This window comes from Streptomyces sp. Je 1-4 4N24 (assembly GCF_026239515.1).
Classification (GTDB): Bacteria; Actinomycetota; Actinomycetes; order Streptomycetales; family Streptomycetaceae; genus Streptomyces; species Streptomyces nigrescens.
Genome location: NZ_CP110836.1, coordinates 2,574,547 through 3,035,919, shown reverse-complemented (window position 1 = coordinate 3,035,919; position 461,373 = coordinate 2,574,547). Strand labels below are relative to the sequence as shown.

387 protein-coding genes, 6 tRNA genes, 8 pseudogenes and 2 riboswitches (1 of these 403 only partly in view) are annotated in these 461,373 nt (G+C 71.2%); of the genes and pseudogenes, 255 read left to right on the top strand and 146 right to left on the bottom strand.

Features of this window, described 5'->3' with window-relative positions; genetic code table 11:
• Position 1 precedes the first annotated feature (1 nt).
• The gene (locus tag SLV14N_RS12830) at positions 2 to 235 is read right to left on the bottom strand and encodes a hypothetical protein (RefSeq protein WP_127152971.1); all 234 of its coding nucleotides are present in this window, start codon (positions 233 to 235) and stop codon (positions 2 to 4) included.
• 79 nt (positions 236 to 314) lie between these two features.
• Here SLV14N_RS12830 and SLV14N_RS12825 point away from each other — a divergent pair, with 79 nt between their 5' ends.
• From SLV14N_RS12825 to SLV14N_RS12815, 3 genes are all read left to right on the top strand, one after another.
• Positions 315 to 1,067 (top strand): helix-turn-helix domain-containing protein, encoded by a 753-nt coding sequence (locus SLV14N_RS12825; protein ID WP_263269380.1) that lies wholly within the window; start codon positions 315 to 317, stop codon positions 1,065 to 1,067.
• A gap of 10 nt (positions 1,068 to 1,077) precedes the next feature.
• The gene (locus SLV14N_RS12820; RefSeq protein WP_263269379.1) at positions 1,078 to 1,998 is read left to right on the top strand and encodes a glutaminase; all 921 of its coding nucleotides are present in this window, start codon (positions 1,078 to 1,080) and stop codon (positions 1,996 to 1,998) included.
• Positions 1,999 to 2,175: 177 nt separating this feature from the next.
• Positions 2,176 to 2,409, top strand: a complete 234-nt coding sequence (locus tag SLV14N_RS12815) for a hypothetical protein (RefSeq protein ID WP_208681041.1) — start codon at positions 2,176 to 2,178, stop codon at positions 2,407 to 2,409.
• Positions 2,410 to 2,683: 274 nt separating this feature from the next.
• Here the strand turns inward: SLV14N_RS12815 and SLV14N_RS12810 are convergent, their stop codons facing one another.
• The 4 genes from SLV14N_RS12810 to SLV14N_RS12795 all read right to left on the bottom strand — a co-directional run bounded on the left by SLV14N_RS12810 (position 2,684) and on the right by SLV14N_RS12795 (position 7,775).
• Entirely contained in the window at positions 2,684 to 3,106 is a 423-nt protein-coding gene (locus SLV14N_RS12810) for a VOC family protein (RefSeq protein ID WP_263269378.1), read from the bottom strand.
• Positions 3,107 to 3,170: 64 nt separating this feature from the next.
• Positions 3,171 to 4,109 carry a beta-ketoacyl-ACP synthase III gene (locus tag SLV14N_RS12805; protein ID WP_208681039.1) on the bottom strand — a complete coding sequence of 313 codons (939 nt, stop codon included), beginning with the start codon at positions 4,107 to 4,109 and terminating at the stop codon, positions 3,171 to 3,173.
• Between the two features lie 326 nt (positions 4,110 to 4,435).
• A complete protein-coding gene (locus SLV14N_RS12800) occupies positions 4,436 to 6,703 on the bottom strand; it encodes a cation-translocating P-type ATPase (protein WP_263269377.1) in 2,268 nt (755 codons plus the stop codon).
• Positions 6,704 to 6,782: 79 nt separating this feature from the next.
• A complete protein-coding gene (locus SLV14N_RS12795; protein WP_263269376.1) occupies positions 6,783 to 7,775 on the bottom strand; it encodes a YafY family protein in 993 nt (330 codons plus the stop codon).
• A gap of 147 nt (positions 7,776 to 7,922) precedes the next feature.
• On the opposite strand from SLV14N_RS12795, the gene SLV14N_RS12790 reads away from it, so the two are divergent.
• The 3 genes from SLV14N_RS12790 (at position 7,923) to SLV14N_RS12780 (ending at position 11,026) form a co-directional block, all read left to right on the top strand.
• Positions 7,923 to 9,467 (top strand): MFS transporter, encoded by a 1,545-nt coding sequence (locus tag SLV14N_RS12790; protein WP_263269375.1) that lies wholly within the window; start codon positions 7,923 to 7,925, stop codon positions 9,465 to 9,467.
• Positions 9,468 to 9,485: 18 nt separating this feature from the next.
• Positions 9,486 to 9,812 carry a crosslink repair DNA glycosylase YcaQ family protein gene (locus tag SLV14N_RS12785; RefSeq protein WP_317633734.1) on the top strand — a complete coding sequence of 109 codons (327 nt, stop codon included), beginning with the start codon at positions 9,486 to 9,488 and terminating at the stop codon, positions 9,810 to 9,812.
• A 128-nt stretch (positions 9,813 to 9,940) separates the two neighbouring features.
• Entirely contained in the window at positions 9,941 to 11,026 is a 1,086-nt protein-coding gene (locus tag SLV14N_RS12780) for a magnesium and cobalt transport protein CorA (protein ID WP_208687846.1), read from the top strand.
• A 99-nt stretch (positions 11,027 to 11,125) separates the two neighbouring features.
• Here the strand turns inward: SLV14N_RS12780 and SLV14N_RS12775 are convergent, their stop codons facing one another.
• Positions 11,126 to 11,638, bottom strand: coding sequence for an NUDIX hydrolase (locus SLV14N_RS12775; RefSeq protein WP_263269374.1), 513 nt, complete (start codon positions 11,636 to 11,638; stop codon positions 11,126 to 11,128).
• A 354-nt stretch (positions 11,639 to 11,992) separates the two neighbouring features.
• Here SLV14N_RS12775 and SLV14N_RS12770 point away from each other — a divergent pair, with 354 nt between their 5' ends.
• From SLV14N_RS12770 to crcB, 4 genes are all read left to right on the top strand, one after another.
• Positions 11,993 to 12,718 carry a phosphotransferase gene (locus SLV14N_RS12770; protein ID WP_317633702.1) on the top strand — a complete coding sequence of 242 codons (726 nt, stop codon included), beginning with the start codon at positions 11,993 to 11,995 and terminating at the stop codon, positions 12,716 to 12,718.
• A gap of 194 nt (positions 12,719 to 12,912) precedes the next feature.
• Positions 12,913 to 13,350: a CrcB family protein gene (locus SLV14N_RS12765; protein WP_263269372.1), complete on the top strand. Its 438-nt coding sequence runs from the start codon at positions 12,913 to 12,915 to the stop codon at positions 13,348 to 13,350.
• Positions 13,347 to 13,733 carry a DUF190 domain-containing protein gene (locus tag SLV14N_RS12760; protein WP_263269371.1) on the top strand — a complete coding sequence of 129 codons (387 nt, stop codon included), beginning with the start codon at positions 13,347 to 13,349 and terminating at the stop codon, positions 13,731 to 13,733. The genes SLV14N_RS12765 and SLV14N_RS12760 overlap by 4 nt, the downstream gene beginning before the upstream one ends.
• The gene (gene crcB, locus SLV14N_RS12755) at positions 13,730 to 14,104 is read left to right on the top strand and encodes a fluoride efflux transporter CrcB (RefSeq protein WP_263269370.1); all 375 of its coding nucleotides are present in this window, start codon (positions 13,730 to 13,732) and stop codon (positions 14,102 to 14,104) included. The genes SLV14N_RS12760 and crcB overlap by 4 nt, the downstream gene beginning before the upstream one ends.
• Before the next feature lie 217 nt (positions 14,105 to 14,321).
• On the opposite strand, the gene snpA is transcribed toward crcB, so the two are convergent.
• Complete coding sequence (gene snpA, locus SLV14N_RS12750) at positions 14,322 to 14,987, bottom strand: snapalysin (protein ID WP_208681030.1); 666 nt, start codon at positions 14,985 to 14,987, stop codon at positions 14,322 to 14,324.
• Positions 14,988 to 15,205: 218 nt separating this feature from the next.
• Here snpA and SLV14N_RS12745 point away from each other — a divergent pair, with 218 nt between their 5' ends.
• Positions 15,206 to 16,165, top strand: coding sequence for a LysR family transcriptional regulator (locus tag SLV14N_RS12745; RefSeq protein WP_259670263.1), 960 nt, complete (start codon positions 15,206 to 15,208; stop codon positions 16,163 to 16,165).
• A 22-nt stretch (positions 16,166 to 16,187) separates the two neighbouring features.
• Here SLV14N_RS12745 and SLV14N_RS12740 read toward each other — a convergent pair whose 3' ends face one another.
• The 3 genes and pseudogenes from SLV14N_RS12740 to SLV14N_RS12730 form a co-directional block, all read right to left on the bottom strand.
• Positions 16,188 to 17,153, bottom strand: a complete 966-nt coding sequence (locus tag SLV14N_RS12740) for a D-alanyl-D-alanine carboxypeptidase (RefSeq protein ID WP_263269369.1) — start codon at positions 17,151 to 17,153, stop codon at positions 16,188 to 16,190.
• Between the two features lie 213 nt (positions 17,154 to 17,366).
• The gene (locus SLV14N_RS12735) at positions 17,367 to 18,281 is read right to left on the bottom strand and encodes an alpha/beta fold hydrolase (RefSeq protein WP_263269368.1); all 915 of its coding nucleotides are present in this window, start codon (positions 18,279 to 18,281) and stop codon (positions 17,367 to 17,369) included.
• 587 nt (positions 18,282 to 18,868) lie between these two features.
• A pseudogene (locus SLV14N_RS12730) lies at positions 18,869 to 19,126 on the bottom strand (RNA polymerase subunit sigma-24); the annotation flags it as partial.
• Positions 19,127 to 19,357: 231 nt separating this feature from the next.
• On the opposite strand from SLV14N_RS12730, the gene SLV14N_RS12725 reads away from it, so the two are divergent.
• Positions 19,358 to 20,635 carry a cation:proton antiporter gene (locus SLV14N_RS12725; RefSeq protein ID WP_263269367.1) on the top strand — a complete coding sequence of 426 codons (1,278 nt, stop codon included), beginning with the start codon at positions 19,358 to 19,360 and terminating at the stop codon, positions 20,633 to 20,635.
• A gap of 18 nt (positions 20,636 to 20,653) precedes the next feature.
• Here SLV14N_RS12725 and SLV14N_RS12720 read toward each other — a convergent pair.
• Positions 20,654 to 21,436, bottom strand: a pseudogene (locus SLV14N_RS12720) (sensor histidine kinase); the annotation flags it as partial.
• A gap of 273 nt (positions 21,437 to 21,709) precedes the next feature.
• Here SLV14N_RS12720 and SLV14N_RS12715 point away from each other — a divergent pair.
• Genes SLV14N_RS12715 through SLV14N_RS12705 form a run of 3 tightly spaced genes read left to right on the top strand, consistent with a single transcriptional unit; the run spans position 21,710 to position 24,294 of the window.
• Positions 21,710 to 23,083 carry a ferric reductase-like transmembrane domain-containing protein gene (locus SLV14N_RS12715; RefSeq protein ID WP_263269366.1) on the top strand — a complete coding sequence of 458 codons (1,374 nt, stop codon included), beginning with the start codon at positions 21,710 to 21,712 and terminating at the stop codon, positions 23,081 to 23,083.
• A gap of 13 nt (positions 23,084 to 23,096) precedes the next feature.
• Positions 23,097 to 23,525: an FMN-binding protein gene (locus SLV14N_RS12710; RefSeq protein ID WP_208681022.1), complete on the top strand. Its 429-nt coding sequence runs from the start codon at positions 23,097 to 23,099 to the stop codon at positions 23,523 to 23,525.
• A gap of 31 nt (positions 23,526 to 23,556) precedes the next feature.
• The gene (locus tag SLV14N_RS12705; RefSeq protein WP_263273123.1) at positions 23,557 to 24,294 is read left to right on the top strand and encodes an FAD:protein FMN transferase; all 738 of its coding nucleotides are present in this window, start codon (positions 23,557 to 23,559) and stop codon (positions 24,292 to 24,294) included.
• A 204-nt stretch (positions 24,295 to 24,498) separates the two neighbouring features.
• Here SLV14N_RS12705 and sodN read toward each other — a convergent pair whose 3' ends face one another.
• Positions 24,499 to 24,894 (bottom strand): superoxide dismutase, Ni, encoded by a 396-nt coding sequence (gene sodN, locus SLV14N_RS12700; protein WP_018087486.1) that lies wholly within the window; start codon positions 24,892 to 24,894, stop codon positions 24,499 to 24,501.
• 168 nt (positions 24,895 to 25,062) lie between these two features.
• Here sodN and sodX point away from each other — a divergent pair, with 168 nt between their 5' ends.
• Positions 25,063 to 25,533: a nickel-type superoxide dismutase maturation protease gene (gene sodX, locus SLV14N_RS12695; protein WP_208687843.1), complete on the top strand. Its 471-nt coding sequence runs from the start codon at positions 25,063 to 25,065 to the stop codon at positions 25,531 to 25,533.
• Here sodX and SLV14N_RS12690 read toward each other — a convergent pair.
• The gene (locus SLV14N_RS12690) at positions 25,437 to 26,066 is read right to left on the bottom strand and encodes a CGNR zinc finger domain-containing protein (protein WP_208681021.1); all 630 of its coding nucleotides are present in this window, start codon (positions 26,064 to 26,066) and stop codon (positions 25,437 to 25,439) included. The two genes, sodX and SLV14N_RS12690, sit on opposite strands and share 97 nt — an antisense overlap.
• A gap of 94 nt (positions 26,067 to 26,160) precedes the next feature.
• On the opposite strand from SLV14N_RS12690, the gene SLV14N_RS12685 reads away from it, so the two are divergent.
• Complete coding sequence (locus tag SLV14N_RS12685) at positions 26,161 to 26,922, top strand: class I SAM-dependent methyltransferase (protein ID WP_208681020.1); 762 nt, start codon at positions 26,161 to 26,163, stop codon at positions 26,920 to 26,922.
• Positions 26,923 to 27,071: 149 nt separating this feature from the next.
• On the opposite strand, the gene SLV14N_RS12680 is transcribed toward SLV14N_RS12685, so the two are convergent.
• The 3 genes from SLV14N_RS12680 to SLV14N_RS12670 form a co-directional block, all read right to left on the bottom strand.
• The gene (locus SLV14N_RS12680; RefSeq protein WP_208687842.1) at positions 27,072 to 27,824 is read right to left on the bottom strand and encodes an amino acid ABC transporter ATP-binding protein; all 753 of its coding nucleotides are present in this window, start codon (positions 27,822 to 27,824) and stop codon (positions 27,072 to 27,074) included.
• Positions 27,825 to 27,871: 47 nt separating this feature from the next.
• On the bottom strand, positions 27,872 to 28,807 hold the full coding sequence (locus SLV14N_RS12675) for an amino acid ABC transporter permease (RefSeq protein WP_208681019.1): 936 nt from the start codon (positions 28,805 to 28,807) through the stop codon (positions 27,872 to 27,874).
• Between the two features lie 65 nt (positions 28,808 to 28,872).
• Positions 28,873 to 29,844 carry an ABC transporter substrate-binding protein gene (locus tag SLV14N_RS12670; RefSeq protein ID WP_026169259.1) on the bottom strand — a complete coding sequence of 324 codons (972 nt, stop codon included), beginning with the start codon at positions 29,842 to 29,844 and terminating at the stop codon, positions 28,873 to 28,875.
• A 528-nt stretch (positions 29,845 to 30,372) separates the two neighbouring features.
• On the opposite strand from SLV14N_RS12670, the gene SLV14N_RS12665 reads away from it, so the two are divergent.
• From SLV14N_RS12665 to SLV14N_RS12645, 5 genes and pseudogenes are all read left to right on the top strand, one after another.
• Positions 30,373 to 31,596, top strand: a complete 1,224-nt coding sequence (locus tag SLV14N_RS12665) for an NADP-dependent malic enzyme (protein WP_208681018.1) — start codon at positions 30,373 to 30,375, stop codon at positions 31,594 to 31,596.
• Positions 31,597 to 31,750: 154 nt separating this feature from the next.
• On the top strand, positions 31,751 to 32,713 hold the full coding sequence (locus SLV14N_RS12660; protein WP_208681017.1) for a zinc-binding dehydrogenase: 963 nt from the start codon (positions 31,751 to 31,753) through the stop codon (positions 32,711 to 32,713).
• A 42-nt stretch (positions 32,714 to 32,755) separates the two neighbouring features.
• Positions 32,756 to 33,376: a HutD family protein gene (locus tag SLV14N_RS12655; protein ID WP_263269365.1), complete on the top strand. Its 621-nt coding sequence runs from the start codon at positions 32,756 to 32,758 to the stop codon at positions 33,374 to 33,376.
• Between the two features lie 113 nt (positions 33,377 to 33,489).
• A complete protein-coding gene (locus SLV14N_RS12650) occupies positions 33,490 to 33,699 on the top strand; it encodes a helix-turn-helix domain-containing protein (RefSeq protein ID WP_208681015.1) in 210 nt (69 codons plus the stop codon).
• A pseudogene (locus SLV14N_RS12645) lies at positions 33,699 to 34,261 on the top strand (Clp protease N-terminal domain-containing protein). The gene SLV14N_RS12650 and the pseudogene SLV14N_RS12645 overlap by 1 nt, the downstream one beginning before the upstream one ends.
• 91 nt (positions 34,262 to 34,352) lie before the next feature.
• Here SLV14N_RS12645 and SLV14N_RS12640 read toward each other — a convergent pair.
• The 4 genes from SLV14N_RS12640 to SLV14N_RS12625 form a co-directional block, all read right to left on the bottom strand.
• Positions 34,353 to 35,234, bottom strand: coding sequence for a hypothetical protein (locus SLV14N_RS12640; protein WP_208681013.1), 882 nt, complete (start codon positions 35,232 to 35,234; stop codon positions 34,353 to 34,355).
• A 426-nt stretch (positions 35,235 to 35,660) separates the two neighbouring features.
• Positions 35,661 to 36,821: a helix-turn-helix transcriptional regulator gene (locus SLV14N_RS12635; protein WP_263269364.1), complete on the bottom strand. Its 1,161-nt coding sequence runs from the start codon at positions 36,819 to 36,821 to the stop codon at positions 35,661 to 35,663.
• A gap of 2 nt (positions 36,822 to 36,823) precedes the next feature.
• On the bottom strand, positions 36,824 to 37,756 hold the full coding sequence (locus SLV14N_RS12630) for a DUF4097 domain-containing protein (RefSeq protein WP_263269363.1): 933 nt from the start codon (positions 37,754 to 37,756) through the stop codon (positions 36,824 to 36,826).
• A gap of 646 nt (positions 37,757 to 38,402) precedes the next feature.
• Positions 38,403 to 38,585, bottom strand: coding sequence for a DUF6104 family protein (locus SLV14N_RS12625; protein ID WP_018087464.1), 183 nt, complete (start codon positions 38,583 to 38,585; stop codon positions 38,403 to 38,405).
• Positions 38,586 to 38,738: 153 nt separating this feature from the next.
• Between SLV14N_RS12625 and SLV14N_RS12620 the strand changes: the two genes are divergently transcribed.
• The 7 genes from SLV14N_RS12620 to fxsT all read left to right on the top strand — a co-directional run bounded on the left by SLV14N_RS12620 (position 38,739) and on the right by fxsT (position 51,083).
• Positions 38,739 to 39,158: a CU044_2847 family protein gene (locus tag SLV14N_RS12620; protein ID WP_208681010.1), complete on the top strand. Its 420-nt coding sequence runs from the start codon at positions 38,739 to 38,741 to the stop codon at positions 39,156 to 39,158.
• Entirely contained in the window at positions 39,158 to 41,467 is a 2,310-nt protein-coding gene (locus tag SLV14N_RS12615) for a trypsin-like peptidase domain-containing protein (RefSeq protein ID WP_265873321.1), read from the top strand. Before SLV14N_RS12620 ends, SLV14N_RS12615 begins: the two co-directional genes overlap by 1 nt.
• A gap of 350 nt (positions 41,468 to 41,817) precedes the next feature.
• Positions 41,818 to 42,873 carry a MoxR family ATPase gene (locus tag SLV14N_RS12610; protein ID WP_208681008.1) on the top strand — a complete coding sequence of 352 codons (1,056 nt, stop codon included), beginning with the start codon at positions 41,818 to 41,820 and terminating at the stop codon, positions 42,871 to 42,873.
• A gap of 5 nt (positions 42,874 to 42,878) precedes the next feature.
• Entirely contained in the window at positions 42,879 to 46,268 is a 3,390-nt protein-coding gene (locus SLV14N_RS12605; RefSeq protein WP_259670254.1) for an SAV_2336 N-terminal domain-related protein, read from the top strand.
• 117 nt (positions 46,269 to 46,385) lie between these two features.
• Positions 46,386 to 46,604, top strand: a complete 219-nt coding sequence (locus SLV14N_RS12600; RefSeq protein WP_042148635.1) for a YxD-tail cyclophane-containing RiPP peptide — start codon at positions 46,386 to 46,388, stop codon at positions 46,602 to 46,604.
• Positions 46,605 to 46,763: 159 nt separating this feature from the next.
• Positions 46,764 to 47,939 (top strand): FxsB family cyclophane-forming radical SAM/SPASM peptide maturase, encoded by a 1,176-nt coding sequence (locus SLV14N_RS12595; RefSeq protein WP_208681006.1) that lies wholly within the window; start codon positions 46,764 to 46,766, stop codon positions 47,937 to 47,939.
• Between the two features lie 132 nt (positions 47,940 to 48,071).
• Positions 48,072 to 51,083, top strand: a complete 3,012-nt coding sequence (fxsT, locus tag SLV14N_RS12590) for an FxSxx-COOH system tetratricopeptide repeat protein (protein ID WP_208681005.1) — start codon at positions 48,072 to 48,074, stop codon at positions 51,081 to 51,083.
• 98 nt (positions 51,084 to 51,181) lie between these two features.
• On the opposite strand, the gene SLV14N_RS12585 is transcribed toward fxsT, so the two are convergent.
• The 4 genes from SLV14N_RS12585 to SLV14N_RS12570 form a co-directional block, all read right to left on the bottom strand.
• Positions 51,182 to 54,976, bottom strand: coding sequence for a multifunctional oxoglutarate decarboxylase/oxoglutarate dehydrogenase thiamine pyrophosphate-binding subunit/dihydrolipoyllysine-residue succinyltransferase subunit (locus tag SLV14N_RS12585; RefSeq protein ID WP_208681004.1), 3,795 nt, complete (start codon positions 54,974 to 54,976; stop codon positions 51,182 to 51,184).
• A 237-nt stretch (positions 54,977 to 55,213) separates the two neighbouring features.
• On the bottom strand, positions 55,214 to 56,347 hold the full coding sequence (locus SLV14N_RS12580; RefSeq protein ID WP_208681003.1) for an ATP-binding protein: 1,134 nt from the start codon (positions 56,345 to 56,347) through the stop codon (positions 55,214 to 55,216).
• A complete protein-coding gene (locus tag SLV14N_RS12575; protein WP_208681002.1) occupies positions 56,344 to 57,084 on the bottom strand; it encodes a response regulator transcription factor in 741 nt (246 codons plus the stop codon). Before SLV14N_RS12575 ends, SLV14N_RS12580 begins: the two co-directional genes overlap by 4 nt.
• A 74-nt stretch (positions 57,085 to 57,158) precedes the next feature.
• Positions 57,159 to 57,926 (bottom strand): spermidine synthase, encoded by a 768-nt coding sequence (locus tag SLV14N_RS12570; RefSeq protein WP_263269362.1) that lies wholly within the window; start codon positions 57,924 to 57,926, stop codon positions 57,159 to 57,161.
• Positions 57,927 to 58,203: 277 nt separating this feature from the next.
• On the opposite strand from SLV14N_RS12570, the gene SLV14N_RS12565 reads away from it, so the two are divergent.
• Positions 58,204 to 59,064, top strand: coding sequence for a rhomboid-like protein (locus tag SLV14N_RS12565; protein WP_263269361.1), 861 nt, complete (start codon positions 58,204 to 58,206; stop codon positions 59,062 to 59,064).
• 50 nt (positions 59,065 to 59,114) lie between these two features.
• On the opposite strand, the gene SLV14N_RS12560 is transcribed toward SLV14N_RS12565, so the two are convergent.
• Positions 59,115 to 59,957 carry a DUF1877 family protein gene (locus tag SLV14N_RS12560; RefSeq protein ID WP_263269360.1) on the bottom strand — a complete coding sequence of 281 codons (843 nt, stop codon included), beginning with the start codon at positions 59,955 to 59,957 and terminating at the stop codon, positions 59,115 to 59,117.
• Between the two features lie 146 nt (positions 59,958 to 60,103).
• On the opposite strand from SLV14N_RS12560, the gene SLV14N_RS12555 reads away from it, so the two are divergent.
• Complete coding sequence (locus tag SLV14N_RS12555; protein ID WP_263269359.1) at positions 60,104 to 60,937, top strand: pentapeptide repeat-containing protein; 834 nt, start codon at positions 60,104 to 60,106, stop codon at positions 60,935 to 60,937.
• Between the two features lie 204 nt (positions 60,938 to 61,141).
• Positions 61,142 to 63,604, top strand: a complete 2,463-nt coding sequence (lon, locus tag SLV14N_RS12550) for an endopeptidase La (protein WP_208680998.1) — start codon at positions 61,142 to 61,144, stop codon at positions 63,602 to 63,604.
• Positions 63,605 to 63,724: 120 nt separating this feature from the next.
• Here the strand turns inward: lon and SLV14N_RS12545 are convergent, their stop codons facing one another.
• Positions 63,725 to 64,582: a lysozyme gene (locus SLV14N_RS12545; RefSeq protein WP_208680997.1), complete on the bottom strand. Its 858-nt coding sequence runs from the start codon at positions 64,580 to 64,582 to the stop codon at positions 63,725 to 63,727.
• 280 nt (positions 64,583 to 64,862) lie between these two features.
• Between SLV14N_RS12545 and SLV14N_RS12540 the strand changes: the two genes are divergently transcribed.
• Entirely contained in the window at positions 64,863 to 65,366 is a 504-nt protein-coding gene (locus tag SLV14N_RS12540; RefSeq protein ID WP_208680996.1) for a MarR family winged helix-turn-helix transcriptional regulator, read from the top strand.
• A 152-nt stretch (positions 65,367 to 65,518) separates the two neighbouring features.
• Here the strand turns inward: SLV14N_RS12540 and SLV14N_RS12535 are convergent, their stop codons facing one another.
• Positions 65,519 to 66,364, bottom strand: coding sequence for a hypothetical protein (locus SLV14N_RS12535; RefSeq protein ID WP_263269358.1), 846 nt, complete (start codon positions 66,362 to 66,364; stop codon positions 65,519 to 65,521).
• Between the two features lie 622 nt (positions 66,365 to 66,986).
• Here SLV14N_RS12535 and SLV14N_RS12530 point away from each other — a divergent pair.
• From SLV14N_RS12530 to SLV14N_RS12510, 5 genes are all read left to right on the top strand, one after another.
• Positions 66,987 to 69,956: a nitrate- and nitrite sensing domain-containing protein gene (locus SLV14N_RS12530; RefSeq protein WP_263269357.1), complete on the top strand. Its 2,970-nt coding sequence runs from the start codon at positions 66,987 to 66,989 to the stop codon at positions 69,954 to 69,956.
• Entirely contained in the window at positions 69,953 to 70,444 is a 492-nt protein-coding gene (locus SLV14N_RS12525; protein ID WP_208680993.1) for a roadblock/LC7 domain-containing protein, read from the top strand. Before SLV14N_RS12530 ends, SLV14N_RS12525 begins: the two co-directional genes overlap by 4 nt.
• Positions 70,441 to 70,839 (top strand): DUF742 domain-containing protein, encoded by a 399-nt coding sequence (locus SLV14N_RS12520; RefSeq protein ID WP_208680992.1) that lies wholly within the window; start codon positions 70,441 to 70,443, stop codon positions 70,837 to 70,839. The genes SLV14N_RS12525 and SLV14N_RS12520 overlap by 4 nt, the downstream gene beginning before the upstream one ends.
• Before the next feature lie 37 nt (positions 70,840 to 70,876).
• Complete coding sequence (locus tag SLV14N_RS12515) at positions 70,877 to 71,494, top strand: ATP/GTP-binding protein (protein ID WP_208680991.1); 618 nt, start codon at positions 70,877 to 70,879, stop codon at positions 71,492 to 71,494.
• Between the two features lie 71 nt (positions 71,495 to 71,565).
• Positions 71,566 to 72,819: a styrene monooxygenase/indole monooxygenase family protein gene (locus tag SLV14N_RS12510; RefSeq protein WP_263269356.1), complete on the top strand. Its 1,254-nt coding sequence runs from the start codon at positions 71,566 to 71,568 to the stop codon at positions 72,817 to 72,819.
• Between the two features lie 298 nt (positions 72,820 to 73,117).
• Here the strand turns inward: SLV14N_RS12510 and SLV14N_RS12505 are convergent, their stop codons facing one another.
• From SLV14N_RS12505 to SLV14N_RS12495, 3 genes are all read right to left on the bottom strand, one after another.
• Positions 73,118 to 73,381 (bottom strand): hypothetical protein, encoded by a 264-nt coding sequence (locus SLV14N_RS12505; RefSeq protein ID WP_208680989.1) that lies wholly within the window; start codon positions 73,379 to 73,381, stop codon positions 73,118 to 73,120.
• Between the two features lie 36 nt (positions 73,382 to 73,417).
• Positions 73,418 to 74,158 carry a TetR/AcrR family transcriptional regulator gene (locus tag SLV14N_RS12500; protein WP_051104009.1) on the bottom strand — a complete coding sequence of 247 codons (741 nt, stop codon included), beginning with the start codon at positions 74,156 to 74,158 and terminating at the stop codon, positions 73,418 to 73,420.
• A 73-nt stretch (positions 74,159 to 74,231) separates the two neighbouring features.
• Positions 74,232 to 75,179, bottom strand: a complete 948-nt coding sequence (locus tag SLV14N_RS12495) for a diiron oxygenase (RefSeq protein ID WP_208680988.1) — start codon at positions 75,177 to 75,179, stop codon at positions 74,232 to 74,234.
• Positions 75,180 to 75,360: 181 nt separating this feature from the next.
• Between SLV14N_RS12495 and SLV14N_RS12490 the strand changes: the two genes are divergently transcribed.
• Positions 75,361 to 76,467, top strand: a complete 1,107-nt coding sequence (locus SLV14N_RS12490) for a ferritin-like domain-containing protein (RefSeq protein WP_263269355.1) — start codon at positions 75,361 to 75,363, stop codon at positions 76,465 to 76,467.
• Between the two features lie 31 nt (positions 76,468 to 76,498).
• On the opposite strand, the gene SLV14N_RS12485 is transcribed toward SLV14N_RS12490, so the two are convergent.
• From SLV14N_RS12485 to SLV14N_RS12460, 6 genes and pseudogenes are all read right to left on the bottom strand, one after another.
• Entirely contained in the window at positions 76,499 to 76,786 is a 288-nt protein-coding gene (locus SLV14N_RS12485) for a hypothetical protein (protein WP_263273431.1), read from the bottom strand.
• A gap of 102 nt (positions 76,787 to 76,888) precedes the next feature.
• A pseudogene (locus SLV14N_RS38805) lies at positions 76,889 to 77,120 on the bottom strand (hypothetical protein); the annotation flags it as partial.
• Positions 77,121 to 77,287: 167 nt separating this feature from the next.
• On the bottom strand, positions 77,288 to 77,773 hold the full coding sequence (locus SLV14N_RS12475; protein ID WP_259670250.1) for an HD domain-containing protein: 486 nt from the start codon (positions 77,771 to 77,773) through the stop codon (positions 77,288 to 77,290).
• A 107-nt stretch (positions 77,774 to 77,880) separates the two neighbouring features.
• A complete protein-coding gene (locus tag SLV14N_RS12470) occupies positions 77,881 to 79,335 on the bottom strand; it encodes a penicillin-binding transpeptidase domain-containing protein (protein ID WP_208680985.1) in 1,455 nt (484 codons plus the stop codon).
• 422 nt (positions 79,336 to 79,757) lie between these two features.
• Positions 79,758 to 81,101, bottom strand: a pseudogene (locus tag SLV14N_RS12465) (FtsW/RodA/SpoVE family cell cycle protein); the annotation flags it as partial.
• 301 nt (positions 81,102 to 81,402) lie between these two features.
• Positions 81,403 to 81,765, bottom strand: coding sequence for a hypothetical protein (locus SLV14N_RS12460; RefSeq protein WP_263269354.1), 363 nt, complete (start codon positions 81,763 to 81,765; stop codon positions 81,403 to 81,405).
• 1,039 nt (positions 81,766 to 82,804) lie between these two features.
• Here SLV14N_RS12460 and SLV14N_RS12455 point away from each other — a divergent pair.
• From SLV14N_RS12455 to SLV14N_RS12445, 3 genes and pseudogenes are all read left to right on the top strand, one after another.
• Positions 82,805 to 84,091: a cytochrome P450 gene (locus SLV14N_RS12455; RefSeq protein WP_263269353.1), complete on the top strand. Its 1,287-nt coding sequence runs from the start codon at positions 82,805 to 82,807 to the stop codon at positions 84,089 to 84,091.
• 319 nt (positions 84,092 to 84,410) lie between these two features.
• Positions 84,411 to 84,626 (top strand): annotated as a pseudogene (locus tag SLV14N_RS12450) (DUF262 domain-containing protein); the annotation flags it as partial.
• Position 84,627: 1 nt separating this feature from the next.
• Complete coding sequence (locus SLV14N_RS12445) at positions 84,628 to 84,822, top strand: hypothetical protein (RefSeq protein ID WP_208680982.1); 195 nt, start codon at positions 84,628 to 84,630, stop codon at positions 84,820 to 84,822.
• Between the two features lie 159 nt (positions 84,823 to 84,981).
• On the opposite strand, the gene SLV14N_RS12440 is transcribed toward SLV14N_RS12445, so the two are convergent.
• Positions 84,982 to 85,053 (bottom strand) — tRNA-Arg (locus tag SLV14N_RS12440).
• A gap of 233 nt (positions 85,054 to 85,286) precedes the next feature.
• Between SLV14N_RS12440 and SLV14N_RS12435 the strand changes: the two genes are divergently transcribed.
• From SLV14N_RS12435 to SLV14N_RS12305, 27 genes are all read left to right on the top strand, one after another.
• Positions 85,287 to 85,805 (top strand): response regulator, encoded by a 519-nt coding sequence (locus tag SLV14N_RS12435; protein WP_263269352.1) that lies wholly within the window; start codon positions 85,287 to 85,289, stop codon positions 85,803 to 85,805.
• A gap of 96 nt (positions 85,806 to 85,901) precedes the next feature.
• Positions 85,902 to 86,987, top strand: coding sequence for an ArgS-related anticodon-binding protein NrtL (nrtL, locus tag SLV14N_RS12430; protein WP_263269351.1), 1,086 nt, complete (start codon positions 85,902 to 85,904; stop codon positions 86,985 to 86,987).
• Between the two features lie 26 nt (positions 86,988 to 87,013).
• Positions 87,014 to 88,405: a diaminopimelate decarboxylase gene (lysA, locus tag SLV14N_RS12425; protein WP_263269350.1), complete on the top strand. Its 1,392-nt coding sequence runs from the start codon at positions 87,014 to 87,016 to the stop codon at positions 88,403 to 88,405.
• A 137-nt stretch (positions 88,406 to 88,542) separates the two neighbouring features.
• On the top strand, positions 88,543 to 89,835 hold the full coding sequence (locus SLV14N_RS12420) for a homoserine dehydrogenase (RefSeq protein WP_208680979.1): 1,293 nt from the start codon (positions 88,543 to 88,545) through the stop codon (positions 89,833 to 89,835).
• Positions 89,836 to 89,843: 8 nt separating this feature from the next.
• Positions 89,844 to 90,920: a threonine synthase gene (thrC, locus tag SLV14N_RS12415; RefSeq protein WP_263269349.1), complete on the top strand. Its 1,077-nt coding sequence runs from the start codon at positions 89,844 to 89,846 to the stop codon at positions 90,918 to 90,920.
• 341 nt (positions 90,921 to 91,261) lie between these two features.
• Positions 91,262 to 92,179, top strand: a complete 918-nt coding sequence (thrB, locus tag SLV14N_RS12410; protein WP_208680978.1) for a homoserine kinase — start codon at positions 91,262 to 91,264, stop codon at positions 92,177 to 92,179.
• Between the two features lie 373 nt (positions 92,180 to 92,552).
• Positions 92,553 to 94,604, top strand: coding sequence for a transcription termination factor Rho (gene rho / locus SLV14N_RS12405; RefSeq protein ID WP_208680977.1), 2,052 nt, complete (start codon positions 92,553 to 92,555; stop codon positions 94,602 to 94,604).
• 399 nt (positions 94,605 to 95,003) lie between these two features.
• Entirely contained in the window at positions 95,004 to 96,131 is a 1,128-nt protein-coding gene (locus SLV14N_RS12400) for an LCP family protein (protein WP_208680976.1), read from the top strand.
• A 174-nt stretch (positions 96,132 to 96,305) separates the two neighbouring features.
• Positions 96,306 to 96,527 (top strand): 50S ribosomal protein L31, encoded by a 222-nt coding sequence (gene rpmE, locus SLV14N_RS12395; RefSeq protein ID WP_208680975.1) that lies wholly within the window; start codon positions 96,306 to 96,308, stop codon positions 96,525 to 96,527.
• A gap of 173 nt (positions 96,528 to 96,700) precedes the next feature.
• The gene (prfA, locus tag SLV14N_RS12390) at positions 96,701 to 97,780 is read left to right on the top strand and encodes a peptide chain release factor 1 (protein WP_208680974.1); all 1,080 of its coding nucleotides are present in this window, start codon (positions 96,701 to 96,703) and stop codon (positions 97,778 to 97,780) included.
• 111 nt (positions 97,781 to 97,891) lie between these two features.
• The gene (prmC, locus tag SLV14N_RS12385; RefSeq protein ID WP_018087396.1) at positions 97,892 to 98,737 is read left to right on the top strand and encodes a peptide chain release factor N(5)-glutamine methyltransferase; all 846 of its coding nucleotides are present in this window, start codon (positions 97,892 to 97,894) and stop codon (positions 98,735 to 98,737) included.
• Between the two features lie 70 nt (positions 98,738 to 98,807).
• A complete protein-coding gene (locus SLV14N_RS12380; protein WP_018087395.1) occupies positions 98,808 to 99,455 on the top strand; it encodes an L-threonylcarbamoyladenylate synthase in 648 nt (215 codons plus the stop codon).
• On the top strand, positions 99,455 to 100,129 hold the full coding sequence (locus SLV14N_RS12375; protein WP_208680973.1) for a protein-tyrosine-phosphatase: 675 nt from the start codon (positions 99,455 to 99,457) through the stop codon (positions 100,127 to 100,129). Before SLV14N_RS12380 ends, SLV14N_RS12375 begins: the two co-directional genes overlap by 1 nt.
• Before the next feature lie 134 nt (positions 100,130 to 100,263).
• Positions 100,264 to 101,655, top strand: coding sequence for a serine hydroxymethyltransferase (gene glyA, locus SLV14N_RS12370; protein WP_263269346.1), 1,392 nt, complete (start codon positions 100,264 to 100,266; stop codon positions 101,653 to 101,655).
• A 118-nt stretch (positions 101,656 to 101,773) separates the two neighbouring features.
• On the top strand, positions 101,774 to 102,175 hold the full coding sequence (locus SLV14N_RS12365) for a hypothetical protein (RefSeq protein WP_263269345.1): 402 nt from the start codon (positions 101,774 to 101,776) through the stop codon (positions 102,173 to 102,175).
• Between the two features lie 274 nt (positions 102,176 to 102,449).
• The gene (locus SLV14N_RS12360; protein WP_263273120.1) at positions 102,450 to 102,722 is read left to right on the top strand and encodes a helix-turn-helix transcriptional regulator; all 273 of its coding nucleotides are present in this window, start codon (positions 102,450 to 102,452) and stop codon (positions 102,720 to 102,722) included.
• A gap of 159 nt (positions 102,723 to 102,881) precedes the next feature.
• Positions 102,882 to 104,225, top strand: coding sequence for an MraY family glycosyltransferase (locus SLV14N_RS12355; RefSeq protein ID WP_263269343.1), 1,344 nt, complete (start codon positions 102,882 to 102,884; stop codon positions 104,223 to 104,225).
• Positions 104,226 to 104,516: 291 nt separating this feature from the next.
• Complete coding sequence (locus tag SLV14N_RS12350; RefSeq protein ID WP_208680970.1) at positions 104,517 to 104,954, top strand: hypothetical protein; 438 nt, start codon at positions 104,517 to 104,519, stop codon at positions 104,952 to 104,954.
• 279 nt (positions 104,955 to 105,233) lie between these two features.
• Positions 105,234 to 106,028 carry a F0F1 ATP synthase subunit A gene (gene atpB, locus SLV14N_RS12345; protein ID WP_263273119.1) on the top strand — a complete coding sequence of 265 codons (795 nt, stop codon included), beginning with the start codon at positions 105,234 to 105,236 and terminating at the stop codon, positions 106,026 to 106,028.
• A 76-nt stretch (positions 106,029 to 106,104) separates the two neighbouring features.
• Positions 106,105 to 106,353 carry an ATP synthase F0 subunit C gene (atpE, locus tag SLV14N_RS12340; protein WP_042148752.1) on the top strand — a complete coding sequence of 83 codons (249 nt, stop codon included), beginning with the start codon at positions 106,105 to 106,107 and terminating at the stop codon, positions 106,351 to 106,353.
• A 40-nt stretch (positions 106,354 to 106,393) separates the two neighbouring features.
• On the top strand, positions 106,394 to 106,960 hold the full coding sequence (locus SLV14N_RS12335; RefSeq protein WP_263269341.1) for a F0F1 ATP synthase subunit B: 567 nt from the start codon (positions 106,394 to 106,396) through the stop codon (positions 106,958 to 106,960).
• Positions 106,957 to 107,772: a F0F1 ATP synthase subunit delta gene (locus tag SLV14N_RS12330; protein WP_208680968.1), complete on the top strand. Its 816-nt coding sequence runs from the start codon at positions 106,957 to 106,959 to the stop codon at positions 107,770 to 107,772. The genes SLV14N_RS12335 and SLV14N_RS12330 overlap by 4 nt, the downstream gene beginning before the upstream one ends.
• A 216-nt stretch (positions 107,773 to 107,988) precedes the next feature.
• Positions 107,989 to 109,581 carry a F0F1 ATP synthase subunit alpha gene (atpA, locus tag SLV14N_RS12325; protein ID WP_018087386.1) on the top strand — a complete coding sequence of 531 codons (1,593 nt, stop codon included), beginning with the start codon at positions 107,989 to 107,991 and terminating at the stop codon, positions 109,579 to 109,581.
• A gap of 20 nt (positions 109,582 to 109,601) precedes the next feature.
• A complete protein-coding gene (locus SLV14N_RS12320) occupies positions 109,602 to 110,525 on the top strand; it encodes a F0F1 ATP synthase subunit gamma (protein WP_208680967.1) in 924 nt (307 codons plus the stop codon).
• A complete protein-coding gene (gene atpD / locus SLV14N_RS12315; RefSeq protein WP_208680966.1) occupies positions 110,525 to 111,967 on the top strand; it encodes a F0F1 ATP synthase subunit beta in 1,443 nt (480 codons plus the stop codon). Before SLV14N_RS12320 ends, atpD begins: the two co-directional genes overlap by 1 nt.
• Before the next feature lie 108 nt (positions 111,968 to 112,075).
• The gene (locus SLV14N_RS12310; RefSeq protein ID WP_018087383.1) at positions 112,076 to 112,459 is read left to right on the top strand and encodes a F0F1 ATP synthase subunit epsilon; all 384 of its coding nucleotides are present in this window, start codon (positions 112,076 to 112,078) and stop codon (positions 112,457 to 112,459) included.
• Positions 112,460 to 112,607: 148 nt separating this feature from the next.
• A complete protein-coding gene (locus SLV14N_RS12305) occupies positions 112,608 to 113,051 on the top strand; it encodes a DUF2550 domain-containing protein (protein ID WP_127153041.1) in 444 nt (147 codons plus the stop codon).
• Positions 113,052 to 113,406: 355 nt separating this feature from the next.
• Here the strand turns inward: SLV14N_RS12305 and SLV14N_RS12300 are convergent, their stop codons facing one another.
• On the bottom strand, positions 113,407 to 114,096 hold the full coding sequence (locus tag SLV14N_RS12300) for a response regulator transcription factor (protein ID WP_208680964.1): 690 nt from the start codon (positions 114,094 to 114,096) through the stop codon (positions 113,407 to 113,409).
• On the bottom strand, positions 114,093 to 115,325 hold the full coding sequence (locus SLV14N_RS12295) for a sensor histidine kinase (RefSeq protein WP_263269333.1): 1,233 nt from the start codon (positions 115,323 to 115,325) through the stop codon (positions 114,093 to 114,095). The genes SLV14N_RS12300 and SLV14N_RS12295 overlap by 4 nt, the downstream gene beginning before the upstream one ends.
• Before the next feature lie 171 nt (positions 115,326 to 115,496).
• Between SLV14N_RS12295 and SLV14N_RS12290 the strand changes: the two genes are divergently transcribed.
• On the top strand, positions 115,497 to 116,084 hold the full coding sequence (locus tag SLV14N_RS12290) for a hypothetical protein (protein WP_208680963.1): 588 nt from the start codon (positions 115,497 to 115,499) through the stop codon (positions 116,082 to 116,084).
• Positions 116,085 to 116,091: 7 nt separating this feature from the next.
• Here the strand turns inward: SLV14N_RS12290 and SLV14N_RS12285 are convergent, their stop codons facing one another.
• From SLV14N_RS12285 to SLV14N_RS12275, 3 genes are read right to left on the bottom strand one after another with little or no spacing between them, the layout of a single operon-like run.
• Positions 116,092 to 116,664, bottom strand: coding sequence for a cob(I)yrinic acid a,c-diamide adenosyltransferase (locus SLV14N_RS12285; protein ID WP_208680962.1), 573 nt, complete (start codon positions 116,662 to 116,664; stop codon positions 116,092 to 116,094).
• A 10-nt stretch (positions 116,665 to 116,674) separates the two neighbouring features.
• The gene (locus SLV14N_RS12280; protein ID WP_208680961.1) at positions 116,675 to 117,430 is read right to left on the bottom strand and encodes an ABC transporter permease; all 756 of its coding nucleotides are present in this window, start codon (positions 117,428 to 117,430) and stop codon (positions 116,675 to 116,677) included.
• Between the two features lie 9 nt (positions 117,431 to 117,439).
• Positions 117,440 to 118,222: an ABC transporter ATP-binding protein gene (locus SLV14N_RS12275; RefSeq protein WP_263269330.1), complete on the bottom strand. Its 783-nt coding sequence runs from the start codon at positions 118,220 to 118,222 to the stop codon at positions 117,440 to 117,442.
• Between the two features lie 80 nt (positions 118,223 to 118,302).
• On the opposite strand from SLV14N_RS12275, the gene SLV14N_RS12270 reads away from it, so the two are divergent.
• The 4 genes from SLV14N_RS12270 (at position 118,303) to SLV14N_RS12255 (ending at position 123,395) form a co-directional block, all read left to right on the top strand.
• Positions 118,303 to 118,944 (top strand): TetR/AcrR family transcriptional regulator, encoded by a 642-nt coding sequence (locus SLV14N_RS12270; RefSeq protein ID WP_208680959.1) that lies wholly within the window; start codon positions 118,303 to 118,305, stop codon positions 118,942 to 118,944.
• Positions 118,945 to 119,088: 144 nt separating this feature from the next.
• Entirely contained in the window at positions 119,089 to 119,937 is an 849-nt protein-coding gene (locus SLV14N_RS12265; RefSeq protein ID WP_263269329.1) for a 3-hydroxyacyl-CoA dehydrogenase family protein, read from the top strand.
• A gap of 147 nt (positions 119,938 to 120,084) precedes the next feature.
• Positions 120,085 to 120,408, top strand: coding sequence for an STAS domain-containing protein (locus SLV14N_RS12260; RefSeq protein ID WP_042148793.1), 324 nt, complete (start codon positions 120,085 to 120,087; stop codon positions 120,406 to 120,408).
• Positions 120,409 to 120,782: 374 nt separating this feature from the next.
• Entirely contained in the window at positions 120,783 to 123,395 is a 2,613-nt protein-coding gene (locus SLV14N_RS12255; RefSeq protein ID WP_263269328.1) for an ATP-binding protein, read from the top strand.
• Positions 123,396 to 123,489: 94 nt separating this feature from the next.
• On the opposite strand, the gene nucS is transcribed toward SLV14N_RS12255, so the two are convergent.
• Positions 123,490 to 124,152, bottom strand: coding sequence for an endonuclease NucS (nucS, locus tag SLV14N_RS12250; protein WP_127153048.1), 663 nt, complete (start codon positions 124,150 to 124,152; stop codon positions 123,490 to 123,492).
• A gap of 249 nt (positions 124,153 to 124,401) precedes the next feature.
• Here nucS and SLV14N_RS12245 point away from each other — a divergent pair, with 249 nt between their 5' ends.
• Positions 124,402 to 124,794, top strand: coding sequence for an SCO5389 family protein (locus SLV14N_RS12245; RefSeq protein ID WP_018087370.1), 393 nt, complete (start codon positions 124,402 to 124,404; stop codon positions 124,792 to 124,794).
• Positions 124,795 to 124,983: 189 nt separating this feature from the next.
• Here the strand turns inward: SLV14N_RS12245 and SLV14N_RS12240 are convergent, their stop codons facing one another.
• Positions 124,984 to 126,027 (bottom strand): LLM class flavin-dependent oxidoreductase, encoded by a 1,044-nt coding sequence (locus tag SLV14N_RS12240; RefSeq protein ID WP_208680956.1) that lies wholly within the window; start codon positions 126,025 to 126,027, stop codon positions 124,984 to 124,986.
• 186 nt (positions 126,028 to 126,213) lie between these two features.
• On the opposite strand from SLV14N_RS12240, the gene SLV14N_RS12235 reads away from it, so the two are divergent.
• Positions 126,214 to 126,531 (top strand): ATP/GTP-binding protein, encoded by a 318-nt coding sequence (locus tag SLV14N_RS12235; RefSeq protein WP_127153050.1) that lies wholly within the window; start codon positions 126,214 to 126,216, stop codon positions 126,529 to 126,531.
• A gap of 17 nt (positions 126,532 to 126,548) precedes the next feature.
• Here SLV14N_RS12235 and SLV14N_RS12230 read toward each other — a convergent pair whose 3' ends face one another.
• The 7 genes from SLV14N_RS12230 to mce form a co-directional block, all read right to left on the bottom strand.
• Positions 126,549 to 127,484: an ABC transporter permease subunit gene (locus SLV14N_RS12230; protein WP_208687834.1), complete on the bottom strand. Its 936-nt coding sequence runs from the start codon at positions 127,482 to 127,484 to the stop codon at positions 126,549 to 126,551.
• A gap of 494 nt (positions 127,485 to 127,978) precedes the next feature.
• Positions 127,979 to 129,226: an ABC transporter ATP-binding protein gene (locus SLV14N_RS12225; RefSeq protein ID WP_208680955.1), complete on the bottom strand. Its 1,248-nt coding sequence runs from the start codon at positions 129,224 to 129,226 to the stop codon at positions 127,979 to 127,981.
• A 393-nt stretch (positions 129,227 to 129,619) separates the two neighbouring features.
• Positions 129,620 to 130,393: an ABC transporter permease subunit gene (locus SLV14N_RS12220; protein ID WP_208680954.1), complete on the bottom strand. Its 774-nt coding sequence runs from the start codon at positions 130,391 to 130,393 to the stop codon at positions 129,620 to 129,622.
• Between the two features lie 3 nt (positions 130,394 to 130,396).
• A complete protein-coding gene (locus SLV14N_RS12215; protein WP_208680953.1) occupies positions 130,397 to 131,422 on the bottom strand; it encodes an ABC transporter ATP-binding protein in 1,026 nt (341 codons plus the stop codon).
• A 196-nt stretch (positions 131,423 to 131,618) separates the two neighbouring features.
• Positions 131,619 to 132,557, bottom strand: coding sequence for a cellulose-binding protein (locus SLV14N_RS12210; RefSeq protein WP_018087363.1), 939 nt, complete (start codon positions 132,555 to 132,557; stop codon positions 131,619 to 131,621).
• A 113-nt stretch (positions 132,558 to 132,670) separates the two neighbouring features.
• On the bottom strand, positions 132,671 to 136,921 hold the full coding sequence (gene scy, locus SLV14N_RS12205) for a polarized growth protein Scy (protein WP_269470882.1): 4,251 nt from the start codon (positions 136,919 to 136,921) through the stop codon (positions 132,671 to 132,673).
• Positions 136,922 to 137,129: 208 nt separating this feature from the next.
• Complete coding sequence (gene mce, locus SLV14N_RS12200) at positions 137,130 to 137,570, bottom strand: methylmalonyl-CoA epimerase (protein ID WP_018087361.1); 441 nt, start codon at positions 137,568 to 137,570, stop codon at positions 137,130 to 137,132.
• 173 nt (positions 137,571 to 137,743) lie between these two features.
• On the opposite strand from mce, the gene SLV14N_RS12195 reads away from it, so the two are divergent.
• Both SLV14N_RS12195 and meaB read left to right on the top strand, forming a co-directional pair.
• On the top strand, positions 137,744 to 138,919 hold the full coding sequence (locus SLV14N_RS12195; RefSeq protein ID WP_263273114.1) for an acetyl-CoA C-acetyltransferase: 1,176 nt from the start codon (positions 137,744 to 137,746) through the stop codon (positions 138,917 to 138,919).
• A gap of 72 nt (positions 138,920 to 138,991) precedes the next feature.
• The gene (gene meaB, locus SLV14N_RS12190) at positions 138,992 to 139,951 is read left to right on the top strand and encodes a methylmalonyl Co-A mutase-associated GTPase MeaB (RefSeq protein ID WP_208680951.1); all 960 of its coding nucleotides are present in this window, start codon (positions 138,992 to 138,994) and stop codon (positions 139,949 to 139,951) included.
• A 756-nt stretch (positions 139,952 to 140,707) separates the two neighbouring features.
• On the opposite strand, the gene SLV14N_RS12185 is transcribed toward meaB, so the two are convergent.
• Positions 140,708 to 141,406 (bottom strand): PepSY domain-containing protein, encoded by a 699-nt coding sequence (locus SLV14N_RS12185; RefSeq protein ID WP_263269321.1) that lies wholly within the window; start codon positions 141,404 to 141,406, stop codon positions 140,708 to 140,710.
• Between the two features lie 108 nt (positions 141,407 to 141,514).
• Here SLV14N_RS12185 and SLV14N_RS12180 point away from each other — a divergent pair, with 108 nt between their 5' ends.
• Both SLV14N_RS12180 and SLV14N_RS12175 read left to right on the top strand, forming a co-directional pair.
• Positions 141,515 to 142,231: a response regulator transcription factor gene (locus tag SLV14N_RS12180; protein ID WP_208680949.1), complete on the top strand. Its 717-nt coding sequence runs from the start codon at positions 141,515 to 141,517 to the stop codon at positions 142,229 to 142,231.
• 4 nt (positions 142,232 to 142,235) lie between these two features.
• Complete coding sequence (locus tag SLV14N_RS12175; protein ID WP_263273112.1) at positions 142,236 to 143,642, top strand: HAMP domain-containing sensor histidine kinase; 1,407 nt, start codon at positions 142,236 to 142,238, stop codon at positions 143,640 to 143,642.
• Between the two features lie 57 nt (positions 143,643 to 143,699).
• Here the strand turns inward: SLV14N_RS12175 and SLV14N_RS12170 are convergent, their stop codons facing one another.
• From SLV14N_RS12170 to SLV14N_RS12155, 4 genes are all read right to left on the bottom strand, one after another.
• Positions 143,700 to 144,176, bottom strand: a complete 477-nt coding sequence (locus SLV14N_RS12170) for a MarR family winged helix-turn-helix transcriptional regulator (RefSeq protein ID WP_208680948.1) — start codon at positions 144,174 to 144,176, stop codon at positions 143,700 to 143,702.
• A 118-nt stretch (positions 144,177 to 144,294) separates the two neighbouring features.
• Complete coding sequence (locus tag SLV14N_RS12165) at positions 144,295 to 145,068, bottom strand: AIM24 family protein (protein ID WP_263269319.1); 774 nt, start codon at positions 145,066 to 145,068, stop codon at positions 144,295 to 144,297.
• Positions 145,065 to 145,715, bottom strand: coding sequence for an AIM24 family protein (locus SLV14N_RS12160; RefSeq protein ID WP_208680946.1), 651 nt, complete (start codon positions 145,713 to 145,715; stop codon positions 145,065 to 145,067). Before SLV14N_RS12160 ends, SLV14N_RS12165 begins: the two co-directional genes overlap by 4 nt.
• On the bottom strand, positions 145,715 to 146,353 hold the full coding sequence (locus tag SLV14N_RS12155) for an AIM24 family protein (RefSeq protein ID WP_208680945.1): 639 nt from the start codon (positions 146,351 to 146,353) through the stop codon (positions 145,715 to 145,717). Before SLV14N_RS12155 ends, SLV14N_RS12160 begins: the two co-directional genes overlap by 1 nt.
• A gap of 201 nt (positions 146,354 to 146,554) precedes the next feature.
• On the opposite strand from SLV14N_RS12155, the gene SLV14N_RS12150 reads away from it, so the two are divergent.
• Together SLV14N_RS12150 and SLV14N_RS12145 are read left to right on the top strand one after the other, a co-directional pair.
• The gene (locus tag SLV14N_RS12150) at positions 146,555 to 146,905 is read left to right on the top strand and encodes a DUF3817 domain-containing protein (RefSeq protein WP_127153060.1); all 351 of its coding nucleotides are present in this window, start codon (positions 146,555 to 146,557) and stop codon (positions 146,903 to 146,905) included.
• The gene (locus SLV14N_RS12145) at positions 146,902 to 147,213 is read left to right on the top strand and encodes an MTH1187 family thiamine-binding protein (RefSeq protein WP_263269317.1); all 312 of its coding nucleotides are present in this window, start codon (positions 146,902 to 146,904) and stop codon (positions 147,211 to 147,213) included. The genes SLV14N_RS12150 and SLV14N_RS12145 overlap by 4 nt, the downstream gene beginning before the upstream one ends.
• A 36-nt stretch (positions 147,214 to 147,249) precedes the next feature.
• Here SLV14N_RS12145 and SLV14N_RS12140 read toward each other — a convergent pair whose 3' ends face one another.
• Positions 147,250 to 148,236, bottom strand: a complete 987-nt coding sequence (locus tag SLV14N_RS12140) for a DUF5937 family protein (RefSeq protein WP_208680943.1) — start codon at positions 148,234 to 148,236, stop codon at positions 147,250 to 147,252.
• 82 nt (positions 148,237 to 148,318) lie between these two features.
• Between SLV14N_RS12140 and SLV14N_RS12135 the strand changes: the two genes are divergently transcribed.
• From SLV14N_RS12135 to SLV14N_RS12120, 4 genes are all read left to right on the top strand, one after another.
• On the top strand, positions 148,319 to 149,689 hold the full coding sequence (locus SLV14N_RS12135; protein WP_263269316.1) for an MFS transporter: 1,371 nt from the start codon (positions 148,319 to 148,321) through the stop codon (positions 149,687 to 149,689).
• A 43-nt stretch (positions 149,690 to 149,732) separates the two neighbouring features.
• A complete protein-coding gene (locus tag SLV14N_RS12130) occupies positions 149,733 to 150,242 on the top strand; it encodes a MarR family winged helix-turn-helix transcriptional regulator (protein WP_026169233.1) in 510 nt (169 codons plus the stop codon).
• A 61-nt stretch (positions 150,243 to 150,303) separates the two neighbouring features.
• The gene (locus SLV14N_RS12125; RefSeq protein WP_127153063.1) at positions 150,304 to 150,636 is read left to right on the top strand and encodes a DUF3817 domain-containing protein; all 333 of its coding nucleotides are present in this window, start codon (positions 150,304 to 150,306) and stop codon (positions 150,634 to 150,636) included.
• A 172-nt stretch (positions 150,637 to 150,808) separates the two neighbouring features.
• Positions 150,809 to 152,509, top strand: a complete 1,701-nt coding sequence (locus SLV14N_RS12120) for a methylmalonyl-CoA mutase (RefSeq protein ID WP_208680941.1) — start codon at positions 150,809 to 150,811, stop codon at positions 152,507 to 152,509.
• A gap of 114 nt (positions 152,510 to 152,623) precedes the next feature.
• On the opposite strand, the gene SLV14N_RS12115 is transcribed toward SLV14N_RS12120, so the two are convergent.
• On the bottom strand, positions 152,624 to 154,021 hold the full coding sequence (locus SLV14N_RS12115) for a cell wall metabolism sensor histidine kinase WalK (RefSeq protein WP_208680940.1): 1,398 nt from the start codon (positions 154,019 to 154,021) through the stop codon (positions 152,624 to 152,626).
• Entirely contained in the window at positions 154,018 to 154,740 is a 723-nt protein-coding gene (locus SLV14N_RS12110; protein ID WP_208680939.1) for a response regulator transcription factor, read from the bottom strand. Before SLV14N_RS12110 ends, SLV14N_RS12115 begins: the two co-directional genes overlap by 4 nt.
• A gap of 57 nt (positions 154,741 to 154,797) precedes the next feature.
• Here SLV14N_RS12110 and SLV14N_RS12105 point away from each other — a divergent pair, with 57 nt between their 5' ends.
• Together SLV14N_RS12105 and SLV14N_RS12100 are read left to right on the top strand one after the other, a co-directional pair.
• A complete protein-coding gene (locus SLV14N_RS12105; RefSeq protein WP_208680938.1) occupies positions 154,798 to 155,958 on the top strand; it encodes a glycosyltransferase in 1,161 nt (386 codons plus the stop codon).
• Positions 155,955 to 156,959 carry a GDP-mannose 4,6-dehydratase gene (locus SLV14N_RS12100; protein WP_263269314.1) on the top strand — a complete coding sequence of 335 codons (1,005 nt, stop codon included), beginning with the start codon at positions 155,955 to 155,957 and terminating at the stop codon, positions 156,957 to 156,959. Before SLV14N_RS12105 ends, SLV14N_RS12100 begins: the two co-directional genes overlap by 4 nt.
• Positions 156,960 to 157,010: 51 nt before the next feature.
• Here SLV14N_RS12100 and SLV14N_RS12095 read toward each other — a convergent pair whose 3' ends face one another.
• Positions 157,011 to 157,655: a TetR/AcrR family transcriptional regulator gene (locus tag SLV14N_RS12095; RefSeq protein ID WP_263269313.1), complete on the bottom strand. Its 645-nt coding sequence runs from the start codon at positions 157,653 to 157,655 to the stop codon at positions 157,011 to 157,013.
• A 419-nt stretch (positions 157,656 to 158,074) separates the two neighbouring features.
• On the opposite strand from SLV14N_RS12095, the gene SLV14N_RS12090 reads away from it, so the two are divergent.
• From SLV14N_RS12090 to SLV14N_RS12075, 4 genes are all read left to right on the top strand, one after another.
• Positions 158,075 to 159,046 carry a tetratricopeptide repeat protein gene (locus tag SLV14N_RS12090; protein ID WP_208680935.1) on the top strand — a complete coding sequence of 324 codons (972 nt, stop codon included), beginning with the start codon at positions 158,075 to 158,077 and terminating at the stop codon, positions 159,044 to 159,046.
• A 610-nt stretch (positions 159,047 to 159,656) separates the two neighbouring features.
• Positions 159,657 to 160,274, top strand: a complete 618-nt coding sequence (locus tag SLV14N_RS12085) for a DUF6230 family protein (protein ID WP_018087337.1) — start codon at positions 159,657 to 159,659, stop codon at positions 160,272 to 160,274.
• A 129-nt stretch (positions 160,275 to 160,403) separates the two neighbouring features.
• Complete coding sequence (locus SLV14N_RS12080; RefSeq protein WP_127153072.1) at positions 160,404 to 160,970, top strand: DUF6114 domain-containing protein; 567 nt, start codon at positions 160,404 to 160,406, stop codon at positions 160,968 to 160,970.
• Entirely contained in the window at positions 160,960 to 162,234 is a 1,275-nt protein-coding gene (locus SLV14N_RS12075) for a hypothetical protein (RefSeq protein ID WP_263269311.1), read from the top strand. Before SLV14N_RS12080 ends, SLV14N_RS12075 begins: the two co-directional genes overlap by 11 nt.
• 102 nt (positions 162,235 to 162,336) lie before the next feature.
• Here SLV14N_RS12075 and pyk read toward each other — a convergent pair whose 3' ends face one another.
• The 3 genes from pyk to pta are packed head-to-tail and all read right to left on the bottom strand — an operon-like array spanning position 162,337 to position 167,200.
• Positions 162,337 to 163,764: a pyruvate kinase gene (pyk, locus tag SLV14N_RS12070; RefSeq protein WP_208680933.1), complete on the bottom strand. Its 1,428-nt coding sequence runs from the start codon at positions 163,762 to 163,764 to the stop codon at positions 162,337 to 162,339.
• Positions 163,765 to 163,824: 60 nt separating this feature from the next.
• Positions 163,825 to 165,060 carry an acetate kinase gene (locus SLV14N_RS12065; RefSeq protein ID WP_263269310.1) on the bottom strand — a complete coding sequence of 412 codons (1,236 nt, stop codon included), beginning with the start codon at positions 165,058 to 165,060 and terminating at the stop codon, positions 163,825 to 163,827.
• 43 nt (positions 165,061 to 165,103) lie between these two features.
• Entirely contained in the window at positions 165,104 to 167,200 is a 2,097-nt protein-coding gene (pta, locus tag SLV14N_RS12060) for a phosphate acetyltransferase (protein ID WP_263269309.1), read from the bottom strand.
• 231 nt (positions 167,201 to 167,431) lie between these two features.
• Here pta and SLV14N_RS12055 point away from each other — a divergent pair, with 231 nt between their 5' ends.
• Entirely contained in the window at positions 167,432 to 168,457 is a 1,026-nt protein-coding gene (locus tag SLV14N_RS12055; protein ID WP_208680930.1) for an ATP-dependent 6-phosphofructokinase, read from the top strand.
• Positions 168,458 to 168,539: 82 nt separating this feature from the next.
• Here SLV14N_RS12055 and SLV14N_RS12050 read toward each other — a convergent pair whose 3' ends face one another.
• From SLV14N_RS12050 to SLV14N_RS12015, 8 genes are all read right to left on the bottom strand, one after another.
• Positions 168,540 to 171,092, bottom strand: a complete 2,553-nt coding sequence (locus tag SLV14N_RS12050; protein WP_208680929.1) for an ABC transporter permease — start codon at positions 171,090 to 171,092, stop codon at positions 168,540 to 168,542.
• A gap of 81 nt (positions 171,093 to 171,173) precedes the next feature.
• On the bottom strand, positions 171,174 to 171,974 hold the full coding sequence (locus SLV14N_RS12045) for an ABC transporter ATP-binding protein (protein ID WP_208680928.1): 801 nt from the start codon (positions 171,972 to 171,974) through the stop codon (positions 171,174 to 171,176).
• Positions 171,975 to 172,164: 190 nt separating this feature from the next.
• Complete coding sequence (locus tag SLV14N_RS12040; RefSeq protein WP_208680927.1) at positions 172,165 to 172,875, bottom strand: helix-turn-helix transcriptional regulator; 711 nt, start codon at positions 172,873 to 172,875, stop codon at positions 172,165 to 172,167.
• A gap of 121 nt (positions 172,876 to 172,996) precedes the next feature.
• A complete protein-coding gene (locus SLV14N_RS12035; protein ID WP_263269307.1) occupies positions 172,997 to 173,833 on the bottom strand; it encodes a carbohydrate ABC transporter permease in 837 nt (278 codons plus the stop codon).
• A gap of 3 nt (positions 173,834 to 173,836) precedes the next feature.
• The gene (locus SLV14N_RS12030; protein WP_263269305.1) at positions 173,837 to 174,757 is read right to left on the bottom strand and encodes a carbohydrate ABC transporter permease; all 921 of its coding nucleotides are present in this window, start codon (positions 174,755 to 174,757) and stop codon (positions 173,837 to 173,839) included.
• The gene (locus tag SLV14N_RS12025) at positions 174,754 to 176,118 is read right to left on the bottom strand and encodes an extracellular solute-binding protein (RefSeq protein ID WP_208680924.1); all 1,365 of its coding nucleotides are present in this window, start codon (positions 176,116 to 176,118) and stop codon (positions 174,754 to 174,756) included. The genes SLV14N_RS12030 and SLV14N_RS12025 overlap by 4 nt, the downstream gene beginning before the upstream one ends.
• A 63-nt stretch (positions 176,119 to 176,181) precedes the next feature.
• Positions 176,182 to 176,871 carry a response regulator gene (locus tag SLV14N_RS12020; protein ID WP_208680923.1) on the bottom strand — a complete coding sequence of 230 codons (690 nt, stop codon included), beginning with the start codon at positions 176,869 to 176,871 and terminating at the stop codon, positions 176,182 to 176,184.
• A 40-nt stretch (positions 176,872 to 176,911) separates the two neighbouring features.
• On the bottom strand, positions 176,912 to 178,573 hold the full coding sequence (locus SLV14N_RS12015; RefSeq protein WP_263269303.1) for a sensor histidine kinase: 1,662 nt from the start codon (positions 178,571 to 178,573) through the stop codon (positions 176,912 to 176,914).
• 165 nt (positions 178,574 to 178,738) lie between these two features.
• Between SLV14N_RS12015 and SLV14N_RS12010 the strand changes: the two genes are divergently transcribed.
• Complete coding sequence (locus tag SLV14N_RS12010) at positions 178,739 to 180,145, top strand: cation:dicarboxylate symporter family transporter (RefSeq protein ID WP_263269302.1); 1,407 nt, start codon at positions 178,739 to 178,741, stop codon at positions 180,143 to 180,145.
• 87 nt (positions 180,146 to 180,232) lie between these two features.
• Here the strand turns inward: SLV14N_RS12010 and glgB are convergent, their stop codons facing one another.
• The 12 genes from glgB to glgX all read right to left on the bottom strand — a co-directional run bounded on the left by glgB (position 180,233) and on the right by glgX (position 202,396).
• Positions 180,233 to 182,704 carry a 1,4-alpha-glucan branching enzyme gene (gene glgB / locus SLV14N_RS12005; RefSeq protein WP_263269301.1) on the bottom strand — a complete coding sequence of 824 codons (2,472 nt, stop codon included), beginning with the start codon at positions 182,702 to 182,704 and terminating at the stop codon, positions 180,233 to 180,235.
• 130 nt (positions 182,705 to 182,834) lie between these two features.
• Positions 182,835 to 184,343: a phosphotransferase gene (locus SLV14N_RS12000; protein ID WP_263269300.1), complete on the bottom strand. Its 1,509-nt coding sequence runs from the start codon at positions 184,341 to 184,343 to the stop codon at positions 182,835 to 182,837.
• Positions 184,344 to 184,667: 324 nt separating this feature from the next.
• Positions 184,668 to 186,386: a maltose alpha-D-glucosyltransferase gene (gene treS / locus SLV14N_RS11995; RefSeq protein ID WP_208680919.1), complete on the bottom strand. Its 1,719-nt coding sequence runs from the start codon at positions 186,384 to 186,386 to the stop codon at positions 184,668 to 184,670.
• Positions 186,383 to 188,386 carry an alpha-1,4-glucan--maltose-1-phosphate maltosyltransferase gene (locus SLV14N_RS11990; RefSeq protein WP_208680918.1) on the bottom strand — a complete coding sequence of 668 codons (2,004 nt, stop codon included), beginning with the start codon at positions 188,384 to 188,386 and terminating at the stop codon, positions 186,383 to 186,385. Before SLV14N_RS11990 ends, treS begins: the two co-directional genes overlap by 4 nt.
• Before the next feature lie 627 nt (positions 188,387 to 189,013).
• Positions 189,014 to 190,582, bottom strand: a complete 1,569-nt coding sequence (locus tag SLV14N_RS11985) for a histidine kinase (protein ID WP_263269298.1) — start codon at positions 190,580 to 190,582, stop codon at positions 189,014 to 189,016.
• On the bottom strand, positions 190,579 to 191,244 hold the full coding sequence (locus SLV14N_RS11980; protein WP_263269297.1) for a response regulator transcription factor: 666 nt from the start codon (positions 191,242 to 191,244) through the stop codon (positions 190,579 to 190,581). The genes SLV14N_RS11985 and SLV14N_RS11980 overlap by 4 nt, the downstream gene beginning before the upstream one ends.
• Positions 191,245 to 191,349: 105 nt before the next feature.
• The gene (locus SLV14N_RS11975; RefSeq protein WP_263269295.1) at positions 191,350 to 192,981 is read right to left on the bottom strand and encodes a M4 family metallopeptidase; all 1,632 of its coding nucleotides are present in this window, start codon (positions 192,979 to 192,981) and stop codon (positions 191,350 to 191,352) included.
• A 288-nt stretch (positions 192,982 to 193,269) separates the two neighbouring features.
• A complete protein-coding gene (locus SLV14N_RS11970) occupies positions 193,270 to 195,549 on the bottom strand; it encodes a M4 family metallopeptidase (protein WP_263269294.1) in 2,280 nt (759 codons plus the stop codon).
• A gap of 388 nt (positions 195,550 to 195,937) precedes the next feature.
• Positions 195,938 to 196,192, bottom strand: coding sequence for a hypothetical protein (locus tag SLV14N_RS11965; RefSeq protein ID WP_263269293.1), 255 nt, complete (start codon positions 196,190 to 196,192; stop codon positions 195,938 to 195,940).
• 24 nt (positions 196,193 to 196,216) lie between these two features.
• A complete protein-coding gene (locus SLV14N_RS11960) occupies positions 196,217 to 198,109 on the bottom strand; it encodes an ABC transporter ATP-binding protein (protein ID WP_263269291.1) in 1,893 nt (630 codons plus the stop codon).
• Positions 198,106 to 200,001, bottom strand: a complete 1,896-nt coding sequence (locus SLV14N_RS11955; RefSeq protein WP_263269290.1) for an ABC transporter ATP-binding protein — start codon at positions 199,999 to 200,001, stop codon at positions 198,106 to 198,108. Before SLV14N_RS11955 ends, SLV14N_RS11960 begins: the two co-directional genes overlap by 4 nt.
• A 139-nt stretch (positions 200,002 to 200,140) precedes the next feature.
• On the bottom strand, positions 200,141 to 202,396 hold the full coding sequence (glgX, locus tag SLV14N_RS11950) for a glycogen debranching protein GlgX (RefSeq protein WP_263269288.1): 2,256 nt from the start codon (positions 202,394 to 202,396) through the stop codon (positions 200,141 to 200,143).
• A gap of 240 nt (positions 202,397 to 202,636) precedes the next feature.
• Between glgX and SLV14N_RS11945 the strand changes: the two genes are divergently transcribed.
• The 7 genes from SLV14N_RS11945 (at position 202,637) to SLV14N_RS11915 (ending at position 209,308) form a co-directional block, all read left to right on the top strand.
• Positions 202,637 to 203,953, top strand: coding sequence for an Ig-like domain-containing protein (locus SLV14N_RS11945; protein WP_263269287.1), 1,317 nt, complete (start codon positions 202,637 to 202,639; stop codon positions 203,951 to 203,953).
• 176 nt (positions 203,954 to 204,129) lie between these two features.
• Entirely contained in the window at positions 204,130 to 205,368 is a 1,239-nt protein-coding gene (locus SLV14N_RS11940) for an Ig-like domain-containing protein (RefSeq protein ID WP_208680911.1), read from the top strand.
• Between the two features lie 99 nt (positions 205,369 to 205,467).
• Entirely contained in the window at positions 205,468 to 206,235 is a 768-nt protein-coding gene (locus SLV14N_RS11935; protein ID WP_026169224.1) for an enoyl-CoA hydratase/isomerase family protein, read from the top strand.
• Positions 206,236 to 206,499: 264 nt separating this feature from the next.
• A complete protein-coding gene (locus SLV14N_RS11930; protein WP_208680910.1) occupies positions 206,500 to 207,039 on the top strand; it encodes an ATP-binding protein in 540 nt (179 codons plus the stop codon).
• 116 nt (positions 207,040 to 207,155) lie between these two features.
• Positions 207,156 to 207,635 carry a hypothetical protein gene (locus tag SLV14N_RS11925; RefSeq protein WP_208680909.1) on the top strand — a complete coding sequence of 160 codons (480 nt, stop codon included), beginning with the start codon at positions 207,156 to 207,158 and terminating at the stop codon, positions 207,633 to 207,635.
• Positions 207,636 to 207,692: 57 nt separating this feature from the next.
• Positions 207,693 to 208,472: a thioredoxin domain-containing protein gene (locus SLV14N_RS11920; protein ID WP_208680908.1), complete on the top strand. Its 780-nt coding sequence runs from the start codon at positions 207,693 to 207,695 to the stop codon at positions 208,470 to 208,472.
• Complete coding sequence (locus SLV14N_RS11915; RefSeq protein ID WP_263269286.1) at positions 208,469 to 209,308, top strand: cytochrome c biogenesis CcdA family protein; 840 nt, start codon at positions 208,469 to 208,471, stop codon at positions 209,306 to 209,308. The genes SLV14N_RS11920 and SLV14N_RS11915 overlap by 4 nt, the downstream gene beginning before the upstream one ends.
• Positions 209,309 to 209,522: 214 nt before the next feature.
• Here SLV14N_RS11915 and dgt read toward each other — a convergent pair whose 3' ends face one another.
• The 5 genes from dgt to SLV14N_RS11890 form a co-directional block, all read right to left on the bottom strand.
• Positions 209,523 to 210,848 (bottom strand): dGTP triphosphohydrolase, encoded by a 1,326-nt coding sequence (gene dgt / locus SLV14N_RS11910; RefSeq protein WP_259670244.1) that lies wholly within the window; start codon positions 210,846 to 210,848, stop codon positions 209,523 to 209,525.
• Positions 210,849 to 210,910: 62 nt separating this feature from the next.
• Complete coding sequence (locus SLV14N_RS11905) at positions 210,911 to 211,264, bottom strand: hypothetical protein (protein ID WP_208680906.1); 354 nt, start codon at positions 211,262 to 211,264, stop codon at positions 210,911 to 210,913.
• A gap of 424 nt (positions 211,265 to 211,688) precedes the next feature.
• A complete protein-coding gene (nadE, locus tag SLV14N_RS11900) occupies positions 211,689 to 212,519 on the bottom strand; it encodes an ammonia-dependent NAD(+) synthetase (RefSeq protein ID WP_263269285.1) in 831 nt (276 codons plus the stop codon).
• 131 nt (positions 212,520 to 212,650) lie between these two features.
• Positions 212,651 to 213,205: a glycoside hydrolase family 25 protein gene (locus tag SLV14N_RS11895; protein WP_263269284.1), complete on the bottom strand. Its 555-nt coding sequence runs from the start codon at positions 213,203 to 213,205 to the stop codon at positions 212,651 to 212,653.
• A gap of 305 nt (positions 213,206 to 213,510) precedes the next feature.
• The gene (locus SLV14N_RS11890; RefSeq protein ID WP_208680903.1) at positions 213,511 to 214,731 is read right to left on the bottom strand and encodes a glycosyltransferase family 4 protein; all 1,221 of its coding nucleotides are present in this window, start codon (positions 214,729 to 214,731) and stop codon (positions 213,511 to 213,513) included.
• A gap of 231 nt (positions 214,732 to 214,962) precedes the next feature.
• Between SLV14N_RS11890 and SLV14N_RS11885 the strand changes: the two genes are divergently transcribed.
• A complete protein-coding gene (locus SLV14N_RS11885; RefSeq protein ID WP_208680902.1) occupies positions 214,963 to 215,754 on the top strand; it encodes a response regulator transcription factor in 792 nt (263 codons plus the stop codon).
• A 1-nt stretch (position 215,755) separates the two neighbouring features.
• Complete coding sequence (locus tag SLV14N_RS11880; protein ID WP_208680901.1) at positions 215,756 to 217,309, top strand: HAMP domain-containing sensor histidine kinase; 1,554 nt, start codon at positions 215,756 to 215,758, stop codon at positions 217,307 to 217,309.
• Positions 217,310 to 217,419: 110 nt separating this feature from the next.
• Here the strand turns inward: SLV14N_RS11880 and SLV14N_RS11875 are convergent, their stop codons facing one another.
• Complete coding sequence (locus tag SLV14N_RS11875; protein WP_263269283.1) at positions 217,420 to 217,848, bottom strand: BlaI/MecI/CopY family transcriptional regulator; 429 nt, start codon at positions 217,846 to 217,848, stop codon at positions 217,420 to 217,422.
• Between the two features lie 113 nt (positions 217,849 to 217,961).
• On the opposite strand from SLV14N_RS11875, the gene SLV14N_RS11870 reads away from it, so the two are divergent.
• Both SLV14N_RS11870 and SLV14N_RS11865 read left to right on the top strand, forming a co-directional pair.
• A complete protein-coding gene (locus tag SLV14N_RS11870) occupies positions 217,962 to 218,156 on the top strand; it encodes a hypothetical protein (protein ID WP_263269282.1) in 195 nt (64 codons plus the stop codon).
• Positions 218,153 to 218,878: a phosphatase PAP2 family protein gene (locus SLV14N_RS11865; RefSeq protein WP_263269281.1), complete on the top strand. Its 726-nt coding sequence runs from the start codon at positions 218,153 to 218,155 to the stop codon at positions 218,876 to 218,878. The genes SLV14N_RS11870 and SLV14N_RS11865 overlap by 4 nt, the downstream gene beginning before the upstream one ends.
• 379 nt (positions 218,879 to 219,257) lie before the next feature.
• Here the strand turns inward: SLV14N_RS11865 and SLV14N_RS11860 are convergent, their stop codons facing one another.
• From SLV14N_RS11860 to gcvT, 5 genes are all read right to left on the bottom strand, one after another.
• Positions 219,258 to 220,643, bottom strand: a complete 1,386-nt coding sequence (locus SLV14N_RS11860) for an L-serine ammonia-lyase (protein WP_263269280.1) — start codon at positions 220,641 to 220,643, stop codon at positions 219,258 to 219,260.
• A 103-nt stretch (positions 220,644 to 220,746) separates the two neighbouring features.
• A complete protein-coding gene (locus SLV14N_RS11855) occupies positions 220,747 to 222,441 on the bottom strand; it encodes an APC family permease (protein WP_208680897.1) in 1,695 nt (564 codons plus the stop codon).
• 238 nt (positions 222,442 to 222,679) lie between these two features.
• Positions 222,680 to 223,939 carry a serine hydroxymethyltransferase gene (gene glyA / locus SLV14N_RS11850; RefSeq protein ID WP_208680896.1) on the bottom strand — a complete coding sequence of 420 codons (1,260 nt, stop codon included), beginning with the start codon at positions 223,937 to 223,939 and terminating at the stop codon, positions 222,680 to 222,682.
• Between the two features lie 126 nt (positions 223,940 to 224,065).
• Positions 224,066 to 224,443 (bottom strand): glycine cleavage system protein GcvH, encoded by a 378-nt coding sequence (gene gcvH / locus SLV14N_RS11845; protein ID WP_018087286.1) that lies wholly within the window; start codon positions 224,441 to 224,443, stop codon positions 224,066 to 224,068.
• Between the two features lie 97 nt (positions 224,444 to 224,540).
• A complete protein-coding gene (gene gcvT, locus SLV14N_RS11840; RefSeq protein ID WP_208680894.1) occupies positions 224,541 to 225,668 on the bottom strand; it encodes a glycine cleavage system aminomethyltransferase GcvT in 1,128 nt (375 codons plus the stop codon).
• A 151-nt stretch (positions 225,669 to 225,819) separates the two neighbouring features.
• Positions 225,820 to 225,915, bottom strand: a riboswitch (glycine riboswitch).
• 297 nt (positions 225,916 to 226,212) lie between these two features.
• Between gcvT and SLV14N_RS11835 the strand changes: the two genes are divergently transcribed.
• The 9 genes from SLV14N_RS11835 to SLV14N_RS11795 all read left to right on the top strand — a co-directional run bounded on the left by SLV14N_RS11835 (position 226,213) and on the right by SLV14N_RS11795 (position 236,708).
• A complete protein-coding gene (locus SLV14N_RS11835; protein WP_263273111.1) occupies positions 226,213 to 226,860 on the top strand; it encodes an AAA family ATPase in 648 nt (215 codons plus the stop codon).
• 105 nt (positions 226,861 to 226,965) lie between these two features.
• The gene (locus SLV14N_RS11830; protein WP_263269279.1) at positions 226,966 to 227,772 is read left to right on the top strand and encodes an enhanced serine sensitivity protein SseB; all 807 of its coding nucleotides are present in this window, start codon (positions 226,966 to 226,968) and stop codon (positions 227,770 to 227,772) included.
• Between the two features lie 73 nt (positions 227,773 to 227,845).
• Positions 227,846 to 228,637, top strand: a complete 792-nt coding sequence (locus SLV14N_RS11825; RefSeq protein WP_127153127.1) for an enhanced serine sensitivity protein SseB C-terminal domain-containing protein — start codon at positions 227,846 to 227,848, stop codon at positions 228,635 to 228,637.
• 383 nt (positions 228,638 to 229,020) lie between these two features.
• Positions 229,021 to 230,019, top strand: a complete 999-nt coding sequence (locus tag SLV14N_RS11820; RefSeq protein ID WP_026169221.1) for an ABC transporter permease — start codon at positions 229,021 to 229,023, stop codon at positions 230,017 to 230,019.
• Positions 230,020 to 230,129: 110 nt separating this feature from the next.
• Positions 230,130 to 231,881 carry an ABC transporter substrate-binding protein gene (locus SLV14N_RS11815; RefSeq protein ID WP_208680892.1) on the top strand — a complete coding sequence of 584 codons (1,752 nt, stop codon included), beginning with the start codon at positions 230,130 to 230,132 and terminating at the stop codon, positions 231,879 to 231,881.
• Between the two features lie 78 nt (positions 231,882 to 231,959).
• Positions 231,960 to 232,970, top strand: a complete 1,011-nt coding sequence (locus SLV14N_RS11810; RefSeq protein WP_026169219.1) for an ABC transporter permease — start codon at positions 231,960 to 231,962, stop codon at positions 232,968 to 232,970.
• Positions 232,971 to 233,017: 47 nt separating this feature from the next.
• Positions 233,018 to 234,082 (top strand): ABC transporter ATP-binding protein, encoded by a 1,065-nt coding sequence (locus SLV14N_RS11805; protein WP_263273110.1) that lies wholly within the window; start codon positions 233,018 to 233,020, stop codon positions 234,080 to 234,082.
• 29 nt (positions 234,083 to 234,111) lie between these two features.
• Entirely contained in the window at positions 234,112 to 235,203 is a 1,092-nt protein-coding gene (locus SLV14N_RS11800) for an ABC transporter ATP-binding protein (RefSeq protein ID WP_263273108.1), read from the top strand.
• A gap of 98 nt (positions 235,204 to 235,301) precedes the next feature.
• Positions 235,302 to 236,708 carry a M1 family metallopeptidase gene (locus SLV14N_RS11795; protein ID WP_263269278.1) on the top strand — a complete coding sequence of 469 codons (1,407 nt, stop codon included), beginning with the start codon at positions 235,302 to 235,304 and terminating at the stop codon, positions 236,706 to 236,708.
• A gap of 14 nt (positions 236,709 to 236,722) precedes the next feature.
• Here SLV14N_RS11795 and SLV14N_RS11790 read toward each other — a convergent pair whose 3' ends face one another.
• Positions 236,723 to 237,358 carry a trimeric intracellular cation channel family protein gene (locus tag SLV14N_RS11790; RefSeq protein WP_208680888.1) on the bottom strand — a complete coding sequence of 212 codons (636 nt, stop codon included), beginning with the start codon at positions 237,356 to 237,358 and terminating at the stop codon, positions 236,723 to 236,725.
• 96 nt (positions 237,359 to 237,454) lie between these two features.
• Between SLV14N_RS11790 and SLV14N_RS11785 the strand changes: the two genes are divergently transcribed.
• From SLV14N_RS11785 to SLV14N_RS11755, 7 genes are all read left to right on the top strand, one after another.
• A complete protein-coding gene (locus SLV14N_RS11785; RefSeq protein WP_208680887.1) occupies positions 237,455 to 238,303 on the top strand; it encodes a thioesterase family protein in 849 nt (282 codons plus the stop codon).
• Positions 238,304 to 238,421: 118 nt separating this feature from the next.
• On the top strand, positions 238,422 to 238,889 hold the full coding sequence (locus tag SLV14N_RS11780) for a CU044_2847 family protein (RefSeq protein WP_208680886.1): 468 nt from the start codon (positions 238,422 to 238,424) through the stop codon (positions 238,887 to 238,889).
• Positions 238,886 to 241,030, top strand: coding sequence for a serine protease (locus SLV14N_RS11775; RefSeq protein WP_263269277.1), 2,145 nt, complete (start codon positions 238,886 to 238,888; stop codon positions 241,028 to 241,030). The genes SLV14N_RS11780 and SLV14N_RS11775 overlap by 4 nt, the downstream gene beginning before the upstream one ends.
• Before the next feature lie 42 nt (positions 241,031 to 241,072).
• Positions 241,073 to 242,086, top strand: coding sequence for a MoxR family ATPase (locus SLV14N_RS11770; protein ID WP_263269276.1), 1,014 nt, complete (start codon positions 241,073 to 241,075; stop codon positions 242,084 to 242,086).
• Positions 242,083 to 246,948 (top strand): SAV_2336 N-terminal domain-related protein, encoded by a 4,866-nt coding sequence (locus SLV14N_RS11765; protein ID WP_263269275.1) that lies wholly within the window; start codon positions 242,083 to 242,085, stop codon positions 246,946 to 246,948. Before SLV14N_RS11770 ends, SLV14N_RS11765 begins: the two co-directional genes overlap by 4 nt.
• A gap of 136 nt (positions 246,949 to 247,084) precedes the next feature.
• Positions 247,085 to 247,750, top strand: coding sequence for a transcriptional regulator (locus SLV14N_RS11760; protein ID WP_208680882.1), 666 nt, complete (start codon positions 247,085 to 247,087; stop codon positions 247,748 to 247,750).
• Positions 247,747 to 249,084, top strand: a complete 1,338-nt coding sequence (locus tag SLV14N_RS11755; RefSeq protein WP_208680881.1) for an MFS transporter — start codon at positions 247,747 to 247,749, stop codon at positions 249,082 to 249,084. The genes SLV14N_RS11760 and SLV14N_RS11755 overlap by 4 nt, the downstream gene beginning before the upstream one ends.
• 27 nt (positions 249,085 to 249,111) lie before the next feature.
• On the opposite strand, the gene SLV14N_RS11750 is transcribed toward SLV14N_RS11755, so the two are convergent.
• Positions 249,112 to 249,966 (bottom strand): alpha/beta fold hydrolase, encoded by an 855-nt coding sequence (locus SLV14N_RS11750; RefSeq protein WP_208680880.1) that lies wholly within the window; start codon positions 249,964 to 249,966, stop codon positions 249,112 to 249,114.
• Positions 249,967 to 250,157: 191 nt separating this feature from the next.
• Here SLV14N_RS11750 and SLV14N_RS11745 point away from each other — a divergent pair, with 191 nt between their 5' ends.
• Complete coding sequence (locus tag SLV14N_RS11745; RefSeq protein WP_208680879.1) at positions 250,158 to 251,327, top strand: cysteine desulfurase family protein; 1,170 nt, start codon at positions 250,158 to 250,160, stop codon at positions 251,325 to 251,327.
• Between the two features lie 124 nt (positions 251,328 to 251,451).
• Here SLV14N_RS11745 and SLV14N_RS11740 read toward each other — a convergent pair whose 3' ends face one another.
• Positions 251,452 to 252,180, bottom strand: a complete 729-nt coding sequence (locus SLV14N_RS11740; RefSeq protein WP_208680878.1) for an N-acetylmuramoyl-L-alanine amidase — start codon at positions 252,178 to 252,180, stop codon at positions 251,452 to 251,454.
• A 54-nt stretch (positions 252,181 to 252,234) separates the two neighbouring features.
• Between SLV14N_RS11740 and mnmA the strand changes: the two genes are divergently transcribed.
• From mnmA to gatB, 15 genes are all read left to right on the top strand, one after another.
• Positions 252,235 to 253,365 (top strand): tRNA 2-thiouridine(34) synthase MnmA, encoded by a 1,131-nt coding sequence (gene mnmA, locus SLV14N_RS11735; protein WP_018087264.1) that lies wholly within the window; start codon positions 252,235 to 252,237, stop codon positions 253,363 to 253,365.
• A gap of 230 nt (positions 253,366 to 253,595) precedes the next feature.
• Positions 253,596 to 254,378, top strand: coding sequence for a VC0807 family protein (locus SLV14N_RS11730; RefSeq protein ID WP_259670242.1), 783 nt, complete (start codon positions 253,596 to 253,598; stop codon positions 254,376 to 254,378).
• 446 nt (positions 254,379 to 254,824) lie between these two features.
• Positions 254,825 to 256,204: an NADP-specific glutamate dehydrogenase gene (gene gdhA / locus SLV14N_RS11725; RefSeq protein ID WP_208680877.1), complete on the top strand. Its 1,380-nt coding sequence runs from the start codon at positions 254,825 to 254,827 to the stop codon at positions 256,202 to 256,204.
• A 67-nt stretch (positions 256,205 to 256,271) separates the two neighbouring features.
• Positions 256,272 to 256,814 carry a TIGR00730 family Rossman fold protein gene (locus SLV14N_RS11720; RefSeq protein WP_208680876.1) on the top strand — a complete coding sequence of 181 codons (543 nt, stop codon included), beginning with the start codon at positions 256,272 to 256,274 and terminating at the stop codon, positions 256,812 to 256,814.
• Positions 256,815 to 256,861: 47 nt separating this feature from the next.
• A complete protein-coding gene (locus SLV14N_RS11715) occupies positions 256,862 to 257,551 on the top strand; it encodes an SDR family oxidoreductase (protein ID WP_018087260.1) in 690 nt (229 codons plus the stop codon).
• Positions 257,552 to 257,696: 145 nt separating this feature from the next.
• The gene (locus SLV14N_RS11710) at positions 257,697 to 258,074 is read left to right on the top strand and encodes a MarR family winged helix-turn-helix transcriptional regulator (protein ID WP_208687825.1); all 378 of its coding nucleotides are present in this window, start codon (positions 257,697 to 257,699) and stop codon (positions 258,072 to 258,074) included.
• A gap of 138 nt (positions 258,075 to 258,212) precedes the next feature.
• Positions 258,213 to 259,667 (top strand): MFS transporter, encoded by a 1,455-nt coding sequence (locus SLV14N_RS11705; protein ID WP_259670241.1) that lies wholly within the window; start codon positions 258,213 to 258,215, stop codon positions 259,665 to 259,667.
• Between the two features lie 257 nt (positions 259,668 to 259,924).
• Positions 259,925 to 260,938, top strand: a complete 1,014-nt coding sequence (locus SLV14N_RS11700) for a methionine synthase (protein ID WP_263269274.1) — start codon at positions 259,925 to 259,927, stop codon at positions 260,936 to 260,938.
• 31 nt (positions 260,939 to 260,969) lie between these two features.
• A complete protein-coding gene (gene ligA / locus SLV14N_RS11695) occupies positions 260,970 to 263,186 on the top strand; it encodes an NAD-dependent DNA ligase LigA (protein WP_263269273.1) in 2,217 nt (738 codons plus the stop codon).
• A 156-nt stretch (positions 263,187 to 263,342) separates the two neighbouring features.
• Complete coding sequence (locus SLV14N_RS11690; RefSeq protein WP_018087255.1) at positions 263,343 to 265,451, top strand: bifunctional diguanylate cyclase/phosphodiesterase; 2,109 nt, start codon at positions 263,343 to 263,345, stop codon at positions 265,449 to 265,451.
• A 179-nt stretch (positions 265,452 to 265,630) separates the two neighbouring features.
• Positions 265,631 to 266,023, top strand: a complete 393-nt coding sequence (locus SLV14N_RS11685) for a hypothetical protein (RefSeq protein WP_263269272.1) — start codon at positions 265,631 to 265,633, stop codon at positions 266,021 to 266,023.
• A gap of 200 nt (positions 266,024 to 266,223) precedes the next feature.
• Positions 266,224 to 266,520: an Asp-tRNA(Asn)/Glu-tRNA(Gln) amidotransferase subunit GatC gene (gene gatC, locus SLV14N_RS11680; protein WP_006602950.1), complete on the top strand. Its 297-nt coding sequence runs from the start codon at positions 266,224 to 266,226 to the stop codon at positions 266,518 to 266,520.
• Entirely contained in the window at positions 266,517 to 268,019 is a 1,503-nt protein-coding gene (gene gatA, locus SLV14N_RS11675) for an Asp-tRNA(Asn)/Glu-tRNA(Gln) amidotransferase subunit GatA (RefSeq protein ID WP_208680873.1), read from the top strand. The genes gatC and gatA overlap by 4 nt, the downstream gene beginning before the upstream one ends.
• A 5-nt stretch (positions 268,020 to 268,024) precedes the next feature.
• A complete protein-coding gene (locus tag SLV14N_RS11670; RefSeq protein WP_030087700.1) occupies positions 268,025 to 268,258 on the top strand; it encodes a hypothetical protein in 234 nt (77 codons plus the stop codon).
• A 16-nt stretch (positions 268,259 to 268,274) separates the two neighbouring features.
• The gene (gatB, locus tag SLV14N_RS11665) at positions 268,275 to 269,783 is read left to right on the top strand and encodes an Asp-tRNA(Asn)/Glu-tRNA(Gln) amidotransferase subunit GatB (protein WP_208680872.1); all 1,509 of its coding nucleotides are present in this window, start codon (positions 268,275 to 268,277) and stop codon (positions 269,781 to 269,783) included.
• Positions 269,784 to 269,859: 76 nt separating this feature from the next.
• Here the strand turns inward: gatB and SLV14N_RS11660 are convergent, their stop codons facing one another.
• From SLV14N_RS11660 to SLV14N_RS11650, 3 genes are read right to left on the bottom strand one after another with little or no spacing between them, the layout of a single operon-like run.
• On the bottom strand, positions 269,860 to 270,864 hold the full coding sequence (locus SLV14N_RS11660) for an aldo/keto reductase (protein WP_263273105.1): 1,005 nt from the start codon (positions 270,862 to 270,864) through the stop codon (positions 269,860 to 269,862).
• A gap of 17 nt (positions 270,865 to 270,881) precedes the next feature.
• Complete coding sequence (locus tag SLV14N_RS11655; RefSeq protein WP_263269271.1) at positions 270,882 to 271,205, bottom strand: DUF397 domain-containing protein; 324 nt, start codon at positions 271,203 to 271,205, stop codon at positions 270,882 to 270,884.
• A complete protein-coding gene (locus SLV14N_RS11650) occupies positions 271,202 to 272,026 on the bottom strand; it encodes a helix-turn-helix transcriptional regulator (RefSeq protein ID WP_263269270.1) in 825 nt (274 codons plus the stop codon). Before SLV14N_RS11650 ends, SLV14N_RS11655 begins: the two co-directional genes overlap by 4 nt.
• A gap of 112 nt (positions 272,027 to 272,138) precedes the next feature.
• Here SLV14N_RS11650 and SLV14N_RS11645 point away from each other — a divergent pair, with 112 nt between their 5' ends.
• The gene (locus tag SLV14N_RS11645; protein WP_263269269.1) at positions 272,139 to 272,567 is read left to right on the top strand and encodes an ATP-binding protein; all 429 of its coding nucleotides are present in this window, start codon (positions 272,139 to 272,141) and stop codon (positions 272,565 to 272,567) included.
• Between the two features lie 24 nt (positions 272,568 to 272,591).
• Here the strand turns inward: SLV14N_RS11645 and SLV14N_RS11640 are convergent, their stop codons facing one another.
• Complete coding sequence (locus SLV14N_RS11640; RefSeq protein WP_263269268.1) at positions 272,592 to 273,620, bottom strand: hypothetical protein; 1,029 nt, start codon at positions 273,618 to 273,620, stop codon at positions 272,592 to 272,594.
• Positions 273,621 to 273,800: 180 nt separating this feature from the next.
• On the opposite strand from SLV14N_RS11640, the gene SLV14N_RS11635 reads away from it, so the two are divergent.
• From SLV14N_RS11635 to SLV14N_RS11610, 6 genes are all read left to right on the top strand, one after another.
• On the top strand, positions 273,801 to 275,912 hold the full coding sequence (locus SLV14N_RS11635; RefSeq protein WP_263269267.1) for a phosphocholine-specific phospholipase C: 2,112 nt from the start codon (positions 273,801 to 273,803) through the stop codon (positions 275,910 to 275,912).
• A gap of 236 nt (positions 275,913 to 276,148) precedes the next feature.
• Positions 276,149 to 278,380, top strand: a complete 2,232-nt coding sequence (locus SLV14N_RS11630; RefSeq protein WP_263269266.1) for an MMPL family transporter — start codon at positions 276,149 to 276,151, stop codon at positions 278,378 to 278,380.
• A gap of 129 nt (positions 278,381 to 278,509) precedes the next feature.
• Positions 278,510 to 279,163: a hypothetical protein gene (locus SLV14N_RS11625; RefSeq protein WP_263269265.1), complete on the top strand. Its 654-nt coding sequence runs from the start codon at positions 278,510 to 278,512 to the stop codon at positions 279,161 to 279,163.
• A gap of 224 nt (positions 279,164 to 279,387) precedes the next feature.
• Positions 279,388 to 282,078: an ABC transporter substrate-binding protein gene (locus tag SLV14N_RS11620; protein ID WP_263269264.1), complete on the top strand. Its 2,691-nt coding sequence runs from the start codon at positions 279,388 to 279,390 to the stop codon at positions 282,076 to 282,078.
• Between the two features lie 206 nt (positions 282,079 to 282,284).
• Positions 282,285 to 282,482, top strand: coding sequence for a hypothetical protein (locus SLV14N_RS11615; RefSeq protein WP_208680863.1), 198 nt, complete (start codon positions 282,285 to 282,287; stop codon positions 282,480 to 282,482).
• A gap of 148 nt (positions 282,483 to 282,630) precedes the next feature.
• A complete protein-coding gene (locus SLV14N_RS11610) occupies positions 282,631 to 285,798 on the top strand; it encodes a helix-turn-helix transcriptional regulator (RefSeq protein WP_263269263.1) in 3,168 nt (1,055 codons plus the stop codon).
• Here SLV14N_RS11610 and SLV14N_RS11605 read toward each other — a convergent pair.
• The 3 genes from SLV14N_RS11605 to SLV14N_RS11595 all read right to left on the bottom strand — a co-directional run bounded on the left by SLV14N_RS11605 (position 285,795) and on the right by SLV14N_RS11595 (position 288,540).
• The gene (locus SLV14N_RS11605) at positions 285,795 to 285,992 is read right to left on the bottom strand and encodes a DUF6191 domain-containing protein (RefSeq protein WP_263269262.1); all 198 of its coding nucleotides are present in this window, start codon (positions 285,990 to 285,992) and stop codon (positions 285,795 to 285,797) included. The genes SLV14N_RS11610 and SLV14N_RS11605 overlap by 4 nt on opposite strands.
• Positions 285,993 to 286,078: 86 nt before the next feature.
• Positions 286,079 to 287,254 carry a sorbosone dehydrogenase family protein gene (locus SLV14N_RS11600; RefSeq protein WP_208680860.1) on the bottom strand — a complete coding sequence of 392 codons (1,176 nt, stop codon included), beginning with the start codon at positions 287,252 to 287,254 and terminating at the stop codon, positions 286,079 to 286,081.
• A gap of 248 nt (positions 287,255 to 287,502) precedes the next feature.
• Positions 287,503 to 288,540, bottom strand: coding sequence for an aldo/keto reductase (locus SLV14N_RS11595; RefSeq protein ID WP_208680859.1), 1,038 nt, complete (start codon positions 288,538 to 288,540; stop codon positions 287,503 to 287,505).
• Between the two features lie 88 nt (positions 288,541 to 288,628).
• On the opposite strand from SLV14N_RS11595, the gene SLV14N_RS11590 reads away from it, so the two are divergent.
• The 9 genes from SLV14N_RS11590 (at position 288,629) to SLV14N_RS11550 (ending at position 300,976) form a co-directional block, all read left to right on the top strand.
• Positions 288,629 to 289,591 (top strand): 2-hydroxyacid dehydrogenase, encoded by a 963-nt coding sequence (locus SLV14N_RS11590; protein WP_263269261.1) that lies wholly within the window; start codon positions 288,629 to 288,631, stop codon positions 289,589 to 289,591.
• A 324-nt stretch (positions 289,592 to 289,915) separates the two neighbouring features.
• The gene (locus SLV14N_RS11585; protein ID WP_208687822.1) at positions 289,916 to 292,816 is read left to right on the top strand and encodes a bifunctional diguanylate cyclase/phosphodiesterase; all 2,901 of its coding nucleotides are present in this window, start codon (positions 289,916 to 289,918) and stop codon (positions 292,814 to 292,816) included.
• 207 nt (positions 292,817 to 293,023) lie between these two features.
• The gene (locus SLV14N_RS11580; RefSeq protein ID WP_208680857.1) at positions 293,024 to 294,895 is read left to right on the top strand and encodes an acetolactate synthase large subunit; all 1,872 of its coding nucleotides are present in this window, start codon (positions 293,024 to 293,026) and stop codon (positions 294,893 to 294,895) included.
• 40 nt (positions 294,896 to 294,935) lie between these two features.
• On the top strand, positions 294,936 to 295,460 hold the full coding sequence (gene ilvN / locus SLV14N_RS11575) for an acetolactate synthase small subunit (RefSeq protein ID WP_208680856.1): 525 nt from the start codon (positions 294,936 to 294,938) through the stop codon (positions 295,458 to 295,460).
• A 101-nt stretch (positions 295,461 to 295,561) separates the two neighbouring features.
• A complete protein-coding gene (ilvC, locus tag SLV14N_RS11570) occupies positions 295,562 to 296,560 on the top strand; it encodes a ketol-acid reductoisomerase (protein ID WP_208680855.1) in 999 nt (332 codons plus the stop codon).
• Between the two features lie 257 nt (positions 296,561 to 296,817).
• Positions 296,818 to 298,410, top strand: a complete 1,593-nt coding sequence (serA, locus tag SLV14N_RS11565; protein WP_263269260.1) for a phosphoglycerate dehydrogenase — start codon at positions 296,818 to 296,820, stop codon at positions 298,408 to 298,410.
• Between the two features lie 301 nt (positions 298,411 to 298,711).
• The gene (locus SLV14N_RS11560; protein ID WP_208680853.1) at positions 298,712 to 299,347 is read left to right on the top strand and encodes a PRC-barrel domain-containing protein; all 636 of its coding nucleotides are present in this window, start codon (positions 298,712 to 298,714) and stop codon (positions 299,345 to 299,347) included.
• Between the two features lie 155 nt (positions 299,348 to 299,502).
• Positions 299,503 to 300,102, top strand: a complete 600-nt coding sequence (locus tag SLV14N_RS11555) for a TetR/AcrR family transcriptional regulator (RefSeq protein ID WP_208680852.1) — start codon at positions 299,503 to 299,505, stop codon at positions 300,100 to 300,102.
• 235 nt (positions 300,103 to 300,337) lie between these two features.
• Complete coding sequence (locus SLV14N_RS11550) at positions 300,338 to 300,976, top strand: RDD family protein (protein ID WP_263269259.1); 639 nt, start codon at positions 300,338 to 300,340, stop codon at positions 300,974 to 300,976.
• A gap of 128 nt (positions 300,977 to 301,104) precedes the next feature.
• On the opposite strand, the gene SLV14N_RS11545 is transcribed toward SLV14N_RS11550, so the two are convergent.
• Both SLV14N_RS11545 and SLV14N_RS11540 read right to left on the bottom strand, forming a co-directional pair.
• Positions 301,105 to 301,686 (bottom strand): class I SAM-dependent methyltransferase, encoded by a 582-nt coding sequence (locus SLV14N_RS11545; RefSeq protein WP_263269258.1) that lies wholly within the window; start codon positions 301,684 to 301,686, stop codon positions 301,105 to 301,107.
• Positions 301,687 to 301,860: 174 nt separating this feature from the next.
• Positions 301,861 to 303,225, bottom strand: a complete 1,365-nt coding sequence (locus tag SLV14N_RS11540; RefSeq protein ID WP_263269257.1) for a CdaR family transcriptional regulator — start codon at positions 303,223 to 303,225, stop codon at positions 301,861 to 301,863.
• Between the two features lie 261 nt (positions 303,226 to 303,486).
• Between SLV14N_RS11540 and SLV14N_RS11535 the strand changes: the two genes are divergently transcribed.
• Positions 303,487 to 304,413: a proline dehydrogenase family protein gene (locus tag SLV14N_RS11535; RefSeq protein WP_263269255.1), complete on the top strand. Its 927-nt coding sequence runs from the start codon at positions 303,487 to 303,489 to the stop codon at positions 304,411 to 304,413.
• 163 nt (positions 304,414 to 304,576) lie between these two features.
• Entirely contained in the window at positions 304,577 to 306,208 is a 1,632-nt protein-coding gene (pruA, locus tag SLV14N_RS11530; RefSeq protein ID WP_208680848.1) for an L-glutamate gamma-semialdehyde dehydrogenase, read from the top strand.
• Between the two features lie 69 nt (positions 306,209 to 306,277).
• On the opposite strand, the gene SLV14N_RS11525 is transcribed toward pruA, so the two are convergent.
• The gene (locus tag SLV14N_RS11525; RefSeq protein ID WP_263269253.1) at positions 306,278 to 306,961 is read right to left on the bottom strand and encodes a Uma2 family endonuclease; all 684 of its coding nucleotides are present in this window, start codon (positions 306,959 to 306,961) and stop codon (positions 306,278 to 306,280) included.
• A gap of 352 nt (positions 306,962 to 307,313) precedes the next feature.
• On the opposite strand from SLV14N_RS11525, the gene SLV14N_RS11520 reads away from it, so the two are divergent.
• Positions 307,314 to 307,445 carry a hypothetical protein gene (locus SLV14N_RS11520; protein ID WP_088800221.1) on the top strand — a complete coding sequence of 44 codons (132 nt, stop codon included), beginning with the start codon at positions 307,314 to 307,316 and terminating at the stop codon, positions 307,443 to 307,445.
• A gap of 169 nt (positions 307,446 to 307,614) precedes the next feature.
• Here the strand turns inward: SLV14N_RS11520 and SLV14N_RS11515 are convergent, their stop codons facing one another.
• Positions 307,615 to 309,222 (bottom strand): metallophosphoesterase family protein, encoded by a 1,608-nt coding sequence (locus SLV14N_RS11515; RefSeq protein WP_263269250.1) that lies wholly within the window; start codon positions 309,220 to 309,222, stop codon positions 307,615 to 307,617.
• Positions 309,223 to 309,351: 129 nt separating this feature from the next.
• Between SLV14N_RS11515 and SLV14N_RS11510 the strand changes: the two genes are divergently transcribed.
• Together SLV14N_RS11510 and SLV14N_RS11505 are read left to right on the top strand one after the other, a co-directional pair.
• Positions 309,352 to 310,392 carry a 3-isopropylmalate dehydrogenase gene (locus SLV14N_RS11510; protein ID WP_026169208.1) on the top strand — a complete coding sequence of 347 codons (1,041 nt, stop codon included), beginning with the start codon at positions 309,352 to 309,354 and terminating at the stop codon, positions 310,390 to 310,392.
• Positions 310,393 to 310,765: 373 nt separating this feature from the next.
• Positions 310,766 to 311,854, top strand: coding sequence for a branched-chain amino acid aminotransferase (locus tag SLV14N_RS11505; RefSeq protein ID WP_263269249.1), 1,089 nt, complete (start codon positions 310,766 to 310,768; stop codon positions 311,852 to 311,854).
• Positions 311,855 to 311,938: 84 nt separating this feature from the next.
• Here the strand turns inward: SLV14N_RS11505 and SLV14N_RS11500 are convergent, their stop codons facing one another.
• Positions 311,939 to 313,393: a cytosine permease gene (locus tag SLV14N_RS11500; RefSeq protein WP_263269248.1), complete on the bottom strand. Its 1,455-nt coding sequence runs from the start codon at positions 313,391 to 313,393 to the stop codon at positions 311,939 to 311,941.
• 243 nt (positions 313,394 to 313,636) lie between these two features.
• On the opposite strand from SLV14N_RS11500, the gene ureA reads away from it, so the two are divergent.
• The 7 genes from ureA (at position 313,637) to cimA (ending at position 322,731) form a co-directional block, all read left to right on the top strand.
• On the top strand, positions 313,637 to 314,341 hold the full coding sequence (gene ureA / locus SLV14N_RS11495; RefSeq protein ID WP_263269247.1) for an urease subunit gamma: 705 nt from the start codon (positions 313,637 to 313,639) through the stop codon (positions 314,339 to 314,341).
• Complete coding sequence (locus SLV14N_RS11490) at positions 314,338 to 316,032, top strand: urease subunit alpha (protein ID WP_263269246.1); 1,695 nt, start codon at positions 314,338 to 314,340, stop codon at positions 316,030 to 316,032. Before ureA ends, SLV14N_RS11490 begins: the two co-directional genes overlap by 4 nt.
• Positions 316,033 to 316,113: 81 nt before the next feature.
• A complete protein-coding gene (locus SLV14N_RS11485; protein WP_263269244.1) occupies positions 316,114 to 317,154 on the top strand; it encodes an agmatine/peptidylarginine deiminase in 1,041 nt (346 codons plus the stop codon).
• Between the two features lie 36 nt (positions 317,155 to 317,190).
• Positions 317,191 to 317,808: a TetR/AcrR family transcriptional regulator gene (locus SLV14N_RS11480; protein WP_208680839.1), complete on the top strand. Its 618-nt coding sequence runs from the start codon at positions 317,191 to 317,193 to the stop codon at positions 317,806 to 317,808.
• 171 nt (positions 317,809 to 317,979) lie between these two features.
• Positions 317,980 to 319,311: an MFS transporter gene (locus SLV14N_RS11475; RefSeq protein ID WP_263269242.1), complete on the top strand. Its 1,332-nt coding sequence runs from the start codon at positions 317,980 to 317,982 to the stop codon at positions 319,309 to 319,311.
• A 100-nt stretch (positions 319,312 to 319,411) separates the two neighbouring features.
• On the top strand, positions 319,412 to 320,809 hold the full coding sequence (locus SLV14N_RS11470; protein ID WP_263269241.1) for a S28 family serine protease: 1,398 nt from the start codon (positions 319,412 to 319,414) through the stop codon (positions 320,807 to 320,809).
• A gap of 281 nt (positions 320,810 to 321,090) precedes the next feature.
• A complete protein-coding gene (gene cimA / locus SLV14N_RS11465) occupies positions 321,091 to 322,731 on the top strand; it encodes a citramalate synthase (RefSeq protein ID WP_263269240.1) in 1,641 nt (546 codons plus the stop codon).
• Positions 322,732 to 322,816: 85 nt separating this feature from the next.
• Here cimA and SLV14N_RS11460 read toward each other — a convergent pair whose 3' ends face one another.
• Entirely contained in the window at positions 322,817 to 323,455 is a 639-nt protein-coding gene (locus tag SLV14N_RS11460) for a YceI family protein (RefSeq protein WP_263269239.1), read from the bottom strand.
• A gap of 241 nt (positions 323,456 to 323,696) precedes the next feature.
• Between SLV14N_RS11460 and SLV14N_RS11455 the strand changes: the two genes are divergently transcribed.
• The 4 genes from SLV14N_RS11455 to SLV14N_RS11440 all read left to right on the top strand — a co-directional run bounded on the left by SLV14N_RS11455 (position 323,697) and on the right by SLV14N_RS11440 (position 329,781).
• The gene (locus SLV14N_RS11455) at positions 323,697 to 326,135 is read left to right on the top strand and encodes a polysaccharide lyase 8 family protein (protein ID WP_263269238.1); all 2,439 of its coding nucleotides are present in this window, start codon (positions 323,697 to 323,699) and stop codon (positions 326,133 to 326,135) included.
• A gap of 216 nt (positions 326,136 to 326,351) precedes the next feature.
• Positions 326,352 to 327,935 (top strand): acyl-CoA carboxylase subunit beta, encoded by a 1,584-nt coding sequence (locus SLV14N_RS11450; RefSeq protein WP_018087209.1) that lies wholly within the window; start codon positions 326,352 to 326,354, stop codon positions 327,933 to 327,935.
• Between the two features lie 62 nt (positions 327,936 to 327,997).
• The gene (locus SLV14N_RS11445) at positions 327,998 to 328,204 is read left to right on the top strand and encodes an acyl-CoA carboxylase epsilon subunit (protein WP_208680833.1); all 207 of its coding nucleotides are present in this window, start codon (positions 327,998 to 328,000) and stop codon (positions 328,202 to 328,204) included.
• A gap of 920 nt (positions 328,205 to 329,124) precedes the next feature.
• Entirely contained in the window at positions 329,125 to 329,781 is a 657-nt protein-coding gene (locus SLV14N_RS11440; RefSeq protein ID WP_208680832.1) for a DUF4360 domain-containing protein, read from the top strand.
• A gap of 140 nt (positions 329,782 to 329,921) precedes the next feature.
• On the opposite strand, the gene SLV14N_RS11435 is transcribed toward SLV14N_RS11440, so the two are convergent.
• The 8 genes from SLV14N_RS11435 to SLV14N_RS11400 form a co-directional block, all read right to left on the bottom strand.
• Complete coding sequence (locus SLV14N_RS11435) at positions 329,922 to 330,500, bottom strand: ATP/GTP-binding protein (RefSeq protein WP_073447656.1); 579 nt, start codon at positions 330,498 to 330,500, stop codon at positions 329,922 to 329,924.
• A complete protein-coding gene (locus SLV14N_RS11430) occupies positions 330,481 to 331,017 on the bottom strand; it encodes a DUF742 domain-containing protein (protein ID WP_259670239.1) in 537 nt (178 codons plus the stop codon). Before SLV14N_RS11430 ends, SLV14N_RS11435 begins: the two co-directional genes overlap by 20 nt.
• A gap of 138 nt (positions 331,018 to 331,155) precedes the next feature.
• Complete coding sequence (locus SLV14N_RS11425; protein ID WP_018087204.1) at positions 331,156 to 331,569, bottom strand: roadblock/LC7 domain-containing protein; 414 nt, start codon at positions 331,567 to 331,569, stop codon at positions 331,156 to 331,158.
• 10 nt (positions 331,570 to 331,579) lie between these two features.
• The gene (locus tag SLV14N_RS11420; RefSeq protein WP_263269234.1) at positions 331,580 to 334,666 is read right to left on the bottom strand and encodes a nitrate- and nitrite sensing domain-containing protein; all 3,087 of its coding nucleotides are present in this window, start codon (positions 334,664 to 334,666) and stop codon (positions 331,580 to 331,582) included.
• Positions 334,667 to 335,076: 410 nt separating this feature from the next.
• Complete coding sequence (locus tag SLV14N_RS11415; protein ID WP_127153184.1) at positions 335,077 to 335,670, bottom strand: ATP/GTP-binding protein; 594 nt, start codon at positions 335,668 to 335,670, stop codon at positions 335,077 to 335,079.
• Positions 335,651 to 336,061 carry a DUF742 domain-containing protein gene (locus SLV14N_RS11410; RefSeq protein ID WP_030087818.1) on the bottom strand — a complete coding sequence of 137 codons (411 nt, stop codon included), beginning with the start codon at positions 336,059 to 336,061 and terminating at the stop codon, positions 335,651 to 335,653. The genes SLV14N_RS11415 and SLV14N_RS11410 overlap by 20 nt, the downstream gene beginning before the upstream one ends.
• Positions 336,062 to 336,166: 105 nt before the next feature.
• Positions 336,167 to 336,580 carry a roadblock/LC7 domain-containing protein gene (locus SLV14N_RS11405; RefSeq protein WP_018087200.1) on the bottom strand — a complete coding sequence of 138 codons (414 nt, stop codon included), beginning with the start codon at positions 336,578 to 336,580 and terminating at the stop codon, positions 336,167 to 336,169.
• A 9-nt stretch (positions 336,581 to 336,589) separates the two neighbouring features.
• Positions 336,590 to 340,342 (bottom strand): nitrate- and nitrite sensing domain-containing protein, encoded by a 3,753-nt coding sequence (locus SLV14N_RS11400; protein WP_263269230.1) that lies wholly within the window; start codon positions 340,340 to 340,342, stop codon positions 336,590 to 336,592.
• 591 nt (positions 340,343 to 340,933) lie between these two features.
• On the opposite strand from SLV14N_RS11400, the gene SLV14N_RS11395 reads away from it, so the two are divergent.
• The 9 genes from SLV14N_RS11395 to SLV14N_RS11355 all read left to right on the top strand — a co-directional run bounded on the left by SLV14N_RS11395 (position 340,934) and on the right by SLV14N_RS11355 (position 344,845).
• Positions 340,934 to 341,116, top strand: coding sequence for a hypothetical protein (locus tag SLV14N_RS11395; protein WP_208680828.1), 183 nt, complete (start codon positions 340,934 to 340,936; stop codon positions 341,114 to 341,116).
• Positions 341,117 to 341,197: 81 nt separating this feature from the next.
• A complete protein-coding gene (locus SLV14N_RS11390) occupies positions 341,198 to 341,971 on the top strand; it encodes a fumarylacetoacetate hydrolase family protein (RefSeq protein WP_208680827.1) in 774 nt (257 codons plus the stop codon).
• Positions 341,964 to 343,445, top strand: a complete 1,482-nt coding sequence (gene gltX, locus SLV14N_RS11385) for a glutamate--tRNA ligase (protein WP_263269228.1) — start codon at positions 341,964 to 341,966, stop codon at positions 343,443 to 343,445. The genes SLV14N_RS11390 and gltX overlap by 8 nt, the downstream gene beginning before the upstream one ends.
• An 82-nt stretch (positions 343,446 to 343,527) precedes the next feature.
• On the top strand, positions 343,528 to 344,253 hold the full coding sequence (locus tag SLV14N_RS11380) for an HAD family hydrolase (protein WP_263269227.1): 726 nt from the start codon (positions 343,528 to 343,530) through the stop codon (positions 344,251 to 344,253).
• 89 nt (positions 344,254 to 344,342) lie between these two features.
• Positions 344,343 to 344,414, top strand: a tRNA-Gln gene (locus tag SLV14N_RS11375).
• A 21-nt stretch (positions 344,415 to 344,435) separates the two neighbouring features.
• Positions 344,436 to 344,508 (top strand) — tRNA-Glu (locus SLV14N_RS11370).
• 62 nt (positions 344,509 to 344,570) lie between these two features.
• Positions 344,571 to 344,643 (top strand) — tRNA-Glu (locus SLV14N_RS11365).
• Positions 344,644 to 344,659: 16 nt separating this feature from the next.
• Positions 344,660 to 344,731 (top strand) — tRNA-Gln (locus SLV14N_RS11360).
• 41 nt (positions 344,732 to 344,772) lie between these two features.
• Positions 344,773 to 344,845 (top strand) — tRNA-Glu (locus SLV14N_RS11355).
• A 44-nt stretch (positions 344,846 to 344,889) separates the two neighbouring features.
• On the opposite strand, the gene SLV14N_RS11350 is transcribed toward SLV14N_RS11355, so the two are convergent.
• Positions 344,890 to 345,537 carry a MerR family transcriptional regulator gene (locus SLV14N_RS11350; RefSeq protein ID WP_127153191.1) on the bottom strand — a complete coding sequence of 216 codons (648 nt, stop codon included), beginning with the start codon at positions 345,535 to 345,537 and terminating at the stop codon, positions 344,890 to 344,892.
• Positions 345,538 to 345,616: 79 nt separating this feature from the next.
• On the opposite strand from SLV14N_RS11350, the gene SLV14N_RS11345 reads away from it, so the two are divergent.
• Positions 345,617 to 346,099 (top strand): DUF4188 domain-containing protein, encoded by a 483-nt coding sequence (locus SLV14N_RS11345; RefSeq protein ID WP_263269224.1) that lies wholly within the window; start codon positions 345,617 to 345,619, stop codon positions 346,097 to 346,099.
• 193 nt (positions 346,100 to 346,292) lie between these two features.
• On the opposite strand, the gene ndgR is transcribed toward SLV14N_RS11345, so the two are convergent.
• Complete coding sequence (ndgR, locus tag SLV14N_RS11340) at positions 346,293 to 347,009, bottom strand: IclR family transcriptional regulator NdgR (RefSeq protein WP_026169203.1); 717 nt, start codon at positions 347,007 to 347,009, stop codon at positions 346,293 to 346,295.
• Between the two features lie 174 nt (positions 347,010 to 347,183).
• Here ndgR and leuC point away from each other — a divergent pair, with 174 nt between their 5' ends.
• The 5 genes from leuC to SLV14N_RS11315 all read left to right on the top strand — a co-directional run bounded on the left by leuC (position 347,184) and on the right by SLV14N_RS11315 (position 350,730).
• Complete coding sequence (leuC, locus tag SLV14N_RS11335) at positions 347,184 to 348,614, top strand: 3-isopropylmalate dehydratase large subunit (RefSeq protein WP_208680823.1); 1,431 nt, start codon at positions 347,184 to 347,186, stop codon at positions 348,612 to 348,614.
• Between the two features lie 3 nt (positions 348,615 to 348,617).
• Positions 348,618 to 349,211 (top strand): 3-isopropylmalate dehydratase small subunit, encoded by a 594-nt coding sequence (leuD, locus tag SLV14N_RS11330; protein ID WP_208680822.1) that lies wholly within the window; start codon positions 348,618 to 348,620, stop codon positions 349,209 to 349,211.
• Between the two features lie 136 nt (positions 349,212 to 349,347).
• Positions 349,348 to 349,593, top strand: coding sequence for a hypothetical protein (locus tag SLV14N_RS11325; protein WP_208680821.1), 246 nt, complete (start codon positions 349,348 to 349,350; stop codon positions 349,591 to 349,593).
• Positions 349,594 to 349,718: 125 nt separating this feature from the next.
• On the top strand, positions 349,719 to 350,369 hold the full coding sequence (locus SLV14N_RS11320) for an HU family DNA-binding protein (RefSeq protein WP_263269223.1): 651 nt from the start codon (positions 349,719 to 349,721) through the stop codon (positions 350,367 to 350,369).
• 157 nt (positions 350,370 to 350,526) lie between these two features.
• Positions 350,527 to 350,730, top strand: a complete 204-nt coding sequence (locus SLV14N_RS11315; RefSeq protein WP_093647104.1) for a hypothetical protein — start codon at positions 350,527 to 350,529, stop codon at positions 350,728 to 350,730.
• Here the strand turns inward: SLV14N_RS11315 and cofC are convergent.
• A complete protein-coding gene (gene cofC / locus SLV14N_RS11310) occupies positions 350,711 to 351,424 on the bottom strand; it encodes a 2-phospho-L-lactate guanylyltransferase (RefSeq protein ID WP_262042045.1) in 714 nt (237 codons plus the stop codon). The two genes, SLV14N_RS11315 and cofC, sit on opposite strands and share 20 nt — an antisense overlap.
• Positions 351,425 to 351,565: 141 nt before the next feature.
• Between cofC and SLV14N_RS11305 the strand changes: the two genes are divergently transcribed.
• From SLV14N_RS11305 to SLV14N_RS11295, 3 genes are all read left to right on the top strand, one after another.
• Positions 351,566 to 352,432, top strand: a complete 867-nt coding sequence (locus SLV14N_RS11305; RefSeq protein ID WP_208680819.1) for a 1-acyl-sn-glycerol-3-phosphate acyltransferase — start codon at positions 351,566 to 351,568, stop codon at positions 352,430 to 352,432.
• A complete protein-coding gene (locus tag SLV14N_RS11300; protein ID WP_208680818.1) occupies positions 352,429 to 353,430 on the top strand; it encodes an NAD(P)H-dependent glycerol-3-phosphate dehydrogenase in 1,002 nt (333 codons plus the stop codon). The genes SLV14N_RS11305 and SLV14N_RS11300 overlap by 4 nt, the downstream gene beginning before the upstream one ends.
• Positions 353,431 to 353,560: 130 nt before the next feature.
• Positions 353,561 to 354,697: a D-alanine--D-alanine ligase family protein gene (locus SLV14N_RS11295; protein ID WP_208680817.1), complete on the top strand. Its 1,137-nt coding sequence runs from the start codon at positions 353,561 to 353,563 to the stop codon at positions 354,695 to 354,697.
• A gap of 75 nt (positions 354,698 to 354,772) precedes the next feature.
• Here the strand turns inward: SLV14N_RS11295 and SLV14N_RS11290 are convergent, their stop codons facing one another.
• Together SLV14N_RS11290 and SLV14N_RS11285 are read right to left on the bottom strand one after the other, a co-directional pair.
• The gene (locus SLV14N_RS11290; protein WP_208680816.1) at positions 354,773 to 355,252 is read right to left on the bottom strand and encodes a DUF3515 domain-containing protein; all 480 of its coding nucleotides are present in this window, start codon (positions 355,250 to 355,252) and stop codon (positions 354,773 to 354,775) included.
• Positions 355,253 to 355,273: 21 nt separating this feature from the next.
• On the bottom strand, positions 355,274 to 355,507 hold the full coding sequence (locus tag SLV14N_RS11285; protein ID WP_208680815.1) for an Lrp/AsnC ligand binding domain-containing protein: 234 nt from the start codon (positions 355,505 to 355,507) through the stop codon (positions 355,274 to 355,276).
• 158 nt (positions 355,508 to 355,665) lie between these two features.
• Here SLV14N_RS11285 and SLV14N_RS11280 point away from each other — a divergent pair, with 158 nt between their 5' ends.
• Positions 355,666 to 356,634, top strand: a complete 969-nt coding sequence (locus SLV14N_RS11280) for a thiamine-phosphate kinase (protein ID WP_208680814.1) — start codon at positions 355,666 to 355,668, stop codon at positions 356,632 to 356,634.
• 73 nt (positions 356,635 to 356,707) lie between these two features.
• Positions 356,708 to 357,523, top strand: coding sequence for a bifunctional hydroxymethylpyrimidine kinase/phosphomethylpyrimidine kinase (thiD, locus tag SLV14N_RS11275; protein WP_263269221.1), 816 nt, complete (start codon positions 356,708 to 356,710; stop codon positions 357,521 to 357,523).
• Between the two features lie 128 nt (positions 357,524 to 357,651).
• On the opposite strand, the gene rpmB is transcribed toward thiD, so the two are convergent.
• On the bottom strand, positions 357,652 to 357,837 hold the full coding sequence (rpmB, locus tag SLV14N_RS11270; RefSeq protein WP_018087178.1) for a 50S ribosomal protein L28: 186 nt from the start codon (positions 357,835 to 357,837) through the stop codon (positions 357,652 to 357,654).
• A gap of 232 nt (positions 357,838 to 358,069) precedes the next feature.
• On the opposite strand from rpmB, the gene SLV14N_RS11265 reads away from it, so the two are divergent.
• The 9 genes from SLV14N_RS11265 to mutM all read left to right on the top strand — a co-directional run bounded on the left by SLV14N_RS11265 (position 358,070) and on the right by mutM (position 368,298).
• On the top strand, positions 358,070 to 359,716 hold the full coding sequence (locus tag SLV14N_RS11265) for a DAK2 domain-containing protein (RefSeq protein WP_263269220.1): 1,647 nt from the start codon (positions 358,070 to 358,072) through the stop codon (positions 359,714 to 359,716).
• Positions 359,717 to 359,773: 57 nt separating this feature from the next.
• Positions 359,774 to 362,818 carry a helicase-related protein gene (locus tag SLV14N_RS11260; protein WP_263269219.1) on the top strand — a complete coding sequence of 1,015 codons (3,045 nt, stop codon included), beginning with the start codon at positions 359,774 to 359,776 and terminating at the stop codon, positions 362,816 to 362,818.
• Between the two features lie 195 nt (positions 362,819 to 363,013).
• Positions 363,014 to 363,613 carry a 16S rRNA (guanine(966)-N(2))-methyltransferase RsmD gene (rsmD, locus tag SLV14N_RS11255; protein WP_208680810.1) on the top strand — a complete coding sequence of 200 codons (600 nt, stop codon included), beginning with the start codon at positions 363,014 to 363,016 and terminating at the stop codon, positions 363,611 to 363,613.
• Positions 363,610 to 364,122, top strand: coding sequence for a pantetheine-phosphate adenylyltransferase (gene coaD / locus SLV14N_RS11250; protein WP_026169199.1), 513 nt, complete (start codon positions 363,610 to 363,612; stop codon positions 364,120 to 364,122). Before rsmD ends, coaD begins: the two co-directional genes overlap by 4 nt.
• Before the next feature lie 130 nt (positions 364,123 to 364,252).
• Positions 364,253 to 365,443 carry an ATP synthase F0 subunit B gene (locus SLV14N_RS11245; protein ID WP_263269218.1) on the top strand — a complete coding sequence of 397 codons (1,191 nt, stop codon included), beginning with the start codon at positions 364,253 to 364,255 and terminating at the stop codon, positions 365,441 to 365,443.
• Positions 365,444 to 365,610: 167 nt separating this feature from the next.
• Positions 365,611 to 366,243 (top strand): DUF177 domain-containing protein, encoded by a 633-nt coding sequence (locus tag SLV14N_RS11240; protein WP_208687820.1) that lies wholly within the window; start codon positions 365,611 to 365,613, stop codon positions 366,241 to 366,243.
• Positions 366,244 to 366,245: 2 nt separating this feature from the next.
• A complete protein-coding gene (gene rpmF, locus SLV14N_RS11235; protein WP_003951102.1) occupies positions 366,246 to 366,419 on the top strand; it encodes a 50S ribosomal protein L32 in 174 nt (57 codons plus the stop codon).
• Positions 366,420 to 366,438: 19 nt separating this feature from the next.
• A complete protein-coding gene (gene rnc, locus SLV14N_RS11230) occupies positions 366,439 to 367,278 on the top strand; it encodes a ribonuclease III (RefSeq protein ID WP_127153206.1) in 840 nt (279 codons plus the stop codon).
• A 93-nt stretch (positions 367,279 to 367,371) separates the two neighbouring features.
• A complete protein-coding gene (gene mutM / locus SLV14N_RS11225; protein ID WP_263269217.1) occupies positions 367,372 to 368,298 on the top strand; it encodes a bifunctional DNA-formamidopyrimidine glycosylase/DNA-(apurinic or apyrimidinic site) lyase in 927 nt (308 codons plus the stop codon).
• Between the two features lie 15 nt (positions 368,299 to 368,313).
• Here mutM and SLV14N_RS11220 read toward each other — a convergent pair whose 3' ends face one another.
• Positions 368,314 to 368,739: a helix-turn-helix domain-containing protein gene (locus SLV14N_RS11220; protein WP_263269214.1), complete on the bottom strand. Its 426-nt coding sequence runs from the start codon at positions 368,737 to 368,739 to the stop codon at positions 368,314 to 368,316.
• Positions 368,740 to 368,776: 37 nt separating this feature from the next.
• Here SLV14N_RS11220 and SLV14N_RS11215 point away from each other — a divergent pair, with 37 nt between their 5' ends.
• Positions 368,777 to 369,232 carry a flavodoxin family protein gene (locus SLV14N_RS11215; protein ID WP_263269212.1) on the top strand — a complete coding sequence of 152 codons (456 nt, stop codon included), beginning with the start codon at positions 368,777 to 368,779 and terminating at the stop codon, positions 369,230 to 369,232.
• A 61-nt stretch (positions 369,233 to 369,293) separates the two neighbouring features.
• Here the strand turns inward: SLV14N_RS11215 and SLV14N_RS11210 are convergent, their stop codons facing one another.
• Positions 369,294 to 370,085 (bottom strand): CAP domain-containing protein, encoded by a 792-nt coding sequence (locus tag SLV14N_RS11210; RefSeq protein ID WP_263269211.1) that lies wholly within the window; start codon positions 370,083 to 370,085, stop codon positions 369,294 to 369,296.
• A gap of 270 nt (positions 370,086 to 370,355) precedes the next feature.
• Here SLV14N_RS11210 and SLV14N_RS11205 point away from each other — a divergent pair, with 270 nt between their 5' ends.
• The 5 genes and pseudogenes from SLV14N_RS11205 to SLV14N_RS11185 all read left to right on the top strand — a co-directional run.
• Positions 370,356 to 370,637, top strand: a complete 282-nt coding sequence (locus SLV14N_RS11205) for an acylphosphatase (protein WP_263269209.1) — start codon at positions 370,356 to 370,358, stop codon at positions 370,635 to 370,637.
• A gap of 382 nt (positions 370,638 to 371,019) precedes the next feature.
• A complete protein-coding gene (locus tag SLV14N_RS11200) occupies positions 371,020 to 371,223 on the top strand; it encodes a hypothetical protein (protein ID WP_006602857.1) in 204 nt (67 codons plus the stop codon).
• A gap of 299 nt (positions 371,224 to 371,522) precedes the next feature.
• A complete protein-coding gene (locus tag SLV14N_RS11195) occupies positions 371,523 to 375,404 on the top strand; it encodes an AAA family ATPase (protein ID WP_263269207.1) in 3,882 nt (1,293 codons plus the stop codon).
• A gap of 278 nt (positions 375,405 to 375,682) precedes the next feature.
• A complete protein-coding gene (locus SLV14N_RS11190) occupies positions 375,683 to 377,101 on the top strand; it encodes a sugar porter family MFS transporter (RefSeq protein ID WP_208680804.1) in 1,419 nt (472 codons plus the stop codon).
• A gap of 92 nt (positions 377,102 to 377,193) precedes the next feature.
• A pseudogene (locus SLV14N_RS11185) lies at positions 377,194 to 377,322 on the top strand (cupin domain-containing protein); the annotation flags it as partial.
• Positions 377,323 to 377,336: 14 nt separating this feature from the next.
• Here the strand turns inward: SLV14N_RS11185 and SLV14N_RS11180 are convergent.
• The 3 genes from SLV14N_RS11180 to SLV14N_RS11170 form a co-directional block, all read right to left on the bottom strand.
• Positions 377,337 to 378,344 carry an LLM class flavin-dependent oxidoreductase gene (locus SLV14N_RS11180; RefSeq protein WP_263269206.1) on the bottom strand — a complete coding sequence of 336 codons (1,008 nt, stop codon included), beginning with the start codon at positions 378,342 to 378,344 and terminating at the stop codon, positions 377,337 to 377,339.
• 97 nt (positions 378,345 to 378,441) lie between these two features.
• Positions 378,442 to 379,926 (bottom strand): cytosine permease, encoded by a 1,485-nt coding sequence (locus SLV14N_RS11175; protein ID WP_208680802.1) that lies wholly within the window; start codon positions 379,924 to 379,926, stop codon positions 378,442 to 378,444.
• Between the two features lie 226 nt (positions 379,927 to 380,152).
• Complete coding sequence (locus SLV14N_RS11170; protein WP_208680801.1) at positions 380,153 to 381,376, bottom strand: NAD(P)/FAD-dependent oxidoreductase; 1,224 nt, start codon at positions 381,374 to 381,376, stop codon at positions 380,153 to 380,155.
• Between the two features lie 145 nt (positions 381,377 to 381,521).
• On the opposite strand from SLV14N_RS11170, the gene ftsY reads away from it, so the two are divergent.
• Positions 381,522 to 382,751 carry a signal recognition particle-docking protein FtsY gene (gene ftsY, locus SLV14N_RS11165; RefSeq protein WP_127153216.1) on the top strand — a complete coding sequence of 410 codons (1,230 nt, stop codon included), beginning with the start codon at positions 381,522 to 381,524 and terminating at the stop codon, positions 382,749 to 382,751.
• 183 nt (positions 382,752 to 382,934) lie between these two features.
• On the opposite strand, the gene SLV14N_RS11160 is transcribed toward ftsY, so the two are convergent.
• Complete coding sequence (locus SLV14N_RS11160; protein ID WP_208680800.1) at positions 382,935 to 383,603, bottom strand: bifunctional DNA primase/polymerase; 669 nt, start codon at positions 383,601 to 383,603, stop codon at positions 382,935 to 382,937.
• Between the two features lie 559 nt (positions 383,604 to 384,162).
• Here SLV14N_RS11160 and SLV14N_RS11155 point away from each other — a divergent pair.
• The 5 genes from SLV14N_RS11155 (at position 384,163) to ffh (ending at position 392,022) form a co-directional block, all read left to right on the top strand.
• A complete protein-coding gene (locus SLV14N_RS11155; protein WP_259670742.1) occupies positions 384,163 to 385,563 on the top strand; it encodes a hypothetical protein in 1,401 nt (466 codons plus the stop codon).
• A 360-nt stretch (positions 385,564 to 385,923) separates the two neighbouring features.
• Complete coding sequence (locus SLV14N_RS11150; RefSeq protein WP_208680798.1) at positions 385,924 to 387,264, top strand: ammonium transporter; 1,341 nt, start codon at positions 385,924 to 385,926, stop codon at positions 387,262 to 387,264.
• Positions 387,261 to 387,599, top strand: a complete 339-nt coding sequence (locus SLV14N_RS11145) for a P-II family nitrogen regulator (RefSeq protein WP_018087155.1) — start codon at positions 387,261 to 387,263, stop codon at positions 387,597 to 387,599. Before SLV14N_RS11150 ends, SLV14N_RS11145 begins: the two co-directional genes overlap by 4 nt.
• A 202-nt stretch (positions 387,600 to 387,801) precedes the next feature.
• Complete coding sequence (locus SLV14N_RS11140) at positions 387,802 to 390,354, top strand: [protein-PII] uridylyltransferase (RefSeq protein WP_208680797.1); 2,553 nt, start codon at positions 387,802 to 387,804, stop codon at positions 390,352 to 390,354.
• 111 nt (positions 390,355 to 390,465) lie between these two features.
• The gene (ffh, locus tag SLV14N_RS11135; protein ID WP_208680796.1) at positions 390,466 to 392,022 is read left to right on the top strand and encodes a signal recognition particle protein; all 1,557 of its coding nucleotides are present in this window, start codon (positions 390,466 to 390,468) and stop codon (positions 392,020 to 392,022) included.
• Between the two features lie 91 nt (positions 392,023 to 392,113).
• On the opposite strand, the gene SLV14N_RS11130 is transcribed toward ffh, so the two are convergent.
• A complete protein-coding gene (locus SLV14N_RS11130; RefSeq protein ID WP_208680795.1) occupies positions 392,114 to 392,980 on the bottom strand; it encodes a methyltransferase domain-containing protein in 867 nt (288 codons plus the stop codon).
• Positions 392,981 to 393,503: 523 nt separating this feature from the next.
• On the opposite strand from SLV14N_RS11130, the gene SLV14N_RS11125 reads away from it, so the two are divergent.
• The 17 genes and pseudogenes from SLV14N_RS11125 (at position 393,504) to SLV14N_RS11045 (ending at position 407,474) form a co-directional block, all read left to right on the top strand.
• On the top strand, positions 393,504 to 394,094 hold the full coding sequence (locus tag SLV14N_RS11125) for a hypothetical protein (RefSeq protein WP_018087151.1): 591 nt from the start codon (positions 393,504 to 393,506) through the stop codon (positions 394,092 to 394,094).
• Positions 394,095 to 394,250: 156 nt separating this feature from the next.
• Positions 394,251 to 394,691, top strand: a complete 441-nt coding sequence (gene rpsP, locus SLV14N_RS11120; RefSeq protein ID WP_006602842.1) for a 30S ribosomal protein S16 — start codon at positions 394,251 to 394,253, stop codon at positions 394,689 to 394,691.
• A gap of 2 nt (positions 394,692 to 394,693) precedes the next feature.
• Complete coding sequence (locus SLV14N_RS11115) at positions 394,694 to 394,933, top strand: RNA-binding protein (RefSeq protein ID WP_003980229.1); 240 nt, start codon at positions 394,694 to 394,696, stop codon at positions 394,931 to 394,933.
• Positions 394,934 to 395,102: 169 nt separating this feature from the next.
• The gene (rimM, locus tag SLV14N_RS11110; RefSeq protein ID WP_263269203.1) at positions 395,103 to 395,648 is read left to right on the top strand and encodes a ribosome maturation factor RimM; all 546 of its coding nucleotides are present in this window, start codon (positions 395,103 to 395,105) and stop codon (positions 395,646 to 395,648) included.
• Positions 395,648 to 396,457, top strand: coding sequence for a tRNA (guanosine(37)-N1)-methyltransferase TrmD (gene trmD, locus SLV14N_RS11105; protein WP_208680793.1), 810 nt, complete (start codon positions 395,648 to 395,650; stop codon positions 396,455 to 396,457). Before rimM ends, trmD begins: the two co-directional genes overlap by 1 nt.
• 132 nt (positions 396,458 to 396,589) lie before the next feature.
• Positions 396,590 to 396,937 (top strand): 50S ribosomal protein L19, encoded by a 348-nt coding sequence (gene rplS, locus SLV14N_RS11100; protein WP_018087148.1) that lies wholly within the window; start codon positions 396,590 to 396,592, stop codon positions 396,935 to 396,937.
• A gap of 96 nt (positions 396,938 to 397,033) precedes the next feature.
• Positions 397,034 to 397,798, top strand: a complete 765-nt coding sequence (lepB, locus tag SLV14N_RS11095) for a signal peptidase I (protein ID WP_208680792.1) — start codon at positions 397,034 to 397,036, stop codon at positions 397,796 to 397,798.
• Positions 397,791 to 399,014, top strand: coding sequence for a signal peptidase I (gene lepB / locus SLV14N_RS11090; protein WP_263269201.1), 1,224 nt, complete (start codon positions 397,791 to 397,793; stop codon positions 399,012 to 399,014). The genes lepB (SLV14N_RS11095) and lepB (SLV14N_RS11090) overlap by 8 nt, the downstream gene beginning before the upstream one ends.
• Positions 398,956 to 399,927, top strand: coding sequence for a signal peptidase I (gene lepB / locus SLV14N_RS11085; protein WP_208687817.1), 972 nt, complete (start codon positions 398,956 to 398,958; stop codon positions 399,925 to 399,927). The genes lepB (SLV14N_RS11090) and lepB (SLV14N_RS11085) overlap by 59 nt, the downstream gene beginning before the upstream one ends.
• A gap of 54 nt (positions 399,928 to 399,981) precedes the next feature.
• Complete coding sequence (lepB, locus tag SLV14N_RS11080; protein WP_208680790.1) at positions 399,982 to 400,710, top strand: signal peptidase I; 729 nt, start codon at positions 399,982 to 399,984, stop codon at positions 400,708 to 400,710.
• A 163-nt stretch (positions 400,711 to 400,873) separates the two neighbouring features.
• The gene (locus SLV14N_RS11075) at positions 400,874 to 401,350 is read left to right on the top strand and encodes an NUDIX hydrolase (protein ID WP_263273098.1); all 477 of its coding nucleotides are present in this window, start codon (positions 400,874 to 400,876) and stop codon (positions 401,348 to 401,350) included.
• 38 nt (positions 401,351 to 401,388) lie between these two features.
• Positions 401,389 to 401,697 (top strand): DUF2469 domain-containing protein, encoded by a 309-nt coding sequence (locus tag SLV14N_RS11070; protein WP_003980220.1) that lies wholly within the window; start codon positions 401,389 to 401,391, stop codon positions 401,695 to 401,697.
• A 599-nt stretch (positions 401,698 to 402,296) separates the two neighbouring features.
• Positions 402,297 to 402,641: pseudogene (locus tag SLV14N_RS38800) on the top strand (YraN family protein); the annotation flags it as partial.
• Positions 402,641 to 404,299, top strand: a complete 1,659-nt coding sequence (locus tag SLV14N_RS11060) for a YifB family Mg chelatase-like AAA ATPase (RefSeq protein ID WP_208680789.1) — start codon at positions 402,641 to 402,643, stop codon at positions 404,297 to 404,299. The pseudogene SLV14N_RS38800 and the gene SLV14N_RS11060, both read left to right, overlap by 1 nt.
• A gap of 2 nt (positions 404,300 to 404,301) precedes the next feature.
• Positions 404,302 to 405,609, top strand: coding sequence for a DNA-processing protein DprA (dprA, locus tag SLV14N_RS11055; RefSeq protein WP_263269199.1), 1,308 nt, complete (start codon positions 404,302 to 404,304; stop codon positions 405,607 to 405,609).
• Between the two features lie 361 nt (positions 405,610 to 405,970).
• Positions 405,971 to 406,807 (top strand): RNA polymerase sigma factor WhiG, encoded by an 837-nt coding sequence (whiG, locus tag SLV14N_RS11050; RefSeq protein WP_026169189.1) that lies wholly within the window; start codon positions 405,971 to 405,973, stop codon positions 406,805 to 406,807.
• A 127-nt stretch (positions 406,808 to 406,934) separates the two neighbouring features.
• Positions 406,935 to 407,474, top strand: a complete 540-nt coding sequence (locus SLV14N_RS11045) for a TetR/AcrR family transcriptional regulator (protein WP_208687815.1) — start codon at positions 406,935 to 406,937, stop codon at positions 407,472 to 407,474.
• 340 nt (positions 407,475 to 407,814) lie between these two features.
• On the opposite strand, the gene SLV14N_RS38795 is transcribed toward SLV14N_RS11045, so the two are convergent.
• On the bottom strand, positions 407,815 to 408,459 hold the full coding sequence (locus SLV14N_RS38795) for a M23 family metallopeptidase (protein WP_317633700.1): 645 nt from the start codon (positions 408,457 to 408,459) through the stop codon (positions 407,815 to 407,817).
• 934 nt (positions 408,460 to 409,393) lie between these two features.
• Here SLV14N_RS38795 and rpsB point away from each other — a divergent pair.
• The 5 genes from rpsB (at position 409,394) to SLV14N_RS11015 (ending at position 414,070) form a co-directional block, all read left to right on the top strand.
• Positions 409,394 to 410,293 (top strand): 30S ribosomal protein S2, encoded by a 900-nt coding sequence (gene rpsB, locus SLV14N_RS11035; RefSeq protein ID WP_018087132.1) that lies wholly within the window; start codon positions 409,394 to 409,396, stop codon positions 410,291 to 410,293.
• A gap of 108 nt (positions 410,294 to 410,401) precedes the next feature.
• Positions 410,402 to 411,238: a translation elongation factor Ts gene (gene tsf / locus SLV14N_RS11030; protein ID WP_127153231.1), complete on the top strand. Its 837-nt coding sequence runs from the start codon at positions 410,402 to 410,404 to the stop codon at positions 411,236 to 411,238.
• Positions 411,239 to 411,400: 162 nt separating this feature from the next.
• The gene (pyrH, locus tag SLV14N_RS11025) at positions 411,401 to 412,171 is read left to right on the top strand and encodes a UMP kinase (RefSeq protein WP_018087130.1); all 771 of its coding nucleotides are present in this window, start codon (positions 411,401 to 411,403) and stop codon (positions 412,169 to 412,171) included.
• Positions 412,172 to 412,346: 175 nt separating this feature from the next.
• Positions 412,347 to 412,904, top strand: coding sequence for a ribosome recycling factor (frr, locus tag SLV14N_RS11020; protein WP_006602824.1), 558 nt, complete (start codon positions 412,347 to 412,349; stop codon positions 412,902 to 412,904).
• On the top strand, positions 412,904 to 414,070 hold the full coding sequence (locus SLV14N_RS11015) for a phosphatidate cytidylyltransferase (protein ID WP_263269198.1): 1,167 nt from the start codon (positions 412,904 to 412,906) through the stop codon (positions 414,068 to 414,070). Before frr ends, SLV14N_RS11015 begins: the two co-directional genes overlap by 1 nt.
• 73 nt (positions 414,071 to 414,143) lie before the next feature.
• Here SLV14N_RS11015 and SLV14N_RS11010 read toward each other — a convergent pair whose 3' ends face one another.
• The gene (locus SLV14N_RS11010; protein ID WP_208680785.1) at positions 414,144 to 414,941 is read right to left on the bottom strand and encodes a DUF4239 domain-containing protein; all 798 of its coding nucleotides are present in this window, start codon (positions 414,939 to 414,941) and stop codon (positions 414,144 to 414,146) included.
• A gap of 231 nt (positions 414,942 to 415,172) precedes the next feature.
• Here SLV14N_RS11010 and rlmN point away from each other — a divergent pair, with 231 nt between their 5' ends.
• From rlmN to SLV14N_RS10990, 4 genes are all read left to right on the top strand, one after another.
• Positions 415,173 to 416,279 carry a 23S rRNA (adenine(2503)-C(2))-methyltransferase RlmN gene (gene rlmN, locus SLV14N_RS11005; RefSeq protein WP_208680784.1) on the top strand — a complete coding sequence of 369 codons (1,107 nt, stop codon included), beginning with the start codon at positions 415,173 to 415,175 and terminating at the stop codon, positions 416,277 to 416,279.
• Positions 416,280 to 416,312: 33 nt separating this feature from the next.
• A riboswitch (TPP riboswitch) is annotated at positions 416,313 to 416,433 on the top strand.
• A 103-nt stretch (positions 416,434 to 416,536) separates the two neighbouring features.
• On the top strand, positions 416,537 to 417,613 hold the full coding sequence (locus tag SLV14N_RS11000; RefSeq protein WP_208680783.1) for a thiamine ABC transporter substrate binding subunit: 1,077 nt from the start codon (positions 416,537 to 416,539) through the stop codon (positions 417,611 to 417,613).
• Positions 417,614 to 417,681: 68 nt separating this feature from the next.
• Complete coding sequence (locus SLV14N_RS10995) at positions 417,682 to 419,334, top strand: iron ABC transporter permease (protein WP_263273097.1); 1,653 nt, start codon at positions 417,682 to 417,684, stop codon at positions 419,332 to 419,334.
• Complete coding sequence (locus tag SLV14N_RS10990) at positions 419,335 to 420,408, top strand: ABC transporter ATP-binding protein (RefSeq protein WP_208680781.1); 1,074 nt, start codon at positions 419,335 to 419,337, stop codon at positions 420,406 to 420,408.
• Between the two features lie 85 nt (positions 420,409 to 420,493).
• Here the strand turns inward: SLV14N_RS10990 and SLV14N_RS10985 are convergent, their stop codons facing one another.
• The 3 genes from SLV14N_RS10985 to SLV14N_RS10975 form a co-directional block, all read right to left on the bottom strand.
• Complete coding sequence (locus SLV14N_RS10985) at positions 420,494 to 421,432, bottom strand: hypothetical protein (protein WP_208680780.1); 939 nt, start codon at positions 421,430 to 421,432, stop codon at positions 420,494 to 420,496.
• 165 nt (positions 421,433 to 421,597) lie between these two features.
• On the bottom strand, positions 421,598 to 422,761 hold the full coding sequence (locus tag SLV14N_RS10980; protein ID WP_263269197.1) for an LOG family protein: 1,164 nt from the start codon (positions 422,759 to 422,761) through the stop codon (positions 421,598 to 421,600).
• 1 nt (position 422,762) lies between these two features.
• The gene (locus tag SLV14N_RS10975; RefSeq protein WP_208680778.1) at positions 422,763 to 423,170 is read right to left on the bottom strand and encodes a MarR family winged helix-turn-helix transcriptional regulator; all 408 of its coding nucleotides are present in this window, start codon (positions 423,168 to 423,170) and stop codon (positions 422,763 to 422,765) included.
• Between the two features lie 141 nt (positions 423,171 to 423,311).
• Here SLV14N_RS10975 and SLV14N_RS10970 point away from each other — a divergent pair, with 141 nt between their 5' ends.
• Positions 423,312 to 423,734: a RidA family protein gene (locus SLV14N_RS10970; RefSeq protein WP_263269196.1), complete on the top strand. Its 423-nt coding sequence runs from the start codon at positions 423,312 to 423,314 to the stop codon at positions 423,732 to 423,734.
• 216 nt (positions 423,735 to 423,950) lie between these two features.
• Here the strand turns inward: SLV14N_RS10970 and SLV14N_RS10965 are convergent, their stop codons facing one another.
• The 4 genes from SLV14N_RS10965 to SLV14N_RS10950 form a co-directional block, all read right to left on the bottom strand.
• The gene (locus SLV14N_RS10965) at positions 423,951 to 425,114 is read right to left on the bottom strand and encodes a hypothetical protein (RefSeq protein WP_263269195.1); all 1,164 of its coding nucleotides are present in this window, start codon (positions 425,112 to 425,114) and stop codon (positions 423,951 to 423,953) included.
• Complete coding sequence (locus SLV14N_RS10960; protein WP_263269194.1) at positions 425,096 to 425,836, bottom strand: ABC transporter ATP-binding protein; 741 nt, start codon at positions 425,834 to 425,836, stop codon at positions 425,096 to 425,098. Before SLV14N_RS10960 ends, SLV14N_RS10965 begins: the two co-directional genes overlap by 19 nt.
• A 214-nt stretch (positions 425,837 to 426,050) precedes the next feature.
• Entirely contained in the window at positions 426,051 to 427,412 is a 1,362-nt protein-coding gene (locus tag SLV14N_RS10955; protein WP_018087115.1) for an aspartate aminotransferase family protein, read from the bottom strand.
• A 2-nt stretch (positions 427,413 to 427,414) separates the two neighbouring features.
• Positions 427,415 to 427,906 carry an Lrp/AsnC family transcriptional regulator gene (locus tag SLV14N_RS10950; protein WP_208680775.1) on the bottom strand — a complete coding sequence of 164 codons (492 nt, stop codon included), beginning with the start codon at positions 427,904 to 427,906 and terminating at the stop codon, positions 427,415 to 427,417.
• Positions 427,907 to 428,076: 170 nt separating this feature from the next.
• Here SLV14N_RS10950 and SLV14N_RS10945 point away from each other — a divergent pair, with 170 nt between their 5' ends.
• Positions 428,077 to 429,531: a gamma-aminobutyraldehyde dehydrogenase gene (locus SLV14N_RS10945; RefSeq protein WP_263269193.1), complete on the top strand. Its 1,455-nt coding sequence runs from the start codon at positions 428,077 to 428,079 to the stop codon at positions 429,529 to 429,531.
• 116 nt (positions 429,532 to 429,647) lie between these two features.
• Positions 429,648 to 430,829 (top strand): spermidine/putrescine ABC transporter substrate-binding protein, encoded by a 1,182-nt coding sequence (locus tag SLV14N_RS10940; protein ID WP_263269192.1) that lies wholly within the window; start codon positions 429,648 to 429,650, stop codon positions 430,827 to 430,829.
• A gap of 121 nt (positions 430,830 to 430,950) precedes the next feature.
• Here SLV14N_RS10940 and SLV14N_RS10935 read toward each other — a convergent pair whose 3' ends face one another.
• Positions 430,951 to 431,970, bottom strand: coding sequence for an adenosine deaminase (locus SLV14N_RS10935; RefSeq protein ID WP_208680772.1), 1,020 nt, complete (start codon positions 431,968 to 431,970; stop codon positions 430,951 to 430,953).
• A gap of 127 nt (positions 431,971 to 432,097) precedes the next feature.
• On the bottom strand, positions 432,098 to 432,721 hold the full coding sequence (locus tag SLV14N_RS10930; RefSeq protein WP_208680771.1) for an NADAR family protein: 624 nt from the start codon (positions 432,719 to 432,721) through the stop codon (positions 432,098 to 432,100).
• Between the two features lie 201 nt (positions 432,722 to 432,922).
• On the opposite strand from SLV14N_RS10930, the gene SLV14N_RS10925 reads away from it, so the two are divergent.
• The 6 genes from SLV14N_RS10925 to SLV14N_RS10900 all read left to right on the top strand — a co-directional run bounded on the left by SLV14N_RS10925 (position 432,923) and on the right by SLV14N_RS10900 (position 440,254).
• Positions 432,923 to 434,440, top strand: coding sequence for a gamma-aminobutyraldehyde dehydrogenase (locus SLV14N_RS10925; RefSeq protein WP_127153245.1), 1,518 nt, complete (start codon positions 432,923 to 432,925; stop codon positions 434,438 to 434,440).
• Positions 434,441 to 434,570: 130 nt separating this feature from the next.
• Positions 434,571 to 435,818 (top strand): PotD/PotF family extracellular solute-binding protein, encoded by a 1,248-nt coding sequence (locus SLV14N_RS10920; RefSeq protein WP_208680770.1) that lies wholly within the window; start codon positions 434,571 to 434,573, stop codon positions 435,816 to 435,818.
• Between the two features lie 59 nt (positions 435,819 to 435,877).
• On the top strand, positions 435,878 to 437,050 hold the full coding sequence (locus SLV14N_RS10915) for an ABC transporter ATP-binding protein (protein WP_208680769.1): 1,173 nt from the start codon (positions 435,878 to 435,880) through the stop codon (positions 437,048 to 437,050).
• Positions 437,047 to 437,985 carry an ABC transporter permease gene (locus SLV14N_RS10910; RefSeq protein WP_208680768.1) on the top strand — a complete coding sequence of 313 codons (939 nt, stop codon included), beginning with the start codon at positions 437,047 to 437,049 and terminating at the stop codon, positions 437,983 to 437,985. Before SLV14N_RS10915 ends, SLV14N_RS10910 begins: the two co-directional genes overlap by 4 nt.
• A complete protein-coding gene (locus SLV14N_RS10905) occupies positions 437,985 to 438,830 on the top strand; it encodes an ABC transporter permease (RefSeq protein WP_208680767.1) in 846 nt (281 codons plus the stop codon). Before SLV14N_RS10910 ends, SLV14N_RS10905 begins: the two co-directional genes overlap by 1 nt.
• Before the next feature lie 5 nt (positions 438,831 to 438,835).
• Positions 438,836 to 440,254 carry an FAD-binding oxidoreductase gene (locus SLV14N_RS10900; protein WP_263269191.1) on the top strand — a complete coding sequence of 473 codons (1,419 nt, stop codon included), beginning with the start codon at positions 438,836 to 438,838 and terminating at the stop codon, positions 440,252 to 440,254.
• Positions 440,255 to 440,306: 52 nt separating this feature from the next.
• Here the strand turns inward: SLV14N_RS10900 and SLV14N_RS10895 are convergent, their stop codons facing one another.
• Both SLV14N_RS10895 and gabT read right to left on the bottom strand, forming a co-directional pair.
• The gene (locus tag SLV14N_RS10895) at positions 440,307 to 440,975 is read right to left on the bottom strand and encodes a phosphatase PAP2 family protein (protein ID WP_317633699.1); all 669 of its coding nucleotides are present in this window, start codon (positions 440,973 to 440,975) and stop codon (positions 440,307 to 440,309) included.
• Between the two features lie 567 nt (positions 440,976 to 441,542).
• Positions 441,543 to 442,892 (bottom strand): 4-aminobutyrate--2-oxoglutarate transaminase, encoded by a 1,350-nt coding sequence (gabT, locus tag SLV14N_RS10890; protein WP_208680766.1) that lies wholly within the window; start codon positions 442,890 to 442,892, stop codon positions 441,543 to 441,545.
• Positions 442,893 to 443,168: 276 nt separating this feature from the next.
• Between gabT and SLV14N_RS10885 the strand changes: the two genes are divergently transcribed.
• The 10 genes from SLV14N_RS10885 (at position 443,169) to SLV14N_RS10840 (ending at position 459,950) form a co-directional block, all read left to right on the top strand.
• Positions 443,169 to 445,661, top strand: coding sequence for an ATP/GTP-binding protein (locus tag SLV14N_RS10885; protein WP_263269188.1), 2,493 nt, complete (start codon positions 443,169 to 443,171; stop codon positions 445,659 to 445,661).
• A 258-nt stretch (positions 445,662 to 445,919) separates the two neighbouring features.
• On the top strand, positions 445,920 to 447,566 hold the full coding sequence (locus SLV14N_RS10880; RefSeq protein ID WP_208680765.1) for a PucR family transcriptional regulator: 1,647 nt from the start codon (positions 445,920 to 445,922) through the stop codon (positions 447,564 to 447,566).
• Positions 447,567 to 447,830: 264 nt separating this feature from the next.
• Positions 447,831 to 449,291 (top strand): aldehyde dehydrogenase family protein, encoded by a 1,461-nt coding sequence (locus tag SLV14N_RS10875; protein ID WP_208680764.1) that lies wholly within the window; start codon positions 447,831 to 447,833, stop codon positions 449,289 to 449,291.
• Positions 449,292 to 449,784: 493 nt separating this feature from the next.
• Positions 449,785 to 451,704 carry an acyl-CoA dehydrogenase family protein gene (locus SLV14N_RS10870; RefSeq protein ID WP_208680763.1) on the top strand — a complete coding sequence of 640 codons (1,920 nt, stop codon included), beginning with the start codon at positions 449,785 to 449,787 and terminating at the stop codon, positions 451,702 to 451,704.
• Between the two features lie 205 nt (positions 451,705 to 451,909).
• Positions 451,910 to 453,175 carry a 1-deoxy-D-xylulose-5-phosphate reductoisomerase gene (gene dxr, locus SLV14N_RS10865; RefSeq protein ID WP_263269187.1) on the top strand — a complete coding sequence of 422 codons (1,266 nt, stop codon included), beginning with the start codon at positions 451,910 to 451,912 and terminating at the stop codon, positions 453,173 to 453,175.
• Positions 453,172 to 454,473 carry an RIP metalloprotease gene (locus tag SLV14N_RS10860; protein WP_263269185.1) on the top strand — a complete coding sequence of 434 codons (1,302 nt, stop codon included), beginning with the start codon at positions 453,172 to 453,174 and terminating at the stop codon, positions 454,471 to 454,473. The genes dxr and SLV14N_RS10860 overlap by 4 nt, the downstream gene beginning before the upstream one ends.
• Positions 454,474 to 454,646: 173 nt before the next feature.
• Positions 454,647 to 455,804, top strand: coding sequence for a flavodoxin-dependent (E)-4-hydroxy-3-methylbut-2-enyl-diphosphate synthase (gene ispG, locus SLV14N_RS10855; protein WP_085927565.1), 1,158 nt, complete (start codon positions 454,647 to 454,649; stop codon positions 455,802 to 455,804).
• A gap of 184 nt (positions 455,805 to 455,988) precedes the next feature.
• Positions 455,989 to 456,834, top strand: a complete 846-nt coding sequence (locus tag SLV14N_RS10850) for a GNAT family N-acetyltransferase (protein WP_263269183.1) — start codon at positions 455,989 to 455,991, stop codon at positions 456,832 to 456,834.
• 24 nt (positions 456,835 to 456,858) lie between these two features.
• The gene (locus SLV14N_RS10845; RefSeq protein WP_263269182.1) at positions 456,859 to 457,395 is read left to right on the top strand and encodes a GNAT family N-acetyltransferase; all 537 of its coding nucleotides are present in this window, start codon (positions 456,859 to 456,861) and stop codon (positions 457,393 to 457,395) included.
• 845 nt (positions 457,396 to 458,240) lie between these two features.
• A complete protein-coding gene (locus SLV14N_RS10840; RefSeq protein WP_208680757.1) occupies positions 458,241 to 459,950 on the top strand; it encodes a proline--tRNA ligase in 1,710 nt (569 codons plus the stop codon).
• Positions 459,951 to 460,072: 122 nt separating this feature from the next.
• Here the strand turns inward: SLV14N_RS10840 and SLV14N_RS10835 are convergent, their stop codons facing one another.
• Together SLV14N_RS10835 and SLV14N_RS10830 are read right to left on the bottom strand one after the other, a co-directional pair.
• The gene (locus SLV14N_RS10835; RefSeq protein WP_208680756.1) at positions 460,073 to 460,984 is read right to left on the bottom strand and encodes an aminoglycoside phosphotransferase family protein; all 912 of its coding nucleotides are present in this window, start codon (positions 460,982 to 460,984) and stop codon (positions 460,073 to 460,075) included.
• Between the two features lie 51 nt (positions 460,985 to 461,035).
• A protein-coding gene (locus SLV14N_RS10830) for a ferritin-like domain-containing protein (RefSeq protein ID WP_208680755.1) crosses the window boundary here: on the bottom strand, positions 461,036 to 461,373 show its 3' portion. The gene runs 178 nt beyond the window's last position; only the last 338 of its 516 coding nucleotides appear in the window; its start codon lies off the right edge, out of view; the stop codon is at positions 461,036 to 461,038.

Below are 461,373 nucleotides of genomic sequence, written 5' to 3'. Positions count from 1 at the left end.
CCTAGTCGTGCAGGAACGCGTCCCCGTGGGCGTTGACGTGCGCCTCCAGTGTGTTGAGCGCGTCCTGGGTCGCCTCGGGCGATCCGCTGCCCCGCCGCTCGGCGAAGTACGCGGCACCCAGCTTTCTCAGCAGTTCGCTGCCGGCGCGGTTCTGCTGCACCTCGTCGACCTTCTGCTTGCCCTGTGCAAGCCCCTGCCGTGCCTGTTCCTTGGCGCGGTCGAGAAACCCTGACATGTGCCACCTCCGTGAGGTCCGTGTCGTAAGGGATCAACGGCGCGGACGGCCGTGGGGTTCCCGTGCCAGGCTGGAGCATGTGGGCGAATCGCGCGACACGAAGGGGCCACCCGGCGTATCCGGCGGGTACCGGGAGCGTGCCTCCCGGGTGGCCGGGGCGGTGCTGTGGACCCGCACCCTGCAGCCCCCGGCCCGGCCCGTGCTGCCCGACGGGTGTACGGATCTGATCTGGAGCGGGGGCCAGCTCCTGGTGGCGGGCCCGGACACCGGGCCGCAGTCCGTGGAGGGCATGCCGCCCGGTACGGCCCTTGTCGGGCTGCGCTTCGCGCCCGGCCAGGGGCCCGCCGTCTTCGGCGTACCGGCCAGGGAACTGCGCGACCGGCGGGTGCCGTTGGCGGACCTGTGGCCCGCCGGCCGGGTACGGGAGCTGACCGAGCGGCTGGCCGCCGCCGGGGCGCCGGGCAGCGCGGCCGGTGTCGGCCGCCTTCTGGAGGAGACCGCCGCTGCCCGTCTCCGGGAAGGCACCGGGGAGGACGGCCGGACCGCCGCCGTCGCCGCGGGCCTCGCCCGCGGCCGGCCCGTCGCCGAGGTCGCCCGCGCCGTCGCGCTCGGCGAACGCCAGCTGCACCGGCTCAGCCTGGACGCGTTCGGCTACGGCCCCAAGACCCTGGCCCGGGTGCTCCGGCTTGTGCGCGCGCTCGACCTGGCGCGCTCGGGGATGCCCTACGCACAGGTCGCGGCGCACGCCGGGTACGCGGACCAGGCGCACCTCGCACGCGAGGTGAAGTTGCTGGCGGGGGCCCCGATGGGGGTGCTGCTCGCCCCGGGTTAGCGTGTCCGTCATGGACTACCAGGCCGTTCTCGAGGAGGTAGCGGCCCACGCCAGGCCGTTCGTGCGACAGGGGCGGGTCGCCGACTACATACCGGCGCTCGAGCGGGTGTCCGCGGACCGTTTCGGGATCGCGGTGGCCGATATCCACGGCGAGGTGTACGGGGTCGGCGACTGGGAGATCCCGTTCTCCGTCCAGTCCATCTCGAAGGCCTTCTCGCTGGCGCTGGTGATGGCCCAGAGCCATGACGGCCACGACAACATCTGGCGGCGGGTGGGCCGCGAGCCGTCCGGTACGCCGTTCAACTCGCTGGTCCAGCTGGAGGCGGAGAACGGCATCCCGCGCAACCCGTTCATCAATGCGGGCGCGCTGGTGGTCACCGACCGGCTGCAGACCCTCACCGGCGATGCCAGCACCTCGATGCTGCACTTCCTGCGGGAGGAGAGCGGCAACCCGGATCTCGCCTTCGACCAGGCGGTGGCCGACTCCGAGGCCGAACACGGCGACCGCAATGCCGCCCTGGCGCACTTCATGGCGTCCTTCGGCAACCTGGAGAACCCCGTCCCCAGCGTCATCGAGCACTACTTCTGGCAGTGCTCGATCGAGATGAGCTGCCGGGATCTGGCCGCGGCGGGTGGTTTCCTGGCCCGCCACGGGCTGCGCGCCGACGGCAGCAGGCTGCTGGAGGCCCGCGAGGCCAAGCGGATCAATGCGGTGATGCTGACCTGCGGGACGTATGACGCGGCGGGGGAGTTCGCCTACCGCGTCGGGCTGCCCGCGAAGAGCGGGGTCGGCGGCGGCATCATCGCCGTCATCCCCGGCCGCTGCACGCTATGCGTTTGGAGCCCGGGACTCGACGCCCGCGGCAACTCCGTGGCCGGCGCCGCGGCCCTGGACCACTTCACGACGCTGACGGGGTGGTCGGTGTTCTGACGGGGGCTGTGGGGGTTTCCGGCCGGGGGTTCGGGGGTTGTCCCCGGGGAGTGCAGTACGACGCTGACGGGGTGGTCGGTGTTCTGACGGGGGCCGCGGGGGCCCGGCGCCCCGCCTGCCGTTGCCGTTGTGGCCTCCGAACCGCTGGCGCATCGTGGGCGTAGGAGGTGCACCGCCATGGAGCACGAGATGCGCGCTGAGTACGAGGAAGGCGTTCTGCCGCATGCGGACACGCCGGTGAAGATCTGGCACATGGTGCGGCTGGACGGCACCACGGCGATGTGCGGACGGGATCTGGCCCCGGCCGCCGCCACCCAGACGGCCGAGGTCTGGGGCACGCCCAAGGGCGAGCCGTTCTGTCACACCTGCGGCGCGCTGTACCTGCGCGAGCACCCCGGCGACATCGGCTAGCCGGGCGCGTCCCGGCCCGCCGCTGCTCCTGGCTCCCCCGGCCGCTGCTCCTACGGGGTGTGTCCTCCTAGGCCCTGTCGTCAAACTCCCGTCTGCCCCGCGGCGCCTGGCACGCACTCCCCCACGCCTGAACGGCGCGGGGGGACCCCCATCCGCGTTGTCGGGGTCTCCCCGGTACACCCAGTACCGGGGAGACCCTCCGCCTTGCGATCGCACGCACCAGACGCCGCGGGGCCTGCCCTTCGGGCAGACGACGGGAGTTTGACGACAGGGCCTAGGGGAGCGGAGCGAACAGATCGACCCCATGGCCGTCCGGGTCCTGTACGACGGCGTAGCGCTGTCCCCAGAACGCGTCCCACGGCGGCTTCTCGCCCGTGTAGCCGGCGTCGGTGAGCTCGGCGTAGAGCTTGTCGACCTCGGCGGGACCGGTGCACTCGAAGGCCAGCCCCGTGGGGGTGCCGCCCTGGGGCGGGGTCCAGTCCGGGTCGATGGCCCGCGCGGTCTCGTGGGTGTCCCACATCAGCCGCAGCCCGCCGGGGAGCGGCGCCTCGGCGTGCGGGGCGGTGTCCGCGTCGGCGGGGATGTCCAGGCCGAGGCGGCGGTAGAAGGCGAGGGCGGCGGCCATGTCGGCGACGACCATGCCGAGGGCCGCGAACCGCGGTGCGGAGGGTGTGGTGGGGGAGGGAGAAGTGGTCATACGGCGAGCGTAGGCAGCCCGCGGGGCCGGGTCTTGAACGAATCGGACACCGGCCCGGCCCGGCTCACGGGCAGTGGATGACCTGCCCCGCGTACGAGAGGTTGCCGCCGAAGGCGAACAGCAGCACCGGGGCCCCGGAGGCGATCTCGCGCCGCTCGACCAGCTTGGACAGGGCGAGCGGGACGGAGGCCGCGGAGGTGTTCCCGGAGTCGACGACGTCCTTGGCGACCACCGCGTTGACCGCCCCGATCCGCTCCGCGACCGGCTCGATGATCCGCAGATTGGCCTGGTGCAGCACCACACCGGCGAGGTCGGCGGGGGTGATCCCGGAGCGTTCGCACACCTTGCGGGCGATGGCCGGCAGCTGGGTCGTGGCCCAGCGGTAGACGGTCTGGCCCTCCTGGGCGAACCGGGCCGGCTCGCCCTCGATGCGTACCGCACCGCCCATCTGCGGCACCGAGCCCCACAGCACCGGACCGATTCCCGGCTCCGGCGCGGCACCGACCACCGCGGCGCCCGCCCCGTCGCCGACCAGCACACAGGTCGAGCGGTCCGTCCAGTCGACGACGTCGGTGAACTTCTCCGCCCCGATGACCAGTGCGTGGGTCGCGGAACCGGCCCGGATGGCGTGGTCGGCGGTGGCGAGCGCATGGGTGAAGCCGGAGCAGACGACGTTGAGGTCCATCGTGGCGGGCGCGTCCAGGCCGAGCCGGGCGGCGACCCGGGCCGCGGCGTTCGGGCTGCGGTCGTGGGCCGTGCAGGTGGCGACCAGCACCAGGTCGATGTCCTGCGGGGCCAGGCCACTGGCGGCGAGGGCCTTGGCCGCGGCGGCGGCCGCCATCGAGTCCACGGTCTCGTCAGGGGCGGCGACATGGCGGGTACGGATGCCGACGCGGCTGCGGATCCAGGCGTCGTCGGTGTCGACGATCTTGGCGAGGTCGTCGTTGGTGAGCACGCGGGAGGGCTGGTAATGGCCGAGGGCCAGGATGCGTGACCCGGTCATGAGTTCCCCTGTACGTGGATGGGCGGTATGCCCACCAGTCTCACCCCTCGGTGCCGCCCGGCGGCTGCGTGAACTGCCAAGGTTCGGTCGCCAGAACTGGAGACAGTTGTCAGAACCGGGGGTGACCGGCCCCTGTGCCGGGCCCGCGGGCGGCCCCGCCGAGGGGGCGCCCGCGGGCGGCGGGACGGCCCGCGCGGGGGCAGCAGCCCGCCCGATCCAACGGCAGAGCCGGGCCGTCGCACGGGTATTGCTCCGCCCGCGGGCGCGTCCCGGCGGCCGTCCGGTGTCCGGATGCTCCCGTTGGGGCATCCCCCGGACACTCCCCGTTACGGCAGTGCCCGGAAGCGCCGCAGCCGCAGACTGTTGCCCACGACGAAGACCGAGGAGAAGGCCATCGCGGCACCGGCGATCATCGGGTTGAGCAGTCCGGCAGCGGCCAGCGGCAGCGCCGCGACGTTGTAGCCGAACGCCCAGAACAGATTGGTCCGGATGGTGCCGAGCGTCGCACGGGCCAGCCGGATGGCGTCCGCCGCGGTGCGCAGATCGCCCCGTACGAGGGTGAGGTCACCGGCCTCGATGGCGGCGTCGGTGCCTGTGCCCATCGCCAGCCCCAGGTCTGCGCGGGACAGCGCGGCCGCGTCGTTGACGCCGTCGCCGACCATGGCGACCGAGCGGCCCTCGGACTGCAGCCGGGCGACGACCGCGACCTTGTCCTCGGGGAGCACCTCGGCGATCACCTCGTCGATACCGACCTCGGCGGCCACCGCCCTCGCGACGGCCTCGTGGTCGCCGGTCAGCAGGACCGGGGTCAGCCCCAGGGCGCGCAGCCGGCGCACCGCCTCGGCGCTGGTGGGCTTGACCGCGTCGGACACGACCAGGACCGCGCGGGCCGCGCCGTCCCAGCCGACGGTGACGGCGGTACGGCCCCGGGCCTCGGCCGCGGCCTTGGCGGCCGCCAGCTCGGGCGGCAGGGACTGGTTCCACCGGTTCAGCAGCTGCTCGCGGCCCACGAGGACGGTACGGCCCTCGACCACTCCCCGGACGCCCAGGCCCGGGACGTTCACGAAGTCCTCCGGAGCCGGCAGGGTGGCGCCACGGGACTCGGCCCCGGTGGCGACGGCGCGGGCGATGGGGTGCTCCGAGGCGTGTTCCAGCGCGCCGGCCAGCCGCAGCACCTCCGGTTCCGACACCCCCTCGGCGAGGTGGACCTCGGTCAGCGTCATCACTCCGGTGGTGACCGTGCCGGTCTTGTCCAGGACGACGGTGTCCACCCGCCGGGTCGACTCCAGCACCTCCGGCCCCTTGAGCAGGATGCCGAGCTGGGCGCCGCGTCCGGTACCGACCATCAGCGCGGTCGGAGTGGCCAGCCCCAGGGCGCACGGGCAGGCGATGATCAGGACGGCGACGGCCGCGGTGAAGGCGGCCACCGCCCCGTGGCCGGTGCCGAGCCAGTAGCCGAGGGTGCCCAGGGCGAGCGCGATCACGAGCGGGACGAAGACCGCGGAGATCCGGTCGGCCAGCCGCTGCGCCGCGGCCTTCCCGTTCTGGGCGTCCTCGACCAGCCGCGCCATCCGGGCGAGCTGGGTGTCCGCGCCGACCCGGGTGGCCTCGACGACCAGCCGGCCGCCCGCGTTGACGGTGGCGCCGGTGACGGTGTCGCCGGGGGAGACCTCGACGGGGACGGACTCGCCGGTGAGCATCGAGGCGTCCACCGCGGAGGCGCCCTCCACCACCTTTCCGTCGGTGGCGATCTTCTCGCCGGGCCGTACGACGAAGCGGTCCCCGACGCGCAACGCGCCGACGGGGATACGGACTTCGCGGCCGTCCCGCAGCACCGCGACGTCCTTGGCGCCCAGCTCCAGCAGCGCCCGCAGCGCCGCGCCCGCCTTCCGCTTCGCGCGCGCCTCGAAGGAGCGGCCGGCCAGGATGAAGGTGGTGACCCCGGCCGCGGCCTCCAGGTAGATGGCGCCGCTGCCGTCGGTGCGGGCCAGGGTCAGCTCGAAGGGGTGGGTCATCCCCGGCATGCCCGCGGTGCCGAAGAACAGCGCCCACAGCGACCAGCCCAGCGCCGCGAGGGTGCCCATCGAGATGAGGGTGTCCATCGTGGCGGCGCCGTGCCGCAGATTCGTCCAGGCGGCCCGGTGGAACGGCCAGGCGCCGTACGCGACCACCGGGGCGGCCAGGGTCAGTGAGAGCCACTGCCAGTTGGTGAACTGCAGCGGAGGCACCATCGCCATCAGCACCACCGGGACGGTGAGGGCGAGGGAGACCAGCAGGCGCTGCCGGAGCGCGGTGTGCGCCTCGCCGTCCCGGTCGTCCGCAGGACCCCCGGCGTCGCCGGCCGGAGGCTCGGCGGCGGGCGGCTCCGGGACCGTCGCGGTGTAGCCGGTCTTCTCCACGGTGGCGATCAGGTCCGCGGCCGCGACGCCGCTGCCCTCCGCGACCGTCACCTTCGCCTTCTCGGTGGCGTAGTTGACGGTGGCGGTGACCCCCTCCATGCGGTTGAGCTTCTTCTCGATGCGGGCGGCGCACGAGGCGCAGGTCATCCCGCCGATCTCCAACTCGACGCCGTGCGCTCCGATCGCGGTGGTCATACCTGCTCCTCGGTCTGCTGCGAGTGCGTGTCTCCAAGGAGAACCTTATACCCCCCTAGGGTATTCCCCGCGAGGGGCGTCACGGCGCCGCGCCCTCTTCCTCGCTCGCTGCCGCCCCCGCCGCCCGGTTCACCCGGCCGCCCATCGCCCGCAGATACGCGGCCAGCTCCGGCGGTTCGTGCACGGTGAACTCGTGCCCCAGCAGCGCCAGCCGGACCGCCAGCCACTCCAGCGCATCGGGGGTGCTGTGCCAGCGGCAGGACGCCTCGTCGACCGGTTCGACCTCGCCCGCCGCCGGTCCGCCCAGCTTGGCGGCCACCTCAGCGGCCGGTGCGTACACGGTCGCCACCACCCGGTGGGTCGTGGCCCTCCCCTGCATCCGCTCCCGGACGTAGGCGCCCGCGTCGGCGGCCGGCAGGGTGCGCGGCGGGGTCCGGACCCCGGTGGGGAACGGCTCGCTCAGCCGGTCCACCCGGAAGATCCGCCAGTCCTCGCGGTCGTTGTCGTACGCCACGAGATACCAGCGGCGCCCCGACGCGACCAGGCGGTGCGGCTCCACCAGCCGCTTGCTGTGGGCGCCGGCACCGGCCCGGTAGCGGAAGCGCAGCCGCTCCTGGTTGGTGATCGCCGCGGCGAGCACCGTCAGATGCTCCGGGTCGACGGTCGGGTGGTCGCCGGACGGCAGGGACACGGTGGCGGTGCCGAGCGTGCCCACCCGCCGCCGCAGCCGGGACGGCAGCACCTGCTCCAGCTTGGCGAGAGCCCGTACGGAGGCCTCCTCGATGCCCTCGACGGTGTGCCCGGCGGCCGAGCGCAGACCGACCGCGATGGCCACCGCCTCGTCGTCGTCCAGCAGCAGCGGCGGCATCGCGGCCCCCGCGGCCAGCCGGTAGCCGCCCTCCGCGCCCATCGTGGCGTGCACGGGGTAGCCCAGCTCGCGCAGCCGGTCGATGTCGCGGCGGATCGTCCGGGTGGTGACCCCCAGCCGCCCGGCCAGCTCACTGCCGGGCCATTCGCGCGGGGTCTGCAGCAGGGACAGCAGATTCAGCAGTCGCGCCGATGTCTCACTCATGGGATCGATGATGGCGCTCCGAGTAGGACCGGAGCTGTCCTACAGCGGGCCTAATGTCGAAGACCTCGACGCCACGGCCGGCCACCGCCCGGCGGCCCCGGCGTCATCTTCCGCTCCCTTCCGCACCGGTTCCCCTGGAGAACACCCATGACCACGACCGTGCCCGCGGCCCACGAGGCGGCCGATCCGGCCCCCGCGGCGGCCGGCCGCAGACGCTGGATCGCGCTCGCCGTCCTGCTGACCGCGAGCTTCATGGACCTGGTCGACGCGACCATCGTCAATATCGCCATCCCGAGCATCCAGCGGGACACCGGCGCGGGCTTCAGCGCCGTGCAGTGGGTCACCGCCGGCTACGCCCTCGCCTTCGCCCTCGGCCTGATCACCGGCGGCCGGCTCGGCGACATCTACGGCCGCAAGAAGCTCTTCCTGCTCGGCATGGGCGGCTTCACCGTCGCCTCCGCGCTGTGCGGTGTCGCGACGGACCCCGGGATGCTGGTCGGCGCGCGGGTGTTGCAGGGCGCGATGGCCGCGCTGATGGTGCCGCAGGTGCTGGCGATCATCCACGTCAGCTTCCCGGCGGGCGAACGCGGCAAGGTCTTCGGGATGTTCGGCGCGGTGATCGGTCTCGGCGCGGTCTGCGGCCCGCTGATCGGTGCCCTGCTCACCGAGGGCAACCTCCTCGGCCTGGAATGGCGCCCGATCTTCCTGATCAATCTGCCGGTCGGGATCATCGGCATCCTCCTCGGCCGCCGCTTCCTCACCGAGTCCAAAGCCACGCGGGCCCTGCGCGTCGACCTCATCGGGACCGCGCTGGCCACCGTGGGCCTGCTGATGCTGCTCTACCCGCTCACCCAGGGACGCGAGTCCGGCTGGCCGCTGTGGGGCTTCGTCTCGATGGCCGCGAGCCCGCTCGTCCTGGCGCTCTTCGTCCGCTACGAGCGGGTCAAGGCCCGCAAGGACGGCTCCCCGCTCGTCGAGCTCTCCCTCTTCTCGGTGCGGACCTTCGCGGCGGGCGCCGGCGTCCAGCTGACCTTCGGCGTGGTCAGCGGCCTCTTCTTCCTGGTCTGGACGCTCCATATGCAACTGGGGCTGGGCTGGGGCCCGTTGCACGCCGGGCTGACCGGGGTGCCGTTCTCGCTCGCCTGCTCCACCGCGGCCGGGATGTCCGTACAGAAGCTGGTGCCGCGGTTCGGACGCGCGGTGCTGCAGGCCGGCGCGCTGATCATGCTCTCCGGTGCGCTGCTCTACCTCTGGGAGGCCGGGCACTACGGCACCGCCCTGCAGTCCTGGCAGATGGCCCCGGCGATGCTGCTGATGGGGGCCGGGATGGGCCTGATCGTCGCCCCGATCACCGACGCGGCGATCTCCGAGGTCCCGGCCGAGCACTCCGGCTCGGCCTCCGGCATCTTCAACACCACCGGCCAGCTGGGCATGGCGCTCGGTCTCGGCCTGTCGTCGGTGGCCTTCTTCGGGGTCGTCGGCGGTACGGGGGAGCCGGGCGGCGCGGCGGCCGCGGCCGGGCTCGGGCCCGCCTTCATCGACGCCACCACCCACGCCCTGTGGTGGATCTCCGGCGGTCTGGTCCTCATCTTCGGTCTGCTGTTCCTGATGCCGCGGCGGGTGTCCGCCCCGGAGGCACCGGAGCGGACGGCCCCCGCGGAGGCGGAGCAGCCGCCCGTCCTCGTCTCCTGAGGGAAAGCCGCCCGGCCTCTGGGGCGGCAGCCCCCGCCCCCCGCCCGGAACCGACGCACCATCGAGCCGAGGAGCCCCGCCATGGCGGACAGAACCTTCAAGCGCGCGCTGGCCGGGCGGCAGGCCGGGAACTTCCCCGTGCTGCTGATCGACGGCACGGTCGCCGGTGTCTGGCACCAGCGCCGCTCCGGCCGCCGGATGATTCAGCTCACGGTCGAGCCGCTGACACCACTGACCGCCCGGCAGCGGCGCGGCCTGGACGCCCAGGTGGAGCGCGTCGGCGAAATCCTCCAGGGCACCACGGAGTTGACGATCGGCACGGTCAGTGTGGGGCCGTACGCCTGACCCGCACGGCCTGCCGCACCCCGCAGCGGGCCGCGCAACCCAGGGTTTCCGCTCCGCCCCGCTGCGTAAAAACGGCCGCTTCGCCGTACCGTTCACCGCCTCCCGCGGGCCATACTGGCCGGGTGTCGATGATCAGCAACCTCCGCAAGGCCGTCCGGCTGCCGCAGCCGCGCACCCGGGGAGTCGACCTCAGCCACCCGGCGCGGTCGCCCCTCGGTACCGCCGTGGTGAACTGCGCGGTGTACGTGGACGGCGTGCGGCAGGAGGGCGACCACCCGGCCGATGTGGCGATCCACCGGGTCCGGAAATCCGGCAGTGGATTTGTCTGGATCGGGCTGCATGAGCCCTCCGAGAAGGAATTCGCCGGAATCGTCGAGCTGTTCGGGCTCCACCCGCTCGCCGTCGAGGACGCGGTCCACGCCCATCAGCGGCCGAAGCTGGAGCACTACGACGACTCGCTGTTCACCGTCTTCAAGACCGTCCGCTATGTCGATCACGACCGGCTCACCGACACCAGCGAAGTCGTGGAGACCGGCGAGATCATGGTCTTCACCGGCACCGACTTCGTGATCACGGTACGGCACGGCGGGCACGGTTCGCTGGGCCCGCTCCGCGAGCAACTGGAGTGCGTGCCCGAGCAGTTGGCGCTCGGCCCGTCCGCCGTGCTGCACGCCGTCGCCGACCTCGTCGTGGACGACTACCTCGATGTCACGGCCGCCGTCCAGGACGATATCGACGACGTCGAGAGCGAGGTCTTCTCGGTGCGCGGCAGCGTCGGGGCCGGCCGGATCTACCAGCTCAAGCGCGAGCTGCTGGAACTCAAGCGCGCGGTGGCCCCCCTGGACCGGCCGATGCAGGAGCTGGCCACCCGGCCGATGTCCGAGGTCGACTCCCGGATCACGACCTACTTCCGGGACGTCGCCGACCACCTCGACCGGGTCACCGAGCAGATCACCGCCTTCGACGAACTGCTCAACTCCATACTGCAGGCCCATCTCGCCCAGGTCACCGTCGCCCAGAACGAGGACATGCGCCGGATCAGTGCCTGGGTCGCGATCCTGGCCGTACCGACCATGGTCTGCGGTGTGTACGGCATGAATTTCGACCATATGCCGGAAAAGCACTGGACATTCGGCTATCCGCTGGTGATGACCGTGATACTGAGCATCTGCTGGGTGATCCACCGCGGCTTCAAGCGGAACGGGTGGCTCTAGGGTGAACACGTCCTGACGCCTCGGGCGGGCGCCTCCGCCCCTACGCCGTCGGGAAAGTCACGGCAGCGACGGCCGCTGCCCGACGTCGTATCGGTAGCCCTACGGCAGCGCGGACCCGTTGTGCAGGTAATGGGGTATACCGCGCGTCAGCGCCTCTGTGGCCGCCACGAAGCGGGGCACCATTCGCCGGGGCAGCATCGTCAGTGCCTCAGCCTTTGAGGTGAAGGCCAGCCGCGAAAGCTCCTCATCGTGGGGCCGCAGTTCGTCGACAACCTCTTGGGCCAAGACTCCGCCGTCGAAGATGAACGCAAGCTGGTCGTCCCATGCCTCATGGGGAGCCACCCAGTCCACCACGAGGAAGCCGCGGAGGGTGACGGCCAGCCCCAGCTCTTCCTTGAGTTCACGTATAGCTGTGTGTTCCGGTGGCTCGTTCGCTTCGGCCATTCCGCCGGGCAGATCCCATCCCGGTTTGTAGGTGGGCTTCACCAAGAGGAAATGGCCAGACGTGTTCCTCAACAGAACATCGGCAGCGACGCGCTTGCGGGCTTGCCGGGCATTCCCTTCCGCAAGATACGCATACCAGGCGTCCGGCTCGTCAGGGGTGGGTGTCATGGAGAGGTGCCTTCGCTGCGGGGCATCATGATGTCGGCCAGGAGGAGTAACCGCGTCTTTGCTGAAGCGTCGAACTGTGCCAAGAAGTCCCGTACAGGCCGGTATCCACGGTGACTGTCCAGCATGCGCCGAAGATCGGCAAGCTGGTTGACGACGCGGACCGAGCCAAGAGGCGGGTTCGTGGTCAGTAGCCCTGGTGGGAGCCGGCCTCTTCCCGGGGCCGGCCCCCACCGTTGAGAGGACACAACGATGCCCAGCCAAGGACCCTTTGACCTCCCTGCCCACGTCGCAGACGTGGTAGGACCGCTGAGCCGCCGACTCGTTGTCAACCGGCGCGGCTCTACGGTCTGGGACGTGCGGACTGCCACCGGCCGATTCGCGATCAAGCTGGGCTACCGCAGCCGGACACACGAATGGACGGCGCTGGGCCCTGCCCGAGAGGCGGTCATTCTTCGTCAGCTCATCACCGAAGAAGTCCGCTTCGGGGAGTGGGAGGAGGGGACGTGGAGCATGCAGCCGTGGCGGGACGGCGAAGCCCTCTTTGCACGGTGGGAACCCTCCCGGCACCCCAGTGAGCCGCGGGAGCCCAACCTTGCCGAAGCGCTTTCGTGCGCCGCCGCGCTGGCCGCTCTGCATGAAGCCGGATGGGTGCATGGCGACGTACAGCCCAACCACTTCGTCATCGGCCCTACCAGGACCGCCCTCATTGACCTGGCGCTTGCCCAGGGCGGCGAGATCCCCGAGTCCTATGACTTCAGCTATCGAGGCTGCCTGGTCCACTACGAGGCGCCGGAGATCTCTGAGAGCATCTTGGCAACTGGTACTGCTGCACCCACGCAAGAAGCGGATGTGTATGCGCTGGGCGCGTCGTGGTTCATCTCCGCCACCGGTTGGAGGCACGTGTCCTACCCGGACGGCGCCGAACGCAAGGACCAGCGGCAAGCCATCGTCGACAAGCCCCATCGCCCGATTAATGTACCGGGGCCGTTGGGCCCCCTGATCGAGGGCATGATGAGCCGCGATCCATCGGCGCGGCCGACTGGCACCGAAGTGTGCGCAGCCCTCCACGGCATGCTCTGAGAGAGCGAACCGATGGCGGGATCACCTCGCCATCACGTATCCCGCCGAGCGGGAGCCCAGAACCGTCTGACCTGCATAGATGCCCAGCGGCAGCTGGGGCACACCACCGTCTCGCCCCCCCCGCCCCGCCGCCCGCCGCGGCACCCGCGGCCGAGCGGCGGTAGCCTGAGATCGCCGATGATCTCGGGAGACACATGAACGAGCGACGCCGCCGGGCGGCGCCCTGGCAAGGGCAGTGGCCGGTGATCGGCGTGGTGGCCGTGGGGGGTGCCATCGGTGCCGCGGCCCGTTACGGCGCCGCCCTCCTCTGGCCCACCGGCAACGGTTCCTTCCCCTGGACGACCCTGGCCGTGAACGTCGTGGGCTGTGCGCTGATGGGCGTGCTGATGGTCATGATCACTGAGGTCTGGCCCGCCCACCGGCTGGTGCGTCCGTTCCTCGGCACCGGCATCCTCGGCGGCTTCACCACCTTCTCCACCTACGCCGTGGACATCCAGCGGCTGATCGACGCCCGGCACCCGGCCGTGGCCATGGCCTGTCTCGCGGGCACCGTACTCGCCGCGCTCGCGGCCGTACGGTGCGCGGTGACCGGCACACGTGCACTTCTCGAACTGAGGCGGCGGACGGCATGACAGACGGCACGGCACATCCCGGCGGCACCCCGGCGCTCCGGCTCACGGTCCTCGTCGGCGAACAGGACGTGTGGCACCACAAGCCCCTGTACGCGGAGATCGTGCACCGCGCCCGCGAAGCCGGACTGGCCGGTGCCAGCGTCTTCCGCGGCATCGAGGGTTTCGGCGCCACCTCCCTGATCCACACCCAGCGGCTGCTGTCGCTGAGCGAGGAGCTGCCGGTCGCGATCGTCCTCGTCGACAGCGAGGAGCGGGTCCGCTCCTTCCTCCCGCAGCTGGACGAACTCCTCACGGACGGCGGCACGGTCACCCTCGACCCGTGCGAGCGGATCACCTACCCCCGCACGGGCGGTACGGCTCCGGAGGACGGCGGCCGCGGGTGAACTGGCTGCTGGTGGTGGCCGGGGCGATGGTCGGGGCGCCGCTGCGCTTCCTCACCGACCGCTATGTGCAGTGCCGGCACGACACGGTCTTCCCCTGGGGGACGTTCACCGTCAATGTCGCCGGCAGTCTGATCCTCGGCCTGGTGACCGGCGCGGTCGCCGCCGGCGCCGCCTCCTCGCACGTCCAACTGCTGCTCGGCACCGGCCTGTGCGGAGCGCTGACGACCTACTCGACCTTCTCGTACGAGACGCTCCGGCTGGCGGCCGACGGGGCGCGTGGCTGGGCCGCCGCCAATGTCGTGCTGAGCGTGCTCGCCACACTCGCGGCCGCGTTCGCCGGGGTGGCCGCCGCCCGGGCGCTGTGGGGCTGACCCGGGCGGCCGGACGGCAGACGAAAGCGGTGGGGCTCCGGGGGAGCCCCACCGCATGGGCGGCGCAGAGAGGCGAGGGCTGGTGGGGTACGAGGGCCGGCCGCCAGGTTCCGGCACTCGACAGCCCCAGGCCGTTCGCGGACCCGGCCACCGTCAGCCGGGCCGGGTCCGCGGGCCTCCGCCGAACTTCGTTACTTCAGCGGGTCCGTCGGGTACGTCAGGAGGCCTTGCCGAAGCGGATGCCCGCCAGTCCGTTGGCCCAGAGCTGGTCCACCTTGGCGCTCTCGTTCGCGTCCGGGTTGGCGTTCTGGCAGGACGTGCCGGGGCCGCCGCCGGACATCAGCTCGCTGCACGGGCCCTCGTAGTGGTCCGGCAGGCCCAGCACATGGCCGGTCTCGTGCGCGGTCACGCGGGTGGAGTTGTACTCCTGGTTCTGCTGGTAGTCCAGGAAGACGAAGCCCTTCCCGTGACCGTCGGTGCTGGCGTACGAGCCGCGCGGGTCGTTGCCCTCCCGGTACTCGAAGTCGCCGCCGCTGCCTTCCTGCAGCTTCACGTTCTGCACGGCGCCGTTCCAGATGGAGGTGCTCTGCGCTATCTGGTCCGCGAACTTCGGGGCCTTGCTGGCGTCGTAGGTGACGGTGACCGAGGCCGCGTCCGGGTGCGCCTTCATCTTGGCCTTGGCCGACTTGATCACGGCCTCGAAGAACGCCTTGGTGTCGGCCTTCTCGGCGGCCGAGCCGTTGTACGCCGCGATCGAAGCGGCGCTGCTGTGGGAGGAGTTGGTGGGGGAGGGGGAAGCTGCCGAAACCGGCGCCGCTGCTGCGAGCGCGGCGACAAGGCCCAGTCCGAGCGCCGCCGACAGCGCCGTCTTGGGAGATCTCATGTGGGGGCTCCTTAATTTCCGAGGGCCGTACGGTCGCCGTGTGGGGCGGCGACCGGGGCCCTGCGGATTTCTTGGTGCCGTTGAGTCTGGACGGAGTTCGCCCGGAAGACGGAGATGTTAGGTGGCGATAGCACCAGCCAATACCCTGAGAAAAAAAGGGAGTTCAGACGGGTTTGAGAGTCTGGTGTGACGTGTGCCTGCGTCGTTATGCTCCGGATGTGGAGCTTGAGGTAAGGCATCTTCGCGCATTGTGCGCCATCGCCGACACCGGCAGCGTACGCAAGGCTGCCCGGCAACTCGGCATGACCCAGCCCTCCCTGACCACCCAGCTCCACCGCATCGAGAAAGCCCTCGGTGGCCAGCTCTTCTTCCGTGAACCGAGCGGTAGCCGGCCCACGCCGCTGGGGCATTCGGTCCTGTGCCGGGCCCGGCCGATAGTGGCCGAAATGCGGGCACTTATTGACGAGGTTGCCTCGACCTCACAGCGCGAACAGGGCGCACGGCTGCACATCGGCAGCACCAACAGCCCCGCCGTCGCCGGCTGGCTGCGCCGGCTACGGGTACGGCTGCCGGAGACGGACACCACGATAAGAACCGATGTGTCCGCCAATGCCCTGCTGCACATGGTCGCGATGGGACAGCTCGACGCCGCCTTCGTCCACGAGGTCGAGGGGGCGCCCCTGCGGGTCCCCGACGGCCTTGCCGAACACGAACTCATCGCCCGGGAACCGCAGTTCATCGCCCTGGCGGACACCCACCCAGCGGCCGCCCGGGAGGTCATCCGGGTGGCGGACCTCGCCGACGACCAGTGGATGGTCGACCCGGCCGTGGACGGCGAATGGGCCGGACTGCGCCGCATCTGGGCCGCGGCCGGAATCAACCCCCGGGTCGTGCACGGCGACTACCTCACCACGGTGGACCTCGTCACGGCCGGTGAGGTGGTCACCCCCTGCCAGCCGACCGCCCGCTCCCGCCACGGCATGGCGATCCGCCCCCTGTACGGCGATCCGCTGGCCGTCCGCCTGTTCATGGCCTGCCGTCAGGACGACACCTCCGCCGCCTCAGCGGATGACCTGTTCGCCGACCTGACCGCCTCGTACATGGAGATCGCCTGGGCGAGCGAGGCATACCGGGCGTGGCTGGTACGCCATGACGGACCGCTGCCCGTAGGGAGCTAGGGAGCTGGGGAGCTAGGGGGCGTCACACTCCCGCCTGGCGGACGACCGCCGTTCCGTCGTCGAAGGTGGCCGGCCGGCCGGCACCGACAGCGGTCATGCGCAGCAATGTCTCGGCGATGTGGTTGTCACCGGTCTTCAGCATGCGGTGGACGAGGTCGGCGAGCCGTGGGGATCGGTGGCCGGCCACGGGCACGTCGGTGCTCTCCGCACGGCCGCGGGTCACCTCGCCCTCGACGGCGATGCCCTCCGCGGCGAGCTGCCCGGCGAAGACCTTTCCGGCGTCGAGCGAGGCGTCGGCGACACTGTGTCCGTCGACCGCCAGGGCGCGGACGGGGGCGACGGTGTTGAGGCGGTAGCCCTCTTTCCATCTGTGGGCGAGCGTCGGTTCGGGGAAGAGGCTGTCGTCCACGCGGACCTTGACGTGGGTCACGCCCGCGGACTTGAGCCCGGCCGCCGCCGTCCTGGCGAGTTCGGCGAGGTCATCGGCCGTCAGGACCCGGTCGCCGCCGATGAGGGTGAGGGTGCCGTTGCCGTGGACGACCTTTGTGGTGAAGCGGTGTTCGGGGCCGAGCACCGTCAGGGCGGCGGTGGCCAACTTCGTGTGGAACGCGGGCAGCAGGGCTGTGGAGGCACGGTGGCCCCGGACGACCCTGTCAGCGGCGCGATCCAGGACCACGCCGCTGACGCTGCTGCCCATATGGGAGTCGTTGATGCGGGTGTGGGGGTTCTCGATGGGCTTCTGGTCGGAGTGTGCGGCGTCGGCCTTGATGGCGCTGTCGCTGTCCGGGGTGGACAAGGAGGGCTTTGCGGCACCGGTGTTCTCAGCGGCGTAGGCGGACGGTCCGGCCATCATGACCCCGGCGACGGGCGCGGTCGCGGCGAAGGCGAGGGCGCGGCGGACGGCCGTCGTCATCGGCTTGGGGCGGCGGTGGCGCCGGCGGGTGCCGGAGGTCGCGGTGCGGGCAGGGCCGGTGATGGTTTCGTGCACGGGATTCCAGACGTCTGGGAGGGAGGGGGCGAGTGATGGGCGGAGCATCAGGGAGAGCAGGGTCGCGAGGCGCTACGGGACAAGGGACGGCCACTCCGGGCAGTCCGTGTTCGGCTCTCAGCAGTGGGTGCGGAGCACCTCGCGGCCGTTCAGCCACTGTGGTCTGGAAGCAGTGGCTCGTATGGAAGGCGGTGTGGCGCGGTGCCGGGGCCCCTACAGGCCGTTGAGGAAGTCGAGAAGAGCCTTGTTGACCTCCGCCGGACGTTCTTGCTGTGTCCAGTGGCCGCTGTCCGGTACGTCGACGACCGCGCGCAGGTCGGGGACGAGTGCGGGATTTTCCAGCATGTCCGGGGGGCAGACGCTGCGGACGAAGTCGTGCTCACCGATGACATAGAGCGCCGGTGGCACGATCGGGGCGTCCTGCCAGGCTGCGGTCAGCTCCCAATTGCGGTCGAGATTGCGGTACCAGTTGAGGCCGCCGGTGAATCCCGTGGTGGCGAACTGACCGGTGAAAGTGGCGATATCGGCTTCGGTGAGCCATCCCGGCAAACTTTCCGGGACGGCGAACCGGCCGAGGAAGCTGCCTTCGCCTGTGGGGGTGCCGGCGAGGACCTTGCGGAAGGTTGTTGGGATGTCCTTGGCCGGCTCTGCCTCGGCGGCCTGCGGTTGCTGGAAGTAGACCTGGTAGAAGTCCTCGCCGAAGCGTTCACGAGCATCGGATATCGGGGGGACGGGGCCACGTGGCATGGGCGGGACGCTCACTCCGGCAACGCCGCGCACGAGGTCGGGGCGTAGCAGGGCAGTGTGCCAGGCGATCGCGGCGCCCCAGTCATGACCGACGACTACGGCGTGCTTCTCGCCCAAGGCGTGGATGAGGCCGACGACGTCGCCGACGAGGTGCAGGATGGTGTAGTTGTCGACGCCTTCGGGGCAGTCGGTGCTGCCGTAACCTCGCTGGTCGGGCGCGACCACGCGGTAGCCGGCCTCGGCGAGTGGCTGGAGCTGGTGACGCCAGGAGTACGAGGTTTCCGGGAAGCCGTGAAGGAGCAGAACGAGTGGGCCTTCGCCCTGCTCGGTGCAGTGCATGGTGATGCCGTTGGCGGACACGTGGCGGTGCTTGGGAGACATGGAACCTTCTGGCTTCCTGTTCCGGGTTGGCTTCTTGGTGGATGAGGGAGCGGTACGGGAACGCAGGGGCGGCCCGCATGCTCGGGCGATGCCGGCTTCTTCGGAGCGGGCGGCCCTGCCCTTCGCCTGCGGTTGCCCATTCGGCCAGGGCACGCCGCACGTTGTCGGGGTGGCGGTGCGGCAGGACGCCGAGCAGTGTCGGCGACGACGCTGACCGGAGGTCCGCCGATGTGCCGTGGTCGCAGGGCCGTTGCGATCGCGCTGATCCCGAGTCCGACCACCAGAGCCTGGCGACTTCCGTGGTTCGTGACGTCCATGCACTCACCATAAGCACGACTGACCAATTTCGTCATTTGGTCAGTTCGTGAGGTGCGTCACGGCGCCGAGTGGCCACTCGCGCTGGAGATGCTCGATGAGCTCGCCGCCCTCGGGCTGCGGCCCGTGCGTTGTCCCGGCACGTGGGTGTCAGGCGACGGCAAGGACGGCGACGGCAGGAACGGTCGGCGACAGGAACGGCCGACCGCAGGAACGGCCGACCGCAGAGTGCGGTCAACGGCAGAAGGCGGCCAACGGCAGGGACACCGTGGCTACTTCGCCCGCCCGTCTTCCCCCTGCTCCGCCGCCCGCTCCTCCAGGAGGGCCTGTTCACGGGTGTTGCGGGTCAGCGCGGCGGCGCGCAGAAACTCCTCCCGGGCCTCCGCCGCCCGCCCCAGCCGGGCGAGCAGATCACCACGGACGCTCGGCAGGAGGTGATAGCCCGCCAGCGCCGGCTCCGCCGCCAGCCCGTCCACGACGGCGAGGCCCTGCTCCGCGCCGAACGCCATCCCCACCGCGACCGCCCGGTTCTTTCCGGGGCCGGTCTACCTGGGGCCCGTCTGCCCGGAGCCGTCTGCCCGGGGCCGGTGGTCTGCGGGCCGGCCGTGCCGGAGGCGGCCCGGCGCCCCGTCCGCCAACCGCGTGCCCGTCCGCCAACCGCGTGAAAGGCATGGGCCCGGCCTCCCGGGAACGGCCGGGCAGCGGGGCGATGGCCGAGAGTGGGACGCCCGAGCGCCGGCGCGGCCAAGCCTGGAGACCCTGTGGACGGCACCCTTTCCCTGGTTCTGCTCCTGCTGTTCCTGTGGTGCCTGTGCTCACGGCGGATGGAGCGCTTCGAGCTCACCGCGCCGGCCGCCTTCGTCCTGCTGGGCCTGCTGCTGGGTGAGGGCACCGGGGTCCTCGACCTCGCCCTCCCGCACGAGACGGTCAAGGTGCTCGCGGAGATCACCCTGGTCTGGGTGCTCTTCACCGATGCCGCACGGCTCTCCTTCCGCGCCCTGCGCCCGGAACTCGGCATCTACGTGCGACTGTTGGCGATCGGTCTGCCGCTGTGCGTGGGCCTCGGGGCGGTGCTGGCGTCCGTCCTCCTGCCCGGTGTTTCGGGCTGGTCCGCCCTCTACGTCGCAGCCGCGCTCGCCCCGACGGACGCCGCGCTCGGCGCCACGATGATGGTCAACCCCGTGGTGCCGGCGAAGATCCGCCGGGTCATCAACGTGGAGAGCGGCCTCAACGACGGCATCGTCACCCCGCTGGTGGTGCTCGCCCTGGCCGGGGTGTCCGCGGCCGAGCACACCGCCGGACCGGATGCCACCGGCCATGCCCTGGTGCAGCTCGCCGTCGGTGCGGCGTACGGCGCGGTGGTCGGGCTGGCCGCCGGATGGCTGCTGCGCACCTCGCTCCGCAACGGCTGGGCGGCCGAGGACTTCGCCGGCGCGGGCGTCCTGGCCCTCTCCCTCCTCGGCTACACCTCCGCCCTCGCGATCGGCGGCAACGGCTTCGTCGCCGCCTTCGTCACCGGCCTGGCGTTCGGCACGACGCACGGGGCGCCCCCGCGGGTGCTGCTGTACGTCGAGCAGTCCGGGGCGCTGCTGTCCGTGCTGGTGTGGCTGGTCTTCGGCGCGGTGCTGCTTCCCGAGGTGTTCGCCCATGTCACCTGGCAGGCCGTGGTCTACGCCGTACTGAGCCTGACGGTGATCCGCATGGTGCCGGTGGCGCTGTGTCTGGCCGGCAGCGGGCTGGACGCCCGGACGGTGGGCTTCATCGGCTGGTTCGGCCCCCGCGGACTGGCCTCGATCATCTTCGGCCTGCTCGCCGTCGAGGAACTCACCCCCGCCGGTGCCCGCCCGGTACTCCCGGTGATCGCCTGCACCGTACTCCTCAGCGTCCTCGCCCACGGCCTCACTTCCGCACCCCTGGCGAACCGCTACGGACGGGCCGCGGCGGCCAGGGGCATCGGCCCGGCCGGTCCCGCGGCGGAGGAACTGCGCGTCAGAGGGATGGCGGCCGGTGGGCTGCACCACGGACCGCACCGGGGATAGCCGGGCTCGCCGTCGGGGCTACGGTCCCTCGATACGGGGGAGCCACACCTGGAACGCGGTGTGGCCCGGACGGCTGGTCAGGGCGACGCGTCCGCCGTGCGCAGTGGTCACCGCCTGGGTGATCGCCAGGCCCAGGCCCGTACCGCCCGCGCTCCTCGAACGCCCGTTGTCGGTGCGGACGAACCGGTCGAAGACCTCGGCCTGCAGCGTCTCCGGTACGCCGGGTCCGTCGTCCTGGACCAGGATTTCCACCTCGTTGACCCGTTCGGTGAGGCCCACCGTCACCCGGGTGCCCGGCGGAGTGTGGGTGCGGGCGTTCGCGAGCAGGTTGGTGAGCACCTGCTGCAGTCCGCGCTCATCGCCCCGCAGCACCACGGGTTCCTCGGGAAGCCGCAGTACCCAGCGGTGCTCCGGTCCGGTGGCGCGGGCGTCGCTCACCGCGTCGAGGACCAGACGGGTCAGGTCCACCGGCTCGGCCGCCAGCGGGCGCCCCGCGTCCAGCCGGGCGAGCAGCAGCAGATCGTCCACGAGCTCACCCATGCGCACGGATTCGCAGCGGACCCGGCCCAGGGCGTGCCGCACCTCGTCCGGCACCGGCCCGCGGCTGCGCAGGGCCAGCTCCGCGTGCCCGCGGATCGTGGCCACAGGGGTCCGCAGCTCATGGCTGGCGTCGGCGGCGAACCGGCGCAGCCGCTGTTCGCTGGCGAGCCTGCGGGCGAGTGACTCCTCGACGTGCTGGAGCATCCGGTTGAACGCGCGGCCGACCCGGCCCACCTCGGTGCGGGGATCGGTGTCCGGGACGCGTTCGTCGTCGACGACGAGCACCCGCACCGGCGTGCCGTCGGGACGGTGCAGACCGGGCAGGGCGGAGGAAGGGGCGTCGGGCGTGTCCATGGTCCCGGCAGTATCCCGCCCCAAGCTCTGAGTTCTCTCTGAGTCCGCTCTGGTGGGCTCCGTGGCTCCCGCTTCAGCGGAAACCCAGAAGTTGCGCTGCCACGGTGTGCCCACCGACGGTGCCGCCGCCTGACGCGGGGCTCCGCCGGTGGCCTGTTCCTTTCGCCGAGGGGAGTCTTCATGACCGCCGTCCCGCACACCCGCTCCGGCGGGGCCGTCCCACGACACGCGCCACCGCCGGACCGGTGGCCACGGCGCGTTCCCGCGGAAGCGGTCCTGGTCGTGATCTACGGCGGTGCGGTCGCCGTGCTCGCCCTGTGGTGGCGTCATACCCCGTCGGTCGTCGGCCTGGACGGCTGGCTGACCGGCGCGGGCCGGATCACCGGGCTGCTCGCGGGCTATGCCTGCGCGGTCCTGCTCGCCCTGATGGCGCGGGTGCCGGTGCTGGACCGCGTGGTGGGTACCGACCGGCTCGCCCGCTGGCACGCGACGGGCGGGCGGTACACCGTGTTCCTGGCCCTCGCCCACACCGCGCTCATCATCTGGGGCTACTCGATCACCTCACGAACGAACGTGATCGACCAGACGACGACCCTGGTGTTCCAGTACCAGGACATGCTCCTGGGCACGTTCGGCCTGCTGCTGCTCGTCGGTGTGGGGGTGGTGTCCGCCCGCGCCGCACGCCGCCGCATGAGCTATGAGACCTGGCACTATCTGCACTTCTGCACCTATCTCGCGGTGTTCCTGGCGTTTTTCCATCAGCTGTCGAACGGCGAGGACTTCGTGTCCGACCGGCCGGCGCAACTCGCCTGGTACACGCTGTACCTCGGGGTGGCGGCGCTGCTCGTGTGGAACCGCTTTCTCACCCCCCTGCGGCGGGCGCTGCGGCATCGGCTGCGGGTCACCGAAGTCCACCCGGAGGCTCCCGGGGTCGTCTCGGTCCACCTCACGGGAAAGCGGCTGGAGGAACTGGGAGCGCAGCCCGGCCAGTTCTTCCGCTGGCGCTTTCTCGCCCCCGGCCACTGGTGGACCGCCAACCCGTTCTCGCTCTCCGCGCCGGCCGGTCCGCGCCATCTGCGGATCACCGTGAAGGAGGCCGGCGGCCACAGCCGGGCGGTGGCCGGGCTGCGGCCCGGCACGCGGGTGTGGGCCGAGGGGCCCTACGGAGCCTTTACGGCCGCCCGCCGGAGCAGTTCGAAGGTGCTGCTGCTCGGCGGCGGTGTCGGCATCACCCCGCTGCGGCCGCTGTTCGAGACCCTGCCCGGCGAGGTGACCCTGGTGTACTTCGCCCGGCGCGTGGAGGACCTCGCGCTGCGCAACGAGCTGGAGGACATAGCTGCCGCCCGTGGCGCGCGGGTGCACTACGCACTCGGCGAAGGGGCCGGGAACTCCCTGCCGCTGACGGCGGATGCGCTGGGCGGCCTGATTCCGGACCTGGCCTCCCATGACGTCTACCTGTGCGGGCCGCCGGGGATGACCGAGGCCGCCAAGAGCGCCCTGCGCGGCGCCGGAGTGCCGCGCCGCCGCATCCACCACGAGTCGTTCGCGTTCTGAGGAGGACCGCACCATGAAGCGAGCCGTTGCCGCCACCACCGCCACCGTCGCAGGTCTCTTCCTGATGCTGGCCCTGAAGCCGCACCAGAGTCCGACGGCCGCAGCCGCCCCGCCGGCCGGCCCCGCCCCCAGCGCGTCACCGAGCGGTGTCCCGTCCCCCCGGGAGCGCGACGGGACTTCGGGGACCTTCACCGGGGACACCGTCGACACCGCGCGCGGCCCGGTGCAGGTGCGGGTCACCCTGGTCAAGGGCAGGCTCACCGCGGTCACCGTGCTCAAGGGCGAGCACGAGGAGGGTGCGAGCGCCGATGCCGTACCCCGGCTCACGCAGGAGGCGCTGGCGGCGCAGAGCGCGAAGATCGACGCCGTGTCCGGTGCGACGTTCACCAGTCAGGGCTACATCTCCTCGCTGCAGAGCGCACTGGACCGTGCCCGTGGCTGAGCCCGGCGCGGTGCGCCATGCCGAGCATGCCATGGGCACCGTGTTCTCCTTCGACATCCGCGGCGCACCGACGCGCGCGGTCACCCCGGCCCTGGCCGACGCCGTGGCCTGGCTGCACCGGGTGGACGAGGTCTTCTCGACCTATCGCGCCGGCAGCCAGATCAGCCGCCTGGGCCGTGGCGAGCTGACGGAGCGACAGTGCGACCCCGAGGTGAGGGAGGTCCTCGATCTGTGCCGGGCCGCCGCGCGCTCCAGCAGCGGCTGGTTCTCCGCCACCCCCGATGGCCGCCTCGATCCGTCAGCGGTGGTCAAGGGCTGGGCGGTCGAGCGTGCCTCGCAGCTGCTGTACGACGCCGGCGCCCGTCATCACAGCGTCAACGGCGGCGGCGACATCCAGACCCGGGGCGAGGCCGCGCCCGGCCGGCCCTGGCAGATCGGCGTCGCCCACCCGCTGCGTCCCGGTGACCTCACCACGCTGGTCACCGGCCGGGACCTGGCCGTCGCGACGTCCGGTACCGCCGAACGCGGCCCGCACATCCTCGACCCGCACACCGGCCGGCCGGCGACGGACCTTGCGTCGATCACGCTGGTCGGCCGCCATCTCACCGAGGTGGACGCGCTCGCCACGGCCGCCTTCGCCATGGGGGACGCCTCACGTGGGTGGCTGCGGTCGCTGGACGGGATCGAGGCCTTCGCGGTCACCGCGGACGCACGGGCGTGGTGGACACCCGGCTTCGCCGCGTATGGACGGGTTCCGGCTCACGACTGACCACAGGAGGCAACAGCCCGGGCGGGGGCCGTTGCCAGGGATTCCCGTACCGGTCCGGACGGCGCCGGACGCTGCGCTGCCGGCTCCGGGCAAAGAAGACCGCACCCGCTCCGTATGGACGCCGTGCTCGGCGGCATGCGGACCGGGTGCGGACAGGTGGGCGAGGCGACCCGGGAAGTGCAGGTCAGGACGCCCAGGCCGAGGTCAGGCCTTCTTGGTCTCCCAGAAGATCTTGTCGATCTGGGCGATGTAGTCCAGTGCCTTCTGGCCGGTGGCCGGGTCGTGGGAACCCTTGGCGGCGCTGAGGGCCTTGAGGGTGTCGTTGATCAGCTGGTGCAGCTCCGGGTACTTCTCGAAGTGCGGGGGCTTGAAGTAGTCGCTCCACAGCACCGAGACGTGGTGCTTGGCCAGCTCGGCGCGCTGCTCCTTGATCAGGACGGCGCGGGTGCGGAAGTCCGCGTCCTCGTTGGCCTGGTACTTCTCCTGGACGGCCTTGACCGACTCTGCCTCGATGCGGGCCTGGGCCGGGTCGTACACGCCGCAGGGCAGGTCGCAGTGGGCGCTGACCTTCACCTTGGGGGCGAACAGGCGCGAAAGCATGCTCAGTCCTTCCTCGTGATCGTCTTCTCAGGTGCGAGATTACTCGGTACGGGAAGGCTTTTCTCGGGCGGGCCGGGGGTCTTAGGGCAAAAGTCCGGTGTCACGCTGGGACTGTTGGAGGATGGGCCGGTGAGCGGGTCGGACCGGGGCTGGACCGGGAGGTACGGGATGCCGGAGCGGGTGCACGAGCGCGAGCCGGAGCGGGGTGCGGACGCGGACGCGGGGCATGAGCGGGGCGGGCTCCTCCGCGCCTTCGGGCTGGCCGAGGTGTACAACCCGTCGATGGTGCCGACGCTGCAGCCCGGCGACCAGCTGGTGGTGCGGTACGGGGCGGCGGTGCGGCCCGGTGACGTGGTCGTGCTGCGGCATCCGTTCCGGCAGGATCTGCTGATCGTCAAGCGGGCCGTACAGCGGCGCGACGGCGGCTGGTGGGTCCAGGGGGACAATCCGTTCGTCGAGAACGACAGCCGGGAATTCGGGGTGGTCCCCGACGAACTGGTCATCGCCCGCGCCTGGGTGCGGGTGCGGCCGCCGCGCGGGATTCAGCGGTCGGTCGCCGGGGTGCTGTCCTGGGCCGTGTCGGCGGTCCGGCCGGTGCGGGCCGCTCGCTCGCTCTCCAGGCGCTTGCGGGCGCGGTAGGCGGCGACATTGGCGCGGGTGGCGCAGCGGTCGGAGCAGTAGCGCCGGGAGCGGTTGGTCGAGGTGTCCAGGTAGACGTTGCGGCAGGGCCGCGCCTCGCAGATGCCCAGCCGGTCCACACCCAGCTCGGTGAGGTGGAAGGCCAGGCCCATACAGGCGGTCGCGGTGAAGCCGGCGGTCGCGTTGGCGGCGTGGTCGGCGATGTGCATGTGCCAGTCGGGGCGGCCGTTGTCGTCCCGGTACTCATGGCCGGAGATCTGCGGGCTGACGGGGAACTCCATCATCAGGGCGTTCAGCAGGTCCACGGCCAGCACCTCGTCGCCGGCGTCGGCGGCCTCGAAGACGGCGCGCAGCCGGGCGCGGACCGTGCGCAGCCGGGTGACGTCGCTGTCGGTCGCGCGCCGGGCGGCCTGCTGGGCGGGGCCGAAGAGTTCCCGGACGACCTCCACCGAGGTGAGGGTGTCCGTGCCGCGTTCGGGCTGCTCGGTGTTGACCAGTCGCACGGCATAGTCCGAGTAATAGGCCAGTTCCACTTGTAGTCCTTACGGGCGGAGGCTAGGGTGCGGATACGTGCTTGTAGTAAGGGGTGTCCTCACTACGAGGGTATTACGGCCTGAAGGGGAAGCGATGACCGAGACCGTCGTCGGCGCCGATTGGCAAGCGTGGCAGAACAGTTGGGACCGCCAGCAGGAGTGGTACCTCCCCGACCGCGAGGAGCGGTTCCGGGTGATGCTGGACATGGTCGAGGCGCTGGTGGGCCCCGAGCCCCGGGTGCTGGACCTGGCATGCGGCACCGGCAGTATCTCCGACCGGCTGCTGAAGCGGTTCCCCGGGGCCGAGAGTGTGGGCGTCGATCTGGATCCCGCGCTGCTGGCCATCGCGGAAGGGTACTTCGAAGGGGAGTCCCGGGTCCGCTTCGTACGGGCCGATCTCAAGGACCCGCAGTGGACGGAGAAGCTGCCGCACGACTCGTACGACGCGGTGCTCACCGCCACCGCGCTGCACTGGCTGCACACCGAGGATCTGCGTGCGCTGTACGGGCAGCTCGGCACCCTGGTGCGGGACGGCGGGGTCTTCATGAACGCCGACCACATGCCCGAGGAGGGCACCCCGCGGATCAACGCCGCCGAGCGGGCCTTCCGGCATGCGCGGCAGGAGGCGGCGAAGGCGGCCGGCGCCGTCGACTGGGCCGAGTGGTGGCAGCTGGCGGCCGCCGACCCGCGGCTGGCCGCGCCGACCGCCGAGCGCTTCGAGATCTACGGCGAGCATGCCGACGGTGACACCCCGTCGGCCGCGTGGCACACCGCCGTGCTGCGCGATTCGGGCTTCGCGGAGGCCCGGCCGGTGTGGGCCTCACCCACCGACGCGCTGGTGCTGGGCCTGAAGTAGACCGGCCCCCGGCACCGGAGCGCGCCGTCGCGGCGGATTCCTCCGCCATGACGGCGCGCGACCACAACGGCCGTGTCCGGCGGTGGCTCTCGCCCCCGCCGGACCACCCCGTACGGCACCCGTACGGCACCGCGTCCGCAGAAGGAGCGCTACAGCACCTTCGACAGGAACGACTTCGTCCGCTCGTGCTGCGGGTTGCCGAGGACATCGCGCGGATGGCCGGATTCGACCACCACACCGTCGTCCATGAAGACCAGCGAGTCGCCGACCTCCCGGGCGAAGCCCATCTCATGGGTCACGACGATCATCGTCATCCCGTCCGCGGCCAGGTCCTTCATGACGTCCAGGACGTCACCGACCAGCTCCGGGTCGAGGGCCGAGGTCGGCTCGTCGAAGAGCATCAGCTTCGGCTCCATCGCCAGCGCACGGGCGATGGCGACGCGCTGCTGCTGGCCGCCGGAGAGCTGGGAGGGGTAGTTCCCGGCCTTGTCGGCGAGGCCGACGCGGTCCAGGAGCGTGGTCGCGCGTTCCCGGGCTGCGGCCTTGGACTCGCCCTTGACCTGGATCGGCGCCTCCATGATGTTCTCCACCGCGGTCATGTGCGGGAAGAGGTTGAAGCGCTGGAAGACCATGCCGATATCGCGGCGGCGGGCGGCGACCTCCCTGTCGCGCAGCTCGTAGAGCTTGCCGTTGTGCTCGCGGTAGCCGACCAGTTCGCCGTCGACCGACAGCCGGCCGGCGTTGACCTTCTCCAGGTGGTTGATGCAGCGCAGGAACGTCGACTTGCCGGAGCCGGACGGGCCGATCAGGCAGAAGACCTCCCGCGGCGCGACCTCCAGGTCGATGCCCTTGAGGATATGGGCCGCGCCGAAGGACTTGTGGACGCCCTCGGCCTTGACCATCGGGCCGCCGCTCGTGCCGGCCGCCGTGCTTGTCGTGATCTTGCTGGTCATCCCACACCTCCGGGGCGGTTGAAGCCGCCGGACAGCTTCGCCTTGGCGCGCTGGAGCGGAGTGAGCGGCAGTTGGCGGCTGGAGCCGCGGGCGTAGTAACGCTCGAGGTAGTACTGGCCGATGCTGAGCACCGTGGTGGCGATCAGGTACCAGGCGGCGGCGAGGATCAGCATCTCCACGACGACACCGGAGTCCCGTCCGACGTTCTGCGCGGCCTGCAGCAAATCGTAGTACTGGACGGCGATGACCAGCGAGGAGGTCTTGAGCATGTTGATGACCTCGTTGCCGGTCGGCGGCACGATCACCCGCATCGCCTGCGGCACGATGATCCGGCGCAGCGTCTTGGCGTGGCTCATGCCCAGCGCGTGCGCCGCCTCGGTCTGGCCCTCGTCGACGGCGTTGAGGCCGGCCCGGCAGATCTCCGCCATGTACGCCGCCTCGTTGAGCCCCAGGCCCAGCAGCGCGCACAGGAACGGGGTCATGAAGTCCGACCACTCGTCCTTGTAGATCGGCATGATGTCGATGTACTGGAAGACGAGGCCCAGGTTGAACCAGAGGAACAGCTGGACGTAGACCGGCGTTCCGCGGAAGAACCAGACGTAGAACCAGGCGACCGTCGAGGTGACGGGGTTCTTGGACTGGCGCATCACGGCCAGGATCACACCGCCGACGATGCCGATGATCATCGAGAGCACGGTGATCAGCAGGGTGTTGCGCAGGCCCTTGAGGATGTCCGCGTTGAACATGTACTGGGGGATGGCGTCCCAGTTGACGTCCGCGGTGGCGAAGGCCCTGCCCAGGGCGACGATCAGCCCGATGACGACGATCGCCGCCACCCAGCGCCCGTAATGGCGCACCGGGATGGCTTTGATGGACTCGGGCGGCGGAGCATCTGCCGGCGGCTGGGCCGACTTGTCGACGTCAACTGACACGGGTGTTGCCTTTCAGCGTTCGGCGGGAGGTGCGCGGAGCGGACGGGGCGGCGTACGGCGGCTCATCAGCCGCCATTGAGCTGCACCTTCTTGACCGCGGCGTCCTTGACGTCCCACTTGTCCAGGACCTTGGCGTACGAGCCGTTCTTGATCGTGCGTTCCACGGCGGCCTTCAGTGCGTCACGCAGCCGGTCCTGGCCCTTGGGAACCGCGATGCCGTACGGGGCCGCCTTCAGCGGCGCGCCGCCGACCATCTGGAAGTCCTTGCCCTTGCCGGAGACCTTCACCGCGTACGCCGCGACCGGGTAGTCGCTGGAGACGGCGTCCACACCGCCGGTACGCAGCCGGGTCTGGGCCTCGGAGTCGTTGTCGAACGCCTCGATCGAGATCGGCTCCGAATCGTTGGACTCACAGGCCTTCGACTTGTCCTTGGCCAGGTCGTGCGAGACCGTACCGCGCTGCACCGCGATCTTCTTGCCGCACAGCGTTTCCCAGCCGTCGACGCCGTTGGTCTTGCCCTTGCGGGTGTAGAGCGAGACGCCGACGTTGAGGTAGTCGATGAAGTCGACGCCCTTGCCGATCTTCTTGCCGGTGTTGCTGTCGATGCCCTCCTGGCGCTCCTTGGTGTCCGTCATCGCCGACATCGCGATGTCGTAGCGCTTGGACTTCAGGCCGCCCATGAGGGTGTCGAAGGTGGCGTTGTTGAAGTTGAGCTTGATGCCCAGCTCCTTGCTCATCGCCGCCGCGAGATCAGGGTCGATGCCCTCGATCTTGCCGTTGGAGCGGAACTCCACCGGCTTGTAGGTGATGTCCGAGCCGACCTGGAGGAAGCCCTTTTCCTGGACGTCCTTGGGCAGCAGCTTGAACAGCGGGGCGTTGACGTTGCGGCTCTTCTTCGCCTCGCGCTTGGCGATGGCCTCATTCGTCTGGTCGCCGCAGGCGCTGAGCAACAGCAGCGAGGCGGCGACCGCGGTCGCTGCGGCCACGGCTGTGCGAGACCTGCCGGCGGCCGAGCGACGGGTGGTGCTTGCGGTCATGCTGATCCTCCTGCGGATGGAGAAGCCGACGTGACAAAAGGGCCGGGGCACACCTTCGAGCGTCGCGACCTCGGTTGGTGACGGAATCCTGCCATCCGGACTCCGGTATTCGGACTGTCGTTCAGGTCAAAATCGGATAACGGACGGGGACGGCGAGGTGGCGGGCAGATGCCGCAAGGGAGGTTCCGTGCCGGTGGACGGCGCCGGCGGCCCGGCCCGCTCCGGGCATCCCGGAATCCGGAGGGGAGGGGAAGGCTCTTCTGAGTTTTTTGTGCATTTCGCGGTTATTGTCGGAACTCTCAGCCCGAGAGTAATGAATCTGACTCGTCGGGGCGCGCGCCCGTCAGGTAGAAAGGTGCGTTACACCCCTCATCCGGGGCTCAGGGCGCGTGTGCGGCGCGCCCGGCGTCCGTACCTCCCCCCGCGCGGCAGTCATCTGCTGCGCAGGGCGCGGACGCGGTGCCCGCCCACCCCTCAACCAGGGAGTGGCCACCCTCAGCAGATTTACGAATAAAAGGGGTAAGACAAGTGGCAGCGGAGATCGTCAATCCTCGCAGCGACAGCAATACCGGTGCGGAAGCGGGCAGTGCGCCCGACGACGCCTTCGATCCGGCGTTCGCGCTGCATCGCGGCGGCAAGATGGCCATTCAGGCGACCGTGCCGGTCCGGGACAAGGACGACCTGTCCCTCGCCTACACACCGGGCGTCGCCAAGGTGTGCAGCGCCATCGCCGAGCAGCCCGAGCTGGTGCACGACTACACCTGGAAGTCCCAGGTCGTCGCCGTGGTCACGGACGGCACCGCGGTGCTGGGCCTGGGGGACATCGGCCCGGAGGCCTCCCTCCCCGTGATGGAGGGCAAGGCCATCCTCTTCAAGCAGTTCGGCGGTGTGGACGCGGTGCCGATCGCGCTCGGCACCACCGACACCGACGAGATCATCGAGACCGTCGTCCGGATGGCTCCGTCCTTCGGCGGTGTCAATCTGGAGGACATCTCGGCGCCGCGGTGCTTCGAGATCGAGCGCCGGCTCCAGGAGCGGCTGGACATCCCGGTCTTCCACGACGACCAGCACGGCACCGCCGTGGTGACTCTGGCCGCCCTGCGCAACGCCGCCAAGCTCACCGACCGTTCGCTGGGCCAGCTGCGGGCGGTCATCTCGGGTGCCGGTGCGGCCGGTGTCGCCATCGCCAAGATCCTCATCGAGGCGGGCATCGGAGACGTCGCGGTCTGTGACCGCAAGGGCGTCGTCTCCACCGATCGCAGCGACCTCACGGACGTCAAGCGCGAGGTGGCCGGCTTCACCAACAAGGGCCGGCTGACCGGCTCGCTGGAGGACGCGCTGGACGGCGCCGATGTCTTCATCGGTGTCTCCGGTGGCACGGTTCCGGAGGAGGCGGTGGCGAAGATGGCGAAGGACTCACTGATCTTCGCGATGGCCAACCCCACCCCGGAGATCCACCCGGATGTCGCGCACAAGTACGCGGCCGTGGTCGCCACCGGGCGCAGCGACTTCCCCAACCAGATCAACAACGTGCTGGCCTTCCCGGGCATCTTCGCCGGTGCCATGCAGGTGCGGGCCTCGCAGATCACGGAGGGCATGAAGCTCGCCGCCGCCGAGGCGCTGGCCGCCGTGGTCGCCGATGAACTCAGCGCCGACCGGGTCATCCCCTCGCCGTTCGACGAGCGGGTCGCCCCGGCCGTCACCGCCGCCGTCGCGGCCGCCGCCCGCGCCGAGGGCGTGGCGCGCCGCTGACCGCACCCTCGCGCTCCAGCCGACGGGCCGGGCCCGCACCTGACTCAGGTGCGGGCCCGGCCCGTCGGTGTGACGGGGCGCGGCCGGAGCGGCGCGGTGCGTGTCACACCCGTACGCGGTACCGCGGCGCCCGGCCGCGGCCTACGTTGGGATCATGTTTGCTGCCTATGCCGCCCGCATCGACCGTGACCAGCCGCTGAACGGCCTCGAATTGGGGGAGCGCCCGGCCCCCGACGTACGTCCCGGCTGGACGACCGTCAACGTCAAGGCCGCCTCCCTCAACCACCACGACCTGTGGTCGCTGCGCGGGGTGGGGATCACCGAGGAGGCAATGCCGATGATCCTCGGCTGCGATGCCGCCGGAGTGGACGCGGACGGCAACGAGGTCGTCCTGCACTCCGTCATCGGGCAGACCGGCCACGGTGTCGGCCCCAAGGAGAAGCCCTCCATCCTCACCGAGCGGTACCAGGGCACGTTCGCGGAGCAGGTCACCGTCCCCTCCTGGAATGTGCTGCCCAAGCCCAAGGAGCTGTCCTTCGCGGAGGCCGCCTGTCTGCCGACCGCCTGGCTGACCGCCTACCGGATGCTGTTCACCAACGGCGGCGTACGGCCCGGGGACAGCGTCCTGGTGCAGGGCGCGGGCGGCGGTGTGGCGACCGCCGCCATCGTGCTGGGCGCCGCGGCCGGGCTGCGGGTCTTCGCCACCAGCCGGGACGAGGCCAAGCGCAAGCGCGCCCTGGAGCTGGGCGCCGAGGCGGTGTTCGCGACCGGTGAGCGGCTGCCGCAGCGGGTGGACGCGGTGATCGAGACGGTCGGCGCCGCCACCTGGTCCCACTCCGTCAAGTCGCTGCGCCCCGGCGGCACCCTGGTCATCTCGGGCGCCACCAGCGGCTTCACCCCGAAGAGCGGGGAGCTCAACCGGATCTTCTTCCTGGAGCTGAAGATCGTCGGCTCCACGATGGGCAGCAAGGAGGAGCTGGCGTCGCTGCTCAGCTTCTGCGCGGCCAAGGGCATCCGGCCGGTCATCGACTCGACGCTGCCGCTGGACCGGGCGCGTGAGGGGTTCACCAAGATGGCCGAGGGCGAGCTGTTCGGCAAGATCGTGCTGACCGTCTGACGGCCTGACGGCTGCCACCTCTTCATCGGAAGGCTGCGGAACGTGCGGATCCTGCGGGCGGAGGGGCGCCCCGCCGCGCCATGGAGCAACGGCGGCGGGGTGACCCGGGAGGTCGCCGTGCACCCGCCGGGCGCCGGCTGGGACACCTTCGCCTGGCGGGTCAGCCTGGCGGACGTCACCCGGGACGGGCCGTACTCGCCGCTGCCCGGCGTCCGGCGGATCCTCACCGTCGTCGACGGGGCCGGGCTGGAGCTGACGGTGGACGGCAGCACCCGGCTCCTCCCGGACCGCTTCCGCCCGTTCGCCTTCCCCGGCGGCGCGGACACCGGCTCCCGGCTGCTGGACGGCCCCGTCGTCAACCTCAATGTGATGCTGCGGGAGGGGCGGGCGGACGCGGCGGTGGAGATGGTGCGGGGGCGCCGGGTGGTGGAGCCGGTCCGGCGACCGGCCGGCGGCGGTGCGGACGGCCTGGAGGGCGTTCTGGCCGTGGCCGTCGAGGGGCCCGCCCGGCTCCGGACGGCCGGCGGGCCCGCGGTGCGGTTGGCACGGTTCGACGCGGCGCTGCTGACGGGGCCGGACGCGGCGCCCGCCGAGGTGTGGACGGACGGCACCGCGGCGGTGATCACCCTGTCCGCCGCCGACCCCGCCCGTCCTGCGGGCTGATCCTCCCGCACCCCCCGCTCGGAGTCTCCCAAGTGCGCTTGTTCCCGGCCGAGTTGCACCCGGCTTGTCAATGATGGTTGACGCGTCTCATCTGTCAACGTAAATTGACACCCATGACCGATGCAACGGATCTCGCCGAGCGGGCCGGCGACCGGGACCCCAGGGTCGGGCTCCGCGCCGTGGCCGCGCTCCGCCGGCTGCTGGAGCAGCTCGAAGCCGTGCAGGTGCGCAGCGCCCGCGCGCAGGGCTGGTCGTGGCAGGAGATCGCGGCGGAGCTGGGTGTCAGCAGACAGGCAGTGCACAAGAAGCACGGGAGGCGCTGATGTTCGAGAAGTTCACGGCCGAGGCGCGTGCGGTGGTGCGTGGCGCGGCGGAGCAGGCGGACCGTACGGGCAACGGCACGATCGGCGAACCGGAGCTGCTGCTCGCGCTGCTGGAGCGGACGGAGTCACCGGCCGCCGGGGTGTTCGCCGCACTCGGTGTCCACGAGCGGCGGCATCGGTGGCGGACGCCCTCGCGGCGGTGCGCCGGCGTGGTGGGGTCTCAACCGCCGACGCGGCGGCGCTGGCCGGGCTGGGGATCGACATCGACGCGATCGTGGCGCGGGTGGAGGAGGCCCACGGGGTGGGCGCGCTGGCCGCCGACGGGACGGCCGGGCGGTGGAAGCGGCTGCGCCGGCCGTTCGCCGCGGAGGCGAAGGCCGTGCTGGAGCGCGCCCTGCGGATCGCGGCCGGCCGCGGTGAGCGCCACCTCGGCGACGAGCATCTGCTGCTCGCGCTGACCACCAGGCCCGGACCGGCCGCGGCGGTGCTCGCCGACCACGGGGTGACCTACGACGCGGTGGTGCGGTTGCTCGACAAGGCGCGGGGCAGGCAGGCGAGTTGAGCCGGGTGGGGCGGTTCCGTGGGCAGGGGGCCGCCTCGTGGCCGTCCGGCGGCAACGGGTCCCCTTACGGCGGGCCCGGCCGGGTCCGCCCCTACGGGCAGCCGACCTTCACCTTCCCGATGCCCAGGGTGCTGTGCCGCGGGAGATAGCCGGCCTCGAAGACGGCGCCGACTACCGGATGGAGCAGGTGCGCCAGCCGTTCGGCGCGGGAGTGGCCCAGTGCCCGCCACGGCCCGGCCGCCAGCCGGTCGGTCGTCCGCTCTATCGCCTCGCGCTCCTTGTGGGCGCGGTCGGTCGCGGTGCCGTCCGGGGCGATCCAGCCACGGGCGGCGAGGCGGTGCCGGGCGTCGCTCCACTCCTGGGCGCTCCAGCCGCGCCCCACGAAATCGGCGGCCGGTGCGGCACCGATCGCGGCGAACGACACCAGGGCCTCACAGGGGTCGAGTTCACAGGTCAGCAGGGCCGCCAGATGGCCGTCGCCGCGGTGCTCACGGAGGACGGTCGCGGCCTGCCAGAGCACCAGATGCGGCGCGTCCGGCCAGGGCAGATCGCGGTTGGCGGCGGCCAGCGGGCGGGCGGCGGTCCCGGCGTTCTCGGCGGCCTGGCGGGCGAGCCGTGCCGCCTCGGCGAGCTGTGCGGTGGTCAGCCGGCCGTCGATCAGGGCGGTCAGCGCACGGTCCATGGCCAGCAGCCGGGCGTCCAGCACCTTGGCCGGGTCCGCGACGGTCCAGATCCGCGGGAGGTACCGGGTGACCATCCGCGGGCTGAAGGTGTAGTACGTCGCGGCGACCAGCTCGGGCCCGGCGGCGCCCAGCGGAGCCGTCCGCCAGGCGAAATAGCTGGGCCAGCGGGAGACGACGTCATGGCCGAGACCGGCGGCGACCTGGCGTGCCTCGGGGGCGAAGTACAGCGTGGCGTGCAGTGGCTCCAGCAGGTGCCACATCCGGCGGGCGACCGAAAGGTATTCCGACATCGCTTTACCTCATGGCCTTCACGATGCGTGCGCAGACGGGAGACGTGGACCGTGGTCCGGAACACGGCCGTCGGCCCGCGGAACCGGGCAGCTGGGGCTCCCTGGAACCCGGTGCCGGACGAAAAGCCGTGCGAAGTAGTGACTTCCCCGATTACGCCGCGTGAATCCAGACCGCAGATGGCAACTGTGGGTAACAGAAGCCCGGTTGGGGGAATCCGGTTCCGGCCGCCGCGGGCCCGGTGGCCCGGAGCGCCTCACGCACCGGAAATTCGTGCGCCCATCTGCTCGGCCGGCAGGGGAAGTTGGAGCTGAGCGGACGGCCGCGGTGGGGCGGCCGCGGTGGGCGGCCGCAGTGGGGCGGGCGCACCCTGAGGTGCCCGCCCCACCGCGGTGGTGTCACGGGCCGTCGGTCCCGTTTCCGACGGCTCAGTCCTCCCCGTCCGCGCGGGACGCGTACTGCTCCGGGTGGCGCAGCAGTGCGCCGATATGGGCGGCGGCCGTCGACAGCCGGCGGCGGGACTCCTTGAGCTGTGCGGCCGTGACCCCGTGATCGCGCGCCGCGTCCCGCAGATCGTCGCGGAAGCGGTCCAGCAGCCGGTCGAAGTCCCGGGCAGGGTTGTCGCCGGCCGGTTCCTCCGCCCACTCCGGGGCCGGCGGGGCCGCGGCCGCCGTGTCCGCCCCGGGGCCCTCCCCGGCCTCGTCGACGCGCTCGACCGTCACCTTCGTCCCGTGGTCCGCACCGGCCCGCCCGGCCGCGCCCGGCTCGCCCTCGCTCCGCCGGGCGTCGAACGGGCCATTGGTGAAGCGGCCGACCTCGCGGGACACCTCGGACAGCGCCTCGCGCACCGCCCCCGACCAGTCGCCCGACCGCACCGCCCCCTGGGCCTGCTCCTGGACGCGCTTGAGGACCCGCTGGACCTCCTCGCGTGCGAACACCTGGGCGTCCCTGGCCTGCTTACGGGCCCGCTGGGCGTCCTGCTTGGCGCGTCGGCTCTCCTCCTTGGCCCGGCGGGCCTGCTCCTTCCACTCCTCCTTGGCGCGCCGGAACTCCTGCTTCGCCTGCTGCCAGGACTCCTTGTCGCCGAACGCGCCGTCGAAGTAGTCGGCGGCGTCCTGGAACGGCCGCCCGCCGGTGTCGTCCCCGGCGTCCGCGGTCCCGTCGCCGGTCCGCCCGGCCCTTCCGGCGCCCCGGGTGTCCTTGCGGGCCTGCTGGGCGGCTTCCCGGATCTCGCGGCGCAGATCCCGCGCCGAACCGCTCACGTCCTCCCGGATGTCGGAGGCGAGCGCGGCGACCGACTCCCGGATCTCCAGTTCCAGATCGGCCAGCTCGCCGCCGCGGTCGGCGAGTTCGGTACGGCCGGCGTCGGTCAGCGAGTAGACCTTGCGGCCGCCCTCGGTCGTGTGGGTCACCAGGCCCTCGGCCTCCAGCTTGGCCAGCCGGGGGTAGACCGTGCCGGCGGAGGGGGCGTAGAGGCCCTGGAAGCGTTCCTCCAGGAGGCGGATGATCTCGTAGCCGTGCCGCGGCGCCTCGTCCAGCAGCTTGAGGAGGTAGAGGCGGAGGCGGCCATGGGCGAAGACGGGGGGCATGCTCAGAGCACCTTCTTCTCTGCGGGCGGGTCGGTCGGGGAGTCCCCCTGGGGGCCGGGGGCCGGGCCGTCGCCGGGGTCGCCCGGCCGGTGCTCCCCGTCCTCGAAGGCGGGGCGGCGCAGCAGGGCCAGACCGCCGGAGACGGTGGTGACCTTGAGGGTGCCGGTGCCCGCGCCGAGCGCGCCGGTGATCTTCTTGGCGCCCCACTGGCCGGTGACCCGCAGATCGTCGAAGGCGTTGGAGACCGTGCCGCTCGTGGTGTTGGCCTCCACCTTGGCGTCGGCCGGGTCGGGCAGCCGGATGGCGACCTCCCCGGAGACCGTCGTCAGGGCGATGTCCGCGCCCTGGGCGGGGTCCAGGTCGAGGACCATGTCGCCGCTGACGGAGTCCGCGCGCACCGTCCCGCCCGCACCGTCGATGACCGTCAGATCCCCTGATACGGAGTTGAACCGCAGCTCGCCGGTGACCGACTGCACCTCGACACTGCCGGAGACGGTGTCGGCCCGCACCCTGCCGGTCAGCCCGACGAGCGTGGAGTCACCGGAGACCCCGCGGACGTCCGTACGCCCCGAGATCCCGGAGATCACCGCGCCGGCCCCGACCACGCCGACCTCGACGCGGGTGGCGGCCGGCACCGTCACCGAGATCACTGCGCTGCGGTTCCATCCCTTGCGGTCCAGGAACTTCAGAAAGCCCTTCCAGGGGAGGTCCTCGTAGGCGATCGAGAGGGTGCCGTCGTCGCAGGAGACGGTCAGCGGCGGGCCGTGCAGCTCGCTGATCTCCACACGGGCCGGACCGCCGTCCGAGGTGCCGACGACGTTGACGGTGCCGCCGACCACACGTACGTGCAGGGCGTCGAGAGGGCCGGAGATCTCCAGCGTGCGTGGTTCGGCCACCTGTGTCGGTTGCTGCGACCACTCGCTCCGGGCTGACATGCCTGGCCTCCCCTGGATAGCCGTACAACGCAACATATCGCGTCTCCTGAGGACACGATATATCGCGGATGGGGGAAGTCAAGCGCCCGGCGCTGAGGGGAGCCGCTGCTCCTCGGGCGCAGCCGGGCGCCGTGGAAGAGCGGCGCAACCGGTCGCCGGGGGAAGGGGCCCCGCCTTCGCCGCCACGTCGTGCCACGGGCTGATCGCGAAGGTCAACTCGCTGAACAGCAAGGTCAGTTCGGCCGAACGGGGGCGCAGCTACAAGAAGGCCGCGAGGTGCAACCACTCGGTCCAGGGGAAGATCGTCAATGCCAAGGGCGCGTGCCGGCGCGCGCGCCACGCGGAACGGTTCCACGGGGCCCTCGACGGCGCCGCCAACGGGACCGAGCCGCCGAGCACCACCACAAGAAGGCGTACATCGAGCACGACCGGCGGGCCGGGCACGCGGCCCTCAACGACGCGTGCGGCGTGAAGAGCGACCTGCGCAAGGCGCTCCGCCACTCCTGATCTCCGGGCCCTTCACGTCCTGATCTCCGGATCAGTCACGACGGTCCGCCGCCCTTCCGGGGGCGGGCCCTCCGCGCACGACCCGGCCGCCGGGGAGCAGGAGCCCCGCGGCCCCGTCCCGGGACCGCTCCTCGGTGGCCTATTCGTCCTCGTCCTCGTCGTCCAGGCGGGCCAGCCAGGTGGCCAGCCGCTCCACCGGTACCTCGAAGTCCGGATTGAGGTCGACGAACGTACGCAGCTGGTCGGCCACCCACGCGAGGGTGACCTCCTCCTCGCCGCGCCGGTTCTCCAGCTCCTCGATGCCACGGTCAGTGAAATACACGCGCTCTCCACCAGGGGTCATGGGTCATTCCCAGCCAGGATAGGCAGGCTCACGGACCTCTCGCGCCACAGACGCCCGACGGCTAGCCTGATCACCTGTCAACGGTCCTGCGGCAATTGGGAAATTGCCGCCCACGGGGCGCAGGAGGCCGTGATGCAAGATCGCGCACAGCGCATCGAACTTCCCGACGGTACGGAAGTCTGGGCCCGGGTCTCCCGGCTCGACACCCCGGCGCCCGACGGGACGGACGACGCGGACGGGGAATTCGAGGACGTCGGTGCCTGGGACGCGCTCGGGGCCAGGGTCGAAGGGCTCCGCGAGGTGATCGGCGGGGTCGCCGCCAGCGTCCGGCAGGCCACCGAACGGGTCGCACCGCACGAGACCAGTGTGACCTTCGGCGTGGAGCTGTCGGCCAAGCCGGGCAAGGCCGTCGCCCTGCTCGCGGACGGCGAGGCGAAGTCCAACCTCTCCGTCACCCTCACCTGGCGGCGCGAGGACCGGGCGCCGGCCCGGGACGAACCGCACGGGCTGCATACCGCCGACCGCCGGGAGCCGGACGATTCGAGCCGCTGATGTCGACCTCCGAGGGCCGGGCCGCCGGCCGCGGTGACCGCGCCCGCTACACACAGCTCCTCGACCACGCCGGACGCACCACCGTCGGACTGTGCGCCGTGCCGGGCAGGGCCGGCGCCCGGCCGTGGGGCAGCGGGGTACTGATCGCCCCGGGATGGGTGCTGACCTGCGCCCATGTGCTCGCGGCGAGCGACGGGCGGCGCCGTGACACGGGCCCGGACGGGGTCTTCGGGGTCACCTTCGGCGGCCGGGTGGTGCCCGCGCGGCTCGCCTATGACCTGAGCCGGCCCGACCCGGACGCCGGATCCGCCGCCCGCGCCGATCTCGCCCTGGTCCGGCTGCTCGGTCCGGAGACCGAGCACCCCTGCGCCTGGCTCAGCGATCAGCCGGCGACGCTCCTGGAGGACGCGTACATCTTCCGCGGGCACGACCGGCCGGGCGCGGGCACCGAGGGGGACGGCGCGGCGAGCGGGGCGGGCGGCGCGAGCGGCGACGGCCGCGCGAGCGGGGGCGCGGCCGCGGGCCGCCGGGGGGAACGCGCGGTATGTGACCCGGGTGACGTACGCGGTCCGCGGGACGGGCGCACCGTGCCCGAGCCGGGCGACGGGCCCGGCGGCACCCAGGGGGCGGGGGGGGGGCACGGCGCGCCCACCGGGCCGCACGCGCCCACCGGCCCGCGCGCCCCCATCACCCCCGTCGACCCCTTCATCGCGGTCCGCTTCGGCGCCCGCGACGCCCGGGGCCTGCAGTTCGGCAGCGATGTCCGGGTCACGCCCGGGGCCTCCGGCGGACCGCTGCTCGACTGTGACCGCGGCGAGGTGGTCGGCATCGTCAAGGGCCGCCACCAGCAGGACCATGTCGGGCTGGCGGTGCCGGTCACGGCGCTGCGCGGGCTGGGGCCGGAACACCTGGTCGCGGGCGCCGAGGACCTGGGGCCCGACCCGTACCACGCGCTGATGAGCCTGCACGACCGCTGGCACTGGGCCGGTCAGGGCCTCGGCAGCGCCGTCGGGCCCACCTGGTTCGACGCCCAGCACGCGATCATGGCGGGCCGGGGCCGGCTGTGGGGCGTACAGGAGCGGCTGCAGGCGCTGGACCTGCTCGCCCGGCTGCCCGCGCCGCGCGATCCGCTGGTCGTGGAGGCCGCGGTCGGTGAGGTGCTGGAGCGCGGCGACCGGCCCGGCGCCTGGTCGCTGCGTACCTGGCGGGACGGTCACGGCGCCCTCTACCAGGGCAGCGACCCGTATACCGAGCTGCGCGCCTTTGTGCACTATCTGCGGATCGTGGCGCAGCTGACCGCCGACGAGGTGCGCGACGTACCGGGCGACGAGGCCGCCGGGGTGCGCGAACAGGCCGCCCGTCTCGCGGAGTTCGTGCAGGCCAAGGCGGTGGTGCTGCAGCCGCAGGACCGCCGGAGGATAGGCCCGGTACGCCGCCGGCCGCGCTCCGTGCTCGTCGAGTTCGAGCCGCTCTTCTACGACGAGGGCGGTCAGGAGCTGTTCAACTGGTCGGTCAGCGAGGGGTACGGCCAGGGGCAGTGGCTGCGGGTGGACGTCCAGGAGTCGGCCGGCGGGGTGCCGTTCGAGCAGGCGCGGGAGCAGGTGCTGCGGCGGCTCGGCGGGCGGCTGCTGCGGGCCGACGGCGATGCCGGGCCGGGCGCCCGGGTGCGCTTGGAGGTCGCCGTCCCCGAGGGCCACTGGAACACCGCCGCCGGTCAGTGGGAGGTCGCCGCCTCGACCCGGCGCACCGCCCGGCTGCGGCCGGTGGGCCCCGGGCGCGCGGTGATCCTGCGGGACCAGGGACGGCGGGAACAGGTCGACCCGGCGTGGCTGCGCCGCTGGCAGGGCCTTGCCGCCGCCCGTGAACTGCACGCACTGCGCATCCCGCCGCGGCCGGGTACCGATGCCCGGCGCGGCTCCGCCGAGGCGATCTGGCGGCTGCTGGAGACGGCAGGCGACGGTGCGCTGCCGGCCCTGTGCCACACCGTCGCCGACGGGTTCGGCCGGGACGCGGTCGGGGTCGCCCTGGACACCGGCTTCCCGGCCGGGCTGTGGCCCGCCCACGGGCACGGCGAGGAGCGGGACTGCGATGCCGGCTGCGAGGAGTTCCACCGCGGGGTGCGGGAGCTGCTCCAGGGGTCGGGCGGGGTGGCCCGGCTCCCCGAACTGGTCCGGCAGTTGCGCGCCAAGGCCGCGGAGGCCGCGGAGGAGGGCACGCACTGGGCGCGCGATCTGGTGCTCCTCTACGACGACCCGGAGGACCCGATTCCGCCGCTCTTCACGGACCGCCCGCAGGTGTCGCCGCGCTGAGCGGTACGGGGCGCCGCCCCCCTGACGTTCCGGGCGCCGCGCACGCCCCCGTGCACCTCGCACGCGCCCGGTGCCCACCCCCGCGGCATCCGCCCCTCCTGCCGCAAGTCGCGCCCCGTACCTGGTACTTGGGCCTCCCGGTGCCCCGCGGGGGAGACCGGAAACCGCCCCGTGTGCTTCCGTCCGGCTGGGTACTGTCATAGCGTCGTGGAAGACTTGTTCGTGATGACGCGACTGCGTGATTGTGGGTGGCGGACGCGGGGGGAGGCCGAGCGGATGCCGATGTCCCCGGCGCTCCGCCATGACCATCGCTCCTGACCGAGGCCTGGCCGGCGACGAGGAGTTCCGACGTGAGCGACTGGCTCATCTACCGTGGCGCGGGGGCACCGCACGACGGAATTGAGCATCTTCCGCCGCCACCCCCCTGGCGCGATTTCGACGGCGGCCCCCTCGTGGCGCCGCCGGCCGCCCTCGACCCCTCCTCCGAGCGCAGGCTCGGTGTGCAGCACCGGGAGGCCAGCCACCACCGCCCCGGCGAGACCGAGCGCGAGCTGGTCAACGCCGCCCTCTATCTGCGCCGGCCGCTGCTGGTGACCGGCGCGCCGGGCAGCGGCAAGAGCACCCTGGCCCATTCGGTCGCCTATGAACTCGGCCTCGGCCGGGTGCTCGGCTGGCCGGTCGTCAGCCGCAGCACGCTCCGTGACGGTCTGTACGACTACGACGCCATCGGCCGCCTCCAGGATCTCCAGATCGCCCGCGCCGCCCCGGCCGCCGCGGAGAGCGGGGCCGCGCCCGGCCCGGACCCCACCGACGAACCCGGCGGCGGCATCGGCCGCTACATCCGCCTCGGCCCGCTGGGCACGGCCCTGCTGCCGGCCGCCCGGCCCCGGGTGCTGCTCGTCGACGAGCTCGACAAGAGCGACATCGACCTGCCCAATGACCTCCTCAATGTGCTGGAGGAAGGGGAGTTCCGGATTCCGGAGCTGGAGCGGCTGGCCGGATCCGCCCCCGAGGTGGAGGTGCTCAGCGACGACGGCGCACGGGTGACGGTGCGCGACGGCCGGGTCCGCTGTCATGCCTTCCCCTTCATCGTCCTCACCAGCAACGGCGAACGGGACTTCCCGGCGCCCCTGTTGCGCCGCTGCATCCACCTCCACATCCCGGTGCCCGACAAGGAGCGGCTCGCCGCCATGGTGCGGGCGCACTTCGGTGAGGGCGCCGCCGAGCGCTACGAGGCGGTGATCGACCGCTTCCTGGACCGCGAGCCCGGCGACGTCCGCGCCGTCGACCAGCTCTTCAACGCCATCCACCTGACGCAGAGAGCGGGCTGGACGGACGAGGACGAGGAGGAGACGCGACGGCGTCTGACGGCGGAGCTGATGCGGCCCCTTGACCGGACGAGGTGAGTCCGGTGCCCCCCGGGGAGCCCGGCCCAGGTCCCCTCGACGAACTCGTCGCCCGGCTGACCGCGGCGGGACTGCCGGCCGACGCCCGCGGGATGGCCGACGCCCTCTGGCTCGCCCAGTGGATCACTCCTGGTGAACCGCGGGCCGAGGGCTCCGCGGACGCCGGGCCCACCCGCGCGGACCGTCCGGACCGTACAGATCCGGCCACTTTCCGGGTGGGACCGGCCGCCTCCGCCGACCCCGCGGGCGCCGGCGGGACCGCACCGGCCGGCGGCGGGGACGGGCCGGCGGACGGTGACCCCTCGCCGTCCGTGCTCCAGGACAGCGCCCGGCGCCGGGTCGCGGAACTGCTGCCCACCCAAGCCCTGGGCGAGACGCCCACGAGGTTTCCCGACCCCGACCGGCAGCGCCTGGGCGAGGTCGCGGTCCCGATCGCCTCCGCGTTCCCCGGACTGCTGCCGCTGCAGCGCGCGCTGCGGCCCATCCAGCGCTACCGCCCGCCGGTCGCCCCGGTCCCCCGGAAGCTGGACGAGCCCGCCACCGCCGAGCTCTCCGCCCACGCCGAAATGATCATCCCGGTGCTGCGCGGGGTGCACCGCCGGGCGGCCGGACTGCGGCTCCTGATGGACGGCTCGTCCTCGATGGCCGTCTGGGAGCAGATGCTGCACGACCTGCGCCAGGTCTGCGAGCGGGTGGGCGCCTTCCGCGATGTCACGGTGCACTACCTCCATCCGCACGGCCCGGACGTGGGGGTCGCGGCGGCCTCCGGCCCCGGCCGCCCGCTGCGCCCCGCCGACCAGCTGCACGACCCGACGGGCCATCACCTCACCCTCGTCGTCAGCGACTGCGCGGGCCCCCTCTGGCGGGACGGCCGGATGCAGCGGCTGCTCTACCGCTGGGCGGCCGATGCCCCGCTCGCCGTCGTCCAGCCGCTGCCGCAGCGGATGTGGGCGCGCACCCTCCTGCCCGCCGTCGCCGGCACCCTCGTCCGCCGTCAGGGCCCCTACCAGGCGCTCGACTTCCGGCCGGCCCGGCGCCGGCGCCGTCCCGCCGGGCCGCCGGGCACCGCGTCCGAGGCACCCCGCGAGCGCGCCGTTCCGGTCCTCTCCGCCACCCCCTCCGCGCTCGGCTCCTGGGCCCGGCTGGCCGCCGCCGACGCCGGTCTCGCGCTGCGCGGCGCGGCCTCCGTCGTACGGGCCGACCACGGCACCGAGCATCCGGCCGGACCGCCGCCCGTGTCCGGGCCCGCCGCGCCGGCCCGTATGGTCCGCGAGTTCGACCAGCAGGCCTCGCCGGCCGCCCGGCTGCTCGCGGTCCACCTCTCGGCCGTCCCGCTCGCCCTCCCCGTCATCCAGCTCGTCCAGCGCGCGATGCTGCCGCAGACCGGGCCGGCCGAGCTGGCGGAGGTGCTGCTCAGCGGACTGGTCACCCAACTCCCGCCGGATGAACGGCCGTCGGGGGAGCAGGCCGGGGTGAGCGGCCCCTGGTACGACTTCGTGCCCGGAGTGCGCGACGAACTCCTCGCCCGGCTCAGCGCGGGCGAGGCCGCCCTGGTCCTCAAGCACTGCTCGCTCTACGTCGAGCGCACCTTCGGCCGCAGCGCCCGCAACTTCCCGGCCGTCGCGGTCGCCATGCTCTCCGGCAGCGGCCGGGAGCCCGAGACCGGCCGGCGGGCCGTCCCCGAACCCTTCGCCCGGGTCTCGGAACGCGTGCTGCGCCGCTTCGAACCGGCGCTGCGCCCGCCCGCCCGCCGGCCGTACGCCTCCGACGGGCCAGCCGCCGAGGGCGCGGCCCTCCTGGAGCGCTACGAACAGGACCGCGCCGTGCGGGATCTGATCGAGGCGGTCCGGCTGCTGCGCGCCGCCACCGAACGCCTGCCGGTGGCCGGTACCGACCTCGCCCGCGGGCTGCTGCACGCCTGGGCGACCTGGCGCCAGCCGGACGCCCTGGAGGAGGCGGAGCGCGCGGCCCGCGCCGCGGAACGGGCCACCGCGGGTGAGCCGGCCGCCGACGACCAGGAGGGCGCCACGGCCGGCCGGGAGGCCGAGCGCACCCGGGCGCTGATCGTGCTCGGCCGGGTCGGCCACGCCCGCGCCGGGGAACGCCGGACGGCCGGCACCCCCGCCGAGGAGCGCACCGCGCTCGCCGACGCCGCCCGCCATCTGCACGCCGCCTGCGGGCTGATGAGCCTGCTGGACCCCCGCGTCCTGGAGAGCATGGTGTTACGCACCGAGGTCCTGCGCCGCCTGGCCGCCCTGCCGGCCGTACCGGACACCGACGGAGCGACCGACCCCGACCCCCTCGACGAGGCGGAACGCTCCCTCACCACCCTCCTCGACCAGTGGCCCAGCGGGGAGCAGGTGCCCGGCGAGGTCTATGCCGCCCGCGGCGGCGTCCTGCTCGACCAGGCCCGCCGGGCGGCCCGCGGCGACACCGGAGGGCCGCACCCCGCCGAGGCGCTCGCGGTCCGCGCCGCCGACGATCTCGACACCGCCGCCGTCCTGCTGCGCCGGCGCGGCGGCGCGGCCGACCGGCTGGTCTGCGAGACCCTGCTCGACCTCGCGGCGGCCCGCCAGCTCAACGGCGGCGCGGGCCGTCCGTCCGTGCTGCCCACCCTCGAACGCGCCCGTGCGCTGGCCCATGCACTCGACGACCGGGCCCTGGAAGCGGACAGCCTGCGCCGTACGGCCGCCGCCCAGCGCGCCGTACACACCCGTACCGGCGACCTGACCGCGCTCGACGCCGCCATCGCCGCGCTGGCCGCCGCCCTCCGGCTGACCACCCCCGATTCGTCCGAGCACAGCTCGCTGCTCGCCGAGCGCGGTGCGGCACTGCTGCTGCGCGCCCGGCTGGAGCCCGCCGAGGAGCCGGGCAAGCGGCTGGCCAACGAGGCGGTGCACGTGCTCCGCGAGGCACTGGGCCGGGTCGCGCCACAGGACCCCGACCTGGGCAGTCACCGTCTGCTGTTCGGCCGCGCCCTGCGGCTGCGCTACGAACGCCAGCCCTCGCTCGCCGATCTGCACGAGGCCGACTGGATCCTGGAGCTGGCCGCCCGCGGCGCGGACGTACCGGACGCGGTGTCGGCGGAGGCCTGGCTCGAAGTGGGCGATGTCCAGCTGCTGCTGGACCGCCGCTTCGACTCCCGTGAGCGCCACGACCGGGCCGCCGCCTGTTACCGCCGGGCCGCCGCGGCCGCCCGGCGGGCCGACAGCGCCCTGCCGGCCGCCCGCGCCCACCACCGCCGCGGCGAGGTCCTGGAGGTCACCGCCGGCCCCCGCTCCGCGCTGCACGCCTACCGCGAGAGCTGGGAGCAGTGGCAGCGGGCCGGCGAGGACACCGGCCCCGAGGCCCAGCGCACCCGCGCCCGTATGCGCGCCCTCGAATCCACCGCCTGACCGCCCGGGGAGACACCCCCGAGCACCCGTCCGGCTGCCTGGCCGTCCGCAGCGGGACGTGTTTCTGTGGACGGCAGTTCGGGAACACACCCGTCCAGCCGGCCAGAGGAGAGCAGCGTGGCGACTACCCCCCGCACCGAACCGGCTGTGGCCGCCCCGCCGGGGCCGTCGGCCGAGCGGCTGCCGGATTTTGCCGGGGTCGACGTGGGCGTTCTGGCGGCACGGACGGACCATGCGGTGCTGGGAGAGGTGGCGGCGCTGCTGCTGCGCAACTGGCCGTCGGCGGAGGACGCCGTCGCGTATTACGAGGACGGTCCGGAGAAGGTCTTGCACTGACAGCCGAGAACGGTTGTTTTTGGGCAAACGTGCAAGGGAACCGGCCAGTTGCTGGGGGAATTTGGTTCTTCGCCCGGGTGCGGAGCCATGTACCAGACAACGGGCGGCAGTTGGCGAGCCCGTACCTCGACGCAGGCAGACGAGAGCAGGGGGCGACCCGTGGCGGGGGAGAAGACCGGCCCGACCGCTGTCGTGCCCTTCCGGCAGTTCGTGCTCAAGGTCCACAGCCGCTGCAACCTCGCCTGCACCTACTGCTACATCTACGCCGGGCCCGACCGCAGCTGGCGCGCCCGCCCGCCGACGGTCCCGGCCGCCACCATGCGCCAGACCGCCCTGCGCATCGCCGAACACGCCCGCACCCACCGGCTGCGCGAGGTCCGGATCGATCTGCACGGCGGCGAGCCGCTGCTCACCGGCCCCGGACCGCTGCTCGACCAGGCCGCCGCCGTCCGTGCCGCGCTGCCCGCAGGCTGTACCGCCGAATTCGGGGTGCAGACCAACGGGACGCTCCTCACCCGGGACATGATCGACACCCTCGGTGCCGCGGGGTTCCGGCTCGGCCTCAGCCTCGACGGCGGCACCCCCGGCCTCAACCGCCGCCGCGTCGACCACGCCGGGCGGTCCTCCTGGCCCGCGGTCTCCCGCGCCGTACGCCTGCTCCACGACCGGCCCGAGGTGTTCGCCGGCATCCTGTGCACCATCGACATCACCGCCGGCCCCGCCGAGGTCTACGGCTCGCTGCGCGCCCTGGACCCCCCGATGGTCGACTTCCTCCTCCCGCACGCCAACTGGTCCAGTCCTCCTCCCGCTGCCGCCGGCCCCCGGCCCGCCCCCCTCGGGCCGGCCGGCCGCGCCCCGTACGGCGACTGGCTGTGCACCGTCTTCGACCTGTGGTGGGACGGCGGCCCCGGCCCCCGGGTGCGGGTCTTCACCGAGATCCTCGGTCTCCTCCTGGGCCGCCCCAGCTCCAGCGAGGCGGTCGGGCTCTCCCCGGTCGTCGCCCTGGTCGTCGACACCGACGGCGCCATCGAGCAGGTCGACTCGCTCAAATCCACCTACGAGGGCGCCGCCGCCACCGGCCTCGACGTCTTCCACCACACCTTCGACGACGCCCTGGCGCACCCCGGCATGGCCGCCCGCCGCAGCGGCCGGGACGGCCTCGGCGCACAGTGCCGCGGCTGCGCCCTGGTGGAGGTGTGCGGCGGCGGCAATTACGCCCACCGCTATCGCGCGGACGCCGGCGGATTCAGCAATCCGTCCGTCTACTGCGCCGACCTGGAACGGCTGATCCGGCACATCGCGGCCCGCCTGGAGGCCACGGTCGCCCTCAACTGACGGGCGTCCGAGATGACCTGACGCTCTGTCGTCATATGGAGGGACACTTGGGCTATCGTGCCAAAGAGCCAGGGCGTGCCTGATGAGAAGCCTCTCCACGCGCGCACCATCGCATCTCAGGGAGACGGTCGCATGGTCGATCAGGCCCACTTTTCCGGTCCCACCGGCTCCAACGAACACATCACCATCAGCTACGCCGGCTTCACCCGGCCCTGGGCCGCCTGGATCTCCCATCAGCTGGAGCAGCAGGGCCACGGCACGACCATGCTGCGCTGGGACCCCCAGGTGGACAGCGCGCTGGTGGAGGAGCTGTCGGGGCTGCTGGAGGCCGAGGGCCGGCTGCTGATGGTGCTGGACGACTGGTATTTCCGGCTGGGCCCCAAGACCCAGGAGGAGTGGACGGCCGCGCTGCGGGAGGTGGTGCCCGCGCACGCCGACCGGTTCGCCGCGGTGAGCGTGGCCACCCAGAGCCTGCCCGCCACGGCGTCCCTGCTGCGCCCCGCCGACCTGCGCGACCTGGACGCCCAGGAGGCCAACCGCCGGGTACTGCAGCGCCTCGGCATCGGGGGACCGGGCCGGGCCGTGGACGAGGACGCGCCGGGCGCGCCCCGCTTCCCGAACAACCCGCCCGAGGTGTGGAACATCCCGCGCCGCAACAACCGCTTCACCGGCCGCGACAACGTCCTCGAAGCGCTGCACGGCAAGCTGGCCGGCTCCGGTGCGGGCGCGGGCCCGCCGCTGGAGACCCGGATCGCGCTGTACGGCACCTCCGGCGTCGGCAAGAGCCAGATCGCCGCCGAATACGCCCATCGCTTCGGCAACGACTACGACGTGGTGTGGTGGATCAGCGCCACCAACCGCGGCGCCGCCCGCGAACAGCTCGCCGAGCTCGCCACCCGGCTCGGTCTCCCCGTGGGCCGGGAGCTGGGCGACCGCATCCGCGCCGTCCACGAAGCGCTCCGCGTCGGCCGCCCCTACCGCCGCTGGCTGCTGATCTTCGACAGCGCCGACGACATGGAGCAGATCGAGGACCTGGTCCCCGACGGCCGCGGCCATGTCCTGATCACCACCCTCACCCGCGACTGGTCGGGCTCCGGCAGCGCCCAGGAGATCGAGGTACTGCCCTTCAACCGCATCGAGAGCGTCGCCTATGCGCGGCGGCGCGCCCCACGGCTGACCCCGATGGAAGCCGATCTGCTCTCCGACGCCGTCCAGGACCTGCCGCTGCTGCTCGCCCAGACCGCCGCATGGCTCGACGCCAACCCGATGTCCCCCAAGGAGTACATCGAGCTGATCCGCCGCGGTGAGCCCAGCCTCGTCGGCATCCGGATCTCCTCCGACTACCCCATGGCCTTCCAGACGAGCTGGGCCATAACTCTCAACACGCTGCGCGAACGCAGCCCGGCCGCGGTCGAACTCCTCAAGCTGTTCGCGTTCTTCGCCCCGGACACCATCCCCGTCCCGATGCTCTCCCGGGCCCGCCGCGGCGACCTGCCCGAACACCTCGCCGACCTGGCCGCCGAGCCGATCAGCTGGAACACCGCGCTGCGCCGGCTGACCGAGTCCACCGCCGTACGCCTCGACTACCAGGTCTCCCAGGACTCCGACCCGGCCGTGGAGACCGCGCTGATGCACCGGCTCTACCACCGGTTCCTGCGCAGTGACATGACCGAGGACGAGCGCGATCTGATGTCGGCGTGCGCCTGCCGGGTGCTGGTCACCGCCGACCCGCAGAACCCCGCCGACACCCGCTACTGGGAGCGCTACGCCGAACTCATCCCGCATCTGGAGCCGGCCGGCGTCCTCGACAGCCCCGAGCCCGCGGTCCAGCAGCTGCTGCTCAACTGCGTGGAGTATCTGCGGGTCCGCGGCGAATACCGCATGGGCCTGCGGCTGTGCGAACAGTTCATGTCCCGCTGGCGCACCCGCCTCGCGGCCACCCAGCGCACCATGCTCGTCCTCACCCACCAGCACGCCAACATGCTGCGCCGGCTCGGCCGCTACCGCGAGGCCGAGGCGGTCGGCAGCGCCGTCGTCGACCAGCTCGCCGCCGAGCGGGACCCCTCCGACGCCGATCTGCTGCGGGCGCAGGACGGGCTGGCCGGCACGCTGATCGCGCTGGGCTCCTACGAGCAGGCCTATGACCTCTTCGACGCCGTCTGGCGGGCCTACACCGAGCTGCTCGGCCCGGAGGCACCCCGCACCCTCTCCTCGCGGCACAACCTCGGCAGCGTCCTGGCGCTGCTCGGCCGGTACGAGGAAGCGCTGGTCACCCATCGCGAGGTGCTGGCCTTCCGGGAGCGCGAGCTGCGCGCCCGCCACCACCTCACGCTCAACGCGGGCACCGCCCACGCCCGCACCCTGCGCCTGCTCGGCCGCTACCGCGACGCCACCTCCAGCCAGGAGCTCAACGCCCGGCTGCATCTGCAGGTGATGGGCCCGCACACCCCACAGACGCTGCGCGCCGAGCACAATCTCGCGCTGTGCCTGCGCCGCTCCGGCGAGGTCACCCGCGCCGCCACCCTGCTGGCCGATCTCGTCGAGCGCTCCCGCCGGGTGCTGGGGCCCCGCCACCCCGAAACGCTGATGGTGCGTGCGGACCACGCCACCTTCCTGCGGGAGCACGGCGATCTCGGGCACGCCCGCGACCTGGCGGAGGAGGTCGCCGAGCGCTATCGGGCCCTGGCCGGTGAGCGCCACCCGTACACCGTCGGCACCCTGGGGAACGTCGGGCTGGTCCGCGGCGAGTTCGGGGACCCGGCGGACGCGCTGGACATCGCCGAGCGCGCGCTGAGCGGGATGACCGAGGCCATGGGCTCCGGCCATCCCTGGACGCTGGGCTGCGCGCTGAACGCCGCCTCCGCCCGCAACCGGGTGGACGACGAGGAGGGCGCGGTGGAGCTGGGCCGGGTCACCCTGGAGCGGGCCAAGGTGACGCTGGGCGACACCCATCCGCTGACCCTCTCCGCGAAGACGGCGCTGTCCGAGGACCTGCGGGCGCTCCGCCGCGGCCAGGAGGCGGCGAAGCTCGAACAGGAGGCGATCCAGCAGCTCTCCGAGACCCTGGGCGCCGAGCACCCGCACACCCTGTCAGCGCGGCGTCGCCGGCGCCCGTACTGGGACTTCGAACCGCAGCCCGTCTAACGAGCCGCAGGCGCCCCACGTACGCGGAAGGGCCCGCCCCCACCGGGGACGGGCCCTTTCGCTGTCTGCCCGCCGGTCGCTCCGGCGGCCCTTGACGCTTATGCGTCGAAGGCCTCCGCGACCAGCTGTGCCTGCTCCGCCTGGTGGCGCTTGGCGGAGCCGACGGCCGGCGACGAGGAGTGCGGCCGGGAGATCCGGCGCAGCCGCTCACCGTGCGGGACATCGGCGCCGACGGCCAGGTCGAGGTGGTCGATCAGGTTGAGGCCGAGGAACGGCCAGGCACCCTGGTTCGCCGGTTCTTCCTGGGTCCACAGGTACTTCTCGGCGTTCGAGAACTTGGCGATCTCCGCCTGCAGTTCCTTGCCGGGAAGCGGGTAGAGGCGCTCGATGCGGACGATCGCGGTGTCGTGCGCGCCACGCTTCTCGCGCTCGGCCTCCAGGTCGTAGTAGACCTTGCCGGAGCAGAAGATGACCTTGCGGACATCCTCGGGCTTGACCGTGGAGTCGCCGATGACGGGGCGGAAACCGCCCGTCGTGAACTCGTCCGTCCGCGACGCCGCCGCCTTCAGACGCAGCATCGACTTCGGGGTGAAGACGACCAGCGGCTTGTGGTGCGGGTTGTGGACCTGCCAGCGCAGCAGGTGGAAGTAGTTCGACGGCAGGGTCGGCGCGGCGACCGTCATGTTGTTCTGCGCGCACAGCTGGAGGAACCGCTCGATGCGGGCCGAGGAGTGGTCCGGGCCCTGGCCCTCGTAGCCGTGCGGGAGCAGCAGGGTGACGCCGGACGTCTGGCCCCACTTCTGCTCCGCCGAGGAGATGAACTCGTCGACGACCGTCTGGGCGCCGTTGACGAAGTCACCGAACTGCGCCTCCCACATGACCAGCGCCTCCGGGCGGGCCAGGGAGTAGCCGTACTCGAAGCCCATCGCCGCGTACTCGCTGAGCAGCGAGTCGTAGACGTTGAAGCGGGCCTGGTCCTCGGAGAGGTAGAGCAGCGGCGTGTAGTCGTCGCCGGTCTCCCGGTCGATGAGCACCGCGTGCCGCTGGCCGAAGGTGCCACGGCGGGAGTCCTGGCCGGCGAGCCGGACCGGGGTTCCCTCCATCAGCAGCGAGCCGATGGCGAGGGTCTCGCCCATGCCCCAGTCGATGGCGTTGTCCTCGACCTGGGCCGCGCGGCGCTGCAGCTGGGGCAGCAGACGCGGGTGGACGGTGACCCGCTCGGGGATGTTGACCTGGGACTCGGCGATCCGCTTGACGACCTCCTGGGAGATCGCGGTGTCCACGAAGACCGGGAACTCGGCCTTGGGCTGCGGCACCTCGGGGGCCACCGGGGCCGTCGTGGCGTCGCGGACCTCGGTGAAGACCTTCTCCAGCTGGCCCTGGAAGTCCTGCAGCGCCTGCTCGGCCTCCTCCAGCGTGATGTCGCCACGACCGATGAGGGACTCGGTGTAGAGCTTGCGCACCGAGCGCTTCTTGTCGATCAGGTCGTACATCAGCGGCTGGGTGAAGGCCGGGTTGTCCGACTCGTTGTGGCCGCGACGGCGGTAGCAGATCAGGTCGATGACCACGTCCTTGTTGAACGCCTGGCGGAACTCGAAGGCCAGACGGGCCACGCGGACGACGGCCTCGGGGTCGTCACCGTTCACATGGAAGATCGGCGCCTCGATCATGCGGGCCACGTCGGTGGCGTACATGGACGAACGCGACGACTCCGGCGCTGCGGTGAAGCCGACCTGGTTGTTGATGACCACGTGCACCGTGCCGCCGGTGCGGTAGCCGCGCAGCTGGGACATGTTCAGCGTCTCCGCGACCACGCCCTGGCCGGCGAACGCCGCGTCACCGTGCAGCTGGATCGGCAGGACCGTGAAGTCCGTGCCGCCCTTGTTGATGATGTCCTGCTTGGCCCGCGAGATGCCCTCGACGATCGGGTCGACGGCCTCCAGGTGGGAGGGGTTGGCGGCCAGCGAGACCTTGATCTGCTCGCCGTCCAGGCCGGTGAAGGTGCCCTCGGCGCCCAGGTGGTACTTCACATCGCCGGAGCCGTGCATCGACTTCGGGTCGAGGTTGCCCTCGAACTCGCGGAAGATCTGCGCGTACGACTTGCCGACGATGTTCGCCAGGACGTTGAGGCGGCCGCGGTGGGCCATGCCGATGACGACCTCGTCGAGGCGCGACTCGGCCGCGGAGTCGATGACCGCGTCCAGCAGCGGGATGACGGACTCGCCGCCCTCCAGCGAGAAGCGCTTCTGGCCGACGTACTTGGTCTGCAGGAACGTCTCGAACGCCTCGGCGGAGTTCAGCCGGCGCAGGATGCGCAGCTGCTCCTCGCGCTCGGGCGACTTGTGCGAGCGCTCGACCCGGTCCTGGATCCACTTGCGCTGCTTGGGGTCCTGGATGTGCATGAACTCGATGCCGGTGGTGCGGCAGTACGAGTCACGCAGCACGCCCAGGATCTCGCGCAGCTTCATCATGGACTTGCCGGAGAAGCCGCCGACCGCGAACTCGCGCTCCAGGTCCCACAGGGTGAGGCCGTGCTCGGTGATGTCGAGGTCGGGGTGCTTGCGCTGGTGGTACTCCAGCGGGTCGGTGTCGGCCATGACGTGGCCGCGGACCCGGTAGGAGTGGATCAGCTCGAAGACCCGGGCGGCCTTGGTGACATCGTCGTCGTGGGAGACGTCGATGTCCCGCAGCCAGCGGACGGGCTCGTAGGGAATCCGCAGCGACTTGAAGATGTCGTCGAAGAATTCGTTCTCGCCGAGCAGCAGCTGGCTCATGATGCGCAGGAACTCGCCGGAGGCGGCGCCCTGGATCACCCGGTGGTCATAGGTGCTGGTCAGCGTCATGACCTTGGAGACACCCAGCTTGTTCAGGGCGTCCTGGGAGGTGCCCTGGAACTCCGCGGGGTAGTCCATCGCGCCGACGCCCATGATCATGGACTGGCCGGGCATCAGACGCGGCACGGAGTGGACGGTGCCGATGCCGCCGGGGTTCGTCAGCGACGCGGTGACTCCGGTGAAGTCGTCCATCGTCAGCTTGTTGTCACGGGCCCGGCGGACGATGTCCTCGTAGGCCTGCCAGAACTCGAAGAAGGTCAGCGTCTCGGCCTTCTTGATGGCGGCGACGACGAGCTGGCGGTCGCCGTTCGGCTTCACCAGGTCGATGGCCAGACCGAGGTTGACGTGCTCGGGCTTGACCAGCGTCGGCTTGCCGTCCTTCTCCGCGAAGGAGTAGTTCATCGACGGCATGGCCTTGAGGGCCTGCACCATCGCGTACCCGATGAGGTGGGTGAAGGAGACCTTCCCACCGCGGGCGCGCTTGAGGTGGTTGTTGATCACGATGCGGTTGTCGAAGAGCAGCTTCACCGGGACCGCGCGGACGGACGTGGCCGTCGGCAGCTCCAGGGAGGCGTTCATGTTCTTCGCCACCGCGGCCGAGGGGCCGCGCAGGGGGATGAACTCGGGACCGCCGGGGGCCTGGCCCTCCTCGGCGGCCGGCTTCGCGGCGGGCTTGGCCGGAGCCGCCTTCGCCGGAGCCTTGGCCGGAGCGGCCTTGGCCGGTGCCGGAGCGCTCGCAGCCGGCTTCGCCGGGGTGGCCGGCTCGGCGGAGGCCGGCTTCGGCTCCGCTGCGGGCGCGGACGCCTGCGCCGGGGCGGCCGCGGAGCCGGTGCTCGCACCGGGGCCCTCCGCCGGCTGGCTCGGCGCGGTGGCACCGCCCGGCTTGTAGTCGGCGAAGAAGTCCCACCAGGCTCGGTCTACCGAGTTCGGGTCCTGGAGGTACTGCTGGTAGATCTCGTCGACGAGCCACTCATTGGGACCGAACGCGGCAGCAGGGTTCTTCCCCTGCCCCTCGTGGTCGGTCGAGATGCTCGAGCTGTTGGGGGACTGTAGCGACACGGCGGCAACCGCCCTCTTCCGCTTCCTAAGGTGGTGGACAGCGGGAATAAAGGCTACGCCTGTTGTGACCCTTGGTGCAGGCCGGGAGGGGTACTCGTCGCGTACGTCACATTCCCGGTCGGGTTTCAGGGCATGACTTGGCGGGAAACACACGAAGTTTGCCTCTGTGCGGGTACGAGTGATCGCCACCACACCCGCTGCGGAGTGTTTCCACCATCGACCCTACGTCAGTGGCCGTCAGCTTCGAGCTGACTCCAGCCCCGGAAGGGTGACCCGGATCCGGCAGCCGCGCGGCGACTCGGCCACGCCGATGCGTCCGCCGTGCAGGTCCACCGCCCAGCGCGCGATCGCCAGGCCCAGGCCCGTACCGCCGTCGGTGCCGGGGCCCGAGGGGGCCGGACCGCCGCGGTTGAACCGCTCGAAGACCCGGTAGCGCTCCGCCTCGGGGATGCCGGGGCCCTCGTCCTGCACCTCCAGCACCAGGCTCTGCGGCCCCTCGCCCCGCCGTGCGTGCACCGTGACCCGGCCGTGCCGGGGGCTGTGCTTGATCGCGTTGTCGATGAGATTGGCGACGACCTGGTGCAGCCGCTCGGCGTCCGCGTGCGCGGTCAGCTCCGGCGGCGAGACATCGAGGTGCAGATGGACGTCCGTGCGGGTGTGGGTGCCGGAGCCGGCAACCCCTGACAGCCCCGACAGCGTGGCGGCGCCCCGGCTCATGTTGGCCTCCTTGAGCACCCCGGACAGATACGGCCAGACCTCGAAGCGGCGGGAGTGCAGCGGCACCACGCCGTTGTCCAGCCGGGACAGGTCCAGGAGGTGCTCGACCAGGCGGCCCAGCCGCTCGGTCTGCTTCAGCGCCGTGCGCATGGTCTCCGGGTCCGGCTCGCAGACGCCGTCGACGACGTTCTCCAGGACGGCACGGAGCGCGGCGATGGGGGTGCGCAGCTCGTGCGAGACATTGGCGACCAGTTCCTTGCGGTGGGTGTCCACCGCTTCCAGATCGGCCGCCATCCGGTTGAAGGCGTTCGCCAGGTCGCCGAACTCGTCACGGCGCTCCGAGCGGACCCGGCGGCTGTAGTTACCGTGCGCCATCGACCGGGTGACGTCCGTCATCTCGTCGAGCGGGGCGGTCAGGCTGTTGGCCACGAACTGGGTGATCAGCAGCGAGGCGATGATCGAGAAGATCGTGATCACCCGCAGCTCGGTCGCCGAGTGCATCGCGACGAACACCAGCAGTGTGGTGATGATCACCGAGACGCTGACCAGTGCCCCGAGCGCGGCCTTGACCGAGCGGTACGGGTCCAGCGGGCGCAGGCCCTCCCAGACCCGCTGCCACAGCTCGCGCAGGGGGGTGCGTGGCCACCGCGTCATGCGGACGGGGTCTCCAGGGCGTACCCGACGCCGTGGACCGTGCGGATCCGCTCGGCGCCGATCTTGCGGCGCAGCGCCTTGATGTGGCTGTCGACCGTACGGGTCCCGGAGGCGTCCGCCCAGTCCCACACCTCGGCCAGCAGCTGCTCACGGGAGAGCACCGCGCGCGGGGTGTTCGCCAGGCAGACCAGCAGATCGAACTCGGTGGGCGTCAGATGGACGTCCGCGCCGCGCACCCGGACCCGGCGCTGGGCGTGGTCGACCTCCAGCTCACCCAGCCGGAGGATGCCGCTGCGGGGGGTGTGCGCGGCCAGTGCGGCGCGCTCGACCCGGCGCAGCAGGACATGCACCCGGGCGGCCAGCTCCCGCATCGAGAACGGCTTGGTCATGTAGTCGTCGGCGCCGACGCCGAGGCCCACCAGCATGTCGGTCTCGTCGTCCCGGGCGGTGAGCATCATCACCGGCACCGGGCGCTGCGCCTGGACCCGGCGGCACACCTCCAGGCCGTCGAAGCCCGGCAGCATCACATCGAGGACCAGCAGATCGGGCTGCCAGGCCTCGGCGGTGTCCACGGCGGCCGGGCCGTCGGTGGCCGTCTGCACCTGGAAGCCCTCGGCGCGCAGCCGGGCCGCAATGGCCTCGACGATCGTCGGGTCGTCCTCCACGACCAGGACCCGGCGCTGGGCTCCCGGCGTGGCCGCGGCGGCGCCGCCCTGCGTTGTCTGAGTCTGGTCCATCGCCCGCCCCTGCATGTCCCCTGCGTGGTCGCGTATTGCTGGGCAGCAGCGTACGGGCATGGTGTGACTGTCGGCTACGCGCCCTTCCGCGCGAGATGGACCGCGTCGGGGACGCCTCGGACAACGGGGATCTCTTCCGTATGTACCCCGCTGAAACCGGCATTTCGCAGTGCGTCCTCGAAGGCCGGCGAGGGTTGTGCGGACCAGACGGCGAGCACTCCGCCGGGGGTCAGGCGGTCGCGGCAGGCGGCGAGCCCGTCGGGGGAGTAGAGGCTGTCGTTGTCCTCGGTGACGGTCCAGTCGGGGCCGTTGTCGATGTCCAGGCACAGGGCGTCATAGGTGTCCTGGTCCGCTTCCGTCCGCAGATGGGCGACCAGGTCGGTGTGCAGGATCTCGCTGCGTGGATCGGCCAGCGCGGCCGCCGAGACGGCCGACAGCGGGCCCGTGCGGTGCCAGTCGATGACCGCCTCCTCGCGCTCGACGACGACGATCCGGCCCCAGCGTGGCTGCTGGGCCGCACGGGCCAGGGAGAAGCCGACGCCGAGGCCGCCGATCAGCACGGAGGGGCGGGTGCGGCCGGCCGGCAGCGCGTCCAGCGCGGCGTCGATCAGCAGTCGTTCGGACCGGCCGTCGGAGGTGTCCATCAGGAAGCAGCCGTTGGCGATGATCTCGTAGATCACCGGCGCCTCGGGGGTGCCGGAGCCGTCGGTCCCGGGGGCCGCGGGGGGTCCGACCCGTTGCCGCAGCACCACCTCGCCGTACGCGCCCTCGCGGCGGTCGAGCGTGCGCGGGGCCTCGGGGGCGACGGCCGTTGCCTGGTGGGGCGGTGTCACGGGAGCCATGACGTCATGGTGGCCAATACGGGGTGCGCCGGTCCAACGCTTTGGAGTGGTCGCTCAGGTGTCGCTCGGGTGGTCGCTTTTGGGCGGTATTCGCCGCCGGTAGCCCGGACGTGAAGTGTCTGTCGGCGGTTGCCTCATGTGACAGATATCACTCTCACAGGTTCTTCATGGGTTGAGCGTGCAGGGTGGTCCGGGACGTAGAGCAGGGCAGAGATTCACGGCCGAGGGACACGGGCGTGGCTCACCGGATGCGCCAGGACGGAAGGGGCCTCGGACTGTGAGCTGGCTGGGAACCGCCGAGAGGATACGGACCGGTCGTGAACCGGCCGCCGCGCCGGGGCCGGACACCGGTCCGGGCGGGACGCCGGGCCTGCTGGCCGGCATCCCCCGGCAGCGCGGGGGCCGGGCGGCCGCGGCCCGCGCCGTTGCGGAAGGGCCGAACGCCCCTGGTGCGGCGGTGCGTTGGCGGCCCTGGAGGCTGCTCCCCACCCCCCTCGGCACCCCCTTCACCTTCGGTTACGCCGTGCTCCTCGCGGCCACTTCGCTCTTCGCCGAGTACGCCGACCCGGGGCTGGTCTCCGAACTGCTGCGCGGCTCCAGCACCGATGTCGTCCATCTCGCCCAGGCCCCGCTGCTGGTGCTGATCGCCAGCGCCCTGTGGATCGCCGGCGGGATGGCCTCCGCGTACGCCGTCGCCTTCCTCTTCGTTCTGACGGCGCTGGAGCGGCGGATCGGCGCGCTGCGCGCCGTCGCGGTCTTCTTCGGCGGCCATGTGCTCGCCACCCTCGCCACCGAACTGCCCGTCGCCTTCTCGGTCGCCGCCGGCCGGCTGCCGGAGAGCTCGCTGCACCGCCTCGACTACGGCATCAGCTTCGGCGTGATGACCTGCACCGGAGCCCTCGCCGGCCTGCTGCCCGCCTGGTCGCGGTGGCCGCTGCTGGCCGGCGTCGCCTATGTGGCCCTGACGGATCTGCTCGCTTACGTCGACCCGCTGAGCGACTGGGGGCATCTCCTCTCGCTCGCCCTGGGCGTGGCGAGCTGGCCGCTGCTGCGCCGCTGGCGCCACCACCGTGCCGCAGCCGCGCCGCTCCTCGGCGATCTGGGCCATCCCGCCCTGCGGGGCGCGCGGACGTACTGAGCGTCAGGCGGCCGGGCGTCCCGGGACGCGGCAGGTCCGGACGGCAGGAACTACGGCCGCGCCGTCGACCGGTAGGTGTGGGTGATCGCGTAGGCGCAGCCGCCCAGGAGCGCCACACCGGAGAGCACTCCGCTGACGAACGGCACCCATGCCACGGCGGAGGTGGCCGCCATCCCCAGGCCGGTCGCGCCGAGCGCGGTCAGCGTGGCGCCGGGGACGGCGATGCTGCGCCGCTTCCAGACCGCCATCAGCGCGACGAAGTGCAGACCGACGATCAGCGCGATCCAGGCCACGGCGGTCTGCTCGGGGGCGCCAGCCGCCCGCAGCGCGAGATTGCCGCCGATCAGCAGCACCGCCTCGGCGCCCACGACGAACGCGAACTTCCCCCGGAACCAGTCCGCCTGAGGTGCCTCGGCATCGTCCGGCGCGGGCCCGCCGCGGCGTCCCGCCAGCAGCGCGAGCGTGAGCAGCCCGGCGAAGGTGAGCACCGCGAGCACCCGGAGGGCGATACCGATCGCCGGATTCAGCGGGTCGTGGGCGTTGGCGACCACGAAGACCGTCCCGAAGAATGCGCCGATGAAAACTCCGGACATCCGCTGCAACATGCCGTGAAGGTAGCAGTCATGACGGGGCGTGAGGACGGTGGCGACGGGCCTTTCGCACGGATCTGCACGGGCCGTCCGCCGCTGTCCGAGCCACATGAGAATGCCGTCCCCCTCATCCGCCGCCGCGCGGAAGAACGGCCGCAACAGCTCGTGGTGCGCGCTGAGATGGTCCAGTGGCTCACCCCGCTCCCAGGCGAGCACCGGATACACCTCCGCCGCGGCGAGGTCCGCCGGGCCGACACTCCCTGATCCGGCCTGATCGGGAAGACAGGCCCTGGAGGCGATCACTGACAACGCCGGGTGAGTGCCCGACGGATCCCCGCCGCAGCGAGCGGAACCGGCCGGGCGCGGCGGCCCTGTGCCGGCTGGGAGAATGACGGTCCCTTCCGGGCACGGCTCGTGCGGTGCCCGCCGGCCGCAGGAGTACACGCACCTTGTCCCCAGAACGCAAGCCATCGATTCCGGACGTCAGGGAACTCGGCCTGCAGTCCGACTGCGGCAGCTGCTTCGGGCTGTGCTGTGTCGCGCTGCCGTTCGCGGCCTCCGCGGACTTCGCGATCGACAAGGACGCCGGCCGGCCCTGCCCGAACCTGCGGACGGACTTCCGCTGCGGCATCCACAGCGAGCTGCGCCCGCGCGGTTTCACCGGCTGTACCGTCTTCGACTGCTTCGGCGCCGGGCAGAAGGTCTCCCAGGTCACCTTCGGTGGACAGGACTGGCGGCAGGCCCCGGGGACCGCCCGGCAGATGTTCGACGTCTTCCCCGTCATGCGGCAGCTGCACGAACTCCTCTGGTACCTGGCCGAGGCGCTGACCCGGCCGGCGGCCCGCCCGGTCCACGCCGAGCTGCGCGCCGCCCTGGAGAAGACCGAACGCCTCACCCGCGGCAGCGCCGAGGAGCTCACGGAGCTGGACGTGCCCGCCCACCGGGGCGAGGTCAACGCCCTCCTGCTGCGCACCAGCGAACTCGTACGGGCCGGGATCCCGGGCCGTAAGAAGGAGCGCCGGGGCGCCGACCTCATGGGAGCCCGCCTCAAGGGCGCCGACCTCCGGGGCGCCAACCTCCGTGGGGCCTACCTGATCGCCGCCGACCTCAAGTGCGCCGATCTGCGCACCGCGGACCTGATCGGTGCCGATCTGCGCGCCGCCGACCTCTCCGGCGCCGATCTCACCGGCGCCCTCTTCCTCACCCAGGCACAGCTCAACGCGGCCAAGGGTGACGCCGCCACCGAGCTGCCGCAGAACCTGACCCGCCCCGCACACTGGTAGCGGGCCCCGCGGTCCGGCTCGCTCCGCCGCCGGACCGTCGTTGATGAACGGGTGCGCGGCCGGTCGTGTCCCCCGGATCGCCGCGGGCCCGGCCCGGCGGCGGCAACTCCCCTGATCGCTCACAGCGAACGCACCCGGGGGAACATCCCCCGCCCCAGCGGCATTGAGTGAGTAAAGCTCAACTTGCTTGCCGAAGGGGAGATCATGGCTTCGACGTCCACCTCGCTCACTCTGCCCGTGCTGCCCCTCGATGACGAGGTCGTGCTCCCCGGCATGGTGGTGCCTCTGGACCTGTCCGACGCGGACGTACGGGCAGCGGTGGAGGCCGCACAGGCCGCCGCCTCCTCGGGTAACAAACCGCGGGTGCTGCTTGTGCCCCGCACCGACGGGAAGTACGCCGCGATCGGCACGCTCGGGCGGATCGAGCAGGTCGGGCGGCTGTCCGACGGCGATCCCGGTGCGCTGATCCGGGGCCTGGGCCGGGTACGGATCGGTTCCGGCACGACCGGGCCCGGAGCCGCCCTCTGGGTGGAGGGCACGACCGTCGAGGAGACGGTCCCCGACCCCCTGCCCGGCGCGGTGGCCGAACTCGTCACGGAATACAAGGCGCTGGCCACCAGCTGGCTGCGCAAGCGCGGCGCCTGGCAGGTCGTCGACCGCGTCCAGCAGATCGAGGACGTGCCGACGCTCGCCGACAACTCCGGCTATTCGCCGTTCCTGACCACCGAACAGAAGGTCCAGCTGCTGGAGACCGTCGACCCGGTCGCACGGCTGAAGTCCGCCACCGAGGCGTTGCGCGAGCACCTCGCCGAGCAGGACGTCGCCGAGTCCATCGCCAAGGACGTCCAGGAAGGCGTCGACAAGCAGCAGCGGGAGTTCCTGCTGCGGCGGCAGCTGGAGGCGGTCCGCAAGGAACTCGCCGGACTCAACGGCGATCCGGAGGACGAGGGCGACGACTACCGGGCCCGGGTCGAGGCCGCCGACCTGCCCGAGGACGTCCGCAAGGCCGCCCTCAAGGAGGTCGACAAGCTGGAGCGGTCCAGCGACCAGAGCCCCGAGGGCTCCTGGATCCGCACCTGGCTGGACACCGTCCTCGAACTGCCGTGGAACGAGAGGACCGAGGACGCCTACGACATCGCCGGCGCCAAGGCGATCCTGGACGCCGACCATGCCGGCCTGGAGGACGTCAAGGAGCGGATCACCGAATACCTGGCCGTCCGCAAGCGGCGGGCCGAGCGGGGCCTCGGCCTCGTCGGCGGGTCATCGAAGGGGGCATCGCGCAGCGATGCGGGCAAGGGCGGCGGTGGGCGACGGGCGGGCGGGGCCGTGCTGGCGCTCGTCGGGCCGCCCGGTGTCGGCAAGACCTCGCTCGGCGAGTCCGTGGCGCGGGCCATGGGCCGCACGTTCGTCCGGGTCGCACTCGGAGGTGTCCGGGACGAGGCGGAGATCCGCGGCCACCGCCGTACGTACGTCGGCGCGCTGCCCGGCCGGATCGTCCGGGCCATCAAGGAGGCCGGGTCGATGAACCCGGTCGTGCTGCTCGACGAGATCGACAAGGTGGGCTCCGACTTCCGGGGCGACCCGGCCGCCGCCCTCCTGGAGGTCCTGGACCCGGCACAGAACCACACCTTCCGCGACCACTACCTGGAGGTCGAACTCGACCTCAGCGATGTGGTCTTCCTGGCCACCGCCAATGTCCTCGAAGCCATCCCCGAGCCGCTGCTGGACCGTATGGAGCTGGTCCGGCTGGACGGCTACACGGAGGACGAGAAGGTGGTCATCGCCCGGGACCATCTGCTGCCGCGCCAGATGGAGCGGGCCGGTCTGGAGTCCGGCGAGGTGACCCTGGAGGACGAGACGCTGCGCAAGATGGCGGGCGAGTACACCCGCGAGGCGGGCGTCCGGAATCTGGAGCGCACGGTCGCCAGGCTGCTGCGCAAGGTCGCCGCACAGCACGAACTGGGGGAGCGGGAGCTGCCGTTCACGGTCGGAGTGGACCAGCTGCGCCCGCTGATCGGGCGGCCGCACCACACTCCCGAGTCGGCCCAGGACCCGGCCGGGCGGCGCACCGCGGTGCCCGGTGTGGTCACCGGCCTCGCGGTCACCGGCGCCGGCGGCGATGTGCTCTATGTGGAGGCCTCGCTCGCCGATCCGGAGACCGGTGCGTCCGGGCTCCAGCTGACCGGCCAGCTCGGTGACGTGATGAAGGAGTCGGCGCATATCGCGCTGTCGTTCCTGCGCTCCCACGGCGCGGAACTGGAGCTCCCGGTCGCCGACCTGAAGGAGCGCGGAGTGCATCTGCACGTACCGGCGGGCGCGGTCCCCAAGGACGGGCCGAGCGCGGGCGTGACGATGACGACGGCGCTGGCCTCGCTGCTGTCGGGCCGGCAGGTCCGGCCGGATGTGGCGATGACCGGTGAGGTCTCGCTGACCGGGCGGGTGCTGCCGATCGGCGGCGTCAAGCAGAAGCTGCTGGCGGCGCACCGGGCCGGCATCGGCACCGTCATCATCCCCAGGCGCAACGAACCGGACCTGGACGATGTGCCGGCCGAGATTCTCGAATCCCTGGAGGTCCACCCGGTCGCCGATGTCCGCCAGGTGCTGGAGCTGGCACTGACGCCGGCGTCGAACGGGGCGGCGCCGGAGGTCACCCCGCTCAGCGCCTGAACCGGCGCCGCTCTCGGGGAGGTGGCCGATCGCCGCGGGGCATCCTCCGTTGATGGTTGCGGTGCGGGGAGCGGCCTGTGCGCTCGCAGGAGAGCACAGGCCGCTCCCGGGGGAGCCTCCTCAGCCGTTCGCCAGCGCCCGGAGCCGGTCCATCGAGCCGTTGAAGCGGTTGTGGTCACCGACCGTCGGGCCGGTCGAGGTGTACTGCCAGACGGTGTGGAAGCCCCAGCCGGCCGGGAGTTCACCGACCGAGGAGCCGTAGCGCGGGATCCACAGCGGGTTGACGGCGCCGAAGGCGGCGGAGTTGCCGGTGCACTGCTTCCACCAGCTGGTGGAGGTGTAGAGGACGGCGTCCCGGCCGGTACGCGCCTTGTAGGTGGCGAACCAGTCCTTCATCCAGTTGACCAGGCCGGCCGCGCTCAGCCCGTAACAGGTCGCGCCGTAGGGGTTGTACTCCATGTCGAGCGCGCCGGGCAGGGTCTTGCCGTCCTTGGACCAGCCGCCCCCGTGGTCGACGAAGTACTTGGCCTGGGCGGCGCCGCTGGAGGTGTTGGGGGTGGCGAAGTGGTAGGCGCCGCGGATCATCCCGGCGTTGTAGGAGCCGTTGTACTGCTGCGCGAAGTACGGGTTGGTGTAGCTGGTGGACTCCGTCGCCTTGACATAGGCGAAGCGGACGCCGCTGTTCCAGAGGGTCGACCAGGCGACATTGCCGTTGTGGCTGCTGACGTCCACCCCTTCGACGGAGGCGAGCGAGGCGGCCGGCGGTGCGCCGCCGGCCGCCGTGCCCTCGTGCCGGGCGATCTGGGAACCGGCCCAGTCCTGACCGGGGTGGGTGGGTTCCGGTGCGCGCTTCATGGCCGCGGCGCCGGCGGTGCCCGGCAGGCCGAGGAGGAGGGAGACGAGGGCGAGCAGGATCCCGGCCACGGTCGCGAGGGAGCGTGCGGGGCGGTGGGGGGAGCCGGATCTGAGCACGGACATACGTGCCTCCGAAGATCTCGGGGGATGACCTGAGGGGGGAGGAGCGGGGGGAGGAGCTGACGGCATGGCGCAGCGTGCGGACACCGAGGTGCGAGGTGCACGGCGCGCGGCGGATGCCCGGGGCTGCTTGGTATGGCCATGCCAGAAATCACGGTACGCGCGTAGACCGACGTGACAAAAGGGGGGCACTGGGCTGCCGTTGGTCTAATCCTGCGAAATACTGGCGGAGCTGCGGCTTCGGCCGCCGATGGCAGAAACTTTCAGGTGAGGAAACGCGGGAATGGGCGCTGACGTGCACAACACCGGAGCCGACGGGACGACGGCGGACGGCGAGCCGACTGGTGTGGACCACGTATTCCTCGCCCTGGAACGTGAATTGGCGGTGTTTCTCCGCCGGGCCCGTGCCTCTTCCGGCGAATTGGCACGAGAGGTGCATCCCGATCTGGAGCCCGCCGCATACGGCCTCCTTGTGCGGCTGGCCGATGCCGGCTCCCAGCGCGCCACCGACCTCGCCGGCTACTTCGGGGTCGGCAAGGCCACGATGAGCCGCCAGCTGCACGCCCTGGAGAAGCTCGGACTCGTCGCCCGCGAACCGGACCCGGCGGACGGCCGCGCGGTCCTGGTCCGCATCACCGACGAGGGCCGCGAACGCTTCACCCGCGTCCGTACCGGCCGCCGCGCCCAGTACGCCCGCCGCCTCGCCTCCTGGGACCGCGGCGAGGTCGCCGAACTCGCCCGACTGCTGCACCGGCTGAACGCGGAGCAGGAGGGCGACGAGGCATAGCGGGCCTCGGCACCGGGCCCCGCGTCAGCCCCGCAAGAGCGGCGGGGCATCACGGAAACCCCCTGGCCACAGCCGTGGCGGCCGCCGCCGGGCCGTACCGTCGCGGGGCCGTTCCCTCACGACGGGAAAGGAAACCCGCCCGCCGGTGATTGTCACGGCGCCACAAAAATCACCGCCGCGTCGTCCCGCGCCTTCCCGCGCGCAAACGCCGCGCCCGCCGGGTCCGCCGCCTCCGCGGCCCGCACCCGGTCGATCAGCGCCTGAGGACCCTGCCGGGACACCAGGGCCACACAGTCCGCCCAGGAACCCTCCCGGAAGACCTCGACCCAGCGGCCGGCGCCGTCGCTGAGGGCGGTCAGGGAGCGGAGACCGGCGCGCGGGGTGCTGCCGGTCACCGCGCGGGCGGCGACCGCCGGATCGGCGGCCGCGGTGAAGAAGCCGCCCTCCGCATTGCGCAGCGCCTCGACCGCGCGGCCGTACTCCCGCCCCGCCGCGGCCCGTTCCGCCGAGCCCCGGGGCAGCCCCCGTACGGCGGCCCGCAGGTCCCGGACCGCGGGCGGCAGTTCGTCCAGCCGGGAGTCGAGCACCGGATCGACCGAGCCGTCCGCCCGCTCCAGGAGGAGCACCGAATCGGACAGGACGAGGTACTCCACGGTGACCCCGGACCACCGCGCGGCGATCACGGTTGCCTGCGGAGTGCGGACGTGAGAAAGGTCACAGGTTTCCCGGTGGCCGTCGGCTGTCCGGGAGATGGCCGCGGCGAGAGCCTCAGGGAGCGTCATATCCCGGTGTGAAACAGACAGTTCGAGCATTGCGCCACCGAGCCGCGCGGTGAACCACGGCACCCCGTGCGCACAGCCGTGGTCCTCTTCCGGCGGCGTCACGCCGTCCAGCAGGACCAGAGCTCCGCCCTGACCGGAGGCCGGCAGGGCTACCGATGCATAGTCCTCGTTTGGGCGTTGGGGATCGCCCGGCTCGGTGGCGAGTGCGATGTGCATACCCGGAAGTCTGCCGGAGGCGGTGGTTCTGCCCTGGTCGTCGGGGGCCCGCGGCGGCGTCGGCGCCGGCCGGCCGGGAGGCTTACCGAGGGTACGGACCGGCGGGCCGGCGGCATGCGGGCGCGCATCTTTCCAGGACCGGGACGCATCTCCAAACCCGTTCGGGGGTTGCGTGAGGTTGCCGCCGAAATCAAGGGTGCACGGAAGTTGATGGTCAAACTCCTAGTGATGTTCACTCCTTCAGGTGGCCGGGCATGTGTTGCCGAGCCACTGCGCGGCGCCGGTGGAATGGTCGTTGCCCGGATCATTGGGGTGAGGTCAGGACATTCGTCGCGACGCGCAGAGCCGGGCTGTTTCCCTTCGCGGAAGTGTGCGCTGCTGCGGTCCTCGCGCAGGTCCGCTCCGCGAGCGGAGAAGCGAGCCGGGTCCGCGACGCCATAGGGCGTGAGCAGGCGAGACAGGAATGCGAGCAGCGGTGCGGAAGATGCGGCTTCGAGGCGGCGCAGGGAAGCCGGGTTCACCGGCCGGTTCGATCCCGGGACCGGGCACGGGCTCGGCTCCTGGCAAGGGCCCGGACACGACGGGCAGTGGTGAGGAGCCCACGGGACGGCGTCCCGCGCGAGTGCGCAACAGGCTGGTCGGGGCGGTGGCCGTGGTGGCCGCCGCCGTCATCGGCGCCGGCGCCCCCGGCCTGGCGGCGACCGCCGACCACGCCAACACCGGCCAGCAACTGGTCGATCTCGCCGAGCTGAACGCCCGCGCCATCGCGCTCGCGCACTCCCTCGCCGATGAACGCGACGGCATGACCGCGTATGCCGCCACCGGACGCGGCAGCCGTACCGCCGCGGGGACGGGCGCCACCGGAACCGACGGCGCCGCGGCCGCCCGGCCCCAGCGTGCCCGTGTGGACCGGCAGATCGACGAGCTGCGCTCCGAGGCCCAGGACGCCTCGGGCGACACCGCCGTCTACCGGACCGCCGCCAAGCTGTTGGCCGCACTGCCGCAAACCCGCCAAAAGGCGCTGTCGGGGCCCGGATCGGCCGAGCAGACCTATAACGCCTACACCGAGGCCCTCCAGGCACTCGGTGCGATCAGCGACGACATCGCCCGCGGACTGCCGGCCCGCGCGGACTCCGCCGACGCCGACACCCGCGCGCTGCCCGCCCTCGGCCGCGCCGCCGAACAGGCCGCGGGCACCCGTGCCCTGCTGCTCGCCGGGCTCACCGCGGGCGGCAGCCAGCCCCGGCTCACCACCCTTGCCCAGGTCGCTCACCTCCGGGAACAGGGCGCGCTGGGCGACTTCCGGCAGACCGCGGGCCAGGCCGCCCAGGACCGTTACGACCGCACCGTCAACGGCGCGGAGGTCAACACCGCCGAGCGCTATCTGACCCGGCTGACCGACCAGCCCCGTCTGGACGCCGCCGACTTGCGGCTCAGCCGCCAGCGGGTCCAGAGCACCCTCACCACCCGCATCGGACTGATGCGGGGCGTCGAATCCGCCATGGCCACCGCCGACATCCAGCGGCTCGGCGCGCTGCGCGACGACGAGGTGACGGAGCTGGAGATCCGCATCGGTCTGGAAGCGCTGTGCCTGCTGCTGGCCGTCGGTGCCGGCGTCTGGGCCGCCCGCTCCCTGACCCAGCCGCTCGCGGCGCTGCGGATCGGCGCCAAGCGGGTGGCCGCGGACCCCGCGCACGAGGAGCCCATCACCTACAAGGGCCGCAACGACGAATTCGCCGCCGCCGTACGGTCCGTCAACGCGCTGCACGCCCAGGTCGGCGAGCTCGCGCGGCGCACCACCGAACTGGAGGGCGAGCGCAAGCGGCTGATCGGCGGGCGGCAGCGGCTGGTCGCCGAGCGCGAGGTGCTCCAGGAGCAGGGCGAGACGCTCAAGGAGGAGATCGCCGATCTCACCGAGCGGCTGGCCGCCCTGCACAACGGTGTGCACGGCCGGTTCGTCAACCTCTCGCTGCGCACCCTCGGTCTCGTGGAGCGCCAGCTCAACGTCATCGAGTCGCTGGAGGAGAGCGAGCAGGACCCGGAGCGGCTGGAAACCCTCTTCAAGCTGGACCACTTCGCCGCGCGGATGCGCCGCAACAGCGAGAACCTCCTCGTCCTCGCGGGCGCGGAACAGCACAGCACCAACCACCAGGGCCCGGTGCCGCTGCTGGACGTGCTGCGCGCCGCGATCAGTGAGATCGAGCGGTACGAGCGGGTGCGCATCCAGTCGCTGCCGCCGCACTCCCAGGTCGCCGGGTTCGCCGCGGACGACCTCAGCCACCTGGTCGCCGAACTCCTGGAGAACGCCACCGCGTTCTCGCCGCCGAACGCCCATGTGGAGCTGTCCGGCTGGCTGCTGGAGAGCGGCGAGGTCATGCTCTCGGTCCAGGACGAGGGCATAGGGATGACCTCGGAGCGGATGGCCGAGCTCAACGAGCGGCTGGCGGACGTCGACGCCGCCTCCTCCTCGGAGACCGTCGACGAGGCGCTGGGCCTCGGGCTGTACGTCGTGGTGCGGCTGGCCGCCCGGCACGGTGTCCGGGTCCAGCTGCGGGACGCCAAGCAGGGCGGCGTCACCGCCGTCATCGTGCTGCCCGGCTCGATCCTGCCCACCCGCCCGGCTCCGACGGCCTCCTCGGCCACCGCGTCCCAGGACGTGACGCACACCCCGAGCCTGCCCGGTTCGGTCGCCGAGGCGAACTCCAACGCGCTGCCGTCGCGGGCGTCGCGGGCCGAACCGGCCGCGGTGGACGGCGCGGCGGCCCCCGCCGCGGTCCCGGCCCAGGACACCCCCCGGACCGTCGAGCGCTCCGACGGTCACGACGCCGTACCGGGCAGCAGCCCGGAGGGCACCCCGGACGCGGACCCGACGCCCGCCGCCGACCCGTTCGTCGTCGCCGCGGAACGCGCGATCGACGCCGCCGGGCTCGGCGCCCCGGCCGAACCGGCACCGGCGCCCGCCGCGCAGCAGCCGTCCGGTCCCACCACGTACGCCGCGTCCGAACCGAGCCCGTACGGCCCGCGGTCGCCCGGCCCGTACGGCGCGACCACCAGCGGCAGCGGCGAGCATGTGCGGCCCGAGGAGGAGCCGCTCCCGGCCGGGGACCCGGCGCCCGCGGACACCGGCCGCCATGAGGCCCCGGCCTCCGGGCCCGACACGTCCGGCGCGCCCGCGTCCGATCCGTACGCCATCGGTCCGGACCAGCACACGCACGCAGGGACGGACGCGGCACCCACGGACGCGGCGGCGGCACCGGCCGACGCGTCCCCGGCCGGCACACCGGCCGACCCACAGACCGCTGCCGCCCCGCCCGCGGGGAAGCAGCGGACGACCGAGATGGGGCTGCCCAAGCGCACGCCCAAGGTCGTGGCGCAGCAACAGGCGCCCGCCGCCCCGCGCAAGAGCGGAGCGGCCAACGCCGAGGCGCTGCGGCGCCGGCTCGGCGGTTTTCAGGCGGGGGCGCGAGTCGGCCGACGTGAAGTCGAGGCCGAGATTGCGGAAAGTACGGCGGAGCAGACCATCTCACAGACGGACACCGACGGAGCGGGGGCCCCGGGAGAGAGCCACGTTGTCGAGGAGGCACGCGATTGAATGCGCAAGCGCCCACTGCTTACGGACAAGGCCTGAGCAGCCAGGCACAGAATCTGCACTGGCTGCTGACCAACCTGGTGGACGAGGTGCCAGGTATCCGCTCGGTCGCGGTGGTCTCCTCCGACGGCCTGCTGCTGCTGTCGTCCGACCCCGGCCGGGCGGACGAGGCGGCACAGCCGGGGACTGACGGTCCGCGGGGATCCAGCGCGGATCTGGCCACGATCGTGTCCGGGCTCGGCAGTCTCACCAACGGTGCCGCCAAGCTCATGGACGGCGGGTCGGTCAAGCAGACGATGATCACGATGGACGAGGGCAGCGTGTTCGTCATGTCGATCAGCGACGGTTCGCTGCTCGGTGTGCATGCCACCCCGGACTGCGACATGAACGTCATCGCCTACCACATGGCGCTGTTCGTCGGCCGGGCCGGCCATGTCCTCACCCCCGAACTCCGCAGCGAATTGCGCAAGTCGATGGAGAGCGCCCAGTGAGTAAGAGTCCAAAACTCCCCGTACGTGGGGACCGGAAACCCTCGCGCGTGCGGCCGTACTCGCTCACCGGCGGCCGGACACGGTTCGGCCATGTACTGCTCGTCGAGACGTTCGTGGCCGCCCTGGAGGCGCCCGAGGAGCGGCGCGAGCTCACCTCCGGCGGCTGGGGTGACCGGGTGATGCCGGAGATGCGGGCGATCGTCGAGCTGTGCCGCCGGATGCGCTCGGTCGCGGAGATCTCCGCGCTCCTCAAGATGCCGCTGGGCGTGGTCCGTGTGCTGCTCAGCGACCTCGCCGACCAGGGAAAGATTCGCGTCTACGGCACCGGGCACGGCTCCGGCCGGCCCGACCGCGCGCTGCTCGAAAGGGTGCTGAGTGGACTTCACAGGCTCTGACACGATATCGGCCGGATCGACGGCGACCGCCGGTTCCGTGGGTCAGGCCGACCCGGCGGCCACGGCCGCCGACGCGGGGCTGCAGAGCTGGCAGACGGACCGTTCGCGGGCGCCGATCGCCACCAAGATCGTGGTGGCGGGCGGCTTCGGTGTCGGCAAGACCACGTTCGTCGGATCGGTCTCGGAGATCACCCCGCTCCAGACCGAAGCGGTGATGACACAGGCCAGCGCCGATACGGACGATCTGACCGCCACCCCGGAGAAGACCACGACCACGGTCGCGATGGACTTCGGGCGGATCACCCTCGACCAGGAACTGGTGCTGTACCTGTTCGGCACGCCCGGACAGCAGCGCTTCTGGTTCATGTGGGACGACCTGGTGCGCGGCGCGATCGGCGCGATCGTGATGGCCGACACCCGCCGCCTGGAGGACTGCTTTCCGGCGCTCGACTACTTCGAGAGCTGCGGACTGCCGTACGTCGTCGCGGTCAACCACTTCGAGGGGACCGAGGCCTTCGCCGTCGAGCACGTCCGCGACGCGCTGACCGTGCCGCCGCAGGTACCCGTAGTGATCATGGATGCGCGGAAGCGGACCACGGTGATCGAGTCGCTGCTCGCGCTGGTCGGCCACGCCCTGGAGACCGCGCCGGAGTAACCGGACCCGTAAGGTCGCGCCCCTCCCCCCACTCACCTCCGAACACCAGCAGTAATAGAGAAGAGCCCGCCATGCGGAAAATACTCATCGTCGGAGCCGGCCAGTCCGGTCTCCAGCTCGCCCTGGGTCTCCAGTCCCAGGGCTATGAGGTCACCCTCATGTCCAACCGCACGGCCGACGAGATCCGTGCCGGCCGGGTCATGTCGACGCAGTGCATGTTCCACACCGCGCTCCAGCACGAGCGCGACCTCCAGATCAACTTCTGGGAGAACCAGGCCCCGCGCATCGAGGGCCTCGGTGTCTCGGTCGCCGCGCCCGGCAGCCACGAGGCGCCCGAGGGCACGCAGCGCGCCATCGACTGGGTCGGCAAGCTGGACGGCTACGCCCAGTCCGTCGACCAGCGGGTGAAGATGGCCGGCTGGATGGAGACCTTCGCACAGCGCGGCGGCCAGCTCGTCATCCACGGCGCGGCCGTCTCCGACCTCGACTTCTTCGCGAGCCGCTACGACCTGACGCTGGTCTCGGCCGGCAAGGGCGAGCTGGTGTCCATGTTCGGCCGGAACCCGGAGCGTTCCCCGTACGACGCCCCGCAGCGCGCACTGGCCGTCGCCTACGTCCACGGTCTGGGCCCGCGCCCCGAGCACCCCGACTACGACGCGGTGCGCTGCAACCTGGTGCCCGGTGTCGGCGAGCTGTTCGTCATGCCGACCTACACGGTCTCCGGCCGCGCCGACATCCTCTTCTGGGAGGGCATACCCGGCGGCCCGCTGGATGTCTTCCAGGGCGTCAAGGACCCCGACGAGCACCTCGCCACGACGCTGGAACTGATGGAGAAGTTCCTGCCCTGGGAGTACGCCCGCGCCACCAAGGTCGAACTGACCGACGCCAACGGCACGCTGGCCGGCCGCTACGCCCCCACCGTGCGCAACCCCGTCGGCCGGCTGCCCTCCGGCGGTCTGGTGCTCGGTGTCGCGGATGTCGTGGTCGCCAACGACCCGATCACCGGCCAGGGCTCCAACTCGGCGTCCAAGTGCGCCGCCTCCTACCTCGCCTCCATCGTCGAGCGCGGTGACCGGCCCTTCGACGAGGACTGGATGCGGACCGCGTTCGAGCGCTACTGGACCACCGCCCAGCACGTCACCAAGTGGACGAACGCGATGCTGGCGCCGCCGCCGGAGCACATCCTCAACCTCATCGGCGCGGCCGGCCAGCTGCAGCCCGTCGCCGACCGCTTCGCCAACGGCTTCAACGACCCGTCCGACTTCGAGAACTTCTTCTATGAGCCGGAGAAGACGGCCGCCTATCTGGCGTCGTTGACGGGGTAACGGTCTCTCCCACGCTTTTGGCTGCGGCGGGGGCTTGCCTTCCCACGTTTGTGGGTGCGGCGCCGTGCTTTTCTCCCCGCCTTCGGCGGGGAGGGTGTGTTTTGTGGGTTGCCGCCGCGGCGCAGGCTGTGTCGTGGTGGCGGTGACGGGCCTCCGGTGGTGGGTTGCGGGACTGCTTCGCTTTACGTCCCGCAACCCACCCCCTCCGGCCCGTCACCTCACGTGGTTGCCGCGGCTGTCCCTGGTGGGGGATCGGGGATGAGGTGGCGGCCGGTGAGTCTCTGCGGGTCTTTGGTGGTCAGCGGGGCTTTCGCCAAGGCCACTTGGGGCCGGTGGAGGGTTTTCCGGCGGGGTCGTACTCGTACTTCCAGCCGCTGGGGAGGCCCAGGCGGCTCACCCGTGCCGGGACGCGGCGGTAGACATGGACCGTCGGCGGCCGGTTGTTGTCGTTCGGGACCGGCACCTCGTACGTCTTGGGCGGCTGGCCGGTCATGCCGACCAGGACGGGCAGGACCCGGCCGTCCAGCGGGCCGCCGACGAAGAGGGTGTTCTCGCTTCTCACGGTCTCAGTGTCACACCGCCCCGGTCCGGCGGCGGCTCACAGCAGATGCGCGGCGTCACTCACGACGGGCAGGGTGCGGCGGGCCAGATCGCCGGCCGGGCCGTCGGAGGTCTCCAGCTTCAGCGCCGCCCGGGTCACCCGGGCGGTCTGCGGGTCCCCGGCCGCGGTCGCGGTCAGCAGCGCGATGAAGTGGTCGACCAGCCAGTTCCGCAGCTCGTCGAGGGTCGGCTGCTTGTCCTCGTCGAGCCAGATCAGCGAGGCGGCCTCGACCGCGGTGATCCACATCCGGACGGTCATCCGCAGCCGCAGGCCCGGCTCCGGTTCGCCCAGATGCCGCAGGATCTGGTCGGCCGCGGCCCGCCGTACCTCGTCGACGATCGCGGTCGTGCGGGTGGTCTCCACGACGCTGCCGCCCTGGAGCAGTGCGCTGAACCCGGCGTCGTGCTCATCGACGAACGCCAAGTACCGGTCCAGCGCGCGGGACAGCCGCTGGGTGAGCGGCCCGGTGTCCGGCTCGGCGAAGCAGCGCTCCAGGATGTCGGCCGCGCTGCGCAGTGCGGCCTCGTACAACTGCTGCTTGCCGCCGGGGAAGTAACGGTAGACGAGCGGCCGCGAGACCCCGGCGGCAAGGGCGACATCGTCCAGGGAGACGTCCTCGGGCGCGCGCTGTGCGAACAGGTCCAGCGCGGCGGTGAGCAATTGGCTGCGGCGCTGCTCCACGCTCAGCCTGCGGTAGGCGGGTCGGGGTACTGCTGGGGCGGTGCCGCTGCCGTTCATGAACAGCAGCGTAACCGGCCCGGATGTCGGCTCGTACAGGTGCTCGGGGTCTGCCGGGTCCATGCCGCCCGCTTCAGGCCAGCAGGCCCGAGCTCCGCCACAACCTGCGGCCCACACCCCGCAGTACGCCGATCTCGTCCAGGAAGTCGGTCAGCCGCCGGGCACCGGACTGCATCACCTCGCGGCGGTGGCCGCTGGCCCTGACCTGGGCGACGGCCTCGCGCCTGTCCAGGCCGACCTGGGCGTAGACCGCCGGATTGACGAAGGCGACGGAGAACACCCGGGCCGCCTCACCGGAGCTGATCCGGGTCAACTCCCGCTCCCAGCGCGGCGCGGTGACCATCTGGCGGCGCAGCTCCTCGCGGGCGTAGCGCACATGCCGGGCCTCCTCGACGACATGGATACGGGTCACTCCGCGCACGAGGGTCTGCACCCGCTCGTCCGGGAAGGTCAGCCGCTGCATCCAGTCCAGGATCTCCTCGCCGAGCAGGGTGCAGGCGAACGACCCCGGGGTGGTGGAGACCGTCTTGAGGATGCGGGCGAGGTTGTGGTTGAGGCGGGAGACCGGATACGCCGGCGCGCCGCCCTTCTGGATCATGCGCGCGAACATCTTGGAGTGCCGGCACTCATCGGCGATCTCGGTGAGCGCGTAGCGGACATGCGCGCTGGTCACCGGCTTGTCGTAGATGTGCCGCACGAGCAGCTGCATCAGGATGATCTCGAACCAGATGCCCAGCGAGGCGAGCGAGGCGGCCTCGTGCCGGGACAGGTCCTGCTGCTGCGCCGGCGACATCTTCCGCCACAGCGGGGTGTCATAGAGCGAGACCAGCTCCGGCGGCCAGAACCACTTGCCTTCTTCGAGGGGCGCGTCCCAGTCGAGCTCGGTGTCGGGGTCGAAGGAGTGCTTGGCGGAGGAGTCAAGGAGTCGCTCGGCGACCTGTTCCCGGTCCTTGAGCAGACCGAGGGCGTCCCGCAGCACATCGGTGTCCGTCTCGGTCATTGCGGTGGGCGCGCTCGTCATGGCTGTGGCTACCTCGCTACTGGGGTCGGGGCCGGTCCTACCCGCGGTCAACTCTTATGAGACTGCGCGTCAGCAAGCTCGTCAATCCCCCGTGCACGACTTATTGACCCTTCGGTAAGAAACGTGTGAGCCTGCCAACGACCGCCCATGACAAGGCGTTTGGCGAGCCGAGGAGGCGTCCGTGTCGACCCGAGATCTCTACGTACAGGACCCAGGCGACCCTGTGTGGAAGGTGCCCGCCACCGGCGCGGCCCGTTTCAGCTGGGACTACGACGACGGACGTGACCGGCTGCTCGCGCTCTACCAGAAGGGCAAGGACAAGCAGTGGGACGCCAATCTGCGGATCGACTGGGGTCTGGAGGTCGACCCCCAGGACCCGCTCGGCACCCCGGACGAGTCGATGTCCCTGTACGGCACCAAGTACTGGGACAAAATGACCGAGAAGGACCGGGGTGAGCTGCGTCAGCACTACACCTCCTGGCAGTTCAGCCAGTTTCTGCACGGCGAGCAGGGAGCGATGGTGTGCGCGGCGCGGATCGTCGAATCCGTGCCGGACCTCGACGCGAAGTTCTACTCCGCCACGCAGACCATGGACGAGGCGCGGCACGCCGAGATATACAGCCGCTTCCTCCAGGAAAAGATCGGGATGCTCTACCCGGTCAACGACAATCTCCAGGAACTGCTGTCCGACACCCTCAAGGATTCCCGCTGGGACATGCCGTATCTCGGTATGCAGGTGCTGATCGAGGGCCTGGCGCTGGCCGCCTTCGGCATGATCCGCGACACCACCACCAAGCCGCTCCCCAAGCAGATCCTCGCGTATGTCATGCAGGACGAGGCGCGCCACGTCGCCTTCGGGCGCATGGCGCTGCGCGACTACTACAAGCAGCTCACCGATGCCGAACTCCGCGAGCGCGAGGAGTTCGTCATCGAGGGCTGCTATTTGATGCGCGACCGGCTGCGCGGTCTGGAAGTCCTGGAGAACTTCGGCATTCCGCATGACGAGGCCGCCGAATTCACCGAGCGCTCCGAGTTCCTGCATCTCTTCCGCAAGCTGCTGTTCAGCCGCATCGTGCCGTGTGTGAAGGACATCGGCCTGTGGGGCGAACGCCTCCAGCGCGCCTATGTGGACATGGGCGTCTTCGAGATGGGCGACTCCAATCTCGATCTGCTGATGGCCCAGGACGAGGAACTCGCCGAGAAGCTGGACGCGGAGCGCTTCGCGGCCGAGGAGGAGGCCCGTACGGCGGAGGTCGCGGCGGCCATCGCGGAGGGGGCCGAGGGCTGACCTCCGGGGGCGGCCGGCCCCGCCCCCGCCGTCAGGACGTCCCGCCGGGAAGCCCGGTGGGCAGAAAGCCGAGCACCTGGCGGCCGAGCTCGTCGACGTCGGCGTACGGCAGGGAGTGGTGCGTGACCCCCGCCAGGGTCACGATCCGTACGCCCGCCAGGGTCCGTTCGGCCTGCGCCGCGACCCGGCGCGGATCGTGTGTCCGGCTGTCCTCGGCCAGGAGCAGCAGGGTCGGCACGGCCCCTCCGGCCCGCGCGGCGTCCGGCCGCGGCCCGGTGACCACCTTCGCGGCCCGGAACTCGACGGCGCCCCGGCCCATCAGCCGCACCAGCGCGGGCGCCGGCGGCGCACCCCGGGTCTCCCACTCCAGGAACCGCCGGGTGCTCCGCTCCCCGGGCCGTACGAACAGCGGCAGCGCCCGCAGCGCCCAGTGCTCACCGGGACCGTACGGTCCAGTCGATCGCGTCGAGGATGACCTGCCCGGTGGTGTAGCGGCGGACGCCGACACCCTCCAGGGCGGCGGCGATCACACGGGCGGCTTCGGGGGCCTCGGGGGCCTCGGGGGCCGGATGAGGTGCGGTCCGTCCGGACGACGATGCGGACTGCGCGGGCTCCCAGGGCTGCGAAGGCTGCGAAGGCTGCGTTGGGCTCATCGCCGCAGACTAGCTGTGTAGGGCATCTTTCTGTGTGGGTGTCCGAGGTGCGGACCCGGCTGCCCGGCGGCCCGGCGGACGGGCGCGGCGGGCCGGTGCCCGGCGGACGAGCGCGCGCGGGCCGGTCTCCGGCGGACGAGCGCGCGGGGGCCCGGCCCCGGCGGCCGTTACGGCTCGGACAGTCCCAACAGCGCCCGCACCCGGGCGTACTTCGCCGTCAGCCGCTCCCGCGTCGGCGCGTCCAGCACTGCCAGCCGGACCGGATCGGCGTTGTGCGCAAGATCCGACTCCTTGACCAACAGCGCCCCCGGCGTGGCCAGAATGCGTGCGGTGTACGCCTCGACCGGTTCGTCCGCCCGCTTGGTGACGGCCAGGACCATCGCCTTGACCGCCTCGCTCAGCGCCGCACCGGCCAGCCACTCCTCGCTCAGCGCCCCGTCCTCGACCGCATCGTGCAGCCAGGCCGCGGCGATCTGCTCGTCACTGCCGCCCCGCTCGCGCACGCCCGACGCGACCGCCGCCAGATGCTCGGCATACGGACGGCCCGCCTTGTCGGTCTGCCCCGAGTGCACGCGCCGGGCCAGCGCCTCCACTTCGGCCAGGGACAGCAGCGGGGGCGGGGCGGGTTCCATGGGCGGGATCGCGTCAGCCATACGGCCATTGTGACGCCCGTGGTGGCTCCGGTGACGCGCGGCCGCCACGGTGAGGCGCGAACAGCCGGGGTCCCAGGAGCCGGGAGGGGCGTCAGCGCGCCAGGACCTCAGTGCACCGCCGCCGCCATCACCGCCCGCGCGATCGGCGCCGCGCTCCCCCCGCCGCTGATGTCCGCACGGTCGGCGGCCGCGTCCTCGACCACCACGGCCACCGCCACGGCCGGCTCATAGCTGTCCTTCGCCCGCGCCCACGAGATGAACCAGGCGTACGGCGTGCCCTCGTTGCGCACACCGTGCTGTGCGGTGCCGGTCTTGCCGCCGACCGTGACGCCCTTGATGGCGGCCCGTCTGCCGCTGCCGTGCGCGACGACGTCGATCATCATCTCCTGGAGCTGCTGTGCGGCGACCGGGCCGATCACCTGTCGCGTGGGGCGGTGCGGACCGGCCGCGATCATGACACCCCTGGCATCGGTCACCTTGTCGACGAGCGACGGCGGCGCCAGCCGGCCCCCGTTGGCGACCGTTGCCGAGACCATCGCCATCTGGAGCGGCGTGGCGGCGGTGTCGTACTGCCCGATGGCGGACAGCGCGACCTGCGAGGCATCCATCCGGGTATCGAAGTTGCTGGGCGCGACCGGCGAGGGGATGCGCAGCCGAGGGTCGTTGAAGCCGAACCTCCGGGCCATGGCGGCCATGTCCCGCAGCCCGATCCGGGCACCCAGCCGCGCGAAGACAGAGTTGCAGGAGGCCCGGAAGGCGTCCTTGAGCGGGGCGTCCTCGCAGCCCTCCGCGGCATTGCCGAGCAGGGTGGCGGTGCCGGGCAGGGGGTAGGGATCGGGCGAATCCGTCGGGGCCTCGATATCGGTGACCTTGCCGCTCTCCAGCGCGGCCGCCGCGGTGACGACCTTGAAGGTGGAGCCGGGCGGATAGGTCTGCTGCAGCGCCCGGTTGAGCATCGGCCGCGGCCCGGCGCCGTTCAGCCGGTGCCAGGCCGCGCTGACCGCGGCGTCGTTGCCGGACAGCTCACCCGGGTCGTACGAGGGCGTGCTCACCAGCGCCAGAACCCTCCCCGTACGCGGCTCGATCGCGGCCACCGCGCCCTTCTTGCCCCCCAGCCCGTCGAACGCGGCGCGCTGCATCCGGGGGTTGACGGTGGTGTGGACGCTGCCGCCCGGACGGTGGGTGCGGGTCAGCTGGTCCCACCAGGGGAAGGTGGCGAGCCGGTCGTCGAAGCCGGCGAGGATGCCGTCCTCGGCGCTCTCCAGCAGCGAGGTGCCGTAGATCTGCGAGGAGTAGCCGGTGACCGGCGCATAGAGCGGTCCCTCGGTGTAGGTGCGCTCGTAGCGCAACCGCCCGCCGCTGTCCCGGGAACCGGTGACCGGCCGGCCCGCGACGAGCACGGCGCCGCGCGGCTGCTCGTAACGGGCGATCGGCCCCCGGCGGTTGGCCGGGTTGGCGCCGTAGCTCCCCGTCTCGACGACCTGCACCCGCGCGGCGTTGACCAGCAGCGCAACGAGGAGAAGGAAGGAGAACGCCGCGGTGTGCCGAATACAGCGGATCAACGGCCCGCCTCCGGGGAGGGGGCGTCATCGGCAGCGGCCGGTGGCGGGGTTGCCGGGGGCCGGTCCTGCGCCTGGGGGCGGGCCTTCGAGTGTGTCTGGGCCTGCGCCTCGGGGCGGCCCTTCGACTGCGTCGGCCCCTGAGCCTGCGTCTGCCCCCGCGCCTGTGTCAGGGCTTGCGCCTGTGTCCGGGCTTGCAGTTCCGTCCGGCCCTGGGACCGCATCTGGTCCTGGGACCGCGTCCGGTCCTGGGACCGCGTCCGGTCCTGGGACCGCGTCGGTTTCAGAAACCCCGCCACCCAGCTCCCCGCCCCGAACCCCGCGTCCCTTCCGGCTGTGTGCGCCCCCTGGCTCCTCGCCGGGCTCGCCGTACCGCGGCTCCCCGCGCTGTCGCCTGTCCCGTTCCCGACCCTGATGCCGTTCCCTTCCGGCCGTGGCGTCCGCGCCCGGTCGCTGATCCGCAGCAGCAGCGCGATGATGATCCAGTTCGTGACGACGGACGATCCGCCCTGCGCGAGAAACGGCATCGCCATCCCCGTCAGCGGAATCAGCCCCGTCACCCCGCCCGCGATGACGAAGACCTGAAGGGCGGGCAGCGCCGCCAGCCCCACGGCCAGCAGGCTGCCGAACGGATCCCGCAGACCGAGCGCGGCCCGGTAGCCGCGGGCCACCAGCAGCGCGTACAGCAGGAACAGTGCGGTCAGTCCGGCCAGCCCGAGTTCCTCGCCGAAGGTCGCCAGGATGAAGTCGGACTTCATGGCGAAGCCGATCAGAGAGGAGTGGCCCTGACCGAGGCCGGTGCCGAGCATCCCCCCGGCGGCGAACGCGAACAGCGACTGGGCGAGCTGACCGGGCCCCCGGCCCGCCGCGATACCGGCGAACGGATGCTGCCAGTCCTCGACCCTGCTGTGCACATGCGGCTCCAGTGTGCCGACGGCGGCCGCCCCGACGCCCGCCAGGACCAGCCCGACCGCGATCCAGCCGGTGCGCCCGGTGGCCACGTACAACAGGACGACGAAGATGGCGAAGAAGAGGAGCGAGGTGCCCAGATCACGCTCCAGGACCAGCACCGCGACGCTGATCAGCCAGATCGCGACGATCGGTCCCAGCACCCGGCCGGTGGGCAGCCGCAGCCGCCCCATCCGGCGTCCCGTGTGGGCCAGCGCGCTGCGGTTGGCGGCAAGATAGGCCGCGAAGAAGACGGTGATCAAAACCTTGGCGAACTCGCCCGGCTGAATGGAAAATCCGGCGATACGGATCCAGATCTTCGCCCCGTTGATGGCGGGGAAAAGAATCGGCGCCGCCATCAGCAGCAGCGCGAGCGCCGCACAGAGATAGGCGTACCGCTGCAGCATGCGGTGGTCGCGCAGCAGCACCACCACCATGATGAAGAGCCCGACGCCGACCGTCGACCACATCAGCTGGGTGGGCGCGGCATGGTCGGCCGGGGTCTCCAGATCGAGCCGGAAGATCAGCACCAGCCCGAGCCCGTTGAGCAGCACGGCGGTGGGCAGCAGCAGCGGATCGGCATACGGGGCGCGAAAGCGGACGGCGAGATGCGCGAGCAGCGCGAGTGCGCCGAGCCCGGCGCCGTACCGGACCGCACCGCCCGGCAGCGCATGCCCTCTGGCCAGCCCCACGACCACATATCCACAGACGCTGATCAGGACCGCGCCTACGAGGAGGGCCAGTTCGATGCCCCGTCGCTTGGGCAGCAGTGGCAACGGTGGGGGAGTGTCCGCCGGGCGTGCGGCCGCCGCCCTTGCCATTGCCGTCATGCCTGGCAACGTAGCAAGCGGCGACCGTTATTTCCGTTATGCCGGATGCGACGTTCGGGGCGTACGTGCCCGTCGCGCGGCAGCGTAGGGGTGCGACAGGCCGGGGGGTAGGGGTCCCGTAGGGGGTGACAGGGGTGCCGTCAGCACGCGCCGCCGGGGCGCCTCCCCGCCGCATGCCGGTCCGGCCTCTGCCGGTCCGGCCTCTGCCGGTCCCACCTCTGTCGGTCCCACCTCTACCGGTCCCACCTCTGTCGGTCCCACCTCTGCCGGTCCCACGTCTGTCGCTTGCGCCTCAGCACCACCGCGGGTCCTCCCCGTCGTGCACGATGTCCCGCGTCGAGGACCAGACGTACGAGGCATCGCTGAGCCTGAACCAGACCGGGTTGCCCTCGACGCGCTGCCCGTTGACCCGGCAGGTGATCCCCACCACGGTCCCGTACTCCTTCATGCCGATCGCGCTGTACTCGGTACTCGGCCCGGTACGCAGCACCAGGCCCTCCTTGGCGACGACCCGGCCCTCGTACTCGACGAGCTCGTCGTCCTCGCCGTCGTCGGCCGCCAGGGCAGGGCCGGCTGCGAGGACCCCGGCCAGCGCACCGGTCAGAAAGCAAAGCGCGAACGTGCTGAACTTGCCGGACTTCGACTTCGGAAACATGCGCTTCCTCCTGCGAAGGGGAGAGTCCCAGGGGAGTCCCTGTGGGGTGAATCGAGCAGAGTTGCCGGGCGTCACTGGACGGACGGGCCGGGGCCGAAGCCCCGCCGGTGCGGTGCCTGGCGCACCCTTCCCCGGCTGCGAGTGCGGCTTCCCTCTGTCGCGCGCCGCCCTCTCGCGCCGCGCTTGCCGTGCCGCCTGCCTCGCTCCCCTCTCACGCTAAAGAGGCCGCGGAGAGTCCGCAACTCATCACACTCCGTAATGAGGGGTGGGGTGGGGGCGGGTCGCGTCCGCGTCAGAATCCGGGCCGGGCCGGGCCGGGTCGGGTCGGGGCCGGGGTCGGAGTCGGGGCCGGGGCCGGGCTGAGGTCGGGGTCGGAGTCGACGGGGTGCCGCCATGGGGCCCGCAGTGCCCCAACGTCCCGCCCGAGGCTCACGGAGGCCGCCGCACCGCCCTAACTCACCCTCCCCAAAGTACCGTTCACCACCCCGCGCGGCGCCCGAGCGCCCGCCCACCGCGACGCCCCGAGTGCCCGCCCATCGCGGCGCCCCCAGCGGCCTGTCCACCGCACCCGCCATCGGGCGACACCCCCACAAGGCCTGTCGCCCGCCGCAAGGGCAAGCGGCTGCGCGGCATCGGCGACGTGCTGACCTACCGGACGCGCCAGTTCGCCGTCGTGCAGGGGAGTGCGCGAGGGTGGTGGGGGCCTGGAGCCGCGGGGGCATGTCTAAGGGAAGAGTCAGGGATGAACCAGGGGTCTCCCAGGGGCATCCCGGGTTGTTCCGTGAACGCGGCCAATGGCACTTTGTAAACTCGTCCAGACCGAATAGAAGAAGAAGGCCGAGGCCGAGCTCGTCACGCTGATGCGGACGACCGAAGACTCCGGTCGATGGCATGGACCTGTGCCATGACCACCGTAAGCGAGGGGCTATGGCGTACGTCACACCCGTGCACGCCGAGTGGAGGTTCCGTGCTGCACCGGCCGTCTTGGGCCGCCGAGCGCGGGTGACCGTCCCCCTCGACGAAAGGCAGTATTAGCGTCATGACGACTCTCCGTTCCCGGATCATCGCCTGGGCCGGCCGTATGTATCTGGCGAGAACACAGAAGAAAGGCTTCGACCTGTCTCGAATGTCTTTCTTGCCCGAGTCCGTCCTGATGCCATTGCGGCGCGACGGCCTCAACCCTGTGGGCGATTTGGCGGCCGTCCGGGAGCGGGAGCCCGTCAGCAAGCTTCCCGTGCCGATAGCTGCCAACGTCTGGCTGGTCACCGGCTACGACGAGGTCAAGGCGGTGCTGGGGAAGGCCAATGCCTTCAGCTCGGACTTCACCAACCTCGTCGGCAAGGCCGGTGCCGGTGCCGAACAGAATCCCGGCGGACTCGGATTCGCCGACCCGCCCGTGCACACCCGTCTCCGCCGGCTCCTGACCCCCGAATTCACCATGCGGCGCCTCGGGCGGCTCACGCCCCGTATCCATGAGATCGTCGAGGAACGTCTCGACGCGATGGAAAAGGCGGGCAAAGACGGCGACCCGGTCGACATTGTCCACTCATTCGCCCTTCCCATCCCCTCCCTCGTCATTTGCGAGCTCCTCGGCGTCCCTTACGAAGACCGCGCCGATTTCGAACGCCTCAGCGCCGCCCGCTTCGACCTTTTCAGCGGCGCGAACGCCTCCTTCGGCGCCATATCTGAATCTCTTTCCTATTTCCGGGACATCGTCAAGAAGCAGCGCGAGAACCCGGGCGACGGCCTGCTCGGCATGATCGTGAAGGAACACGGCGACTCGGTCAGCGACGAAGAGCTGGCGGGCCTCGCCGACGGTGTCCTCACCGGCGGCTTCGAAACCACCGCCAGCATGCTGGCCCTCGGCGCCCTGGTCCTCCTCCAGGACCCGAAGCACTTCGCGGCCCTTCACGACGGCGATGACGTCGTCGACAGCTACGTCGAGGAACTCCTCCGTTACTTGACCGTCGTACAGGTGGCCTTCCCGCGCTTCGCCCGCGAGGACCTGGAAATCGGCGGCGTCCAGATCGCCTCCGGAGATGTGGTGCTGTGCTCACTGAGCGGTGCGGACCGGGACGGCAAACTGGGCCCGGAAATGGAACAGTTCGACCCCACCCGCAATGTCCCCTCCCATCTCGCCTTCGGCTACGGAATTCACCGCTGCGTAGGCGCGGAACTGGCCCGGATGGAACTCCGTGCCGCCTACCCCGCTTTGGTGCGCCGCTTCCCGAACATGCGCCTTGCCGCCAATCCGGAGGACCTGGAATTCCGCAAGCTCTCCATCGTCTACGGAATCGAATCCCTGCCGGTGCGCCTGGACGGCTGACCCCACCCCAGCTCCGCGTCCCCCATTGACCGGGCACTTGGCCGAGTGGCTTGGCGCCCGGTTTTTGGCTGTCCGGCCCACCGGCGGATGTGCACGCGGCTCCCCCCCCCCGGCCACCGAAGGCCGAACGACACGGCACGAGACAGCACGGGACGGCACGACACAACACAACACACGCGGAACTTCCCTCCCAGGAAGACCGACACACGGCCCGGCACCTTCCGTCGCGGGCAAAGCGGACGACGTCCCCGGTTCCCCTGACCGCGGCACGCAGCTACGAGACGATGGCTGTCGGCGGGACCACGTCGGGAGGGGACGCGTGCACGCGCAAGAGACCACGTTCAGCAAAATCGTCCAGGGTGAGAAGCAGTTCCAGATTCCGCTGTATCAGCGCACTTACAGCTGGCACCGAGAAGAGCTGCGGCAACTGTGGGACGACGTACTGGAATTGGTCGAAGACCATCTGGACGGCAGGCAGCCGGCCGCGCATTTCGTGGGATCGGTGGTCCTTGCGCCGGGCCGGATCACCGCCGGGGATGACGCGGCTGAACGACATCGACGGCATCGACCTGGCCGAAGCGAAACTCGACCTGCGCCCGTCCTTCCCGGTCGAGGCCTTCGCCGACCACGGGGACGACATCTCCGCGGTGCTGGAATGGTTCCTCCACACCGTGGTGCTCGCGACGGCGCACCGAACGCCCGACGGCGACGTTCCCGCCGCCCGCAGGTGAAGAGGACCGGAACGGGGGCCGGGGAGCGACGCGATGCCGGCCCTTTGGCGCTTGGAGGAGTGCGCACACAGAAAGGCAGACAGAAAGAGAAGCCGAACGCGAAAAGACCCTCTCCCAGTTTTCACTGGCTAGAGGGTCCTTCAGGCACTTCCTGCGAAGTGCCCCCGGCAGGATTCGAACCTGCGCACACGGCTCCGGAGGCCGTTGCTCTATCCCCTGAGCTACGGGGGCGTTGCCGCCTGTGTTCTCGTGGCGACGGGTAGAACACTACCAGCTCTGATGGGGTGTTCATGAACAGGTTTCGCGGGAGGCGGGTGAGGGGCCGAGAAGGGGTGGCCGGGGGTCCTAGCGCATGTGAGGGGCGTGGCGGTGAGGGTCGGGCAAAGGTCCCTCGCACGGGGGCGGAAGTGGGGAAAACCGGGACGCAGTCACAGGTGGGGTCCTAGTCTCATGGTGTGCCTGGCTTGTCCGGTCGGATCCTTGTTGTCGACGACAACAAGGTGATCCGCCAGTTGATCAGGGTCAATCTCGAGCTGGAGGGCTTCGAGGTCGTGACCGCGGCTGATGGTGCCGAATGTCTGGATGTCGTGCACCACGTGAGACCTGATGTCGTGACCCTTGATGTCGTGATGCCGCGGCTCAACGGTCTGCACACCGCGGCGCGGTTGCGCTCCGATCCGCGGACGTGGGACATCCCGATCGCCATCGTCAGCGCGTGCACCCAGGGCGAGGTGGACAACGGCGAGACAGTGGGCGTGGACGCCTTTCTCGCGAAGCCGTTCGAGCCGGCCGAGCTGGTACGGACCGTGGAGATGCTGGTGCGTGAGGGCCGGCAGCGGCAGCGGGAGCGTGGGCCCGCGGGTGGGGCCGAGGAAGAGGACGGGGAGAGCGACGGGGGCGGGGGAGGGGCGGGGCGCGGCGCCTCGTCCGGTGGGGTCGCCGCGTCCGGTGGGGTCGGCATGGTGGACGCGGGCGGGGAATAGCCGGAGAGGTGACCGGGCGCCCTGGAACGCTGCGTGGATGTCCACAGGGCGAAACCGGGTCGCATAGGTACCCCCGGTCTCCCATACGCTTGTCCTGTGACCCCCGCTGAGCTCTCCCGTACCGTCCTGCGCTCCGTGCGTGGTGCGGTGGAGGAGCAGGAGCTCTCCGTGCCCGTACCGGCGCGGATCGTGGTGCAGCCGCCGCCGCGGCCGGGGTGTGGGGACTACGCCTCCAATGTCGCGCTGCAGCTCGCCCGGCAGGCGGGGCGGCCGGCTCGCGAGGTCGCCGAGATTTTGCGGAAGCGGCTGATCGGGAGCGCCGGGATCACCCGGGTCGAGATCGCCGGGCCGGGATTTCTGAACTTCACGTTGGGGGACGGGGCGCAGGTCGCGCTGGTGCGGGAGGTGCTGGCGCAGGGGGACGGTTACGGGGACCGGAGTGTGCGCAGTGTCCGTGTCCGCGGTGTGGGCGGTGGCGATGTTGCCGGCCCAGGATCCAGCCCCGAGCCTGACCCCGCCGGCCCTGCCCCCAGCGCCCGTGACGTCGTCGTCGCCGAGGCGCTGGCGCGTATCCGGGCAGCGGCCGGAGCAGCGGCCATCGACGGTCGTCGGGCCGCCCCCGTGGCCACCCCACCCGACCTGACTGCCCTCATCGCCCGTCTCGGCGTCGATGAAGCGCGCTGGGTGTTGTTGCGGCCTGCCGCGCAGGATCCGGTGCGGGTGCCCGAGCGGCCCGTGCAGCGGGAGAGCAATCCGCGGTTCCGGGTGCAGTATGCGGCCGCGCGGGCGCGGGCGCTGGGGCGTTACGCGCAGGAGCTGGGATTCGGGAGCGAGCCGGGGGACGTGGGCGCTCCGGCGCGCGGCGAAGCCGTGGGCGAGAGCCCGTCGGACGGGGCCGCATCCGCCGCTCAGACCCTGCAGACCTTTCACACCCTCCTCGCCACCTATCCCTCCGCCATCGAGGCCGCCGCGCGGCTCCGGGCGCCGGACCGGGTGGTGCGGCATCTGGAAGCGACGGCGGACGCGTTCTTCCGGTGGCATGACATCTGTCCGCCGCTGCCCGTCGGGGAGCAGAAACCCTTGGCCGTGCATCGCGCCAGGCTGGCCCTTGCCGAGGCCGGAGGGACGGTGCTCGCCAACGGCCTGCGTCTGCTCGGCATCTCCGCCCCCGAACACCTCTGAACGATTTTGAGGGGATCTCCACTGTTATGAGCCGTTCCGCGCACCCCGCAGGGCCCCGGCACGCCGATGTGTTGCCCGAGGGCCATTACGCCGGGCCGCCCGCCGATCTGAACACCCTCGACCCGCGGGTCTGGTCCCGTACGGTCGGGCGCAATGCCGACGGTGTGGTCACCGTCGGCGGGCTGGATGTCACCGCGCTCGCCGAGGAATTCGGTACACCGGCGTATTTCCTGGACGAGGATGACTTCCGGGCGCGCTGCCGGGCCTGGAAGGACGCTTTCGGGCCGGAAGCTGATGTGTTCTACGCCGGGAAGGCTTTTCTGTCCCTGGCCATCGTGCGGTGGCTGAACGAAGAGGGACTGAACCTCGACGTCTGTTCCGGGGGCGAACTGGCCACGGCGCTGGCGGCCGGAATGCCGGCCGAGCGGATCGCCCTGCACGGGAACAACAAGAGCACCGAGGAAATCACCCGGGCCGTGGAAGCGGGCGTCGGGCGGATCGTGCTCGACTCGTTCCAGGAGATGGTGCGGGTCGCGCATATCGCGGAGCGGCTGGGCAAGCGGCAGCGGGTGCAGATCCGGGTCACGGTCGGTGTCGAGGCGCATACGCATGAGTTCATCGCGACCGCGCACGAGGACCAGAAGTTCGGCATCGCGCTGGCGGGCGGACAGGCGGCGGAGGCCGTGCGCCGGGCGCTCAAGCTGGACGGCCTGGAGCTCATCGGAATTCACAGCCATATCGGGTCGCAGATCTTCGATATGGCGGGATTCGAGGTATCGGCCCGCCGGGTGGTGCAGCTGCTGACCGAGGTGCGGGACGAGCACGGCATCGAGCTGCCCGAGATCGACCTGGGCGGCGGCCTCGGCATCGCGTACACCTCGGACGACGATCCGCGCGAGCCGCATGAGATCGCGACGGCGCTGGGGGAGATCGTGCGCCGGGAGTGTGAGTCGGCGGGGCTGCGGATGCCGCGGCTGTCGGTCGAGCCGGGGCGCGCGATCGTGGGCCCGACGGCCTTCACGCTGTACGAGGTCGGCACGGTCAAGGAGCTGGAAGGGCTGCGGACCTATGTGTCCGTGGACGGCGGGATGTCGGACAACATCCGCACGGCGCTCTACGACGCGGAGTACAGCGTGGCGCTGGTGTCGCGCACCTCCGATGCCGAGCCGATGCTCTCGCGCGTGGTCGGCAAGCACTGTGAGAGTGGCGACATCGTCGTGCGCGATGCTTTCCTGCCGGCGGACGTGGCGCCCGGGGATCTGCTCGCGGTGCCGGCGACCGGTGCGTACTGCCGTTCCATGGCGAGCAACTACAACCACTCGCTGCGGCCGCCGGTCGTAGCGGTCAGGGACGGTGCCGCCCGGGTGATCGTCCGGCGGGAGACGGAGGAAGATCTCCTGCGGTTGGATGTCGGGTAGGGCCGGATCGCCGGATCCCTGTCCTGGATGAAATAAATGTCTCGGCATCTGGACGATGGGCGGAAACTGCCGTCCGGTGCGTGAGACTTGTGCATGAGCAAGCTGGAATTCGCTGATCGATGAGAAGCAGAGGTCGAATGATGCGTACGCGTCCGCTGAAAGTGGCGCTCCTGGGCTGTGGTGTTGTCGGCTCAGAGGTGACGCGCATCATGACGACGCACGCCGACGACCTCGCCGCCCGCATCGGTGCGCCCGTGGAGCTCGCCGGGATCGCCGTCCGCCGCCCCGACAAGGTGCGCGAGGGCGTCCCGGCCGAGCTGGTCACCACCGATGCGACCGCGCTCGTCAAACGCGGCGACATTGATGTCGTGATCGAGGTCATCGGCGGGATCGAGCCGGCCCGCACGCTGATCACCACCGCTTTCGAGCACGGTGCGAGCGTGGTCTCCGCCAACAAGGCGCTGGTCGCGGCGGACGGTGCGGCGCTGCATGCGGCGGCCGAGGCCAATGGCGCGGACCTGTATTACGAGGCCGCCGTCGCCGGTGCGATCCCGCTGGTGCGGCCGCTGCGCGAGTCGCTCGCCGGGGACAAGGTCAACCGGGTGCTCGGCATCGTCAACGGCACCACCAACTTCATCCTCGACAAGATGGACTCCACGGGGGCCGGCTACAGCGAGGCGCTGGACGAGGCGACCGCGCTCGGTTACGCCGAGGCCGACCCGACCGCCGACGTCGAGGGCTTCGACGCCGCCGCCAAGGCCGCGATCCTGGCCGGTATCGCCTTCCACACCCGCGTGACCATCGACGATGTGCACCGCGAGGGCCTCACGGAGGTCACCGCGGCCGATATCGCCTCCGCCAAGCGGATGGGCTGCACGGTCAAGCTGCTGGCCATCTGCGAGCGGGCCGTGGACGGTGCGTCGGTGACCGCGCGGGTGCACCCCGCGATGATTCCGCTGACGCATCCGCTCGCCTCCGTCCGTGAGGCGTACAACGCGGTCTTCGTCGAGGCCGAGGCGGCCGGTCAGCTGATGTTCTACGGGCCGGGTGCGGGCGGTTCGCCGACCGCCTCCGCGGTCCTCGGCGACCTCGTCGCGGTCTGCCGCAACAAGCTCGCCGGGGCCACCGGACCGGGCGAGTCCGCCTACACCCGGCTGCCCGTCAGCCCCATGGGCGCGGTCATCACGCGGTACCACATCAGCCTTGATGTGGCTGACAAGCCCGGCGTGCTCGCGCAGGTCGCGACCATCTTCGCCGAACACGGCGTATCGATCGATACGGTCCGTCAGTCGGGCAAGGACGGCGAGGCATCCCTCGTCATCGTCACCCACCGAGCGGCGGACGCGGCCCTGTCGTCGACCGTCGGGGCACTGCGCGAGCTGGACACCGTGCGCGGTGTCGCCAGCATCATGCGGGTCGAAGGGGAGTAAAGGAACCCATGTCTGCCAATTCCACCGCGAGCCGTCAGTGGCGCGGAATCATCGAGGAATACCGTGACCGGCTGCCGGTCAGCGACACGACCGAGGTCGTCACCCTCCGCGAGGGCGGCACCCCCCTCGTACCGGCGCAGCTGCTCTCCGAGCGCACCGGCTGCGAGGTGCACCTCAAGGTCGAGGGTGCCAACCCCACCGGTTCCTTCAAGGACCGCGGCATGACGATGGCCATCACGCGCGCCAAGGAGGAGGGCGCCAAGGCGGTCATCTGCGCCTCCACCGGCAACACCTCCGCCTCGGCCGCGGCCTACGCGGTCCGCGCAGGCATGGTCTGCGCCGTCCTCGTCCCGCAGGGCAAGATCGCGCTCGGCAAGATGGGCCAGGCACTGGTCCACGGCGCGAAGATCCTCCAGGTCGACGGAAATTTCGACGACTGTCTGACGCTGGCCCGGAGCCTGTCCGACAACTACCCCGTCGCACTTGTGAACTCCGTTAACCCGGTGCGTATCGAGGGCCAGAAGACCGCGGCGTTCGAAATCGTCGACATGCTCGGCGACGCCCCCGACATCCATGTGCTGCCCGTCGGCAACGCCGGCAACATCACGGCGTACTGGAGGGGCTACAAGGAGTACGCGGCGGACGGCATCGCCACGCACACCCCGCGGATGTGGGGCTTCCAGGCCTCCGGCAGCGCGCCCATCGTGCGCGGTGAGGTCGTCAAGGACCCGACCACCATCGCCACCGCGATCCGCATCGGCAACCCGGCCTCGTGGTCGTACGCCCAGCAGGCGCGGGACGAGTCCGGCGGCTTCATCGACGACGTGACCGACCGTCAAATCCTGGCCGCCTACCGCCTGTTGGCGGCGCGGGAAGGCGTCTTCGTGGAGCCCGCCTCGGCCGCCTCGGTCGCCGGTCTGCTCAAGGCCGCCGAGGAGGGCAAGGTCGACCCGGGCCAGCGCATCGTCTGCACGGTCACCGGCAACGGTCTCAAGGACCCGGACTGGGCGGTGGCCGGAGCGCCGCAGCCGGTCACGGTCCCGATCGACGCGGGCGCCGCGGCCGAGCGCCTGGGCCTCGCCTAGGACCGGCGGCCGTACGGGCGGAAACGCGGGTACGGCAGACGGTGACGGGGCGGCACACGCCCCGTCACCCCCCGCACAGCAAACTGTGCAAAGGCTGCAAAGATCAGGGAAGACAGCGTCGAGGCACGGGAAGGCGCGCGACACGCATCGTGCGCCTCCTGTGCGCCCTATGTCGCGACAGAACCTTCCTTCGATAGGCTGGCAGCCAACTCCCCTCCCCACGGCATAACGCAGTGGTGTTCAGGGCAGGTCAGAACAGACCCCAGGAATCGGCCGGGCACTTCGGTGCCGCGGCGCTCCGGGGCAGTACCGCAGCATCAATCAAGGAGAGTCATCGAGCGATGGCCGGTCCCGCGTTCCGCGCCGCCGCCGTCCGGGTGCGCACCCCCGCTACCAGCGCCAATCTCGGTCCCGGCTTCGATGCCCTGGGTCTATCCCTGGGCCTGTACGACGATGTCGTGGTGCGCGTCGCCGACTCCGGACTGCACATCGACATCGCGGGTGAGGGTGCCGACACCCTTCCGCGTGACGAGAGCCACCTGCTCGTACGGTCGATGCGCGCCGCCTTCGAGCTGCTCGGCGGGCAGCCGCGCGGCCTGGAAATCGTCTGCGCCAACCGCATCCCGCACGGCCGCGGCCTGGGGTCTTCCTCGGCAGCCATCAGCGCGGGCATCGTGGCCGCCCGCGCCGTGACGATAGGCGGTGAGCAAAAGCTCGACGACACCGCGCTGCTGGAGCTGGCCACCGAGATCGAGGGCCACCCCGACAATGTCGCCGCCTGTCTGCTGGGCGGTTTCACGCTCGCCTGGATGGACACCGGAACCGCGCGTGCGATCCGGATGGATCCCGCCGATTCCATCGTTCCGGTGGTCTTCGTGCCCGGAAAGCCGGTGCTGACCGAGACCGCCCGTGGACTGCTGCCGCGTACCGTCCCGCATGTGGACGCCGCGGCCAACGCCGGCCGCGCCGCACTGCTCGTCGAGGCCCTGACCAGGCGCCCCGAGCTGCTGCTCGCCGCGACCGAGGACCGACTCCACCAGGAGTACCGCGCCCCCGCGATGCCGGAGAGCGTGGCCCTGGTGAACCGACTGCGTGCGGACGGCGTCCCCGCAGTTGTGTCCGGTGCGGGCCCCACGGTGCTCGCACTGGTCGAGGACGCGGCGGCCGAGAAGGTCGCGGCACTGGCGGGAGAGGGGTGGGCGGCCAACCGGCTGGCCCTCGATGCGGCGGGCACCTGCGTACTGCCGCTCGCCGGGTGATCACGCGGGTGATCGACGATTGCCGGTCTTGGAGAGGGGGAATGTTTGTTGGACCCGGTAGTGTTAACCTCAAGTCAGTACTCGACGCCTGAGTGGCGCGGTGCTTCGTGTCCCCCATAGGGACCACTTTCTTCCGGGAGCCTCCCAAACTGCTTGGAGCAATGGCCTGAGCAGGAGTGAGCACGCTCCGGAATCGGCGTGACGACATGGGCCACTCTGCATCTCTTCACGCCGGCGCCATGAACTGATCTCTCCGCCACTTCCGGCGGGACCACCGCCCCGGCACCGGTCCACAAGACCAAGGACCCAGCCGGACAGCACAACCGGTCGCCGAGCCAGACAGGCCGACGCCCGCTCCAGGGAAGGACCCTTCGTGAGCGACACCACCGATCTGATGGGCGCGCGCACCGATGGCAGTGCCACCGCGCCCGCCACGGACGCTCCCGCCGCGCCTACGCGGCGCCGCCGTTCCGGCACCGGCCTTGACGGCATGGTCCTGGCAGAGCTGCAGCAGGTCGCCTCCGGCCTCGGTATCAAGGGCACCGCGCGGATGCGCAAGAGCCAGCTGATCGAGGTCATCAAGGAGAAGCAGGCCGGAGGCTCAGGCTCCGCCGCCAAGGCCGACGCGCCCGCCGACACCGAGACCAAGCCCAAGCGCCGGACGACCTCCAAGGCCCGCACCGGCGACGACAGCGCGGAGCCGGCCGCCGGCAAGGCCGCCAAGCCCGCCAAGGGCGACAAGGCCGCGGACCAGGCCGGGGCCCAGCAGCAGATCGACATCCCCGGTCAGCCGGTCAGCGACGAGCAGCCGGCCGGTGAGCGCCGCCGGCGTCGCGCCACCGCCGCCGCGGGCAGCCCGGAGGCCGCCTCGGGCGACCTCAAGACCGACACCAAGGTCGAGGCGAAGACCGAGGTCAAGGCGGACGCCAAGACCGACACCGCGGTGTCCCCGCAGGAGACCGGCGAGGGCCGGCCCGGCAAGGGCGGCGAGCGCCAGGACCGCGGCGACCGCCAGGACCGCGGCCAGAAGGGTGACCGTGGCGACCGCGGTGAGCGGGGCCAGCGCCAGCGTGACCGTGACCGCGGGGACCGCCGCAAGGGCGGCGACGCCGGCGACGGCGGCCAGGGCGGTCAGGGCGGCCAGCGCCAGCGGGACCGCCGTACCGATGACGACGACGACTTCGAGGGCGGCCGCCGGGGCCGTCGCGGCCGCTACCGCGACCGCCGGGGCCGTCGCGGCGGCCGTGAGGACTTCGGCAACGAGCCGCAGGTGTCCGAGGACGACGTCCTGATCCCGGTCGCGGGCATCCTCGACATCCTGGACAACTACGCGTTCATCCGGACCTCGGGCTACCTGCCCGGCCCGAACGACGTCTACGTCTCGCTCGCCCAGGTCCGCAAGAACGGTCTGCGCAAGGGTGACCACGTCACCGGTGCGGTCCGCCAGCCCAAGGACGGCGAGCGGCGCGAGAAGTTCAACGCGCTGGTCCGGCTCGACACGGTCAACAGCGTGGCGCCCGAACAGGGCCGCGGACGGCCGGAGTTCGGGAAGCTGACGCCCCTGTACCCGCAGGAGCGACTGCGCCTGGAGGGGGAGTCGGGCGGTCTGACGACCCGGATCATCGACCTGGTCACGCCGATCGGCAAGGGCCAGCGAGGGCTTATCGTGGCCCCGCCGAAGACCGGCAAGACCATGATCATGCAGGCGATCGCCAACTCGATCACCCGCAACAACCCCGAGTGCCACCTGATGGTCGTCCTCGTCGACGAGCGTCCGGAAGAGGTCACCGACATGCAGCGGTCGGTGAAGGGCGAGGTCATCTCCTCGACCTTCGACCGCCCGGCCGAGGACCACACCACCGTCGCCGAGCTGGCCATCGAGCGCGCCAAGCGCCTCGTCGAGCTGGGTCACGACGTGGTCGTCCTGCTGGACTCGATCACCCGTCTGGGACGTGCGTACAACCTCGCCGCCCCGGCCTCGGGCCGCATCCTGTCCGGTGGTGTCGACTCGACCGCGCTCTACCCGCCGAAGCGCTTCTTCGGCGCGGCGCGCAACATCGAGGACGGCGGTTCGCTGACCATCCTGGCCACCGCGCTGGTCGAGACCGGCTCGCGGATGGACGAGGTGATCTTCGAGGAGTTCAAGGGCACCGGCAACCTGGAGCTCAAGCTCGACCGCAAGCTCTCGGACAAGCGCATCTTCCCGGCGGTGGACGTGGACGCGTCCAGCACCCGTAAGGAAGAGATCCTCATGGGCAGCGACGAGCTCGCCATCGTGTGGAAGCTGCGCCGGGTGCTGCACGCCCTGGACCAGCAGCAGGCCATCGAGCTGCTGCTGGACAAGATGAAGCAGACGAAGTCCAACGCGGAGTTCCTGCTGCAGATCCAGAAGACGACGCCGACCACGGGCAACGGCAACGACTGACGCCCGCCGGGCGCGCCGCGCCGTCCACCGAGCCCCCCTCGCCCTCACGGGTGAGGGGGGCTTCGTGCTGAGCGCCCCCGTACGGCACGGGCGCGACGGTGATCTGTGACCTGGGCCGCGCTCCACGGGCCGCTGCACGGGCGCGCTTGAGACCTTCCGCACAGATCCGTGCAACCCGCACGGTTCCAGCCATGCTGGAAAAAGGGGCGAAAGCCCAGGTGGCGGAGTCGAAGGTCCCGGGCCCGCCCGCCCGGCCGCCGCGGATTTCTAAGAAAGCGCTCATGACCCGCTGTGCAACCCTTCCCGTCGACCTCCCGTCTGACATGGAGCAACGGGCCGTGTCTGCACACGGCACGGCGGCGGCGAGGGGCAGCCGAGCGAACGAGGACTGAGGAGCAGATGGCGGACAGCAGCGGGACCGCGAAGACGGCCGAAAGCCGTGCCCGCGGCATACGTGCCACGGGCCGCCGGCGCAAGGGCCCGACCCGGCGCCGCCGAGCCGTGACCATCACCCTGTGCACGCTGACCAGCGCCGCACTGCTGGGTGGGGCCGGACTCGGCTACGTCTACTTCAAGCTCAACGGCAATCTGAAGGGCGTCGACATCAACGCCGCCCTCGGACACGACCGCCCGAAGAACATCGACGACGGCTCGATGAACATCCTCGTGATGGGGTCCGACTCCCGCGCCGGCAAGAACGGCGAGTACGGCAAGGACGAGGGCGCCGCGCGCTCCGACACGGCGATGATCGTGCATGTGTACAAGGGCCACAAGAAGGCCAGCGTGGTCAGCGTCCCCCGGGACACCATGGTCAAGCGCCCCGACTGCACCACCAAGGACGGCAAGGACGTCCCCGGCGCGCAGCGGGCGATGTTCAACACGGCGTTCGAGGTCGGCGGGCCGACCTGCGCGGTCAAGACCGTCGAGTCGATGAGTGATGTCCGTATGGACCACTTCGTCGAGGTCGACTTCACCGGCTTCAAGAAGCTCATCGACGCGCTGGGCGGGGTGGACATCACCACCAGCAAGCCGATCGACGACGACCACAGCCATCTGCACCTGCAGCCCGGCAAGCACAACCTCAACGGCGAGCAGTCGCTCGGCCTCGTCCGGACCCGGCACGGCGTGCCCGGCGGAGACGGCAGCGACCTGGGCCGCATCCAGCTGCAGCAGGCGTTCATCAAGGCCCTGATGAACCAGGTCAAGAACGTCGGGGTGCTCACCAACCCCACCAAGCTCTACGACATCGCCGATACGGCCACCAAGGCCATCACCACCGATACCGACCTCAACTCGGTCAGTGAACTGACCGGCCTGGCCAAGAGCCTGGGCAACATCGGGTCGGAGAACATCGACATGGTGACGCTGCCGGTGACGTACGACCCGGCCAACCCGGACCGTGTGGTGCCACTGACGAAGAAGAGCGAGCAGGTCTGGGACGCGCTGCGGGTGGACAAGGAAATCCCCAAGTCCGCGATCAAGGGTTCGGCCGGTGACCAGGGCGGCACGGACAAGTACGTGAAGTAGCCGGAAGGCGGGGTTCCGGGACCGGGCGGCCCTGGAAACGGTCCGGGGAATACTTGCGGACCTACCCCGGTTTTGGGAGATACGGCTAGTCCTGGCAGACTGGACCGTCGGCCCCGGTTCACGTGACGCAACCCGCGACACGACCCGGTGCACTCCCGAACCTAGGAGAATCCCTTGAAGCGCGACATCCACCCGGAGTACGTCGAGACCCAGGTCAGCTGCACCTGTGGCGCGTCCTTCACCACCCGTAGCACGGTCGCCAGCGGCACGGTCCGCGCCGACATCTGCTCCGAGTGCCACCCGTTCTACACCGGCAAGCAGAAGATTCTGGACACGGGCGGCCGCGTGGCCCGCTTCGAGGCCCGCTTCGGCAAGGGCGCCGCTGCCAAGAAGTAGCGACCCTCAAGGCGCCGGTCTCCGGTCGCCCCTGCTCAGGGGTGACCGGACCGGCGTTTTGTCGTCCTGGCCCTTGGCTCCCGTACGGGCGTCCCGGGGCCCGCGGCGCAGCACCCGACGGGCCGGCGCCCCGGTACCCCGGTCACCACAGCAGCCAGCAGAGGAACTCCACGATGTTCGAGGCGGTCGAAGAACTGATCGGCGAGCACGCCGATCTCGAGAAGCGGCTGGCCGACCCCGCGGTCCACGCCGACCAGCGTGAGGCCATGCGGCTCAACAAGCGCTATGCCGAGCTGACCCCGATCATCGCGACGTACCGCGACTGGAAGCAGACCGGCGAGGACATGGAGACCGCGCGCGAATTCGCCGCGGACGACCCGGACTTCGCCGACGAGGTCAAGGAACTCGACGCACAGCGCGAGGAGCTCACCGAGAAGCTGCGGCTGCTGCTCGTCCCGCGTGACCCCAGCGACGACAAGGACGTCATCCTCGAGGTCAAGGCCGGTGAGGGCGGCGAGGAGTCCGCGCTGTTCGCCGGCGACCTGCTGCGGATGTATCTGCGCTACGCCGAGCGGGCCGGCTGGAAGACCGAGATCCTGGAGGCCAACGAGTCCGACCTCGGCGGCTACAAGGACGTCCAGGTCGCGGTGAAGACCAAGGGCGGGGGCGGCGCCACCGAGCCCGGACAGGGCGTCTGGGCGCGGATGAAGTACGAAGGCGGGGTGCACCGCGTCCAGCGGGTGCCCGCCACCGAGTCACAGGGCCGGATCCACACCTCCGCGGCCGGTGTGCTGGTCACGCCCGAGGCCGAGGAGGTCGAGGTCGAGATCGGCCCCAACGACCTGAGGATCGACGTCTACCGCTCCTCCGGGCCCGGCGGCCAGTCGGTCAACACCACCGACTCCGCGGTGCGCATCACGCATCTGCCCACCGGCATCGTCGTCTCCTGCCAGAACGAGAAGAGCCAGCTCCAGAACAAGGAGCAGGCGATGCGCATCCTGCGCTCCCGGCTGCTGGCCGCCGCCCAGGAAGAGGCCGAGCGGGAGGCGTCGGACGCCCGGCGCAGCCAGGTCCGCACGGTAGACCGTTCGGAGCGCATCCGTACGTACAACTTCCCGGAAAACCGGATCTCGGACCACCGGGTCGGTTTCAAGGCGTACAACTTGGACCAGGTGCTCGACGGCGAGCTCGACCCGGTCATCCAGGCGTGTGTCGACGCCGACTCGGCCGCCAAGCTCGCCGCCGCCCAGTAAGCCCGCCCGACCCTGTACGCACCGGCTGGAGACAGCAATCCCCCGGGGGACCCCCGGCCGATCGACGGCGAACCGCACCATGAAGACGCAGCGCACTAGGAGGAAGGCCCCGTGAACCTTCTGCTCGCCGAGGTGGCCCAGGCCACCCAGCGGCTGGCCGACGCCGGTGTGCCCTCGCCGCGCTTCGACGCCGAGGAACTCGCCTCGTTCGTGCACGGTGTCAAACGGGGGGAGCTGCACCACGTCAAGGACGCGGACTTCGACGCCCGCTACTGGGAGGCCGTCGCCCGCCGCGAGGCCCGGGAGCCGCTCCAGCACATCACCGGCCGGGCGTTCTTCCGCTACCTCGAACTCTCCGTGGGGCCAGGGGTGTTCGTGCCCCGCCCGGAGACCGAGTCGGTGGTCGGCTGGGCGATAGACGCCGTACGCGCCATGGACGTCGTCGAGCCGCTGATCGTCGACCTGTGCACCGGCTCGGGGGCGATCGCCCTCGCCCTGGCGCAGGAGGTGCCCCGCTCGCGGGTGCACGCCGTGGAGCTGTCCGAAGAGGCCCTGGACTACGCCCGCAAGAACGTCGAGGGGTCCCGCGTCGTTCTCCATCACGGCAATGCGCTGACCGCGCTTCCCGAACTGGACGGGCAGGTCGACCTGGTCGTCTCCAACCCGCCGTACATCCCGCTGACCGAGTGGGAGTACGTCGCACCCGAGGCCCGCGACCACGACCCCGAGCTCGCGCTGTTCTCGGGCCAGGACGGCCTGGACACCATCCGGGGCATCGAGCGGACCGCACACCGCCTGCTGCGGCCCGGGGGTGTGGTCGTCATCGAGCATGCCGACACCCAGGGCGGGCAGGTGCCGTGGATCTTCACCGAGGAGCGGGGCTGGGCCGATGCGGCCGACCACCCGGACCTCAACAACAGGCCCCGTTTCGCCACCGCGCGCCGGGCGACGCCATGACGTGGCCCGCTTCGGCGCCTGATGCAGCCGATGCATCCGAAGTATTCGTTTCGCACGAGGAGGTCCCGTAATGGCACGGCGATACGACTGCAGCGACGCGACCGACCGCACCACCGGTCTGCGCGAGGCCGCCTCGGCCGTCCGCCGCGGTGAGCTGGTCGTGCTGCCGACCGACACCGTCTACGGCATCGGCGCGGACGCCTTCAGCGCCGAGGCCGTCGGCGACCTGCTGGAGGCCAAGGGCCGCGGCCGCGGTATGCCCTCCCCGGTCCTCGTCGGGTCCCCCAACACCCTGCACGGCCTGGTCACCGACTTCTCCGAGCAGGCCTGGGAGCTGGTCGACGCCTTCTGGCCCGGCGCGCTCACCCTCGTCGCCAAGCACCAGCCGTCGCTGACCTGGGACCTGGGTGAGACCCGTGGCACGGTCGCCGTACGGATGCCGCTGCACCCGGTCGCGATCGAGCTGCTCACCGATTTCGGTCCGATGGCCGTCTCCAGCGCCAACCTCACCGGCCACCCGTCCCCGCAGGACTGCGACGCCGCACAGGAAATGCTGGGTGACTCGGTCTCCGTCTACCTGGACGGCGGCCCGACGCCCGCCGCCGTACCGTCCTCGATCGTCGATGTCACCGGCAGGACCCCGGTCCTGCTGCGCGAGGGCGCGATCAGCGCGGAAGAACTGCGCAAGGTGGTACCCGAGCTCGAGGTGGCCAATTGATGGCGCCCCTGGGGCGTGGCATAGCGGGACCAGGCGACGGCACCCCGGTACCCCTTTCCTCCCCTTTTCGGATTCTCCACGTCAGCACCGGCAACGTCTGCCGCTCGCCGATCACCGAGCGGCTGCACCGCCATGCCCTGGAACTGCGGCTCGGTGAGGACCGCAGCGGCGGGCTGCTCGTGGAGAGCGCCGGAACCTGGGGCCACGAGGGCGCCCCGATGGAGACGCACGCCGCCACGGTGCTCACCGACTACGGTGCCGACCCGGCCGGCTTCCTCGGCCGTGAACTGCTCGACGAGCACGTCATCCGCGCCGACCTGGTGCTCACCGCCACCCGCGACCACCGTGCCCAGGTCATCTCGATGGGCCACTCGGCGGGTCTGCGCACCTTCACGCTGAAGGAGTTCAACCGGCTGGTGCGGGCCATAGACCCCGCCACGCTGCCCGAGCCCGATCCGGACCTGCCGGACGGCGGGCTGGTCGAGCGCGCCCGTGCGCTGGTCGGCGCCGCCGCCGCGCTGCGCGGCTGGCTGCTGGCGCCCAACCCGGAGTCCGACGAGGTCTACGACCCCTACGGCGCCCCCATCACCTTCTTCCGCTCCATCGGCGACGAGATCAACCAGGCCCTCGACCCGGTCGTCACCGCACTCACGGGGGTCCCGGCGCGGGCTTAGGGCGTGTCGTTCGGGTCAGGGCGTCCGGATCCCGGGTAAGGCATCCGGGCCCCCGTGCGGCCCGTACACCGCGCCCGATCGCCCTGCCGCGCCTACATTGGGACTACGTCCCCGTACGAGGCCCGGAGCAAGCGATGCCTGCCACCACCGCGTCACCCCGTAGCGAGACCCCGGACACCCGTTCCCAGGCCACCGGACCGGCTCCCGGCGCCGGCCCGGCCGGGACGACCATCGAGGAGCGGGCGCGGGCCGCCGCCCGTGAGGCCGGCAGCCGGCCGGCCGGCTCCCCGGACTTCGCCGCCCTGCTGCGCCAGGACCCGGAGATCGCCGGCGTACTGCTCGGGGAGAGCGCCCGGCAGAGCGACGGACTGCAGCTGATCGCCGCGGAGAACTTCACCTCACCGGCCGTCCTCGCCGCCCTCGGGTCCCCCCTGGGCAACAAATACGCCGAGGGCTATCCGGGTGCCCGGCACCACGGCGGCTGCGAGATCGTCGACCTCGCCGAACGGATCGCGGTGGAGCGCGCCAAGGCCCTCTTCGGCGCCGAACACGCCAACGTCCAGGCCCACTCCGGGTCTTCGGCCGTACTGGCCGCCTACGCCGCCCTGCTGCGGCCCGGAGACACCGTCCTTGCCATGTCCCTCCCGCACGGCGGACACCTCACCCACGGATCGCCCGCCAACTTCTCCGGCCGCTGGTTCGACTTCGTCGGCTACGGCGTCGACGAGGAGACCGGCCTCCTCGACTACGACGCGATCCGCGACCTGGCCCGCGCCCGCCGGCCCAAGGCCATCGTCTGCGGCTCGATCTCCTACCCCCGGCACCTCGACTACGCCGCCTTCCGTGACATCGCCGACGAAACCGGCGCCTATCTGATCGCGGATGTCGCACACCCCCTGGGGCTGATCGCCGGGGGAGCGGCGCCCAGCCCCGTCCCGTACGCCCATGTGGTGTGCGGAACCACACACAAGGTGCTGCGCGGGCCGCGCGGCGGGCTGATCCTGTGCGGCACGAAACTGGCCGAGCGGATCGACCGCGCGGTGTTCCCCTTCACCCAAGGGGGCGCACAGATGAACGCCGTCGCCGCCAAGGCCGTGGCCTTCGCGGAGGCCGCCACGCCCGCCTTCGCCGCGTACGCCCATCAGGTCACCGCCAACGCCCGCGCGCTCGCCGAGGCGCTCGCCGGGCACGGCCTGACGATCACCACCGGCGGTACCGACACCCATCTGATCACCGCCGATACCGCCCCGCTCGGCCTGGACGCCCGCACCGCCCGGGGCCGGCTGGCCGCCGCGGGTATCGTGCTCGACACCTGCGCGCTGCCGTGCGCCGAGCACCCGGTGCCGTGCCGGACGGGCCTGCGCCTGGGCACCGCCGCGGTGACCACCCAGGGCATGGGCGAGGCCGAGATGAAGGCGGTCGCCGAGCTCATCGTGGCGGCGCTGCGCGAGGACTCGGCGGCCCGCCAAGGGAGCGTCGATCTGGCCCGACGCTTCCCGCCCTACCCGGTGACATCGGGCGCATAGCCGGATCGGGCATTGCCGCATGTGGCAATAGCGGATCATGTACCCCTCGACGAGGATGAAACCCGATGAGACGGGCTGTATTCAAGTCGGCCCATCACCTCAATGAAGGGTTTCACCTGTGAAGCGTAAGTTGGCCTTATCCGCGTTCGCCGCGGCAGGTACGGCTTTGACCGTTGCGTTCATTGCGCCTTCTACGTCTGCCGTGGCCGCGCAACCCGGCGCGCCGGTCGCCAAGGCCGCTACGAAATCTGTGAGCGTCCAGGCAACCAAGAAGGCGAGCATCGCCTGCTCCAAGCCCAAGGGAAACAAGACCAATTATTCCTGGGCCACAGGCAGCAATGACTCCACCACCGTTTACTTCAACAATCACTGTTCGCACAAGGTGTCAGCCAAGCTCACGTTCCGTTCCGGCGATGGCGACACCAATGTGGGATGCATGACCACGAATGGTGGGACAAAGGGGAAGAAGCGGTTCACCATTACCCGCTACCAGCTTGAGTCGATCAAACCGGGCTGCTGAACGGCCGTAGATGCGGGACGGCGCCACTCGGCGGACGTTCGTCCGACCGCCTCCCCACTCTGGGGAGGCGGTCGGACGCGTTGATGGGGCGGATAAGTGACCTTGAAGGAAGGGGGGGTGGCTGGGGATAATCAGAGGTTGGCAAGCCTCCGGCCCAGGTCAAGAAGCTTTCGAGATCCCTGGATGTCGGTCCTCGGGTGCACGACCAGCACCGTCTGGAGCCAGGGGCACGATGCGCCATCAGTCCAGCGTTTGAGGGGGAAACTTGAGTACGATGACCATCGCCGACAGCGGACTGGCGGATGTCTCTCGACTGACCTGCCGGGAGGCAGAGGTGCTGCTGCTTCTGGCCGAGGGAGATTCCAATCGCGTACTCGCCCGCCGACTGGGCATCGCCGAGCGGACTCTGCGGGCGCACATCACCAGCCTGACGAGGAAGCTCGGCATCCAATCACGACTTCAGGCAGCTCTCTTCGCGCACAGCTACCGGGACACATTGGCGGCCGGAGGCGAGGCCGGAGCAAACAGGGCCCGCACAGCGGAGTGAGCGTCGACGCCACGGAGCGGCCGACCGAGCGGTTTCGGCGATGCCCGGACCGGTGACCTGGGCCGGGCATGCCACAGTTCTGGGCGGCCGCCGTGGATTGCAATGAGGTGTGTAGCAGAGGCGGGCCGTATGGTGTGGCTGTGATGGCCAGCTATACCAATGGGGCAGCCCGTGCGTGAATACCTGCTGACGCTGTGCGTCACGGCCGCGGTGACCTACCTGCTGACCGGCCCGGTGCGGAAGTTCGCGATCGCGGCCGGTGCGATGCCGGAGATCCGCGCGCGTGATGTGCACCGCGAGCCGACGCCACGGCTCGGCGGCATCGCGATGTTCGGCGGGCTGTGCGCCGGCCTTCTGGTCGCCTCGCATCTGACCAACCTCAAGAGCGTCTTCGAGAACTCCAACGAGCCGCGGGCGCTGCTCTCCGGCGCCGCGCTGATCTGGATCCTCGGCGTCCTGGACGACAAGTGGGGCGTGGACGCGCTGGTCAAGCTCGGCGGCCAGATGATCGCCGCGGGCGTGATGGTCCTTCAGGGCCTGACGATTCTCTGGATCCCCATCCCCGGTGTCGGCACGGTCTCCCTCACTCCGATGCAGGGCACCCTGCTGACCGTCGCCCTCGTCGTGATCACCATCAACGCGGTCAACTTCGTGGACGGCCTGGACGGTCTCGCCTCCGGCATGGTGTGCATCGCGGCCGCGGCGTTCTTCATGTACGCGTACCGGATGTGGTTCGGCTACGGCATCGAGGCGGCCGCGCCCGCAACGCTGTTCTCGGTCGTTCTGATGGGCATGTGCCTCGGCTTCCTGCCGCACAACATGCATCCGGCGCGGATCTTCATGGGCGACTCGGGCTCGATGCTGATCGGCCTGGTCATGGCCGCGGGCGCGGTCTCGGTGACCGGCCAGGTCGACCCGGACCTGCTCAACCTGAAGGCGGGCGGTCTGCGCGAGGCGACCCACGCGATGGTGCCGGTCTACATCCCGCTGCTGCTGCCGCTGACGGTCATCGCGGTGCCGGTCGCCGACCTGATCCTGGCGATCGTGCGCCGTACGTGGAAGGGCCAGTCGCCGTTCGCCGCCGACCGCGGCCATCTGCACCACCGGCTGCTGGAGATCGGGCACTCGCACAGCCGGGCCGTGCTGATCATGTACTTCTGGTCGGCGCTGATCGCCTTCGGCGCGGTCGCCTACTCCGCGAACAACGCCAGCATGTGGATCGTGCTGGGCATCGTGCTGCTGAGCGCGGTGGGTCTGGTGCTGCTTCTGCTGCCGCGCTTCACGCCGCGGGCGCCGCTCTGGGCGGAGTGGATGGTTCCGCCGCGGTACCGCCGGGTCGCCCCCGCGGCGGCGACGGCCGCGACGGCCCCGTCGGCGAACGACGAGAGCGCCGTCGAGCCGGAGGAGGCGCGGGAACCGGTCCCCGCGGGCATCCACGGTGCCACCGCGATCGGGGACCGCTCACGCTTCGTGGGCCGCCGGAAGGCGGACAGTCACCGCTGATCCAGGGGTTCGCTCGCCCGAACGTGCATCAGGAATCGGGGCGGTTGACTCCATACCAGACATAAAGGCGCCCGTCAGTGCACCAACGCGCACGTTCACGCTCAGGTGTGACAGGGTCCACACGAACCAGGTAAAGACCTCATCAAATAGTTTGTGATACCGTTCACGAAACCCGGCGACAGAGCCGAAGGGCCGTAGTGCGACTGTCCTTGGGCCGCAGGTTCCGCCTCAGGCCGGGTCTACGCTCGTCCATGACGACACACACCCCACATCTTTTGCCGGAGCGCCGCCATGCAGTCGAATGACGCCCGACTACTCCTTCACGCCGTTGTGCCCACCCTCGCCATCGGCGCTGTCGCCGTTGCCGTGAGCGGTGCGGTCGCGGGCGTGACGGGAGCACTCGGCGCCGTCGTCGGCACCGTGCTGGTGCTGCTCGTCATGGGGGCCGGCCTGGTCGTCCTGCAGAAGACCGCGAAGAACCACCCGCAGCTGTTCCAGATGATGGGGCTGCTGCTGTACACGGTGCAGATCCTGTTCGTTGCGGTCTTCCTGATCGCGTTCAAGGACACCACGTTCTTCGACACCAAGGCATTTGCGTTCACCCTGCTCGGCGCCACTCTCGTGTGGATCGCGGCACAGACCCGCGGGCACATGAAGGCGAAGATCCTGTACGTGGAACCCGACTCCGCCGAGCCGAAGAAGGCGGAGACGGCGGGGTCGCCGACGTGACACGTAGGGCCGAGATAAATGCCCACTTGCGGGCCTGCTATCGTCCGGTTCCAACTGCGGCACAGTTGGCGCAGGCGGCTGAGCTCCCGAGTTCCACTCGATGGAACGGGCGGTTCTCGCGGCCGATGCCTGTGATGTGGCCGGGCCCAGCGCCCGCCAGCCGCCCCCTAATCCGTAAGACCAGTCCAGTGCCGCTCCGTGGCTCAACGCCGCGCCGACACAACGAGGTTGCCGTACCCATGCGCCACGCTGAAGGAGCTCGCGGTGAGTGCTGAAACGATGCTCGCCTTCGAGACCGACTGCCACATCTTTTCCGGGTGCGGCTTCCCTGCTCCCGGGCTTCATTCGTTCGTCTTCAAGCCGCTGTTCACCATCAACGGCTTCGAGTTCAACAAGATCATGCTGCTGGCGCTGATCAGCACCGTCGTGGTCGTGTGGTTCTTCTGGGCGGCGTTCGGCAAGGCCAAGGTGGTCCCGGGCAAGCTGCAGATGATCGGCGAAGCCGGCTATGACTTCGTGCGCCGCGGGATCGTCTATGACGCTCTCGGGAAGAAGGAGGGCGAGAAGTACGTCCCCTTCATGGTCTCGCTGTTCTTCTTCGTCTGGATCATGAACATCTGGTCGATCATTCCGATCGCCCAGTTCCCGGTGACCTCGATCATCGCCTTCCCGGCCGGTCTCGCCGCCATCGTCTACGTCACGTGGGTCACCCTGACCTTCAAGAGGCACGGCTTCGTCGGTGCGCTGAAGAACTTCAGCGGCTACGACAAGTCGCTCGGCGCGGTCCTGCCGATGCTGGTCGTGATCGAGCTCCTCTCGAACCTGATCATCCGGCCCTTCACGCACGCGGTCCGGCTCTTCGCGAACATGTTCGCCGGTCACCTCCTGCTGCTGATGTTCACGATCGCCACCTGGTACCTGCTGAACGGCTTCGGCGTGGTCTACGCCGGCGCCTCGTTCATCATGACCATCCTGCTGACCGCGTTCGAGCTGTTCATCCAGGCCGTCCAGGCGTACGTCTTCGTGCTCCTGACCGCGAACTACCTCCAGGGCGCGCTCGCCGAGCACCACTGAGCCCCCGCTTTCCCAGCCCCTATAGACGCCCGGTGGCCAACCCCCACCGGTCCGTGAAAGAGAAGGAAGTAACGGCATGTCCGCTGCTCTCGAGAGTGTCAACCTCGCCGCCGGCGTCACCGGCAACCTCGGCTCGATCGGTTACGGCCTCGCCGCGATCGGCCCCGGCGTCGGCGTCGGCATCATCTTCGGTAACGGCACCCAGGCCCTGGCCCGTCAGCCCGAGGCTGCCGGCCTGATCCGCACCAACCAGATCATGGGTTTCGCCTTCTGTGAGGCGCTTGCCCTGATCGGTATCGTCATGGGCTTCCTCTTCAAGGCCTGACGGACCGCTTCAAACCCCTTGACAGACGGAAGGCACTGATGTGAACGCCCTGGTGAACATGGCGGAGGAGGTTCCCCAGAACCCCCTGATCCCGGAGCTTCCAGAGCTGGTCATCGGTCTGATCGCCTTCTTCATCGTCTTCGGCTTCCTGGCCAAGAAGCTCCTCCCGAACATCAACAAGGTTCTGGAAGAGCGCCGGGAGCTCATCGAAGGCCGCATGGAGGAAGCCGAGGCGAATCAGGCCGAGGCTCAGCAGGTGCTCGCGGACTACCGGGCACAGTTGGCCGACGCCCGCCACGAGGCCGCGCGGCTGCGCCAGGAGGCGCAGGAGCAGGGCGCGACGCTCATCGCTGAGATGCGCGCCGAGGGCCAGCGGCAGCGTGAGGAGATCATCGCTGCCGGTCACGCCCAGATCGAGGCGGACCGGAAGCAGGCCGCGCAGGCACTGCGCCAGGACGTGGGCAAGCTCGCCGTCGACCTGGCCGGCAAGCTCGTCGGGGAGTCCCTCGAGGACCACGCCCGGCAGAGCCGGACCATCGACCGCTTCCTCGACGACGTCGAGGCCAAGGCGGCGTCGGACGCGACGAAGGCTGAGGCCGGACGATGAACGGAGCGAGCCGCGAGGCACTCGCCTCCGCACGCGAGCAGTTCAACGCGCTGACGGACGACACCTCCGTCGACGCCGCGAAGCTCGCCGAGGAGCTGGCTGCCGTCACCGCTCTGCTCGACCGCGAGGTGTCGCTGCGTCGGGTCCTGACCGACCCGGCGCAGGCCGCCGAGGCGCGTGCCGACCTGGCCGGACGACTGCTGGGCACCCAGGTGGGCGGCCCGACCGTCGACCTGGTGTCCGGCATGGTCCGCGCCCGCTGGTCGCGTTCGCGCGACCTGACGGACGCGCTCGAGGAGCTGGCCTACAGCGCCGACCTGGTCGCCGCGCAGCGGGCCGGCCAGCTCGACGACGTCGAGGACGAGCTCTTCCGGTTCGGCCGGATCGTCAGCTCCAACGGCGAGCTGCGCGGTGCGCTGACCGACCGGAACGCGACGGTCGCGGCCAAGACGGAGCTGCTGCGTGCGCTGCTGGGCGGCCGGGCCAACCCGGTCACCGAGCGCATCGTGATCCGTCTTGTCGTACAGCCGCGGGGCCGTAGCCTGGAAGCGGGGCTCGACGCCCTCTCCAAGCTGGCGGCGAGCCGCCGGGACCGGATGGTCGCGGTGGTCACCTCCGCGGTGCCCCTCAGCGAAGGGCAGCGGCAGCGCCTGGGCGCTTCCCTGGCGCAGCTGTACGGACGGCAGGTCCACCTGAACCTCGACGTGGATCCCGAGGTCCTCGGCGGAGTCCAGGTCCGGATCGGCGACGAGGTCATCAACGGGACCATCGCGGAGCGCCTCGACGAGGCGGCCCGGCGGATGGCCGGCTGACCCAGCCACACCAACTCAAGAGCTGCACAACCGGCGGTCAGGCGCCGGACCCGCCGGCCGGACCACCAGGTCCGGCTGAGGTCCGGAAGAAGCCCCGGGGACCAGCACAAGCATGACGGCGGCCCGAGTTGGGCCGTAAGCGGAAACCCCCTGGGGGACAGCCCCCCAGACACCCGCAAGTAACTTCGGGCCCAACAAGGAGAGCAGGGAACCCAGATGGCGGAGCTCACGATCCGGCCGGAGGAGATCCGGGACGCGCTGGAGAACTTCGTCCAGGCGTACAAGCCGGACGCGGCCTCGCGCGAGGAGGTCGGCACGGTAAGCGAGGCCGGAGACGGCATCGCGAAGGTCGAGGGCCTTCCCTCGGCAATGGCGAACGAGCTGCTGAAGTTCGAGGACGGCACGCTCGGTCTTGCGCTGAACCTGGAAGAGCGCGAGATCGGTGCGGTGGTCCTCGGTGAGTTCAGCGGCATCGAGGAGGGCCAGCCGGTGCAGCGCACCGGTGAGGTGCTCTCGGTCGCCGTGGGCGAGGGCTACCTCGGCCGCGTCGTCGACCCGCTGGGCAACCCGATCGACGGCCTCGGCGAGATCGAGTCCGAGGACCGCCGCGCCCTGGAGCTGCAGGCCCCGGGCGTCATGGTCCGTAAGTCGGTCCACGAGCCCATGGAGACCGGCTACAAGGCCGTCGACTCCATGGTGCCGATCGGCCGTGGCCAGCGTCAGCTGATCATTGGTGACCGCCAGACCGGCAAGACCGCCCTGGCCGTCGACACGATCATCAACCAGCGCGACAACTGGCGCACCGGCGACCCGAAGAAGCAGGTCCGCTGCATCTACGTCGCCATCGGCCAGAAGGGCTCCACCATCGCGTCCGTGCGCGGTGCGCTGGAGGAGGCCGGTGCCCTGGAGTACACCACCATCGTCGCCGCCCCGGCGTCCGACCCGGCGGGCTTCAAGTACCTGGCGCCCTACACCGGCTCGGCCATCGGCCAGCACTGGATGTACCAGGGCAAGCACGTCCTGATCATCTTCGATGACCTTTCGAAGCAGGCCGACGCCTACCGCGCCGTGTCCCTGCTCCTGCGCCGTCCGCCGGGCCGTGAGGCCTACCCGGGCGACGTCTTCTACCTGCACTCGCGTCTGCTGGAGCGCTGCGCCAAGCTCTCCGACGAGATGGGCGCCGGCTCGATGACCGGCCTCCCGATCGTCGAGACCAAGGCGAACGACGTGTCGGCGTTCATTCCGACCAACGTCATCTCCATCACCGACGGCCAGTGCTTCCTGGAGTCGGACCTCTTCAACGCGAACCAGCGTCCCGCGCTGAACGTCGGTATCTCCGTCTCCCGTGTCGGTGGCTCGGCCCAGCACAAGGCCATGCGCCAGGTCTCCGGCCGTCTGCGTGTGGACCTCGCCCAGTACCGCGAGCTGGAGGCGTTCGCCGCCTTCGGTTCCGACCTGGACGCGGCCTCCAAGCAGCAGCTGGAGCGCGGTAAGCGGATGACCGAGCTGCTCAAGCAGCCTCAGTACTCGCCGTACGCGACCGAGGACCAGGTCGTCTCCATCTGGGCCGGCACCAACGGCAAGATGGACGACGTGCCGGTCGAGGACATCCGCCGCTTCGAGCGGGAGCTCCTCGACCACCTGCACCGGGAGAAGAAGGACCTCCTGACCAGCATCCGCGAGGGCGCCAAGATGTCCGACGACACCATCGGCGCGATCGCCGAGGCCGTCGAAGGCTTCAAGCGGCAGTTCGAGACCTCGGACGGCAAGCTGCTCGGCGAGGACGCCCCGGCCGGCACCAGCAAGTGACGACGGAAGGGACCTGATCCATGGGAGCCAAGCTCCGGGTCTACAAGCGTCGCATCCGCTCCGTCACCGCGACCAAGAAGATCACCAAGGCGATGGAGATGATCGCCGCCTCGCGCGTCGTCAAGGCGCAGCGCCAGGTGGCGGCGTCGACGCCGTACGCGAGTGAACTGACCCGCGCGGTGACAGCGGTTGCCACGGGCTCGAACACCCAGCACCCGCTGACGACGGAGGCGGAGCAGCCCTCGCGGGCCGCGCTGCTGCTCATCACGAGCGACCGCGGTCTGGCCGGCGGCTACTCCTCCAACGTCATCAAGGCCGCCGAGCAGCTCACCGAGCGGCTCAAGGCCGAGGGCAAAGAGGTCGACGCCTACATCGTCGGGCGCAAGGGTGTGTCGTACTACAGCTTCCGCGAGCGCAAGGTCGTGGAGTCGTGGACCGGTTTCACCGACAACCCGACGTACGCGGACGCCAAGGCGATCGCCGCACCGCTGATCGAGGCTGTCCAGCAGGACACCGCCGAGGGCGGCGTGGACGAACTCCACATCGTCACCACCGAGTTCATCTCGATGATGACGCAGACGGCGATCGACGACCGCCTGCTGCCGCTCAGCCTCGACAAGACGGTGGCGGAGTCGGAGGAGACGGCCAAGGGCGAGATCCTTCCGCTGTTCGACTTCGAGCCGTCGGCCGAGGACGTCCTCGACGCCCTGCTTCCGCGGTACGTCGAGTCGCGGATCTACAACGCGCTTCTGCAGGCCGCCGCCTCCAAGCACGCCGCCACGCGTCGTGCGATGAAGTCGGCGACCGACAATGCGGAAGACCTCATCAAGTCGCTCTCGCGGCTTGCCAACGCGGCCCGACAGGCCGAAATCACCCAGGAAATCAGCGAGATCGTCGGTGGCGCCAGCGCTCTGGCCGACGCGACCGCGGGGAGTGACAAGTAATGACGACCACTGTTGAGACGGCCGCCGCCACGGGCCGCGTCGCCCGGGTCATCGGCCCGGTCGTCGACGTGGAGTTCCCCGTCGACGCGATGCCGGAGATCTACAACGCGCTGACCGTCGAGGTCGCCGACCCGGCCCAGGCCGGGGCCAAGAAGATCCTGACCCTCGAAGTTGCCCAGCACCTGGGCGAGGGCCTGGTCCGTGCGATCTCGATGCAGCCCACCGACGGTCTGGTCCGCCAGGCCCCGGTCACCGACACCGGCGCCGGGATCACCGTCCCGGTCGGCGATGTCACCAAGGGCAAGGTGTTCAACACCCTCGGCGAGATCCTGAACGTGGACCCGTCCACGGTCGAGGTCACCGAGCGCTGGCCCATCCACCGCAAGGCCCCGACCTTCGACCAGCTCGAGTCCAAGACCGAGATGTTCGAGACCGGCGTCAAGGTCATCGACCTGCTCACCCCGTACGTCAAGGGTGGAAAGATCGGTCTGTTCGGTGGTGCCGGTGTCGGCAAGACCGTTCTGATCCAGGAAATGATCTACCGCGTGGCCAACAACCACGACGGTGTGTCGGTGTTCGCCGGTGTCGGCGAGCGCACCCGTGAGGGCAACGACCTCATCGAGGAAATGACGGACTCCGGCGTCATCGACAAGACCGCGCTGGTCTTCGGTCAGATGGACGAGCCCCCGGGCACCCGTCTCCGCGTCGCCCTGGCCGGTCTGACCATGGCGGAGTACTTCCGCGATGTGCAGAAGCAGGACGTGCTCTTCTTCATCGACAACATCTTCCGGTACACCCAGGCGGGTTCCGAGGTGTCGACCCTGCTCGGCCGTATGCCCTCCGCGGTGGGTTACCAGCCGAACCTGGCCGACGAGATGGGTCTCCTCCAGGAGCGCATCACCTCGACCCGTGGTCACTCGATCACCTCGATGCAGGCGATCTACGTCCCCGCGGACGACCTGACCGACCCGGCGCCGGCCACCACCTTCGCCCACCTGGACGCGACGACCGTTCTGTCGCGCCCGATCTCGGAGAAGGGCATCTACCCGGCGGTCGACCCGCTGGACTCGACGTCCCGGATCCTGGACCCCCGCTACATCACGCAGGAGCACTACGACTGCGCCTCGCGCGTCAAGACGATCCTGCAGAAGTACAAGGACCTCCAGGACATCATCGCGATTCTGGGTATCGACGAGCTCGGCGAGGAGGACAAGCTCACCGTCCACCGCGCCCGTCGTATCGAGCGGTTCCTGTCGCAGAACACCCACGTGGCGAAGCAGTTCACCGGTGTCGACGGCTCGGACGTCTCGCTCGACGAGTCGATCACCGCGTTCAACGCGATCGCGGACGGCGACTACGACCACTTCCCCGAGCAGGCGTTCTTCATGTGCGGTGGCATCGAGGACCTGAAGGCCAATGCCAAGGAGCTGGGCGTCTCCTGACCCCGGCACCGGTCCCGGGGGCGGCCCTGGCCGCCCCCGGCCCGTACGACCACTAGTATTTGACCCAACATCTGCCATGCCAGGCAGGTGGAGACCCGAGGAGCCATCGTGGCTGAGCTGCACGTCGAGTTGGTCGCCGCGGACCGTCAGGTCTGGTCCGGCGAGGCCAGCCTGGTCGTCGCGCGCACCTCGTCGGGCGACATCGGCGTCATGCCCGGACATCAGCCGCTGCTCGGCGTGCTGCAGTCGGGCCCGGTGACGATTCGTACGACCGGCGAGAGCGGGGACGGCACCGTCGTCGCCGCCGTGCACGGCGGCTTCATCTCCTTCGCCGACAACAAGCTGTCTCTGCTCGCGGAGATCGCGGAACTGTCGGACGAGATCGATGTCCAGCGCGCGGAGCGGGCCCTGGAGCGAGCGAAGTCGGACGCTGACGCGGCCGCCGAGCGTCGCGCCGATGTCCGGCTGCGTGCGGTGACGGGCGTTCACTGAGCCCCGCCACCGACGAGATCGATCCTCAGCCGCGGGCTGCCCGGAATTCTCCGGAGCGGCCCGCGGCTGAGGCAATGCAGGTGCGTTTCCGTCCCTCGCGCCCGAACGGCGCGGGGGGACCCCCATCGAGGCGAGGAGGTCGGTCGAGATGTTCCTCGCTCTGCTTGTGAGCGGCATCGTCGTGGTGCTGGTACTGCTGGGGCTGTTCGTCTTCGGGCTGCGGCGGCGGCTCATCCAGCGGTCCGGTGGCACTTTCGACTGCAGCCTGCGCTGGAACGTCCCGGAGAACGAGACCGGTGGCAAGGGCTGGATCTACGGTGTGTCCCGCTACAACGGAGACCGGATCGAGTGGTTCCGGGTGTTCTCGTACGCGCCCCGGCCCCGCCACCTCCTGGAGCGCTCCGCCATCGAGGTCCTGGAGCGCCGCACCCCCCAGGGTGAGGAGGAGCTGGCACTGCTCTCCGACTCCCTCGTGCTGGCCTGCCGGCACCGCGGCACCCGCCTGGAACTGGCGATGAGCGAGGACGCACTCACCGGCTTCCTCGCCTGGCTGGAGGCGGCACCGCCTGGGCAACGAGTCAATGTGGCGTAGATAAGGCGTTCTCGTTGGATGGGGGTCCCCCCGGACGGAGTCTGGGGGAGAGTCAATGTGGCGTAGATAAGGCGTTCTCGTTGGGTGGGGGTCCCCCCGGACGGAGTCTGGGGGAGAGTCAATGTGGCGTAGATAAGGCGTTCTCGTTGGATGGGGGTACCCCCGGACGGAGTCTGGGGGAGGGCAGAGGAGGGTAAACGTGGCTTGATCCGAGGGGCCACGGGAATACCCGCGAGCCCGTCGTGTTGTGGCCCTGCAAGGGGGGCGTGTGCCCCCTACGGAAAGTGTTCGACCACCCCCTACGGCCCGCGCGCCCGTCGGGGTCCGCCCCGCCCGTCAGGGCCCGCCCCGCCCGTTACGGCCCGTCCACCCCCAACTCCTGTGCCAGTACGGCCGCTTGTACCCGGCTGCGCAGCTCCAGCTTCGCCAGCAGCCGGCTGACATGGGTCTTCACCGTGGCCTCCGCCATCGCCAGCCGTAGCGCGATATCGGCGTTCGACAGCCCCCGCCCCAGACACCCCAGCACTTCGAGCTCGCGCGGTGTGAGCGCGTCCAGGACCGCCCGGTCCGGCCCGGCACCGCCGCGCGCGGGCCGCCCCGCCGTTCGCGGGCTCGCGAACTCCGCGATCAGCCGCCGGGTCACCGCCGGTGCGATCAGCCCCTCGCCGGACGCCACGGTGCGCACCGCGGTCAGCAGTGCGGCCGCGTCGCTGTCCTTGAGCAGAAAGCCCGCGGCACCCGCCCGTAGCGCCCCGAAGACATATTCGTCCAGGTCGAAGGTGGTCAGCACCAGCACATCCGCCAGCTGTTCAGCGACCACCTGGCGGGTGGCGGAGACCCCGTCGAGGCGGGGCATCTGGATGTCCATGAGGACGAGGGCGGGGCGCAGCTCACGGGCGAGCCGCACCGCCTCCGCGCCGTCCTCCGCCTCCCCGACGACCTCGATGTCGGGGGCGGAGCGCAGGATGAGGACCAGACCGGCCCGTACGGCGGACTGGTCCTCGGCGACCAGAACCCGGATCGGCTGTGCGTCGGCACCTGTCATCGTGCTTCCTCCCCGGCGGCGGGCAACGCCGCCCGCACCAGCCAGACTCTGCCGGCCGGCCCGCTCTCCGGACCGGCCCTGAAGGCTCCGCCCAGCAGGGCGGCTCTCTCGCGCATCCCGACCAGACCGGTGCCGGTACCGGGCGCCCGGGGGCCGGGACGGTCGGCGAACGGACTGCGCACGGCGACGGTGAGGGCCCCGCCGCGGTCCCGGGCGAGGCGGACGAGCACCTCGCCGGGCGCGGCGTGCTTGAGGGCGTTGGCCAGGGCCTCCTGCACGATGCGGTAGGCGGCCAGCTCGGCCGGCGCCGCCCGATGCGGCCCGGCCCCGGGGCCGGTTGGGCTCCGGGCGTCGTCCAGCACAAAGGTCAGCCCGCTGCTCCTGCCGCTCGTCCGGGCCTGTTCGATCAGCGCTTCCAGTCCGTCGAGGGTGGGGGTCGCGGCGGGCTCCGCGCCCCCTTCGGCGGTCCTGGGGCCCCGCAACAGCCCGATCAGACGGCGCATTTCGGCCAGACCTTGCACACTGTTCTCCCGGATCACCCCGAGCGCCTCCCGGGTCGCCGCGGGGTCGTCGATGGACTGTGCCGCGGTGGAGTGGATCGCGATGGCGGACAGATGGTTGGCGACCATGTCGTGCAGTTCGCGGGCCATCCGCGCCCGCTCGCCGGCCACCGCCCGGTCCCGGTCCCGTTCGGCCAGCAGCGCGATCTGCTCGGCCCGCAGCCGGGCGGCCTGGGCGGCGTCGCGGTGGTTGCGGAGGATGATGCCGGTCCAGGCCGGGGCGATGGTGATCAGCGCGATGCCGATGACGGCCATCACGACCTGCGGCTTCTGCCACAGTGCGGTCAGCGCGATGGCCGCCAGGACCGTCACCAGGACGGAGTGCGGTGGGATCCGGCGGGCCACATGCGCCGGGCCGTAGAGCACCGCCGCATAGACCACGTCCGTGAACATCAGGACGGTGGCGACCAGGGTGCCGGCGCAGAGGTCCAGCGCCAGCGCCGGCACCGCGAGGGCCAGCGCCGCCATCGGGGCCGTACGGCGCATCAGTTCCGCCGCCGACATGGTGGTGAGCGAGACCAGGGTCAGTGCGGCGGGCAGTCCCAGGCGCGGGGGACCGCCGTGCAGATCCAGTGTCCAGAGCAGCAGGCCGCCGAGCAGTCCGCCGCCCGCGATGAGCACGTCGAAGCGGGGCGGGCGGCCGACGGCGGCGCGGGGTCTGGCGGTCACCCCACCATCAAACACGGCGCCGAGGGCCGCTGCCTCCACGTCCGGGTCATCCCCTTACGGCCCGCGCTACATCGAAAGGTGCAGTCCCGGATCATCGCGTGCGACGAGGAACCGGCCGGCGGCCGCTGGAAGGCTTGAGGTGTTCGGTCGAAGGTATGAAAGGAGACAGCCGTGATCGTCGTGCTGATCGTCGCCTGCGAAGTCGGCTTCTGGGTACTGCTGGCGGTCGGTCTGGCCCTGCGCTATCTGGCACGGATGCCGCGCAGCGGAGCGGCGGTGCTGCTGATGGAGCCGCTGCTGGAGCTGATCCTGCTGATCGTCACGGCGATCGACCTGAAGAACGGGGCGCAGGCGGACTGGAAGCACGGCCTGGCCGCCGTCTACATCGGCTTCACGGTCGCCTACGGCCACTACACGATCAAGTGGGTCGACGGACACTTCTCGCACCGCTTCGCGGGCGGCCCGCCGCCGGTCAAGGCGCCGCGCTACGGACTCGCCCGCGCCAAGCACGAGGGGAAGCTGTGGGTGCGCACGGTGGCGATGGCCGTGGTCGCCGCGGCGCTGCTGCAGATCGCGATCTGGTACGTCGGTGACGGCGGTGACACCGGATCGCTGCACGAGTGGCAGCTCACCACGCTGCGGATCGTCGCCCTCCACGGGGTGATCGCGCTCAGCTACCTCATCTGGCAGAAGAAGGACCCGGGCCGGACCGCCGTCACCGGGGAAGCGGACCGGCCACCGCAGAAGACGCTGCGCTGAGGGCCGGTCAGCGCTCCCCGCCCGGCACCCACAGCACGTCCCCGACCTCCCTGTTGGCCGTACGGGCCAGGATGAACAGGAGGTCGGAGAGGCGGTTGAGGTAGGTGGCGGTGAGCGGGTTCATCGTCTCGCCGTGCTCCTCGAAGGCCGCCCAGGTGGAGCGCTCGGCGCGGCGGACGACCGTGCATGCCTGGTGCAGCAGCGCGGCGCCGGGCGTACCGCCGGGGAGGATGAAGCTGCGCAGCTTCTCCAGCTCAGCGAGGAAGCGGTCGCAGTCGGCCTCCAGCTTGTCGATATAGCCCTGCTCGACGCGCAGCGGCGGGAATTCCGGGTTCTCCACCACCGGCGTCGACAGGTCCGCGCCGACATCGAACAGGTCGTTCTGCACCCGCAGCAGCACCGCGGCGACGTCCTCGGGGAGCGAGCCGAGCGCCAGGGCCACGCCGATCGCCGCGTTGGCCTCGTTGGCGTCCGCGTACGCCGCGATCCGTGCATCGGTCTTGGCGGTACGGCTCATGTCGCCGAGGGCGGTGGTGCCCTTGTCGCCGGTGCGGGTGTAGATGCGCGTCAGATTCACCATAGGAGCGAGCCTACGCCGCGGACCTGCGGAAAGCCCGGGTGCAATAGGTCACGGACAGTGCGGCGAACGCGACCGCCACCAGCACGCCGTAGAGCATGGCCGATGAGGCGTAGGAGCCGACGAAGGCCGCGCGGACCGCGTCCACCAGATAGCGGAACGGCATGAAGTGCGAGAGCACATCGAGCCACTTGGGCCCCAGCGCCATCGGCAGCATCAGCCCGGACAGCAGCATCGAGGGCATGGTGACGGCGTTGATGACCGGCCCGAACTCCTGCGGGGTGCTGACGTTCAGCGCCAGCGCGTACGACAGCGAGGCCAGCGCCACGGTCAGCACGGCGACGAACGCGAAGCCGATGAGGATGCCGGGCAGGGGTGCGCGCAGTCCCATGGCCAGCGCGGCCAGCACCAGCAGCACCGCCTGGAAGACGAACAGCAGGGCGTCCCGCAGCACCCGTCCCAGCAGCAGCGCCAGCCGGCTCACCGGCGTCACCCGCATCCGCTCCACGACCCCGTACTGCTTCTCGACGATGATGCCGAAACCGCAGAACGAGGCGCCGAACAGGGCGAGTTGGAGCAGGAGTCCGGGCACCAGAACCTGCCAGGAGCTGCCCGACGAGGACAGCGGCAGACCGGTCAGCAGCGGACCGAAGAACAGCAGATACAGCAGCGGCATCAGCACGCCGAAGAGCATCTGGAGCCTGGAGCGCAGCGTCTGGCGGGCGTACCGCCCGAAGACCAGCGCGGTGTCGGAGAGCAGGGTGGACAAGGGGAGCTCCTAGACGGCGACGGGGGCCTGGTCGTGGGGCGTGGCACCGCGCCCGGTGATCGCGAGGAAGGTGTCCTGGAGGGAGGCGTCGGGGGAGCCGGCATAAGCGCGTTTGAGGGCCTCCGGGGTGCCCTCCGCGACCACCACGCCCTTGTCGACGATCACCAGCCGGTCGGCCAGCGCATCGGCCTCGTCGAGGTAGTGGGTCGTCAGGAAGACGGTGGTGCCGTGCTCGGCACGGATCCGGCGGACCAGCTCCCACAGATCGGCGCGGCTGCCCGGGTCGAGCCCGGTGGTGGGCTCGTCGAGGAAGAGCACCTGGGGGCGGTGGGTGAGCCCCATCGCGATGTCCAGCCGGCGCCGCTGGCCGCCGGAGAGCGTGGCGGTCCTGCGGTCGAGCAGCCCGTCGAGGCCCAGTTCGGCGGCCAACTCCTCGGTACGGGCGTGGGCTTCGGCCTTGCCGAGGCGGTAGAGGCGGGCCTGGGTGACCAGCTCCTCGCGGACCGAGACGTGGGGGTCCACTCCGCCGGACTGGGCGACGTAGCCGGAGGCGCGGCGTACGCCCGCCGGGTCGCGGACGAGGTCGCGGCCGGCGACGGTCGCGGTGCCGCCGGTGGGCGCCAGCAGGGTCGTGAGCATCCGCAGAGTGGTGGTCTTTCCGGCGCCGTTGGGGCCGAGGAAGCCGAGGATCTCGCCGCGCTCGGCGGTGAGATCGATACCGCGGACGGCCTCGACGGCGCCGCGTTTGGTGGTGAAGGTCCGGGCGAGTCCGGACGCGCTGAGGACTGGCATGCCCTCAGAAAAACAGAGTGACTGAAAAATTGCAACGCCCCCAAAATTGCACCGCCCCCATCGAGAGGTAGGGTGAGGGCATGGCAGAGGGGCTCAGGGAGCGGAAGAAGCGGCAGACCCGCCAGTACATCTCGGACGTGGCCACCGGCCTGTTCCTGGCGCGCGGCTTCGATGCGGTGACCATCGCGGAGATCGCCGACGCGGCCGAGGTCTCCGTCAACACCGTCTACAACTACTTCCCGGCCAAGGAGGACCTCTTCTTCGACCGGAGCAAGGGCCTCGTGGACCGGCTCTCGCGCTTCGTACGGGGCCGGGTCGCGGGGGAGTCCGCGGCCACCGCCGTGCTGCGGGAACTGCGCGAAGAGGTCGAGGCGGTCTCGCCACGGGTCGGTCTGATCGAGGGTTACGACCAGTTCATGCGGGTGGTGCACGGGGCGCCCACCCTCAAGGCGCGCCTCTGGTACATGGAGCAGGAGATCCACTTCAACCTGGAGGAAACGCTCCGGGAGGAGACCGGTGCCGCTGCCGGCGATCCGCTGCCGGGCCTGATGGCCGGCCAGATCGGCTGGGTGCACCAGAGTCTGATGGGGTGGATCGCGCACGAGATGCTCGACGGCCGCAAGCCCGCCGAGGTCTCCCGTGAGGCCCTGGTGCTGCTCGACGAGATGGAAGAGCTACTGGGTGAAAAGGTCCTCAACTACGCCGTACGGACGGCCGACTGAATGCGGACTGTCCGGTTCGCGCGCCCCGTCCGTGTGATGTCCGTCATCTGAGACGTGACGCGCATCTCTTACCCTCCAAAGGATCGCTCACGACCGCTAACGTCACCCAGGACCGTCAAATGCACAGGGTGTGAGGGGACAGCAGTGGCAAAGAAGCTCGCCGTCATCGGCGCCGGACTCATGGGGTCCGGTATCGCGCAGGTCTCCGCCCAGGCGGGCTGGGACGTGGTCCTCCGCGATGTGACGGACGAGGCGCTGGCCCGGGGCAAGGGTGGCATCGAGGCCTCGTACGAGAAGTTCGTCGCCAAGGGCAAGCTGGCGGCGTCCGACGCCGAGCAGGCGCTGGCCCGCATCACCACCACGACCGACCTGGAGGCCGTCGCCGACGCCGATATCGTCGTCGAGGCCGTCTTCGAGCGGATCGAGATCAAGCGGGAGATCTTCCAGACGCTGGACAAGCTGGCCAAGGACGAGGCGGTGCTGGCCTCCAACACCTCCGCCATCCCGATCACCAAGATCGCCGCGGCCACCTCCCGCCCCGAGCGGGTCGTCGGTACGCACTTCTTCTCGCCGGTGCCGATGATGCAGCTGTGCGAGCTGGTCCGCGGTTACAAGACCAGCGACGAAACCCTCGCCACCGCCCGGCAGTTCGCCGAGTCGGTCGGCAAGACCTGTGTCGTCGTCAACCGCGATGTGGCCGGCTTCGTCACCACCCGCCTGATCTCTGCGCTGGTCGTCGAGGCCGCCAAGCTCTACGAATCCGGCGTGGCCAGCGCCGAGGACATCGACACCGCCTGCAAGTTGGGCTTCGGCCATGCGATGGGACCGCTGGCCACCGCCGACCTGACGGGCGTCGACATCCTGCTGCACGCCACCGACAACATCTACACCGAGTCCCAGGACGAGAAGTTCGCACCGCCGGAGATCATGCGTCGGATGGTCGACGCGGGCGATATCGGACGCAAGAGTGGGCAGGGCTTCTACGAGCACTGATGCCGCGTCAGGCCCATCGGCCTGATGGCGTCACCCTGTGGGGTGAATTCGGTATCGGTTCGCTTACAGGCGGCAACTTCGCCGCGCGAGAGGCAGTCAGATCTGTAGACGTCCAGGCATCACCACCCATGACACCGGGGAGCGCATATGCACATCAGGGGCGACCACGCCGAGCTGGTCGTCGGGGGCCGCCTTGACGTCCGCAGCGCGGCGGACGCCCGTACGGCCCTGCACGCCGCCGTCGACTCCGGTCGGGGCGATCTCGTGCTGGACCTGACCGAGCTGGATTCCTGGGACGCCACCGGCCTCGGCGTGATCATGGGCGCGCACCGTCGCGCCGGCCGGGTCAACCGCAGGCTGGTGCTGCGCGGAGTGCCGCCCCAGATGCAGCGCCTGCTGGTCGCCACGAGACTGCACCGCATCCTCGCGATCGAGGGCGGTATCGAAGCGGAATCGGTTCCCCGGGTGTGAGGCAAGGGCGGTGCGCCGCCCGACGGCCTCACGGCGCCACCGGGGCGATCAGGTTTGCAGGACGAAGAGTGCCGAAAAATGCAGAGCTGAGCGACGGAAATGTCGTAAAGCGCGGGATACCGCACAATCCCGGAAGTTCCGGTCAGGACCGGCCCCCGGCAGTGCGTCCGCCCGCTGTGCAGGTCTAAGGTTCGGTTCCCGCCCGTATGCCATCATCCGCGGCGGGCACCGGACCAGACGCGACGGCTGAGGACGACCTGCCGGAGCCGGGGGAGTGCGGACGGCCGGAAGCGCAGTCGGCACGCAGCTCCGACTCCTGGGCCGAGGACGCCTGGCGGAGGCGGAGCGGAACGAAGCATCTGGGAGCTTGCAGCATGGACCCGAACACCCACCGGGGACCCGAGGAATACGGCGAGCAGGGCAGCCCTGCCGAGCCGCCGGCCCCCGCGTTCGGCGGCGCGCAGAGCGGCTCTGCCGGGCTCGCCCGTGTCGTCCGGCTCGTCTCGGGCCCCTACCTCGTCACCGTCAACCCCGTCGACGGCAGCGAAATAGAGCCCTGCCCGCCCGGTGAGCGCCCCGCCGCCCCCGGCAGGCTCGACCCGCAGGAACGCGCCGCGGCCGCCCGTGCCGCCGCACCCCCGCTGCCGCCGGGCCCGTCCGGATTCGCCGGCCACGAGACCGCACTCGAAGAGCGCGCCGAGGACACCGAGCGCCTGGTCCGGCTGCTCTCCCGCGGCCGTTCCGTCCGCGTCACCGGCCCCTCGGGCTCCGGCCGCACCCGGCTGCTGGACGCCGTCGCCACCGCCTGCGCCGACCTCGCCCCCGACGGCGTCGTCCGGCTCTCCGGCTACCACCACACCTCCACCGACCTGCTGTACGCGCTGTTCGCGGCCGTCTACCGGGCCCCGCAGCACCGCCCCGACCGGGCCGAGATGCTGCGCATGGTCGCCGAGATCGGCGCGATCGTCGTCCTGGACGACCTGGAATTCGGCGGTGCCGCGCTCGACGAGCTGCTCGACGCCACCCCCGAATGCGCCTTCCTGATCGCCGCCACACCCGACGTCGCGGCCCCCAGCGCCAACTCACACCTCGAAGAGGTCTTCCTCGGCGGCATCGGCCGCGGCGCCTGCGGCCGGCTGCTGGAGCGCGCCGTGGACCGGCCGCTCACCGACGACGAGGAGTCCTGGGCCGCCGACCTCTGGTTCGAGTCCGAGGGCCTGCCGCTGCGGTTCGTCCAGGCCGCCGCCCTGCTGCGGCAGTACGACCGGCTCCGGGCCGCACCGGGCGCCCTCGACGACGGCTACGGCCTCTTCCCCGAGGACGGGCGGGACACCACCGACCCGGCCGCCGAGGATGCCGAGCCCGCCGAGCAGCCGGAGGTGCCGCTGCCGTCCCTCGGTGAGGCCGCCGCCCCGGCCCCGCTGCTCGCCTCGCGGCTGACCGAGGCCGCCCGGGAGACCCTGCGCTTCGCCGTCGCCCTCGGCGGCGAGCTGCCGCACCAGGCGCATCTGCCGGCCCTCACCCAGGACACCCACGCCGACGCCGCCCTCGGCGAGCTGCTGGCCTGCGGCCTGATCACCCCGGCCGGCGGCCACTACCGGCTCGCCGTCACCGTCCAGGACCAGCTGACGGCGGCCGGCTACGCGGACGGCGCCCCCGCACGGGCGCACACCGTCGCCCAGCACTACGCCTGGTGGGCCGGGCACCCCTCGGTGACGCCCGAGCGGGCCGCCGCCGAGTCCGATGTGGCGCTGGCCGCGATGGGCGTACTGACCGGCAGCCGGGAGAGCGGGCACGCCAGCGCGGCCGTGCTGCTCGCCCGTACGGCCGCCCCGGCGTTCGCCGCGGCACTGCACTGGAGCGCCTGGGAACGCAGCCTGCGGCACGGCCAGGAGGCCGCGCGGGTCGCCGGTGAGGTCGCCGAGGAGGCCTACTTCCACCACGAGCTGGGAGTGCTGGCCCTGTGCACCGGCAGCCTCGACCGGGCGCGCGCCGAACTGGAGGCGTCCATCGGGCTGCGCGGGGTGCTCTCCGACCGCAATGGCGCGGTCGCCGGCCGGCGTGCCCTGGCGCTGGTCACCGACCGTACGCGGGCCGACTCCGCGGCAGCGGCCACCACGGCCCTGCCCCAGGCGCCGGGCGCGGCCTCCGCATCGCGGCGGGACGCACCGAAGGAACCGGCCGCCAACCCCTTCGACGCCGCCTCGTCCGCGAAGCTGCGCAAACCGCGCACCGAGCAGACCGCGCAGACGCTCATCGCCCGGGGTGCTTCTTCGACGACAGCCACCACGGGCATCCCGGCCGCGACCGACAGCGGCGCCGGAGCCGGCAAGGGCGTCCGGCGGGCATTCGGCGGGGCGCGGCGCAATGTCGTGGCCGCGGGCGCCGGTGCGCTGCTGGCAGCCGTCCTCGGCACCGTCGTCACCATCGGGGCGACGGGCGGCGACGGCTCCCCCAACGACAAGGTCAACACGGAACAGACCACGGACGACAGCGACGGCACCGACCTGCCGGCCGAACAGCCCGCCACGGACTCCAGCCTGCCGCCCACCGGCCCCGGCACGTCCCGTCCCGGCACCGCCGGCCAGTCGGACAGCCCGTCCCCGTCGCCCAGCGGAACCACCCCCAGCGGCTCGCCCAGCGCCTCCGGCACCGGGTCGGCGGACCCGACGGCCGATCCGACGCAGCCGACCGAGCGGCCCACCACCCCGACCGGCCGGCCGACCCGTCCCACGCACCCGCCGACGGACGAGCCGACCGACCCGACGCCGACGGACGAGCCGACCGATCCCACGCCGACGGGGCCGACGCCCACCGAGGAGCCGACGGACAAGCCGACCACCCAGAGCCCCTCGCAGTCCGCCTCCGGCCCCTCGGCCGGCAGCCCCTCGGCGGGCGGCAGCTCCGGTACCAGCCCCTCCGGGGGCGGCACCCCCTCGGACGGTACGGCCACCTCCTCCGGCACGGAGAGCGCCCCGGCCACCTGACGGCCCCGCAGGAAGCGGCGCAGCACAGAACAGCGCAACGGCCCGGTCATCTGCCGGGCCGTTGCGCTGTGCCGCCCCTGAAGGGCGGGCGGGGTCAGAACAGGCGGAGCTTGTCGTCCTCGATGCCGCGCAGGGCGTCGTAGTCCAGCACGACGCAGCCGATACCGCGGTCGGTGGCCAGTACCCGCGCCTGCGGCTTGATCTCCTGAGCCGCGAAGATACCCTTCACCGGAGCCAAGTGCGGGTCGCGGTTGAGGAGTTCGAGGTAGCGGGTGAGCTGCTCGACACCGTCGATCTCACCACGTCGCTTGATCTCGACGGCGACGGTCTGGCTATCGGCGTCCCGGCACAAGATATCCACCGGGCCAATGGCAGTGGGGTATTCACGCCGAATCAGGGAGTATCCCTCCCCAAGGGTTTCGATCCGGTCCGCGAGCAGCTCCTGGAGGTGGGCCTCCACACCGTCCTTGATGAGGCCCGGGTCGACGCCGAGCTCGTGCGAGGAGTCGTGCATGACCTCCTCCAGGGTGATGATGAGCTTCTCGCCGCCCTTGTTCTCGACCGTCCACACATCACCGTCGCCCTCCTTGAGAGTGCAGGGCGGCGACATCCAGTTGAGGGGTTTGTAGGCCCGGTCGTCCGCGTGAATGGAGACGGAGCCGTCCGCCTTCACCAGGATGAGGCGAGGGGCGGAAGGGAGGTGGGCGGTGAGCCGGCCCGCGTAGTCCACGGAGCAGCGGGCGATGACGAGACGCATGGGGCGTCACGCTACTCGACCAGGGGCCACCTACGCGATTCGCCCTGGATCACGGTGCCTTTACGGGGGAAATCCCCGCACCCCCGGCGTTCGCCAATGGCCGGTTGTATGTGCAATCTCCTGGTGCGGGCCTCTTGCGCGGCATACCGTTGAAGCGGGGGGTTGTGAGGCGAACACGCTCCGTCGCAAAGCCCCTTGTCCCGTCCCTAGGCCCCGTCCGTCCCGGCGGGGCCGCGAGAGGAGAACCTCATGTCGCTCGACGTCTCACCGGCCCTCCTCGAACAGGCCGAGCGAGGCGAGGTCGACGAAGCCGCATTTGTCGACTGCGTCCGGACCTCCCTGCCCTTCGCATGGGGGATGATCAGCTCTCTGGTGGCCCAGCTGAAGGTGGACGGCGGAGAGTTCGCCGACAATCAGACGCCGCCGCCGGACGAGCAGGCGCGCGGCCAGCTGCTGCGCGCGCTGGCGAGTGACGCCATCCGTGGTTCGCTCGAGCGCCACTTCGGTGTGCGGCTCGCTTTTCAGAACTGCCACCGGGTCGCGGTCTTCCCGCTCGACCCGGCGGTGGACGACCGTCTGGCCCGCTTCACGTCCATCCGCGGTCAGCTGCTGAACCAGTCGCCCGAACTCCGCGACTGCTGAACGGAGTTGCTGCCGCTGCCCGCACACGGTTGTGATACGCACCGTGCCGGTGCGCCAGCGGCAGCACCACCCACAGCACGCCGACCTCCGAGTACGGCGCCACCGCACCACCGCACGACAGGCCCACCGCACGACAGGCACGGTCAACCCGTCCCCGGCGGCCGCATGCGGCCGCCGTACCCGGACCGGTCACCCCAGCTGGGGCAGGACCTCCGTGCCCAGTCGGCGTACGTTCTCCTCCGTCGCCGCGAGGTCGCCGGAGCCCTCGACGAGCAGCGCGAACCGTGTGATGCCCGTACGCTCCGAGGTCGCCGCCAGCCGGTCGGCGCACAGCTGCGGCGGGCCGACGGGATGCAGCCCGCACAGCAGCTCCGTATAGGCCAGCGGATCACGCATCGCGCGATAGCGGCCGTCGACCGTCACATGCGCCCCCAGGCCCTGCTGCAGCCAGCCGGGCATCGCCTTCACGAGGGTCTCCGCCGCCGTCTCGCGGTCGTCGGCGATCTGCACCACGCCCGCCGAGACGTGCGCGGCCGCGGCCACCTCGTCGCCGTCCCGGCCGGCCTCCAGGGCAGCCGACCGCCACAGCGCGACCATCTCAGCCTTCTCCTCGTCGCCGCAGTGCATCCCCAGCAGCATCGGGAGTCCGCGCTCCGCGGCCGTCCGGACCGACGCGGCGGAGGTGCAGGCCACCACCACCGGCGGGCCCGGCGGGCCGGACCCGTCCGGATCGGTCAGTGCCTCGGCCGGCCGGGGCACCACCGCCACCTCCCGGAACGCATAGCGCTCGCCCTGGGCGCCGACCCGGGGCTCCCGCAGCCAGCGCATCAGCAGATCGAGTGACTCCGGGAAGCCGTGGTCGTACGCATCGAGCCCGGAGCCGAAGACCTCCAGATCGACCCAGGGTCCGCCCCGGCCGACGCCGAGCGTGAACCGGCCGTCGGAGGTGAGGTGCAGCAACGCCGCCTGCTCACCGAGCGCTACCGGATGCTGGGTCGGTAGTACGCTCACCGCCGTCCCGACACCGATCCGGCGGGTCCGCCCCAGCAGCAGCGCGGCCAGCGTCACCGCATTCGGGCAGACGCCGTACGGTACGAAGTGGTGTTCCGCGAGCCAGACATCGTCGAGTCCGGCTTCCTCCGCGACCTCCGCGGAGCGCACCGCGCGGTGCAGTGCTTCCCCCTGTCCCTGACCGGGGAATTGAGCGGCCAGGATGAAAGCCCCAACGCGCATCGCTCTCTGCCTCCTCGCAGCCGACGCGACTCCCCCTTATAGGCAACAACGTGTGACACGTGCCAAGGGCACGGCCTGACGTTAAATTTCCCGATGATCGCAGAAACCTGCCGAGGGGCGTCCGCCCGTGACCGCGCCGCGTACGCTGGTGACAGCCCGTGACCCCGTAACTCTCCGAGGTGCTCTGTGTCCCCGCGTCGAAACCGCCAGCACGGCGGCGCGAAGCCCGTCGACCGCATGGGCGGTGACCGCTACGGCCTGGAACGTACCGAGGAGTGGCGCGGCGAGGAGTGGGTCGTCCGGCTGGTCGGCGGCGGCGGTGCGGCCAAGCACTACCGCTGCCCCGGCTGCGACCAGGAGATCCCGCCCGGGGTGCCGCATGTCGTCGCCTGGCCGCAGCACGGCGATGTCGATGACCGCCGGCACTGGCACAAGGCGTGCTGGAACGCACGGGACCGCCGGAGCGCGCGGCTCCAGCGGTCCCGGAATGCGCCCCGCTACTGAGAGCCGGGGGCGCGGCGTCAGACGTCGCGCTGCATGAGGGCGGCGTAGGCGCCACCCAGCGCCACCGCGGTCACACCGGCGAGGATCCACAGGGGAGTCCAGCCGGTCGGGCCGGTGCTCAGGAACGGGATGTCGTACAGCGTCGCGAGCGCGCTGGGCACCGAGTACTCGATCAGCGCCTGCTGGATGTCCTTGAGGCTCTCGCCCTGCAGGAACAGCGCCAGCAGCATCGGCAGCAGCACCACGCCCATCATCGTGCTGATGGCGCCCGCCGAGTGCCGCAGCAGCGTGCCGACGGACAGCGCCAGCAGACCGAGTAGCGCGACATACAGACCGGCGCCGACGGTGGCGCGCAGCCACTGGTCACCGGTCGGCGCGGGGCCGTTGAGCAACGCGCTGTCGAGCAGGGCGACCAGGGTGGTCGCGACCGTCGTGATCACCAGGGCGAGCGTGAAGAAGACGATCGCCTTCGCGGTCAGCATCCGCACCCGGCTGGGGCAGGCGGTCAGTGTCGTACGGACCATGCCGGTGCCGTACTCGGACGAGATCGACAGCACACCCAGGGTGATCACGCACAGGCTGCCGAGCAGGACGCCGACGAAGCCGAGGCCGAGCAGCGGGTCCAGCTCGCGCTCCGAGCCCGCCGCGAGAGCGGCCAGCAGGCCGATGCCGACGATCAGCAGCAGCATCACGCCCAGCGTCCAGATCGTCGAGGGCACCGAGCGGATCTTCGTCCACTCGGAGAGCAGCGCATGGCCGAGGTGGGTGGGGCGCACCGGGATGGGCGACACATAGCCGCCCGCCCCGGCGTAGGCCTGCTGGGGGTGCGGCTGGGCCGGCGGCTGCTGGTGCTGCGGCTGCTGGGCCTGGGGCTGGGCCGGTGCCGGCGCCTGGGCCGGCGCCTGGGCCGGTGCCTGGCCGTGAGCCTGGGCCGGTGCCTGGGCCTGGAGCATCATCGTGCCCGCTTCCTTGCCCGGACCGTGCGCCGAGAGCGGCTGCGGCTCGGGGTACTGCTGGGCCTGGAGCATCATCGTCCCGGCTTCCCTGGCCGGGGCGGGCTGTGCGGGGGCCTGCCCCGGCGCCGGCGCGGGTGCCTGCCCGCCCTGAGCCGGGTCCGGCGCCTGGGGCGCCTGACCCTGAGCGGGCGGCCGGCCCTGGGCCTGGGCCTGGGCCTGCAGCATCATCGTGCCGGCTTCCTTGCCGGGCGCGGGCTGCCCGGGCGCGGACTGGGCCTGAAGCATCATCGTCCCGGCCTCCTTGGCGGGCGCGGGCTGCTCCGGTGCCGGCTGCTGACCGGGCTGCTGCTGGGCGGGCGGCGTCTGCGGCGGCATGCCCTGCGGCGCGGCGGGCGGCATCGGCGGCGCGGCCGGCGCCGGCTGCTCCTGTGCGCCGGTGTCGTGGGGGCCGGGCTCAGGCTGCGGCTGGGGCTGCGGCTGCTGAGGGCTGGTCATCGGGCGTCCTCGTGGTGCGGCGTGGGCTGGGCGGCGGGGGCGGCGGGAGCCGCGGGCGGCATCGGCGCGGCGGGCTGTTGCCCGTACGGGTGAGGCGCACCGTACGGCTCGGGTCCCCCGTACGGGTGGCCTTGCGCGGGCGGCGGATAGCCCTGTGCCTGCTGGGCGTACGGATTCGGCTGCCCCTGACCGGGAACACCGGCCGGCACCTGGCCGGGAAGACCCGGCTGACCACCCGGGTACCCCGGGCCGCCCGCAAACCCCTGTGGTGCGCCACCCTGCGGTGCGTACCCGGCGGCGGCCTCCTGGAGACCGGCCCGCGCGTCCGCCGTCGAGCGGTAGTCCACGGCGCCCTGCGTCATCTGCATGTACGCCTCTTCCAGGGAGGCCTGGTGCGGCGACAGCTCCCACAGCCGGACGTCGGCCTGATGCGCGAGCTCGCTGATGCGGGCGAGCGGCAGCCCGGTCACCCGCAGCGCACCGTCCGGCTCGGGCGTGGTCTGCCCGCCGGCCTCCCCGATCGCGGCGGTCAGCTTCTCGCGCTGCTCCGGCTCGGTGTCCGGGGTACGGACCCGGGCGAAATCGGCGGAGTTGGCCGAGATGAAGTCCTTCACGGACATATCCGCCAGCAGCTGACCCCGGCCGATCACGATCAAGTGCTCGGCGGTCAGCGCCATTTCGCTCATCAGATGCGAGGAGACAAAGACCGTACGGCCCTCGCTCGCCAGCTGCTTCATCAGATTGCGGACCCACAGGATGCCTTCGGGGTCGAGTCCGTTGACCGGCTCGTCGAAGAGCAGCACCTGGGGGTCGCCGAGCAGCGCCGCGGCGATACCGAGCCGCTGGCCCATCCCGAGCGAGAAGCCCTTGCTGCGCCGCCCCGCGACCTCTTGCAGACCGACCACACCGAGCACCTCGTCGACCCGGCGGGCCGGGATGCCGGACACCTGGGCGAGCGAGAGCAGATGCTGACGCGCGCTGCGCCCGCCGTGCACGGCCTTGGCGTCGAGCAGTGCGCCCACCTGGCGGGGAGCGTTGGGGAGGCTGCGGAAGGGGCGGCCGGCGATGGTGGCACGCCCCGAGGTCGGTGCGTCCAGGCCCAGGATCATGCGCATCGTCGTGGACTTGCCGGAGCCGTTGGGCCCCAGGAAGCCGGTCACCGTGCCCGGCCGTACCTGGAACGACAGGTTGTACACGGCCGTCTTGGCGCCGTAGCGCTTCGTCAGGCCGACTGCCTCGATCATTCTCCGCCCCTCGCAAGATGGTCGGGGCAGAGGCGCCCTCGTACCCCCGTGAGGGTTAGGAGGCTATCCGGACATTGACGGTTCCCGTCAATCGCCACAGGTGACGCCCCCCTCACCCGCCATCTCAACCACCCCACCCACGGAAAGCGACGGACCGGAGCGGCCGGTTACACGACGGCATACGAGGACCCCCACCTACCGTCACTTTTCCCCCAACGGGAGGGGACGGGCCGGAGGGGCCTGGTGTGTGGACGTAAAGCGAAGCAGTCCACACACCAGGCCCCGGAGGCCCGTCACCGCACCCGACAACCACCCAGCCCGCCGCAGGCGCAACGGCGACAAACCCCCACGGCGGGAAAGCCGAAAACGCGGGAAGACCCGCCAAGCGCAGCGCTACGCGTCGCGCTTCTTCAACAACACGAACCCGCAGACCAGCGCGACCACCGTCCAGGCGATCATGATGCCGAGCCCGCCCCACGGGCCGTACGGCACCTCGTCGTTGGCCCGTGGGATCACCTGCATGATTTTCGAGCCTGCCTGGTCCGGCAGATAGCGGCCGATTTTCCGGGTCGCCGAGACATTTCCCAGAATGTTCGAGATCAGGAAGAAGAACGGCATCAGGATGCCCAGCGAGAGCATCGGGCTGCGCAGCATCGTGGCCACGGCCATGGAGAACAGCGCGATCAGCGTCATATAGAGCCCGCCGCCGATCACCGCGCGCAGCACGCCCGGATCGCCGAGGTGCGCCCGGAGGTCACCGAGCACCGCCTGCCCGGCGAAGAACGTCACGAAGCTGGTGACGAGACCGACGACGAAGACCAGCGCGGTGGCCACCAGCAGCTTGCAGAACAGAAAGGTGCCGCGCTGCGGTACGGCGGCCAGCGAGGCGCGGATCATGCCGGTGCTGTACTCGTTCGAGACCACCAGCACGCCGAAGACGATCATCGCCAGCTGGCCCAGGCCCATCCCGGCGAAGCTGATGTTGGTGGCGTCGAACGCCAGCCGGTCCCGGGCCGGCATCGAGCTGAAGTCGCTGGTGGCCAGGGTGCAGATCAGCACGCCCAGCCCGATGGTGACCACCACGGCGATGCCCAGCGTCCACACCGTGGACCGCACCGACCTGATCTTGGTCCACTCCGACCGAATGACCTGCCCCAGCGCCGCCATCCGTCAGCTCCTCTTCTTCTGCCAGTCCGCGCCCCAGCCGGTCGGCTGCGGCTTGCCCGGCCGTGCCCCGGCCGGCTGTGGTTCTCCCGCGGGCCGTGCGCCGGTCCGGTCCGGCACCGGTTCGCCGTCGTGCGCGTGATACTCCACCGACTCGGCCGTCAGCTGCATGAACGCGTCCTCCAGGGAGGCCTGCTGAGGGCTGAGCTCATGCAGTACCAGCTGATGCCGGGCGGCCAGTTCGCCCAGCCGGTCGGCGGGCACCCCGTCGATCTCCAGCGACCCGTTGCCGACGGCCACCGCGTCGATGCCCTCGTCGTGCAGCAGATCCAGCAGCTTCTCCTGCTGCGGGGACCGCATCCGGACGTACGAGCGCGAGTTCTGGTGGATGAAGTCCTTCATCGAGGTGTCGGCCATCAGCCGGCCCTGCCCGATCACGATCAGATGCTCCGCGGTCAGCGCCATCTCGCTCATCAGATGCGAGGAGACGAAGACCGTCCGGCCCTGGCCGGCGAGGTTCTTCATCAGATTGCGGATCCAGTGGATGCCTTCGGGGTCGAGCCCGTTGACCGGCTCGTCGAAGAGCAGCACCTGGGGGTCGCCGAGCAGCGCCGCGGCGATACCGAGCCGCTGGCTCATACCGAGCGAGAAGCCCTTCGAGCGCTTCTTGGCGACCGCGCTCAGCCCGACGGTGTCCAGCACCTCGGCGACCCGCCTGCGGGGAATCCCGTTGCTCTGCGCCAGACACAGCAGATGGTTGGCGGCGCTCCGGCCGCCGTGCACCGCCTTCGCCTCCAGCAGCGCCCCGATATAGGTGAGCGGATCCTTCAGCTGCCGGTAGTGCTTGCCGTCGATCCGGACCGTCCCCGACGTCGGGTTGTCCAGGTCGAGCATCATCCGCATGGTCGTCGACTTGCCCGCGCCGTTCGGGCCGAGGAAGCCGGTGACGATACCGGGCCGCACCGCGAACGTGAGGTGGTCCACGGCGACCTTGTCGCCGTAATGCTTGGTCAGCCCCTCGAGCTCGATCATGTACAGCACGCTAGGCGCGCCCGGGGGCCCCTGCCACCGGGGCGGGGCCGCCCGGCTGACCCCCCGTACGCACCGCGCCCCCGCAACGCCTCAGGGGCGGTACGGGGGCGCGCAGGGCTGCTCTGAAAGCCTGCCCGGGGGCAGCTCCCGGCGTTGGCTGGGGGTGGGGGTACCTCCCAGCGATAGCTGGGGGAGGTCAGCGGCTCTGCTGGGCGGGGACGCCGCGGGAGACGGTCTCGTCCTCGCCGGGGGCACCGGCCGCGGCCACCGCCGCACCGGTCAGCGTCGCCAGCATCTCGCGGACGTTGGTCAGCTGCGCGTTGATCGAGTCGCGGCGGTTCGTCAGCGCCGCGAGCTCGCGCTCGGATTCGCTGCGGATCCGGTCCGCCTTGGCGTTCGCGTCCGCCACGATGTCCTCGGCCTGGCGCTGCGCGGTCTCCACCGTCTGGCGGGCCCGGCGCTCCGCGTCCGTACGCAGCTTCTCGGCCTCCAGGCGGAGCTGCTCGGCACGGTGCTCGATCTCCGCGAGCCGCTTCTCGGCCTTGGCCTGACGCGAGGCCAGGTCGCGCTCGGACTGCTCACGGCGCTTGGCGAGGTTGGTCTCGAAGTCGGCGGCCGCCTGCGCGGCCTTGGCGCGGGTCTCCTCGAAGAGGGAGTCCGCCTCCTCGCGCTTGGACTGTGCGTCCTTCTGCGCCTCGGCGCGCAGCGTGGACGCCTCGCCCTTGGCCTTCTCGACGATCCGGGCGCCCTCGTCCTCCGCCTTCGCCTTGCGCTCGGCGGCGAACGACTCGGCGTCGTTACGGACCTGCTGGGCGGCCGACTCGGCCAGCTCCCGGTGCTGCTCGGCGGCCCGCCGGGCCTCCTCGCGCAGATCCTTCGCCTCCTCTTCGGCGAGCCGGAGGATCTTCTCCACGCGTGCACCGAGGCCCGCGTAGGACGGTTCGGCGTCATTGACCTGCGCCTGGGCGTTCTGCGTTTCGAGGTGCAGCTCCTCGATCCGCTTTTCCAGCGACGTGATGCGGGCCAGCGCGCTGTCGCGGTCGGCGACGAGCTTCGTAATGCGGTCGTCCACCTGACCGCGGTCGTACCCACGCCGCACGAGCTCGAAGCCGAAGGGGGAGGAAGTGTCGCTCATGGGGTTCCTGTCGAAGAGACCGGTGAGGTGATAAGGAGAATCCTAGGGGTCACAACGGCGTGTCATCGAGTCATTGCCCGTTTGATCTGGAGAATGACCCCTCATTTGAGTGGCTACCCCTCAGACTGCTTGCCACTCGAACGAGTTGCGCCCGCTCCCGCGGCCGCCTTCACACCAGCGCCCTTGCCTTCCCCGCCCCCGCCGGGTGCCTCGAACGATTCCAGGGCCTCCAGAACGTCCTGAACGCGGGAGATTTCGGCGTTGATGTCCTCCCGGCGGCGCACCAGCACCTCCAGCTCCCGCTTGCCCTCGTCCACGATCCGGGTGGCCTCCGCCTCGGCCTCGGTGCGCATCCGCTCCGCGTCGCGCACCGCCGCGGCCTTCTTGTTCTCGGCCTCCTTGATCAGGCCCTCGGCCTTCTTCACCGCCGAGATCCGGACCTTGCTCGCCTCGCTGTTCGCGTCCGCCACCATCCGGTCGGCCTTCTCCTCGGCCTCCACCTGCTGGGCGGTGGCCTGCGCGATGAGCTTGTCGACCCGCTCGCCGGCGTTCTTCATCGTCTCCGCCGACTCCCGGCGGGCCCGCTCGTGCAGCTCCTCGACCTCGGACTCGATCCGCTGCCGCAGCTCCTCGGCGCGGTCCCGGATGCCGGTGGCGTCGCGGCGGGCCTCCTCCAGGAGCGTGTTCGCGTCCGTACGGGCCTTCTCCACCCGGGCATTGCCGTCGGTGGTGGCCTCCGAGACCAGCCGCTCGGCCTCCTTGCGGGCCACCCCGACCATCGTGTCGGCCTGCTCCTCGGCGGCGGTGGCCGCCTTCAGCGCCTCCTCCTGGGCCTTGGCGACGAGCTGGTCCGCCTGCTCGGCCGCGTCCCCGCGGCGCTTGGCGGCCTCCTTGCGCGCCTCGTCGAGCAGCCGGTCCGCCTCCTGCTGGGCCTCGGTCCGGGTCTGCTCGGCCGCCGCCTCGGCGTCCTCCCTGAGCTTCGCGGAGTCGTTGCGGGTGCGGTTGGCGTGCTCCTGCGCGGCGGTGACCGTCTCGGCCGCCTCCGTCCGCAGCCGGTCCGCCTCCGCGGTGGCCGTCGCGAGCATCCGGTCGGCCTGCTCCCGGGCATCGGCCCGGGTGCGGTCCGCGTCCCGCTCGGCGTCCGCGGTCGTCTCCGCCGCCTTCGTGCGCAGCCGCTCGGCCTCCGTCGCGGCCTCCGACATCAGCTCGTCGGCCTGCTCCGCGGCGTCCGAGCGCGTCTTGTTGGCCGCCTTGCGCGCCTCGTCGCCGGTGCGGTCCGCGTCCCTGCGGGCCTCCTCCAGCGCCTCGGCCGCCTCGGCCCGCAGCCGCTCCGCCGTCTCGGTCGCCTCCGCCACCAGGCGCTGCGCCTGCTGCTCGCCGTCGGCCCGCAGCCGCTCGGCGGCCTGCTGGGCCTCCTGGACCGTACGGTCCGCGTCGTCCTGCGCCGAAGACGTCAGCTCGGTGGCCTCGGTGACAATCCGTTCGGCCTCCGCACGCGCCTCGGTGATCAGCCGGTCCGCCTGCTCCGCGGCGTCCGAGCGCATCCGGTTCGCGTCGTCCCGCGCCTCCGCACGGGCCCGCGCCGCGTCCTGCTCGCCGGCCGCCAGCGCGTCCGAGGCATCGGTACGCAGCTGCTGTGCCTTCGCCGTGGCGTCCGCCACCAGCTTCTCGGCCTGTGCGGTCGCCTCCGCCATCAGCCGGTCGGCCTGCTCGGCGGCCTCGGTCCGCGCCGCGTCGGCCTCCCGGCGGGCCTCGTCCACCACCCCGGCCGCCTCGGCGCGCAGCCCTTCGGCCTCCTCGATGGCCTCGGAAACCGCCCGCTCGGCAAGGGACTTCGCGGCCTCCGTCGCCTCCTGCGCCTCCGCACGGGCCCGCGCAGCGTCCTCCGAGGCGCGCTCCCGCTCCTCGTAGGCGTCCCTGCGGATCCGGTCCGCCTCGTCCTGCGCCTCGGCCGTGGTGCGCTCCGCGGCGTGCTCGGCGGCCGAACGCAGCCCGGCGATCTCCTCACCGGCCTGCTCGTGCAGCCCCGCGACCGAGTCCCGCACCTGCTGCGCGGTCTGCTCGGCCGCCGCCACCAGCTCGCCCGCCCGCCGGTCCGCGTCCTCGACCAGCCGCTGGGCCTCCTCCTGCGCCTCGCCCACCCGCGTACGGGCCGACGCCAGCAGCTCCTCGCTCTGCTCGCGCGCCGCGGTGCGCTCCTGGTGGGCCTCCTCGCGGGCCTCGCCCAGCTGCTGTTCGGCCTCCCGGCGCCGCCGCGCGGCCTCCTCCTGGGCAGCGGCCAGCGCCTGTGCCGCCTCCGCACCCGTGCGCTCGGCGGCCGTGGCCGCCTCGGCCCGGACCCGGTCCGCGGTCTCCTGTGCCTCCGCCTTCAGCCGCTCCGCCTCGGCCGACGCCTCGGTGCGCAGCCGTACGGCCACCGCCTCGGCCTCGGAACGCGCCGACGACGCATCCTCGGCGGCCTCCGTACGCAGCCGCTCGGCCTCCTCCTCGGCCTGCTGCTGCAGCGTCCGGCGCCGCTCCGCCGACTCCGCCTTGAGGCGGGCCGCCTCCTCCTGCGTTTCCCGGCGCAGCCGCTCGGCCTCCGCGCGGGCGTCGCGCAGCGACCGCTCGGCGGCGGTGACCTTCTCCTCGGCCTCGCTGTGCAGCCGGTCCAGCTCGGCCTGCGCCTCGGCGCGCCGCTCCTCGGCGGCCTGCTCGGCCTCCGCGCGCAGCCGTGCGGCGGACTCCTCCGCCTCGGTGGTCACCATCTCCGCGGCCTGGGCGCCCTCGGTGAGCAGCTCCTCGGCCTCCGAACGGGACCGCTCCAGCGCCTCCTCGGCCTGCCGGCGCAGTGCCGAGGCACGCTCGATGGCCTCCGTCCGCACCCGCTCGCTCTCCGCGACGGCACCCGAACGGGTCTCCTCGGCGTCCGACTTGGCCTTCGCCAGCAGCTCCTCGGCGGTCCCGGCCGCCTCCTCGATCTGCTGGACCGCCTCCCGGCGGGCCTCGCCGCGGATCCGCTCGCCCTCGGCGACCGCGTCCGCGCGCAGCTGCTCCGCCTCGCCGCGCAGCCGCCGTGCCTCCTCCTGGAGTTCGACGGTCTTGGCGCGGTACTCCTTGGTGTCGTCCTTCGCGGCGCCCTTGAGCTGCGCCACGGTGTCGTGTGCCTCTTCGCGCAGCCGGTCCGCCTCGGACTCGGCCTCCTTGCGCAGCCGTTCGGCCTCCTCGGCGGCGGCCTTGGTGGTGGCCTTGGCGTCCTCCGACGCCTTGGTCAGCACCTCCTCGGCGGAGCGCGCGGCCTTCGCCAGCTGCGCCGCGGAGTCCTCCGCCGCCTTGGACCGGGCGGAGTCCTGCGCCTCGGCGACCAGCCGGTCGGCCTCCGCGCGGGCGTCCGACCGCAGTTGCTCGGCCTCGGCCTTGAGCGCCTCGGCCTCCTTGGTGGCCTCACCGACCAGCCGGGCGATCTCCGCCTTGGCCGTACGGGTGCGCTGCTCGTTGTCCGACTCGGCCGCCGTCAGCCGCTTGGTGGCGCTCTGCTGCGCCTCGTCGACCAGCTTCTCCGCCTCGGCGCGCGCCTCGCGCAGCGCCTTGTCCGCCTCCTGGACGCGGGCCTCGGCGGTGCGGGTCAGCTCCGCGGCCTGCCGGCGGGCCTCCTCCGACTCGGTGCCGACGCTGGTACGCAGCTGCTCGGCCTGGTCGGTGGCCTCCTGGGCCTGGCTGGAGGCGGCGTTCAGCAGCCGCTCGGCGTCCGTACGCGCCCGGCGCAGGATGCTTTCCGCTTCGGCGCGGGCCTCCTCGGCCTCGGTGCCGAGCCGCTCACGGGCGCGTTCGGCCAGCCGCTGTGCCTCGGCCCGCGCGGCCGCCAGCGCCTGCTCGGCCTCCCTGCGGGACTCCTCCATGAGCCGGCGGGCCTGCGACTCCGTACGGGCACGCAGCTGTTCGGCCCAGGCGACGTTCTCGTTGACATGCGATTCGACGGTCTGCCGGCGCTCGTTGAGCTCCTCGTCGAGCCGCTGCCGGCGGCTGACCGCCTCGGCGTGCAGCTCGGCCTCCAGCCGGGACTGCCGCTCGGCCTGCTCCTGCAGCAGCCGCTGGGTCTGTGCCCGTGCCTCGCGCAGCTCACGCTCGGCATCGGTACGCAGCTGGTCCGCCTGGATCTGCGCATTGCGCAGCAGCTGTTCGGCCTGATGACTGATGTTGTCGTAGGCAGGACGGGTCGCGAGGTTGCGGCGCGCCTCATGGAGCTTGGCGCGCAGCACCTCGACCTGATAGCCGAGGTCGTCGGCGTGCTGAACGGCCTTGTCCCGCTCGGTCTTCAGCCGCTCCATCTCGGCCTCGAACTGCGAGAGGTGGTCGTCAGCCTCGTAGCGGTCGTTGCCCCGCACTGCGCGGTCCCATCCGTCCCCTGGTCATGGTGGCGGCCGTCTCCGGTCCTGCGGTGCTCGTCCCGTACACGTCACGTCGTACCGGACTCGCGCCCATCGGAGCTGACCCTTCCGAAGAAATGGTGTCAGATCATCGGCAGGGTATGGACCGAGCCCCACTCCCTTACCCCGGCCGAAGCTGCACTCTACCGGCCGGGGAAGGTGAAGGTCAGTGGTCCGCCGAGCCGGCGGGCGCCGCGGTGACGAGTTCGGTGAGCACTCCGTGACAATCCTTGGGGTGCAGGAAGGTGATCCGGGACCCCATCGAACCCGTCCTGGGCTCGTCGTAAAGGACCCGGACGCCCTTGCCGCGGATGGCCTCGGAGTCACCGTCCACATCCGCGGTACCGAAGGCGATGTGGTGCACCCCCTCGCCGTTCTTGGCAAGCCACTTGCCCACCGCGGAGTCCTCGCGGGTGGGCTCCAGAAGCTGCAAATACGAGGCGCCGCCGTCCGACGTCTCATTGATCTTGAGCATGGCCTCCCGGACCCCTTGCTCCTCGTTGACCTCGGTGTGGAACACCTCGAAGCCATACGTGGCACGGTAGAACTCGACAGTCTTGTCGAGGTCGAAACAGGCGATCCCGATGTGGTCGATTCGCGTCAGCATGGCTCCAGTGCACCGCCCACACGGCTGGTTACGCAACGTGCGCGCGATCACACCCGCTTGCCGGTGACCCGGCGGGTACCGCTCAGTACATTGACGGGAACCCTCGTTAACTTCCCTGCAAAGGAAGGCCGCACCGCATGTCTGCAACGAACGGCACGAACGGCAGCACCTCAGTGATCGTGGCGGGAGCGCGCACCCCCATGGGCCGGCTCCTGGGATCCCTGCGGACCTTCTCCGGCGCCGACCTGGGCGCCGTCGCCATCAAGGCGGCACTCGACCGGGCGGGCATCGGCGGCGACCAGGTGCAGTACGTGATCATGGGCCAGGTGCTCCAGGCCGGGGCCGGGCAGATCCCGGCACGCCAGGCCGCCGTCAAGGCCGGGATCCCCATGAACGTCCCCGCGCTGACCGTCAACAAGGTCTGTCTCTCCGGCCTCGACGCCATCGCGCTGGCCGACCAGCTCATCCGCGCCGGCGAGTTCGACGTCATCGTCGCCGGCGGCCAGGAGTCCATGACCAACGCCCCGCACCTGCTCCCGAAGTCCCGTGAGGGCTTCAAGTACGGCGCGGTCGAGATGCTCGACGCGATGGCGCACGACGGCCTCACGGACGCCTACGAAGGCATCGCCATGGGCGAGTCGACCGAGAAGCACAACACCCGTTTGGGCATCGCCCGACCGGAGCAGGACGAGATCGCCGCGCGCTCCCACCAGCGGGCCGCCGCCGCCCAGAAGAACGGGCTCTTCGAGGCCGAGATCACCCCCGTGGAGATCCCGCAGCGCAAGGGCGAGCCGGTCGTCTTCAGCCAGGACGAGGGCATCCGCGGCGAGACCACCGCGGAGTCGCTCGGCAAGCTCCGCCCGGCCTTCGCCAAGGACGGCACGATCACCGCCGGCACCTCCTCGCAGATCTCCGACGGCGCCGCCGCGGTCGTCGTCATGAGCAAGGCCAAGGCCCAGGAGCTCGGCCTGGAATGGATCGCGGAGATCGGTGCGCACGGCAATGTCGCGGGCCCGGACAACTCGCTCCAGTCCCAGCCCTCCAACGCCATCAACCACGCCCTGAAGAAGGACAGCCTCGCCGTCGACGATCTTGACCTGATCGAGATCAACGAGGCGTTCGCGGCCGTCGCCGTGCAGTCGATGAAGGACCTGGGGGTGTCCCCGGAAAAGGTGAATGTCAATGGAGGCGCCATTGCGCTGGGTCACCCGATCGGGATGTCCGGCGCCCGGATCGTGCTGCATCTCGCGCTGGAGCTGCGCCGACGGGGCGGTGGCGTGGGTGCCGCCGCGCTGTGTGGTGGCGGCGGCCAGGGCGACGCGCTGATCATTCGCGTACCGGGTAAGTAAGCGGGAGCTCGTACGCCGGTGCGTACGAGCGGGCCGAATCGCGTACGAGCGAGCCGAAGGAGCCGAGCGGCGATGGTGGACGTCCCCCAGCTGGTGGAACAGGCACGGCAGGGTCGGCCGAGGGCCGTGGCGCGGCTGATCTCCCTCGTGGAGGGGGCGTCACCGGAGCTGCGCGAGGTGATGGCGGCCCTGGCGCCGCTCACCGGCAACGCCTATGTGGTCGGGCTGACCGGCTCGCCCGGCGTGGGCAAGTCCACCACCACCTCCGCGCTGGTGACGGCGTATCGCAAGACGGGCAAACGGGTCGGCGTGCTCGCCGTCGACCCGTCCTCCCCGTTCTCCGGCGGCGCGCTGCTCGGCGACCGGGTCCGGATGAGCGAACACGCCTCCGACCCCGGCGTCTACATCCGCTCCATGGCCACCCGCGGCCATCTGGGCGGCCTGGCCTGGGCCGCACCACAGGCGATCCGTGTCCTGGACGCGGCGGGCTGCGACGTGGTCCTCGTCGAGACGGTCGGCGTCGGACAGTCCGAGGTGGAGATCGCCTCCCAGGCCGATACGAGCGTGGTGCTGCTCGCGCCCGGCATGGGCGACGGCATCCAGGCGGCCAAGGCCGGAATCCTGGAGATCGGCGACGTCTACGTCGTCAACAAGGCGGACCGGGACGGGGCCGATGCCACCGCCCGCGAGCTCAACCACATGCTGGGGCTCGGCGAATCCCGTGCGCCGGGTGACTGGCGGCCGCCGATCGTCAAGACCGTCGCGGCGCGTGGCGAGGGTGTCGACGAGGTCGTCGAGGCGCTGGAGAAGCACCGGGCCTGGATGGAGGAGCGCGGCGTCCTCGCCCAGCGGCGCCGCTCCCGCGCGGCCCACGAGGTCGAGACGATCGCGGTCACGGCGCTCCGCGAGCGGATCGGCGACCTTCGCGGCGATCGCCGCCTCGACGCGCTGGCCGAGCGCATCGTCTCCGGCGAGACGGATCCCTACCGGGCGGCCGACGAACTCGTCGACGGGCTGACGAACGGGGACTGAGGCGGGGCTGCCGGAGGTGGCGTTGCTTGTCTGCGGGTGCGGGTGCGGGTGCGGGTGCGGGTGCGGGTGTGGCTGGGCGCGCCGTTCCCCGCGCCCCTTCGTGGCGCGGCCGATCCGTCACGTGCTTCGGGGGCTGTGCGGGTTGGTGGGGGCTGGGGTGTTGCGGCGCTTGTGGTTGCCGCGGGGGTCGGAGGGGACGCACCGGGACCCGTCCTCGGCGCGGGCGACGCGGGTCCATGGGATTGATTGCCCCGGCGTTCGCTCCGGTCCTGCGGGCGGGCCCCGGTACATCCCCTCCAACCGTTCAGCGTTGCCGACTGCGGCCCGGTGACACCGTCCGTCACCGACCACATGCCAGCCGCGCCCAACGATCTGGCGGCCCGACCAGGTCCCTGCCAAGGGGGGCGCATGGGTTGGTGACGGTGATCGGTACGGCGGGAGAGCCGCGCACGTACGGCGGTCGGAGGGGATGTCCGGTGAGCCGCCCGCAGGACCGGAGCGAACGACGGGGCTCCCAACCTCCGGGACCAGGGCCGCCCGCGCCGAGGACGGATTACCGGGCGTCCCCTCCGACCCCACCACCCACCAAGCGACAGCGCACCGGCCCCAGCCCACGGCAACCCGCACCGGCGCCAGCCAACGGCAACCCTCACCGGCCCCCAGCCCACGGCAACCCGCAGAAGCCAGCCCACGGCAACCTCCGCCCCACGCCACAGCCAAAGGCCCCGCCCACGGTGAGGTGGGTGGAGTGGCGGGTCAGTCGTCCGCGCCGTCGTTGTCGTCGTCGTCCGCGTCATGTGCCGGAGCGGTGCTCAGATTGCCCGACTGCGGGTCGACCAGCAGCTTGTGCTCCTTGCCGGCCTTCGTGACCGTCTCGACCTCCCAGACCGGCTTGGCCCGGTCGTCGTCCAGTTCAAGGGAGGTCACGGTGCCGTGCGAGGCCGCGGCGGTACGGGCGGCGGCCCCGGCGTCGGTTCGGGCGTTCCGGAGGGCGGCGCGTTCGCGGGCGTCGTCGTCCTCGTCGTCGACGTGCTGGTTCAGCACCCGCGCGGTGCCGGCGTCGAGGGTGACCTCGTGCCACTTGCCGTCCTTGCCCAGTACGTCCGCGTCCCAGACCAGGCCGGGACGGTCCGCGTCCAGGTCGAGGCCGGCCACGGTGCCGGGGACGGCCTTGAGGGCGGCGGCCGCGGCGTCCGACGCGGTCACCTTGGCGGCGCGGGCCTCGCGGATGTCCTCCTGGCCGTTGGCGTCGTCGTCCTGCATGTGGATGCCGGAGCGGCCGTCCTGTACCTGGGCGGTGCCGGAGCCCGCGTCATGGGCGGCCGACTGAGCCGTGACCGGGGCGCCGGACCGGGCGCTGCCGGAGCCGCCGTTGCTGACCGCGACGGCGGTGACCGTGCCGCCGGCGACGAGGGTGGCCGCGGCGGCGGTGGCGATGATCAGTTGGCGCTTCATGGTGTCTCCCCTTGCGATCGGCTGTGGCCACACACTGGCCGAACGAAGCTGAAGGGGACCTGAAGGTGCCTGAAGGGCGCTTCAGGAAGGGGATGGCATGGTGAGCGCATGCACCCGCACGTCACGCAGCACCGCCCGCCCGGATCCGCCGCGCACCATCCCTACCGTCTCCTGATCGTGGAGGACGAGAAGCGGCTGGCCCTGTCACTGGCCAAGGGGCTGATGGCCGAGGGGTACGCGGTCGATGTGGTGCATGACGGTCTGGCGGGGCTCCATCAGGCGAGTGAGGAGAGCTACGACCTGGTCGTGCTCGACATCATGCTGCCGGGCATGAACGGCTACCGCGTGTGCGGGGCGCTGCGTGCGGCTGGCCATGAGGTGCCGATCCTGATGCTGACCGCCAAGGACGGTGAGTACGACGAGGCCGAGGGACTGGACACCGGCGCCGACGACTATCTGACCAAGCCGTTCTCGTATGTGGTGCTGGTGGCGCGGGTGAAGGCGCTGCTGCGGCGGCGCGGCCGGACCGCGCCGCCGGTGCTGCAGGTGGGGTCGCTGGCCATCGACCAGGGGGCGCGTCGGGTCGAGCGGGACGGCGTCGAAGTGACGCTGACGACGAAGGAGTTCGCCGTGCTGGAGCAGCTGGCGGTGCGGGCGGGCGAGGTGGTCTCCAAGTCGGAGATCCTGGAGCACGTCTGGGACTTCGCCTACGAGGGCGATGTCAACATCATCGAGGTGTACGTGAGCGCACTGCGGCGCAAGCTCGGCGCCGGCCACATCGTGACGGTGCGCGGCGCGGGATACCGGCTGGTGGCCGGTGGGTAGCGTGCTGGGCTCGGTACGGGCCAGGGCGGCGGCCGGGGCGACCGTGGTGGTGGCCCTGGCGCTGATCGCGGCGGGTACGGCGGTGCTGCTGGTGCTGCAAGACAATCTGCAGGGCCAGGCCGGTCTGCAGGCGCAGGTCGCGGCGCGCGCGGTGGCCGAGCAGATCGCGACGGGCAAGCCGTACGGCGAGCTGGATCTGCCGGACGGGGACGACCGCCCGGTGGTGGTCGCCGCCGAGGACGGGCGGGTGCTGGCCGTCGGTGAGGACGTGCGGGCCGTCGACGGGAAGCGTGTGGCGAAGTCGCCGCAGGGCGCGGGGAGCGTCGCGCCGTCGGGGGATGACGAGGACGGCGAGGACGAGGACGAGCGGGGGCTCAAGCCGGGTGAGGTCGACGACGAGGTCGTGTACCGGGACGGGACCGCGGACGTCGACGGGACGGTGGCCGACTACCGGTTCGCGGTGATCGACGCCAAGGACACCCGCGGTGAGCAGGCGACGGTGCGCGCGGGGTCGGCGCTGGAGCCGCAGCGGGACGCCGTCGGGTCGGTGCGGGACGCCATGCTGGTCGGGCTGCCGCTGCTGCTCGTGGTGGTGGCGGGGGTGACCTGGCTGGTGACCCGGCGGGCGCTGCGGCCGGTGGAGGGCATTCGCGGGGAGATGGCCGCGATCACGGCGAGTACGGATCTGAGCCGGCGGGTGCCGGTGCCGTCGTCGAAGGACGAGATCGGCCGGCTGGCGCGGACGACCAACGAGACGCTGGCGGCGCTGGAGTCGTCCGTGGAGCGGCAGCGGCGGTTCGTCGCGGACGCCTCGCACGAGCTGCGCAGTCCGATCGCGAGTCTGCGGACGCAGCTGGAAGTGGGGGTGGCGCACCCGGAGTTGCTGGATGTGCCGGGCGCGGTGGAGGACACCGTGCGGCTGCAGCGGCTGGCGGCGGATCTGCTGCTGCTGGCCCGGCTGGACGCGGGGGAGCGGCCGGCCGAGGCACGGGTCGATCTGGCGGCGATGGTGCGCGAGGAGAGCTCGCAGCGGGTCGCGGACCGGATCCCGGTGCGGGCCGGGGAGCTGGCGAGCGCGGAAGTGGCCGGATCCCGCGGCCAGTTGGGGCGGGTGCTGGGGAACCTGCTGGACAACGCGCAGCGGCATGCCGTCTCGTCGGTGCGGGTGGCCGTGGTGCGTGAGGGGGAGTGGGCGGTGCTGCGGGTCGAGGACGACGGGCCCGGGGTGCCGGAGAGCGAGCGGGAGCGGATCTTCGAGCGGTTCGTCCGGCTCGACGACGCACGGGCACGGGACGACGGCGGGGCCGGGCTGGGGCTGGCCATCGCGCGCGATGTCGCGGTGCGGCACGGCGGTTCGCTGGCCGTGCGCACGGGATCGGTGTTCGAACTGCGGCTGCCGGTGGCCGGCTGAGCCGGTGGCGGCCCGGCGACGGGGCCTCGGCCCGGTCAGCGGGCCGAGGCCGGCCGGTCAGAGGCCGCCGCGCTCCTTGCGGAGGTGCTCGGCCACCGGGGTGAGCGAGGTCCGCAGTGTCTGGAGGTCCTCGGAGGTGAAGAGGTCGATGAAGTGCTTGCGGACCGAGGCGACATGGTGCGGGGCGACCCGGCGCATGGTGTCCCAGCCTTCGTCCGTGAGGACGGCGTAGAGGCCACGGCGGTCCGACTCGCAACTCTCGCGGCGCACCAGGCCGGCGTTCTCCATCCGGGTGATCTGGTGGGAGAGACGGCTCTTGGACTGCAGGGTGCTGGTTGCCAGGTCGCTCATCCGGAGGCGTCGGTCCTCGGCCTCGGAGAGGTTGACCAGGATCTCGTAGTCGTTGTTCGTCAGGCCGAACGGTTGCAGATCGCGCTCGAGTTGGTGCATCAGCAACCTGCTGACATCGAGGTGGGTGCGCCAGGCACACTGCTCCTGGTCGGTCAGCCAGGGGGTGTCGCTGTCGGTCGTCATGGAGTGAATTCTACCCGTAAAAGTTGAAAAGTGAATTAATCATGCCGGGGGCGGCGCCTCGTCCGGCGGGGGCCGGTTGTTGGTCAGACGTTCGAGGTCACCGTCCGCAGAGTACCGCTCACAGCCCGAAGCGGCGCTGGAGGCTCCCGAGGTTGCCGGGGAGCTGGGGCAGTTGTGAGCCACTTTGCGGAACGTGTCCTCCGCCGCCCGGAACACCCGCTTCGGTGGGTACCGCGCCGGTCTCCAGCTCCGGCATCAACTGCTCCGTCGACTGCAGCAGGACCGTCCCGGCGCCGACGAACTCGAACTGGTGCTCCTCTCCGGACGCTCCGCCGATCCCGGTGTGCGCCCGCAGTCCGCCCAGGAATCCCTGCAGGTACTGGTGGTCGTAGTGGTGGCACGGAGAGGGGCAGTCCGCCCAGCCGACGAGCGCCTGCGGGTCCACCCGGATCGGCGGCTCCATGAAGACCACCGGGCCGTTGGACGCGGCCACGAACTTGCCCGTGCCGATGAGGGTGAGAAAGCCCGGGATGATCGACTGCTTCAGCGACAGAGATGGCTGAAATGCGAGCAAGTTGCCTGAGCGAATCGTCAGATTGCCGTCCTCCAGATCGAAGGAGTTCACATCGAAGGCACGGTCCGCGAGCAGCATCTTTCCGCGGCCCTCGGCAACGACCCAGTCCGCGGCGTGCAGTGGCGAATGAAAACTTCCGGCGATCAGGCGGTCCAGACGGCCGTGTCCGATGCCGTGGAAGTCGATCCGCCCGTAGTAGGCGATCATCTTCCCCTTCTGCAGGAACCACTGGCCGTCCAGCTCGACGCTGAAGGCGTACGCATGGACGTTGTCGTCGGCGGGGAGCGAATGGACGTCGTGGACGACGGGACCGGTCACAGCTTTTCCTCCGACGCCTGTACGTAGACGGTGCCCTGGCCCGACAGCTCCAGCTGGAAGGCCTCGCCCGAGCCGCGGCCGACCATGTCGCGCCAGCCGAGCGCCGTGGACAGTTTGTTGCGGACGTCGCCGCGGTGGGCGACATAGGCCTGCGGGTCGACATGGACCGGGCGCTGCGGCGTGATCGGCAGCTCGATCACCCCGCCGTGCGCCATTACCGCGGCCGAGCCGACGCCCTTGAGAGTCGTGGTGAACAGGCCCTGGCCGGTGACCTGGCCGCGCACCATGCCCATCACCCCGCCCTGCGAGCCCATGAACATCGTGCCCTGCTGGAGTGCGCCGTCGAAGGCCAGCAGGCGGTCGGCCTCGACATAGAGCGTCTCGCCCGTGAGGTCGACGACATGGACGTGATGGCCGCCGTGGCCGAACATCACGGTGCCGGTGCCTTCGACGGTCATCAGGGGCGTGGCCTCGCCGGCGATCCGGCGGCCGATCATCGAGCCGACGCCGCCCTGGCCGCCCTGGATGTTCGGGGTGAAGGAGACCTCGCCGCGGTAGGCGAGCATCGCGCCGCGCTGGCTGAACATCCGCTGGCCCGGACCGATCCTGGCCTCCACCATGCGGGAGTTGAGCAGGGTGAACGGCATCAGACCTCACCGCCCACGGTGTTGCGCTCGCTGGGCTGCACGTAGACCAGGCCCTCGCCCTCGAAGCGGATCTGGAAGGCCTCGCCGGAGCCCTCGCCGATGAAGGTGCGGAAATTCACCCCGGACTGGAGGTGCTGCTTGAGGTCGCCGGTGTGGGCGACATAGGCGCCCGGGTCGACCTGGAGGGGGTACTGCTTGGTGACCCGCAGCACCACCGCGGGGCCGTGGGAGGTGATCGCCGCCTGGCCGCTGCCCTCGACGGTGGTGGTGAACAGGCCGTTGCCCTGGGAGGCGCCGCGCAGTCCGGTGAAGGTCGTGCCCGTACGGAGCGCGGCGTCCGTGCACAGCAGATTGCCGGCCTCCACGAACAGCTTCTCGCCCTGCAGCCGCACCAGGTTGATCTCGCTCGCGCGATCGGCGAAGTAGCAGGTGCCGTTGCCCTTCACCTCCATCACGGTCATCTGCTCACCCGTGAGCCGACGGGTGACCATGCCGCGCAGGCCCTCGCCGCCGCCGGACATCTTCTTGAATGCCATCTGGCCGTCGTACGCGACCATCGCACCGTTCTTCGCCTTGACGGCGTCGCCCGTCATGTCGACGGCGAGCACCTTGCTCCCCTGGAGCCGAAACTGAGCCACGGGTCAGACGGTAGTCGGCCGGGGCCGCGCGGGGCAGGTCCTTTGTCCCTGACATTGCCCGGAATCTCCTCCCGGCCGCCGGTCGGTGGCCCTTTGCCGCCCCCGGCGCGTTGATCGCAGGGGCGGCTTGTCACAATGGGGCGAAGCTTGTGAACCCTTGCACAAGCAGTGCTCCTCGCCCGCCACCCGAACGAGGTTCCCGTGGACATCAAGACCGCCGCCGCCCTGCACCGACTGCGCCTGGCCTCCATCCCGGAGGCGATCTCCTTCCCGGCGCTGCTGATCTTCGGCACCGGTTTCCGCCTGGCTTTCGACTACGACTCCCTGGTGATGCCGCTCGGCATGATCCACGGTCTGCTCTTCATCACCTATGTGGTGCTGCTGCTGGACGTGTGGAACCGCACCAAGTGGCCCTTCAAGCGCGTCGCCTTCTTCTTCGTGCTGGCCGTCCTGCCGTTCGGCGGCCTCTTCGGGGACCGGATCCTCAAGCGCGAGGAGGAGGCCGGCGTGATCGCGGCCCGGGCGCGCAAGGAAGGGGTCGTCAGCGCATGATCGTCGCCTTCTCGGTGAGCCCGCTGGGCGTCGGCGAGGACGTCGGTGAGTATGTCGCCGACGCGGTCCGGGTCGTCCGCGAGTCCGGGCTGCCGAACCGTACGGACGCCATGTTCACCTCCATCGAAGGTGAATGGGACGAGGTCATGGACGTCGTCAAGCGCGCGGTCGCGGCGGTCGAGGCCCGCTCGGGGCGGGTCTCGCTGGTGCTGAAGGCGGACATCCGGCCGGGCGTCACCGACGGACTGACCTCGAAGGTCGAGACCGTGGAGCGGTATCTCACCGAGGGCGGCACCTCCCGGACCTGACGGTCCCGGACCTCCGCCGGACGCCCCGTCGGGGCGTCAGCCGCCCGCCGCCAGGGTGATCCCCAGGGGGGTGCGCTCGTACAGCACCTGATGTCCGTGCCGGCGCGAGGCCAGCAGACCGGCGTCGCGCAGCACGGACAGATGCCCCGAGACGGAGGACGGCGCCAGGCCGAGGCGATGGGCCAGGGCCGTCGTGGTCGACGGCGCGTCGAGCGCGGCCAGCACGGCCGCGCGGTTCGCCCCCAGCAGCCGCGCCAGCGCCGGACCCGTCTCCGGCTCGGTCCACAGCCCGCCGATCCCGCGCGCCGGGTAGATCACGGTGGGCTGCCACGGCGGGTCGAAACCGCTGACCACGTCCGGCCACACGAAGGCGCTGGGCAGCAGCAGCACCCCGCGGCCGTCCAGATCCTGCATCTGGGCGAAGTCGGTACGGGTGCGGACCGTCAAGGTGTCACCCGACCAGGACAGCCGCGGATGCAGATCGGCGAACAGCCGCTGGAGTCCGCCGCCCGCCAACTGCCGTGACCGGTAGGCGATCTCGGCCTCCAGCAGCGCCCGCAGCCGCGGCCAGTCCGGGGCGAGCAGCGTCCGCCAGGCCCGTTCGGTGACATCGGCCAGCTCCTGGACCGCCCGCGCCGGATCGGCCAGTGCCGCCCGGCCGGGCGGCGACTGTGCGGCCGCCGGCCGGCCCGCCAGCGACTTGGCCATCTCCGCGCGGGCCAGGGCCGGGTCGGTGGCGCGCAGCCGCGCCAGCTCCTCGTCGAAACCGGCCATCGGGGTGTCCGGCGGGCGGCCCAGGAAGTCCGGTGTGTAGCCCGGGGCCGGCGACGGCATGAAGAGCCACAGCGGTGTCAGGTCCAGCCCGGCCACGGTCTCGCGCATCCGGCGCAGCCACGGCGTGTGATAGCCGTGCCGGTCGGCGCGGCGCAGGGTCCGTACGGCCTCATGGGTCTCGCACAGCGGGGAGACCGCGAACCGGATGCGGAGCAGGTCATCGGCGCCGAAATGCAGGTTCACCGGCACGGCCGCACGCTCCCCCCGGACACAGGATTCGGCTGTAGCCGAAAGACTACGGGGCGGCACCGGGGACCGGCAGTCTGCGGACATGTCCTCGCCTCCCGGGCCCGCGCCCTCGGGCCGCCTCCCCGCCCGCCCCGGTACGGGCGCCGCCGACGCCGGACCACAGGGTGGGCCGGCCCGCCCGGACGGCTATCGCGCCGTCTTCGCGGTCCCCGAGTTCCGTTTCGTCTTCGTGGCGCATCTGCTGTCGTCGCTCGGTGTGGTCGTCTGCGAGATCGCGCTGTCCGTCCTCGTCTTCCGGCTCACCGCCTCGCCGCTGCTGAGCGCCCTGACGTTTGCGCTGGGGCTGCTGCCGTACGTCGTCGGCGGCACGCTGCTGTCGGCGGTCGCCGACCGGTATCCGGCCCGGCGGGTGCTGGTCGGCTGCGATGTGCTGTGTGCGCTGGCGGCGGCGGGGATGGTGGTGCCGGGCACCCCGGTCGCGGTGCTGCTGGTGCTGCGCTGTGTGCTCGCGGCCATCGCGCCGGTCTTCGCCGGGACCCGGGCCGCGACGCTGGGGGAGATCCTCGGCGAGGGGGAGCTGTTCGTCCTGGGGCGCTCGGTGATCCGCATCGTGAACCAGAGCGCGCAGCTGGCCGGGTTCGCCGCGGGGGGCCTGCTGCTCGCCGTGGTGTCGCCGGGGGCGGTGCTCGCGCTCACCGCCGGTACGTTCCTCGGGTCGGCGCTGCTGCTGCGGCTGGGGACCCTGGCGCGGCCGGCGCGGGACGGGGCACGGGGTGCGGAGCGCGGGGCGCTGCTGGCGGCCTCGCTGGGCGGGATCCGGCGGCTGCTGGCCGACCGCCGGGTGCGGGCGCTGCTGTTGCTGACGTGGCTGCCGCCGGCGTTCGTCGTGATCCCCGAGGCGCTGCTGGTCGCCTACGCCGGTCTGCTCGGCATCGGGCCGGCCGGCACGGGGCTGCTGATGTGCGCGATGCCCGTCGGCGCGGTGGTGGCCGAGAGCCTGGTGGGCACGTTCCTCGGGCCGCGGGCCCGCGCCCGGCTGACCTTCCCCATGGGCGTCTTCGCGGTGCTGCCCTCGCTGGGCTTCGCCGCGCAGCCCTCGCTCGGCTGGGCGGTGCTGCTGCTGGTGCTGACCGGCACCGGGATCTCGTACAACTTCGGGGTCGACCGCTGGTTCGTCGCTGCGGTCCCCGACGAGCTGCTGGGCCAGGCGATGACGGTGATGCAGGCCGGGCGGATGACGGTGATGGGGCTGGCGATGGGGCTGGCCGGGGTCGGCGCGGAGTACGCACCCCTGCGGGTCGTGATGCCGGCCGCGGGGGTGCTGGGGGCGGTCGGTGTGCTGGCGGTGATCTTCGAGGTGCGGCGGACGGCGCGGGGCCCGGTGGGGGCGGACCGGGCGTGCGCCGGAGCGGTGCGCGGAACGGACGGGCCGGTTCCGGAGACCGGAAAATGAGACGCGGCTGACCACCATATGACCGCCGGGTAGTGTCGGAGGCGTGCCGAAGCCGCTCAGCCTTGCTTTCGATCCCATCGCGCGCGCCGATGAACTGTGGCAGCAGCGATGGGGCGCCGTGCCCTCGATGGCCGCGATCACCTCGATCATGCGCGCCCATCAGATCCTGCTGTCCGAGGTGGACGCGGTGGTCAAGCCGTACGGGCTGACCTTCGCGCGCTATGAGGCGCTGGTGCTGCTGACCTTCTCCAAGGCCGGTGAGCTGCCGATGTCGAAGATCGGCGAGCGGCTGATGGTGCACCCCACCTCGGTGACCAACACCGTCGACCGGCTGGTGAAGTCCGGGCTCGTCGCCAAGCGGCCGAATCCGAACGACGGGCGGGGCACCCTCGCCACCATCACGGACAAGGGCCGCGAGGTGTGTGACGCGGCCACCCGCGACCTGATGGCGATGGACTTCGGGCTCGGGGCCTATGACGCCGAGGAGTGCGCGGAGATCTTTGCGCTGCTGCGGCCGCTGCGGGTGGCGGCGGACGACTTCACCGACGAGTAGCGCCCGGCGTTCCCAGGGGGGCGGCGAAGATCGCCCCGGAACGGCTGGTTACGCTCGGGGCATGAAGCGAAGCGTCCTGACCCGCTACCGGGCGATGGCCTACGTCACCGCGGTGATGCTGCTGGTGCTCTGCACCTGCATGGTTTTCAAGTACGGCTTCGGGATGGGCAAGGACCTCACCCTCGTCGTCTCCCAGATCCACGGCGTGCTCTACATCATCTACCTGGTCTTCGCCTTCGACCTGGGCTCCAAGGCCAAGTGGAAGTTCGGCAAGCTGCTGTGGGTGCTGATCTCGGGCACCATCCCCACCGCGGCGTTCTTCGTGGAGCGCCAGGTGGTGCGGGAGGTCGAGCCGCTGATCGCCGGTGACGCCCCGGAGCCGGTGAAGGCCTGACGGCCGCCCCGGAAACCCCCGAAACCCCGCGGAACGCGCCTGTCCCCTTCGAGGGACGGGCGCTTTTGTGTTACCCCGAGGGTATTACGGACAGTGAGCATCGCTACGCATACGGCGACTCATCAGCCTCTCCCGTCGACAACTACTAGGACGTCCTAGTAAATTCAAGGGTATGGACGCTGACGCGATCGATGAGGGCCGCCGCCGCTGGCAGGCTCGGTACGACTCCGCCCGTAAGCGGGATGCGGACTTCACCACGCTTTCGGGTGATCCTGTCGAGCCGGCGTACGGACCCCGGCCCGGCGACTCGGTCGAGGGCTTCGAGCGGATCGGCTGGCCGGGCGAGTTCCCCTTCACCCGGGGGCTGTATCCGACCGGCTACCGCGGGCGGACATGGACGATCCGCCAGTTCGCCGGCTTCGGCAATGCCGAGCAGACGAACGAGCGCTACAAGATGATCCTCAAGGCGGGCGGCGGCGGCCTCTCCGTCGCCTTCGACATGCCGACCCTGATGGGCCGCGACTCCGACGATCCGCGGTCGCTCGGCGAGGTCGGGCACTGCGGCGTGGCCATCGACTCCGCCGCCGACATGGAGGTCCTCTTCAAGGACATCCCGCTGGGCGATGTCACGACCTCCATGACGATCAGCGGTCCCGCCGTCCCCGTCTTCTGCATGTACCTGGTGGCCGCCGAGCGGCAGGGGATCGACCCGGGTGTCCTCAACGGCACGCTCCAGACGGACATCTTCAAGGAGTACATCGCGCAGAAGGAGTGGCTCTTCCAGCCGGAGCCGCATCTGCGGCTGATCGGCGACCTGATGGAGCACTGCGCCCGCGGCATCCCCGCGTACAAGCCGCTCTCGGTCTCCGGCTACCACATCCGCGAGGCGGGCGCGACGGCCGCGCAGGAGCTGGCGTACACCCTCGCCGACGGCTTCGGCTATGTGGAGCTCGGCCTCTCCCGCGGGCTGGACGTCAACACCTTCGCCCCCGGCCTGTCCTTCTTCTTCGACGCGCATCTGGACTTCTTCGAGGAGATCGCCAAGTTCCGCGCCGCACGCCGGATCTGGGCCCGCTGGATGCGCGATGTGTACGGCGCCACGAGCGAGAAGGCGCAGTGGCTGCGCTTCCACACCCAGACCGCCGGTGTCTCGCTGACCGCCCAGCAGCCGTACAACAACGTCGTACGCACCGCCGTCGAGGCCCTGGCGGCCGTGCTCGGCGGCACGAACTCGCTGCACACCAACGCCCTGGACGAGACCCTGGCGCTGCCCAGTGAGCAGGCCGCGGAGATCGCGCTGCGCACCCAGCAGGTGCTGATGGAGGAGACCGGCGTCGCCAATGTCGCGGACCCGCTGGGCGGTTCGTGGTTCATCGAGGCGCTGACCGACCGGATCGAGGCGGACGCCGAGAAGATCTTCGACCAGATCAAGGAGCGCGGCAGGCGGGCGGTGCCGAACGGCGAGCACCCGATCGGCCCGATCACCTCCGGCATCCTGCGCGGCATCGAGGACGGCTGGTTCACCGGCGAGATCGCCGAGTCCGCCTTCCGGTACCAGCAGGCGCTGGAGAAGGGCGACAAGAAGGTCGTCGGCGTCAACTGCCACCACGGCTCGGTCACCGGCGATCTGGAGATTCTGCGGGTCAGCCATGAGGTCGAGCGGGAGCAGGTGCGGGTGCTCGGGACGCGGAAGGCGGCGCGGGACGACGCCCGGGTGCAGGCCGCGCTCAAGACGATGCTGGATGCCGCCCGGGGTGGCGGCAACATGATCGAGCCGATGCTGGAGGCCGTACGCGCCGAGGCGACGCTCGGCGAGATCTGCGGGGCCCTGCGCGACGAGTGGGGCATCTACACCGAGCCCGCCGGATTCTGACGTCCGGCCGGGAGGAGCGGCCCCGGGGCGGGGCGGCGGGCGACCTGCCTGCCGCCCCGCCCCTGTCTGCGGGCCCCCGGCGCCGCACCGGCCGCCCCGCGGCCCGCCGCCGCGCTACGGCAGCGGAATCCGCAGCCGGAAGAGGGCCCCGCCCCCCGGTGCCTGCTCGGCGGTGAGGTCGGCGTCGTGGGCGCGGGCGATCTGGCGGGCCATCGCCAGGCCCAGACCGGAGCCGGGCAGGGCACGGGCCGCCTTCGCGCGGTAGAAGCGGTCGAAGACATGGGGCAGATCGCCGGCCTCGATGCCGGGGCCGTGGTCGCGTACGGACAGGACCAACGCGCCCGCCGCGCAGGAGAGATCGGTCTCGACCGGGCCGCCCGGCGGGGAGAACTTCGCGGCGTTGTCGAGCAGGTTGGACAGCAGCCGGGCGAGGCGGGGCGGCACTCCGGGGATCACGGTGCCCGCCGCGGCGGGGTCGATGGCGGTGGTGAACGTGAGCTCCGGCCAGTGCTCCCGGGCCGCGCCCACGGCATGCTCCAGGAGGGCGGCCGGGCGTACCTGCTCGACCAGCGGCTGGGGTTCCTCGTCGCGGGCGAGTTCGATCAGATCGTTGACGAGGGTGGTGACCTCGCGCAGCTGCCGGCCCAGGGCGGCCGAGGCCCGGTCGCGCTGGGCGTCGGTCAAACGGTCGGCGCGGGCCAGGAGTTCGGCGTTGGTGCGCAGCGCGGTCAGCGGGGTGCGCAGCTCGTGGGAGGCGTCGGCGACCAGCCGGCGCTGGGCGGTGACGGACTGCTCCAGTTCGCCGAGCATGGTGTTGAAGCTGGTGGCGAGCCGGGTGATCTCGTCCTCCCGGCCCGCCGGGCCCGCGGGGAGTTCGATGCGATGGCGGGCGTCGCGGGTGGCGGCGATCCGCTCCGCGGTGGCGGTGAGCCGGGCGACCGGGGCCAGGCCCGTACGGGACACCCAGTAGCCCAGTGCGGCGGCCAGCAGGACACCGGCGCCGCCGACCGCGGCCAGCGCCCAGGCGGCCCGTTCCACGCCCCGGTCGACGGTGTCGGAGCGCTGGGCGATCTGCACCGCCTCGTCCTTGTCCCCCAGGCGCGTGGTGAGCATCAGGACCGGCCGGCCGGCCACCTTCTGCCTGTCGTAGAACGCCGCGCGCCGGCCGTCGGCGACCTGGCGGGTGGCGTCGGAGACGTGCAGCACATACGGCTCGCGCGGGTCCTTGGCGGGGTCGGACGGCACGATCTGGACGCAGGAAGAGGCCGGGTACCGGCAGAGGGTGTCACTGGGCGTCGGGCCCCAGTCGTGGCGGTCCCGGATCGTCTGGGTGGCCGTCTGGGTCAGGGTCAGCTTCAGCTGACGGGTCATCTGGTAGTCGATGATGGTGAACGCCGCGGCGCAGACACCGACCGCCACCAGCGCCACCGCGGCGGAGGCCGCGAGCGCCAGCCGGGCGCGCAGCGGGCGGCGCCGCCGCCAGCGGGCCCCCAGGCCACGGGTGCCGGTCATGCGCCCTCCGCGTGGTCCAGGCGGTAGCCGACCCCGTGCACGGTGTGGACGAGACGGGACTCGCCGCCCGCCTCCAGTTTGCGGCGCAGATAACCGATGTACACGGCCAGGGAGTTGGAGTCCGGGCCGAAGTCGCGGCCCCAGACGCGCTCCAGGATCACCTCGCGCGGCAGCACCTGCCCGGGGTGCAGCAGCAACAGCTCCAGCAGCGCCCATTCGGTGCGGCTGAACTCCAGGGGACGGCCCGCCCGGTGGCCGGTGCGGGTCACCGGGTCGACGACCAGATCGCCGAAGGAGAGCTGGGTGTCCTCCACGGCCGTGGCCGACGCCCGCCGCAGCAGGGCCCGGACCCGGGCGACCAGTTCGTCCAGGGCGAAGGGTTTGACGAGGTAGTCGTCGGCGCCGGCGTCCAGCCCGTCGACCCGTTCGCTGACCGAGTCCAGCGCGGTCAGGACGAGGATCGGGGTGCGGTCGTCCAGGGCCCGCAGCCGGCGGCAGACGGCCAGACCGTCCAGGACGGGCATCAGCACGTCCAGGACGAGGGCGTCCGGCTGCCAGGCGGCGACCTCCGAGAGGGCGGCCAGGCCGTCGGCGGCGCCGCGCACCGCGTAGCCCTCCACGGCGAGGCCGTCCTCGACGGCGGCACGCACCTCCGGTTCGTCGTCGACGACGAGGATCTTGGGGGCTGGGGTGTTCCCGGGGGTGGGCGGCATGGACATAGGCTGCCAAACACCTCTCTTAGAAGCTTCTTAGGGCACATCGCGAGCGTGGCGGCCATGCGCACACCACTCTCTGTCGTGATCGGTGCGGGCGGCACCGGCGGCCATATCTATCCCGGTCTCGCTCTTGCCGACGCGCTCCGCCGGGCCGTGCCCGAGGCGGTGATCTCCTTCGTCGGGACCGAACGCGGCTTGGAGACGCGGCTGATCCCGCAGGCCGGATACCGGCTGCACACCGTTGACATGATCCCCTTCGATCCCGCACTCGGCGCCCGACGCTATCTGCTGCCGGCCGCGCTGCTGCGCTCGGGTGGCCAGTGCCGGGCGATTCTCAAGGAACAGAAAGCCCAGGTCGCGGTCGGTATGGGCGGCTATCCGAGCGCCCCGGTGATCGTCGGGGCCAGGATGGCCGGGCTGCCGAGCCTGATCCATGAGTCCAACGCGGTGCCCGGCCGGGCCAACAAGTTCGCGGCCCGGCTCACCCCGCATCTCGCCCTCGCCTTCGACCGCAGCCGGGAGCATCTGGCGGGCGGCGAGCGGGCCGAGACGGTCGGGATGCCGCTGGTCGGCCCGCTGGCCGAACTGAACCGGGAGCGGCTGCGGCCCGACGCCCGCTGGTCGTTCGGCATTCCGGACGACGCGCGGCTGCTGCTGTTCAACGGCGGCAGCCTGGGCGCGGCCCGGCTGACCGAGGCGGCGGTCGGGCTGGCCGGCCGCTACCGGTCGCGTACGGATCTCCGGCTGCTGATCAAGACCGGGCCCGCGGCCCTGGAGGAGACCCGGGCCCGGCTGGCGGCCAACGGCGGGGACGCGGTCGCCGAGGCCGTCCCGTACCTCGACCGGATGGATCTGGCCTACGCCGCCGCCGATCTCGTGGTGTGCCGGGCCGGTTCGGCGACCGTCGCCGAGCTGGCCACGATCGGGATGCCGGCCGTCCTCGTCCCGTATCCCCATGCGCCGGGCGACCACCAGACCCATAACGCGCGGGTGCTCTCCGACGCCGGGGCGGCGCTGCTGCTGCCCGACCCGGAGACCTCGGCCGAGCGGCTGGACGCGCTGGTCACCCCGCTTCTCGACGACCCGGACCGGCTCGCCGCGATGGGCGCGGCCGCCGACCCCGGCACCCATGCGCAGGCCGCCGACCTGCTGGCCGCCAAGGCGCTGGCGCTGGCCGGTCACCCCCTTGCTCAGCACCTCAGGATGAAGGAGACAGCATGAACAGCACGACGCAGCAGTGGACGGGCCGCAAGGTCCTGGTGACCGGGGCCGAGGGGTTCATCGGCTCGACCCTGGTCGACATGCTGGTGGAGGCCGGCGCCGAGGTCCGCGCGTTCGTCCATTACAAGCCGTACGCCGAAAAGGGAAACCTGGCGCGCTATCTCGTGCCGGGCGGCCCGGTCGAGATGATCGCGGGCGATGTCCGGGACGCGGGCCGGGTGATGGACGCGGTCGCGGACTGCGACACCGTCTTCCATCTGGCCGCGCTGATCGGGATTCCGTACAGCTACGACTCCCCGGGCGCGTATGTGCAGACGAACGTGGTGGGGACGGAGAACGTCGCGGAGGCCTGCCGGCGCCATGCGGTGCGCCGTCTGGTGCACACGTCCACCAGCGAGGTCTACGGGACGGCGCTGACCGCGCCGATCGGCGAGGACCACCCGCTGCAGCCGCAGTCGCCGTACTCCGCCTCGAAGATCGGCGCGGACATGATGGCGCTGTCGCACCGGCACGCCTTCGGGCTGCCGGTGACCGTGGTGCGGCCGTTCAACACCTACGGGCCGCGGCAGTCGGCGCGGGCCGTGATCCCCACGATATTGGCCCAACTCCACGCCGGCGCCCGGCAGATCAAGCTCGGCTCGCTCACCCCGACCCGCGACTTCACCTATGTCACGGACACCGCGGCCGGGTTCCTGGCGATGGCCGACTGCGACCGGGCGCTGGGCGAGGTCGTCAATCTCGGCACCGGCCGGGAGATCGCGATCGGCGCGCTCGCCGAGGCGCTGATCGCGGCGTCGGGCCGGGAGGCCGAGGTGGTGGTGGACGCCGAGCGGCTGCGGCCGGCCGGCAGCGAGGTCGAGCGGCTGCTGTCGGACAACTCCCGGGCGCGCGAGTGGGCTTCGTGGCAGCCGGAGGTCTCGCTGGAGCAGGGCCTGAAGCGGACCTCGGAGTGGGTGGCGGAGCACCTGCACCTCTTCGCGGCGGACCGCTACCAGGTCTGACCGGCACCGGGGCCGGGCGCCCGCCGCCGTACCGCGGCGGGGCGCCCGGCCTCAGCCGTGCTCGCCCAGGCCGCCCAGGCCGGTGAGGAAGAGGGTCGTGAAGTCGCGCCCCCAGGCGGCGTCCACGGGCTCGCCGCTGACCAGGGTGCGGTGCACGATCGCACCGGCGATCACATCGAAGATCAGGTCCATGTTGCGGGTGGCCGCCCGTTCGCCCTCCTCACCGGGGGTGTCCGGGGGCAGTTCGCCGCGGGTCTGGGCGCGCGAACGGCCGAGCAGGACCAGCCGCTTCTGGCGGTCGACGATCGCCGAGCGGATCCGCTCGCGCAGCGCTTCGTCGGTGGTGGACTCGGCGACCACGGCCATCAGCGCCGTCTTGGTCTCCGGCCGGGCCAGCAGGGCGCCGAACTGCAGCACCACGCCCTCGATGTCGGACCGCAGAGAGCCCCGGTCGGGGAGTTCGAGCTCGTCGAAAAGGACCGCCACGGCGTCCACGACGAGCTCGTTCTTGTTGGCCCAGCGGCGGTAGAGCGTCGTCTTGGCCACGCCGGCGCGGGCCGCCACATCGCTCATGGTGAGCCGCCCCCAGCCCAGGTCGACGAGCGCCGCACGGGTCGCGCAGAGGATCGCCTGGTCGGTCTCGGCGCTGCGGGGGCGGCCCGTGCGGCCCTTGCGGGGGCTGGCGGAGTGGTGCATGCGGGCGACCATACCGGCCAGTACGAGGCCGGGCGGCGTCCTCCGTGAGGGAGATCACTCGGCGTGGGGCCGGAACTGGTGGTTGCGCGGGGGCGACGGCGAGTTACGCTACGGGTCGTAGCGTAAGAGCGATAACCACTGGCCATGGGTGGGGACCCATGGCCGCGCACGACGGCCCTCCTCGGGGCCGGACAACGGTCCTCCTCGGGACCGGACGGGCAGCGGTCCCGGACGCACACCGGCATTCCGGCGGGGTGTGCGGACGGGGTGCGGTGCCCGGCGAAAGGTCCGGTTGCACCGCCGGAGCCGCCTTCCGCACGACCGACCGCACCACCGACCGCCGTACCGATCAGATCGCCGACCGCACCGCTTTCCGGATCGCTTTTCGGAACGGGCCGCCCAGGGGGGAGGATGGACCCATGCAGCCACGCAATATGTCCATGAGTGGAGTCGTCGACCTCGCAGCGGTGAAGGCGGCCGGGGAAGCGAAGCAGAAGGCGGAGCAGGCACGCGCCGAGGCCGCCCGTACGGGCCGGGCGCCCACGAGCGGTGCCCGCCTGGTGTTTGACGTCGACGAGGCAGGGTTCCAGCAGGACGTCCTGCAGCGCTCCACCGAGGTTCCGGTCGTCATCGACTTCTGGGCCGAGTGGTGCGAGCCGTGCAAGCAGCTCGGTCCGCTGCTGGAGCGTCTCGCGGGGGAGTACGCCGGCAAGTTCGTGCTGGCCAAGATCGACGTCGATGCCAACCAGATGCTGTTCCAGCAGTTCGGGGTGCAGGGCATCCCGGCGGTCTTCGCGGTGGTGGCGGGCCAGCCGATCCCGCTGTTCCAGGGCGCGGCCCCCGAGTCGCAGATCCGCGATGTGCTCGACCAGCTGGTGCAGGCCGCCGAGCAGCAGTTCGGCATCGTGGGGGCGCCCGTCGACCCGCAGGCCGCGGGTGAGCAGCCGGAGGCCGAGGCCCCGGCGCCGGCCGGCCCCTATGACGCCCTGCTGGAGGCCGCGAACCAGGCGCTGGACTCCGGCGACCTGGGCGGTGCCGTGCAGGCCTACAAGAACGTGCTCTCCGACGACCCCGGCAACCCGGAGGCCAAGCTGGGTCTGGCGCAGGCCGAACTCCTGCGCCGGGTGCAGGACCTGGATCCGCAGGCGGTGCGCAAGGAGGCCGCGGAGAACCCGGCCGATGTGCCGGCGCAGATCCGTGCCGCGGACCTCGACCTGGTCGGCGGCCATGTCGAGGACGCCTTCGGGCGGCTGGTCGACGCGGTGAAGCGGACCGCGGGGGACGACCGGGAGGCCGCGCGGGTGCGGCTGCTGGAGCTGTTCGAGGTCATCGGTGCGGACGATCCGCGGGTAACGGCGGCCCGTACGGCGCTTGCCCGGGTGCTGTTCTGACCCGCTGTCTTCTGACTCGCCCGCTTCTGACCAGTACGGCCTCCGTGAGTTGACCAAACAAACGGCACAGCGGCCACGTTTTACCAAAACTTGGTAAACGTGGCCGCTGTTACTTCAAGTAAGTCTGGGCGACCCTCTTGCGGCACTGTGTCCGCAATTGCCTCATGTCCCCTCACTGTTAACGACGACGTTCTGTGTCCAGTTGATTTCGCCGTGTCGTGGCGTGTTTATCGGGCCGTTACCCGCAAGTAACGAGCCCCTTGTGCGGCGGCCGTGAATGGACCACGATCGGCCAGGCTCGGTCCATTCCTCCAGCCCGGCATCCGGTCGGTGCAGCGGGGTACTTGGGTCCCCACCGAGTGGTCGGCGGCAGTGGCGCCGGCCGTGGACAGGGGGGTCTCTGCCCCACCCGGCAGGGCCTGTCCAGGAGGTTGCGCGAGAGCGTGGCCAGTGGTTGTCGCTCGGGGGTGATCGCCGGTATTCGGAACACGATGTGCCTCCGAGAACAGGCGCTCTCCTTCCCGAGGACGTAGCACTTCTCCCATCCCAGGTACCGCTCCCAACTCGGGCGGCCGGTACCGGAGATGTACGTCCGAGAAGGAGGAAAGTCATGGAGTCCCTGGCTCGTGGCGGGACCAGATGGAAGCGGTTCGCCGTCGTCATGGTGCCCAGCGTCGCGGCGACCGCCGCGATCGGCGTCGCCCTTTCGCAGGGTGCGCTCGCGGCATCGTTCAGTGTGTCCGGTCAGCAGTTCAAGGTCACTACGGACCGTCTGGACGGCACCGGCTTTGTTCAGTACGGAGCCATTGACGCCCAGAAGGGCGGCAAGCAGGTCCCGGTGGCGGTCTCGGGGTTCTCGAACGCCAAGATCAAGAACCTGTGCCAGTCGGTAGTTGTTCCGGTCCCGGTCTTCGGCGATGTGTCGATGAAGCTGTCGGCCGGTGGCGGAGCCACGCCTGTCGAGGCGAAGAACCTCTACATCGACCTCGACCAGCTGGACGCGGACGCGACCTTCAACAACATCGACATCGGTGTTGCTGCAGGCTCGACGACCAAGGGTCCGGGCATGCACAAGGGCGACAAGGCCGACCCGGGCTCGTTCGCCCAGCAGGCCGACTCGGCCACGCTGACCCACGTCAAGCAGACTGCCTGGGCCACGACGGCCGGCACGTTCAAGCTCAGCGGCCTCAAGATGAGCGTCGCCAAGGGCAAGAGCGAGTGCTTCTGACGCACTGAGCGTGCGGGCGCGGGGCGAGCTGTGCGGCAGTTGCCGTTCCCCGTGCCCGTACGCGGGTAGCGCTCAGTAGGACACCCAGCACAGAACCACCGATTTGCCAGTCCCGAGGAGCTGTACGACATGAGCGCCGAAACGCGACCACGGCTGATCGAGACCATCGGCCGGAAGCGGATTTCGTTCCGGGAGTGGCGCGGACACCGCCCGTTCTGGGGCGGATTGCTGACTCTGCTGGCCGGCATCCCGATCATGTACATCCCTTACGCGAATCTCACGATCGGTTCCCTGACCGTCCGCATGGCGACCACCGCCGGCGCCGGCTCGCTGATCATCGGCGTACTGCTGGTCGTGCTCGGTCTGACCATGTGGTTCCAGCCGGCCTCGCGTGTCTTCGCGGGTGTGGCGGCGATTCTGCTCTCCCTGGTCTCCCTGGTCGTCTCGAACTTCGGCGCCTTCCTGATCGGCTTCCTTCTGGGGCTGATCGGCGGTGCGCTCGGTGTCTCCTGGGCGCCGGGCAGGACCTCTCAGGGCGGGAACGACACCGAGGAGCCGGCCCGTCACACGGTCGCCGGACCGGTGGTCGCCACGCACCCGGCGCCTGCCGCCGGTCCCGGGTTGGGCAATGGACTGGACGACCTGTCAGGAACGAGCCCGACCAACGGAACGAACGGGAGGCACCGTGCCGGGTGACGAGCTGCACGAGGAGAACGCAGCTACCGGGGCGAGAACCGGGCCGCGGCACGCGGCACCGAGGAAGCCGCTGCTGACTCGGTTCCACGTGCCCGCGGGCAAGGCGATAGCCATCGCCGCCATGCCCTCCGCCGTGCTCATGGGCATGGGGCTGACGCCCCAGATGGCGATAGCCAAGCCGGCGCCCAAGAGCCCCTTCAAGGACGGCCCGTGCGTCACTGCTCCGGACAAGGTGGAGCAGAAGGACGGCGCGTCCAAGGACGGCGCGAAGGACAGCAAGGACGACACCAAGCCGTCGGACGAGCCCTCCGCCTCGCCCTCCCCCTCGGCCGGCAAGGACACGGACAAGACGCCCGAGCCCGAACCGTCCGGCTCCGCGAAGACCGACGAGCCCTCGGGCTCCGCGACCCCGTCGCCGTCGCCCTCCGAGGAGAAGGAGGACGACGGGGGCCTGCTGGGCGGCATCGGTGATGCGCTCGGCGGTCTCCTGGGCGGGGACGACAAGGACGAGGAGCCGGCCGCCTCGCCGAGCCCCTCCGCGTCCGGGACGGCCTCCCCGAGCCCCTCGGCGTCCGCGTCGAAGGACGCCGGGTCCGCCACGGAGAAGGTCACCGAGCCGGTCACGGACACCGTCGACCGCCTCAAGGACGGCGCCGACAAGGCCGGTGACACCGTCAAGAACGGGTCGAAGACGGTCAACGACACCGTCCACGGCGCGGTGGGTGCGGCGGACAACGCCCTGCCCGGCGGTGGCGTCGACGGCAAGGACGCCGACGGCAAGAAGGCGTACCCCTGTGTCGTCGAGAACAAGCAGAAGGGCGAGGACGAGCAGACGCCCGTCACCCTGCCCGACGACCCCTGGCACCTGGAGTCCAGCGCGCTCACCCTGCGCGGTCTGAACTACGAGGGCGTCGTCAATGTCACCACCCAGAACGGCCACACCAAGCAGGCCCTGAAGTTCACCGCGGACAGCGTCGACATCGGTGATCTGCATCAGACCGTCGACGACCGGGCGTCCGGCAAGAAGTACCACGTACAGGCGTCCCAGGGGTCCACGTCCACGATCCGCGGCGGCAAGGTGACGATGTACACCGAGCGGCTGCAGGGCAACCTCTTCGGGTTGATCCCGATCGTCTTCGACCCCGAGCACCCGCCGCCGCTCAATGTCCCGTTCGCCTACTTCACCAAGGTGAAGATCGACCAGGCGGGCCAGTTCGGCGGCAACCTCCACGTCCCGGGTCTGCACCAGTTCATGACCGGCTGAGCACGCCCCGGGCCACCGACCCGTTCGGGAGCCGCACAGAAAACGGCGGTGGGCCGCCCCCTCCCCAGGGGGCGGCCCACCGCCTTTTCGTGCGCCGGAGGGTCAGGCCTGCTCGCCGCCGAGGTGGTGCACCCGGACCATGTTGGTGGTGCCGGGGACGCCGGGGGGCGAACCGGCGGTGATGAGCATGGTGTCGCCCTTGCTGTAGCGCTTGAGCTTGAGCAGCTCGGCGTCGACCAGGTCGACCATCGCGTCGGTGTTGTCGACGTGCGGCACGACGAAGGCATCGACGCCCCAGCTCAGCGTGAGCTGGTTGCGGGTGGACGCCTCGGTGGTGAAGGCCAGGATGGGCTGGGCCGCGCGGTAGCGGGAGAGGCGGCGGGCGGTGTCACCGGACTTGGTGAAGGCGATCAGCGCCTTGCCGTCCAGGAAGTCCGCCATCTCGCACGCCGCGCGCGCCACCGAACCGCCCTGCGTGCGCGGCTTCTTGCCGGGCACCAGCGGCTGGAGGCCCTTGGAGAGCAGCTCCTCCTCGGCCGCTTCGACGATCTTCGACATCGTCTTGACGGTCTCGATCGGGTACTGGCCCACCGACGACTCGGCGGAGAGCATGACCGCGTCGGCGCCGTCGAGGATGGCGTTGGCGACGTCGGACGCCTCGGCGCGGGTCGGGCGGGAGTTGGTGATCATCGACTCCATCATCTGGGTCGCGACGATCACCGGCTTGGCGTTCCTGCGGCACAGCTCCACCAGGCGCTTCTGCACCATCGGGACCTTCTCCAGCGGGTACTCCACCGCCAGGTCACCACGGGCGACCATGACGGCGTCGAAGGCCATCACGACCTCCTGCATGTTGGCGACCGCCTGCGGCTTCTCGACCTTGGCGATGACCGGGACCCGGCGGCCCACCTCGTCCATGACGCGGTGCACGTCCTGGACGTCCTTGGCGTCCCGCACGAAGGACAGCGCGACCATGTCGCAGCCCATCCGCAGGGCGAACTTCAGGTCCTCGATGTCCTTCCCGGACAGCGCGGGGACGTTCACCGCGGCGCCGGGCAGGTTGATGCCCTTGTGGTCGGAGATGACCCCGCCCTCGATGACGATGGTGCGCACCCGCGGGCCGTCGACCTCGACGACCTGGAGGGCGACATTGCCGTCGTTGATCAGGACCGGGTCGCCCTTGGACACATCGCCGGGCAGGCCCTTGTAGGTCGTCCCGCAGATGGTCCGGTCACCGGGGACGTCCTCGGTGGTGATGACGAACTCGTCGCCCCGCACCAGCTCCACGGGGCCGTCGGCGAAGGTCTCCAGGCGGATCTTGGGGCCCTGGAGGTCGGCCAGCACACCGACGGCGCGGCCGGTCTCCTCGGAGGCCTTTCGGAGGCGGTGATACCGCTCCTCGTGCTCCGGCTGGGTCCCGTGGCTCATATTGAAACGGGCCACGTTCATACCGGCCTCGATCAGCGTCTTCAGCTGGTCGTAGGAGTCGACGGCGGGGCCCAGGGTGCAGACGATTTTGGAACGGCGCATGGCGGAATCCTATCGGTTTGTTTCAGAGCGGAATATTCCGGTAGGTGGAAACACCAATGTCTAGGCGTTGACCAGGGCGTATGTCTGCTGGGCAATCTCCAGTTCCTCGTCGGTCGGTACGACGGCGACCGCCACCCGGGCGTACTCGGGCGAGATCAGCCGGGGCTCGCCGGACCGTACGGCGTTGAGGTCGGCGTCCACGGCCAGACCCATCTCCTCCAGGCCGGCGACGGCGGCCGCGCGCACCGGGGCGGCGTTCTCCCCGACGCCCGCGGTGAACGCCACCGCGTCGACCCGGCCGAGCACCGCGGTGTAGGCCCCGATGTACTTCTTCAGCCGGTGGATGTAGATGTCGAAGGCGAGCCGGGCGCGCTCGTCACCCTCGTCGATCCGGCGCCGGATCTCCCGCATGTCGTTGTCGCCGCACAGCCCGACCAGTCCGCTCTTCTTGTTGAGCAGCACATCGACGTCGTCCTCCGACATCCCCGCGACCCGCTTGAGGTGGAAGGTCACCGCCGGGTCGATGTCGCCGGAGCGGGTGCCCATGACCAGGCCCTCCAGCGGGGTGAGCCCCATCGAGGTGTCCACACAGCGGCCGCCGGCCACCGCCGAGGCGGAGGCGCCGTTGCCCAGGTGGAGCACGATGACATTGACCTCGGAGGGGTCCTTGCCCAGCAGCTCGGCGGTCTTGCGGGAGACATACGCGTGCGAGGTGCCGTGGAAGCCGTAGCGGCGGATGCGGTGGGCGTCGGCGGTCTCCACGTCGATGGCGTAGCGGGCCGCGTACTCCGGCATCGTGGTGTGGAAGGCGGTGTCGAAGACCGCGACCTGCGGCAGGTCGGGGCGCAGGGCCTGGGCGGTCCTGATGCCGGTGATGTTCGCCGGGTTGTGCAGCGGGGCGACCGGCACCAGCCGCTCGATCTCCTTGAGCACCGCGTCGTCGATCACGGTCGGTGCGGTGAACTTCAGCCCGCCGTGCACCACCCGGTGCCCGATCGCGGCCAGCTGCGGGGAGTCGAGGCCGAGACCGTCGGCGGACAGCTCCGCGGCGACGGCCTTCAGCGCGGCCTCGTGGTCGGCTATCGGGCCTTCGGTCTCGCGTGTGCCGCCGCCGGTGGCCAGCGGGGTGTGGGCCAGGCGCGAGGTCTCCTCGCCGATCCGCTCGACCAGTCCCACGGCGAGACGGGTGCCCGCGGCGGAGCCGCCGGCCGAGTCCGGCTCCATGTCGAGCAGCTGGTACTTCACCGACGAGGAGCCGGAGTTGAGGACGAGAACGCGGGTGGCGGTGGCAGTCATGTAGCGCTTTCCGATGGGGTGGGGGAGACGGGCGGGGCCTGGGTCAGGCGGTGTGTGCGGCGCCGGGCTGGGCACCCTGGGCCTGGATGGCGGTGATGGCCACGGTGTTGACGATGTCCTGCACCAGGGCGCCGCGCGAGAGGTCGTTGACCGGCTTGCGCAGACCCTGCAGGACCGGACCGACGGCGACCGCACCGGCCGAGCGCTGCACGGCCTTGTAGGTGTTGTTGCCGGTGTTCAGGTCCGGGAAGATCAGCACGGTGGCCTTGCCCGCGACATCGGACTCGGGGAGCTTGGTGCGCGCGACCGCCGCGTCCACCGCCGCGTCGTACTGGATCGGGCCCTCGACCAGCAGATCGGGGCGCAGCTCACGGACGATCTCGGTGGCCTTGCGGACCTTGTCGACGTCCGCACCGGAGCCGGAGGTGCCGGTCGAGTACGACAGCATCGCGATCCGCGGCTCGACGCCGAACTGGGCGGCGGTGGTGGCCGACTGGATGGCGATGTCCGCCAGCTGCTCGGCGTTCGGGTCCGGGTTGACCGCGCAGTCCCCGTAGACCAGCACCCGGTCGGCCAGGCACATGAAGAACACCGAGGACACGATCTGGGCGCCCGGCTTGGTCTTGATGACCTCGAAGGCGGGGCGGATGGTGGCCGCGGTGGAGTGCACCGCACCGGAGACCATGCCGTCGGCCAGGCCTTCCTGGACCATCAGCGTGCCGAAGTAGGAGACGTCCGCGACCACGTCGAAGGCCAGCTCGACGCTGACGCCCTTGTGGGCGCGCAGCTGTGCGTAGCGCTCGGCGAACCGTTCGCGCAGCTCGGAGGTCTGCGGGTCGATGATCTGGGCGCCGGCCAGATCGATGGCCAGGTCGGCGGCGCGCTTGCGGATCGCCTCCTCCTCGCCCAGCAGCGTCAGATCGCAGACATCGCGGCGCAGCAGGACGTCGGCGGCGCGCAGCACCCGCTCCTCGCTCCCCTCGGGGAGGACGACGCGGCGGCGGCCGGCGCGGGAGCGCTCGATCAGCTCGTGCTCGAACATCATCGGCGTGACCCGGCCGGAGCGGGCGACGGAGATGCGGTTGGTCAGCTCCACGGTGTCCACATGCCGCTCGAAGAGGCCGAGCGCGGTCTCCGCCTTGCGGGGGGAGGCGGCGTTCAGCTTGCCCTCGATGGCGAACAGCTCGCCCGCGGTCGGGAAGGAGCCGCCGGGTACGGAGACCACCGGGGTGCCGGGCGCCAGGCGGGCGGCCAGCGCCATGATGTCGGGGCCGGGCCGCTCGTCGAGGGTGAGCAGGACACCGGCGATCGGCGGGGCACCGGCGCTGTGCGCGGCGAGCGAGCCGATGACCAGGTCCGCCCGGTCCCCGGGGGTCACCACGAGAGCGCCGGGGGTGAGCGCCTTGAGGAAGGTCGGCAGCATGGCGCCGCCGAAGACGAAGTCCCGGGCGTCCCGGGCGAGCCCCGAGTCGTCGCCGAGCAGCACCTCGGCGCCGAGGGTGTGCACGATCTGGCCGACGGTCGGCGCCGAGAGCGAGCCGTCCTCGGGGAGCGCGTAGCAGGGCACGGGGAGCCGGGCGGCGAGGCGGTCGACGATGGCCTCGCGGTGCTGGGGGGTCACCCGGTTGACGACCATGGCCACGACGTCGCAGCCCAGCGAGTCGTAGGCGCGGTAGGCGTTGCGGGCCTCGGCGCGGACGGACTCGGCCTCCTGGCCCTGGCCGCCGACGACGGCCAGCACCGAGGCGCCGAATTCATTGGCGAGCCGGGCGTTGAGGGCCAGCTCGTCCGGGAGGCTGGTGGCCGCGAAGTCCGAGCCGAGGACCAGGACGTACTCATAGTCCCTGGCCACGGCGTGGAAGCGGTCGACGAGCCGGGAGACCAGCTCATCGGTGCCGCGCTCGGCCTGGAGGGTGGCGGCCTCGTCGTAGCTCAGGCCGTAGACGGTTTCGGCGGACTGGGTGAGCCGGTAGCGGGCCCTCAGCAGGTCGAAGAGCCGGTCGGGTCCGTTGCTGTGCATCAGCGGGCGGAAGACCCCCACCCGGTCGACATGGCGGGTCAGGAGCTCCATGACTCCCAGCTCGACGACCTGGCGGCCGTCGCCGCGGTCGATACCGGTCACGTACACGCTGCGCGTCACGCGTGCTCTCCGATCCATTCCGTTGGCCGCAAGGTCAAAATCAGCCGTTATCGTGGGCTTGCCCCTCTTGACAATACCTGCGGCAGTGGATAAGCCGCTCTCCCAGTTTCCCTTGTGGAGCCGGTACGGGGACAGTAGGGGTGAGGTCTGTGTGCGGGGAGGGCCGGCCGGCCCGTGAAACAATCGGACCGGCTCACACGAACCAACAGCGAGCACAGGAGACACAGCACGATGCGTATCGGAGTCCTCACCGCAGGCGGCGACTGTCCCGGCCTCAATGCTGTGATCCGGTCTGTTGTCCACCGTGCCCTCACCGGGCACGACGACGAGGTCATAGGCTTCGAGGACGGCTTCAAGGGGCTGCTCGAAGGGCGCTTCCGCAAGCTCGACCTCGACGCGGTCAGCGGCATTCTCGCCCGCGGCGGCACCATCCTCGGCTCGTCCCGGCTGGAGCGCAACCGGCTCCGCGAGGCCTGTGAGAAGTCCAAGGACCTCTCCAAGGACTACGGCATCGACGTCCTGATCCCGATCGGCGGCGAGGGCACCCTCACCGCCGCGCGGATGCTGGCGGACGCCGGGATGCCGGTCGTCGGCGTCCCCAAGACCATTGACAACGACATCTCCTCCACCGACCGCACCTTCGGCTTCGACACCGCCGTCGGCGTCGCGACGGAGGCGATCGACCGCCTCAAGACCACCGCGGAGTCGCACCAGCGGGTGATGGTCGTCGAGGTGATGGGACGGCACGCCGGCTGGATCGCGCTGGAGTCCGGGATGGCCGGCGGCGCCCACGGCATCTGTCTGCCCGAGCGCCCCTTCGACGTCGACGACCTGGTCACGATGGTCGAGGAGCGGTTCGCCCGGGGCAAGAAGTTCGCGGTCGTCTGTGTCGCGGAGGGTGCCCACCCCGCCGAGGAGACCATGGACTACAAGAAGGGCGCGATCGACCAGTTCGGTCACGAGCGGTTCTCCGGTATCGGCAACCACCTCGCCATCGAGCTGGAGAAGCGCCTCGGCAAGGAGGCCCGCCCGGTCATTCTCGGCCATGTCCAGCGCGGCGGTACCCCCACCGCGTACGACCGGGTGCTCGCCACCCGCTTCGGCTGGCACGCCGTCGAGGCCGCCCACCGCGGCGACTTCGGCAGGATGACCGCGCTGCGCGGCACCGACATCACGATGGTGCCGCTCGCCGAGGCGGTCACCGAGCTCAAGACGGTGCCCGACTGGCGGATGGACGAGGCCGAGTCGGTCTTCTGAGCCACAGCCGTTCCGCACCCACCACGACGGCGGCGCGCCTCCCCTCGGCCGAGGGGAGGCGCGCCGCCGTTCGTCCGCGCGGTCACTGTGCGCCGATGGACTCCAGCATGTTCAGCCGGGCCGCCCGGCGGGCTGGCCACAGCGCGGCCAGCACCCCCACGACCAGCGCGATCAGCACGAACAGCCCGAGCCTGCCCCAGGGCAGCAGCAGTTCGTACGTCGGGAGCCCCTCGCTGACCAGATTGCTGCCGGCCCAGGAGAGGAAGATCCCCACGCCGATCCCCAGCACCGCGCCGAACAGCGAGATGACCACCGACTCCAGCCGGACCATCTGCTTGATGCCGCTGCGGTCCAGTCCGATCGCCCGCAGCATCCCGATCTCACGGGTCCGCTCGAAGACCGACATGGCGAGGGTGTTGACGACGCCCACCACCGCGATGATGACGGCCATGCCCAGCAGTCCGTACATGATGTAGAGCATGGTCTCGATCTGGCCGGCGTTCTCCTTGCGCAGGTCGGCGTGGTCCTTGACCGTCAGCAGCGGGCTGTCGCCGAGGGCGTGCCGGATCTGCTTCTCCAGTCCTTCCGTCGGGCCGTCAGCGGCCTTCACCAGCAGCTTTTCGTTCTTCATCTCGCGCAGGTGCGGGTCCACCAGGGACGTGGCGCCGATCGCCTCGCCGACCTCCTGGTTGTCCGCGTAGATCCCGGCGATCTTCAGCTTCGCCTTCTTCTTGTCCTCGAAGGACGCGTCGAGGGTTTCGCCGGTCTGCCAGCCGTGCTCCTTGGCCGCGGTCTGGGAGATCGCGATGCCGTTGGCGCCGGCCGCCGCCAGCGAACCGCTCTTGAAGTCCAGTTGGGCGACCTTGCCGATCGCCGCGAGGTCGGTGCCGACCAGGTTCAGGTAGGAATCACCGGCCTCGAAGCCCGAGTTGCGCACCGGAGCCATCGCCGTGACGCCCGGGATGTCCGCCACCTTCTGCGACAGCTTGGTGTCCAGACCGACGAACGTGGAGGTCTCGATCTTGTAGTCGGCCTTCAGTCCCTTGGCCGTCATCTTGTCCGTGGCCACCTGCGCGGAGTTCCCGACGACCGTCATCCCGGTGATCAGGGTGAGGCCGATCATCAGCGCCGAAGCGGTCGCCGCCGTACGGCGCGGGTTGCGCAGCGCGTTCTCCTTGGCCAGCTTCCCGCCGATGCCGAAGAGCCGGGTGGTGAGCACACCGGCCAGCGAGACCAGGGGCCGCGACAGCAGCGGAGCGAGGATGATGACGCCGGTCAGCGTCAGCATCGAGCCCGCCATCGCGATCGGCATGTCGTCGGAGGACTTCAGCGTGGTGACGTAGAACATGACCGCGACGCCGAGGCCGGTGACGACCGCGCCCAGGGAGTTGCGGATCACCAGGCTGCGCAGCGCCGGCGGCGCCTCGACGGTGTTGAGCGCCTCCACCGGGGCGATCTTCGCCGCCTTGCGGGACGGCAGCCAGGCGGCGAGTACGGTCACCACGACACCCACCGCGAGCGAGGAGAGCACCGCGGTCGGGCTGATGATGACCGGACCGTCCGGGAAGCCCGCGCCATTGGCGTCGAGCACCGCCCGCAGGCCCACCGCGATCCCGGCGCCCAGCCCGAACCCGATGACGGACGAGACCAGGCCCAGCAGGGAGGCCTCGGTGAGTACCGAGCGGACCACCTGCCGGCGGGAGGCGCCGATCGCGCGCATCAGGGCGATCTCCCGGCTGCGCTGGGAGATCAGCATGGTGAAGGTGTTGGCGATGATGAAGATACCGACGAACAGGGCGATACCGGCGAAGACCAGCAGGGTCTGGCTCAGGGACTTGTTCTGTTCGGCGATCATCCGGGACTGCTCGGCGGCGAGTTCGGTGCCGCTGGTGGCCTCGGCCCGGTCCTTGGGCAGGATCTCGCGGATCTTGGCGGTCAGGGACTGCTGGTCGGTACCGGGCGCGGCGCCCACCACCAGCTCGTCGAACTGGCCGGGGTGCAGATAGAGCTTCTGTGCGGTGGCGGTGTCGAAGAGCGCCAGGCTGCCGCCGGCGGTCACCTGCGGGTCCTCGCTGGTGACGATGCCGACCAGCTTCTTCGTCAGTACCGGGCCGTCGGTGGCGAACCGCACGGAGTCGCCGAGCTTGTGGCCGGCCGCCTTCGCGGTGGCCTCGTCCAGCGCGATCTCGTCGCCGGCGGCCGGTCCGCGGCCCCGCATCAGCGGGTAGCGGGCGTCGTAGCCGTCCTTGTCCGGCTGGAAGTTGGCGGCGAGGTTCTGCCAGCCGTTGCCGATCGGGATGCCGTCCGGGCCGGCGAGGGTGGCCGTGCCGGTGACATTGCGCCGCACGGACTGCACGCCGGGCAGCGCACGGACGGTGTCGACGACCTTGTTGTCGAGGGCGGTGGTGCGCTTGCCGTCCTTGCCGGTCAACGGGGCGTTGTCGTCGGCGACGGCCTGGACGGAGACGGCCACGTCCTTGAGGTTCTTGGTGGAGGCCTTCTTGACGGCCTCGCCGACGGTGTCGCTGAAGATGAGGGTGCCGGCGACGAAGGCGACGCCGAGCAGGACCGCGAGCGCGGTCATCATCAATCGGGCTTTGTGCGCAAGGACGTTGCGCAGGGCGGTTCGCAGCATGGTGGTGGTGTCAGTCCTGGGTCCGGTGGCTCGGGATGGAGGGCAGCGCGCCGGGGAGCGCGGGAGGGCCGTGCGCCGGTGTCAGCTCGTACGGCCCTTGGAGTCGAAGAGCCGCATCCGGTCCAGGACGGCGTCCGCGGTCGGCGCGTGGAGCTCCTCGACGATCCGGCCGTCCGCGAGGAAGACCACCCGGTCCGCATAGCCGGCGGCGACCGGGTCGTGGGTGACCATCACCACCGTCTGGTTCATGGCCCGCACCGACTCCCGCAGAAAGCCCAGGACTTCGGCGCCGGAGCGGGAGTCGAGGTTGCCGGTCGGCTCGTCCGCGAAGATGATCTCCGGCTGGGCGGCCAGCGCCCGGGCGACCGCGACCCGCTGCTGCTGGCCCCCGGAGAGCTGCGCCGGCCGGTGTGCCAGGCGCCCGGACAGGCCGACCGTCTCGATGACGCGGCTGACCCATTCCCGGTCCGGCTTACGGCCCGCGATGTCCATGGGCAGCGTGATGTTCTCCAGCGCGGTCAGCGTGGGCAGCAGATTGAACGCCTGGAAGATGAAGCCGATCTTGTCCCGGCGCAGCCGCGTCAGCTGCTTGTCGTTCAGCGACGCCAGCTCCACATCGCCGATCCGGGCCGAGCCGGACGAGATCGCGTCCAGACCCGCCATGCAGTGCATCAGCGTCGACTTGCCGGAGCCGGAGGGGCCCATGATGGCGGTGAACTGGGCCTTGCCGAACTCGACCGAGACGGAGTCCAGTGCGACCACACGGGTGTCCCCCTGGCCGTAGACCTTGCTCAGATCCGTGGCGCGGGCGGCGACGGCAGCGGTGGCGCGGGTGGGGGCGGGGGAACCGGGGACGCCCTGGAAGGCAGCCGCGTGGGACACGGGGACTCCTGGAGAAGGAACGGAAGAATGCGACGTTCCTATTCTTGAAGGCGCAGGTCAGCCCGGTCCTCACCCGCAGGGACCGAAAGCCTCACCGGCCGGAAGTGCCATCACCGGCCCCGGCGTCATCCTCTGGACGGACGGCCCTCCGCCCAGCGGCCGACGGGAGGACTCAGGGGTCCGTCCGCGCTCAGGGTTCCTGCGCGCCGGCCCGGGCCCAGAATTCCGCCACGATGGCGTCGAGAAAGGCGCGCCCCGCCCTGCCGGACTCCTCGGCGCTGCCCCCGCCGCCCCAGTTGAGCGTAGCGGTCATGGTCGCCTGATACTCGCCGTGCAGATCCTGCAGAACGCCCTGGATCCGCTGCCTGGGCAGCGGGACCAGCTTGCCCACGGGCCGGACGTAGGCCTGCCAGCGGGTGGTGGCCGCGCTGGTCAGCAGCTCGGCCAGCTTCTCGTCCCGGCCGGTGAAGCGGAGCAGTGCGGGCAGCGGCAGCCGCAGTACCTCGGCGAGCGCCGCGGCCTGCCGGTCGTTGCCGCGCCACTTCCCGCCGGCCTCCAGACGCTCGTACGCGCTCGCCTCCATGCCGATCCGCCGCGCGAGGTCCACCGGGGCGAGACCGAGCGCCAGACGGTATTCGCGCAGGGTGCCCGGTGCGCCGAGAAGCTCGCCCGGTGTGCACCACAGGGCGCCGGCCAGCGCGGTCAGTTCGGCTTCCGAGGGGCTGCTCTCCCCCCATTCCCAGGACGCCACCGTTTCGGGCGCAATCCGCATGCCGAAGGCGGCCCATATGCCGTAGGCGACATGGGCCGGGGTCATGCCGAGGGCCTCGCGGAGCCGGCGGGCGGCCTCGGCGTTGAAAGGGGGCCGGCGGGGCTCCCCGGCTTGCGTGTTCACCGGCACACGGTAAGTGACGGGGTGCGGCCGCACCTATCGTGCGGATACCCAAGCCGGAAAGTCGTAGGAAGCTACCAGCCGACCGGTTTTCCGGTCCCGCCTGGGCTTTCCGCGGGGGAATATCCCCTCAGCCCTTCACGGCGCCACCGAGCGCGAAGCCGCCGCCGAGCCGTCCGGAGACAAGGACGTACAGCGCGACGACCGGTGTCGAGTACAGGATCGAGAAGGCCGCCAGTTCACCGAAGGCAATGGCGCCGTAATTGCCGAAGAAGGTGAAGATGCTCACCGAGGCGGGCAGTTGCTCGGGGGAGATCAGCAGCATGAAGGGCACGAAGAAATTGCCCCACATCATGATGAAGGTGTAGATCGCGACGACGGCGACACCGGGTCCCATCAGCGGCAGGATCACCCGCAGCAGGGTCTGCGGCCAGGAGGCGCCGTCCGTCCACGCCGCCTCCTCCAGGACCTTCGGCACTCCGTCCATGAAGTTCTTCATCAGCCAGATGGCGAACGGGAGTTGGGCGGCGGCCAGGAACAGCGCGGTGCCGTACCGGGTGTCGATCAGATCGACCTGCACGAACAGCCCGTAGACCGGGACCATGACCGCGGTCATCGGCAGACAGGTGGAGAACAGGACGGTCAGCAGATACGGGCGGGCCAGGCGCGAGCGGAAGCGGGACAGCGGATAGGCGGCCAGTGCCGCGCAGACCACTGTCAGCAGCGTCGCGCCACCGCAGATCAGCAGGCTGTTGAGCATCGGGGTGAAGGTGATCTCGTCGGTCAGCACGGCCGAGAAGTTGTGCAGCGTGGGGGACTCGGGCAGCCGCACCCGCAGCGTCGCCTCCGCGTCCAGGGACGCCAGCACCAGCCAGACCAGCGGGACCGCGAACGCCACCGCGGCGACCAGCAGCCCGGCGTCGGCGGCCAGCCGGTGCCGGCGGTGGCGGTGGCGGGGGAGCGGCACGGCTCAGACCTCCTCGCGCATCAGGCGCAGATAGGCGACCGAGAACAGCGCCGCCACCAGCAGCAACAGCAGCGCCACCGCGGTGCCGTAGCCGATCAGGGACTTCAGGAACGCCTGGTCGTACATGAACACCGGCAGTGTCTGGCTGCGGTTGCCCGGACCGCCCCGTGTCATCACCCAGATCAGCCCGAAGACGGAGAGTGTCTGGAGGGTGTTGAGCATCAGATTGGTGCCGATGGAGCGGCGGATCATCGGGAGCGTGATGTGCCACAGCCGCCGCAGCCCGCCCGCCCCGTCGACCTCGGCGGACTCGGTGACCTCCTGGGGGATCCCGGCCAGCGCCGCGGAGTAGATCAGCATCGAGAAGGCCGTGCCGCGCCAGACGTTGGCGAACGACACGGCCATGATGGGCAGCGTGAACAGCCAGTTCTGAGCGGGCAGTTGGAGCCACTCCAGCAGGGCGTTGAGGGTGCCGCGCCGCTCGAAGAAGGTGTAGAGCAAGAAGCCAGCGACGATCTCCGGGAGCACCCAGGCGGTGATCACCATCGCACCGGTCAGGGACCGTACGGGCCGTGAGGCGCGGCGCATCAGACCGGCCAGCGCCAGGCCCAGGGTGTTCTGTCCGACGAGTGAGGAGAGCACGGTGAACACCAGGGTCAGCACCACGGCGTTGCGGAAGGCGGGATCGCCGAAGGCCCGGCCGAAGTTGGCCGGTCCGACGAAGGACGCCGACTCCTGGCCGGTCAGCTGGGTGTCGGTGAAGGCGATCAGGACGCAGTAGCCGATCGGGCCGACGAGGAAGAGCAGCAGCAGGACGGTGGCCGGGACGAGCGGGGACCAGCGCAGCAGCCGGGTCCGGAAGCCGGCCGACGGGGCGCCGGGTGTCCGGGCGCGGGCCGCGGTCCGGGCGAGGACGCCGGTCATGGCTTGGCGACGGTCCGGCCGTCGACCAGGGACTTCAGCGTCGTGTCATAGTCCGCGGCCGCCTTGTCCGGCGAGGCGTCATCGGCGGTGACCGCCTCCATGGCCTCGCCGATCGCCGCGGCCACCCGGGGGTATTCGGGCAGCGCGGGCCGGTATTGGCTGATCTTGACCAGGCCGGTGAAGAAGCCGATGCCGGGCACCGATTTCCGGTAGCGGGGGTCGGCCGCGACGTCCTTGCGCACCGCGATCTGCGCACCCCGTACGCACCATTCGAGGGCGTTCGCTTTCGACTGGAAGGTCTCGATCAACTTCCAGGCCAGATCGGGCTGCTGGGCCTTGCGCGGAACCGACCAGGTCCAGCCGCCGGCCAGGCTGACCCGGCCGGGCGGGGCGCCGTGCTGGGTGGGGAACGGCGCCTGCCCCAGCGTGGCCGACCACTCGGGCCAGGGGTTGCCGCCGCCCGTCTTCTGCCACTGCTGGCCCAGCCAGGAGCCGTCGAGATCGATGGCGAGCTTCTCCTCGGGCAGCAGCTCGGCGGCCACATTGGTCTGGATGTTGGGACTGAGCGCATCGGAGACATCGGGCCCCAGCCGCTCCTTGTACACCGTGTCAAGGAAGGTCAGGCTGTCCTTGAAGCCCTGGGTGCCGGTGACCCACTTCTTCGCGCCCGGGTCGTAGAGCTGGTGCTCGCCGGTGCCGTACAGCAGCATCTCGAAGCCCTGCATCACGGCGGCCTCGCCCGCGCCCTTGCCGGTGAAGACGTTCAGCGGGATGACGCCGGGAACCTTGCGCTTGATCGTCCGGGCCGCGGCCAGTACCTCGTCCCAGTCCTTGGGCCGCCAGTCGGCCGGCAGCCCCGCCTTCTTGAAGATCTTCTTGTTGAACCACAGTCCGCGGGTGTCGGTACCGTCCGGGACGCCGTAGGTCCTGCCGTCCTGCCCCTTGGCCGCCGCCTTCGCGGCCGGCTCGAACTGCCGCCAGGCGTCCCAGGTGCGGAGGTGGTCGTCCAGCGGCCGCAACAGCCCCGCGGTGATGTCGGAGTTGACCAGGAAGGTGTCCTCGTAGACCAGGTCCGGTGCGGTCCGCGGGGAGCGCATCATCTGCTGGATCTTGGTGTAGTAGTCGTTCTCGGACGCCTGGATCGGGATGAGCCGGACCTTCTTGCCGGGGTTGTCCTTCTCGAACTGCCGTGCCACCAGCCGGACATAGTCGTCCCGCACGGTGACCCTGCTGTTGGTGTCCTTGATGAAGGCGACCTTGACGGTGCCGGAGTCGCTCCCGGACCCGCTGCCGCAGGCGGTGAGCGTGCCGGCGGCCACGACGGTGGCGGCGAGAAGCATCAGCGGGGCGATGGGGCGCACGGCACGACCTCCAACTGGCCACGGTGTCCTGCCCGCTGAAAGTAAGTCACCGGTCACGGTGGGTCAATGGCCCGACCAGCGATAGCGCAATTCGGGGCGGCCGACCTGGCCGTACTGGGGGGCGCGGGCGGCCAGGCCGCTCTCCACGAGATGTTCGAGGTAACGGCGGGCGGTGATCCGTGAGATGCCCACGTCGGCCGCCGCCTCGGTCGCCGTCAGCCCGCTCCCGGCCGCCCGCAGCACCGTGGTCACCGCCTGCAGGGTGGCCGCGGTCAGCCCCTTGGGCAGCGCGGCCGGACGCGGCGCGCGCAGGGCGGCGATCGCCCGGTCCACCTCGTCCTGCCCGCTGGCCTCGCCGGTGGCGGCCCGGAACTCCGCATAGCGGGTGAGCCGGTCGCGGAGGGTGGCGAAGGTGAACGGTTTCAGGACGTACTGCACCACGCCGAGCGAGACGCCCTCGCGCACCATCGTCAGATCCCGCGCCGAGGTGACCGCGATGATGTCGGCGGTGTGCCCGGCCGACCGCAGCGTACGCACCAGTTGCAGCCCGTGGCCGTCGGGCAGGTAGAGGTCGAGCAGCAGCAGATCGACGGCGTGCTGTTCGAGATGGCGGCGGGCTTCGGCGCCGGAGTGCACGGTGCCGGAGACGCTGAAGCCGGGCACCCGCCCGACGTACAGGGCGTGGGCGTCGGCCGCGACCGGGTCGTCCTCGACGACGAGGACCCGGATGTCGGAGGGGGTCACCGCTTCCATCCTCTCCCCGCGGGGCGGGCCGCGCAGGGCGGAGCCCCGCTCATCTCGCGGCCCCCGCCCGCAGCGGCAGCCGCACGGTGAACCGCGCGCCGCCCTCCGGTGCCCGGTCCAGCGTGACGGTGCCGCCGTTGCGGCGTACCGCCTGCTGGACCAGGGCCAGGCCCAGACCGCGGCCCCGGGCGGGTGTGCCCGTGCCCGGCTTGGTGGTCCAGCCCCGTCGGAAGATCTCCTCGGCGGCGTCCGCGGCCACCCCCGGCCCGGTGTCAGCCACCCGCAGCAGCAGCTCGCCCCCGGCCGCCCGTGCGGTGACCCGTACCTGAGGCGGCTCGGTGGCGGCGTGCTCCGGGGTCGGCGCGGCGGCGTCGATGGCGTTGTCCAGGAGATTGCCCAGCACGGTGACCAGATCGCGGGCCGGCAGACCGGGCGGCAGCAGCCCGTCGTCGATCCGGCTGTCGGGCGTCAGCGTCAGTTCCACACCGCGCTCGTTGGCCTGGGCCGCCTTGCCGAGCAGCAGCGCGGCGAGCACCGGCTCGGCGACCGCGCCGACGACCTGGTCGGTCAGCGCCTGCGCCAGCTCCAGCTCCGCGGTGGCGAACTCCACGGCCTCCTCGGCCCGCCCCAGCTCGATCAGCGAGACCACGGCGTGCAGCCGGTTGGCGGCCTCGTGGGCCTGCGAGCGCAGCGCCTCGGTGAAACCCCGTACCGAGTCCAACTCACCGGAGAGCGCCTGGAGTTCGGTGTGATCGCGGAGGGTGACCACGCTGCCGCGCCGCTCACCGCCGGAGACCGGCGCGGAGTTGACCACCAGCACCCGCTCGCTGGTCAGCTGCAGTTCGTCGACCCGCGGGCCGGGCGCCAGCAGCGTCTCGGTCAGCGGTTCCGGCAGCCCCAGCTCCGTGACGCGGCGGCCCACCGCGTCGTCGGACAGCCCCAGCAGCTCCCGCCCGCCGTCGTTGATCAGGGCGACCCTGCGCTGCCCGTCGAGCATCAACAGCCCCTCGCGCACGGCGTGCAGCGCGGCCTGGTGGTAGTCGTGCATCCGGCTGAGCTCCTGGGAGTTCATCCCGTGGGTGTGCCGCCGCAGCCGGGCATTGATCACATATGTCCCCAGGCCGCCGAGCGCCAGCGCCGCGGCGGCCACGCCCACCAGCGCGAGCACCTGGTCGCGCAGCTGCGCACTGATCGTCTTGATGGTGATCCCGGAGCTGACCAGCGCCGTGATCCGGCCGCCGTGCCCGGGGTCCCGGACCGGCGCCACGACCCGCACGGACGGCCCGAGCACCCCCAGGTGCGTCTCGGGGAAGATCTCGCCGCGCAGTGCCGGACCGATGTGCCCCAGGTACTTCTTGCCGATCGCGGACGGCTCGGGGTGCGTCCAGCGGGTCCCGTCCGGCGCCATCACCACCACGAAGTCGACCCCCGCATCGCGCCGCAGCCGTTCGCTGTACGGCTGGAGCGAGGCCGTCGGGTCCTTGGTACGGGCCGCCGCCACGACCGCCGGGGAGTCGGCGACGGCGGTGGCCGCCGCGGTCGCCTGCCGCCGCGCGGTCTCCTCCGCCTGCCGGCCGGCGCTGACGTACGCGAAGACGGCGCAGCCCATCACGACCACCGCGACCAGCACGACCTGCATCGCGAAGAGCTGCCCGGCGAGGCTGCGGGGGCCGCGCAGCCGGCGGGGAGGCCGGGGTCGGGGGAGTCGCATGCAGAACAGTCTGCACGGTTACCGCAGAACCGTCTGCACGGTCACTTTTACGTGAACGAAATGTACGTAAGGGTGACGGGCGCCACAGCGACGTGCATAGTCGCCGGGACTTGTTGTGTGACAGAGCCGCAGATCAGCACACAGCCGTAGACCGAGGAGGCAGCCGTGGCTGCACAGACCCCGCAGTCCGGGGGCACCACCAAGGAGACCGCGCCGGTGAAGCGGGACCGGACCCATTTCCTCTACATCGCCGTGATCGGTGCGGTGCTGCTCGGCATCATCGTGGGCTTCGCCGCCCCCGGTGTCGCCGTCCAGCTCAAGCCGCTCGGCACCGGGTTCGTGAACCTGATCAAGATGATGATCTCGCCGGTCATCTTCTGCACCATCGTGCTGGGCGTCGGCTCGGTGCGGAAGGCCGCCAAGGTCGGCGCGGTCGGCGGACTGGCCCTCGGCTACTTCATGGTGATGTCCACCGTCGCACTGGCCATCGGCCTGGTCGTCGGCAACCTGCTGGACCCCGGCTCCGGCCTCCAGCTGACCGAGACCGTCAAGCACGCCGGGCACGCCCAGACCGAGGGCGGCGGGGAGACTCTGCCCGAGTTCCTGCTCGGCATGATCCCCACCACGCTGGTCTCCGCCTTCACCCAGGGCGAGGTGCTCCAGACGCTGCTGGTGGCGCTGCTGGTCGGCTTCGGCCTGCAGGCGCTGGGCTCGGCGGGCGAGCCGGTGCTGCGCGGTGTCGGGCACATCCAGAAGCTGGTCTTCCGGGTCCTGGCCATGATCATGTGGGCGGCGCCGGTGGGTGCCTTCGGCGCCATCGCGGCGGTGGTCGGCGAGACCGGCCTGGACGCGCTGAAGTCGCTGGCCGTCATCATGGTCGGCTTCTACGTCACCTGTCTGCTGTTCGTGATCGTGGTGCTCGGCGCGCTGCTCCGGCTGGTCGCCGGTGTCAACATCTTCCTGCTGCTGAAGTACCTCGGCCGGGAATTCCTGCTGATCCTGTCCACCTCGTCCTCCGAGTCGGCGCTGCCCCGGCTGATCGCGAAGATGGAGCACCTGGGCGTCAGCAAGCCGGTGGTCGGCATCACCGTCCCCACCGGCTACAGCTTCAACCTCGACGGCACCGCCATCTACCTGACGATGTCCTCGCTGTTCGTGGCCGAGGCGATGGGCAAGCCGCTCCCGCTCGGCCAGCAGATCTCGCTGCTGGTGTTCATGGTCATCGCGTCGAAGGGGGCGGCCGGGGTCACCGGCGCGGGCCTGGCGACGCTGGCCGGCGGACTGCAGTCGCACCGCCCCGAACTGGTCGACGGCGTCGGCCTGATCGTCGGCATCGACCGCTTCATGAGCGAGGCGCGCGCCCTGACCAACTTCGCCGGCAACGCGGTGGCCACCGTGCTGATCGGCACCTGGACCAAGGAGATCGACAAGGGCCGGGTGGCCGACGTGCTCGCCGGCCAGGCGCCGTTCGACGAGAAGACGCTGGTGGACGACGCGCACGCCGGGCCGGTCGCCGCGGAGGTCGTCGCGCCGCGGGACGGCGGGCTGGAGAAGACGTCCGCCAAGGTCTGACCCAGGGCCGGAGGAGGGGAGAAGGGGCGGGTGCCGGAGACGGCACCCGCCCCTTCGGTGCCTCCTGTGGCGACCGGCCTTGAGGGCTCAGGCAGGTCGTAGCCAGAGGGTCGCCAGCGGGGGGAGGACGAGGGAGACGGATGCGGTGCGGCCGTTCCAGGGGGTCGGTTCGGTCTTGAGGACGCCGGGGTTGCCGACGCCGCTGCCGCCGTAGCGCGGGTCGTCGGTGTTGAGGACCTCGCGCCAGGCGGGGAGGTGGTCGGGGACGCCGAGCCGGTAGGCACGGCGGACGACGGGGGAGAAGTTGGTGACCGAGAGCAGTGGCGAGCCGTCGGCGGCGAAGCGCAGGAAGGGGAAGACGTTGTCCTCGCCCGCCTCGCCGTCGATCCAGGAGAAACCGGCCGGATCGGTGTCGCGTTCCCACAGCGCGGGCGTGGCGGTGTACCGGCGGTTCAGCTCGCGCACGAGATCGCGTACGCCCCGGTGGTCCGGCTCCGCCCCGTACGAGGAGTCGAGCAGCCACCAGTCCGGGCCATGGCTCTCCGCCCACTCCGCGCCCTGGGCGAACTCCTGCCCCATGAAGAGGAGTTGCTTGCCGGGGTGGGCCCACATGAAGCCGAGGTAGGCCCGGTGGTTCGCCCGCTGCTGCCACCAGTCACCGGGCATCTTCGACACCAGTGCGCGCTTGCCGTGCACCACCTCGTCATGGGAGATCGGCAGCACATAGTTCTCGGAGTAGGCGTAGATCATGGAGAAGGTCATCTCGCCGTGGTGGTACTTCCGGTGCACCGGCTCCTTGGCGACATAGCCGAGGGAGTCATGCATCCAGCCCATGTTCCACTTCAGGCCGAAGCCCAGACCGCCGAAGCCGCCGGGCCCCACATGGTGCGTGGCGCGGGTGACGCCGTCCCAGGCCGTGGACTCCTCGGCGATGGTGACGACGCCGGGGCAGCGGCGGTAGACCGTCGCGTTCATCTCCTGGAGGAAGGCGACCGCGTCGAGGTTCTCCCGGCCGCCGTGGACGTTCGGGGTCCAGCCGCCGTCCTCGCGGGAGTAGTCGAGATAGAGCATCGAGGCGACGGCGTCCACCCGGAGACCGTCGATATGGAACTCCTCGCACCAGTAGACCGCGTTGGCGACCAGGAAGTTACGGACCTCGGTGCGGCCGTAGTCGAACTCCAGGGTGCCCCAGTCCGGGTGTGCGGCACGGGCCGGATCCTGGGGCTCGTAGAGCGGGCGGCCGTCGAACTCCGCCAGCGCCCAGTCGTCGCGCGGGAAGTGCGCCGGCACCCAGTCCATCAGCACCCCGATGCCGGCCCGGTGCAGCGCGTCGATCAGGAACCTGAAGTCGTCCGGGGTGCCCATCCTGGCGGTGGGCGCGTAGAACCCGGTCACCTGATAGCCCCAGGAGCCGCCGAACGGGTGCTCGGAGACCGGCATGAACTCGACGTGGGTGAAGCCCAGGTCCTTGACGTAGGCGGGGAGCTGATCGGCCAGCTGACGGTAGGTGAGGCCGGGGCGCCAGGAGGGGAGATGCACCTCGTAGACGGAGAACGGGGCCTCGTGCACGGGGCGCGCGCCGCGCCGGGCCATCCAGTCGGCGTCGTTCCAGCGGTAGTGCGACGCCTCCACGACCGAGGCGGTGTCCGGCGGGCACTCGGTCCGCCGGGCCATCGGGTCGGCACGTACGGTCCGGGAGCCGTCCGGCCGGGTGATCTCGAACTTGTACAGCTCGCCCTCGCCGAGGCCAGGGAGGAAGAGCTCCCAGACACCGGACGAGCCCAGCGAGCGCATCGGGAAGCCGGTGCCGTCCCAGTAGTTGACGTTGCCGACGACCCGTACGCCCTGGGCGTTGGGCGCCCAGACCGTGAAGCGGGTGCCGGTCACGCCCTGGTGCTCCATGATCCGCGCGCCGAGCGCCTGCCACAGCTGCTCGTGCCGGCCCTCGCCGAACAGATGCAGATCCAGCTCGCCGAGCGCGGGCAGGAAGCGGTAGGGGTCCTGCACGGTCACGGTGTGGTCGCCGTAGTCGACCAGCAGCTCGTAGTCCGGGGCGGTGCGCAGCGGCAGCACCCCGGCGAACAACCCGTCCCCCTCGGCGGGCAGGTCGGCGCGCAGCCCCTTCGCCAGGACGGTGACGCCCTTCGCATACGGCCGCAGGACCCGGATGAGCAGTCCGCCGCGGACGGGGTGGGCGCCGAGCAGGCCGTGCGGATCGTGATGGGCACCGCCCAGCAGCCGGCCGCGGTCCTCGTCGGAGAGCGGTGTGGCGGCGCGCACCCCGTGGCTGCCGTTCGGCCGCTCCGTGCGGGGCGGGCCCGCGGGCCCGGCTGTCCGGCCGGGCGGTGCGGCCGTGTCCCGGAGGCCGGGCGGCCGGGCGGCGAAAGTGGCACCGGCGGTGCTCCGGCCCGTCGGCGCGGTGCCGGAGGCCGGCGGCCGGGGCGTGGCCGCGTGGCCGGACCGCCCCGCCGCGCGGTCGTCGGCCGCGCCCCGGGCGGGCCCGGTGCCGGGAGCGGTGGGGCGCGGCGGCGGAGAGCCGGAGGGGGATGACGGAGTCATTCCGGCCGGGGTGTGGGGTGACGGGGATGCGGCGGGTGACGGGCGGGCGGTCACGAGAGGGCCTCCTCGGGGCGGGGCAGCGGTCGGAGCTCAGGGGCGGGCGGCGGTGCGGCGGTTCGGTGGAGGCCCCTCACCCCCGGCCGTCGGGCCCGGCGGACCGGGACGGGCCGGTCCCGTCCAGCCCCACGGCCCGCTCCCCGCCCGCCGCCAGACGCCGGATGGCAGCCATCGGGACGGCCAGCCAGTCGGGCCGGTGCCGGGCCTCGTAGAGCACTTCGTAGACGGCCTTGTCGGTCTCATAGGCGCGCATCAGTTCGGGCGCGGAGCGCGGATCGAGCCCGCCGGCCTCCGCATACCCCAGGCAGTAGGCGTCGCGGGTGCGCCGCGCCCACTCCAGCGACCAGGGGTCACCGCCCGCCGGTCCGCTGCGCGCGGCGTAGTCGAAGGAGCGCAGCATCGCCGCGACATCGCGCACCGCGGGCTGCGGCCGGCGCCGCTCGGCCAGCGGGCGGGCCGGTTCGCCCTCGAAGTCGATCAGCGACCAGCGGCCCTCGTCGGCGGAGCGCAGTGTCTGGCCCAGGTGCAGATCGCCGTGGATGCGCTGGGCGGCCCAGCTGCGGCCGTCGTGGCCGACCGCGGCCAGCGCGTCGAAGGCGGTACGCAGCCGGGCCCGGTAGGGCTGCAGCACGGGCACGGCGCGGGCGGTGGCCGCCAGCCGCTCGTTCATCTGGGCGGCGATCACCTCCAGCTGCGGGCGGCGCAGCTCGGTGGTCGGGAGCGTCTGGGCGAGCGCGGTGTGCACCTCGGCGGTCGCATGGCCGAGCGCCCGCGCCGAGCCGGTGAAGTCGGCGCGTACGGCCAGTGCGTTCAGCGCCAGCTGCCAGCCGTCCGCCGAGCCCGGCAGGAAGGGCTGCAGCACGCCCAGTGTCGTCGGCTCGCCGTCCTCGTCGGGGGTCGCCGCCTCGAACCATGCCGCGGGCGCGGGCACCCGCGCGCACTTGGCGTCCGCGAGCGCCCGCGGCAGCTCCAGATCCGGATTGATGCCCGGCTCGACCCGCCGGAAGACCTTCAAGATGAAGGAATCGCCGTAGACGATCGAGGAGTTGGACTGCTCGACGGCGATCGGCCGGCCCGGCAGCCCGGAGGGGATGTCGGCATCGGGCTCACGGCAGAAGCGCAGCGCGCCGAGCCGGCCAGGGACCCGCAGCCGCTCCAGCAGCAGCCCGCAGAGCCGGCTGTCGAGGAGTGCGTCATAGACGGTGCGGCCGCGCAGCGGGCCCCCGCCGGGGCGCCCGATCGCCGCGGGCGCCAGCTGGGGCGGCGGCGCCGGATGCACCCCCAGCAGGAGCTGGTAGCAGTCGCCGCCGGACGGCGTACGGCTCGGTGGTGCGCTCTGCTGGGCGCGGACGAGCAGTTGCAGCAGGCCCGGTGCGGTGCCGTCGCCGGTGCACGGCAGCAGCTCGGTCGCCGAGAGCAGCGTGAAGCCGGTGATCAGCCGTCCCTTGCCGGCGAACCAGCGCTGGCGTGGCACCCAGTCGGCGAGCAGGGGAGCCAGCGAGGACAGCAGATCGGGGGCGGAGACGAGCGGGCGGCGATCAGGGGTGTTTCGGGTGGCACGGGTCGAGGCGGTGTCCGACATGGCGTCGCGTCCTTTCCCCGGGCACACGACATATAGGGCAAAGTGTCCCGGAATGCGGCCTTGACTGTGCGGCGGCGCGGTGGGGGTACCCCCAGACGGAGTCCGGGGACCCTCGGGCGGGATCGTCCGTACGGCAGCGGTCTTCCGGCGTGCGCTGCTCCGCTGCGCGGCGGTCTCCCTCCCGGCCCGGGGGCCGGCGAGGGCTCACCCGGCCCGTGCGGTAGTAGGGAGAGTGCCCGAGCGAAAGGTCAGAAAACGCCCGTACGCGCCATGTGGCCGCGTACGGGCGTCGTCCCGGCGCCCGTGCCGGTCAGGGCACCGGCGCTAACCGGAATTTCTGCGCAGCCGGAACCAGTAGAACCCGTGGCCTGCGAGGGTCAGCAGATACGGCAGCTCCCCGATGGCCGGGAAGCGGACCCCGCCGATGAGTTCCACCGGATGGCGGCCGCTGAACGACCGCAGGTCCAGCTCCGTGGGCTGGGCGAAGCGCGAGAAGTTGTGCACGCACAGCACCAGGTCGTCGTCCGCGCCGCCGGTGCCCGGCGCCTCCCGCAGGAAGGCCAGCACCGCCGGATTCGTGGAGGACAGCTCGGTGTAGCTGCCGAGCCCGAACGCCGGATTCTGCTTACGGATCTCGATCATCCGCCGGGTCCAGTGCAGCAGCGAGGAGGGCGAACTCATCGCGGCCTCGACATTGGTGACCTGGTAGCCGTAGACGGGATCCATGATGGTCGGCAGGAAGAGCCGGCCCGGGTCGCAGGAGGAGAAGCCGGCGTTGCGGTCCGGCGTCCACTGCATCGGGGTGCGCACCGCGTCCCGGTCGCCGAGCCAGATGTTGTCGCCCATGCCGATCTCGTCGCCGTAATAGAGAATCGGCGAACCCGGCAGGGACAGCAGCAGGGCGGTGAAGAGCTCGATCTGATTGCGGTCGTTGTCGAGCAGCGGGGCCAGTCGCCGGCGGATTCCGATATTGGCGCGCATCCGCGGGTCCTTGGCGTACTCCGCGTACATGTAGTCGCGCTCTTCGTCCGTGACCATTTCGAGGGTCAGCTCGTCGTGGTTGCGCAGGAAGATGCCCCACTGGCAGCCGGACGGAATCGCCGGGGTTTTGGCGAGGATTTCCGAGACCGGATAGCGCGATTCGCGCCGCACCGCCATGAAGATACGCGGCATGACCGGGAAGTGGAAGGCCATATGGCATTCGTCGCCGCCGACGCCGTAATCGCCGAAGTAGTCGACGACGTCCTCCGGCCATTGGTTGGCCTCGGCCAGCAGCACGGTGTCCGGGTAATGGGCGTCGATCTCGGCGCGGACCCGCTTGAGGAAGCCGTGCGAGGCGGGCAGATTCTCGCAGTTGGTGCCCTCCTCGGCGTAGAGATACGGCACCGCGTCCAGCCGGAAGCCGTCGATCCCCAGGTCGAGCCAGAAGCGCAGGGCGGAGATCATCTCCTCCTGGACCGCCGGGTTCTCATAGTTGAGATCCGGCTGGTGGGAGAAGAAGCGGTGCCAGTAGTACTGCTTGCGTACCGGGTCGAAGGTCCAGTTGGAGGCCTCGGTGTCGACGAAGATGATGCGGGCGTCGGCGTACTGCTTGTCGTCGTCGGCCCAGACGTAGTAGTCGCCGTACGGCCCTTCGGGGTCGGTGCGTGACTCCTGGAACCACGGGTGCTGGTCGCTGGTGTGGTTCATCACCATGTCGATGATGACCCGCATACCGCGATGGTGCGCGGCGTCCACGAATTCCACGAAGTCGGCCAGATCGCCGAATTCGGGGAGCACCGCGGTGTAGTCGGCGACATCGTAACCGCCGTCCCGCAGCGGGGATTTGAAGAACGGCGGCAGCCAGAGGCAGTCCACCCCCAGCCATTGCAGATAGTCGAGCTTGGCCGTAATGCCCTTGAGGTCGCCGATTCCGTCGCCATTGCTGTCCTGGAAGGAACGCACCAGGACTTCGTAGAAAACGGCCCGTTTGAACCAGTCGGGATCGCGGTCCTTCGCCGGGGTGTCCTCGAACGTGTCGGGGACAGGCTCATTGACGATCAATTGGGTGACCCTCCGATCGGTGAGGACGGTCGCAGCGACAGCACATGGGCGGGCGCGAGCGAGCGGCCCGGCTCCAGGCGCACATAGTTGTCCCTGCCCCAGTGGTAGGTATCGCCGGTGAGCTCGTCGCGCACCGGGAAGGACTCGTGCCGGCCGAGGCCGAGTTCCGGCATGTCCAACGACACCGTCGCCTCGTGGGTGTGGTGCGGGTCGAGGTTGACCACCGTGAGCACCGTGTCGGCCCGGTCGCCGTGCCCCTCGCGCTTGGAGTAGGCGATGACGGCCTCGTTGTCGACGTGGTGGAACTGCAGATTGCGCAGCTGCTGCAGGGCAGGGTGCCGGCGGCGGATGCGGTTGAGCGTGGTGATCAGGGGGGCGATGGTGCGCCCTTCCCTGGCCGCCGCATCCCAGTCGCGCGGCCTGAGTTGGTACTTCTCCGAGTCGAGGTACTCCTCGCTGCCGCGGCGTACCGGCACCGACTCGCAGAGCTCATATCCGGCGTAGACCCCCCAGGTGGGGGCGAGGGTGGCGGCCAGTACGGCGCGTACCTCGAAGGCGGGGCGGCCGCCCTCCTGGAGGTAGGCGTGCAGGATGTCCGGGGTGTTCACAAAGAAATTCGGCCGCAGGTAGGAGGCGCCCTCGCCGGTCAGCTCGGTGAGGTAGTCGGTCAGCTCCTCCTTGGTGTTGCGCCAGGTGAAGTAGGTGTACGACTGGTGGAAGCCGATCTGGGCGAGGGTGTGCAGCATGGCGGGGCGGGTGAACGCCTCGGCGAGGAAGAGCACGTCCGGATCGGTGCGGTTGATCTCGCCGATCACCTTCTCCCAGAAGGCCACCGGCTTGGTGTGGGGATTGTCCACCCGGAAGATCCGTACGCCCTTGGCCATCCAGAAGCGCAGCAGGCGTTCGGTCTCGCGGACCAGCCCGCGGAAGTCGGTGTCGAAGGCGAGGGGGTAGATGTCCTGGTACTTCTTCGGCGGGTTCTCGGCGTAGGCGATCGAGCCGTCCGCGCGGTGGTGGAACCACTGGGGGTGCAGCGTGACCCACGGGTGGTCGGGGGAGCACTGCAGCGCGAAGTCCAGGGCCACCTCCATCCGCAGATCGCGGGCGGTGCGGACGAAGTGCTCGAAGTCGTCGAAGGTGCCCAGGTCCGGATGGAGGGCGTCATGGCCGCCGGCCGGTGAGCCGATGGCCCAGGGGGAGCCGACGTCGTCCGGGCCGGCCGACAGCGCATTGTTGGGGCCCTTGCGGAAGGCGGTGCCGATGGGGTGCACGGGCGGGAGATAGACCACGTCGAAGCCCATGGCGGCGACGGCCGGCAGCCGCTCGGCGGCGGTGCGCAGGGTGCCGCTGACGGCCGTGCCGTCCGGGGCGACGGCGGCGCCCTCGGAGCGCGGGAAGAGCTCGTACCACGAGCCGTACAGGGCCCGCCGGCGCTCGACGACCAGCGGCATCGGGCGCGAGACGGTGAGCAGTTCGCGCAGCGGATGGCGCGCCAGCGCCTCGGTGACCTGGGGGGAGAGGGCGGCGGCCAGCCGGGTCGCGGCGGGCAGCCCGGCGTTGCGCAGCGCGTCCACGGCGGCGAGCACCGCCTCGCGCCCGTCGCTCTTGGGGACCTCCGCGGCCGCCCGCTCATGGAGCTCGGCGCCCTCGGCGAGCATCAGCTCGGTGTCGATCCCCGCCGGGATCTTGATGGCGGCATGCCGCCGCCAGGTGGTGACCGGATCGGACCAGGCCTCGACGGTGAACGTCCAGCGGCCCTCGATACCGGGGGTGACCTCGGCGCTCCACCGGTCGGAGCCGGGTGCCCGCTCCTGCATCGGCGTCCAGGGGCCGCAGCGGCCGGCCGGGTTGCGCAGCACCACATTCGCCGCGACGGCGTCATGCCCTTCGCGGAAGACGGTGGCCGAGACCTCGAAGGTCTCACCCACCACGGCCTTCGCCGGGCGGCGGCCGCAATCGATCTGCGGGCGGATGTCCAGAACAGGAATGCGACCGATCATGGGCTCACCTGGGCTTGTGATGCTTTGCGGGGTTTTGTCCTTTGTATCCGTTCCACGGCAGGCGGACCGGGTGCGGGCATGGGCGCTCCTGTCCGCTTTCACTCGGCTGGCGGATGGCACGGCGGGGCGGGTCGGTGCTCCCCCGGCCTCCGGTCGGTGGTTCCCCCGATGAATCCTGTGCAGGTGTGCGGTGCGGGTGACGGGTGCACCCGAGGGCCTTTCCCGCGGGTGGCGGCCGGGATGCCGGGCGGAAGGTGCACCACGGGTCCGTCGTCCCGGTTCCGCCGCGGCCCGGCGGACGCCTTCCCGCCCCCGCGCGGGCGACTGCGGCGCTGCGCTGACACGGTCGGCGTTCGCCTCCTCAACTCGGTGTGATCACAGCGGAGTTGCGGTGTGCGGATGTCCGGTGCCGCGCCGGGGCCCGTCGGCGCCACACCGCAGCCTCTCTCCAGGAGGTAGTCCGTACAAGAGCGCATGAGGCGGTGGAATCGGCCATATCGCCGGACGCGCCGGTAGGGAGAGTCCCGGGCGGACCTCGGATCTGCCAACTCGCCGCTCCACCAGGCAAGTTGCTGCCGCGCGCCTGCGGGTCCGGCCCCGGAGGACCGGTCCGGTGCGGCATGGTCCCTAGCGGTCCCGTCGGTGCACCACGCTCTTCTTGACCAGCCGGTCGTCGCCGGTGAAGCAGAGCTCGTAGGCGGTGTCGGAGCCGGGCCGGACGCTGTAGTACTCGCAGGTCCAGCCGTGCGGGGGCGGCGGGGTGCCGTCCGGCGGGGCGTCCAGTGCGAAGAACGGCAGCAGGGAATCCATCCGGGAGCGGTCGGCGCCGAGGCGGAGAGCGTCGTAGCGCTCCCGCTCCAGCACCGTCCAGGACGGGCTGACCAGATGAAAGGTGCTGCTCAGCACCACCAGGGCCGCCAGCAGCGCCAGCGGGACCGCCACCGTCTGCCGGAGCCGGCGCTGCACCTGCCGCTGGGCATGGGCCAACTCCCGTTCCGCCGCGGTGGGTCCGGGGCGCTCGAAGGGTTCCGGCGGCGCGCCGCCGGCCGTCGGCAGCCATGCGGAGACCGTGAAGCCGCCCTCCGGGGCGGGACCGGCCCGCAGCGCGCCGCCCGCCAGCCGTACCCGCTCGTCCAGGCCCACCAGCCCGCTGCCGCCGGAGACCGGATCCGCCGCCGGCCCGGCCGGCCGTGCGGTGTTGGCCACGGTGACCTGCACCCGCCCGGCGGCCCGTCCGATCCGCACCCGGACGGCCGCGCCGGGGGCGTGTTTGGCGGCATTGGTCAGCGACTCCTGGACGACACGGTGCAGGGCGTGTCCGGTCATGGCCGGAAGTGTTATGGCCCCGGCGTCGTCCGCCTCCTCCAGAGTCACCGTCATCCCGGACGCCCGCGCCCGGTCCACCAGCCGCTCCACGCTCTCGTCGGCCGGTACCCGGGGCGCGCTCTCGTCATCCGTGCGCAGCACGCCGATGATCTCCCGCAGCCGTTCGGTCGCCGTCCCGGCGGCGGCCCGCAGTTCACCGGCCGCCGCCTGACGGTCCGCGTCCAGCCGCGGATCGACCTCCAGCGCCCCGGCCCGCAGGGCGATCAGGGCCAGGTCATGGCCGAGGGAGTCATGCATGTCGCCGGCGATCCGGGCGCGTTCGCGCAGCCGGGTGCGGTCGGCGACGGCCTGCTGTTCGCGCTCCATCCGCTCGGCGAGCTGCCAGCCGGTACGGGCCAGTTCGGCGTACTGCCGGCGGTAGCGCCCCAGCAGCCACGGCAGCATCACATTGAGCAGCAGCGTCAGCAGCAGGGAGAACCACGGCCACACCGTGCGGCCCACCACCGCGGACAACGGCAGCCCGCCGGCCGCCACCGCAGAGAAGAACCACAGCGCGGGGCGGGCCCGGGACATCCGGATACCGGCCAGATAGCCGAACACGGCCAGTGCGGCGCAGTAGGCGACGGTGAACAGATCCAGCGAGATCACCAGGCTCGGCGCGATCGGCAGCGCCAGCGCCGTCAGCGGCCGGCGTCTGCGCAGCAGCACGCAGACGCCGAGCAGCGGGAAGGCGGCCGCGGTGGCCCACGGATGGGTGTGGGCCAGGGAGCCGAAGGCGAGGGCGGGCGGCCCGCACACCAGGAGCCAGAGCACCAGCCCGGGGGCCCGGGCGTGCAACTGCCGGGCGTCCGGGCGCTTCCACGGCGTCATGACGCCGGGACCAGGCCCGCCTCGTAGGCGAGGATCGCCGCCTGGACGCGGTTCTTGAAGCCCAGCCGGGCGAGGATCGCGCTGACATACGCCTTGACGGTGCCCTCGACCAGGAACAGCCGCTGGGCGATCTCCGCGTTGGACAGCCCGGCGCCGACCAGCCCGAGCACCTCGCGCTCCCGTCCGGTCAGCTCCGCGACCCGGGCGCGGGCGGCCGCCCCGCGGCCCAACTGCCCGCCGCCCAGGTGCGAGATGACGCGTCGGGCGACGGACGGCGAGAGGCAGGCGCCGCCCTCGGCGACGGCCCGGACCCCGGCGATCAGCTCCCGCGGATCGCCCGACTTGAGCAGAAAACCGGCCGCGCCCGAGGCGAGGGCGCCGGCGATGTACTCGTCCTCGGAGAACGTCGTCAGCATCACGACGGCGGTGGCGGGCAGCGCCCTGGCCAATTCCGCGGCGGCGCCCAGGCCGTCCAGACGCGGCATGCGGATGTCCAGCAGACAGACGTCGGGCCGGTGCCGGAGTGCCTGGTCGATCGTCTCGCGGCCGTCGGCGGCCTCCGCGACGACCTCGATATCGGGGGCCGCGCCGAGGATCGCGCGCACACCGGCCCGCATCAGCGTCTCGTCGTCGGCCAGCAGCACTGTGGTCTTGCGGTTCATCCGGACCCCCCACGCGCGCGAAGGCGGTGTCCGGAGGGTCTCCGGACACCGCCCGCTCCGGGGTTACGTTACCCCGGGACGATCAGCACGTTCCCGCACGTTGCGTCACTTGACGGCGACACCGGTCCAAGCGGCCTCGACGCCCTTGACCTCGGCGCTGCCGGCCTTGTACAGGTCGGTGGCGGCCTTGACGGTCGCCTCGCGAGCGGCCTTGTAGTCGGTGTTCGAGGTCATGTACTCGGTCAGGGCCTTGAACCAGATCTTCTCGGCCTTGTCCCGGCCGATGCCCTCGACCTTCTTGCCGTCCGCCGTCGGGCTGTCGTACTTGACGCCACCGATCTCCTTCGGGCCGCTGCCCTCGGACAGCAGGTAGAAGAAGTGGTTGGCGACACCCGAGGAGTAGTGCGGGTCGAGACCGCCGGTGCTGGAGTCCCAGTTGTCCTGCGACTGACCGTCCTTGGACGGCTTGTCCATGTAGCGCAGCGGGGTACCGTCACCGTTGATGTCGATCTTCTCGCCGATGAGGTAGTCGCCCGGGTCCTTCTCGCTCTTGGCGTAGAACTCGGCCGAGGTCCCGAAGATGTCCGAGGTGCCCTCGTTGAGGCCGCCGGACTCACCGCTGTAGGTGAGGTTGGCGGTGGCGGAGGTGACACCGTGCGACATCTCGTGCGCCGCGACGTCCAGCGCGGTCAGCGGGGCCTTGTCGCCCTCGCCGTCGCCGTACGTCATGCAGAAGCAGTCGTCGTCCCAGAAGGCGTTGACGTAGCTCTTGCCGTAGTGGACGCGGGAGAAGGCGCCCTTGCCGTCACCCTTGATGCCGTCGCGGCCGTGGACCTTCTTGTAGTAGTCCCAGGTCACGCCCGCACCGTAGTGGGCGTCGACGGCCGCGGTCTGCGGGTCGTCCGGCTTGCCGGTGCCCCACTTGTCGTCCTCGTCCGTGAAGGGCTTGCCGTCACCGGACTCGCCGTTCTCGAGGTTGGTGGTCTTGTGGCCACCGCGCTCCTTGTCGGTCAGCGTGAAGCCGTTGCCCTCCTTGGAGGTGCCCAGCTCGACGCTGCCGCTGTACTCGCTCTCGCCCTTGCCGGTACGGATCTCGTCGTACTGGAAGAGCTTCTTGCCGCTGTTGGCGTCGGTGATGACGTGCATCCGGCTGGGGGTGCCGTCCTTCTTGACGCCCTTGACGACGGTGTCGTAGGCGAGGACAGGGGTGCCGGAGGCGGCCCAGACGACCTTCTTGGGCGTCTGCGCGTCGGCCTTCTTCGCGCTGAGCGACTTCACCGCGGTGCCCTGCGCCGACTTCGCGGCGGCGGTCGGGGCGATCTTCGCCGTGGTGGAGGCCACCTTGACCGACTTCTCGGTCGACTTGGTGGTGTCCTTGATCGCGCCGCCCTTGGCGGTGTGCACGATCATGTCGCCGCCCAGCACCGGCAGGCCGGCGTAGGTGCGGTCGTAGCGGGTGTGCGTGGTGCCGTCGGCGTCCTTGATGACGTCCTTGACGACCAGCTTCTCCTGCGCGCCCAGGCCGAGTTCCTTGGCGGTCTGCGCCTTGGTGGCGCTCGCGTCGCGCAGCAGTTCCGCACGGTGCGAGGCGCTGAGCTTGAGGGGCGAACCGTCCGGCGTGGGGGCCGAAGCGGGGGAGGCGCCGGCGGTACCTGCGGTGATGCCGGCGGCCAGGAGGGCTGCGGCGGCGATTGCGGTACCGGCGACACGGGTCTTACGGGATATGCGGGGGGTCACGCGTGCTCCTTCAACTTTGCCAAGTGGTGGGGGTGCAAAGCGATGCGGGTGTGACGTGCGTTCGGGAAGACTGCCATTCGAACGCGTGCATGTCAGGAGGGTGTTAACGGATTGGCTGAAAATTGTCCGTAGAGAGGTGATCGCCGTTCGCATAACGGAGCTGGGCGCCGCCCCCGGATTTCCGGGAGCGACGCCCAACGCATGTGCCCCTTGTGTCAGTTGTGCGGTGGCGTGATCTGTCGACCCGCCTATGTCACACGAAGGTGACCGCTGAGTGCTGCCGGAGGATCAGAAGGTCAGCTTCCAGCCGTTGATGTAGCCCGAGTCCTGGGCGTAGACGTCCTGGACCCGCAGCTTCCAGGTGCCGTTCGCCTTCTCCGAGGAGGCGTTGACGGTGTACGTGGTCTTCACGTTGGCCGCCGAGTCGAACGCGCTGGAGTTCTTCAGCCGGTAGGCCGTGCCGTCCGGGGCGATCAGGTCCACGACCAGGTCACCGCGGTAGGTGTGCACGATGTCCACCCCGACCTTCAGCGTGCTCGGTGCGCTGCCGCTGCGGCCGACGTTGAGCGGCGAGGTGACCGCGGAACCCGCGTCCGGGATCTGCACATCGTCGGCGTTCTCGAAGACATTGCCGCCGCCGGCCGGGTTGACCGTCCAGGTGAAGGTGGCGTTACCGGTCTTCTTCGCGGCGTCGGTGACGGTGACCGTCACGCTGCCGGTGCCGGCCGTGGTCGGCGTACCGGAGATCAGACCGGTGGTCGCGTTGAGCGACAGCCCGGCGGGCAGCCCGGTCGCCGCGTACGACAGTGCGCCCGCGGTGCCGCTGCTCGCCTTGATCTGCAGGCTCGCCGCCTGGCCCACGGTGCTGGTCTGGCTGCCCGGGTTGGTGACGGAGACCGCGCCGCTGTCCGGGACCCGGGAGCCGACGTTGACCGCCGCCCAGGTGTTGGCGACCGTGTTGTACGAGGCGCTGCCCTCACCGAACAGGTCGGCGGCGGCCTTGAGGGTGGCGGTGCGGGCGGCCGCGTAGTTGGTGTTGGCGCTCATGTACTGGCTGAGTGCCTTGAACCAGACCTTCTCGGCGTTGGCCCGGCCGATGCCCGGGACCGGCAGGTTGTCGAAGGTCGGGCTGTCGTAGTGGACGCCGCCGATGTCCTTCGGGCCGCTGCCCTCGGACAGCAGGTAGAAGAAGTGGTTGGCGACACCGGACGAGTAGTGCACGTCCTTGTTGCCGACATTGCTCGACCAGTAGTCGGCCGACGCACCGTCCTTGGACGGCTTGTCCATGTAGCGCAGCGGGGTGCCGTCGCCATTGATGTCGATCTTCTCGCCGATGAGGTAGTCACCGGGGTCGGAGGTGTTGTTGGCGTAGAACTCCACCGCCGTACCGAAGATGTCGGAGGTCGCCTCGTTGAGGCCGCCGGACTCTCCGCTGTAGGTGAGGTCGGCGGTGGCCGCGGTGACACCGTGCGACATCTCGTGGCCGGCCACGTCGATGGAGGTCAGCGGGGCGGAGTTGCCGCTGCCGTCGCCGTACGTCATGCAGAAGCAGCCGTCGTCCCAGAAGGCGTTGACGTAGCTGTTGCCGTAGTGCACCCGGGAGTAGGCGCCGACGCCGTCACCCTTGATGCCGCTGCGGCCGTGCACGTTCTTGTAGTAGTCCCAGGTCACCTGGGCACCGAAGGCCGCGTCGACACCCGCCGTCTGGGCGTTCTGCGGGGTGCCGTCGCCCCAGGTGTCGTCGGCGTCGGTGAAGAGCGAACCGGTGCCGGACGAGCCGTGCTTGAGGTCGTAGGTCTTGTGGTTGCCGCGGGTGGGGTCGGTCAGCGAGAAGTTCGGCGCCGAGCCCGACGATCCGACGGTGACCTTGCCGCTGTACTGGGTGTTGCCGACGCCGTTCTCGATCCCCTGGTACTGGAAGATCTTGGCGCCGGTCGTGGCGTCGGTGATGACGTGCAGCTGGTTGGGGGTGCCGTCGTCCTGCAGCCCGCCGACCACCGTCTCGTAGGCCAGCACCGGCTTGCCGTCGGCGACCCAGACCACCTTGCGCGGCGCCTTCGCGGCCTCGGTCTTCTTCGAACCGAGCGCCTGCGCCGCCTTGACGGCCTTCGCCTCGGCGGTGGCGGGCTTCACCTTCGCGGTGGTGCCCGCGACCCTGAGCTGGGAGCGTACGGCCTTGGTGACGCCCTTGAGGGTGCCGCCCTTGCTCTCGTGCACCACGAGGTCACCGCCGAGGACGGGCAGCCCGTCGTAGGTGCGCTCGTAGCGGGTGTGCACGGTGCCGTCGACATCCTTCGAGACGTCCTTGACGACCAGCTTTTCCTTCGCGCCGAGCTTCAGCTGCCGCGCGGTCTCGGCGGTGGTGGCGCCGGCTGCCCGTATCAGCTCCGCACGCTGGGACGGGGACAGCTTGGCCGGCAGTGCGCCGGGATCGGGGGTGGCATGCGTGGTGCCCGGCCGCGGGGCGGCCGCCGTGCCGGTACCGGCCTGAACGCCGACGGCCAGCATCGCCGTGACGGCGACCAGTGCGCCGGTCGCAACGGCGCGTCCATGGGGGGTGCGTCTCACACTGACTCCTTCTGCGGTGGCCGCCACATGACGCTGCGGCCGAGGGGGACCGGGCGGCGAAGCGGCCGTCCGGGCAGAGCGAGGCAGAACTCTTGGAGCGTGTGGGGGGAGACGTACGCGAGGTGCTCGGTGTACGGGTGGAACGGGTGGTGCGCGTGGAACCTCCGGCCGCAGGGAGTGGTGCTGTGGGGCTCCGTGCGGCGGTTGCCGGGAAGAGTCCCACCACCAGTGGCTTGTTGTCAGGCTCCGTTCAACTAATTGGCCGGAACCCGTCCGTTGCGCGAAATCGGTGTCCGGAAGCCGGACGGCCCGTGATCGGCCGCAGGAACGGTCTCCGCCCCTTCCCACCGCCGGAAACCGCCCGGACAGCAGCTCACGGCTGTCCGGATCACGACCCGGCACGGCGGGAGGCCGGGGCGGGGCGGGCCGGGGGCCGGGGCGGGCCGGGGCCGGGCGTCGCTCCGTCCCCGGCCCCGTTGACCGTATGACGCCTCCTAGGGACTGTCCGGCTCCTCGGACAGCCCAGCACCGCGAGCAGCGGCACACCCGGCAGCACCGCCCCGGCCGGCAGCGGTGAGACGGACAGCAGCAGGACGGCGACGACCCCGTACGCCAGCACCGCGCCGACCCCGGGCCCGGTCATCGTCAGCGTCTGACTGTCTCCGCCCTACCCCACGCTGTCCCGCCACGTCTGGTGCAGCTGCGCGAACCGGCCCCGGGCGGCGATGAGTTCGTCCGGCGGGCCGTCCTCGACGATCCGGCCGTCGGCCATGACCAGCACCCGGTCGGCGACGTTGACGGTTGAGAGGCGGTGGGCGATCACCAGGGCCGTACGGCCCTCCAGGACAGTGTCCATGGCGCGCTGTACCGCCCGTTCGCCGGGTATGTCCAGGGAGCTGGTGGCCTCGTCGAGGAGGAGCACGGCCGGGTCGGCGAGCAACGCCCGTGCGAAGCCGACCAGTTGGCGCTGGCCGGCGGAGATGCGGCCGCCGCGTTTACGGACATCGGTGTCGTAGCCGTCCGGCAGGGCGGTGATGAAGTCATGGGCGCCGATGGCCTTCGCGGCGCGTTCGATCTGTGCGCGAGTGGCGTCCGGGTGGCCCAGGGCGATGTTGTCGGCGACCGTGCCGGAGAACAGGAACGCCTCCTGGGTGACCATGACGACACCACGGCGCAGGGCGGCCGTGGACAGCTCGCGCAGATCGACCCCGTCGAGCAGCACCTGGCCCTCGGTGGGGTCGTAGAAGCGGGCCAGGAGCTTGGCGAGGGTCGACTTGCCGGCGCCGGTGGCGCCCACCACCGCCACGGTCGTCCCGGCCGCGAGGGTCAGATCGAAGCGGGGCAGCACCTCGCCGCCGGTGCGGTAGGCGAAGCGGACGCCGCGGAAGGTGACCTCGCGGCCCGGCCGCCCGGCCGCGACGGGCGGCAGCGCGGCGGATACGGCCGGCTCCGGGACACCGGGGCGCCGGGCGAGCAGCCCGGCGATCTTCTGGAGGGAAGCGGCCGCGGACTCATAGGAGTTGAGGAACATCCCGAGCCGGTCGATGGGGTCGTACAGCCGGCGCAGATAGAGCACCGCGGCGGCGAGGACACCGAGCGCCAGACCCCCCGTGGCCACCCGGTAGGCGCCCCACAGGACGATCGCGGCGACCGCGGTATTGGCCACCAGCCGGGAGGCGACGACATAGCGCGCCATCTCCAGGAGCGTGTCGCCGTTGATCCGTTCGTGGCGGTGGTTCAGCCGGGCGAAGGCGGCGTCGTTGGGGCGCTCGCGCCGGAACGCCTGCACCGGCCGGATGCCGTTGAGGGTCTCGGTGAACTTCACGATGACGGCCGCCATGGCCGTGGACTTCGCGCTGTAGGCCCGGTGCGAACGGCGCCGGAAGGAGCGTACGAGCAGGGCGAGCGGCCCGGCGGAGACGAGGGCGGCGGCGCCCAGACCCCAGTCCAGCCAGACCAGCGTCACGGTGATGCAACCCGTCGAGAGGACGATCGTGATCAGCTCCTGCAGCCCCTCGTCGAGGAGTTCGCGCAGCGACTCCACGTCCGTGGTGGACCGGGAGATCAGCCGGCCGGACGTATAGCGCTCGTGGAAATCCAGGCTCAGCGCCTGCCCGTGCCGGAAGATCCGGCCGCGCAGGTCGAGCAGCACGTCCTGGCTGACCCGTGCCGAGAGCTCGATGAAGCCGAACTGCAGCCCGCCGGACACCACCGCACACAGCACCCCGGCCACCGCCACGGCGAGCAGCGGCCCGTGGTCGCCGGCCCGTAGCGCCGGCACCGCGCGGTCGAGCGCATAGGCGACCAGCAGCGGACCGGCCTGCACGGCGGCCTGCTGGAGCAGCAGCAACACGGCCACCGCCCCGACGCGGCGCCGGTGCGGAGCCAGCAGGGACGCGAGGAGGGAGCGCGAGGCGCCCTTGGGGGCGGGCAGGGCATCGTGGGCGAACGCGTCGGGGGCGGGGTCCCCGGACTCCGGGGGGTGCGGCGCGGGCCGTGGCCGGGCGCCGGGGCGGTCCTCGGGGCCGTCGGACGGGCGGCCGGTCGTGGTGGTGGTCATCGGGCGCCCTCTCCCTCGCCGGACATCAGCGTGGCGTACTCGGGGTGGTCCCGGAGCAGTTCGTGGTGGGTGCCGACGGCGGTGATCCGGCCGCCGGACAGCAGCGCCACCCGGTCGGCGAGCAGGACCGTGGACGGCCGGTGGGCGACGACCAGAGCCGTGGTGGTCGACAGGACCCGGCGCAGCGCCGCCTCCACCAGTGCTTCGGTGTGCACATCAAGGGCGGACAGCGGGTCGTCGAGGATCAGGAAGCGCGGCCGGCCGACCACGGCACGGGCCAGGGCGAGCCGTTGCCGCTGCCCGCCGGACAGGCTCAGGCCCTGCTCGCCGACCTGGGTGGCACCGCCCTCGGGGAGGGCATCGACGAAGCCGTCGGCCTGCGCCACCTCCAACGCCCGCCGGAAATCGCCCTCCTGGGCACCCTCCCCGCCCATCAGGACGTTCTCCGCGGCGGTCGCCGAGAAGAGCGTCGGCTCCTCGAAGGCCACCGCGACCAGCGCACGCACCTCCTCCCGGCCGAGAGTCGCCAGATCGCGCCCGTCGAGGCTGATCCGGCCCGCGGTGGGGTCGTACAGCCGCGGCACCAGCGCGGTGAGGGTGGTCTTCCCGCTGCCCGTCGCCCCGACCAGGGCCATCGTCTCGCCGGGCCGGATGTGCAGGGTGATGTCCCGGAGCAGCGGCGGGGAGTCCGGCGGCGCGTCGGGGTAGCGGAACTGCACACCGGAGAAGACCAGGCCGGGGGGAGCCGGTGCGGCCCGGGCGGGGGCGTCCACGGCTGCTGTGTCCTGCGCCGGTGTGTTCACGGCTGTGGCGTCCTGTGGCGGTGTGTTCACGGCCGCCGTGGCATCGGCCGCTGCCTCCCGGGCCGGTGCGTCCACGGCCGGTTCGTCCAGGACCTCGAAGTACCGGTCGGTGGCCGTCGCCGCCTCGTTGCTCATGGCCAGCAGGAAGCCGATCGACTCCACCGGCCAGCGCAGCGCCAGGGCGGTGGACAGGAAGGCGACGAGGGTGCCCGCGGACAGCGCGCCGTCGGCCACCTGGAACGTGCCGAGCACCAGCGCGGCGCCGATGGCGAGCTCCGGCAGGGTGGTGTTGCACCCCCAGATCCACGCCAGCAGCCGCGCCTTGCGGAGCTCGGACGTGCGCAGCGCGCGGGTCAGCTTCCGGAAGGCGTCGGCCTGGCTGCGATGGCGCCCGAAGCCCTTGATGACGCGGATGCCGAGCACCGACTCCTCGACCACCGTCGTCAGATCGCCGAGCTGGTCCTGGGTCCGTCGCGCCGCGCGTCCGTACTTCGCCTCGAAGACCGAGCACAGCACCATCAGCGGCAGCACCGGCGCCAGCAGCACCAGCCCCAGCGACCACCGCTGGGCCAGCAGGAGCACCCCGCCCACCAGGATGGTGACGCCGTTGACCAGCAGAAAGGTGAGCGGGAAGGCGAGGAACATCCGCAGCAGCTGCAGATCCGTCGTGCCGCGTGACAGCAACTGGCCCGAGGACCAGCGGTCGTGGAAGGCGACCGGAAGACGCTGCACATGGCGGTACAGGGCCTCGCGCATCGCCGCCTCGACCCCGGCCAGCGGACGCGCCACCAGCCACCGCCGCAGCCCGAACAGCAGCGCCTCCGCAAGCCCGAGCAGCAGGAGGTACGCGCCGCCGAGCCACGCCCCGCCCGGATCGCGCTCCGCCACGGGCCCGTCCACCAGCCACTTGAGCACCAGCGGAATGACCAGGCTGACGCACGAGGCGAGCACCGCCACGAACGCGGCCGTGAACAGCCGCGCCCGCACCGGCCGGGCGAACGGCCACAGGCGCAACAGCGAGCGCACGGCGGAGCGTTGGGGTAAGTCGGTTCGGTCGGTACGGGTCGTCGTCTGCGCGGTGTCGGCCATCACTCGCGAGCGTAAGGCGCGGCACTGACAACGCTCATGTGGATTTCGGCCGACGGCCCCGCGCCGCACCGCCCCGCCCCGCGCCACCCCGCCCCGCCCCGCGCCGTCGAGCCGTACGCCCCACGTCGAGCCGTACGTCTCAGCCCGGTACCGCCCGGAAGAGCGTCACCGACCTCCCGGCAAGCGTGATCGGACTGCCCGCCGCGTACGGCGGCTCCGCCGCCCCCGGCTGGTCCTCCCGCGCGGTGTCGACGAGGAGTTCGTAACCGCTGGCCCAGGGCGGCCCGGGGAGGGTGAACGGGCGTGGCTGGGCAGCGGCATGGAGCACGGCGAGGAAGCTGTCGTCGACGATCCGGATGCCCCGGGCGTCGCGCTGGGAGATGTCGTTCCCGGAGAGGTACATGCCCAGCGTGGCTCCCGGGGTGTACCAGTCCTGTTCGGTCATCTCCGTCCCGTCCGCGGTGAACCAGGCGAGGTCGCGCAGGCCGCCCCGCTGCTGTGGCCGGCCGGAGAAGAACGCCCGGCGGCGCAGGACCGGGTGGGCGCGGCGCAGGGCGATGAGACGGGCGACGAGACCGGCCAGCGGGCGCCACTCCGGGTCCTCCAGGAGCGACCAGTCGAGCCAACTGGTCGCGTTGTCCTGGCAGTAGGCGTTGTTGTTGCCGTGCTGGGTGCGGCCCATCTCGTCACCGGCGACCAGCATCGGCACACCCGTCGACAGCAGCAGGGTGGTCAGGAGGTTGCGCAGCTGGCGGTGGCGCAGTGCGGTGACCGCCGGGTCGTCGGTCTCGCCCTCGGCGCCGCAGTTCCAGGACCGGTTGTCGTGGGTGCCGTCGCGGTTGCCCTCGCCGTTGTCGTCATTGCGCTTGTGCTCGTAGGTGACCAGGTCGCGCAGGGTGAAGCCGTCGTGTGCGGTGATGAAGTTGACCGAGGCGTACGGGCGGCGGCCGCCCCAGGCGTAGAGGTCGCTCGATCCGGAGAGCCGGTAGCCCAGATCGCGCACATCGTGCTGGCCGCCGCGCCAGAAGTCCCGGACGGTGTCGCGGTAGCGGTCGTTCCACTCCGTCCACAACGGCGGGAAGGCGCCGACCTGGTAGCCGCCGTTGCCCACGTCCCAGGGCTCGGCGATCAGCTTGACCCGGCGCAGCACCGGGTCCTGGGCGATCACGGCGAGGAACGGGGAGAGCATGTCGACGTCGTGCATGGAGCGGGCCAGCGCGGCCGCCAGATCGAAGCGGAAGCCGTCCACGCCCATTTCGGTGACCCAGTAGCGCAGCGAATCGGTGATCAGCCGCAGCACATGGGGCTGGACGACATGCAGGGTGTTGCCGCAGCCGGTGTAGTCGGCATAGCGGCGGGCGTCACCGGCCAGACGGTAGTAGCCGCGGTTGTCGATGCCCCGCAGGGAGAGCGTCGGGCCCAGTTCACCGGCCTCCGCGGTGTGGTTGTAGACGACGTCGAGGATCACCTCGATACCGGCATCGTGCAGCGCCCGCACCATCCGCTTGAACTCGCCGACCTGCTGCCCCCGGGTCCCGGTGGCGGCGTATCCGGCATGTGGCGCGAAGTAGCCGATGGAGTTGTAGCCCCAGTAGTTGCGCAGCCCCCGGCGCACCAGATGGTCCTCGTGCGCGAACTGGTGGACCGGCAGCAGCTCGACGGCGGTGACACCGAGCCGGACGAGGTGCTCCAGCGCCGCGGGGTGCGCCAGCCCGGCGTAGGTGCCGCGCAGCCGCTCCGGGATCCCGGGGTGACGCATCGTGAAACCGCGCACATGCAGCTCGTAGAGCACCGAATCCGGCCAGGGCGTCTTGGGCCGGCGATCGTCCCGCCATTCGTCGGCGCCGCCCTCGTCCCCGGTGTCGTCACCGACCACGACGCCCTTCGGGACGTACGGCGCCGAGTCCCGGTCGTCGCGCACGGTGTCGGCGGCCTGCTGCTGCGGCCAGTCGCGGACATGCCCGTAGAGCTGGGCGGGCAGCGCGGCCCCGGAGCCGGTCGCTTCCGTCCGCGTGCCGAAGTCGCCGTCCACGGCTCTGGCGTACGGGTCGAGCAGCAGCTTCGCCGGATTCCAGCGGGCGCCGGACCAGGGGTCCCAGCGGCCGTGCACCCGGAAGCCGTAGCGCTGCCCGGGGCGGACACCGGGCAGAAAGCCGTGCCAGATCTCGTGGGTGAGCTCGGTCAGCGCATGGCGCGTCTCGCGCTCCGCGTCGTCGAAGAGACACAGCTCGACGGCCTCGGCGCCGCCCGCCCACAGGGCGAAGTTGGTGCCGGCGGTGCCATCAGGGCCGGTGCGGTACCGGGCCCCCAGCGGCGTGGGGCTGCCGGGACGGATGTCCGCAGGTGGGGCGAGTGGTTCGTCCGCCACTGCCTCCTGCTCGGGTGCGCTCGACACGTGCCCGCCTCCTGCGGCTCATGGCTCGGTCGGGCGGTGGGTCCCCGGCACGGGGGTACTTCCCGGCGTGTGCTGGGAGTCCCGGCCGTGCGGGGGTCCGCCCTCCCCGTTGTTCTTCCCGCAACCGGCCGTTGCCTCACGCTTCCCGTGGGCAGCTCCTCACTCCGCTCCGTTCTGTCCGTGACATCCCGTCACGCGGCATACCTCCTAAGCCACGCCTTATCCGTCACAATCCGGTATATGACCGCCCATCAGCAGGACCGAGCAGAGGACCGAGCGCAGCGCCGCGGCAGAGCCCGTGTGCGGGGCCGGCTGCCGGACCGGGCGGCGGGCCGGGCACCCCGTGGCGCGGCGGTGCGGGCGGCCCGCCGCACCCGCGTCGCCCTCGTCGTCCTGGCCGGGCTCACCGGGGCGGCGGCGCTGGCCGGCTGCGGGGACCCGGAGGCCTTCGTCGGCGGCAAACCAGGCTCCCAGGAGGAGGCGATCAGAGTCGTCCCGCACAACGGCGCGCGCGGCGTACGGGCCGACGGGCGGTTCGAGGTCCGGGTGCCGACGGGGCGGCTGGAGCGGGTCGAGGTCAGCCGGACCGGGGAGACCGGCCGGCAGTCCGTCGCCGGGCGGATCTCGCCGGACGGTCTGACCTGGCGGCCCGCGCCCGGCCGCCTCCAACTCGGCGCGAGGTACACCGTCGACGCGGTGGCGCTGGACGGCGCGGGCCATCGCTCCGCGCGCCACACCACCTTCACCACCTCCGCGCCCGCCCGCCGCTTCGTCGGCCACTTCTCGCCCCAGCGCGACGCCACCGTCGGCACCGGCCTGATCTTCTCGATGGTCTTCAACCGGCCGATCGCCGACCGCGCGGCCGTCGAACGCGCCGTCCGGGTCAGCGCCCGCCCCGGCGTCGAGATCGCCGCCCACTGGTTCGGCCCCCGGCGGCTGGACTTCCGGCCCCGCGAACGCTGGCGGCCGGGCACCGAGATCACCGTGCAACTGCGGCTGCGCGGGGTGAAGGCCGCACCGGGCGCCTACGGGACCCAGCGCAGAACCGTCCGCTACCGGGTGGGCCGGGACCAGGTCAGCACCATCGACGCCGCCCGGCACACCATGACCGTGCGGCGGGGCGGCCGGGTCGTGGCGGTGCTGCCGGTCACCGCGGGCGACGCCGAGAACCCCACCTATAACGGGCGGATGGTGATCCTGGAGCGCCATTCGATGACGCGGATGGACGGTGACACCGTCGGCTTCGGCGGCGAGTACGACATCCCGGACGTGCCGCACGCCATGCGCCTCACCAGGTCGGGGACCTTCCTCCACGGCAACTACTGGACGCCGCCAGAGGTCTTCGGCGGCGTCAACACCAGCCATGGCTGCGTCGGGCTGAAGGACATCAGGGGCGGCGGCCCGAACACCCCGGCCGGCTGGTTCTTCAACCAGTCGATCGTCGGCGACACCGTGGTGGTGCACAACTCCCCGGAGCGTACGGTCGCGCCGGACAACGGCCTCGGTGGCTGGAACATGCCGTGGCAGTTGTGGCGGGCCGGATCCGCGCTGCGCTGACCCGGGGCGCGGCCCGCCGGAACGAGTGCCCGCACCACCCCCGCACTTGGGACTAAACAGTGACATTCACGGGGAGTTCACTGTCACCGCGGTGTGGTTATCTAGCGGCAAGCGCGCGGCTGTCCGCATCCGCGTGCGGGGGACCGCGGGCCGTGCGAGGGGAAAAGGGGCCAGTCGTGAACGTCCAGCCGAATTCGGGGGAGCCGGCTCGCCGGCGTCGGTGGCGACACCAGGGCGGGGGCCCGCTCGCCGTGCTGCTCGCCGCCATGCTGCTGCTGGTGACGGGGTGTGGTGGCGATGACGGTGACGACAAGAAAGCAGGCAAGGCGGGCGGGGGCAAGGACGCCTCGCAGGCCGCCGTGACGATAGCGCCCAAGGACGGCGCGGACGACGTCGCCACCAGCGGCGCGCTGAAGGTGACCGCCCAGAAGGGCAGGCTCAAGTCCGTCAAGGTCAAGGACGGCAAGGGCAATGAGGTCGACGGGAAGATATCGGGTGGCGGCGCCGTGTGGAAGCCGAGCGGCCATCTGGGCGCCTCGACGAAGTACACCGTCGACGCGATAGCGGTGGACGGCGAGGGCCGGGAGGCCGCCGAGCACTCCGGCTTCACCACACTCGTCCCCAAGAACACCTTCATCGGCCAGTACAGCCCCGAGAACGGCCAGCGGGTCGGCGTCGGTATGCCGGTCTCGATCCGCTTCACCCGCGGTATCACGGACCCCGGGGCCGTCGAGGACGCCATCAAGGTCAGCGCCGAGCCGTCGGTGCCGATCGAGGGCCACTGGTTCGGCAACGACCGGCTCGACTTCCGCCCCGAGAAATACTGGGCGCCCGGCACCAAGGTCACCCTCAAGCTCAACCTCAACGGCGTCGAGGGCCGGCCCGGTGTCTACGGCACCCAGGCCAAGGAGGTCTCCTTCACCATCGGCCGCAGCCAGGTCAGCACGGTCGACGCCAAGTCGAAGCAGATGACCGTGGTCCGCGACGGCAAGAAGATCAAAACCATCCCGATCACCTCGGGCGCGCCGGGCACCGAGACGTACAACGGCAAGATGGTGATCAGCGAGAAGCACCTCGTGACGCGGATGAACGGGGACACCGTCGGCTTCGGCGGGGAGTACGACATCAAGGACGTGCCGCATGCGATGCGGCTGAGCACGTCCGGCACCTTCCTCCACGGCAACTACTGGTCGGGCCGCGCGGCCTTCGGCACCCGGAACGCCAGCCACGGCTGTGTGGGCCTCTTCGACCAGCGCGGGGGCGGCGACGGGTCCACCCCGGCGGCGTGGTTCTTCCGCAACTCCCTCATCGGCGATGTGGTCGTCGTCAAGAACTCGCACGACGAAACGATCCAGCCGGACAACGGCTTCAGCGACTGGAACCTCTCCTGGGAGAAGTGGAAGGCCGATCGGTAGGACGGCCGCTCCGTAGGACGGCCGGAAGGCGACCGGGCCCGCTGCGCTGTGACCGAGTGCACCGGGCCCGACGGCGTTAACGCGTACTAACCTTCCGGCATGACTGTGAATCTCGAGGTCGCCGACGGCGTCGGCACCATCCGCCTGGACCGTCCGCCGATGAACGCACTGGACATCGCCACCCAGGACCGGCTGCGCGAGCTGGCCGAGGAGGCCACCCGCCGCGACGACGTCCGCGCCGTCGTCATCTGGGGCGGTGAGAAGGTGTTCGCGGCCGGCGCGGACATCAAGGAAATGCAGGTCATGGACCATGCGGCGATGGTCGTGCGGTCCAAGGCCCTGCAGGACTCGTTCACCGCCGTGGCCCGGATCCCCAAGCCGGTGGTCGCCGCGATCACCGGCTATGCACTGGGCGGCGGCTGTGAGTTGGCGCTCTGCGCCGACATCCGGATCGCGGCCGACAACGCCAAGCTCGGCCAGCCCGAGATCCTGCTGGGGCTCATCCCGGGCGCCGGCGGCACCCAGCGGCTGGCGCGGCTGGTGGGTCCGTCCAAGGCCAAGGACCTGATCTTCACCGGCCGTCAGGTGAAGGCCGACGAGGCGCTCACCCTCGGTCTCGTCGACCGGGTGGTGCCGGCCGCCGAGGTCTACGAGCAGGCGCACGCCTGGGCGGCGCGGCTGGCGGCCGGCCCCGCGCTGGCGCTGCGGGCCGCGAAGGAGTCCGTCGACGCGGGCCTGGAGACGGACATCGACACCGGTCTCACCATTGAACGCAACTGGTTCGCGGGGCTGTTCGCGACCGAGGACCGCGAGACCGGCATGCGCAGCTTCGTCGAGGAAGGTCCCGGCAAGGCCAAGTTCCGCTGAAACAACTGGTGTTGACGGGACATCTGAGGTTTGGCCGGGACGTGATGCCCCTTGTGGGGGAATGGTGCACAACTTAATTGCGCCTTAAGGCAACCTTGTTGACGCCTCCCGGCGGCCCCGCGGATGCCGGATGTCGTAGCAGGTCAGCCGGTGCGAGCCGGAACCTTAACTGCCTTTGGCATATGTCTCGGCGAGGGGATGGAACCGGCGATTCCGGGCAGCGGATTCCGTCGGTTCCACCCCCGTGACCGTCAAGTAGCGGCCATGATGGGGGGCATGGCGGGCCTCGAAGGAATGGAGCAGCCGCGGCCGCGGAGCGATCCGCCCGCCGCACGACGGGGCACCCCCGGCGCGGACCGGGACCGGGCGCCGGCACCCCGCAGACCGGTGTCCGCGGCCCCCGAACCGGCCGGCGATCCGGCCCTCGGCGAGGTCCGGCTCCCCTCGCGCCCCCAGTCCGCCGGTATCGCCCGCCGGCTGACCGCCGCCGTCCTCCTCAAGCAGTGGTCCCTGACGCCCCAGCTCACCGAGCACGCCGTGCTGCTCGTCTCCGAGCTCGTCGGCAACGCCGTACGGCACACCGGCGCCCGCACCTTCGGGCTGCGGATGCTCCGCCGCCGTGGCTGGATCCGGATCGAGGTGCGCGACCCCTCCCGCGGTCTGCCGTGCCTGATGCCGGTCCAGGAGATGGACCTCAGCGGCCGCGGGCTCTTCCTCGTCGACAAGCTCTCCGAACGCTGGGGCGTGGATCTGCTGCCCCGCGGCAAGACCACCTGGTTCGAGATGCGGATCGCCGACCGCTGAGCCCACCCGCCCCAGGGCCCCCGACAGGCGCCGGGGCCCGCCGGTGCTCCGCTCGCGCGGCGACGATCCGTAGGATGGGCTGTCCATGCTCGCGCCAGGTACGGAGAGGGAGGGACATGCACCAGCTGCGCCGGTCGGCCGCGCTGTCGCTGCTGCTCCTCCTCGCCGTCACCTTCGGGCCGCTGCTGTGCCGGACCGGCGGCGACCAGACCTGGCAGGCGGGCGGGGCGACCACGGCCGCGGCGGCCTGGCGGGCGGCTGACGCGCCGTCCGCGGCTGCCGCGGACGCCACGGGCCCGGCGGACGGCACCGCCACCGCGCGGCCGGCCGCCGCCCACAGCGGCCCACGGCTCGGCACCGACGCCCCCGTTGCCGTCGCCCATGCGCCCAAGAAGTGCTCGGACCGGCATGCGCCGGGGCCCGACGAATCCGCCCCGCCGCCCGCACCGCACCGCGGTGAGCCCCTCGCCCCCGCCACCACCGGCCCGGGGCCGCTCGCCGCGGATCTGCCCGCGCAGTACGCGCTGGCCCGGCCACCGACGGACACCGCGTCCGCCGTCGACCACACCGCGCTCCTCCCCGTCTTGCGGATATAGGCCGCTGCCCCGACGCACAAGGCCTGAATTCCCCCTCCGTACGTCTGGAGCTTCCGCATGCCCGTTTCCGCCTCTCCCACCCGCAAACTGGCCGCCATCGGCGCGGTCATCGCCCTCGTCGTCGCCGTGATCGCCATCGGTGTCGCCGTCGGCAGCTCCGTCGAGGGCGACCGTGACACCGGCCGCCCCGATGCCCCCGAGGCCGCCGCCTCCGCCGATCCGCAGGAGGACCCCGCACAGCAGAAGATGTTCGACGACCTCGCCAAGCGGACCAGCCGGCGCGCGGACGGCGACCCGCTGGCCATCGGCAAGAAGGACGCCCCGGTGGTCCTGGTCGAATACGCCGACTACCAGTGCTCGTTCTGTGGCCGCTTCACCCGTGAGACCCAGCCCGGCCTGATCAAGAAGTTCGTCGACGAGGGCACCCTGCGCATCGAATTCCGCAACTTCACCGTCTTCGGCGCGCACTCCGAGCGGGCCGCCCGCGCCTCCTGGGCCGCCGGGCAGCAGGGCAAGTTCTGGCAGCTGCACGACGAGCTGTACGCCAAGACCCGCAAAGGCGCGGCGCTCGCCGAGGACAAGCTCGTCGACATGGCCCGTGAGAGCGGTGTGGACGACCTCGACAAGTTCCGTACCGACATGAACAGCAAGGACGCCGAGCGGGCGCTGAAGAAGGATCAGGACGAGGGCTACCAGCTCGGAGTGCAGTCCACACCGTCCTTCCTGGTCAACGGCCGGCCGGTGGCCGGGGCCCAGCCCTACGAGGTCTTCGCGCAGGCCGTCGAGCAGGCCGCAGATCGGGCCGGGCACGGACCGGCGGCCAAGGGGGCCAAGTGACCGACATCGGCTACCTCGCGGCGTTCCTGGGCGGCGCGCTCGCGCTGCTCAGCCCGTGCAGCGCCCTGCTGCTGCCGGCGTTCTTCGCGTACTCCCTGGCCACGCCCGGGCGACTGATGGCCCGTACCGGCGTGTTCTATCTGGGACTGGCCACCACACTGGTGCCGCTCGGCGCGGCCAGCACGGCGGCCAGCCGGCTGTTCAACGGCCACCGCGATCTGCTGATCGCCGTCGGCGGCTGGGTCGTCATCGCCATGGGTCTCGCCCAGATCCTCGGCCTGGGCTTCGCCTCCCGGCGGGCCCAGGCCGCCGCCGCTCGGATCACCCCGCGGTCGGCCGTCTCCACCTTTCTGCTCGGCTGTGTCTACGGCCTGGCCGGCTTCTGCGCGGGCCCCATCCTCGGCGCGGTGCTGACGGTGACGGCGGTCAGCGGCTCACCGGTGTACGGCGCCTCGATGCTCGCCGTCTACGCGCTGGGCATGGCGCTGCCGCTGTTCGTGCTGGCGCTGCTGTGGGACCGCTGCGAGCTCGGCACCCGGGGCTGGCTGCGGGGCCGTGAATTCACCCTCGGCAAGCTGCGGTTGCACACCACCTCGCTGCTGTCCGGGGTGTTCTTCATCGGTATCGGCGTGCTTTTCCTGCGTTTCAACGGGACCAGTGCGCTGCCCGGAATTCTCGACGCGGACACCGAATTCCGGGCCGAGGAATGGGCGACGCGGATCGGCAACGGCGTCCCGGACGCCGTGCTGATCGCGGTGGCCGCGCTGGTCGTCGCCGGGGTGCTGGCCCGGTTCGCGCTACGGCCGGAGAAGAAGCAGCGGGACGGCACCGAATAGCCCCGGGTGGGACCGGACAGCCCGGGGCGGGACAGGACAGCCCGGGGCGGGACCGGAAGGCCGCGGGGCGGAACGGGATGTCGAGGGGTGCGCCGGAGCGCCCCCGGACGACCGGGAGGACGGGGCGCGTGGTGCCCCCGTCCTCCCGGCCCGTTCCCGGGCTCACCGCCCCAAGGCCCTCCGCGGGCTCACCGCACCGCGGCGTTCCCCGGCCTCACAGCCACACGTTGTCGTTGACCGAGCCCAGGCCCGTGCCGGACAGCCGCCGGTGGAGGGCCAGTGCCTGATCCTCGGTCAGCGAGGCGACATGGTCCGCGGCGGCCCGCAGCCGGTCGCCGTGCAGCGCCAGCTCCTCGGCGCGGTCCGGCGGCAGCAGCTCGGGTGCGTCATGGCTCCAGCGCAGCAGCTCGCTCACCACCCGCCGCTTGCCGTGCTGCTGGGTGGCCAGTGCCGGGCGGTCGATGACATAGCACCACACCAGCTCCTTGAGCAGATCGCAGGCGGCCCGCCGGTCCGGCGGGATCACCAGCTGCGCCCCGTAACGGATCGCCGCCGCGCCGCCCACCTCCAGCTCGATGCCACGGGTGAAGTAGGAGATCAGATCGGCGGTGCGGCGGTTGACCGCCACCGCGTCCTCATGGCTGCCGCTGTACGGGGCGGGCACCGCCAGCCGCTTGCCGATGTCCTCCATCATCACCAGCGCGGCCGCCCGGTCGAAGGCCTCGCCCGCCCGCTCCCGCTTGGCCTGCACATAGTCCAGGAAACGGCAGGTCTCCCGCTCGGTGTCGCTGCCCGCGGCACCGTCCGGCGGGAACAGCGCGGCCAGCGGGATCAGGCCCGTGCGATAGAAGTCCTCGACGTCATGGCAGGCGTAGGTGACATCGTCCGCCCAGTCCATGACCTGCTCCTCGACCGGTACGGCGGAGTCCGTACGGCCGGCCCGCACCCAGGAGAACGCCTCCCGGTCGGCGACGTACACGCCCCACTTCACATGCCGCGCCGGGTCCTGGTCGACGGGCGCCCGCTCCCACGGGTACTTCGTGGCGGCGTCCAGACAGGCGCGGGTCAGATGCAGCCCGCGATGGCCCGGGTATTTGTGGGCGGCGAGGAAGGTCAGCACCCGCAGGGTCTGCGCATTGCCCTCGAAACTGTCCAGCACACCGTCGGCGAAGTGCAGTTCGTCCATCGTGGCGCGCAGCGCCAGCTCACCCGCGTGCCCGAAGGGCGGATGGCCGATGTCATGAGCCATGCACGCGGCCTCGACGAGCGCAGGGTTCGGCCCGCCGTACTGCCGCTCCAGCCGCTCCGCCATCCGCCGGCCGAGCTGAGCCACCTTCATCGAGTGCGTCAGCCGGGTGTGGTACGCGCCCAGCTCGGCGCTCGCCACCACCTGGCTCTTGCCGGCCAGCGCCCGCCACTGCGTCGAGTACAGGATCCGGTCGACATCATGCTCGAACCCGGACCGCTGCCCGTCGTCGGGCACCCGTCGCCGCAGGGAGTGCTGCTCTAGATCCTCATCGCTGTATCTGGCAGGTCGCATGCGCGGATGGTAGTCCTGCCCGGCCCGCCGGGGCCCGTCCCGGGCACCCGGGGGCTCGCCGCCTAGGCACTCAGCCGTCGCCGCCAGCGCGGATGCGGACGGGCACACGGGCGGGTGTGCGGAGGGTGGGCGTCCGCCCGGCGTCGGCGGTCGTTGCAGAGCAGGCACTTCCCGTAGCCCGGCGGAAGGGGATCTTCCGGGTCGCCGTACAACGGGTCGACCGCACCCTGCGGATGCAGGGCGCAGCCGGTCGGGCCGGTCTCCGCGCCCAGCGAGTTGGCAGCGGTCAGTGCTTGTCGGAGGACGTCGACGAGCTGGTCCGCATCGCGCCGGGTGGGCGCGGACTGCAGGGCGGAGGCAAGGTCGGAGGCGGTGGTCAGCGCGGTCTGGAGTTCGCGCAGGTTTGCGTAACCCATGTCTCGGAGCGTAGGCGGCCCCACTGACAGTTGATCTTCCGATCGCACTTCGCGGCTTCCCATGGCCGGATGCATGCCCGCTCACACCCACGATTTAGCACCGGGATGGTAACGGTCCCCTAGCCGGGTCATGACATGACGGGGTGGGGCGGTGGTGTGACGGGGTGACGCCGGCTGGGGCGCTGCTGCCGGGGTGCCGCCGGCGGGCGTGCCGCTCCCCCCACCCCCGAACCCCCCCCGCCCTCTCCCCCGAAGGGGGAGAGGGCGGGGGGGGGGCGGGGGAGAGCTCCGAGGAGAGGCGGGGAGAGCCCCGGAGAGGGGCGGGGGAGAACTCCGGAAAGGGGCGAGGGAGAGCCCCGGAAAGGGCGGCGGAGAACTCCGAGGCGGTCCGGCCGGTCCGGCCCGTCCGGCCCGCCCGGCCCGCTCAGGGAGCGATCGGCAGTGCCCGCTTGTGCTCGGTGAGGCGGTAGCGGCGGACGATGGCCTGGGCAGCCGCCTCGTCGACGGGCCTGCCTTCCAGGAAGTCGTCGATCTGGTCGTAGCTCACGCCGAGCGCGTCCTCATCCGGCTTGCCCGGGTCGAGCGTCTCCAGGTCGGCCGTCGGAACCTTGTGGACCAGCTCCTCCGGGGCGCCCAGCGCCGCCGACACGGCGCGCACCCGGCGCTTGGTCAGCCCGGTGAGCGGCACGACATCGGCCGCGCCGTCGCCGAACTTGGTGAAGAAGCCGGAGACCGCCTCGGCCGCGTGGTCGGTGCCCACGACCAGGCCGTTGTGGGCCCCCGCGACCGCGTACTGCGCGATCATGCGCTGCCGGGCCTTGATGTTGCCCTGGACGAAGTCCTGGTGGTGGGCGTCGCGGAAGGCGAGCCCGCCGTCCAGCGCGGCCTGCAGCGCCGCATCGCTCGCCGGGCGGATGTCGACGGTCAGCTCCCGGTCGGCGCGGATGAACTCCAGCGCGCGCCGGGCGTCCTTCTCGTCCGCCTGGACGCCGTACGGCAGCCGCATCGCGTAGAACGTCGCCTCGTGCCCGGCGCCGCGGGCCCGCTCCACGGCGAGCTGGCAGAGCCGGCCCGTGGTCGTGGAGTCGACGCCGCCGCTGATCCCCAGGACCAGCGAGCGCAGGCCCGTGGAGGTCAGCCGCTCCGTGAGGAAGCTCACCCGGCGCTCGATCTCCCGCTCGGCGTCGAAGGACGCGGTCACCTGGAGATCCCGGGCGATCTCCTGCTGCAGGGCCTTGGACGCCGGGTCGGTCACGGCTGCTCCTCTTGTTCTCGTGCTGCGTCGTGCGGGGGCGGTGACGCGCTGTTCCTGCGCCGCGTACGCAGCGTTCCTCCGCTGCGTACGGGCGGTGCCTGGCGACACGAACATACGTGCCAGGAGGAACCTTATGCCGGGTGCGCCCACTTCTTGAGGGCGGCCTTGCTGGAGAAGTCCGCGACGTCCTTGTCCAGCGGCCGGTCGGTGTACTGATGGATGCGCCACTTCGCCTTGATCCGCGGATGCCCGGCGGAGACGTAGTCGGCGATCCACAGGCCGTCGGCCGCGTAGGACGTGGTGTCGTGGTTGAGCCAGAAATCGCGGTTGCAGTAGAGCATCACCCGGTGCGTGGGGCGCAGCTTCTTCACCTCGACCAGGAACTGGTCCTTCTGCGCATTACTCGCATAGGTCCCCTCGCCGGTGCGCTCCCAGTCGCAGGCCAGAAGGTCGCCCTCGATCGAGGCGCACTTCTCGACGAAGTACTTCGCCTGGGCGGCGATATTTCCCGGCCACAGAAAGTGGTAGAAACCGACCACGCAGCCCGCTTTACGGGCCTTTGACGCCTGCGCGGACTGGCGCGGGTTGATGTAGGAGCGGCCTTCGGTGGCCTTGACGAAAACGAAGTCCAGCCCCGCGGTGGAATACGAGGCGTTGTAGGAGCTGACATCGACACCGTGCAGCATGAGTGGCCTCCTGCCGGTCGGACCTGCGGATTCGAAGCGTCAACTGCTCGAAGCGTCAACTGCGTTGCGGCGCGTCCCGGGTGTTCCGGGTGTTCCGTGATGCGGCGTTTCGGTGATCCGGCGCCGGGATCCATTGCTGTGATCCAGCGATTCTGCGTTCCGTGCGATTCAGTTTCGTTCCAGCAGTTCAGCATGTTCGCTACCGGGGACGCCAGATTCCGGACGGGAAGTTCCTTGTGCCGCGGTCAAGTTGAGGCGGGGACGGTCCCACCGCCCGGACCGGCCCCGCCGCCCGGGGGCGCGCCTCAGCGCCGCCGGGCGCGCCGCAGCAGCCGTCGTGCGCGGGCGCGGGCACGCGCCACGATGCGCTGCCGGGTCCGCCGTCCGCGCGTCGACCGCAGTTCCCCGAAGAGGACCCGATAGCGCTCGGCAATCGGCTGCGGGTCGTAGCGGTGCGAGCTCTCCCGCGCGCGCTCGGCCATCGTGCGGCGGCGCTCGGGGTCCTCGATGAGGGTGAGCAGGGCACCGGCCAGCGCCCGGCCGTCGCCGGTCGGCACCAGCAGCCCGTCCGTACCGTCGTGGATGATCTCGGCCGGGCCCAGCGGGCAGTCGGTGCTGACGACCGGCACTCCGCAGCGCATCGCCTCGACGAGGGTCATGCCGAACGACTCGGCGTCCGAGGCCGAGGCGACGATCGACGCCTTGGCGAACTCCGCCTCTATCGGCGAGCGCGGCCCGGTCAGTTCCGCCTGCCCGCTCAGCCCGAGTCCGTCGATCAGCCCCTGGAGCCGCGCCCGCTCGGTGCCGCCGCCGTGTATCCGCAGCCGCCAGTCGGGGTGCTTGGCGGCGACCGCGGAGAACGCCTCGATCAGCAGGTCGAAGCGCTTGCCGCGGACCAGCCGGCCGGCGGCCGCGATCACCTTCGAGGTGCCCTCGGACGGCGGCCCGGCCGGCGCGGGCACGATGTTGGGGACCGCCAGGACCCGTACGCCGGGCAGCGGCATCCGGGCGCGGTAGACGGCGGCATCCGCCTCGGTGGTGGTGACCACGGCGTCCAGCGTCCGGTAATGGCGGGCGAGTTCGGTGCGGAGCCGTTTGCTGTGTGCGTCGAGCCGGAGGTGCTCCTGGGCGATCCGCAGGGCCCGGCGGGGGGCGAACCGGGCCAGGTAGACATTGATGCCGGGCCGGGTGCCGATCAGCACGTCCGCGTCGGTGCCGCGCAGCAACTCCGCGGCGCGGACGTCGACCAGCCGGCTGTACTGGCGGTGCCGCTTCTCGGCGAGCGGGAAGTCCTGCGCGGGCTCACCGAACAGCGGATCGGCCATGTCCTCGCTGCCGACGCGGGTGTCCACCAGCGGCACCAGCCGCACCCGGGGGTCCACGGTGAACCGCGGGACCTCGCGGTGCCGCAGCATCGAGACGATCTCGACGTCGTGCCGGTCGGCGAGCGCGGCGGCGAGGTTGAGGGTGGTGCGGACCGTGCCGCCGATGGCATAGGCGTTGTGCAGCAGGAGGGTGATCTTCATGCGGTGTGGCGTCTTCCCCGAGATGTGCCGAGTCATTCCGACCGGCCGGTACCTGCGGCCGGGCGGCGCGACCGGCCCGTCCGGCACCGGGCCACCGTGTCGCCACGGGGTAAGCCGAGGGCGTGGCCCGGGTGAGAGCCCGGTAAGAACCGGCGGTGAGAGCCGGGTAAGAAAGCCGCCGCCCACCGGCCACCCGTCACCGCACCGCCGGGCCCTTGGCAGACTTGCCGGGTGACCCACTCCGTACTGCTCGCCGAGGACGACCGCCCCATCCGCACCGCGCTGGAGCGTGCCCTGACCCTGGAGGGGTACCAGGTCACCGCCGTCGCCGACGGCATCCAGGCGCTGGCCGCCGCGCACCGCGAGCGGCCGGACGTGATCCTGCTGGACGTGATGATGCCGGGGATCGACGGGCTGCAGGTGTGCCAGGTGCTGCGGGCCGAGCAGGACCGCACCCCGATCCTGATGCTGACCGCACGGGTCGAGACCGCGGACCGGATCGCCGGTCTGGACGCCGGGGCGGACGACTACGTGGTCAAGCCGTTCGAGGTCGAGGAGGTCTTCGCCCGGCTGCGGGCGCTGCTGCGGCGGACGACGGCCGGCTCGGCCGGGGCGGAGGACGGCGGCGGTCCGGGGACCGGCTCCGACGGTGCCGATGAGCCCGGCGAGACGGGCGGGGCCGCGGAAGCGGGCGGGGCGTACGAGGCCCTGGTGGCGGACAGCGGTGTCGTCGAGGCCGCGGATCTGCGGATCGACGGCCCCTCGCGCCGCGCCTGGCGCGGTGAGCGGGAACTGGAGCTGACCCGGACCGAGTTCGAACTGCTGGAGCTGCTGGCCCGCAACGCCGGGATCGTGCTGGACCATTCGACGATCTACGACCGGATCTGGGGGTACGACTTCGGGCCGGGCTCGAAGAACCTCGCGGTGTACGTGGGCTATCTGCGGCGCAAGGTCGACGTCCCGGGCAGCCGCCCGCTGATCCACACGGTGCGTGGCGTCGGCTACGTGCTGCGGGAGGACTGAGATGTCCGGCCCCCGCGACCGTGCCGGGACCGGGCCCCGCGCCGGGTGCCGGCGGTTGTGGGTCCGGCACCGGGCCTGGCTGCGTTCCTGGCGGCGCGGTGGGTCGGCGGCCTGGCTGCGCACCCGTAGGCCCGCCAGTCTGCGCACCGCCTTCGCGGTGGCGTTCGCCGCCGGGGCCGCGGCGGTGACCGTCCTCGTCGGGTTCCTCAGCTACGACGCGGCGGCCCGGCTGGTCCGGGTCGATGAGAAGTCGGTGTTCTCGCAGGTCGTACGGGATCTGCGGATCCAGGTCCAGGAGAAGCCGTTCGCGCCCGCGGACTACGCGACCGCCGACCCCGACCACGACGGGCCGCGCGACGACCTCACCCGGCCCAGCCGTACCGAGGTGCAGATCCTGGGGCCCGGCGGCCGGATCGTGGAGCGGGGGCGCCCGGTGCTCCCGGCCGGTTCCGCGGAGCGCCGGATCGCCGACGACGAACGGGCCGGCGAGCACGCGGAGCGGGAGGCGGACATCGGCGACGAGGAGTACCACGTCGCGACCGTCGCGCTCGGCGGCGGCCGCGGGGCGGTCCAGGTCGCCCAGAAGTTCAGCGAGACCGAGGACCTGCTCTCCGCGCTCCAGCAGCGCACCGCCCTGCTGGCCGCCGCGGTGATCGCGCTGGCCGGAGCGGGCGGCTGGTGGCTGGCGCGCCGGATCACCGGCCGGCTGGTGCGGCTGACCGCGGTCGCCGAGAGCGTGGCGGAGCACGGGCGGCTGGACGTCCCGGTCCCGGTGGCCGGGCGCGACGAGGTCGCCCGGCTCGGGCGGGCCTTCGACGACATGCTCGGCCGGCTGGCCAGTGCCGTCCAGGACCAGCAGCGCCTCGTCCAGGACGCCGGCCACGAGCTGCGCACCCCGCTGACCTCGCTCCGTACGAACATCTCGCTGCTGAAGCGGTTCGACGAACTGCCGTCGGACGCCCGCGAGGAGTTGCTGGCCGATCTGGCGGGCGAGGCCCGTGAACTCAGCGATCTGGTCAATGAGCTGGTGGACCTGGCCGCCGGACAGCGCGATGACGATCCGCTTGCCGAGGTGGGCCTGGCCGAGTCCGCGGAGAAGGCGGCCGCCTCGGCCCGCCGCCGCACCGGCCGCGAGATCACCGTACGGACCGTGCGCCCGGCGGTGGTCGAGGGCCGGCCCGCCGCGCTGCACCGTGCGCTCACCAATCTGCTGGAGAACGCCGCCAAGTTCGACGCGGGTGGCACGGAGCCGATCGAGGTCGTGGTCACCGGCGCCCGGGTCGAGGTCCTCGACCGCGGCCCCGGCATCGCGGACGCCGATCTCACCCGGGTCTTCGACCGCTTCTACCGCGCCGCGGCCGCCCGTGGCCTGCCCGGCTCCGGCCTGGGCCTGGCCATCGTCCGCGAGATCGCCACCGCCCACGGCGGCCATGCCTTCGCCACCCACCGCCCCGGAGGGGGCGCCACCCTGGGCTTCACGGTCGGCACCGGAACGGGGACGGGGAGCAGCACGGGGCCCGGCGGGGCACATGCGGAGAGCGGGCTCGGTTCCTAGGGGGCGCCCCCCTGCGGTCTGCGGTCTGCGGTCTGCGGATCACGACCACGGCGCGGTACGCCGCCGGGGGGCGAGGCGCCGCGCCGGTCGGACCCCCTACGGGACCAGGATCATGGGGCGGACCCGGCACCGGGCTGCGGGCCGGTCTGCGGCCCCTCGGAGGCGCGGTCCCCCGCCCCCTCCAGGAGGCTCCGCAGCAACTGCTCGTCCTCGCTGGACAGTTGGGAGACGAAGCGGGCGAGCGCGGCGCCGCGGTCGTCCTGCTTGTCGAGCTCACTGCGCATCCGCCGGGCGGTCAGCCCCGCGGAGTCCTGTATGGGCGAGTACACGAACCCGCGGCCGGCCCGGGAGCGGGACACCGCCCCCTTGTGGTGCAGCCGGGTGAGGATCGTGGTGACGGTGGTGCGCGCGAGCCGCCTGCCCAGCGTGCTCTGCACCTCGGCCGGGCTCAGCGGACCCTCGGCCGCCCAGAGCGCCGCGAGCACACTCGCTTCCAGCTCACCGGACGGGCGCCGCTGCACGGGTGATGTCTCCGGCATGGCACGCCCTCCACCTGTTCGTCGTCTACAGTGCCGTAGACCGTCTACGTGACTGTAGTCGGTCGGGCGGCCTCAGGGCAGGCCTGCAACCCATTATGGAAGGGCCCGCCGACATGGCAGCAGCCGCCGCATATGCGCAGGTGACGGGCGCTTTCCAGGCCGTGGACGGGCTCGGTGCCGGCTCCCTGCCCCCCGCCCACCGGACCGACGGCGGCCTCGCCCCGGCCGCCCGGCTGGCCACCCCACTCGCCCGCTTTGCGGCCGCCGCCCGGCTCCCTGCCACCCGCCCCCTGGCGGCCGCGCGGTGACGGCGTCCGGGCCGGAACCGGGGCCGGCGGCGGAAGAGCCAGGGCCGGAGCCGGTCCCGGGCCCCGGGACGCGCCCACGCCCCGGCACCGCCGCGCTGCTCATCTTCGCCGCGGTCTGCGCGGCGCTCTTCGCCGCCACGGCCCTGACCGTGTCCCTCCGCAACGGCGCCCCGCTCCCCGCCGAACAGTCCGCCGTCCGCTGGTCCGGCGCGCACCGGGGGGAGCCGGCACGCTCCATGGCCGGGGCCCTGACCGCCACCGGCAGCGGCCCGGTGCCGTATCTGATGGCGGTCCTCGCCGGGCTGCTGGCCGGTGAGCGGGCGCGCGGCCGGCTGCGCGCGGTGTGCTGCGCGGTCGTCGTCCTCGCTGCCGGCCAGGCGATCCGCTACGGCCTGATGGAGCTGCTCGCCCGCCCCCGCCCGCCGGCCGGAGACTGGACCGGGCCCGCCTCCGGATACGCGTTCCCCTCCGGCCACGCCACCACCTCGGTGCTGGCGGCCGGAATCCTGGCCTGGGGCATCGCCCGGCGCGCCCGCCCCGCCCTGGCCCGCACCTGGTGCGTGGTGCTCGCCCTCTGGGCCGCCGGAGTCGGCCTCACCCGCGTCCACCTGGGCGTCCACTGGCCCGGCGATGTCCTCGGCGGCTGGTTCCTGGCGGCCGGACTGCTCGCCCTCGCGCTGCTCCTGGAGCCGTTCGCCCTCCGCCGTCCGGGCCGCTCCTGACCGGCCCGTAGGCGCCCCCGCGGCGCACATTCCCATGAAGAGCTGACGATCGGTCCAGGTCTTCCCCAAGGCGGCATGGACGCCCCGCGCCGAGCAGCACTGTCCTGGGCGCCGGGACGGCGGAGCGATCGAGTCCGCCGGCTGTGTCCACCACTGCGCCCGCCTGCTGGCCGGCCTCGAAGGCGCCCGTGTGCACCCCTTCGTCCCCGCGCCCCAGGCCCTGGACGTCTACTCCCGGGCCCGTGAACTGCCGCCCTTCGCCTGGGAGATCGGCAGATAGCACCCGGGTACGCGTCGGGGCGCCGTGTCCACACGGCGCCCCGATCCCGACTGCCGGGCCGGCGGATCGTCGACGACCGCGCCTCGGCCCGTCAGCTCCTCAGCATTCGATGATGTTGACCGCGAGCCCGCCGCGAGCCGTCTCCTTGTACTTGACGCTCATGTCGGCGCCGGTGTCCTTCATGGTCTTGATGACCTTGTCGAGGGAGACGTGGTGGCGGCCGTCGCCGCGCAGTGCCATACGGGCGGCGGTGACGGCCTTGACGGCGGCCATGCCGTTGCGCTCGATGCAGGGGATCTGGACGAGGCCGCCGACGGGGTCGCAGGTCAGGCCGAGGTTGTGCTCCATGCCGATCTCGGCGGCGTTCTCCACCTGCTCGGGGGAGCCGCCGAGGACCTCGGCGAGGCCGCCGGCGGCCATCGAGCAGGCCGAGCCGACCTCGCCCTGGCAGCCGACCTCGGCGCCGGAGATGGAGGCGTTCTCCTTGAAGAGCATGCCGATGGCGCCGGCCGCGAGCAGGAAGCGCACGACCCCGTCCTCGTCGGCACCGGGCACGAAGTTGATGTAGTAGTGCAGGACGGCGGGGATGATGCCGGCCGCGCCGTTGGTCGGGGCGGTCACCACCCGGTCCCCGGCCGCGTTCTCCTCGTTCACGGCCATCGCGTAGAGGGTGGTCCACTCCATGGCGCGGGCGGCCGCATCACCCTCGGAGCGCAGCTGGCGGGCGGAGTGGGCGGCCCGCCGCCGGACCTTCAGACCGCCGGGCAGGATGCCTTCGCGGCTCGTACCGCGGCTCACACAGGCCTGCATGACCTGCCAGATCTCCAGCAGCCCGGTGCGGATCTCGTCCTCGGTGCGCCAGGCCTTCTCGTTCTCCAGCATGAGGGCGGAGATGGACAGGCCGGTGTCCTGGGCCAGCCGCAGCAGCTCGTCGCCGGTGCGGAAGGGGTGGGTCAGGACGGTGTCGTCGGGCACGATCGGGTTCTCGCCGGCGACGGCGTCCTCGTCGACGACGAAGCCGCCGCCCACCGAGTAGTACGTCTTCTCCAGCAGGGGGGTGCCCGCCGCGTCGTACGCGAAGAGCGTCATGCCGTTGGCGTGGTACGGCAGCGCGCGGCGGCGGTGGAGGATCAGCTCGCCGGCTTCATCGAAGTCGATCTCGTGGGCGCTTCCTATTTCGGCGCCCAGCAGCCGCAGCCGCTTGGTGGAGCGGATGCGCTCGACCTCGCCGTCGGCGGATTCGACGTCGACGGTCCGGGGGGAGTGGCCCTCCAGGCCGAGGAGCACGGCCTTGGGGGTGCCGTGGCCGTGGCCGGTGGCGCCGAGCGAGCCGAAGAGTTCGGCGCGGACGCGGACCGTCCCGGAGAGCAGGCCGTCCTTCTTGAGGCGTCCGACGAACATCCGGGCGGCGCGCATCGGGCCGACCGTGTGGGAGCTGGAGGGGCCGATGCCGATGGAGAAGAGGTCGAAGACGGAGATGGCCACGGGGGCGGACTCCCTTGTCTGCTCGTGGTGGACGGTGGAGCTGGGGGGTGAGGGGAGATTTTGCGCCGGTTTTCGAGCGTAACGCGGACCCGGTGCGGTGCCCTCAGACGGAAACCATCCGGTGTCCGTCGTCGGCGGTAACAGTGGGTGCCGGGGTGGTGTCGGCGGGGGACAGGCTGCCGGTCAGGCCCCGTTCGTGGGCCCTGACCCCGGAGCGCACCGCCCAGAAGTAGAAGAGCGGGGCGGTGACCGCGATCACAGCGGTGCCCAGCTCGCCCGGGAGGAGGCCCCGGCCGCCGAACTCCCGGCCGCCCAGCGCGGACACCGTGGCCGTCCACACCAGGAAGAGGATCATCCACCAGGCCGGAGCGAACTGCCGCAGCAGGCTCGCCGCGCGCCCGCCCCTGCCGGACGCCGCGCCGCCCTTTGCGAGCTCGCCCCGGCGCCACAGCACCAGCGCCGCGACCGGCACGGCCACCAGCGTCAGCACGGTGATCTTTCCGGTCTCCGGCCACTTCGACCAGTACAGCGCGCAGGCGGCGAAGGCGAAGGTGACCGGGCACAGCACCCCGGCGGCCGGCAGCCGGAAGGGGCGGGGCAGGTCCGGGCGGGTCCGCCGCAGCACCCCCACCGCGACCGGGCCGATCAGATACGAGATGACCATGGCCGCCGACACCACACCGGCCAGCGCGTGCCAGCTGCGGCCGACGGTGAGCAGCAGCAGGACGGAGAAGCCGAGGTTGAGCCACATCGCGGGGCGGGCGGTGCCGTAACGGGGGTGCACGGCCGCCAGCTTCCGGGGGAAGAAGCCGGTCTCGGCGAGGTTGGTGACCATGTACGCGGCCGAGGCGACATTGGCGATGTTGGACCCGGCCGGCGAGATGAACGCGCCGAACTGCAGCATGGTGACCACCCAGTGCAGCATCAGCAGGCCCGCCAGATCGGCGAACGGCGAGTTGAGGTTCACGCCCTGCCAGCCGCCGGACCGCTCCAGCAGCTCCGGCGGCACCGAGCCGAGGTACGCGACCTGCAGCGCCAGATAGATCACCAGGCCCAGCGTGAGCGCGCCGACCAGGGCGAGCGGGATGGCCCGGCCCGGGTTCTTGGCGGCCCCGCCGAGGTTGACCACGGCCTGGAACCCGTTGAAGGCGAAGACCACCCCGCAGGTGGTGACGGCGGTGAGCACGGCCGGCCAGCCGTACGGGGCGAAGCCGCCGTGGGCGGTGAAGTTCGAGGTGTGGAAGCCGGACCCGATCAGGGCGAGCACCGCCAGCACCGGGATGGCGAACTTGACCAGGGTGAGCACGGTGTTGGCGCGGGCCAGCAGCTGGACCGACCAGAAGCAGGTCAGCCAGAGCGCGAGGGTCAGGACCAGCGCCACCGCCGTGCCGGAGAGGGTCAGCTGGTGGGTGGCCGGATCGACCAGGCCCTTGGCCCAGTCGAAGCTCCAGGACGTCATGTACTGGGTGGCCGCGATCGACTCGATCGGGATCAGCGAGGCGGTCGCGATCCACACCGCCCAGCCGGTGAGGAAGCCGAGGACCGGGCCGTGCGAGAGATGCCCGTAGCGGGCCATCCCGCCGGGGATCGGATAGGCCGAGCCGACCTCCGCGTACGACATCGCGATCATGCCGATGAAGACGACACCGATCACCCAGGCGACCAGCGCCGCGGGGCCTGCCACCTGGGCGGCGGAGCCGGCTCCGAAGAGCCATCCGGAGCCGAAGATCGAGCCTATGCCGATCATGATGAGGGCGAAGAGGCTGAGCCCCTTGCGCTCGCCGGCGCTCATGTCCATGGAAAGTGTCGTCCGTCCTGCTGGTGCCGCATGCCCCCTCGCTGCCGAAGGGCCGTTGACGTGTGCCGCCGACACCTTATTTCGGCTCATTGACGGGAATGTCACTGCGCTGCCGGAGCACCGGCGCGCACCGGCCCCCGCAGACCACGAGCCCGGGGCCAACGGCCCCGGGCTCACGGCCCGTTCACTCCCGGACCGCCCTCCGCGGACGGTCCGGGATCTCACTGCATGAGACGCGTCACAGCGACGAGTAGAGCGGGAACTTGTCCGCGAGCGCGGTGACCCGGGCCTTGAGGGCGTCGGTGTCGTAGCTGGGCTTGAGGGCCTCGGCGATGATGTCGGCGACCTCGCGGAAGTCCTCGGCCTGGAAGCCGCGGGTGGCCAGGGCCGGGGTGCCGATGCGCAGGCCGGAGGTGACCATCGGCGGGCGCGGGTCGTTCGGGATGGCGTTGCGGTTGACGGTGATGCCGACCTCGTGGAGGCGGTCCTCGGCCTGCTGGCCGTCCAGCTCGGAGTCGCGCAGGTCGACCAGGACGAGGTGGACGTCGGTGCCGCCGGACAGGACCGAGACGCCGTGCTGCCTGACGTCGTCCCGCACGAGGCGCTCGGCCAGGATGCGGGCGCCGTCCAGGGTGCGCTGCTGGCGCTCCTTGAAGTCCTCGGAGGCGGCGACCTTGAAGGAGACCGCCTTGGCCGCGATGACGTGCTCCAGCGGGCCGCCCTGCTGACCCGGGAAGACCGCCGAGTTGATCTTCTTGGCGAGCTCCTGGGTGGAGAGGATCACACCGCCGCGGGGGCCGCCGAGGGTCTTGTGCGTCGTGGTGGTGACCACGTGGGCGTGCGGCACGGGGGAGGGGTGCAGACCCGCCGCCACCAGGCCGGCGAAGTGCGCCATGTCGACCATGAGGTAGGCGCCGACCTCGTCCGCGATGCGGCGGAAGGCGGCGAAGTCGAGCTGGCGCGGGTAGGCGGACCAGCCGGCCACGATCAGCTTGGGGCGGTGCTCCTTGGCGAGGCGCTCGACCTCCTCCATGTCGACGAGGTTGGTCTTCTCGTCGACGTGGTAGGGCACCACGTTGTAGAGCTTGCCGGAGAAGTTGATCTTCATGCCGTGGGTCAGGTGCCCGCCGTGGGCGAGGTTGAGACCCAGGATGGTGTCGCCCGGCTTGATCAGCGCGAACATGGCCGCGGCGTTGGCCTGCGCGCCGGAGTGCGGCTGGACGTTGGCGGCCTCGGCGCCGAAGAGGGCCTTGATGCGGTCGATGGCGATCTGCTCGACGACGTCGACGTGCTCGCAGCCGCCGTAGTAGCGGCGGCCGGGGTAGCCCTCGGCGTACTTGTTGGTGAGGACGGAGCCCTGGGCCTCCATGACGGCGAGCGGGGCGAAGTTCTCCGACGCGATCATTTCGAGGGTGGACTGCTGGCGGTGGAGCTCGGCGTCGACGGCGGCGGCGACGTCGGGGTCGAGCTCATGGAGGGAGCTGTTGAGAATCGACATGAGTCTTCCTGGGGAGTCAGGGGCGCGAGGGTCCCCCGGGACGGAATCCGGGGGAGCTTCCCCTCGGGCGGTGGCGGGTCGGAGGTCCCCCGTCCGGGCGAGGCCGGAAACGGGGAGAGCCGGGGCTCAGCTCTGGATGAAGGCGGCGTACTCGTCGGCCGAGAGCAGTTCGCCCGGCTCGCCGCTGATCTTCACCTTGAACAGCCAACCACCCTCGAACGGGGCGGAGTTCACCAGCGAGGGGTCATTGACGACATCCTCGTTGATCTCGGTGATCTCACCGTCGACGGGCGAGTAGAGATCGCTGACCGACTTCGTCGACTCCAGCTCGCCGCAGGTCTCGCCCGCCGCGACCGTGGAGCCGACCTCAGGGAGCTGCACGAAGACGACGTCGCCGAGCGCGTTGGCCGCGTGCTCGGTGATGCCGACCGTCGAGGCGCCGTCCTCGGCGCCCGACAGCCACTCGTGCTCCTTGCTGTAGCGCAGCTGCTGGGGGTTGCTCATGGCTCGATTCTCCTGTACGCGAGGGTGTGATCGTGAATGGGGTCTTGCGCAGTGAGACGCGCGGGCGCGCGCCGCCGTGACTGCCGCGGGGGAACCGCTACTTCTGCCGCTTGTAGAACGGCAGAGCGGTGACCTCGTACGGCTCATGGCTTCCACGGATGTCCACGCAGACACCCTCGGTGCCCGGTGTGGCGTAGGCCGCGTCGACATAGGCGATGGCGATCGGCTTGCCGAGCGTGGGGGACGGAGCCCCGGAGGTGACCTCGCCGATGACCGTGCCGTCGGCCGTGACCACCGGGTATCCGGCACGCGGCACCCGGCGGCCCTGGGCGACCAGACCGACCAGCTTGCGCGGCGGCCGGGTCTCGGCCCGCTCGGCGGCCGCGGTCAGGGCCTCACGGCCCACGAAGTCCCCGTTGTTGGAGGTCTTCTCGAACTTCACGACCCGGCCCAGGCCCGCGTCGAACGGCGTCGTCGCGGTGGTGAGCTCGTGCCCGTAGAGCGGCATGCCCGCCTCCAGGCGCAGGGTGTCCCGGCAGGAGAGCCCGCAGGGCACCAGACCGGCGTCCTTGCCCGCCTCGTTCAGGGCCTCCCAGAGGGCGACCGCGTCCGCCGGCCGGACGAACAGCTCGAAGCCGTCCTCGCCGGTGTAGCCGGTACGGGCGATCAGCGCCTGCACACCGGCGACCGTGCCGGGCAGCCCGGCGTAGTACTTGAGACCGTCCAGATCGGCGTCCGTCAGCGCCTTGAGGATGCCGGGGGACTCCGGGCCCTGCACCGCGAGCAGCGCGTAGGCGTCCCGGTCGTCGCGGATCGCGGCGTCGAAGCCGCCCGCCCGCGCGGTGAGCGCGTCCAGCACCACCTGGGCGTTGGAGGCGTTGGCGACGACCATGTACTCCTGGTCGGCGAGACGGTAGACGATCAGGTCGTCGAGGATGCCGCCCTCGGCCTCGCAGATCATGGTGTAGCGGGCGCGGCCCGTCTTGACGCCGCCGATGTTGCCGACCAGCGCGTAGTCGAGGAGGTCGGCGGCCTGCGGGCCGGTGACGGTGATCTCGCCCATGTGGGAGAGGTCGAAGAGGCCGGCGCGGGTACGGACGGCGACATGCTCGTCGCGCTCGCTGCTGTAGCGCAGCGGCATGTCCCAGCCGGCGAAGTCGGTCATGGTCGCGCCGAGCGCGCGATGGGTGGCATCCAGCGCGGTGCGACGGGGGGCATCAGTCATGGTTCTGGGCTCCCAGGCAGGGGTGACAAGACGTTCTCCCCATCTGTCATCGGAACCTGAGAGGTTCACCGGGATCCCGCGAACGGACCCGGTTTGCACCTTGGGTGGAGCCGCCCCGTAGGCCGGGCAGTGGCTCGCTTTTCAGATCTGCCTCGCCCGCGCGGTATAGGGGCCTGAGAGATTCAAGGGAGGACTTGCTCCTTCGGCGCCCCGCCATGGCGGCCGGGGACTCTCCCGCACGGGTTCAAGCGGCCGGTATGCAGTTGGCGGTGCACGGATGAGCTCTGGTGTGCACGTGGCGGCCACATCATTGCACGGGATCGCCAGAAAAGGAGCCCCCGTCGTCGCCCCGCCCACGACGTGGGCAGATCGGACAATCGCCTTGATGGGCATTACCTTTTCTTGACACTCTGCGGGTAGGGGACGGACTCGAACCGGACCAGAACGGACGGGGAGGGCGATCACGGTGCACAGCGAAGCGGCATTCGGGGCGACTTCAGGGGTCGTGCCCCCGGACGCCGTGCGGACGGCGCCGTCCGCCGCCATGTCCCGGGCCGGCCGTGCGCCGCGGCCCGTCATCCGGCCGGGGCGCCGCACCGAGGTCGTGGACCTGCGGAGCGACGGACGGCCGCCGGACGCCGCCGAGCTGCGGTTTCCGGCCGGTGACCTGGTCGTGGTCTCCGGGCTGCCGGGCAGCGGCAAGAGCACCCTCATGCACCGCGTCGTACCGCCGCTGGACGGGCACGGCGCCGTGGTGCACCGCATCGACTCCCAGGACGTCCGCGCGCGCTGGGAGCGCGGCAGACTGCACCGGCTGCCGTACGGCCTCTACCGCCCGCTGGTCCGGGCCGCCCACTATCTGACCCTGGGCCGTGCGCTGCGCTCCGGCGACAGTGTGGTGGTGCACGACTGCGGGACGCTGGCGTGGGTGCGCCGCTGGATCGCGCGCTCGGCGCTGCGCGGCGGCCGCGGGGCGCATCTGGTGCTGCTCGATGTGGCACCCGAGGTGGCGCTTTCCGGCCAGGAGTCACGGGGCCGCGGGGTGTCGGGGTACGCCTTCGCACGGCACCGCAGGGCGGTGGGCCGGCTGGTCGGCGCCGCGGAGTCGGCCCGGCTGCCGAAGGGCTTCTGCTCGGCCGTCCTCCTCGACCGGCGTGCGGCGAGCGCCCTGGAGACGGTCAGCTTTCACTAGGACACCGCCCCGTGCGTCGCCGGGCACGCCCCCGCACGCCGCGCCGAGCGCCTTCTCGTTTAGGGTCTTTGGCCAGATGGCGCGGTTTGGAACGGGTGGGTGCACATGACATTTCCGGAGCAGGGGATACCGCAGCTGGCGTGGCCGGCGAACGAGCTCGAAGAGGTGCTGTCCGCGTCGGTCGGGCACCCGGGTGCCGGCGGCCGGATCGTCGAGGTCCTCGGCCGCAGCCGGCTGTGGGTGCCGCTGCCCAGCGGCGGCGGCCCGGAGAGCGCGGGCTTCGGCGCCCGCGGCCTCGACCTGCCCACCGTCGAGCTCGACGGCGCGCCCTATGTCCCGGTCTACAGCTCCGAGCAGGAGTTCCTGCGGGTGATCGGCTCGCACATGTCCTTCACCGTCGCCCCTGCCCGGGAGTTCGCCCGCGGGCTGCCGCCGCAGATCGGTATCGCGGTCAACCCCGACGGAACGGTCGGCGTCCCGCTGCCGCCGCCCGCGGTGGCCGAACTGTGCCGGGAGCGGCATCACGGACATCAGGAGTTCGACGGGCTGCCGAGCGGCGGCCGGGTGCGGCTCTTCGAGCCGGACTGGCAGGACGAGCCGGTGGACTTCCTGGCCTCCGCCGGGCTGGAGTTCTCCGGCGCCGGAATTGTCCTGACTGCCCGGCGTGCCCTGGCCAGCGTCGAGGGCGACACGCCCGCACTGTTCGTCGGTGTTCAGGTCGCGGCGGACGCCACGGCGCTGCGGGACGGCACCGCGCGCGAGAGGGTACTGTCAGCCCTCGGACGTGCGCTCGGCGCAGTACCGCTGCCCTGGCCCGTACAGCTCGTCATGCTCGACCTCGCCCAGGGTGACCCGGTCGCCGACTGGATGCTGGAGCGTGTGCGCCCCTTCTACTCTCGGGACCACTCGTAGGGCAAGCCCTAAGCTGGTTGGATGACAGGCGGGCGCACCCACACGTGCCCTGCTGAGAGAAGGGACGGACCACGTGAGCGCGGGTGCGCATCAGGGGCCGGCGGCGGCCGGACAGCTGGAGCAGCTGCTGCAGCAGGTCTCGCCAGGCCGTTACGACGCCTATGAGGCACTGCTGCACGCGCTCGCCGCGGGCCAGGTCTGGATGTTGCTCTGGCACGGCCGGGCCGGTATGCCCGATGCGCAGTACGGAAACATGGAGGTCGAGGGCCTCGGCTATGCGCCGTGTGTGACCTCGGCGCCCGAGCTCGCCGCCTCCGGCTGGAACCGCGACCACGAGGTCGTCACCGGCACCGAGATCGCCGCCGCGCTCTTCCCCGACCGCTGGGGCCTGTGGCTGAATCCGCATGCTCCCGGTGGCGGTGTCGGCATCCCCTGGCTGGACCTGCGCCGTATCGCCGGCGGCCTCGACCGGCTGCCCGCCGGGCCGCTGCGGATCTCGGAACCGGTCATCGACATCCCGCAGTTCTACGCGCTCCTCGCCCAGAACGCCCATCGGACGCCCGCCGTACGGTCGCTGCGCCGGGCCTGGGTCCAGCCCGCGCTCGGTGCCCCGTATCTGGCGATCGGTCTGGATCTGTACGACACCGGCCAACAAGCGGTGGATTCGGTGCGGTTGATGATCCAGCAGTCGATCGGCGCGGTCCCGGACGGTCTGCCCGTCTCCACGGTCGCGATGAACGACGAGTACGACCCGGTCGGCATGTGGATGCGGGCCTCCACGCGCCCCTTCTTCGACCGTGACGGCTATGTCCAGCCGCCGGCCCCCGCGCCCTCCTACGGCTACGGCTACCCGCGTCCCTACTGACGCCGGACGGCGCCGCTCCGCCGCCGCGCTCGGGGTGCATTCACCCCGAGCGCACCGCAGTTGAGCCCCTTTCCCACGGGTATGCACTCCGCTCAGCCCGAACTCTTGTCCGTATAACGGAATGCCGCGGATCACATCACAGTTACGCATCCTTTCCCCTTCAGGGCTGGTGACTGATCGCGAATCGGATGGAAACTCCGGCAGCAGAGGGCCTCGGCCCTTTGTACGAGCGTCATCCCGGAACGGCGTCGCGCGCACCTTTCGAAATTCCATATACGCGAACTTCCGCGATGCCTGCAGGACTTGCACCAGTGATGTGAATCAGGCCGCTACCGCGGCGGGCATGGGCCGGCCACCGTCGGCCGAGAGGGGTCAAAGGCACCGTGACCGCACCGATCGAGACCACCGGAGCAGCTGCTGAGGCGCAGCCGGAAGCGGTGCTGAAAGGCGTGGAAGGAAAGCGGATCGAGGGGCGCTCGCTCGGTCAGATCGCCTGGCTGCGCTTCCGGCGGGACAAGGTTGCGGTGGCCGGTGCCATCGTTGTCATCCTGCTCATCGCCATCGCCGCGCTCTCCCGCCCCCTCCAGTCGCTGCTGGGGCTGGACCCCAACAGCCCCAACCAGTCGCTGATCGACCCCAACACCACGCTCCCCAAGGGAGACTTCGGCGGCATGAGCGGGGACCACCCCCTGGGTGTGGACCCGAAGTTCGGCCGCGATCTGCTCGCCCGGATCCTGGAGGGCTCCTGGGTGTCGCTGATCGTGGCGTTCGGCGCGACCCTGCTGTCGGTCGCCATCGGCACCGTCCTCGGTGTGGTCGCCGGTTTCTACCGCGGGCGGGTGGACGCCTTCATCAGCCGGATGATGGATGTCTTCCTGGCCTTCCCGCTGCTGCTGTTCGCCATCGCGATCTCCGCCTCGCTGCAGGGCGGCGCCTTTGGTCTGGAGGGTCTGCCGCTGCACATCTCGGTGCTGATCTTCGTGATCGGCTTCTTCAACTGGCCGTACATGGGGCGGATCGTGCGCGCGCAGACGCTGTCGCTGCGCGAGCGGGAATTCGTGGACGCCGCCCGCGGCATGGGAGCGCGCGGGCCGTTCATCCTCTTCCGGGAGCTGCTGCCCAACCTGGTGGGTCCGATCATCGTCTACTCGACGCTGCTGATCCCCTCCAACATCCTCTTCGAGGCGGCGCTGAGCTTCCTGGGCGTCGGTATCCAACCGCCCCAGGCGTCCTGGGGCGGCATGCTCAACCAGGCGGTCAAGTACTACGAGGTCGACCCTCAATACATGATCGTTCCCGGCCTCGCGATCTTCGTCACCGTGCTGGCGTTCAACCTGCTCGGTGACGGTCTGAGGGACGCGCTGGACCCGCGCAGCCGCTGACGGCCGTGCCTGGCACCCGCTCAGAAGTCTCACCAGCGTTTTCGCAGTTCTGAAGTTTCGACGCATCGAGTAACGCCGTTGCTCGACGAACGAAGGGGACACCGACCATCATGCGAAGGTCAGTTCCGGTCGCGGCTGTCGCGGCCATCACCAGTGCGGGCCTTTTGCTGGCCGGCTGCAGCGGGGGCAAGGGCTCCTCGGAAGGCTCGGGCGAGGCGAACGCCGCCACCAAGGGCATCGTCAACGCCTCGGACGAGAAGGGCGGCACGGTCACCTACGCGATCAGTGACGCCCCCGAGTCGTTCGACCCGGGCAACACGTACTACGCCTTCATCTACAACTTCAGCCGGCTCTACGCGCGCCCGCTCACCACCTTCAAGCCGGGCCCCGGCACCAAGGGCAACGAACTGGTCCCGGACCTCGCCGAGTCGATGGGCAAGCCCAGCGACGGCGGCAAGACCTGGACGTACAAGATCCGCAAGGGCGTCAAGTACGACGACGGCTCCGAGGTCACCTCGCAGGACGTCAAGTACGCCGTCGAGCGCAGCAACTTCGCGCGTGACACCCTCTCGCTGGGCCCGAACTACTTCCAGCAGTTCCTCAAGGACAACGAGGGCGGCTACAAGGGTCCCTACAAGGACAAGAGCAAGGCCGGCCTGAAGTCCATCGAGACCCCGGACGAGCAGACGGTCGTCTTCCACCTGAAGAAGCCGTTCGCCGAGTTCGACTACCTGGTGAGCGCCCCGCAGACCGCTCCGGTCCCGCAGGCCAAGGACAAGGGCGCCGACTACACCAAGTCCGTGCTGTCCACCGGCTCGTACAAGTTCGAGAGCTACCAGGAGGGCAAGAAGCTCACCCTGGTCCGCAACCCGCACTGGTCGGCGAAGACCGACCCGCTGCGCAAGCAGCTGCCGGACAAGATCGTCCTGAACCTGAAGGTCGCCCAGTCGACGATCGACAAGGACCTCAAGTCCGGCAACACCCTGGTGGACCTGGCCGGCCGTGGTGTCGACGGGCAGACGCAGGCCCAGCTCCTGACCGACCCCAAGGAGAAGGCCAACACCGACAACACCCTCGGTCAGCGGCTGGTCTACACGGCGCTCAACACCAAGGTGAAGCCGTTCGACAACATCGAGTGCCGTAAGGCCGTCGAGTACGCCATCGACAAGAAGGCCGTACAGACCTCGCTCGGCGGCCCGATACGCGGTGAGCTGGCCTCCACGGTCCTGCCGACCGACATCGACGGCTACCAGAAGTACGACCTGTACCCGCAGAAGTACGACGGCGACAAGCTGGATCTGACCGAGGCCAAGAAGCACTGGGCCAAGTGCGGCGCCGGCAAGACCACGACCACGATCCTGGCCCGCAACGACCGCCAGGACGAGGTCGACGCGGCCACCACGGTCATCGACTCGCTCAAGAAGATCGGTGTCACCGCCAAGATCCAGTCCTACCCGACCAGCAAGTACTTCTCGGACTACGCCGGTGTGCCGAAGTTCAACAAGAAGAACAACGTCGGCATGATCATGATGCAGTGGGGCTCGGACTTCCCGACCGGCTACGGCTACCTCCAGCAGATCCTCAACGGCAAGGCGATCAGCCAGTCCGGTAACACCAACCTGTCGGAGCTGGACGACCCGGAGATCAACAAGCTGCTCGAAAGCGCCATCGCCAACACCGACAAGGCGGCCCGCGAGAAGGCGTACGCCGAGATCGACAAGAAGACGATGGAGCAGGCGGCGATCGTTCCGCTCACCTACTTCAAGGTCCTGATGTACCGCTCGCCCAAGGCCACCAACCTGGTGTCCACCTCGGCCTTCAGCGGTCAGTACGACTACCTCAACATCGGCGTCAAGAAGTAGCAGCCCTGGAAGGCAGGTGAAGGCATTGGTGTCCGCGGGCCGGTTCCGGCCGGCCCGCGGCGCCGACGCCGCATCCCCGTGTTCTCGTACATCATCCGCAGGTTGATCAGCGCAGTGGTGCTGCTGCTGATCGTCAGCGCGGTCACCTTCGGCATCTTCTTCCTGCTGCCGAAGCTGGCCGGGCAGAGCACCGACCAGCTTGCCCAGCAGTACATCGGAAAGGCCCCCACGCCCGCGGACATCGCCGCGGTGAAGAAGAATCTCGGCCTGGACAAGCCCGTGTACGAGCAGTACTGGGACTTCCTCAAGGGCATTTTCGTCGGCGTCGACTACAAATTCGGTCCGGAAGCGGCCAAGTGCCATGTGCCGTGCTTCGGTTACTCCTTCAAGACGCATATCGAGGTCTGGCCGGAGATCCAGTCCCGGCTCCCGGTGACCCTCTCGCTGGCTGCCGGTGCGGCCGTGCTGTGGGTCGTCTCCGGTGTCGCCACCGGCGTGCTCTCCGCGCTGCGCCCCGGCTCGCTCTTCGACCGGATGGCGATGGGCGTCGCACTGGCCGGTGTCTCCCTCCCCATGTTCTTCACCGGCGCCCTGGCGCTGGCCCTGTTCACCTACCAGTGGCCGATCTTCGAACGCAGCGACTACGTACCGCTGCTGGAGGATCCGTTCCTGTGGGCCCGGACCCTGGTCCTGCCCTGGGTCACCCTGTCCTTCCTCTACTCCGCGCTCTACGCCCGGCTCACCCGGGCGGGCATGCTGGAGACGCTGAGTGAGGACTACATCCGTACGGCCCGCGCCAAGGGTCTGCGCGAGCGCAAGGTGGTCGTCCGGCACGGTCTGCGTGCCGCGCTCACCCCGATCATCACGGTCTTCGGCATGGACCTGGGCCTGCTGCTCGGTGGTGCGCTGATCACCGAACAGGTCTTCTCCCTCCAGGGAGTCGGTGCCTTCGCGGTCCAGTCGATCACCGCCAACGACCTGCCGAACATTCTCGGCGTCACTTTGCTCGCCGCGTTCTTCATCGTCATGTGCAATCTGGTGGTGGACGTTCTGTACGCCGCCGTCGACCCGCGGGTGAGGCTCTCGTGACCGACTCCTCCGAGGACAAGACCGAGACCGCGGCGGCCGGGTCCGCCGTGGCCACCGACGGGGAGGCGCCGCGGACGGCTCCCTTCCTCCAGGTGAAGGACCTGAAGGTGCACTTCCGTACCGACGACGGGCTCGTGAAGTCCGTCGACGGCCTGAACTTCCGCCTGGAGAAGGGCAAGACGCTCGGCATCGTCGGCGAGTCCGGCTCCGGCAAGTCCGTCACCTCGCTCGCCGTGATGGGTCTGCACCGCGCCTCCCGCCAGCAGCGCAGCAAGGTCGACATGTCCGGCGAGATCTGGCTGGACGGCAAGGAGCTGGTCTCCGCCGATCCGGACGAGGTACGCCGGCTGCGCGGCCGCGAGATGGCGATGATCTTCCAGGACCCGCTGTCCGCGCTGCACCCCTTCTACTCGGTCGGCAACCAGATCATGGAGGCCTACCGCGTCCACAACGACGTGGACAAGAAGACCGCGCGCAAGCGGGCCGTCGAGATGCTCGACCGGGTCGGCATCCCGCAGCCCGACAAGCGGGTCGACGACCATCCGCACCAGTTCTCCGGCGGTATGCGCCAGCGCGCCATGATCGCGATGGCGCTGGTCAACAACCCCGAGCTGCTGATCGCGGACGAGCCGACCACCGCACTGGACGTCACCGTCCAGGCGCAGATCCTGGACCTGATCCGCGATCTGCAGAAGGAGTTCGGCTCGGCGGTCATCATCATCACCCACGACCTCGGGGTGGTCGCCGAGCTCGCCGACGACCTGCTGGTGATGTACGGCGGACGGTGTGTCGAGCGCGGCCCGGCCGAGAAGGTCTTCTACGAGCCCCAGCACCCCTACACCTGGGGTCTGCTCGGGTCCATGCCGCGCATCGACCGTGACCAGACGGACCGGCTGATCCCGGTCAAGGGCTCCCCGCCCAGCCTGATCAACGTCCCGTCCGGCTGTGCCTTCAACCCCCGCTGCCCGTATGCGGACGTGCCGAAGGACAACCTCACCCGTACGGTCCGCCCTGAGCTGCGCGAGGCAGGCGGCGGGCACTCCTCCGCCTGCCATATGTCGCAGGAGGAGCGGGAGCGTATCTGGACCGAAGAGATTGCGCCGAAGCTGTGACCGAGACGACTGACGACCAGAACAAGAAGATCCCGCTCCAGAAGGGGGCGGAGACCTCCGCCGACGCCCCTTCCGACGCCGAGCCGCTGCTCAAGGTCCGCGGTCTGGTCCGGCACTTCCCGATCACCAAGGGCCTGCTCAAGCGGCAGGTCGGCGCGGTGCAGGCGGTCGACGGCATCGACTTCGACGTCCGGCCCGGGGAGACGCTCGGCGTCGTCGGCGAGTCCGGCTGCGGCAAGTCGACGATGGGCCGGCTGATCACCCGGCTCGACGAACCGACCGGCGGCTCCATCGAGTTCCAGGGCCAGGACATCACCCATCTGTCCCAGGGCCGGCTGCGGCCGATGCGCCGCGACGTGCAGATGATCTTCCAGGATCCGTACGGTTCGCTGAACCCGCGGCACACCATCGGCGGGATCGTCTCCACCCCCTTCCGCCTCCAGGGCGTCGAGCCCGAGGGCGGGGTGAAGAAGGAGGTGCAGCGGCTGCTGGAGCTGGTGGGCCTGAGCCCGGAGCACTACAACCGCTATCCGCACGAGTTCTCCGGCGGCCAGCGGCAGCGCATCGGCATCGCCCGTGCGCTGGCGCTCAAGCCCAAGCTGGTGGTCGCCGACGAGCCGGTCTCCGCGCTGGACGTGTCGATCCAGGCCCAGGTCGTCAACCTCATGGACGACCTGCAGGAGGAGCTGGGCCTGACGTACGTCATCATCGCCCATGACCTCTCGGTCATCCGGCATGTGTCGGACCGGATCGCGGTGATGTACCTCGGCAAGATCGTGGAGTTGGCGGACCGCAAGGCGCTCTACGAGACGCCGATGCACCCGTACACCAAGGCGCTGCTGTCCGCCGTACCGGTGCCCGATCCCAAGCGGCGCACCCAGCGCGACCGGATCCTGCTCAAGGGCGATGTGCCCTCGCCGATCAACCCGCCGTCCGGCTGCCGGTTCCGTACCCGCTGCTGGAAGGCGACCGAGGTGTGCACCACCACCGAGCCGCCGCTGGTCGCGCTGCGGACCGGCCATCAGGTGGCCTGCCACCACCCCGAGAACGCGCCCGATCAGGCCCCGGCCGCCGCCACGGCGTCCGGCGGCCCGGCCGGCCAGGCGCCAATCGGTAAGTAACACCGAGGAATTGGCAAAGTCCCGGACGTAGCGGGACGGGAGGGTGCAGAGTCGGCGCGGTTGTTCCCCATCCGCCCGTGTGTCCGAAAGGACGGCTCATGGCACTCTCCCGTTCTGCGCGTCGCACCTCCCGCTGGCTCGCCCTGGCCACCGCCGTGGCCTCGGCCGCCTCCCTCGCCGCCGCCCCCGGCGCGTCCCCCGGCGCCCCCGGCGTCGGTGACTCCTACTTCCCCGAGCTGGGCAACGGCGGCTTCGATGCCCTGCACTACGACCTCGGGGTCAGCTACCACCCCGGCAGCGGCCGGCTCGACGGCCGGACGAAGCTCACCGCCCGCGCCACCCAGAACCTCTCCGCCTTCGACCTCGACATGCAGAAGCTGACGGTCGACACGGTCCGGGTGAACGGCCGGCGGGCCCACTTCGGCAGATCCGGCGACGAGATAACCGTCCGTCCCGACTTCCCGCTGCGCCGCGGCAAGAAGTTCACCGTCACCGTCGCCTACCACGGTGTCCCCAAGCCGCTGAGCGGCCCGATCGTCTTCGGCTCCGACTACGGCTGGATGAAGACCAAGGACGGGGTCTTCGTCGCCTGCGAGCCGAACGCCGCCTCGACGTGGTTCCCCTCCAGCGACCACCCGGACGACAAGGCGACCTACGACATCCGCATCGACGCCCCCAAGGGGCTGACCGGTGTCTCCAACGGCCGGCTGATCAGCTCCGGGGAGGCGCACGGCCGCGCGTACGCCCACTGGCGCGAGAACCGTCCGATGGCGACCTATCTCGCCACCGCCACCATCGGGAAGTTCGACGTCCGTACGGGCACCACGCCCGGCGGCACGCCCATCTATGTCGCCACCGACCCCACGCTGCCCACCGGCAAGGTCGACGTCTACGGCATCACCGCGGAGGCCACCGACTACTGGTCGAAGGTCTTCGGCCCGTACCCCTTCGAGGTGACCGGGGCGATCGTCGACGACATGCCGCAGGCCGGCTTCTCGCTGGAGGTGCAGTCCAAGCCGGTCTACTCGGCCGTGCGCAGCGAGTCGACCATCGTCCATGAGCTGGCGCACCAGTGGTTCGGCGACTCGGTCTCCGTGAAGCGGTGGAAGAACATCTGGCTCAACGAGGGCTTCGCCACCTACGCGCAGTGGCTGTGGGCCGAGCACCGCGGCACCCGCAGCGCCCATGACGCCCTCCGTCAGCAGTACGCCGACATCCCGGCCGGCAACGACTTCTGGAAGGTGAAGGTCGCCGATCCGCAGCGGGACACCATGTTCGCCGGGGCGGTCTACGTCCGGGGCGCGATGACGCTCCAGGTGCTGCGGGAGCGGATCGGCGACAAGGCGTTCTTCAAGCTGCTGCCGGCCTGGACCGCCCGCCACCGCTACGGCAACGCGGAGACCTCCCAGTTCATCGCGCTCGCCGAGAAGATCTCCGGGCAGCAGCTGGACGACCTCTTCGACGCCTGGCTGAAGACGGACAGCAGGCCGGCGCTGCCGCAGTAGGCCCCGGCCCCCGGTCAGTCGGCGTCCGGCCGGCCGCCCCGGGGGCGCAGCTGCTGCGGCCGCGGCAGATGCAGCCCGAGGTAGACGGCCCCCATCCGCAGGCCGAACACCACCCCCGCCGAGATCGCCGCGGCGGGGGTGGGTGCGGTGCCGAGGTGGTGCAGCAGCAGATAGCAGCAGCCGCCGGCCAGCGCGGCGATGGCATAGACGTCCTCCCGCAGCAGCAGCGGGGGGAACTCCCCGCACAGCACATCGCGGATGACCTCACCGGTGACGCCGGTCAGCACCGCCAGGATGATCACGGCGAGCGGGGTGGCGTCCGCGTCGATCGCGGCGCGGGCGCCGATCACCGTGACGACGGACAGCCCGATCGCGTCGACCACCAGCAGCGATTTGTACGGCAGCTGCCAGAACCGCAGATAGGCCATGGTGCCGACGCCGACACAGATGATCACGGTCAGCAGCACCCAGTCGTGCGTCCAGTACAGCGGCTGCCGGTTGAGGATGAGATCGCGCAGCGTGCCGCCGGAGATGGACGCGGCAAAGGCGAGTACCAGGCCGCCGAAGGGGTCCATGTTGGCGCGGTAGGCGGCCAGCACCCCGCTCGCCGCGAAGGCCGCGACGCCGACCAGGTAGAGGACGTGAAGCATGGCGCTCATCATCGCAGGCCCGGAAGGAACGGTTCCGTTCGAGGCCGTCAAAACTGACACTACCGGTCGGTAACTATCCGGTGTAGCGTGCAACCCATGGCTCTGGTGACCCACGGCAACAGCGAGTTCGACCGCGATACGGCGGTCACCCGCCGCGCCCCCGGCGTGTACGACGCCCACCTCTCCGCCGGCTGGACGATCATCCAGGCGGTCAACGGCGGCTACCTCCTCGCCCTCATGGGCCGCGCCCTGGGCGACGCCCTCCCGCACCCCGACCCGATGTCGGTCACCGCCCACTATCTGACGGCCTCGGTCCCGGGCCCCGCGGTGATCCGCACCGAAGTGGTCCGCACCGGCCGCACGATGTCGACCGGCACCGCCAGCCTCATCCAGTTCGCGGAGGACGGCAGCGAGGTCGAGCGGCTGCGGGTGCTCGCCGCGTACGGCGACCTCGGCGCGCTGCCCGACGATGTGCGGACCACCGCCAAACCCCCGGCCATCCCGCCGTACGAGCACTGCCTGGGCGCGGACAGCTCCCCGGGCGGCCGCCCCGCGATCCCCGGCAGCACCGCCATCGCCGAGCGGCTCGCCCTCCGTCTGGACCCGGCGACCGCGGGCTGGGCCGTCGGCGCCCCCTCCGGCAAGGGTGAGATGCGCGCCTGGTTCGGCCTCGCCGACGGCCGCGAACCCGACCCGCTCTCCCTCCTGCTGACGGTCGACGCACTGCCGCCCACCGCCTTCGAGATGGGCCTGTCCGGCTGGGTCCCCACCGTCGAACTGACCGCCCACATCCGCCACCGCCCGGCCCCCGGCCCGCTGCGGGTCGCCATCACCACCCGTAACCTCGCCGGCGGCTTCCTGGAGGAGGACGCGGAGGTCTGGGACTCCCAGGACCGACTCGTCGCCCAGTCACGGCAGTTGGCGCGCGCGGTACTGCAGGGGTAGCGCACCGCCCCGGATGCCGCTTCCGTCTCCTTTTCGCAGGTGACTCCGGGTGCGGATGCGGAAAATGGACGGCAAAAGTGCGGGCGGTGGTCCTGCGGAACGTGTCAGACTGAGCGGCATGGGGGACGTGGCTCTCAGAATTGATGATGCGACCGTCGTGTGGCTGCGGGCCGAAGACCCGGCCGCCACCCGCCGGCCGGACGCGCACGAACAGTCCGGCGCACAGCCGCCGTCCGGCGGCGGCCGACGGCAGCAGCCCGACGCCGACGGTGAGTTGGAGCTGCCCGAGGAGTTCGGCTCCGCCCAGCCGGTCAGCGTCGACAGCCGGATGAGCCGGGCGCTGACCCGCGGCGGGGCGGCCCTCGAAGAGGCCCTGCGGCCGCTCGGCGGCGTCCTCGGCCAGATCCATCGCTCGATCTCCAACAGCAGCCATCGCCCCGACGAGGTCACCGTGGAGTTCGGCGTCACCCTCGGCTCCGATCTGAGCCTCGGGGTGTTCTCCGGCAAGGGAGACGCGAGCTTCAAGGTCTCGGCCACCTGGAATCTCGGCAGCGGCACGGGGGAGCCCGGCGGGACGGCCCCGTGATCGCAGGCGCAGGCCCGGACACCCCGCTCCAGCAGTCCTTCGCCTCCGTACGCCATGGCGACCACGCCATCGGCGCCGGGGTGCTGGTCGCCGACCGCCTCGTCCTGACCTGCGCCCATGTCGTCAACAGCGCACTGGGCAGGGACCGTTTCGCCCAGGAGGCCCCCGGACCCGGCGACACCGTCACCCTCCGGCTGCCCCATGTCGCGGCAGGCCATGACCTGACCGCACGGGTCTTACGGGAGATGTGGGTGCCGCCGCGGGCAACGGCGGCCGGGAGCGCCCCCGTCGAGCCCGGACGGGTGCCCTACCACGGCGATCTCGCCGTCCTGGAGCTGACCGGCGCCGCGCCCGAGGGCGCCGAACCGGCACCGTTCCTCCAGCACAGCTACGCCAACGAGACCATCGCCTTATGGGCCAGCGGCAATCCGCTGCCCACGGTGCGGGCCGTGCCCCGGGTCTCGGCGCCGCCCTGGATCGCCCTGGACGTGCTCGGCGGCGCCCAGGTCACCGAGGGCTTCAGCGGCGGGCCGCTGTGGGACCGCGAGCGGCAGGCCGTGGTCGGCCTGGTCGCGGCCGTGCACCGCGCCCCCGAAGGGGCAGCACCCGGGAGCCGTCCGACGACGATGTACGCCATCAGCATCCCGGCCATCGAGGCCGAACTCCCCACTCTTCCGCCCTCGGCGGTGCCCACCGCCCGGCGCGGGGTCCAGCAGCTGCTCACCGCGCTGGAGCGCGTACTGAAGGGCCGCGAGGCGGTGCTGGCCTGCGAGGAGCGGCTCGCCGCCCGGCTCGGCCGGCCCTCGGCGGGCCCGGCGGCCGACCTGGAACGGCTGGCCGGCCTGGCGGTGAGCATCCGCCGCGGCATCCCCGAACTCCTCGACCTGGTACGGGACCACGAGCCGCCGGCCGCCGACCCCTACGCCCGTGAGGACTGGGAGCGACTGCGCCGCGCCGCCCGTACGGTCCGCCCCGGCGAGTACCTGACCACACGCCAGCGCCGCGACCTCTCCGGCCTGTTGGCGCACTGCACCCGTACGGACCCCCGGACCCTCCTGGAAAGCGTCCTGCCGCACGCCCCGGAGCTGCCCGCCGTCACCGGTCTGGCCGACGCGATGGACGCCCTGGAGGGCTTCAGCTCCACCACCGGGGCGCCGGTGCCCCCGTTGCTGCAGGGCGTGGTGCGGATCAGCGTCGAGGAGCGCGCGGCCGGTGCGTATCCGGCCGAGGACCTCGACGCCTGGGTCGAGCGGATCGCCGCCCGGTCGGGGGTCGACGAGGCGGCGGTCAGCCAGTTCCGCGCCGATGTCACGGCCGCCGCGGCCCCGGTCCGCACCCCGGCGGCCGGCCTGCCGGCCACCGGCACACCGGCCACCGCACCCCGCGTCCAGGTGGAGCTGCTGCCCACCCCGACCGGACGCCGCTTCACGTACCAGATCTGGACCTTCGCCGACCGCCAGCCGCACCGGCTCGCGCTGGTCCGCGACGCCGAGGCGGGCAGCGAGCAGGTGGTCGACGACATCCGCCGGGTGCTGCGCACCGAGGTCCGGGAGGACCCCGAAACCGCCCTGGTGGAGTACTTCCTGCCGTCCGCCTGGCTCGGTCTGGACGTCGACTCCTGGGAGTCGCCCGACAGTGACGAGGACGGGCCGTTCGCGCCCGGGATCACCCGGCGGGTCGTGGTGCGCACCACGGAGCGCTCCCGGGAGAGCTACGCCGGCTGGAAACAGCGCACCGCCGCCCTGCCGCACGCCAAACGCCTGGTCCTCGACCACCGGCACACCGACCGCAAGGTGGCCCGCGCCCAACTGGAGGTGCACCGCGACGCCGGTACGGTCATCGTGTGCTGCGAACCGGACCACCACGGAACGCTGTTGCGCCAGTGCGTCCAGGCAGGCGTCCACACCGTGCTGTGGCACCGCGCCGAACACGGCGCCCACATCGCCCAGGACCTGCTGGCCCTGGTCGACGGCACCGACCACGCCGAGGTACCCGAGGTGGTGCGCCTGGAGCGGGCCAAGGCGATGGCCGAGCCGGAGAGCGTGGTCCACCACGGCCGCCGGCTGTCCCTGCTCTATGACGCGCCCGACCATCGTCCCCCACAACTCGCCCCGGACGCCTGGGTGCTGACCCAGCCGTGAGTGCCGGAGCGTGGACGCAGCAATGAACGAGGAGAACGTGCGGTGACCGGACAGAGCGCAGCAGGCGCACACGACGACCCGGGGGCGGAGCCGGAGGACTGGTGGGTGTTCCGCGGGCCCGCACCGCTGCCCGCCCCGCCGCCCTGGCGGCACCTGCCCGCCGGCCGCGGGACGGCGCCCCGCGCCCCGTACCTCCTGGAGCGCAACGAGATCTCCGTCGTCAACGCCGCCCTGCATCTGCACCGTCCGCTGCTGGTCACCGGCCGCCCCGGGGCCGGCAAGAGCTCGCTGGCCCGCGCCGTCGCCGAGGAACTCGGGCTCGGTGAGGTACTGCGCTGGTCGGTCAACAGCCGCTCCACGCTCCAGGACGCCCTCTACCGCTACGACGCCGTGGGCCGCCTCCGGGAGGCCTCACTGCGCCGTGAGCGCGAGACCCCGCACGGCTCCGCGCGCCGCCCCCGGGCCCGGCGCGCCACCGCGGCCGGCGACATCGGACAGTACCTGCGCCTCGGCCCGCTCGGCAGCGCACTGGCGGCCGGCCGCCCCCGCGTCCTGCTCGTCGACGAACTCGACAAGGCCGATATCGATCTGCCCAACCACCTGCTGGTCGTGCTGGAGGAGGGCGAGTTCGAGATCCCGGAGCTGGCCCGGCTGCCCGAGCACCAGCAGGAGGTCCAGGTCCTGCTGAGCGGAAGCCGGGAGCGGGTCGCGGTCCACCGCGGAGTGGTCCGCTGCACCCACTTCCCGGTCGTCATCATGACCAGCAACGGCGAACGCGACTTCCCGCCCGCCTTCCTGCGCCGCTGCGTACGGCTGGATCTGCCGGAGCCGACCGGCGACCGGCTGCGGAAGATCATCGAGCACAACCTGGGCGAGCATGCGGTCGCCGCGGCGGAGGACCTCATCGAGGCCTTCCACCAGCGTGCGAAGACCCAGACACTCGCCACCGACCAGCTGTTGGCCGCGGTCCACCTGCGCATCAGCGGCGCCGACCTCACCAAGGAAGAGCTCCTCGCCGCCGTGCTGCACCGCCTCGACGAGTCCATGTCGCCATGATCGACCGACTGCGACAGGCGATGTCGGCCGCCGGCTACGACCTCGGGGCCACGGAACTCCTCGATGTGCTGTGGCTGTCGAGGGCGATGGAGGGGCGTACGGCGGCCGAGGCGCCGGGGGAGCCGGGGGAGTCGGGGGAGCGTGTGGGTGGGACGGGGAGTGGGAGCGGTGCCGGGGCCGAGGGGGCTGAGGAGGCAGCGGGGCGCGAAGGGCCCGAGGGTGCGCGGGGGGAAGGCGCCGGGGCCGGCGGTTCGTCCGACGGGCGGTCCGGGGCCGGGGCTGTGGATACGGCCGATGCTGCCGATGCGGTCGCCGATCGAGCAGGCCCCGCCGGCCCTGCCGAGCCCTCGGATCACGCGGACCTGCCGCGCGGCCCTGGCGAGGGCACCGACCTCACCGACCTCACCGACCCCGCCCCCACCACCGGTCCCGGCGACACGGCCGCACCCGACGACGAGCCTCCGTCCGGGCCCTGCGACCCGCTGACGCCCACCGTTCCGCCGCGTCGCGCGCTGTACGCCATGGGGAGTCAGGGCGGTGCGCCGGGCGCGGAGCGGGCCCGTACCGCGCGGGTCCCCGGCGGGCGAGCGCTGCCCGACGCCCAGCAACTGGGCCGGGCGCTGCGCCCGTTGCGCAGGTCCCGCGACCACCCGCACCGCACCGTCACCGATATCGAGGCCACCGTCCGCCTCGCCGCCGAGACCGGTTTCCTCGATGTCGTCTCCCGCCCGGACCAGGAGCGGCGCTGGTCGGCCGTGCTGCTCGTGGACTGCTCGCCGTCCATGCAGGTCTGGGGGCCGCTCGCGGCCGAGCTGCGCGCGCTGCTCGCCCGGAGCACGGTCTTCCGCTCCGTCCGCATCCTTCCGGTCGACCCCCAGGACCCGAGCGGCCCGGCGGGGCGCCGGCGGTCCGCGGGCGCGGCGGTGACCTTCCTGCTGACCGACGGTACGAGCCCGGGATGGCGCAGCCCGCAGGCCGTACGCGCCCTCGCCGCCTGGGGCCGTGGCGGCCCGCTGGCCGTACTGAACCCACTGCCCCGGCGGCTGTGGCGCGGCACCGCCCTGGACGCACGGCCCCGGCTCCTCGCCGCACCGGGCGAGTTCGACCCCCTCGGACGGCTCATCGTCTGCGATGGGCTGAGCGGTGAGCGCGATCCGGAGGCGGACGGCCTCCTCGCGCTGCCCGTGCTGCATCCGACCGCCTCCGCGCTGGAGCAGTGGGCCGGGCTGCTCACCCGCCCCGGAGTGCCGCATCTGATCGAAACGGTGCTGCTGGACGAGGCGCCCCCCGCGTCGGCGCGGCCTGCCGCACCACACGGCACGGCCGAGGAGTTGCTGGCCCACTTCCGGGGAGCCTTCTCCCCCGAGGCCTACCGTCTCGCCGTCCGCCTCTCCGCCATCCGTCCCCTGACCACACCCCTGATGCAGCTGGTACGCGCCGCCACGATGCGGGACGCCGGGCCCACCCATGTCGCGGAGATCCTGCTCGGCGGCCTGCTGGAGCGCACCGACCAGGCACGGGGCGCGGCCGCCGCGCACACCCTGGACCGTGCCCTGGGAGCGCCGCCACCGGGCCAACTCGTCCAGCCCGTCTACGACTTCCGGCCCGGCGTACGGGAGCTGCTGTTCAGCGGACTCGGCGCCGAACAGGCCGTGGAGGTCGTCGAGGCGGTCGGCCGGTCCCTGGAGCCGTACATGGGACGGCTGCCGGACTTCCCGGTCCTGATGGGGGACGAGGAGGGGGAGCTGCGGCTGCAGGCGTCGGCGCGGGCCTTCGCGGTGCTGGCCAGTCCGGTGCTGGAGCGGATGGGGGGTGTGGTGCCGGAGCAGACGGACCCCGTGGTGCCCCCGCAGCGCCGTCCCACGCCCCCGCCCCCGCCGCCGCCGCGCTTCGGCGTCCTCGGTCCGGTGCGTGCCTGGCGCGGTGCGACGCCGCTCGCACTGGGCGGTCCGGAGGAACGGGCGCTGCTGGCCGCCCTGTTGCTGCGGCCGGGGCACGCCGCGAGCGCGATCGAGCTGCTGCCCGACCTCTGGGGCGACCGGCCGCCGCCCACCGCACTCTCGTCGCTGTATGCCTGCGCCAGCCGGCTGAACACGGCGCTCGGCGCCGACACCGGGGCGACCACCGGCGACGCGGACCTCCTGGTCAGGGAGCAGGACGGGGGCTATGCCCTGCGCCGCCCCGACGGCAGTGCGCCCGTCCTCGACGTCGATCTCGACCGGGCCGAGCAGCTGGTCGACCGGGCCCGCCGCGCCGTGGAGCCGGCCGCGGCCCGCCGACTGCGCGACGAGGCACTGGCGTTGTGGGACGGCGAGCCGCTCGCCGGGCTGCCGGGGCCCTTCGCCGCGGACTGGCGGGCCCGGCTGGAACGCTGGCGCAGCGATCTCCTGGACGAGATCTACCGCCCCCTTGCCGAGGAGCCCGCGCCCGGTCAGGCCGGGCCCCGGGCCGACGCGGTGGCCCTGCCGCCCGCGCCGGAGCCGTTCGCCGGGCGGAGCGGGCAGCTCTCCCGGCTGGCCGCCGGACTGACGGGCGGCACGAGCGAGGCCCCGGCCTGCCGTTTCGTCCACGGGCCGGCCGGGGCCGGCAAGACGGCCCTCGCGCTGCGGGCCGCGCATGAGGTCGCGGAGCGGTTCCCGGACGGACAGCTGTTCCTGGATCTGCGCGGCAGCGCCGACGAGGCGGGGGAGCGGGTGACGGCGACCGGCGCCCTCGAAGCGCTGCTGCGTGCGCTGGGCGTGCCGGCCGGCCGCATCCCCCTGTGGCGCGACGCCCGGGCGGCCCTCTACCGCTCGCTGCTGGCCGAACGCCGCGTCCTCATCGTGCTGGACGACGCACCCGACGCCGATGCGTCCGACGCGTCCGATGAGTCCGATGAGTCCGACGCGGCGGACCTGGCCCTCCTGCTCCCCGGTCACACGGGCAAGCCCGGAGGCCGGGGCGGCGCCGTGCTGCTCACCGGCCGTGGGTGCCCGCCGCTTCCCCCGCCCACCGAAGCCGTCGAGCTGGCCGGGCTGACCCCTGCCGAGGCGCAGGAGCTGTTCACCGACCCCGGCCCCCCGACGCTCCGGTGGCTCGACGCGCAACTCTCCCCGCAGGCGCGGCGGGCCTTCCGTCTGCTCGCCGTGACGGACACCGCCGAGGCCTCGTCCGCCGCCTTCTCGTCCGGCGCCGCGGCCGTACTGCTCGATGCCACGGCACAGCGGACCCGCGCCCTGCTGGACGAGCTGCTGGCCGTCGGCGCGCTCCGTAAGGCGGGCTCCGGCCACTACCGCTATAAGGCGGGCTCAGACCACTACCGCTATACGGGCCAACTGCGGCGCCTCGCCTGCCGGTCCGCCGCTCACGAGCTGCCCGAGGCGGCGCGCGACGAGGCCCTGACCCGGCTGCTGACCTGGTATCTGGCCCTGGGCCGGCAGGTGCACGCCCTCCGGTGTCCGGGCGACCGGATGCTCCATGACCTCGTCTGCGTCCCCGACGCCGGCCCCCTGCCCACCACGAAGGACCGGGCCGAGGCCCTGGCCGTCTGGGCCGAGGAGACCCCTGGGCTGCTCGCGCTCGTCCGCCGGGCCGCGCTGCGCACACCGGGGATCGTCCGCCAGGCCGCCGATCTCCTTCTGCTCGCCCAGGTGACGGCGGATTGCGGGGCGCTGTCCGCCGCGTACGAACCGGCCGCCCGGACGGTGGCGGCGCGGGCCGCCCGGGACGGCGACGCACGGGCGGAGGGCCGGGCCCGGGTCGCGCTCGCCGAGGCGTACCTCACGCTGGGCAAGTGCGCCGAGGCGGAGCCCGAGGCGCGGCGCGCGGAGCAGCTGGCCGGCCGCTGCGGCGACCCTCTGACGAGGTTCCGCGCACCGTATGCGCGCGGCCTCATCGCCCTCCACCAGGGGCAGCACGACACCGCGGAGCGGCATCTCACCGCGGCCTGGGAACAGTGCCGCCGCCGCAACGACCAGCTGGGCGAGGCCGATGCGCTCGCCGCGCTGGCCCGGCTCTGGGCGGCGGCAGGCAACAGCGGCGACGCCGTCCTGTTCGCCGAGCGGAGCGTGGCACTCCACCGCCGGCTCGCCGACGGCACCGCCCGGCTCGCACACGGCCGGTACGCCCTGTCCGAAGCGCTGTCGGCGGCCGGCAGGCACGCAGACGCGCTCCGTGAACTCTTCCAGGCGCTGCCCCTCTTCGAGGAGGACCGGCAGCGTCTGTGGGCGGGACGCACCCGCTGCCGGACGGCCGAGGCGATGGTCGCCCTGATCCGGCCCGGCGAAGCGGTGACCGCCGCCGAGGACGCGGCGAAACGGCTGCTGGTGCCGGGCGGCGAACGGTGGCGCGCCGACGCACTGACCGCACTGGGCCACGCCGAGACCGCCCTGGGCCGCAAACAGGGCGCCCAGGCGCACTGGCGCGAAGCGCTCGCCGTCCACGAGGCGTTCGGCACCCCGGAGGCCCGCACCCTCCGTGCGCTGCTACGGGACAAGACGGGAACGCCGACGGCCGGCCCCCACCGGCCCGGCCCCTCCCGCACCGCGGACACCGCACACACCGGCACGACCCTGCGCGACCTGACCGCGGCCATCCGCACCCTGACCGACCAACTACGCCTCCAGCCCACCGACGAGGACCCCGGCCGGGCCCCCTCCGACCTGCCCGCCCCCCTCCAGGCCCTGGACACCCTCGAATCCGAACTCACCACCACACTGGCCGACTTCACCCCCACGACCCACCTCCCCCCCACCGACCTCCACCGCCTCCGCGCAACCCTGGAATCCCTCACCTCCCCCGAGGCCCTGCCGACACCCTCGCCACCCGCCATCACCGAGGCAGCCACAGCGGTCCGCGAACTCGCGCGGCGTATTGGTCCGTAGGAGGGCCGCCCGCCCTGGCACGCCCAAGTCGATTGACGGGGCGGGTGGTTGAGAGGGATTGGCGAGCGGCGATCCGCAAACAGTTCTTTGCGAAGACTTCTTTGCAAAGAACTGTTTGCGGTTTAGGCTGCGCGGCATGACCGACTCCCATGAGAAGCCACCCGGCCCGGACTCCGGGACGACCGCGGCCGTCCTGGACTCGAAGGGGTTGCGTGCCCTGGCGCACCCGCTCCGCCTGCAGTTGGTCGGGCTGCTGCGGAAGCACGGCCCGTCGACGGCCACCCGGCTCGCGGAGCGGCTGGGCGTCAATTCGGGCACGGCCAGCTACCACCTGCGTCAGCTGGGTGCGGCGGGCTTCGTCGAGGAGGACGCCGAGCGCGGGAAGGCACGAGAGCGCTGGTGGCGCCCGGTGCATCAGTCCACGTCGTTCAACGACCCGGACCTGGCCGAGAGGGAGCCCGACGCCGCCATGGCCTATCTGCAGTCCGTCGCGGCCACCTACACCCTGCGCACCCAACGCACGCTCAACGAGCTCCAGACGATGCCCCGCGCCTGGCGGGACACCTTCGACATGAGCGACCGGCCGCTGCGGCTCACGCCCGCGGAAGCGGCGGCACTGCAGGACGAGTTGCGGGAAGTCGTCTCCCGCTACCGGCGGGATACGCCGGAGGGGGTGGCCGAGGCACCCGAGGGTGCCGAGCGGGTCTCCGTGATCACGTACGTCCTGCCGGAGCCGGGAGAGCCCTCCGCGCCGGCCGGCCGTCCCGGTTCTGAGGGAGCGACAGGAGCGGAGACCGCGTGACGGACGACGCCCTGGGCGACGACGGCATATCCGGCAGACGGGCCTTACGGCCGCTGGGCGGGTTGCTCGCGGCGATGGCGGTTTCGTTGACTGGCACCCGGATTTCGGCCATCGCGCTGCCCTGGTTCGTGCTCGTCACCACGCACAGCGCCACCCGGACCGGGCTGGTGGCCTTCTGCGAGATGGCGCCCTACGTCGTCGTGAAGGCGCTCACCGGTCCCCTGGTGGACCGGGCCGGTCCTCGGGTCATCTCCTGGTCCACCGACCTGGTCAGCGCGGCCGCCGCTGGTGCCGTTCCGCTGCTCCATGCCCTGGACCTGCTGTCCCTGCCACTGCTGCTGCCGCTGGTCGCGCTGATCGGTGCCGCGCGCGGCCCCGGTGACCTGGCCAAGGAGGTCATGGTCCCGGAGGCGGCCGAGCGCGGCCGGGTGCCGCTGGAGCGGGCCACCGGCCTGTCTGGTGTCACCGAGCGGCTCGCGGCCACCCTCGGCCCCGCGGTTGGTGGCTCCCTGGTGGCGCTGCTGGGGCCGCTGACGGGACTGGCCGTCAACGCGGCATGCTTCGTGCTGGGATCGCTGATCATCGCCCTGACGCTGCCGCGCGGTATGGGGCGGACGAGCGAGGAAGCCCCGCTTTCTCCGGGGGAGGTGGAGCCGGGTTACTGGCGGCGGTTCGGCGCGGGCTGCCGGTTCCTGCGCAGTGAGCCGCTGCTCCTCACCCTCGTCGTCATGGTCGGGGTCACCAACCTGCTGGACACGGCGTTCACCACGGTGCTCGTTCCGGTGTGGGCCGCAGAGTCCGGCCACGGGCCGGCCGTGATCGGCCTGAACGGCACCGTGGGGGGAGCGGCCGCCGTCGCCGGCAGCCTGGTCGCTGCGGCGATCGCACACAGAATGCGGCGCCGGGTGGTGTTCTTCGCCGGGTTCCTGCTCGCCGGGGCGCCGAAGTTCCTGATCCTTGCTTCCCACGCGCCGATGTGGGCGGTGCTCCTCGTGTTCGCCGCCGGCGGGTTCGGCGCGGGCTTCCTCAACCCGATCCTCGCGGCGCTCTCCTTCGAGCGGGTACCCCGTCGGCTGCTGGGGCGGGTCAATGCCCTGGGCGATGCGCTGGCCTGGGCCGGAATCCCGCTCGGCGGACTGATCGCCGGGGCGGCGGTGACCTCCTTCGGCCTGGCGCCGGTTCTGCTGCTCGGCGGGGCGGCGTACTTCCTCACGACGAACCTGGCCGGGCTGCGACCGGAATGGCGGGAGATGGACCGCCTGCGCGGGCCCACCGTCCGGGAACGGCGCCCCGGTGCGGGCGACCGGGCGACCGGCAGTCCCCTCACCAAGTGACACTGCCACGGGAAGGAGGCCCCAGCCTCACCCACCACCCGCCACGAACTCCCCCAACACCGCCCCGAGTTCCGCCGGTGCGTCCTCCTGGACCAGATGGCCCGCGTGCTCGATCAGGTGGAGACGGGAGCCGGGGATGCGGGCGGCCAGTTCGTGGCCCTTGGTGGGTGGGATCCAGGTGTCCTGGGTGCCCCAGCAGATCAGGGTCGGCAGGGCGAGCTCGCCGTAGCGGCCTTCGATCTCGTCCGTGAAGCGCTGGTCGTTCTGGGCGATCTGGCGGTAGAAGGCCGGCCGGCCCTCGTCCGTGCACCACGGTTCGACCAGCCGGTCGAGGACCGCCGGGTGCAGGCCGGCGTGGCTCGCGGAGGAGACGTACTCCCGCACCAGCGCGCGGTGGAGGTCCCGCGGCAGCTGTCCGAACACCTCGGGGTGTGCGCCCAGCAGCCGGTACGTGGGCGAGCCCCAGGGGGCCAGCGCCACCGGGTCGACGAGTGCCAGCCGCGCATAGCGCGCACCGTGCAGCAGATGTGCCCGCAGGGCGACACAGCCGCCGAAGTCATGCGCGACCACGGCCGGCCGGGCCGCCTCCGTGGCCAGGCCCCAGTGGGTGAGCAGCTCCGTGAAGACACGGGCCTGGGCGCCGAGTGAGACGTCCTGGTCGGCGTGCTTCCCCGAGGCGCCGTAGCCCGGCATGTCCCAGACGAACACCCGGTGCCGTGCGGCGAGGGCGCGGGCGACACCCCGCCAGACGTACGACGAGAAGGGCGTCCCGTGCAGCAGGACCACCGCCGGTGCGTCCGTCTGCCCTTCCCCGAGCACGGCCCACCGCACCTCGTCGCCCGACGTGCTGCGGAATGTCTGGTCCAGAAGCCACTGTGTCATGAGTGTCAGGCTAGTGACTCCTTACAGAGGTGTCGAGGGGGCGGGCGTCGAGGGCGGGACGGGCCGGCCTATGGGCCGCCAGGGAAAGCCGGCCGGTGGGCTGCCTGCTCGCTCCCCGGCGTACGGCGCTCCCGCGCGCTGCGTATGCGCCCCCGGAGCCGACCGCGCCAGCTCGTAGAATCGTGCGCACCATGGTTTACCTCGACCACGCCGCCACCACCCCGATGCTCCCGGAGGCGGTGCAGGCGATGACCGCCCAGCTGACCGTCACCGGCAATGCGTCCTCGCTGCACGCCGACGGCCGGCGGGCCCGGCGTACCGTCGAGGAGGCGCGCGAGTCCCTCGCCGTCTCGCTCGGCGCACGCCCGAGCGAGATCGTCTTCACCGCGGGCGGCACCGAGGCCGACAACCTCGCGGTCAAGGGCCTGTACTGGGCGCGCCGGGCCGCCGACCCGGCCCGTACCCGCGTCCTCGCCAGCCCCGTCGAGCACCATGCGGTCCTCGACGCCGTGGAGTGGCTCGCCGAGCACGAAGGCGCCCGCGTCGAGTGGCTGCCGGTCGACAGCTACGGCCGGGTGCACGCCGAGGGGCTGCGCGCGGCCCTTGCCCAAAACCCCGCCGATGTCGCGCTCGCCACGGTCATGTGGGCCAACAACGAGATCGGTACCATCCAGCCGGTGCGTGAACTGGCCGATGTCGCCGCGGAGTTCGACATTCCGCTGCATGCCGACGCGGTGCAGGCCATCGGTCAGCTGGAGGTCGACTTCGCCGCCTCCGGGCTCGCCGCGATGACGGTCTCCGGCCACAAGATCGGCGGACCGTACGGCATCGGCGCGCTGTTGCTGGGCCGCGAGTACGCCCCGGTGCCGGTGCTGCACGGCGGCGGCCAGGAGCGGCACGTCCGCTCCGGCACCCTCGACACCCCGGCCATCGCCGCCTTCGCCGCCGCCGGCCGCCATGCCGTCGCCCACCGCGAGGACTTCGCCCGCGACATCGGCGCGCTCCGCGACGACCTGGTCAAGGCCGTCCGCGCCGCCGCCCCCGACGCCGTCCTCGGCGGCGACCCGGACCCCGCCGGCCGGCTCCCCGCCAACGCCCACTTCTCCTTCCCCGGCTGCGAGGGCGACTCCCTCCTGCTCCTCCTGGACGCCCAGGGCATCGCCTGCTCCACGGGCTCCGCCTGCACCGCCGGCGTCGCCCAGCCCAGCCATGTCCTGCTGGCCACCGGCATGTCCCCGGACCTCGCCCGCGGCACTCTGCGGTTCTCCCTGGGGCACACCTCCACAGCGGAGGACGTGGCGGCCCTGGCCGAGGCCATCGGGCCGGTCGTCGAACGGGCACGGAGCGCGGGCCTGAGCTAGGAGTGCGGGCCTGAGCCAGGAGTACGGCCCTGAGTCAGGAGTGCGGGCCTGAGCCAGGGGGTGGCCGAGGGCCTGTCCGAGGGGTGGCGTGGGCCGTGGCGCCCGGCGCCGGGGCCCGTGCGCCTCAGGTCTTCCGCCCGGGCTGTACGGGCGGGCTCTCACCCGCCCGTACGGGCTTGCGCAGCTCGGCCCGTACGAGCCGCAGATAGCGGTCCCAGTCCCAGTGCGGCCCCGGATCGGTGTGATCCGTCCCCGGCACCTCCACATGCCCCACGAGGTGCTCCCGGTCGGCCGGGAAGCCGTGCCGCCGGCAGATGCCTGCCGTCAGCCGCGCCGACGACGCGTACATGGCATCCGTGAACGACTCCGGGCGGTCCACGAACCCCTCGTGCTCGATCCCGATGCTCCGCTCGTTGTAGCCGCGGTTGCCCGCGTGGAACGCCACGTCCAGCTCGCGGATCAGCTGCGCGACATGCCCGTCCTTGCGGACGACGTAGTGCGCGCCGGCCTCGTGATCCGGGTCCTGGAAGACGTCCAGCGCGGTCGCATAGCTTCCCTGGACGACATGGATGACCACCCGGTCGATCCCGTAATCCGCCGGCCGGTCCGCCCGCCGGTAGTTCTCCGGGGACGCCGCCACCCACTGCGCGCCCCGGTGATCCACGGCGCCGGCCTTGCGTGGCTTGTCGTTCCCCGGCAGCCGCCACCACCACTGCGCCAGCACATCGCGCCCCGCGAACGCCGCGGTCCCGGCGGCGACCGCACCACCACCCCCGATCCACAAGGCCCTGCGCCGCGTGATGGCGGGTGTGGCCTCCTGGCCGCCGCCCTTCTCCCCGTCCCTGTTCCCCATGCGCTGCATAACGCTTTCGGCCCTGTCGGCGGTTCCGTCTACTCTGGACTGGCTATGACTGATGACGCTCCCCGCCGCCTCCGCGTACTCGCCGCCATGTCCGGCGGCGTCGACTCCGCCGTTGCCGCCGCCCGCGCCGCCGAGGCCGGCCATGACGTGACCGGTGTGCATCTCGCGCTCTCCGAGAACCCGAAGTCGTTCCGCACCGGCGCCCGCGGCTGCTGCACGATCGAGGACTCCCACGACGCCCGCCGCGCCGCCGACGTCATCGGTATCCCCTTCTACGTCTGGGACCTCGCCGAACGCTTCCGTGAGGACGTCGTCGACGACTTCATCGCGGAGTACGAGGCCGGGCGCACCCCGAACCCCTGCCTGCGCTGCAACGAGAAGATCAAGTTCGCAGCGCTCCTGGACAAGGCCCTGGCGCTCGGCTTCGACGCCGTCTGCACCGGCCACTACGCCACGGTCGTCCTGCGCGAGGACGGCACCCGCGAGCTGCACCGCGCCTCCGACATGGCCAAGGACCAGTCGTACGTCCTCGGTGTCCTCGACGACCGCCAGCTCGCGCACGCCATGTTCCCGCTAGGCGACACCCTCACCACCAAGGCGGAGATCCGCGAAGAGGCCGCCCGCCGCGGTCTGTTCGTCGCCAAGAAGCCGGACAGCCACGACATCTGCTTCATCGCCGACGGCGACACCCAGGGCTTCCTGGCCAAGCGGCTCGGCACGGCCCCCGGCGACATCGTCGACGAGTCCGGCAACCGCCTCGGTACGCACGAGGGCGCGTACGGCTTCACCATCGGCCAGCGCAAGGGCCTGCGCATCGGCCACCCGGCCGCCGACGGCAAGCCGCGCTATGTCCTCGACATCTCCCCGGTCGACAACACCGTCACCGTCGGCCCCGCCGCCTCCCTCGACGTCATGGCGCTGACCGCGATCCGCCCCCGCTGGTGCGGCCGCCCCCCGACGGCCGGTCCCGCGACGTACACGGCCCAGCTCCGCGCCCACGGCGGCGAGACCGAGGTCACCGCCGAGCTGATCGGCGACGCCGAGCTCCAGGTGTCCTTCACCGAGCCCGTCCGCGGTGTGGCCCCCGGCCAGGCGATCGTCCTCTACGACGGCACCCGCGTGGTCGGCTCGGCCACCATCGCCACCACGGAGCGGGCGGTGCGCGCCGAGGCATAGGCGGGCGCCCCGGAGGTGTTCCGGGGGAGGTGCGAGCCACTACGGTGCGTCGCGCCGACCTGACAGCAGTACGGCTCCCGGCCGGTCAGCGTGTCGGGCCGAACTGACAAATGTCATGGCGATCCCGGGACAGGTGAAACTGTTGCCGGCCACGGCTGTGCACCAAGCTGATTGCGGCGCAGAGAGCAGCGCGGAGAGCAGCAGCGCACAGCAACGTGGGGGAGTACGCCGTGAGTCGGAGCGGGCCGGTGGCCGAGGGGGAGCGCGGCAATCCGCTGCTGAAGAGCCTTGCGCCGCTGATCGTGGACGCGGGCATCCCGGTGGCCTTGTACTACGTCCTCAGCGACGGCTTCGGCTTCAGCACGGTGGCCGCACTGGGCTGGAGCAGCGTGGTGCCGGCGCTGCGGACGGTGTGGGACCTGGTCAGCAGCCGCAGTGTCAACGGCCTCGCACTGCTGATGCTGGCCGTCAATGCGGTGGGCCTGGCGCTGAGCGCGGTGGCCGGTGATCCACGGCTGATGATGGCCAAGGACAGCGGTGTGAGCAGCGTGGTCGGGATCGCGATCCTCCTCTCCGTGCGGACGAAGCGGCCGCTGATGACGGCGGGGCTCAAGCCGTGGGTCACCAAGGGGAGCGCGGCCGGCAACGCCGCCTGGGACCGGCTGATAACCGGTTCGGAGCGGTTCCGGCGGGCCGAGCGGCGGTTCTCGGCGATATGGGGGACGGCGCTGCTGACCGAGTGCGTGGTCAAGGTCGTCGGTGCCTACACCGTGCCGGTGCACACCATGGTCTGGCTGGGCACGGTACTGACCGTGGTGGCCGTCCTGGCGGCGATGCTCATCGCCGGGGGCAGCTGCGCCGACCCGATGGAGAAGATGGTCAAGGCCGAAGCCGAAGCCGAAGCCGAGGTCGAGGTCCTGGTCGAAGCCGAGGCCGAGCGCCCCGCTGAGGCGGGCGGGGCGGACGCGGGGAGGGGCGCGGCCGCTGCCGCGACGGCCGGGGCGGGGAGCTGAGGAACGGCCGGGGGCGGCAGCGGCGTCAGATGCCGCGGGCGCAGCACTCGGGTGCCTGACGGGTGACCCGGGCGTTGCGCGCCGGCGCGCAGGGGCCGCGCGCAACGACGGGAAAACGGCTGGTCAACTGTGAGGTCCCGCACAGCGTGCGGTGCGGACGACCGGTGTGCGGCAGCCGTCACCGGTGCGCTGACCTGCGGGCATGCGGCGGGGAAGGGCGGAACGCAGGAGTCGGGCGATTGCGTACGGGAACGACGTGTCGTATATCCCACAGTCGATCAGCGGGGTGCCGCCAAATAGGGTCGACAAAGCGAAGGAACGTCGGCGGCTGTCGGACCGGGAAATGGTGACGACAAGCACTGGCAAGGAGTTGTAGGCCTTGTGAGGACTCGTCAGGGTCCGGACCGCAGGCGGCCTTTCCGCGGCCACGAAGGGAACGGAAGTCAATGTCGACTGTTCAATCTGAGGTCAAGCCCGGTATTCATACGGCCGGGCCGGCGACAGCCCTGTACGCCGAGCTGGTCCGGCGGAATCCCGGGGAGCCCGAGTTCCACCAGGCGGCACTGGAGGTGCTGGAGACGCTGGCCCCGATGCTGGCGGCCCGCCCGGAGTTCGCGGAGGCGAAGATCCTGGAGCGGATCTGTGAGCCGGAACGGCAGATCATGTTCCGGGTCCCCTGGCAGGACGATTCCGGGGCGATTCACATCAACCGCGGTTTCCGGGTGGAATTCAACAGCGCGCTCGGTCCGTACAAGGGCGGTCTGCGTTTCCACTCGTCCGTGAACCTGGGGATCGTCAAGTTCCTCGGTTTCGAACAAATCTTCAAGAATTCCCTTACCGGGCTGAACATCGGCGGCGGTAAGGGTGGCAGCGATTTCGATCCGCACGGTAAGTCGGACGCCGAAGTCATGCGATTCTGCCAGTCGTTCATGACGGAGCTGCACCGTCATCTCGGCGAGCACACGGACGTACCGGCCGGCGATATCGGCGTCGGCGGCCGGGAGATCGGTTTTCTCTTCGGCCAGTACCGGCGTATCACCAACCGCTGGGAGGCCGGTGTGCTCACCGGCAAGGGGCTGGCCTGGGGCGGCTCCAAGGCCCGTACGGAGGCCACCGGTTACGGCAACGTCCTCTTCACCGAGGAGATGCTCAAGCAGCGCGGTGAGGAGCTGGACGGGCAGCAGGTGGTGGTCTCCGGGTCCGGCAATGTCGCGATCTACACCATCCAGAAGGCGCAGGCGCTCGGCGCCAACGTGCTGACCTGCTCGGACTCCGGCGGCTATGTCGTCGACGAGAAGGGCATCGATCTGGACCTGCTGCGGCAGATCAAGGAGGTCGAGCGCGGCCGGATCAGCGAGTACGCCGAGCGGCGCGGGGTGTCGGCCACATACGTACCCGGTGGGCGGGTGTGGGATGTCGCGTGCGATGTGGCGCTGCCGTCGGCGACCCAGAACGAGCTGGACGCTGACGCCGCCCGGATCCTGGTCCGCAACGGCGTCAAGGCGGTCTCCGAGGGCGCCAACATGCCGACCACACCGGAGGCGGTGACGCTCCTCAAGTCGGCCGGTGTGGCCTTCGGCCCCGGTAAGGCCGCCAACGCGGGCGGTGTGGCGACCAGCGCGCTGGAGATGCGGCAGAACTCCGCGCGCGAGGCCTGGGCCTTCGACCGCACGGAGGGCGAGCTGGCGGCCATCATGCGCGGGATCCATCACCGCTGCTATGAGACCGCGGAACGCTTCGGGCTGCCGGGCGACTACGTCGCCGGCGCCAACATCGCCGGCTTCGAGCGGGTCGCGGAGGCGATGTTGGATCAGGGCCTGATCTAGCCGGAGGCCGTGGCCGGCCGAGCGGTCCGCACCGAACCGCCCGGCCGGCCGATCGTAAGGTGACCGCATGAATATCTGCGTTTTCTGCTCCGCCGCCGATCTCGACGACCGCTATGTCACCCCTGCCCGTGAGTTCGCCGAGCTCATCGGCCGCGGCGGGCATGCGCTGGTCTGGGGCGGTTCGGACGCCGGCCTGATGAAGGTCATGGCCGACGGGGTGCAGGAGGCCGGCGGGAAGCTGATCGGCGTCTCCGTGGAGTTCCTGGCGCACAAGGCGCGCGAAGGCGCCGATGAGATGGTCGTCACCAAGGACCTCGCCGAGCGGAAGGCGCAGATGCTGGTGCGCGCCGACGCCATCGTGATCATGGTTGGTGGTATGGGCACCCTGGACGAGGCCACCGAGATCCTGGAGCTGCGCAAGCACGGGATGCACGGCAAGCCGGTGGTGCTGCTCAACACCGCTGGTTTCTACGACGGATTGAAGGAGCAGTTCCAGCGGATGGAGGCGGAGGGCTTCCTGCCGCTTCCCCTCACCGAGCTGGTCTTCTTCGCGGCGGACGGCGTCGGTGCGCTGGCCTACCTGGAGGAGAAGGCGGGCTTCCAGGCCTGAGCCGCCGGGCCCCGCGTCCGGCCGCCCCGCTCGTTAGGATCGGCCCCATGGGTACGCACTTGATCACGGGCGCAGGATCGGGCATCGGAGCGGCGGTCGCACGACGGCTCGCGGACCGCGGGGAGGACCTGTGGCTGCTGGCGCGCAACGCGGTCCGGGCGAAGGAGCTGGCCGCGGAGTTCCCCGGCGCCCGTACGCTCGTGGGTGATCTCGCCAACCCCGAGAAGCTGTCCTGGGCCTTCGGGCAGCAGCCGCTGCCGGACCGTATCGACTCCCTCCTGCACAGTGCGGGCGTGATCGAGCTGGGCGCGGTCGCCGATCTGCCGGCCAAGGCCTGGCAGCGGCAGCTCGCCGCCAACCTGGTCGCGCCTGCCGAACTCACCCGTCTTTTGCTGCCGCTGGTGCGGGTCGCCCAGGGGCATGTCGTCTTCGTGAACTCCGGTGCCGGGCTGAGCGCCCGTGCCCAGTGGGGTGCGTACGCGGCGAGCAAGCACGGTCTGAAGGCGCTGGCCGACTCGCTGCGGGCGGAGGAGCACGACAACGGCGTCCGGGTCACCTCGGTCTATCCGGGGCGTACGGCCACGCCGATGCAGGAGAGTACCCACCGCCAGGAGGGCAAGGAGTACGACCCGTCCCGCTGGATCGACCCGGAGTCGGTGGCGACGGCCATCCTCACGGCCATCGATCTGCCGCGGGACGCGGAGATCAACGATGTGTCGGTGCGGCCCGGACGCTGAGGGCCGGGCCGGCTCTTTGGCGGTTTTCCACAGCTTCCGTACGTGCGGCGCTGCTTTTGCCGCGGCGACGTACGCTGCATGAGTGACCATTGAAGCGAAGTCGACCGCGGCGGCGGGGTGCGGGTTCCGGGAGATCCGGGGGCTCGTGACGGAGCTGAGCCGTCGGCTCGACGCCCATCAGCGCGGTCGGATCGCCGAGCTCGATCTGACGCCGACGCAGGCCAAGGCGCTGGAGGAGCTCGGCGAGCCGAAGACGGCGCGGGAGCTGGCCGCGGTGCTGTGCTGTGAGCCGCCGAACGTCACCTATGTCATCTCCAAGCTGGAGAAGCAGGGCCTGGTCGTGCGCCGGCCGCATCCTCTGGACGGGCGGGCCAAGCAGCTCGTACTCACCGATGCAGGGCGGGAGTTGCGGCTCGATCTGCTGCGGCGGATGGGTACGGCCTCGCCGCTCGATCATCTTTCGCGCGAGGAGCGGGCCGCGTTGCGCGATGGCCTGCTGAGGGCGCTGGGGAGGGGCGACTGATCCGCTCGTGGGAGTAACACGCCGCCGTGGCCCCGGGATGCACACCGCATTCCGGGGCCACGGCCGTTTCGTATGCGTTCAGTAAAGTTATAGCTGTAACTATTGCTCCGATGGATAGCTACAGCTTTAACTAAAATCATGATCACTGAGAAAGCCGCGTCGCACGCGACGGCGCACGAGGCCGGGACGCCCGCCCAGGGGCAGCGGCAGGGGCAGGGACAGGCGCAGACACCCGCTCCCTCGCCGGGCCGGTCCCGCGGCGGTGTCCAACTCCTCGTCCTGGCCCTCGGGTTCGTGATGGCGAGCCTGGACACCGGCATCATGAACGTCGCCGCGAGCGATCTGCGGACCCGGCTCGGACTGACCATGTCCGGCCTCACCTGGGTCGTCGACGGCTATGTCCTCGCCTTCGCCGCACTGCTGCTGCTCGCCGGATCGCTGGCGAAGCGGTTCGGCGCCCGCCGGATCTATCTCGTCGGGCTCGCCGTGTTCACCGCCGCGTCCCTGCTGGGCGCCGTCGCGCCGAACGGGGCGGTCCTGGTGGCGGCGCGCTTCGTCCAGGGAGTGGGCGCGGCGCTGTTCATGCCGAGCTCGCTGTCGCTGCTGATGCACGCCTTCCCCGAACCGGCGCGCCGGGCGAAGGTCCTGGGCATCTGGTCGGCGATCGTCTCCACCTCCGTAGGGCTGGCGCCAACCGTCGGCGGCCTCCTGGTCGGCACGCTCGGCTGGCGCAGCATCTTCCTCGTCAACCTCCCCATCGGCCTTGCCGGGTTGCTGCTGACCCGTCGGGTGATCGCGGCGGTCCCGGCCCGCGGCTCGGCGCTCGGCGGCAGTGGGCATGTCCTGGGCCTGCTGGCCCTCGGGGCGCTGAGTTACGCGCTCATCGAGGGGCCCGAGAGGGGCTGGTCCGCACCGCTGGTCCTGGGGGCGTTCGCGGTCGCGGCGGTCGCGGCGGCGGGCTTCCTCGTCCGTGAACGGGCCGTCCGCACCCCGATCCTGCCGGTCTCGCTCTTCGCCGACCGCCGCTTCGCCGCGGCCAATGCGGTCGGCTTCCTCTTCAACTTCGCGTTCTACGGGGCGCTGTTCGTCCTCGGCCTCTTCCTCCAGACCGCGCGCGGGGCGAGTCCGGTGACGGCGGGGCTGCAGATGCTGCCGGCCGTGCTGGTCCTCCCGTTCGGCAACATGCTCTACGCCCGGTTCGGCCCGCGGATCGGCGACCGGACCGCGCTCACCGCCTCTCTGGCGCTCTCGGCCGCGGGCTACGTCCTGCTGTTCCTGACCCTCGCACCCGGTCTGCCGTACTGGGCGCTCGCGGTGGTGCTCGCGCTCACCAACATCGGCGGTGGGGTCAGCTCCCCGGCGCTGACCGGGGTCCTGATGGCGGCCGCGGGCCGCGAACACACCGATATCGGCAGTGCCACCCTCAATGCCAACCGCCAGATCGGCTCGCTGGTGGGCATCGCCGGTATGGGCGCGGTACTGACGGGGGCGGGCGACGGCTACCAGGGCGCGGCCTTCGCCTTCGCCCTGACGGCGGGCGCACTGGCCGTCGCGGCGGTGGTCGGCCGGGTGGGCATCCGTACCCGGGCGTGAGCCGGAGGGACATACGCGCCCGGGCATGAGTCGGATGGGCCTACGCACCCGGGCGTGAGCGGCGTCCACGGCCCGGCCCGCGGGCCGTACCCCGCCTGGAGTGGTGGGGCGTACGCACCGGAGGGTGACCGCCGTACGCCTCCGGGCCGGGCGGACCGCGGCGTTCCGCGCCGCCTCACGCACGCACACCTGCCGCAGCACCCTGCCCCGCACACCTGCCGCACCCTGCCCCGCCCACCGGCGCATACCCTGCCTGAGTGAGCGAGAACAGCACGCAGAAGTGGACCGCGGGCGCGGCGACCGGGATCGGATCGATGCCGGGCGGTGACGCGCGGGAGGCGGCCAGGACCGTCACCGGATCGCTGGAGGCCTTCCCGTATCTGCCGGAGCTCCCGGCCCGGGGGCCCGGTGCCGACATGATCGGCCGGACCCTCGGAATGCTGGTCGAGGTCTACGGCCATGTGGAGCCCAGCGGCTGGCGGATCAGTGACCGGCCGGGCCGGGACACCCGGCGGGCGCACTCCTGGCTCGGGGAGGATCTCGACGCCCTGGAGGAGTTCACCCAGGGGTACGAGGGCCCGCTGAAGGTCTCCGCGGTCGGCCCGTGGACCCTGGCCGCCGCACTGGAGCTGCGCAATGGCGAGGCGGCCGTCGGTGACTCCGGTGCCTGCCGGGATCTCGCGGCGTCCCTGGCGGAGGGGCTGCGCGGCCATCTCGCGGACGTTCGGCGGCGGATCCCCGGCGCCCGGGTCGTGCTGCAGCTCGACGAGCCGTCGTTGACGGCGGTGCTCCAGGGGCGGGTGAAGACGGCGAGCGGCTACCGCACCCACCGGGCGGTGGACCGGGCGGTCGTCGAGGGCGCGCTGCGTGATCTTGTCGGGGTGGCGGAGGGCGGCCCCGTGGTCGTCCACTCGTGCGCGCCCGAGGTGCCCTTCGGGCTGCTGCGGCGGGCCGGTGTCACGGGCGTCTCGTTCGATTTCTCGCTGCTCACCGAGCGTGAGGAGGAGACGATCGGGGAGGCCGTCGAGGGCGGTACGACGCTGTTCGCGGGCGTGGTGCCGGGCGTGGACGGCCGATTGTCAGACCCTGCCGGTAGCGTCATGGGTGTCAGGACGCTGTGGCGCAGGCTGGGGCTGGCGCCGGGGACTCTCAGCGAGTCCGTGGTCATCACTCCGTCGTGCGGTCTGGCGGGCGCTTCGCCCGCTTATGCCCGCTCTGCTCTCGCCCACTGCGTCCGGGCGGCGAGATCACTCGCAGACAACCCTGAGTGACCGCACTCAAGGACCACGGGAGGACAAGACGGTGGCTGGCGAACAGCACGCAGCGGAATCCAAGGTGCCCGCAGCGGCGCGGGAGGAGCACGCGCAGCTCGCTGAGCAGATCGAGGAGCACCGCTTCCGGTATTACGTGAAGGACGCCCCGGTCGTCAGTGACGCGGAGTTCGACAAGCTGCTGCGCTCCCTGGAAGCCCTGGAGAACGAGCACCCCGAGCTGCGCACCCCCGATTCCCCGACCCAGAAGGTCGCCGGGGCCTACGCCACGGAGTTCACCGAGGTCGAGCACCGCGAGCGGATGCTCTCGCTCGACAACGCCTTCGACGACGAGGAGTTGGCGGGCTGGGCCGAGCGGATCGCCGGCGAGCTGGGCGGCGATCCCAAGAGCGCGGGGTATCACTTCCTGTGCGAGCTGAAGGTCGACGGTCTCGCCGTCAACCTCACCTACGAGCAGGGCCGGCTGACCCGCGCCGCCACCCGCGGCGACGGCCGTACGGGCGAGGACATCACCCCCAACGTCCGTACGATCGCCGAGATCCCGCACCGCCTGAAGGGCGACACGATCCCCGATCTGGTCGAGGTGCGCGGGGAGGTCTTCTTCCCGATGGAGAAGTTCCTCGCGCTCAACGAGCGGCTGGTGGCCGACGGCAAGCCGCCGTTCGCCAACCCTCGTAACGCCGCGGCCGGTTCGCTGCGCCAGAAGGACCCCAAGATCACCGCCAGCCGCCCGCTGCACATGGTCGTCCATGGCATCGGTGCCCGCGACGGCCTGGAGATCGACCGGCTGTCGCAGGCCTACGACCTGCTCAAGGAGTGGGGCCTGCCGACGGCCACGCACAACAGGGTCGTCGACTCCCTGGAGTCCGTACGGGAGTTCATCGGCCATTACGGCGATGCCGAGACCCGCCGTACCGCCGTCGAGCACGAGATCGACGGCGTGGTCGTCAAGCTGGACGAGATCCGGCTCCAGGGGCGGCTGGGCTCGACCTCCCGGGCGCCGCGCTGGGCGATCGCCTGGAAGTACCCGCCGGAGGAGGTCAACACCAAGCTGGTCGACATCCGCGTCGGCGTCGGCCGTACGGGACGGGTCACGCCGTATGCCGTGGTCGAGCCGGTGACGGTGGCCGGCTCCGAGGTGGAGTTCGCCACTCTGCACAACCAGGACGTGGTCAAGGCCAAGGGGGTGCTGATCGGGGACACCGTCGTGATCCGCAAGGCCGGCGACGTCATTCCGGAGATCCTGGGACCGGTCGTCGATCTGCGGGACGGCGGCGAGCGGGAGTTCGTGATGCCGGCCGAGTGCCCCGAGTGCGGGACGGCGCTGCAGCCCGCCAAGGAAGGCGATATCGACCTGCGGTGCCCCAATGCCCGCGCCTGCCCCGCCCAGATCCGTGAGCGGCTGTTCTACCTGGCCGGCCGCAAATGTCTGGACATCGAGAACTTCGGCTATGTCGCGGCGACGGCACTCAGCCAGCCGCTGGAGCCCGCGGAGCCGCCGCTGAAGGACGAGGGCGATCTTTTCGGCCTTTCCATCGAACAGCTGCTGCCCATCAAGTCCTACGTCCTCGACCCCGATTCCGGTCTGCCCAAGCGGGACCCGAAGACCGGCGAGGAGAAGGTCGTCACCTTCTTCGCCAACCAGAAGGGCGAGCCGAAGAAGAACGCCCTGGCCATGCTGGAGAACATCCAGGCGGCCAAGCAGCGCCCGCTGGCCCGGATCATCACCGGTCTGTCGATCCGGCATGTGGGCCCGGTGGCGGCCGAGGCGCTGGCGCGGGAGTTCCGCTCGATCGACCGCATCCGGGAGGCGGACGAGACGGAGCTGGCCGCCGTCGACGGTGTCGGGGCCACGATCGCCGCCTCGCTGAAGCAGTGGTTCGCCGAGGAGTGGCACCAGCAAATCATCGAGAGCTGGCGGGCCGCGGGCGTCCGAATGGAGGAGGAGCAAACGGGTGATGAGGGCCCGCGGCCACTGGAAGGCGTCACCGTCGTCGTAACGGGCACACTTCAGTCACACACCAGAGATGGCGCGAAAGAGGCCCTCCAGAACCTCGGAGCGAAGGTGACCGGTTCCGTTTCGAAGAAGACCGGATTCGTAGTGGTGGGCGACAACCCTGGTTCGAAGTACGACAAGGCCATGCAGTTGAAGGTCCCCGTGTTGGACGATGATGGCTTCGCGGTGCTGCTGGAGCAGGGTCCTGACGCAGCGCGAGCGGTAGCTGTCACTCCACCTGAGGAGGAGTGAGGTGTCACCTCATCGGCGCATACCAGATTGATCCGCGACGCCGGGTCGCATTCGGGCAACCGTCGTCGATCGCTGCCCGTCGCGGCCTTCCGCGGCCTACTGTTGAGGAGTGCGCCTGCCGTGGCGCGGGCACAGCCGGCTGTGAGAGGGATCGGAATGAAACCGACCGACAGCGCCGCTCCGGCGTCGCGGCTCCGGCGGCTCGTCGTGCCCGCGCTGCCCGCGACCATCGTCACCGTGGCGGGCCTCGCGCTCGCCACGGGCGTCATCGTGACTCTCGGGGAGGGTGAGGCACTGTTCCCCGGCGGCTCCGTGGGCTGGTCGCTGGCAATCCTCACCGGCATCATCGTCGGCCACCTGGTCGCCCTCGGCCGGGACCGCTGGTGGGGCGGCACGGGCTCCGGCGCCGCCCTCGCGCTCGCCGTTCTGCTGTTGTACGGCTGGATGCCCGCCGTCCTCGTCAGCCTCTCCGTGGTCGTTCTGGTCGGTGCCGCCCGGCGCCACCGCTGGCGACAGGCCGTGGTGCACGGTGCCGTGGACATCCTCGGCCTCGGCACCGCGGCGCTCGGCCTCGCCGCGTTCGGCGTGGTCTCCAGCGTCCGCCACCCCTGGGCCCCGCCGTCCTGGAACCTCGCCGTCCTCCCCGAAGTCGTCGTCACCGCCGCCGGCTACCTCTTCGTCAGCCGCGGTCTGCTCTGGGTCAGCCTCACCCCCCGCACCGGCCAGCTGCCCGCCATCCCCCGAACGGCCGTGGTCCGGCAGGCACTCGTCGGCATCGCGCTGCTCGGCATCTCCCCGCTGATCGCCGTCTGCGCCATCCACGCCCCCCTGCTGCTCCCGCTGTTCGCGGTCCCGCTCATCGCGCTGGACTCCACCCTCTGGATAGCCCGCGCCCGCGCCGAGGAGCAGCTGCGCGATCCGCTCACGGGCCTGCCCAACCGCCAGTGGCTGCTGGAGCGCACCTGGACCGCCCTGGACGACGCCGAGCGCGTCGGCGCCCGCTCGGCGCTGGTCCTCATCGACCTCGACCGCTTCCGCTCCGTCAACGACACCCTCGGCCACCTCGCCGGCGACCGCCTGCTGCTGCAGATCGCCGACCGTCTGCGGCACGCCCTCCCGCGCGGTGCCGAGGCGGCGCGGCTCGGCGGCGACGAGTTCGCCGTCCTGCTGCCCACCACCGACTCCCTCACCAGCTCCCAGCGGGCGGCCCGCAATCTGGTCGCCGCCCTCGGCTCCCCGCTGGACCTCGACGGACTGACCCTCGTGCTCGAAGCCAGCGCGGGGGTCGCCGTCTTCCCCGACCACGCCCTCGACGCCGAGGGGCTGCTGCGCCGCGCCGATGTGGCGATGTACCAGGCCAAGCGCGACCGCAGCGGTGTCGAGCTCTACGAGGCCAAGCGGGACGGCAACACCCCCGACCGGCTCGGCCTGTTGGGCGATCTGCGCCGCGCCCTGGACGCCGGCGACGTCGAACTGCACTACCAGCCCAAGGTCGGCTTCGACGGGCATGTCGCCGGACTGGAGGCGCTGGTCCGCTGGGTGCACCCGGACCGCGGCCGGGTGCCACCGGACGAGTTCATCGCCATCGCCGAGTCCTCCGGACTGATGCCCCGGCTGACGGAGTACGTCCTGGAGACCGCGCTCGCCCAGGTGGCGCGCTGGCGCGCGATGGGCCTGGAGGTGCCGGTCGCCGTCAATGTCTCCCCACGGGATGTGCACTCCCCGGGCTTCGCCGGAGCGGTCGCCGCGCGGCTCGCCCGGCACCGGGTCCCCCCGGGCGCCCTCCAACTGGAGATAACCGAGCATGTCCTCCTGGAGGACCCGCAGCGGGCCGCGGACACCCTGGCCGGGCTCACCGCGCACGGCGTCAAGATGTCCCTCGACGACTTCGGCACCGGCTACTCCTCCCTCGTCCACCTGAGGCGCCTCCCGGTCAGCGAGCTCAAGATCGACCGCTCGTTCGTGGCCCGGCTGGCCGTCGACACCGAGGACGCGGAGATCGTCCGCTGCACCCTCGACCTCGCCCACTCCCTCGGCCTCCTGGTCGTCGCGGAGGGCGTCGAGGACGACGAGACCTGGGAACGGCTGCGCGACCTCGGCTGCGACGCCGTACAGGGCTGGCTGGTGGCCGCGGCGATGCCACCGGACGAAACCACGGCCTGGCTGAGAGCCCGCGGAGAACGCGGCTGGCAGCGCGAATCGGAGACGGCCGCCCTGGCGGCGGAGAAGGCCGCCGAGCGCCCTTCGGGACAGGTCTTGAACTGACCCGGCCACCGGCCGTCCCGTGTCCCCGCTCCGAAGAACCCGCGCAGGCGCCCCCGTCCGAGGACCGGCCCAACGAGGATGGGCACGCACCGTCATCCGAGCAGCCCGAGCCCGATACGGCCGACGCGCCCATCGAGCCCGCTCCGCATGTCGAGTCCGGTACGAACGGCCCGTCCGCGGTGCCCGGCCCGCCCGACGGGCCCGGCTTATCCGACGAGCCCACCCCGCATGTCGAGTCCGGCGCATCCGACGAGCCCGCCTCGCCCGACGAACCCATCGAGCCCATCCGGCCCGACGAGCCCGCCTCGCCCGACGAACCCATCGAGCCCACCCGGCCCGACGAGCCCGCCTCGCCCGACGAACCCAACGAGCCCACCCGGCCCGACGACCCCTCCGAGCCCGCCCCGTCCCACGAGACGGACGAGCCCGGAGCGGCGGACGAGGCGGCGGACGACGCGGCGGAGGAGGTGCCGGACGACGCGGCGGAGGAGGTGCCGGAGGAGGTGCCGGAGGAGGTGCCGGAGGAGGTGCCGGACGGCGGCGATGAGCCCTCCCCGCCGGAGGCTCCCTAGCGGGCCGCGGTGTGCGTCGGGGGATCTTGGAAACGGTCCGTGTCCGGCGCCGGCGGCCGCTCCCGGCGAAACGGTTTCGCGGCAGCTCTTCCGTACGCCATAGGATTGGGCCGGAAAAGTTCACAGGAGCATTCGCCGAGAAGACTCCGCCTGGACATTCCGCCCGGAACACTCCGCCAAGAACACCAGAGGATCGCTGCATGCCTGGCATCACGCGCGAGGAGGTCGCTCACCTCGCCCGGCTGGCACGTCTGGAGCTGAAGGCCGAAGAGCTCGACCACTTCGCCGGACAGCTCGACGACATCATCGGCGCGGTCGCCCGCGTCTCCGAGGTCGCCGATCAAGACGTACCGCCGACCTCCCACCCGCTGCCCCTGACCAACGTCATGCGGCCGGACGAGGTCCGTCCGTCGCTGACCCCCGAGCAGGCGCTCTCCGGCGCCCCGGCCCAGGAGCAGCAGCGTTTCAAGGTGCCGCAGATCCTGGGGGAGGAGTGACCGACATGGCAGACCTGATCAAGCTCACCGCCGCCGAGATCGCGGCGAAGATCGCCTCCGGCGAGCTCACCGCCGTCGAGGTGACCGAGGCCCACCTGGCCCGCATCGAGGCCGTCGACGAGAAGGTGCACGCCTTCCTGCACGTCGACCGTGAGGGCGCGCTCGCCCAGGCCCGCGCCGTGGACGAGAAGAAGGCCCGCGGCGAGAAGCTCGGCCCGCTGGCCGGTGTCCCGCTCGCGCTCAAGGACATCTTCACGACGGAGGGCATTCCCACCACCGTCGGCTCGAAGATCCTCGAAGGCTGGCTGCCGCCGTACGACGCGACGCTCACCAAGAAGCTCAAGGCTGCCGACGTCGTCATCCTCGGCAAGACCAACATGGACGAGTTCGCCATGGGGTCGTCGACGGAGAACAGCGCCTACGGGCCGACCGGCAACCCCTGGGACCTGACCAAGATCCCCGGCGGCTCCGGCGGCGGCTCCAGCGCCGCCCTCGCCTCCTACGAGGCCCCGCTCGCCATCGGCACGGACACCGGCGGCTCCATCCGCCAGCCCGCGTCCGTCACCGGCACGGTCGGCGTCAAGCCCACCTACGGCGGCGTCTCCCGCTACGGCATGGTGGCCTTCTCCAGCTCCCTGGACCAGGGCGGGCCCTGCGCCCGTACGGTCCTGGACGCGGCGCTGCTCCACGAGGTCATCGCCGGCCACGACCCGCTGGACTCCACCTCCATCGACGCGCCGGTCCCGGCGGTCGTCGAGGCGGCCCGCAACGGCAGCGTCGAGGGCATGCGCGTCGGCGTCGTCAAGCAGTTCCGCGGCGAGGGCTACCAGGCCGGTGTCATCCAGCGCTTCGACGAGTCGGTCGCGCTGATGAAGGAGCTGGGCGCCGAGATCGTCGAGCTGGACTGCCCGTCCTTCGACCTCGCGCTGTCCGCGTACTACCTCATCGCGCCCTCGGAGTGCTCCTCCAACCTGGCCCGCTTCGACGCCATGCGGTACGGCCTGCGGGTCGGCGACGACGGCACCAAGTCCGCCGAGGACGTCACGGCCCTGACCCGTGAGGCCGGCTTCGGCCCCGAGGTCAAGCGCCGGATCATCCTCGGTACGTACGCGCTCAGCTCCGGCTACTACGACGCGTACTACGGCTCCGCCCAGAAGGTGCGGACGCTGATCACCCGCGACTTCGAGAAGGCCTTCGAACAGGTCGATGTGATCGTTTCGCCGACCACGCCGACCACCGCCTTCCCGATCGGCGAGCGCGCCGACGACCCGATGGCGATGTACCTCGCCGACCTGTGCACGATCCCCACCAACCTGGCAGGCAACGCGGCGATGTCGCTGCCCTGCGGCCTGGCCCCCGAGGACGGGATGCCGGTGGGCCTGCAGATCATCGCTCCTGCCATGGCCGACGACCGGCTCTACAAGGTCGGTGCCGCGGTCGAGGCCGCGTTCACCGCCAAGTGGGGCCACCCGCTGCTTGAGGAGGCACCTGCACTGTGAGCGCCATGACCAAGAAGGCCAAGAACTTCAAGAAGTCCAAGGGCGGCCTGTATCTGTCGATCGGCAGCACCGCGTTCGGCGCCCTCAGCGTCGCGAAGCAGGCCAAGCTGGCCCGTCAGGAGAACGACACGCTCCGACTGATCGACGCCGCCGTTTCGGCCGCGGCGATCGTCACCGGCCTGGCGATCCTCTACCGCGAACTGAAGCGCCTGGGCGACGACGACGTCCTGCTGGGCTGAGAGGGAAAGTTTCACCGTGACTGTCACTGACCTGGTGTCGTACGAGGACGCCCTCGCGACGTACGACCCCGTCATGGGCCTTGAGGTCCATGTCGAGCTCGGCACCAAGACCAAGATGTTCTGCGGGTGTTCCACCACCCTGGGCTCGGATGCCAATGCGCAGACCTGCCCCACCTGCCTGGGCCTGCCCGGCTCGCTGCCCGTCGTCAACGCGATCGGCGTCGAGTCCGCGATCAAGATCGGCCTGGCGCTGAACTGCTCCATCGCCGAGTGGTGCCGCTTCGCCCGGAAGAACTACTTCTATCCGGACATGCCCAAGAACTTCCAGACCTCCCAGTACGACGAGCCGATCGCCTTCGACGGTTACCTCGACGTACAGCTGGAGGACGGGGAGATCTTCCGGGTGCACATCGAGCGCGCCCACATGGAGGAGGACACCGGCAAGTCCACCCACATCGGTGGTGCCACCGGCCGTATCCACGGCGCCCGGCACTCGCTCCTGGACTACAACCGCGCCGGTATCCCGCTCATCGAGATCGTCACCAAGCCCATCGAGGGCGCGGGCGAGCGGGCCCCCGAGGTCGCCAAGGCGTACGTTGCCGAGCTGCGCGAGCTCATCAAGGCGCTGGGCGTCTCCGAGGCCCGCATGGAGCAGGGCCAGATGCGCTGCGACGTGAACCTCTCGCTGCGCCCCAACGGCACCGAGAAGTTCGGTACGCGTTCGGAGACCAAGAACGTCAACTCCCTGCGCTCCGTGGAGCGTGCGGCCCGGTTCGAGATCCAGCGGCACGCCGCGGTGCTCTCCTCCGGCGGCACGATCGTCCAGGAGACCCGGCACTTCCACGAGGAGGACGGCTCCACGACAGCCGGCCGCATCAAGGACAACGCCGAGGACTACCGCTACTTCCCCGAGCCGGACCTGGTGCCGGTGGCCCCCTCGCGTGAGTGGGTCGAGGAACTGCGGGCCACGCTCCCCGAGCTGCCGCGGGTGCGCCGCAACCGGCTGCGCGAGGAGTGGGGCATCTCCGAGCACGACATGCAGTCGATCCTCAACGCGGGCGCGGTCGACCTGATCACCGCCACCGTCGACGCCGGAGCGGACTCCGCCTCGGCCCGTAAGTGGTGGATGGGCGAGCTGGCCCGCCGCGCCAACGAGGACGGTGTCGAGCTGGCCGCCCTGCCGATCACCCCCGAGCAGGTCGCCCGGGTCACCGCGCTGGTCGCCGACGGCTCCCTCAACGACAAGCTGGCCCGCCAGACCATCGAGGGCGTGCTGGCCGGCGAGGGCGACCCGGACACCGTCGTCGAGAAGCGCGGCCTCAAGGTCGTCTCCGACGAAGGCGCCCTGGGCACCGCCGTCGACGAGGCGATCGCCGCCAACGCCGCCATCGCCGACAAGATCCGCGGCGGCAAGGTGGCCGCGGCCGGTGCCCTGGTCGGCGCGGTCATGAAGGCCACGCGAGGCCAGGCGGACGCGGCCCGGGTGCGGGAGCTGATCCTGGAGAAGCTGGGCGTCGAGGGCTGACGCGCCACTGATCCGCAGAGCGTGGAGCGGCCGTCCTTCTGCGGAGGGGCGGCCGCTTCGTCGTCCCGGGTCCCGCTCAGTGCCCCAGCCGCTCCAGTGCGGCGAGCGGATAGCGTTCCCCCGCCACGGCGCCGTCGGGCACCGCCGCCCGGAGCCGGGCCGCCTGCTCCGGGCTCAGCGTGATCCCGGCCGCCGCCGCGTTCTCCTCCAGGTAGCCGCGGCGCTTGGTGCCGGGGATCGGGACGATGTCCTCGCCCTGGGCGAGCAGCCAGGCGAGGACGGCCTGTGCCGGGGTGCAGCCGAAGGACTCGGCGGTGGTCCGCACGGCCCGGACGAGGCGGAGGTTGCGGTCGATGTTCTCCTCGGCGAACCGCGGCCACCGGCGCCGGGCGTCCTCGGCGGTGAGATCGTCCCGTGCGGCGAGCGCGCCCGTCAGCATCCCGCGCCCGAGCGGTGAGTACGCCACGATGCCGATGCCGAGCTCCCGGCAGGCCGCCAGCATCTCGCCCTCCACGACCTCGCGGGTGAAGAGGGAGTACTCCAACTGCACGGCGCTGATGGGGTGGACGGCATGCGCCCGCCGCAGTGTCTGTGGGCTGATCTCGCTGAGGCCGAGGTGGCGTACGGAACCGTCGGCGACGAGGTCGGCCATCGCCCCGACCGTCTCCTCGATGGGGACGGCCGGATCACGGCGGTGCAAGTAGTAGAGGTCGATGTGGTCCGTACCGAGACGGCGCAGCGAGGCGTGGCAGGCCTCGCGCACCCAGGCGGCGGAGGTGTCGACCTCGTTCACCCGCCCCGTGGCGGCGTCGTGCCGCAGCCCGAACTTGGTGGCCAGCACCAGCTCGTCCCGCTGCGCTGCGGTACGGCTGTGCAGCCAGCGCCCGAGGAACTCCTCGTTGGCGCCGCGCCCGTAGGCGTCCGCGGTGTCGAGCAGTGTCACGCCGAGTTCGACGGCGCGGTCGAGCGTACGGAGCGACTCGGCGTCGTCCGGGACGCCGTACGAGGTGGACATCCCCATACAGCCGAGGCCGAGTGCGGGGACGGTCGGGCCGTGGGTGCCCAGCCGGCGGGCCTTCATCGTCACCTCTGCGCCCGTCAGTTGGCGACGTCGGCCAGAAAGGCGGACCAGGCGGCGGCGCTCAGGGTGAGTATCGGGCCGCCGGGGTTCTTGGAGTCGCGGATGTGTATGGCGTGGGGGCAGGTGGCCACTTCGAGGCAGTCGCCGCCTGCGCTCCCGCTGTAGGTGGACTTGTGCCAGTCGTAGGCGACCTCGACGCAGTTGCCACCTTCGCTGGCGCTGTAGCTCGACTTGCGCCATTCGTAAGCTACTTCGAGACAGTTGCCGCCTGCACTGCCGCTGTAGCTGGACTTGAACCAGTTAAGACCGTGAGAGAAGTGCTGGGCTGCTGTGCTGGTCATGACTCTCCTAGCAAGTCGTCCAGCAGGCTCTTCGTCTCCTCAGGGGTGAGGGCCTGCGACCGCAGCATCCCATATTTCTGTTGGTAGGCACTGACCTCGTCCGGATCATCGACCAGGAAGCTGATCCGTTGCGCTTCGATGTAGGCGAGGTACTCGTGATCGGGCTTCTCCAGCAGGACCAGCGGGCCGTCCAGGGCGGCATGGGTGCGCCGGGCCGTCGGCATGATCTGAAGCCCTAAGAAAGGGAGTTCGGCACACGAGCGGAGATGGCGGAGCTGTGCACGCAGAAGCTCCTTGCTGCCGATCGGCCGGTGAAGCACCACCTCTTCCAGGATGAAGTTGAGCATAGGACGAGGCTTCTTGCGCTCCAGCAGCTTCTGTCGGCTGAGGCGTCCCGAGAGCCACTCCTCGGTCTGCTCCTCGTCCAGCGGTGGATAGAGGGAGTCGAAGGTTGCTCGTGCGTAAGGTTCGGTCTGCAACAGACCTGGCACCACCTGGTTTTCGTACGACAGCAGCGTCAGCGCCTCCTCCTCATGCTCCACCAGGTCCTGCACGAACGCCGGCAGCTTCTCCCGCTCCGGTACCTTCGCCACCGCGACCGCCAACGCCCCCTTGGTGTCGAGGAGTTCGTCCAGCGTCTCGGCCAGGTCGAGCTTCAGTGGTCTGCGGCCCTGCTCGATGGAGCCGATGGTGTCCTCGTGCAGTCCTACCCGCTCGGCCAGTGCGGGCTGGGTGATGCGGGCCGCCCGCCGGAAGTGACTCAGCTGGGCGCCGATCACGTGCCAGGACGTGATCCTCTTCGGTTTGTTCGCCGGTTGCATGCGGTCTGCCTTCCCCTCCCTGTGACGGCATGACACAGCCAGAAGTCGTACAGCCGATCTGTACGACCTGACACTGTGGTCCAGCATAGTTACGCACTGTGACAGTGGCGCCATGCACAAGGAGATCCAGACACTCTGCGCCCGTACGGTGCGCTACCGGCGGGAGCGCCGATCCGTGCCGCTGGCAAGGGAGTTCGCCCGTCATGTGCTCGCCGACTGGGACCTGGAGGGCCGGGCGGACGACGTTCTGCTCTGCGTCAGCGAACTGGCGACCAATGCCCTGCTGCACGGCGTTCCGCCTGGTCGTGAGTACCGGCTGTGTCTGTCGCTGTACGAGGACGGGCTGCTGCGTGCCGAGGTGCACGACAGCGGGGGCGGCGAGCCGCGGGTCCCGGTGCGGGGCGGCGCGGCGGAAGAGGAGTGCGGGCGGGGGCTGTTGCTGGTGTCCGCGCTCGCGGACAAGTGGGGGGTCGGGGAGCGCGATCCGGGCAAGGTCGTGTGGTGTGAGTGGTGGCCGGAGTTCCGGGGCGGTCCGCGGTGACCGGGTGGGGGTGGCCGCGCCGGGTCAGCGGCAGTCCATGGTGTCGGCGACCTTCGTCAGGACGGCGCGTTTGATCGCCGCGTACTGGGGGTCCGAACCCGTGGCGAAGACGTGCACATACCTGCTCTCGCGGCCATGGGCGCACTCCAGTGCCGTGGCCGCGTCGCGGTCGAAGCGGAGGTCCTTGTCCGTCAGCTTCAAGGGCCGGGCGGACGAGACCTGTACCCGGGCCCGGACGCCGGTCGGCGAGAAGGCGTCCAGGGTCGCCCGGTCGCGCAGCACGAGTGCCGAGAACAGTCCCAGGTCGAGCGCGTCGTCGCCCTCCTCCAGGGCGGAGCACCTGCTGACCGGGTCGTCGCTGAAGCCGCCGAAGCGGTACACCTTCCCGTCGGCCCACTTCCGTACGGTCCTGGCGTCCGCCACGCCGCAGGGTGTCTCGCCGCGTGAGAGGTGCACGGGCTCCGGCGCGGGCCAGGTGAAGCGCCGGGGGGCGGGGAAGGGTTTGCCGCCGCACCGGGCTATCTGGGCGTTGCCGACGGCGAGCAGGCTCCTGGCGGCGAAGTCCGAGGCGGCGTGCCGGTCCGCCCCCGCGCTGGGAACGTTGATGTGCGCCAGCTTGTTGTGGCACTGGGGCAGGCGGAGCCAGCCGTCGACCCGGTTGCGGTTCGGCTTGATCATCCCGGGCAGGCCGTGTCGGAGCGGGACGGTGCCGAGGCCCCACCACAGATGCGCCTTGAGCGGGGTCTTCATGACGGTGGCGTCGAGCCGCCAGTCGCCCCGCTGCACCGTGCAATCCGGGTCGCCCCACCGGTCCTTCGTCTCCGTGACCTCCCAGGGGGCGCCGCCGGACGGGGCCGCCTTCGTCAGCAGCGAGCGGTCCAGGGAGCTCCAGCACGCCCGGTCGGGCAGTGCGACGCTCCAGGGCCACTGGTCGTTGACCGTGGCCCAGACGGCGAGGAGCAGCGCGACCGTGGCCAGGGCGACCGCTGCCCACAGCTGCTTGAGGCGCGGCGCGCGGCCTCCCGTGTTCGCCGGATGTTCGACTTCCCCCATGCCAAGTGAACCTAGGACGTGGCCCTTTGACGCCGCAACCGCCTGTGGACAGTTCCCGGAGTTGTCACCCCGCTGCCTATCGCCGGTCACGGGAGTCCGCTAGCGTCCCCGTCGCCCCATCGCAATGGATTGAGTGCAGACCATTGGCTGACTGATGGACCGTCAACTGGGAGGTCGGGCGTGGCACCTGAGGTATCGCGTAGACGGGTACTGGGAGTGGGCGCGGCAGCGGCGGGCGCGGCGATGGCCGGGTCGCTGCTGCCGCCGTCGCTGCGGCAGGCACTGGCGGACGACGCGGCGCGGCCGGTGCGGGGCGGGGGCGGAATCGAGGACGTCAAGCACGTCGTCGTGCTGATGCAGGAGAACCGCTCCTTCGACCACTACTTCGGAATGCTGCGCGGGGTACGCGGCTACGCCGACCGCAATGCGATCGAGCTGCCCGGCGGCCGGAGCGTCTACGAGCAGCCGGGGCTGCTGGGACTCGGGACCGTGCTGCCCTTCCCGGTGCGGGAGGCGGCCGCCGCGCAGAAGAAGGACCTGCAGTACATCGGCGCGCTGGACCACAGCTGGTTCGGCGGGGCGGTGGCGTGGAACGGCGGCTGGATGAACGGCTGGGTCACCGCCAAGACGGCCGCCACCATGGCCCACTACGACCGGCAGGACGTCCCCCTGCACTATGAGCTCGCGGACACCTTCACCGTCTGCGACGCCTACCACTCCTCGATCCACTCCTCCACCAGCCCCAACCGCAACCACCTGGTGAGCGGCTGGACGGGCTACGAGCCCAACGGGAAACGGGCGGTGGGCAACGACGCCTACGAGGAGGACACCCACCCCGGCTACACCTGGACCACCTACGCCGAGCGGCTGGAGCAGGCCGGCCGCAGCTGGCGGGTCTACCAGGAGTGGGACAACTTCACCGACAACAACCTGGAGTTCTTCGCGCGCTTCAAGGCGGTCGCGAAGAAGGCCCTGGCCAAGGTGGACGGGGTGCGGAACATGACCGCCTTCTACAGGAAGGTGGCGGGCACCGACGAGGCCGGGCGCAAGCGGCTGCAGGGGCTGCTGGAGGAGGGCGTCCAGGGGCTGGGCCGCGCGGAGCGGAGCCTGTTCGAGCGGGCGCTGCGGCGGGGGGAGCCGGACACCTTGGCGAGCGCGTTCGCCGCGGACGTGGCGGGCGGCAGGCTGCCCGAGGTGTCGTACCTCGTGCCGTCCGCGGCGGACTCCGAGCACCCCGGCTCGTCCTCGCCGGTCGAGAGCGCCACCCTCGTCTACAAGGTGCTGGACGCGCTCGGCAGGAACCCGGACGTCTGGCGGCACACCGCGCTCTTCCTGACCTACGACGAGAACGACGGGTTCTTCGACCATGTGCCGCCCCCGGTGCCGCCCGCCGGGACCGACGGGGAATTCTGGGACGGCCGGCCGACGGGACTAGGCATCCGGGTGCCGATGATCGTCATCTCGCCGTGGACGGTCGGCGGCTATGCCTGCTCCCAGGTCTTCGACCACACCTCGATCACCCGGTTCCTGGAGCGCTGGACGGGGATCGAGGAGCCCCACATCAGCGCCTGGCGGCGCACCGTCTGCGGCGATCTGACCGCCGCCTTCGACTTCTCCCGCGGGCGCCGGCAGCCGTCGGTCCGGCAGCCCGGCCCGGTCCCGGCGTTCAGCGGGCGATGGGCGCCGCGGCCCCCGGCCCGGCAGACGCTGCCGCCGCAGGAGCGCGGCAGCCGCCCGGCCAGGGCGCTGCCCTACCAGCCGGACGCCGACGGCGGCCTCGACCCGGGCGCCGCGGTCTTCCGGATGGCCGTCCGCAACGCCGGCAAGGCCTCCGCGCATCTGGCGCTCTATCCGTACGCGAAGGAGTTCGACGCGCCGCAGCACCGGGATGTGCGGGGGAAGGGGGAGTGGGAGGTGCCGGTGAGGGAGGGCACGTACCGCTTCACGGTGACCGGGCCGAACGGCTTCCGGCGGGAGTTCGCCGGTACCGGTAAGGGCGCGGCCGCGGCCGTCAAGATCAGCACACGGATCGACGCCGGGCGGCAGGAGCTCCATCTGACCGTCCTCAACCACAGCCGCACCGAGCTGACCTTCACCCTCGCCCCGCTGGCCTATACCGGCTCCGCGCCGCGCACGCTGAAGGTGAAGGCCGGCGGCAGCCGCACCGTCGCTCATCCCGCCGCGGCCGCGCACGGCTGGTACGACCTCGGTCTCACGGTCGCCGAGGACCCGTCCTTCCGCCGCCGGCTGATGGGGCATGTCGAGAACGGCAAGGAGTCGGTCACCGGCTGAGACACGGTGTACGGGGCGGGGGAGGCACAGGGGTGAGGTCCTTTTCTGACCTCTTTTGTGGGGAAGTCCACAAAGAGGTCAAAGGATCTCTTCCGGCTGAGATTCTGCTCCGGAGAGGCGGACCGGGCGCTTCCGCTTTCGGGCGGGCGACGGCCCGCCCCGTCCCCGTACATCCGCGCTCGGCACCGCCCGCCCCGGGAGATATCGACGCACAACCCGGGAAGCAGACGAGGTCCGTGACCGCTCTGGCTCGGTGGTGTCTCAGGCGCCGCATCGTGGTGATCGTGCTCTGGCTCGCCGCCTTCGCGGGGGTCGCCGTGGCCGCGGGGGTGACAGGGGCCGCGTACTCGAACAACTACGAGGTGCCCGGGACCGAATCCGGGCAGGCGAGCGCCCGGATGGCGAAGGCCTTCCCGGACCGCTCCGGGGACAGCGACACCCTCGTGTGGCACACGGAGTCCGGGACGGTGCGCTCCGCCGCCGTGAAGAAGACGATGCGGCACACCCTGGAGAAGATCGCCGGGCTGCCCGGTGTCTCCGAGGTGCAGGGCCCCTACAGCAGGCACGCCGACGGCCCCGGCGCACGGCAGATCAGCAAGGACGGGCACACCGCCTACGCCTCCGTGCTCTTCGACCGGCGCACCGACGACCTGGACGTCGACCGGGTCCAGAAGGTCGTCGACACCGCGCAGGCCGCGTCCCGTCCGGGCCTCCAGGTCGAGCTGGGCGGCGCCGGCATCGCGCTGACCGAGGTGCCCCGCGCCCAGCTCGCGGAAATCATCGGGCTGTGCGCCGCGGCCGTGGTGCTCTTCCTCGCCTTCGGCTCGCTCGCCGCGACCCTCCTGCCGATCATCACCGCGCTCGCCGCCGTCGGCACCGCCTCGGCCGGTATCACCCTGCTCAGCCATGCCATGACCGTCGCCGACTTCGCCCCGATGCTCGGCATGCTGATCGGGCTCGGCGTCGGCATCGACTACGCGTTGTTCATCGTGACCCGGCACCGCAAGGGCCTCCGGGAGGGCCTGCCGGTCGTTGAGGCGGCCACCCGGGCCGTCGCGGTGTCCGGGCGCGCGGTCGTCTTCGCCGGTGCCACGGTCTGTATCGCGCTGCTGGGCATGCTGATCCTGCGGCTGAGCTTCCTCAACGGCGTCGCCCTCGCCGCCTCGCTCACCGTCGTCCTGACCGTGGCCGCCGCCGTCACCCTGCTGCCGGCGCTCCTGGGGCTGATCGGGATGCGGGCACTGAGCCGTCGCGAGCGCCGCCGGCTGGCCGCGCACGGGCCGCGGCCCGAGCGGCCCACCGGTATCGCCGCCCGCTGGTCCGGCTTCGTCGAGCGGCATCCCAAACTGCTGGGCACCGTCGCCGCGGCCGTCATGCTCGCCCTGGCACTGCCGGCCTTCGGTCTGCATCTGGGCACCTCCGACCAGGGCAACAACCCGGCCACGTCGACCACCCGCAAGGCGTACGACCTGCTCGCGGGCGACGGTCGTGGGAGCGGCTTCGGTCCCGGCTCCAACGGGCCGCTGACGCTCGTCGGCACCCTGGACGGCGCCAAGGACCGGATTGCGTTCGACGCCCTGCCGGAGCGGCTGCGGGACACCCCCGGCGTCGCCCGGGTCAGCCGCCCCGTGTTCGACGGCGGCCACAGCACCGGCGTGATCACCGTCGTACCCACCAGCTCACCGCAGTCCCGGCAGACCTCCGACCTGGTGGAACGCCTGCGGACGGAGGTGCTGCCCGAGGCCGGGGGCGCGGCCACGCTGCGGGTACGGGTCGGCGGGATCACCGCCAGTTATGACGACTTCGCCTCCGTCATCGTCGGCAAGCTGCCGCTCTTCATCGGCGTCGTGATCGCCCTGGGCTCGGTCCTGCTGCTGCTCGCCTTCCGCAGCATCGGCATCCCGCTCAAGGCCGCGCTGATGAATGTCGCGGCCGTGGCCTCGTCGTTCGGGATCGTGGTCGCGGTCTTCCAGTGGGGCTGGGGAAGCGAACTGCTGGGGCTGGGCAGCGCCGGCCCGATCGAACCGTTCCTGCCGGTCATCATGGTGTCGGTGCTCTTCGGCCTGTCCATGGACTACCAGGTGTTCCTGGTCTCCCGGATGTACGAGGAGTGGCAGCTGACGCACAACAACTGCCGGGCGGTACGGGTCGGCCTCGCCGAGACCAGCCGGGTGATCAACTCGGCGGCGGTCATCATGATCGCGGTGTTCGGGGCCTTCGTCCTCAGCGGCGACCGGATCATCGCGATGTTCGGCATCGGCCTGGCCGCCGCCGTCGCCCTGGACGCCTTCGTGCTCCGCACGCTGCTGGTGCCCGCCCTGATGCATCTGCTGGGCGGCGCCAACTGGTGGCTGCCGTCCTGGCTCGACCGGTGGCTGCCCCGGATCAGCATCGAGCCGCCGCCGGAGCCGGGCGCGGTGCGGCTGCCCGGCCCCCAGGACGGGGAAAAACCGCTGGTGAGGGCGTAGGGGCGGCGCCTGGACCCCGGTCTCGGGCCGCCGGAGCGCGATGTCCGCGGCCGGCGTGTCGCCGACTGTCGCCCGCTGACTGCCGCCGTTCTCATCCGACTCTCAGACGCGGCGCCTACGGTCGCGCCCATGGGTACCAGGACGACCGAGAAGAAGACCGACGACGAGACGACCGTGCCGGCGCAGGCCGCCACGGAGACCGCCGCGATCCCGGAGGCCACCGAGGCCGAGGCGGCCGGGAAGGCCGCCGCCAAGGCCGACGAGCAGACCGATGACAACGCCGCCCTCGCCGCGCAGGACGAGGCCAGCGACCTCGACACGGGCGACGGCACCGACGAGCCCGGCCCCGACACCACCCCCGCAGCGACGTCCAACGGGATCGCCGCCGGCGCCGGTGCCGTCGTCGCCGCGGGGCTCGGCCTCGCGTCCGTGACCGGCACCTGGCTCGGCACGACGATGGCCGAGCGGGCCAACCTGTTGGGCCAGATCAAGCTCCAGTCGGGCAAGGCCCAGGCCTCCGAGCAGATCTCCGCCGTATACGGCGCCTCCTGGCACACCAACGCCCTGGTCAACGGCTTCTTCGCGCTCCTCGCCGTGATCGCCGCCGCCGTGGTGCTCACCCGCTCGCGCGCCACCTGGGTGCGGGCCGTGGCCTGGGGCGGACTGGCGCTGGGCGCGCTGGGCATCCTGATCTCCGCGGGCATGTACCTCGACCTCTTCGGCGGTATGCCCACCGTCCCCAAGATGCCGGCAGGCGGCGGCGGCGGACCTGCTGCTCCGTAACACCGAAGCCGACGCCAACACCGAAGCCGACGCCCGCCCAAGACCCACCGGTCCGCCCGGTGGGTCTTTGCCGTCGGCGGGGACGCGGCGGCCCGATGCTCCGGGCGGCCGAAGCGGCAGTGGCCACCACGCGTCACACCGGAATCCACAAGTTGATTGAGCCTTCACAGTCACCGAACTAACATGGGTAACTACCGTGTGTAGATCAACTGTTGGCTGTTGGGGTGAGATCAGCGAACAACTCCGTCGAAACACCTTCCTTCCCTGATGACGCTGGAGCGGACTACTTCATCCGGGAGTACCGCACCGCCGTGAATCCCGCCCGCCGGGATCTCCTGGAGAACAAACCGCCCCTGCTCATCCTCACCACGTCGGTGAACGCCCCGGAATCCCACACCCACCGGGTCCTGGAGGCGCTGCGCTGGGCCCTCGGCCCCGAGCACAAGCGGGTGCTGCACACCGTGCTGCACGCCGAGGAAGAGGTGCCCCTCCTGAGCGTGCAGGCGGGCGCGGGGCTCGGGTTCGACATCCCCCGGCGCTCGGCACCCGACCGGTTCCCCGACTTCTGGCTGATGGCGGACGCCGTCGACCACATACGGGAGAGCCGGGCCGGCAGCGGCGGGCTCGGGGCGCGCAAGTTACGTGACCACGTCTACCGGCAGCGCGCCGAACGGGGCGGACTCCCCGGCCTGTTGTGGCACATGGGCGGCACGGACACCGCACCCATCGGCGGGGTGCGCGGCTTCTTCGTCGGCCTCGTGTGGCACTCGCTGACCCGGACACTGCCCCGGTGGATCTGGGCCCGCCGGCAGAACCGGCGACTCGTGAGGTCCAAGCGGAGCGGCTGGCTCGGCAAACACCTCAACGCGACCGCCGGCGGGGCGCCGGTGTTCGAACTCCTCGACCAGGTAGGGGCCCGCCAGGCGCCCCGGCTGAGCCTGGAACCCGACCACCCCCGGCACAAGGAGGGGCTCGCCGCCCTCGAACTGATCCTGCTGCGCGCCCTCCTGGAGGATCTGCAGAAGCCTGCCGTCGGGCGCCTGCTGCCCAAGCGTCGCCGCCGGGTGTCCCGCCCCGTACTGCTGCTGGAGATCCCACCGGAGGGAGCCCCGGGGGCGGACACGGCGGAGCGCTTCCTGCGCGCGTTCCACACCCTCCAGGCCGGTCTGGACGGACCGGGCCCGCTCGTCATCGCGGTCGGCAGCCCCTCCGGCTCCCTGCAGACGGAGCTGGGCGTGGAACGCACCAATCTCCGCCGGGCGAGCAGCCTGCTCCACTCCAGCAACCCGCGGCCGGTCGTGGTGCCTCTGGAGGACGAACCCTTCGAGCGCCCCGGGCTGCAGATTCCCCCGGTGCAGCCGCGGAAGTTCATGATGGGCTGGCGCGCCGTGACCGCGGTGGAACTGACCGCGCTGGCCGCGGTCCTGGTGGGCGGCGCGGCCGCCCCCAGCCTCTGGCACGCGCCGCCGGACACCCGGTGCGTCGGCGGGGACCGGCCGGTCGCGGCCGACGGCCAGAACAAGATGGTCGAGGTCAAGCCGAAGGAGTGGTACCAGGCGACGCTGGACCGGATCGAGGCGCAGAACCACGACGCCGAGAAGTACGCCCCGGACCGGGCGGTGCGCACCGTCGTGGTCTTCGAGTCGGACCCGCCGACGGACGCCCGGGACACCATCTTCGACGGGGCCATCCCCGAACTGCGCGGGATCGCCATGTGGCAGGAGTGGCTGATCAACGATGCCGCGTCGAACTCCTCCCGGGTACCGCTGAGGGTGGAGGTGCGGCCGGTCGGCGCGGGCTTCCGCAACGCGGTCCCCGCCGTGCGCCAGCTCATCCGGGAAGTCAAGCAGGAGGACTCCGGAGAGGAGTACGAGAAGGTCGTCGGCGTCCTGGGCTTCGCGCAGAGCACGAAGGAGACCCGGGACGCGGTGGAGCTGCTGGGCAAGTCCGGCATCCAGATGCCGATGGTCGGCACGACCGCGACCGCGGACGAGATGCAACGGAGCGACACCTACTGGCCCTTCACCCCGGACAACAGCGAGGAGGCCCGGATCGAGGCCGCATTCGCCGCCCGTTCCAACATCGTGGCGAAGGCGGGGCAGGCGAAGCCGAATGCGCCGGCGGAGTGTGTGCCGGCCCGCAAGGCGGTGATCGTACGGACCCCCGGCGACCTCTACAGCGAGAGCCTCGCCGACAAGTTCCAGCAGTTCTTCCAGGGCGACGAGACGGTCATCAGCTTCTCCCAGAGCTCACAGCTCATCGACACCCCCGCGGGTACCCAGAAGGCGACCTCGCCGGACCGGCTGGCCAGCCAGGTCTGCCAGGCACTGAAGGCCGACCCGGACACCGCCGTCTACTGGACCGCGCGGGCCCGGGACTTCACGGCCTTCGTCAACGCCATGAACGTCAACGGGACCTGCATCGAGAACGGCCTGACGGTGCTCGGCGGCAATGAGCTGACGAATGTGGCACTCACCGGCGAGTACGCCGGAAAGGGCTGGCTCCGGCTGTACCACTCCGCACACCGGCTGCCCGAGGAAGACCAGCGCGCCAGCGCCAAGACGCAGGAGTTCGTCAGCCTGTACAACCGGAACTACGCGCACGACCCCTGGCGGCAGGACGGACACTCCGCGGTCTCCTACGACGCGTTCCACGTCCTCTCCAAGGCGGTGGACGAGGCCCATACGGGCAACAGCGTGTACCGGCAGTCCATCGTGACCGGGCTGAGGAACGGCATCAGCTTCGACGGTGCCACCGGGTTCGTCAGCTACTCCGAGTTCAGCAGCGGCCCACCGGAGAAGAAGACACTGGTGATCCTGAGGCAGGCGGCCTCCGGGCCCGAGGCGGTGGTCGCCTGCGGCGCCTACCGCCAGTCGGTGAAGACGGAGCAACAGGATCCGGCGTGCCGCCACTGAGCTTCACGGCGGCCGGTGTCCGGGGTCCCTACGGCCCCCGGACACCGTCCCTAGGCATCCGTCCGCCCGCCGGCAGCGGTTCCTAAGGACCGTCCGTGCACGGAGATCGGGAACTCTCCCGATGTGGCGGACCCCCCTTGGCGACGAGGCTGTAACCACTCGGCACACCGTCGGGGAAGCACCTCACCGCCGTCAGGGGAGACACCATGTACCACTCCGAACTGGAGATCCGGATCCGCTACGAAGAGCTGCGCCGCGCGGCCGACCGGCAGCGCCTGGTGCGCGAGGCGACCGAGGCCCGGCGTGCCGGGCGCCGCGGCGCCGCCCGGTCCGGGGCGAACGAACCCGAAGGGCGGGTGAGTGTGTGGGGCCGGCGGGCGCGGGTACGCCGCGCCACCGCCTGACCCCGAGGCTCCCGTGCCACACCACACGCCGGCCCGACCGCCCCACGCCCGGCCCCAGGTGCACACCGCACCGGGCCGGGCGTTCCGCGTACCGGGCCACTCGTTCCGCGCACCGAAACCCCCTGCCGGATTGTCGTACCCCTGTGCCATGCTCAGCAGCGTGGAGACCAGGTCCGTCAGTCCCGTGTTCGTCGGCCGCGCGGCCGAACTCGCCGTGCTGGGGGACGCGCTCGACCGCATCGCGGCGTCCGGCGAGCCCCAGGCCCTGCTGATCGGCGGTGAGGCAGGGGTCGGGAAGACCCGTCTCATCGAGGAGTTCGGCGAGTTGGCCCGCGCCCGCGGCGCGCTCGTCGCGCTCGGCGGCTGCATCGAGATCGGCTCCGAAGGCCTGCCCTTCGCCCCGTTCTCCGCGATCCTGCACACCCTCAACTGGCATCTGCGCGACGAGCTGGCCGCCGCCGTCGCCGGCCAGGAGGGCGAACTCTCGCGCATCCTGCCCGAATTGGGGGAGGCCCCCGGCGAGGCCCATGACGAGGAGACCGGCCGCGCCCGCCTCTTCGAGCTGACCGCCCGCCTCCTGGAGCGGCTCGCCACGCACCGCACCCTGGTCATCGTCATCGAGGACCTCCACTGGGCCGACCGCTCCACCCGCGAGCTGCTCGCCTACCTCCTCAAGGCCCTGCACGACGCCAACGTCCTCCTGGTGGCGACCTACCGCTCGGACGACATCCACCGCCGCCACCCGCTGCGCCCCTTCCTCGCCGAGATCGACCGGATGCGCACGGTCCGGCGCGTCGAGCTGGCCCGCTTCAACCGCGAGGAGGTCCGCTCCCAGATCGCCGGGATCAACGGCAGCGACCCCGAGAAGGACACCGTCGACCGGGTCTACAAGCGCTCCGAAGGCAACGCCTTCTTCGTCGAGGAACTGGCCCGCGGCCTCGCCGACGGCTGTCTGCACGGCCTCAGCGACCCCCTGCGCGATCTGCTGCTGGTGCGCGTCGAGGCGCTGCCCGAGGACGCCCAGCGGGTGGTGCGCACGGCAGCCGAGGGCGGCTCCACGGTCGAACACGAACTCCTCGCCGCCGTCTGCCGGATGCCCGAGGACGACCTCATCGAGGCGCTGCGGGCGGCCGTCGGCAGCAACACCCTCGTGCCCACCCAGGACGGCACCGGCTACCGCTTCCGGCACGCCCTCGCCCGCGAGGCGGTCGTCGACGATCTGCTGCCCGGTGAGCGCACCCGCCTCAACCGCCGCTATGCCGAGGCACTGGAGGCCAATCCCTCGCTGGTCCGCGCCGAGGTCTGCGCCGCCCGGCTGGCCAGCTACTGGTACAAGGCCCATGACGCCGCCAAGGCCCTGCCCGCCGTCCTCGCCGCCTCCGTCCAGGCCCGCCGCCGCCATGCGTACGCCGAGCAACTGCGGCTGCTGGACCGCGCCCTGGAGCTGTGGGACGACGCGCCCACGGAGGTCCGCCAGGGGGTGCGCCCGGTCGACTACGCCGAGGCGTATCCGGCTTGCGGCTCCGACGACGGCGACGCCCTGCGCTTCCTCGACCTGCTCGCCGAGATCGCGGTGGCCGCCCGGCTGTCCGGCGACATCGAACGGGCCTTCACGATCACCAAGCGCGCCCTGCGCTCGCTGCGCCACGAGAACGACCCTCCCCCAAGCTCTCCACACGGTTCGAGCAGGGGGGACCCCCTTCGCAAGGCATGGTTCCTGGTGCAGCGCTCCCGGCTCTGCCAGGGCACCGGCCGCGGCAACGGCTGGGAGGACCTGGGCAGCGCACAGGAGCTGGTGCGCGGGCTGCCGCCGTCCTCCGTGCACGCCGAGGTGCTGGCAGCCGTCGCCAGCTGGGAGGTTCTGCACGAACCGGGACCGGGCACCTTCGCGACGGCCGAGCGCGCCGTGGAACTCGCCCAGCTGGTCGGCGACGAACATGCCGAGCTCAACTCCCGGCTGACCCTGGCGGGGCTGCGGATCGACTCGGGAGAGGTCGACGAAGGGCTCGCCGACTTCCGTATGAGCCTGGAGCGCGCCGTCGACCGCGGCTACTTCGCCGTCATCGGCCGTGGCCAGGTCAACCTCGCCTCCGCGCTGGAAGGCGTCGGCCGCTCGCGTGAAGCCGTCGACGTCACCGACCAGGGCATCGAACTCACCACTCGCTACGGCCTCAAGGACAGCACCAGCTGGGTGCTGGGCAACCGCGCCGAATCCCTGCAGTCGCTGGGCCGCTGGGAGGAGGCGCGCCGGGCCGTCGCCGACGCCCGCCGCCTCGCGCAGAACCCCCGCGCCATCGCGCTGGCCGCCTGCCGACGCGCCGATCTCGCACTGGACGAGGGAGACCTCGCCAAGGCCGAGCGCGAACTGGCCATTACCCAGGAGTACTACGGCACCCACGACCCACAGCCGCAGAATGCCCTGGTCATGGCGCGGCACGCCCTGCGTATCGCCGCGCGCCAGGGCCGCATCCTCGACGCCCGCAGCGTCCTCCAGCGGGCCCTGGACGCAGGCTTCCCGCCCGGCACCCAGCGCTATGCCTGGCCGCTGCTGTGGGCGGCCACCACAGCCGAAGCGGACGCCCGCGGACTGCCCGCCGCCGAGCCCGGCCGGGCCGCGATCCTCGCCCGTATCCGGGAGGCCGCCAAGCGGCTGCCCCAGCTCTGCCCGGTCTGGTCGGCGTTCGGCCTCGCGGTCGACGCCGAACTCCGCAGGGCCGAGGGCCGCGAGACCCCCGACGCCTGGGCCGCGGCGGTCGCCGCCTTCGAACCCCTGGAGCGCCCGCACGAACTCGCCCGGGCCTGCTACCGCTGGGCCGAATCACTCCTCCACGGCAGTGAGCGGGCCACCACCGGACTGCACGGCCGCCCCCCGCGCGAAGCCGCCCTCCTCCTGCTCACCCAGGCGCACACCGCCGCCGTGACGATGGGCGCCCGCCCGCTCGCCGACGAACTCGAACTCCTCGCCCAGCGGGCCCGCATCCCCCTGCCGGGCCTGACCCCGGCCACCACAGCCGGGACGGCCGGGACGACTGGGACGGCTACGGGTGGTACCGGCCGCGCCGGTGCCGGGGCGTCCGCACCCTCCGGCACCGCCCCCGCCGAATCCCTCGGCCTGACCCCGCGCGAACGCGATGTGCTGCGGCTGGTCGCCGACGGCCGCAGCAACCGCCAAATAGCCGACGCCCTGTTCATCTCCCCGAAGACCGCCAGCGTCCATGTCTCCAACATCCTCGCCAAGCTGGGCGTCTCCGGCCGGGGCGAGGCGGGCGCGGTGGCGCACCGCCTGCGCCTGTTCGGCGAGCCGACGCCGGGCTAGGACGCATCCGGCTCCGGACCCGGCCCCGCAGGCCGCCCGGGTGTTCTGACGACGACGGTGCCCGAGGAGAGATCGATCGGGCCCTTCCCGGGATCGCCGTCGCCCACGTCATCGACGACGAGCGACATCTTCTGCCGCTCCTCGTCGGTGTGTTTGCGCCCTGGTGCGAACAGTTCCTCCGCGATGTTGAACATGGTGCCCTGCCCCCTCTTCGGCGTGAGCGCACCCGTCCCCTGCTCCCCGAGTGTAGGCAGGACATCCGAAAAGGGGATCTGCCGGATCAGCTCACCTTGAGGCGGAGAATCCGGTCATCGCCCTTGTGCGGGGTGCTCCGTCCGTCGGTGTTGCTGGTGACCAGCCACAACGCACCGTCGTCGGCCGCCACGACGGTCCGCAGCCGTCCGTAGGTGCCGTTCAAGAAGGCCTGCGGAGCGGCCACCGGCTCCGTCCCGTTCAGCGGGATCCGCCACAGCCGTTCGCCGCGCAGTGAGGCCATCCAGAGCGAGCCCTTGGCGTAGGCGATCCCGCTGGGTGAGGCGTCCGCGGTCTTCCACTGCTCGACCGGGTCCACGAACCCGGGTCCCTTCGCTCCGCCCTTGGCCTCGCCCTCGACCTCCGGCCAGCCGTAGTTCTTGCCCGGTTCGATGAGATTGAGCTCGTCCCAGGTGTCCTGCCCGAACTCCGAGGCCCACAGCCGCTTGTCACGGTCCCAGGCCAGCCCCTGCACATTGCGGTGGCCGTAGTCGTACACCACCGAATCCGCCTCGGGGTTGCCGTGCGCCGGCTCGCCGTCCGGCGTCATCCGCAGGATCTTGCCGGCCGGTGAGTCCTTGTCCTGGGCCAGCCCGCTGTCGCCGGTCTCACCCGTGCCGACGTAGAGCATCTTGTCCGGGCCGAACGCGATCCGGCCGCCGTTGTGGAGCTGGCCCTTGGGGATGCCCTTGAAGATCGTGTCGGGCGCGCCCAGCTGATTGCCCTGCGGACGCTTCTCGTCGTAGTTCATGCGGGCGATGCGGTTGTCGGACGCGGTGGTGAAGTACGCGTACACCTGGTGGTCCGCACCGAACGTCGGGGACACCGCGATCCCCAGCAGCCCGCCCTCGCCCCCCGGGTCCACACCCGGCACCGACCCCAGTTCGGTCTTCTTCCCGTTGTCCGCCGAGACCCGGACGATCTTTCCGGTGTCACGGGAGGCGACCAGCAGGTCCCCGCCCGGCAGCACCGCCACACCCCACGGCGACGTCAGACCGGTGGTCAGGGTGCGGGTCACCTTCACCGAGCCCTTGGCGGGCGGTGCGGTGGAGGACGGCTTGGCGCCCGGTGAAGCGGCGGCGCCGGGGCTCTTCGAGGGGGCGGCGGAGCTGTCACCGCCCTGGGGCGCGCCGCCGGACGAGCAGCCCGCTGCCAGGAGCAGCGAAGCGGCGGCCAACACGGCGGTCTGGGAACGGCGTTGCACGGCAGGGTCCTCTCGTCGGCAGGGCGTGGACAAGAACACCACATCGCGCGCCGCGGCGCCGCGCCTTGTGCGTTCCGGAGCCACTCCCACCTGCCATGATCCGGCGCGGGCGGCCGGGCCGCGAGCGGGGCGAGCCCGCGGACCGGACCGGGCGCGGCGGGCCCCCGTGGCGAGCGCGGCGGGCTCATGGGACGACGCCATGCCGCGGCCGGACGGGAGGGAGGGGGCTCAGAAGGGAGCCACCCCCCTCAGTACCAGGACCCGCGCGCCGGCGGCAGCGCGGCGATCTCCGCCAGATCCTCGCGGGTGAGCGTCAGATCCGCCGCCTTGGCGTTCTGCGCCGCCCAGCGTTCCTTCTTCGTGCCCGGTACCGGGACGACATGCCGGCCCTGCGCCAGCGCCCACGCCAGCGCCACCTGCCCCGGCGTCGCACCGTAGCGGGCGCCGACCCGCCGCAGCCCGGCCACCACCGGCTGGTTCGCGGCCATCATCTCCGCGGTGAAGCGGGGGTGGCGGGCCCGTATGTCCTCCCGTTCGAAGCCCTGCCCCGGGGTGAGGGTGCCGGTCAGATAGCCGTTCCCCAGCGGCATTGCCGCCAGGAAGCCGACACCCCGCGACTCGCACCACGGCAGCAGCGCCTCCAGCGCCTCCGGCGACCACACCGACAGCTCGGCCTGCACACTGCTGACCGGGAACACCTGCTGGATCCGCTCCAGTTGGGCCAGCGTGCCGTCATGCATCCGGGAACGGCGACGCCCCGCGCCGGCCGGCCGCCGCTCCGTACGGGCCGTGCGGGCCGGCCGTACCGCCCGTGCGCCCACCGCGCACAGCCCCAGCGACCGCACCTTCCCGGCCGCCACCAGCTCCGCCATCGCCCCCCAGGTCTCCTCTATGGGCACCTCGGGATCGGCCCGGTGCAGCTGGTAGAGGTCGATACGGTCGGTCTGCAGCCGGCGCAGCGAAGCGTCGCAGGCCCGCTTGACGTAGCCGGGCCGCCCATTGGCGACGATGTGCTGCTCACCCACCAGCAGTCCGCACTTGGTCGACACGAACGCGTCCGCCCGCCGCTCCTTGAGCACCCGCCCCACCAGCAGCTCATTGGTGAACGGGCCGTACATGTCGGCGGTGTCCAGCAGGCTGCAGCCCCGGTCCAGCGCGGTGTGCACGGCCCGCAGCGAGCTGTCCAAGCTGCGCTGCGACTCGGTGTACCCCCAGCTCATCGGCATACAGCCGAGTCCGATGGCGCCCACTTCGAGGGCCGCCGCACCGATTGTCCTGCGCTCCACCTGGTTGTGCCTCCGTCCCCTCGCCCCCGGTCAAGGGCCAGACCAAACTAACGTCTGAACAGAACGTCTCTTCGCATAGCCTCGGGCCATGGCAACAGCAGGGCAGCGCACCGACGCGCGTGACGTATGGCTCCCGATCCCGCCCGACGAGATCGAGGGCCTCCCCGACGGTCTCCACTACGTCCACTGGGACGCCGGCCCCGACTACCCGGCCGACCCCGCCCGGTGCGCCTTCTATGCCGTTCCCTATATGAAGAGCCCGGAGATCCTCCTGAGCCCGCTGGCCCGGATGAGCCGGGTACGGGCGGTGCAGACGCTCACCGCCGGCATCGATCACATACTCCCGGGACTGTCCGACATGCCGTCCGGTGCCCAACTGTGCAACGCCCGCGGGCTCCACGACGCCAGCACCGCGGAGCTGGCGCTCACCCTGATCCTCGCGGCGCTGCGCGATATCCCGGGCTTCGTCCGGGCCCAGGACGCGGGGGAGTGGCGGCCGGACTTCCGTCCGGCGCTTGCCGACAAGTCGGTCCTCATTGTGGGCTATGGTTCGATCGGCAGTGCCATCGAAGACCGGCTCACACCCTTTGAATGTGCGCGGGTCGTGCGCATCGCACGCACCGCGCGTGACACAGTGCGCGGTCCTGTGCATCCACTCTCCGACCGGTCCGCCCTCTTGCCCGACGCGGACGTCGTCGTGCTGGCGACTCCGCTCACCGACGCCACCCGTGGCCTGGTAGGAAGCCGATTCCTGGGGCGGATGAAGGACGGCGCACTGCTGGTGAACATCGCGCGCGGCGGAGTCGTCGACACCGGGGCACTGCTCGCCGAGCTGGAATCCGGACGGCTGTACGCGGCGCTCGATGTCACCGACCCGGAACCCCTGCCCGACGGACATCCGCTGTGGCACGCTCCCGGCGTACTCATCACTCCACACGTCGGTGGTCCCAGCTCTGCCTTTCTGCCCCGTGCGAAGCGGCTGCTGAGGGAACAGTTGACGCTTTTCGCGGCCGGAGAGCCCCTGCGGAACGTGGTCGCCACGGCCCACTGAAAGCGGTTGCGCGTAGCACTACGAGGCCGTACGACTGCAAGGAGTGTTCGCCTTTCGCTCCTAGTCACGCTCCGTAGAGACGCTATGTCCCTGAGTGACGGAACTGGTGTATCGTCCCGAGCGGGGACGACGCCGGGAAAGACGCGGCGCGTGCGAACGATCCGGGACTCGAGGGGGGCGACGGGCGATGTACGGCCGATGGACGAGTAGCGAGAAGCACGATCCGCGAGCGCCCGCGGGAATACTGCGAGGCCCCCAGGAGCATCGCTCGCGACGGCGCCCGGTGCGGGTGAGCGGGAGAATCCGGTGAGCGCCCCCGGGGCGATGCTCTCCAGGCCACCGGCGTCGGCCGGCAATCCGCCGAGCGCGGTGCCGCAGATCGTGCTGGCCGTGGTCTGCGGCGGCTATGCCATCGGCGCCGCGTTCGGCTGGGGATCGCCCGAAGTCGCGGCCATCATGGGGGACTTCGGCCTCAGCTTCGCGGCGTTCCTGGCGGCCGTCTCCTGCGCGCTGTACGCACGCAAGCGCCGCAGCCGGTTCCGTCCGGCCTGGATGCTGTTCGCCGCGTCGTCCTGCATGGCCGGCCTCGGCAACGGCGTATGGGGCTGGTACGAGGTCATCGAAGGGGTCACGGTACCCAGCCCCTCCCTCGCCGACTTCTGTTTCCTGCTGTTCGCGCCGCCGGCCATCGTGGGCCTGCTGGTGCTCGCCAAGAGGCCGGTGACCAGGGCGGGTTGGGTCTGCCTGGGTCTCGACTCCTGGCTGATCGCAGGGTCGCTGGTCACTCTCTCATGGAGCCTCGCGCTCGCGCACACCGCCCATTTCCAGGGCCGCAGCGTGGCCCAGAGCGCACTGTCACTGGCCTATCCGCTGCTGGACATCGTGCTGGTGAGCATGGTGCTCGCACTGCACTTCCGGCGCTCCTCGGTACACCGCTCGGCCATCAACACCGCTGTCGCGGCACTGGCGTTGACGGTGCTGTGTGACGCCGTGTTCAGCTCGCCGCTGCTGCGCGAGCACTACCGCTCCGGCCAGATCCTGGACGCCGGATGGTTCGCCGGCTCGATGCTGCTCGCGTACGCGCCCTGGGTCGCCCGCCGCGCGGGTGAGGAGTGCACCGCGGAGGAGGCCAAGCCCGCGGCCCGCCGGGTCCAGCCGCACGGCAGCCGCCCCATCGCGGGCTCGCTCGCCGCGCTCACCCCGTATCTCGCCGCCGCCGTCTGCACGCTGGGCATCCTCACCAACGTCCTGGACGGGCGGCGCATCGACCGCGTGGTGCTCTTCACCGGCTGCACGGTTGTCCTCGCCCTGGTCGTCCGCCAGGGCATCATGCTGCTCGACAACATCACCCTCACCCAGGAGCTGGCGCAGAAGGAGAACCACTTCCGCTCCCTGGTGCAGGGCTCCAGCGACGTCATCATGATCGCCGCCCCGACCGGTGTGCTCCGCTATGTGAGCCCGGCCGCCGCCGGAGTCTACGGCCGGGACGCCGAGGAACTGGTCGGCTCCGAGCTGGCCTCGCTGATCCACCCCGAGGACCTGGGCCGGGTGGTGCACGAGGTCCGCAGATTCCTCGCCGCGTCCCCCGAGGACGAACCGACCACCCGTATCGAATGCCGCTTCCGCGCCGGTGAGCAACGCTCCGGCGGTGACGGCTGGCTGAACGTCGAATCCACGGTCAACCGCCACGACGGCGGCCTGATCTTCAACTCCCGCGATGTCACCGAACGCGTCCGGCTGCAGGCCCAGCTCCAGCACAACGCCTCGCACGACGCGCTCACCGACCTGCCCAACCGCGCGCTGTTCACCGAACGCGTCACCCAGGCCGTCACCGGTCGCCGGGCCAGCGACCACGACACCGCCGTGCTCTACATCGACCTCGACGGCTTCAAGCAGGTCAACGACACCATCGGCCATCAGGCGGGCGACGAACTGCTGGTGCAGGCGGCCCGCAGGCTCGCCGACTCGGTGCGTTCCGGCGACATAGCGGCGCGGCTTGGGGGCGACGAGTTCGCCGCGCTGATCACCGGCGACGGTACCCGTGACCGGGCCGCGCGGGAGTTCCGTATCCACGAGATCGCCGACCGGCTGCGTATCAAGCTCTCCGAGCCGTACCGCATCGACGGCCGGGACGTGCGGGTGGCGGCCAGCATCGGCGTCGCCTTCGCCGACCCCGGTGTGACCCCCGCGGGCCTGCTGCGCAACGCCGACCTCGCGATGTACCGCGCCAAGCAGGCCGGCAAGGGCCGGGTGGAGCTCTACGCCCCGCAGATGCAGAACGAGGTCGCGCACCGCGCCGAGCTCGCCGGCAAACTCCGTACGGCCCTGAACGACGGCGCGTTCGCGCTGCTGCACCAGCCCGTGGTGGAGCTGGCGACCGGACGGGTCACCGCGGTCGCGGCACACGCCCGCTGGCGCTCCGCCCAGGGCATTCTCTTCACCCCGGCCGAATTCCTGCGGGTCGGCGACCGCGGCCGGCTCGCCGAGGACGGCGACCGCGCCGCGGAGCTGGACCGCTGGCAGCTGGAGGAGGCCGTCGAGCAGGCCGCGGCGCGCCACCGGGCCGGCTATCCGGTCCCGGTCGCCGTCCGGCTCTCCGCCCGCCGGCTGCTGGACCACGCGCTGTCCCCCAAGGGCGTCGAGTCGCTGCTCACCCGGCACGGCCTGCCCTCGCGTGCGCTCGTCGTGGAGCTGTCCGAAAGCGATCCCCGTATCCCGCTGGACGACCTGGAGCGCCGGCTGGTCGCGCTGCGCCGGCTGGGCGTACGGATCGCCCTCGACGGCTTCGGCAGCGGGTACGCCGCCATCAGCGCGCTGCGCCGGCTCCCGGTCGACGTACTGCGGCTGGACCGCGGGCTGGTGGACGGCGTGGTGGAGTCCGCCCGGCTGCACAAGATCACTGCGGGGCTGCTGAGGATCGCCGGAGACCTGGGCATGCAGTCCGTCGCGGACGGCGTCGATCTGCCCGAGCAGGTCCTCGCCCTGCGCTCCATGGGGTGTACTCACGGCATGGGCACGGCCTTCTCCGGGCCGCTCGACGAACACCGGCTGCGGCGGTCCCTGACGCACGCCCACTATCCGGTGCCGGACCTGGCGGGCCAGGGCCGCGCGGTGGTGCTCACCGGCAGCGGTCTGCCCGTCCGGCAGGGCGGTCCCGTGGGTCCGGAATCGCTCGTGCATCCGCCATTGCGCTCAAATAGTGAGACCTCCGTCCCACCCACTTGACACTCGGTGCACGGCGGGGGGAGGGTCAGTGCCATGCGCACCCGAATTCTCGTACTTGGAAAGCGCGTCGGCTGAAGCTGGTCCCTGACGAAACCAGCTCATCGCACCGACGCGCTCCCCTCGCTTGCCACCTGGCACGGGGGGTTTTTTGTTGCACAGCAACCTCACAAATCCCGTCAAAACCCTCAGCTTCGAGAAGAGACGCAGATGACCGAGCAGGCCTCCGGGGCCCACCATCCGCAGCCGCGGGCCCGTAACGCCGGCGGACCGCAGCAGCCCGCCGCCGTCGAGCACGTCACGGGTGCGCAGTCCCTCATCCGTTCGCTCGAGGAGGTCGGGGCCGACACCGTGTTCGGCATTCCCGGCGGTGCGATCCTTCCGGCGTACGACCCGATGATGGATTCCTCGAAGGTCCGGCACGTCCTGGTGCGTCACGAGCAGGGCGCCGGTCACGCAGCCACGGGATATGCGCAGGCCACCGGCAGGGTCGGCGTGTGCATGGCGACCTCGGGTCCGGGTGCCACCAACCTCGTCACCCCGATCGCCGACGCCCACATGGACTCCGTCCCGCTGGTCGCGATCACCGGTCAGGTCGCGTCCAAGGCGATCGGCACGGACGCCTTCCAGGAAGCGGACATCTGCGGCATCACGATGCCGATCACCAAGCACAACTTCCTGGTCACCGACCCTGCCGAGATCCCCCGGACGATCGCCGAGGCGTTCCACATCGCGGCCACCGGCCGCCCCGGCCCGGTCCTGGTCGACATCGCCAAGGACGCGCTCCAGGCACAGACCACCTTCGTCTGGCCGCCGCACACCGAGCTCCCCGGCTACCGCCCGGTGACCAAGCCGCACGCCAAGCAGATCCGTGAGGCCGCCCGGCTGATCGTCGAGTCCAAGCGCCCGGTGCTCTACGTCGGCGGCGGCGTGATGAAGGCCGGCGCCACCGCCGAGCTCAAGGTGCTCGCCGAGCTGACCGGCGCCCCCGTCACCACCACCCTGATGGCGCTGGGCTCCTTCCCCGACAGCCACCCGCAGCACGTCGGGATGCCCGGTATGCACGGTGCGGTCACCGCCGTCACCGCGCTGCAGAAGTCGGACCTGCTGATCACCCTCGGCGCCCGTTTCGACGACCGGGTCACCGGCAAGCTGGACTCCTTCGCGCCGTACGCCAAGGTCGTGCACGCGGACATCGACCCGGCGGAGATCGGCAAGAACCGTGCCGCGGACGTGCCGATCGTCGGTGACGCCCGTGAGGTCATCGCCGACCTGATCGTCGCCGTCCAGGCCGAGTACGACGCCGGCCACCGGGGCGACTACAGCGCCTGGTGGAAGGACCTCAACCGCTGGCGCGACACCTACCCGCTCGGCTACGACCTGCCGGACGACGGCAGCCTCTCCCCGCAGCAGGTCATCGAGCGGATCGGCCAGCTCGCCCCCGCCGACACCATCTACGCCGCGGGCGTCGGCCAGCACCAGATGTGGGCCGCCCACTTCATCGGCTACGAGCAGCCCTCGACCTGGCTGAACTCCGGTGGCGCCGGGACGATGGGCTATGCCGTCCCCGCCGCGATGGGCGCCAAGGCCGGGCAGCCGGACCGTACGGTCTGGGCGATCGACGGCGACGGCTGCTTCCAGATGACCAACCAGGAACTGGTCACCTGCGCCCTCAACAACATCCCGATCAAGGTCGCGATCATCAACAACGGAGCGCTGGGCATGGTCCGCCAGTGGCAGACCCTGTTCTACAACCAGCGCTACTCCAACACCGTGCTGCACAGCGGCCCCGAGTCCAACGGCCTGGTGACGGCGGGCAAGGCCAGCGGCGGCACCCGCGTCCCGGACTTCGTGAAGCTGTCCGAGGCGATGGGCTGTGTCGCGATGCGCTGTGAGGACCCGGCGGAGCTGGACGCGGTCATCGCCAAGGCCAATGCCATCAACGACCGCCCGGTCGTGATCGACTTCATCGTCCACGAGGATGCGCAGGTGTGGCCGATGGTCGCCGCCGGCACCTCCAACGACGAGGTCATGGCCGCCCGGGGCGTGCGTCCCGACTTCGGCGACAACGAAGACGACTGAGCCCAGGACGTCACGGACGCACGGAAGAAGAGAGAAGACCATGTCCAAGCACACGCTCTCCGTCCTGGTGGAGAACACCCCCGGCATCCTCGCCCGGATCGCCGCCCTGTTCTCCCGCCGCGGCTTCAATATCGACTCCCTCGCGGTCGGGGTCACCGAGCACCCCGACATCTCCCGCATCACCATCGTGGTCAGCGTCGAGTCGCTGCCGCTGGAGCAGGTCACCAAGCAGCTCAACAAGCTCGTCAACGTTCTGAAGATCGTCGAGCTGGAGCCGGGCTCCGCCATCCAGCGCGAACTGGTCCTGGTCAAGGTCCGCGCCGACAACGAGACCCGCTCGCAGATCGTCGAGATCGTCCAGCTCTTCCGCGCCAAGACCGTGGACGTCTCGCCCGAGGCCGTCACCATCGAGGCCACCGGATCCAGTGAAAAGCTGGAGGCGATGCTCAAGATGCTGGAGCCGTACGGCATCAAGGAACTGGTGCAGTCCGGGACCATCGCCATAGGCCGAGGCGCCCGGTCCATCACCGACCGCTCGCTGCGCGCACTGGACCGTTCGGCCTGACCGCCGCGGTCCAACCGGACCGTATGGCGAGACCCACCGCCTTTCCCCGCCCCGCCCGACGTACTGTGTGGGCACCCGCTAGATCCAAGGAGATACCCGAAGTGGCCGAGCTGTTCTACGACGACGATGCCGACCTGTCCATCATCCAGAACCGCAAGGTCGCGGTCATCGGCTACGGAAGCCAGGGCCACGCCCACGCGCTGTCGCTGCGTGACTCGGGCGTCGATGTGCGGGTCGGTCTGCACGAGGGTTCCAAGTCCAAGGCCAAGGCCGAGGAGCAGGGCCTGCGCGTGGTGACGCCGGCCGAGGCGGCCGCCGAGGCCGACGTCATCATGATCCTGGTGCCGGACCCGATCCAGGCCAAGGTTTACGAGGAGTCCATCAAGGACCACCTGAAGGACGGCGACGCGCTGTTCTTCGGCCACGGTCTGAACATCCGCTACGGCTTCATCAAGCCGCCGTCCAACGTGGATGTCGCCCTCGTGGCCCCCAAGGGCCCGGGCCACCTGGTCCGCCGCCAGTACGAGGAAGGCCGCGGTGTGCCGTGCATCGCGGGCGTCGAGCAGGACGCCTCGGGCAAGGCGTTCGAGCTGGCGCTCTCCTACGCCAAGGGCATCGGCGGCACCCGCGCCGGCGTCATCAAGACCACCTTCACCGAGGAGACCGAGACCGACCTGTTCGGTGAGCAGGCCGTGCTCTGCGGTGGCGCCTCGGCGCTGGTCAAGGCCGGCTTCGAGACCCTGGTCGAGGCGGGCTACCAGCCGGAGATCGCGTACTTCGAGTGCCTCCACGAGCTGAAGCTGATCGTGGACCTGATGTACGAGGGCGGCCTGGAGAAGATGCGCTGGTCGGTCTCCGAGACCGCCGAGTGGGGCGACTACATCACCGGTCCCCGCATCATCAACGACCAGACCAAGGCCGAGATGAAGAAGGTGCTCGCCGAGATCCAGGACGGCACCTTCGCCAACAACTGGATGGCTGAGTACAACGCCGGTCTGCCGAAGTACAACGAGTACAAGAAGACCGACGAGGACCACCTGCTCGAGACCACGGGCAAGAAGCTCCGCAAGCTGATGAGCTGGGTGGACGACGAGGCGTAAGCCCGGGGACAGGGGGTCGCGGCGATGCTGCGGCCCCCTCGTCCATGGCGCCCCGCGGCGCCTTGTCCGCCGCGTAGAACCACGCACGGGTGATCCTTCCGCATCGGCACAGGACGCGCCCCCCACCGCCACTACACTGCCAAGCACAAGCGCGTCAGGCTCACAGCGTCGTGCGTCTTCCACGCGGCATGCCCCCTTCACCGCCTTCGGCCGTCGGGACGGCCGTCCGCGAAGGACTAGTGAGGACTGAAGACCACGTGAGCTCGAAACCTGTCGTACTCATCGCCGAAGAGCTGTCGCCCGCCACGGTCGACGCCCTCGGTCCGGACTTCGACATCCGGCACTGCAACGGCGCGGACCGCGCCGAGCTGCTCCCCGCGATTGCCGATGTCGACGCCATCCTCGTGCGCAGCGCGACGAAGGTCGACGCCGAGGCCATTGCCGCCGCCAAGAAGCTGAGGGTCGTCGCCCGCGCGGGTGTGGGCCTGGACAATGTCGATGTCTCCGCCGCCACCAAGGCCGGCGTGATGGTCGTCAACGCCCCGACCTCCAACATCGTCACCGCCGCCGAGCTGGCCTGCGGTCTGCTGGTCGCCACGGCCCGCAACATCCCCCAGGCCAACACCGCCCTGAAGAACGGCGAGTGGAAGCGCAGCAAGTACACCGGCGTCGAGCTCAGCGAGAAGACCCTCGGTGTGGTCGGCCTCGGCCGGATCGGCGTCCTGGTCGCCCAGCGGATGTCGGCGTTCGGCATGAAGGTCGTCGCCTACGACCCCTACGTCCAGCCGGCCCGTGCCGCGCAGATGGGCGTCAAGCTGCTGACGCTCGACGAGCTGCTCCAGGTCTCGGACTTCATCACGGTGCACCTCCCCAAGACCCCGGAGACCGTCGGTCTCATCGGGAACGAGGCGCTGCACAAGGTCAAGCCGTCGGTCCGGATCGTCAACGCCGCGCGGGGCGGGATCGTCGACGAGGCGGCGCTGGCCAGCGCGCTGAAGGAGGGCCGGGTGGCCGGCGCGGGCCTGGACGTCTACGCGACCGAGCCCTGCACCGATTCGCCGCTCTTCGAGTTCGACCAGGTCGTCGCCACCCCGCACCTCGGTGCGTCGACGGGTGAGGCGCAGGAGAAGGCCGGTATCGCGGTCGCCAGGTCGGTGCGGCTGGCGCTGGCCGGCGAGCTGGTGCCGGACGCGGTCAACGTCCAGGGCGGGGTGATCGCCGAGGACGTCAAGCCCGGACTGCCGCTGGCCGAGCGCCTCGGCCGGATCTTCACCGCGCTGGCCGGCGAGGTCGCCATGCGCCTCGATGTCGAGGTGTACGGCGAGATCACCCAGCACGACGTCAAGGTGCTGGAACTCTCCGCGCTCAAGGGTGTCTTCGAGGACATCGTGGACGAGACGGTCTCCTACGTCAACGCCCCGCTGTTCGCGCAGGAGCGCGGTGTGGAGGTGCGGCTGACGACCAGCAGCGAGTCGCCCGAGCACCGCAACGTCGTAACGGTGCGCGGCACGCTCGCGGGCGGTGACGAGGTGTCGATCTCCGGCACGCTCGCCGGTCACAAGAACATCCAGAAGGTCGTCGCCGTCGGGGAGCACTCCATCGACCTGGCGCTCGCCGACCACATGGCGTTCCTGCGCTACAGCGACCGTCCCGGCGTCGTCGGCACGGTCGGCAAGATCCTGGGCGAGGCCGGCATCAACATCGGCAATATGCAGGTCTCGCGGGCCGATGTCGGCGGTGAGGCGCTGGTCGCGCTGACCGTCGACGACACCATTCCGCCGAACGTGCTCAGCGAGATCGCCGAGGAGATCGGCGCGACTTCGGTGCGCGCGGTGAACCTCGGCGACTGACCGCCGGGTTTTCGCAGGTCAACGGGCTCGGGCTCCGCTTGTGCGGGGTCCGGGCCCGTTTGCGTGCCCGCATCGTACGGGCGCCGTCGCGGTCCGCGACCGGGCGCCCGGCGAGGTCTCCGCATCAACCATTCACCCGAATGGCCTATCCGGGAGGGAGGGCGCGGGGGCCGTCGGCGCGGTCGAGGGGGCCGCCGGGGCCGTCGGCCGCCGGTCCTCCCGAGTCGCTGGGGAGATGTTCGCGTCGCGCAATGGGAACTGCGCGTGCCCCCGCCGGTGCGTGCGGAAGGAGAGAGACGCCATGAATGCACCCCTGGGGGACGCCCCGCAGAGTCTGACCGGCTTGCATGTGGTCGATGCGGACGGTGCAAAGGTGGGCACGGTCCAGCAGGTCTACCGGGACGATGCCACCAACGAACCCGAGTGGATCACGGTGCGCACCGGGCTGTTCGGCATGAAGGAGACCTTCATCCCGCTCGCCGGCGCCCGGCGGACCGGCGACGAACTGCATGTTCCGCACGCCAAGGCCACCATCAAGGGCGCACCGCGGATCGACGCCAACGGCCATCTCGATCCCTCCGAGGAAGAGGAGCTCTACCGCCACTACGGGATGACCCGGCCGGGCACGGCCGACGCGGATGCGGCCGGCCCCACGTCCCGGCCCGGCCCCCGGGCGACCGGGGACACCGCGCCTCCCGCCCCCACGGGCGGCGAGCGCAACAAGCTGATCGAGGGGCCGATGGCCGGGGCGGGCGCCGGAGCCGGTACCCGGGCCGGGCCGCAGGCGGGCGACACCGGCGACACCGCGCGCAGCAAGGAGCAGATGCCCGAGACCGGCGCCGAGGAGCGTGAGAGAGGCCGCCACCCGGGCGAGCGGGACAGAGGACGCGACGACGGTACGGGCGGCGGGCGCGAGGGGCCGGACCGGCCGCGGTGACCCGGGTGGGGCGCCGGGCCCGGGGGAGCGGTGAAGGCCGCGGTCGCACATCCGCTCTCCGGCCACGGCCCTTCGCGGGGGCGCGGCAAGGGACGTATACGTACGTCTAAAACGGGTGTCTGGTACGAGCGTATGTGCGGCGATAGGCTGCCCTCATGGGACACCGTGAAGATCTTCTGGAGGGCGCCAAGCGCTGCCTCCTGGAGAAGGGGTATGCGCGCACCACCGCCCGCGACATCGTGGCCGCATCGGGCGCCAACCTCGCCTCCATCGGATACCACTACGGCTCCAAGGACGCCCTGATGCGCCAGGCGATCATCGCGTCCAGCGAGGAGTGGGGGGCCGGTGTCGCCCAGGTGCCGGGCGCCGACGAGACGGTGCCGGGCGACGCCGGTCCGCTGGAGCGGTTCGCCGCGGTCTGGGACCTGTTCCTGCAACGGATCTCCACGGAACGGGAGTTCATCGCCGCGCAGGTCGAGGTGCTGGGGCTGCTGCCGCGCGACGCGGCCCTGCGCGAGGCGATCGGTGAGGTGCTCCCGGAGGGCGGCGAGGGGCTCGTCGCGATCTTCGAAGGGGTGCCGGACACCGAGGTCGACGCGGAGGCGGCTCGCGTCGTCGGCTCCTTCTATCAGGCCCTGCTCACCGGCCTGATGGTCCAGTCGCTGCTCACACCGGAGGCCATGCCCTCCGGCCGGGACCTGGCGACCGCGCTGCGCCGGGTCACCGCGGGCGAGGTGCTGGGGAAGAAGGAGTGACGGACGTCCCGGGCGCCTGTCCGGTGGAGATTTGCGGCGGCTTGTCCTGCGTGCTGTCCTGAAGTGAAGAGGTTGCGCAGTCGACGCCCGCGGGCGTGGTGAACCGTGGTTGAGCGGCCGTCAGCAAAGGGCCGGCCCGCCACCCGGCCGGCGCCCGTGGGTGCTGAGCGGCCGATCCACCCTCCACGGCACGCCAGTCCCTGCTCACTGGATGCCGGTGACGAAGGGCCTGCGCATGACCGACAATCCGCACGATCCGGCAGAGCAGAAGAAGGCGGAGCAGAAGAAGGCGGAGCAGAAGAAGGCGGAGCACCCGCCCCGGACCGGCCCGCGGCCGGCACCGCGATGGTCGCAGCGGGGACCGGCGTCCGCACGCGCCTACGCCCCGGTCGCGGCGCCCACCGTGTGCCCTGTCTGCGGGGGCTCGGTGGAGGGCGAGCTCACCTGTCAGTTCTGCGGGCAGGTCATGGTGCTTCCGCACGGGATACACCTGTCCACCGTGGGACTCCGCTTCGGCGGGTTCCTGCTGGAAAACCTCCTGATGATCTGCACGCTGTACATCGGCTGGCTCATCTGGGCCTTCCTCGTCTTCCCGCAGGGCCAGACCCCGGCCAAGCAACTGCTGCACATGCGGGTCATCTACATCCCGCAGGCCCGCGCGGCCCGGTGGTGGCGGATGTTCTTCCGCGAGTTCATCGCCAAGGGCATCATCGGACTCCTCGCCTCCGTCACTCTCCTCATCCCCTACTTCTGGCTGCTCTGGGACCGCAACCGGCAGGAGCTGTGGGACAAGATGGCCACCACGCTGGTCATCACCGACCCTGACGACCGCCTCCGCCCGCCCCGCCCGCCGGCCGCCTCGCTACCGGAGTGAGGGGGAGGGCTTGAGCTGCCCGGCCACGTCGCGGATTGCGAGCCGTCGCAGGATCCGCGACTCGATGAGCACTCACGAGCCCTTGAGCAGGACATCCGGCGGTCGCTCTTCTGCTCCGGTGGCCTCGCTCAGGACTGCGTTCCCTTCGGCGTGGGCTTGTGCGCCGAGAACGTCAGACGATCGCCCACGCTGAGTGTGATGTCGACATAGCCCAACGTCTGAAGACGTACGAGGAATGCGGCCGGCTCCACCGGGTTGTAGATGTCGCCCTCGTGGAACGCGTGCAGCGACTGGCTCGGCAGGCTGTCGGAACCCACGAGCACCCCTCCCGGCCTGAGCACACGAAGGATCTCCGCCAACAGGCGGTTCTGGAGCGCCGCCGTCGGCACGTGATGCAGCATCGTGAACGACGCCGCCGAATCGAAGGAGTCATCGGAGAAATCCAAGGCGACGCCGCTCCCTTGACGGATCTCCACGTTCGTCCCGGCAAAGCGATCGGCCAACAGCGACGCCGCTGCGGCCTCGATCTCCACGGCCACCAGGCGATCGACCTTGGTCCGCAGCCACTCGGTCGCCGCACCCGGCCCGGGGCCGACCTCCAGCAGGTCCTTCCCGAGAGCGGCACGAGCGACAGCCAACGGCAGCACCTCGTCGTGGAGATGGGCGGCCCACTCCAGGCTCGCACACAGCTCATCATGGTGTGTGTTCATGACGGCAACGCTAGGGACCGGCGCCGCCGTTCCACAGGCCGTAGTCTTCCATCTCATGTCGAGAAACGGACATGGCAGTGCGCTCGTACTCATCGGGAATCGAACCCCGAAAATGCGCATCCCGTGCGCACGGGCTCCCGACATTGCGCATCAATTCGCGGACCCTGCAGCCGTTCACAGCCGCGCCGCCTTGAGTGCCATGTGCAACAGCAGCCGGTGCTCGCCGTCGTCCAGATCGAGGCCGGTCAGCTTCTCCACCCGGCCCAGGCGGTAGTAGAGCGTCTGCCGGTGGATACCCAGGGCGTGGGCGGTGCGGCTCGCCTGGCCCGCGCAGTCGAGGAAGACCTCGGCGGTGCGCGCGAGTTCCGCATGGGCGGGGGCCAGCAGCGGGCCGATGGCCGGGTCGGGTGCGGTGCCTGGCAGGGCGGTCAGCATGCGGTACGGGCCGATGGCGTCCCATTGGGTGATCGGGCCCAGCCGGGGCTCGGCGCGGGCCGCGCGGGCCGCGTCCAGCGCTTCCCGCCAGGTGGCCGGAAGGTCGGTCAACTCCCTTGTGCCGACGCCGATTCCGGCGGCGCCCGGCCGCGGCGGCGGGGGCCCGGAGCCACCGCGCCCGCCACCGCGCGGCGCCCGCCCCGCGGCCGGCCCGGCGGACGCGCGCGGGGAGCGCAGCAGATGCTCGGCCACCGTGTGGGCCGGGGCGGACGCGCCGGACGCGCGCAGGCGTACCAGCGCGGCCAGGGCGGGCACGGGCGCCGCGGCTTGCGGGAGGCCGGCGGACCCGGCGCGGCCGTTGCGTCCCGAGCCGACGCGTGCGGCGGGCTCCGTCTCGTCCGCCCCCGAGGCCGGGCCGTCCGCCGGGCCGCGGCCCGCCGGCAGCGCGCACGCCGCGAGCAGACCCGGCAGGCTCGGCAGCGGTGCCGCGTCGGTGTCCGAGGTGTCCCAGGGCACCACCGCGACCAGGGTGAGCGGGGCGCCCGGGGTGAAGCGCAGACTGTCCCGCAGCGCATCGCGCAGCGCGGCCGCCGCGGCCGGCTGTCCGTCGGGCTGTGCGACCAGCAACTCCCGCAGCAGATCGCCGAGTTCGGACCCGGCGCGGGCCTCGTCGGCCAGCAGTGCGCCGATCCGGGCGGCGGTCTCCATCGCCTGCGCGATCCGCGGGTCGGGCGGCGCGCCCCGGCTGCCCAGTTCGAGATCGGTCAGATGCCCGTCGTCCAGCAGCCAGACGTAGCCGTGCACGATGCCCCGGTGGCGTACGGGCAGACAGATACGGCCCTTGAAGACCCCGGCGGCCGGGTCCGGCGGAATGCGCAGCGCGGTCTTGGCACGGGCGATGCCGAAGGCCTCGAACCAGGCCCGTACCGCCGCCGAGGAGCGGCGCTGGAGGATCGAGCGGGTGCGGACCGGGTCCATCACCTCGTCGTCGTCGCCCTCGTGCGCGCCGAACGCAATCAGTCCGAAATCCCGGTCCTCCAGCGTCGCCGGTGCGCCGAGCGCCGCCGAGATCTCGTCCACGAGCTGCTGGTAGTCGCCCCGCATCGGCCGCCCGGCTCCTCTCCTGTCGCCACACCACCGGCATCGCCGGTGTCTCGGACACCTCTCACACCACTGTCACCACTGACACGGTCACCTCACCCTCATTCTCATACATCTGTCTGAGATCCCGACCACGAAGGCGTGACAGCTGTCGATGGCCGGGAAGTAGCGCGATCCTTAAGTTTCAGGTGGCTCAATATTGCCGACGCGTTCGCCCGCCCGGTGTCCGCCCGGTACTTGTCACTCTGAATCGTGGAGGTGCCCATGCTGGGTCCCGTGCTCCTGGCCGCAGCGCGCAGTGACAGCATCCGCCGGCTCGTGGCGGCCGCTCCGGTCACCCGGCCCGTGGTGGAGCGGTTCGTCGCCGGCGAGCGCCTGGACGAGTCCATGGCGGCCGTGCGGTCCCTGGCCGCGCGAGGCCTGGAGGTCACCCTCGACCACCTGGGCGAGGACATCACCGACCCGGCCGAGGCGCTGCGCAACCGCGATGCCTACCTCCAGCTGGCCGCGGCCCTCAAGGAGCACGGGCTCGGTGTCAAGGCCGAGATGTCGGTCAAGCTGTCCGCTTTCGGGCAGGCGCTGGCCGGTGGCCATGAACTGGCGCTGAAGAACGTCACCCCGGTGGTCGAGGCCGCCGCCGAGGCCGGTACGACCGTGACCCTCGACATGGAGGATCACACCACGGTCGACTCCACCCTCGCGATCCTCGCCGACCTGCGGGAACGCTTTCCCCAGACGGGCGCGGTGCTGCAGTCCTACCTCTTCCGCACCGAGGACGACTGCCATGCGCTCGCCGGGGAAGGCTCCCGGGTGCGGCTGGTCAAGGGTGCGTACAAGGAGCCCGCGACCGTCGCCTTCCAGGACAAGCGGGAGGTCGACAAGGCCTATGTGCGGTGTCTGAAGATCCTGATGGCGGGGGAGGGCTACCCCATGATCGGGTCGCACGACCCGCGGATGGTGGCCATCGCCCAGGAGCTGGCGCACCGCAACGGCCGCAAGCCGGCCGACTACGAATTCCAGATGCTGTACGGCATCCGCGAGGCCGAGCAGCAGCGGCTGGTCGCCGAGGGACACCGTATGCGGGTGTACATCCCCTATGGCACCGACTGGTACGGCTACTTCATGCGCCGCCTGGCCGAGCGCCCCGCGAACCTCGGGTTCTTCCTGAGGTCGCTGGCGACCCGCGGCTGACCGCGCCGCGCCTGATCGCCCCGCGGAGGCGGGCGCGGGTGGATGCTGGAAGCGGGGGCATGCCTCCTGACGGCGCCGCCCGCAGCCGCCCACCCGAAGCGGCCGCGGCCGCACCACCGACGTACGAAAACCGACGAGCGAAATCGAAGGAGACACGGCCGCTATGGACGCTGTGACCCAGGTCCCCGTGCCGGTGAACGAGCCGGTCCACACCTACGCCCCCGGCAGCCCGGAGCGTTCCCGCCTGGAGGCCAAGCTCAAGGAGCTGGCCGGCAACCCGATCGAGCTGCCGATGACCATCGGCGGCGAACACCGGATGGGCGGCGGCGAGCGCTTCGACGTCGTTCAGCCGCACAACCACTCCGCCCGTCTCGGCACGTACGCCAACGCCACGGTCAAGGACGCCCAGGACGCGGTCGACGCCGCGCTGGCCGCCGCCCCGGCCTGGCGTGCGCTGTCCTTCGACGACCGCGCCGCGATCATCCTCAAGGCCGCCGACCTGCTCTCCGGCCCCTGGCGCGAGACGATGGCCGCGGCCACCATGCTCGGCCAGTCCAAGACCGCCCAGCAGGCCGAGATCGACACCCCGTGTGAGCTCATCGACTTCTGGCGCTTCAATGTGCACTTCGCGCGCCAGATCCTCGCCGAGCAGCCCCCGGCGAACTCCCCGGGTGTCTGGAACCGCTCGGACCACCGTCCTCTCGAGGGCTTCGTCTACGCGATCACGCCGTTCAACTTCACCGCGATCGCCGGCAACCTCCCGACCGCGCCCGCGCTCATGGGCAACGTCGTGGTCTGGAAGCCGTCCCCGACGCAGACCTACGCCGCCGTGCTGCTGATGCAGCTGCTGGAGGAGGCCGGGCTGCCCAAGGGCGTCATCAACCTCGTCACCGGCGACGGCAAGGACGTCTCCGAGGTGGCACTGACCCACCCCGACCTGGCGGGCATCCACTTCACGGGTTCGACCAAGACCTTCCAGTACCTGTGGAAGACGGTCGGCACCAACATCGAGAACTACAAGACCTACCCGCGGCTCGTCGGCGAGACCGGCGGCAAGGACTTCATCGTCGCCCACCCGTCGGCCGACCGCGCCGTGCTGAAGACCGCCATGACCCGTGGCGCCTTCGAGTTCCAGGGCCAGAAGTGCTCCGCGGCCTCCCGCGCCTACGTCCCGGCCTCGCTGTGGAACAGCGGCCTCAAGGAGGAGTTCGCGGCCGAGGTCGACGCCCTGTCCGTGGGTGACGTCTCGGACCTGTCGAACTTCATGTCCGCCGTCATCGACGAGCGCTCGTTCGCCAAGAACAAGGCGGCGATCGACCGCGCCAAGGCCGACCCGACCGTCGAGGTCGTGGCCGGTGGCACGTACGACGACAGCGAGGGCTACTTCGTCCGCCCGACGGTCCTGGTCTCCACCGACCCGGAGAACGAGATCTTCAAGGACGAGTACTTCGGTCCGATCCTCGGCGTCTACGTCTACGACGACGCCGACTACGACGCGATGCTCACCCAGATGGAGTCCGCCTCGGCGTACGGCCTGACCGGTTGCGTCATCGCCCAGGACCGTGCCGAGGCGGCCCGCACCTGCGAGGTGCTGCGCTTCGCGGCCGGCAACTTCTACATCAACGACAAGCCGACCGGCGCCGTCGTCGGCCAGCAGCCCTTCGGCGGCGGCCGCGCGTCCGGCACCAACGACAAGGCCGGCGCCAAGCAGAACCTGATGCGCTGGACCTCGACGCGCTCCATCAAGGAGACCCTGGTCCCGCCGACGGACTACCGCTACCCGCACATGGGCTGACGCCCGCCCGGCCATACGCCGACGGCCCGGCTCCCCTCTCCCCGGGGGCGCCGGGCCGTCGGCGTGTTCTCAGGCTTTGCGTGGAGGGCCGGTGATGGCCTCGCCGATGGTGAAGCCCTTGGCGGGGCCGTCGGGGATGACGACGTCGATTCCGTACCGCGCGCGGTGACTCTGGGCATAGGTGGCTTCGCCGGGTCTCGGCGAGGACAGAACGGTGACGGTGCCCATGCCGTCGTAGTCGTCGATGAGGACATAGACGGGGATTCCGGCACGGGCGTAGGCACGGCGCTTGCGGACGCGGTCGCGCTGCTTGCAGTCATGACCGGGCGAGACCACCTCGGCGGCGAGTGCTACGCAGCCGACGTCGAGGCCGATCCCGTCTTCGGCCACGTATTCGGTGTCGTCTGCGAAGGCGGTGATGGCGTCTTCGAGGGCGATGATGAGGTCTGGAATCCAGACCTTACGGTCATGGATGATGTTCGTGTCGTTGGTGACGGCATAGGCACTCGACGTTTTGTCGAGGTACTGGGTGAGCTGTCGGCGCAGTTGAAAGCTGGTCCTGCTGTGGCTGTGGCGACCGGTGGGCGACACCTCGATGGACCCCTCGATGATCTCGGCGTGGAAGCCCTCGGGGAGTTCCATGGCTTTCCATGCCTGCCACAGCACTTCGTCCAGCTCGGGTCCGGGGGTCGTGTCCTCCGGTGTCGTGATCTCCGACATCGTCACGGGCGCCTCCTGCGCGAGCGCGGTCATGGTGCAGCACCTCCTCCTAAGTGTGGGCGGGCCTGGCCTCACGGCACAAGCGACACCGCCACGCTAGGGAGCGCAGGGACGGCCATGACCAGCGAATGTTCCCGGATCACTCGTTCGAGCACACGCCCGCCGTCTCAGATAGTAGGAAGCCCAAGTAATTGTGCAGACATCACGGCCGAGCTGTCCTAGCGTTGTAGGAGCCGAACGTAACGCTCCATCGAGCGAGTGCGGATGCGGCCCGGTACGTGAGTGCAGGTGACCCCTGCCGTGCCGAGGCCCCCGCCTCTTCCGGCCGCTTCTGGATCGACGCATCCCATTTCTTCTCGGGGCTCTGGCTTAGGAGACGTGAATCATGGCTGAGACTGCCGTCCGCAGGACCCGTCACTCCGCCCGTACGACCAGCGACGCCGACCGCAGGAATGCCGCCGCCGCCCTCCAGCGTGCCCTCGACCGCCGTGACAACGGCGGCTCCACCGGGCACTGAGCCGATGCGTGCGCGACCCGGGTCGGTCCTGTCGAGGCCGGCGTCGATGCCCTGCCGCTGCTGCTGGCGGATCCGGCTGTCCGTGGCCCGGTGGCTCTTTCTCTCCTGAGTGTGCTGCGCCTGTAGGGCGCCCGGGATCACGGGCGCCCTACAGGCGATCGTCCCCTGGCTACTGCGCGGGCGAGCGCGTCACCTCGAAGTGGTCGATGCGCTCGCCGGACTCGGCGAGGGCGGTGACCTTCATCCGCGGGCGGCGGCCCGGTGTGACCTCGACGGCGATGAAGGAGTAGCCGGTGTAGCGGACCCGGGACCACTCCACGGTTTCCTTGGTCTTCGCCTGGCCCTTGGACCAGTGGTAGGTGTCCACGTGGTCGAGGTCCTTGACGTGCCCCTCGTAGCTGTCCGGCACGGGGAAGTCGTAGAGGGCCCGGCCGGCGCCGCCCGCGGTCACGTACACGATGCCCTCGCGGGTGGTGTCCACGCTCGCGCCGATCGGCATCTTCTTGGCGACCCGTCCGCTCTTGAGGGCGTCGGTCCGCTCGTAGACGTGGTTGTGGCCGTTCACGACCAGGTCCACCTGGTGCTTCTCGAACAGCGGGAGCCAGGCGTCGCGCACCGCGCCGTCGGAGGCGTGGGAGTTGGTGGTGGAGAAAGCGCAGTGGTGGAAGAAGACCACGAGGAAGTCGATGCCGTCGGTGGCGCGCAGCTCGCCCAGGCGGCGGTCGAGCCAGCGGGTCTGCCGGCCGTTGGTGTAGCCCTGGTTGGCGGGGATCTCGTAGGAGATGTCGTTGGCGTCCAGGGCGACGACGGCGGTGTTGCCGTAGGTGAACGAGTAGACGCCGGGGGCGTTCTTGGCGTCCGGGCCGTTGCCGGGCAGCGTCCAGCGGGCGTTCTGGCCGCCGTAGCCGTTGGGGGAGTACCAGGCCTCCATGTCGTGGTTGCCGGTGGTCACCATCCACGGCACGGACTTGGCCACCGACTCGGTCTGGGCGAGGAACTGGTCCCAGACCCGGGCGTCGTAGGCGTCGTGCTCGGAGCCGTCGCCGTCGGTGTCCGCGTAGCAGATGTCGCCGGCGTGCAGGTGGAAGGACGGGTTCTGACCCAGGATCAACTGGTCGTTGGCCAGGGCGTGGTAGCTCACTCCCTGGTCGCCGAAGGCGGTGAAGACGAACGGCTCGGGGCGGGCCGGGGCGGTACGGAAGGTGCCGACGGTGGAGAAGTGGCGCGGGTCGGCCGGGTCGAAGCCCTCGTGGCCGACGCCGTAGTAGTACGTCGTCCCCGGGCGCAGTCCGTCCAGCGCGGCGTGCAGGTAGTACTGCTGCACGGCCGGCAGCTTCGCGGACAGCGACGGGGTGTGCAGATCGCGGACCTCGGCCTCGATCGTGCGCCCCAGGTCCCACGGCTCGACGCCCACCCGCAGATACGGCCGCTTGACCGCGAACGGCACCTGCCAGCTCACCCGCATCTGGCTCTTGGGATCGGCGCCGAAGGCCAGATGGCGGCCGAAGGGGGCGACCAGCGAACCGTCGACGGCGGCCGTGGTGGGCGAGGACAGCAGCGTGGGCGAGACACCCTGGGCCGAACCGGCCAGCAGTCCGGAGCCCGCGACGACTCCCGCGGTGGCGGCCGAGGTACGCAGCAGGCCTCTGCGGCTCAGCTTCGTACGGAGGTAGTCATGCTGTTCCGGCATGCTCATCCGGGCCGCCAACTGCTCCGGGATGCCGACGCGGGGGGTGTGCGAGGGCAGGGGGGCGGCCCCACGGGTGTTTCCAGTCATGCCGACGAATTTCTCAGCGTGACCCGACCGCAGTGGGGACGTGGGGTGAACGGCAGCTGACCGGCTCCCCATGTGTCCGTATGGCGGACGTTACGTGTCAATCAATGGGACGGAGAGTAGGGTCCAGACATGTCTCGCAGCATTCGCCTCGCAGTGATCCCCGGTGACGGTATCGGCCAGGAAGTCGTGGCCCAGGGCCTGAAGGTCCTGACCGCGGTCCTCCCGCAGGACGTCAAGCTGGAAACCAAGGAGTACGACCTCGGTGCCCGGCGATGGCATGCGACCGGTGAGACCCTCCCCGACGCGGAGCTGGAGGCGCTCAAGCAGCACGACGCGATCCTGCTCGGCGCGATCGGCGACCCCTCCGTACCGTCCGGGGTGCTGGAGCGCGGTCTGCTGCTCAAGCTCCGCTTCGCCTTCGACCACTTCGTCAACCTGCGCCCGTCGAAGCTCTTCCCGAACACCTCCACGCCGCTCGCCGGCCGCCCCGACATCGACTTCATCGTCGTCCGCGAGGGCACCGAAGGCCCGTACACCGGCAACGGCGGCAGCCTGCGCACCGGCACCCCCGCCGAGGTCGCCACCGAGGTCAGCCTCAACACCGCCTACGGCGTGGAGCGGGTCGTCCGCGACGCCTACGAGCGGGCCAACGCCCGCCCGCGCAAGAAGCTGACGCTGGTGCACAAGAACAATGTGCTGGTGTACGCGGGCCACATGTGGAAGAACATCTTCGACAAGGTCGGCCAGGAGTACCCCGAGGTCACCACCGACTATCTGCACGTCGACGCCGCGACGATCTTCTTCGTCACCCAGCCCGAGCGGTTCGACGTGATCGTCACCGACAACCTCTTCGGTGACATCCTCACCGACCTCGCCGCGGCCGTCACCGGCGGTATCGGCCTGGCCGCCTCCGGGAACATCAACCCGACCGGCGACTTCCCCTCGATGTTCGAGCCGGTGCACGGCTCCGCGCCGGACATCGCGGGCACCGGCAAGGCCGACCCGACGGCCACGATCCTCTCCGTCGCCCTGCTGCTGCGCCACCTCGGCTACGAGCCGCAGGCCGCCCGCATCGAGGAGGCCGTGGCCACCGATCTGGAGGCCCGGGACGGCTCGGCGCGGAGCACCGACGAGATCGGCGACGCGCTGGCCGCACGAGTAGCGGGCTGAGGCCCCTCGCGCACACACGCACCATGGACAGCGCCGGGCCTTCCAGGGCCCGGCGCTGTTCGCGTGGGCCCGGCCCGGGTCACGGCCCGGCCGGGTGCGACCATCGGACCCGGACCGCGTACGCGGTTCCGGCGGCGCGGACCCACGGGCGATAATCGGACGTGGCATCGTTGCCCGCGAGGAAACTCGGACGTCCCAGTAACGACCGGTACGTTCAAGAGCCTCATGGACGCGGCCGTACAAACCGCACCCTTGCCGCACGGTGGGGGTCCGAACCCCTTGCCCCCGGCCGGAGGGCTGGGCCGGTGATGCTCCCCAGCCGACGCTGGGAGGTACCCCCAGGTATCGCACACGCAGTGAAGGACATGCATTCATGACGACGCCCACGATCGAGCTCAAGCCCTCCTCGCACCCGTTGTCCGACGCGGAGCGGGAGCAGATCCTGGCCGCCCCCGGCTTCGGCCGCCACTTCACCGACCACATGGTGACGATCAAGTGGACGGAGGGCCGCGGGTGGCACGACGGACAGCTCGTGCCGTACGGCCCGCTCTCCCTCGACCCGGCGACCAATGTCCTGCACTACGCCCAGGAGATCTTCGAGGGTCTCAAGGCGTACCGCCGGCCCGACGGCTCCGTCGCCACCTTCCGCCCCGACGCCAACGCCCGGCGCTTCCAGGCCTCCGCACGCCGGCTGGCCATGCCGGAGCTGCCCGTCGAGACCTTCATCGAGGCCTGTGACCTGCTCGTCCAGCAGGACAAGGACTGGGTGCCCGCGCACGGCGGCGAGGAGTCGCTCTACCTGCGCCCGTTCATGATCGCGACCGAGGTCGGCCTGGGCGTGAAGCCCGCCAACGAGTACCTCTTCGTCGTCATCGCCTCGCCCGCCGGCGCGTACTTCGCCGGCGGCGTCAAGCCGGTCTCCATCTGGCTGTCCGAGAACCGGGTGCGCGCCGTGCCCGGCGGCATGGGTGACGCCAAGACCGGCGGCAACTACGCCGCGTCGCTGCTCGCACAGGCCGAGGCCGCCGCGCAGGGCTGCGACCAGGTCGCCTACCTCGACGCCGTGGAGCACAAGTGGGTCGAGGAGCTCGGCGGGATGAACCTGTACTTCGTGTACGGCGACAAGATCGTCACCCCCACCCTGACCGGCTCGCTGCTCGCCGGCGTCACCCGTGACTCCCTGCTGTCCGTCGCCCGCGACCTCGGCTACACGTCGGAGGAGGCCCGGGTCTCCATCGACCAGTGGAAGACCGACACCGCGAACGGCACCCTCACCGAGGTCTTCGCCTGCGGCACGGCCGCCGTGATCACCCCGGTCGGCACGGTCAAGAGCGCGGGCGGCGAGTGGACCCAGTCCGACGGTGAGCCCGGCAAGGTCACGCTGAAGCTGCGCGAGGCGCTCCTCGACATCCAGCGGGGTGTCGCCGAGGACAAGCACGGCTGGATGCACGAGCTGGGCTGAGCCCGCCCCGCATGCGGGCCCGGACATGACCGAGGCCGCCCCCGACGTACTGTCGGCGGCGGCCTCGGTCATGTCCGGGCCGGCTCAGCCGGCCTCCGCGGGGATGTCCGCCGCCGTGGCCGGCGGAGCGGGCGGTGCGGTGCGCAGCGCCGCGACCGGGCGGGGGTCCCGGGCGGTCAGGGTCAGGTACGCGATGCCGCCCACGGCCGCCGCGAGCAGGAAGCTGAGGTCGATGCCGCCGGTCAGCGGGAGCAGCGGCCCCTGGTAGAGCGGTGTGTCCACGCCCATCAGGCCGACCACCGAGCCCAGCGCCCAGGCCAGCGTCGCCCGGACGTGCCAGCCCGCCCGGTACCAGTACACGCCTCCGCGGGTGCCGCGGTTGTAGACCTGCAGGGACTCCGGGTCGTAGGCACCGCGGCAGCGGGCGAAGCCGATCACGGTGATCACCGCCCAGGGCGTCCCGACGGCGGTCATCAGCAGCACGAACGAGGTCATCGCCTCCTGCGCCGCCCACAGGAAGTGGCCGGCGTAGACCAGCGTGGTCGCGGTCGCGGCGACGACATGGGTGGCCTGGGTGCGGGTCGCGCGCGGCAGGATCGCATCGAGGTCGAGGCCCATGCTGTAGAGCATCAGACCGGCGTTGCCGACGGAGCCGGCCGAGGCGTTGAGCAGCAGCAGCGCCAGGTACCAGAGCGGCGCGCCGGCCACCAGCGGGCCCGCGTAGTCCTCGCCCGCACCGACCGCGAGCGCGGTGAACGTCCCGAAGAGCTGCGGCACCAGCAGGCCGGCCACCAGGCCCAGACAGGTGGCGCCGAAGACCTTCCGGGAGCTGTGCCGGCGCGGGGAGATGTAGCGGCTGTAGTCGCCGAGCAGGGTGATGAAGGCGATGGGGCCGCTCAGGCCCGCGGAGACGGCGGCCAGCAGCCAGGTCTGCCAGAAGCCGCCGAGCAGATACGAGCTGCCGTGCGGTGCGGCGGTGGTGAAGGTGTCGGCGTAGGCGACGATGCCGAGGGCCAGCAGGACGGTCAGGCCGATGGCGAGCACCTTGCTCAGCCGCAGCAGGACCCGGTAGCCGTAGACCGCGCCGACGGCGGTGGCGCCGGCCAGCAGGGCGTAGACCAGGGCATAGGTCGCGCCGCCCGTCGGCAGCCCGGTCAGCCGGTGCAGGCAGCCCACCACCGCGTCCCCGCCGACCCACAGGGTCAGCGCGGTGTAGCCCAGCGACAGCAGCAGGCCGATGACCGAGCCGATCAGCCGGCCGCGCACACCGAAGTGGGCACCGCTGCTGGTGGAGAGGTTGGTGGCGCTGCGCAGCGAGACCAGCGCGAGCGGGGCGGTCAGCAGGGTGCCGACGAGGGTGCCGGCCGCCAGGGAGGTCACCGAGGGCCAGAAGCCGAGCCCGAAGGAGACCGGGAGCCAACCGAAGATCACCACGCCCAGGGCGAGGTTCGACCCGAGCAGGATCGAGATCAGGTCGCGAGGGCCGCTGGTGCGTTCCTCGTCCGGGATGGTGTCGACTCCGCGTTGTTCGATCGGCATGAGGGCTCCCCTGAGAGGCCGGACAACAGTGTGTGAGCAGCGCGTCGTGCGCCGTGCTCCGGGCTGTGGACAGTGCTCGCCAGGGCCGTGCCGCGCAGCGAGATCTTTTAGAGCGGCGCTCTACTCGCCGCATATTTAGAGCAGCGCTCAATGTGACGCATGCCTAGGGCATCGGTCAATGCTTTCCTTTTGGCGATTTTCGCGGTTAGAGTGATGCTCAAATCGAGCTGGAGGTGTGACGGGATGCGGTTGACTCCGACGGAACGCGACCGGCTGCTGCTGTTCGGCGCGGCCGAGCTGGCGCGGACGCGCCGGGCCCGCGGACTGAAGCTGAATGTGCCCGAGGCGACCGCGTTGATCGCGGACACAGTCTGCGAGGCGGCGCGGGACGGGCGCCGCCTCGCTCAGGCCATCGAGGCGGCACGCGGTGTGCTCGGTCCGGACGATGTGCTGCCCGGCGTGGCCGACGTGGTCACCGAGGTGCATGTGGAGGCCGTCTTCGACGACGGCTCCCGGCTCGCGGTGGTCAGCGACCCGATCGGCGCCGGCCCGTCGGCCGGGCGGAGCGAGCAGCCCCCCGCGCCCGGCGCGGTGCTCCCCGGCCCGGCCGATCCGGAGCCCGCGCCCGCGGCGGTGCTGACGGTGCGCAACACCGCGACGGTGCCCATCAGCGTCACCTCGCACTTCCACTTCTTCGAGGCCAACCCCCGGCTGGACTTCGACCGCGGCGCCGCGTACGGCATGCGGCTGTGCGTCCCGGCCGGCTCGTCGGTGCGGTTCGACCCCGGCGGGGCCTCGGAGGTCGGTCTGGTCCCGATCGGCGGCGACCGGATCGCGATCGGCTTCGCCGGTCTCGTCGACGGCCCGCTGGATGCGCCGGGGGCCAGGACGGAAGCGCTGCGGCGGGCCGCCGCCTGCGGCTACCTGGGAGCGGAGGAACAGGCATGACGGGCAGCATCGACCCCCACGAGTACGCGTCGGTGCACGGCCCGCGGGCCGGCGACCGGGTCGTCCTCGGTGACTCGGGCCTGGTCGTCCGGGTCGAGTCCGACGCCCAGAAGCCCGGTGACGAGTTCCTCGCCGGCTTCGGCAAGACCGCCCGTGACGGGCTGCTCCTCAAGGCCGCCGCGGTCCGCGAGACCTGCGATGTGGTGATCAGCAACGTCCTGGTCATCGACGCGGTCCAGGGCATCCGCAAGGTGTCCATCGGCATCCGCGAGGGCCGAATCCACGCCATAGGGCGGGCCGGCAACCCCGACACCCTCGACGGTGTCGATGTCGTCGTCGGCACGGGTACCTCGATCGTCTCCGGCGAAGGCATGATCGCCACCGCGGGCGCCGTCGACACCCATGTCCATCTGCTCTCGCCGCGCGTCATGGAGGCCTCGCTGGCCTCCGGCGTGACCACCGTCATCGGCCAGGAATTCGGGCCGGTCTGGGGCGTCGGCGTCAACTCCCCCTGGGCGCTGGGGCACGCCTTCAGCGCGTTCGACGCCTGGCCGGTCAACATCGGCTTTCTCGGCCGCGGTTCCTCCTCGGGCGACGCCCCGCTGATCGAGGCGCTCGCCGAGGGAGGCGCCTGCGGCTTCAAGGTGCACGAGGACATGGGCGCCCATGCCCGCGCACTGGACACCGCGCTGCGGGTCGCCGAGGACCACGACGTTCAGGTCGCGCTGCACAGCGACGGCCTCAACGAGTGCCTCACCGTCGAGGACACCCTGCGCGTCCTGGACGGCAGGACCATCCACGCCTTCCACATCGAGGGCTGCGGCGGCGGTCATGTCCCCAACGTCCTCAAGATGGCCGGGGTCCCCAACGTCATCGGCTCCTCCACCAACCCCACCCTCCCCTTCGGACGGGATGCGGTCGCCGAGCACTACGGCATGATCGTCTCGGTCCACGACCTGAAGACCGATCTGCCGGGTGACGCCGCCATGGCCCGCGACCGCATCCGGGCCGGCACGATGGGCGCCGAGGACCTGCTGCACGACCTCGGGGCGATCGGCATCACCTCCTCCGACGCCCAGGGCATGGGCCGCGCGGGGGAGACCGTACGCCGCACCTTCGCGATGGCGGGCAAGATGAAGGCCGAACTCGGCCCGATGCAGGGCGACGGCGATCACGACGACAACGCCCGGGTGCTGCGCTACGTCGCCAAGCTCACCATCAACCCCGCCATCGCCCACGGCCTCTCGCACGAGATCGGGTCGATCGAGGTCGGCAAGATGGCCGACATCGTGCTGTGGAAGCCGCAGTACTTCGGCGCCAAACCGCAGTTGGTGCTGAAGTCCGGATTCCCCGCCTACGGAGTCACCGGCGACCCGAACGCCGCCACCGACACCTGCGAACCCCTGGTGCTCGGCCCGCAGTTCGGGGCGTACGGCGCGACCCCCGCCGAGATCTCCGTCGCCTTCGTCGCGCGTGCCGCGGCCGAACAGGGCGGTGACGGTATGCCCACCCGCCGGCGCCGGGTCGCCGTCCGCGGCACCCGTGGCATCGGCCCCGGCAACCTCGTCCACAACTCCCGGGTCGGGCAGGTGCAGGTCGACGGGAACAGCGGGCTGGTCACCCTCGACGGGGATCCGATGCGCTCGGAACCGGCCGACACCGTGTCGCTGTCCCGGCTCTATTTCCTGTGACCACGCCCTGGGGACCAGTCCCAGTGGCCGACCTCATGAACACCCCGCCTGTCACATCGATACAGACCTGAGGACCTCCGCATGAACACCCCTGTCGCCGACGGCTTCCGTATGCCCCCGGAGTGGGCCCGGCACGAGCGCACCTGGATGGCCTGGCCCGGCCCGAGCTTCACCTTCGGCGAGGAGGGCGGCGAGACGCTGGCCGGGGCCCGCCGCGCCTGGGCGGCCGTCGCCCGCGCGGTCCGCCGCTTCGAGCCGGTCACCGTCGTCGCCGGAACGGGCCAGTCGGAAGGCGCCCGTGCGCTGCTCGGTGCGGACATCGAGATCGTCGAACGCCCGCTCAACGACGCCTGGATGCGCGACATCGGCCCCACCTTCCTCACCGACGGCACGGGACAACTCGCCGCCGCCGATTGGGTGTTCAACGGCTGGGGCGCCCAGGAGTGGGCCCGCTGGGACCTCGACGAGAAGATCGCCGAGCAGGTCTGTGCGCTGGCCGGCGCCCGCCGCTACGCCACCTGGCTGGTCAACGAGGGCGGCGGCATCCACATCGACGGCGAGGGCACCGTCCTGCTCACCGAGACCGTCCAGCTCGACCCGGGCCGCAACCTCGGCCGTACCCAGGAGGAGGTGGAGGCCGAGATCCACGCCCACCTCGGCACCACCAAGGCGATCTGGCTGCCGCGCGGACTGGCCGCCGACTACGGGCAGTTCGGCACCCGGGGCCATGTCGACATCGTCGCCGCCTTCGCCCGCCCCGGCACCGTGCTCGTCCACACCCAGCCCGACCCCGAGCACCCCGACCACGCGATCTGCAGCGAGATCGTCAAGCTGCTGAGCTCGGCCACCGACGCCAGGGGCCGCCAGCTGGAGGTCGTCGAGGTGCCCGCCCCGACCGTCATCGAGGAGGACGGCGAGCTGGTCGACTACTCCTACATCAACCACTACCTCTGCAACGATGGCGTGGTGCTGTGCGGCTTCGACGACCCGCGCGACGAGGAGGCGGCCGCGATCTTCCGGCGGCTCTTCCCCGACCGGACGGTGACCCTCGTGGACGCCCGTACGATCTTCGCAGCGGGTGGCGGTATCCACTGCATCACCCAGCAGCAGCCGAAGGTCTGATCCGCAGACCTGCCCCAGCCGACCCCGGAGGTCCCCGTGCCCGGTCCCGTGCGCCGTCCCCGGCGCCGGCTCAACCAGCCCCGCGAGCAGGTCCTGGCCGCGGCGATGGCGACCATCGCCGCGGAGGGCCTGGACCGGCTGACCATGGCCGGCCTGGGCCGCGAGGTCGGCATGAGCAGCGGCCATATCCTCTACTACTTCGGTACGAAGGACGAGCTGCTGCTGCAAACCCTCCAGTGGAGCGAGGAGCAGCTCGGCGCCGAGCGCCGGGCCGCCCTCTCCCGCCGCGTCCCGGCCCGCGAGCGGCTCGACGCCCTGGTCGACCTCTACCTCCCCGAAGGCCACCGCGACCCGCGCTGGACGCTGTGGCTGGAGGTGTGGAACCGCTCCCAGAACGCCGACGACGAGACCCGCGAACGCCAGCTGGAACTCGAACTGGCCTGGCACCGCGACCTGGTGGCCCTGCTCGTCGAGGGCATCTCGAAGGGCGAGTTCCGCCCCGTCGACGCCGAACGCTTCGCCACCCGCACCCGCGCCCTGCTCGACGGCTTCGGCTCCCAGCTGGTCGTCGGCCTCCCCGGCACGGAACGGGAAGAAGTGCGCGGCCACATACGGGAATTCCTGGACGAGTCACTCTCCGCCCGGGAGAGCTGACCCGGCACGGCCCCCGCCGGGCCGTACTCCGCGAGAACCCTCGCTGCCCGGCGACGCGGTGGGCCGGTTCCGGGCCCCGGCCTGCCCATGACCGCAACGTACGTAAGTACCTGCGATCGTTGCCGCCCGCGCTCTTGCCCAGGGCCTCCGGGTCCGCGACCGTAACCGGCTATGGGACGAGAGCAATGGAAGAAGATCTGGGTCGGCTCGGCCGGCAACATGGTCGAGTGGTTCGACTGGTTCGTCTATGCGAGCTTTGCGGTCTATTTCGCGGATTCGTTCTTCCCGAAGGGGAATGACACCGCGAACCTCATGAACACCATGGGGATCTTCGCCGTGGGCTTCTTCATGCGCCCGGTGGGCGGCTGGGTGCTCGGCCGGGTCGGGGACCGCAGGGGCCGCAAGGCCGCGCTCACGCTGACCGTCACACTGATGTCCGCCTCGGCGGTCCTGATCGCCGTCGCGCCCACCTACGGGGTGGCGGGCTACGGCGGTGTGGCCGTGCTGCTCATCGCGCGGATGCTGCAGGGGCTGTCGGTCGGCGGCGAGTACGCGGCCAGCGCCACCTACCTCACCGAGGCCTCCGCGCCCGGCCGCCGCGGCTTCGCCTCCAGCTTCCAGTACGTGTCGATGACCGCCGGGCAGCTGCTCGGCCTCGGCCTGCAGATCGTGCTGCAGCGCACCCTGTCCGAGGACGCGCTGCACAGCTGGGCCTGGCGGATCCCGTTCATCATCGGTGCGCTGGGCGCCGCGATCGTCTTCTATCTGCGCCGCAACATGCTGGAGACCGAGGTGTACGCCGCGGACGACAGCGCCAACGCCGACCCGGCGCGCGGCACCCTCAAGGCCCTGCTGGCCCACAAGCGCGAGGCGTTCCTGGTCATCGCGCTCACCATGGGCGGCACGGTCGCGTACTACACGTACACGACCTATCTCACCAAGTACCTCTCGGGCAGCGCCGGACTGCCCAAGCCGACCGCCTCCCTGGTCAGCTTCTGCGCCCTGTTCATCTTCATGTGCATCCAGCCGCTCGCCGGAAAGCTGTCCGACCGGATCGGCCGCCGTCCGCTGCTGATCACCTTCGCGGTCGGCTCGACGTTCCTGACCGTGCCGATCATGACGCTGCTCAAGCACGCCGGCAGCTTCTGGCCGGCCCTCGGGCTCTCGCTGCTCGCCCTGGTCGTCGTCACCGGCTACACCTCGATCAACGCCTGTGTGAAGGCCGAGCTGTTCCCGACCGGCATCCGTGCGCTGGGGGTGGCCCTGCCGTACGCCATCGCCAACGCGCTGTTCGGCGGCACCGCGGAGTATGTCGCCCTGTGGTTCAAGGAGGGCGGTATCGAGTCCGGCTACTACTGGTACGTCGCCGGCTGCGCCGCGGTCTCGCTGATCGTCTACATCACGATGCGCGAGACCCGGTCCATCGATCTGCACCGGGTCGGCAAGCAGGACGAGGCCGCGGGAGGCGACCGGGCGCGGGTGGGGGCACCCGTCGCCGACTGAGGGTTCCGTCCCGGCCGGGAACGGCCTCCCCCGCCCGGGGGAGGCCGTTTGCCGTTCCCGGGGGATCCGCGTCCGGCGCCGGGCGGCTTGGCTGGACGGCATGAAGAACACCAGGCGTTCACTGCTGCTGTTGCTGCTGACGGGGCTGCTGACCCCGTGCGTCGCGGCGCCGTCCGTGGCGGCTGCCCGGCCCGGCGGGGCGCACCCGGCCACGGCGTCCCCGGCCGCCTCCCGCCCGGCCGCCGACACCATCCGCGCCAGGATCGCGGCCGTACCCGGGATGCGGGTGATCAAGGAGAACCCCGCCCCGGCCGGCTACCGCTCCTTCGCGCTGGTCTTCCGCCAGCCCGTCGATCACCGGCACCCCGGCAAGGGCGGCTTCGAGCAGCGGCTGTCGCTGCTCCACCGGTCCACCGCCCGGCCGATGGTGCTGTACACCAACGGCTACGACCTCACCTACCAGGACCCCGCGTTCCGTTCCGAGCCGAGCCGGATCGTGGACGGCAACCAGATCAGCGTCGAGCAGCGGTACTTCGGCACATCCCGCCCCCGCCCCACCGACTGGTCGAAGCTCGACATCCGGCAGGCGGCGAGCGATCACCACCGGCTGGTCCGGGCCCTCAAGACCATCTATCGCGCCGCCTGGATCTCCACCGGCGGCAGCAAGGGCGGTATGGCCACCGTCTACCACCGGCGCTTCTACCCGCACGATGTGGCCGGATCCGTCGCGTACTCGGCACCCAACAACACCGACGACCGGGACGACACCGCCGAGGACCGCTTCCTGAGGCGGGTGGGCTCTCCCGCCTGCCGGAGCGCGCTCACGGCGGTGCAGCGCGCGCTGCTGGGGGACCGGCGGGCGGAGATGGCGGGCCGCCTCACCCGCTGGGCCGCAGACCAGGGATACACGTTCCGCACCATCGGCAGCGCCGATCGCGTACTGGAACTCACCGTGCTGCAGTTGCCCATGGTCTTCTGGATGCAGAAGGAAGCGGCGGACGACTGCGGCGGCATCCCCCGGCCCTCCGCCGATGGCGACGCGCTGTACGCCTGGTTCGAGGACGTGACCCGTCTCCCGGCCTACACCGACCGCCATCTGGCCCCCGTCACCGCGTCCTACCACCAGTTGGGCACCCAGCTCGGCTTCGTGTCGCTCGCCGCCCCGCACCTGGCCGGAATGCTGCGCCACCCCGGAATCCAGGAGATGCGCACCTATGTGCCGCGCAGCATTCCGCTGCGCTTCCAGCCGGACGCCATGCCCGACATCGACCGCTGGGTGCGGCAGCACGGCAGTGAGCTGCTCTTCGTGTACGGCGAGAACGATCCCGCCCGGGCCGAGCCCTTCCGTACGGGCCAGGGCAGCCGGGACGCGCACGTCTACCTGGCCCCGCACACCAACCACCGCGCGAGCATCGACAAGCTGGCGCCCCGGGACCGCGCACGGGCCACCGCCGCGCTCCGCCGCTGGGCCGCGGTGGACAGTCCGCCCGCATTGTGAGACTTCCGCGTGTCCGGCCCGGGGTTGTGGCACACTGCGGACCGTGCTCTCGTTCGCCATGATTATTGGCAGCAGGCGCGCCGGTCCGCAGTGACCGCCCCGTACGAACCGAGTACGGCGTGGCCACCGTCGTCCCAGACCCGCGCGCAGACCTCTCGCACCCGCGAGAGGTTTTTTCGTTTCCGGCCCACACCCACCGGAGGCGGAGCGCGAGGGATCATGGAGGGACGGTGGAACCGGTTATTCCGGTAGACCGAGATCCCGACAGGAGCCAGACCAGCATGACGGACGCAACCGAACCCTCCCCCCGGCCCGCCGACGCGGTGGCCGACGACTTCCACGTCTTCGACACCACGCTCCGCGACGGTGCACAGCGCGAGGGCATCAACCTCACGGTCGCCGACAAGCTGACGATCGCCCGGCACCTCGACGAGTTCGGCGTCGGCTTCATCGAGGGCGGCTGGCCCGGCGCCAACCCGCGGGACACCGAGTTCTTCCAGCGCGCCCGCGAGGAGATCGACTTCCGGCACGCCCAGCTGGTCGCGTTCGGCGCCACCCGCAAGGCCGGTGTCCGCGTCGAGGACGATCCGCAGGTCGCCGCGCTGCTGGAATCCCAGGCCCCGGTCATCACGCTGGTCGCCAAGTCCCACCTCGGGCATGTGGAGCTGGCGCTGCGCACCACCCCGGAGGAGAACCTCGCGATGGTGCGGGACACCGTCGCGTACCTGCGGGCACAGGGCCGCCGGGTCTTCCTCGACTGTGAGCACTTCTTCGACGGCTACGCGCTGGACGCGGTCTACGCCAAGCAGGTCGTCCGCACCGCGAGCGAGGCCGGCGCCGATGTCGTGGTGCTCTGCGACACCAACGGCGGGATGCTCCCGGCGCAGGTCACCGCCGTCGTACGGACCGTCCTCGCGGACACCGGGGCGCGGCTGGGCATCCACGCCCAGGACGACACCGGCTGCGCCGTCGCCAACACCCTGGCCGCGGTGGACGCGGGCGCCACCCACGTCCAGTGCACCGCCAACGGTTACGGCGAGCGGGTCGGCAACTCCAACCTCTTCCCGGTCGTCGCCGCCCTGGAGCTCAAGTACGGGCGCCAGGTGCTGCCCGAAGGCAAGCTCGCCGAGACCACCCGGATCTCGCACGCCATCGCCGAGGTCGTCAACCTCACCCCCTCCACCCACCAGCCCTATGTGGGGGTCTCCGCCTTCGCCCACAAGGCCGGACTGCACGCCTCCGCCATCAAGATCGACCCGGATCTCTACCAGCACATCGATCCGGCGCTGGTCGGCAACACCATGCGGATGCTGGTCTCCGACATGGCCGGCCGGGCGTCCATCGAGCTCAAGGGCAAGGAGCTGGGCATCGATCTGAGCGGCGACCGCGAGCTGGTCGGCCGGGTCGTCGAGCGGGTCAAGGAGCGTGAGCTGGCGGGCTACACGTACGAGGCAGCCGATGCGTCCTTCGAGCTGCTGCTGCGTGCGGAGCTGCAGCGGGCGGAGGGCGGCCGGCCGCGCAGCTACTTCACGGTGGAGTCCTGGCGGGCGATCGTCGAGGACCGTCCGGACGGTACGCACGCCAACGAGGCGACCGTGAAGCTGTGGGCCAAGGGGGAGCGGATCGTCGCCACCGCCGAGGGCAACGGCCCGGTCAACGCGCTGGACCGGGCGCTGCGGGTGGGGCTGGAGCGGATCTACCCGCAACTGGCGCACATGGAGCTGGTCGACTACAAGGTCCGCATCCTGGAGGGCGCCCTGGGCACCGGCTCGATCACCCGGGTCCTGGTCTCCACCAGCGACGGCCGGGGCGAATGGTCCACGGTCGGGGTCGCGGAGAACGTCATCGCCGCGTCCTGGCAGGCGCTGGACGACGCCTATGCGTACGGGCTGCTGCGGGCCGGGGTCGAGCCGCAGGAGTGACCACCCCCGCGACGGTGTGACCGCGGCCCCGCACGGCCCTCGGGGGAGGGGCCGGCGCGGGGCCGCGGTCACATGGCAGAGCCGTTCAGGCCTGCGGGGCCGCCTTGACGGCCGAGATGTCGAAGATGAGCTTGACCTTGTCGCTGACCATGACGCCGCCGGTCTCCAGCGCGGCGTTCCAGGTCAGACCCCAGTCGGAGCGCAGGATCTCGGCGCTGCCCTCGAAGCCGACCCGCTCGGCGCCGTAGACATCGGTGGCCGAGCCGTGGAACTCCAGGTCGATGGTGAGCGGCTTGGTGACGTCCCGGAGGGTGAGGTCGCCGGTGATGCGGTAGCGGTCACCGTTCACGCGCTCGGCGGCGGTGCTGCGGAAGGTCATCAGCGGGAAGGACTCGGCGTCGAAGAAGTCGGCGCTGCGCAGATGGTTGTCGCGGTCCGCGATCCCGGTGTCGATGCTCGCGATCGTGACGTCGAGGGACGCGGTCGAGCGGGACGGGTCGGCGCCGTCGAGGCGGAGCGTGCCCTCGTACGTGCCGAAGGCGCCGCGGACGTTGGTGACCATGGCGTGCCGGACCGTGAAGCCGATGCTGCTGTGGGCCGGGTCGATGGTGTAGTCGCCGGTCAGCGCCGCGAGCGTGGGGTCCGCGTCGAGGACGGCAGCGGTGGCGGCGGGGGCAGTGTTGCCGGCGGTGTCGGCGGTGCGCTTGCGGTTGAACAGAGCCATGGCTCCTCCTCAAAGACGGTGCGCTCGATGGACGCGGCGTTTTGTTTAAGCTTCAACGAGATTCACCGTAACCTCATTTGGTTCAATATTCAACCTCCCTCTTCGGTTGGGCTCCGCCGGACGGGTGGCGGCCAGTGGTCCGGCGCGGTCATTGCCGCTCGGCGGCGGCCCGTGCTAGACCATCGGGAACTCCCAAGTGCGCAGCGCCACCGCCCAGTTGACGCCGTGGAGAGGACCGACCGTGCCACCAGTCCCCGCCCTGCCCGTCTGGTCACGCAGAGGATTTCTCGCCGCCTCCACCGCGGGCGCGCTCGGCCTCGCCGCCGGCCCCGCCCACGCCACCCCCGGGGCGGCCGCACCGGCCGCCGACGAGTTCGCCACCCTCCGCCGCCGCTGGTGCGAGCTCACCCTCGGCACCGGTTTCGACCCCGCCGCCCCGCCCTACGCCGCCGCCCTCCAGGAGACCGGCGCCCTCGCGAGCACCTTCCAGGCGAGCATGCGCCCGGCGGCCGGCTCCCTCTGGCCCGACTGCCGCTACGACCCGCCGTCCGGCATCACCCAGAGCTACAGCCGGCTGCACACCATGGCCCAGGCCTACGCCCAGCCCGGTACCGGCCGCACCGGCGACCCCGGCCTCGCCGAGGCCCTCGTCACCGGCCTCGGCCACCTCGAAGCCACCGTCTACAACACCGCCACCACCCGCTACGGAAACTGGTGGGAGTGGCAGATCGGCAGCCCCAGACTCCTGCTCGACACCGTCGCGCTCCTCGACGAGCGGCTGCCCGGCGGCCTCGGCGACGCGCTGCGCGGCCGCTGTCTGGCCGCCGTCGACCACTTCGTGCCCGACACCCTGCTCGGCGACTACACCGGGACCAGCACCGGCGCCAACCGCGTCGACCTGTGCCGGGTGGTCGCGCTGCGCGGCGTCCTCGGCCGCGCCCCCGGCAAGATCGCCCTGGCCCGCGACGCCCTTTCACCGGTCTTCCCGTACGTCACCAAGGGCGACGGTCTCCACGCCGACGGCTCCTTCATCCAGCACACCTGGGTCGCCTACTCCGGCACCTACGGCTATGTCCTGCTGGACGGCCTCGGCCGGCTGTTCACCCTGCTCGGCGGCTCGTCGTGGCGGATCACCGACCCGGCCCGGCAGATCATCTTCGACAGCGTCGAGCGGGCCTGGGCCCCGCTGCTCCACAACGGCCTGATGATGGACCTCGTCAACGGCCGTGCCATCAGCCGCGGCTACCTGCGCAGCGACGAACGGCATGTGCTGCGCAGCGACCACTACCACGGCCATGCGCTGATCGCCGCCGTCGCGCTGCTCGCCCGGAGCGCGAGCGGCGCCGAGCGGGACCGCTGGCACGGCATGATCAAGGGCTGGATCGCCCGCGACCGTACGGTGCCGGTCCTCACCGACCGGCAGTACACCGTCGCCGACCTCGCCCGGCTCCACGCCATCGCCGCGAGCTCCGCGGCCCCCGCCCCCGAACCCGTCGGCCACCGGCTGTTCCCCGCCATGGACCGCGCCGTGCACCGCCGCCCCGGCTGGGCCGCCGGCCTGGCCATGGCCTCCGACCGCATCACGTACTACGAGAACGGAAACGGTGAGAACCCGCGCGGCTGGCACACCGGCGCCGGCATGCTCTCCTGGTGGGGCGCGGATTTCGGGGGCGACCAGTACACGGATGCCTTCTGGCCCACCGTCGACCCCTACCGGCTCCCCGGCACGACCGTGTCCACCAAGCGGCTGGCCGACAACGAGGGCGGCGGCTGGGGCGAGCCCAAACCCGCCGCGCGCTGGGTCGGCGGGACCACCGACGGCACCTTCGCCGCGATCGGGCAGGACCTGCGCGGTCTGTCCTCGACCCTCACCGCCCGGAAGTCCTGGTTCGCGCTCGCGGACTGCGTCGTCTGCCTGGGCGCCGGCATCACCGCCCGCGACGGGGTGCCCGCCGAGACCGTCGTCGACAACCGCTGCCTGGGCGAGTCCGGGACCGCGGCGCTCACCGTCGACGGCGTACCGCAGCCCGGCACACTCGGCGAGCCCCTCGCCTTCCGCCGCGCCCACTGGGCCCACCTCGCCGGACACGGCGGCTGGGTCTTCCCCGGCGGCGCCCCCCTCAAGGCGCTGCGCGAGGCCCGCACCGGCTCCTGGCACGACATCAACAGCACCTCCTCCCCGCAGCCCTTCACCCGCCGCTATCTCACCCTCTGGCACGACCACGGCACCGACCCCACCGACGCCGGCTACGCCTACCTCCTCATGCCGGGCGCCACCGCCCGCACCCTCGCCGCCCGCGCCGCCGACCGGCGCTGGCTGACCGTGCTCGCCAACGACGCGGGCCGGCAGGCGATCGCCGTCGACCCGCTCGGCGTAACGGCCGCCAACTTCTGGCGGGCGGGCGGCGCGGGGCCGCTTGCCAGCAGCGGCCCCGCGAGCGTGCTGGTCCGGGAGCGGCCGAGCGGGTGGCCGGCGGGCCGCGGCCGCACCGCCCGGCTGTGCCTCGCCGCCCCCGACCGCTCCGGCGATACCCTGGAGATCACCTGGTCACGGCCGGTGCGCGCGGTGCTCGCCCACGACCCGGCGATCGAGGTGCTGGCCACCGGGCGGGCCCTGCGACTGCGCCTGACCCCCGGTACGAGCTGTGCCACCCACACCTGCACGGTGCGGTTGCGGTGAACGGAAACCGGCCCGTCCGACCAGCCGGTCACGACAACAGCGCGCCGTAGCTGTTTGTGGGGCCCATACAGACGCGGAAGAGCTCCGCCACCCGAACGGAGGCCGGGACGCGGGGCGCGTACAGCACGGTTCTGTGCTGCCTGCCCACCAAATCGCATGCGACGTTGTACGAAACCGACATCGGTGTGCGGCGCCTCGCCCACGTACCGTCGATACATGACCACTGTCGAAGATGTGCCCGCCGGCGCCAACGACGCCCGCGGGCGCGTCGCCGAACTGCACGCCATCCGTGAGCAGGTTCGGCGAGGCCCCAGCGAGCGTGCCACCGAAGCGCAGCGTGCCAAGGGCAAGCTGACGGCCCGCGAGCGGATCGAGCTGCTGCTGGACGAGGGTTCGTTCAACGAGGTCGAGCCGCTGCGGCGGCACCGGGCGACGGGCTTCGGCCTGGAGGCGAAGAAGCCCTACACCGACGGCGTGATCACCGGCTGGGGCACCGTCCACGGCCGGACCGTCTTCACCTACGCGCACGACTTCCGGATCTTCGGCGGTGCGCTGGGCGAGGCCCACGCCACCAAGATCCACAAGATCATGGACATGGCCATCCAGGCCGGTGCGCCGCTGGTGTCGCTGAACGACGGCGCCGGCGCCCGTATCCAGGAGGGTGTCTCCGCGCTCGCCGGCTACGGCGGCATCTTCCAGCGCAACACCAAGGCCTCGGGCGTCATCCCGCAGATCTCCGTCATGCTCGGCCCCTGCGCCGGCGGTGCCGCCTACTCCCCGGCCCTGACGGACTTCGTCTTCATGGTCCGCGAGACCTCGCAGATGTTCATCACCGGCCCCGACGTGGTGCGCGCGGTGACCGGCGAGGAGATCACCCAGAACGGCCTGGGCGGCGCCGATGTGCACGCCGAGACCTCCGGCGTGGCCCACTTCGCCTACGACGACGAGGCCACCTGCCTGGAGGAGGTCCGCTACCTCCTCTCGCTGCTGCCGGCCAACAACCGGGAGAACCCGCCGACGGTCCCGTGCGAGGACCCCGCCGACCGTTCCGGCGACGCGCTGCTGGACCTGGTCCCCGCCGACGGCAACCGCCCGTACGACATGCGCAAGGTCATCGAGGAGATCGTCGACGACGGCGAGTACCTGGAGGTCCACGAGCGCTGGGCGACCAACATCATCTGCGCGCTGTCCCGGCTCGACGGCCGCGTGGTCGGCATCATCGCCAACCAGCCGCAGTCGCTGGCCGGTGTCCTGGACATCGAGGCGTCCGAGAAGTCCGCCCGCTTCGTCCAGATGTGCGACGCCTTCAACATCCCGATCGTCACCCTGCTCGACGTCCCCGGCTTCCTGCCCGGCGTCGACCAGGAGCACGGCGGCATCATCCGGCACGGCGCCAAGCTGCTCTACGCCTACTGCAACGCCACCGTTCCGCGGATCTCCCTCGTCCTGCGCAAGGCCTACGGCGGCGCCTACATCGTCATGGACTCGCAGTCCATCGGCGCCGACCTGACCTATGCCTGGCCGACGAACGAGATCGCGGTGATGGGCGCCGAGGGCGCCGCCAACGTCATCTTCCGCAAGCAGATCGCCGAGGCGGACGACTCCGAGGCCATGCGGGTGCGCATGGTCAAGGAGTACAAGTCCGAGCTGATGCACCCCTATTACGCGGCCGAGCGCGGTCTGGTCGACGACGTCATCGACCCGGCGGAAACCCGCCACACCCTCATCCGCGCCCTGGAGATGCTGCGCACCAAGCACGCGGACCTGCCCGCGCGCAAGCACGGCAACCCGCCCCAGTAGCCACGCCCCGCACCCGCACCCGCACCCGGCACCACGCCCACCGCGACGACGGAGAAGACACCGTGAATCCTGCCCACCGCACCGAGCCCATCCGCGTGGAGAAGGGCCAGGCCAGCGAGGAAGAGCTCGCCGCCCTGACCGCCGTCCTGCTGGCCCGCGCCGCCCACCAGCCGGCGGCCGCCCCCGCCCGCCCGCACGCCACCGCCGCGCGCTGGCGGCGGCTGGAGCGTCAGAACGGTTTCCACGGGGCTACCAGCTGGCAGCGGTGACGCTAGCGCGCTGACGCGCGCTTTCTCCGACGAGGGGCCCTGCGGTGGTGCGGGGTCCCTCGCGGGTTTTCTGGGGCGTGTTGTTTGTCTGCGTCCGCGGGTGCGGTTGTGGCTGGGCGCGCAGTTCCCCGCGCCCCTTCGTGGCGCGGCCGATCCGTCACTTGCTTCTGGGGCCGTGCGGCTTGGTGGGGGTTGGGGTGTTGCGGGTTGCGTGGTTGCCGCGGGGGTCGGAGGGGACGCACCGGCACCCGTCCTCGGCGCGGGCGACGCGGCTACGTGCGATTGAGCACCCCGGCGTTCGCTCCGGTCCTGCGGGCGGGCCCCGGTACATCCCCTCCAACCATCCAGCGTTGCCGACTGCCGCCCGGTGACACCGTCCGTCACAGCCCAGACCCTGGCCGCGCCCAATGAGCGGGCGGCCCGGCCAGGTCCCTGCCAAGACCTGCTGCGTACGGCCGTGACGGTGATCGGTACGGCGGGAGAGCCGCGTACGTACGGCGGTCGGAGGGGATGTCCGGTGAGCCGCCCGCAGGACCCGGAGCGAACGCCGGGGCTCCCAACCTCTGGGACCAGGGCCGCCCGCGCCGAGGACGGGTTACCGGGCGTCCCCTCCGGCCCCCCACCCACACCGCGTAGGCGAACCGGCCCCAGCCCACGGCAAACCCGCACCGGCCCCAGCCCACGGCAAACCCGCACCGGCCCCAGCCCACGGCAACCCGCACCGGCGCCAGCCAACGGCAACCCCCTTTTTCGGACGTGGTGTTCCGGTTTGGCATGTCGCGTCCGGATCAAGGCGTAGGTTCGCCTCAATCCTGGGGAGCAGAGCTGTTCAAGCCGCGATCCCCATGCTGGCATGCGCTCGTCATCCCATCTCCTGGTGTTCCCGCCCCGCGGGCCTAGGACGGCCGGAAGGAAAGCCCATGCTCAGCACAATCAGTGCTGGTGCCGCAGTGGCATCGCTGCTCCTCGCCGGATCGGCATCCCCCACCACCACAGCCCGGTTCGGCGACGACCCGCCGACCGGCAAGATCACCATTACCGTCGCCACGGTCAACGGTTCGGGCTGCAGACCCGGCAGCGCCGCGGTGGCCATCGCCCCCGACAACACCGCTTTCACCGTCACGTACAGCGAATACCTCGCCCAGGCGGGCAGCGGCAGCAAGCCCACCGACTCCCGCAAGAACTGCCAGATCGCGCTCAACGTCCATGTCCCGCAGGGCTTCACCTACGCGATCGCCCGGGCCGACTACCGGGGCTACGCCTCCCTGGCTCCGGGCGCCAAGGGGCTGGAGACGGCCGGCTACTACTTCCAGGGCCAGCAGCAGACGACCCGTAAGAGCCACAGCTTCACCGGGCCCTACGACTCCAACTGGCAGACCTCGGACGAGGCCGACATCGACGCGCTGGTGTACGCACCCTGCGGCGAGGAGCGCTACTTCAACATCAACACCGAGATGAGGGTGGACGCCAAGTCGGCGGACCCCAAGTCCACGAGCTACATGGCCATGGACTCCACCGACGGCAGCATCAACACCCTGTACCACTTCGCATGGAAGGAGTGCCCCGGCCGCCGCTGACGCGCGGGACACCGCCCCAGGGGCCCGTACACCGGCGCGTACGGGCCCCACGGCACGACGAAGGCCCCCGCACCGGAAAACGGTGTGGGGGCCTTTCGTCGGTGCGTGCGTGCGGGCACGGGGCGCCCGGACGCGTCCTGCTAGCGCAGCCGCGCCATCAGCGCATGCTCCACGAGCGTGATGAGCGCGCTCTTGGCCTCGCTGCGATGCCGTGCATCGGTGGTGATGATCGGCGCGTCCGGGCCGATCTGCAGCGCCTCACGCACCTCGTCGGGCGTGTAGGGCTGATGTCCGTCGAAGCCGTTGAGGGCGATGACGAACGGCAGTCCGCTGTTCTCGAAGTAGTCGACCGCGGGGAAGCAGTCGGCGAGACGGCGGGTGTCGACCAGCACCACCGCGCCGATGGCGCCACGGACCAGGTCGTCCCACATGAACCAGAACCGGTCCTGGCCCGGCGTACCGAAGAGGTACAGGATCAGGTCCTGGTCCAGGGTGATCCGGCCGAAGTCCATCGCCACGGTCGTGGTCGTCTTGTCCGGCGCGTGCGTGAGGTCGTCGATGCCCGCCGAGGCGGAGGTCATCACGGCTTCGGTGCGCAGCGGGTTGATCTCTGAGACGGCCCCGACGAACGTGGTCTTGCCCACGCCGAAGCCGCCCGCCACCACGATTTTCGCGGAGGTGGTGGAGCGGGCTGCACCGCTAGAGCTTGCGAAGTCCACTGAGCACCCTTTCGAGCAGTGTCACATCTGGCTGTCCGCCGGCGGTCTCGTCCCCGCCGGGCTGATGGATGGCGACGAGTCCGGCCTCTGCCAGGTCGGCGACGAGGATCCGGGCGACGCCGAGGGGGATGGAGAGAAGCGCGGAGATCTCGGCTACTGACTTGATCTCGCGGCAGAGGTGGCAGATGCGCTGGTGCTCCGGCAGCTGGCCCTGCAGCTTGGAGGGGTCGGCGGTCGTGCTGACCAGCGCCTCGATGGCGAGCTGGTAGCGCGGCCGGGTCCGGCCTCCGGTCATGGCGTACGGACGCACCAGCGGGTTGTTCGCGCCGGTGGGGGCGGGCTCGGGCGCGCGCCGCTGCGGCTGCACCGGCTGGATGCGCGGTGCCTGGGGCTGGTCGTACACCGACGGCTCGTACGGCTGGGAGCCGTACGTCCGGGGCTGTTGCTGCGGGGGCCGCTGCGGCCGGCGGCTCGGCGCAGACGGGAAGTTGAAGCGGTTGTTATGGGTCTCGCCCACAGGCCCGGACTCCTGCCCGGAACCATACGGGTATCCGCTCGGGGGCGTTGCCACGTCTCCTCCTCCAACTTGCCTGTCTGACGCCGGTCGCGCCACCGAACCATAAGGCGCGGTGGCGGGAAACGCACTGCCTGTCTTTTAGTTGAGAAGACTTCCCTGCAGTTCGGCGCGCAGATCCGGCGTCAGTACCGTGCCCGCGCGGTCGACCAGCAGGGCCATCTCATAGCCGACCAGGCCGATGTCGCACTCGGGGTGCGCCAGTACGGCCAGCGACGATCCGTCGGAGACGGACATGATGAAGAGGAAACCACGCTCCATCTCCACCACGGTCTGGTTGACGCTACCGCCCTCGAAGATGCGGGACGCGCCGGAGGTCAGCGACGTCAGGCCGGAGGCCACCGCCGCCAACTGATCGGCTCTGTCACGAGGGAAGCCCTCGGACATGGCGAGGAGGAGACCGTCCGCGGAGACCACGACCGTGTGGGACACCCCAGGGGTGTTGTCCACGAAGTTGGTGATCAACCAGTTCAGATTCTGCGCCGCCTGGCTCATCGGGCTCACACTAACGCTCCTGATCGTAGGTGCTGCCGGGGCCGAAGCCCTGTTGGTCATTCTGGGGGACTCCGGAGGAGTCCGTGCCGACGTTGCGTCCCTGCTGGACGCCGCGGCGCAGGTTACTCAGCCTGCCGCGGACGTCCTCCGGGGCGCGGGAGACCTGGGGGCCGCCCTGTGGGGTCTGCTCCGCTGCACCTTCGACCAGGTTGGCCTTGGGCACCCGCCGGGGGAGGCCGGAAGAGGTGACTCCGCCCGCCTTCGGCTCGCGCAGCTGCTCCGCCCGCTCCCAGCGCTCGTCGTTGGAGCTGCGCCAGTCCGAGCCGTCCTGGCCGGTCTCCGGCGCGCTCCGCTGCTCGTGCACCTGGGGTGCCTGCTGGTCGCGGCCTCCGCGGCGCGGAAGGCCGGCGTCCGTCAGCGATGGGGCGTCGCTCGGTGTGGGGCCCGGACGCTCGAATGGTACGCGCTCAGCGGCGCCGGCGGGAGCGGCAGTTGCATTCCGGTCAGATTCCGCTTCGGTTCCGAAGTAGCCCCCGAATGCGGGGCGTTCGGCCCATTCGTCCGGCTGTGCCGGCTCGTGGGAGACGTAGGGCTGCTGGCCCGTGGTCTGCGCGAAGCCCGTCTCGCCGAATGCCTGGTTGCCGTGGGACCGGTCGTCGTAGAGCGGTTGATCGGCTTCCGCATATGCCTGGGCGGGGTAGTCCTGGTACGCGCCGCCGGACGACACCTCGTCACGGAAGAGCGGACGCTCGTCCTGCTGGTACTCGGGAGCCTGCTCACCGGAGGCCTGGGCCTCCAGGGCGGCCCGGCGCTCCTCGCGGAGCATCGAGCGGCCCATCATGTCCAGCTCGCCGCCGTCCGCACGGCCGTAGCGGCTGTCGTCGAAGCCCAGCTCGGCGGCGGTGCGCTGCTGGCTCTCGTACGCCGCGTGCTCGTGCTCGGGCACGATCCGGGACACCGTGAAGTCGTCCTCGAACTGCTCCTCGCCGCCACCACCGTGGGTGATCGCCTCGGGCAGCATGACCAGCGACGTGGTGCCCGCCTGCTCGCCGGAGGGGCGCAGCTGCACCCGGATCCCGTGCCGGTCGGCCAGCCGGCCGACCACGAACAGGCCCATGCGCTGGGAGATCGCGGCATCCACGCTCGGCGGGTTCGCCAGCTTGTGGTTGATGTCCGCGAAGTCCTCGGGGGTGAGCCCGATGCCCTTGTCGTGGATCTCGATCATCACCCGGCCGTCGGGCAGCCGGGTCGCGGCCACCCGCACCTTGGTCTGCGGGGAGGAGAACGTGGTGGCGTTCTCCAGCAGCTCGGACAGCAGGTGCACGAGGTCGGTCACGGCGGTGCCGTGGATCTCGCTCTCGGGGACGCCGGTGAGGTCTATTCGCTCGTAGGACTCGACCTCACTGATCGCCGCCCGCAGGACGTCGACCAGCGGCACCGGCTGGTTCCAGCGGCGGCCGGGCTCCTCGCCCGCGAGGATGAGGAGGTTCTCGCCGTTGCGCCGCATACGTGTGGCGAGGTGGTCGAGCCGGAAGAGGCTTTCGAGCTGGTCCGGGTCCGCCTCGTTGTTCTCCAGGTCGGTGATCAGCTCCAACTGGCGCTCGATCAGACCCTGGTTACGGCTGGAGAGGTTGGTGAAGATCGCGTTGACGTTGCCCCGCAGCAGAGCCTGCTCGGCGGCGAGCCGGACGGCCTCGCGGTGCACCTGGTCGAAGGCGCGGGCGACCTCGCCGATCTCGTCGGTGGTGGAGATCGGGATGGGCTGCACCCGGGTGTCGACCCGGCCCGGGTCCGTCCGCGAGAGCTGGTCGACCAGCATCGGCAGCCGCTGCTCGGCGATGCCGAAGGCCGCGGTGCGCAGCTCGCGCATGTTGCGGCTCATCCGGCGGGCCATCAGACCGGCCACGACGAACGCGATGATCAGCGCGGCCAGCACGATGCCGGAGTCGACGAAGGTGGACTGCCGGGCGTCCTCGGCGATCTGCGCCGCCTCGTTCACCGCCTTGTCCGACAGGTCCTTCTCGATGGACCGGTACATGTCGAACTTGCCGGTCGAGGCCGCGAAGTAGGTGTCGGAGGTGATGCCGCGCACGCTGAGCGACTCCGGCGCCGTGCCGGTGGCGATCTGGGTGCCCATCTGGTCGATCGACGGCGGGGCGCGGAACGGCCGGCCGGCGGCCTGAGCCTGCTCCTTCGCCCGCGCGATCTTCTGCTGCGCGGCCTGCTTGAGCCCCGCGGCGTCCTTCTTGAGGCGCTCGACGTCCTCGGGCGTACCGCCGGAGGTGTACTCGCCGATGGCGATGCCCTCCAGATAGCGGTACGACGCGAAGGCCGTCAACTGAAGCTTGTGCTCCTTGCCGCCCTGCGGGGACGCCGGGTCGACCAGGAGGTGGGTGCCGATGGACCGCTGGAGCGACACGGCGGCCTTGGCCAGCGCGACGGCGTAGACGGTACGGCCGTAGGAGGTGATGTTGCCGGTGCCCAGGCCGAGTTCGTTGGCGAACTCCATCAGCGGGTGCTGGACCTCGACATAGCCCTCTTCGGTCTGCACACCGCGCAGCTTGGAGGTGTAGGCGGCCTGGCGCAGCTGCTGGAGCTTGGGCTCGGACTTCTCGAACGCGGCGAGGCGGCGCTTGAGGCCCGGCTTGTCCGGCATGGCCTTGGCGGCCTGGTGGAACTTGTCGGCGGCGGCGTCGGTGGCGTCACGCGCCCCCAGCACGGCCGGGTCGTCCTTCTTGCCCTTCAGCAGCGGCGCCGCGGTGCGGTCCCGCTCGTCGAGCAGGGCGTTGCTGTAGGTGAGCGACGCACGGACCAGCTTCGCGGTGTTCTCCGCGTCCTGGGCTTCCTGCCAGGTGGCGAACGAACTGTCCACCCGCAGCCCGCCGAAGATCAGGGCGAGGATTACGGGGATCAACAGAATGGCGTTCAGGCGGGTCGCCACGCGCCAGTTGCGCGGGGAGTACTTTCCGCCACTGACCGGAGGCTTCGCGACCGTATTTTCGGGCGCGTCGGAAGCCGGTAGGCCACCTCTGGGTGGCGGGGTGAAGTTGCCCCGCCGCGGTTCCTGCGGCTCGGGGCTCGCCTTGCTTCGCCTCACTCGACCAACAACCTCTCGGCGCCGGCACTGTCTTGCTGTGCCGTTTCTTCTGGGCGTTCCTACTCCGGAGTTCAGCGAATTTCAGCACGTCAGGGCGGTGCGTTCCAAACACTGGGTAAAGGCGGAGGAGGCGCGAAAGGGCCTGAGATAAAAGGGGCGTTAAGGGCGAGCCGCGCCAAAATGCAGGAGAATTGTGAGCGCAGCGAAGCCGGGTGTGCGCACGGGGTGTCGAAACCCAGCTGATTCACTGTCGAAACGTTATGAAGCAAATTTGTGGGCGTGTCGAAGGACACAGATCCACTCACGGATGCCGGAAACCGGTCCGGGGCAGGGGGCGCAGCCCCGCCGGTGACAACTGCTGACAACTGCCCTGCGGCCCGCACCGGATGCGGTGCGGGCCGGTGCGCGGGCTACTGCAGCCGCGCCATCAGCGCATGCTCCACGAGCGTGATGAGCGCGCTCTTGGCCTCGTTGCGGTGCCGGGCGTCGGTGGTGATGATCGGGGTTCCCGGGCCGATCTGCAGCGCCTCACGGACCTCTTCGGGCGCGTAGGGCTGGTAGCCCTCGAAGCCGTTGAGGGCGACGACGAACGGCAGTCCGCTGTTCTCGAAGTAGTCGACGGCCGGGAAGCAGTCGGCGAGACGGCGGGTGTCGACCAGCACCACCGCGCCGATGGCGCCACGGACCAGGTCGTCCCACATGAACCAGAAGCGGTCCTGACCCGGCGTACCGAAGAGGTACAGGATCAGGTCCTGGTCCAGGGTGATCCGGCCGAAGTCCATCGCCACGGTCGTCGTGGTCTTGTCCTGGACGTGGCTGAGATCGTCGACGCCCGCCGAGGCGGAGGTCATCACGGCCTCGGTGCGCAGCGGGTTGATCTCCGATACGGCCCCGACGAACGTGGTCTTGCCCACGCCGAAGCCACCCGCCACCACGATCTTGGCGGAGGTCGTGGCGCGGGCCGTGTTCCCGTCCGAACCGCTGTCAGAGCTTGCGAAGTCCACTGAGCACCCTCTCGAGCAAGGTCACGTCCGGCGTGCCACCGGCCTCGCCACTGCCGCCGGGCTGGTGGATCGCCACCATCCCGGCCTCCGCCAGGTCCGCGACCAGGATCCGTGCCACACCCAGCGGGATGTGCAGCAGGGCGGAGACCTCGGCGACCGACTTCACCTCACGGCACAGGTGGCAGATCCGCTGGTGCTCGGGCAGCAGCCCGGGCAGCTGAGAGGGGTCGGCGGTCGTGCTGACCAGCGCCTCGATGGCGAGCTGGTAGCGCGGCCGGGTCCGGCCTCCGGTCATGGCGTAAGGGCGCACCAGCGGCTGGTCACCTTCGCTCCCGTACGGCGCTTGGCTATAGGCGCCGTACGGGCCGGAAGTGGCAGGTGGCGGGGTCATGGGTCCTCCGGGCGGGACAACTGACTGTCGTCGGGTTGGGCCGGTGGGGGGTGCGGCACATGGGTTGGGTTGTGTGCTGACCTGTGCGGCGCTGCGGGCGCCACGTCAGTGCAGCAGGCTGCCCTGCAGTTCGGCGCGGAGATCGGGCGTCAGCACCGTGCCCGCGCGGTCGACCAGCAGGGCCATTTCGTAGCCGACCAGGCCGATGTCGCACTCGGGGTGCGCCAGTACGGCCAGCGACGATCCGTCCGAGACGGACATGATGAAGAGGAACCCCCGCTCCATCTCCACTACGGTCTGGTTGACCGTTCCCCCTTCGAAGATGCGGGAGGCGCCGGAGGTCAGCGAGGTGAGGCCGGAGGCCACCGCCGCCAACTGATCGGCACGGTCGCGAGGGAAGCCCTCGGACATCGCGAGGAGCAGCCCGTCCGCGGAGACCACCACTGTGTGCGACACCCCGGGGGTGTTGTCCACGAAGTTGGTGATCAACCAGTTCAGGTTCTGCGCCGCCTGGCTCATCGGACTCAACTAACGCTCCTGCTGGTGAGTGGGATCGACAATGCCGTGGGTGCCGGTGGACGACGTCCCGGCCTGCCGGCCTTGCTGAATACCCCGACGGAGATTGGTCAGCCGCCCGCGCACATCACTGGGCGCACGCGAGACCTGGGGACCGCTCTGGGTGGACTGCTGCTGTTGCGCGGTGCCCGCGACGAGGTTCGCGCGCGGGACCCGGCGGGGCAGTCCGGAGGTGGTGATACCGCCCGCGGCGGGCTGGCGGATCTGCTCCGCCTGCCGCCACGTCTCGTCGTTCGGCGAGCTGCGCCACTGCGAGGTGGCTTCGGCCGGCGCGGCACTGCGCGCACCGTTGACCGGTGCGTCGTGACGCGCACCGTTGAGCGGCGCCTCGTTACGTGCCTCGCCGCGCGCCGCGCCGTCCTGCGCGGCCCCGCGGCGCGGCAGCCGCGGTGCCTCGGGCTCGGCGTCGCCCTGGGGCGGTACACCGGCAGCGGCGGCCGCCGGGTGGTTGAACCAGTCGGACTCGATGGTGTCGAAGATCGGCGTACGGCCGTCACCGGGACCGGCGTCCGCGTCGCCGAGCACATCGGCGGACGGCGCACCGCTGTCCTGCGGCTGCTGCACCGGGAACTGCCCCGTGCCCTGCGACTCGTCGGCGTACCCGCCGCGCTCGGCGTCCGGCCGCTGGTACTGGCCGGTGTCGAACTGCCCGGTGTCGTACTGGCCGGTGTCGCTGTCGGGCCGCTGGTACTGGCCGGTGTCGCCGTCGGGCCGCTGGTACTGGCCCGTGTCGCTGTCCGGGCGCCGGTACTGGCCCGTCTCGTACTGACCGGTCTCGTACTGACCCGTGTCGCCGTCCGGCAGGGCGAACTGCCCGGTGTCGGCGGGGCCATTGCCCGCGCCCTGGCCGGCCGGACGCGCGCCCTGCGGGCGCTGTCCGCCCCGGGAGCCGTCCGCGGCGGGCGGCGGACCGTTGAAGTCGGGACGGGCGAACGCCGCGGTGTCACCGGGGCCGCCGCCGGGCGCGGGCCGCTCGAAGCTGCCGGTGCTCTCCGGATCCTCGTGGCCACGCGGCCGGTCCTGCGTCTCGCGGGGCGCCAGCGGCCAGTCGTCGGAGCCGCCGCGCTCACGGCGCGCACCCCAGCTCGTAGCGCCGGACTGCTGGGCACCCTGGCCGCCCTGACCGCCGGCGGGCGGGCCGCCCGGCAGTTCGGCCGCGGCACCGCGCGCCGGCAGCTGCGGACGCTCCTCGCGGCGCGGGGCGCCGGTCGGCGGGGCCACGGTGGGCGCCGGACCGCTGTCCGCGCCGCGGGTGGGCAGCGAGGGACGCGAGCCGGAGGGGCGGCCGGCGGCCGGGCGGGCGTCGCCGCCCTGCGCCGGGGCGCCGGGGGAGCCCGCACCGGGCGGATGGGCGCCGGGAGGGGCCGTACGGCCGGACGGCGCCGAGGCACCGAAGGCGTTCGGCGCACCGCCGCCGGGGCCACCGCGACCGGGCAGCGCGGGGCGCCCGCCGGCCGAGGGGCCCGAGCCGACCTGACCGCGCGGCTGCAGCCCCGCGAGCCGGCTGGACTGCCCGCCGCCGAGGTCACCGGAGGCGCTCTTGGCGTTGCTGGGGGCCGGCTTCTTGCCGCCCTGGGCGAGGTCGACCGGCAGCATGACCAGCGCGGTGGTGCCACCGGAGTCGGAGGGCCGCAGCTGGATACGGATGCCGTGCCGCAGCGACAGCCGGCCGACCACGAACAGACCCATGCGCCGGGACACCGAGACGTCCACGGTCGGCGGGCTGGCGAGCCGCTCGTTGATGGACGACAGGTCCTCGGGCGACAGGCCGATACCGGTGTCGTGGATCTCGACCAGCACCCGGCCGTCGGGCAGGGCGTGGCCGGTGACCTTGACCTTGGTCTGCGGCGAGGAGAACGAGGTGGCGTTCTCCAGCAGCTCGGCGAGGAGGTGCACGAGGTCGTTGACGACCCGGCCCGCGACCTCGGTCTGCGGTACGGCGTTGAGCTCGATCCGCTCGTACTGCTCCACCTCGGAGGCGGCGGCACGGAGCACGTCGACCAGCGGCACCGGCCGCGTCCACCGGCGCCCCGGCTCCTCACCGGCGAGGACGAGGAGGTTCTCACCGTTACGGCGCATGCGGGTGGCGAGGTGGTCGAGCTTGAAGAGGGAGGACAGCTGGTCCGGGTCGGCCTCGCGGGACTCGAGTTCGGAGATCAGCGAGAGCTGACGCTGGATCAGACCCTGGGAACGGCGCGAGAGGTTGGTGAACATCGCGTTGACGTTGCCCCGCAGCAGCGCCTGCTCGGAGGCGAGGCGGACCGCCTCGCGGTGCACGTCGTCGAAGGCCGCGGCCACCCGGCCGATCTCGTCCCGGCTGTGCACACCGACGGACTCGACGGAGGTGTCCACGTCCTGCGGGTCGGACTCGGACAGCTGCTTGACCAGCTCGGGCAGCCGGTCCTGGGCGACCTTCTGCGCGGTGTCCTGCAGCCGGCGCAGCGAGCGGACCATGGACCGCGCCACGACGAACGCGCCGACCAGCGAGACACCGAGGACGAGCAGGATCAGCGCACCGCTGAGGATTGCTTCCTGTGTGGCCTCGTTGCGCAGCTCGCGGGACTTCTGCTCCATCTCCGAGAGCAGCGTGGTCTCGATCCGCGACATCTCGTCGATCTTGACGGTGTCGGAGTCGTACCAGTCGAGGTAGCGGTAGTCCTGGCTGCGGATGCCGGAACCGCTGGCGAAGGCGCGGTGCGCGAAGGCGACCGCGGCCTTGATCTCGTCGTTGTTGCCGTCCAGACCGCGGGTGAGCGCGCCGGCGCTGTTCTCGCCGTCGCTGGTGTAGATCTGCGAGAAGCGGTCGCGGAACGCCTTCTCGTTGTCCTCGGCGTTACGGCCGGCCAGCCGGTCGTTGGAGGACAGCTCCGGGCCGCCCTCGTGGGCGAGGCCGGCACTGACCAGGGCACGCTGGATCGACGCGAACTCCTTGGCCGACGAGAACGCCGCCAGCGCACGGGTACTGCGGATCATCTCCGGGTTGCTGGTCGCCTGCGCCATGTCCTGGGACAGGTCCAGCAGCGATTTGATCAGCTGGTTGTAGCTGGTGACGGTCCGCGCCGCGTTGCCCTCGTCCTTGTAGGCGCTGTTGCGGATCTCGCTGAGGGTGTTGAGCTGGCGGGTGATCTCCAGGACGGTCGCCCGGACACCGGTCATCGTGGCGTCCTGGCCCCGGATGTCATCGGTGCGCTCGTTGAACGACAGCCGGGCGCGGTCGGTCGCCTCCCGGGGCGCGACGACGTTGGCGTCGTCCTTGGCGTTCCCGCTGCCGGCCAGCGGACCGGCCGACTTGTCCCGCTCCACCTGCAACGCGTCGGCGAGCTCGGTCGCCTGCCGGGTCATGTCGGTGAGCAGCTGCATCTTGTCGAGCTGGTCGATGTTCTCCAGCGACGTGCCGATGCGCATGCCACCCAGCGTGGTCGCGGCGACCACGGGCAGCGCGAGCAGGGAGACCAGACGGGTGCTGATGCGCCAGTTGCGCAGCGCTATTCGCGAACCCGGGCCACTGGGGCCCTTCGACGCCTTGGGCTTACCGCTGTCCGCGGCGTCATTGCCCGGCGCCTGGCCGCCCCCGTCGACGGGCAGCGTGCTGCCCCCGGCGGAACCGTTGCCCTGGGCGCGCTGGGGCGAGGAGGCGCGGTCGGTTCCGCCGCGCAGCTCCGGGTCCGCCGCAGCGCTGCCATCCCTCTTGAAACGTCCCTGCACTAGCGTCGCAACCTCTGGACCAGGCGTCCCACCTCGGCGGGACGGTGTCGAGTCGTATGGGGGACCGCTAAGTCCCCCCATGGCGGTCGTGAATGACCGGCGGGCTGATCTCTCCGGTGGAAGAGAACGGCACCACCGCGCGGCGCTTCGTTGCGCCCTGCGCGCCGGCTGAAACGTGCGGCGGTCCGTGGAATTCCAGCACAGTGCAGGATCTCCAACAAGAGCGGAGCCCCGCACTGTGACTTGGGTGACGCAATGTACGGGCCGCGTCACGACTTGTAGAAGGTTCGCCCGTCGATAACGGACTTTTATCCGCGAGTCGTCCGCCCCTCCGGGCTGTCCCAGGTGCGGTGATCGGGAGCGGAACGTGCACTTCAATCCGTCATTGTCCGATTCGCCCAGGGTTGTTGATCATGGGAAATGCGGCATTTGTCACACACTTCGTGAGCAAACTCACAGGAAGATCATTGAGTCCCCCCGCACCTCGCAGGGAATAGCGCGCTTAGCCTGACGCTTTACACAGTTGCCAAGAATGACAAGGCAGCTTTCCGCAAGCCCTTTCCCGACTTCGATGACGCGAGGCATGCAGCAGTGAAGACGACGACGATGTTCCGCAACATAGCCAACCCGCGGCGCACCACCCTGGCTCACCTCACCGACGCCGAGGAGCTCGGCACGGAGGCGCCGGAGCACACCGTCGAGCTGCCGGCCCAGACCGCCAACCCCCGCCGTACGGTCCTGATGGAGGCTCCCCAGCAGGACGTCCTGGCGTAATCAAGGACGGACCGGCAGCAGCCCCGCGATAGCCTGGAGTGTCAACTCCGGCCAGTGATCAATGAGGGGCAACGGCAACCCGTGCGCATCGCCAGATTCTCCATCGACGGCAACGTCGGCTTCGGCGTCGTCGAGGGCGACGAACTCGACGTCATCAAGGGGCATCCCTTTGCAGAATTCGAGCGCTCGGGCCAGAAGGTCCCCCTCGACAAGGTCCGGCTGCTGCCGCCGGTCCTGCCCAACAAGGTCGTCGCGATCGGCCGCAACTACGCCGAACACGCCGCCGAGCTGGGCAACGCCGTCCCGGACGTCCCGGTCACCTTCTTCAAGCCGTCCACCTCGGTGATCGGCCCCGGCGACCCCATCGCGTACCCCTCCTTCTCCCAGGAGGTGCACCACGAGGCGGAGCTCGCCGTCGTCATCGGCCGGATGTGCCGTGAGGTGCCCCGCGAGCGTGCCAAGGACGTGATCCTCGGCTACACCTGCGCCAACGACGTCACCGCCCGCGATGTGCAGCAGCGCGAGAAGCAGTGGGCGCGGGCCAAGGGCTTCGACAGCTCCTGCCCGCTCGGCCCCTGGGTCGAGACCGGGCTGGACCCCGCCGACATCGCCGCGGGCCTCGCCGTCCAGTGCACGGTCAACGGTGAACAGCGTCAGCTCGGCCGCACCAGCGACATGGTCCGCCCGGTCGAGGACCTGATCGTCCACATCACCGAGGCGATGACCCTGCTCCCCGGCGACGTCATCCTCACGGGCACCCCGGCCGGGGTCGGCCCCCTCAACGTCGGCGACGAGGTCGCCGTCACCATCGAAGGCATCGGCACTCTCACCAACAAGGTGATCAAGCGTGGCTAACGCGACCCCCGTCCGCGTCCGTTTCTGTCCCTCCCCGACCGGTAACCCCCACGTCGGCCTGATCCGTACCGCCCTGTTCAACTGGGCCTACGCACGGCACAACAAGGGCACCCTGGTCTTCCGGATCGAGGACACCGACGCGGCCCGCGACTCCGAAGAGTCCTACCAGCAGCTGCTGGAGTCCTTCCACTGGCTGGGCTTCGACTGGGACGAGGGCCCCGAGGTGGGCGGCCCGCACGCGCCGTACCGCCAGTCCCAGCGCATGGACCTCTACAAGGACATCGCCGACAAGCTCCTCGCCGCCGGCCACGCCTACCACTGCTACTGCACCACCGAAGAGCTCGACGAGCGCCGCGACGCCGCCCGCAAGGCCGGCAAGCCCTCCGGCTACGACGGCACCTGCCGTGAGCTGACCGCGGAGCAGAAGGCCGCGTACGAGGCCGAGGGCCGCGCCGCCATCGTCCGCTTCCGGATGCCCGACGCGCCGATCACCTTCACCGACCTGGTGCGCGGCGAGCTGACCTTCACCCCGGAGAACGTCCCGGACTACGGCATCGTGCGCGCCAACGGCGCCCCGCTGTACACCCTGGTCAACCCGGTCGACGACGCCCTGATGGGGATCACCCACGTCCTGCGCGGCGAGGACCTGCTCTCCTCCACCCCCCGCCAGATCGCCCTCTACAAGGCCCTGATCGAGCTGGGCGTGGCCAAGGAGATCCCGGCCTTCGGCCACCTCCCCTACGTCATGGGCGAGGGCAACAAGAAGCTCTCCAAGCGCGACCCGCAGGCCAACCTCAACCTCTACCGCGAGCGCGGCTTCCTCCCCGAGGGCCTGCTCAACTACCTTGCGCTGCTCGGCTGGTCCTTCTCCGCCGACCAGGACCTCTTCTCGGTGCAGGAGCTGATCGAGAAGTTCGACATCGCGGACGTCAACGCCAACCCGGCCCGCTTCGACCTGAAGAAGGCCGAGGCGATCAACGCCGACCACGTCCGGCGCCTGGACCTGGAGTCCTTCATCACGGCCTGCGAGCCCTGGCTGAAGGCCCCGCACGCCAACTGGGCCCCCGAGGCCTTCGACGAGGCCGCCTGGCGCGCCATCGCCCCGCACGCCCAGACCCGCCTCACCGTCCTCTCCGACATCACCGCCAATGTCGACTTCCTCTTCCTCAAGGAGCCGGTCGAGGACGAGGCGTCCTGGACGAAGGCGATGAAGGGCGACCCGGTGGGCCTGCTCACCACCGCCCGCGCCAAGCTCGGGACCGCCGACTGGACCTCCGGCCCCGAGCCCCTCAAGGAGGCCGTCCTGGCCGCCGGCGAGGAGCACGGCCTCAAGCTCGGCAAGGCGCAGGCCCCCGTCCGGGTGGCCGTCACCGGCCGCACGGTCGGCCTGCCCCTCTTCGAGTCCCTGGAGATCCTGGGCAAGGAGCGCACCCTCCAGCGCATCGACGCGGCCCTGGCCAAGCTGGCCGGCTGACCTCGTACGCACCCCTACGGGCCCGGAAGCCGCACGGCTTCCGGGCTCGTGGCATATCCGGGTCAGCCCTTAGATTGCTGCCATGCCCCTGCGCGCCGTCCTGTGGGACCTCGACGACACCCTCTTCGACTACACCGGCTCGGACCGGGCCGGGGTGCTGCGGCACCTGCGGACCGAAGGGATCCTCGACGCGTACGGCGGTGAGGAGGTGGCGCTGGAGCGCTGGCGGGCGGCCATGGAGACCGAGTTCGCCCGCTTCCTCGCCGGTGAGGTGGGCTTTCTCGACCACCGCACGGGCCGGGCCCGGACGTTTCTGGGGACGCCGCTCTCCGACACCGAGGCGGACGCCTGGTTCGGCCGGTATATCGCGCACTACGAAGCTTCCTGGGTGCTCTTCCCGGACTCCGCGCCCGCACTGGCGGCCCTGGCCCCGCTGGTACGGCAGGCGGTGCTGTCCAACGCCGCCACCGCCAACCAGGAGCGCAAGCTGGCAGCCCTGGGGATCCGTACGCACTTCGAGGCGGTGTTCTGCGCCGATGAGCTGGGGCACGCCAAGCCGGCCGAGGAGGCGTTCAAGGGGGCCTGTAAGGCGCTCGGCCTAACCCCCGACGAGGTCCTCCACATCGGCGACAAGCTCGACATCGACGCCCTCGGCGCGCGGGACGCCGGGCTGACGGCCGTATGGCTGGACCGTGCGGGCACCGGGGAGGAGCCGCCCGCGGGGGTGCGTCGGATCGCGAGCCTGGCGGAGCTCCCCGAGCTGTTGCACGGGGTTATCGGTTTTGGTGCGCCGTCCACGATCAGGTAATGTTCTTCCTGCGCCGCCCGAGAGGGCCGAAAGGTCCGGCCGGGAAGCGTAAGTCAAAATGAAACCCCCTGCGGGGGGTTGCGCTTTGATGGCCTATGGTGTAATTGGCAGCACGACTGATTCTGGTTCAGTTAGTCTAGGTTCGAGTCCTGGTAGGCCAGCTCGCAGAGCTTATCTGCAAAGCCCCCGTTGTGTAGCGGCCTAGCACGCCGCCCTCTCAAGGCGGTAGCGCCGGTTCGAATCCGGTCGGGGGTACAGATCCTTCCCAGGGGGACAGTCCGGGTCGCACCCACTGTCACTCATGCAGGATCGCTAGGGCCCCCGTTGTGTAGCGGCCTAGCACGCCGCCCTCTCAAGGCGGTAGCGCCGGTTCGAATCCGGTCGGGGGTACTGGTCTAAACCACCATGGGCTATGGTGTAATTGGCAGCACGAGTGATTCTGGTTCATTTAGTCTAGGTTCGAGTCCTGGTAGCCCAGCGCGGTGTGTCCTCAGGACACGTCCAACTGCAGGAAAACTTGCCCCCGTTGTGTAGCGGCCTAGCACGCCGCCCTCTCAAGGCGGTAGCGCCGGTTCGAATCCGGTCGGGGGTACAGAATGAGAAGGCCCCCCGCATCTTGCGGGGGGCCTTCTTGCGTCAACTGCCGCTTCCGAAGCGCCGGTTGGACTCCTCGGCCTCCGCCAGCCGGCGCAGGCTGAGCAGCACCGGCTCGTAGAGCACGGTCAGGGCGACCGCCGCCTCCACCTGCTCCGCCGGGGTTCCGAACTCCTCGACCAGATCCAGGTCGACGACCGCGAGCTGTGCCGCCTGGCGGGCGTAGGGCAGCAGATGCGGAAGGTCGCAGGCGTAGTCGAGGCGGTGCAGTGCGGCGATGGCGGTGACGAGCATGCCGAAGGCGGGGGAGCTGTCGGCGATCTCCAGGTTGAAGTGCCAGTCGAGCTGCCTCAGCAGCTCCGTGGCGGTGCGCCGGGCGACCGCGGTCGAGGGGGCGCTCTCGTCGGGCTCCGGGCCGTGGGGGAGTGCCTCCACGGCGATCCCGAGGCGGGAGAGCTGGTCCCGGGAGTCGTCCTCGACGGCGGCCAGGACGTCCCGTGCGGTGCTCACGGGGATCCGGCCGACCTGGATCAGGGCCCGGACCAGTCGCAGCCGCCGGAGATGCTCCTCGTCGTACTCGGCTTGGGTGGCGGTGACCCGGCGGCCCGGCGGGAGCAGCCGTTCGCGCAGGTAGTACTTGATCGTGGCGGTGGACACCCCGCTGCGCTCACTCAGCTCCGCCAGTCGCATACCCCTTGCACCTTCCATTGGAGAGTGTCACTATCTAATCATGGATAGCGACGCTATCCAATGTCGGAAGGGGGCTGCCATGAGTGGCAAGCCGATGCAGGGACGGATGACGGCGGACGGTGGCCGGGAGGTGGTGGTCTTCCTCATCGGGATGCGCTTCAACAACTGGCGCGCGGTGCGCAGTTGGCTGCCGGTGTTCCTCGCCATGCCGCGCATGATCAAGGAGCTGGCCCGGGATCCGGACAGTGGGATGATCGGCTACCGGCTGCTTCCCGGACTGCCGAGGAACTTCGCCGTCCTGCAGTACTGGGACTCGAAGGAGAAGCTCTTCGCCTACGCCGCGGATCAGAGCGGCGAGCACCGGCCGGCCTGGGCGGCGTTCAACCGGCGGGCGCGGGAGGGGCGGAACAAGGTCGGCTTCTGGCACGAGACCTATGTGGTCCCGGCGGGCTCGTACGAGAGCATCTACGTCAATATGCCGTCGTTCGGGCTGGGGGAGGCCCTGGGGGCGGTGCCGGTCGGCCGCCGCGGGGAGCGGGCCGCGGACCGAATGGCGGCCTGAGCGCCTGGGGCGGCCCCGTGCGGACTGTCCGCACGGGGCCGCCCTTTTTTCGGTGTCGTGACCGCAGTCGATAACGGCCCCTGCCCCGGCTCGCCCCGTCGCGGGGTGCTCAGCCGGTGCGTGGCCCTTTTTTCGGCGTCGTGACCGCAGTCGACAACGGCCCCTGCCCCGGCTGGCCCCCGTCGCGGGGCGCTCAGCCGGTGCGCCGCAGGCCCTCGGAGAGGCGGGCTGCAGCGTCGATGACCGCCTGGGCGTGCATCCGGCCCGGGTGGCGGGTCAGCCGCTCGATCGGGCCGGAGACCGATACGGCGGCCACCACGCGGTTCGAGGGGCCGCGGACGGGGGCGGAGACCGAGGCCACGCCCGGCTCCCGCTCGCCGATCGACTGGGCCCAGCCGCGGCGCCGTACGCCGGACAGTGCGGTGGCCGTGAAGCGGGCGCCCTGCAGACCGCGGTGCAGCCGCTCGGGCTCCTCCCAGGCCATCAGGATCTGGGCGGCCGAGCCCGCCTTCATGGGGAGCGTGGAGCCGACCGGGACGGTGTCCCGCAATCCGGACAGCCGCTCCGCCGCTGCCACACAGATCCGCATATCGCCCTGCCGGCGATAGAGCTGGGCGCTCTCGCCCGTCACATCGCGGAGGTGGGTGAGTACCGGACCCGCCGTGGCCAGCAGGCGGTCCTCGCCGGCCGCCGCGGCCAGCTCGGACAGCCGCGGGCCCAGGATGAACCGGCCCTGCATGTCCCTCGCCACCATCCGGTGGTGTTCCAGAGCCACGGCCAGCCGGTGGGCCGTGGGTCGTGCAAGCCCTGTCGCCGCGACCAGCCCGGCGAGGGTGGCCGGACCGGACTCCAGGGCACTCAAAACCAGAGCTGCCTTGTCGAGAACGCCGACGCCGCTAGAGTTGTCCATGCAACGATACTCGCGTCTCACAGTGTGAAACGCAAGTTCAATTTTCCAGGGAAGTCGTCAATCTGTAGGTGTGGCCCTGGACCAGGGCCCGGCGTAAGGCCCGGCAAGGGGATTTCTACGGGCATCGCGCACGGACGAGAAAGGCCGGCACTGAGGCCGGCCGGAGGGAAAGCGATGGGACGGACACTCGCGGAGAAGGTCTGGGACGACCATGTCGTCCGGCGCGCGGAAGGCGAGCCCGACCTTCTCTTCATCGATCTCCACCTCCTGCACGAGGTCACCAGCCCGCAGGCGTTCGACGGCCTCCGCAAGGCCGGCCGCCAGGTGCGCCGTACGGACCTGACCATCGCCACCGAGGATCACAACACCCCGACCCTCGACATCGACAAGCCGATCGCCGACCCGGTCTCGCGCACCCAGCTGGAGACGCTGCGCAAGAACTGTGCGGAGTTCGGGGTCCGGCTGCACCCGCTGGGCGATGTCGAGCAGGGCGTTGTCCACGTTGTGGGACCGCAGTTGGGACTGACCCAGCCCGGCACCACCGTGGTCTGCGGTGACAGCCACACCTCCACCCACGGTGCCTTCGGCGCGCTGGCGTTCGGCATCGGCACGAGCCAGGTGGAGCATGTACTGGCCACCCAGACGCTGCCGCTGGCCCCGTTCAAGACCATGGCGATCACCGTCGACGGTGAGCTGCCCGAGGGCGTCACCGCCAAGGACCTGATCCTGGCGATCATCGCCAGGATCGGCACCGGCGGCGGCCAGGGCTATGTCCTGGAATACCGCGGCTCGGCCATCGAGAAGCTGTCGATGGAAGCCCGGATGACCATCTGCAACATGTCGATCGAGGCGGGCGCGCGGGCCGGCATGATCGCCCCCGACGCGACCACCTTCGACTACCTGGAGGGCCGTGACCACGCGCCCCGGGGCGAGGACTGGGACGCCGCGGTCGCGTACTGGAAGACCCTGCGCACCGACGACGACGCGGTCTTCGACGCCGAGGTGCACATCGACGCTTCCGCGCTGGCCCCGTTCGTCACCTGGGGCACCAACCCCGGCCAGGGCGCGCCGCTTTCGGCGAACGTCCCCGACCCGGCTTCGTACGAGGACGCCTCGGAGCGGTACGCCGCCGAAAAGGCCCTGGAATACATGGGGTTGACGGCGGGTCAGCCGCTGCGCGAGATCAACGTGGACACGGTCTTCGTAGGTTCGTGCACCAACGGCCGTATCGAGGACCTGCGCTCCGCGGCCGAGATCCTGGAAGGCCGCAAGGTCGCCGACGGCGTACGGATGCTGATCGTCCCCGGATCGGTGCGGGTCTCCCTGGAGGCCGTCGCCGAGGGTCTGGACAAGGTCTTCACCGCGGCGGGCGCCGAATGGCGGCACGCGGGCTGCTCGATGTGTCTGGGCATGAACCCCGACCAGCTGGCTCCCGGTGAGCGCTCCGCGTCCACCTCGAACCGCAACTTCGAGGGCCGGCAGGGCAAGGGCGGCCGTACGCACCTGGTCTCGCCGCAGGTCGCCGCCGCAACGGCGGTTCTCGGCCATCTGGCCTCACCGGCCGATCTGTCCGACGTCGCCGTCGCCACGCCCGCGGGAGTCTGAACCATGGAAGCTTTCACCACCCACACCGGCCGGGCCGTCCCGCTGCGCCGCAGCAACGTCGACACCGACCAGATCATCCCGGCTCACTGGCTCAAGAAGGTCACCCGCGACGGCTTCGAGGACGGGCTGTTCGAGGCCTGGCGCAAGGACCCGCAGTTCGTCCTCAACCAGGAGCGTTACAAGGGCGCCACGGTGCTGGTCGCCGGCCCCGACTTCGGCACCGGATCCTCACGTGAGCACGCCGTCTGGGCGCTGCAGAACTTCGGGTTCAAGGCCGTCATCTCCTCGCGGTTCGCGGACATCTTCCGGGGCAACTCCCTCAAGAACGGGCTGCTGACGGTGGTCCTGCCGCAGGAGACCGTCGACCGGCTGCAGACGCTGCTGGAGGCCGACCCGACCGCCGAGGTGACGGTCGACCTGGTCGGCCGGCAGGTCCGTGCCGAGGGCGTCACCGCCGACTTCGAGCTGGACGAGAACGCGCGTTGGCGCCTGCTGGAGGGGCTGGACGACATCAGCCTCACCCTTCGGGAGGAGTCGTCCATCGTGGAGTACGAGGCGAACCGGCCGCCGTTCAAGCCGCGTACCATCGAGGTCTGACCTCGGGTTTTATGGCTCAAAGCCATATTGCGTACGATGCGCCCCCTGTGCAGTTGGCAGGGGGCGCATCGCCGTGTTGAGGCGGCTGTTGAGGCCCCGTGAAGCGACAACTCGCCGCAGATGGCACAATTAGCGCATGGAACGCGACGACCAACTCAAGCTCTACGGTCTCGTCGCCGACCGGCTCAAGGACGCACATACAAGAGTGCGGACACTGCAAGTCCCGGAGGGCGTACGGATGGCGCTGGCCCGGAAGCTGCTCGTCATCACGGCCGCGGCTAAACACGATCTTGCGGACGCGGCAAGGCGTCTGGAGTGGTTCATGGATGACCTCGACGAAGGTCGTTATCCCGAAGATGTGCACGCCGACGGAAGTCCGTGAAGGTCGAGTTCGTTGCGGCACAAGGGTGATTAGCCCGTTTCGTGTTTGATTTGCGGTATATATCTGCCTAACGTGCGAAAAAGCTTGGAAACTTTCGTTCCAGCAATGTCTCCGAAGGGGAAGACGTGAACAAGGCGCAGCTCGTAGAAGCCATTGCCGACAAGCTCGGCGGCCGTCAGAACGCCGCGGACGCCGTGGACGCTGTACTGGACGCAATCGTCCGTTCAGTTGTCTCCGGCGACCGCGTTTCGGTCACCGGATTCGGTTCGTTCGAGAAGGTCGACCGTCCGGCCCGCTATGCCCGCAACCCGCAGACGGGTGAGCGCGTGCGGGTCAAGAAGACCTCGGTGCCGCGCTTCCGTGCCGGTCAGGGCTTCAAGGACCTGGTGAGCGGCTCGAAGAAGCTCCCCAAGGGCGGCGAGGTCTCCGTGAAGAAGGCCCCGAAGGGCAGCCTCACCGGCGGCGCCGCCATCAAGAAGGCAGCCGCGAAGAAGGCCACCGCCAAGAAGGCCGCCGCCAAGAAGACGACGGCGAAGAAGGCCGCGGCGAAGAAGACCACCGCGGCGAAGAAGGCCACCGCCAAGAAGACGACGGCGAAGAAGGCTCCCGCGAAGGCCGCCGCCAAGAAGGCGACCACGGCCAAGAAGACCACCGCGAAGAAGGCGACGGCGAAGAAGACCGCGCCCGCGAAGAAGACGACGGCGAAGAAGGCCCCCGCGAAGAAGGCCACCGCACGCAAGACCACCGCCAAGAAGACCACCGCCCGCAAGCGGTAATTCAGCGACCGCGACGCCACGCGTGGGGCCGGTCTCCCTTCGGGGAGCCCGGCCCGCGGTGCGTTCGGCCGCCGTCCGGCGAGCAGGTCCCGGACCCCTTCGGTCGCCGTACGGGCGGCCGAAGGGGCCCGGGACCTCCTCGTCTAGGCTCTCTCCCATGCAGGCCACCGCGTATACGTACGACTCCGAGACCCGCTCCGGCAGTGTGCTGCTGGACGACGGAACCCCGCTGCCCTTCGACGCGGCGGCCTTCGACGCCGGCGGTCTGCTGCTGCTGCGGCCCGGTCAGCGGGTCCGTATCGACATCACCGGCGAAGGCGACGCCCGCCGGATCGTCCTGATCACGCTCCAGACGCTCTGACCTGCGGAGGCGACAGCCGCTCCGACCCCTCCGGCGCGGCTGTCCCCGGGGCGGGACGCGGTGCCTGGAGCGCCGTGTGCGGGCCCACGCCCAGTGCCAGGGCGGCCAGCAGATCCTCGCCGGTGTCCACGTCCCGGCGTACCGAGGGCACCTCCGGCCCGGTGATCTCCCGCGCTCCGGATGCCAGGTGACGGGCCCGCGACGCACCTCCGAATGCCGGTTCCAATTCCACTCCGGAAGTCGCGGTCAGAAGTGTTGTCCCGATATCCGCCGCATCCGCGAGAAATGCACGGGGAAATAGCGAAGCGGAATGGAGCACCAGTTCCAGTTCGGCGGGGCGCAGTGCCGGGAGGTCGGCGTTCAGTGCGGCGACCGCCGCGCCCGGGCGACGCGCCCGGACCACGCTCGCTCCGTGGGCCAGCGCCGCGTTGAGACCGCGGGCCGGTGTGTCGGGCACGATCCGCGCGCCCAGCGCCGCCAGACGCTCCCCGGCCAGCTGGTCATCCGTGACAACCGCCACATCCCGGACGTCGTCGCAGGCCAGCGCCGCTGTCACGGTGTCCAGGGCGAAGGCGAGGGCCAGCCGTGGCCGGAACTCCTCCCCCGCGGCCCGGGAGAGCCTGCTCTTGGCCCGCACCAGTGGTTTCAGCGGCACCACCAGGCTCCATCCCACATCCGCTCCGTCTCGTCGCATCGCCGCCATTCTCACCTGCTGCCGCCGCTCTCCGGGAGCGTCGGGGTTACGGTGTCCTCGACAGAGCGGGTACCTGGGGCGACACTTGTGCGGCTGCCGGCCCGCAGCAGCTTCGCAGGTCCCCACAAGGAGGGTGTCCCAGTGTCCCGCCGCAGAATCGGCTTCTGGTACCGCTTGGCCGCGGTCATCTGCAAACCGCCGCTCTTGGTTCTGTTCAAGCGGGACTGGCGGGGAATGGACCACATTCCGGCCGACGGCGGATTTATCACCGCGGTCAACCACAACTCGTATCTCGATCCGCTCTCGTATGCGCACTATCAGTACAACACCGGGCGGGTCCCCCGATTCCTCGCCAAGGCCGGACTCTTCCGGAGCGGCTTTGTCGGCCTGATGATGCGCGGCACCGGACAGATCCCCGTCTACCGGGAAACCACCGACGCCGCCAACGCGTTCCGCGCCGCCGTCACCGCCATCGACGAGGGCGAATGCGTGGCCTTCTACCCCGAGGGCACCCTCACCCGCGACCCCGAGCTGTGGCCCATGCAGGGCAAGACGGGTGCCGCGCGGGTGGCGCTGCTGACGAAGGCGCCGGTCATTCCCGTCGCGCAGTGGGGCGCCAACGACGCGATGCCGCCGTACGCCAAGGAGAAGAAGCTCCGCCTCTTCCCACGCAAGACGCTGCGGGTGCAGGCGGGACCGCCGGTCGACCTGAGCGCCTTCTACGACCGGGAGCCGACCGCCGAGGTGCTGCGGGCCGCCACCGACGTCATCATGGCCGCGATCACCGAGCAGCTGGCCGTCGTCCGCGGCGAGCCCGCGCCGGCCGAACCGTACGACTGGCGCAAGGCGATCGCCCGGGAGCGCCGCGCCGCCCGGGAAGCCGCCAAGGCCACCCAGGGCGCCGGAGCGGACAGGACCCCCGCCGAACCGGCCGCCGCCACCGAACCGGCCGTCGGCCCGCAGCAGGCCCGAAGCACCCAGCAGGCACAGGAGGATGAAAGCAAGTGACGCGCTGCGCCGTCTACGGCACGGGGTCCTGGGGTACCGCCTTCGCGATGGTGCTCGCCGACGCGGGATGCGAGGTGACCCTGTGGGGGCGCCGCGAGGCCCTGGTCGACGCCATCAACAACGGCCGTACGAACCCCGACTATCTGCCGGGGGTCGAGCTCCCCGCGGCCGTACGGGCCACCACCGACCCGGCGGAAGCGGCCCGCGGCGCGGAGTTCGCCGTGCTGGCCGTCCCCGCCCAGACGCTGCGCGGCAATCTCGCCGAATGGGCGCCCCTGATGCCCGCCGACACCGTCCTGGTCTCCCTGATGAAGGGCGTCGAACTGGGCACGGCCAAGCGCATGAGCGAGGTCATCGAGGAGGTCGCCAAGGTGCCGGCGGAGCGGGTCGCGGTGCTGACCGGCCCCAACCTCGCCAAGGAGGTCGCCGCCCGGCAGCCCGCCACCGCGGTCGTGGCCTGCGCCGACGAGGCGGTCGCCCGGCGCTTCCAGGCCGCCTGCCACACGTCGTACTTCCGCCCGTACACCAACACCGACGTGGTGGGCTGTGAACTGGGCGGCGCGGTCAAGAACGTCATCGCGCTCGCCGTCGGCATCGCCACCGGTATGGGCCTGGGCGACAACGCCAAGGCGTCCCTGATCACCCGCGGTCTCGCCGAGACCACCCGGCTCGGCCTCGCCATGGGGGCCGACGCGCACACCTTCGCCGGCCTGGCGGGCATGGGCGACCTCGTCGCCACCTGCTCCTCGCCGCTGTCGCGCAACAACACCTTCGGCACCAACCTCGGCCGGGGAATGACGCTCCAGGAGACCATCGCGGTCACCAAGCAGACCGCCGAGGGCGTCAAGTCCTGCGAATCCGTGCTGGATCTGGCCCGCAGGCACGGTGTCGACATGCCGCTCACCGAGACGGTCGTGGAGATCGTCCACGAGGGCAAGCCGCCGATGGTCGCCCTCAAGGACCTGATGTCACGCAGCGCCAAGTCCGAGCGGCACTGAAATCGGCGCCGAATGCCCCGGTCCGGCGCCGTTCGCCGGGGCCCCGTGGCACACGGCACCCCGGCGCGACGCCACCAACGGCCGCCGCAGCACTGACTCCGCGCCGGTCAGCAGGTACCCTCAACCCGATATGAGCAGCGAGACCTCCTCCCACAAGCCCCGCGTCGCCGTCGTGTTCGGCGGCCGCAGCTCCGAGCACGCCATCTCCGTGCTCACGGCCGGCGCCGTGCTGCGTGCCATCGACCGCGAGAAGTACGACGTGCTGCCCATCGGCATCACCACGGACGGCCGCTGGGCGCTGACCGCCGACGACCCCGAGCGGATGGCCATCGCGGACCGGCAGCTGCCCAGCGTGGCCGAGCTCGCCGAGTCCACCGAGGGCGGCGTGGTGCTCCCCGTCGACCCGACCAACCGCGAGGTCGTCTACAGCGAGCCGGGCTCGGTGCCCAAGGCGCTCGGCGAGGTCGACGTCGTCTTCCCCGTCCTGCACGGCCCCTACGGGGAGGACGGCACCCTGCAGGGCCTGCTGGAGCTCTCCGGGGTGCCCTACGTCGGCTCGGGCGTGCTCGCCTCCGCCGTCGGCCAGGACAAGGACTACATGAAGCGGGTGTTCACCTCCTTCGGGCTGCCGGTCGGCCCGTACGAGGTCATCCGCCCGCGGGAGTGGGAGAAGGACCCTGCCGCCGCCCGTAAGAAGATCGTGGACTTCGCCGGGGAGCACGGCTGGCCGCTCTTCGTGAAGCCCGCGCGGGCCGGCTCGTCCATGGGCATCACCAAGGTCGACGACCTCGGCGGCCTGGACGAGGCGATCGAGGAGGCCCGGGCGCACGACCCCAAGATCCTTGTGGAGTCGCTGCTGAGCGGCCGCGAGATCGAGTGCGGGGTGCTGGAGTTCGAGGACGGCCCGCGGGCCAGCGTGCCGGCCGAGATCCCGCCGGTCACCGCGCACGACTTCTACGACTTCGAGGCCAAGTACATCGACTCGGCCGACGGGATCGTGCCCGCGCCGCTGACCGCCGAGCAGACCGCGCAGGTCCAGGAGCTGGCGGTCGCGGCCTTCGAGGCGGCGTCCTGCGAGGGCCTGGTGCGCGCGGACTTCTTCCTGCAGGACAACGGCGAGTTCGTGATCAACGAGATCAACACGCTGCCCGGATTCACGCCCATCTCGATGTACCCGCGGATGTGGCAGGAGAGCGGGGTGAGCTACCCGGAGCTGATCGACCGGCTGCTCCAGGCCGCGCTGCACCGCTCCACGGGGCTGCGCTGAGCCGCGCAGACCGTGTGCCGGTCCTGCCCTGATCCGGCTGATCCTTGAGGGCGGGCCCCAGGGGGTGTCTCCCCCCTAGACCCCTACGGGAACGGTCTTCTTCACGGCGCCCGCGAGGTCGGTGAGCGCATCGACCTCGGGGGCGTACTTCCCGGGCACGGTCACCTCGACATAGGCCTTGCGCAGCACGGTCGTGAAGCGGTAACCGTCGTCCTGCTTCTCGAAGAGCCATCGGACCCCGTTGACTTCCGCCGCGTCCGCGTAGGGGTTGTAATGTTCACTCCCGTGCGTCAGGACGTCGGGCTTCGGTACCCCGCAGCGCAGTTTCACGGCAGGATCCCCCCACATGGCAGTGAAGTCGGAGACCGGCTCGGCGGTGGCCCGCTTCAGCCCGTCCACGGTGTGCGGCAACTCCTGGTGGAGCGCCTTGCAATACCGCGCGGCCGCACCCTCGGGGGAGGGGACGGCCACGTCTTCGGAAGGCGAACAGCTCACCGCGGCGAACAGCACGGTGAGCGCGGGCAGGGCCAGGTGCCGACGGCGCGCAGAGATCACCCGGCCGAGGATACGGGGGAGCTAGAGATGCACGACCGGGCAGGTAAGGGTGCGGGTGATGCCTTCCACTTGCTGGACTCTCGCGACCACCATGCGGCCCAGCTCATCGACGGTTTCGGCCTGTGCGCGCACGATGACGTCATAGGGCCCGGTCACGTCCTCGGCCTGCAGCACGCCGTGGATCTTGGAGATCACCTCAGCTACCGCCGAGGCCTTGCCGACCTCGGTCTGGATCAGGATGTAGGCCTGTACCACGGAACCTCCAGGGCGGCTACGAGGATCATGTGGGAAGAAGGGACGCCACGGTACCGCGTCACCGTGCGGAGCGGGGAGACCCGCGCGGTGAACTCGGCAAGTGCGGCACAGTCGTCAGCCACGTACGGACCGTCCGTACACATGGGAAGGGCAACAGCATGAAGGGCACCGTGGGCGAGCTGGGGGAGTTCGGGCTGATCAGGGAGCTCACCTCCCGGCTCACCTCCACTCCGGCCGTACGGATCGGGCCGGGTGACGACGCCGCGGTGGTCACCGCGCCGGACCGGAGGGTCGTCGCCAGCACCGACATCCTCCTGGAAGGCCGGCACTTCAGGCGCGACTGGTCCACCGCCTACGACGTCGGACGCAAGGCCGCCGCGCAGAACCTCGCCGACATCGCGGCGATGGGCGCCGTGCCCACCGCGATCCTGCTCGGCCTGGTCGTCCCCGCGGAACTCCCCGCGACCTGGCCCACCGAGCTGATGGACGGGCTGCGCGACGAATGCCAGGTGGCGGGCGCCGCGGTCGTCGGCGGGGACGTCGTACGCGGCGACACCATCACCATCGCCATCACCGCGCTCGGCGATCTGCGCAACCAGGAGCCGGTCACCCGGGCCGGTGCCCAGCCCGGCGACGTGGTCGCGGTGACCGGCTGGCTCGGCTGGTCCGCCGCCGGGCACGCCGTCCTCTCCCGCGGCTTCCGCTCGCCGCGCGCCTTCGTGGAGGCCCACCGCCGGCCCGAGCCGCCGTACCACGCGGGCCCGGCGGCGGCCGGCCTCGGCGCCACCGCCATGACGGACGTCAGCGACGGGCTGGTCGCCGACCTCGGGCACATCGCCGAGGCCAGCAAGGTCCGGATCGATCTGCGGTCCGCGGGCATCGACATCCCCACGCAGATGTCCGACATCGGAACCGCCGTCGGCGTGGACCCGATGCAGTGGGTGCTCAACGGCGGTGAGGACCATGCGATCGTGGCCACCTTCCCGCCCGATGTGAAGCTGCCCGCCCGCTGGAAGGTCATCGGAGAGGTGCTCCACCCCTCCGCGCTGCCCCAGGTGACGGTGGACGGCGCCCCCTGGGTGAAGGCCGGCTGGGACCACTTCGGCGACAACGGGGACACCGAATAGTCCCTTAAGGGATACGGGCCGCCCGGGACGGGCGCCCGCAGGACCGAGGGGTGCCGCCGGTAGATTCGGCGGTATGCACATACCTCCACGCGTCCTGACCGTCGCCGGGTCCGACTCCGGCGGCGGCGCGGGCATCCAGGCCGACCTGAAGACGATGCTGGCGCTCGGCACCCACGGCATGAGCGTGCTGACCGCCGTCACCGCCCAGAACTCCCTGGGCGTGCAGGGCGCGTGGGAGCTGCCCACCGAGGCCGTACGGGCCCAGTTCCGCAGCGTCGTCGACGACATCGGCGCGCAGGCGGTGAAGACCGGGATGCTCTCCTCGGCCGAACTCGTCGAAACCGTCGCGGAACTGCTCGCCGGACTGCGGGTCCCGGTCGTCGTCGACCCCGTAGGGGTCTCCAAGCACGGCGACGCACTGCTCGCCGCCACCGCCCTGGACGCGGTCCGCACCGCGCTGCTGCCGACCGCCACCGTCGCCACCCCCAACCTGGACGAGGTCGCCCAGCTGACCGGCGTACGGGTCGAGGAGGAGGCCGACATGCGGCGCGCTGCCGAGGCGATCCTCGACTTCGGGCCGCGCTGGGCGCTCATCAAGGGCGGCCATCTGACGGCCGGCCGCGGGTCCGGCGACAGCGCCGTCGATCTGCTCACCGACGGCACCGAGGAGCACTGGCTGCGCGCGCCCCGCCACGACAACCGGCACACCCACGGCACCGGCTGCACCCTCGCCAGCGCACTGGCCGCGCAGCTCGCCAAGGGGGACACCGTCCCGCAGGCCGCCGCGGCGGCGAAGGCCTATGTCACCGGCGCCCTCGCGGCCGGCTTCCGGCTGGGCGCGGGGATCGGCCCCGTGGATCACGGCTGGCACTGGCGTGACGCGCACTGACGGCGCTCACGCGGCGCCACGGCCGGGCGCCGCCGGGCCCGCGCCCGGCTCCGGGAACGGCAGAAGCCGGCCCACCGAGGTGGACCGGCTTCACAAGCAACCGGCTGGGCTGCGCTACGGCTAAGACGTCAGCGCGAGACCTTGCCGGCCTTGATGCACGAGGTGCAGGCGTTCAGCCGCTTCGGCGTGCGCCCGATCACTGCACGCACCGTCTGGATGTTGGGGTTCCAACGACGGTTGGTACGGCGATGCGAGTGCGAGACACTCTTGCCGAAGCCCGGCCCCTTGCCGCAGACGTCGCAGTTGGCAGCCACGGGTCACTCCAAAGACTTCAGATGCACTTACGGTGAAATCCCAACGAGCCGAGTGCATTGCCCTACCGGCACCGTCAGGAGAGGAATGGCCCGATTCTCATCGGGCAACCGGAGCAGCATACAACGACCGCTCCCGTAGAACGAAACTACCACGCACCCCCGGGCCCCCGCCCCGGCCGCCCTGCCGGAGCGCGGCTACTGTGCGGTGCATCCCGCGACCCAGGAGGACGACGTGCCGTACCCGCTCGACGCCGCCGCGGTCCGCTCCTGGTGCGGGCTGGCTCTGGAGGCGCTCGGCCGGGAACGCGAGCGGATCGACGCGATCAACGTCTACCCGGTGGCCGACGGTGACACCGGCACCAACCTCTATCTGACGCTCGAATCGGCCGCCCGCGCGGTCGAGGCCGCCTTCGACGGGCACACCTCGGCCGGCACCGCCCCCTGCCTCGCCGACGCGATCGGTGCCATGGCCCACGGCGCGCTCATCGGGGCGCGCGGCAACTCCGGCACGATCGTGGCGCAGCTGCTGCGCGGGATGACGGAGGTGCTCGCGGCCACCGACGGTTCGGCCGACGCGCTGCGGCAGGCGCTGCGCCGGGCCGCCGCATCGACGTACGAGGCCGTCGCCCACCCCGTGGAGGGCACCGTCCTGACGGTCGCGACCGCCGCCGCCGACGCCGCGGAGCGGGCCGCCGCCGGGGCCGCCGGTGCCGCCGAGGTCGCCCGCGCCGCCCACGAGGGCGCCCGCACCGCGCTGCAGGCGACCCCCGGCCAGCTCGCCGTCCTCGGCCGGGCCGGTGTGGTGGACGCCGGTGGCTGTGGACTGGTCGCCCTGCTGGGGGCGCTCGCCGACGCGCTGTCCGGGGAGGTCTCGGCGACACCGGTCGCCGTACGGGCCGACGCCCCGCTCCCCGAGGCCGCCGGCTGCGAGGTCGCGGACGGGGCGGCGGCGGACGGCTGCGGAGACCCGGAGGGGCCCGCCTTCGAGGTGATCTATCTGCTGGAGGCCGGGGACGCGGCGGTGGCGCGGCTGCGGACCCGGCTCGACGGGCTCGGCGACTCCCTGGTCGTGGTCGGCGGCGACGGTCTGTGGAACGTCCATGTCCATGTCGACGATGCGGGCGCCGCGGTGGAGGCCGGCATCGAGGCGGGCCGCCCCTACCGGGTCCGCATCACGCACTTCGGCGGCGCCTCCCGCACCAAGGAGCCGGCCATGACGGCGCGGGCCGTGGTCGCGGTGGTGCCGGGCGCCGGGCTCGCCGGACTGTGTGCGGAGGCCGGTGCGATGCCGGTCGCCGTACGCCCCGGGGAGCCGCCCGCCAGCGGCGAACTCGTGCAGGCGATCCGGCAGGCGCACGCCCGTGAGGTGATGCTGCTGCCGAACGACCCCGAGCTGCGGCACACCGCGGCGGCCGCCGCCGAACAGGCCCGCACCGAAGGCGTCCGGGTCGCCCTCATCCCCACCCGCTCCGCGGTCCAGGGCATCGCGGCGCTGGCCGTGCACGAACCGGGCCGCAGCTTCGACGAGGACGTGGTCGCGATGACCGCGGCGGCGGGCGCCACCCGCTACGCCGAGCTGGCGGTCGCCGAACGGCAGTCGTGGACGATGGCCGGGGTCTGCCAGGCCGGGGACGTCCTCGGCCTGATCGACGGCGATGTCGTGGTGATCGGCTCCGACCTCACCCGCACCGCGATGACCGTGCTCGACCGGATGCTGTCCGCGGGCGGGGAGATGGTCACCCTGGTCCTCGGCGCGGACGCGCCCGGCGCACTCGCCGAGCGGCTGGAGCGCCATGTCCGCGAGCGCCATCTCGCCGTGGACACGGTCGTCTACGAGGGCGGACAGCACGCGGCGCCGCTGCTCATCGGCGTGGAGTGAGCGCACCGGACCGGTGGGTGAGCCGCGATTGTCACAGGTGTGGTGTGCAATGGATGCGTGGCAGCGCTCGACGAACCCCTGAAGAAAATCCTCGGTGGCACCACCGCGAAGGTGCTGGCCGAGCATCTCGACCTGCATACGGTCGGCGACCTGTTGCACCACTATCCGCGCCGCTATGCCGAGCGCGGTGAACTGACCCGTCTCGCGGACCTCCCGCTGGACGAACATGTCACGGTCGTCGCGCAGGTCGCGGACGCCCGGGTGCTGAAGTTCAACGGCGGCCGCGGACAGCGCCTGGAGGTGACGCTCACCGACGGCAGCGGCCGGCTCCGGCTGGTCTTCTTCGGCAAGGGCATCCACAAGCCCCACAAGGACCTGCTCCCGGGGCGCCGCGCGATGTTCGCCGGCAAGGTCTCGGTCTTCAACCGCAAACTGCAGCTCGCCCACCCCGAATACGAGCTCCTCGACCGCGCTGCCGACGACGGGGATGACGCCGTCAGCGCCTTCGCCAACCAGCTCATGCCGATCTACCCGGCCTGCCAGCAGATGGCGTCCTGGAAGATCGCCAAGGCGGTCGACGCGGTGCTGCCCAGCGCGCAGGACGCCGTCGACCCGCTGCCGGAATCGCTGCGCGAGGGCCGGGCGCTGGTCCCGCTCACCGAGGCGCTGCTGAAGATCCACCGTCCGGCCACCAAGGCCGATATCGCCGATGCGCGGGCCCGCCTGAAGTGGGACGAGGCCTTCGTCCTCCAGGTCGCGCTCGCCCGGCGCCGGCGCGCCGAGACCCAACTCCCCGCCGTGGCACGGACCCTGGCCAAGGGCGGCATCCTCGACGCCTTCGACGCCAAGCTGCCCTTCACCCTCACCGAAGGCCAGCAGAAGGTCAGCCAGGAGATCTTCGACGACCTGGCGACCGAGCACCCCATGCACCGCCTCCTCCAGGGCGAGGTGGGCTCCGGCAAGGCGCAGCCGCTGGACGCACTGGTGCTCACGCCGCGCGGTTTCCGTCCCATGGGGGAGATGACCGTCGGCACCGAAGTGGTGGTGCCGAACGGGGAGCTCGCCGTGGTGGACGGCGTCTTCCCGCAGGGGGAGCGGGAGGTGTGGCGTCTCGTGCTGTCCGACGGGAGCACCGTCGAGTGCGATGACGAGCATCTGTGGATCGTCGGGACCCGCGGTACGGGGGAGCAGGTGCTGACGACGCGTGAACTGCGGGGTGACCTGCTACGGGCCGACGGCCGGCCCAAGTGGTCCATCGCCCCGGCCACACCGGTGGATCTGGAGGGCGGCGAGGCACGGCCGCTCGACCCTTACGAGGTGGGGCGGGCGCTGGGGGACGCCGGCGGCGACCGTCCGGCGGACCGGGTGCCGCCCGCGTACCGCAACGCCCCGCTCAAGGACCGGCTGGCCGTGGTGCAGGGCCTGATGGACGCCGGTGGCATGGCCGCGGGGGGCGCCGCGGTGTACCGCGCGGCGGCCGCTCCGCTGGCCCGTGATCTGGCCTGGCTGGTGCGTTCCCTGGGCGGCTGTGCCCAGCTCCGTCCCGTGCGGGAGGGCGCGTACGACGTCTACGTGGCGTTGCCGGAGGTGTCTCCGCCCTTCCGGGCCGGGGCCCCCGAGCGTGCGGTGCCCGGCGGATCCGCAGGCCGCCCGGAGGACGGCGCCGGCTTCCGGCGCGCCATCCACGCCATCGAGTACGTCGGCCGCAAACCCGTCCAGTGCATCAGCGTCGGGCACCCCTCCCACGCCTATGTGACCGACCACTTCACCGTCACCCACAACACCATGGTCGCGCTGCGCGCCATGCTCGGCGTGGTCGACAGCGGCGGCCAGGCCGCGATGCTGGCGCCGACCGAGGTCCTGGCCCAGCAGCACCACCGCTCGATCACCGAGATGATGGGGGAGCTGGCCGAGGGCGGGATGCTCGGCGGCGCGGAGCGGGGCACCAAGGTGGTGCTGCTGACCGGCTCCATGGGAGCCGCCGCCCGCCGCCAGGCGCTGCTCGACCTGGTCACCGGCGAGGCCGGGATCGTCGTCGGCACCCATGCCCTGATCGAGGACAAGGTGCAGTTCCACGACCTGGGGCTGGTCGTGGTCGACGAACAGCACCGGTTCGGTGTCGAGCAGCGGGACGCGCTGCGCGGCAAGGGCAAACAGCCGCCCCATCTGCTGGTGATGACGGCGACGCCCATCCCGCGCACGGTCGCCATGACCGTCTTCGGCGATCTGGAGACCTCCGTCCTGGACCAGCTCCCCGCCGGACGCTCACCGATCGCCAGCCATGTGGTGCCCGCCAAGGACAAGCCGCACTTCCTGGCGCGCGCCTGGGAGCGGGTCCGCGAAGAGGTCGCGGCCGGCCACCAGGGCTATGTGGTGTGCCCGCGGATCGGCGACGAGGAGGACGCGCCCAAGGGGGCGAAGAAGGGCGCGGCAGGCTCCAAGGGCGCGGCGGCCAAGGCGAGTTCACCGGAGGACGCGGAGGAGAAGCGGCCGCCGCTCGCGGTGCTCGACATCGCCGGGCAGCTCACCACCGGCCCGCTCGACGGCCTGCGGGTGGCGGTGCTGCACGGCCGGATGGCGCCGGACGACAAGGACGACGTGATGCGCCGGTTCGCCGCCGGCGAGCTGGATGTGCTGGTCGCGACAACCGTCATCGAGGTCGGGGTGAACGTCCCGAACGCCACCGCCATGGTGATCATGGACGCGGACCGCTTCGGCGTCTCCCAGCTGCACCAGCTGCGCGGCCGGGTCGGCCGTGGCGCGGCGCCCGGTCTGTGCCTGCTGGTCAGCGAGATGCCCGAGGCCAGTCCGGCCCGCGCCCGGCTCGCCGCCGTGGCCGGCACCCTCGACGGCTTCGAACTCTCCCGTATCGACCTGGAACAGCGGCGCGAGGGCGATGTCCTCGGCCAGGCGCAGTCCGGCGTCCGCTCCTCGCTGCGGATGCTCGCGGTCATCGACGACGAGGAGGTGATCGCGGCCGCCCGCGACGAGGCCACCGAACTCGTCACCGCCGACCCCGAGCTGTCCGGATATCCGGAGCTGCGGATCGCCCTGTCCGCCCTGCTGGACGACGAACGGGAGCAGTATCTGGACAAGGGGTGAGAGACCCCCGTGGCGAGGCCGGGCGCGGCGGGCAGGGACCGGCGGCCCGCCGCCACGTGAGATCGATCACCGCGCACCGCGCTCCCGGAAGCTCCGGCCGGACGTCGGCCGTCGGCTGACGGAATATCGTGGAGGTGCGGAGCCTGCCCGGCTCCCCCTCAGTACACCGACCACGCGCAACGTAAGGACGGGCCCATGACCCGCGTGATCGCCGGTACGGCCGGCGGCCGCCGCCTGGCCGTACCACCGGGAAACGGCACCCGCCCCACCTCCGACCGGGCGCGCGAGGGCATGTTCTCCACCTGGGAGTCGCTCGACGGACCGCTGGCCGGTGCCCGGGTCCTCGATCTGTACGGCGGTTCCGGTGCGGTCGGCCTGGAGGCGCTCTCCCGCGGCGCCGCGCAAGTCCTGCTGGTCGAGGCCGATGCCCGCGCGGTGCGCACCATCCGGGACAACGTCCGTACGGTCGGCCTCCCCGGCGTCGAGGTCCGGGCCGGCAAGGCCGAGCAGACCGCCGCCGCACCCGCCCCGGGCGAGCCGTACGACATCGTCTTTCTGGACCCGCCCTACGTGGTCTCCGACGCGGAACTCTGCGAGATCCTGCTCACACTCCGTGGTCAGGGGTGGCTTGCGGAGCAGGCACTCGTCACCGTGGAGCGGAGCACCAGAGGCGGCACGTTCCCATGGCCGGACGGATTTGAAGCGATCAAGGCCCGTCGCTACGGCGAGGGGACGCTTTGGTACGGTCGCGCCGCTTCGGCGTCCGCCGTATCGACGTCAGCAAGCGTGTCATGACCGGATCGGAGAGCGAGGAAACCGAGTTGCGCCGCGCCGTCTGTCCGGGGTCATTCGACCCCATCACCAACGGGCATCTGGACATCATCGCCCGTGCCTCCAAGCTGTACGACGTCGTCCACGTCGCCGTGATGATCAACCAGTCCAAGCAGGGGCTGTTCACGGTCGACGAGCGGATCGACCTGATCCGCCGGGCCACCGCCGAGTACGGCAACGTGGAGGTCGAGGCCTTCCACGGCCTGCTCGTCGACTTCTGCAAGCAGCGCGACATCCCCGCGATCGTCAAGGGGCTGCGGGCCGTCAGCGACTTCGACTACGAGCTGCAGATGGCCCAGATGAACAACGGCCTGTCCGGGGTGGAGACGCTCTTCGTCCCCACCAATCCGACCTACAGCTTCCTCTCCTCCAGCCTCGTGAAGGAGGTCGCCGCCTGGGGCGGCGATGTCTCCCACCTGGTCCCGCCGTTCGTCCTCGAAGCCCTCACCGAGCGCCTGCGGAAGAAGGACTGATCACCGCACTCGGCGCACCCCGCGCGATGCCGGACTGATGGGGCGTCAGGTGGTGTCGGGCGGAGGGCCGGTGGACGTACAGTCGTCCCGTTCCGTCGTTCAAAACCCTTCAGAGAGTGGCGAGTCCAAGGTGGACGTGCAGAAGAAGCTCGACGACATCGTCGCGACCGTCGGCGGTGCCCGGTCCATGCCCATGTCGGCCTCGTGCGTGGTCAACCGCGCCGAGCTGCTCGCCATGCTGGAGGAGGTGCGCGCGGCGCTGCCGGGCTCCCTCGCACAGGCGCAGGAGCTGCTCGGCGGGCGGGAGCAGATGGTCGAGGAGGCGCGGGCGGAAGCGGAGCGGATCATCGAGACCGCGCACGCCCAGCGCGGATCGCTGATCTCCGACACCGAGGTCGCCCGGCAGTCCCAGGAGGAGGCGGACCGGATCCTGGCGGAGGCCCGCCGGGAGGCGGAGGAGATCCGCGCCGAGGCCGACGACTACGTGGACAGCAAGCTCGCCAACTTCGAGGTCGTGCTCACCAAGACCATCGGGTCCGTCGACCGCGGCCGCGAGAAGCTGCTCGGCCGCGGCCCGGGGCTCGACGAGCAGGGCTACGAGGACACCGAGGCCCCGGAGCGCAGCGGCGACCCGGAGACCCTCAGGCAGCGCGCCGATGCCTATGTGGACGCCAAGTTCGGGGCGTTCCAGGCCGTGCTGACCAAGACGCTGGAGGCGGTCGGCCGGGGCCGCGACAAGCTCCAGGGCGCTCAGGCGATCGATGAGCTGGCCGTCCATCTGGCGGCGCAGGGCGATCCGCGGTCCGGGCATCCGCAGGCCGACGCCGACTACCTCGCCGGCCTGGCGGACATCGGCGCCGACCAGGCACCACAGCAGCACCAGGCACCACAGCATCCCCAGGCACCGCAGCCGCCCCAGGTGCCCCCGATGCCCCAGGCGCAGCCCCAGCAGCCTCAGGAGCACCAGCAGCCCCTCCAGCCCCAGCTTCAGCAGCAGGGCTACTACGACCCCGCGGCCTACCCCCAGCAGCAGGACGTCTACGGCTACCAGCAGCAGCCGCAGGAGGCGGCGTACGTCCAGGACGCCCAGCACCAGAATCCGTACGGCTACGACTGGCAGCAGCAGGCCCAGCAGGCCCAGCAGGCCCAGCAGCAGGGCTACGACCCGCACGCGTATCTCCAGCAGCAGGTGCCCCAGCAGCCCCAGCACGCCCCGCACAACCCCGCCGCCCAGCCCGGTGCGCTGGACGAGACCAGCCTCTTCGACACCAGCATGATCGACCTGGACCAGCTCCGGCAGTACGAGGAGAGGCGCCAGTAGGCGGTCCCGCCCGCGGGGCCGGGGCGGCGGCCGGTAGCGGATTGGGCCTATCGGGGCCCGTCCAGTATCCTGGCTCTTCGGTCGCGCGTATTTCCGCGATCTCTGCTGCCCTAATCCAGCACCTCTGGCATACGGCGGCACGCAATCCCCGTAGAAAGCAGGAAGCCATCAACGCCCGCCTCGACCACCGTTCCCCTCTCGTGTTCGACACGCGCGAGCTGGGCCGGCGTCCCGGTGCGCTCAAGAGGGTCTCCCGCTCCGTCGAGGCCCCCCGGGACCTCGGCAATGAGGTCATCGGCGTGCCCGAGGGCGCATCGATCGAGCTCGACCTCCGCCTGGAATCGGTCATGGACGGGGTGCTTGTCACAGGCACCGGCCGTGCAACCGTCAAGGGGGAGTGCGTAAGGTGTCTGGAGCCGCTGGAGCGAGAGCTCGACGCGGACTTCCAGGAGATGTTCACCTACCCCGACGCCGATGCCCGGGTCCGCGAGGCGGACGCCGGCGACGACGCCGAGGATGAGGAGGACACCCTCTTCCTCGAGGACGACCTGTTCGACCTCGAACCCGTGCTGCGTGACGCGGTGGTGCTTGCACTGCCGATGCAGCCGGTGTGCCAGGACGACTGCCCCGGTCTGTGCTCCGATTGCGGAGTGCGGCTGGCGGACGACCCGGACCACCACCACGACGCCGTCGACATCCGTTGGGCGGCACTGCAGGGACTCGCCGGGACCGTCAAGGACGGCGAGAAGGACAACATGGGCGGCGCCGAAGCGGGCGTCGACGAGAAGCAGGAGAAGTAGCCGTGGCTGTTCCGAAGCGGAAGATGTCGCGCAGCAACACGCGCCACCGCCGGTCGCAGTGGAAGGCTGCGGTCCCCACCCTGGTGGCGTGCGAGCGCTGCCACGAGCCGAAGCAGCAGCACATCGCGTGCCCGAGCTGCGGCACCTACAACAAGCGCCAGGTCCTCGAGGTCTGAGCGGCTGGTGACAGGCTCCATGTCAGACGCCAACTCGACTTCCCGCAAACGCGGGGATGAACCGACTCCGGCGGACACAGCCTCGTCCCACACGCTTCTGGAAGGGCGGCTCGGGTACCAGCTCGAGTCCGCCCTTCTGGTGCGTGCGCTGACGCACCGCTCGTACGCATACGAGAACGGCGGTCTGCCCACCAACGAGCGGCTCGAATTCCTCGGGGATTCGGTGCTCGGCCTGGTGGTCACGGACACGCTGTACCGCATCCACCCCGATCTCCCGGAAGGCCAGCTGGCCAAGCTCCGGGCCGCGGTGGTCAACTCGCGTGCGCTTGCCGAGGTGGGCCGCGGCCTCGACCTCGGCGCCTTCATCCGCCTCGGACGGGGCGAAGAGGGCACGGGCGGCCGGGACAAGGCCTCCATCCTCGCCGACACCCTTGAAGCGGTGATCGGCGCGGTCTATCTCGACCAGGGTCTCGACGCGGCCGGCGAGCTGGTGCACCGGCTCTTCGACCCGCTGATCGAGAAGTCCTCCAGCCTGGGCGCGGGCCTGGACTGGAAGACCAGCCTCCAGGAACTCACCGCGACCGAAGGCCTCGGCGTTCCGGAGTACCTGGTCACCGAGACCGGCCCCGACCACGAGAAGACCTTTACTGCTGCCGCCCGCGTCGGTGGTGTCTCGTACGGCACCGGCACCGGCCGCAGCAAGAAGGAAGCCGAGCAGCAGGCGGCCGAGTCCGCGTGGCGTGCGATTCGCGCCGCGGCGGACGAGGCGGCCAAGGCGGCAGCTTCCGGCGACGAGGTGTCGCCGGCAGCGGAGAACTCGGCTCCGGCCGCCGGCGACGGTTCGTCGTCGGCACACTGAAGCACCGATTCTGACTCCGTCCGGGGCGGCCGCGCGTCGCCCCGGACGGGGTCAGAAGTCTTTCGCCCCACCGTCGTTCCCAAGGAGCCCTCCGTGCCCGAGCTGCCCGAGGTCGAGGTCGTACGCCGCGGACTGGAGCGCTGGGTCAGCGGCCGCACGATCGACGCCGTCGAGGTGCGGCATCCGAGGGCGATCCGCCGGCACACGGCCGGGGCGGCCGATTTCGCGGCCCGGCTCAAGGGGCTGCGCCTCGGTACGGCGCGCCGGCGCGGCAAGTACCTCTGGCTCCCGGTGACCGGTGGCGGGCCGTCCGCCCAGACCGCGGCGGAGGGCATCACCCCGATGGTCACGCCGTCCGTCACCCACGGGCTGGCCATCCTCGCCCACCTCGGCATGAGCGGCCAGCTGCTGGTCCAGCCGCAGGACGCCCCCGAGGAGAAGCACCTGCGGATCCGGATCGGCTTCGCCGACGATCTGGCCACCGAACTCCGCTTCGTCGACCAGCGCACCTTCGGCGGCCTGTCGCTGCACGACACCGTCCCCGGCGACGCCGACCACCTGCCCGACGTCATCGCGCACATCGCCCGGGACCCGCTCGATCCCGCCTTCGACGACGCCGCGTTCCACGACGCGCTGCGCCGCCGCCGGACCACCGTCAAGCGTGCGCTGCTCGACCAGACGCTGATCAGCGGCGTCGGCAACATCTACGCGGACGAGGCGCTGTGGCGCAGCAAGCTCCACTACGAGCGGCCGACCGCCACCTTCACCCGCCCGCGCACCGCCGAGCTGCTCGGCCACGTACGGGACGTGATGAATGCCGCGCTCGCCGTCGGCGGCACCAGCTTCGACAGCCTCTATGTCAACGTCAACGGTGAGTCCGGCTACTTCGAGCGCTCCCTGGACGCCTACGGCCGCGAGGACGAGCCCTGCCGCCGCTGCGGCACCCCGATCCGCCGCCGTCCCTGGATGAACCGCTCCAGCTACTTCTGCCCCCGCTGCCAGCGGCCGCCGCGCGCCTGAGCGCGGGCCCGTGGCTCACTCCGCGGTGCGCCGGGCGTCGTAGTGCTCGCGGGCCCGGAGGACCTGCGGCATCCGGTCCTCCACCAGGTCGATCAGCATCCGTAGTTGACGGGCGACCTGGTCGCCCAGCGGCGTCAGCGCGTAATCCACCCGGGGCGGGTTGGTCTGCTGTGCCTCGCGGTGTACGAGTCCGTCCCGCTCCAGTGCGTGCAGGGTCTGGGCCAGCATCTTCTCGCTCACCCCGGCCACCCGGCGCCGCAGTTCGTTGAAGCGGAAGGTCCCGTCGAGCAGGGCGCCGAGCGTCAGGCTGCCCCATCGGTCGGTGATGTGGCGGAGCGTGTCGCGGGACGGGCAGTCGCGCGCGAAGACGTCGTAGGCCAAATCGTCCGTACAGCCGGGAGTGGGCTCCCCGGCCGTCTCGCCGGTGGGTTCGGTCGCCATGGGTACACCATACCCTCGCGCAGCGCTAACTAATGGGTTGCGCTTTCTAAAAGTTAGTTCTCTTCGCGAGATCACCGAAGCCCAGTGGGCGCAGCTCGACGCCTCCGACGCGATCGTCTTCGGCTCGCCGACCTATATGGGGACGGCCTCCGGCGCCTTCCACACCTTCGCCGAGGCGAGCGCCAAGCGCTGGGCGACCCGCGCCTGGCAGGACAAGCTCGCCGCCGGCTTCACCAACTCCGCCTCCACGAGCGGGGACAAGCTGCACACCCTGCAGTTCTTCACGGTGCTCGCCGCCCAGCACGGCATGAGCCGGGTCAGCCTCAACCTGCTCCCCGGCTGGAACTCCTCCACCGCCGAGCACCTCGGACGCCGTATCGCCGAGCAGGCCCGCATCGTCGTCGCGGGCCGCGCCGCCCTCGCCGCCTGGCCGGCGCACCACGGACCACAGGCCTCCGGTCCCGGTACGCAGAACGCCCGCGCCGCCCCGTGATCCGTCACGGGGCGGCGCGGGCGTGTCCGGGCGCGGCGGTGTCACCGCCGGACGGGCTGCCTCAGAAGCCGAAGTCCTGCGTCCACCACGGGCCGCCCGACCCGAAGTGGGCGCCGACGCCGAGGGTCTTGTACTCGCAGTTGAGGATGTTGGCGCGATGGCCGGGGCTGTCCATCCAGGAGTCCATGACGGACTGGGCGTTGGCCTGGCCGCGGGCTATGTTCTCGCCGCCGAGGTCGTCGATGCCCGCGGCACGGGCGCGGTCCCAGGGCGTGTCGCCGTCCGGGTCGGTGTGGTCGAAGAAGCCGCGCCGGGCCATGTCGTCACTGAAATCCTGTGCGAGACCGGCCAATTCCCTGTCCGCCGTCACGGGGGAGCAGCCGGCCTGGGCGCGCTCCTGATTGACCAGGGACAGGACCTGGGCTTCCGCGGACGACTGGGCGTCAGGGGTCTTCGACGCTGCTGCCGTGCGCTCGGGCGAGGCCGAGGACGGCCGTTCGGCGGGCTGGGCGGACCGGTGCGAATCGGTCTTCCCGGTGGGGGATTTGGACGGCCGGTGCGGCGAGGGGGACGCCGAAGGGGTGGTGACGGCGGAGGCATGGCCGGTGCCGGGGGCCTTGGGGCGGGCACTGCCGCGGCTCACCTCGTCCGTGCCGCGGTCGGTCGGGGACGCGGAGATGCCGCCCAGCGGCCGGGTGGCCTCCGGCAGTGCACCGGCCCGGACGCGGTCGCCCTGGTCGCCCGGGCCCCCGTCGAACTGGCCGTTGCCGGGGATCAGTCCGGAGGCGACCGCCACGGCTCCCATCGCCACCGCCGCCGAGGCGCCGAGCAGTCCGGTGCGGACGGGGGTCATACCGCGGCCGCGCGCCGCGCGGTGCCCGCGGTGCCGCGTCGTGTCCGGCGCACCGTGCCGGGCAGCCGTCGGTGCGTCAACAGGCCCCGCACCGGGGGCCTCGGGAGCATGGGGAGCAGAGCGTCGATGGCGGCCCATCCGCTGTCTTCCTTCCGTCCTCAGCGTCAACATGGCTCACCCATAAGAGTGAGCCTCGCTGTCGGGGGACTGTACGCCATGGCGCAAGGGGCAGAAGTGACCACTGAGCAATTGGCCGGTTAGCGTGCACACATGAATGAAGCTGTCCGAGTGACCGCGTGGGTACGTGGTCAGGTCCAGGGTGTCGGGTTCCGCTGGTTCACCCGGGCCAACGCTCTTCGCATCGGCGAACTCGCCGGATTTGCCGTCAATCTCGGTGACGGCCGCGTCCAGGTGGTCGCCGAGGGCCCGAAGGATCACTGCGACCTGTTGCTCGACTGGCTCCGCACCGGAGACACGCCCGGGCGGGTCGACGGAGTCACTGAGATCTGGGACACGCCCCGCGGGGGTTATGACGGCTTCGAGATCCGCTGATCCGGCCCGCCGGAACGGTCCGTACGGCCGTCAAAGGCGCTCTTGCGGATGCGTCTTTGTCAGCTGCTTACGGGAGATAAGGCCTGGTGGTTGCCAACTCGGCCGACCCGTGCAAGGCTGCCGCTGTACGGATGATCTCTACGCCCCCGCGGGACCTTTCTGGGGAGTCGGCGCAGCGCCCTCGCGGCCGCGCACTCTCAGGTGCCCGAGGATACGGGGTGTGATCGTGTTGACCGTCAAACCGTTTGGTGAGACTCTGGAATCCCCGCGCACCTTAGCTGTTTGGCATTGAGTACACCAGAGAATGACAAGCACCGCGGGTGCGAATCCCTCACGACCCACACCGCTTCGGTCGGTCACTCATTGTGGAGGACCATCCATCATGGCAAAGGCGCTTCTCGGTTACGTCGGCGGCTCCGACCCCCGAGTCCTCTCCGAGATGCGACGGCTTCAGCAGCGCGTCCAAGACCTTGAATCCGAGCTTATTCGGATGCAGGCCGAAAACGACATGCTGTCCGCTGCCGCACGTCGCGACGACTCGATGCTCGACATCGACGTACCCCAGGCGGAGCCCGCGCTCACCTGACCCCAACCTCAGGGCCGGTAGGGCTGCTCGCCAGCCGCTTGAGGCACCGCTCTCTTCAAGATCTGCAAGGGACGCTTCGGCGTCCCTTCGTCGTTTCCCGGCTCTTCGTCCTGCGGCTTTCCTGCGAACCACGTGGTCACTTCAGCCGTACCGGCCCTCCCTTACCGCATGATGTGCCCTGCACTTTCGGCAATGAAACCGAAAATGAACGGCGCGGTATACCCGGGGGCCGTACGGGGCCGGGGCGGCCCGGAATGTTGGGGTCACCCGCCGAGGAGCGGCCGGTAGAGTCCAAAGGCGTGCATCTCAAGAGTCTGACCCTGCGAGGTTTCAAGTCCTTCGCCTCCGCCACGACGCTGCGCTTCGAGCCGGGCATCACCTGCGTCGTGGGTCCCAACGGCTCCGGCAAGTCCAATGTCGTGGACGCGCTGTCCTGGGTCATGGGCGAGCAGGGCGCCAAGTCGCTGCGCGGCGGGAAGATGGAGGACGTCATCTTCGCCGGGACGACCGGGCGGCTGCCGCTCGGCCGCGCCGAGGTCTCCCTCACCATCGACAACTCCGACGGTGCACTGCCGATCGAGTACGCCGAAGTCACCCTCACCCGGATCATGTTCCGCAATGGCGGCAGCGAGTACCAGATCAACGGTGACACCTGCCGGCTGCTGGACATCCAGGAACTGCTCTCCGACTCCGGTATCGGCCGGGAGATGCATGTCATCGTCGGGCAGGGCCAGCTCGACTCCGTGCTGCATGCCGACCCGATGGGGCGCCGGGCCTTCATCGAGGAGGCGGCCGGCGTCCTCAAGCACCGCAAGCGCAAGGAGAAGGCGCTGCGGAAGCTGGAGGCGATGAAGGCCAATCTCGCCCGGGTCCAGGATCTGACCGATGAGCTGCGGCGCCAGCTCAAGCCGCTGGGGCGGCAGGCCGCGGTCGCCCGGCGCGCCGCCGTCATCCAGGCGGACCTGCGCGACGCCCGGCTGCGGCTGCTCGCCGACGATCTCGTCACCCTGCGCCGGGCGCTGCGGGCCGAGATCGCGGACGAGGCGGCGCTCAAGGAACGCAAGCAGGCCGCCGAGGACCGGCTGCGCACCGCCCAGCAGCGCGAGGCGGCGCTGGAGGAGGAGGTCCGTACGCTGACGCCGCGGGTGCAGCGCGCGCAGCAGACCTGGTACGAGCTGTCGCAGCTCGCGGAGCGGGTGCGCGGCACGATCTCGCTGGCCGAGGCGCGGGTCAAGAGCGCCACGGCGGCCCCGCCGGAGGAGCGCCACGGGCGCGACCCCGAGGACATGGAGCGGGAAGCGGCCCGGATCCGCGAGCAGGAGGCGGAGTTGACGGCCGCGCTGGAGGCGGCGAGCCGGGCGCTGGAGGACACCGTCGAACACCGTGCCGGGCTGGAGCGGCAGTTGGCGGACGAGGAGCGGCGGCTGCGGGACGTCGCCCGCGCCATCGCCGACCGCCGCGAGGGCCTGGCCCGGCTGAGCGGCCAGGTCACCGCCGCCCGTGGCCGGGCCGCCTCGGCACAGGCGGAGATCGGCCGGCTCGCCGAGGCCAGGGACGCCGCCCGGCGCCGGGCGGACACCGCCCAGGAGGAGTACGAGCAGCTCAAGGCCGAGGTCGACGGGCTGGACGCGGACGACGAGGAGATCGCGGAGCGGCACGAGGCGGCCCGCCGGGAGCTGGCGGAGACGGAGACCGCGCTGACCGCCGCCCGCGAGGCGCTGACCGCGGCCGAGCGCAAGCGGGCCGCGACCGCCGCACGGCATGACGCGCTGGCGCTCGGGCTGCGCCGCAAGGACGGTACCGGTGCGCTGCTGGCCGCCGCGGACCGCCTGACCGGACTGCTCGGGCCGGCGGCGGAACTGCTGACCGTCACCCCCGGCTTCGAGATCCCGGTGGCGGCGGCGCTCGGCGCGGCCGCGGACGCCGTCGCCGTCACCGACCCGGCCACCGCCGCCGAGGCCATCCGGCTGCTGCGCAAGGAGGACGCGGGGCGGGCGGCGATGGTGGTGGGGGGAAGCGGGGGCCGGAGCGGGACGGGAAGGGTGCCTGCGCCCGCACGGGCCGTGGAGGCCACGGAGGGCGGGGGAGCTGCGGAAGCCGTTGGGGCTGTTGAGGCTGCTGGGGTGTCGGCGGGGAGTGAGGTTGCCGGGGCTGTTGGGGCTGCTGGGGTGTCGGCGGGGAGTCAGGCTGCTGGGACTGCCGGGGCTGTTGGAGCCGCCAGATCTCAGGGGGCTGATGAGGTTTGTGGGACCGGTGGGAGCGAAGGGTTGGCTGGGGCGGCCGAGGGGGCCGTGGTGGGCGTCTGTGCGGGGGCGGCCGGGGCGCCGGGGGTGTCCGGGCCGGCCGGGCACCGTGTTCCCGGGCCGCGTGTCGAGCCCGTACCGGCGGCGGAACTGGTCCGGGGCCCGGGGGATTTGACGGCCGCCGTGGCCCGGTTGCTGCGGGATGTCGTGGTGGTCGGGACGCTGGAGGACGCCGAGGACCTGGTGGCCGCGCGGCCGGAGCTGATGGCCGTGACCGGTGCGGGCGATCTGCTCGGGGCGCATTTCGCGCAGGGTGGTTCCGCCGGTGCGCCGAGCCTGCTGGAGGTGCAGGCGTCCGTCGACGAGGCCGCGGCCGAGCTGGAGGAACTGGCGGCGCGCTGCGAGGAGCTGGCGGAGGCGCAGCAGGCCGCGGCGGAACGCCGTACGGCGGGTGCCGCGCTGGTCGAGGAGCTGGCCGAGCGGCGGCGGGCGGCGGACCGGGAGAAGTCGAAGGTCGCCGGGGACCTGGGCCGGCTCGGCGGACAGGCGCGGGCGGCCGCGGGCGAGGCCGAGCGCTGCGACGCGGCGGCGGCCAAGGCCGAGGAGGCGCTGCTGCGGGCCACCGAGGAGGCCGAGGAGCTGGCCGAGCGCCTCGCGGTGGCACAGGAGGAGCCGGGCGTGGGAGACGAGGAGCCGGATACCTCCGTACGGGACCGGCTGGCGGCCGACGGTGCCAATGCGCGGCAGACCGAGATGGAGGCCCGGCTCCAGGCGCGTACGCACGAGGAGCGGGTGAAGGCGCTCGCCGGGCGGGCGGACTCACTGGACCGGGGAGCGCGGGCGGAGCGCGAGGCGCGGGCGCGGGCCGAGCGGCGGCGCGCCCGGCTGCGGCACGAGGCGGCGGTGGCCGGGGCGGTCGCCGCCGGTGCCCGGCAGCTGCTGGCCCATGTCGAGGTGTCGGCCGTACGGGCCGAGGAGGAGCGGGGCGCCGCGGAGCGGGCCAAGGCGGAACGGGAACAGGCACTGGTGGCCGAGCGCAACCAGGGCCGGGAGCTGAAGTCCGAGCTGGACAAGCTGACGGACTCGATGCACCGCGGTGAGGTGCTGGGCGCGGAGAAGCGGCTGCGGATCGAGCAGCTGGAGACCAAGGCGCTGGAGGAGCTGGGGGTGGAGCCGGCCGGGCTGATGGCCGAGTACGGCCCCGACCAGCTGGTACCGCCGTCGCCGCCCGCCGAGGGCGAGGTGCTGCCGGACGATCCGGAGCATCCGCGCAACCAGCCGGTGCCCTACGTACGGGCCGAGCAGGAGAAGCGGCTCAAGGCAGCCGAGCGGGCGTATCAGCAGCTCGGGAAGGTGAACCCGCTGGCGCTGGAGGAGTTCGCGGCGCTGGAGGAGCGGCACCAGTTCCTGAGCGAACAACTTGAAGACTTGAAGAAGACCCGCGCCGACCTGATGCAGGTGGTCAAGGAGGTCGACGAGCGGGTCGAGCAGGTCTTCACCGAGGCGTACCACGACACCGCGCGGGAGTTCGAGGGCGTCTTCGCGCGGCTCTTCCCGGGCGGTGAGGGGCGGCTGGTGCTCACCGATCCCGACGACATGCTGTCGACGGGGGTGGATGTGGAGGCGCGTCCGCCGGGGAAGAAGGTCAAGCGGCTGTCGCTGCTGTCGGGCGGTGAGCGGTCGCTGACCGCGGTGGCGCTGCTGGTGTCGATCTTCAAGGCGCGGCCCAGCCCGTTCTATGTGATGGACGAGGTGGAGGCCGCGCTGGACGACACCAATCTCCAGCGGCTGATCCGGATCATGGAGGAACTCCAGGAGAGTTCCCAGCTGATTGTGATCACGCATCAGAAGCGGACGATGGAGGTCGCGGACGCGCTCTACGGGGTATCGATGCAAGGTGACGGCGTCTCGAAGGTCATCAGCCAGCGCCTGCACTGACCGCGGCCGCGGGCCGGTGCCGGCGGGCGGGGCGTCCGCACGCGGCCCCGCTGTTGATCGCCCGGAGTGTCCGATACCCCATCAGTTCACAACTTGAACGAACGGTCCCCAAGGCGTCCGAGAAACAAATTCATTACGCCCTATTGACTTCGAAACTTGAAGGCATAGTCTCTGCAACGTTGCTTTTACCTTCAAGTGGTGGGTACCCCCAACCTATGCACCACTAGAAGGGCCAGCCCCCTACGCCCGGCAGCGCAGCCGGGCCACTGGAGTTCACGTTGACCAGCACCGCGCAGCCGACGGTTCCGGAAGGCCGTAAGGCCCATCCCGACCATCTCGGCCATGTCATCTTCATCACCGCGGCTGCCGCGATGGGCGGCTTTCTCTTCGGCTACGACAGTTCCGTCATCAACGGTGCCGTCGAGGCGATCCGCAGCCGCTACGACGTCGGGTCCGCCGTCCTCGCCCAGGTGATCGCCGTCGCGCTGATCGGCTGTGCCGTCGGCGCCGCCACCGCGGGCCGGATCGCGGACCGCATCGGCCGCATCCGCGTGATGCAGATCGCCTCGGTGCTGTTCACCATCAGCGCCGTCGGCTCCGCTCTGCCGTTCTCCCTCTGGGACCTCGCCTTCTGGCGGATCGTCGGCGGCTTCGCCATCGGTATGGCCTCGGTCATCGGCCCGGCCTACATCGCCGAGGTCTCGCCGTCCGCCTACCGCGGTCGCCTCGGCTCGTTCCAGCAGGCCGCGATCGTCGTCGGTATCGCCGTCTCCCAGCTCGTCAACTGGGGCATCCTCAACCTCGCCGACGGAAACCAGCGGGGCACCCTCGCCGGCCTGGAGGCCTGGCAGTGGATGCTCGGCGTGATGGTCGTCCCGGCCGTCCTCTACGGTCTGCTCTCCTTCGCGATCCCCGAGTCGCCGCGCTACCTGATCTCCGTCGGCAAGGTCTCCCGCGCCAAGGAGGTGCTCGCCGAGGTCGAGGGCCACACCGTGAACCTCGACACCCGGGTCGCCGAGATCCAGGACGCGATGCACCGCGAGCACAAGTCGTCGTTCAAGGACCTGCTCGGCAGCAAGATGGGCTTCCTGCCGATCGTCTGGGTCGGTATCGGCCTGTCGGTCTTCCAGCAGCTGGTCGGCATCAACGTCGCGTTCTACTACTCCTCGGCGCTGTGGCAGTCCGTCGGCATCGACCCGAGCGCCTCGTTCTTCTACAGCTTCACGACGTCGATCATCAACATCATCGGCACCGTGATCGCGATGGTCTTCGTCGACAAGATCGGCCGCCGTCCGCTGGCGCTGATCGGCTCGGCCGGTATGGCCGTCTCGCTCGCCCTGGAGGCGTGGGCCTTCTCCGCCAAGACCGCGGCCGGCACCCTGCCGCCCACCGAAGGCACCGTGGCGCTGATCGCCGCCCACGTCTTCGTGCTCTTCTTCGCCCTCTCCTGGGGCGTCGTGGTCTGGGTCTTCCTCGGCGAGATGTTCCCGAACAAGATCCGCGCCGCCGCGCTGGGCGTCGCCGCCTCTGCGCAGTGGATCGCCAACTGGGCCATCACGGCCAGCTTCCCGAGCCTGTCTGACTGGAACCTCTCGGGCACGTACGTCATCTACGCAGTCTTCGCCCTGCTCTCGATCCCCTTCGTGCTCAAGTTCGTGAAGGAGACGAAGGGCAAGGCGTTGGAGGAGATGGGCTAACCCCCCGCCAGTCCTTCTCCTCAGCACTGGGTACTGCCCCGGGTCATCAGGGACCCCGGGCAGTACCCCTTTTTGTGCCCGATTTCTGTGGCTCCGGTGTCTTCAACGACGGCGGCCGCGACCACCCGGCCGGGACCTTCCTCCATGCCCCGGCCGGTTCCTGGCACGTCCCGCAGTCGGCGACGGGCTGCCGGCTCTTCGTCTTCTACCCGGAAGGCTGAGGCCCGTCAGCCCGTCAGCCCGTCAGTCCTTGCTGCCCGTCAGCCTTGAGGCGGGGCAGCACCCGCTCGGCGAACAGATGGAGCGAGCGCCAGCCCTCGTCGACGGGCATTCCGCCGCACAGCGGATGGAGGATCAACGCGCCCCCGTCGCCCGTCCGCCGGGCGAGCCGGAGGCAGTCGTCGGGGGTGACGATGCGGTAGACGCCCTCCTCGCGCAGCGCCCCGGCGTCCTGCGCGGATGAGCGCACCGCGGAGCGGATACCGGCGGACTGCCAGGAGGCGTACATCCGAGCCTCGTGCAGCAGATGGCCGCCGTACTCGGCCCAGGCGCGGTCCGGGTCCTCGGAGAGGTGGAGGAGCGCGGTCCGCTCGGGCGGCTGCATCACCCACCCGTCGGTGCCGAAGGCGGCGCGCTGCTCGTGGTAGTAGGCCTCCAGTTCGGGGAGGTGGGCACTGGGGAAGAAGGGGAGCCCCAGGCGGGCCGCGCGCCGGGCCGCGGCCCGTGAGCTGCCGCCGATCAGCAGCAGCGGATGCGGCTGGGTGTACGGCCGCGGGGTGACCTGGACCGTACGCCCCTGGTACGTGAACGGTTCGCCGGTCCAGGCGGACAGCAGGGTCTCCAGCACCTCGTCCTGGAGCGGGCCCCGGCCCGGCCAGTCCTTGCCGTGCGCCGCGTACTCCTCGGGCCGGTAGCCGAGGCCGGCGACGGTGACCAGCCGGCCGCCGCCGAGCAGATCGAGCGAGGCGAGGTCCTCGGCCAGCCGCAGCGGATCGTGCAGCGGGGTGATCAGCGCGGAGACGGTGACACCGATCCGGCGGGTGGCGCCGAAGACGGCTCCCGCGAAGGTGAGCGGGGAGGGCATCCAGCCGTTGGTGGTGGCGTGGTGTTCCTCGGTCTGGACCATGGTGAAGCCGCGGTCGTCGGCGAACGCCGCCATCTCGACGGCGGCACGGTAGCGCGCGGACAGCGTGGCGGGTGTGGGTGCGGGGTCGACGAGGTTGATCCGCAGAACCGACATCATCGCAAACGTCCCCTTCGCCAAGGCGGTTGGCGAAGGGGACGTTAGCTGACGTTGCGTCAGATCACTAGAGCGGGGATCCGGTCGCCGGGGCGCCGGGTCAGCCCACCTCGACCGGCTGCCGGGCCTCGGCCGCCTCGTCCGTTCCGGCCGCCGGGGTGGTCTCCTTCGGCGACGGCAGTACGGCGAAGACCAGCGCGGCGATCGCGATCGTGGCCGCCCAGCCCAGGCCGTTCTCGCCGATCCAGGTGGTGGCCAACGGGCCGGTGAACCACTGGACCTTGGTGAAGCACAGGCCCGCCACGAGCGCCACGCCCCAGGCGGTCATGGCCTGCCAGCAGAAGCCGCCGACGTACCAGTAGCGGCTGGTGCGGTCGGTGTTCATCAGGCTGTCGGCGTCATAGCGCACCGCCATCTTGCGCCGCCGGGCCATGTCGATGCCGTAGACGCCGATCCAGGCGGAGAAGGAGACCGCGAGCAGCGTCAGGAAGGCGATGAACTGGCCGATGAAGTCCTTGGCCACCAGCATCATGAACAGGCCGCCGACCAGGCTGATGACGGCGTTGATGCTGACCGCGAGGGCGCGCGGCAGCTTGACGCCCATGGTCTGGGCGGTGAAGCCCGCGGAGTACATCGACAGGCTGTTGATCAGCACCATGCCGACCAGCGCGGTGATCAGGTACGGCACCGCGAGCCAGGGCGGCAGGATGCTGCCGAGGAACGACATCGGGTCGGTGTTCTGGCCGGCGAGCTTCGGGCTGGAAACGGCCATCACGCCGCCCATCAGCACCATCGGCAGCAGTACCAGGGCCGCGCCGGAGACCGTGGCGCCGACGATCTTCTTGCCGGACGCGGAGTGCGGGAGGTACCGCGCGAAGTCGGGGCCGGTGGGCACCCAGCTGATACCGCCGGCCGCGATGGTGCCGATGCCCGCGATCACCATGGCGGTGGTGCCGGCCTTCTTGGCGAAGACGGCGTCCCAGTCCATCGTGGCGATCAGGTAGACCAGCACCATGATGCTGAACAGGCCGAACAGATACGTCGAGTACTTGTTGCAGACGTTCAGCGCCTTACGGCCCAGACCGCTCACCAGGAACGTGACGGCCACGAAGGCGAGCAGGGTGACGACGACGAGGACGTTGTTGCTCTCGACGCCCAACAGCAGATGCAGCACGGTCAGCACCGCGTAGGCGCCGGTGACCGCATTGATCGTTTCCCAGCCGAAGCGGGCGACCCACAGGATGGCGCCGGGGAAGTAGTTGCCGCGGACACCGAAGGCGGCCCGGGAGAGCATCGCGCCGGGCGCGCCGCCCCACTTGCCCGAGACCGACAGCACGCCCACCATGCCGAAGGCGACGGCCGCGGCGATCGCGGCCACCAGCAGGACCTGCCAGAAGTTCAGCCCGTTGTTGACCACGAGCGAGGCGCCCATGGTGAGCAACAACACGCTGATGTTGGCGGCGACCCAGGTCGGGAAGAGCTCACGGACGCGACCCTGGCGTTCGTTGTCGGGGACGGGCTCGATGCCGCGGGTCTCGACGGCGCCCTCGGGTGCGGGAGCGGAAGTGGAGGACGTGGTGCCCATTGGTGCAGGTATCTCCGTGCGGGGATCTGGACGCACCCCCACGGGGGAGGGGGTGCAGGCAGCGGCTGTGATGCCTGGCCAGAATTGATTGCCAGGACTCTACGCGCGTTGCGCGGCCGTCGACCATCGTACTTTGATCCAACTTGTGCCGGTACGCACTGTTGGACCCCACGACGAGGACGAGTGTCGCCGAACCTCGTCGAAGGGTCCAGTCGAGCCCTTCCGATCAGGCAGAAGACGCCGCGTCCTGCCGTGTGCCGACCCGGTGGTCGGCCCGGCGCAGCAGCTCCTGCGGATCGTCGACCGGCGGGGAGATCCATGTCTCGTTGATGGCCCGCTTGAGCTCCTTGGCGAAGCCCTCGGGGCCCTCCCGCAGTGTCCGGTTCCAGCCGGCCGTGGCCACCGCGCCGGCCTCGCCGAGATCGAGACAAGTGCGGTACGGGGCGGGCGCGAAGTCCACCGGCGGCAGGCCGAGCAGACCGGCCGCGGCGTTGTGGCCCGCCACCTTGCCGAGCGGGATGGCGTGCTGACAGCTCTGCAGGACGGGGTGGTCGTCCTCGGCCAGGGCCGCGGCGGTGTCCCCGGCGGCGTAGAGGCCCTCGATGCCGCGCACCCGCAGCCCGCGGTCCACGGCGAGCCGCCCCAGCGCGTCCCGGGGCGCGGGGATCTGCGCGGTCAGTGCGCTCGCCCGCATCCCCGCGGTCCACACGGCCGTACGGGCCGGCACGGTGCTGCCGTCCGCGAGATGCACTGAGCCCGCGTCCAGACCGGTGACCATGGTGCCGAGACGCCGCTCGATGCCCAGCGTGTCCAGCGCCCGGGTGATCACCGGCCGGGCCGCTGCGCCGAGCCCCGCCCCGGCCACCGCCGCGCGCTCGACCAGCACCACCCGCACCTCGTCCGCCGCGCCGTACGGAGCCGCCTGCGCGCGCAGCCGGCCCACCAGCTCGGTGGCGATCTCCAGCCCGGTGAAACCGGCGCCGACCACCACCGCGGTCCAGCGCCCGGGCCCGGCCGGGGCCTCGCCCAGTCCCCGCAGATGCTTCTCCAGCCGGACCGCGGCCGGGAGGGTGTCGATGTCGTGCAGCAGGGCGGAGCCGGGCAGCTCGGGCCGCACCACCGCGCTCCCGGTGGCCAGGACGAGGCTCCGGTAGGCCACCTCGGTGCGGCTGCCGTCGGGCGTCAGGGCGGTGACCCGGCGCCGTCCGGTGTCCACGGCGGTCGCGGTGGCGGCGATCCGCCGCACCCCGGCCGGACCCAGCACCCGGTCGAGCGGCACCCGCATCCGGGCCGGATCGGCCTGGTAGAGGCGTGGGCGGAGGACCAGATCGGGGTCGGGGGTGAGCAGCGCCACGGAGCGTGCGCTCCCCTGTGTGCGCAGCAGCCGGGTCGCCGCGGCGGCGCTCCACAGACCGGCGAAACCGCCGCCCAAAACCAGGACATCAATCATCCGGATTCCCCTCCTGATGCTCCACGGGCCGGTCCCGGGGAGTGAATCCGGATACTACACATCCAGAATTCAATCAGGACACTGCCCATCCAGGTTCGGCGCGTGCAGTCCCCACGGGCGGAGCGTGGCTGATACTGGAGGAGTTATGGACATCGTCATCCTTGCTGTAGTCATCGCCGTGGTCGTGCTCGGCGCGATCAGCGGGCTCGTCGTCAGCGGCCGCAAGAAGAAGCAGCTGCCGCCGTCCCCGCCGGCTGCCCCGAAGCCCTCCGTTACCGCGCCCCCCGCCGAACCGCATGTCGGCGAGGAGGCCGAGACCCCCCGCGACGAAGAGCGTCGCACCATCGAAGAAGTCACGCTGCCCACCGCCGAGGCCCCCGTGGCCGAGGCACCGGCCGCCGAGCCCGAGGCGCCCGCCGCCCCGGCGATCGAGGTTCCCGAACCCACCGCGGGCCGGCTGGTCCGGCTGCGCGCCCGGCTCTCCCGCTCCCAGAACACCCTGGGCAAGGGCCTGCTGACCCTGCTCTCCCGTGAACACCTCGACGAGGAGACCTGGGAGGAGATCGAGGACACCCTGCTCACCGCCGACGTCGGCGTCGCCCCCACCCAGGAGCTGGTCGACCGGCTGCGCGAGCGGGTCAAGGTGCTCGGCACCCGCACCCCCGAAGGCCTGCGCGAGCTGCTGCGTGAGGAGCTCCTCGCCCTCATCGGCACGGACGCCGACCGCACCGTGCACACCGCCAACGGCATCGGCAACGGCGGCGACGAGATCCCCGGCGTCGTCATGGTCGTCGGCGTCAACGGCACCGGCAAGACCACCACCACCGGCAAGCTCGCCCGGGTCCTGGTCGCCGACGGCAAGTCCGTGGTCCTCGGCGCCGCCGACACCTTCCGCGCCGCGGCCGCCGACCAGCTCCAGACCTGGGGCGAGCGGGTCGGTGCCCGTACGGTCCGCGGACCCGAGGGCGGCGACCCCGCCTCCATCGCCTTCGACGCGGTGAAGGAAGGCATCGCCGAGACCGCCGATGTCGTCCTGATCGACACCGCGGGCCGGCTGCACACCAAGACCGGACTGATGGACGAGCTCGGCAAGGTCAAGCGGGTCGTCGAGAAGCACGGCCCGGTGGGCGAGGTGCTGCTCGTCCTGGACGCCACCACCGGCCAGAACGGCCTGGTCCAGGCCCGGGTGTTCGCCGAGGTCGTGGACATCACCGGAGTGGTGCTCACCAAGCTCGACGGCACCGCCAAGGGCGGCATCATCGTCGCCGTCCAGCGTGAGCTCGGGGTCCCCGTCAAGCTCATCGGCCTGGGCGAGGGGGCGGACGACCTGGCGCCCTTCGAGCCGCAGGCCTTCGTCGACGCCCTGATCGACTGACGCCGCCGCCAGGGCACCACGCCCGGACCGTCACCGGCCCCCGGACCCGCACACGGCGGGTACGGGGGCCGGTCCATGTCCGCCCGGCACCCTCCCGGCCCGGGTGGCCGGCCCCGCACCGCCTCGCCCGGGGACCCGTATGCCCTCCGGCGGACGAGAGCCGTGCCGCGCCGGCAGGAGGGCTCAGACCACCGAGCGGTTGCAGGCGTACGCCAGGGTGCCCACCATCAGCCGTGCCTGCGGCGGCCGGTCGGCGGTGTCCAGCGACGGCGGGCGCAGCCAGCGCATGGGGCCGTGGCCGCCGAGGTCGGAAGGGGGCGCGGTGAGGTGGTCGCCGGGGCCCAGGGGGCGCAGGTCGAGTGAGGCGTCGTCCCAGCCCATCCGGTAGAGCAGATCGGGGAGTTGCCCGGCCGCGCCGGGCGCGACGAAGAACAGCGCACGGCCGGTCGGGGTCACCACGACCGGGCCCAGCGGCAGACCCATCCGCTCCAGCCGCGCCAGCGCGTTGCGGCCCGCGGCCTCCGGCACGTCGAGGAGGTCGAACGACCGGCCCACCGGGAGGAGGATGGCGGCGCCCGGTGTCTCGGCCCACGCCACGGCGGCCTTTTCCCAGCCGGCACCGGCCGCCAGCTCCTCGCCGAAGGCCAGCGGATGCGCACCGGGGGAGGAGCAGTCGGCGGCGCCGCACGAGCAGTCCGTACGGCCGCTGCCCGCGCGCACCGCCCGGGCGCCGGGGACGACATCCCAGCCCCACAGTCCCGTGTACTCCGCCACCGCCGAGATCTCGGTCGAGCGGGCGCGGCGCCGGGAGCTGGAACGCATCTCTCGGATGCCGCCGATCGTGAAGCCCATGCCCCCTCCAACGGGTGGTGCGTGCCAGTGGTTACGAGTCGGCGGGTTGACGGTCCGGCGCCGTTCACGCTCCGCCGACGGCCCGTGGTGCGGTGGTGTGACGTGGTGTGCCAGGTGGTGCGGTGTGCCGCGTGAGCCCTTCTGCGCTTCGTTCCGCCCGGCGTTCTTCGGCCTGTGTCAAGTCAATCGCGAGAGCTGGGCGGGGAGTTCATTCGAAGGGGTGGCGAATGGTGGCGTTTCCCCGATCGCCCTCGCGGCGGGCGTGATCGTAGGATTACTTTCGGTGCGCGAACCCCGGAGAGGCACCCTTCGCACGGGTATGCCGGTGGCAACGCACAGGTCGAGCACAGGCCAAAAGGTGTGGCCGGAAACCGTGATCGGGTAGATGTACCCCGGACAGGCGTCGTAACCGACGGCGGCCTGTGGGTAGTTCGCGGCACGCACCAGACACTAGGCACCAAGCCAGCTATCGGGATGGGGGCTTCCAGTGGGCGGCAACGGCGGCACGGGCGGCACCGACGCCGTCAAGCAACCCAACGCGCAGTTGGGTTCATGGTTCATGCGCAGCGGCTGGTCCAAGGGCGAGCTGGCCCGGCAGGTCAACCGCCGGGCCCGTCAGATGGGCGCCCACCACATCAGCACCGACACCTCGCGGGTACGCCGCTGGCTCGACGGTGAGCAGCCGCGCGAGCCCATCCCGCGGATCCTGTCCGAGCTGTTCTCCGAACGCTTCGGCTGCGTGGTCGGCATCGAGGAGCTGGGCCTGCGCTCCGCGCACCAGTCCCCGTCCGTCTCCGGTGTGGACCTGCCCTGGGCCGGGGCCCAAACGGTCGGCCTCATCAGTGAGTTCTCCCGCAGCGACCTGATGCTGGCGCGCCGCGGCTACCTCGGCACCTCCCTCGCGCTCGCCGCCGGACCCAGCCTCATCGAGCCGATGCAGCGCTGGCTGGTCCCGGTGCCCGCGGGCCAGGGCGGCGCAGAGGAACCCGACCGCGCCCGCCGGCCCGCGCGGCTGTCCAAGCCGGAGCTGGATCTGCTGGAGTCGACGACCGCGATGTTCCGCCAGTGGGACGCGCAGTGCGGCGGCGGGCTGCGGCGCAAGGCGGTGGTCGGCCAGCTTCACGAGGTCACCGACCTCCTCCAGGAGCCGCAGCCCGAGCCGGTGGCCAAGCGGCTGTTCAAGGTCGCCGCCGAACTCGCCGAACTCGCCGGCTGGATGAGCTACGACATCGGCCTGCAGCCCACCGCGCAGAAGTACTTCGTGCTGGCGCTGCACGCCTCCAAGGAGGCCGGCGACCGGCCCCTGGGCTCGTACATCCTCTCCAGCATGAGCCGGCAGATGATCCACCTCGGCCGGCCCGACGACGCGCTGGAGCTGATCCACCTCGCCCAGTACGGCAGCCGTGAAACGGCCACCCCGCGCACCCAGGCCATGTTGTATGCGATGGAGGCCCGCGCCTACGCCGGTATGGGCCAGCCCAGCAAGGTCAAGCGGGCCGTCCGGATGGCCGAGGACACCTACTCCGACGTGCTGCCCGGCGAGCCCGAGCCGGACTGGATCCGCTTCTTCTCCGAGGCCGAGCTGAACGCCGAGAACGCCCACTCCTACCGCGACCTCGCCTATGTCGCCGGCCGCAGCCCCACCTACGCCTCGCTCGCCGAGCCCGTCATGCAGCGCGCCGTGGAGCTCTTCGGCAAGGACCCCGAGCACCAGCGTTCGTATGCGCTCAACCTGATCGGGATGGCCACCGTGCATCTGCTGCAGAAGGAGCCCGAGGCCTGCGCGGCGATGGCGCAGCAGGCGATCCCGCTCGCCCGGCAGGTCCGCTCCGAGCGGGTCAACACCCGGCTGCGCAAGACCGTCGACAACGCGGCCCGGGAATTCGGCGGCGTCGCCGAGGTGATCCGGCTCAGCGACGAGCTCAGCCGCCAGCTGCCCGAAACCGCGGAGGCCGTCTGACGGCACCCCACCCCAGAACACCGGCCGCGGCCACCGCCCCGTACAGCCCGACTCGGCTCCCCCATGCCAGGTCACGCGGGCGGCAGCCGCGGCCGGGCTCGCTTTTGCGCCTAAACCGGCGCCGCTTTCGCGGAGGTGGTGGGGCGTCGTGGAGGTTGCTCAATTGATGGTTTCTGTGGGTTGAACGGGTGGTGTCGGGCTGATCTGGGAGTTCATCGGGGCGTAACACGGGGGCCGTCTTCGTCACTGGGGTGAAACACCCGCAAGGTTTGGCCGAAACCACGCTGCGACAACCTCATCGCGAAGTCGGCCCATCAGAAACACGCCCGCACGGGCCGCATCGACGACGAGGAGACGCCGATGCCCCCAGGCATCCTGACGCTCGCAGCAGACAAGGCGACACTGAGCCCGGCCAACACCGGGTTCATGCTGATCTGCTCCGCATTGGTGATGGTCATGACACCCGGTCTCGCCTTCTTTTACGGCGGTATGGTCCGGGTCAAAAGCGTGCTCAACATGCTGATGATGAGCTTCATCAGCCTGGGCATCGTGACGATCTTGTGGGTCCTGTACGGCTTCGGACTCGCCTTCGGCACCGACAAGGGCGGCTTCATCGGCTGGGACGGCCACTTCGCCGGCCTCAGCGGGATCGGCCTGACGGAGCTGTGGGGCGCCACCACCATCCCGGTCTATGTCTTCGCGGTCTTCCAGCTGATGTTCGCGATCATCACGCCGGCGCTGATCAGCGGTGCGCTCGCCGACCGGGTGAAGTTCACCGCCTGGGCGCTGTTCATCGCCCTGTGGGTCACCCTCGTGTACTTCCCGGTCGCCCACTGGGTCTGGGGCGAGGGCGGCTGGCTGTTCGAGCTGCAGGTCATCGACTTCGCGGGCGGTACGGCCGTGCACATCAACGCCGGCGCAGCGGCGCTCGGCGTGCTCCTCGTCGTCGGCAAGCGCATCGGCTTCAAGAAGGACCCGATGCGGCCGCACAGCCTCCCCCTGGTGATGCTCGGCGCCGGTCTGCTGTGGTTCGGCTGGTTCGGCTTCAACGCCGGCTCCTGGCTCGGCAACGACGACGGCATCGGCGCGGTGGCCTTCGTCAACACCCAGGTCGCCACCGCCGCCGCGATGCTCGGCTGGCTGGTGTACGAAAAGCTCCGGCACGGCTCGTTCACCACGCTCGGCGCGGCCTCCGGCGCGGTCGCCGGACTCGTCGCGATCACCCCGGCCTGCGGCGCGGTCAGCCCGCTGGGCGCCATCGCGGTCGGTGCGATCGCCGGTGTGCTGTGCGCCATGGCCGTCAACCTGAAGTACAAGTTCGGCTACGACGACTCCCTCGACGTCATCGGCGTCCACCTCGTCGGCGGTGTCGCCGGATCGCTGCTGGTCGGCCTGTTCGCCACCGGCGGGGTGCAGAGCGAGGCCAAGGGCCTGTTCTACGGCGGCGGCTTCGATCAGCTCGGCAGGCAGGCCGTCGGTGTGGTCTGTGTGCTGCTGTACTCCCTGGTCGTCTCGTATGTCCTTGCCAAGGTGATCGACCTGGTGATGGGCTTCCGGGTCGGCGAGGACGAGGAAGTCGCCGGTATCGACCAGGCCGCGCACGCGGAGACCGCATACGACTTCACCGGCGCGGGCGGCGGTTCGATCGGCCGCAAGGGACCGGCACTCGGCGAGGCCCTGACAAAGAAGGTGGACGCGTGAAGCTCATCACGGCAGTAATCAAGCCGCACCGGCTGGACGAGGTGAAGGACGCCCTGCAGGCATTCGGTGTGCACGGCCTGACGATCACCGAGGCCAGCGGATACGGCAGGCAGCGCGGGCACACGGAGGTGTACCGCGGTGCCGAGTACACCGTCGACCTGGTCCCGAAGATCCGCATCGAGGTGCTGGTCGAGGACGCCGACGCCGAGGAACTGACCGACGTCATCGTCAAGGCGGCCCGCACCGGCAAGATCGGCGACGGCAAGGTCTGGAGCATCCCCGTCGACGACGCGGTACGGGTGCGGACCGGGGAGCGGGGGCCGGACGCCCTGTGAGGCGCCACGGCCGGGCTCCGGCTCCGGCCCCGGGCGGCTGTCCGCCGTCGGGGACCGGAGCCGGAGCCCGGCCGCCCGAGCGGCGGATGGCCGACCGGCCCGCAGCGGCACAGACTGAGCGTGCGGGCCCGGCCGGGACGGGGACGGCCGCACGGGGGCGACGGTGACGGCGGGGGACGACCACGACCAAGGAGCGCGCGAGGTGGCGGAAAGCGTCGAGGAAACGGCAGGACCGGCCGGAGCGCGGAGCCCGGGGAACACGCCCGCGCCGGAAGGGGGCTATCCGGCGGCCCGGCTGCGGCTCCTCCATGACGAGGCCCCCACCGGACCCGACCGCCGCGCCGCCCTCGCCCGGCTCACCGACGACTGGCTGGCCGGCCTGCTGGCCCGGCACGGCGCCGCCGCCGGCCTGTCCGGCACCGCCCTGGTGGCCGTCGGCGGCTACGGCCGCGGCGAGCTCTCCCCGCGCAGCGACCTCGACCTGCTCCTGCTGCACGACGGACGCGCCGAAGCCGGCGCCCTCGCCACGCTCGCCGACCACCTCTGGTACCCCGTCTGGGACCTCGGCCTCGCCCTCGACCACTCCGTACGCACCCCCGCCGAGGCCCGCAAAGCGGCCCGCGAGGACCTGAAGGTGCAGCTGGGCCTGCTCGACGCCCGCCACCTGGCCGGCGACCCCGACCTGACCGCCGCACTGCGTACCACCGCCTACGCCGACTGGCGCGAGAGCGCCCCCAAACGGCTCCCCGAACTCCACGACCTGTGCCAGGAGCGCGCCGAGCGGCAGGGCGAACTCCAATACCTCCTCGAACCCGATCTCAAGGAGGCCAGGGGCGGGCTGCGGGACGCCACCGCGCTCCGGGCCGTCGCCGCCTCCTGGCTCGCCGACGCCCCGCGCGGCGGCCTGGAAGCCGCCCGCACCCGGCTGCTCGACGCCCGCGACGCGCTCCACCTGACGACCGGCCGCGCCACCGACCGGCTCTCCCTCCAGGAACAGGACCAGGTCGCCACCGCCCTCGGCATGCTCGACGCGGACGCCCTGCTGCGGCAGACCTACGAATCCGCCCGCACCATCTCCTACGCGGCCGATGTCACCTGGCGCGAGGTCGGCCGGGTGCTGCGCGCCCGCTCCCTCAAGCCCATGCTGCGCGGGCTGCTGCACGGCCGTACCGCGGGCAAGGGCGAGCGCTCCCCGCTCGCCGAGGGCGTCGTCGAACTCGACGGCGAGGCGGTGCTGGCCCGCACCGCACGCCCCGAGCGCGACCCGGTCCTGGTGCTGCGCGCCGCGGCCGCCGCCGCCCAGGCCGGTCTGCCGCTGGCCACCCACGCGATCCGCCGCTGCGCCACGGCCACCGCCGCCAAGCCACTGCCCGTGCCCTGGCCCGCCGAGGCCCGCGAACAGCTGGTGACACTCCTGGGCGCCGGCACACACACCGTGCCCGTATGGGAGGCCCTGGAAGCCGAAGGCATCATCACGCGGCTGCTGCCCGACTGGGAGCGCGTCCGCTGCCGCCCCCAGCGCAACCCCGTCCACACCTGGACCGTCGACCGCCACCTGGTCGAGACCGCCGTACGGGCCTCCGCCCTGACCCGCCGGGTGCACCGCCCCGACCTGCTGCTGGTCGCCGCCCTGCTGCACGACATCGGCAAGGGCTGGCCCGGCGACCACTCGGTGGCCGGCGAGACCATCGCCCGCGATGTGGCGGCCCGGCTCGGCTTCGACGCCCGCGACACCACGGTGATCGCCACCCTCGTACGGCACCACCTGCTGCTCATCGAGACCGCCACCCGACGCGATCTGGACGACCCGGCGACCGTCGGCGCGGTCGCGGAGGCGGTCGGCAGCACCCGCACCCTGGAGCTGCTGCACGCCCTGACCGAGGCCGACGCGCTGGCCACCGGGCCCGCCGCCTGGAGCGCCTGGCGCGGCGGACTCGTCGCCGACCTGGTCAAACGGGTCGCCGCGCGGCTCGCGGGGGAGCCCGACACGGAGGTGCGCGGCGCCGGCGAGCCGACCGCGGAACAGGAACGGCTGGCGATCGAGGCCCGGCGCACCGGCGCCCCGGTCCTGGCCCTGCACGCGCGCGCCGAGGCCCCCACCGACGCCGACACCGGGCCGGAGGCACCGGCGCCCGCCCAGGAGCCGGTCGGTGTGGAACTGCTCATCGCCGTCCCTGCCCACCCGTCGCCCGGCCGCCGCCCCTCAACGAGCCCTGCGGGCGCCCCTCCGATGGGCGTCCTGCCCGCCGCGGCCGGGGTGCTGGCCCTGCACCGGCTCACCGTCCGCGCCGCCGACCTGCTCCTCCTCGACCCCATCGACGAGGGCCCGGTCCTGGTACTGAGCTGGCGGGTGGCCGCCGAATACGGATCGCTGCCGCAGGCCGACCGGCTGCGCGCCGACCTGCTCCGCGCCCTGGACGGCTCCCTCGACATCCCCGCCCGCCTCGCCGAACGCGAACGCGCCTACGCCCGCCGCTCCCGGGTCGTACTCGCCCCGCCACCCCGGGTCACCGTCGCCGGCGGCAGCTCCGACACCGCGACCGTCATCGAGGTCCGGGCCCAGGACGCCCACGGCCTGCTGCACCGCATCGGCCGCGCCCTGGAGACCGCCGGCGTCGCCGTCCGCAGCGCCCACATCAGCACCCTGGGCGCGAACGCGGTGGATGCGTTCTATGTCACGGGGGAGGACGGGGCACCCCTCACGGACGCCACGGCCCATGAGGTGGCGGCGGCCGTGGAGCGCGCCCTTCAGTAGCGGCCGGGAATCAGCGGCCGGGAATACAGGGCAGGAATGGTTTGCTTGCGGAGGCCGATACCCTAGAACCCGACTGGACCCCGCCCCCGACCCCGAGGATCGACGACCGCCGTGTTCGATACGCTTTCCGACCGCTTGGCGAGTACTTTCAAAAACCTCCGGGGCAAGGGCCGCCTGAGCGAGGCGGACATCGACGCCACGGCGCGCGAGATCCGGATCGCGCTCCTCGAGGCCGATGTCGCCCTGCCCGTCGTCCGCGCCTTCATCAAGCAGGTCAAGGAGCGGGCCACCGGCTCGGAGGTCTCGCAGGCGCTGAATCCCGCCCAGCAGGTCATCAAGATCGTCAACGAGGAGCTCATCGGCATCCTCGGCGGCGAGACCCGCCGGCTGCGGTTCGCCAAGACCCCGCCGACCGTGATCATGCTGGCCGGTCTGCAGGGTGCCGGTAAGACCACCCTCGCCGGAAAGCTCGGCCGCTGGCTCAAGGGCCAGGGCCACGCCCCGATGCTGGTCGCCTGTGACCTCCAGCGCCCCAACGCCGTCAACCAGCTCTCCGTCGTCGCCGAGCGCGCCGGTGTGGCGATCTTCGCGCCGGAGCCCGGCAACGGCGTCGGCGACCCGGTCCAGGTCGCGAAGGACTCCATCGAGTACGCCCGCGGCAAGCAGCACGACGTCGTCATCGTCGACACCGCCGGCCGTCTGGGCATCGACCAGGAGCTGATGCAGCAGGCCGCGGACATCCGCGACGCGGTCAGCCCCGACGAGGTCCTCTTCGTCGTCGACGCGATGATCGGTCAGGACGCGGTCAACACCGCCGAGGCGTTCCGCGACGGCGTCGGCTTCGACGGTGTGGTGCTCTCCAAGCTCGACGGTGACGCCCGTGGTGGTGCCGCGCTGTCCATCGCGCATGTCACCGGCAAGCAGATCATGTTCGCCTCCAACGGCGAGAAGCTGGACGACTTCGACGCGTTCCACCCGGACCGCATGGCGTCCCGCATCCTCGGCATGGGCGACATGCTCTCGCTCATCGAGAAGGCCGAGCAGACCTTCAGCCAGGCCGAGGCCGAGAAGATGGCGGCCAAGCTGGCGAAGGGCCCCAAGGAGTTCACCCTCGACGACTTCCTGGCCCAGATGGAGCAGGTCCGCAAGATGGGCTCCATCTCCAAGCTGCTCGGCATGCTGCCCGGCATGGGGCAGATGAAGGACCAGATCAACAACCTCGACGAGCGCGAGGTCGACCGCACCGCCGCCATCATCAAGTCGATGACCCCGGCCGAGCGCCAGGAGCCGACGATCATCAACGGCTCGCGCCGGGCCCGGATCGCCAAGGGCTCCGGTGTCGACGTCAGCGCGGTCAAGGGTCTCGTCGAGCGGTTCTTCGACGCCCGCAAGATGATGTCGAAGATGGCCCAGGGCGGCGGCATGCCCGGGATGCCCGGCATGCCGGGGATGCCTGGCATGGGCGGTGGCGCCCGCAAGAAGAAGCAGGTCAAGCAGGCCAAGGGCAAGCGCAAGAGCGGTAACCCGATGAAGCGCAAGGCCGAGGAGGAGGCCGCGGCCGCACGCCGCGAGGCCGCCCAGTCCGGCAACCCGCTGGGCCTGCCCCAGGGCGGCCAGGACCCGCAGAACTTCGAACTCCCCGAGGAGTTCAAGAAGTTCATGGGCTGACCCCCCACAGCTCCACTTCGCGAGCCCCTGGCCTCACACCGTGGCCGGGGGCTCGCGCATGCCGGGGGCGAGCTTCTGCACCCGCCCCCCGCTACCTGGTCCGCGCGATCAGATAGCGGAACACATTCGGCATCCACACCGTCCCGTCCGCCCGCTGATACGGATGCAGCGCCTCCGCGAGCTCCTTCTCCACCTGGCGCTGCTCGGCCGCCTCCAGCGCCGCGTCGAACAGCCCCGTCGACAACAGCCCCCGCACCGCACTCGCCGGATCCGCATACCCGAACGGGCAGGACACCCGCCCCGAACCGTCCGGCCGCAGCCCGGCCCGGTCCGCCAGGTCCTCCAGGTCGTCCCGTCCGCTGGGCCGCCACCCGGCGGAGCCGACGACGTAATCGCCCGGGGAGTCGGCCAGCCGCTGCGCCACCCGCAGCACCCCGGCCGTGGCACACCGCTCCACCGGACCCCAGCCGCCCAGCACCACCGCGCTGCCGCGCTCCGCCAGCCCGGCCGCCGCCGTGAGCGACGCCGTCAGCCCCTCGACCGTGCTCACACAGCCCACCGGGTGGAACGCCGTGACCACATTGAACGCGGCGTCCCCGGGCGCCGCGGCCTCCAGACCGCCGCTGACCACCCGGGTGTGCTCCGGCATACCGTCCGGCGTGAGCCGCTCACGCGCCAGCTCCAGCCGGGACTCATCCGCATCCACCCCGCTGACCTGCGCGCCGCGCGCCGCCGCGAGCAGCAGCGCCAGACCGGACCCACAGCCCAGCCCCAGCAGCCGGGTACCGGGACCGACCCCCAGGCGGTCGTATGCGGCTTCGTACAGCGGCACCAGCATCCGCTCCTGGATCTCGGCCCAGTCGCGGGTGCGCGCCCGCGACCGGGCCGGAGCGGGCGGGTCGTCGCAGCGCGTGGATCCGGAGTGCGGAAGCTGGTGCCGCACGAGCGTCGGTGACATCGATAGCGCCCCTATTCGCCGAGAACCCGAAGCTGTTCCGTACCGATCGCCCCCGTGTTCGCGCGTGGTGCGCCCCCGCAATCCAGACAACTGCGCATTCGCCCAAGCGTCCAGGGGATGCGCCGGGGTTGTCTCCCGCGCGCCCCCGTGTGCGCCGGGCCCGCTCCCTGGAGCGCCGTTCCAGGGTGCCCCGGCCGACGTCGTTCCGCCACGGCAACGCCCGCCACCCGGACGTCCGGACGTCCGCGCCCACCGGGTCTACGGTGGGGTCCGAGCCGGTGCGGACGGGCACAGGAACGCCCCGTACCATCGCCGCGAAGATCGTTGCCCCGGTATACGACCGGCTACGCCATGCGGCGTACGCGGGGATACGTACCGGCTTGAGGGCTGCTGGGCGCCTTCTGCGCAGATCTGCGCACCCCGCCCTCGGCACGACTCATGACCAGAAACTGACTGGTACGTGCAAATTATTTGAGATGCCCCGGAATCGGAACACTCGGCGACCCCGGCTCGTTGTCACGACGTGAGCACGACACCGCCTGTCCTCGCCGCCGAACTGGCGCTCGCCTGGGCCGATATTCAACGGCACCACCCCGAGCTGCCGGATCTGGCCGCGCCCGAGTCCCTGATCGGAGAGTCCTCGTCCGCCTGTGGCGCGGAGCTCTCCTTCGAACGGCTGCTCCATGAGGCAGTCCATGGCATCGCCGCCGCCCGCGGCGTCCGCGACACCTCCCGTGCAGGCCGCTACCACAACCGCCGATTCCTGGCGATCGCCGAGGAGTTGGGCCTGGACCATATCGACGAGCCGCACCCCAGCAGCGGCTTCTCCCTGGTCACGCTCAACCCCGAAGCCAGGAGGCGCTACCGCTCCACCATCGAACGCCTCGCCAGAGCCCTCAAGGCGCACACCGCCGCCACCGCCACCGACACCGCCCGCAGCTTCCGCGGCCCCGCCGCCCGGCACGGCTCCTCCGGAGGCGGCGTCCGCGTCAAGGCCGTCTGCGACTGCGGGCGCAACGTCCGCGTCGTGCCGTCCGTGCTCGCCCAGGCGCCGATCGTCTGCGGTGGCTGCGGCAAGCCCTTCCGTATCCCCGAGGTGGCCGCGGTCGGCTGACCCGGGGGCGTGTGGCACAATGGCTAGCTGTACTCGACAGTCGCATAGGACCCCTCTCTCCTCCGGCTGACGCGTCCATCGGGCACCCCGAGTACCGCAACCCCACGTGGCATCCCGTTGTGCCCCACCACGTCAAGACCAGGAGACACCACTCCCGTGGCAGTCAAGATCAAGCTGAAGCGTCTGGGCAAGATCCGCGCGCCTCACTACCGCATCGTCATCGCCGACTCCCGTACCCGCCGTGACGGCCGGGCCATCGAGGAGATCGGTCTGTACCACCCGGTGCAGAACCCCTCGCGCATCGAGGTCGACTCCGAGCGTGTCCAGTACTGGCTGGGTGTCGGCGCGCAGCCGACCGAGCCCGTCATGGCCATCCTCAAGGTCACCGGCGACTGGCAGAAGTTCAAGGGCCTGCCCGCCCCGGCGCCGATGAAGGTCGCCGAGCCGAAGGCCGACAAGCGCGCCCTCTTCGAGGCCGCTGCCAAGGCTTCCGGCGACGAGCCGAAGGGTGAGGCCATCACCCCGAAGGCGAAGAAGGCTGACAAGAAGGCGGACGAGGCTGCGGCCGAGTCCACCTCCGAGTCGACCGAGGCCTGAGCATGCTCGAGGAAGCCCTCGAGCACCTCGTCAAGGGCATCGTCGACAACCCCGATGACGTGCAGGTAGCCTCGCGCACCCTGCGCCGCGGGCGCGTACTCGAGGTCCGGGTCCACCCCGACGACCTCGGTAAGGTGATCGGCCGTAACGGCCGGACCGCCCGCGCGCTGCGGACCGTCGTGGGCGCCATCGGCGGCCGTGGTATCCGCGTCGACCTCGTCGACGTGGACCAGGTCCGCTGACAAGTTGAACACCGGCTCGGGCCGGGGAGGGCCCTCGGGCCGTCCCCGGCCCGAGTTCGTTGGCGATCGTTGATCCACGACCGCCACCATTCATTGAGGAACCACAACGGTCCTCGGCCACCTCCGCGACAGCGGCGGCGGTTCAGCCGCAAAAAGGGGAGTAGACAGCGTGCAGTTGGTAGTGGCGCGAATCGGCCGCGCCCACGGCATCAAGGGCGAGGTCACGGTAGAGGTGCGCACCGACGAGCCCGAACTGCGGCTCGGCCCGGGTGCCGTCCTCGCCACCGAACCGTCCTCCGTCGGACCGCTGACCATCGCGACCGGCCGGGTGCACAGCGGCCGGCTGCTGCTGCGCTTCGAGGGCGTCGCGGACCGTACGGCCGCCGAGGCGCTGCGCAACACCCTGCTGATCGCGGAGGTCGACCCCGAGGAAGTCCCCGAGGACCCCGAGGAGTTCTACGACCACCAGCTGATCGACCTCGATGTCGTCACCCGCGACGGCACCGACGTCGGCCGGATCTCCGAGGTCTCCCACCTGCCCTACCAGGACCTGCTGATCGTCCAGCGGCCCGACGGCAGCGAGGTCATGATCCCGTTCGTCGCCGAAATCGTCCCGGAGATCGACCTCGGGGAGCAGCGCGCGGTCATCGACCCGCCGCCCGGCCTCCTCGACGACAGCCAGGCCGAGATCGCCGGCAGCCGCGGGGACAGCTGATGCGGCTCGATGTCGTCACGATCTTCCCCGAGTACCTCGAGCCGCTGAACGTCTCCCTCGTCGGCAAGGCCCGCGCCCGCGGACAGCTCGATGTGCGCATTCACGACCTGCGCGAATGGGCCCACGACAAGCACCACACCGTCGATGACACCCCCTACGGCGGCGGCCCCGGCATGGTCATGAAGCCCGAGCCGTGGGGCGAGGCGCTCGACGAGATCCTCGCGTCCGGTGACGGGGAGCCGGTGATCGTGGTCCCCACCCCCAGCGGCGCCCCGTTCACCCAGCAGCTCGCCGTCGAACTCTCCGCCAAGCCCTGGCTGGTGTTCACCCCGGCCCGCTACGAAGGCATCGACCGCCGCGTCATCGAGGAGTACGGCGACCGCGTCGACGTCCGCGAGGTCTCCATCGGCGACTACGTCCTGGCCGGCGGCGAGGCACCGGTCCTGGTCATGGTCGAGGCGGTGGCCCGGCTGCTGCCCGGCGTCCTCGGCAACGCCGCCTCCCACCAGGACGACTCCTTCGCCCCCGGCGCGATGGCCGACCTCCTGGAAGGCCCCGTCTACACCAAGCCCCCGGAGTGGCGCGGCCGCGGTATCCCCGAGGTCCTGCTCAGCGGCCACCACGGCAAGATCGCCCGCTGGCGCCGGGACGAGGCCTTCCGCCGCACGGACCGCAACCGCCCCGATCTGATCGAGCGCGCCGACCCCGCCGCGTTCGACAAACATGACCGCGCGATGCTCGATGCCCTGGGCTGGTCGGAGGGTGACGACGGCCGATTTGGGCGGACGAGTGGGGCCGTGGAAGAATAGGCCGCTGCTGTGTGCGTCCGGCGCGCGCCCCTGCCACAGGGGGAACGACGCCCGCCCGACGGAACGGCATCCGAAACATCCTTCCCATATCCCGTTGATGACCTGTGGCATCAGCGAAGAAAGCAGTAGGTCATGCACCTTCTCGACTCCGTCGACGCCGCCTCGAAGCGCAGCGACATCCCGGCCTTCCGCCCGGGTGACACCGTCAACGTCCACGTCCGCGTCATCGAGGGCAACCGCTCCCGTGTGCAGCAGTTCAAGGGCGTTGTCATCCGCCGTCAGGGCGCCGGCGTCCGCGAGACCTTCACGGTCCGCAAGGTCAGCTTCTCCGTCGGCGTCGAGCGCACCTTCCCGGTGCACACCCCGATCGTCGAGAAGATCGAGGTCGTGACCCGCGGTGACGTCCGTCGCGCCAAGCTGTACTTCCTGCGCGAGCTCCGCGGCAAGGCCGCGAAGATCAAGGAGAAGCGCGACAACTGAGCCGGGCCGTCCCGGGGCACGATTTTTTGCGCCGGGGCAACGCAAACCCCCGCTCGCGTAGGGCGCCCGGACCCGGCCGGATAGGCTCAGGGCCCGATGGACACCGACGCACAGCTCACGGAGCGCGACCCCTCTCCCACCCCCGACCAGGGGCCGGAGCAGGGGTCGCGCTCCGCGCGTTTCCGCACCCGTGCGGCCGGTCTGCGCCACCGGCCGGCCACCCTGCTCGCGCTCTGCCTGGTCTTTGTGCTGCTCCTCAGCGCGTTCATCGCCCAGCCCTTCCTGATCCCCAGCTCCTCCATGGAGAACACCCTGCAGATCGGTGACCGGGTGCTGGTCAACAAGCTGGCGTACCGTTTCGGCAGCGATCCGGAGCGGGGCGATGTGGTGGTGTTCGACGGCACCGGGTCCTTCGTTCACAGGGAGCAGGGGGAGAATCCCGTCACGGGACTGGTGCGCGGCGCCGGAGCGGCGCTGGGCCTGGCCCGGCCCGCCGAGACCGACTACGTCAAGCGTGTGATCGGCATCGGCGGTGACCATGTGACCTGCTGCGACAAACGGGGGCGGATCGAAGTGAACGGTGAGCCCGTGAGCGAGGCGTATCTCCACCCCGGGGACGCGCCGTCCTCGGTGGATTTCGACATCGTGGTGCCGGAGGGCCGGCTGTGGGTCATGGGGGACCACCGCGCCAGATCCAGCGATTCCCGCGACCACCTCGGCCAGCCGGGCGGCGGCACGGTCCCCGTCGACAAGGTCATCGGCCGCGCGGACCTGATCACCTGGCCGGTGAGCCGCTGGCGCACCTTCGACGCCCCAGGAGCCTTCGACCGGATACCCGCCGCGGCAGGCCCCCATGGGTAGCCGCGGACGCCCCCGCCACGGGAGTCCGGGCACCGGCCGGCCGAAGCGGAGCCGGGCGCAGGGCACCGACCGGCCGGCGCGGGGCGGGGATGCCCCGTACGGAGATGCCCCGTACGGCGACTCCGGGGGGCGGGGCGGCGGTGCCCCGTACGGAGGTGCCCAGTACGGCGACTCCGGGGGGCGGGGCGGCGATGCCCCGTACGGCGACTCCACTGCGCGCGGCGGCCCTCAGAACGCGGCCGGGCACGGCGGCCGGCGGTCGGCCCGCACCGCGACCGGCGGGCGTGCCGAGCGGCGGCGCCAGGCGAAGCGCATCAAGCGCCGCAGGCAACGCTCCTACCTGAAGGAAATCCCGATCCTCGTCGGCGTGGCGCTGGCCATCGCCCTCGTCCTGAAGACCTTCCTCGTCCAGGCCTTCGTCATCCCGTCCGGCTCCATGGAGCAGACGATCAAGATCGGCGACCGGGTGCTGGTCGACAAGCTGACGCCGTGGTTCGGCTCCAAGCCGGAGCGCGGTGACGTCGTCGTCTTCAAGGACCCCGGAGGCTGGCTCAAGGGCGAGCAGATCAAGCCCGATGCCGACGGGGGCGCCTTTCAGCCGGTCAATGACGCCATGACCTTCATCGGGCTGCTGCCGTCGGCCGATGAACAGGACCTGATCAAGCGGGTCGTGGCGGTCGGCGGCGACACCGTCAAGTGCTGTGACAAGCAGGGCCGGGTCACCGTCAACGGCGTACCGCTGACCGAACCGTATGTCCATCCGGGCAACCCGCCCTCCACACTGAAGTTCACGGTGGCCGTCCCCACCGGCCGGATCTTCGTGATGGGCGACCACCGCTCTGACTCCGCGGATTCGCGCTTCCACTTGGACGAGCCGTACCGTGGCACGGTCTCGGAGGACAATGTCGTGGGCCGGGCCGTCGTGATCGCCTGGCCGTTCAGCCACTGGCGGCGCCTCGAAGAGCCGGACACCTTCACGACCGTGCGCGACGCGCCGGGCGCCAAGGCGTCCTCGGCAGGTACGCCGCATAAGGTGTCATCCGAGAGTTTGTCCGTACTCCCGACCCCTGCGGAACTCCCGCTCGTTATGGGAGTGGTGGGCCTGCACCGGTTGACGGGCGGGCGAGTGCGTGGAGTGAGGAGCAGATGTGGGGGACTTGGCGGTCGGCGCGCGGTCCGGAACCGAAGAGCCCGAAGAGCCGGCAGGGCGTGGTGAGACCGCGGGAGCGGCGACGAGTTCCGTGCATCAGTCACCAGCACAGTCAGGGGCACAGTCGCAGCGTTCGGCCCCGGCCGACGCATCGGACACATCCGGCACGTTGGACAGGCCGGCGGGCGAGGAGGTGAGCGGCGGCATGAAGAAGGCCAAGAAGCCGCGTGCCTTCTGGAAGGAGCTGCCGATCCTCATCGGTATCGCTCTGCTCCTGGCGCTGCTGATCAAGACGTTCCTGGTGCAGGCGTTCTCGATCCCGTCCGACTCGATGCAGGACACCCTGCAGCGCGGGGACCGGGTACTGGTCGACAAGCTGACGCCGTGGTTCGGCTCCAAGCCGGAGCGCGGCGAGGTCGTGGTCTTCCACGATCCGGGCGGCTGGCTGAACGAGACGCCGACCCCCGAGCCCAACCCCGTCCAGAAGGTCCTCAGCTTCATCGGACTGATGCCTTCGGCCGAGGAGAAGGACCTGATCAAGCGGGTCATCGCGGTCGGCGGCGACACCGTCGAGTGCCACGGCACCGGCCCGGTCAAGGTCAACGGCAAGCCCCTCAAGGAAGACTCGTACATCTTCCCCGGTGTCACCCCCTGCGGTGACCGCGCGTTCGGCCCGATCCACGTCCCCAAGGGGCGGATCTGGGTGATGGGTGACCACCGTGACGACTCCCTCGACTCGCGCTACCACCAGAACCTCAAGGGCAACGGCACGGTCTCGGAGGACGAGGTCGTCGGCCGGGCGTTCACCATCGCGTGGCCGATCAACCGCTGGTCGACCCTGCCGGTACCGGACACCTTCGACCAGCCCGGGATCAACAAGGCGATGGGGGTGGCTCCGGCCGCCCTGGGCCTGGCCGGCGCGGTGCCGATCGTGCTGTGGCGCCGCCGGAGGCTGACCGGAGCGCGTAACCCCAGGTAAGGTGCCGTCCCGGATCTTCGACGCGGGCTGGGTCCGCGGGGTGGGAGCGCTGGGATGAGCAGCAGTACCGAACGCAGGACCGACGGCCGCGGCCGGACCACGGGCAGCGTGCTGTCCGGTCTGGCCGTGGCCGTCGGCTGTGTGCTGTTCCTGGGCGGCTTCGTATGGGGGGCGCTGATCTACCGCCCCTATACGGTGCCGACCGACTCGATGTCGCCGACCATCGCGGCCGGTGCCCGGGTCCTGGCCGAGAGAGTGGAAGGCTCCGAGATACGCCGCGGCGATGTCGTCGTCTTCAAGGACTCCGTCTGGGGCGATATGCCGATGGTCAAGCGCGTCGTCGGCGTCGGCGGCGACAAGGTCACCTGCTGCACCAAGCAGGGTCTGCTGACGGTCAACGGAACCCCCGTCGAAGAACCGTATCTGCAGGGCAGCGGGCCCGCCTCACCCGTCGGTTTCAAGGCCAAGGTCCCCGCCGGACAGCTCTTCCTGCTCGGCGACCACCGCAATGACTCCCTCGACTCCCGCGTCCACCTCACCGACAGCGACCACGGCTCGGTGCCGCGCAGCGCCGTCAATGCCCGGGTCGACGCGCGCGCCTGGCCGCTCGGCAGCGTGGGGGTGATGCAGCGCCCGACCAGCTTCTCCGATCTCCCCGGCGGTATCTCGCAGCCCGGCCCGGTGCAGCCCATCACCCTCGCCGTGGTCGCCGGTGCGGTCCTCATCCTTGCCGGTGCGGCCTACGGTCCCGTCGCCCGACGTACGGCGCGCAAGCGTGGCTGAGGGACGGGCGCGGGGACGGGGCGCCGAGGAGCCCGCGGGGCGCGGGGCGGCGGCCGGCGTCGGGCCCGACGGGGTCCGGGCGGCCGCTGAGGAGACCTCGGAGCGCCGTGCGACGGCCGGCGGGCGAGAGGCGGCGGCCGCCGACGCAACGGAGACGACCACCGTGCGCCAGGTCTCGCGCGTCGTGCTGCTCGACCCCGACGACCGGATCCTGCTGCTCCACGGCTTCGAACCGGACCACCCCACCGACACCTGGTGGTTCACCCCCGGCGGCGGCCTCGAAGGCACGGAAAGCCGCGAGGAGGCGGCCCGCCGCGAGCTCGCCGAGGAGACCGGCATCACCGACGTCGTCCTCGGCCCCGTCCTGTGGAAGCGTCACTGCGCCTTCCCGTTCGACGGGCGGCGCTGGGAGCAGGATGAGTGGTACTACCTGGGAAGAACCGACCGGACTGCCACCCACACCGGCGGGCAGACGGACCTGGAGCGACGCAGCGTCTCGGGACTGCGGTGGTGGACTTCGGAGGAACTGTCCGCATCCCATGAGACGGTGTATCCGACCAGACTCGCCGAGCTGCTGCGCACGCTGCTCGACGAAGGGCCCCCCGATGCGCCGGTGCTCCTGGAGACCGACCGGGTCTGACGCACAATGGGGGGACGCACGGCTGAAGGGGATCTGCCATGAGCGCCGAGGACCTCGAGAAGTACGAGACCGAGATGGAGCTGAAGCTCTACCGGGAGTACCGCGACGTCGTCGGGCTGTTCAAATATGTGATCGAGACCGAGCGTCGCTTCTACCTCACCAATGATTACGAGATGCAGGTGCACTCGGTCCAGGGCGAGGTCTTTTTCGAGGTGTCGATGGCCGACGCCTGGGTCTGGGACATGTATCGCCCGGCCCGCTTCGTCAAGCAGGTGAGGGTACTCACGTTCAAGGACGTGAATATCGAGGAGCTCAACAAGAGCGATCTGGATCTTCCGGGGAGCTGAGGCAGCCGGGGGCTGCGGTGTGGCCGGCCCCGGGGCCGGTCCACCGTGACCCGGACGGGTGAGCGGGTTATCCACAACCGGCTCACTGTCCACCAAGATCCAACAGATCGTGTCGGGGGCGTCACAGTCGGTGCCGGAGGTGGTACCGCATGAACGCCATGCAGGCCGGCCGGCAGGCCGGGAAGAACGCACCGATCACGGAGGCTCCGCCGAGGACGCGCTCGGCCAGGGACCGGAACGCGGCACGGGCGACGAGCTCGATGAGCGGGCCGGACGAGGAGCTCGGACCGGGCTCGACCAGCGGACGGGACGAGGCGCCCGGGCCGGGCTCGACGCGTGGGCGGGACGGGACGCCCGGGTCTGCCTCGACGCGTGGTTATGACGAGGCGCGAATCGGCTCCGGCCCGGTCGGCAAAGCGAAGCCCGGCACGGGACCGGGGCAGGCCGCGAAGGTCACGCCGGCCAACTGCCGCAAGAGCGGAGCGCCGCCCCCAGGACGTAAGCCCCCCGCGGCCGAGCGGACCGCAGTCGGGCCACCGGGCGCCGACCCGACAGGTACCGGCCCCACGGCCGCCGGACCGGCCGACACCCGGCGCCGCGCCCTCGGCCGCTACGGCGAAGACCTGGCCGCCCGGCGGCTCATCGAGGCCGGAATGCGGATCCTGGACCGGAACTGGCGCTGCCGCGACGGAGAGATCGACATCGTCGCGGCCGACGGCGACGCCTTGGTGGTCTGCGAGGTCAAAACCCGCCGCGCCGGCTGGTACGAACACCCCATGGCGGCCGTACGCCCCGAGAAGACCGCCCGGCTGCGGCTGCTGGCGGAACGCTGGCTGGAGCGACACGGTGGCCCGCCACCCGGCGGCGTACGGATCGATGTCATCGGCGTCCTGCTGCCCGCCCGCGGCGCCCCGGTCGTCCAGCACGCACGAGGGGTGGCCTGATGGGATTCGCCCGCACCTGCTCCGTCGCCCTGGTGGGCGTCGAGGGCGTCGTCGTCGAGGTCCAGGCCGACCTGGAACCCGGCGTCGCCGCCTTCACCCTCGTCGGGCTCCCCGACAAGAGCCTCATCGAGTCCCGGGAGCGGGTGCGCGCCGCCGTCGTGAATTCCGGCGCCGAATGGCCGCAGAAGAAGCTCACCGTCGGCCTCAGCCCGGCCTCCGTACCCAAGGGCGGCAGCGGCTTCGACCTGGCCGTGGCCTGCGCGGTCCTCGGCGCCGCCGAGCGCCTGGACCCCCGCGAACTCACCGACCTGATGATGATCGGCGAACTGGGTCTGGACGGCCGCGTCCGCCCCGTACGCGGAGTGCTGCCCGCCGTACTCGCCGCCGCCGACGCCGGATACCGCCAGGTCGTCGTACCGGAACAGACCGTTGCCGAGGCCTCGCTCGTCCCCGGCATCTCCGTCCTCGGCGTCCGCACCCTGCGCCAGCTCATCGCCGTCCTCGCCGACGAACCGGTGCCCGACGAGGAAGACCCGCGGGACGAAGGCCGCCCCGACCCCTCGCTCGCCGGGCTGGTCGTGCCCGGAACCGGCGTCGGTGCGGGCCTGCCACCCGGGGACCACACACCCGACCTCGCCGACGTCGCAGGCCAGCACAGCGCCCGCCGCGCCCTGGAAGTAGCCGCCGCCGGACGCCACCACATCTTCTTCAAAGGCCCGCCCGGCGCCGGCAAAACCATGCTCGCCGAACGCCTCCCCGGACTGCTGCCACCCCTGTCACCCAAGGAATCCCTGGAGGTCACCGCCGTCCACTCGGTGGCCGGCACCCTCCCACCGGGCCAACCGCTCGTCCACCGGCCGCCCTACTGCGCCCCGCACCACTCCGCGACGATGGCCTCCCTCGTCGGCGGCGGCACCGGACTGCCCCGCCCCGGCGCCGTATCCCTCGCCCACCACGGCGTGCTGTTCGTGGACGAGGCCGCGGAGTGCAGCCCACGCGTCCTGGACGCACTGCGCCAGCCACTGGAGTCCGGCCACGTCGTCGTCGCCCGCGCCGCGGGCATGATGCGCATGCCCGCCCGCATCCTCCTCGCCCTGGCTGCCAACCCCTGCCCCTGCGGACGGCATGGCACCACCGGCGGCGGCTGCGAATGCCGGCCGTCGACCATCCGCCGCTACCGGGCCAGGCTCTCCGGGCCCCTGATGGACCGGGTGGACCTGCGGATCGCCGTGGAACCGGTCTCCCGCGCCGAACTGATCGCACTCGGCCGCGGAGCCGAAACCACCGCGGCCGTGGCCGAACGCGTACGGACCGCCCGTGAACGCGCCGCGGCCCGCTTCGCCGGCACACCGTGGCACACCAACAGCGAGGTCCCCGGGCACGAGATGCGCACCCGCTGGCAGGTCCACCCCGGTGCACTCGCCCAAGCGGAACGCGACCTCGAATGCGGCCTCCTCACCGCCCGCGGCCTCGACCGTGTCCTCCGCGTCGCCTGGACGGCCGCCGACCTGGCCGGCCGCGACCGCCCCACCAGGGAAGACGTCAACTGGGCCCTGGAACTCCGCACCGGCGTACGCCGCGGCGCGCTGACGGCGGCCGACGGGGGCGGAGACCGCCACGAGACCGCGACCGCCCGGCCGCCGCACGAGCAGAGGTGACCATGAACGGGATCGACGCATGGGGCTTCGCCACCGACGGGCCGGAGTCGGCCGGGAAACACCGGGACCGCACACCCGACCCGACGGCCGGGCCGGGCCACGCCATGACCACGACGACCGGACCCCACACCGCCGCCGACCCCCGGCCCGCCGCAGACGAGGCACCCGGCCCACAGCGCACCGCCCGCGCGGCCCTCACCCGCATCCTCGAACCGGGCGACGAAACCACCGGCCGCTGGCTGCGCGAGATGGGCCCGGAGGCCCTGTGGCACACCCTGTCCGACGACGATGCGCACCTGCCCACGGGCGCTAGCCCTACCAAGATCGCGGGCCTGCGGCTGCGCGCCACCCGGGCACACCCCACCGCGGACCTCGACGCCGTCACCGCGCTCGGCGGCCGGTTCATCTGCCCGGGGGACGACGAATGGCCCGGCCAGCTCGACGACCTCGGCGACGCCCGCCCCATCGGCCTGTGGGTGCGCGGGACGGCCAACCTCAGACTGTGGGCGCTGCGCTCGGTCGCCGTCGTCGGCGCCCGTGCCTGCACCGAATACGGCGCCCACCTCGCCGCCACCCTCAGCGCCGGACTCGCCGACCGCGGCTGGACCGTCGTCTCCGGCGCCGCCTACGGCGTGGACGGCGCCGCCCACCGCGGCACGCTCGCCGCGGACGGCGCGACCATCGCCGTCATGGCCTCCGGAGTCGACCACCCCTACCCGCGCGGCCACACCGAGTTGATCGGCCGGATCGCCGGACAGGGCCTGGTGGTAGCTGAGTTACCTCCCGGCGACCACCCCACCCGCAGCCGTTTCATCCAGCGCAACCGCGTGATTGCCGCACTCACCAGAGGCACCGTCGTCGTAGAGGCCGAACTCCGCAGCGGCTCACTCGTCACCGCCCGGCGGGCGCAGAACCTCGGGCGCTTCACGATGGGCATGCCGGGCCCGGTCACCAGCGGCCTGTCCGCCGGGGTACATCAACTCCTGCGCGGCGAGGCCGCGGTGGTCACCGACGCCGACGAGGTCATCGAGCTCGTCGGCAGCATCGGCGACCTCGCTCCCGAACGACAAGGGCAGACCCGTATCCGCGACCTCCTGGACCCCGTCGCGGCCCTTGTACTCGAGGCGCTGCCCGCGCGCGGCACCGCGGACACCGGCCATCTGGCCCAGGAAGCCGGCACGCCCCGCGATGTCACCCGGGCCAAACTCTTCGAGCTGCTGTCCCTCGGATTCGTTCAAAGGTGCGGTGACCGCTGGGAGTTGACGCGACGCGCCGAGACGACCGGGGGTTCCCGGCGAGGCGGTACTTGACCTGGGGCGAACGGGTGAAAGGGTGAGGGGAATGACCGCAGAATCCAGGTTTGCCGTGCTTCGTGGCACGGGCCCGACCCGTGAGGAGACGGCGATGTGGCGCAGGGGACGCACGAGGCCCTGCCCGTCATGTCACCGCGTCCGCCCGCACGGCCCTCCGGAAGCCCGCGCCCGGCACCGTGTCCGGATGTCGCCACGCCGTACGAGGTAACCCTGGGGTGCGGGCAGCGGAACGTATCTGCGCACCCCCGAACCTGCCTTCCTCGCGCACCGCGACGCTGTGGTCACGCTACGCTCACAGGCACTTCAACCCTCATACATCCATCCACCCGCGTCTCGGCAGAACGGCTCAAGGCGACGAATGCCCCAGCACACCTCCGGGTCTGACCGTGCGGCTGTACCACCCGCCGCACGCGGCAGCGTGCGCCCCGCTCCGCCCACCTCGCTCGACGAGCTGTGGCGCGCCTACAAGGCATCAGGCGACGGCCGGCTGCGGGAGCAGCTGATCCTGCACTACTCACCGCTGGTCAAGTACGTCGCCGGCCGCGTCAGCGTCGGCCTGCCGCCGAACGTCGAACAGGCCGACTTCGTCTCCTCCGGCGTCTTCGGACTGATCGACGCCATCGAGAAATTCGAGCCCGAACGTTCCATCAAGTTCGAGACCTACGCCATCACCCGTATCCGCGGCGCAATGATCGACGAGCTGCGCGCGCTCGACTGGATCCCGCGCTCCGTACGGCAGAAGGCCCGCGCCGTCGAACGCGCCTACGCCACCCTCGAAGCGCAACTGCGCCGCACCCCGTCTGAGGCGGAGGTCGCCGAGGAGATGGGCATCGGGCTGGAGGAACTCCACGGGGTGTTCAGCCAGCTGTCCCTGGCGAACGTCGTGGCGCTGGAGGAACTGCTGCACGTCGGCGGCGAGGGGGGCGAACGCCTGAGCCTGATGGACACGCTCGAGGACACCGCCGCCGAGAACCCCGTCGAGATCGCCGAGGACCGTGAGCTGCGGCGGCTGCTCGCGCGTGCCATCAACACCCTCCCCGAACGCGAGAAGACCGTGGTCACGCTCTACTACTACGAAGGCCTCACGCTCGCCGAGATCGGCAATGTCCTCGGCGTCACGGAAAGCAGAGTCAGCCAGATCCACACCAAATCCGTACTCCAGCTCAGGGCGAAGCTCGCCGACGTCGGACGCTGAGTCACGGGTTGCGGGCGCCGGCTCTTCCCCTTCGGTGTCGCCATGCGGAGTGCCACGGCGGGCGCGCCATCCGTAGAGTGGTGACGTGCCCAGGATTCGAGCGGCCTCTGTGGCCGAGCACCGGACGATGCAGCGCGGCGCCCTCTTGGACGCCGCCCGCACCCTGCTGTCCGAAGGCGGAACGGAAGCGCTGACCTTCCCCGCCCTCGCCGAGCGCACGGGTCTCGCGCGCTCTTCCGTGTATGAGTACTTCCGCTCGCGCGCCGCCGTCGTCGAAGAGCTGTGTGCCGTCGACTTCCCGGTCTGGGCCGCGGAGGTCCAAGCGGCGATGCAGCGTGTCGACACGCCCGAGGACAAGATCGAGGCTTACGTCCGCCGGCAACTCGCGCTGGTCGGCGACCGGCGCCACCGTGCCGTCGTGGCCATTTCGGCCGGCGAGCTGGACGCGGGTGCACGCGAGAAGATCCGCGCGGCGCACGGCGGACTCATCGCCATGATCGTCGAGGCGCTCGCCACCCTCGGCCACGAACAACCCCGGCTCGCGGCCATGCTCCTCCAGGGAGTCGTCGACGCCGCGGTCCGCCGCATCGAACTGGGCGCCGCAGAGGACCCGGGCGAGATCACGGAGGCGGCGGTGGGGATGGCGCTCCGGGGGGTTCGCGGCTGACTTCGGGGGCCTTCCCCCCCCGGGCCCCCGGCCCACCCACCCACCTCCACCACCTCACGCTCGTTGGCCCCGCAGCCCGCAGCCCGCAGCCCGCAGCCCGCAGCCCGCAGCCCGCAGCCCGCAGCCCGCAGCCCGCAGCCCGCAGCCCGCAGCCCGCAGCCCGCAGCCCGGCTCGCTCCTGTGGCGTGCTGCCGGTGCGCTGTGCGGCTTTCCCGTCGCTTGTGCATGGGCCGGGGCGTGTGCTGTTGCCCGTGCGGGCCCAGGCGCAGCCGCCCCGCTGACCTGACTGTTCTCGCCGTGTCGCGTTCACCGCTCCGCCGCGATCACGGCCGTCTCGCGATCACCCTCCACCTCGGCCGAGGCCGCGCCACCCCCAACTCCGCCACCGCCGTCGCGTGCCTTCCTCGCTTACCGCAGACCGGGCCGAGGACAGCCGGCCGAGCGCCCAGATCGTCACGGCCGCCAGACCGACCGACTCTGCGAGGTCAGCTGCTGTCGGGGCCGAACTGCTCGCTTGAGCTGTGGGCTCAGGTGGCTCCGGAGGCCGGGGAATCGTGCTGCCGCCCGCAGGTACGGGAACTCCGAAGATCGGCAGCAGTCGCGAAGGGCCGCCGCCGAGCATGCTCGGCGGCAGTAGCGACAACGGGTCCAGGTAGGTCTTGCCGCGGCGCAGGCCCCAGTGGAGGCAGGGCTCCCGGCAGTGGAACGGGCCGCCGTGTTGCAGCACTGCGACCGGCTGGCCCGCCGTGACGCGCTGACCTTTCCGGACGGTGGAGCGTACGGGTTCGTAGGTGGTGCGTAAGGGAGGACGGCCCGAGCGAGAGACCTCGAGGGTCAGGACGCCACGGCCGGCGACGGTCCCGGCGTAGGCCACTCGGCCAGGGGCCGCCGCTCGCACCACGGTGCCGGCGGATGCGGCCAGATCCACCCCGCGGTGCCCGGCCGCCCACGAGGCAGGAGGCGGTTCCCAGCCCCTGACCACCATGGGCTGTATGCCCCCTGATCCTCCCACCGGCCAGGACCTGCCCTCGGCCGGTGGCACGGCACGCACCACCGGCGCCACATCCTCGGCACGCCCTGCAACCGCACCACGTTCCACACCCGCAGCCCGACCCACCACCCGATCTATCCCCTCCACCGGTCGACCCGCCACGACCCCCAACCCGTGCCCCGCCCCGCGCTCCGCCCCTCGTGCCACCCCAGGCCCTGCCACCGTGCTCACGGACGAGGCGGCAGCAGCGTTCGCGAGTGCCGGGGTGAAGAGCGTGAGGACCGCAGCCGCGGTCGGGGCCAGGAGGACACCCGCCGCGTGGGCGGGGAAGAAGCAGCTCGGCCCATAACCGTTCGGCTGTCGGCGCGGTGCCGGTGGGAGAGGCTTGCACGACCGGAAGCGGGGCCGGGGCCGGGACGGGGAGCGGAACCGGGGAGGGGGAAGGGGGGCCGGCCCGCGTCCCGGCCGGCTGTGGGGCCTGGGCCTGGGCCACCTGGGGTCTGTCGGTCGGGGGAGGCGTCCGCGGAGGCCGGTGAAGGCGTGGAGGGTTCTTGTCGGGCCGGGATTTCGTCGTGTGTTTCGTCGCATGTGCTGACGGTGGCGCAGTCCGTCGCGGCGTGCGGATCTTGATCCGAAGCTGTGGACGAGCGGCCGGTTGTGGACAACGGTGTCACCCGCCCGGGGCTCGAAACGGAGCGTGTCGCCCGGTGCATCGGCCGTCCCGTACACTTCTGGTGGCGATCCGGGTCACCGGGTCGACTTCGCACGCCCCGCCGTCAGTGCACCAGTCCCTTTCGGGCAGCACGACGGCCGCGCCCCTCGGTCCTCGGACGGCTCCGCAAGGTGTCATCCCCGGCAGGCGCGTCGGGGCGTCAGGCACCGCGGCCGACCGGCCGCAGTGGAACCGAGAACAACAAGGAGTACGGCCATGGCCGTCGTCACGATGCGGGAGCTGCTGGAGAGCGGCGTCCACTTCGGGCACCAGACCCGCCGCTGGAACCCGAAGATGAAGCGCTTCATCTTCACCGAGCGCAACGGCATCTACATCATCGACCTGCTCCAGTCGCTGTCGTACATCGACCGCGCCTACGAGTTCGTCAAGGAGACCGTCGCCCACGGCGGCTCGGTCATGTTCGTCGGCACGAAGAAGCAGGCCCAGGAGGCCATTGCCGAGCAGGCGACCCGCGTGGGCATGCCCTACGTGAACCAGCGCTGGCTCGGCGGCATGCTGACCAACTTCTCGACCGTCTACAAGCGCCTGCAGCGCCTGAAGGAGCTCGAGCAGATCGACTTCGAGGATGTGGCCGCCTCCGGCCTCACCAAGAAGGAGCTCCTGGTTCTCTCCCGCGAGAAGGCCAAGCTGGAGAAGACCCTCGGCGGTATCCGCGAGATGCAGAAGGTGCCCAGCGCCGTCTGGATCGTGGACACCAAGAAGGAGCACATTGCCGTCGGTGAGGCGCGCAAGCTCAACATCCCGGTTGTCGCGATCCTCGACACCAACTGCGACCCGGACGAGGTCGACTACAAGATCCCGGGCAACGACGACGCGATCCGCTCCGTCACCCTGCTCACCCGCGTGATCGCCGACGCCGTCGCCGAGGGCCTCATCGCCCGCTCCGGTGCCGCCACCGGCGACCAGAAGCCCGGCGAGAAGGCTGCTGCCGCCGAGCCGCTGGCCGAGTGGGAGCGCGACCTGCTCGAGGGCGAGAAGAAGGCTGACGACGAGGCCCCCAAGGCCGAGGAGAAGCCCGCTGAGGAGGCCGCCCCGGCCGCCGAGGCTCCCGCCGCCGAGGCCGAGAAGCCGGCCGCGGACGCCGAGCAGGCCTGACCCGCAGCATCCGGCTGATGACGGCGGGGGAGGGCGCCACAAGCGCCGCCCCCGCCGTCCACCCGTAGATCTTTCGACTTCGAGATTTCGAGAAGAGATTCACAGACCATGGCGAACTACACCGCCGCTGACGTCAAGAAGCTCCGCGAGCTCACCGGCGCCGGCATGATGGACTGCAAGAAGGCCCTGGACGAGGCCGAGGGCAACGTCGACAAGGCCGTCGAGGCGCTGCGCATCAAGGGCCAGAAGGGCGTCGCCAAGCGCGAGGGCCGCTCCGCCGAGAACGGCGCCGTGGTCTCCCTCATCGCCGGCGACAACACCTCCGGTGTCATCGTCGAGCTGAAGTGCGAGACGGACTTCGTCGCCAAGGGCGAGAAGTTCCAGGCCGTCGCCAACGAGATCGCCGCGCACGTCGCGAAGACCGCTCCGGCCGACATCGAGGCCCTGCTCGCCTCCGAGATCGAGGCCGGCAAGACCGTCCAGGCGTACGTGGACGAGGCCAACGCCACCCTCGGCGAGAAGATCGTTCTGGACCGCTTCGCGCAGTTCTCCGACGGCTACGTGTCGGCGTACATGCACCGCACCATGCCCGACCTGCCCCCGCAGATCGGTGTCCTCGTCGAGCTCGACAAGGAGAACGCCGAGGTCGCCAAGGGCATCGCGCAGCACATCGCGGCCTTCGCCCCGAAGTACCTCGCCAAGGACGACGTCCCGGCCGAGGTCGTCGAGGCCGAGCGGCGTGTCGCCGAGGAGACCACCCGTGCGGAGGGCAAGCCCGAAGCCGCTCTGCCGAAGATCGTCGAAGGCCGCATCAACGGCTTCTTCAAGGACGCGACGCTGCTCGGCCAGCCGTACGCGCTCGACAACAAGAAGTCCGTCGAGAAGGTCCTCCAGGAGGCCGGTGTCACCCTGAAGCGCTTCTCGCGCATCAAGGTCGGCATCTGAGCCTGTCGCGAAGGCAGCGAATGACCTACGACCCCGCTAGGGTCGTACGCAGTCGGCCGCTCAACGGCCGGCCGCAGATGTGACGAGGAGGCCATTGCCGCACAGGGATCTGAACCAGACCCACGGCAATGGCCTTCTTCGTATGTGCACGAGGAGAGCTCAATGATTCACGGTGCCGACGGCGCGCACACAGACCATGCCGGCCACGGCGGCCGGCGACGCTTCCTGCTGAAGCTGTCGGGCGAAGCATTCGCCGGTGGCGGCGGACTGGGTGTCGACCCCGACGTCGTGCACGCGATGGCCCGCGAGATCGCCGCCGTGGTGCGCGACGGCTACGAGATCGCCATCGTGATCGGTGGCGGCAACTTCTTCCGCGGTGCCGAACTCCAGCAGCGCGGTATGGACCGGGCCCGCTCCGACTACATGGGCATGCTCGGCACGGTCATGAACTGTCTGGCCCTCCAGGACTTCCTGGAGAAGGAGGGCATCGACTCCCGCGTCCAGACGGCCATCACCATGGGCCAGGTCGCGGAGCCGTACATTCCGCTGCGCGCGGTGCGCCATCTGGAGAAGGGCCGGGTCGTCATCTTCGGCGCCGGTATGGGGATGCCGTACTTCTCCACCGACACCACCGCCGCCCAGCGCGCCCTGGAGATCGACGCCGAGGCCATGCTGATGGGCAAGAACGGGGTGGACGGCGTCTACGACTCCGACCCCAAGAAGAACCCGGACGCGGTGAAGTTCGACGCCCTCGAATACGGCGAGGTGATCACCCGCGATCTGAAGGTCGCCGATGCCACCGCCATCACCCTGTGCCGGGACAACAAGCTCCCGATCCTCGTGTTCGAGCTGCTCGCCGAGGGCAACATCGCGCGTGCGGTGAAGGGTGAGAAGATCGGCACGCTCGTCAGCGATCAGGACACCCGGGCCTGACGGCCTCAACTGCCGCGATTCCGTACGGGCATCGCCCTGTACGGGCGGCAACTCCCGGCCGGGGGAAGACCTCGGTACGGGGATGGACAACTGCCTGCCGGTCGGACACCGTGCAGGAGAAGACGCGCGGCAGGGGCGAGGCTCTGCTTCTTACCGAAAAGACCAGGAGCAAATGGTGATCGAAGAGATCCTCCTCGAGGCCGAGGAGAAGATGGAGAAGGCCGTCGTGGTCGCCAAGGAGGACTTCGCCGCGATTCGCACCGGGCGTGCGCACCCGGCGATGTTCAACAAGATCGTGGCGGACTACTACGGCGCCATGACGCCGATCAACCAGCTGGCGTCGTTCTCGGTTCCCGAACCGCGGATGGCCGTGGTGACCCCGTTCGACAAGAGCGCGCTGCGCAACATCGAGCAGGCCATCCGCGACTCCGACCTCGGTGTCAACCCGAGCAACGACGGCAACATCATCCGAGTGACGTTCCCGGAGCTGACCGAGGAGCGCCGCAAGGAGTTCATCAAGGTCGCCAAGAACAAGGGCGAGGACGCGAAGATCTCGATCCGCAGCGTCCGGCGCAAGGCCAAGGAGACCCTCGACAAGCTGGTCAAGGACAAGGAGAGCGGCGAGGACGAGGTGCGCCGCGCCGAGAAGGAGCTCGACGACACCACCGCGAAGTACGTCGCGCAGGTGGACGAGCTGCTCAAGCACAAGGAATCCGAGCTCCTCGAGGTCTGATGAACGAGTCTTCCTGGGGGGCCCCGCCCGGCGCCGGTCAATGGGGACCGCCCGACCACGGACCGGCCTCCTCGCTTCGCGGGACGGCGCCCCCCGCCCCGGCGGGTCCGGTGTACGACTGGGGCGATGCGGCGCAGACTCGGCCCATGCCCTTTGTGCCCGGGCAAGGCGGATACCAGGATGACAACCGGGAACATCGGGACATCCGGGATAACCGGGACCACCTGGACGACCGGGGGGCTGCTCGACGGAGCGGCCCCCTGTTCCGCGACGAAAAGCCGCAGGAGCCCATGCCCACCTCTCTTTCCGGGTCCGACAACTCGCCGGACTCAGAGAAGCCGAAGAAGAAGAGCGCGGGCCGCAACCTGCCCGCCGCCATAGGGGTCGGCGTCGGCCTCGGCGTGATCATTGTTGCGTCGCTCTTCGTCTACAAGCCCGTCTTCATCGGCGTGATAGCGATCGCCGTTGTCGTGGGCCTGTGGGAGCTGACCTCGCGGCTGGCGGAGCGCAAGGACATCAAGGTGCCGCTGGTGCCGCTCGCGGTCGGTGGCACCGCCATGGTGGTCGCCGGATATGTCCGCGGCGCCGAGGGAGCCTGGGTGGCGATGGCGCTCACCGCGCTCGCCGTGCTCGTCTGGCGGATGACCGAGGCGCCCGAGAACTATCTGCGGGATGTCACCGCCGGTGTCTTCGCGGCGTTCTATGTGCCCTTCCTCGCGACGTTCGTGGCGCTGATGCTCGCGGCCGAGGCCGACGGCCCGCTGCGGGTGCTGACGTTCCTGCTGCTGACGGTCGTCAGCGACACCGGTGCGTACGCGGTCGGCTGGCGGTTCGGCAAGCACAAGCTCGCCCCGCGTATCAGCCCCGGCAAGACCCGCGAGGGACTGGTCGGCGCGGTGCTCTTCGCGATGGTGGCCGGCGCGCTGTGCATGGAGTTCCTGATCACGCACGGCGCCTGGTGGCAGGGCCTGCTGCTCGGTCTCGCCGTCGCGGCCAGCGCGACCCTCGGTGACCTCGGCGAATCCATGATCAAGCGTGACCTCGGCATCAAGGACATGGGCACCTTGCTCCCCGGCCACGGCGGCATCATGGACCGCCTCGACTCCCTGCTGCCGACCGCGCCCGTGGTCTGGCTGCTGTTCGTGGTCTTCGTGGGAGCCGGCTGAGCGCAGGGTTCTCGCAGGTGAGGGCAGGGAGAGGAATTCCTCTCCCTGCCCTCTTCCGTGCGCCGCCTCCCGTCTAACCAGGCGCCGACAGGACCTCGACCACTGCGCGCAAGGGCTCCGGCGACGTGGAGAACTCGCCGAGGAAGGGATACGACAGTTCCGTGACGAGGAAAAGGTTGGTGGCAACAAGGACGCTCACCGCCGCGACCATCCCGTAGTGGATCAGGGCCTGCTCGGAGCCGAAGGTGGCGGAGAATCCGAGGACCAGTCCACTGGTCAGCAGGACCGCCATCCACAGGGACAGGGGTGGGCCGATGTTGGTGCGTGCCTCGAGCAGCCGTTCCGTGCGGGCGATGCTCAGTTCCTTCAGGGACGCGAGCGAGCTGGTGAGGAAGGCTCGCTGGGTGTCGTTGCGGGGCTGAATGGTCTCGTACGTGCGGTGCAGGCGGCTCAGCGCCTGCTCGGCCTCGGGCGTGGTGTCGCCTGCCGCGGCGCTGGGCCACTCGGCCGCCGCCGCGCGTCCGTACGCCAACACGCTCTGCCTGATCCGCGCGCTCTTGGCCTTGCCGAACACCTCGCGGCCCCTGGCCAGCTGCGCCGCCATGGCGCCCTCGGTCCGCGTCGTCTGGTCCGCCGTGTTCACCTGTCCCCAGAGCGCGAGGACGATGAAGCCGATGAGGAACCCGTAGACGACCGCGATCACGGGGAAGAGGAACTGCGCGATCTCGTTCTGCTTGCCCTGCTTGAGGCGGGGGACGCGGCGCCGGACGAATGCCTGGACGACCGCGGTCCCGCCGGCGATCACGGCGACGAGCCCTGCCAGCAGCAACCAGGAAGGGACGTTGATCACGATCCAACGGGTCACGGCCACTGTTCCACGCTCCTGACGTACCCCACACCAGCCACCACGGCGCGGTGGCCAACGAAGGCACCGGGCCGCGGGACACGCCTGCTTCGTCTCTTCGGGCTCCGCCCGGGACCCTGGGGCGTCCCCGGGCCGCGCGAGGTGAACCAACAGTGACAGATGGCCACCGGGGGGTAACCACCGCGCTCACCGCTCTGGCCTGGGGCTCCCAAGTTGATCTGCCACACTGGACGCACCATGCCTGCACCCGGAGAACTCACTTTCGTAGCGCCGCGCGGGGCCAAGAAGCCTCCGCGGCACCTTGCCGATCTCAGCCCCGTCGAGCGTCGCGAAGCGGTGGCCGCTATCGGGGAGAAGCCGTTTCGCGCCAAGCAGCTGTCGCAGCACTACTTCGCCCGCTATGCGCATGACCCGGCGCAGTGGACCGACATCCCGGCGGCCGCGCGCGAGAAGCTGGCGAGCGAGCTGCTGCCGGAGCTGATGACGGTCATGCGGCACATCTCGTGCGATGACGACACCACGCGCAAGACGCTGTGGAAGCTGCACGACGGGACGCTCGTCGAGTCGGTGCTGATGCGGTACCCGGACCGGGTCACCATGTGCATCTCGTCGCAGGCCGGCTGCGGTATGAACTGCCCGTTCTGCGCCACGGGGCAGGCAGGGCTGGACCGTAACCTCTCGACCGCCGAGATCGTGCACCAGATCGTCGACGGGATGCGTGCGCTGCGCGACGGTGAGGTGCCGGGCGGGCCGACGCGGCTGTCCAACATCGTCTTCATGGGGATGGGGGAGCCGCTCGCCAACTACAAGCGGGTGGTCGGGGCGATCCGGCGGCTGACGGACCCCGAGCCCGACGGGCTGGGGCTGTCGCAGCGGGGGATCACCGTCTCCACGGTCGGGCTGGTGCCGGCGATGCTGCGGTTCGCCGACGAGGGCTTCAAGTGCCGGCTGGCCGTGTCGCTGCACGCCCCGGACGACGAGCTGCGCGACACGCTGGTGCCCGTCAACACGCGCTGGAAGGTGCGGGAGGTGCTGGACGCGGCGTGGGAGTACGCCGAGAAGTCCGGGCGGCGGATCTCGATCGAGTACGCGTTGATCCGGGACATCAACGACCAGGCGTGGCGCGGTGATCTGCTGGGCCGGCTGCTGAAGGGCAAGCGGGTCCATGTGAACCTGATTCCGCTGAACCCGACGCCCGGCTCGAAGTGGACCGCTTCACGTCCCGAGGACGAGCGGGCGTTCGTCCAGGCCATCGAGGCGCACGGGGTGCCGGTGACCGTCCGCGACACCCGCGGCCAGGAGATCGACGGCGCCTGCGGGCAGCTCGCGGCCTCGGAGCGCTGACCGCCCGCTGGTACGGTGTGGTCGAACAAATGCACATTCCGACAGGGGAGCGCCACAGCGCTGAGAGTGCGGAAGCGTCGTAGTCCTACGGTGCCCGCAGACCCTTGAACCTCGCCCGGGTCATTCCGGGTAGGAAGTTCGGTCGTCACTCATGCTGTTGCGCCCTGCCCGCAGTCCGCTCCGTACGTCCTCGGACGTCGGAAGCCGTGGACATCGGGCAGGGCCGCGTCTCTTCCTGGCCAGCCAGGAGGAAATCAGTGAGCACCACCAGCAGGATCACCGCGACGGCGGTCGTCGCCGCGGTCGGTATGGCCGCCCTCGCCGGGTGCGGCAGCTCGGGCGGCGGGAGTGCGGACGCCAAGACCGTCACGCTGGTCAGCCATGACTCGTTCCGCGTCTCCAAGTCCGTGCTGGCCGCCTTCGAGAAGGAGAGCGGCTACAAGGTCACGATGCTCAAGGGCGGGGACGCCGGCAAGGCCGTGAACCAGGCGATCCTGTCCAAGGGCAACCCCCAGGGCGATGTGTTCTTCGGGATCGACAACACCCTGCTCTCGCGCGGTCTGGACGAGGGCCTCTTCAGCCCCTACCAGGCCAAGGGGCTGGACAAGGTTCCCGCGGGCCTGCAGCTCGACAAGGGCGAGCACCGGGTCACCCCGCTCGACTACGGCGACATCTGCGTCAACTACGACCGCGACTACTTCGACCGGCACAAGATCGCGCCGCCGAAGACCTTCGACGACCTGATCAAGCCCCGGTACAAGGGGCTGCTCGTCACGGAGAACTCCGCCACCTCCTCCCCGGGGCTCGCCTTCCAGCTCGGCACCATCGCGAAGTACGGCGAGAAGGGCTGGCCGGACTACTGGAAGAAGCTCAAGGCCAACGGCGTCGAGGTCGTCGACGGCTGGGACCAGGCCTACAACGACCGGTTCTCCGGCTCCGCGGCGGGCAAGGGCAAGGGCGACAAGCCGCTGGTGGTGTCCTACGCCTCCAGCCCGCCCGCCGAGGTGCTCGGCAAGAAGCCCGCGCCCAAGGAGGCGCCGACCGGTATCGCGCCCGGCACCTGCTTCCGGCAGATCGAATTCGGCGGTCTGCTCAAGGGCGCGAAGAACGAGAAGGGCGGCAAGGCGCTGCTGGACTTCCTGCTGAGCAGGGAGTTCCAGGAGGACGTACCGCTGCAGATGTTCGTCAACCCGGCCCGTAAGGATGCCGAGGTGCCGGAGCTGTTCACCAAGTACGGCACGACGATCGACAAGCCGACGACGCTGGCCCCCGAGACGATCACCAAGAACCGCGAACAGTGGATCAAGCAGTGGTCCTCGCTCGTTCTGAAGTAACGCCTTCGGACGTCACCGGCGCCCGGCGCGGCAGGCCCGCGCGGGGAACGGCGGTGCGGCTCGGCCTGATGGCGGTGCCGCTCGCCTTCTTCGCGCTGTTCTTCGCCTATCCCGTAGTGGCGATCGTCGGACGGGGCCTCAAGGACGGCGGACAGTGGCAGCTCAGCCGGTTCGGTGCCGTGCTGAGCGACCCGGATGTCGTGCATGTGCTGTGGTTCACCGTCTGGCAGGCGGCGGCCTCGACCGTGCTGACGCTGCTGATCGCGCTGCCCGGCGCCTATGTCTTCGCGCGCTTCGACTTCCCCGGCAAACAACTGCTGCGCGCGGTCGTGGCGGTGCCGTTCGTGCTGCCGACCGTCGTCGTCGGCTCGGCCTTCCTGGCACTGGTCGGGCGGGGCGGACTGCTGGACGACCTGTGGGGCGTGCGCCTGGACACCTCGGTGTGGGCGATTCTGCTGGCGCATGTCTTCTTCAACTACGCCGTGGTCGTACGGACCGTCGGCGGGCTCTGGGGACAGCTCGATCCGCGTCAGGAAGAGGCGGCACGGGTGCTGGGAGCCGGGCGGTTCGAGGCCTGGCGGCGGGTCACGCTGCCCGCGCTGGGGCCGGCCGTCGCGGCCGCCGCCCTGATGGTCTTTCTGTTCACCTTCACCTCCTTCGGGGTGGTGCAGATCCTGGGCGGCCCCACCTTCTCCACGCTGGAGGTGGAGATCTACCGGCAGACCGCGGACTTCCTGGATCTGCCGACGGCCGCCGTCCTCACCATGATCCAATTCGCGGCGGTGCTGGGCGTACTGGCGCTGCACGCCTGGACCGTGCGCCGCCGGGAATCCGCGCTCCGGCTCGTGGACGCGTCGCAGACGGCCCGCCGGCCGCGCGGCCGCGGCCAGTGGGCGCTGCTGTGGGGGACGTTCGCCGTCATCGCCGTGCTGCTGCTCGTGCCGCTGGTGGTGCTCGTGGAGCGGTCGTTCGCCGCGCCGGACGGCTACGGAGCGGTCTTCTACGCCTCGCTGGGCTCCGCCGCGAGCGCCGACAGCACCTTCGCCGTCGCCCCCCTCGACGCCCTGTGGAACTCCCTCGCCTACGGGGCCGCGGCCACCGTGATCGCGCTGGTGGTGGGCGGACTGGCGGCCGCCGCCCTGACCCTCCCGAGACTGCGCCGCGGCCCGTCCGGGCGGATTCCCGTGGTCAGCCGGTTCGTCCGCGGCTTCGATGTGCTGCTGATGCTGCCCCTGGGGGTCTCCGCGGTGACCGTGGGCTTCGGCTTCCTGATCACCCTCGACGAACCGCCGCTCGATCTGCGGGCCTCATGGTGGCTGGTCCCGCTCGCCCAGGCGCTGGTAGGGGTGCCGTTCGTGGTCCGGACGATGCTGCCGGTCCTGCGGGCGGTCGACAGCCGGCTGCGGGAGGCGGCCGCCGTGCTCGGCGCCTCGCCCTGGCGGGTGTGGCGCGAGGTCGACCTGCCGATGGTGCGGCGGGCGCTGCTGATCGCCGCGGGCTTCGCCTTCGCCGTGTCGCTCGGTGAGTTCGGCGCAACGGTCTTCATCGCACGGCCGGACCAGCCGACGCTGCCGGTCGCCGTGGCACGGCTGCTGGGGCGCGCGGGGGAGCTCAACTACGGGCAGGCGATGGCCCTGTCGACCATCTTGATGGTGGTGTGCGCCGCCGCCCTGCTGGTACTGGAGCGCCTCCGCCCCATCGACCGATCCGGGGAGTTCTAGATGACGGCACGGGCCGGGAGCACGGCGCAGGAGCTGCTGCGGCTGGGCGGGGTGACCGTCCGCTTCCACGAGGGTGGGCGCCCCGCGCTGGACGCGGTGGATCTGGAGGTCGCCGCCCACGAGATCGTGTGCGTCCTGGGGCCGAGCGGCAGCGGCAAGTCCACTCTGCTGCGGGTGGTCGCCGGGCTCCAACAGGCCGACGCGGGAAAGGTGTTGCTGGAGGGGCGGGACCAGTCGGGAGTGCCCACGCACCGGCGCGGGGTCGGCCTGATGTTCCAGGACCACCAGCTCTTCCCACAGCGCGATGTCGCGGGCAATGTCGCCTTCGGGCTGCGGATGCGGCGTTCCCCACGCGGTGACCAGGAGCGTACGGTCGCCGAACTCCTGGATCTCGTCGGGCTGCCAGGAGCTGAGCGGCGCGCCGTGGCGTCCCTGTCCGGCGGTGAACAGCAGCGGGTCGCCCTGGCCCGCGCCCTGGCCCCGCGCCCCCGTCTGCTGATGCTGGACGAGCCCCTCGGCCAGCTCGACCGCGGACTGCGCGAACGGCTGGTCGTCGAACTCCGCCGTCTCTTCCACGAGTTGGGTACCACCGTGCTGGCCGTCACCCACGACCAGGGCGAGGCCTTTGCGCTCGCGGACCGGGTCGTGGTGATGCAGGACGGCCGGATCGCGCAGACCGGCACCCCGCTGGAGGTCTGGCAGCGGCCCGCCACCGAGTTCGTCGCCCGCTTCCTCGGCTTCGACAACGTGGTCGAGGCGACGGTGCAGGGCGAGGCCGCCGCCACCCCCTGGGGGAAGGTGCCCGTCCCGGCAGCCACCCCGGACGGGCCGTGCCGGCTGCTCGTACGCCCGGCCGGGGTACGGCTGACGGCCGCCCCCGAGGGCCTGCCGTGCACGGTCGCGGCCCGTACCTTCCGCGGCACCCATGTCGCGCTGCTGCTCCAGCCGTCCGGCGGACCGCAGGTGGAGGCGGCCTGCGCACTGCGGGACGCACCCGAAGTGGGCGAGCGGGTGGGCATCGCCTTCCACGCGCAGGACGTGGTGGTGCTGGACGCCTCCGCCGCGGCGGGCTGACCGCCCGGAGGGGCGGCCGGCGGGGCGCCGGGCCGTGGGCCGCCACCGGGCGCCCCACCGCCGGCAGTTGTGCCGTGCAGCGGCCTCAGCGGGCCGCGACCTCCGTGGGCAGCTCGCCGGCCTCCGGTGACCCGGCCTGAGGTGCGCCGGGCTCCGGCTCCGGCTCGCCGAACCAGGCGACCGCGACGGCGCCGGCCACCGCCACCACGAAGCCGAGGACGGCGACCCAGGCGAAGCCCGGACGGGAGGCGTCACCCAGCCACAGCACGCCGAGAATGCCGGGGACCACTGTCTCGCCCACCACCAGCGCCGCCGTGGCGCCGTTCACCGAGCCGATCTGCAGGGCGACGGTGTGCAGATACATGCCCCCGATACCGGCGACGAGAATCGCGTACAGGGCGGGGTCGCCGAGCAGCGACGGCAGGTGGAAGGGGTCCACACCGTTCAGCACCCGTACGCCGACACCGAGCGCGCCGAACCCCAGACCGGAGAGCAGACCCGCCAGGATCGCGGCCCGTCCGCCGAGCAGACGCACGATCAGCGTGCCGCCGCCGATGAGCACGACGGTGGCGACGAGCAGCCACCAGTGTGTGGCGATCGGTGTGTGGCCGCTGCCCTCCGGTCCCGCGGCCGTGGCCAGCAGCACCAATGCCGCGCATACCACGCCGATGGAGGACCACTCGGCGCGGCTGAGCCGGATGCCGAGAAGCTTGATGCCCAGTACGGCCGTGATCACGAGATTGGCGCTGATCACGGTCTGGGAGAGGAACAGCGGCAGCAGCCGGGCCGCCAGTGCGCCGAGCCCGAACCCGACGAAGTCCAGCACGGTGCCCACCATGAATTCCCAGGTCACGGCCGCCTTCGCGGTCGACGACAGGCTGGGTCCGCCATGCTGGGTGACACCGGAGGCGGAGGACTCGGCCGCCTCCCGGCGGGCGGATTTGCGGGAGCCCACCGCCTGCAGGACCGATCCCGTGCCGTAGCAGGCCGACGCCGCCACCGCCGTCAGAAGGCCGATGATCACCAAGAGCTCCGTTCGCCCGCTGTCTGCATTACCTGTTCATTACCTTCCTGGCAGACGTGCATTTGGGGACGGGAGTTGCCTCCGGTGGCCAACACATCGAGTCGTCGGCCTACGGAGGCGGCGTCGGGGCCTTCGGCGCAGGAGAGACGGAGGGGGACGGCCGGGTCAGGACGGCGTCTGGGTGCGGAGGCGGGCCAGCGCGTCCGGGGCTTCGTCCACCGAGTCGACCAGGGCGATCCGGGCCGCCATGGGCCGGTCCGCGGCGAGTGCCTGGAGCAGCGGCCAGGTAGGGAGCTTCTCGGTCCAGTGCGCGCGGTTCACCAGCACCATCGGGGTTGGCTCGCCCCGCGACTGGTAGTAGTTCGGCGTCGCGTTGTCGAAGATCTCCTGTACGGTCCCGGCCGCGCCCGGCAGGAACACGACGCCGGCAGTGGAGCGCGCCAGCAGGCCGTCCTCGCGCACCGCGTTGACGAAGTACTTCGCTATGTGGGAGGCAAAGGCGTTCGGCGGCTCATGGCCGTAGAACCAGGTGGGGATGCCGACCGAGGCGCCGCCGCCCGGCCGGCTGTGCCGTATCTCGAAGGCGGCCCGTGCCCAGTCCGTGACGGACGGGGTGAAGTGCGGTGTCTTGGCGAGGAGTTCCAGCGCCGAGTCGAGCATCTCGTCCTCAAAGGGCGCGGCGTACGCCCCGAGGTTCGCCGCCTCCATCGCGCCGGGGCCGCCGCCGGTCGCGACGGTCAGTCCGTCGCGGGTGAGCCGGCGGCCGAGCCGGGCCGCGCCCGCATAGGCCGCGGAGCCGCGCTCCAGGGCGTGGCCGCCCATGACGCCCACCACCTGGGCACCGGCGAGGTGTTCGTCCAGGGCGTCGGAGACGGCGTCGTCATGGATGCTGCGCAGCATCGAGGCGAAGATGTCGCCGTCCGACTTGGTGTCCTGGTACCAGCGGTAGGTGCGGGCGTCCGGGGTGGCGTCGAAGCCGGTGCCGGCCAGCCCGTCGAAGAGCTCGTCCGGGCCGTACAGGCCGCCCCGGTAGGGATCGAACGGCAGGCCCGGTACGGGAGGGAAGACCAGGGCGCCACCGGCGCGGATCTTGGCGGCGGCGTCCGGTTCCATGACGCAGCCGAGGAAGACGGACTCCGTGGTGTCCGCGCTGAGCAGCGCGAAGGTACGGTCCGTCAGATCGACCGACTGGACGCGATGTCCGGCGAGGCTGCCCGAGGCGACGACCCGGTCGAACTCCTCCAGGGACTCGATCTCGCGGTCGTCGTGGTCGTGGGTGCGGGGGCGGGGGGACGCTGAGGGCTGTGAATTCGACTGCACGTCCGTCATGTTAGGACCGCAGTGTGGCCACCAGCGGGCCGAGGTGTCCGTCCGCGGCCGCCGCGTCGAGTGCGGCGCGCAGCGCACTGTCGTAGGTCGGGCGCGCCTGCCGCTGTACGTCCCGGCCCTCGTCCGTGATCACGCTGTACACACCGCGCCGGTCATCGGGGCACAGGTCGCGGCGGGTCAGCCCGGACGACTCCAGGCGGGAGGCCAGCCGGCTCACGGAGCTCTGGTTGAGGCCGATGAGGTCGGCGAGCTCCTGCATCCGCAGCTCGCCGTCGTCCGCATCGGCCAGCCTGGCCAGCGCGCGGTATTCGGACAGTCCGATGCTGTGGTGCTGGTGCAGGGCCTTCGCCAGCTCCTGCTCGACGCGTGTGTGCAGCGCTCCGAGCCGGTCCCAGTGCTCCGCGTCCATCGCCCCTCTGCCTTCTGCCGCTCTCTTCTGCGTTTTCGCCTTGCGTCGCCGGGCTCTTGACAGCAGCGTACATGCAGCAGAAACTTATGTATGTGCATGCAAGGAATGTATGTGCATGGACTGAGGGGGAGAGTGATGACGATGTCGGTGGACGTTGCCGCGGTGGAGCAGGACGGGCGAGGGATCGAGCGGATCGCCACGACGCCCGACTGGTATGAGCCGCACAGGATCTCGCAGGCCATCAGGGCGGGCGGACTGATCCATGTCTCGGGCCAGGCGGGTATCGACGAGCGGGGCCGGACCGTCGCCGACGACTTCCTGACGCAGGGGCGCCAGGCTTTCGCGAATGTCGAGCGGGTGCTCGCCGCAGCCGGTGCCTCGCTCGCCGATGTGGTGAAGGTGGGCGTCTTCATCACGGACATGGCTGCCGACGCCGGCCAGCTCCTCACGCTGCGCGAGGAGTTCCTGTCCGAGCCCTATCCCGCGGAGACGCTGGTGGAGGTGTCATCGCTGGCCCAGCCGGAATGGCGGATAGAGGTGGAGGTCACGGCGCTCGCGCGCTGAGGGCCGCCGCCCCCGCACCGGACCACGCAGTGGTGCGGCCGGGGGCGCCGGGGGCAGCTCATTCCCGGTGGTGCCGCGGTCTGTTGTGGAGTCCCGGGCGGGCCGGGCCGCCGCTCGACGGCGGGGCGGCCGGCCGGTCGGCGCGCCGACCGCGCTGACATGGCCGGCGCCGTCAGGGGAACGGCCGCCCTTTACCCCACCCCTCGGTGCACCAGCTCAATGCACCAGCGGAAGCGTGGCCATCTCCGCGACGGTCCAGGTCAGAGGGGCCAGGACGAGGACCAGCGCCAGGAAGCGCAGGGCCGCGGCGCGGTGGAGGACGGAGGCGGACGCGCCCAGGCGGCGGAGGGCTGCCGTGGTGTGGGCGCGGGCCGAGCGGGATTCCAGTGCGGCGGTGAGCGCGCTGGCGGTGACACAGGCGAGGACGACTGCCGCGCCGACGGCGGTGAGCGGTCCGAACGGACGGGAGGGAGAGGCTTCGTACACCTTCACGGCGGCATACGCGGCGGAGCCGACCGCACACAGGACCCCGAGCGGGCGGCCGAGGCGGTGCGACTCCTCCTGGAGTACGCGCCCGGACAGCAGACGCAGTGCGCCGGGGCGGCCGGCGCAGAGCAGCCGGCCGCACAGATGCACCAGACCGGGACCGGCCACCACGAGACCGAAGGCCGACAGGGCCCAGCCGGCGAGTACACCAGGGGGGCTGCCGACCAGCCGGCCGGGGAGCGGCAGCAGTCCGCCGGCGGCGTGGGCGCCGCGGCTGGTGTACGCCTCGATTGCCAGGCCCGCCGCGGCCAGGGCGATGCCCCACGGGAGACCGGAGGGTGGGGCGGTCCTGGGGCGGGCCCCGGTCTCGGGGGAGCCGGCCTCGTCGCGGGGGCGCAGGGAGACGGCGGTCGCGGCGGCGGCGGTCAGCGGCACGGTCGCCAGCAGCATCAGGGCGCCGACGAGCGGCACCGGGTGGCCGGCACCGAGCAGGTCGGCGTCGATACCGAGGGAGGACGGGCGGCCGAGGTCGCCGCGGAGCCGGAAGAACACCAGCAGGGACAGCAGGACGCCGAGGAAGCAGGTCAGGGCGGTAGAGGCGGTGGCGAGCAGGGTGAGACGGAGCGGGCCCAGACCGGCGGCGGTCATCCCGCGCTGGAGACGGGCGGCGGGGTCCGTACGCGCCGTGGACACCGCGAACTGGGCGGTGGCCGCGAGCGGGGCCGCGCACCACAGCAGGCGCACCAAGGACTCGTCGGCCGCGGACGGGTGACCGGCGGCATGGCCAACGGTGGAGAGCAGGAGGAAGCCGGTGCCCGCTGCCGCGGCGGTGACGGAGAGGCGGCGCAGCAGGACGAGGGGGTGAGAGCCGCGGGCTAGACGGAGAGCGAGCACGCTGCCCTGCTTTCCTCATCGGAGGAACCGGTGCCGGCGGGTGCGCCGCTCGACTGGTGGCCGTCCAGGAGCGCGAGGGACCGGTCGGCCAGCGTGGCGACATCGGGGTCATGGGTCGCCAGGACCACGGTGATCTGGTGCGAGCGGGCCGCGGTGGTGAGGGTGCGCAGCACCTGCGTGCCGTCGGCGCGGTGCAGCGGGGCGGTCGGCTCGTCGGCGAACAGCACCTGGGGGGTGGTGGCGAGGGCGCGGGCGATGGCGATGCGCTGGCGCTGGGACTGGTCGAGCTGCGAGGGGCGGCGGCTCGCGCACATGCCGACGTCGAGGCGGTCCAGCCATTCGATGGCGGTGTGCTTGGCGGAGCGGGTGCCGGTGCCGCGGAGCAGGAGGGGGAGGGCGGCGTTCTCCCAGGCGGTGAGTTCGCCGACGAGGTGCGGTTCGGTGTCGATCCAGCCGAACCGGTCCAGACGCAGCCGTTCGCGGCTGGGGGAGGAGAGGGTGTGCACGGGGGCGCTGTTGAACCAGACCTCGCCCTCGGCCGGGACGAGTTGACCGGAGAGACATTTCAGGAGGGTGGACTTACCACTGCCGCGCGGGCCGGTGACGGCGAGGATCTCGCCCTCGCGGACGCCGACGGAGACTCCGGCGAGGGCGGAGGTGCCGCCGTACGCGTGGTGCAGGCCGCGGGCCCAGAGAACGTCGTTGTCAGGCGGGGCCACCATCTGCGCACCTCTTGTTGTAGGCGTCGAGTCGTTCCCCCGACCGGGTGAACGACCATGGAGGGTATCGGTCACAAGCACGGTAAGGATTGGTGACCCCCGGTATTCGCCGCTTGGCAGCACAACGGCCCAGATTCACTCGTATGGCTTGAAGTGAGTGAATCTGAGCCGCTGGATATTCAATTGTGTACGAGTGGGCCGGGAGGTGCCGCGAGGGTCAGAGCTTGGTCCAGGCCTCGGTGAGGACCGTGCGCAGAATCTGCTCGATCTCGTCGAAGACCGACTGGTCGGCGATCAGCGGCGGGGCGAGCTGGATGACCGGGTCGCCACGGTCGTCGGCGCGGCAGTAGAGACCGTTGTCGTACAGCGCCTTGGAGAGGAAGCCGTACAGGACGCGCTCGGTCTCCTCCTCGTTGAAGGACTCCTTGGTGTTCTTGTCCTTGACGAGCTCGATGCCGTAGAAGAAGCCGTTGCCGCGGACGTCGCCGACGATCGGCAGGTCGTGCAGCTTCTGCAGGGTGCTCAGGAAGTTGCCCTCGTTGTCGAGGACGTGCTTGTTGAGGCCCTCGCGCTCGAAGATGTCGAGGTTGGCGACACCGACGGCCGCGGAGACCGGGTGGCCACCGAAGGTGTAGCCGTGCAGGAAGGTGTTGTCGCCCTTGTAGAACGGCTCGGCCAGGCGGTCGGAGATGATGCAGGCGCCGATCGGGGAGTAGCCCGAGGTCATGCCCTTGGCGCAGGTGATCATGTCCGGGACGTAGCCGAACTTGTCACAGGCGAACGTCGTGCCGAGGCGGCCGAAGGCGCAGATGACCTCGTCGGAGACGAGCAGCACGTCGTACTGGTCGCAGATCTCGCGGACCCGCTGGAAGTAGCCGGGGGGCGGCGGGAAGCAGCCGCCGGCGTTCTGCACCGGCTCCAGGAAGACCGCGGCGACGGTCTCCGGGCCCTCGAAGAGGATCTGCTGCTCGATCTGGTCGGCGGCCCAGCGGCCGAAGGCCTCGGGGTCGTCGCCGTGGATCGGGGCGCGGTAGATGTTGGTGTTCGGGACCTTGTGCGCGCCGGGGACCAGCGGCTCGAAGGGGGCCTTCAGACCCGGCAGACCGGTGATGGACAGGGCGCCCTGCGGAGTGCCGTGGTAGGCCACCGCGCGGGATATCACCTTGTGCTTCATCGGCTTGCCGACGAGCTTGAAGTACTGCTTGGCCAGCTTCCAGGCGGTCTCGACGGCCTCGCCGCCACCGGTGGTGAAGAAGACCTTGTTGAGGTCGCCGGGGGCCTCGTTGGCCAGCCGCTCGGCGAGCTCCACCGCCTTGGGGTGGGCGTAGGACCACACGGGGAAGAAGGCCAGCTCCTGGGCCTGCTTGTAGGCGGTCTCGGCGAGCTCGACCCGGCCGTGGCCGGCATTGACCACGAAGAGGCCGGCGAGGCCGTCGATGTAGCGCTTGCCCTTGTCGTCGTAGATGTTGGTGCCCTCACCGCGCACGATCGTGGGCACGGGGGCATTCTCGTACGACGACATGCGGGTGAAGTGCATCCACAGGTGGTCGTATGCCGTCTTGGAGAGGTCGCCGCTCATTGCTATCTCGTTCCCCAGGTGTAGGTCTGCTTCCGGAGCTTGAGGTAAACGAAGCTCTCGGTGGATCGGACGCCGGGAAGCGTGCGGATCCGCTTGTTGATCATTTCCAGAAGGTGGTCGTCGTCCTCGCAGACGATCTCGATGATGAGATCGAAGGAGCCTGCCGTCATGACGACGTACTCGACCTCTTCCATGGTCGTCAGGGCGTCGGCCACGGGGTCGAGGTCACCTTCGACGTTGATGCCGACCATTGCCTGCCGCCGGAAACCGACCGTGAGGGGGTCGGTGACCGCGACGATCTGCATCACGCCTTGGTCGAGCAGTTTCTGTACGCGCTGGCGTACCGCCGCTTCGGACAGGCCGACGGCCTTGCCGATCGCGGCATACGGACGGCGCCCGTCCTCCTGGAGCTGCTCGATGATCGCCAGGGAGACGGAGTCGATCGACGGGGTGCCGGTTCTGTCATGACCGTTACGGGGAGCCACGCCGTTCACTGTGCACGAGCCTCGTCTGTCTTGCAACCCCAAAGCGATGAAATTAGTCGTGTCGCGATCGAAATTTCACTGATTCCGTTGTTCCCGGGTGTTGGGTGTGTTGAAAACGTGGGAACCATGGCTAGGGTGGATGTCCAAACCACCAGACTTCTGACTGAAGGGGGCGCACAGTGACCACCGCACTGCGTCGTCTGCGCAACTACATCGACGGGGAGTTCCGGGACGCCGCCGACGGGCGGACCACGGAGGTGGTCAACCCCGCTACGGGTGAGGCGTACGCCACGGCCCCGCTCTCGGCCACCGCCGACGTGGACGCCGCGATGGCTGCCGCCGAGGCCGCGTTCCCCGCCTGGCGTGACCTGATCCCGGCCGAGCGCCAGAAGGTCCTGCTGAAGATCGCCGACCGCTTCGAGGAGCGGGCGGAGGAGCTGATCGCCGCCGAGTCGGAGAACTGCGGCAAGCCGGTCGCGCTCGTACGGTCCGAGGAAATCCCGCCGATGGTGGACCAGATCCGCTTCTTCGCGGGTGCCGCCCGGATGCTCGAAGGCCGCGCGGCCGGCGAGTACATGGAAGGCTTCACCTCCATCATCCGCCGCGAGCCGGTCGGCGTCTGCGCCCAGGTCGCGCCGTGGAACTACCCGATGATGATGGCCGTGTGGAAGTTCGCCCCGGCGCTGGCCGCGGGCAACACCGTCGTCATCAAGCCGTCCGACACCACCCCGGCCTCCACGGTGCTGATCGCCGACATCATCGGCAGCGTGCTGGACGAACTCGGCCACTCCCGCGGCGTGTTCAACGTCATCTGCGGTGACCGTGAGACCGGCCGTCTGATGGTCGAGCACAAGATCCCGGCGATGGCCTCGATCACCGGTTCGGTACGCGCCGGTATGCAGGTCGCCGAGTCCGCGTCCAAGGACCTCAAGCGGGTCCACCTGGAGCTGGGCGGCAAGGCGCCGGTCGTCGTCTTCGAGGACACCGACATCCCCAAGGCCGTCGAGGACATCTCGGTCGCCGGCTACTTCAACGCCGGCCAGGACTGTACGGCCGCCACCCGTGTCCTCGTCCACGAGGCCATCCACGACGAGTTCGTCGCCGCGCTGGCCAAGGCCGCCTCGGAGACCAAGACCGGTGCGGTCGACGACGAGGACGTGCTCTACGGCCCGCTGAACAACGCCAACCAGCTCAAGCAGGTCAAGGGCTTCATCGAGCGGCTGCCCGCGCACGCCAAGATCGAGGCGGGCGGCGAACAGGTCGGCGACAAGGGCTACTTCTTCGCCCCGACCGTCGTCTCGGGCCTCAAGCAGGACGACGAGATCGTCCAGCAGGAGGTCTTCGGCCCGGTCATCACCGTCCAGTCCTTCAGCGACGAGAAGCAGGCCGTGGAGTGGGCCAACGGCGTCGAGTACGCCCTGGCGTCCTCGGTGTGGACCAAGGACCACGCCCGCGCCATGCGGATGTCCAAGAGCCTCGACTTCGGCTGTGTGTGGATCAACACCCACATCCCGCTGGTCGCCGAGATGCCGCACGGCGGATTCAAGAAGTCCGGTTACGGCAAGGACCTTTCGGCCTACGGCTTCGACGACTACACCCGGATCAAGCACGTGATGACCTCCCTCGACGGCTGAGCCGGGGGATCCACTCCCGTCGGGCGCCACGCTCGACACACCGTCGCGGGCGGAGGCCCGGCAACTGACGCTCTGTCTCTTGCCGCCTCCGCCCGCGGCGCGTGAGAGTGCTCGCCATGGCTGATCTTTCGCGGCGGGCGCTGCTCCGGGGTATGGGCGGACTGGGTGTGACGGGGGCGCTGGCCGCCATGACCGGATGCGGGGTGCCGCCGGCCTATGTCGAGGCGGCGGACCGCGGAGGCCCGGACCGTTCGGCACGGGACCGCACGCTCGTCTTCGCCAACTGGCCGCTCTACATCGACGTCGACGACCAGCACAAGCAGCGTCGCCCCACCCTTGACGCCTTCGCGCGGCGCACCGGGATCTCCGTCACGTACACCGAGGAGATCAACGACAACGACGAGTTCTTCGGCAAGATCAGCCCGGCGCTGATGAACCACCAGAGCACCGGCCGCGACCTGATCGTCATCAGCGACTGGATGTGCGCCCGGTTCGTCCGGCTGGGCTGGGTGCAGGAGATGGACCGCGCCGTCCAGCCGCACGTCGCCCGGCATCTCGATCCGCTGCTGCGCACCCCGCACTTCGACCCCGGCCGCAAGCACTCCGTGCCCTGGCAGTCCGGGATCACCGGTATCGCCTACAACCGCAAGAAGCTCGGCCGGGAGATCAAGCACACCGCCGACCTGTGGAAGGACGATCTGCGCGGCCGGGTCACCCTGCTCTCCGGGCTCGATGAATCATTCGCCATGCTCATGCAGGGCAACGGGGTGGACATCACCCGCTGGACGGCCGACGACTTCTACCGGATGACCGACCAGATCCGCCGCCTCGTGAGCAAGGGCCACATCAGGCGGTTCACCGGCAACGACTACATCAAGGACCTGGACTCCGGGGATGTGCTCGCCGCCCAGGCCTACTCGGGCGATGTGATCCAGCTCCAGGCGGACAACCCGGACATCGAGTTCGTGGTGCCGCAGGAGGGCGCGGAACTCTGGGCGGAGAGCCTGCTGATCCCCAACCTCGCCGAGCACAAGCGCAGCGCCGAGCGACTGATCGACTACTACTACCGCCCGGAGGTGGCCGCGGACCTGGCCGCCTGGGTCAACTATGTCTGCCCCGTACCGGCCGCGCGTGAGGTCCTCGCCTCCTCCAGGGACAAGGAGCGTGCCGCACTCGCTGAGGACCCGCTGATCTTCCCCGATGACGCGATGCGCAAGCGGCTGGTCATCGCCCGCGACATCACGTCGAAGGAGCGGACCGCATTCGCCAAGGAGTGGAACGCGATCGTGGGGCTGTGAGCGCGCCGACTGCGCCGGCCGTGCGGTGTGCTCTGCCGTGAGGCGCCTCCTTCATATCCCGGCAACGATTACGGAGAGTAGTCGGTTCCCTCGTGCTGCGTGAGGGCGTGCTGCGTGATGCTCAGTGCCACGACGTCGTGTACGCGTCGATCTCGGCCGACAGGCGGGCCTTGGCCGGCGCGTCCATGAAGGAGGCCTCGACGGCGTTCTTGGCCAGGGCGGCCAGGCCCGTGGGGTCCAGCCCCAGCAGCCGGGCGGCGACGGCGTATTCGGTGTTGAGGTCCGTGCCGAACATCGGCGGGTCATCGCTGTTGATGGTGACCAGCACGCCCGCCCCGACCATCTCCTTGAGGGGGTGCTCCTCCAGGGTGCGCACCGCGCGGGTGGCGATGTTGGAGGTGGGGCAGACCTCCAGCGGGATGCGGTGCTCGGCGAGATGGGCCAGCAGCCGGGGATCCTGGGTGGCGCTGGTGCCATGGCCGATGCGCTCGGCGCCCAGCTCGTTGAGGGCGTCCCAGATCGTGCCGGGGCCGGTGGTCTCCCCGGCGTGCGGTACGGAGTGCAGACCGACCGCGCGGGCACGGTCGAAGTACGGCTTGAACTGCGGGCGCGGCACCCCGATCTCCGGGCCGCCGAGACCGAATGAGACCAGGCCCTCGGGCTGCAGTCCACAGGCGATCCTGGCGGTCTCCTCCGCGGCCTCCAGGCCCGCCTCCCCGGGGATGTCGAAGCACCAGCGCAGCACCACGCCCAGCTCCGACTCCGCCGCCTTGCGGGCGTCCTCGATGGCCTCGACGAACGCGGCGTCGGGGATGCCGCGGCGGGTCGAGCTGAAGGGGGTGAGGGTCAGCTCGGCGTAGCGGATCTGCTGCCGCGCCATGTCCCGGGCGACCTCGTACGTCAGCAGCCGGACGTCCTCGGCATCGCGGATCAGGTCCACGACGGAGAGATAGACCTCGATGAAGTGCGCGAAGTCGCGGAAGGTGAAGTAGTCGGCCAGCGCTTCGGGGTCGGTGGGGACGGCGGAGTCGGGGTGCCGCGCCGCCAGCTCGGAGACGATGCGCGGTGAGGCCGATCCGACATGGTGGACGTGCAGCTCCGCCTTGGGCAGGCCCGCGATGAAGGCATCGAGATCGGACAACGGTTCCTCCTGGTCAAAGGGTGCGCCGGGGTGCGGGGAACGGCCTGGCCATGCTAAGCGGGGCGCGGGTGGCCGGGGGTGCCGGTCCGCGGAATCCCTCCCGCGCCCGGCCGGGCCCACGGCTGTCCTACGACGCCGCTCCGGCCTCTTCCCGCAGCCGCTGCCGGGCCGCCATCAGCGCGAAGCCCAGCAGGTTCAGACCCCGCCAGCGTGCCGGGTCAGCGGCCCGTTCGTCGTCGGCGGCGAGGCCGATGCCCCATATGCGGTCCAGCGGACTGGCCTCGACCAGCACCCGGGAGTTCGTGCCGAGCAGGTACTCGCGCAACGCGGCGTCCTGGCCGAACTTCTGGACGCTGCCCTCGACGACCAGGCCGAAGCGGTGCCGCTGCCAGGTCTCCTCGTCGAAGCCGCGGACCCGGCGCCCGGCGTCCTTGGCCTGCTTGGGGTGGGTCGCCGCGATCGCGCGCCGCTCCGCCTCCGCATCACTGAACAGCCGGGCCTTGCCGGCCATCATCCAGTGCTCCGCGGTGGCGTACCGGGCGCCGTCGACCGTGAAGGGGGCGGGCCACCACTGGCTGAAGCAGCTCGCGCCGAGCCCGCCGTCGCGGCGAGGACTGTGGCCCCAGAAATAGACGTATTTGACCGGCTTCCCGCGGGCGGCGGCCCACTGCACTTCCTCGACCGAGCGCGGTCCGTCCGCGGTGCGCCCGGCGGTGTCCCCCGTGGTGATCCCCGTGCCGTCGTGCATCATGCCGGGATTCTGTCAGCGGGCACTGACAACGTGTCGGGGCCCCTGAGCATGAAATCGCAGAATCCGTCGCGTAACCAAAAGGCAACAACGGAATCCCTTGTTGAGGCTCCTCTCCTCTGTCAAGATCAGCCATCGATTCCGGAAATAGCTACGCCAGGAAGAGCCGCTGAGCGGCCCCGGCGCCCGGCGGAGGAGAGCACCATGGATCACCGATTCGATGTCACCGAGCGGTTCGCCGAGGGCGCGCAATTCATCGCAGGCAGTCTCCGCGGCGGCAGCTCCGGCCGTACCCAGGACGTCGTGGACCCGGCGACCGGCGAGACGGTGTACTCCTATGAACTCGCGGGAACGGCGGATGTCGACGCGGCCGTGGAGGCCGCCCGGCAGGCGTTCCCGGAGTGGGGCGGCGCCACCCCGGGGGAGCGCTCCGACACCCTGCACCGTTTCGCCGCCGCGCTCGCCGAGGACGCGGCCGATCTCGCCTACGCGGAATCGCTGAACTGCGGAAAGCCGATCAAGCTCAGCAACGAGTTCGACGTACCGGGCTCGATCGACAACGCCGCCTTCTTCGCGGGGGCCGCCCGCCATCTGGAGGGCAAGGCGGCCGGCGAATACAGCGCCGACCACACCTCCGTCATCCGCCGTGAGCCCCTCGGCGTCGTCGGCTCCATCGCCCCGTGGAACTATCCGCTGCAGATGGCCGCCTGGAAGGTGCTGCCGGCCATCGCCGCGGGCAACACCATCGTCCTCAAGCCGGCCGAGATCACCCCGTTCACCTCGCTGCTGTTCGCCCAGGCCGCCCAGCGCGCCGGCCTGCCCGACGGGGTGCTCAACATCGTCTCCGGGGCGGGCCGGGACGCCGGTGAGCGCCTCGTCGGCCACCCCTCCGTCGCGATGACCTCCTTCACCGGCTCGACGGCCGTCGGCAAGCGGGTCGCCGAGATTGCGACCGGCACGGTCAAGCGGCTGCACCTCGAACTCGGCGGCAAGGCCCCCTTCGTGGTCTTCGACGACGCGGATCTGGAGGCCGCCGTCCATGGAGCGGTCGCCGGATCGCTGATCAACACCGGCCAGGACTGCACCGCCGCCACCCGCGCCTACGTCCAGCGCCCGCTCTACGACGCCTTCGTCAGCGGCGTCGCCGACCTGATGGCGACCGTACGGCTCGGCGACCCCTTCGACCCGTCCACCGACCTGGGCCCGCTGATCTCGCACACCCAGCGCGACCGGGTGGCCGGTTTCGTCGACCGGGCGCGTGGCTACGCCACCGTCGTCACCGGTGGCGAGGCACCCGGCGGCGAGCTGGCCAAGGGCGCCTACTACCGGCCGACGCTGATCGCCGGGGCCGCACAGGACAGCGAGATCGTGCAGTCCGAGATCTTCGGTCCGGTGCTGGTCGTGCTGCCCTTCGACAGCGACGACGAGGGCATCGCGCTGGCCAACGACACCCCCTACGGGCTGGCCGCCTCCGCCTGGAGCCGGGACGTCTACCGCACCGGCCGCGCCACCCGCGAGATCAACGCGGGCTGTGTCTGGGTCAACGACCACATCCCGATCATCAGCGAGATGCCGCACGGCGGCGCCAAGGCATCCGGCTTCGGCAAGGACATGTCGGCCTACTCCTTCGAGGAGTACACGCAGGTCAAGCACGTCATGTACGACAACACCGCGGTCGTGCGGAAGGACTGGCACCGCACGATCTTCGGGGACCGCCCGTAAGGGACCCTCCCCGCCGAGCACCACCGAGCCCCCCACCGGTCCCACCCCATGGGCCCACCCAGCGGCCAGCGCCGCGCGGCATCGTCACCACCGGCCGAGCGCCGGGCTCACCCCTGAAAGGGCACTGCGCATGGAGCACCACGAGCAGCCCGAACCCCTGTCCCCGGCCGAACTCGCCGCCATGCGCCGTAGCCTGACCGACGGTCGGCTCGCCATGACCCGCCGCTCGCTGCTGCGTGCGAGCGGTGCCATGGCGGCCACGATCGGCGGGCTCGGTGCGCTGTCGGCCTGCGGAATCCCGCCCGCGGGCCGTACGGACGCCGGCCGTTCCGCGGACCACTCCTCGGCGGAGAAGCGGATCAGTTTCTCCAACTGGACCGAGTACATGGACGTCAGTGACGACGGCAAGCACCGGCCGACCCTGGAGCGCTTCACCAAGCGCACCGGCATCGCCGTCAAATACACCGAGGACATCAACGACAACGACGAGTTCTTCGGCAAGATCCAGGCACAGCTCGCGGCGGGCCAGGACACCGGCCGGGATCTGATCGTGCTCACCGACTGGATGTGCGCGCGGATGATCTCCCTCGGCTGGATCGAGTCGCTGGACCCGGCCAACCTGCCGCACGCCTACGCCAATCTCTCGCCGCAGTTCCGCAGCCCCGCCTGGGACCCGGGCCGCGCGCACTCCTACCCCTGGCAGGGCATCCCGGCGATCATCGCGTACAACAAGAAGGCCACCGGGGGCCGCAAGGTCGACTCGATCAGCCAGCTGCTGGAGGACCCGAAGCTCAAGGGCCGGGTCGGCTTCCTCTCCGAGATGCGCGACAGCGTCGGACTGACCCTCCTGGACATGGGCAAACGGCCCGAGGACTGCACCGCGGACGACTTCGACGCGGCCATCGCCCGGATTCAGAAGGGCGTGGACTCCAAGCAGATCCGCCGCTTCACCGGCAACGACTACACCACCGACCTGGACAAGGGCGACCTCGCCGCCTGTGTGGCCTGGGCGGGCGATGTCGTCCAGCTCCAGAACGACAACCCGGACATCGGCTTCGCCATCCCCGAGGCCGGCTACATGACGTCCAGCGACAACCTCATGGTGCCGAACAAGGCCCGCCACAAGGAGAACGCCGAACGGCTCATCGACTACTTCTACGAGCCGAAGGTGGCGGCGAAGATCGCGGCGTACATCAACTACGTCTGCCCCGTGGAGGGCGTACGCGAGGAACTCGCCAAGATCGACAAGAAGGCGGCCGACAACCCGCTGATCATTCCGGACAAGGACATGGCCGAGAGGTCCCACTCCTTCCGCGCCCTGTCCGCCAAGGAGAACAAGGCGTTCACGCAGAAGTTCTCCGACCTCACCGGCGCCTGAGCCCCCACCTCACAGGCCTGCCCGAGCCGCTTCGCCCTCCGACCCACGGGACGACCGACATGACCCACACCGCGACCCCCCAGAGCAGCGGCGGCGACGTCCGCCTCCACGGGATAAGCAAAACCTACGGCTCCTTCACCGCCGTCCATCCGCTCGACCTGACCGTCCCCGCGGGCTCCTTCTTCGCGCTCCTGGGCGCCTCGGGCTGCGGCAAGACGACCACTCTGCGCATGATCGCCGGGCTGGAGGAGCCCACCACCGGCACCGTCGAGCTGTCCGGCCAGGACGTCACCGTCCTGCCGCCGTACAAGCGCCAGGTCAACACCGTCTTCCAGAACTACGCGCTCTTCCCGCACCTGGACATCTACGAGAACGTCGCCTTCGGTCTGCGCCGCCGCGGCATCAGGTCCGTCAAGAAGCAGGTCGAGGAGATGCTCGACCTGGTCCAGCTCGGCCCGATGGCGCGCCGCAAGCCGCAGCAGCTCTCCGGCGGCCAGCAGCAGCGCGTCGCGGTCGCCCGCGCGCTGATCAACCACCCACAGGTGCTGCTGCTCGACGAGCCGCTCGGCGCCCTCGACCTCAAGCTGCGCCGCCAGATGCAGCTGGAGCTCAAGCGCATCCAGACCGAGGTCGGCATCACCTTCGTGCATGTCACCCACGACCAGGAGGAGGCCATGACGATGGCCGACACCGTGGCCGTGATGAACGGCGGCCGGGTCGAACAGCTCGGCGCCCCCGCCGACCTCTACGAGAACCCCGCCACCACCTTCGTCGCCAACTTCCTGGGCACCTCCAACCTCATCGAGGCCGAGGTCGTCGAGGCCGGCGACCGTCAGCATGGCGAGTTGCTCCTCAAGGCCGCGGACGCCACACTGCGGCTGCCCGCCGCACGGTGCAGCGCCTCGGCCCGCAAGGGCGAGAAGGTGCTGGCCGGGGTACGGCCCGAGAAGGTCTCCCTGACGCACGCCGACGACGCCGACTCGGTCACCGACGGCCGCAACCGGCTGCCCGGCCGCATCAAGGACGCCAGCTTCATCGGCGTCTCCACCCAGTACGTCGTCACGGTGCCGGGCCTGGGCGAACTCGCCGTCTACGAGCAGAACGTCGAGCGCGACGGGCGCCTCGTCCCCGGCGCCGAGACCGTCCTGCACTGGAGCCCGGCGCACACCTTCGGCCTCGACGCCGCCCAGGACATCCAGGCCGGCGCGGACCTCGACGAGGAGGCCGCGTGACCACCACCGAGACGCCCGCGCCACCCGACGGAGCGGCCGAGGCCGCGCCCCTGGAGGTGCGCAGGACCCCCGCCCGCAAACGGCTCGTCCCCTACTGGCTGCTGCTGCCCGGCATCCTGTGGCTGGTCGTCTTCTTCGCCGCCCCGCTCGTCTACCAGGCGTCGACCTCGATCCAGACCGGCTCCCTCGAAGAGGGCTTCAAGGTCACCTGGCACTTCGCGACGTACTGGGACGCGCTCGGCGAATACTGGCCGCAGTTCCTCCGCTCGGTGGGCTACGCCGCCACCGCCACCGCGCTCTGTCTGCTCCTGGGTTACCCGCTGGCCTATCTCATCGCCTTCAAGGCAGGCCGCTGGCGCAATGTCGTGATGATCCTGGTCATCGCCCCGTTCTTCACCAGCTTCCTGATCCGTACGCTCGCCTGGAAGACGATCCTGGCCGACGGCGGACCGGTCGTCGGCCTCCTGAACTCGCTGCACGTCCTGGACGTCACCAGCTGGCTGGGCCTCACCGAGGGACAGCGGGTGCTGGCCACCCCGCTCGCCGTGGTCTGCGGACTGACCTACAACTTCCTGCCGTTCATGGTGCTGCCGCTCTACACCTCGCTGGAGCGCATCGACCCGCGCCTCCACGAGGCCGCCGGGGACCTCTACGCCCGCCCGGCCACCACCTTCCGCCGGGTGACCTTCCCGCTGTCGATGCCCGGTGTCGTCGCCGGCACCCTGCTCACCTTCATCCCGGCCGCCGGTGACTACATCAACGCCGAACTGCTGGGCTCCACCGACCAGAAGATGATCGGCAACGTCATCCAGTCGCAGTTCCTGCGGGTCCTGGACTACCCGACCGCCGCCGCCCTCTCCTTCATCCTCATGGCGGCCATCCTCGCCATGGTCACGCTCTACATCCGCAAGTCGGGGACGGAGGATCTGGTCTGATGGCCGTCCACGGGACCACCGAAGCCACCGCGGTCCGCGCCCCGAACCGGGGCCTGCGCTGGCTGCGCCGCAACATCATCGCGATCGCGGGCCTGTGCACGCTGGGCTATCTGATCCTGCCCAACATCGTCGTGATGGTCTTCTCCTTCAACAAGCCCAACGGCCGCTTCAACTACCAGTGGCAGCGCTTCTCCACGGACGCCTGGACCGATCCGTGCGGCGTCGCCGACCTGTGCGGTTCGCTGGGCCTGAGCCTGCAGATCGCGCTGTGGGCCACCGTCGGCGCGACCGTCCTCGGCACCATGATCGCTTTCGCGCTGGCCCGCTACCGCTTCCGGGCGCGCTCCGGCGTCAACACCCTGATCTTCCTGCCGATGGCGATGCCCGAGGTCGTCATGGCCGCCTCGCTGGCGACCCTCTTCCTCAACATGGGCATCCAGTTCGGCTTCTGGACGATCCTCATCGCGCACATCATGTTCTGTCTGAGCTTCGTCGTCACCGCCGTCAAGGCCCGGGTGATGAGCATGGACCCGCGTCTGGAACAGGCCGCCCAGGACCTCTACGCCTCGCCGCTCCAGACCTTCCTGCGGGTGACCCTGCCGATCGCCGCGCCCGGCATCGCGTCCGGCGCGCTGCTCTCCTTCGCCCTGTCCTTCGACGACTTCATCATCACCAACTTCAACGCCGGCTCCACCGTGACCTTCCCCATGTTCGTCTGGGGCTCGGCGCAGCGTGGCACGCCCGTTCAGATCAACGTCATCGGCACGGCGATGTTCCTGGTCGCTGTGTTGTGTGTAGTCGTCGGCCAGCTGGCCGGGGCCCGCAAAAGGAGCAAGAGGAGCTGAGAACCATGGCACGAGCTGCCATGACCCCGTCCGCCGCGCATGCGCTCGCGGACGCCGAACCCATCCCCTTCTGGCTGGCCGACCCGGACCGGCCGGCCGCCCGGCCAGCCCTCGTCGGTGACGAGACCTGCGATCTGCTGGTCGTCGGCGGCGGTTACTCGGGCCTGTGGACCGCGCTGATCGCCAAGGAACGTGACCCCGAGCGCGAGGTCGTCCTCGTCGAGGGCGCCGAGATCGGCTGGGCGGCCTCCGGACGCAACGGCGGTTTCTGCGCCGCCTCCCTCACCCACGGCCTCGGCAACGGCCTGGCCCGCTGGCCCGGTGAACTCGCCACCCTCGAAGAGCTCGGCATCCGCAACCTCGACGCCATCGAGGAGGCCGTCGCCCGCTACGACATCGACTGTGCCTTCGAGCGCACCGGCGAGATCGACATCGCCACCGAGCCCCACCAGATCGCCGAACTCCGGGAGTTCGCCGAGGACGCCGCCAAAGTCGGCCTGGACCGGCACACCTTCCTCGACGAGGACGAGCTGCGCGCCCAGGTCGACTCGCCGACCTTCCGCGCCGGACTGTGGGACCGCAACGGCGTCGCCATGCTCAACCCGGCCCGTCTCGCCTGGGGCCTGAAGCAGGCATGCCTCGGCCTCGGCGTCCGCATCTACGAGCGCACCCCGGCCACCGGCCTCGCCTCCGACGGCACCGGCATGGCCGTCCGCACGCCCTACGGCCGGGTCTTCGCCCGCCATGTCGCGCTCGGCACCAACGCGTTCCCGTCCCTGGTCAAGCGGGTCCGCCCGTACATCGTTCCGGTCTACGACCACGCCCTGATGACCGAGCCGCTCTCGGACGAACAGCTCGCCGCCATCGGCTGGAAGAACCGCCAGGGCCTGTCGGACTCGAACAACCACTTCCACTACTTCCGCATCACCGCCGACAACCGCATCCTGTGGGGCGGCTACGACATCGTCTACCGCTACGGCGGCGGTGTGCGGGCCGAGTACGACCACCACCCGGCCACCTACGAGAAGCTCGCCCGGCACTTCTTCCGCTGCTTCCCGCAGTTGGAGGGGCTCCGCTTCACCCACACCTGGGGCGGCGCCATCGACACCTGCTCCCGCTTCTCCGCGTTCTTCGGCACCGCGCACGCCGGCCGGGTCGCCTACGCCGCCGGATACACCGGCCTCGGCGTGGGGTCCACCCGCTTCGGCGCCGAGGTGATGCTCGACCTGCTGTCCGGTGAGCGCACCGAGCGTACGGAGCTGGAGATGGTCCGCAGCAAGCCGCTGCCGTTCCCGCCCGAGCCGCTGCGCTGGGCCGGCATCGGGATCACCCAGTGGTCGATGACCCAGGCCGACACCCGGGGCGGCCGCCGCAACCTGTGGCTGAAGGCCATGGACAAGGTGGGGCTGGGCTTCGACAGCTGACGCCCGGCACAGGGGGCGGACGGCCGGGAAGCCGCCCGCCCCCGTGCGCGTATCAGCGCCCCGGTGCCCGCCCGCCGCCCGTCCCCGACCACCGGTCGCACACCGCACACCACACCGCGAGCAGCACCCCGGCCAGACACCAGCTGCCGGCCACGTCCAGCGGCCAGTGATAGCCGCGACGCACCAGACCGAGGCCGACGGCCGCGTTGAGCAGCGCCATCGCGGCGATCACCGTCGGCATGACGGGGCCTGCGGCGGGGCGGCCCGTCCGCGTCCGCCGCAGGCCGCGGAGCACCAACAGCGCGGCCACGCCGTACGCCACCGCCGCCGTGGCGCCATGGCCCGACGGATAGAAGCCGTCGTGCGCACCGCCCGCCATCTGCGGCGGGCCCGGCCGGGCGAGCCACAGTTTGAGCGGGACGACCAGTGCGGGCACCGCGGCCAGGGCGAGGCCGGCGGCGAGCGGCGGCAGCCACCACCGCACCGGAGCACCCTCGTCGGACGCCTCCTGGCTCCGGCCGCGCCACCCCTGCCACCCCGCCCACAGCATCACCACACACAACACCGGCAGCGCCACGGCCGTATTGCCGAGATCGGCACAGAACTCGGCGGGCCCGACGGGGAGATCACTGGCGGCGACGGCGCGGCCGAACCGTTCGTCGAGGGTGCGCAGCGGGCCGTGGTCCGCCACCTGCCAGGTGAGCGCGGCAAAGAGCAGCACACCGGCCAGACAGATCCACCACGGGGAGAAGCGCCGGAGGCCGCCGCCGGACGGGCCATCGGACGGGCCGCCGGAGCCCGGGAAAAGGGTCGGCCGCCTCGGAACAGGGGGGGTGGTTCCGAGGCGGCCGCGCTGACCGGTGTCCCGCGCGCCCCGGGGGGTATGGGGCGGGCGGACATCCGATCGGTGAGGATTCCCGGAACCGGGGGTTCCGGTGTTGTGCGCGAGGGCACGGCCTGATCGGAGCCGGGGAAGCGCCGACCGGGCGTCGCCCGCAGTCCCCTGCGAGCGGGGTGTTTCTCTCATCTGCAGAAACCGTACGGCACGGGGAGCGCACCCGACAGGCGCATCACCCGGCCGCCATCGGCCCCGCACATCTTCTTCACGCCATGTCTCCAGCTACGCGCGTCCATGCAGAAATGAGGGCAGAAAGGCGGACAGATCGGGGGCGGAAAGGGGGGCGGAAAGGGACTCACACCGGTCCGGAACGGGGCACGGCCCGGGGCGCGGCATGAGCCGTGCCCCGGGCCGTGCCGGAGTCCCTCCCGCGAGCGCGGTGGGTGCCGCTCAGAGGGCGGCGAAGGCGCCTTCGAGGATGTCCAGGCCCTCGTTGAGCAGGTCCTCACCGATGACCAGCGGCGGCAGGAAGCGCAGCACATTGCCGTACGTGCCGGTCGTCAGCACCAGCAGGCCCTCCTGGTGGCAGGCCTTGGCGAGGGCCGCGGTGGCCTCCGGGTTGGGCTCCTTGGAGCCGGACTTCACCAGCTCGATCGCGATCATCGCGCCACGGCCGCGGACCTCGCCGACGATGTCGTACTTCTCGGCAATGGCGTTCAGCCGGGCCTTCATGACCTCGCCGATCCGGCGGGCCCTGGCGTTCAGGTCCTGCTCGCGCATGGTCTCGATCGAGCCCAGCGCCGCGGCGCAGGCCACCGGGTTCCCGCCGTAGGTGCCGCCCAGGCCGCCGGCGTGCGCGGCGTCCATGATCTCGGCGCGGCCGGTGACGGCGGCCAGCGGCAGACCACCGGCGATGCCCTTGGCCGTCGTGATCAGGTCGGGCACGATGCCCTCGTCCTCGCACGCGAACCACTGGCCCGTGCGGCAGAAGCCGGACTGGATCTCGTCCGCGACGAAGACGATCCCGTTCTCCTTCGCGAAGTTCGCGATCGCCGGGAGGAAGCCCTTGGCCGGCTCGATGAAGCCGCCCTCACCGAGCACCGGCTCGATGATGATCGCCGCGACGTTCTCCGCGCCGACCTGCTTGGTGATCTGCGAGATGGCCTGGTCCGCGGCCTCCTGCGCGCAGTTCTCCGGGCCGGTCAGCCAGCGGTAGGGGTAGGCCAGCGGGACGCGGTAGACCTCGGGCGCGAACGGGCCGAAGCCGTGCTTGTACGGCATGTTCTTCGAGGTGAGCGCCATCGTCAGGTTCGTCCGGCCGTGGTAGCCGTGGTCGAACACGACGACCGCCTGGCGCTTGGTGTACGCACGCGCGATCTTGACCGCGTTCTCCACGGCCTCCGCGCCCGAGTTGAACAGCGCCGACTTCTTCGCGTGGTCGCCCGGCGTCAGCTCGGCCAGCTGCTCACAGACCTCGATGTAGGGCTCGTAGGGCGCCACCATGGCACAGGTGTGGGTGAAGGCCTGGAGCTGCGCGGTGGCCCGGCGGACGACCGCCTCCGCGCTGTTGCCGACCGAGGTCACCGCGATGCCGGAGCCGAAGTCGATCAGGGAGTTGCCGTCCACGTCCTCCAGGACGCCACCGCCCGCGCGCTTGACGAAGACGGGCAGCACGGCACCGACGCCACCGGCCACCGTGGCCTGCTTACGGGCCCACAGCTCCTGCGACTTCGGGCCGGGAATCGCAGTGACGACGCGACGCTCCTGGGGGAGGGCGGGGCCTCCGGACAGTTCGGTCATGGCAGTCTCCTGGGGGTGGAACGGGACGTACAAAGGTGTTGTTCTCGCAGGCTAGGGGCGGCCGGGCGGGTCTGGCATGTTCCGTTCGGGAGAAGTGCGCGTGTTGCGTTGTCCGCACCGGACATAGCGACGCCCCACGGCCAGTAGATTGAACGACGGCCCGCCCGGCAACGGCGGCCACCAGCGCGGGCATGACAATGGGCAAAGCGGCCGTCCACCCCGGCCGCCGCACCACCACGCAGCAGGCCACGGCTCAAGGGGGACAAGGGGCACCGGATGGACACCGAGGGCACGCACGACGCACGCAACACCCGCTCCGACCAGGTGCCGCGGCCGGCGGCACCCCCGGACGTGCCGCCGCGGCCCAGTGCGCCGCCGCACTTCGCCGCTCCGGCCCCCGCGGCCGACCGGGCCCCGGGCTCCGGCACCTCCGCCCGGGCCGGCGACGCTCCGCAGTCCCCGTTCATGGCCTGGCTGAGCGCTCCGCGTGTCCTGTCGGGGCCGGGGATCTGGGCCTTCGAGCACAAGCCCCGGCCGAAGGAGGAGCCGCGCGACATCGCGGTGCCGCAGCTGATCGCCGGGGCCGTGATTTCGTTCCTGTGCGCGTGGCTGATCTGGTCGTTGCTGATGAACGACTACCTCGGCCCCTACTGGAAGTGGCCGCGCGAGGTGATGCTGCCCGATGCGTGGAAGACGGGCAACGCCAACATCATCTCGTCGTTCGTCTACATGGCGCTCGTTCTCGGCGCGATCGTCATCGTCTTCGGCCGGGTGGGGCGATGGCCCACGCTGTTCCGCAGGCTGCTCGCGCCGCCGGCGAACCGGGTCTGGGACAGGCTTCCGGCGTGGCTGGCGCCGAAGGACCCCGCTTCGCTCCCCGGCGGACAGCTGATCGCGCGTGCGGCCGTGACCTTGCTGCTCGTGTGGTTTCTCTGGCAGTGGTGCATCGACCAGACGACCGACTCGTCCCTGCTGATGCTGCAGTTGGAGAAGCTGACGCCGGCCTCCGGGCAGTACGAGTCGTATTTCTACTACGCCACCAGCTACTCGCTGATCGACCTCGGTGTGCTGCTGGCTGTCTTCAGCCGCTTCGCCTGCCTCCCGGAGCTGCGCCGTCGATACGGTCCACCGAGCCGTCGTGCCGCGTCCGAAGCGAGGAAGACGGCGGACAGCACCGCCCGGGTGCTGCCGGTGGACCAGGCCGAGTGGACCGCTCTTCGTACCGCCGGCGCTCCGGCGGCCGCCGACCGCTTGGCGCACGAGGCCCGGTCCGGGCTCATGAACGACGTCGATCATGCGCGGATCAGCCGTGCCTGGCAGTCCGTCCGTGCACAGCCGGGCCGCCTTCAGGCCTTCGTCGACAGCGTGCAGGAACACGGCGCCGCCGCGTGTCTGCACCCCTCCGGCGCACGCGATCTGACGACGCGTACCGCACGGCACGACCTCCTCACCTCGCAGGTGCGCATCGGCACAGCATCCGAGGACGTACGCAACCCCTATGAGCGGCGCGGCACGGGCTGTGCGCTCGAACCCGACGTGCTCGGCACCTCGCTGCTGGCGGTGGGTCCGCCCGGTTCCGGAAAGACAACCCGCCTGGTGCGCCCGCTGGTTGAGGCCCTGTGCCTCCAGGCACTGGCCGGGCGTGCCGCCGTCGTGTCCCTCGGGACGGCTGCCTCGGCGCCCGCCTCCGAAGACGCCTTCGACGCCGTGATCAGGATCGGCCACCCCGATGCGGAGTGCGATCTGGACCTGTACGGCGGAACGACCGATCCCGACGAGGCGGCCGGGATGCTGGCCGAGGCGCTGGTGGGGGATGTGGCGGCGACGCTGCCCGCGGGAGATGTGCGGCGGGCGGCCACCGTGCTGGGGCAGTTGCTGGGGCCGTTCCGGGTGGCGCACGGCCGGTTCCCCGGGGTGGCGGAGCTGCGGGAGCTGCTGGACGGGTCGCGTGAGGCGATGGCGGGGCTGCGGGCCACGCTCGAGGCAGCCGGAGAGAACGGCGCGCTGCGGGAGCTGGACGCCCGGGAGCGGCAGGCGGATCGCCCGGGAGATGCCGGGGTGCTGCTCGCGGACCGGATCGCGCTGTTGGACCGGCCGGTCTTCGCGGGGTTCTTCGATCCGACCGGGCGCTCGCGGCAGGTGTCGCTGCGCGCCCTGGATCATCCGTTGCGGGTACGGATCGACCTGCCCGAGCGCGGGCACACGGAGGCTTCACGGATTCTGGCGCGGCTGGTCCTGGCGCAGTTCAGCGAGTGCGCGGTGGCCCGGTCGGACCGGTCGGTCTTCGCCTGTCTGGTGCTTGACGACGCCTCACATGTGATCACCCAGGAGGCGCTGCGGGGACTGCAGCGGCTGCGGTCGGCGAATGCGGGAGCGGTGCTGACCCTGCGGTCGCTGGATGACGTGCCGGAGCCGCTGCGCGGCGCGCTGCTCGGTGCGGTCGGCTGCCGGATGGCGTTCGCGGGCGTGACCACCTGGGACGGGGCGCGGTTCGCCGAGGTGTGGGGCAAGGCGTGGGTGGAGACACGGGACGTCACCGACCGGCAGATCGTCTCCGACGAGCCGTTCACCAAGCTCATGCACTCCATCCGTCGGCTGGTCACGGGGAAGAACGTGACCGCCAAAGCCGTCACCGTCCGCACCGTCGAGCGTGAGCGCTGGTCGGCATCGGATCTCGCCAATTCCGTGCCGCCCGGGCATGCGGTCCTGTCTGTGACCTCGGTGGCCGGGGAGCATGCGCCGCCGGTGCTGGTGGACCTGCGGTCCTGAAGGCCGGGGCGGGGTGAGGGTGCCCCGTGCTCCGCTGCGGCCTGCCCGGCCGGGGGCCGTGGGCGGGGCTCCTGGAAGGGGGCGGGTGTGGCCGCACCGGGACGGTGGGGGTCCCCCCGATTCCTCCGCTGAGGCAGAATCGGCACTGGCCGTTCATACGAGGCGGCGTAAACAATCGGGTGGCGAGCGGTCATCGGCCGGTTCGTGGCCGGTTGTCGTTCGGTCGTCCCTCGCAGTCGTCGACGTCATGAAGGTCCCATGCCGCACACCCTGGCTTCCCTGGTCAATCACACCGCGCTCAAGCTGACCGTGCTCGCCGGCGAGGAGCGGCTGGAGGCCCCGGTGCGCTGGGCGCATGCGAGTGAGCTGATCGATCCGGTGCCGTACATGGAGGGCGGGGAGCTGCTGCTGATCACCGCGCTCAAGCTGGACGCGGAGGACGCGGAGGCGACCCGGAGGTATGTGCGGCGGGTCGCGGAGGCCGGGGTCGTCGGGCTGGGCTTCGCGGTCGGGGTCAATTACGAGGGTGTGCCGCAGGCGCTGGTCGAGGCCGCCAGGGAGCAGGGGCTGCCGCTGCTCGGGGTGCCGCGGAGGACGCCGTTCATCGCGATCAGCAAGGCGGTGTCGGCGGCCGTCGCCGCCGACCAGTACCGCGCGGTGACGGCGGGGTTCGAGGCGCAGCGGGAGCTGACCCGGGCGGCGCTCAGCGCCGAGGGGCCGGCCGAGCTGCTGGCCCGGCTCGCGGCTCATCTGGACGGCTGGGCCGCGCTCTACGACGCGTCGGGTGCGGTGGTGGCCGCCGCTCCCGACTGGGCGGCCCGCCGCGCGGCCCGGCTGTCGGACGACGTGGGGCGGCTGCGGGAGCGGCCCGCCCCCGCCAGCTCGGTCGTCAGCGACACCGACGGCGATGACCGGGTCGAGCTGCAGTCGCTGGGCACCGGGCGCCGGGCCCGCGGGGTGCTCGCGGTGGGGACCGGTGCGCCGCTCGGCACGGCCGGGCGCTATGCCGTGCACTCCGCGGTCGCGCTGCTCACCCTGACCACCGAGCGGTCCCGGGCACTGCAGGACGCCGAGCAGCGGCTGGGTGACGCGGTGCTGAAGATGCTGCTCGCGGGGGAGCCGGACCATGCGCGGGCGGTGGCGGGGCGGCTCTACGGCGGGCTGCTGGACGCACCGTTCCGGGTGGTGGTCGCCGAGCCGGTGGCCGGTGAGGAACCGTCGTCGGGCGTGGCCGCGGGCGGCGGGGGCGTGGGGGTGCTCGACGGGCTCGCCGATGCGATGGACTCGGCCGCCGCGAGGACCGGTGAGGCGGTGCTGGCCGTCCCGGACGGCGGCCGGCTGATCGTGCTGGTCGCGGACGGCGGGGCGGCCGCGGACGCCTGTGCCGCGTACGCCGCCGAGGCCGAGGCCCGCGCCGCCGCGCAGCCGCGGGCGCGGGGCCGGGCGGGGCGGGCGGAGGCGGCCCACGGCGAGGGGGTGGCCGTCGGGCTGTCGGCGCCGACCGGGCCGATCGCCGCCGCGAACGCCTACCGCCAGGCCGAACAGGCGCTGTCGGTGGCGCGGCGGCGCGGCCGTGCGCTGGTCGAGCACGAGGACGTGGCGGCCGGGTCCGTGCTGCCGCTGCTCGCCGACGACGCGGTCCGCGCGTTCGCGGACGGGCTGCTGCGGGCGCTGCGTGAGCACGACGCGACCGGCCGCGGCGATCTGGTGGCCTCGCTGCGCGCCTGGCTCGCCCGGCACGGCCAGTGGGACGCGGCCGCCGCCGACCTGGGAGTACACCGCCACACCCTGCGCTACCGGATGCGGCGGGTGGAGGAGATCCTGGGGCGTTCGCTGGACGACGCGGATGTGCGGATGGAGCTGTGGCTGGCGCTCAAGGCGACCTCGGCGCCCCAGGGGGAGTGAGGCGGCCCCGCGTCCCGCTCGTTCCTCGCAGGTGGCAGCCCCTGGGCGGACCGGCGCGGGCGCTTCCGGGGCCCGTACCTCCACGCGCCCCGGAACCACCCCGTCCGCCCCCTCCACCGCGGAGGGACGGGCGCGGTGATTACTCCGCTTCGGACAAACGCCACGACGGCGCCGCACCCCTACCGTGGGTCCAGAGTCAAAACCGCAGAGACGCTCCCTGAGCCATGCGCACCACCCACCACTTCTGAAGGGCCGGGTTCCACTGTGCCGATCCCCACTGATGCAGCCCCCACCGCCTTTTGGCTCGCCGGCCGCGAGGCCACCGGCGAGGCCACCTTCGATGTCACCTCCCCCTGGGACGGACGTCTCGTCGGTACGGTGAGCGTCCCCACCGAGGCCCAGGTCGAGGAGGCCATCGCCGCCTCCGTCGCCGTCCAGGACGAGCTCGCCGCGACCCCCGCACATGTGCGGGCCGCCGCGCTGGACCATGTGCACCGCCGGCTGGTGGAGCGTACGGAGGAGATCGCCCGGCTGATCTCCGCGGAGAACGGCAAGCCCATGAAGTGGGCGCGCGGTGAGGTCGGCCGGGCCGTCTCCGTGTTCCGCTTCGCCGCCGAGGAGGCCCGCCGCTTCAACGGCGGCGAGGCGCAGCGCCTGGACACCGACGCCGGCGGCGCCGGCCGGCTGGCGCTGACCCGCCGCTTCCCGCGCGGCACGGTCCTGGGCATCGCCCCGTTCAACTTCCCGCTGAACCTCTGCGCCCACAAGATCGCCCCGGCGATCGCGGCCGGTGCCCCGATCCTCCTCAAGCCCGCCCCGGCCACCCCGCTCTCCGGCCTGATCCTCGGTGAGCTGCTGGCCGAGACCGACCTGCCGGCCGGTTCCTGGTCGATCCTCCCGGTGCCCAACGACCGGATGCCGGCGCTGGTCCAGGACGAGCGGCTGCCGGTGGTCTCCTTCACCGGCTCCGAGAAGGTCGGCTACGCGATCCTGGACTCGGTGCCGCGCAAGCACTGCACCCTGGAGCTCGGCGGCAACGGCGCGGCCGTCGTCCTGCCGGACTTCTCCTCCGAGGCGGACCTGGACTGGGCGGCGCAGCGCATCGCCACCTTCTCCAACTACCAGGGCGGCCAGTCCTGCATCTCGGTGCAGCGGGTGATCGCCGACGCCTCCGTCTACGACCGTCTGGTGCCCAAGATCGTGGCGGCCGTCGAGGCGCAGGTCACCGGCGACCCGTCGGACGACGCGACCGAGGTCGGCCCGCTGGTCGACGAGAGGGCCGCCAAGCGCGTCGAGTCCTGGGTGGACGAGGCCGTGGAGCGTGGGGCGAAGCTGCTCGCGGGCGGTAAGCGCGACGGCGCCTCCTACGCGCCGACCGTGCTGGCGGACGTGCCCGCCGACGCCACCCTGGCCTGCGAAGAGGTCTTCGGCCCGGTGCTCACGCTCAAGAAGGTCGACGGGGAGGCCGAGGCCTTCGCGGCCGTCAACGACTCCAAGTTCGGCCTGCAGGCGGGGGTGTTCACCCACGACGTGCAGACCGCCTTCCGCGCCCACCGGGCGCTGGAGGTCGGCGGCGTGATCGTCGGCGATGTGCCGTCCTACCGCGCCGACCAGATGCCGTACGGCGGCGTCAAGCAGTCCGGAGTGGGCCGCGAGGGCGTGCGCTTCGCGATGGACGACTACACCTACGAGCGGGTGCTGGTCCTGACCGGACTGGCCCTGTAACACCCGGCCCGGCCCGGACCGGTGGACAGCGACGGCCATCCCTTGGGCCGTATCGCCGTCCGGGCCCCGGCCGGCGCACCCCCCGGCGCCGGCCTCTCGACGCGGCGCGCTCCGGCACCCTGTTCCGGAGCGCGCCGCGTCCCCCGTTTTCCGGCACCGCCATGCCGGATCTTGACGGTACGGGGCGCGCCCCCTCCGCTTCCTCCTGTCTGAGGGGGAGCCGGGGGCGCTGCCCCAGGGGGGAGACACCGCCGCGCCTACAACTCCCGCGGTATGCCGCACCCCCCCGAAGGGCGGAGGGCGTCCGGCCGGACCGGTCCGGTGCCGGGAGACAGGTCCCCCTTGGTCTGCGGTGGCCCGAACACTCCCCTGCGCCCGGTAGCTCCAGTGGTGCAACCCGTGCGGATCGGGTAACTCTCACAAGTAGCGCTGTCCAGCGGCCGACCGGCCCGCCGGCGCTGAACTCCCGACCCAGCGGCGAGGTGAGCTCCTGATGACCGCTCCATCCATCCGCAACGTTTCCGAGCGCGAAGCACGCCAGGTCGCCGAGGCGGCACGCGAGCAGGACTGGCGCAAGCCCAGCTTCGCCAAGGAACTGTTCCTGGGGCGCTTCCGGCTCGACCTCATCCATCCGCACCCCACCCCCGCGGTCGACGACGTACGCCGCGGCGAGAAGTTCCTCGCCACGCTGCGCGAATTCTGCGAGGCGGAGGTCGACGGCGCCCGGATCGAGCGCGAGGGGCAGATCCCGGACGAGACCGTGGACGGGCTCAAGGCGCTCGGCGCGTTCGGGATGAAGATCGACCCCAAGTACGGCGGCCTCGGCCTCACCCAGGTCTACTACAACCGGGCCCTGTCCCTGGTCGGCACCGCCAGCCCCGCCATCGGCGCGCTGCTCTCGGCGCACCAGTCGATCGGTGTACCGCAGCCCCTGAAGCTGTTCGGCACCAAGGAGCAGAAGGAAACCTTCCTGCCGCGCTGTGCCCGTACGGACATCTCGGCCTTCCTGCTGACCGAGCCCGATGTCGGCTCGGACCCCGCCCGGCTGGCGACCACGGCCGTCCCGGACGGCACGGACTATGTCCTCGACGGTGTGAAGCTGTGGACCACCAACGGGGTGGTCGCCGATCTGCTGGTGGTGATGGCGCGGGTGCCCGCGTCCGAGGGCCACAAGGGCGGCATCACGGCCTTCGTCGTCGAGGCGGCCTCGCCCGGTATCACCGTCGAGAACCGCAATGCGTTCATGGGCCTGCGCGGCCTGGAGAACGGTGTCACCCGCTTCCACCAGGTACGGGTCCCGGCCGCGAACCGCATCGGCCCCGAGGGCGCCGGACTGAAGATCGCCCTGACCACCCTCAACACCGGCCGGCTGTCGCTGCCCGCGATGTGCGTCGGCTCGGGCAAGTGGTGCCTGAAGATCGCCCGTGAGTGGTCCGGGGCCCGCGAGCAGTGGGGCCGGCCGGTCGCCAGGCACGAGGCCGTCGGCGCCAAGATCTCCTTCATCGCGGCCACGACCTTCGCCCTCGAAGCGGTCGTCGACCTGTCCTCCCAGATGGCCGACGAGAACCGCAACGACATCCGCATCGAGGCCGCCCTCGCCAAGCTCTACGGCTCCGAGATGGGCTGGCTGATGGCCGACGAGCTGGTCCAGATCCGCGGCGGCCGCGGCTTCGAGACCGCCGACTCGCTCGCCGCCCGCGGCGAACGCGCGGTCCCCGCCGAGCAGATGCTGCGCGATATGCGCATCAACCGGATCTTCGAGGGCTCCACGGAGATCATGCATCTGCTGATCGCCCGCGAGGCGGTGGACGCCCACCTGTCGGTCGCCGGCGATCTCATCGACCCCGACAAGACCCTCGCCGACAAGGGCCGGGCGGCGGCCAGGGCCGGCGGGTTCTACGCCCGCTGGCTGCCCAAGCTCGTCGCCGGACCGGGCCAACTTCCGCGTACGTACCAGGAGTTCGGCCTGCTCTCGGGTCATCTGCGGTATGTCGAGCGGGCCTCCCGCAAGCTCGCCCGCTCCACCTTCTACGCGATGTCCCGCTGGCAGGGCCGGATGGAGACCAAACAGGGCTTCCTCGGCCGGATCGTCGACATCGGCGCCGAACTCTTCGCGATGAGCGCCGCCTGTGTACGCGCCGAGTACCTGCGGGAGACCGATGACCACGGCCGTGAGGCGCAGCAGCTGGCCGATGTGTTCTGCCGGCAGGCGCGGATCCGCGTCGAGGAGCTGTTCGGCCGGCTGTGGACCAACACCGACGAACTCGACCGCAAGGTCGTCTCCGGCGTCCTCGACGGAAGCTACGCCTGGCTGGAGGAGGGCATCATCGACCCCAGCGGCGACGGCCCCTGGATCGCCGACGCCACGCCTGGCCCGAGCATGACCGACAACGTCCGGCGCCCCATCCGCTGAACGTCCTCGGCCGTACGCCCAGGGCCGGTCCGGCAGCGATCCACCGGACCGGCCCTGGAGCATGTCCCACGCAGCACACCGGGCCACATGATCCGTTCGACCGGCCGGGGAGCACCGCACCAGACGCCGCCGGCTGGTCCGGGCTGATCCAAAAGACCGGCCCTAGGTGTCCTGCCCCCCTCGGCGACCGGCCACAATGGACCACATGACGGACTCCCTCGCCCACCCGCATCTGCGTTTCGAGCCGGCCGCCACCGGCCCGGACAGCCCGCGCGACATCGTGATCCTCGGCTCGACCGGGTCGATCGGCACCCAGGCGATCGACATCGTGCTGCGCAACCCCGACCGGTTCCGTGTGACCGCGCTCTCCGCGGCCGGCGGCCGGGTCGAGCTGCTCGCCGATCAGGCGCACCAGCTGCGGGTGACCGCCGTCGCCGTGGCGCGCGAGGACGCGGTGCCCGCGCTGCGTACGGCGCTGGCGGACCGCTACGGCGCGGGCGAGCCGCTGCCCGAGATCCTGGCCGGCCCCGACGCGGCCACCGACCTGGCCGCTTCCCCCTGCCACACCGTCCTCAACGGCATCACCGGCTCCATCGGGCTCGCCCCCACGCTGGCCGCCCTCAAGGCGGGCCGGGTGCTCGCGCTGGCCAACAAGGAGTCGCTGATCGTCGGCGGCCCCCTGGTCAAGGCGATCGCCAGGCCCGGCCAGATCCTCCCCGTCGACTCCGAGCACTCCGCGCTCTTCCAGGCGCTCACCGGCGGCGACCGGGCCGAGGTCCGCAAGCTGGTCGTCACCGCCTCGGGCGGCCCGTTCCGCGGCCGCACCAAGCGTGAGCTGGCCGATGTCACGCCCGAGCAGGCGCTGGCCCACCCCACCTGGTCGATGGGCCCGGTCGTCACGATCAACTCCGCGACCCTGGTCAACAAGGGCCTGGAGGTCATCGAGGCGCATCTGCTCTTCGACGTCCCCTTCGACCGCATCGAGGTCGTCGTCCACCCGCAGTCCTACATCCACTCGATGGTGGAGTTCACCGACGGCTCCACGCTCGCCCAGGCCAGCCCGCCCGACATGCGGATGCCGATCGCCCTGGGCATCGGCTGGCCCGAGCGGGTCCCGGACGCCGCCCCGGGCGTGGACTGGACGAAGGCGCAGACCTGGGAGTTCTTCCCGCTGGACGAGGAGGCCTTCCCCTCCGTCCCGCTGGCCCGCCGGGTCGGTGATCTGGGCGGTACCGCCCCCGCCGTCTTCAACGCGGCGAACGAGGAATGTGTGGAGGCATTCCTCAAGGGCGGGCTGCCGTTCACAGGGATTGTGGATACGGTCGCCGCAGTGGTTGCCGAGCACGGCACGCCCGCACAGGGAACTTCCCTGACGGTCGCGGACGTCCTGGAGGCGGAAACCTGGGCGCGCGCCCGCGCCCGCGAACTGGCCGCCCGTGCGGCACGGACACCTTCGGAGGCTCGCGCATGACGACCTGGATGACCATCCTCGGCATAGTCGTCTTCGTCGTCGGCCTGCTGTTCTCCATTGCCTGGCACGAGCTCGGCCACCTCTCCACGGCCAAGATGTTCGGTATCCGCGTGCCGCAGTACATGGTGGGCTTCGGGCCGACGCTCTTCTCCCGTAAGAAGGGCGATACCGAGTACGGCATCAAGGCCGTCCCGCTCGGCGGCTACATCCGCATGATCGGCATGTTCCCGCCCGGCGACGACGGAAAGCTGCAGGCCCGCTCCACCTCGCCGTTCCGCGGCATGATCGAGGACGCCCGCTCGGCGGCCTTCGAGGAGCTGCAGCCCGGCGACGAGAAGCGGCTCTTCTACACCCGCAAGCCCTGGAAGCGCGTCATCGTGATGTTCGCCGGGCCGTTCATGAATCTGATCCTGGCGGTCGTGATCTTCATGAGCGTGCTGATGGGCTTCGGCATCAACACTCAGACCACCCAGGTCGGCTCGGTCTCGGAGTGCGTCATCTCGGCCGCCGCCAAGACCGACAAGTGCCCGGCCGGCGCCAAGGACTCCCCGGCCAAGGCCGCGGGCCTGCGCGCCGGCGACAAGATCGTCTCGTTCAACGGCCACCCGGTGCCGGACTGGGGCGCCCTGCAGCAGCAGATCCGTGACACCACCGGGCCCGCCACCCTCGTCGTCGAGCGGCACGGCGCCCGCGCGACACTGCACGCCGACCTCATCGAGAACAAGGTCGCCAAGACCGACGGCCGCGGCGGCTATGTCCCCGGCGAATTCGTCACCGCCGGATTCCTCGGCTTCACCCCGGCCAGCGGCGTCGTCCAGCAGTCCTTCGGCCAGTCCGTCGACCGCATGGGCAACATGGTCGAGCAGGGCGTCTCCTCCCTGATAAACGTGCCCGCCAAGGTCCCGGACCTGTGGGACGCGGCCTTCAACGGCGGCGAACGCAAGCAGGACTCCCCGATGGGCGTGGTCGGCGCCGCCCGGGTCGGCGGCGAGGTCTTCTCCCTGGACATTCCGCCGGAGCAGCGGGTGGCGACCATGCTCTTCCTGGTCGCCGGGTTCAACCTCTCGCTGTTCCTGTTCAACATGCTGCCGCTGCTGCCGCTGGACGGCGGGCACATCGCGGGCGCCATGTGGGAGTCGGTCCGGCGGGCCTTCGCCAAGATCGTCCGGCGTCCCGACCCCGGCCCCTTCGACGTCGCCAAGCTGATGCCGGTCGCCTATGTCGTCGCCGGGATCTTCATCTGCTTCACGCTGCTGGTGCTCGTCGCCGACGTGGTGAATCCGGTGAAGCTGACCTAGAAAGCACGTTTGGCGGCGGCCGGGCACCTCTGTGGCGTTTGGAGGTGCCCGGCCGTCTCCATTCGTGGCGCCACACGGGCGCGATGTGCTTGCCGCGACTCCTGTGCCGTAATCTCGAAGACCGGAGCCCGCCGCTGCGGGGCCTTGATCCACACCTTGGGGTTGCTCGCCAGATGACTGCCATTTCACTGGGAATGCCGGACGTACCGACCAAGCTTGCCGACCGCCGGGTCAGCCGCAAGATCCAGGTCGGCCCGGTCGCCGTGGGCGGAGACGCACCGGTCTCGGTGCAGTCGATGACGACCACACGCACGTCCGACATCGGCGCGACGCTGCAGCAGATCGCCGAGCTGACGGCCTCCGGCTGCCAGATCGTCCGGGTCGCCTGCCCGACGCAGGACGACGCCGACGCGCTGCCCGTGATCGCCCGCAAGTCGCAGATTCCGGTCATCGCGGACATCCATTTCCAGCCGAAGTACGTCTTCGCCGCGATCGACGCCGGCTGTGCCGCGGTCCGGGTCAACCCCGGCAACATCAAGCAGTTCGACGACCAGGTCAAGGAGATCGCCAAGGCCGCCGGCGACGCCGGCACCCCGATCCGGATCGGCGTCAACGCCGGCTCCCTGGACCGCCGCCTGCTGCAGAAGTACGGCAAGGCCACCCCCGAGGCGCTCGTCGAGTCCGCGCTGTGGGAGGCCTCCCTCTTCGAGGAGCACGGCTTCCGCGACATCAAGATCTCGGTCAAGCACAACGACCCGGTCGTGATGGTCAACGCCTACCGCCAGCTCGCCGCCCAGTGCGACTACCCCCTCCACCTCGGTGTCACGGAGGCCGGCCCCGCCTTCCAGGGCACCATCAAGTCCGCCGTGGCCTTCGGCGCGCTGCTCAGCGAGGGCATCGGCGACACCATCCGGGTCTCGCTGTCCGCGCCGCCCGCCGAAGAGGTCAAGGTCGGCATCTCCATCCTGGAGTCGCTCAACCTCCGCCAGCGCCGGCTGGAGATCGTCTCCTGCCCGTCCTGCGGCCGCGCCCAGGTCGATGTCTACAAGCTCGCCGACGAGGTCACCGCGGGCCTGGACGGCATGGAGGTGCCGCTGCGCGTCGCCGTCATGGGCTGTGTCGTCAACGGTCCCGGCGAGGCCCGCGAGGCCGACCTCGGTGTCGCCTCCGGCAACGGCAAGGGCCAGATCTTCGTCAAGGGCGAGGTCATCAAGACCGTCCCCGAGTCGAAGATCGTCGAGACCCTCATCGAAGAGGCCATGAAGATCGCCGAGCAGATGGAGAAGGACGGCATCGCCTCCGGCGAGCCGACCGTGGCCGTCGCCGGCTGACCCACGGCCCCAGGCCCCGCTTCACCGCCGCCGAGCCCCGCCGCCCGCCCCGGGCCGCGGGGCTCCGCGCTGCCCGGACAATCGGTCCCGCAGCGGCCGGGTGCTCCCCGCAGGCGCGAGGTAAAGTGCCAGGACCTGCTCCCGCCTGGCCTCCCAGGCCCGTAACGGTGAGGCTTTCCGACACGTGCTGACGACCACCGCCATCAAGGTCCTCGAGCCCGGGGAGCTCGACGACGCCCTCGCGGTCCTCGACCGCGATCCGGTCGCCAATGCCTTTGTCGCCGCCCGTGTGCAGATCGCCGGCCTCGACCCCTGGCGGCTGGGCGGCGAGATGTGGGGCTGGTACGTGGACGGGCACCTGGAGTCGCTCTGCTACGCCGGCGCCAACCTCGTCCCGGTCTGCGCCACCTCCGAAGCCATCCGCGGCTTCGCCGAGCGCGCCCGCCGCCAGGGCCGCCGCTGCTCGTCCATCGTCGGCCCCGCGGAAGCCACCGCCGAACTGTGGTCGCTCCTGGAGCCCCACTGGGGACCGGCCCGCGAAATCCGCGCCCACCAGCCCCTGATGGTCACCACCGCACCCTCCGCCGAGATCGCCCCCGACCCGTACGTCCGGCGGATCCGCAAGAACGAGATGGACCTGATCATGCCCGCGTGCGTGGCCATGTTCACCGAAGAGGTCGGCATCTCCCCGATGGCCGGTGACGGCGGGCTCCTCTACCAGGCCCGGGTCGCCGAACTCGTCGGCGCAGGCCGCTCCTTCGCCCGTATCGAGAACGGCAGGGTCATCTTCAAGGCCGAGATCGGCGCCGCCACCCAGCGGGCCTGCCAGGTCCAGGGCGTCTGGGTCGATCCCGCCTACCGCGGCAAGGGCCTCTCCGAGACCGGGATGGCCGCCGTACTCCGCTACGCCCTCAGCGACGTCGCCCCCGTCGTCAGCCTCTACGTCAACGACTACAACACCGCGGCCCGCGCCTCCTACCGCCGGGTGGGCTTCGAGGAAGTCGGGGCGTTCATGAGCGTACTGTTCTGACGCACCGCCTTGTACGCTCCGAGCATGGATGACGTCGCGGTCGGCCCCCTTGATCTCGCTGCCCGCGTGGATGACGCGCTGGCCGTCCAGGCGCTCGCCTTCGGCCTCAGCGACGAGGAGATCGCCGTCCGCCGGCACATCGTGCTGCGTCACCTCCGCTGCCCCGGCGCCCGGGCGCTCGGTGCCACCACCCCCGACGGCCGGCTGACCGGCTTCGTCTACGGCATGCCCAACGACCGCGCCCACTGGTGGTCCACCGTCGTCGAGCCCTACCTCCGCAGCGAGGGCCTCGACTACTGGCTCGACGACTCCTTCACCATCACCGAGCTGCATGTCCACCCCGCCTACCAGCACCGCGGCATCGGCCGGGCACTGATCACCCGCATCACCGACCAGGCCACCGAACCCCGCTCCATCCTCTCGGCCATCGACACCGAGAGCCCCGCCCGCCGCCTCTACCGCTCCCTCGGCTACCGCGACCTCGCCCGCCGCGTCCTCTTCCCCAGCGCCCCCACGCCGTACGCGGTGATGGGAGCCACCCTTCCGCTGACGCGCCCCTGACCCTCCCTCCCACGTTTTCGGCTGTCCCGCCGTGGGACTTCTCACCGTTACGGCTCCGCTGCGCGGGGCGTGGGCTCGGGTGATGCTTGCGGGTGCCTCGCCGTTGCCGCTCCGCTGCGCGGTGCCTCAGCTGATGCTTGCGGGTGCCTCGCCGTTGCGCCTGCGGCGGGCGGGTGGTTGTCGGGTGCGGTGACGGGCCTCCGGGGCCTGGTGTGTGGACTGCTTCGCTTTACGTCCACACACCAGGCCCCTCCGGCCCGTCCCCTCCCGTGGGAGGAGTCAGTGACGGTGAGTGGGGGCGGACGTCCGTAGGCGGTTCATTGCGCTCGACGAGCCGCACCGGACCACCGACGACCACGCCCACCGAGATCTATTCATCCCCCCACGGGAGGGGACGGGCCGGAGCGGGTGGGTGTCCGGACGTAAAGCGAAGCAGTCCGGACACCCACCCGCGGAGGTCCGTCACCGCACCCGACAGCCCCGCGCAGCGGACCGGCCCGCCGCCAGGCGCAACGGCGGGACAGCCGAAAACGTGGGCCCGAGGCCAAGCGCAGCGGACCGGCCCGCCGCAGGCGCAACGGTGGGACAGCCAAAAACGTGGGCCCGAGGCCAAGCGCAGCGGACCGGCCCGCCGCCAGGCGCCACGGCGGGACAGCCAAAAACGTGGGCCCGAGGCCAAGCGCAGCGGACCGGCCCGCCGCCAGGCGCCACGGCGAGCAACACCCACGGCGGGAAAGCCGAAAGCGTGGGAAGGAAGGCCAAGCGCAGCGGTATCGCATTTCCTTGTGCCACACCCGGGCGGCTAACCTCCAGGGAGTCACCTTTCTTACGCAGGAGAATCTCCCATGGCCCACGCCGCACAGGTCCAGCGCATGTCCCGCTTGATGATCAAGACACTGCGCGACGACCCGGCCGACGCCGAGACCGCCAGCCACAAGCTGCTCGTCCGCGCCGGTTACGTCCGCCGCTCCTCCGCCGGCATCTGGACGTGGCTGCCGCTGGGCAAGAAGGTCCTGGAGAACGTCTCCCGCGTGGTGCGCGAGGAGATGGACGCCATCGGCGGCCAGGAGGTCCTGCTGCCGGCCCTGCTGCCCAAGGAGCCCTACGAGGCCAGCGGCCGCTGGGAGGAGTACGGCGACCTGCTCTTCCGCCTCAAGGACCGCAAGGGCGCCGACTACCTCCTCGGCCCCACCCACGAGGAGATCTTCACCCTCACGGTCAAGGACCAGTGCACGTCCTACAAGGACCTGCCGGTGATCCTCTACCAGATCCAGACCAAGTACCGCGACGAGGCCCGCCCCCGCTCCGGTGTGCTGCGCGGCCGCGAGTTCCAGATGAAGGACTCGTACAGCTTCGACACCACCGACGAGGGTCTGGAGCAGTCCTACGCGCTGCACCGCGAGGCCTACACCAAGATCTTCGAGCGGCTCGGCCTGGACTACCGCATCGTCTCCGCCGTCTCCGGCGCGATGGGCGGCTCCGCCTCCGAGGAGTTCCTGGCCCCCGCGGCCGCCGGTGAGGACACCTTCGTCGACTGCCCGGCCTGTGACTACGCCGCCAACACCGAGGCCGTCACGGTCAAGGTCGAGCCGGTCGACGGCGCCGCGCACGGCCCCGTCGAGGTGCTGGACACCCCCGACACCCCGACCATCGAGTCCCTCGCCGAGTACCTCGGTGTGCCGGCCGCAGCGACCCTGAAGAACCTGCTGGTCAAGGTCGACGGCGAGATCGTCGCGGTCGGCGTCCCCGGCAACCGCGAGGTCGACCTCGGCAAGCTCGGTGAGCACCTGGCACCGGCCACCGTCGAGCTGGTCACCGCCGAGGACTTCACCGACCGCCCGGACCTGGTCCGCGGCTATGTCGGCCCGCAGGGCCTGGCCGGCAAGGCGTTCCGCTACATCGCCGACCCGCGCGTCGCCCCCGGCACCGCCTGGGTCACCGGCGCCAACGACGAGGGCAAGCACGCCAAGAACGTCGTCGCGGGCCGGGACTTCGAGGTCGATGACTACCTCGACGTGGTCGTCGTCGAGCCGGGCGACCCCTGCCCCGAGTGCGGCACCGGCCTGAAGATCGACCGTGCCATCGAGATCGGCCACATCTTCCAGCTCGGCCGCAAGTACGCGGACGCCTTCGACCTCGATGTGCTCGGCCAGAACGGCAAGCCCGCCCGGGTCACCATGGGCTCCTACGGCATCGGCGTCTCCCGCGCGGTGGCCGCCCTCGCCGAGCAGAGCCACGACGACAAGGGCCTGTGCTGGCCCCGCGAGATCGCCCCGGCCGATGTGCATGTCGTCGCGGCCGGCAAGGCCAAGCAGACCGAGCTCGCCCTGGAGGTCGGCGAGCAGCTCGGCGCCGCGGGCCTGCGGGTCCTCGTCGACGACCGGGCCGGTGTCTCGCCGGGCGTGAAGTTCACCGACGCCGAGCTGCTCGGCGTCCCGACCATCGTGGTCGCCGGCCGGCGTGCCGCCGAGGGCGTCGTCGAGGTCAAGGACCGCCGTACCGGCGAGCGCGAGGAGCTGACGGTCGAGGAGGCCGTCGCCCGCCTCAGCGCGTAACCGGCGCACGGCGAACGGGCCGGCCAGGGGTATGCCCCGGCCGGCCCGTTCGCAGGTGCACCAGGCCTGTCCGGTGGACGCAGGCGGGCCCACGCCGGCCCCATTGGACAGCCCCTGCGGCCCTACAGCCAGGCCGCGAACTCCAGCAGCTGTTCACCGCGCTGCCGGTCGCCCACGGCCGCCTCCCGCACGCCGGTGTCCACGGCCCGGTACAGCGTCCAGTCGCGCAGCCGGTCCCGGTCCACCTCCAGGGAGTCGGCCAGCTTGGCCACCCGGCGGCGGGCCGCGGCGGCCGCTCCGGAACCGGCCAGCAGATCCTCGAACCGGTCCAGCACCAGTGCCGCCAGGTCGTACGCCCGCTCGCCGACCACCGGCGCCGGGCCGACCGCCAGCCAGGGCGCCCGCTCACCGGCCAGCACCTTGCCCTGCCGGAACGCGCCGTGCAGCAGAAACTGCTCGTCGGACCCGTCCGGCAGGCTGCGCCGCAGCTCCAGCGCCTGCTCCACCAGCGGCCCGGCGGCCCGGGTCAGGGCCCCGGCGGTGCGCAGCCCCTCCGCGGCCTCCTCCGTACGTGCGGCCAGCGTCTCGAAGGGATGGTCCGGTCCGGGCCGCACCCACAGCCGCCGCACCGTACCGGCCGCCTCCAGCAGTGCCTTGGCCTCTGGCAGCGAACGCAGCGACACCCCGCCCTGCAGCCGCTCCAGCAGCAGCGCACCGCTTTTGTCGTCGGACCGCAGCAGCCGCACCGCGCCCCAGCCGTCCCACACCTCCAGCGCCGCCGCCTCGTGCGCCGAGACCCGCCCCGGCACCGGGAACTTCAGTGCCGCGGGCGTCCCGTCCTGCTGCCGCACGAGCGCGAGCAGACTGCTGCGGCCGCCGGGTGCATGCACCCGCTCCAGCGTCAGCTCCCAGGCCTCCAGCCGCTGTTGAACCAGCGTCGGGAGCGCCGTGAGCCACTGCCGCACCGGACTTTCCGGATCGCCGCTCAGCGAACTCACCAACCGCTGCGGCGGTTCGATGGGTGCCGTTGCCATGCTTGAGCTGTCCTTTTCCTGGGGGCCGGGACCGCAGAGGCGGCCGGTCGTTCAGAGCGCGCCCGCGGGGGCGCTCGCGGAGCCGGACGGAGCGGCGTCCGCGGCCCGTTCCACGAGCCCAGGGAAGGCTACGCCGCCGCCGCGCCAGCGCACCGACCGCACCGCCGCCTCGCGCAGCGCGGCCGCCGCCTCCCGCCGCCTGACCGAGCCGCCGGCCCGTACGAGATCCGCGTACACGGCGGCCAGCCGGTCCTCCAGCTCCGCCGCCAGCCGGGCCGCGGCGGCCGCGTCCGGCACCGGGAAGGGCAGCTTGTAGGCGGCGGCCGCGGCCTGCGGTGTACCGCCCAGGTCGCGCACCACGCGGCGCAGCGCATCCCGGCGGGCGCGAT

Excerpts from the sequence above, each read along its gene's own strand:
- SLV14N_RS12510 (WP_263269356.1), top strand. The coding sequence starts at position 71,566 with ATGCGGAAAATACTCATCGTCGGAGCCGGCCAGTCCGGTCTCCAGCTC.
- SLV14N_RS11350 (WP_127153191.1), bottom strand. The coding sequence starts at position 345,537 with ATGCGACTGGCGGAGCTGAGTGAGCGCAGCGGGGTGTCCACCGCCACG.
- dxr (WP_263269187.1), top strand. The coding sequence starts at position 451,910 with ATGACGGACTCCCTCGCCCACCCGCATCTGCGTTTCGAGCCGGCCGCC.
- SLV14N_RS12705 (WP_263273123.1), top strand. The coding sequence starts at position 23,557 with ATGGGCACCGTGTTCTCCTTCGACATCCGCGGCGCACCGACGCGCGCG.
- SLV14N_RS11625 (WP_263269265.1), top strand. The coding sequence starts at position 278,510 with ATGGGTACCAGGACGACCGAGAAGAAGACCGACGACGAGACGACCGTG.
- SLV14N_RS11520 (WP_088800221.1), top strand. The coding sequence starts at position 307,314 with ATGGCTGAGACTGCCGTCCGCAGGACCCGTCACTCCGCCCGTACGACC.
- SLV14N_RS11790 (WP_208680888.1), bottom strand. The coding sequence starts at position 237,358 with ATGCTTCACGTCCTCTACCTGGTCGGCGTCGCGGCCTTCGCGGCGAGC.
- leuC (WP_208680823.1), top strand. The coding sequence starts at position 347,184 with ATGGGACGGACACTCGCGGAGAAGGTCTGGGACGACCATGTCGTCCGG.
- SLV14N_RS11560 (WP_208680853.1), top strand. The coding sequence starts at position 298,712 with ATGAATGCACCCCTGGGGGACGCCCCGCAGAGTCTGACCGGCTTGCAT.
- glyA (WP_208680896.1), bottom strand. The coding sequence starts at position 223,939 with ATGTCGATTCTCAACAGCTCCCTCCATGAGCTCGACCCCGACGTCGCC.
- SLV14N_RS12355 (WP_263269343.1), top strand. The coding sequence starts at position 102,882 with ATGGGGCAGCCCGTGCGTGAATACCTGCTGACGCTGTGCGTCACGGCC.
- SLV14N_RS12630 (WP_263269363.1), bottom strand. The coding sequence starts at position 37,756 with ATGTCAGCCCGGAGCGAGTGGTCGCAGCAACCGACACAGGTGGCCGAA.
- SLV14N_RS12805 (WP_208681039.1), bottom strand. The coding sequence starts at position 4,109 with ATGACCGGGTCACGCATCCTGGCCCTCGGCCATTACCAGCCCTCCCGC.
- SLV14N_RS12580 (WP_208681003.1), bottom strand. The coding sequence starts at position 56,347 with ATGACGCGGTGGCCACGCACCCCCCTGCGCGAGCTGTGGCAGCGGGTC.
- pruA (WP_208680848.1), top strand. The coding sequence starts at position 304,577 with ATGGACGCTGTGACCCAGGTCCCCGTGCCGGTGAACGAGCCGGTCCAC.
- SLV14N_RS11210 (WP_263269211.1), bottom strand. The coding sequence starts at position 370,085 with ATGACCCCCGTCCGCACCGGACTGCTCGGCGCCTCGGCGGCGGTGGCG.
- SLV14N_RS10980 (WP_263269197.1), bottom strand. The coding sequence starts at position 422,761 with ATGACGGACGTGCAGTCGAATTCACAGCCCTCAGCGTCCCCCCGCCCC.
- SLV14N_RS11690 (WP_018087255.1), top strand. The coding sequence starts at position 263,343 with ATGAAACCGACCGACAGCGCCGCTCCGGCGTCGCGGCTCCGGCGGCTC.
- SLV14N_RS12145 (WP_263269317.1), top strand. The coding sequence starts at position 146,902 with ATGATCGTCGCCTTCTCGGTGAGCCCGCTGGGCGTCGGCGAGGACGTC.
- SLV14N_RS11930 (WP_208680910.1), top strand. The coding sequence starts at position 206,500 with ATGATGGGGGGCATGGCGGGCCTCGAAGGAATGGAGCAGCCGCGGCCG.
- whiG (WP_026169189.1), top strand. The coding sequence starts at position 405,971 with ATGCCCCAGCACACCTCCGGGTCTGACCGTGCGGCTGTACCACCCGCC.
- glyA (WP_263269346.1), top strand. The coding sequence starts at position 100,264 with ATGCCTGCCACCACCGCGTCACCCCGTAGCGAGACCCCGGACACCCGT.
- SLV14N_RS11535 (WP_263269255.1), top strand. The coding sequence starts at position 303,487 with ATGCTGGGTCCCGTGCTCCTGGCCGCAGCGCGCAGTGACAGCATCCGC.
- SLV14N_RS12170 (WP_208680948.1), bottom strand. The coding sequence starts at position 144,176 with ATGACGACCGACAGCGACACCCCCTGGCTGACCGACCAGGAGCAGTGT.
- SLV14N_RS12100 (WP_263269314.1), top strand. The coding sequence starts at position 155,955 with ATGAACAGCACGACGCAGCAGTGGACGGGCCGCAAGGTCCTGGTGACC.
- SLV14N_RS11130 (WP_208680795.1), bottom strand. The coding sequence starts at position 392,980 with ATGTCACCGACGCTCGTGCGGCACCAGCTTCCGCACTCCGGATCCACG.
- SLV14N_RS12000 (WP_263269300.1), bottom strand. The coding sequence starts at position 184,343 with ATGTCGGACACCGCCTCGACCCGTGCCACCCGAAACACCCCTGATCGC.
- SLV14N_RS12240 (WP_208680956.1), bottom strand. The coding sequence starts at position 126,027 with ATGCGCGTTGGGGCTTTCATCCTGGCCGCTCAATTCCCCGGTCAGGGA.
- SLV14N_RS11830 (WP_263269279.1), top strand. The coding sequence starts at position 226,966 with ATGACATTTCCGGAGCAGGGGATACCGCAGCTGGCGTGGCCGGCGAAC.
- SLV14N_RS12125 (WP_127153063.1), top strand. The coding sequence starts at position 150,304 with ATGAAGCGAAGCGTCCTGACCCGCTACCGGGCGATGGCCTACGTCACC.
- SLV14N_RS12330 (WP_208680968.1), top strand. The coding sequence starts at position 106,957 with ATGAACGGAGCGAGCCGCGAGGCACTCGCCTCCGCACGCGAGCAGTTC.
- SLV14N_RS11200 (WP_006602857.1), top strand. The coding sequence starts at position 371,020 with ATGGCAAAGGCGCTTCTCGGTTACGTCGGCGGCTCCGACCCCCGAGTC.
- SLV14N_RS11890 (WP_208680903.1), bottom strand. The coding sequence starts at position 214,731 with ATGAAGATCACCCTCCTGCTGCACAACGCCTATGCCATCGGCGGCACG.
- SLV14N_RS11715 (WP_018087260.1), top strand. The coding sequence starts at position 256,862 with ATGGGTACGCACTTGATCACGGGCGCAGGATCGGGCATCGGAGCGGCG.
- ilvN (WP_208680856.1), top strand. The coding sequence starts at position 294,936 with ATGTCCAAGCACACGCTCTCCGTCCTGGTGGAGAACACCCCCGGCATC.
- SLV14N_RS12110 (WP_208680939.1), bottom strand. The coding sequence starts at position 154,740 with ATGTCCATGCCGCCCACCCCCGGGAACACCCCAGCCCCCAAGATCCTC.
- SLV14N_RS11580 (WP_208680857.1), top strand. The coding sequence starts at position 293,024 with ATGACCGAGCAGGCCTCCGGGGCCCACCATCCGCAGCCGCGGGCCCGT.
- SLV14N_RS11070 (WP_003980220.1), top strand. The coding sequence starts at position 401,389 with ATGAGCGCCGAGGACCTCGAGAAGTACGAGACCGAGATGGAGCTGAAG.
- SLV14N_RS11505 (WP_263269249.1), top strand. The coding sequence starts at position 310,766 with ATGACGACGCCCACGATCGAGCTCAAGCCCTCCTCGCACCCGTTGTCC.
- SLV14N_RS11015 (WP_263269198.1), top strand. The coding sequence starts at position 412,904 with ATGAACGAGTCTTCCTGGGGGGCCCCGCCCGGCGCCGGTCAATGGGGA.
- SLV14N_RS12650 (WP_208681015.1), top strand. The coding sequence starts at position 33,490 with ATGACCGATGCAACGGATCTCGCCGAGCGGGCCGGCGACCGGGACCCC.
- SLV14N_RS11545 (WP_263269258.1), bottom strand. The coding sequence starts at position 301,686 with ATGAACACACACCATGATGAGCTGTGTGCGAGCCTGGAGTGGGCCGCC.
- ispG (WP_085927565.1), top strand. The coding sequence starts at position 454,647 with ATGACTGCCATTTCACTGGGAATGCCGGACGTACCGACCAAGCTTGCC.
- SLV14N_RS11905 (WP_208680906.1), bottom strand. The coding sequence starts at position 211,264 with ATGGGTTACGCAAACCTGCGCGAACTCCAGACCGCGCTGACCACCGCC.
- SLV14N_RS12090 (WP_208680935.1), top strand. The coding sequence starts at position 158,075 with ATGCAGCCACGCAATATGTCCATGAGTGGAGTCGTCGACCTCGCAGCG.
- SLV14N_RS11965 (WP_263269293.1), bottom strand. The coding sequence starts at position 196,192 with ATGACCGGGCCCGGGGTCGGCGCGGTGCTGGCGTACGGGGTCGTCGCC.
- SLV14N_RS11590 (WP_263269261.1), top strand. The coding sequence starts at position 288,629 with ATGGCAACAGCAGGGCAGCGCACCGACGCGCGTGACGTATGGCTCCCG.
- SLV14N_RS10970 (WP_263269196.1), top strand. The coding sequence starts at position 423,312 with ATGTCGGTGGACGTTGCCGCGGTGGAGCAGGACGGGCGAGGGATCGAG.
- SLV14N_RS11895 (WP_263269284.1), bottom strand. The coding sequence starts at position 213,205 with ATGCTGCACGGTGTCGATGTCAGCTCCTACAACGCCTCGTATTCCACC.
- SLV14N_RS11280 (WP_208680814.1), top strand. The coding sequence starts at position 355,666 with ATGAAGGGCACCGTGGGCGAGCTGGGGGAGTTCGGGCTGATCAGGGAG.
- SLV14N_RS12620 (WP_208681010.1), top strand. The coding sequence starts at position 38,739 with ATGCAAGATCGCGCACAGCGCATCGAACTTCCCGACGGTACGGAAGTC.
- glgB (WP_263269301.1), bottom strand. The coding sequence starts at position 182,704 with ATGACTCCGTCATCCCCCTCCGGCTCTCCGCCGCCGCGCCCCACCGCT.
- coaD (WP_026169199.1), top strand. The coding sequence starts at position 363,610 with ATGACCGGATCGGAGAGCGAGGAAACCGAGTTGCGCCGCGCCGTCTGT.
- SLV14N_RS12715 (WP_263269366.1), top strand. The coding sequence starts at position 21,710 with ATGACCGCCGTCCCGCACACCCGCTCCGGCGGGGCCGTCCCACGACAC.
- rplS (WP_018087148.1), top strand. The coding sequence starts at position 396,590 with ATGCACCTTCTCGACTCCGTCGACGCCGCCTCGAAGCGCAGCGACATC.
- SLV14N_RS10915 (WP_208680769.1), top strand. The coding sequence starts at position 435,878 with ATGACCCACACCGCGACCCCCCAGAGCAGCGGCGGCGACGTCCGCCTC.
- rlmN (WP_208680784.1), top strand. The coding sequence starts at position 415,173 with ATGCCTGCACCCGGAGAACTCACTTTCGTAGCGCCGCGCGGGGCCAAG.
- SLV14N_RS11525 (WP_263269253.1), bottom strand. The coding sequence starts at position 306,961 with ATGACCGCGCTCGCGCAGGAGGCGCCCGTGACGATGTCGGAGATCACG.
- SLV14N_RS12570 (WP_263269362.1), bottom strand. The coding sequence starts at position 57,926 with ATGGCTCCCGTGACACCGCCCCACCAGGCAACGGCCGTCGCCCCCGAG.
- thrB (WP_208680978.1), top strand. The coding sequence starts at position 91,262 with ATGGCCGGTCCCGCGTTCCGCGCCGCCGCCGTCCGGGTGCGCACCCCC.
- SLV14N_RS12305 (WP_127153041.1), top strand. The coding sequence starts at position 112,608 with ATGTTCCTCGCTCTGCTTGTGAGCGGCATCGTCGTGGTGCTGGTACTG.
- SLV14N_RS11655 (WP_263269271.1), bottom strand. The coding sequence starts at position 271,205 with ATGACCAGCACAGCAGCCCAGCACTTCTCTCACGGTCTTAACTGGTTC.
- SLV14N_RS11550 (WP_263269259.1), top strand. The coding sequence starts at position 300,338 with ATGACCGACAATCCGCACGATCCGGCAGAGCAGAAGAAGGCGGAGCAG.
- lon (WP_208680998.1), top strand. The coding sequence starts at position 61,142 with ATGGCTTCGACGTCCACCTCGCTCACTCTGCCCGTGCTGCCCCTCGAT.
- SLV14N_RS12790 (WP_263269375.1), top strand. The coding sequence starts at position 7,923 with ATGACCACGACCGTGCCCGCGGCCCACGAGGCGGCCGATCCGGCCCCC.
- SLV14N_RS12680 (WP_208687842.1), bottom strand. The coding sequence starts at position 27,824 with ATGGTCAAGGCCGAGGGCGTCCACAAGTCCTTCGGCGCGGCCCATATC.
- SLV14N_RS10940 (WP_263269192.1), top strand. The coding sequence starts at position 429,648 with ATGGCTGATCTTTCGCGGCGGGCGCTGCTCCGGGGTATGGGCGGACTG.
- SLV14N_RS12085 (WP_018087337.1), top strand. The coding sequence starts at position 159,657 with ATGGAGTCCCTGGCTCGTGGCGGGACCAGATGGAAGCGGTTCGCCGTC.
- SLV14N_RS12285 (WP_208680962.1), bottom strand. The coding sequence starts at position 116,664 with ATGGTGAATCTGACGCGCATCTACACCCGCACCGGCGACAAGGGCACC.
- gatC (WP_006602950.1), top strand. The coding sequence starts at position 266,224 with ATGCCTGGCATCACGCGCGAGGAGGTCGCTCACCTCGCCCGGCTGGCA.
- SLV14N_RS12485 (WP_263273431.1), bottom strand. The coding sequence starts at position 76,786 with ATGGGCCGGGGCGCCGTCGAGTTCCGGGCCGCGAAGGTGGTCACCGGG.
- SLV14N_RS11795 (WP_263269278.1), top strand. The coding sequence starts at position 235,302 with ATGGCACTCTCCCGTTCTGCGCGTCGCACCTCCCGCTGGCTCGCCCTG.
- SLV14N_RS10995 (WP_263273097.1), top strand. The coding sequence starts at position 417,682 with ATGGCGGTGCCGCTCGCCTTCTTCGCGCTGTTCTTCGCCTATCCCGTA.
- SLV14N_RS11980 (WP_263269297.1), bottom strand. The coding sequence starts at position 191,244 with ATGAACCGCAAGACCACAGTGCTGCTGGCCGACGACGAGACGCTGATG.
- SLV14N_RS12545 (WP_208680997.1), bottom strand. The coding sequence starts at position 64,582 with ATGTCCGTGCTCAGATCCGGCTCCCCCCACCGCCCCGCACGCTCCCTC.
- trmD (WP_208680793.1), top strand. The coding sequence starts at position 395,648 with ATGCGGCTCGATGTCGTCACGATCTTCCCCGAGTACCTCGAGCCGCTG.
- SLV14N_RS11925 (WP_208680909.1), top strand. The coding sequence starts at position 207,156 with ATGCACCAGCTGCGCCGGTCGGCCGCGCTGTCGCTGCTGCTCCTCCTC.
- ftsY (WP_127153216.1), top strand. The coding sequence starts at position 381,522 with ATGGACATCGTCATCCTTGCTGTAGTCATCGCCGTGGTCGTGCTCGGC.
- SLV14N_RS11150 (WP_208680798.1), top strand. The coding sequence starts at position 385,924 with ATGCCCCCAGGCATCCTGACGCTCGCAGCAGACAAGGCGACACTGAGC.
- lepB (WP_208680792.1), top strand. The coding sequence starts at position 397,034 with ATGGACACCGACGCACAGCTCACGGAGCGCGACCCCTCTCCCACCCCC.
- SLV14N_RS12375 (WP_208680973.1), top strand. The coding sequence starts at position 99,455 with ATGGCGCCCCTGGGGCGTGGCATAGCGGGACCAGGCGACGGCACCCCG.
- SLV14N_RS11855 (WP_208680897.1), bottom strand. The coding sequence starts at position 222,441 with ATGGACATGAGCGCCGGCGAGCGCAAGGGGCTCAGCCTCTTCGCCCTC.
- SLV14N_RS11500 (WP_263269248.1), bottom strand. The coding sequence starts at position 313,393 with ATGCCGATCGAACAACGCGGAGTCGACACCATCCCGGACGAGGAACGC.
- SLV14N_RS10845 (WP_263269182.1), top strand. The coding sequence starts at position 456,859 with ATGGATGACGTCGCGGTCGGCCCCCTTGATCTCGCTGCCCGCGTGGAT.
- SLV14N_RS11660 (WP_263273105.1), bottom strand. The coding sequence starts at position 270,864 with ATGAAGGCCCGCCGGCTGGGCACCCACGGCCCGACCGTCCCCGCACTC.
- SLV14N_RS10990 (WP_208680781.1), top strand. The coding sequence starts at position 419,335 with ATGACGGCACGGGCCGGGAGCACGGCGCAGGAGCTGCTGCGGCTGGGC.
- SLV14N_RS12115 (WP_208680940.1), bottom strand. The coding sequence starts at position 154,021 with ATGACCGGCACCCGTGGCCTGGGGGCCCGCTGGCGGCGGCGCCGCCCG.
- SLV14N_RS11205 (WP_263269209.1), top strand. The coding sequence starts at position 370,356 with ATGAATGAAGCTGTCCGAGTGACCGCGTGGGTACGTGGTCAGGTCCAG.
- SLV14N_RS10930 (WP_208680771.1), bottom strand. The coding sequence starts at position 432,721 with ATGATGCACGACGGCACGGGGATCACCACGGGGGACACCGCCGGGCGC.
- SLV14N_RS12230 (WP_208687834.1), bottom strand. The coding sequence starts at position 127,484 with ATGCTCCAGGCCCAGGCACCGGCCCAGGCTCACGGCCAGGCACCGGCC.
- SLV14N_RS11510 (WP_026169208.1), top strand. The coding sequence starts at position 309,352 with ATGTCTCGCAGCATTCGCCTCGCAGTGATCCCCGGTGACGGTATCGGC.
- cimA (WP_263269240.1), top strand. The coding sequence starts at position 321,091 with ATGACGGACGCAACCGAACCCTCCCCCCGGCCCGCCGACGCGGTGGCC.
- SLV14N_RS12500 (WP_051104009.1), bottom strand. The coding sequence starts at position 74,158 with ATGAACGGCAGCGGCACCGCCCCAGCAGTACCCCGACCCGCCTACCGC.
- SLV14N_RS11960 (WP_263269291.1), bottom strand. The coding sequence starts at position 198,109 with ATGACCACCACCACGACCGGCCGCCCGTCCGACGGCCCCGAGGACCGC.
- SLV14N_RS12800 (WP_263269377.1), bottom strand. The coding sequence starts at position 6,703 with ATGACCACCGCGATCGGAGCGCACGGCGTCGAGTTGGAGATCGGCGGG.
- SLV14N_RS12215 (WP_208680953.1), bottom strand. The coding sequence starts at position 131,422 with ATGATCGAGCTCGAGGGGCTGACCAAGCATTACGGCGACAAGGTCGCC.
- lepB (WP_263269201.1), top strand. The coding sequence starts at position 397,791 with ATGGGTAGCCGCGGACGCCCCCGCCACGGGAGTCCGGGCACCGGCCGG.
- meaB (WP_208680951.1), top strand. The coding sequence starts at position 138,992 with ATGGTGGACGTCCCCCAGCTGGTGGAACAGGCACGGCAGGGTCGGCCG.
- SLV14N_RS12540 (WP_208680996.1), top strand. The coding sequence starts at position 64,863 with ATGGGCGCTGACGTGCACAACACCGGAGCCGACGGGACGACGGCGGAC.
- pyk (WP_208680933.1), bottom strand. The coding sequence starts at position 163,764 with ATGCGCCGTTCCAAAATCGTCTGCACCCTGGGCCCCGCCGTCGACTCC.
- SLV14N_RS12710 (WP_208681022.1), top strand. The coding sequence starts at position 23,097 with ATGAAGCGAGCCGTTGCCGCCACCACCGCCACCGTCGCAGGTCTCTTC.
- SLV14N_RS11955 (WP_263269290.1), bottom strand. The coding sequence starts at position 200,001 with ATGGCCGACACCGCGCAGACGACGACCCGTACCGACCGAACCGACTTA.
- rpsB (WP_018087132.1), top strand. The coding sequence starts at position 409,394 with ATGGCCGTCGTCACGATGCGGGAGCTGCTGGAGAGCGGCGTCCACTTC.
- sodN (WP_018087486.1), bottom strand. The coding sequence starts at position 24,894 with ATGCTTTCGCGCCTGTTCGCCCCCAAGGTGAAGGTCAGCGCCCACTGC.
- SLV14N_RS11645 (WP_263269269.1), top strand. The coding sequence starts at position 272,139 with ATGCACAAGGAGATCCAGACACTCTGCGCCCGTACGGTGCGCTACCGG.
- rsmD (WP_208680810.1), top strand. The coding sequence starts at position 363,014 with ATGACCCGCGTGATCGCCGGTACGGCCGGCGGCCGCCGCCTGGCCGTA.
- SLV14N_RS12080 (WP_127153072.1), top strand. The coding sequence starts at position 160,404 with ATGAGCGCCGAAACGCGACCACGGCTGATCGAGACCATCGGCCGGAAG.
- SLV14N_RS10885 (WP_263269188.1), top strand. The coding sequence starts at position 443,169 with ATGGACACCGAGGGCACGCACGACGCACGCAACACCCGCTCCGACCAG.
- SLV14N_RS12350 (WP_208680970.1), top strand. The coding sequence starts at position 104,517 with ATGCAGTCGAATGACGCCCGACTACTCCTTCACGCCGTTGTGCCCACC.
- rnc (WP_127153206.1), top strand. The coding sequence starts at position 366,439 with ATGTCAGACGCCAACTCGACTTCCCGCAAACGCGGGGATGAACCGACT.
- SLV14N_RS12255 (WP_263269328.1), top strand. The coding sequence starts at position 120,783 with ATGGACCCGAACACCCACCGGGGACCCGAGGAATACGGCGAGCAGGGC.
- SLV14N_RS12765 (WP_263269372.1), top strand. The coding sequence starts at position 12,913 with ATGAACGAGCGACGCCGCCGGGCGGCGCCCTGGCAAGGGCAGTGGCCG.
- SLV14N_RS12135 (WP_263269316.1), top strand. The coding sequence starts at position 148,319 with ATGTCCTCGCCTCCCGGGCCCGCGCCCTCGGGCCGCCTCCCCGCCCGC.
- SLV14N_RS38795 (WP_317633700.1), bottom strand. The coding sequence starts at position 408,459 with ATGGTGGTCAGGGGCTGGGAACCGCCTCCTGCCTCGTGGGCGGCCGGG.
- SLV14N_RS10905 (WP_208680767.1), top strand. The coding sequence starts at position 437,985 with ATGGCCGTCCACGGGACCACCGAAGCCACCGCGGTCCGCGCCCCGAAC.
- SLV14N_RS11875 (WP_263269283.1), bottom strand. The coding sequence starts at position 217,848 with ATGCCGGAGACATCACCCGTGCAGCGGCGCCCGTCCGGTGAGCTGGAA.
- SLV14N_RS11935 (WP_026169224.1), top strand. The coding sequence starts at position 205,468 with ATGACTGTGAATCTCGAGGTCGCCGACGGCGTCGGCACCATCCGCCTG.
- SLV14N_RS11780 (WP_208680886.1), top strand. The coding sequence starts at position 238,422 with ATGGGGGACGTGGCTCTCAGAATTGATGATGCGACCGTCGTGTGGCTG.
- SLV14N_RS11460 (WP_263269239.1), bottom strand. The coding sequence starts at position 323,455 with ATGGCTCTGTTCAACCGCAAGCGCACCGCCGACACCGCCGGCAACACT.
- SLV14N_RS12810 (WP_263269378.1), bottom strand. The coding sequence starts at position 3,106 with ATGACCACTTCTCCCTCCCCCACCACACCCTCCGCACCGCGGTTCGCG.
- SLV14N_RS11295 (WP_208680817.1), top strand. The coding sequence starts at position 353,561 with ATGAGCAGCGAGACCTCCTCCCACAAGCCCCGCGTCGCCGTCGTGTTC.
- fxsT (WP_208681005.1), top strand. The coding sequence starts at position 48,072 with ATGGTCGATCAGGCCCACTTTTCCGGTCCCACCGGCTCCAACGAACAC.
- SLV14N_RS12815 (WP_208681041.1), top strand. The coding sequence starts at position 2,176 with ATGGAGCACGAGATGCGCGCTGAGTACGAGGAAGGCGTTCTGCCGCAT.
- SLV14N_RS12065 (WP_263269310.1), bottom strand. The coding sequence starts at position 165,060 with ATGACTGCCACCGCCACCCGCGTTCTCGTCCTCAACTCCGGCTCCTCG.
- dprA (WP_263269199.1), top strand. The coding sequence starts at position 404,302 with ATGAACGGGATCGACGCATGGGGCTTCGCCACCGACGGGCCGGAGTCG.
- tsf (WP_127153231.1), top strand. The coding sequence starts at position 410,402 with ATGGCGAACTACACCGCCGCTGACGTCAAGAAGCTCCGCGAGCTCACC.
- pyrH (WP_018087130.1), top strand. The coding sequence starts at position 411,401 with ATGATTCACGGTGCCGACGGCGCGCACACAGACCATGCCGGCCACGGC.
- SLV14N_RS11985 (WP_263269298.1), bottom strand. The coding sequence starts at position 190,582 with ATGACGCCGTGGAAGCGCCCGGACGCCCGGCAGTTGCACGCCCGGGCC.
- SLV14N_RS11410 (WP_030087818.1), bottom strand. The coding sequence starts at position 336,061 with ATGACCCCGCCACCTGCCACTTCCGGCCCGTACGGCGCCTATAGCCAA.
- SLV14N_RS12015 (WP_263269303.1), bottom strand. The coding sequence starts at position 178,573 with ATGCGACTCCCCCGACCCCGGCCTCCCCGCCGGCTGCGCGGCCCCCGC.
- SLV14N_RS12260 (WP_042148793.1), top strand. The coding sequence starts at position 120,085 with ATGCACATCAGGGGCGACCACGCCGAGCTGGTCGTCGGGGGCCGCCTT.
- SLV14N_RS11745 (WP_208680879.1), top strand. The coding sequence starts at position 250,158 with ATGGTTTACCTCGACCACGCCGCCACCACCCCGATGCTCCCGGAGGCG.
- SLV14N_RS12275 (WP_263269330.1), bottom strand. The coding sequence starts at position 118,222 with ATGCCAGTCCTCAGCGCGTCCGGACTCGCCCGGACCTTCACCACCAAA.
- gdhA (WP_208680877.1), top strand. The coding sequence starts at position 254,825 with ATGTCGACTGTTCAATCTGAGGTCAAGCCCGGTATTCATACGGCCGGG.
- SLV14N_RS12055 (WP_208680930.1), top strand. The coding sequence starts at position 167,432 with ATGCGTATCGGAGTCCTCACCGCAGGCGGCGACTGTCCCGGCCTCAAT.
- SLV14N_RS11315 (WP_093647104.1), top strand. The coding sequence starts at position 350,527 with ATGCAGGCCACCGCGTATACGTACGACTCCGAGACCCGCTCCGGCAGT.
- SLV14N_RS12160 (WP_208680946.1), bottom strand. The coding sequence starts at position 145,715 with ATGCCGTTCACCCTGCTCAACTCCCGCATGGTGGAGGCCAGGATCGGT.
- SLV14N_RS12455 (WP_263269353.1), top strand. The coding sequence starts at position 82,805 with ATGACGACTCTCCGTTCCCGGATCATCGCCTGGGCCGGCCGTATGTAT.
- SLV14N_RS12780 (WP_208687846.1), top strand. The coding sequence starts at position 9,941 with ATGATCAGCAACCTCCGCAAGGCCGTCCGGCTGCCGCAGCCGCGCACC.
- atpB (WP_263273119.1), top strand. The coding sequence starts at position 105,234 with ATGCTCGCCTTCGAGACCGACTGCCACATCTTTTCCGGGTGCGGCTTC.
- SLV14N_RS11450 (WP_018087209.1), top strand. The coding sequence starts at position 326,352 with ATGACCACTGTCGAAGATGTGCCCGCCGGCGCCAACGACGCCCGCGGG.
- SLV14N_RS11670 (WP_030087700.1), top strand. The coding sequence starts at position 268,025 with ATGACCAAGAAGGCCAAGAACTTCAAGAAGTCCAAGGGCGGCCTGTAT.
- thiD (WP_263269221.1), top strand. The coding sequence starts at position 356,708 with ATGCACATACCTCCACGCGTCCTGACCGTCGCCGGGTCCGACTCCGGC.
- SLV14N_RS12820 (WP_263269379.1), top strand. The coding sequence starts at position 1,078 with ATGGACTACCAGGCCGTTCTCGAGGAGGTAGCGGCCCACGCCAGGCCG.
- SLV14N_RS11990 (WP_208680918.1), bottom strand. The coding sequence starts at position 188,386 with ATGATCGGTCGCATTCCTGTTCTGGACATCCGCCCGCAGATCGATTGC.
- SLV14N_RS12300 (WP_208680964.1), bottom strand. The coding sequence starts at position 114,096 with ATGACAGGTGCCGACGCACAGCCGATCCGGGTTCTGGTCGCCGAGGAC.
- SLV14N_RS12795 (WP_263269376.1), bottom strand. The coding sequence starts at position 7,775 with ATGAGTGAGACATCGGCGCGACTGCTGAATCTGCTGTCCCTGCTGCAG.
- SLV14N_RS11540 (WP_263269257.1), bottom strand. The coding sequence starts at position 303,225 with ATGCGGGGCGACTACCAGCAGCTCGTGGACGAGATCTCGGCGGCGCTC.
- SLV14N_RS11345 (WP_263269224.1), top strand. The coding sequence starts at position 345,617 with ATGAGTGGCAAGCCGATGCAGGGACGGATGACGGCGGACGGTGGCCGG.
- SLV14N_RS11170 (WP_208680801.1), bottom strand. The coding sequence starts at position 381,376 with ATGATTGATGTCCTGGTTTTGGGCGGCGGTTTCGCCGGTCTGTGGAGC.
- SLV14N_RS10870 (WP_208680763.1), top strand. The coding sequence starts at position 449,785 with ATGACCGCTCCATCCATCCGCAACGTTTCCGAGCGCGAAGCACGCCAG.
- SLV14N_RS11815 (WP_208680892.1), top strand. The coding sequence starts at position 230,130 with ATGCGAAGGTCAGTTCCGGTCGCGGCTGTCGCGGCCATCACCAGTGCG.
- SLV14N_RS11155 (WP_259670742.1), top strand. The coding sequence starts at position 384,163 with ATGCGCAGCGGCTGGTCCAAGGGCGAGCTGGCCCGGCAGGTCAACCGC.
- SLV14N_RS12670 (WP_026169259.1), bottom strand. The coding sequence starts at position 29,844 with ATGACCGCAAGCACCACCCGTCGCTCGGCCGCCGGCAGGTCTCGCACA.
- cofC (WP_262042045.1), bottom strand. The coding sequence starts at position 351,424 with ATGCGACGAGACGGAGCGGATGTGGGATGGAGCCTGGTGGTGCCGCTG.
- SLV14N_RS12445 (WP_208680982.1), top strand. The coding sequence starts at position 84,628 with ATGACGCGGCTGAACGACATCGACGGCATCGACCTGGCCGAAGCGAAA.
- SLV14N_RS11180 (WP_263269206.1), bottom strand. The coding sequence starts at position 378,344 with ATGATGTCGGTTCTGCGGATCAACCTCGTCGACCCCGCACCCACACCC.
- SLV14N_RS11650 (WP_263269270.1), bottom strand. The coding sequence starts at position 272,026 with ATGCAACCGGCGAACAAACCGAAGAGGATCACGTCCTGGCACGTGATC.
- SLV14N_RS12775 (WP_263269374.1), bottom strand. The coding sequence starts at position 11,638 with ATGACACCCACCCCTGACGAGCCGGACGCCTGGTATGCGTATCTTGCG.
- mce (WP_018087361.1), bottom strand. The coding sequence starts at position 137,570 with ATGCTGACGCGAATCGACCACATCGGGATCGCCTGTTTCGACCTCGAC.
- SLV14N_RS12400 (WP_208680976.1), top strand. The coding sequence starts at position 95,004 with ATGGCGGACAGCAGCGGGACCGCGAAGACGGCCGAAAGCCGTGCCCGC.
- SLV14N_RS11175 (WP_208680802.1), bottom strand. The coding sequence starts at position 379,926 with ATGGGCACCACGTCCTCCACTTCCGCTCCCGCACCCGAGGGCGCCGTC.
- SLV14N_RS11615 (WP_208680863.1), top strand. The coding sequence starts at position 282,285 with ATGTACCACTCCGAACTGGAGATCCGGATCCGCTACGAAGAGCTGCGC.
- atpA (WP_018087386.1), top strand. The coding sequence starts at position 107,989 with ATGGCGGAGCTCACGATCCGGCCGGAGGAGATCCGGGACGCGCTGGAG.
- SLV14N_RS12185 (WP_263269321.1), bottom strand. The coding sequence starts at position 141,406 with ATGAAGCGCCAACTGATCATCGCCACCGCCGCCGCGGCCACCCTCGTC.
- SLV14N_RS12220 (WP_208680954.1), bottom strand. The coding sequence starts at position 130,393 with ATGGCGGCGCTGGGGCAGGTCATTCGGTCGGAGTGGACCAAGATCAGG.
- atpE (WP_042148752.1), top strand. The coding sequence starts at position 106,105 with ATGTCCGCTGCTCTCGAGAGTGTCAACCTCGCCGCCGGCGTCACCGGC.
- SLV14N_RS11760 (WP_208680882.1), top strand. The coding sequence starts at position 247,085 with ATGACCGACTCCCATGAGAAGCCACCCGGCCCGGACTCCGGGACGACC.
- SLV14N_RS12460 (WP_263269354.1), bottom strand. The coding sequence starts at position 81,765 with ATGTTTCCGAAGTCGAAGTCCGGCAAGTTCAGCACGTTCGCGCTTTGC.
- SLV14N_RS12495 (WP_208680988.1), bottom strand. The coding sequence starts at position 75,179 with ATGACGAGCGCGCCCACCGCAATGACCGAGACGGACACCGATGTGCTG.
- SLV14N_RS10960 (WP_263269194.1), bottom strand. The coding sequence starts at position 425,836 with ATGGTGGCCCCGCCTGACAACGACGTTCTCTGGGCCCGCGGCCTGCAC.
- SLV14N_RS12225 (WP_208680955.1), bottom strand. The coding sequence starts at position 129,226 with ATGATCGAGGCAGTCGGCCTGACGAAGCGCTACGGCGCCAAGACGGCC.
- SLV14N_RS12735 (WP_263269368.1), bottom strand. The coding sequence starts at position 18,281 with ATGTCTCCCAAGCACCGCCACGTGTCCGCCAACGGCATCACCATGCAC.
- SLV14N_RS11720 (WP_208680876.1), top strand. The coding sequence starts at position 256,272 with ATGAATATCTGCGTTTTCTGCTCCGCCGCCGATCTCGACGACCGCTAT.
- SLV14N_RS12760 (WP_263269371.1), top strand. The coding sequence starts at position 13,347 with ATGACAGACGGCACGGCACATCCCGGCGGCACCCCGGCGCTCCGGCTC.
- SLV14N_RS12120 (WP_208680941.1), top strand. The coding sequence starts at position 150,809 with ATGGACGCTGACGCGATCGATGAGGGCCGCCGCCGCTGGCAGGCTCGG.
- SLV14N_RS11785 (WP_208680887.1), top strand. The coding sequence starts at position 237,455 with ATGGCTCTGGTGACCCACGGCAACAGCGAGTTCGACCGCGATACGGCG.
- SLV14N_RS12030 (WP_263269305.1), bottom strand. The coding sequence starts at position 174,757 with ATGACCGGCGTCCTCGCCCGGACCGCGGCCCGCGCCCGGACACCCGGC.
- SLV14N_RS10835 (WP_208680756.1), bottom strand. The coding sequence starts at position 460,984 with ATGGCAACGGCACCCATCGAACCGCCGCAGCGGTTGGTGAGTTCGCTG.
- SLV14N_RS11750 (WP_208680880.1), bottom strand. The coding sequence starts at position 249,966 with ATGACACAGTGGCTTCTGGACCAGACATTCCGCAGCACGTCGGGCGAC.
- SLV14N_RS12535 (WP_263269358.1), bottom strand. The coding sequence starts at position 66,364 with ATGCACATCGCACTCGCCACCGAGCCGGGCGATCCCCAACGCCCAAAC.
- ureA (WP_263269247.1), top strand. The coding sequence starts at position 313,637 with ATGCGGTTGACTCCGACGGAACGCGACCGGCTGCTGCTGTTCGGCGCG.
- gabT (WP_208680766.1), bottom strand. The coding sequence starts at position 442,892 with ATGACCGAACTGTCCGGAGGCCCCGCCCTCCCCCAGGAGCGTCGCGTC.
- SLV14N_RS12615 (WP_265873321.1), top strand. The coding sequence starts at position 39,158 with ATGTCGACCTCCGAGGGCCGGGCCGCCGGCCGCGGTGACCGCGCCCGC.
- SLV14N_RS10920 (WP_208680770.1), top strand. The coding sequence starts at position 434,571 with ATGGAGCACCACGAGCAGCCCGAACCCCTGTCCCCGGCCGAACTCGCC.
- SLV14N_RS11440 (WP_208680832.1), top strand. The coding sequence starts at position 329,125 with ATGCTCAGCACAATCAGTGCTGGTGCCGCAGTGGCATCGCTGCTCCTC.
- lysA (WP_263269350.1), top strand. The coding sequence starts at position 87,014 with ATGAGCCGTTCCGCGCACCCCGCAGGGCCCCGGCACGCCGATGTGTTG.
- SLV14N_RS11945 (WP_263269287.1), top strand. The coding sequence starts at position 202,637 with ATGACCGCCCATCAGCAGGACCGAGCAGAGGACCGAGCGCAGCGCCGC.
- dgt (WP_259670244.1), bottom strand. The coding sequence starts at position 210,848 with ATGCGACCTGCCAGATACAGCGATGAGGATCTAGAGCAGCACTCCCTG.
- SLV14N_RS10860 (WP_263269185.1), top strand. The coding sequence starts at position 453,172 with ATGACGACCTGGATGACCATCCTCGGCATAGTCGTCTTCGTCGTCGGC.
- SLV14N_RS11640 (WP_263269268.1), bottom strand. The coding sequence starts at position 273,620 with ATGGGGGAAGTCGAACATCCGGCGAACACGGGAGGCCGCGCGCCGCGC.
- thrC (WP_263269349.1), top strand. The coding sequence starts at position 89,844 with ATGTCTGCCAATTCCACCGCGAGCCGTCAGTGGCGCGGAATCATCGAG.
- SLV14N_RS11585 (WP_208687822.1), top strand. The coding sequence starts at position 289,916 with ATGCTCTCCAGGCCACCGGCGTCGGCCGGCAATCCGCCGAGCGCGGTG.
- atpD (WP_208680966.1), top strand. The coding sequence starts at position 110,525 with ATGACGACCACTGTTGAGACGGCCGCCGCCACGGGCCGCGTCGCCCGG.
- SLV14N_RS11475 (WP_263269242.1), top strand. The coding sequence starts at position 317,980 with ATGGGACGAGAGCAATGGAAGAAGATCTGGGTCGGCTCGGCCGGCAAC.
- SLV14N_RS10975 (WP_208680778.1), bottom strand. The coding sequence starts at position 423,170 with ATGGACGCGGAGCACTGGGACCGGCTCGGAGCGCTGCACACACGCGTC.
- SLV14N_RS11470 (WP_263269241.1), top strand. The coding sequence starts at position 319,412 with ATGAAGAACACCAGGCGTTCACTGCTGCTGTTGCTGCTGACGGGGCTG.
- SLV14N_RS11490 (WP_263269246.1), top strand. The coding sequence starts at position 314,338 with ATGACGGGCAGCATCGACCCCCACGAGTACGCGTCGGTGCACGGCCCG.
- SLV14N_RS12245 (WP_018087370.1), top strand. The coding sequence starts at position 124,402 with ATGTCGCTCGACGTCTCACCGGCCCTCCTCGAACAGGCCGAGCGAGGC.
- SLV14N_RS12575 (WP_208681002.1), bottom strand. The coding sequence starts at position 57,084 with ATGGACCAGACTCAGACAACGCAGGGCGGCGCCGCCGCGGCCACGCCG.
- SLV14N_RS12635 (WP_263269364.1), bottom strand. The coding sequence starts at position 36,821 with ATGCCCCCCGTCTTCGCCCATGGCCGCCTCCGCCTCTACCTCCTCAAG.
- SLV14N_RS11515 (WP_263269250.1), bottom strand. The coding sequence starts at position 309,222 with ATGACTGGAAACACCCGTGGGGCCGCCCCCCTGCCCTCGCACACCCCC.
- prfA (WP_208680974.1), top strand. The coding sequence starts at position 96,701 with ATGTTCGAGGCGGTCGAAGAACTGATCGGCGAGCACGCCGATCTCGAG.
- SLV14N_RS12050 (WP_208680929.1), bottom strand. The coding sequence starts at position 171,092 with ATGCTGCGAACCGCCCTGCGCAACGTCCTTGCGCACAAAGCCCGATTG.
- SLV14N_RS11740 (WP_208680878.1), bottom strand. The coding sequence starts at position 252,180 with ATGGGGAACAGGGACGGGGAGAAGGGCGGCGGCCAGGAGGCCACACCC.
- SLV14N_RS12475 (WP_259670250.1), bottom strand. The coding sequence starts at position 77,773 with ATGGCTGACGCGATCCCGCCCATGGAACCCGCCCCGCCCCCGCTGCTG.
- SLV14N_RS12210 (WP_018087363.1), bottom strand. The coding sequence starts at position 132,557 with ATGAGCGACACTTCCTCCCCCTTCGGCTTCGAGCTCGTGCGGCGTGGG.
- SLV14N_RS12380 (WP_018087395.1), top strand. The coding sequence starts at position 98,808 with ATGGCACGGCGATACGACTGCAGCGACGCGACCGACCGCACCACCGGT.
- gcvH (WP_018087286.1), bottom strand. The coding sequence starts at position 224,443 with ATGAGCAACCCCCAGCAGCTGCGCTACAGCAAGGAGCACGAGTGGCTG.
- SLV14N_RS12270 (WP_208680959.1), top strand. The coding sequence starts at position 118,303 with ATGGCAGAGGGGCTCAGGGAGCGGAAGAAGCGGCAGACCCGCCAGTAC.
- SLV14N_RS10880 (WP_208680765.1), top strand. The coding sequence starts at position 445,920 with ATGCCGCACACCCTGGCTTCCCTGGTCAATCACACCGCGCTCAAGCTG.
- SLV14N_RS11880 (WP_208680901.1), top strand. The coding sequence starts at position 215,756 with ATGTCCGGCCCCCGCGACCGTGCCGGGACCGGGCCCCGCGCCGGGTGC.
- SLV14N_RS11555 (WP_208680852.1), top strand. The coding sequence starts at position 299,503 with ATGGGACACCGTGAAGATCTTCTGGAGGGCGCCAAGCGCTGCCTCCTG.
- lepB (WP_208680790.1), top strand. The coding sequence starts at position 399,982 with ATGAGCAGCAGTACCGAACGCAGGACCGACGGCCGCGGCCGGACCACG.
- SLV14N_RS11835 (WP_263273111.1), top strand. The coding sequence starts at position 226,213 with ATGTCCCGGGCCGGCCGTGCGCCGCGGCCCGTCATCCGGCCGGGGCGC.
- SLV14N_RS12830 (WP_127152971.1), bottom strand. The coding sequence starts at position 235 with ATGTCAGGGTTTCTCGACCGCGCCAAGGAACAGGCACGGCAGGGGCTT.
- SLV14N_RS11705 (WP_259670241.1), top strand. The coding sequence starts at position 258,213 with ATGATCACTGAGAAAGCCGCGTCGCACGCGACGGCGCACGAGGCCGGG.
- SLV14N_RS11115 (WP_003980229.1), top strand. The coding sequence starts at position 394,694 with ATGCTCGAGGAAGCCCTCGAGCACCTCGTCAAGGGCATCGTCGACAAC.
- SLV14N_RS10900 (WP_263269191.1), top strand. The coding sequence starts at position 438,836 with ATGGCACGAGCTGCCATGACCCCGTCCGCCGCGCATGCGCTCGCGGAC.
- SLV14N_RS10925 (WP_127153245.1), top strand. The coding sequence starts at position 432,923 with ATGGATCACCGATTCGATGTCACCGAGCGGTTCGCCGAGGGCGCGCAA.
- SLV14N_RS11425 (WP_018087204.1), bottom strand. The coding sequence starts at position 331,569 with ATGAGCCAGGCGGCGCAGAATCTGAACTGGTTGATCACCAACTTCGTG.
- leuD (WP_208680822.1), top strand. The coding sequence starts at position 348,618 with ATGGAAGCTTTCACCACCCACACCGGCCGGGCCGTCCCGCTGCGCCGC.
- nucS (WP_127153048.1), bottom strand. The coding sequence starts at position 124,152 with ATGCGTCTCGTCATCGCCCGCTGCTCCGTGGACTACGCGGGCCGGCTC.
- SLV14N_RS11380 (WP_263269227.1), top strand. The coding sequence starts at position 343,528 with ATGCCCCTGCGCGCCGTCCTGTGGGACCTCGACGACACCCTCTTCGAC.
- SLV14N_RS11610 (WP_263269263.1), top strand. The coding sequence starts at position 282,631 with ATGCTCAGCAGCGTGGAGACCAGGTCCGTCAGTCCCGTGTTCGTCGGC.
- SLV14N_RS12660 (WP_208681017.1), top strand. The coding sequence starts at position 31,751 with ATGTTTGCTGCCTATGCCGCCCGCATCGACCGTGACCAGCCGCTGAAC.
- SLV14N_RS12685 (WP_208681020.1), top strand. The coding sequence starts at position 26,161 with ATGACCGAGACCGTCGTCGGCGCCGATTGGCAAGCGTGGCAGAACAGT.
- SLV14N_RS12360 (WP_263273120.1), top strand. The coding sequence starts at position 102,450 with ATGACCATCGCCGACAGCGGACTGGCGGATGTCTCTCGACTGACCTGC.
- SLV14N_RS12105 (WP_208680938.1), top strand. The coding sequence starts at position 154,798 with ATGCGCACACCACTCTCTGTCGTGATCGGTGCGGGCGGCACCGGCGGC.
- SLV14N_RS11045 (WP_208687815.1), top strand. The coding sequence starts at position 406,935 with ATGCAGCGCGGCGCCCTCTTGGACGCCGCCCGCACCCTGCTGTCCGAA.
- SLV14N_RS11765 (WP_263269275.1), top strand. The coding sequence starts at position 242,083 with ATGATCGACCGACTGCGACAGGCGATGTCGGCCGCCGGCTACGACCTC.
- SLV14N_RS11920 (WP_208680908.1), top strand. The coding sequence starts at position 207,693 with ATGCCCGTTTCCGCCTCTCCCACCCGCAAACTGGCCGCCATCGGCGCG.
- SLV14N_RS11485 (WP_263269244.1), top strand. The coding sequence starts at position 316,114 with ATGAACACCCCTGTCGCCGACGGCTTCCGTATGCCCCCGGAGTGGGCC.
- SLV14N_RS11220 (WP_263269214.1), bottom strand. The coding sequence starts at position 368,739 with ATGGCGACCGAACCCACCGGCGAGACGGCCGGGGAGCCCACTCCCGGC.
- SLV14N_RS12180 (WP_208680949.1), top strand. The coding sequence starts at position 141,515 with ATGCACCCGCACGTCACGCAGCACCGCCCGCCCGGATCCGCCGCGCAC.
- SLV14N_RS11325 (WP_208680821.1), top strand. The coding sequence starts at position 349,348 with ATGGAACGCGACGACCAACTCAAGCTCTACGGTCTCGTCGCCGACCGG.
- SLV14N_RS10955 (WP_018087115.1), bottom strand. The coding sequence starts at position 427,412 with ATGAGCGGCGACCTCTCCAAGACGGCATACGACCACCTGTGGATGCAC.
- SLV14N_RS12095 (WP_263269313.1), bottom strand. The coding sequence starts at position 157,655 with ATGCACCACTCCGCCAGCCCCCGCAAGGGCCGCACGGGCCGCCCCCGC.
- SLV14N_RS12020 (WP_208680923.1), bottom strand. The coding sequence starts at position 176,871 with ATGGAAGCGGTGACCCCCTCCGACATCCGGGTCCTCGTCGTCGAGGAC.
- SLV14N_RS12320 (WP_208680967.1), top strand. The coding sequence starts at position 109,602 with ATGGGAGCCAAGCTCCGGGTCTACAAGCGTCGCATCCGCTCCGTCACC.
- SLV14N_RS12420 (WP_208680979.1), top strand. The coding sequence starts at position 88,543 with ATGATGCGTACGCGTCCGCTGAAAGTGGCGCTCCTGGGCTGTGGTGTT.
- SLV14N_RS11405 (WP_018087200.1), bottom strand. The coding sequence starts at position 336,580 with ATGAGCCAGGCGGCGCAGAACCTGAACTGGTTGATCACCAACTTCGTG.
- SLV14N_RS10840 (WP_208680757.1), top strand. The coding sequence starts at position 458,241 with ATGGCCCACGCCGCACAGGTCCAGCGCATGTCCCGCTTGATGATCAAG.
- SLV14N_RS12640 (WP_208681013.1), bottom strand. The coding sequence starts at position 35,234 with ATGTCGGAATACCTTTCGGTCGCCCGCCGGATGTGGCACCTGCTGGAG.
- gcvT (WP_208680894.1), bottom strand. The coding sequence starts at position 225,668 with ATGACTGATGCCCCCCGTCGCACCGCGCTGGATGCCACCCATCGCGCG.
- sodX (WP_208687843.1), top strand. The coding sequence starts at position 25,063 with ATGCCGGAGCGGGTGCACGAGCGCGAGCCGGAGCGGGGTGCGGACGCG.
- SLV14N_RS11160 (WP_208680800.1), bottom strand. The coding sequence starts at position 383,603 with ATGGGCTTCACGATCGGCGGCATCCGAGAGATGCGTTCCAGCTCCCGG.
- mnmA (WP_018087264.1), top strand. The coding sequence starts at position 252,235 with ATGACTGATGACGCTCCCCGCCGCCTCCGCGTACTCGCCGCCATGTCC.
- SLV14N_RS11870 (WP_263269282.1), top strand. The coding sequence starts at position 217,962 with ATGGCAGCAGCCGCCGCATATGCGCAGGTGACGGGCGCTTTCCAGGCC.
- snpA (WP_208681030.1), bottom strand. The coding sequence starts at position 14,987 with ATGAGATCTCCCAAGACGGCGCTGTCGGCGGCGCTCGGACTGGGCCTT.
- SLV14N_RS11060 (WP_208680789.1), top strand. The coding sequence starts at position 402,641 with ATGGGATTCGCCCGCACCTGCTCCGTCGCCCTGGTGGGCGTCGAGGGC.
- ndgR (WP_026169203.1), bottom strand. The coding sequence starts at position 347,009 with ATGGACAACTCTAGCGGCGTCGGCGTTCTCGACAAGGCAGCTCTGGTT.
- SLV14N_RS11605 (WP_263269262.1), bottom strand. The coding sequence starts at position 285,992 with ATGTTCAACATCGCGGAGGAACTGTTCGCACCAGGGCGCAAACACACC.